This window comes from Streptomyces sp. 1-11 (assembly GCF_007176755.1).
Classification (GTDB): domain Bacteria; phylum Actinomycetota; class Actinomycetes; order Streptomycetales; family Streptomycetaceae; genus Streptomyces.
Genome location: NZ_BJTV01000001.1, coordinates 114,722 through 569,455, shown reverse-complemented (window position 1 = coordinate 569,455; position 454,734 = coordinate 114,722). Strand labels below are relative to the sequence as shown.

Below are 454,734 nucleotides of genomic sequence, written 5' to 3'. Positions count from 1 at the left end.
CGACCTTGCGGGCCTTGTCGGCGGTGCTCACCTGCCGTGGCCCCCGGTGTCGTGCGGAACGTCGATCCGGCTGAACATCGAGCGGATCAGCTGTTCGTTGTCGATGTGTCCGTCGGCCATGTCGGCCATCGCCGTGTGGATGCTGGCCAGTCCGGTGGCCAGAATCTGGGCGGACTGCTCGATCCGCTTGACCAGGGGCCCGTACGTCTCGTGGAACTTGGTGCCCTGCTCGTCGTCACGCCAGGGCGCGCCGGCCGCCGACAGCCCGGTCTTCAGCTTGGTCAGTGCGTGTGCGAGCGCAACGCTCTCGTGGCTGAAATGCGGCGCTGTCCGCTTGATGTCGGCGATCTTGATGTCGAGTATCTCGCCCTGGTCACCCATGACTTGGTGCCCTCCCCCTCCGTCGGTCGCCCGGACCGCTCGACTCTAACCCGCAGGCATCGTCCGCAAGTTCGATTACCGCAAAGGGAGAGCAAAGGGTGCCGGTGGGTTCTGGGTGGAGTCGGTGCCGCAGCTCGGAGAACCACCTCCCGACCCGGGTGAGGGTTGGGGCGCGCACTGCGGGCATAGGTTCTCGTCATGCACGGGCCGGAAGAGGGTGGCCTGGACGTGGTCGCCCTCGCATTCGCGGAGGGTGGCGAGCCGGGTGGAGAGGCCGGGGTGCTCCTGCTGGGTGTGCGGAGGCGCGTATCGCGGTGAAAGCGAGGTGGAGGCGGACGGTAGTGGTGGTACCTCGGCGAGGAGGTAGCGCAGCAGGCCGCCGGGGCGGTGGACGCGGGTGCCACCGTCGGGGAGGTTGCGCAGGATGTGGGCGCGGATCGCGGTGGCCGGGTGCCCGGTGGCCAGCCAGCGAGCGGTCAGGTCCATCAACTCGGCGTGCATCGCGTGGGGGATGGTGCGCAGAGCCGGGTCGAGGTCGCGGTAGGAGGCGGCGAGGGCGCGGGCCTCTTCGAGGTGGGGGACCGGGGGATCCGGCCGGTGGTTCTCGGGGGCTACCTGGGCTTGCGGGGCTTCCGGGGCTTGCGCGGTTTCGGGGGCATCGGGTGCGTCCTCGGGGGGCCTAGGGGGTTGGTTGTGGGTGTCCCTGTAGGTGTCGCCGTAGGGAAGACCGTCGGTGAGCCGACCCGTCCGCTCACCGGCCGCCGGATTCCGGGTACTCGGTGCGACCTGCGGCGGCGGCGCGACGGGCATCCGGGCGAGGAGCTTAGCTGCTTCGGCGGGACTCAACGGCACGTTGGAGACGAGCTGTTGGGTGACCCAGTGACCGCCGGAGCCCTGGACGCGCCTCTCGTGCACGAATCCCTCGTCCTTGAGCTGGCGCTTGGCCCGGGTGAAGGCGCAGGCGCCGATGTTGGCTCGTTCGGCGGTTCGGGAGAGGGATTCCCTTGTGCCCTGGGGGAGGGAGAGCTGCCAGGTCAGCAGGCGGACCGCGTCGGAGGACAGGCGGGGGTGCCGGATGATGTCGTGCGAGAACTGGGTGTAGGCGCGCGGGGGCGCGATACAGTGCCGGTAAATCACGGTGGAGTCTGCTTCCACTAGTGGTTCAGGCCCTCGCGAACGGTTGCCGCCGTTGCGGGGGCCGAGTTGTTTGTGTGCTGTTGGGGTGACCGTACCGCACCGAGAGTGTGCGGATGAACGCGTCGAGTGAAGAAAGCTTTCGCTGCTCAGAGTTCACTCACACGAGTCAACCTGCCCCAGTTTGCGATCAGTTGGGGGGAGGGCTGTATGGAGTCGGGGGCTGACTCGGGCGCGGGTGGGGAGACGTAGGCCGGCGGGCGGGGAGTTCCTGCGGATGGCCGCGCGCGGCTGAGGTGAGCAAGGAGGGGCGGTCGGCAGCCGACCGCCCTCTCCGCTTGCCCGCTTCTCTCCGCGGCGGGCTCAGTCTTCCTCCGCCACGGCCGGGGCCTCCCCGAAGCGTGCCAGGGCCAGCGCGCCCGTCACCGCCACCGCGAAGCCGAGGGCGGCCAGCCAGGTCAGGCCCTCCCGGGTGCGGTCGCCGAGCCAGACGACGCCCACCGCCGCCGGGCCGATCGTCTCGCCGATCACCATGCCGGCCGTCGCCGTGGTCACCGAGCCGCGCTGCAGGGCCGAGGTCAGCAGCACGAAGGCGGCGGCGCCGCCGGTCAGGAGGGCGTAGAACGCCGGGTTGGTGAACAGCGCGGCCGGCCGCAGCGAGTCGACCAGCCGGACCGCCACCTCCACCACGCCGAACCCGAAACCCGCCCCGAGACCCAGGACCAGGGCCCGCATCCGCCCCGACAGCCGCCCGCCCAGCAGAGCGAGCACCGCCATGCCGGCCGCCGTCGCCAGCATCGTCCACTTCAGGGCCTGCGAACCGCCCTCCGCGCCCTCCGGCCCGGACGCCAGGCCCAGCATCGCGAGCCCGGCGCACACCACGCCCACCGCGCCCCACTCCGTGCCGCTCAGCCGCGCCCGCAGCAGGCGTGCCGCCACCACCGCCGTCACCGCGAGGCTGGAGGCCAGCGCCGCGCTCACCGCGTAGATCGGGATCGAGCGCAGCGCCGCGATCTGGAACAGGAAACCCAGCCCGTCCAGCGCCAGCCCGGCCAGGTACCGCCACTGCCGCAGCGCCCGCAGCAGCAGGGCCACTTCGCCGCCGCCGGCACCGGCCTGCCGCGCGGCCATCGCCTGCAACACCGTCGCGGTACCGAAGCAGACCGCAGCGCCGAGGGCGCACACCATTCCGAACAGCACGGACCGACTCTAGGTCCTGTCGTCGAATTCCCGTCTGCCCTGCGACGCCATGCACGCACTCCTGACGCCGCAGGGCCCGCCCTCCGGGCGGACGACGGGAATTCGACGACAGGACCTAGGGGAGGGCGGGTTCGCATGCCCCGTTGCGGGGACCCGCGGCCGGACGCCTAGGCTGACCGCCGCACACCGCACAGCAGACGGGGGAGACACCACATGGCGAACACGCGCGCGCGACTGCGCTCCACCACGGTCGTCCTCGGCGGCATGGGCCTGCTGGCCGCCGCCCTGACGGCCTGCTCCTCCGACCCGGACAAGCGCTGCGTCGACCGGGACAGCTACCGCATGGGCAAGGGCTACAAGGTCGTCTCCGACAAGAGCTGCAAGTCCGCCAAGGTCCCGGTGAACGGCTCCTGGTACTACGGCGGCAAGAAGAAGGGCTCCTGGGCCTCCGGCGGCTCCTTCACCAAGCCGTCCAAGGGCTCGGGCGGCTCCTCGGGCGGCGGCGGGGTGCACCGCGGGGGCTTCGGCGGCGGCAAGGGCGGCTCCGGCGGCTGACCGCCGGATCACCATGGAACGCCGGACCATCACCCCCCGCCCCGGCTGGCAGCGGACCGTCGAGGAGCAGGGGCTCGTCTATCCGCTCACCCGCCACCCCGACGGCTCCCTACGCCCCTACTGGGACGAGAGCGCCTACTACGCCTTCTCCCTGGAGGAGGTCGAGGCGCTGGAGGAGACGGTCGCGGAACTGCACCGCATGTGCCTGGCCGCCGCCGGGCACATCGTGGCGCAGGACCGTTTCGCCGACCTCGGCATCACCGACCCGCGGGTCGTCGCGGCCGTCGCCGAGGCCTGGCGCCGCCGCGCCGAACTGCCGTCCGTCTACGGCCGCTTCGACCTCCGGTACGACGGCACCGGCCCGGCGAAACTGCTGGAGTACAACGCGGACACCCCCACCTCGCTGGTCGAGGCCGCCTCGCCCCAGTGGTTCTGGATGGAGGAGCGCTTCCCCCGCGCCGACCAGTGGAACTCCCTGCACGAGCGCCTGGTCGACGCCTGGCGAGAGCAGGCCGCACTGCTGCCGCCGGGCAGCCCGCTGCACTTCGCGCACTCCTCGGCCGACGAACTCGGCGAGGACCTGATGACGGTCGCCTACCTGAAGGAGACCGCCGAGCAGGCCGGACTCGCCACCGACTGGATCACCATGGAGGAGATCGGCTGGGACACCCTCTCCGGCCGGTTCGTGGACGACCGACTGCGGTTCATCCGCGCCGTCTTCAAGCTCTACCCCTGGGAGTGGCTCACCACCGACGCGTTCGCCGGGCACGTCCTCGACACCCTCGACAACGGCGGCGGCAGCGGCACCACCCTGTGGATCGAACCCGCCTGGAAGATGCTGCTCAGCAACAAGGCCCTGCTGGCCGTCCTCTGGGAGCTGTACCCCGGCCACCCGAACCTGCTCCCCGCCCACCTCGACGGCCCCCGCGAACTGGCCCGGACCACCGGTTACGTGGCCAAGCCGCTGCTGGGCCGGGAGGGCGAGGGCGTCACCGTGCACGAGTCGGGCGCCCCCGCGGCCGTGCGCGACGAACCCTGCTGCTACCAGCAGCTCGCCCCGCTGCCCGCCTTCGACGGCAACCACGTCGTCCTCGGCGCCTGGACCGTCCGCGACGAACCCGCCGGCCTCGGCATCCGCGAGTCGTCGGGTCTGGTCACCGACGGGTACGCCCGCTTCCTCCCGCACGTGATCCTCTAGTCCCGGCCGCGGAAGCGCCCTCCGCCGCGCGACGCCGCGCACCGGACGCCGCGCACCCGACGCCGCGCACCGGACGCCGCGCACCCGTCGCCGCGCGGCCGCCCTCCGGGCGGCGAGGCCGCTTCCGCGACCGGCCCTACGCGCCGTCCAGCACGGCCGCCAGCCGGTCGAGCCCCCAGTCCAGGTCCTCCTCGGTGACGACCAGCGGCGGCGAGATCCGGACCGTCGGGCCGTGGGCGTCCTTCACCAGCACCCCGCGCTCCACCAGCCGCTCCGAGACCTGGCGCGCGGTGCCGGCCCGCGGCGCGACGTCCACGCCCGCCCACAGCCCGCGCCCGCGCACCGCGGTCACCGCGCCCGTGCCGAGCAGCCCGCGCAGGCGCCGGTGCAGCCGCTCGCCCAGCTCGGCCGCGCGCGCCTGGTACTCGCCGGTGCGCAGCATCGCGATCACCTCCAGCGCCACCGCGCAGGCCAGCGGGTTGCCACCGAACGTCGACCCGTGCTCGCCCGGCCGGAACACGCCGAGCACCTCCGCGCTCGACACCACCGCCGACACCGGCAGGATGCCGCCGCCCAGCGCCTTGCCCAGCACGTACACGTCCGGCACCACGTCCTCGTGCTCGCACGCGAAGGTGCGCCCGGTCCGGCCCAGCCCCGACTGGATCTCGTCGGCGACGAAGAGCACGTTCCGCTCCCGGGTCAGCTCCCGCACCCCGGCCAGATAGCCGGCCGGCGGCACGATCACCCCCGACTCGCCCTGGATGGGCTCCAGCAGCACGGCGACGGTGTTCTCGGTGAGCGCCCGCCGCATCGCCGTCAGGTCCCCGTACGGCACGATCTCGAACCCCGGCGTGTACGGCCCGAAGTCCGCCCGGGCCTGCGGGTCGGTCGAGAAGCTGATCACCGTCGTCGTGCGCCCGTGGAAGTTGCCGCCCGCGACCACCACCTTGGCCATCTCCGCCGGCACCCCCTTCACCCGGTAGCCCCACTTGCGGGCCGTCTTCACCGCGCTCTCCACCGCCTCGGCGCCGCTGTTCACGGGCAGCACCATCTCCATGCCGCACAGCTCCGCCAGCTCGGTGCAGAAGGCCGCGAAGCGGTCGTGGTGGAAGGCGCGGGACGTCAGCGTCACCCGCGCGAGCTGCCGCTCGGCCGCCCGCACCAGACGCCGGTTGCCGTGCCCGAAGTTCAGCGCGGAGTACCCGGCGAGCAGATCCAGGTACCGGCGTCCCGCCACGTCCGTCACCCACGCCCCCTCCGCCGTGGCCACGACGACCGGCAGCGGGTGGTAGGTGTGCGCGCTGTGCGCGTCGGCGGCGGCGATGAGGTCTTCAGCAGTGGTCACGGCCTCTCCCGGATACGACGGTGACTCTCCCGGACACGACGGTGGCCCCTTCCTATCGCCGCTCGCATGGTGGACGCGGGATCTCCCGGTTCCGGCGCGCCCGGTAGGCTGATCAGCGGGTCGTGACTGGCGCGCAGGGATGGGACGGACCATCGGGGAGCGGCCCGAACGGGAAACAGTGCCGTGCGCCTGGGCCGAACGTGAACGCTGAACGCACGCCGTCCGGAGGTCCCCATGCCAGAGCAGAAGCCCCTCTCCACCGAGTCAACGGCCTTCCGCGCCGCCCTCGACGTCATCCGCACGGTCGAACCCCGGGTCGCCGACGCCATCGGCCAGGAGGTCACCGACCAGCGCGCGATGCTCAAGCTGATCGCCTCCGAGAACTACGCCTCCCCGGCCACCCTGCTGGCGATGGGCAACTGGTTCAGCGACAAGTACGCCGAGGGCACCGTCGGCCGCCGCTTCTACGCCGGCTGCCGCAACGTCGACACCGTCGAGTCCCTGGCCGCCGAGCACGCCCGCGAGCTGTTCGGCGCCCGGCACGCCTACGTCCAGCCGCACTCCGGCATCGACGCCAACCTCGTCGCCTTCTGGGCCGTGCTCGCCGACCGCGTCGAGGTGCCGTTCCTGGAGAAGACCGGCGCCCGCCAGGTCAACGACCTCACCGAGGCCGACTGGGCCCAGCTGCGCCAGGCCTTCGGCAACCAGCGCATGCTCGGCATGTCCCTGGACGCCGGCGGCCACCTCACCCACGGCTTCCGCCCGAACATCTCGGGAAAGATGTTCGACCAGCGGTCCTACGGCACCGACCCGGCCACCGGTCTCATCGACTACGACGCGCTGCGCGCCCAGGCCCGCGAGTTCAAGCCGCTGATCATCGTCGCCGGCTACTCCGCCTACCCGCGCCTGGTGAACTTCCGGATCATGCGGGAGATCGCCGACGAGGTCGGGGCGACCCTGATGGTCGACATGGCCCACTTCGCGGGCCTGGTCGCCGGCAAGGTCCTGACCGGCGACTTCGACCCGGTCCCGCACGCCCAGATCGTCACCACGACCACCCACAAGTCCCTGCGCGGCCCGCGCGGCGGCATGGTGCTGTGCGACGACTCCCTGAAGGACCAGGTCGACCGGGGCTGCCCGATGGTGCTCGGCGGCCCGCTGCCGCACGTGATGGCCGCCAAGGCCGTCGCCCTCGCCGAGGCCCGGCAGCCCGCCTTCCAGGACTACGCCCGCCGCATCGTCGACAACTCCCGCGCCCTGGCCGAGGGCCTGACGCGCCGCGGCGCCACCCTGGTCACCGGCGGCACCGACAACCACCTCAACCTGATCGACGTGGCCGGCTCCTACGGCCTCACCGGCCGCCAGGCCGAGGCCGCCCTGCTGGACTCCGGCATCGTCACCAACCGCAACGCCATCCCGGCCGACCCGAACGGCGCCTGGTACACCTCCGGCATCCGGGTCGGCACCCCCGCCCTGACCACCCGGGGCCTCGGCACCGCCGAGATGGACGAGGTGGCCGGCCTCATCGACCGGGTCCTGACCACCACCGAGCCCGGCACCACCAAGTCCGGCGCCCCCTCCAAGGCCCAGCACGTCCTCGACCCCAAGATCGCGGACGAGATCTCGCACCGGGCCACCGACCTGGTCGCGGGCTTCCCGCTCTACCCCGAGGTCGACCTCGGCTGACCCTCACAGGTCGATCAGCTCCTGACGGGGCTCCCCGCGCGGCGGCCCGGCGCGACGCCGGTCCGCCGCGCGGCGCACCAGCAGCGTGCCGGCGACCCCGGCGGCGAGCCCGCCGGCGGCCGCCCACCACAGCGGCCCGGCGGACCGGGACGCGCGCCGGTCCGCGGCGGCCGGAGCGCCGAGGAGACCCGCGCGGTCCAGCCGGTCGTAGAGGTCCCGCCGCGCCGGGTGCCACCGGATGTCGTCGTCCTGCACGTCCGGCGCGGGGTCCGAGCGCACCCAGGGCGTGCCGTCCGCGGCCAGGAAGAGCTGGTCCACCCGCTCCAGGGCCACGTCCCCGCCCGGCGCCCGGACGGTCTGCGGCCAGCCGCCCACGCCGGTCAGCCCCCACACCACGGTGACCCGCACCCGCGGGTACCGCCCGTGCGTCCAGGCCCGGGGCACCGGCCGGGTCCCGGTCCAGTCCGGCCGCAGCAGCTCCCGGAGCCGGTCGAAGGCGGGTTCGCCGGACGTCACCGCCCGGGGCGCACCACCGGCCGGGAGGATCATCACCACATCGGGTGGATCGGCGCCGGCCGCCCGCGCCGAGCCCGGCGCCACGGCCGCGGCGAGCGCCACCGCGGCCGCCGTCAACCGGGCGGCCCGCAACCGCCCCCGCCGCGGGCCCCGTGCGTCCATGATTTTCCCCCTCCGGTGTCCCACCCTTTGTTACACCCCGCGGAACGGATCGCGCCCCACCTGTTTCCCACCCGTTCCGGATCGCCGCCCGTTACCTGAGAGAATGGTGAACATGGCCACTGACCGACCCCGCGTGCTCTCCGGAATCCAGCCCACCGCCGGCTCGTTCCACCTCGGCAACTACCTCGGCGCCGTCCGCCAGTGGGTGTCCCTGCAGGAGTCCCACGACGCGTTCTACATGGTCGTCGACCTGCACGCGATCACCGTGCCGCAGGACCCGGCCGAGCTGCGGGCCAACACCCGGCTGGCCGCCGCGCAGTTGCTGGCCGCCGGTCTCGACCCGGACCGCTGCACCCTCTTCGTGCAGAGCCACGTCCCCGAGCACGCCCAGCTCGCCTGGGTCATGAACTGCCTCACCGGCTTCGGCGAGGCCTCCCGCATGACCCAGTTCAAGGACAAGTCCGCCAAGCAGGGCGCCGACAGGGCCTCCGTCGGCCTGTTCACCTACCCGGTCCTCCAGGTCGCGGACATCCTGCTGTACCAGGCCAACGAGGTGCCGGTCGGCGAGGACCAGCGCCAGCACATCGAGCTGACCCGCGACCTCGCCGAGCGTTTCAACGGGCGGTTCGGCCAGACCTTCACCGTGCCGAAGCCGTACATCCTCAAGGAGACGGCGAAGATCTACGACCTGCAGGACCCGACGGTCAAGATGAGCAAGTCGGCGTCGACGCCCAAGGGCCTGATCAACCTGCTCGACGAGCCGAAGGCGACGGCGAAGAAGGTCAAGAGCGCGGTCACCGACACCGACACGGTGATCCGCTACGACACCGCGGACAAGCCGGGCGTCTCCAACCTGCTCACCATCTACTCCACCCTCACCGGCCGCTCGATCGAGGAGTTGGAGAAGGACTACGAGGGCAAGATGTACGGCGCGCTCAAGACCGACCTCGCCGACGTCATGGTGGAGTTCGTGACGCCGTTCCGGGAGCGCACCCGGCAGTACCTGGAGGACCCCGAGACGCTCGACTCGGTCCTGGCCAAGGGCGCGGAGAAGGCACGGGCCGTCGCCGCGGAGACGCTCGCGCAGGCGTACGACCGCGTGGGGTTCCTGCCGGCGAAGCACTGAGCGGCACCCGGGCGTGCGACCGCACGCGCACCCGGGCGGGCGGAGCGCTGCACATCACTGCCGCCGCGCCTGCCCACGGGACACCCGTGGCCGTACAGTCGATAACCGACGGGTGAGAAGAAAACAGACACGACGAGGGGAGACGACGTGGGGACCGTAACGATCGGCGTTTCTGTCGCCGTCCCGGAGCCTCACGGCAGCCTGCTCCAGCAGCGGCGCGCGGGCTTCGGCGACGTCGCGGCCCACGGCATCCCCTCGCACGTCACCCTGCTGCCGCCGACCGAGGTGGACGCGGCCGACCTGCCGGCGGTGGACGCCCACCTCAGAGGGGTCGCGGCGGCCGGGCGGCCGTTCCCGATGCGGCTGTCCGGCACCGGCACCTTCCGGCCGCTGTCGCCGGTCGTCTACGTCTGCGTGGTCCAGGGCGCGGAGGACTGCGCCTGGCTGCAGCAGCGGATCCGGGACGCCTCCGGGCCCGTGCCGCGTGAGCTGCAGTTCCCGTACCACCCGCACGTCACGGTCGCGCACGGCATCGGCGAGGCGGCGATGGACCTCGCCTTCGCCGAGCTGGCCGGCTTCCGGGCCGAGTGGCCGTGCACCGGGTTCGCGCTGCACGAGCAGGGCGCCGACGGCGTGTGGCGCAAGCTGCGCGAGTACCCGTTCGGCGGCTCCGTGGTGCCGCCGCAGGCGGGCCACCTGGACCGCGGCACGATCGCCAGCCGGTAGCCGCCGCCCCGCCCGGGGCGCTCAGAGGGGCAGCCGGCGGAACACCGACCGCGGCACGTGCCGCAGGACCGCCGTCACCGGACGGAGCACGCCCGGCACCCACACCGTCTCCGAGCGGCGGCGCAGGCCCAGTTCGACGGCCGTGGCGACCGCCTCCGGGGTGGTGGCGAACGGGGCCCGGGGCAGCCCGGCCGTCCCGCGGGTGAGGACGAACCCGGGGCGTACGACCATGACGTGCACCCCGGTGCCGTACAGCGCGTCGCCGAGACCCTGGGCGAAGGTGTCGAGCCCGGCCTTGCTGGAGCCGTAGATGAAGTCCACGCGGCGGGCCCGGTCGCCGGCGACGGAGGAGAGGACCACCAGCGACCCGTGGCCCTGGGTCTGCAGCGCGCGGGCCGCCACCAGGCCCGCCGACACGGCTCCGGTGTAGTTGGTCTGCGCGACCCGCACGGCGCGCAGCGGTTCGCGCTCGTCGTGGGCCTGGTCGCCGAGGATGCCGAAGGCCAGCAGCACCAGGTCGACGCCGCCCTCGGCGAACACCTCGCCGAGGACCGGCTCGTGGGACTCGGGATCGAGGGCGTCGAAGGCCACGGTGCGCACGTCCGCGCCCAGCGCGCGCAGGCTCCGGGCCGCCTGCTCCAGAGCGGGCGAGGGCCGTCCCGCCAGCCGCACGGTCCGGGCGCCGCGGGCGATCAGGCGGCGCACCGTGGCGAGCGCGATCTCGGAGGTGCCGCCGAGGACGAGCAGGGACCGGGGGAGGGGTTCGAGGTCGGACATGCCGGTGACCGTATCGTCCACTTATGGGCGTCTGGCCAGGGAACATGGTTCGGTGCGGCGGAACGGGTGATTAGTGGGATGTCACTGAACAGTGCCGCCGTCGCCCGCACATCGGTTCCCGGTCGCGCGGGCAGATGCCGACCATGGACTGGCTGAAGAAGCTCCCCGGCATCGGGCCGATCGTCACCCGTCTGACGGCCACGCACGCCTGGCGTTCCTACGAGCGCCTGGACCGGGTGAAGTGGACGCGACTGGCCGCCGCGATGACCTTCGTCAGCTTCGTCGCGCTGTTCCCGCTGCTGACGCTGGCCGCCACCGTCGGCGCCGCCACGCTCAGCCGGTCCCAGCAGAGGAACCTGCAGAACAAGATCGCCGAGCAGATCCCGGGCATCTCCGACCAGCTCGACATCAACTCCCTGGTGGAGAACGCCGGCACCGTCGGGGTCATCGCCGGCGCCCTGCTGCTGTTCACCGGCATGGGCTGGGTCGGCCAGGTGCGCGACTGCCTGCGCGCGGTGTGGGAGCTGCCCGACAGCGAGGAGAACCCCCTCGTCGCCAAGGCCAAGGACGCGGGCATCCTGGTCGGGCTCGGCGGCGCCGTCGTCGTCACCCTCGCCATCTCCACCGTGGCCTCGGCGATGGTGGGCCGGCTCAGCGACGCGCTCGGCCTGGACCGGGCCGGCTGGGGGCACGTGCTGCTGCAGATCATCGCGTTCGCGGTGGCGGTGCTCGCCGACTTCCTGCTCCTGCTGTACGTGCTGACCCTGCTGCCCGGCGTCGAGCCCCCGCGCCACCGCCTGCTCGTGGCGGCGCTGACCGGCGCGGTCGGCTTCGAACTGCTGAAGCTGCTGCTCAGCGGCTACATCCAGGGAGTCGCGTCGAAGAGCATGTACGGCGCGTTCGGCGTGCCCGTGGCGCTGCTGCTGTGGATCAACTTCACCGCGAAACTGGTCCTGTTCTGCGCCGCCTGGACGGCGACGCGGAGCAAGGACGCCGAGCTCACGGACGCGTCCGGCGGCGCATCAGCTCCGGCAGCGGCCAACGGCGGTTGACCAGGAACACCCCGCCCCCGAGCAGCGTCAGCAGCCCGCCGGCGATGGCCAGGGCGGTCCCGGCGCCGGTGGAGCCGCTCCGGCCGCCGGCGCTCGCCACCGGCCGGGTGCCGCCTGCGTCCGACCGCCGCTCGGTCCCGGCGGTGGCGCCCGGCTGGGCGGTGGATGGCTCGGCGTTCAGCGGCGGGACCAGCTCGCCCACCGGCTGCGCCTTGCCGGCCGCCCGGAAACCCCAGTCGAGCAGCTTCGCGGTCTCCTTGTAGACCTCGTTGTGCTCGTGCTTCGCCGGGTTCATCACCGTGACCAGCAGCACCTTGCCGCCGCGTTCGGCGACGCCGGTGAAGGTGGACCCCGCGTTCGTGGTGTTGCCGTTCTTCACCCCGGCGATGCCCTGGTAGACGGGCACGTCCGTGTCACCGCTCAGCAGCCGGTTGGTGTTGCGGATCTCGCCGGACTCGAACTTCGCCGACACCGTGGAGCAGTACTCGCGGAAGTCCTTCTTCTGCAGTCCCGAACGGGCGAACAGCGTCAGGTCGTACGCCGACGACACCTGCTTCGGCGCGTCGTAGCCGTCCGGGCTGACCACGTGCGTGTCCAGGGCCTGCAGTTCCCGCGCGTGGGCCTGCATGTCCCCGACGGTGCGGTCGACACCGCCGTTCATCGCGGCCAGCACGTGCACGGCGTCGTTGCCCGAGCGCAGGAAGACACCGAGCCACAGGTCGTGCACCGAGTAGGTGTGGCTCTCCTTTATCCCCACCACGCTCGAACCGGCGCCCATGCCCGCGAGGTCGGAGGGGACCACCTTGTGCTCCATCGTCTTCGGGAACCGGGGCAGCAGGGTGTCCGCGAACAGCATCTTCAGGGTGCTCGCCGGGGGCAGCGGCCAGTGCGCGTTGTGCGCGGCGAGGATCTCGCCGGACTCGGCGTCGGAGACGATCCAGGACCGTGCGGTGAGGTCCTTGGGGAGGACGGGCACGCCGGCCGCGAGGTTCACCTGGGTCCCGGGCCGGCCGAGCCGGGCGCCGCCCACCCGCGACATGCCCACCGGGGGAGTGGCCACCGGGCCCGTGGAGGGCTTCGGAGCCGCGAGCGCCACGGGCGAGGCGACGGACAGGGACAGCAGCGTGGCGGAGGCGACCAGCAGGGGCCGCCTGAAGGTCTTCTTCGGTGCGGGCACGGCAGGAAACGTACCTGTCGTGGTCATCGAAGTCCCGCCCGGCACTCCACCCCGGCCACGGGCCGCGTGTCGCGGCGGCGATACTGGAGCCATGCCGTGCTCATCCGGGGGACAGCCCCCGGGCTCCCGGACGGTGGCCCGGGCCCGGCGCCGTGTCGAAAGGTAAGCCCCTGTGAAACTCAGCCGCCCGGTCTCCTGGTTCCTGCTCGCCTTCGGGGTGTGGAGCTGGGTCATCTGGGTCACTTTCGTCAAGAACCTGGTCAAGGACGGCAGCGGACTCGCCTTCGACGACGGCCACCCGACCGCGTACTTCTGGGTGCACCTGCTGCTGGCGATCGTCTCCTTCGTATTGGGGACGGTCATCGGGGTCATCGGGTTGCGCGGGGTGCGCGCACTGCGCCGGACGTCATAGCGGGAGACACTGCAGCGTGGTCATCGTCTTCGTCCTCGTCGCGGCGGCAGCCCTGGCCGTGCTGGTGTCCGGGCACTGGTACGTGTGGCGCCGCCTGGTCCGTGACACCACCCGCGGCCCGGGTCCCGCCCGCCGCGCCGGCACGGCGGTGTTCGTCGCCGGACCGCTGCTGATGGCCGGCGCCCTGGTCGCCGAACGCTCCGGCGCCCCCTTCTGGCTCCAGCGCGTCCTCGGCTGGCCCGGCTTCCTGTGGATGGCGCTGGCGCTGTACCTGCTGCTCGCGGTGGTGGCCGGCGAGCTCGTACGGCCGCTGCTGCGCAGGCTCCTGGAGCGGCGGGCGCAGCACACCGAGGCCCCCGTGCGGGAGCCGGAGACCGTGCCGGCGGCGCCCGGCCCGTCACCGCGGGAGCCGGAGCCCGCCGGGCAGGCGCCCCGCGCGACGAGCGCCCCCTCCCGGCGGCTGTTCGTCTCCCGGGTCGTGGGCGGCACCGCCGCGGCCGCCGCGGTCGGCACCGTCGGCCAGGGAACCTACGGCGTGCTGCGCGGGCCGCGGGTCAAGCGCGTCACCGTGCCGCTCGCCCGGCTGCCGCGCGCCGCGCACGGCTTCCGGATCGCCGTCGTCAGCGACATCCACCTCGGGCCCGTCCTCGGCCGCGGCTTCGCGCAGCGGGTCGTGGACACCGTCAACTCCACTCAGCCGGACCTGATCGCGGTCGTCGGCGACCTGGTGGACGGCAGCGTGAAGGACCTCGGTCCGGCCGCCGCGCCCCTGGCCCGGCTCAGCGCGCGGCACGGCGCGTACTTCGTCACCGGCAACCACGAGTACTTCTCCGGCGCCGAGCAGTGGGTCGCCGAGGTGCGCACCCTCGGGCTGCACCCGCTGGAGAACGCCCGCACCGAGCTGCCGTACTTCGACCTGGCCGGGGTGAACGACCTCCAGGGCGAGAGCGAAGGGCAGGGCCCGGACTTCGCCAAGGCGCTCCACGGGCGGGACCCGGGCCGCGCCTGCGTGCTCCTCGCCCACCAGCCGGTGCAGATCCACGAGGCGGTCCGGCACGGCGTCGACCTCCAGCTCTCCGGCCACACCCACGGCGGCCAGCTCTGGCCCGGCAACCTGATCGCGGCCGCCGCCAACCCCACCGTGGCCGGACTCGAACGCTACGGCGACACCCAGCTCTACGTCAGCCGGGGCGCCGGCGCCTGGGGACCGCCCACCCGGGTCGACGCGCCCTCGGACGTGACCGTGATCGAACTGGCCGCCACCCGCGCCTGATCCGGCGGCCCGCGCCCGCCGCGGAAACCGCTTGCGGCTCCCTGTGGAGAGGCTGTGGAATTCGGCGGAAACAACGCCTCGGTAAGTTCTCGCTCATTGGGGCCGATTGCTCTTCCCCCCGCCGAAACAGGTGTGATTAGGTGAGCCGCGCCACCAGGGGAGTGGCCGATTTTGTGCTGGGCCAGGGGTAGGGCCTTGGCAGGCAGGCCTGGGGAGGGCACCACCATGCGATCTGTTCGCATGCGCATTCTCGTGACGCTGCTCGTACTGGTCGTCGTGGGGATCGGCGGCTGGCAGCTGCTGCCGTCGCAGGACGACAAGAACCGGACGATCACCGTCGGCACGACCGACGCCGTCACCTCACTGGACCCGGCCGGCGCCTACGACGCCGGTTCCTGGGCGCTGTTCAGCAATGTCTTCCAGACCCTGCTGACCTTCGAGCCGGGCGGGGTCCAGCCCGTCCCCGACGCGGCGAAGAGCTGCGGCTTCGAGGGCGGCGGACTGAAGACGTACCGGTGCACCCTGCGCGACGACATCACCTTCCCGAGCGGGCGCAAGCTCACCGCCGAGGACGTGAAGTACTCCTTCGAGCGGGTCAAGAGGATCAACTCGGACGTCGGCCCGGCGTCCCTGTTCTCCACCCTCGGCTCGGTGACCGCCGACAGCGCGACGACCGTCACCTTCCACCTGTCGTCCCCGGACGCCACCTTCCCGCTGAAGGTCGCCACCGGCGCCGGCTCGATCGTGGACAAGGACGCCTATCCGGCCAGGGCGCTGCGCACCGGCGACGGCGTCGACGGCACCGGCCCGTACACGCTGACCTCGTACACCAAGGACCGCAAGGCCGTCCTCGCGCCCTACGCCAAGTACGCGGGCTACCTCGGCGAGACCGGCCGCCCCATCGAGCTGCGCTACTACGCCGACTCCGGGCAGCTGCAGAACGCCTGGCGGCACAAGCAGGTCGACGTCGCCACCCGCACGCTGCCGCCGCAGGTCCTGTCCGAGCTGAACCCGAGCGACCCCACCCAGCGCGTCACCGAGTCCGACAGCTCCGAGACCCGCAACCTGTACCTCAACACCCGCTCCGCCTCCCCGCTGCACGACGCGCGGGTGCGCCGGGCCATGGCCTGGCTGGTCAACCGCGAGGAGCTCGCCGCCAAGGTGTACGACGGCACGGTCGACCCGCTGTACTCGCTGATCCCGACCGGCATCATCGGCCACACCACGTCCTTCTTCGACACCTACCCGACGCAGAACGCCAAGAAGGCGCGGGAGCTGCTCACCGAGGCCGGGGTGAGCCTGCCGGTGCGCTTCACCCTCGGCTACGGCAAGGGCCGGGGCGCCGGCGCGGAGGAGTCCGCCGAGCTGAAGCAGCAGCTCGAGAAGGGCGGCCTGTTCAAGGTGGACGTCCAGGGCTACGAGTGGACCGACTTCCAGAAGCGCTGGGCCGCGGGCAAGATGGACGCCTGGGCGGTCGGCTGGGTGGCCGACTACCCCGACCCGGACACCTTCGGCTCCCCGCTGGTCGGCACCGGCTCCACCATGAGCACCGGCTACAGCAACAAGGCCGTCGACGCCCTCATCACCGACAGCCAGCAGTACGCCGACCGCTCGCGGGCCTCGAACGACTTCCGCGCCATCCAGGGCGACGTGGCGGCCGACGTGCCGCTGATCCCGCTGTGGCAGCGCAAGGAGTACGTGGTCAGCACCGAGGACGTCGGCGGCGGCCAGTACCTCTCGGACGGCACGGGCGTGTTCCGGCTGTGGCGCCTGCAGTGGATCTGACGGACCGGGGGTGAGGGGTCAGTCCCCTTCCCCGCACTCGCCCGGGCCCGTGCGGGAGTCCTCGCGCCCGGCCCTGGCCGCCGGGTCCGGCAGCGCCCGCGTCATCCCGGGCAGGAAGTCCGTGAACAGCTCGTGGACCTCCAGCACCAGGGGGCGCAGCACCCGGAACCGGGCCAGGGCCACCCCGCGGGCGGTCAGCCGCGCCCCCCGCCGCGCCAGCCGGTAGCTGCGCTCGCGGCCCTCGGTCCGGTCGAAGATCCAGTACAGGACGAGGCCCATCTGGGACAGCCACATCAGCTCCGGCAGCACGTCCCTGAGTTCGGGCGCCACCTTCGACTTCGAGCCGGCCAGCACCTGCCGGTGGACGCTGATGGCCTGCTCCCGCGCGTGCTCGCTCTCCGGGGAGAACGGGCTGAGCGGGCTGTCGGGGTCGGCGGCGTTCTTGAAGAACTGGACCGCGAACTCGTGGTACGGGCGGGCGATGTCCAGCCACGCGGTCAGCACGCCCGCGAGCCGGGCCTCCAGATCCGTCTCCCGGTCCAGGACCCCCCGCACCGCCACCTGGTGCTCGGCGGCGATGCGGTCGTAGAAGCCCTGGATCAGGTGCTCCTTGCCCTCGAAGTAGTAGTACGCGTTGCCGACGGAGACGCCGGCCTCCGTGGCGATGGCCCGCATGGTCGTCTTGTCGTAGCCGCGCTCCTGGAAGAGCCGCATCGCGGTCTCCAGGATCAGCGCGCGGGTCTGCTCGGACTTGCTCTGGGGGCCGGCCGCTTCGGGGCCGTCGTTCTTCGCGGGCACGACAGGAGCCTAACCAGTCGCGCAGGCTCCGCCGGAACAGGACGGCGGGTTGTGGGTCCAGCCCGTGTACGGGTCGTACCTCCACCCGTCGGTCCGCCGGTACGGCTGCCCGCCCCATTGCGCGCCCCGCCACTTGGCGGCCGCCAGCACCGCGGCCCGGGCCAGCTTCGCCCCGGCCGGGGTGCTCAGCCGGTGGGCGAGCGGGCGGTGTTCGCGCAGCGCCCACAGGACGACGATCCAGGCGCGGGAGGCCTGGTAGACCTGCCCGGAGTCACCGATCACGGTGACCTCGTCGAGGGTGGCGGCGTGGTCGAGGCCCGGGAAGCGGCGGCGGGCCTGGTCCGAGCCGGCCGGGACCAGCTCGAGCGGCACCAGCTTCGGCTGCCGCACGAGCCAGTCGCGCAGGTGGGCGCAGAGGGCGCACTCGGCGTCGTACAGGACGGTGAGCCCGCGGACCGGGACGGATCCGGCGTCCCGGTCCGGCGCGGAGGTCACCGCGCTCACGCGCCGGCCGTGGGCGGGACCCAGGCCTGCGGGGGCACCGGGGGCTGCTGCTCGCGCTCCATCAGCCCGCGCCGCCGGATCCTGTTGAGCACGTACACGTTGCCCAGGTGCATCACGCCGAGCACCAGCAGCACCACCCCGAGCTTGGCCGACAGGGCCTCGAAGATGCCGCGGGTGTCGTCTATCTCGCCGTCGTCGTTGAGGTACAGCGCCACGAAGCCGAGGTTGACCAGGTAGAAGCCGACCACCAGGAGGTGGTTGACGGCGTCGGCGAGCTTCTCGTTGCCGTGCAGCACGTCGGCCAGGAAGACCCTGCCGTTGCGGCTGAGCGTGCGGGCCACCCAGACGGTCAGCGCGACGCTGACCACCAGGTAGATGACGTAGGCGATGACGGTGCGGTCCATGCCCCACCCCTTCTTGAACGCGTTCAAAACGCTGACAGGGATGACTGTAGACCTGCTTTTGAACATGTTCAACTCAAGGGGGCGATGGATCGCGTCAGTTCAGGCGGCCCAGCTCCGGGCGCTTGCTGTAGTCCGTGAACCCGAGCACGTTCCCCCAGGGGTCGGCGATCTCGACGGTCCAGCCGGTGGCGCCCGGGAACACCTCGTCCAGCGGCACGATCCCGGCGCCGGCCAGCGCCCGGGCCGCCGCCCGCGCGTCCGGCACCTCGAGCCACAGCCGCGGCGACGGCCACGGCGGCGGCCGGTGCCCCAGCGCCTCCTCGGTGCGCAGCAGGATGCCGGGTGTCTCGCCGCCGACCTTCAGCAGGGCGATCCCGGCCTCGTCGAGCCGGAACCCGACGGTGAACCCGGCGCGTTCGTAGAAGGCGACGGCCTCGCCGAGGTCGCCGACGGGGAACAGCGCGTTGTCGAACCCGAGCAGCTCGTACGACCCTTTGTCTGACATGTCGTCACATTAAGGCCGGAAACGCGCCATACGCGAGAAGCCCCACCGGAACACGTCCGGCGGGGCTTCTCGCGTATGGCGCGAGGGGCGCCTACATACCGCTCAGCGACCGGGCGTAGTTGATCTGCCCCATGATCGCGGGGAAGGTGGCCGGATCCCGCGCCGGGACCATCGTGGAGTGGTGCCGGCCCGCGCTGGTCACGGTGACCTGGACGTAGCCCGTGGTCCGCTTCTCCTTCATCAGCAGGAAGAGCAGGCCGAGCAGGTAGAACAGGAAGAAGACCACGGCGAGCACGATGGCGTGCGGCGGGATCCGCTCCTCGGTGTGCGACATGTCGGTGGCGTTCCAGACCGCGCCGCGCAGCGGCAGCTGTCCGGCCGGGGTGACGATCTGATCGCCCGTCACCATGATGTCGCCGATCGACAGCAGCACGGCGCCGCCCATGGGCGCGGGAGCGGCAGGCCCGCCCGGAGCCTTCGGCTGCTGCGGGAACCCGTACCCGGGCTGCGGCGCGGGCGCCGGGTAGCCGTAGCCGGGCGCGGTCGGGGGCTGGGCCGGGTAGCCGTAGCCGGGCGCGCCCGGGGGCTGCGCCGGGTAGCCGTAGCCGGGCCCGGCCGGGGGGTGCGCGGGGGCGCCCGGGGGCGGCGCGGACGCCGCCGGAGGGTGCCCCGGGCCCCACGGGTGGTTCGCGCCGGTCTGCGGATTCGGCTCGGTCATGCTGGCGTCCCCCTGATGGCCGCTTCGTCGGATCGAGTGATCATCCTGCCATCCGTCGCCCCTGCCGCCGGCCGCCCCGGGAACGGCGAAGGGCCCCGTCTCCGGCGGATGACCGGATACGGGGCCCGACTCGCTGGACGCGGAAGGGAATCAGTAGCGACGCGTGATCAGCGCGCGCTTCACTTCCTGGATCGCCTTGGTGACCTCGATACCGCGCGGGCATGCGTCCGTGCAGTTGAAGGTCGTGCGGCAGCGCCACACGCCGTCGCGGTCGTTGAGGATCTCCAGGCGCTGCTCGCCCGCCTCGTCACGGCTGTCGAAGATGAAGCGGTGGGCGTTCACGATCGCGGCCGGGCCGAAGTACTGGCCGTCGTTCCAGAACACCGGGCAGGACGACGTGCACGCGGCGCAGAGGATGCACTTGGTGGTGTCGTCGAAGCGCGCGCGGTCCTCGGCGGACTGCAGACGCTCGCGCGTCGGCTCGTTCGTCTCCTTGGTGACCAGGAACGGCATGACGTCCCGGTACGCCTGGAAGAACGGCTCCATGTCCACGACCAGGTCCTTCAGGACCGTGAGGCCCTTTATGGGCTCGACCGTGATCGGCTTCTCGGGGTTGATGTCCTTGATCAGCGTCTTGCACGCCAGGCGGTTCTTGCCGTTGATCCGCATGGCGTCGGAGCCGCAGATGCCGTGGGCGCAGGAACGGCGGAAGGTCAGGGTGCCGTCGACGTCCCACTTGATCTTGTGCAGACCGTCGAGGACGCGCTCCTTGGGGTCGATCTCCAGCTGGAAGTCTTCCCAGGTCGCCTCGGCCGAGACCTCCGGGTTGAACCGGCGGATCCGGAAGGTGACGGTGATGTAGGGGGAGTCGGCGAAGCCGGGCTCGGGCTGGCCGGCCGCGTCCGCCTTGTCCAGAACAGGGGTAGCCATCAGTACTTACGCTCCATCGGCTGGTAGCGGGTCTGGACGACCGGCTTGTAGTCGAGACGGACGGTTTCCGAGCCGTCTGCGCCGACCTCGCGGTACGCCATCGTGTGCCGCATGAAGTTGACGTCGTCGCGGCTCGGGTAGTCCTCGCGGTAGTGACCGCCGCGGGACTCCTTGCGGGCGAGGGCCGAGACCGCCATGACCTCGGCCAGTTCGAGCAGGTTGCCCAGCTCGATCGCCTCGAGGAGGTCGGTGTTGAACCGCTTGCCCTTGTCCTGGATCGCCACGTTCTTGTAGCGCTCGCGCAGCTCGGCGATCTTCTCGACGGCCGTCTTGATCGTCTGCTCGGTGCGGAACACCATGACGTTGGCGTCCATGGTCTCCTGCAGCTCACGGCGGATGGTGGCCACCCGCTCGCTGCCGGTGGAGTTGCGCAGCCGCTCGATCTGCTCGACGACGAACGCCTCCGGGGCCTCCGGCAGCTCGACGAAGTCGGACCTGTGGGAGTACTCGGCGGCGGCGATGCCCGCGCGGCGGCCGAACACGTTGATGTCCAGCAGCGAGTTGGTGCCCAGGCGGTTGGCGCCGTGCACGGAGACACAGGCGACCTCGCCGGCCGCGTAGAGACCCGGGACGACGGTGGTGTTGTCCGCCAGGACCTCGCCCTCGACGTTGGTCGGGATGCCGCCCATGGCGTAGTGCGCGGTCGGCTGGATCGGGATCGGGTCCGTGTAGGGCTCGATGCCGAGGTAGGTCCGCGCGAACTCGGTGATGTCCGGGAGCTTGGCGTCGAGCTGCTCCGGCGGGAGGTGCGTGAGGTCCAGGTAGACGTGGTCGCCCTCGGGACCGCAGCCGCGGCCCTCACGGATCTCCGTGTAGATGGAGCGGGAGACGACGTCACGGGACGCGAGGTCCTTCATGACCGGCGCGTACTTCTCCATGAAGCGCTCGCCGTCCTTGTTGCGGAGGATGCCGCCCTCACCGCGGGCGCCCTCCGTCAGCAGGATGCCCATGCGCCAGATGCCGGTCGGGTGGAACTGGAAGAACTCCATGTCCTCCAGCGGCAGGCCCCGGCGGTAGACGGCGGCCTGGCCGTCACCGGTGAGGGTGTGCGCGTTGGAGGTCACCCGGAAGAACTTGCCGGTGCCGCCGGAGGCGTAGATCACGGCCTTCGCCTGGAAGATGTGGATCTCGCCGGTCGCCAGCTCGTACGCCACCACGCCGGCCGACTTCCTGACGCCGTCGACCTCGGTGATGAGCTGGTCCAGGACGTAGAACTCGTTGAAGAACTCCACGCCCTCCTTGACGCAGTTCTGGTACAGCGTCTGGAGGATCATGTGGCCGGTGCGGTCCGCGGCGTAGCAGGACCGGCGGACCGGGGCCTCGCCGTGGTTGCGGGAGTGACCGCCGAAGCGGCGCTGGTCGATCGTCCCGTCGGGCGTCCGGTTGAACGGCAGGCCCATCTTCTCCAGGTCGAGGACGGCGTCGATGGCCTCCTTCGCCAGGATCTCGGCGGCGTCCTGGTCGACCAGGTAGTCACCGCCCTTGACCGTGTCGAAGGTGTGCCACTCCCAGTTGTCCTCCTCCACGTTGGCCAGCGCGGCGGCCATGCCGCCCTGCGCGGCGCCCGTGTGGGAGCGGGTGGGGTAGAGCTTGGTCAGCACGGCGGTGCGGCTGCGCTTCGTCGACTCGATGGCCGCGCGCATGCCGGCGCCGCCGGCGCCGACGATGACTGTGTCGTACTTGTGGATCTTCATGATTCTCGCAGCCCCGTGCCTAGCGGATGTTCGGGTCGAAGGTGAAGATCACCAGCGTGCCCAGCAGGATGGTCCACACCGTCGCGGTGTACAGCAGGGCCTTCAGCCACATGCGGGAGGCAGGCCGCTCGGCGTAGTCGTTGATGACCGTGCGCAGGCCGTTGGCGCCGTGCAGCATCGCCAGCCACAGCATCAGCAGGTCCCAGACCTGCCACCAGGGGGAGGCCCAGCGGCCGGCCACGAAGGCGAAGCCGATCTTGGAGACGCCGCCGTCCAGCACGAGCTGGATCAGCAGGTGGCCGATCACGAGGACGACGAGCACGACGCCGGACAGGCGCATGAACAGCCAGGCGGCCAGTTCGAAGTTGCCCCGGGTGGACTTGGGGGACTTCTTGGTGCGCTTGCGCGGCGCCTCGATCAGGGGGGCCGGGTTGTCGACGGAGTACACCGGGGTGCTCTCGACGGGGCCGACTCCGGACGCGGGGGTTTCAGTCGTGGACATGAGTGTCAGCTCCCGAACAGGGCACGAGCGGCGTGGCCGAGGACCGGGTAGATCGCGCCGACCATCAGGACGATCCAGACGCCCATCACGGTCCAGAACATCTGCTTCTGGTAGCGCGGGCCCTTCGACCAGAAGTCGACGGCGATGACGCGCAGGCCGTTGAGCGCGTGGAACAGGATGGCGGCGACGAGGCCGTACTCCAGCAGCGCGACGATCGGCGTCTTGTACGTCGCCACGACCTTGTCGTAGGCCTCGGGGGAGACACGGACGAGTGCGGTGTCCAGCACATGGACGAACAGGAAGAAGAAGATGAGGACGCCGGTGACTCGGTGAGCCACCCAGGACCACATTCCTTCCCGTCCGCGGTACAGCGTTCCAGCCGGCACGGAAGAACCCTCCGGGAGCGGGGACTAGGGCCGCGCCGGCTTCACGGTCGGTCGGGCCCGGCCGGGTACGGTCCACCGGCCCTCAGCATCGTATCCATGCGGCGCGGCGTGGCTTACGGGGGGCCTACTTGTGTGATCAAAGTGGCACCGGACGGGCTAGGGGTGCGGCATTCGGGTGGAAGGTGCGTTCATATCCCGGAAGCGGGCGTGTTGTGGCTGGTCGCGCCGGTCGGCGGACCCGCGGACGAGCCCGGCGCCGGGCGCGCCAGGTACGTCGCCAGCCGGTGCTTCGCCAGGCGCCGCAGCTCCTCCGCCGCGATGACCCGCTCCTCCTCCGGATCGTTCGCCAATCGTGACCGGATGCCCTCGAGGATGCGGTCGATGACCTCGTGCGCCGGGGTGTCGCCGAGATAGATGACGAACGTGTGTCCGAATCTCGCCTCGTAGGCCGCGTGGGCCGCGCTCAGCGCCATGTGCGCCGCCGAGTAGGTGTCCGCCGGCAGCTCGGGCAGCGGCTCGCCCGCGAGCGCCCCGGCGAGCTCGGCCGCGGACAGGTCGTAGACCGCCTCGTCCGACGCGGCCAGCAGGGCGTCCAGGTCGGGGTAGGGGCGGTGCTCGGCGATCCGCCCTGACCAGCGCGGATCGCGCAGGCAGCGCAGCAGCATCGCGCCCGCCTCGTCGGCGGGGGCGGCGTTGAAGGCGTCCAGCGGCGTGGGGAGGTACGGGAGACGATGCGCAGGCAGCGTGGGTCCTCGCGTCACATGTGGTGTGGCAGGGGATCTTGTGAAGGCTGTGTCGCTACGTTATCGAGAGTGGTCACAGTGTGTCCGACGGGTATCTGAATTTCACCCGTACGGAAGAGTTTCGGAACCCCTCGATGACGGGTCGCGGGCCGATCGGTCGTACGTTGGCTGAGTGAGCCAGCACAGGCGCCGGGCGTCGGCGCAGCAGGTGAGGCGGAAGCGGGCGGCGGTGGCCGCGGCTTTCGCGGGGACCGTCGCGCTCGGTGTGGGCGTCGGCGTCTGGGCCTCGGCGGACAGCGGCGGTAGACCGGCGCAGGACGTGGCGCAGGCCCCGGCGGGCCGGGCGCCGAGCAGTCCGTCGCCCAGCCGCTCCTATCCGCTCTCCCGGGCGCCGCAGACCATACCCGCGGTCAGATCGCACACCGCGGCGCACGGCCCCGGCTGGCGCCCGCAGAAGGGCGACCGGCTGGTGATCGGCGACCCGTCGCTGGCCGACGAGGGCCGGCTGACCGCCGGTGAGCTGGGCCTGGCGTACGCGGGGCAGAAGAACGACAAGCGGGCCGGGGACGTCCGGCTCACGCTGGGCAGCGGCGGCGGCAACCCTGAGTCGTACACCATGACCGTGCGCGACGGCCGGGTCGACATCAGCGGGCCGGCCCAGGCCGGTGTCTTCTACGGCACCCGCACCCTCAAGCAGGAGGTGCACGGCGGCGGCACGGCGCCGGAGGGCGTCGTGCGCGACCAGCCCGCCAAGCCGGTGCGCGGCTTCAACCTGGACATCGCCCGCAAGCCGTACAGCGCGTCCTGGATCGAGGACCGGATACGCGAGCTGGGCGACCTGAAGTTCAACGAGCTGGGGCTGCACTTCTCCGACGACCAGGCCTTCCGGATCGAGTCCAGCAGCCACCCCGAGATCGTCTCCACGGACCATCTGACCAAGGCGCAGGTCAAGCGGATCGTGGACCTGGCGAACAGCCGGCACATCACCGTGGTGCCCGAGATCGACTCGCCCGGACACCTCGGCGCGGTCATAGCCGCCCACCCCGACCTGCAGCTGCGCAACGCGAACGGGGTCGCCACCCGGGGCGCGATCGACATCTCCAAGCCCGGCTCCGCGAAGATCGTCGACGATCTGCTCAACGAGTACGCCGGGGTCTTCCCGGGCGGCCAGTGGCATCTGGGCGGCGACGAGTACCAGGCGCTGACGGTCTCCGACCCGCAGGCCTCCTACCCGCAGCTCGCGGCCGCGGCCCGGCAGCGGTACGGCTCCGGCGCGACCGTCGCCGACCTCGCCACCGGCTGGCTCAACGACCGCGCGGCCACCGTGCGCGCCCACCACCGCACCATGCGGGCCTGGAACGACGGCTTCTTCCGCAACACCTCCGTGCAGCCCGCCAAGGACCTCCAGGTCGCCTACTGGACCGGCAAGGAGATCGGCGCCCGGCAGCCGGTGGAGTACCTGCGCGCCGGCCGCAAGGTCCTCAACTACAACGACGAGTTCATGTACTACGTCCTCGGCCAGCCGCAGACCTTCGTCTACCCGACCGGGCAGCGGATCTACGAGCAGTGGAACCCGCTCGTGCTGCGCGGCACCACCGCCGTCCCGTCCAGCTACGACGGGCAGATCCCCGGCGGCTCGTTCGCCGTGTGGAGCGACATCCCGGGCGCCCAGACCGAGGCGCAGGTCGCCGCCGGGATCCGGATGCCGCTCAGGGCCACCGTGCAGAAGCTGTGGGACCCGGGGAAGCCGGCGCTGTCCTGGGCCGAGTTCAGGGCCCTGGCGAACCGGCTGGGCTGAGCGGCCGCCGGGCACGGTATCTTCCGCGTGCCGTGCGTACGGCACGCGGAGGACACCTCGGGGGGAAATGTCATGTCCGTTGCACGCTTGCGCCCGCCGCGCACGCTCGGGCGGCTCGCCTGCGCGCTGCTGGTGCTGGTCGCCGTCACCGACCTGCTCGCCGTCGGCGCCGGCTACCACGTCTACCGCGAGGCCGGCGTTCTGGCGGCGGGCACCGGCATCGGCGCCACGCCCTCCCCCCGCGCGGCGCGCGCGGACCACCTGTACGCGGCGGCCGGAGCGCTCCAGACGGTGACCTGGCTGGTCTGCGCGCTGGTGTTCCTGGTCTGGCTGTACCGGGTGCGGGTCAACGCCGAGGTGTTCCGCCCGGACGGGCACAGCAAGGCGCGGGCGTGGGTGATCGCCGGCTGGGTGGTGCCGCTGGCGAACTTCTGGTTCCCCCGGCGCGTGGTCCTGGACGTCTGGGACTCCAGCGGCCCCCTCGGCACGCCCCCGCGCCACGCGTTGGTCAACCTCTGGTGGGCGCTGTGGCTCGTCTCCACGGGCGTGGGCCCGCTCATGGCGGGCCTCTACGACTCGGCGGTCACGGCCCCCGAGTTCCGCAACGCCGCGCTGCAGGGGATGGCAGCGGACGCGGTGGACATCGTGGCCGCCGTCCTCGCGGCCCGGCTCGTCCTGCGGCTGACCCGGATGCAGCAGGAGAGGATCCTCGCCGGACCTGTCTTCGTCCCGGCTCTTGGCTGAAAACCTTCGGCTGTGACACCCTCGGCCCGTTGCACGCAGTAAGGGGAAGTGTGGGCTCCGTATAAGCGGCGCCTTGGCGAGGGAGGCTTCCATGAGCCTGGTGGAACTGATCGCGCGGGCCGGCGAGCGGGGGCTGGCCGTGAGCGGTCTGGCTTGTTTGGATCGGTGCGTGCCCCTGCTGGGCGGCGACGACGAGGTGCTGCGCCCGCTGTGGGCCAGCGTCGCCGAGGGCTCGGACTGGGGCGTGGGCCTGGAGAAGGCGCGCGGCGCGCTGGGCCCGGAGGACTCCGACGAGGACGAGGCCGCCCGGCTCGCCCACCGCATGCTGGACGAGGCCCCGGCGGAGCGCACCACCGAGGCGCTACGGGCCTGGGCGGACGCCTGCTCCGTCGCCTCCCTGCGCGTCCACCGGCTCCTGGACCCCGCGGCCGACGGCGCGGACGGCGCCGGCGACGTCGAGGCCGGCCGCACCGGCGACGTGGAGGACCTGCCCCCGCTCGTCGCCGCGGAACTGCGCCGCCAGACCGTTGTCCTGGAACTCGTCGCCGAACACGGTGCGAACGGCCTGCGCCGGGCCCTGGACGTCTCCGTCGAGGGCCGCCGGGTGCTGAGCGCGGTGGTCTCCCGCCGGGCCCGCAGCCGCGGCTGACGCTCCCGCCCCGGACCGCCCGGCCCCGTCCCGGGCCGCCCCGTCCCGGGCCGCACCGGTCCCGGCTTCCGTTCCGCCCGGACCGGACGCCCGGGGCCGGCCGCACGATCCCGGCCGGCGCCCGGTGGGCCGGCCGTTTCAGGCCTGGGGGGCGTAAACCTCGGGTCTGGGGGAGTGCTGTGTCCGTCCTGGGGCGGTGGTGGGGTGGTCCTGCGCCGGTTGCGGGGACCCGCCGGATCGCTGTGACGGATGCCGTGGGCGGCCCGCTCTTCCCTATGTGACAGCGCACTACGTGACAGCACAGCAGGAGACCCGGCCGCACGCCGCGGCCAAGCCCGCACGCTGGGCCGCGGACGCGGTGGCCGCCATGCGCGAGGGCGCGCGGCTCAGGCTCGACTACTCGGTGCAGAGCCTGTGGCGGCTGGACCGGATGATCGACGGCATCCGCCGCGAGGGGCCGCCGTACGCGGCGGTCGAGCACGCGTTGCGCGGCTTCGGCGCCTACGCCGGCGAGGTCGTCGTCCGCCGGACCGGCGCCGAGTGGTGGTCGTCCGGCGGCGAGTACTGGGTCCGCACGCCCGACGGCCGGCTGTGGGACCCCATCGACGAGGCCCGCCGCGCCTACGCCGGCCACGGCTCGCTGCGGCTGCTGTGCCGGGACGCCACGAGCGCACCACCCGGCTGACACCGGCGCCCGGCGCCCGGCACCGGGCGCCCCGGCGGCACATACCGGCCTCGGACGCGTACCGGCCTCGGACGCGCACCGGCCGGGACCCGCCGCGTGGCGGAGTCCCGGCCGGTGTCGCGCGCGGGTGTCAGGGGGTGAGCGTCACGCCCAGCCCGGCGCCCGCCGGGGTGCCCAGCGCCGTCCTGCCGAGGACGACCGTCTGGCTGTAGCCGAGACCGGAGCTGTTGCTCGGCAGGTACATCAGGATGCCGTTGCCGCTGTCCTCGCCCGCCACACCGAGCGTCAGGTCGGCGCGGCCGTACCCGGTCAGGTCGGTCAGGGACACCGACGAGCCGGCCTTGTCGCCGCTCTCGGTGCTGCCGGGAACACCGGAGGTGTCCTGCGAGACCGCGACCGCGCCGGAGCCGGTCAGGCCGGCGGCGCCGCCCTTGATGAGCAGGGCCGAGCCCGCGTCGGCCCGGTTGACGCCGCCGCGCGTGATGTCCTCACCGGGCAGGCCGGTCAGCACGTCCGGGTAGCCGTCCGCGTTGTAGTCGCCGACCGAGACGGAGGCGCCCATCGCGTCGCCGGACTCGTTGGCGCCGGGGACGCCCGCGGTGTCCTGGTGGACCGTGACCATGCCGGTGGTGGTGAACCCGGTCGAGGAGCCCGGCACCAGGGTGACCTGGCCGCCCGACTTGCCCCCGGACTCGCTCGCGTACGGCTGGCCGATGACGATGTCGTCGTAGCCGTTGCCGTTCACGTCACCGGCGGCGATCGACCGGCCGCCCTTGACCGAGATGACGCCCGCCTTGGTCAGGCCGGTCGCCGAGCCCGCGAACCGCACGACACGGCCGATGCCGCCCGCGTCACGGTAGTTGAGGGCGACGTCGGCGTAGCCGTCCCGGTTGAAGTCGCCGGTCGCCGCGTCCAGGTAGGCGACGGAGCCGGTGGCGGTGGTCAGCGTGCCGGAGCTGGTGGCGCCGCCGGTCAGCCGCACGTTCCAGTTGCCGCCCTTGCCTGCGCCGGCCGAGAACACGTCGGCCTTGCCGTCGGCGTTGAAGTCGCCGACCGCGACGGCGGAGCCGAGCTTGGCGCCGGTCGCCGTGACGCTGCCCGACGTGGTGTAGGAGAAGCCGGAGTTCAGGCCGGGTCCGTACATGACGGTGACCGCGCCACGGTCGGCGTGGCCGCTGGTGTCGTCCTCGCCGGGCACGCCGATCGCGAGGTCGGCGTAGCCGTCGCCGTTGACGTCGCCCCAGGCGGTGGAGGCGCCGAAACTGTCACCGGACTCCGAACTGCCGGGGACGCCCGGGCTGTTCTGGGTGAGGGTGAGCTTCCGCGCGGAGACCGGCCCGTCCACCCCGCCCGGCACGACCGTCACCGAGTTCGCCTTCGGGGTGCCCGCGGCCAGGTCGGGCAGACCGTCCCGGTCCCGGTCGGAGGTGGGCAGCGCGTGCGAGATGCCCGGGGTCTTGGCCAGCGTGGCGATCAGGGACAGCTTCTTGTACAGGTTGTCGCCGGGGCAGGCGGTGGCGTTGGTGTCCCGGTGCCCGAAGACCCGGGGCAGGGTGACGGCCTGGCCCTTGTCGACCAGGTTGCCGTCCTGGCCCTTGGGGCTGCCGGAGGTCAGCGTGACCTTGCCGGTCGGGTCGACGCCGTACATGCCGAACTTCCACGCCACGATCCGCGCGATCGAGTCCAGCGCGGCCCGGGACGGCTTCGCGGTCATGTAGTTGCCGATGTAGGAGATGCCGACCGTGTTCGTGTTGAACCCGATGTCGTGCGCGCCCACCACCGGCAGGTCCATGCCGCCGCTGCGGCCCTCGAAGATCTGGCCGCAGCGGTCGACGACGAAGTTGTAGCCGATGTCGAAGTAGCCGCGGGAGAAGTGCTCCTGCTGGATCGTGCGCATCCGGGCCCGCGAGTCGGCGCAGGACACGGTGTTGTCGCTGTCGACGCCGGTGTGGTGGATGACGGCGGCCTTGATCTCCGTGCCGTAGCTCGGGGTGCCGTCGTAGTCGGTGGACGCGCCCCACTCGGCCTGGGTGATGACCGGCGGCTTGACCACCGTGGAGGGGCGCGGCGCCGGGATCGTGCTCGACGGGGACGGCGAGACGGAGTCGGAGACCGACGGGCCGCTCGGGTCGGACACCGAGGGCGAGGGCGAGGCCGTCTCCGGGGCGGTGACCGAGTCGCTGGGGGCGGGGGACTGCGCCGGTGACGCCGGGTCGGACGACGCCGGGTCGGACGGCTCCGGTGACGTGGTGGGGTCCGCGGCGAACGCGGCCGGCTGCGGGCTGCCCGCCGGGTCCGTACCCGGGTCGAGCAGCTTGACGTCCATCCCGGCCGGGAGCCCGGGCGTCGTGGTGCCGTCGGCGTTCACCACCCGGACCGCGACGCCGTCCGCGTCGCCCGTCCACATGGACCCGGTGCCGCCGCGCGCCTCGGCCCGGGCGCCCTCGGCTCCGTCGGCGGAGAACGGGTCGTCGGGCAGCTTCGCCCAGTCCGACCACTGGCCGGTCTCCCGTGAGCGGTAGCGCAGCTCCGGGGTGCCCTTCAGCTCGGCCCGTTCGTTGTCCCAGGTGAGCAGTGCGGCGCTGAACCGCGCGGTGTCCTGCTTGCCGAGCCCTCGGCGGCCCCTGCCCTGGTCCGCCAGCTTCACTGTGTGCACGGACGGCCCGCGGCCCGCACCCTTGCCGTCGTTGTGCGCACCCGGGTCCGCGACCGCGTAGGTGACGGCCCCGGCACCGCCCAGCACCACGGCGCCGAGCGTCAGCCACGCCCGGCGCTTGAGACTGAGCGGTCTGTACGCATGGGTCCTGCGAGGACTCAACTGTCCCACCCCTAGAAAAAGAACACGGTGACCTCACCTGTCACACAGGTGACACCCTCCCAGCGCACGGACACCGCGGAACGTCACTCGCCCCGGCGCCCAACTGCCCGCCGTGGAAGGGCCGGTCGCGCCACGCTCCCCGCGGTACCGTCGGCACTGACGGGCGCTCGGCCACCCGGTGGCACGCCGGGCCGGGCATCGACGAGGGGACCGGGCGGTCGGCAGTGGGACACACACGCGTACTCGCCGCGGGACTGGCGGCGTTCGTCTCGCTCGCCCCGCTCACCTCGTGCGCCTCGCCGGACGACGGCGCGAACGCCTCCGGCCGGTGCTCGGTGCGTACCGACCGCGCGCCGCTGGAGAAGCGCTTCCCGCTCTTCGGGAAGCCGGAGCGGGCGCACTGGTGCGGTGTGGTCCTCGGCGCCGGCGACGCGCGCGTGCCCGGACCGACGGACGTACGGCTCGCCGGCGTCGTCGTGCTCGCGCCCGGGGCCTTCGCCCGGGTCGTGCGGGACCTGGGGGCGCACCCGGTCGCGGCGGCCCCGGAGAGACTGCCCGAGGAGATCGTGGAGTTCCTTCCCCGCGGGGCCGGATGGCGACGGAGCGACCGGCTCGACCGGTCCGTGTCCCAGGGGCGCTACAGCGGTTCGTTCCTCGTCGACACCGCCCACCGCGCGGTGCTCGTGGACTGCGTCGACCCGGTCCCGCCGGCGCACTGAGGTCCGTCGTCCCGCGCCGGCGGACGCGGCGCTGTGACAAAACTGTGAGCCGCGGCGCTGATCACCTGGGGGCGCGGGAACGGACCGGGCCCGGTACGGACGAGGACGGACGGTTCTTGGGCCAGGGAGGCGAACCCCGCCGCGTACAGGCGTACGACGGAGAACTGGGCGCTGCCGTCGCGCGGGCCCAGGACGGGGACGAGACCGCGTTCGCGGTGGCGTACCGGATCGTGCAGCCGGGCCTGCTCGGCTATCTGCGCGGCCTGGTCGGCGAGGACGCCGAGGACGTGGCCTCCGACGCCTGGCTGGAGATAGCCCGCGACCTCGGACGGTTCAAGGGTGACGGCGCCGGGTTCCGCGGCTGGACCGCCACCATCGCCCGCCACCGGGCACTGGACCACCTGCGCAGACAGCGGGTACGGCCCCGGACGGCCGCGGTGCTCGAACAGGACGTGCTGGACCTGCCCGGACCGCACAGCACGCACGACCAGGCGCTGGAGTCCATCTCCACCCAGCGGGCCCTGGAACTGGTCCGCGCCCTGCCCCGCGACCAGGCCGAGGCCGTACTGCTCCGGGTCGTCGTCGGCCTCGACGGCCCCTCCGTGGCACGGGTGCTCGGCAAGCGCCCCGGCGCGGTCCGCACCGCCGCGTACCGCGGGCTCAAGCGGCTCGCCCGTCAACTGGGCGGCCCGGGCGCCGGGGACGAGGGTGTGACGGATGACGGCCCCCGGACGCTGGGGGAGTCGAAATGAACGGTGGCGTCCCACGTCCGTATGGATCAGGCGGAAGCGGCACCATCGGCACAAGCAGTGGCACGAGGCTCCCCGGGCGGTCCGGCGGGCCGGGCGGGCCGCACCAGGGACGGGAACAGGCATGGGTGAACGGCTGAGCGGCGAGGGGCTGCCCGCCCGCCGGCGCGGGCACCCGGGCGGCACCGTCCTCGGCTCCGCGACGGCCGGTCCGGACACCGGGTTCGAGGCCCGCATCGCCGACGCCCTCCGCGGGGACGGCGCGGACGGCGTCGACCCCGAGGCGGAGCGGCGCGCCGTCGCCGCCTTCCGCACCGCCCGGGACTCCGGGCGGCGGGCGCGGACCAGGCGCCGGGACGACTGGCGGCCCGGCCGTCCGCACCGCGCGAGGCTTTCGCTGCGCACCACGCTCTCCGTTCTCCTCGCGAGTCTCACGCTGGGCGGCGTCGCCTTCGCGGCGATGGGCTCTCCCGGGTTCGCCGGGCACGACGACGGCGGCACCGGCCCGCGCCGTACGCGGCCGCCGGTGAGCGCGCAGAACACGGCGGGCACGACGGACCGGCACCGGACCGCCGAGCCGGGCGGCACCGTGTCCGCGGCGCCCTCGGCCCGCCCGGACCACCCCGCGAACGCCCAGGACACGCGCGCCCACTGCCGCGCCTACGAGCAGGTCCGGGGCCGGGGCAAGGCGCTGGACTCCACGGCCTGGCAGCGGCTCGTGCTCGCCGCGGGCGGTGAGGACGACGTCGCCGACTACTGCGCGGCGCGGCTCGCGAGCCCGGCACGGACGCCCTCGCCCGCGCGGACGAGCACTCCGGGCAACGGCACGGGCAACGGCACGGGCAACGGCGCGGGCAACGTCAACAACAGCGCGACGAACGGCGCGACGAACGGCGCGACGAACGGCACGGGCAACGGCTCGACCAACGGCGCGGACAACAGCGCGCGCAACGGCGGCGGTACGGGCAAGAAGGCGGCCGGACCCAAGTAGGCAGGCGAGGAGAAGCGGCCTCACCCGGGCGGTGGTCCGGGGGCCAGGGCAACGGCCGGGGCCGCCACCCCCCACAGGAGAGGCCCCGGCCGTCGCGCTTCACGGACCGCGCCGCGGCCCGTACTTCCTTCAGCGCCAAGGGTGCGTTTTCTGTCACACCCCGTCGCTCCCCGACGTGTCACGAGTTAGTTGCATCTTCTACAGACATGGACGAGCAGAGGTTTCACGTCGTAACGTGCCATTCGCGCCGGACCGAAGACATGGCGTAAAGGGAGTGCGGTGCTGGGGGACGACGCGGAGCTGACCGCCGCGGTGCGTGCGGCACAGGGCGGGGACGAGACCGCGTTCCGGACGGTGTACCGCGCGGTGCAGCCGAGACTGCTGGGCTACGTACGCACGCTGGTCGGCGACCCGGACGCGGAGGACGTCGCGTCCGAGGCGTGGCTGCAGATATCCCGGGACCTGGACCGGTTCAGCGGCGACGCCGACCGCTTCCGCGGCTGGGCCGCCCGGATCGCCCGCAACCGGGCGCTGGACCACATCCGGATGCGCGGCCGCCGCCCCGCCATCGGCGGCGACGAGACGGAACTGACCGGCCGGCCCGCCGACTCCGACACGGCCGGCGAGGCACTGGAGGCCCTGGCCACCGACAGCACCCTCTCGCTCATCGCGCGCCTCCCGCAGGACCAGGCCGAAGCGGTCGTCCTGCGCGTGGTGATGGGCCTCGACGCCAAGTCCGCCGCCGAGACGCTCGGCAAGCGCGCGGGCGCCGTACGAACCGCCGCGCACCGGGGTCTGAAACGGCTCGCGGAACTGCTCGGCGCCGATCCGGAATCGGCGGGTGCGCTCGGCGCGCTGCCGCCCCAGCGAGAACCGCGTGGCAGCGCGGTGACGTCCGCCACTGTGACGCATACGCGTCCGCGGACGCAGAAGGACATGTGATGGCCGACGAGCGCTGTGATTCCCCGGGGGAGGACCACCGGGCCCCGGGCGACTGGCTCACCGGGGAAACGGCGGAACGTCTGCTGCGCGGCGAGTCGCTCGAGTTCCTCGAACCCGCGGCCCGTGACCAGGCCGAACGGCTCGCCGAAGCGCTGAGCGCACTCTCCGTCCCGGCCCCCGACGCGAGCGGCGAACTGCGCGGCGAGGAAGCCGCGCTGGCCGCGTTCCGCAAGGCCCGCGAGGCCGCCGAGGCCGAGCGAACGGCCGCGGCCTTCGCCGACGGCGGTGCCGGCGGGGGCGCCGCGCCGCTCGCCGGCGGCGCCCGCGAAGGCCTGGTGCGCATCGCCGCCCCGGCCCGTTCCGGAAGCCGCTCCCGGCGCCCGCGCTGGGCCCGGCCGGTCCGGCTGACGCTCGCCGCGGCGGTGGCCGCCGGCACCCTCGGCGGGGTCGCCGTGGCCGCCGGCAGCGGAGTGCTGCCCATCCCGTTCCAGCAGGACCGTCCGGCTCCCGCCGCCTCCGTCTCCGCGGACGAGACGCACGGACGGCCGCGCGTCTCGCCCTCCACGCGGGCGCCGCTGGGCCCCGGCGACGGCACGGGCACCCCCGGCGGCGGCCCCGGCGCGTCCGCCGGCGGCGCGCCCTCGGCCGGCGTGACCGCCGGCCCCGGCCAGGGCGGCAGCCCCGGCCCCGGCGTGCCCGGCGGCCCCGGCGGCAGCTCGTGGCGGGAGGCCGGTGCGGCCTGCCGTGACATCCGCGACGGCAAGGAGCTGGGCAACAGCCGCAGGCGGGCCCTGGAGGGTCTGGCGGGCGGCGCCGCACGGGTCGCCAAGTACTGCGAGTCCGTCCTGGCGGGCCGCACCTCCTCCGCCGGGGGCGACGACGCCGGCAACGGTTCGGGTGACGGCTCGGGCGACGGGGAGAACGGCGGCCAGGGGAACGGCAACGGCAAGGGGAACGGCAAGGGCAAGGGCGGCACCGGCAACGGTGACGAGAACGGCCAGGGCGGCGACGAGGACGGCCGAGGGCACGGTCATGCCGGCGGCCACCGCGGCGTGGTGATGTCCCCCTCCGCGTCCACCGGCACGCCCCTGGCTCCCGGCCGGCACGGCTCTGGTCCGGCCGCCTCGCCGAGCCCCACGTACTCAGCCCTCTGACCTGCGGTTTTGTCATCCGCGAAAATTTTTTCGCGAGACGTGTGACGTTTCTGGCGCCCGTGACGCAGTACTGAGTGAGCCGACTGGTCATCGGCCGTCGCACTGAGCCGGGGTTCCCCCCGTACCTACGGCTCGTGCATATGGCGCGGGCGGGACACGTTCCCCCGGTCCCGCCCGCGCCCCGAATCGCTCACCAGTGGACGACGACCTTGTCGCCCACCCTCGCCTGGGCGAAGAGCGCGGCGATCGCCGCCTCGTCCCGCACGTTGACGCATCCGTGCGAGCCGCCGGCGTAGCCCCGGGCCGCGAAGTCGTAGGAGTAGTGCACCGCCTGGCCGCCGCTGAAGAACAGCGCGTACGGCATGGGGGAGTCGTAGAGCGTCGACACATGGTGCCGTGACTTCCAGTAGACGTGGAACACACCCTCGCGGGTCGGGGTGTACTGGCTGCCGAAGCGGACGGACATCGTCTGGAGCGTGCGCCCGTCGACCATCCAGCGCAGGGTCCGGCTGGTCTTGCTGATGCACAGCACCCGCCCGGTCAGGCAGCGCGGGTCGGGCGCGTCGGCCGGCTGACCGCCCATCAGGTACAGCTCCCACTTGCCCGGCCGGTGGGTCATGGCCAGCAGCCGCTGCCAGGTGACGGTGTCCAGCTCGCCGGTCCGCGGCAGCCCGCGCTTGCCCTGGAAGCCGCTGACGGCCCGCTCGGTGAGGTCGTCGTACGTCCCGGTCGGCCCGTCGAACAGCCAGTCGGCCTGGCGCAGCCGTGCCTGCAGTTCGCGCACCCCGCTGCCGCTGTCGCCGCGCGACCACAGCACCCGGGGCGCGGGCCCGGCCGGCCTGGTGGCGGGAGCCGGGGAGGCCGGTGAGGCCGGTCCGCCGGACGCGGTCCGCCCGCCGGACGCGGACTGCCCGCCGGACGCGGCCGACCGGGTGACGGCGGGAGCGTTGCCGGACGGAAGCTGGATGCGCACCGGCAGGTGGTGCTTGCCGTCGGCGTCCCCGGGCTGCACGGTGCAGCCGCTGAGCGCGGCGAGGGCGGCGGTCGAGACGAGTGCGGCGAGTACGGCGGCAGATCTCCCCGGGATCCTCATGCCGGAGATGCTTCCCCGCGTGACCGCCGCCGAACTACGGGGCATGGTGAGGTGGTGTCGGAAACGTACTGCGGAGGCATCCATGGCACGTGAGTCGGAGTCGGGACTGCCGATCGAGCCGGTCTACGGGCCCGGCGACCTGGCCGGCTGGGACCCGGCCGGGAAGCTCGGCGAACCGGGCGGATACCCCTACACGCGCGGGGTGTACCCGACGATGTACACCGGCCGCCCCTGGACCATGCGCCAGTACGCCGGGTTCGGCACGGCGGCGGAGTCCAACGCCCGCTACCGGCAGCTCATCGCCCACGGCACCACCGGCCTCTCCGTCGCCTTCGACCTGCCCACCCAGATGGGCCACGACTCCGACGCGCCCCTCGCGCACGGCGAGGTCGGCAAGGTCGGCGTGGCCATCGACTCGATCGAGGACATGCGGGTGCTGTTCGACGGCATCCCGCTGGACCAGGTCTCCACGTCGATGACGATCAACGCCCCGGCGGCCCTCCTGCTGCTCCTGTACCAACTGGTGGCGGAGGAGCAGGGCGTACCGGCCGACCGGCTGACCGGCACCATCCAGAACGACGTCCTGAAGGAGTACATCGCGCGCGGGACGTACATCTTCCCGCCCAAGCCCTCGCTGCGCCTGACGGCGGACATCTTCAAGTACTGCGGCGCCGAGATCCCCCGGTGGAACACCATCTCCATCTCCGGCTACCACATGGCCGAGGCGGGCGCCTCACCCGCGCAGGAGATCGCCTTCACCCTCGCGGACGGCATCGAGTACGTCCGCACGGCCGTGGCGGCGGGCATGGACGTGGACGACTTCGCGCCCCGCCTGTCCTTCTTCTTCGTGGCCCGCACGACGCTGCTGGAGGAGGTCGCCAAGTTCCGCGCGGCACGCCGGATCTGGGCACGGGTCATGAGGGAGGACTTCGGCGCGCGCGACCCGAAGTCCCTGATGCTGCGCTTCCACACCCAGACGGCGGGCGTCCAGCTCACGGCCCAGCAGCCGGAGGTGAACCTGGTCCGGGTCGCGGTGCAGGCCCTCGGCGCCGTCCTCGGCGGCACCCAGTCCCTGCACACCAACTCCTTCGACGAGGCGATCGCGCTGCCGACGGACAAGAGCGCGCGCCTTGCCCTGCGCACCCAGCAGGTGCTGGCCCACGAGACGGACGTGACGGCGACGGTCGACCCCTTCGCCGGTTCCTACGCGGTGGAGCGGCTGACCGACGACGTGGAGGCGGCGGCGCTGGACCTGATGCGCCGGGTGGAGGACCTGGGCGGCGCCGAGGCGGCCATCGAACGGGGCTTCCAGAAGGCCGAGATCGAGCGGAACGCGTACCGCATCGCCCAGGAGACCGACTCCGGCGAGCGTGTGGTGGTCGGCCTGAACCGCTTCCGGCTCGACGAGGAGGAGCCGTACGAGCCGCTGCGCGTGGACCCGGCCATCGAGGCCCGGCAGGCCGAGCGGCTGGCCCGGCTGCGGGCCGAGCGGGACGGCGGCGCGGTGGACGCGGCGCTGACCGCGCTGAAGAAGACCGCGGCGGGCGAGGACAACGTCCTGTACCCGATGAAGGAGGCGCTGCGGGCGCGGGCGACGGTGGGCGAGGTGTGCGACGCCCTCCGGTCGGTCTGGGGGAGCCACGTGCCCTCGGACGCGTTCTGATCCCGGCCCGTCTCGGCCCCCGGAATCCCCGGCCGCACTGTCGTACCCGCGTGCGACACTCCTTGCCATGTTCGGCGTCATCGATCTCCCCACCTACCTGGCAGGGCTCGTCCTCATCGTCCTGCTGCCCGGTCCCAACTCGCTCTACGTCCTCTCCGTCGCCGCCCGGCGCGGCGTGAGGTCCGGTTACACCGCGGCCGCCGGCGTGTGGTGCGGGGACACCGTGCTGATGACGCTGTCCGCCGCCGGCGTGGCCTCGCTGCTGCAGGCCAACGCCGTGCTGTTCGACATCGTGAAGTACGCCGGCGCCGGCTATCTGACCTGGCTGGCGATCGGGATGATGCGGTCCGCGTGGCAGATGTGGCGGACCCGGCGGGAGCAGGCCGCCGAGGACGCCGCCCCCGCCGTCGCGGCCGAGGAGCGGCCCTTCCGACGCGCCCTGGTGGTCAGCCTCTTCAACCCCAAGGCGATCCTGTTCTTCGTCGCCTTCTTCGTGCAGTTCGTGGACCCGGGCTACGCCTACCCGGCCCTCTCCTTCGTCGTCCTCGGCGCGTTCGCGCAGGCGGCCAGCTTCCTGTACCTGAGCGCGCTGATATTCGGCGGCACCCGTCTCGCCGCCGCCTTCCGCCGCCGCAAGCGGCTGTCGGCCACGGCCACTTCGGCGGCCGGCGCGCTGTTCCTCGGCTTCGCCGTCAAGCTGTCACTGGCCGGCGCCTGACCAGCGGGCCGCCCGCATTCCTGGTGGCCCGTCAGGGCACCGGGCCGGGCGGCCGGTCACCTTCCGCCGGGGCGGCCTCCAGGCCGCGCCGGGAGAGGGAGAACTACGGCCCGGGAGAACGCCGGCCCCGAGGTGCGGTGCGGAAGCCAAGGAAAGGTGAACGGATTACCAACGTCCGGATCTCCCGCCGGACCGGCCTTTTCCCTTTTACCGTTTCGGCAAGGTGAACGAGGCCGGAACAGCCGGTGTACGGGATTTCTTCAGAGCCTTTTTCAGCCGGGGACCGAACGGCTTTTCCACGAACCGGTGCATCAGCCACGCCAGCCCCAGCATGCCCAGCACCGCCGCCGCGAGCGTCGGATACGCGGGCAGCCCGAGCCCCCGGTGCAGCACCCGGATGACGAACCAGCCCAGGTGCTCGTGGACCAGGTAGAACGGGTAGGTCAGCGCGCCGGCCGTGGCCAGCCAGGGCCAGTTCGCCCGGCCGGTCCAGCCCAGCGCCACGGCCGCCACGGCGGCGAAGGCGAGGGTGACGACCAGCAGGATCACCAGCGGGCTGCGGACGAAGTCGCCGTGCGCGCCCGGGTGCCACAGCGCCTGCGTGGCCGTCTCCTGGCCGAGCAGCCACGAGACGGCCACGATGCCCCACAACAGCAGGTCGCCGCCGAAGCGGTGGATCAGGTAGAGGGCGAGACCGCCGACGAAGAAGGGCGCGTACTCCGGCATGACCAGCTGGTCCGTCAGCTCGTTGCCGCTGGTGCGGCACACCACCGCCGTCAGCGTCCATACACCGGCGAACAGCACCACCCGCCGGTAGGTGACCCCGGGCAGGACCACGAACAGGGCGAACAGCGCGTAGAAGCGCACCTCGACCCAGAGCGTCCAGCACACGCCCAGCACCCGCGGCGCGCCCATCGGCTGCTGCAGCATCGTCAGGTTGACGAGGAACTCGTCGGGCCGGACCGCGTGCACCACGGCCGGCAGCACCAGCGCGGCACCGGTGACCAGCACCAGGGCGACCCAGTAGGCGGGGTAGAGACGGGCGACCCGGGACCGGAAGAAGTCGCCGAGGCTGCGGCCCCAGCTGCTCATGCAGATGACGAAGCCGCTGATGACGAAGAAGAACTGGACGCCGAGACAGCCGTACGTCGCCACCTGGGACAGGGTCGGGAAGACACGCGACGGGCTCTGGTGCCAGGACGCCGAGACCGTCCCGCCGCGTCCGGCGTAGTGGTAGAGGCAGACCATCAGCGCGGCCACGAGCCGCAGACCGTCGAGGGCGTGCAGCCGGCCCCGCCGGGCGGTGCGGGTGGAGGGGGCGGAGCCCGCCTCGGGCACCGCGGGAGCGGGAACGGCGGCAAGGGAGGACGAAGAAGCAGGCATGGTGCCCCCGAACCTAATCGATAAACCGTCGATAATCGCTATCCCTTTTGTGAAAGTGCCCATTGCCGTGTCATGGGATCGCCGCTCCCTGGCCGAATCACGGGAAATGCTTGGTTGACAGCCCAACCATTCGCCTTGCCGTCCCGGCTTGTTCACCCCGGCGTCGTTTTGGCTTCCTAGTTTCTCCATCAACCCCCACGATTCGGCAAACGCAAGGCATGCCGCCGTATACACAGTCTTTGCTTGGCACACATCAGGAGAGCTATGACGAGGGTCCAGAACCGGCGGACGCCTGCTCGTGGAGGGGGGCTGGAGGACTGCCTGCGCGTCTGTGCCGTACACAGCGGCAAACTCGTGGGCAGCCTCGACCGCCGGCGCACGGAACTGGCCGAGCAGCTTCGCAGGCTGCTCGTGGTGGTCGGCACCAACGGCGCCACCGCCCCCGCGCCCGCCCCGGCCGGCGGCGCGACCGCACTGCTCAAGCGGGCCGTCAAGGGCCCCGCCGCACCCGCCGGCGGCCTCACCAACGAACTGCTGGACGCCCTGCTGGCCGTCGCGGGCAAGGCCCTGGAGTGCGGCTACGACGACGAACTGCACCTCGCCCTGCGGATCAGCGACACCGTCCTGGAGCAGCGCCGCAACTCCCGGGCCGGCTGGCGGCTGCGCGCCCGCGTCCTGGAGGCGCTCGGCGAGGAGCAGGAGGCCGTCGAGGCGTACGAGCGGTACCTGGAGCTGACCCAGGAGGACGGGTTCGGCGTCGCCGCCCGGATCGCCGGACTGCGCCGGGGCGCCGAGCGCGAGCGCGAGCTGCTCGCCCTGCTGGAGCGCCAGTGCCCGGGCGCCGCCGGCTTCGCCGAGGGGCCCGCCACCGACGTGTGGGCCGAGGGCCTCGCCCTGCACGCCCGCGGTGACCGGGAGGCGGCCGAACCCCGTCTGGTCGGCGCCCTGCTGGCGCTCGCCGCCGAGCAGGCCCCGGTCGCCGACCGGCAGGAACTGCTCGGCCAGTACCTCGAACTGCGCACCGGCGTCCCCGGCGACGACCTCACCGAAGCCGTCGCCCTCTACGCCGAACAGCGCCGCGTCCGCATGCGCGGCCCGGTCGCCGACCCCACCGTCGGCGGAGTGCACTGGATCGGGCTCGGCGAGTTCCGCAACCTGATCACCGGCAAGTCCGTGTGCCTGATCGCCAACTCCGGCCGTGTGGGCGAGAGCGGCCTGGGCGGCCGGATCGACGACTACGACCTCGTCGTGCGCTTCAACTCCTACCGGATCGACCCGAAGCACACCGGCAGCCGCACCGACATCCACGCCACCATCCACAAGCACGGCTTCAACTGGGACAAGCCGGTGACCACCCGGCTCGTCTTCGGCGGGATCTCCGGCGACTGGAAGCACTCGCTGCGCAACCGCCTGGTGCCCGGCGCCCAGCGCCACCTCGGCGACGAGTCGCTGCGCTGGCCCGTGCGCAACATCGGCCGGCTCGGCAACGACGTCTGGTCCGGCATCCCCACCACCGGCTTCAACATGCTGTGGCTGCTGGACTTCCTGGACGTCAGCCCCACCCTCGACCTGATCGGCTTCGACTTCTACGAGAGCGGCGCCTACCGCGTGCCCGAGGCCATGAAGCTCGCGATCACGTCCGTGCACGAATACACCAGCGAGAAGGCATGGGTCATGGAGCGGGCCCAGAGCGTGACCGACATGAGGATATCCCTGCGATGACCACCGCCACCCCGGTAACACCGGAGACCTCCGCGCACGCCCTGACCAAGAAGCGGCGCATCGCCTTCGCGAGCTTCGTCGACGAGAACTACCTGCCGGGGTTCCTCGTCCTGCTGCGCAGCCTGGCGCTGTCCAACCCGGGCGTCTGCGAGGACTTCGTCGTCCTGCACGACGACCTGAAGCCCTCCTCCGTCGCCCGCATCCGCGCGCTGCACCCGAGGATCGTGCTGCACCGCGTCGACGCCGGCCACTACGACTCCTACGTCAAGGGCGACCAGGACAACTACCTCGTCCGCAAGGCGTACTTCATCCTCGACGTCTTCCGGCTGCGCGACTACGACACGGTCATCACCCTGGACACCGACATGGTCGTCCTGGGCGACCTGGGCGAACTGCTCGCGCTGCGCGAGGGACTCGCGGCCGTCCCGCAGTTCTTCTACGGCCAGCACAAGCTCAACTCGGGACTGCTGGTCATCCAGCGCGAGTACCTCTCCGACGCGTTCTGCGCGCGGCTCGACGAGGTCGGGCGCAGCGGCGGCTACGAGCTGGACAAGCACGACCAGGGCATCCTCAACGCCGTGCTCGACGGCGACTTCGTCCGCCTGGACACCCGCTACAACTTCGTCAAGCGGCGCCTCTCCGGCGACCTGCCGGTCCCGGACGGCACCGCGATCCTGCACTTCACCGGCCGGCACAAGCCCTGGCAGGGCGGCGAGGCCGGATACCAGCAGGCCGAGGAGCGCTGGCGGGAGTTCGAGCTGAGCGACGCCGAGTTCCACGCTGCCTACCTGGCCCGCGGCGGCACCCTCCACCACGACCTGCTGGTGCACTACGGCACCCCGCACGTGCGGCGCACCGGCGACGTGGAGGCCGCCCGCAAGGTCGCCGCCGCGCACATCGCGGCCGGCGAGTACCAGGACGCCGTCGACCTCCTGGCCGGCGTGCGCATCCCGCTGGACGAGGCCTGGCCGCACGAGGTCTTCGGGCACGCCCTGATGAGCGTCTCGCGCTACCCGGAGGCGAAGACCCGGCTCCTGCTGGCCACCGCCGCCCCCAACCGGGCCGCCACCGCCTACGCCCGCCTGGCCCAGATGGCCTGGGTGCAGGGCGACAACGCCGAGGCGCTCAGGTACGCCACCGCCGGCCTCACCGTCGACCCCACGCACCGCTCCAGCCGGCTCTGGGCGCAGCGCGCCGCGGCCGTCCCGGCCCAGGAGCAGGGCGCCGCCGAGGACCAGCTCGCGCACGTCGCCTTCTACATGGACCGGCAGGGCAACGCGGGCGACAAGCTGCTGCCCGAGACCGTCCGGCTCGCCTTCGGCCCCGACACCACCTCCCGCCGCTGGCATTCCGTGCACGCCCACCGGCTGTTCGACAGGGCCGCACTGGAACGGGTCAACGCCCGGCGCGGACTGGTCATCGGCGGCGGCGGACTGTTCATCCCCGACACCATGCCCAACGGCAACAGCGCCTGGCAGTGGAACGTCCCGGACGAGCACCTGCGCGGCATCGACGTGCCGGTCATGGTCTTCGCGGTCGGATTCAACGCCTTCGACGGGCAGTCGTACCGCGCCCGGCGGTTCAACGAGAGCCTGCGGCTGCTGGTGGAGAAGTCCGCCTTCTTCGGGCTGCGCAACCACGGCTCCATCGACCGGGTCCGCTCCCTGCTCCCGTCCGAGCTGCACGACCGGGTCGTCTTCCAGCCCTGCCCGACCACGGTCATGCGCCGGCTGGTGGCCGGCTGGAGCGACCCGGCGTACCGCGAGGACACCGTCCTGCTGAACGCCGCCTACGACCGCGCGGGTCTGCGCTTCGGGCACGACTACGGGCACTTCCTCGCGGAGATGGCCAAGGCCGTGCGCGCGATCGGCGCCCACACCGAGGTCCGCTGCGTCGCCCACTCCCTGGACGACGAGCGCATCGCCTTCGACCTGCGCCGCGAGCACGGGATCTCGCTGCCGGTGATCCCGATGTACGACTTCGACAACGACGCCATCCGCGAGACGTACGCCAAGACGAAACTGGTCATCGGCATGCGCGGGCATGCCGGGATGATCCCCTTCGGGGTCGGCACGCCCATCGTCAGCCTGATCTCGCACCCGAAGATGGCGTACTTCCTCAAGGACGTCGAGCGCCCCGAATGGGGGGTCTCGGTGCACGAGCGGAACCTGAGCGAGGTGCTCACCGAGCGGGCCCTGGACATCCTCGACCACCACGACCGGACCGTCGCCGACGTGCACGACCGGCAGGAACTGCTGTGGAAGGCCACCCAGGAGAACGCGGCCCGGATCCGGACGATCCTGGGACGCTGAGAAGTCCGGAACGCTGAGAAGTCCGGAACGCAGCGAGGGCGGCCCGGCAAGGGGCCCGCCCTCGCGAGAGGAGTCCAGGTCAGCGCCGTATGGCCCGGCGAAGGCCGCGCGCCTTGCGGGCCATCCGGCGGACCGTGGCGTTGCGCGGCAGGAACGCGAGCTGGGCCGGCACCCCGCCGGGCAGCGCCAGCGAGGTCAGCCGCTTGCGCTTGAAGTAGCGCAGGGTCGAGGCGTTCAGGTTGCCCGCGAGGTACCGCTCGGTCTCGCCGCGCAGCCCCGGCAGGATCTTCGGCTGCATGGCGAAGCCCACCGCGCGGACCAGCGCGCCCAGCGCCGCCACGTCCATGCCGGGCCGCCGCTCGCCCACCGCGGCGCCGTCACCCAGCTCCGGCAGCAGCGCGTCGACCACGGTGACCGGGATCCGGTTGCTGTTCTCGAACGGCGTCAGCCGCTCCAGCAGCGTCTCCGTGCCGATCCGGGCCACCGGCAGGCCGTACAGCGCGGACGCGGTGAGCAGGGCGGTGGAGAAGCAGCCCACGACCAGCGCGGGCCGCATCCGCTGGTACAGCACCTCGGCGAGGACCGGCGCGTCCAGCACGGTGAGGTCCACCCCGAGCCGCTCCGCCTCCTCCTCCAGGGTGCGCGTGAAGCGCGCGGGGGCGGTGGGATGCGGCTTGAACACCACCTTCGTGTGTCCGAGCCGGTGCACCCCCTTCAGCATCCGCACGTGCAGGTCCTCCTCCTGCGCGGCGGTGAGGATGCCCAGCGCCGACAGGTACTGGCCGAGCAGCAGCGCGGGCTCCTCCACCTCAGGCAGCTCCTCGGCCGGCGGCGCGAGTTCGGCCAGCACCTTGGTGAAGGCGGGCGTCGGCACGATCTCCGCCGGCACGCCGAACTCGGTGAGCAGCAGCGGTTCGAGGCCCGGCACGAGGTCGAGGTGGAGCACCCGGTCCACCCGGGTGCCGACCAGCGGGTCGATCTTGTTCCGGGTGGGGCCGTAGCTCATCAGGCCGTCGGCGTAGACGGTGACCGGGCAGCCGGTGAAGATCTGGGCGAGCGACAGCGACGGGTTGACCTGGATGGACTCCACGGCCAGCTCGACGTCCTCGTCGCCCAGCCGCCACTCGTGGCGCAGATACCGCTCCCACAGCGGCAGGTCCTCCGCCCGGGGCGCCCAGCCGCCCGGGTGGAAGGGGAAGATCGCCTCGTTGTACGACAGCACGTCGTCGAAGCGCTCGCGCAGCCGTTCGAAGCCGGGCATCCGGTCCGGTCCCGGCGTGGTCTCCGGCGTGGCCGCGTTGTTGCAGACCAGCAGGATCCGCCGGCCGGCCGGGCGGAAGCAGCCGGAGTCCAGGGCGGCGGCCAGCGTCGCCGTGCCGTACAGCGTCGACACCTGGAAGATCTGGGTGGTCACGCGGCGGCTCCCGCGGGGGTGGGGCGGCGGCGCAGCCGGCGCAGCCTGGTGGCGCGCTGGAGGTCCATGGAGTCCAGCGCGTCGTCCAGGACGTCCTGCGGCATCCGCCGCAACGCCGCGGAACTCAGGGATTTCAGTTTCCTCGCCACCGACGGCTCGAACCTTTCGATGGATCCCAGGTGATGGGAAATGATGGCGCAATACGTACGGACGGCCTTCGGCAGCAGCGCGGCCGCTTCCGGGTCCTCGGCGGTTTCCGCGACGACCTGATCGAAAGCGCGAATGAAATCGAGCTGACGGACGTCGCCGATCTGGGTGAGCGAGGAGGCGACCCCGCGCCGGTAGAACACCCCGAGCAGGCCGACCGCGGCGAAGGACTCCGCCTCCCGGTGCAGCTTCCAGATCCACGGCCGGTCCTCGGCCGTGCGCAGCCCGTCGGTGAAGTGCAGCAGTCCCTTGTCCGCCAGCCGGCGGTGGTAGACGCCCGCCCAGGCGTAGGCGTAGTCCACGGAGGTCGACCGGTCGGCGGGCAGGATCGCCGCGCGCGGGTCCAGCACCACGTCGCGCCGCCCGACCGGGACCCGGTGCACGGTGCGGGCCCGTGCCGTGCACTGCACGTGGTCGGTCCGCAGGAAGTCGCAGCCCAGTTCCTCGATGGCGGCGACCAGCTTCGGGTAGTAGCCCGGCGCGAGCCAGTCGTCCCCGTCCAGGAAGGTCAGGTACTCGCCGCGCGCCCGGTCGATGCCGGTGTTGCGGGCGGTCGCGAGCCCTCCGTTCCGCTCGTGCCGGACGAGGACCGCGCCCGGCAGCTCGCGCTCCGCACGCGCGAGGATGTCTGGTGTCCCGTCGCGGGAACAGTCGTCGACGAGAATGAATTCGAAGTCCTCACGCGCGTTCGCACCAAGGCTCCTCAGAGTGTCTGGCGCGTATTGCTGCACGTTGTAGAACGGGACGATGACGGAGAGCTTGACCACGTCACGGACGTTAGGGCGAGGCCCGTCATTCGTCTTGACCGGCGGCTTGATGCCGGGTGAACGACGCGTGGCGAAGCTGTGAACCAGGTCTTTTCCCGTGCCGATCACGGCCCGATTCGCCATTCGGCGATGTGCTGTTAACCGTTTGTTGCATTCGGGTTGGGCGGAACCTCGGAATGCCTTCCTAGCGTCTTCGGCGTGCCAGCAAGTGCAACGAAGTCCCTGCGGGTCGCCGTCCTGGCCGACTCCGACACCCGGTGGAAGTGGGGCGCGCTCACCGCGCAGCGCCTGACCCCCGCCGGTGCCGGCGTCCGGCTCGACGGCTACCTCCTGCGTGGACGAGCCACCCCCACCGCCCGCCAGCTCCAGGAGGTCGGCGTCCGCGCCGACTCCCTCAGCGAGGTCACCGGCGTCCAGTTCCTGCGCGCGATGAGCGACAGCACGCGGGAACCGTACGACGTCCTCGTCCTCGCCCTGGTCGGCGGCGGTGTCCAGGCCATGCTGCACGGGCTGCGCAACGCCTGGGGCTCCGGCAGCCGCCCCGTCGTCGTCACCGGCTACGTCGGCGTCGTCTACGAGAAGCTCGCCGACGGCCTGCTGCTGCGCCACGGAGCCGACCTCGTCCTCGCCAACTCGGCCGACGACGCGGACCGGTTCCGGGCCGTCTACGAAGGGGTCGGCGCCGACGCCTCCGCGGTCACCGAGGTCGCGCTGCCGTTCCTCGGCGGGGAGCCCTACGCCGGCGAGCACGACCCGTACACCGTGGTGTTCGCGGCCCAGCCCTCCGTCCCGGACAACCGCAGGGACCGCGCCTACCTGCTGAACCGGCTCATCGAGCACGCCCGCCTGCACCCCGGGCGCGAGGTGCTGCTGAAGCTGCGCTCGAAGCCCGGCGAACACACCACCCACATCGAGGAACTGCCCTACCAGAAGCTGGTCCAGGGCATGACCCCGCCCGCCAACTTCCGTCTGGTGTACGGGCACATGGGCGAGGTGCTGGACCGCACCGACCTGCTCGTCACGGTCAGCTCCACGGCCGCCCTCGAAGCCCTGCACCGGCGCATCCCCACGGTCGTCCTGACCGACCTCGGCGTGCGCGAGGTGCTCGGCAACCACCACTTCACCGGCTCCGGCTGCCTCGCCTCCTGGGACCAGCTCGACGCCGGCCACCGCCCGGCCGCCGACCCGCGGTGGCTGGCCCGGCAGGGCGTGTGCGCCGGGGAAGCCTCCTACGGGACCGCCTTCGACGCCGCCCGCGCGCGCATCGCCAGGCTGCTGGACCGGCCCGGCCACCTGCCGCCGCTCAACCCCTACTACACACCCGAGACCGCGCCCGGCTACCTGCCCGGCATCCTCGCCCGCCACCACCTCGGCCCCGACGGCGCCCCGCTGCCCGGCGCGCCCGCCGCCGACCGGGAGCCCGGCCCCGTCCGCCAGATCGTGCGGCGCGCCGCGCGCGGCGCCTACCGGCACGGCGTGCAGCGGGTGGCCCCCGTGATCCGGCGGATGGGCGAGCTGTGAGCGGCCGGATCCCACGTCAAGGAGAGAACCCCATGCCCCACTCGGAAGCGGACCAGGGCGCCCCGGTGACCCGGGTGCTCGCGGTGATCCCCGCCCGCGGCGGCTCCAAGGGCGTGCCCGCGAAGAACCTCGCCCCGGTCGGCGGCATCCCGCTGGTCACCCGCGCGGTGCGCGAGTGCCGGGCGGCCCGGCTGGTCACCGACGTGGTGGTCTCCACCGACGACCAGGCCATCGCCGCCGCGGCCCGCCAGGCCGGCGCCGAGGTCGTGCTCCGCCCCGCCGCCATCGCCGGGGACACGGCGACCTCCGAGGCCGCGGTCCTGCACGCCATGGACGCGCACGAGGCCCTGCACGGCGCCCCCGTCGACGTGGTCCTGCTCGTGCAGTGCACCAGCCCGTTCCTGGTCCGCGAGGACGTGGACTCGGTCGCCGCCGCCGTCGTCGAGAACGGCGCCGACACCGCCGTGACCGTCGCCGCGTTCCACGGCTTCGTCTGGCGGGACGCGGCCGACGACCCGGTGACGGCCGGCACGGACCCCGCCGCCGTCGGCGCCCTGACGGCCGCCGACACCACGACGGTCCCCGGCACCAGGACCGCGACCGGCGGCTACGGCGTCAACCACGACAAGTCCTTCCGCCCCCGCCGCCAGGACCGCCCCCAGGACCTGCTGGAGACCGGCGCCGCCTACGCGATGGCCGCGGCCGGCTTCCGCGAGCACCGGCACCGCTTCTTCGGCCACACCGAGCTGGTCCGCACCGACCCGGCCCGGGTGCTGGAGATCGACGACCCGCACGACCTGGCCCGCGCCCGCGCCCTCGCCCCGCTCTTCGACGCGGACCGGCCCGGCGCCCTCCCCGCCTACGACGACATCGACGCCGTAGTCCTCGACTTCGACGGCACCCAGACCGACGACCGGGTGCTGATCGACTCCGACGGACGGGAGTTCGTCTCCGTGCACCGCGGCGACGGACTCGGCATCGCGGCCCTCCGCCGGAGCGGCCTGAAGATGCTGATCCTGTCCACGGAACAGAACCCGGTGGTCGCCGCCCGCGCCCGGAAGCTCAAGCTCCCGGTGCTGCACGGCATCGACCGCAAGGACCTCGCCCTCAAGCAGTGGTGCGAGGAGCAGGGCATCGCGCCGGAGCGCGTGCTCTACGTCGGCAACGACGTCAACGACCTCCCGTGCTTCGCCCTCGTGGGCTGGCCCGTGGCGGTCGCGAGCGCCCACGACGTCGTACGCGGCGCCGCACGCGCGGTCACCACCGTCCCCGGCGGCGACGGCGCGATCCGAGAGATCGCCAGCTGGATCCTCGGCCCCTCTCTCGATTCCCTCCCCAAGTAAGGACACCTCCCGCCATGAGCACCAACTCCCGCATCCGCACCTTCGGTACGCGCGAGGCCGGCCCGGGCCGCCCCGTCTACATCTGCGGTGAGATCGGCATCAACCACAACGGTGAGCTGGAGAACGCCTTCAAGCTCATCGACGTGGCCGCCGAGGCCGGCTGCGACGCCGTGAAGTTCCAGAAGCGCACCCCCGAGATCTGCACCCCGCGCGACCAGTGGGACATCGAGCGCGACACCCCGTGGGGCCGGATGACCTACATCGACTACCGCCACCGGGTCGAGTTCGGCGAGGACGAGTACCGCCAGATCGACGAGTACTGCAAGGAGAAGGGGATCGACTGGTTCGCCTCCCCGTGGGACACCGAGGCCGTCGCCTTCCTGGAGAAGTTCGACGTCCCCGCCCACAAGGTGGCCTCCGCCTCCCTCACCGACGACGAGCTGCTGCGCGCCCTGCGCGCCACCGGCCGCACGGTCATCCTCTCCTCCGGCATGTCGACCCCGAAGCAGATCCGCCACGCGGTCGAGGTCCTGGGCAGCGAGAACATCCTGCTCTGCCACGCCACCTCGACGTACCCGGCGAAGGCCGAGGAGCTCAACCTCCGCGTGATCAACACCCTGCAGGACGAGTACCCGAACGTCCCGATCGGCTACTCCGGCCACGAGACCGGCCTGCAGACCACGCTGGCCGCCGTCGCCCTCGGCGCCACCTTCGTCGAGCGCCACATCACCCTCGACCGCGCCATGTGGGGCTCCGACCAGGCCGCCTCCGTCGAGCCGCAGGGCCTGACCCGTCTCGTCCGCGACATCCGCACCATCGAGGCCTCCCTCGGCGACGGCGTCAAGAAGGTCTACGACTCCGAGCTCGGCCCGATGAAGAAGCTGCGCCGCGTCACCGGCGTCGTCGCCGAGGCGGAGATCGCCGCGGCCGCGGGCGAGCCGGTCGCGGTCTGAGCACCCCGGTCGCCCAACGGACGCCCTGAGACGGGACGGTCGCACGCCGATGAGCCCCCGCGCCGGTCACCCCGGCCACCCTGCCCGCACGCTCGCCTTCGTGGAGAGCCCGGTACAGCTGCTGAACGTACTGGAGTGGGCGCACCTGCACGGCCTGCAGGGCGCGCAGCCGGACGCCCTGCCGTCCGTGCCCGCCCAGAAACGGCGGACGCCGGCCGGAGCCACGCCACCGGCCGGCGCGGAGCTCACCCTCGTCGTGCTGTCCCCGACCGACCCCATGACCCGGGGCCAGCTCCGCCGCATGGCCGACCTGGCCCGGGACGAGGGGTACCGGGTGCGCTGGGAGGAGGCGCGGGGCGGCACGACCGCGCCCTTCCACACCATCGGCGGCCTGGCCGGCCCGCTGCGCCGGGCCGACCGCATCGTCATGGGGGACCCGTTCTCCCGCTACGTGCAACTGCTGCTGACCATCACCCGCGCCCGCGACCTGGTGGTCGTGGACGACGGCACGGCGACGATGGAGTTCGTCGCCCAGCTCGCGCGCGGCGAACGCCTGGTCCGCTGGCACCGCAAGGGCGGCCGGCCCGGCCCCCGCGACCTGCTCTTCGCCCCCGTCTCCTCCTCGGCGCGCCGGCGCCTCACCCCGAGCGAGGGCCGCCGCGTCGAGGTCTTCTCCTCGATGCCGGTGACCGAGACCCCGGACGGCGTCACGGTCACCGCCAACGACTTCGCGTGGACCCGCGCTCGCTTCGGCCCCCCGCGGATCACCACGAGCGCCGACATGGTCGGCACCTCCCTGGTGGAGACCGGCGTGGTCGACGGCGACCGCTACCTGGCCGCCGTCCAGTCCCTGGCCAAGGCCCACGGAGCCACCCGCTACTTCGCGCACCGCCGCGAGAGCACCGACAAGCTCCACCGCCTGGCCACGGAGACGGGCCTGGAGATCGTCCGCCCCGACCTCCCCCTGGAACTCATCGCCCGCCGTGGTCCCATCGGCCGCACCGTCCTCAGCTTCCCCTCCACCGTCGTCCACACCCTCCCGCTGGCCCTGGCCGGCACCGGCGTCCGCGTGGCGGTCTGCGACATCGACCCGACCTGGCTCACCGCATCGGCCTCCCCCCGGGCCCAGGGCTTCCTGTCGGGCGTCACGGGCACGGCGCGGGACGTCCACCGGCTGGCCGCGGTGCAGCCGGCCTGACTACGGGGCGGGCCTCCTCCCGGTGCCGTCCCCGTCACCGACCGATCACGGCGGGGTGAACGCTGCCTGATGCGGCACTAAAGTCTTCTCGTCACAACTGGTTGCGGGGACAGCCAGAGCGCCTTTCGGCTGCCGACGTCCTGGGGAGGGTTTGCAGCGCATGAGTCGTCGCTCCACTGGTTTCGCCGGCGCCTGGGCCGAGATGCAACGGCAGCAGCAGCGCCAACTGCAGGCCGAGGCCCGACGGCGCAGACAGCAGGAACAGCAGGCCCGGGCCTACCAGCGGCGAGCCGCCCAGAGCCACCGTGAGTACCGGCAGGCGGAGGCTCTGCGGCGGACGGAGGAACTGGACGCGCAGGTCGCGTCGCTGCGAGGTCTTCTCGCCGAGGGCTGCCGGGCCCCGGCGTTCCGGGCCGCCTCCCTCATGCGGCGCGAGGAGGTGCAGCCCTTCTCCCCGGGTCCGTTGGCGCAGCCGGTGCCGATGCCCGACTACAGCCGCTACGAGACGCAGAGCGGCTGGACGGCGGGCCGCCGGGCCCAGGCGCAGGCCGAAGCCCGGGCACGCTTCGAACGCGACTGGCATGCCGCCCAGGCCGCTGAGGCGCAGCGGCAGCAGCAGCTCGCTTCGTACCAGCGCGAGTACCAGCAGTGGGCGGACGCCCAGCTCGCCGGCGTACGCGGGCACAACGCCGGAGTCGTCGCGCTGACCGAAGGGGTGCGACGCCACGACCCCGACTCCGTGGTCGAGTACTTCTCCGCCGCCCTCTACGCCTCGACGGCATGGCCGGAGGACCTGCCGCGCCAGGTCGTGGCGGCCTACGACCCGGCGGCGCGGCAACTGGTGCTGGACTGGGAGCTGCCCGCCTACGGCATCGTGCCGGAGGTCAAGGCGGTCCGGTACCTGTCCGGGACCGACCAGGACAAGGAGACGCCCCGTCCGGTGAGCCAGCGCCGTGCCCTGTACCGGGAGGTGCTCGCCCAGTGCATGCTGCTCGTACTGCACGAGCTGTTCGCCGCCGACGAGCCGGGGGCGCTCGAGTCGGTGGCCCTGAACGGCTTCGTCGACGGGCACGACCCCACGACAGGCAGGCCGGGCCAGATCTTCCTCGCCACGGTCATGGCGTCCCGCTCCTCGTTCCTCGGTCTGCACCTGGCCCAGGTGGACGCGTGCAGCTGCCTGGCCGACGCACTGCACGGGCAGCTCTCCGCCCGGCCGGACCAGCTCACGGCGGTACGGCCGGGCCGGCGGCCGCAGGACGTCGGGAACCGGGTGGTCGCCCACGGCGGCGAGGAGGAGCCCGACCTGTTCACGATGGACCCCATCGCCTTCGAGGATCTCGTGGCTGACCTCTTCCGCGCCATGGGGATGCAGGCGGTCACCACCCAGCGCTCCAACGACGGCGGCGTCGACGTCGACGCGCTGGACCCGGCCCCGATCCGCGGCGGCAAGATCGTCGTGCAGGTGAAGCGCTACCGGAACACGGTGCCGCCCACCGCCGTGCGGGATCTGTACGGAACCGTGCAGGACACCGGCGCCAACAAGGGCGTCCTGGTGACGACGTCCAGGTTCGGCCCGGGCTCGCACACCTTCGCCAACGGCAAGCCGCTGGAGCTCGTCTCGGGCCCCGAACTCGTCGACCTGCTGCACCGCCACGGCCTGGGCGGGCGGCTGGGCGACGGCGGCCGGCGGACCGCGGGACAGCCGGCGCCCGGGGGACCGGACACCCGGCTGCCCGACGACTACAACGTCCTCGGCATGTCGTGGACCGGGAACGTCGCGCTGGACGTGTGCGCTCTCGTCTGCCGCGGCAACAGCGTCCTCAGCGACGATCACTTCGTCTTCTACAACAACCCGCGGACCCCGGACGGCACGGTGCGCACCCTTCCCGCCACCGCACCCGACAAGGCCGCGATCTGCGTCTCCTTCGACGCACTGCCGCCCGGGGCCGACCGGTTCGTACTCGTGGCCGCCGTCGATCCGGAGGTGGACCCGGCCGCCGACCTCACCGGCTTCACCGAGGCCCGCATCAGGCTCCTCGACCCGGGGATGGCCGAGCTCGGACGCCTGGAGGTCTCGGACGGCCGGCCGCACGAGACCGCCCTGGTCCTCGGCTCGTTCCGCCGCAGGTCCACCGGTGACTGGGACTTCGTCCTGGGCGGCAAGGGCTACACCGGCGGCCTGGAGGAACTCGTGCGGGACTTCGGCATCGACGTGGAGTAGCCCGATGCCGGTCCCGGCTCCCGGCTCCCGGCGCCCGTCAGCCCCGGGTCACCGGTGCCTGGAGCTCCGTCACCCAGTCGTCGCGGTTCTCCGGGCACTCCAGGTTGACCTCGCGGGGGTACCCGGCCGACCGGTAGCCGCCCGCGTCGATCCAGCGGGCCAGGGTCTGGGCCGTGGGCAGGACGGTGTCCATGGAGCCGCGGTGGACGATGGTCGCCGCCAGATCGACGGAGGGCAGGTCGACGATCCGCAGGGCGCCCTCCTGGAGCGGGGCTGACACCTGCACGGCGGCGTGCACGGTGATCCTGCCCTCGCCCTCCGGCGCGTCCTCGTAGTACGCGACACCGGGTCCGGCCGGCCTGACGCCCGCCGCGTCCAGGCGGCGGAACAGCTCCTCGTACAGCGGCGCGATGACGGGACCGATGTCCTCGGGCTGGAAACTCGCCGCGACCGCGGTCAACTCCGCGACCCGCACGGCCGGGAGGCTCTTGAGGACGACGTCGTTCTCGGGCATGTGCCCCTCGCTCTCGATGGCCCGGAGCCTCGCCTCGACCTGGACCAGCCGGGCCGCCGCGGCGGTCATGGCGGCCTCCAGCTCCGCCCGCCGCAGCCGCAGCATCGCGCGCAGTCCCTCGGTGCCGACCTTCTCGTCGAGGATCTCCCCGACCTGCTGAAGGGTGAGCCCGAGTTCCTTGAGCGCGATGACGCGGTTCAGACGGGCCAACTGGCCCGCGGTGTAGTAGCGGTAACCGGTGGCGGGGTCGACATGGGCCGGGCGCAGCAGTCCGGTCGCGTCGTAGTGACGCAGCATCCGGACCGAGACGCGGCCGTGCCGGGCGAAGTCTCCGATGGTGAACATGATGTCTCCGAGTCGACCGCCTGACACGGGGTGAGGGTCAAGAGGCGGCCTGGCGCGGCCCCTTCAGACCCTCGACGAAGGCGACGAAGGCAGCGGGCGGGAAGACGAGGGTGCCGGCCGCGGGGTCCTTGGAGTCGCGGACGGCTATGCGGGTGGGGGAGTCCGCTATCTCGACGCAGGAGTCCCCGTCGCCGGGCCCTGAGTACGACGACTTCCGCCAGTTGCCCGGGGTCTGCATGGGGTGCCTCACAGCTCTTTCGCCAGCCGGTGGATCAGGTCGCGCGAGCGCTCGGGGTCGAGCGACGCGTCCTCCACCTTATGGAAGAGCGTCCGGAACGCGTTCAGTTGCGCCTCGGAGTCGATGAACGCCGCTCCGTGCGGGCCGTCACGTACGACGGTGTCCAGCTTGGGCACGGCGCCACCCGCGTACGTCATGGCGCTCGCGGCGCCGGCGAAGCCCTCCAGATGCATCGGGATGACGCGTACGGTGACACGCTTGTCCGCCGAGAACTCCAGCAGATGGGCGAGTTGGGCCCGCGCGGAGGTGCGGTCACCGACCATGATGCGCAGTGCCGCCTCGTGCACGACCGCTTCGTAGGGCGTTTCCGCGACGGTGGCCGCACGCTGCATCCGGTGCCGGACGCGTAGCTCGACGTCCTCGGCCGGCAGTTCGGGAACCCGGTAGGAGAAGACCGCGCGAGCGTAGTCCGCCGTCTGGAGAAGGCCGGGAACGAAGAGGCACTGCACCTCGCGGAGTGAGGTGGCATGGTGTTCCAGCTCCGCGAGGTCGAGGAACGGGGTGGGCAGCCGCTCCCGGTACTCCTCCCACCAGCCCCGCGTGCGATCGGTCGCCATGCTCGCCAGCGCGTCGATCAGCTCGTCGTCGGTACATGAGTAGTTCGCGACGAGGCGGCGCAGGCGTTTCTCGCTCACGCCCGCGAGGCCCGACTCGATCTGGCTGATCTGCGGAGCGCTCACGCCGAGCAGCGTGGCAGCTTCCCTGGCCGTCAGGCCCGCCGCATCGCGCAGCCTGCGCAACTCGGTCGCCAGCCGCAACTGACGTGCCGTCGGCTCGGCCCTCAGTGCCATCGACTGGTCCTCCCAACGCGGCGGCGGACGTGACTCGTTCGGGTGTCAGGTTACGCGACCCGCTTGCGAACCTTAAACGTTAATCCCTACCTTCGGTGGCGCGACGAACGCTCAGCGGAAGCGCACCGCATCGCCCTGCCATGGCGTCTGCGGCAATGCCACCGCACATCCTCGGACCGAACCCCTCACCTCACCGGAGTGGATGAGTCATGCCCGAAACCTGGGACTACACGCTCTACATCCCCAACGACGTCAGAGCGGTGACGATCTCCCGCCGCACGCTGCGTCTGATCCTGACGATGCACGGTCTGATCGGCCTGGTCGACACGGCCGAACTCCTCGCCACGGAGCTGGTGTCGAACGCGGTACGCCACACGAAGGGGCCGGCCGCGCTCAGGGTGCGCCGCTCGGTGGAGGGCGTGGTGTGGATCGGGGCGTGGGACACGGACCCCGGGCCGCCAGAGCCGTTCCGCCCGTTGGAGGAGGTGCCCGGGCTGGGGGAGGAGGGCCGGGGTCTGGCCCTGGTCAGGGCGTGCGCGGACCTCTGGGGCTGGCAGCCGTCGGCCAGGTTCGGCAACCGGGGCAAGTACGTGTGGTGCGAACTCGCGGCGGCCTAGCTCGTTGATCACGTCGACAGACAGAAGGGAGAGCCGATGGTCGGCTCGTCGCACGAGGCGCTGCACCGGATTTTCCAGAAGGACCCGACACTGCTGACCCGTGCCTTACAGCGGGTGCTGCACGTGCCGTTCCCGGAGCCGAGACAGATCGCGGCGCTGAACGTGGATCTCACCGAGATCGAACCGGTGGAGCGGCGTGTGGACACGCTGCTGCGGGCGGAGACGGACGAGGGCACGTACCTCTTCGTGATCGAGTCGCAGGGGAAGGTGGACGACCGCAAGAGGGGGAGCTGGCCCTATTACCTCTCCTACCTCTACGAGAAGTACCGCTGCGAGCCGGTGCTCATCGTCGTCACGCAGAACAGCGCCACCGCCAAGTGGGCCTCGCGCCCGATCCGGCTGGGGTTCCGGGACTGGCACTCGCTGACGGTACGGCCCCTCGTGCTGGGCCCGGACAACGTGCCGGTGATCGCGGACGAGCAGTCGGCCGTGAGAGACGTACCCATTGCGGTGCTTTCGGCGATGACACACGGGCGTGGCCGGCAGGCCCCCGCCATACTGGAGTCCCTGGCCACCGCCCTACAGACCATCGATGACGAAACCGCCGCGGTCTTCGTGCAGTTCGTGGACTCCTGCCTGGCCGATCCCCAGGCGAAGCAGATGTGGAGGGACCTGATGACAGCGACTCAGTACTTCTGGCGACACCCGCTGGCGGAGCAGGTGCGCGAAGAAGGCAGGGTGGAAGCCAAGGCCGAGATGGTCCTGCACATCTTGGAATGGCGCGGCATCGAGGTGCCGGACGCAGTCCGTGACCGGGTGAACGCCTGCACCGACCTGAACCGGCTCGAAGTCTGGGCCCAGCGGGCGATGCATGCCGAGGACGCGGCGGAGCTGTTCGCCGGGGAGTGAGCGGGCGGCGCGGGCACGGGGCAGGATGGGGGCATGAGCGTAGTGAAGATCAACGTGCTGTCCGTGCCCGCCGAACAGCGTGAGGTGCTGGAGAAGCGGTTCGCGTCGAGGGCGCACGCCGTGGAGAACTCCGACGGATTCGAGTGGTTCGAGCTGCTGCGGCCGGTCGAGGGCACCGACCAGTACCTCGTCTACACCCGCTGGCGGGACGAGGCGTCCTTCCAGGCCTGGATGGAAGGGCCGATGAAGTCCGCCCACCAGGGCGGCGGCGAGGGCGGCGAGAAGCCGAAGCCTGCCGCCTCCGGGTCCACCCTGTGGTCCTTCGACGTGGTGCAGCAGGCCGCGCCGAAGAACGCCTAGCGGTCCGCGATCACCCCGGCCGGCGGGCCAGCAGGAATGCCCGCGGCCGGGTCTCCTCCTCCTGTGGCTCCCGGACCACCGTGGCCACCGTCTCCAGGCCCGCCCCCGTGAGCAGGGACTTCATCTGGTCCGGCGTGCGCCAGTAGTAACGCAGGTCGATCTCGTGGCCGAAGCGCTCGGTCAGGTGGAGCCCGCCGGGCTCGTCGCCGGTCTGGAAGGCCAGCAGGACGTGGCCGCCGGGAACCAGGGCGCGGTGGAAGCCGGCGAACGCGGCCGGGAGGTGGACGTCCGGGACGTGGATGGTGGAGTAGAGCGCCAGGATGCCGCCCAGCGTCGCGTCCGGGAGGTCAAGGGACGTCATGGAGCCGACGTGGAAGCGCAGCTCCGGGTGGGCCTCGCGAGCCAGCGACACCATCGCGGGGGAGACGTCCACGCCGAAGACCGGCACGCCCATGCCGTGCAGGAGGGCGGCGACACCGCCGGGCCCGCTGCCGAGGTCGGCGACGGGGGCGGGGCCGTTCGCGGTGACCAGCTCGGCGAAGGTGCCGATCAGCGCGCGTTCGAGGGGGTGGGACAGGCCGTGCGGATAGCGCGACGCGTAGTCCTTGGCGATCGCGTCGTAGGAGGAGCCGGTGGTCTGCAGGAAGTCCGCGTTCGAGTCGCTCACGGCGCCGCACCCTATCGGCCGACCCGCACCCTGTCGGCCGACCCGCTGTTGGTCGGCCCGTGTCCTGCGCCGGTCCGCGCTAAGCCCGTCCCCTCCGGCCCTTGCTGGGCCCGTCTTCTACGGCCCCCGCTGGGTTCGCCCCGCCGGTCCCCGCGAGCCGCTCCGCGGACGGCCCCGTACCCGCCGAGGACCGCCCGTCCCCGCCCGCCCGTCCGGGCGCGGAGTGCGTCCGCTCAGCGGACTGGGGGAGCGTGAGGCCGGTGAGGCGTGGTATGCGTGGAGGAAGGAAACAGAGGTTTTACCCACCGAAGTCCGCCGCCATGCGTCCGCCGGTCGATTTTTCTTCCCCTAACGGACTGAACTTTTGTTGATCCGGGGTCAGTTGACCGGTCGGGCGTCCTACCCTTCAGAGGGTGAAGCAATTGATGTCCCGAGAGTCCGAGGCCGAACTGCCCGGGGACGTGCTCCCCGGCGTGCTCAGCGAGTCCCTGCACGCCGAACTGGTCGCCTTCCGCCGTGACCTGCACATGCACCCCGAGCTGGGCAACCAGGAGTTCCGCACCACCGCGGCGATCAAGGAGCGGCTGGAGCAGGCCGGGCTGCGCCCCCGCGTCCTCGCCACCGGCACCGGACTCATCTGTGACATCGGTCTGCCCGAGGGGCAGCGGCCCACCGTGCCGATGCTCGCCCTGCGCGCCGACATCGACGCGCTGCCCATCCCGGACACCAAGGCCGACTGCGCGTACCGGTCCACCGTGCCGGACCGGGCCCACGCCTGCGGCCACGACATGCACACCGCCGTGGTGCTCGGCGCCGGGCTCGTCCTGGCCGACCTGGCGGCCAAGAAGCTGCTGTCCCGTCCGGTGCGGCTGGTCTTCCAGCCCGCCGAGGAGGTGCTGCCCGGCGGCGCGCTCGGCGCGATCGGGGACGGTGCGCTCGACGACGTCGGCCGGATCCTCGCCGTGCACTGCGACCCCAAGGTGGAGGCCGGCCGGATCGGACTGCGGCACGGGCCCATCACCAGCGCCTGCGACCGGCTGGAAGTCGCCCTCGACGGGCCCGGCGGGCACACCGCCCGCCCGCACCTGACCACCGACCTGGTCACGGCGGCCGCCCGCGTCGCCATCGACGTGCCCGCGCTGGTCGCCCGCCGCGTCGACACCCGCGCCGGTCTCGCCGTGACCTGGGGCCGGATCGAGTCGGGCCATGCCCCGAACGTCGTACCGCAGCACGCCGAGCTGTCCGGCACCGTGCGCTGCCTCGACCTGGACGCCTGGCGGGACGCCCCGGACATCGTGCACGCGGCCATCGACGAGATCGCCACGCTGCACCGCGCCAAGTCGGAGATCAACTACGTGCGGGGCGTGCCGCCGGTGGTCAACGACCGGGAGTCCGCCGAACTGCTGCGCCGTTCGATGGTGGCCCGGCGCGGTATGAAGTCCGTGGAGAGCACGGAGCAGAGCCTCGGCGGCGAGGACTTCTCCTGGTACCTGGAGAACGTGCCCGGCGCGATGGCCCGCCTCGGCGTCCGCGCCCCCGGCGACCGCACCGTCCGGGACCTGCACCAGGGCGACTTCGACGCCGACGAGTACGCGATCAAGGTCGGCGTGGAGATGTTCACCGCCGCCGCGCTGCTCGACGACATGTAGGCGGCCCCGGGCCGGCGGGGGAAGGCCCGGGCTCAGGGCCGGCGGGGCCCGGGGCGGCCGGGCCGCCGCGGCGCAACACACTCGTGAGCCAACCGTGCGCTGTGCGCAACAAGGGTGTGAGAGGTCCGGTACGCCGAGTTCAGGCGGTGTTTGCCTCGAATAGATAACGGCTTCGTGAGGGGGTTTTTTGCGACATCTACGCGCGTTACGATGCCGCGAAGCCGACGCCGTCGGGGCGTCTCGGCTGGAGCACCGATCCGGTGCTCACATCAAGCGCCGACAGGCGCTCAGGTCAGGTGAAGGAGCCTTCCCGTGCGCCGGGTAGCCAAGCTTTCCGCTGCGTGTGCCGCCACCGCAGCTCTCGCCCTCACTGCCACCGCGTGTGGCAGCACCTCCTCCGACAACGACAAGTCGTCGTCCTCCTCCGGCGACGGCAAGGGCGTCAAGATCGGTCTCGCCTTCGACGTCGGCGGCCGTGGTGACCGCTCCTTCAACGACTCCGCCGCGCGCGGTGCCGACAAGGCGAAGAAGGAGTTCGGCGGCGAGATCAAGGAGCTGACCGCGAAGACCTCGGACACCGAGGCCGACCGCGAGCAGCGCCTGTCCGACATGGCCGAGGCCGGGTACAGCCCGATCATCGGTGTCGGCTACGCGTACGCCGCCTCGATGTCCAAGGTCGCGGCGAAGTACCCCAAGACCAGCTTCGGCATCGTCGACTCGGTGGTGGACGCCAAGAACGTCGACAGCATCACCTTCACCGAGGAGCAGGGCTCCTACCTGGCCGGTGTCGCCGCCGCGCTGAAGACCAAGAAGGACCACGTCGGCTTCATCGGTGGTGTCGACGTCCCGCTGATCAAGAAGTTCGAGGCGGGTTACGTCCAGGGCGTCAAGGACACCAACTCGAAGATCAAGGTCGACACCCAGTACCTGAGCCACGGCTCGGACACCTCCGGCTTCGCCAGCCCCGACAAGGGCAAGGAAGCCGCGCAGGGCATGCTGGACAACGGCGCCGACGTGATCTACTCGGCGGCCGGCTCCTCCGGCAACGGCGCGATCGAGGCCGTCAACGGCGTCAAGGGCGCCTGGGCGATCGGCGTGGACTCCGACCAGTACAGCATCCCGGGTCTGGCCAAGTACAAGAACTCCATCCTGACCTCGATGGTCAAGAACGTGGACCTCGGCGTGTACGACTTCGTCAAGTCCGTGCACGACGGCAAGCCACTGACCGGCACCAACACCTACTCGCTGAGCAAGGACGGCGTCTCGCTGTCCACCAGCGGCGGCTTCATCGACGACATCCAGGCCAAGCTGGACGCGGCGAAGAAGAAGATCGTCGACGGCTCCGTCAAGGTCAAGACCACCCCGTGACCTGACGGGTCCCGTGGGACCCGGGCTCGGCGCGGGGGCGGCTTCCGCAGCCCCCCGCCGAGCCATAACAATGTGTCAACTCTACGCGTGTAGCATCGAGTTGCCGCGCTAGCGTCGCCGACGCCTGCCCTCCCCCCGCAGCCCCTTTCCCCGAGGAGAGTGCGCCATCAACGCGTCCAGCCCTCCCGCTGCCGTCGAACTGCGCGGCATCACCAAGCGTTTCCCCGGCGTCGTCGCCAACCGCGACATCGACATCACGGTCCGCACGGGCACCGTACACGCCCTCTGCGGCGAGAACGGCGCCGGCAAGTCCACCCTGATGAAGATCCTCTACGGCATGCAGCAGCCGGACGAGGGCACCATCAAGATCAACGGCGAACAGGTCACCTTCGGCAACCCCGGTGACGCCATCGCCCGCGGCATCGGCATGGTCCACCAGCACTTCATGCTCGCCGACAACCTCACCGTCCTCGAGAACGTCGTCCTCGGCGCGGAGAAGCTGTACGGCATCGGCGGCAAGGCGCGCACGAAGATCAGGGAGATCTCCGACGCGTACGGCCTCGGCGTGCGGCCCGACGTCCTGGTGGAGGAGCTCGGCGTCGCCGACCGCCAGCGCGTGGAGATCCTCAAGGTCCTCTACCGCGGCGCCCGGACCCTCATCCTGGACGAGCCGACCGCCGTGCTCGTGCCGCAGGAGGTCGACGCGCTCTTCGACAACCTCCGCGAGCTGAAGGCCGAGGGCCTCACCGTCATCTTCATCTCCCACAAGCTGGGCGAGGTGCTCTCCGTCGCCGACGAGATCACCGTCATCCGGCGCGGTACCACGGTCGGCACGGCCGAGCCGCGCAGCACCACCTCCAAGCAGCTCGCCGAGATGATGGTCGGCAGCGAACTGCCGACCCCGGAGACGGAGGAGTCCACCGTCACGGACGCCCCCATGCTCACGGTGGACAAGCTGCACCTGTCCCAGACCGACCTGGACGGCGTCGAGCGCGTCATCCTCGACGAGATCTCCTTCACCATCCACAAGGGCGAGGTCCTCGGCATAGCCGGTGTGGAGGGCAACGGCCAGTCCGAGCTGGTCGAGGCGATCATGGGCATGCGGGACCCGGACGCCGGCGTCGTCACGCTGGACGGCGAGGACATCTCCCACACCCCCACCCGCCGCCGCCGTGAGGCCGGCGTCGGCTACATCCCCGAGGACCGCCACCGCCACGGCCTGCTCCTCGAGGCGCCGCTGTGGGAGAACCGCATCCTCGGCCACGTCACCGAGCGCCCCAACTCGCGCGGCGGACTGCTCGACATCAAGGCCGCCCGGACCGACACCGAGCGCATCGTCCGCGACTACGACGTCCGCACCCCCGGCATCGAGGTGACCGCCGCCTCGCTGTCCGGCGGCAACCAGCAGAAGCTGATCGTCGGCCGCGAGATGAGCCACGACCCCAAGCTGCTCATCGCCGCCCACCCCACCCGCGGTGTGGACGTCGGCGCGCAGGCGGCGATCTGGGACCACATCCGGCAGGCCCGCCGCGCGGGTCTGGCCGTGCTGCTGATCTCCGCCGACCTGGACGAGCTCATCGGGCTCTCCGACACCCTGCGGGTGATGTACCGGGGCCGTCTGGTCGCCGACGCCGACCCCGCCACCATCACCCCCGAGGAGCTGGGCTCCGCCATGACGGGTGCGGCCTCCGGCCACCTGGAGCACACAGAGGACGACGAGCGATGAAGAAGCTGACCTCACGGATCGACAAGGAGCGGCTGCTCCTCGGGATCGCGGCGCCGCTGCTGGCGATCGTCGCCGCGCTCGTCGTCACCACCCTGGTGATCCTCGCCACCGGCAAGAACCCGGGCGACGCCTTCAGCGACATGGTGACCTACGGCTTCGCCAGCGACAGCCAGGTCTACATCCTGAACAAGGCGACGACCTACTACCTCGCGGGCGTCGCGGTGGCCATCGGCTTCCGCATGAACCTGTTCAACATCGGTGTCGACGGCCAGTACCGGCTCGCCGCGTTCATCGCCGCCGTCCTCGGCGGCGCGCTGACTGTCCCCGGCTGGATCGCCATCCCCCTGATCGTCATCTGCGCGATGGCGACCGGCGCCCTGTGGGCGGCCATCGCCGGCGTGCTCAAGGTGACCCGCGGCGTCAGCGAGGTCATCTCGACGATCATGCTGAACTCGATCGCCACCGCGATCATCGCCTACCTGCTGCAGCCCGGGAAGCTGGGCCAGCTCGACCAGGCGGGCACCCTCGTCTCCACCAAGCCGCTGCCGTCGTCCTCGTACTTCTTCAGCATCGACACCGGCCCGGCCGGCGTCCTGTGGGGCTTCATCGTCATCGCCGTGGTCGTCGGCATCGGCTACTGGTTCGTGCTCGGCCGCACCCGGTTCGGCTTCGACCTGCGCACCGTCGGCCAGTCCGACACCGCCGCCGCCGCGAGCGGTGTCGGGGTGAAGAAGATGGTCGCCACCAGCATGATCATCTCGGGTGCGGTGGCCGGTCTCATCGGCATGCCGACCCTGCTCAACGACAGCCACCAGTTCAGCAACGACTTCCCGGCGGGCATCGGCTTCACCGGCATCGCCATCGCGCTGCTCGGCCGCAACAGCCCGATCGGCATCGCGCTCGGCGCCCTCCTGTGGGGCTTCCTGGAGCGCACCACCAACCACCTGGAGTTCCAGGGCTACGACAAGGAGATCCTCGGCGTGATCCAGGGCGTCATCGTCCTGTGCGTCGTGATCGCCTACGAGGTCGTCCGCCGCTACGGCCTCAAGCGCCAGCAGCAGCGGGTCGGCGCCGAACTCGCCGCCCAGGCCGCCGCCCCGACGATGAAGCAGGAGGTGGCGTGATGACTGCCACGATGACCGACGCGCCGCCGCCCGCGGCGCCCAAGGCGAGGGGCGAGGCCGGCAAGCGCTCGGGCCGGTCGCTCGGCCAGATCCTCATGATCGTCGCGGGTGCGCTGCTGCTGGTGGCCGCGGTCCGCGTCATCACCGGCGCCGACCAGCTCACCTCCGAAGGACAGGTCGGCGCGGCCCTCGGCCTCGCCGTGCCCATCGGTCTCGCCGGTCTCGCCGGTCTGTGGTCCGAGCGGGCCGGTGTGGTCAACATCGGCCTCGAGGGCATGATGATCCTCGGCACCTTCGGCGCCGGCTGGGTCGGCTGGCAGACCAACCCCTGGCTGGGCCTGCTGTGCGGCATCGGCTTCGGTGTCCTCGGCGGCCTGGTGCACGCCGTCGCCACCATCACCTTCGGCGTCGACCACATCGTCTCCGGCGTCGCGGTCAACCTGCTCGCGCTCGGCGCCACCCAGTACCTCGCCAAGCTCTTCTTCGCCGAGGGCAAGCCGGCGGAGGCGGGCGGCAACCCCAAGCAGTCCCCGCCGGTGGACTCGCTGCCGCACGTCACCGTGCCTGGCCTGTCCGACGGCCTGCAGACGGTGCAGAACCACCACTGGTTCCTGGTCTCCGACCTCGCGGGCATCATCGGCGGTCTGATCACCGACCTGTCGGTGGTGACGATCCTGGCCGTGCTGCTGTTCGCCGGCAGCTGGTGGCTGCTGTGGCGCACCTCGTTCGGCCTGCGGCTGCGCTCCTGCGGCGAGAACCCGGTCGCCGCGGAGTCGCTCGGCGTCAACGTCTACCAGTACAAGTACATGGCCGTGGCCGTCTCCGGCGGCCTCGCCGGGCTCGGCGGCGCGTTCCTCGCCCTGGTCACCTCCCACACCTACCTGGAGGGCCAGACCGGCGGACGCGGCTACATCGGCCTCGCGGCGATGATCTTCGGCAACTGGCGGCCGGGCGGTCTGGCCATGGGCGCCGGCCTGTTCGGCTACTCCGACGCGCTGCAGCTGCGCAACGGCGGCACCACCGTGCACGCGCTGCTGCTCCTGCTGGTCGTCCTGCTCGTGGTCCTGGCCGGCTGGAAGCTGTACCGCTCGGCCGTCTGGCAGGGCGCCGTCAGCCTCCTCGTGGGCGGCCTGGTCCTGGCCTGGTATCTGCTCACCGACGAGGTCCCGAGCGACTTCGTGGGCGCCACGCCGTACGTCGTGACGCTGCTGGTGCTCTCGCTCTCCGCCCAGCGGCTGCGCATGCCCAAGGCGGACGGCATGCGGTACCGGAAGGGGCAGGGCAAGTGACGGCGCCGGACGCCGGCTTCGACTGGGAGCCGCTGCGCGCCGAGGCGCGGGAGGCCATGACCCACGCCTACGTCCCCTACTCGGGCTACCCGGTCGGCGTGGCCGCGCTGGTCGACGACGGGCGCACGGTCACCGGCTGCAACGTGGAGAACGCCTCCTACGGGCTCGGCCTGTGCGCCGAGTGCGGGCTCGTCTCGCAGCTCCAGCGCACGGGCGGCGGCCGCCTCACGCACTTCACCTGCGTGGACGGCGAGGGCGCCCTGCTGGTGCCGTGCGGCCGCTGCCGCCAGCTGCTGTACGAGTTCGGCGGTCCCGGCCTGCTGCTGGACACCCCCGAGGGCGTCCTGGCGCTCTCCGAGATGCTGCCCCAGGCTTTCGGCCCGGGCCATCTCACCAAGTAACTCCCCGTACGGCCCCCCTGACCCGCTCAGGGGGGCCGTGCACTTCGCACCTCCCGGAAGGAAGCCATAGCCATGGCCATGGACGCCATCTCCGTCATCCGCACCAAGCGGGACCGCGGTGAGCTGACCGACGAGCAGATCGACTGGGTCATCGACGCGTACACCCGCGGCGAGGTCGCCGACGAGCAGATGTCGTCGCTCGCCATGGCGATCCTGCTGAACGGGATGAACCGCCGGGAGATCGCCCGCTGGACCGCGGCCATGATCGCCTCCGGCGAGCGCATGGACTTCTCCTCGCTGTCCCGCCCGACGGCCGACAAGCACTCCACCGGCGGCGTCGGCGACAAGATCACGCTCCCGCTGGCCCCGCTGGTCGCGGCCTGCGGCGCGGCCGTGCCGCAGCTCTCCGGCCGGGGCCTCGGCCACACCGGCGGCACCCTGGACAAGCTGGAGTCCGTCCCCGGCTGGCGCGCGCTGCTGTCCAACGAGGAGATGCTGCACGTCCTCGACACCACCGGCGCGGTGATCTGCGCGGCCGGCGACGGCCTGGCCCCGGCCGACAAGAAGCTCTACGCCCTGCGCGACGTGACCGGCACGGTCGAGGCGATCCCGCTGATCGCGTCCTCGATCATGTCGAAGAAGATCGCCGAGGGCACCGGCTCCCTGGTGCTCGACGTGAAGGTGGGCTCCGGCGCCTTCATGAAGACCATCGAGGACGCCCGTGAGCTGGCCTCCACGATGGTCGGCCTGGGCACCGACCACGGGGTGCGGACGGTCGCGCTGCTGACCGACATGTCCACCCCGCTCGGCCTCACGGCCGGCAACGCGCTCGAGGTCCGCGAGTCGGTCGAGGTCCTCGCGGGCGGCGGCCCGGCGGACGTGGTCGAACTGACCGTCGCCCTGGCCCGCGAGATGCTCGACGCGGCCGGCATCAAGGACGCCGACCCGGCGAAGGCGCTGGCCGACGGCTCGGCGATGGACGTGTGGCGCCGGATGATCGCGGCCCAGGGCGGCGACCCGGACGCCGCGCTGCCCACGTCGAAGGAGCAGCACGTCATCAAGGCGTCCGCGTCCGGCGTCCTGACCCGGCTGGACGCCTACGGCATCGGCGTCGCCGCCTGGCGTCTCGGCGCGGGCCGCGCCCGCAAGGAGGACCCGGTGCAGGCGGCGGCGGGCGTGGAGATGCACGCCAAGCCGGGCGACACGGTGACCGAGGGCCAGCCGCTGCTGACCCTGCACACCGACACCCCCGAGCGCTTCGAGTACGCGCTCCAGGCGGTCGAGGGCACCTACGACATCGCGGCCCCGGGCACGGCCTTCACGCCGTCGCCGGTGGTGCTGGAGCGCATCGCCTGACCGGGGCCCGTGGCCGGAGGCCGCGGAGGCCGTAGCCCTTTCGGGCGAACGGGACCGGTGGACCGCCGCCGGTCCCGTTCGGCATGCTGGGATCGGCGACGCACCGATAGGAGACCGCCGTGAGCGCACTCACCGTCAGCCAGGACCCCGACCAGAACTGGGACGACCTCGTCCGGTACTGGGAGGAGATGGAATGGCCCGAGGGCAGCAAGGTGGAGATCATCGAGGGGATCATCACCGTGTCACCTGCTCCCGCGTTCCGCCACAATGTGATCGCGGCTCGCATCCAGCGTCGCCTCTATACCGTGATCTCCGAAGACTGGGAGATCTTCCAGACCCTGGCAATCGCCGTGCCGTCGAGGATGGGCATGCTCATCCCTGACCTGGTGGTCGCTCCGGTGCCGGAACGTCCGGAGGCGGACTCACACATCCCGGCATCCCTGGCCGAACTCGTCGTCGAAGTGACCTCCAAGTCCAATGCCCGGCACGATCGCGTCAGCAAGCCCGCTGCTTACGCCACGGCCGACATTCCGCTCTATCTCCTCGTCGACCGCTGGGCCCCCGGAGGTCCCACCGTCACGCTCTACGGAGAGCCGAAGGGCGAGGTCTACCGAGTCCTCCAAGCCGTGAAGTTCGGCGATCCCATCAAGTTGCCGGAACCGTTCGGCATCACCATCGACACGGGCGAGTTCCCCGTCGACTGACGCGCCCTCACCCCAGTACCGTCGCCACCCCCACCAGCACTGGCACCGAGACCACCGTCGACAGCAGGACCGACTCGCGGGCCAGGGATTCGGCGACCTGGTAGCGGCTGGCGTAGGTGAACAGGTTCTGGGCGGCCGGCAGGGCGGAGGTGACGACCACGTCCAGCAGGGGCGCGCCGTGCAGGCCGAAGAGGCCGCGGGCCAGCACCCAGGCCACCAGCGGCTGGCCCAGGGACTTCAGCGCCACCGACAGCAGGACCGGGTGCCGGTCGAGCCCCCGGCCGGGAGCCGCGCTGCCGCGCAGGGACATGCCGAAGACCAGCAGCGCCGCCGGGACCGACATGTTGCCGATCATGGTGACCGGCTCCATGACGGGGCCCGGGATCCGCCAGCCCGACGCCGAGACCACCACCCCCGTCAGCGAGCCCACCGCGATCGGATTGCGCAGCGGCGTCAGCAGCCGCCGCCACACCGTGCCCTTCTCGCCGGCGCCCGTCAGGTCCAGGACGGTCAGGGCGACGGGCGTGACGAGGACGACCTGGAACAGCAGGACCGGGGCCACCAGGGACGCGTCGCCCAGGACGTAGGCGGCGATCGGGATGCCGAGGTTGCCGGAGTTGACGTACCCCGCGCACAGGGCGCCGATCGTGGTGCGGCCCACGCCCCAGTGCCGCAGCGCGCCCACCGCCACGAAGGCCGCCGAGACCGCGGCCGTGCTCAGCGCCGTCACCAGCAGGCGGCTGGAGAACAGCACGGAGAGGTCGGCCCCCGCCAGCGTCCGGAACAGCAGGGCCGGTCCCGCCACCGAGAACGCCAGCCGGGTCAGCACCTCGCGGCCCGGATCACCGAGGGTGCCGCGCCACCCGAGCACGTGGCCCGCCCCGATGACGACCGCGATCACCGCGAACCCGCTCAGCACCCCCGTCACGGCCCCAACCCTGCGCCGGGGCACGACCGCCGGTCAATGTGATCTCCGTCCGGGCGTGCCCGCCGAAGGCCCGGCGATGAGTTGCGCGCGTGCCACCGGTCTACCGCACGTGGACGCCAAGACACCCGCAGTGCTCGTACTGCCCGGACCCGTCACCCCTGCCGAGGTGCCGGGCCTGTGCGCCGACGTGCGGACGCTGCTGGAGGCCGGTGGCGCCGCGGTCGTCGTGTGCGACGTGGCCGGGCTCGGCCCGCCGGGGCTGCGGACCGTGGATCTGCTGGCCCGGCTGGAGCTCGCCGCACGCCGGGCCGGCGGGCGGATACGGCTGCGCGGGCCCGACCCCGCGCTACGCGCCCTTCTCGACCTGGTCGGACTCCGCTTCCAGGTGGAGGGGGAGGCCGAAGAGCGGGAACCAGCGCGCGGTGTCCAGGAAGCAGTGGAAGCCGGTGATCCGGCCGTCTGACACCTCCAGCACCTGCACCGCCCAGGGGGTGAAGCCGCCCTTCTCCTCGTCCGGCTTGTAGTGCGCGAACCCCGGCAGGCCGTTCGCCCGCACCGGCAGCAGCCTGGAACCGGCGCAGGAGGCGCCCAGGGTGGTCATGAAGCCGGTGATGTCCTGCGGGCCGCGCAGCCACAGGTCGAACGGCGGCATCGTCATGACGGCGTCCTCGTGCAGCAGCGCCGTGAGCGCCGTCATGTCGTAGCCCTCGAACGCCTTCACGTAGCGCTCGAGGAGTCTTCGCTGCTCCTCGTCCAGCGGGTCGGACACCGCCCCGGCCGCGGTCTCGGAGTCCCGCTCGGCGAGCGTGGCCCGGGCCCGCTGCAGGGCGCTGTTGACGGAGGCGACCGTGGTGCCCAGCAGCTCGGCGACCTCACTCGCCCGCCAGGCCAGCACCTCGCGCAGGATCAGCACCGCCCGCTGCTTCGGCGGCAGTTGCTGCAGGGCCGCCATGAACGCCAGCCGGACCGACTCCTTGGCGACCGCCGCCTCCGCCGGGTCCTCCACCGTCGGCAGTACGCGCGCGTCCGGCATCGGCTCCAGCCAGGTGTTGTCGGGGCGGGGGGAGAGCGCCGCCCGGGCGAGCGGCGTCGAGTCGGTCAGGTCCATCGGCCGGGCCCGCTTGTTGCCCGCCGTCAGCATGTCCAGGCACACGTTCGTCGCGATCCGGTACAGCCACGAGCGCAGGGAGGAACGGCCCTCGAACTTGTCGTAGCTCCGCCAGGCCCGCACCAGCGTGTCCTGCACCGCGTCCTCGGCCTCGAAGGAGGAGCCGAGCATCCGGTAGCAGTACCCGGTCAGCTCGGTCCGGTGCTTCTCCAGTGCGGTGTCGAGTTCCGTCGCCGCCGTTCCGCTGCCCATCACGCACCCACCCCTGTGGCCGTCCCCGTGGCGCGCCTTCGCGCCCCAGTACTTCGGAAGCTACCGCAGCCCACTGACAATGGCGCCCGGAGCAGGAAAATGCCCGGCCGGGACCGGTTCCCGCACCCGAACGGGCGGGCACCGACTCCGGTGCCCGCCCGTTCGGCCGCGCGTCGTCTCAGTGCGCCGGCACCGGCTCCCGACGGGCCGACACCCGGGCCGCCCGGGACCCCAGGAGCGTGATGGTCACGACGCCGAGGACCGCCAGGACGCCCACGCCGACCGTTCCCGCCCAGCCGCCGGCGTGGAAGGCCGTCGCGCCCAGCGTGCTGCCCGCGCTGGAGCCGATGTAGTACGCGGACTGGTACAGGGCTGAGGCCTGGGCGCGGCCGTGCTCGGCCGTCCTGCCCACCGCCGAGGAGGCGACCGCGTGGCCGGCGAAGAAGCCCGCCGTGATCAGCACCAGGCCCAGCAGGACCAGCGGCAGCGAGGGCGCCAGGGACAGCAGCAGGCCCGCCGCCGTCGTACCGCCCGCCAGGTAGAGCGCGCCGCGGCGGCCCAGCCGGCCCACCAGCCGGCCGGCCGTCGACGCCGACACCGTGCCGACCAGGTACACCAGGAAGATCGAGCCGACGATGCCCTGCGGCAGGGAGAACGGCGCCTGCGTCAGCCGGTAGCCGATCACCGTGTACACACCGCCGAACACCGTCATGAACAGCGCGCCGATCGCGTACAGCCGGCGCAGCAGCGGGTCGCCGAGGTGAGCGCGCACCGTGCCCAGCAGCACCCGGGGCCGCAGCGAGCCGGCGCGGAAGTGCCTCGGGGCGGGCAGCAGCAGCCGGAACGCCGCCGCGCAGGCCACCGCGACCACGCCGATCACACCGACGGCGACCCGCCAGCCCCACTCCTGCGCCACCCAGCCGGTGATCACCCGGCCGCTCATCCCGCCCACGCTGTTGCCCGCCACGAACAGCCCGATGGCCGTGACCAGGGCCTTCGGCCGGACCTCCTCGGCCAGGTACGCCGTCGCCGAGGCGGGCAGACCCGCCAGCGCCGCGCCCTGCACCGCCCGCAGCACGACCAGCGCGCCGATCGACGGCGCGAAGGGCACCAGCAGACCCACGCCCACCGCGACCGCCAGCGAGGCCGTCATCACCGTCCGGCGGCCGAAGCGCTCGGACAGGGCGCTCATCGGCAGCACGAACAGCGCCAGACCGCCGGTGGCGGCCGCCACCGTCCAGCTCGCCTCGCTCGCCGCCACCCCGAACTCGCCGGAGATCAGCGGCAGCAGGGCCTGGGTGGAGTAGAGCAGGGCGAAGGTCGCGACCCCGGCGAGGAACAGGGCGAAGCTCATCCGGCGGTAGCCGGGGCCGCCCGGAGTCATCCGGGAGTCGGTCGCGGAGTCGGGGGAGGGGACGGACGGGACGGCGTCCACGGTGGCGGACGCCCCGGTACTGGCGGGAGACATGCCTCGACGCTATGCACGGCCCACTGATCCGTCCAATGCACGGAATCGTCATAATCGTTCCCGTGGAGCATGAGCAGAGGTCACGGGGTCGGCTGTCACCGTTCAGTGACACGGAAGACATGGCGACGTCGCTCGCGCCGCGCCTGGCGTACTTCGCCGGCGTCGCCCGCACCGAGCACGTCACCCGGGCCGCGCACGAGATGAACGTCCCCCAGTCCACGCTCTCGCGGGCCATGGTCCGGCTGGAACAGGACCTCGGCGTCACCCTGTTCGCCCGGCACGGCCGCACGGTCTCCCTCACCACCGCCGGGCGCACCTTCCTCGCCTCCGTCGAACGCGCCCTCGCCGAGATCGAGCGCGCCGCCGAGGAGGTGCGCGCCGACGCCGACCCGGCCACCGGCAAGGTCGCCTTCGGCTTCCTGCACACCATGGGCGCCGAGACCGTACCCGGCCTGCTGCACGCCTTCCGCGCCGACCACCCGCGCATCCGCTTCAGCCTGGTCCAGAACTACGGCGAGGCGATGCTGGAGCGGCTGCGCGCCGGTGAGCTGGACCTCTGCCTGACCTCCCCGGTTCCGGACGCCCCCGACCTCGTCGCCCGCCGCCTGGACGAGCAGAAGCTGCGCCTGGTCGTCCCGGCCGACCACCGCATGGCCGCCCGCCGCCGCATCCGGCTGGCCGAGGCGTCCGAGGAGACGTTCGTCACCCTGGAGCCGGGCTACGGCCTGCGCCGCATCACCGACGACCTCTGCCGCGAGGCCGGGTTCAAGCCCCGCATCGCCTTCGAGGGCGAGGAGGCGGAGACCCTGCGGGGCCTGGTGGCGGCCGGCCTCGGGGTGGCCCTGCTGCCGCCGCCCACGGTGCCGCGCCCGGGTGTGGTGGAACTGTCGGTCACGGCGCCGAGGGCGGCCCGGGAGATCGGCGTCGCCTGGCTGGCCGACCGCCCGGACACGCCACCGGTGGCGGCCTTCAAGAAGTTCCTGCTCTCCAGGAGGGGGAGCCTGCTGCCCTGAGGGCGTCCGGGAGGCCGGGCCGGGCCCCGGGTCTCACCGCCGCAGCGACTTGCCGAACCCCGCGGCCAGCGGCATCCGCAGCCCGATCGGCGGCGGAGCGGCCAGCGCGTCCTCCACCGGCCGCGACACCGGGTGCCCGAACAGCGCGCCCATGACGAAGTCCACCGTCAGCGAGCGCACTTCGTCGCGGTACTGGTGCAGCGTGTGGCCGTCGGAGTGCACCTCGAAGCGGCACACGTTCCGGTTCGCCTTCTTCGCCCGCTCCGCCAGCCGGAACGACAGCTCCGGGTCGGTGCGTTCGTCGTTCGTGCCGTGCACGATCAGCACCCGCCGCCCCACGAGCTGCTTCACCGGTTCGGCGGGCGCGGCCACGTCGTCCTCGGGCAGCCAGGGAGCGAGCGCGACGACGGAGGTCACCGCCTCGTGGCCGCCCGCCCGCAGCGCCGCCCGTCCGCCCATGTCCAGGCCCACCAGGCACACCGGTACGTCCCCGTAGCGGCGTACGACCTCGTCGGCGGCCCACTCGGCGTCCGCCGCCAGATGCGCCTCGCCGCCGTTCCAGCCGCGGTAGCGGTAGTGCACGGCGTGCACGGCCAGCCCCTCCTGCCGGCCCGCGCGGGCGAGCCGGCGGCCCAGGGACGGCACGAAGGCCGTCGCCCAGACGGGGGACGGCCTGCGGGCGGAGGTCTCCTCCCCGCCGGGGAGCAGCAGCACCGCTCCGCTCACCGCCGTCGGCTCAGGCCCGACCGCCTTTCCCAGCCCGGCCGTTCGGGCCGGCGTCGCTTGCTGTCCCATGACAGAACAGTGTCAGAAGGCGTGGTGTACGAAACCCGTCCGGGCGGTCACCGTTGCGTATCGGCGAAAACCCGTTGTGTCTTCTCGCGCGACAGGAGCGCTCTACGCGCGTAGGAGTTAGAGTGCGGAAATGACGAGCCAGACCGCACCGACTGGGACCGTCCCGGCCCACGTTCCGACGCCGGACCAGATCCGACGGGCACCCAAGGTTCTGCTGCACGACCACCTCGACGGCGGGCTGCGCCCCGGCACCGTCGTCGAACTCGCCCGGGAGAGCGGGTACTCCGCGCTTCCCGAGACCGATCCCGACAAGCTGGGCCTGTGGTTCCGCGAGGCCGCCGACTCCGGCTCGCTGGAACGGTACCTGGAGACCTTCTCGCACACCGTCGGCGTCATGCAGACCAGGCAGGCCCTGGTCCGGGTCGCCCGGGAGTGCGCCGAGGACCTCGCCGAGGACGGGGTCGTCTACGCCGAGGTGCGCTACGCGCCCGAGCAGCACCTCGCGGCCGGGCTGAGCCTCGAAGAGGTCGTCGAGGCGGTGAACGAGGGCTTCCGGGAGGGCGAGCGGCTGGCCCGGGAGAGCGGCCGGCGCATCCGGATCGGCGCCCTGCTGACCGCGATGCGGCACGCGGCCCGCGCCCTGGAGATCGCCGAACTCGCCAACCGCTACCGGGACCTGGGCGTCGTCGGCTTCGACATCGCCGGCGCCGAGGCCGGCTACCCGCCCACCCGGCACCTGGACGCCTTCGAGTACCTGAAGCGAGAAAACAACCACTTCACCATCCACGCCGGCGAGGCGTTCGGGCTGCCCTCCATCTGGCAGGCGCTGCAGTGGTGCGGCGCGGACCGGCTCGGGCACGGGGTGCGGATCATCGACGACATCGAGGTGCGGGCGGACGGCTCGGTGCGGCTCGGACGGCTGGCCTCCTACGTCCGCGACAAGCGCATCCCGCTGGAGCTGTGCCCCAGCTCCAACCTGCAGACCGGGGCCGCGTCCTCCTACGCCGACCATCCGATCGGGCTGCTGCGGCGGCTGCACTTCAGGGCCACGGTGAACACGGACAACAGGCTGATGTCGCACACCAGCATGAGCCGGGAATTCGAGCACCTCGTCGAGGCGTTCGGGTACACACTCGACGACCTCCAATGGTTCTCCGTCAATTCGATGAAGTCGGCGTTCATTCCTTTCGATGAACGACTCGCGATGATCAACGACGTGATCAAGCCCGGATATGCAGAGCTGAAATCCGAATGGCTGTTCCAGCAGACCGCATCCACCAGTGGTTCTTCCGGATCGGAGGACTGAGCACGGGTAAAGGGTTCGTCGAAATGCGAACGCCCCTTCACAAGTCGTACGCATTTCGGTGTTTGCGGGGCGCGGTGAAGGCTGTCTACGGTCGTGGAACCGCTCAGCGCATTGCGATTCCCCGTCTCCGTATTCAAGGACGCATTTAACATGAAGCAGTCTGCAGCCAAGACCCTCGGTGTGGCCGCCCTCGGCGCCGCCTTCGCGGCGGTCGGCGCGGGCGCCGCCGAGGCGGCCCCGGCCGCTCCGGTCGCCCCGCAGGCCCTGGACACCGTCACCGCCGCGCTGCCCGCCCAGAACGTCGGCCAGGCGCTGCCGAGCGCCGGCCAGGCACTCGCCGAGGGGCAGAGCGCCCTCGGCACCGGGGGCACCGTCGCGCAGCCGATGGTCGGGAACGTCGTCGCCGGGGGACCGGCCACGCCGCTCGCCGGGCTGCTCGGCGGGCTGCCGGTCCAGGGCATGCCCACCCAGGGCGTCATGGTGAACGGCCTGCCGCTCGGCTGACCCCTCCGTCCGACGCGCACGGCCCGCCCCGGGACTCTCCCGGGGCGGGCCGTGCGCGTGCGCGTGGGCGGAGGTCCCGCCGGCGGGTCACCAGGTCGCGGCGCGCGCCTTGTCCTCCGCCGGGAGCAGGATCCACAGCGCTATGTAGAGCAGGAACTGCGGGCCGGGCAGCAGGCAGGACACCAGGAAGACGACCCGCATCGTCGTCGCCGAGGTACCGAAGCGCCGGGCCAGCGCGGCGCACACGCCGCCGATCACGCGGCCGTGGGTGGGGCGGGCGAGGGTGGACATCTGCGGCTCCTTGGTCGGCTTCGGGCGAGGCGGTCCGGTCGGCTGCCTCAACGATGTCCACGGTACGGAGACGAACGGGTCGAAGCGTCGCTCTACGGTGCGATCCCGACCCTGGGAATCGTCGGGGTACGCCCCTGAGGCACATCCTCCTGGACGGTGACCCGCCCGGTCGCGCCGGGCACGCGTGCCGCCCTTCGGCGCAGCCAGGCCCGGCCCGCCGGGACGAAGGCCAGGTGGGCCAGGGCCACGCCCACGGTGTTCAGCAGCAGCGAGTCGACGTCCACGACCCGGCCGGGCACACCGGTCTGCAGCAGGGCGATGCCGGTGGAGACCAGGACGCCCGCGGCGGCCGTGCGGACCAGGGAGGCGAGCGGGGACACGGCGAGCCTGCCGTGCGCCGCCGGCAGCAGCACACCCAGCGGCGCGAGCAGCGCCAGCCCCTCGGCGACGCGTCGGGCCGCCCGCGCCCCGCCCAGCGCCAGATCGGCGCGGATGCCGGACAGCGGACGCAGATTGGCGGGCATCACCCAGGGCACGTCCAGGGGCCGCAGCATCAGCCAGGCGACGAGCCCGAGATGGGCGACGAGGAGGACACCCCCCGCCACACGGATACGGATCGCGGCGCTGCCGCCGATGGAGCCTTGACGCTGCACGCCCCCCTAGACGCGCCCCCGTGCACGAACGGTTCCGCACCCCGCACGCCGCCGCGTGTGAGGCGTCCGCCACCCCCGTGCGCCGGCGGCCTTCAGCCCGCGGTGACGTCGGTCGACGGCGGGTCCGTGCTGCCCGGCCGGTTGCGGACGGCGTCGGTGCACTCGTAGCGGTGCAGCGGGGCGGGAGCGGGACCGCCCAGGATCACCGAGCCGTCGCCCTCGGTCGCCGCCGAGTCGGACAGGGTGCACACGATCTGGGCGAGGGCGTAGGAGGTGAGCCGGGCCGGGGTCGTGCTCAGCCGCAGCGTGTCCTCCGGGTCCTTGTGGCCGGGGCCCGCCACGCCCAGGCCGCCCGGCACGTTGGTGGTGTAGCGCGCCGCCTTCTCCGCGGCCGTGGGGGACGCGGCGAGCTGGTCCAGCAGGCCCTGGGCCACGATGACCCGGCGCCGCGCGTCCGGCGTGCCCTCCGGGACGCGCACGGTCCGGTCGACGGCCACCAGGGAGGACCCGCACAGCAGGAACACCTGCACCGGCACCCCGTGCGCGGACTGTGCCGTGACATCGGGCGCGGACAGCGAGCACGGCACCCGGGAGGGGGCCGCGCCGAAGTCCGTCGGCACCTCGGTGGGCCGGATCCCGCACCCGGCGAGCACCGCGGTCAGGAGGGAGGCCGCGAGCAGCCGTCGTACGATCCGGGCCGCCGGCGCGGTCCGCGTGATCCGGGCCGCCGGCGCGGTCCGCGTGATCCAGGCCGCCGGCGCGGTCCGTTCAGTCCGTTCAGTCCGTGCGGTCCTTGCGGTCATGATCCCCCCTTCCCGGTGTCGCCTGCCTTGTCGCTGCGTGTGTTCTCCTCGTCCTGCTCCGTCAGCCCGGAGGCGTCCCGTGGCAGCCGCAGTGTGAACACCGCGCCGCCCTCGGGCGAGTTGGCGGCGGTGATGCCGCCGCCGTGGATGTGGGCGTTCTCCATGGCGATGGACAGACCCAGGCCGCTGCCCTCGGAGCGCGGCCGGGAGGCGCTGGCCTTGTAGAAGCGGTCGAAGACGTGCGGCAGCACGTCCTCGGGGATGCCCGGGCCGTGGTCGCGCACGGCGATGACCAGGTCGTCGCCGTCGATCCGCACCGACACCCGGACCGGGGACCCGCCGTGCTTGAGGGCGTTGCCGATCAGGTTGGCCAGTATGACGTCCAGGCGGCGCGGGTCGAGCTGCGCGTGGATGCCGCGCTCGGCGTCCAGGTCGACGGCGTCCAGCCAGGCACGGGCGTCGATGCAGGCGGTGATCTGGTCGGCGATGTCCACGTCGTCCAGCACCAGCCGGGCGGTGCCCGCGTCGAAGCGGGTCACCTCCATCAGGTTCTCGACCAGGTCGTTCAGCCGCCTGGTCTCGCTGACCACCAGCCGTACCGCGGGCTCGACCATCGGGTCGATGCCCCCGGCCTCGGACCCCAGCTCCTCCTCCAGCACCTCCGTCACGGCGGTGATGGCGGTCAGCGGGGTCCGCAGCTCATGGCTCATGTCCGCCACGAAGCGGCGCGAGGCCTCGTCCCGGGCGGCCATGTCGGCGACCCGTTTCTCCAGCGCCTCGGCCGCGTTGTTGAACGTCCGCGACAGATCGGCCAGTTCGTCGGTGCCGGACACGCTGAGCCGGGTGTCGAGCCGCCCCTCGCCGAGCCGGCGGGCGGCCACCCCGAGCCGGTGCACCGGCTTCAGCACGGTCGTGGCGGCGGCCTGCGCGAGCAGCGCCGAGCCGATCAGGGCCAGGGCCGTCGCGATCCCCAGCGACCAGGCCAGCGAGTTCAGGTCCTTGGCCTCGGGCTCCAGCGACTTGGCCAGGTAGCCCGTCGGCCCGCCGCCGGCCAGCCGCGCGCCGGCCACCAGGTACGGCGTGCCGTGGTCGTCGACCCGCTGCCAGTACAGGTGGTACGGCGCCTTGTTGCCGTCGGTCACCTTCTGCCGCTTGTTCACCGCGGCGCGCAGCGACGCCGGCACGTCCTCCAGCGAGAAGCCGTTGATCCCGCCCGAGGTGCCGTACACCGTCTTGCCGCGGGCGTCCTCGGCGACCAGCAGCACGCTGAAGCGCTGGCTGCTCGCCGCCATCTGGCCCGCCGCGCGCTGCAGTTCGTCCTGGGTGGGCCGGGCGGGCAGCGCGCCCGCCCGGTTCTGCATCTCCTGCTGGAAGTCGCGCAGCACGGCGTCCTGGGCGCGCGTCAGCACGGCCTCCCGGTTCAGCCAGTACGCGATGCCCGACGCCGACACCGCGGCGGTGAGCGCGACCAGCGCGAAGACGAGCACCAGCCGCAGCCTGAGGCTGGTGAACCGCAGCCGCGACAGACTTCCCCCGCGCCCCGCGGCCCAGCCGCGCGGCCCCCCTCGCGTATCGGTCACTGAGGGGCGTCCAGGCGGTAGCCGACACCACGGACGGTACGGATCAGGGTCGGTGAGGAGGGCACGTCCTCCACCTTGGCGCGCAGCCGCTGCACACACGCGTCCACCAGCCGGGAGTCGCCCAGGTAGTCGTGCTCCCAGACCAGTCGCAGCAGCTGCTGCCGGGACAGCGCCTGACCGGGCCGCCGGCTCAGCTCCAGCAGCAGCCGCAGCTCGGTCGGCGTGAGCTGCAGGTCCTCGCCGTTCTTGGTCACGGTCATCGCGGAGCGGTCGATGACGAGGCTGCCGAAGGTCGCCGAGTCGCTGGACTCGCGTTCCCCGCGCCGCAGCACGGCCCGGATCCGGGCGTCCAGCACCCGGCCCTGGACCGGCTTCACGACGTAGTCGTCGGCGCCGGACTCCAGGCCGACCACCACGTCGATGTCGTCGCTGCGGGCGGTCAGCAGGATGATCGGCAGCTGGTCGGTGCGCCGGATGCGCCGGCACACCTCGAACCCGTCGATGCCGGGCAGCATCACGTCCAGCACGATCAGATCCGGCCGCTGCTCGCGCAGCAGCTTCAGACCGTCCTCACCACTGGCAGCGGTCGACACCCGGTGGCCCTGGCGCGTCAGGGAGAGCTCCAGGGCCGTGCGGATGGCGTCGTCGTCCTCGATCAGCAACAGGGAAGGCACGGGCTCATTCTGGCCCATGGACGGGGTGTGGATCGACCGGTGGGACGCAGAACGCGGCGCGCGGGGCCCGCGGGTGGCCGGGCGCGCCCCCGGCGGGGCCGTCGCGCCGGCGTCCGGCGAACCGGGTCGCCCCCTCCCCCCGACCCTTCCTGACACGCCTGGATCCGGACCCCTGTGACAGGTCTGTGACAGTCGGCGGACACGGCCATGAAGGTCACTCGGCAAGCTTTTCGGCACAGGCAAGGAAGCACGACCGAGCAGGCCGGGCCGGAAGTCCACCACGGGGAGCGCGAGATGAACACGCTGCACAGCATCAGCACCAGCGCAGTGGTCACGCGTCTGCACGACGTGCACCGGGGCCCGGAGAAGTCCGGTGCTGTGGGAGGGCGGGGGTGCTCCCGCGGTACCGGGCGTCAGTACACCGGTCACATGACGGTGGTTGACGCGCACACGGGGGAGACACACGGGGGATCCGCGTACGGGGAGGAACCGGGGGAGCGTCGCTCGCTGACCGAGGCGGAGTTCACCGCCTACGTCCAGGAGCGCCGCGCCTCCCTGTACGCCACCGCCTACCACCTGACCGGCGACCGCTTCGAGGCCGAGGACCTGCTGCAGAGCGCGCTGTTCTCGACGTACCGGGCGTGGGAGCGGATCAGCGACAAGGCGGCGGTCGGCGGCTACCTGCGCCGCACCATGACCAACCTGCACATCAGCGCCTGGCGGCGCCGCAAGCTCAACGAGTACCCGACCGAGGAACTGCCCGAGACGCCCGGCGACACGGACGCGATGCGCGGCACCGAGCTGCGCGCGGTCCTGTGGCAGGCGCTGGCCCGGCTGCCCGAACCGCAGCGCACCATGCTGGTCCTGCGCTACTACGAGGGCCGCACGGACCCGGAGATCGCGGAGATCCTCGGCATCAGCGTCGGCACGGTGAAGTCCAGCATCTGGCGGTCCCTGCGCCGGCTGCGCGAGGACGAGGTCCTCAGCTTCGGCCGGGACGAGGAGAGCGCCTTCGGCGAACTGGTCGCCTGAGGTCAGGGGGGACACGGGGGAACGGGGACCACTGGGGGGTGGGACCCACGGGGGAACACGGGGGAACCACGGGGGAGTGAAAGGGAGCGGGACTGGCGGGCCTCGGGTCCGGCCAGTCCCGTCTCGCTTTCCCGCGTGACGGGCTCCCTCAGGCCACCGTCCGCTCCGGCGTCCGCACTCCCGCAGCGGCCAGCCGGCCCAGTGCCTCGTCCCGGTCGCAGGGATGGGCGCCGAGGGCCACCTGACGGGCCACGATCGACCGCTCGGTGCGCATCAGCCGCCAGCCCCGCCGCAGCAGGAACGGCACCGACTTGCGGCCCTCCCTGAGGTCCCGCAGGAAGCGCCGGCGGAAGGTGGTGACCGAGCCCCGGCTCAGGCACAGCGCGTCGGCCAGCACGCCCTGTTCCCGGCAGCGCTTCACGATCTCGGCGGCGAAGATGCCCTCCGCGATGAACAGCGGCGCGGACCCGATGCTCAGCGTCTCCTCGCCGGTGCGGGCGCTCAGCGAGATGTCGTACACCGGTACGGGCGTCGCCCCCGTCGTGCACAGCCGGACGATGGCGTCGACCGCGACGTCCGCGTCCCACGAACGAGGGTGGTCCCAGTCGACGTCCGAACTCCCGTCGACCAGCGGCAGGGTCGGATCGCCGGCCTCCTTGTAGAAGTCGTCGAGGCGCAGCACGGGAAGCCCGGAACGGGCGGCGACGAGGGACTTGCCCGAACCCGAGGGGCCGCACAGCAGCACGACGCGGGCGGGAGGCGGGAGATGAAGGCTCACGGAACACCAGTTTGACGCATGGTGGCGCTCCTGCCGACCCCGCGGGTCGGCTTTGGAGCGTGCGTCACATCTCAACTACCCTACGTGCCTGTTCGTTCACCCAGCGCACCAGAAGGCGGCACCGGCGATGGCCCGACACTCTTCCTCCCCGCACCCCACCGTGCAGCGCGCCCTGATCGCCCTCGCGGCCGCCGGAGCGGCGCTGGGAGCGGGCGCGGCGTCCGCGCAGGCCGACGGCGCCCGGCTCGCCGACACGCCCGCCTCGCTCGGCGGCGTCGACCCGGCGGCGGGGCTGACGAGTGTCGCCGGCGCGGTCGGCCACGCCACCGGTCCGGTCGCGGGACTCAAGCCCAACCCGCTCGCCGGCACCGGAGTCGACCCGCTGGACAACGGCGTCGGCACCCAGATCGCCGACTTCAGGCCGGTCGACTCCCGCGACCTGACCCGGCCGGTCGCCGAAGCCGACTCGTTCGGCAGTCTGCCCCTGGTGGGGCAGGTCATGGATCCGGGTGCCTCGCACGGCGCGCCGCGGGACTGACGCGCCCCCTGACCGGCGCCCCGGTACGGCGAAGAGCCGCGCCACCCCCGGACGGAGGGGTGACGCGGCTCGCTCGTGCGGGCGTCGGCCGTCAGTACGCCGAGCCGGACGCGCCCAGGGAGCCCGTCGGGTGCCAGACCGTCTTGGTCTCCAGGAACGCCGTCAAGCGGTCGGTGCCCGGCGTCTCGAAGTAATCCACAGGCTGTGGACGCAGGACGCGCTTGAGGTTGTCGGCGGCCGCGATCTCCAGCTCCTTGGCCAGCGCCTCGTCGGCGCCCGCGAGGTCGATCGCGTTGACGTCCTGGTGCGCGGCCAGCGGCGCGGCGATCTCCGCCGTACGGCCCGACAGGACGTTGACGACACCGCCGGGGACGTCGGAGGTGGCCAGCACCTCGCCCAGGGACAGGGCGGGCAGCGGGGCCTTCTCGGAGGCGATCACGACCGCCGTGTTGCCGGTGGCGATCACCGGGGCGACGACCGAGACCAGCCCGAGGAACGACGACTCCTGCGGGGCCAGGACGGCGACCACGCCGGTCGGCTCCGGGGAGGAGAGGTTGAAGAACGGGCCCGCGACCGGGTTGGCGCCGCCCACCACCTGGGCGATCTTGTCCGTCCAGCCCGCGTACCAGACCCAGCGGTCGATCGTGGCGTCCACGACCGCGGCCGCCTTGGACTTCGACAGGCCCTCGGCGTCCGCGACCTCCCGGGTGAACTGCTCCCGGCGGCCCTCCAGCATCTCCGCGACGCGGTAGAGGACCTGGCCGCGGTTGTAGGCGGTCGCGCCGGCCCAGCCGCCGAACGCCTTGCGGGCGGCGACCACCGCGTCACGGGCGTCCTTGCGTGAGGACTGCGGAGCGTTGGCCGACCAGTTGCCCTTCGAGTCCGTCACCTCGTACACCCGGCCGCTCTCGGAACGCGGGAACTTCCCGCCGACGTACAGCTTGTAGGTCTTGAAGACGCTCAGACGGTTCTGCTCAGACATCGAGGTACGCCTCCAGGCCGTGGCGGCCGCCCTCGCGGCCGAAGCCCGACTCCTTGTAACCGCCGAACGGCGAGGTCGGGTCGAACTTGTTGAACGTGTTGGACCAGACGACACCGGCGCGCAGCTTGTTCGCGACGGCCAGGATCCGGGAGCCCTTCTCGGTCCAGATGCCCGCGGACAGGCCGTACGCGGTGTTGTTGGCCTTGGCGACCGCCTCGTCGGGCGTGCGGAAGGTGAGGACCGACAGCACCGGGCCGAAGATCTCGTCGCGGGCGATGGTGTGCGCCTGGGTGACGTTCGTGAAGAGCGTCGGGGCGAACCAGTAGCCGGAGGAGGGCAGTTCGCAGGCGGGGGCCCAGCGCTCGGCGCCCTCCGCCTCGCCCTGCTCGGCCAGCGCGGTGATCCGGGCGAGCTGCTCGGCGGAGTTGATCGCGCCGATGTCGGTGTTCTTGTCGAGCGGGTCGCCGAGCCGCAGGGTGGACAGCCGGCGCTTGAGGGAGTCGAGCAGCTCGTCGTGGACCGACTCCTGGACCAGCAGCCGGGAGCCCGCGCAGCAGACCTGGCCCTGGTTGAAGAAGATGCCGTTCACGATGCCCTCGACGGCCTGGTCGATCGGCGCGTCGTCGAAGACGATGTTGGCGCCCTTGCCGCCCAGTTCCAGGGTGAGCTTCTTGCGGGTGCCGGCGACGGTCCGCGCGATCTCCTTGCCGACGCCCGTCGACCCGGTGAACGCGACCTTGTTCACGTCCGGGTGCGCGACCAGCGCGGCGCCGGTGTCGCCGTAGCCCGGGAGGATGTTGACGACGCCCCTGGGCAGGCCGGCCTGACGGCAGATGTCCGCGAAGAACAGGGCCGACAGGGGGGTGGTCTCGGCCGGCTTCAGCACCACCGTGTTGCCGGTGGCCAGCGCCGGGGCGATCTTCCACGCCAGCATCAGCAGCGGGAAGTTCCAGGGGATCACCTGGCCGGCGACGCCGAGCGGCCTCGGGTCCGCGCCGAACCCGGCGTGGCCGAGCTTGTCGGCCCAGCCGGCGTAGTAGAAGAAGTGCGCGGCGACCAGCGGGAGGTCCGCGTCCCGGGTCTCCCTGATCGGCTTGCCGTTGTCCAGCGTCTCCAGGACCGCCAGCTCGCGGCTGCGCTCCTGGATGATGCGGGCGATGCGGAACAGGTACTTGGCGCGCTCGGAGCCGGGCAGCGCCGACCACTTCTCGAAGGCCTTGCGGGCGGCCCTCACGGCGCGGTCGACGTCCTCGGCGCCGGCCTGCGCGACCTCGGAGAGCACCTCCTCCGTGGACGGCGAGACCGTCTTGAAGACCCTGCCGTCGGCGGCGTCGGTGAACTCGCCGTCGATGAACAGGCCGTAGGAGGGGGCGATGTCGACGACCGCGCGGGACTCGGGCGCCGGTGCGTACTCGAATGCGGATGCCATGGTGATCAGTCCACCGTCACGTAGTCGGGGCCGGAGTAGCGGCCGGTGGCCAGCTTCTGACGCTGCATGAGCAGGTCGTTCAGCAGCGAGGAGGCGCCGAAGCGGAACCAGTGGTTGTTCAGCCAGTCCTCGCCCGCGGTCTCGTTGACCAGGACCAGGAACTTGATCGCGTCCTTGCTGGTGCGGATGCCGCCGGCCGGCTTCACGCCGACCTGCACGCCGGTCTGGGCGCGGAAGTCGCGGACGGCCTCCAGCATGAGCAGGGTGTTGGCGGGCGTGGCGTTCACCGCCACCTTGCCGGTCGACGTCTTGATGAAGTCGGCGCCCGCCATCATGCCCAGCCAGCTCGCCCGGCGGATGTTGTCGTACGTCGACAGCTCGCCGGTCTCGAAGATGACCTTCAGCCGGGCGCTCGCGCCGCAGGCCTCCTTCACGGCGACGATCTCGTCGTACACCTTGAGGTACTTGCCCGCGAGGAACGCGCCACGGTCGATGACCATGTCGATCTCGTCGGCGCCCGCGGCCACGGCGTCCCGGACGTCGGCCAGCTTCACCCCGAGGGCGGCCCGGCCGGCCGGGAAGGCGGTGGCGACCGAGGCGACCTTCACGCCGGAACCGGCGACGGCCTCCTTGGCGGTGGCCACCATGTCGGGATAGACGCAGACGGCCGCGGTCGCCGGGGCGGTGCGGTCCGTCGGGTCCGGACGGACCGCCTTGGCGCCGAGCGCCCGGACCTTGCCCGGGGTGTCCGCGCCTTCCAGCGTCGTCAGGTCGACCATCGAGATGGCGAGGTCGATGGCGTACGCCTTCGCGGTGGTCTTGATGGAACGGGTGCCGAGAGACGCGGCGCGCGCCTCCAGGCCGACCGCGTCGACGCCGGGCAGCCCGTGGAGGAAGCGGCGCAGCGTGCTGTCGGACGCGGTGACGTCAGCGAAAGGCTGTGCGGGGGATGCAGTGGTGGGCATGGTCACCAGACGAGCATATCTACGCGCGTAGCGGATGTATACCCCCGAGACGCTCGTCACCTGCCCGGCGGCCGCGGACGAGCGCCGGGCCCCGGGGCGCGCGGGACCGCCCCGCCGGCGTCGTGCACAATCGGCACCATGACGACCCCGGACCACCAGTCACCCGAGCCCCGGCCCACCGCCAAGGACGTGATCTACCGCTCGCCCCTGGCGCTCGTGGCCGGTGTGCTGCTGCTGGTGCTCGCCTGCTGGCTGGGCTTCGACGCGCTGGTCCGCGGGCACGGGCGCACCCCCTGGCTGGCGCTCGCCGCCCTGATCCTCGCCGTTCCGCTGGTGATCGCGTTCACGCTGCGCCCGGCGGTGTTCTCGGGCGAGGACCGGCTGCGGGTGCGCAACCCCTTCCGGTCGGTCACCCTGCCCTGGGGCGAGGTCGCCTCCCTGCGCTCCGGCTACACCAACGAGGTCGTCGCCAACTCCGGCGACAAGTACCAGCTCTGGGCCGTCCCGGTCTCGCTGCGCGCCCGCAAGAAGGCCGCGCGCCGGCAGGCCCGCGCGGAGGCGGCGGCCCGGGGCGGCCGCTCGGGCGGGCCCGGGTTCGGCGGGCTCGGCCTCGGCGGTGTGCTCGGCGGCACGGGCGACCAAGACGGCCCGACCCGCGCGGAGTCCGACCAGATCATCGCCGACCTGCGGGCCACCGCGGAGAGCCGGGGCCCGGCCAGGACGGCCCAGGGCGAGGTGACGGTCCGCTGGGCGTACGAGGTCATCGCCCCCGCCGTCGCCGGGGCGGTGCTGCTGGCGGTGCTGCTGGCCGTGGGCTGAGGCCGGGCGGGACGCGGACCGGCGGGGCCGACGGCGCGGAGCGGGGCTCCGGAGCGTCAGACGGCGACCACGTGCACGTCCGTCGGCGCGAGGACCGTCAGGCAGGCGTGGATGTCGCCGGGGTCGGTGGTGAAGATCACCGCGCTGCCGTGCCGGGCGGCCGCCAGGGCCACCCGGGCGTCCACCGCGTCCGGTCGCTTCTTCGCCGGCGGGGCCGCCCCGCCCAGGGCGGTGCCGATGCGCCGCCAGTCCGTGAGATCAGGGCCCGTCGTGCAGGCCAGGCACTCCGGCCGGCCTGCCTTCGTCTCGCGCATCGGCGCTGCGGACGTGCGGGCCTGAGGGACCGTGCAGTCCCTCAGGGCGCCGGACAGGGCGTGCACCAGCGCCGGCCGGGGGCGCCACACCTGGGCGAGGACCGGGCCGAGCACCAGCGCCCGGTGAGGGGCCGCGCGCAATCCCTATGGGTCCGCCGCCGGCCCCGGACGTCGGACCCGCGGCGCGCCCCTCAGAGACCCGCCGCCGCCGACAGGTCCCGCTTCAGGGCCGCCAGGAGTTCGCCGGCCCGGGTGCGGGCCGCCGGGAGGGCGGTGTGGTCCGGGGCCGGGACGACGACCTCCAGGTAGCACTTGAGCTTGGGCTCGGTGCCGCTGGGGCGGACGATGACCCGGGCGCCGTCGAGCGTGTAGCGCAGGCCGTCGGTGGGCGGCAGCCGGTCCGTGCCCAGGGTGAGGTCCTCGGCGCGGGTGATGGCCAGGCCCGCCAGCTCCGTCGGGGGCCGCTCGCGCAGCCGGCGCATCGCGTCCGAGATGACCGACAGGTCCTCGACGCGGACCGACAGCTGGTCCGTCGCGTGCAGCCCGTGCTCCACGGCCAGGTCGTCGAGCAGGTCGAGCAGGGTGCGGCCCTGCTCCTTCAGCACCGAGGCCAGCTCGGTGATCAGCAGCGCGGCGGTGATGCCGTCCTTGTCTCGCACGCCCTCCGGGTCCACGCAGTAGCCGAGCGCCTCCTCGTAGCCGTAGCGCAGGCCGTCCACGCGGGCGATCCACTTGAAGCCGGTCAGGGTCTCCTCGTACGGCAGCTTCGCGCTCTCGGCGATGCGGCCGAGGAGGGAGGAGGAGACGATCGACTCCGCGAAGGTGCCGGCCGCCCCGCGCGCGACCAGGTGGGCGGCGAGCAGCGAGCCCACCTCGTCGCCGCGCAGCATCCGCCAGTCGGCGCCGTCCCGGACGGCCACGGCGCAGCGGTCGGCGTCCGGGTCGTTGGCGATGACCAGGTCCGGGTCCGTGGCGCGGGCCCGCGCGAACGCCAGGTCCATGGCGCCCGGCTCCTCCGGGTTGGGGAAGGCCACCGTCGGGAAGTCCGGGTCCGGGTCGGCCTGCTCGGCCACCAGCACCGGCTCCGGGAAGCCGGCGCGCGCGAAGGCGGCCAGCAGGACGTCCCGGCCGACGCCGTGCATCGCCGTGTAGACCGTGCGGGCGGTGCGCGGGGAGCCGGCGGCGAGGACGGCGTCCGTGCGGGCCAGGTAGGCGTCCAGGACCGCGTCGTCCAGGGTCTGCCAGCCGGACTCCGGACGCGGGACGTCGTGCAGCGCGGCGATCGCGTCGATCTCGGCGGCGATCTCCGCGTCGGCGGGCGGGACGATCTGGGAGCCGTCGCCCAGGTAGACCTTGTAGCCGTTGTCCCGGGGCGGGTTGTGGCTGGCGGTGACCTCCACGCCCGCGACCGCGCCCAGGTGCCTGATGGCGAACGCCAGCACCGGGGTGGGCAGGGGACGCGGGAGCACGGCGGCGCGCAGGCCGGCGCCGGTCATCACGGCGGCGGTGTCCCGGGCGAAGTCGGCGGACTTGTGGCGGGCGTCGTAGCCGATGACGACCAGCCCGGCGGCGTCGCCCCCGTGGGGGGTCCCGCTCTTCTTCAGGTACGCGGCGAGGCCGGCCGCGGCACGGATGACGACCGCGCGGTTCATGCGCATCGGGCCGGCGCCCAGCTCGCCGCGCAGGCCCGCGGTGCCGAACTGGAGGGTGCCGGAGAACCGGTCCGTGAGCGCCGGCACGTCACCGGCGTCGATCAGCCCGGCGAGCTCCTCGCGGGTCTGCGGGTCGGGGTCCTCGGCGAGCCATGCCTTGGCCTTGGCGATGAGTTCGTCGTGCACCTTGGGATCAACCTCTCCTCAGTTCCTGCCGGAGGCTTCGCCCCCGGACCCCCGTTCCGCGCCGTCCCGCCGGCCGGTCCGGCGGGCGCGCGGTCTCTCAGATCCTGCCCAGCACCCGCGTCAGCAGCTGGCCCATGCGCGCCGCCGAGTCGCGGCCCGCCTGCAGGACCTCCTCGTGGTTCAGCGGCTCGCCGGTCATGCCCGCCGCGAGGTTGGTGACCAGGGAGATGCCCAGCACCTCGGCGCCGGCCTCGCGGGCGGCGATCGCCTCGAGCACCGTGGACATGCCGACCAGGTCCGCGCCGATGACGCGGGCCATGCGGATCTCCGCCGGGGTCTCGTAGTGCGGGCCGGGGAACTGGGCGTAGACGCCCTCCTCCAGGCTGGCGTCGATCTCCTTGCACAGGGCGCGCAGCCGCGGCGAGTAGAGGTCGGTGAGGTCGACGAAGTTGGCGCCGACGATCGGCGAGGTCGCCGTCAGGTTGATGTGATCGCTGATCAGCACCGGCTGGCCGGGGCGCATGCCCTCGCGCAGGCCGCCGCAGCCGTTGGTGAGGACCACGGTCTTGCAGCCGGCGGCGACGGCCGTCCGGACGCCGTGCGCGACGGCGGCCACCCCGCGGCCCTCGTAGTAGTGGGTGCGGCCCAGGAAGACCAGGGCGCGCTTGTCACCGAAGGAGTACGAGCGGACCTTGCCGCCGTGGCCCTCGACCGCCGGCGGCGGGAAGCCGGGCAGCTCGGTGACCTGGAACTCGGCGTCGGGGGCGCCCAGGGCGTCGACGGCCGGAGCCCAGCCGGAGCCCATCACGAGGGCGACGTCGTGGGTCTCGGCGCCGGTCAGTTCGCGCAGGCGCGCTGCGGCGGCGTCGGCGGCGGCGTAGGGATCGCCCTGGAGGTCGTCCGGAAGAAGAGATGCGTTCACGCCGACGAGGGTAGCCGGTTCTCGCCTACGCGCGTAGATGACGGACCCCACGGGATGGCGATCGTTGTCTTGTCGTTTCCAACGAGACCCGGCCCCGCACGGGGCGCCGCCGCGCGGCGGCCGCTAACACGGCCGCTTGCGCAGTTCCATGACGTAGTCGTGGGGCGCGCCGGCGGACTCGGCAGCGTCCGCGACCTCGCCCAGGTAGCGGGCCGAGGGCAGTCCGCCCTCGTAGCCGTTGAGCACGTACACCCAGGCCGGCTCCTCGCCGTCCAGGGTGTGCACGCGCACCCGGACGCGGCGGTAGATCCCCAGGCCCACGCCCTCCCACCGGTCGAGGGACTCCTCGTCCATCGGCGCGACGTCGTACAGCCCGACGAAGACCTGGGCCCCCGGCTGCTCGACGATCGTCGCCAGCGCGCCCTCCCAGCCGAGCTGCTCGCCGCCGAAGGTGAGCCGCCAGCCGTTCAGCCAGCCCACGGCGCGCTGCGGGGAGTGCGGGGCGCGGCGGGACATCAGCCGGGCGTCGAGGTTGCCGGCGTACGCGGCATAGAGCGACATGGACGAAGGGTACGGCAGGCGGAACTCCCGTCCCGCGCGTCCCGGTGGCACCGGCCGCGGCCCCGGGGCAGTAGCACCTTGAAGCGTGCGGGACAATGGAGTACGTGACTCGGATCGTGATCATCGGTGGCGGACCCGGCGGATACGAGGCGGCCCTGGTGGCCGCCCAGCTCGGCGCGGAGGTGACCGTCGTCGACTGCGACGGTCTGGGCGGAGCGTCGGTGCTGACCGACTGCGTGCCGTCGAAGACACTCATCGCCACGGCGGAGGTGATGACCACCTTCGACTCCTCGTACGAGGAGCTCGGCATCATCGTCGCCGACGACACCCCGCCGCTGGAGCAGGCGGCCCGGGTGGTCGGCGTGGACCTGGGCAAGGTCAACCGCCGGGTGAAGCGGCTCGCGCTCGCCCAGTCCCACGACATCACCGCCTCCGTCACCCGGGCCGGCGCCCGCGTGATGCGCGGCCGCGGCCGGCTCGACGGCATGCAGGCCCTGGACGGTTCCCGCAAGGTCGTCGTCACCGCCGCCGACGGCACCGAGGAGACCCTCACCGCCGACGCCGTCCTCATCGCCACCGGCGGTCACCCGCGCGAGCTGCCCGACGCCCGGCCGGACGGCGAGCGCATCCTCAACTGGACGCAGGTCTACGACCTCGACGAGCTGCCGGAAGAACTGATCGTGGTGGGCTCCGGCGTCACCGGCGCCGAGTTCGCCGGCGCCTACCAGGCGCTGGGTTCCAAGGTCACCCTGGTCTCCTCCCGGGACCGGGTGCTGCCGGGCGAGGACCCGGACGCCGCCGCGGTCCTGGAGGACGTCTTCCGCCGCCGCGGCATGAACGTCATGGCCCGCTCCCGGGCGCAGTCCGCCAAGCGCGTCGGCGACCGGGTCGAGGTGACGCTGGCCGACGGCCGGGTCATCACCGGCTCGCACTGCCTGATGGCCGTCGGCGCGATCCCCAACAGCGCCGGCCTCGGCCTGGAGGACGCGGGCGTCAAGCTGCGCGACTCCGGGCACATCTGGACCGACAAGGTCTCGCGCACCACGGCTCCGGGCGTGTACGCGGCCGGTGACGTCACGGGCGTCTTCGCGCTCGCGTCGGTCGCGGCGATGCAGGGACGCATCGCCATGTACCACTTCCTCGGCGACGCGGTGGCCCCGCTGAACCTGAAGACGGTCTCCTCCAACGTCTTCACGGACCCCGAGATCGCCACCGTCGGCTACAGCCAGGCGGACGTGGACGCGGGCAAGATCGACGCCCGGGTGGTGAAGCTGCCGCTGCTGCGCAACCCGCGCGCCAAGATGCAGGGCATCCGGGACGGCTTCGTCAAGATCTTCTGCCGGCCGGGCACCGGGATCGTCGTCGGCGGCGTCGTCGTGGCGCCGCGCGCCTCGGAACTGATCCACCCCATCTCGATCGCCGTCGACAACAATCTGACGGTCGAGCAGATCGCGAACGCCTTCACGGTGTACCCCTCGCTTTCGGGGTCGATCGCCGAGGTGGCGCGGCAGCTGCACACGCGCAAGGCGGGCGTCGAGGCCTGAGCGGAACGGGCCGACTTCCCGCTGGTCACGGGGAGTTGCCGCGCATGCGTGCGGCATAGGCGGGAGGACTAAGGTCTTATACCACCTCCCGTCATGCCGTGCGAACAACTTCTGTTATTCGGCGCAAACTGCTGAAACCAGACGGTCGTTGGGGTTACTGTCAGTTTCGTGTTCGCTGCAGAACGTCGCCAATTGATCCTCGAAATGGTGCGAGCGAACGGGGCCGTGTCGCTCCGTGAACTCGCCCGCGTCGTCCAGACCTCCGAAGTGACCGTACGGCGGGACGTGCGCGCACTGGAGGCAGAAGGACTCCTCGACCGCCGGCACGGCGGTGCGGTACTGCCGGGCGGGTTCACGCGCGAGTCCGGCTTCCCGCAGAAGTCGCACCTCGCGACCGCCGAGAAGACGGCCATCGCCGACCTCGCCGCGGGCCTCGTCGAAGAGGGCGAGGCCATCGTCGTCGGGGCGGGCACCACCACGCAGGAGCTGGCCCGCCGGCTCGCGCGGGTGCCCGGGCTGACCGTCGTCACCAACTCGCTGCTGGTCGCCCAGGCGCTGGCCCACGCCAACCGGGTGGAGGTCGTGATGACCGGCGGCACCCTGCGCGGCTCCAACTACGCCCTCGTCGGCTCCGGAGCCGAGCAGTCCCTTCAGGGGCTCAGGGTCTCCAAGGCCTTCCTGTCCGGGAGCGGGCTCACCGCGGAGCGCGGGCTGTCCACGTCCAACATGCTGTCGGCCTCCGTCGACCGGGCCCTGGTGCAGGCCGCCGCCGAGGTCGTGGTCCTCGCCGACCACACCAAGCTGGGCACCGACACGATGTTCCAGACGGTGCCGACCGACCTCATCACCCGCCTGGTCACCGACGAGCCGCCCGCGCACGACGACCGGGCCGGCACGGAACTGCAGGCCCTCGCCGACCAGGGCGTGCAGATCGCCGTGGCGGGGGCGGGGGGAAACCCGGTGGGTGAACCCGTGCCCGCGGCGCGCCAGCAGCGCTCCTCCTCGCTGCCCGGGCCCCGGCGGGGACAGGTCGCCGGGGCCGCGCTGCGGGGGATGCTCGGTGACCAGCCGACCGGGGCCGAACGGGGACGCGTCGCCGACCTGCGCAGGCGCTGAGGGCCCGCCCGGGCTCGGGCCCCGCGGGGCGTGGCCGGAGGCCGGCACCGCGCCCTGCGCCGTGCCGGAGGCCGGCGCCGCCTCCCCCGGGCCGGCCCGCGCGAGGGCCCCGGGGTACGCGCCCGGGCGCCCGTGGAACGCGGACGCCCGGTGGGCCCTGACGGGCGCCACCGGGCGGCGTTGTGCGGGACGGCCTGGCGTCAGTCCTTGATCTCGCAGATCGCGGCGCCGGAGGTGACCGAGGCGCCCACCTCGAAGTTCAGGCCCTTGACAGTGCCGGACCGGTGGGCGTTGAGCGGCTGCTCCATCTTCATGGCCTCCAGGACGACGACCAGGTCGCCCTCCTTGACCTCCTGGCCCTCCTCCACGGCGACCTTGACGATCGTGCCCTGCATCGGGGAGGCGAGGGTGTCGCCGGAGGCCACCGGGCCGGACTTCTTGGCCGCGCGGCGCTTCGGCTTGGCGCCGGCGGCGAGGCCGGTGCGGGCCAGCGACATGCCCAGGGAGGACGGCAGGGAGACCTCGAGGCGCTTGCCGCCGACCTCGACGACGACCGTCTCGCGGCCCGTCTCCTCCTCCGCCTCGGCGTCGGCCGGAGCGGCGAAGGGCTTGATCTCGTTGACGAACTCGGTCTCGATCCAGCGGGTGTGGACCGCGAACGGCTCCTCGGAACCGGTCAGCTCGGGGGCGAACGCCGGGTCCCTGACGACCACGCGGTGGAACGGGATGGCCGTCGCCATGCCCTCGACCTGGAACTCGTCCAGCGCCCGGGCGGCCCGCTCCAGGGCCTCCTTGCGGGTGCGGCCGGTGACGATCAGCTTGGCGAGCAGCGAGTCCCACGCCGGGCCGATCACGCTGCCGGCCTCCACGCCCGCGTCCAGCCGGACGCCCGGACCGGCCGGCGCGTCGAAGCGGGTGACCGAACCGGGGGCGGGCAGGAAGTTGCGGCCCGGGTCCTCGCCGTTGATCCGGAACTCGAACGAGTGTCCGCGCAGGGCGGGGTCGTCGTAGCCCAGTTCCTCGCCGTCGGCGATGCGGAACATCTCGCGGACCAGGTCGATGCCGGCGACCTCCTCGGTCACCGGGTGCTCCACCTGGAGGCGGGTGTTGACCTCGAGGAAGGAGATCGTGCCGTCCTGGCCGACCAGGAACTCACAGGTGCCGGCGCCCTCGTAGCCGGCCTCCTTCAGGATGGCCTTCGAGGCGCGGTACAGCTCGGCGACCTGCTCCTCGGAGAGGAACGGCGCCGGGGCCTCCTCGACCAGCTTCTGGTGGCGGCGCTGCAGCGAGCAGTCACGGGTGGAGACGACCACCACGTTGCCGTGCTTGTCGGCCAGGCACTGGGTCTCGACGTGCCGCGGACGGTCGAGGTAACGCTCGACGAAGCACTCGCCGCGGCCGAAGGCGGCGACCGCCTCGCGCACCGCGGAGTCGTACAGCTCCGGAACCTCCTCGAGGGTCCGGGCGACCTTCAGGCCGCGGCCACCGCCGCCGAAGGCGGCCTTGATGGCGATCGGCAGGCCGTGCTCCTCGGCGAACGCGACGACCTCGTCCGCGCCGGAGACGGGGTCGGACGTACCGGCGACCAGCGGGGCGCCGGCGCGCTGGGCGATGTGCCGGGCGGCCACCTTGTCGCCCAGGTCGCGGATGGCCTGCGGCGGCGGGCCGATCCAGTTCAGGCCCGCGTCCAGCACGGCCTGCGCGAACTCCGCGTTCTCCGAGAGGAAGCCGTAGCCCGGATGGATGGCGTCGGCCCCCGACTCGCGGGCGGCGTTGAGCACCTTCTCGATGTCCAGATAGCTGGTGGCCGGTGTGTCACCGCCCAGGGCGAACGCCTCATCCGCGGCGCGGACATGCAGAGCGTCCCGGTCCGGGTCGGCGTAGACGGCCACGCTCGCGATCCCGGCGTCCCGGCAGGCCCGGGCCACGCGGACAGCGATTTCGCCACGGTTGGCGATGAGCACCTTGCGCACGATTGAGGCTCCCTCCTTGAAACAAGCCGAGTTTAGGGACTGCCGACACGGCTCATCGACCCGTTCCCAATGGTGAGCTTGCCCACACGGAGCGTGATCCGAGGCCCGCTCGACCCGCGAAAGTCCTTGTCGCACCTGGGGTGCGGCAGGACTCCTCCGGGCAACCCTAGCCCCGACGTGTGGTCAAGGTCTCTGTGAGAGGGTGCCGCGCCCCACTCCGAATCTTTGTCGAGTCCCTACGAATGGCCCAATGATTCTTTGCCGGTGGCCGAACCCTTGTCCCAGGGTTTACCCGTTAGTAGCGTTCACGATGACTCGAACGTACCCGGGGTAACGGGTTCTGGCTGGAGAGTGGGTGGGGACCGGTGCTGCGCAGACCGGTGGCAGGGATCGTGGCGGTCGTCCTCCTGGCCGAGGCGTTCGTCATCGGGGCGCTCAACTGGTTCCTCGGGACGATCGTGGAGCGCCAGCGGATGTCGCTGGCCGGGCTGGACCCGGACGTCATGTCGACGTCCTCGAAGGTCGGCGGCCTCGTCTTCGGCCTCTACTTCGCCCTGTGCGCCCTGGTGGCCCTCCTGGTGGCGGTACGCGACCGCGCGCCCGCCGGGTTCGGCCGGGTGCTGCTGATCAGCGTCGCGGTCGTGCACGGCCTGCTGGGGGCGTTCACGCTGAGCCTGGTGGGCTGGCAGGCCTTCGTGTTCATGGTGGTGATGCTCGGCCTGCTCGTCCTGCTGCTGGTGACGTACGACCGGGACGGCGGCCCGGCGCGGGACGCCTCCGGCGGCGCGCCCGGGGCGGGCGGCGACCCGAGGGCCGCGGACGAGCCGGCGGCCGGGCCCCCGCGGGAGGCGGCCGCTTCGCACGGCGCCGGCGAGCCGCAGGACGGGGACGAGGAGCCGCAGGACTCCGTCCCCGCCCAGGTCACTCGGCCGGTTCCCACAACTCCGTGATGCCGACGCCGAGTTCCGCCAGCAGCCGGCGCACGAGGGGCAGGCTGATGCCGATCACGTTGCCGTGGTCGCCGTCGATGCCCTCGATGAACGGCGCCGAACGGCCGTCCAGGGTGAACGCCCCGGCGACGTAGAGGGGTTCGCCGGAGGCGACGTAGGCGGCGATCTCCTCGTCGCTCGGCTCGCCGAAGCGGACGACGGTGGACGCGGTCGCGGAGACGTAGCGCTTCGCCGTCGTGTCCCAGATGCAGTGCCCCGTCTGCAGGGTCCCGGCCCGTCCGCGCATGGCCTTCCAGCGGGCGGTGGCCTCCCCGGAGTCGGCGGGCTTGCCGAGCGCCTGCCCGTCCAGCTCCAGCACCGAGTCGCAGCCGATGACCAGAGCGCCCAGCACCTCCGGCTTCGCCGCCACCACTGAGGCCTTGGCCTCGGCCAGGGCGAGCGCCAGCTCCGCCGGGGTGGGCGCGGTCACGGCGTCCTCGTCGACCCCGCTCACGATCACCTCGGGGGCGAAGCCCGCCTGGCGCAGCAGGCCGAGCCGGGCGGGGGACTGGGAGGCGAGTACGAGTCGCCTGCGTGGCTTGGCAGTCATGCGGCCAGGTTAGGCCCTCGCCCGCGGATCACGCGCCGCGCTACCGAAGGCCGATCACGATCATCCCCAGCACCATCGCCAGGGCCAGGACGAGGCCGAGCCGCCGCAGCATCTCCTGCGTGTCGCGCAGTTCTTCGGGCGGCTCGTTCTCGGGGTCTGACCACAGCATCCCTCCAGCGTGCGGGTGGCTTCCGGCCGGGCGCCTGAGTACCCGTACTCAAGTAGCCGCCCGGCGCCGTGCTCAGGCCGGCCAGTAGGTGCGGGTCCAGGACGCGGGGCCCGGCTGGGGCAGGCGCGCGGACGCGATGCGGGCGGGGTCCGACCACGAGTCCCTCGTCCCGGCCGCGCCGGGCGGCGCCGCGGCGGCCGCCACGGCGCGGGCCCGGACCACCGCCAGTGCGGCGGCCAGCTCCTCGGGTGTCGGGTTGCCTCGTACGACCTTGATGTTCATGACCGCTCCAGGGGGTCGGCGGGACCGGGGCCGGCCCGGCGGGGTGCGCCGGGTCGGCCCCGCAGGTCCTACAGGGGGATGTTGCCGTGCTTCTTCGGAGGGAGGGATTCCCGCTTCGTGCGGAGCTGACGCAGGCCCCGGACGATGTGTGACCGGGTGTCCGACGGCATGATCACCGCGTCGACGTAGCCGCGCTCGGCCGCGACGTAGGGGTTGAGGAGGGTGTCCTCGTACTCCTGGATGAGCTGGGCCCTGGCGGCCTCGCCCTCTCCACGGCCCTCCGCCTCGGCGATGGTGCGGCGGTGCAGGATGTTGACGGCGCCCTGGGCGCCCATCACGGCGATCTGGGCGGTCGGCCACGCGAGGTTCAGGTCGGCGCCCAGGTGCTTGGAGCCCATGACGTCGTAGGCGCCGCCGAACGCCTTGCGGGTGATGACGGTGATCAGCGGGACCGTCGCCTCGGCGTAGGCGAAGATCAGCTTGGCGCCGCGCCGGATGATGCCGGTGTGCTCCTGGTCGACGCCCGGCAGGAAGCCCGGCACGTCGACGAAGGTGAGCACGGGGACGTTGAAGGCGTCGCAGGTCCGCACGAAGCGGGCGGCCTTCTCCGAGGCGTCGATGTCCAGGCAGCCGGCGAACTGCATCGGCTGGTTGGCGACGATGCCCACCGGGTGGCCCTCGACCCGCCCGAAGCCGGTGACGATGTTCGGCGCGAACAGCGCCTGCGTCTCGAAGAACTCGGCGTCGTCCAGCACGTGTTCGACGACCGTGCGGATGTCGTACGGCTGGTTCGCGCTGTCCGGGACCAGGGTGTCCAGCTCCAGGTCCTCGGCGCTGACGGCGAGGTCCGCCTCCTCCGGGAAGACCGGGGCCTCGCTGAGGTTGTTGGACGGCAGGTACGACAGGAGCTGCTTGACGTACTCGATGGCGTCCTTCTCGTCCCCGGCCATGTGGTGGGCCACGCCGGAGGCGGAGTTGTGGGTGCGGGCGCCGCCCAGCTCCTCGAAGCCGACGTCCTCACCGGTGACGGTCTTGATGACGTCCGGACCGGTGATGAACATGTGCGACGTCTGGTCGACCATGACCGTGAAGTCGGTGATCGCCGGGGAGTACACCGCGCCGCCCGCGCACGGGCCGACGACCAGGCTGATCTGCGGGATCACCCCGGAGGCGTGGGTGTTGCGGCGAAAGATCTCGCCGTAGGCGCCCAGCGAGGCCACGCCTTCCTGGATGCGCGCGCCGCCTGAGTCGTTGATGCCGATGACCGGGCAGCCGGTCTTCAGCGCGAAGTCCATCACCTTGACGATCTTCTGACCGTAGACCTCGCCGAGGGCGCCACCGAAGACGGTGAAGTCCTGGGAGAACACCGCGACCGGGCGGCCGTCGACCGTGCCGTAGCCGGTCACGACGCCGTCGCCGTACGGGCGGTTCTTCTCCAGGCCGAAGTTGGTGGAGCGGTGCCGGGCGAACTCGTCCAGCTCGACGAAGGAACCCTCGTCGAGGAGGAGTTCGACGCGCTCACGCGCCGTCAGCTTGCCCTTGGCGTGCTGCTTCTCGACGGCGCGCTCCGAGCCGGCGTGCGTCGCCTCATGGATACGGCGCTGCAGATCCGCGAGCTTGCCCGCGGTCGTGTGGATGTCGATCTCGTGGCGCTCTTCCGGCTCGGACATCGGGATCGCGGCTCCCTGCCTGCTCAAAAGGGGGGACGGTTACTCATCCGTAGCGTAGTGGTGCCGCTGCGCGTCGGCAGTGCGGCGTTTCCCACACCTAGGGTGACTTGCATGACGCCGCACAATGCATCAGACGACAACCGCTGGTCCGATCTGGACCGTCCGCCCCTGAACGCCGCGGCCCTGCGGCGCGGGCTGGTCCGGGAGGGCGGGCTGTGGTCGGCGGTGGACGTGGTCCAGCGCACCGGATCCACCAACTCCGACCTGGTTGCCAGGGCCGCCGCCGGCCGGGCCGGCGAGGGCGCGGTGCTCGTCGCCGAGGAGCAGACGGCCGGGCGGGGCCGGCTGGACCGGCAGTGGACCGCGCCGCCGCGCTCCGGCCTGTTCTTCTCCGTGCTGCTGAATCCGGCCGAGGTGCCGGTCGCCCGCTGGGGCTGGCTGCCGCTGCTCACCGGTGTCGCGGTGGCGACCGGGCTGTCCCGGGCGGCCGGCGTGGACACGGCGCTGAAGTGGCCCAACGACCTGCTGGTGACCGTCGGCGGCGAGGAGCGCAAGACCGGCGGCATCCTCGCGGAGCGGGCCGGGGACGACGGGGTCGTCATCGGCGTGGGCGTCAACGTCAGCCTGCGCGCGCCGGAGCTGCCGGTGCCGCAGGCCGGGTCACTTGCGCTGGCCGGGGCGGTGAACACGGACCGGGACCCGCTGCTGCGGGGCGTGCTGCGGTCGCTGGAGGACTGGTACGGGCGGTGGCGCTCGGCTGGGGGCGACCCGGACGCCAGCGGACTGCAGGAGACCTACGCGGCGGGGTGCGCGACGCTGGGCCGCACGGTCCGGGCGGAACTGCCCGGGGACCGCTCCGTGGTCGGCGAGGCGGTGGCGGTCGACGGCGACGGACGCCTGGTCATCGCCACGCAGGACGGGGTGCGGGAGCCGGTGGGCGCGGGCGACATCGTCCACCTGCGCCCCGCGTAGCGCCCTGGGGTGTCTGGGGCGGCAGGCGTCCCAGGGCGCCTTTGAGGGGCGCGGAGAACCGCCCGACCCGCCCCTGCGGGCCCGCCGGCCGGGGACGAGGTACGGCGCCGGGTGCCGTCGCCCGCGCGGAAGCCCGGTGCCGGTCGGCCGGTGCCGGAGGGGGACCCCCCGGCTCGGCCCGCCGGAGTGAGCTGGCGCACACCTGCCGTAGAGTTGAGGCCGGTCGTACCTGACCGCGGCAGATCGGAAGGGCAGCAGGCGTGACCGTCGACGACACGGGTTCCGGCGCGGACGCGCAGGTGGATCCCCACGCCGCCGACCCCGGCGACGATCCGCTCGCCCTGCGTCTGGAGCAGCTCATCCTCGGCGCCGAGCGGCGCTACACGCCGTTCCAGGCGGCCCGCAGCGCCGGTGTCTCCATGGAGCTGGCGTCCCGCTTCTGGCGGGCCATGGGTTTCGCCGACATCGGGCAGGCCAAGGCGCTCACCGAGGCCGACGTGCTCGCCCTGCGGCGGCTCGCCGGTCTGGTCGAGGCCGGGCTGCTGAGCGAGGCCATGGCGGTGCAGGTGGCCCGGTCCACCGGGCAGACCACCGCCCGGTTGGCCGAATGGCAGATCGATTCCTTCCTCGAGGGCCTGACCGAGCCGCCCGAGCCCGGCATGACCCGCACCGAGGTCACCTATCCGATCGTCGAGCTGCTGCTGCCCGAGCTCGAGGAGTTCCTGGTCTACGTGTGGCGGCGGCAGCTCGCCGCCTCGGCCGGCCGGGTCGTGCAGACCGCCGACGACGAGGAGATGGTCGACCGGCGGCTCGCGGTCGGCTTCGCCGACCTGGTCGGCTTCACCCGGCTGACCCGGCGGATGGAGGAGGAGGAGCTCGGCGAGCTGGTCGAGGCCTTCGAGACCACGGCCGCCGACCTGGTCGCCGCCCGCGGCGGGCGGCTCATCAAGACCCTCGGCGACGAGGTGCTCTACGTCGCCGACGACGCGGGCACGGCCGCGGACATCGCGCTGCGGCTGGTGGAGACGATGGCCAACGACGAGACGATGCCGGAGCTGCGTGTCGGCATGGCGTTCGGCACGGTCACCACACGCATGGGCGACGTCTTCGGCACGACCGTCAACCTGGCCTCCCGGCTGACCTCGATAGCCCCGCGCGACGCCGTGCTGGTGGACAGCGCCTTCGCCGAGGAACTGGTGCGCACCAAGGAGGCGCCCGCCTCGGAGGCGGAGGCCGCCGAGGCGGCGGCCGCCGCGGAGAAGGAGGGCGAGGAGCCGCCGGTGTACCGCTTCGCGCTCCAGCCGATGTGGCAGCGCCCGGTGCGCGGGCTCGGAGTGGTCGAGCCGTGGCTGCTCGCCCGCCGCGACGGTCAGCCCTGACCCTCGCCCAGCACGTCCACGCAGAGGCCGATCACCGGCAGGCACAGGCCGCCGCCGCCCCGGGTGGGCGGGTCCGTCGGGCCGTGGCTCGGGGCAGGCGCGGTCGTGGTCCTGGTCGGCGCGGGCGCCGGCTGCGAGGTGTGCGGCGCGGTGGTGGCCGGTTCGGTGGCCCGTGGCCCGGTGGTCGGCGCGGTGCTGCCGCTCGGCGGCGCGAGGCGGCTCGCCGGGGCGCCGGGGGCGACCGGGCGCGGATCCGCCGGCGCTTCCGTGTCCGTCGGCGCCGCGCTCACCCCGCCCATGGCCGTGGTGGCCGAGGGACGGGTCGCGCGGGCCGTGGCCGGGGCGGCGGCCGGGGCCGAGGAGCGGGCGGTGGCGGCGCCGCTCGGGTCGAGCCGGGGCTCGGCCTGCGCGGTGCCCGGGGCGCCGACACCGGACTCCGGTGCGACGCGCACGAGGCTGAGCACCCCGGCGGCCAGCGCCAGGCCCCCCGCGGCGAGCAGCACCTTGCGGGGGCGGGGCCTGCGGTGCCGGCCGCGCAGGCCGGGAAGCGTGGCGGTCCTGGCCGCGGCGCTGCGCTGATTCGTTTCCCCGGCACCGGACTCGGCGCGTATCGGTCTCATGAGGTCCCCTCCCCACCGTGGCGCGGAGCGCACGCTATGCGCGCTCGTGGTCGGTGTGGACCGAAACAGCCGGGATGTCACTCGAACGGGTGTAGGGGAGTGGAGGGGACGGCTCTTTCCCGCGGCGGGGTGCGGCTGCGATGATCGGGACGGCAGTGAGTTAACCCGCGTTAACCGGAGGGTGTCATGAGCGAGGAGCGGTACGGGGAGTTCGTGCTGGTGCGGCGGCACGGGCACGTGGCGGAGCTGGTGCTGGACCGGCCGAAGGCCATGAACGCCGTCTCGACGGAGATGGCCCGCTCCCTCGCGGGCGCGTGCGCGGCGCTCGCCGCCGACCGGGAGGCGAGGGTGGTCGTGCTGACCTCCTCGCACGAGCGCGCGTTCTGCGTCGGGGCCGACCTGAAGGAGCGGAACTCCTTCAGCGACGCCGACCTGGTGCGGCAGCGGCCGGTGGCGCGCGGGGCGTACACCGGGGTGCTGGAGCTGCCGATGCCGACCGTCGCGGCGGTGCACGGCTTCGCGCTGGGCGGCGGGTTCGAGCTGGCGCTGTCCTGCGACCTGATCGTGGCCGACCCGACGGCGGTCGTGGGGCTGCCGGAGGTGTCGGTGGGCGTGATCCCGGGCGGCGGCGGCACACAGCTCCTGCCGCGGCGGGTCGGGGCGGCCCGGGCGGCCGAGCTGATCTTCACCGCCCGGCGGCTGGACGCGGCGGAGGCGGCGGGCCTCGGGCTGGTGGACGAACTGGTCGAGGAGGGCCGGGACCGCGAGGAGGCGCTGGCGCTGGCGGCGCGCATCGCCCGGAACTCGCCGGTGGGGCTGCGTGCGGCCAAGCGGGCGCTGCGCCTGGGCCACGGCCTGGACCTGAGGGCCGGTCTCGAGGTCGAGGACGCGGCATGGCGGTCGGTGGCGTTCTCCGGGGACCGGGCGGAGGGCGTGGCGGCCTTCAACGAGAAGCGCGAGCCGCGGTGGCCGGGCGAGTGACGGTGCGGGACGCCGCCTGACGGCGGTCCGCCCGGGACCGGCCGGGACCGGCTGGGCACCGTCACGTCGAGTGGGCATCGCTGCCTTGATGTTCCTGTTCACCCCAAATCCTCCCTAATCTGGAGCAATGGGTGAGGACAAGCGGCTGGCAGCCGTGGTGGCGCTGGCTCAGGGGATGGCCGCGGCGCGTGCGCCGATGGAGTCGTGGCGCGCCGCCGCGCTCGGCGCGTGCTGGGCGCTGGACGGCAGCTTCGCCGCGCTGTCGGTGTGGGAGCGGGACCTGGGCCGGCTGCGCGTGCTGGTCAACGTGGGGGAGCGCCGCCCGGACGAGGAGGAGTTCCCGGAGGCCGAGACCTACCCGGTGCACCAGTTCCCGGAGATCACCGAGTTCCTGCACGAGCGGTGGGTCGGCGGGGGCGGCCCGAACGCCTGGGTGGAGACCGCCGAGGGCACGGCCGCCGGCGACCCCGGCTACTTCCACCAGCGGGTGGCCGCGCTGCGCCGCCGCGGCCGGGGCTGCTGCGTGGTCGCCCCCGTCGTGCTGCACGGCCGGGCGTGGGGCGAGCTGTACGTGGCCCGGGCGGTCAGCGCCCCCCTCTTCGGGCCCCCCGACGCCGACTTCGCCACCGTGCTGGCCGCGGTCGTCGCCGCGGGGCTGGCCCAGACCGAGCGGCTGGAGGAGGCCCGCCGGCTGGCGTTCACCGACTCCCTCACCGGCCTGGCCAACCGCCGTGCCGTGGACGTCCACCTGGAGGAGGCCGTCGAGCGGCACCGCACCGGGGGTGTGGTCGTCAGCCTCGTCGTCTGCGATCTCAACGGGCTGAAGCGGGTCAACGACACCCTCGGGCACGCCGTCGGCGACCGGCTGCTGGAACGGTTCGGCTCGGTGCTGTCGCTGTGCGGGGCGATGCTGCCGGGCGCGCTCGCCGCACGGCTCGGCGGCGACGAGTTCTGCCTGCTGGTGGCCGGCCCGCCCGCGGACGACGTGGTCAAGGCGGCGGACGAGCTGTGCCGGCGGGCCGGGGAGCTGGAGCTGGGTGAGGGGGTGGCCTGCGGCGTCGCCTCGACCGAGGACCCGATCGGGCCGGTGCACGACGCCCGGCGGCTGTTCCGGCTGGCCGACGCCGCGCAGTACCGGGCCAAGGCCCTGGGGACCGACCGGCCGGTGGTGGCGGGCCGGGAGGGGCCGGACGACCCCGTCGTACGCCTCGCCGACGAGCCCCCGCCGGAGCGGGCCGAGCGGCGCCGCTTCAGGGGCCGGCTGCCCTGAGGGCGCCCTGGGCCGACCTCATCCGACCTCGTCCGACCTCGTCCGGCCTCCTCCGGCCTCCTCCGGCCTCACGGAACGGTAAGGGGTGCTCCCGCACCCCACTAGTGACACCAACGCATTCAATGCGTACGCTCCTGAATATGGATATGCACACTGTGGTGGTGGGGACGTCCGGTGTCACGGCGTCCGACGTTCTCGCCGTGGCGCGCGGCGGTGCCCGCATCGAGCTGTCGGCCGAGGCCGTGTCCGCCCTCGCGGCGGCCCGGGAGATCGTGGACGCCCTCGCGGCCAAGCCCGAACCGGTCTACGGCGTCTCCACCGGTTTCGGAGCCCTGGCGACCCGGCACATCAGCCAGGAACTGCGCGCCCAGCTGCAGCGCAACATCGTCCGCTCGCACGCCGCCGGCATGGGCCCGCGGGTCGAGCGGGAGGTCGTACGCGCCCTGATGTTCCTGCGGCTGAAGACCGTCTGCTCCGGGCACACCGGGGTCCGGCCCGAGGTCGCGCAGACCATGGCCGACGTGCTCAACGCCGGGATCACCCCGGTCGTGCACGAGTACGGCTCCCTGGGCTGCTCGGGGGACCTCGCCCCGCTCTCCCACTGTGCCCTGGCCCTCATGGGCGAGGGCGACGCTGAGGGCCCCGACGGCGAGGTCCGGCCGGCCGGCGAGCTGCTCGCCGAGCACGGGATCGCCCCCGTCGAGCTGCGCGAGAAGGAGGGGCTCGCCCTCCTCAACGGCACCGACGGCATGCTCGGCATGCTGGTCATGGCCCTCGCCGACCTCGACACCCTGTACAAGTCCGCCGACGTCACCGCCGCCCTCAGCCTGGAGGCGCTGCTCGGCACGGACAAGGTGCTCGCCCCCGAGCTGCACGCCATCCGCCCGCACCCGGGCCAGGGCGCCTCCGCCGCCAACATGCTGGCCGTGCTCAAGGGCTCCCAGCTCACCGGCCACCACCAGGACGACGCCCCGCGCGTCCAGGACGCCTACTCGGTGCGCTGCGCCCCGCAGGTCGCCGGCGCCGGCCGGGACACCCTCGCGCACGCCCGCCTGGTCGCCGAGCGCGAGCTGGCCTCCGCCGTGGACAACCCCGTCGTGCTGCCCGACGGGCGGGTGGAGTCCAACGGCAACTTCCACGGGGCGCCGGTCGCCTACGTCCTGGACTTCCTCGCCATCGCGGCCGCCGACCTGGCCTCCATCGCCGAGCGCCGCACCGACCGGCTGCTCGACAAGAACCGCAGCCACGGGCTGCCGCCGTTCCTCGCCGACGACGCCGGCGTCGACTCCGGCCTGATGATCGCCCAGTACACCCAGGCCGCCCTGGTCAGCGAGCTGAAGCGGCTGGCCGTCCCGGCCTCGGCCGACTCCATCCCGTCCTCCGCCATGCAGGAGGACCACGTGTCCATGGGCTGGTCGGCCGCGCGCAAGCTGCGCACCGCCGTCGGGAACCTCACCCGGGTCATCGCCATCGAGCTGTACGCGGCCACCCGCGCCATCGAACTGCGCGAGGGGCTGGACCCGGCGCCCGCCTCCCGGGCGGTGATCGACGCCGTGCGCGCCGCCGGCGTACGGGGCCCGGGCCCGGACCGCTTCCTGGCCCCCGACCTGGCCGCGGCCGACGCCTTCGTCCGCGGGGGACGCCTCGTCACCGCCGCGGAGTCCGTGACGGGGCCGCTGGCCTGACATACGTCCGGCGGGGGCGCCGTCGCACGGCGCCCCCGCCGCGAGCCCGGCCCCGTCCGCGGACGGGCCGTCACTTCAGCTTGGCCGCCTGTGCCTTGACGACCGGCGCGGAGACCGCGTACGGCTTCTTGCCCATCATCGCGCCGATGTTGACCGTGGAGTACGTCGCCAGCGTGCTGCCGTGCCGCACGACCTCGGCGTGCAGCGGCATGTCTCCCTCGTCGGAACTGTCGTTGGTCGCGGTGAAGGCCACCGACTCGTCACCCGTGCCCGAGGACTTCTCCTCGGCCACCTTGGTGAACTTGCCCTTCTCGCCGTCCTGCTCGCCGGCGAAGCCGCCCGAGCACGCCTTCACCGCGTCCGAGACCGACTTCAGGGCCTTCTCGGCGCCGTCGCCGTCGTACGAGGCCAGGGTGACCACGGTGACGTCCAGGTCCATGGACTTGTTGAGCGCGTCCTCGAACTTGCCGTCGGCCAGATCGTCCAGGGACGTCGCGTCGTCCGTGGGGTCCTTCTTGTCCTCCGTCGCCATGCGGCTGGCCTGAGCCGCCGGCTCGCCGGGGGCGATGGCGGTGAGGGCGCGCAGCAGCGGGTCGCACTGCGCGTCGCCCGCCTTGACCTTGCTCTTATCGGGGATCCCGCCCTTGACGGCCCCGACCTTGAACCCCGGCACCTCGCCCTTGGCGATGAGCCGGTCCTTCAGCTCGGCGGCGCTCAGCGCCTTGGCGGAGCCGTCCCCGGAGCCGCCGTCGGAACAGCCCGTCACGAGGGCGAGCGAGAGGGCGCCGACGACCGCGGTGGCGCACAGCCGCACGCCCGATGATCTCTTCATGAGCGGACTATGCGTGTACTGTCAAAGAATCGTCAAGCGATATTAAAGGCCCAGGCGTTCCCGGCGCACCGAATACACCACGAACCCGGCGCCCACGGCGAGGAACAGGCTGCCGCCGGCCACGTACGGCGTGGTGTCGAAGCTGCCGGTGTCGGCCAGTTCTGCGGTGTCCGCGGTGTCCGCGGCGTCGGCCGCGGTGCCCTCGGACACGGCCTTCGCCTGCTGGGTGACGGGTGTCGTCGAGGCCGCCCCGGTCGCCGCTCTCGCCGGGTCGTCCTGCGAGGCGTTGGCGGACGGGACGAACCACAGGGCGCACAGCAGCGTTCCCGCGGCGGTGGCGGTCAGCAGCGGACGGCGAGCGGATGACACGGAATATCGATCCCCTTGTGACGCTGGCGAATTGGCCGTGTGGGGCGATGTTAGTGAAAGTCGCGGGTCACAGGAAAGTCACAAGGGGTTTCAGTCGTACGCTCCCGGCATGAGCACGGAAGAGACATCCAGATTTGTACGCCTTCGGGTGGACTTGGTCCTCGAGGTGGAGGACGGCGACGGGCTGACCAAGGCCGCGCTGCGCCGGCTCGCCGCCGATCCGGAGCTGCCGCAGGAGGAGCGGGCGCACGCCGAGGGCGCTGTGACGGAAGACACCGCGGAGGCCCTCGCGTACCTCGTGGACCCGTTCGACCTGGTCAGCGAGGTGCCCGGGGTGGAACTCCAGCAGGCCTCCTGGTCCAGCGAGCGCATCGACTACGACCCCGACTCCCCGGACTGGGAGGCGGACGGGGATGATGTAGAGGACGACGAGGAAGACGGCGGCATCGGCTGAGCGTCCAGGGGCACTTGTGCACCCCGGACGGCAACCGCCGTCCGGGGTTTTCTCGTCTCAGGGGGCGCGCGGACGACTTCGGCACCACCCGTCACGGGCGGACGTGGGGAGACCCACACCCGCGGCCGGCGTGGAGCGGGGCGAATCGCCCGTAGCGTTGGTGGTTCCCATGGGGACCCGGGGTTCGCGATGACGGCAACGATGGAGAAGCGTGTGATGACGGACAGCAAGCGGCGCAGGGGCCTGACGGTCGCGTCCGCACTGCTCGGTGGCGTGCTGGCACTCACCGGATGTTCCGGCGGCGGCGACGACGCCAAGGCGTCCGGCAGCGGTGACACCTCGCAGGCCAAGGCCGACGAGGCGGCGGCCGAGAAGTCCTCCGAGGCCCAGATCACCATCACGCCGAAGGACGGCTCGAACAACGCCTCCATCAACAACTCGGCCGCCGTCAAGGTCGCCAAGGGCACCCTCACCAACGTGTCCATGACCACCGAGGACGGCAAGACCGTGGCCGGCGCCCTGTCCGCCGACAAGAAGAGCTGGCAGCCCGACGCCCAGCTGGAGCGGTCGACCACCTACCGGCTCGCCGCAGAGGCCAAGGACTCCGCCGGCCGCGTGGCCCACGAGAACGCCTCCTTCACCACGGTCTCGCCGGCCAACAGCTTCATAGGCAACTTCACGCCGGAGAACGGTTCGACCGTCGGCGTGGGCATGCCGGTGTCGATCAACTTCGACAAGGCGATCACCAACAAGGCCGCCGTGCAGAAGGGGATCACGGTCACCTCCAGCAGCGGTCAGGAGGTCGTGGGCCACTGGTTCAACGCCAACCGCATCGACTTCCGTCCCCAGGCGTACTGGAAGGAGAACTCCACCGTCACGCTGAAGCTCGCGCTCGACGGTGTCGAGGGCGCTTCCGGCGTCTACGGCGTGCAGCAGAAGACGGTCACCTTCCACATCGGCCGCAACCAGGTCTCCTACGTCGACGCGCAGACCAAGCAGATGAAGGTCACGCAGGACGGCAGGACGATAAAGACCATACCGATCTCCGCCGGTTCCCCGGAGAACAAGACGTACGAGGGCATCATGGTGATGTCCGAGAAGTTCAAGCAGACGCGCATGAACGGCGCGACCGTGGGCTTCACCGACGACGACGGCAAGGGCGAGTACGACATCAAGGACGTGCCCCACGCCATCCGGCTGACCAGTTCCGGCACCTTCCTGCACGGCAACTACTGGGGCGCGAAGTCCATCTTCGGCAGCGTCAACACCAGCCACGGCTGCGTGGGCCTGTCCGACACCAAGGGCGCCAACGACTCCAGCACACCGGCCGCGTGGGTCTACAACCACTCCCTTGTCGGTGACGTCGTGGTGATCCGGCACACCGGTGACAAGACGGTCTCCCCGGACAACGGCCTCAACGGCTGGAACATGGACTGGGCGCAGTGGAAGGCCGGTTCGGCCGTCTGATCCCGCGCTTGCCGCACACCCGCTTTCGTGCCGCCCCTGCCGACAGGGGCGGCACCGGCGTTTTCCGGGCTCCTCCCGGGGCGGGACGGCGCCTTCTCATGGTTCTCTTATTCCGGCCTTATCGAGTCGTCACGGTCCGTCCCTAGCTTGCGGGCATGTTCTTCACCTACCTGAGGCGCGAACTGCGCCGCCGTAGAAAGGCGGCTCTCGTCGTCGCCTCCGGTCTCGCGCTCGGCATCGCGCTCGTCATCGTGGTCGACTCGGTGTCCAGCGGCATGGGCAAGGCCCAGGACAAGGTCCTGCAGTCGCTGTACGGGCTGGGCACGGACATGACCGTCACCAAGGCCGCCTCGGCGTCGACCGGCGACGCGCAGCGGCCGCGCTTCCGCTTCGACGCGCAGAACGACGGCGACTCGAAGTCCCAGAGCAGCGACCGGGTCATGGTGCAGGGGTTCACCACCCTCGCCTCCTCGACCGTCACCGAGGTCGCGGGCCAGCGGGGGGTCTCCTCGGCCGTCGGCGGGCTCAGCCTCAATGTGGTGAAGGTCGACGGCCGGTTCACCCGCGGCCGGTTCCAGCAGAACGGCGACGCCGGCGGGCAGCCGGGCCGTTCCGGCGGCGCCGAGGGCGGCGGGCCGCAGGGCGAGGTCCGCGGCGGCGGCGCCGACTTCGACATCAACCAGTACACCGTCTTCGGCACCGACGTCACCCGGACCGGGATCGGGCCGCTGACCTCCTCGAAGATCACCAGCGGCCGCGCCTTCCGCACCACCGAGACGGACGCCAGGGTGGCCGTGGCCGACTCGGCCTACGCCAGGACGAAGAAGTACAAGGTCGGTTCGACGGTCACGGTCAAGGGCACCGAGTTCAAGGTGATCGGCATCGCCACCGCCGACAGCGGTGACGCCGCGGCCGACCTGTACGTCCCGCTGAAGCAGGCGCAGACCCTCGCCGGCGAGAAGGACAAGATCACCACGATCTACGTCAAGGCGACCGACTCCCAGCGGATCGACACGGTGAAGAGCGCCATCCAGAAGAACGTCGCCGGCACCACGGTCACCACCTCCGCCGACCTGGCCAAGACCGTCTCGGGTTCGCTGTCCACCGCCTCCTCGCTGGCCACCAAGGTCGGCAGGTGGCTGTCGATCGCGGTGCTCGTGGCCGCGTTCCTGGTGGCCGGACTGCTCACCTCCTCCGCGGTCTCCCGCCGGGTGCGCGAGTTCGGCACGCTGAAGGCCCTGGGCTGGAAGTCCGGCCGGGTGACCCGGCAGGTGGTCGGCGAGGCGGTAGTCAACGGCCTGGTCGGCGGCGTCCTCGGTATCGCGCTCGGTCTGGCGGGCGCCTACGCCGTGACGGCGGTCAGCCCCGGCCTGCAGGCGCAGCTCGGCGGCGGCACGGGCGGCGGCTTCGGCGGCGGACCCGGGGGCGGCACGGGCGGTGCCTTGGGCGGCCCCGGGCGCCAGGCGGCCAGGACCCTGGAGGTGGCCCTCACCGCCCCGGTCAGCGTCACCACGATCGTCCTCGCGGTGGGCCTCGCGGTGGCCGGCGGCCTGATCGCGGGCGCGTTCGGCGGCTGGCGGGCCTCGCGGCTGCGTCCGGCCGACGCGCTGCGGCGCGTGGAGTAGCGGCCGGCCCGCACCGAACGCGCGGCGCACGGCGGCGCGCACCATCCGAACGCCCCTCGAGGAGTCCCCATGTACGAACTCAGGAACGTCACCAAGCGCTACACGAGGGGCAAGGAGACCGTCCACGCCCTTGAAGGCGTCGACCTGACCATCCCCGACGGCGACCGTCTGGTCATCCAGGGCCCCACCGGCGGGGGCAAGTCCACCCTGCTGCAGATGCTCGGCGCGCTGGACCGGCCCACCTCCGGAGAGGTGGTCCTGGACGGCACCGACCTGGCCGGCCTCTCCGAGGGCCGGCTGACCCGGGTCCGCAGCGAGAACATCGGCTTCGTCTTCCAGTCGTTCAACCTCATCCCCACCCTCACCGCGCAGGAGAACGTCGAGACCGCCCTGGTCCCGCTCGGGGTGAAGGTAAGGGAGCGGCGCGAGCGGGCGGCCGAGGCGCTGGGCTCCGTCGGCCTCGGCGAGCGTCTGGCCCACCTGCCCTCGGAGATGTCCGGCGGGCAGCAGCAGCGTGTCGCCATCGCCCGGGCCCTCGTCAAGCGGCCCAAGGTGCTGCTCGCCGACGAACCGACCGGCAACCTCGACGAGGGGACGCGCGACGAGATCATGGAGGTGCTCGAACGCCTGTGGAAGGAGCACGGGCTGACCTTCGTCATGGTCACCCACGACTCCTCGATCGCGCGGAAGGCCCCGCGGCTGGCGACCCTGCGCAAGGGCCGGATCACCGTCAAGGAGAACGCCGGCGCCTGACCGCCCATAACACCGCACGCCCCGAAGGGACTTCGCGGTTGTGTAACGGTGTCCCGCCCGGGGCGTAACAGTTCCCGGCGGGGCCTGCCGTCCCGTCTCCCGCTCTTGAGGCCTCTGATCACCCCCCGCCATACTGCGTGATCCGGGGGGATTGACGTGCAGGTGTACGAATCTTCCCCCGGCCGGGTGAACGGGGAATTCGCCCGGTACCTCATCTCCAGGGGGAGATCTTGCGCAGACAAGTGAAGAGAGCCGCCGCGGCCACCGTGGCCACCGCCGCGGCCGTCGCCCTCGCAGCGGGTATGACCAGCCCGGCGTCGGCGAACCAGGGCCGGCGGATTCCGGCCGCCGCCGCCGCCCCGTCCACCGCCCGGCACCACGTCACCCTGATCACCGGTGACCGCGTGAGCCTCGACGGCAAGGGCCGGATCGTCGGCCTGCGACGGGCCGAGGGGCGCGAGCACATACCGTTCCAGGTCCGCAAGGCCCACGGACACACCCTGGTCGTCCCCGCCGACGCGGCCCGCCTGGTCGCCTCCGGCACGCTGGACCAGCGGCTGTTCGACATCACCGAGCTGAACCGCGCGGCCAACCGCAAGGCCCAGAAGAACGGCCTGAAGGTCATCGTCGGCTACCGCGGCACCGCCACCGCCGCCAGGACCGACGTCCGCGACGCGGGCCACCTGCGCCGCACTCTCAAGGCGCTGAACGCGGACGCCGTGCAGACCCCGGCCCGGGACACCAGGGGGCTGTGGGCCGCGGTCACCGACGGGGACCGGGCCGCCTCCGGCATCGCGCACGTCTGGCTCGACGGCGTCCGCAAGGCGTCCCTGGACAAGTCCGTGCCGCAGATCGGCGCCCCGACCGCGTGGGCCGCCGGCTACACCGGCAAGGGCGTGAAGGTCGCCGTCCTGGACACCGGTGTGGACACCACCCACCCGGACCTCAAGGACCAGGTGAAGGAGTCCAGGAACTTCACGCAGGCCGCCGACGCCACCGACCACTTCGGGCACGGCACGCACGTCGCGTCCATCGTGGCGGGCACCGGAGCCAAGTCGGGCGGCAAGTACAAGGGCGTCGCACCGGACGCCGAGATCCTCAACGGCAAGGTGCTGGACGACTCCGGCTACGGTGACGACTCCGGCATCATCGCCGGCATGGAGTGGGCGGCCGCGCAGGGCGCCTCCGTCGTCAACCTCAGCCTGGGCGGCTTCGACACCCCCGAGGTGGACCCGCTCGAGGCCGAGGTCGACAAGCTCTCCGCCGAGAAGGGCATCCTGTTCGCGATCGCCGCGGGCAACGAGGGCCCCCAGTCGATCGGTTCGCCGGGCAGCGCGGACGCCGCGCTCACCGTCGGCGCCGTCGACGACAAGGACAAGCTGGCGGACTTCTCCTCCACCGGCCCGCGGATCGGCGACGGCGCCATCAAGCCGGACGTCACCGCGCCCGGCGTCGACATCACCGCGGCGGCGGCCAAGGGCAGCGTCATCGACCGGGAGGTCGGCGAGAAGCCCGAGGGCTACCTGACCATCTCCGGCACCTCGATGGCCACCCCGCACGTCGCCGGCGCCGCCGCCATCCTGAAGCAGGAGCACCCCGACTGGGGTTACGCCGAGCTGAAGGCCGCGCTCACCGGCTCCGCAAAGGGCGGCAATTACACCCCCTTCGAGCAGGGTTCGGGCCGGATCGCGGTCGACCGCGTGATCAAGCAGTCCGTCGTCGCCGAGCCCGTCTCGGTCGGCTTCGGCACCCAGGCCTGGCCGCACACCGACGACAAGCCGGTCACCAAGCGGCTGACGTACCGCAACCTCGGGGACGAGGCCGTCACCCTCGACCTGACCAGCACCGCCACCGACCCCAAGGGCCACGCCGCCCCGGCCGGCTTCTTCAAGCTGGACGCGACCCGGGTGACCGTCCCGGCGCACGGCACGGCCTCGGTCGGCCTCACCGCCGACACCAGGCTGGGCGGCACCGTCGACGGCTCCTACTCCGCCTACGTGACCGCGACCGGCGGCGGGCAGAGCGTCCGCACGGCCGCCGCGGTGCAGCGCGAGACGGAGTCGTACGACGTGACGCTGAAGTTCATCGGCCGCGACGGCAAGCCGGCCCCGTACTACAGCGCCGACCTGACCGGCGTGTCGGGCCTGGCCCGCGGCCAGTTCCTGAACCCGTACGACAAGTCCGGCACCGTGAAGGTGCGCGCGCCCAAGGGCACGTACGTCCTCAACAGCGGTGTCGTCGCCGACCCCGCGAACGCCGCCAAGGGCATCGACTGGATCGCCCAGCCGAAGCTGACCGTCACCAAGAAGCAGACGGTCACCGTCGACGCGCGCAAGACCAAGCCGGTGGACATCACCGTGCCTGCGTCCGGCGCCCGGTCCGAGTTCGCCGCCACGGAGTTCGACGTCACCGTCGGCGACGGCCAGTACGGCTACGGCTGGCTGCTCGGCTCGTACAAGAACTTCCGCACCGCGGCCCTCGGCCCGCGGCCCGCCTCCGGCACCCTGTTCCAGCAGTGGGACGGCCACTGGTCGAAGGGCCAGACGCAGGAGTACGCCACCGTCTCCGGCGGCCCGGTCAGGCAGTTCGCCACCGGTTACACCAAGCACTACAAGGCGGCCGACCTGGCCACGGTCAAGGCCCGGCTCGGCGCCGCCGCGAGCGGCAAGACGGGCTCCGTGGGCGCGCTCGGCTCGCTGCCCGGCAGCAGCAGCGGCTCCTCCATCAGCCTCCAGCGCAAGCTGCCCGCCACGCACACCCTGCACCTGTCCGCCAGGGGCGGCGTGCGGTGGCAGCTGGAGTTCGAGCAGGACGGCGGGGTCGACCAGGACGGCTTCCCGGTCTCCGACGTCGCCTACTCGTCGCGCCCGTGGTCGTTCAAGGCGGGCAAGACGTACACCAGAACCATGAACACGGCCGTCTTCGCCCCGCGCGTCGGCGGTGACCTCGGTGTCTTCCGGGAGGGCAACGAGATCTACGGCTCGCTGCCGCTGTTCGCCGACGGCTCAGGGAACACCGGCTACTCGGTGCTCTCCTCGGCGCGCACGACCCTGTACCGCGACGGCGTCAAGATCGGCTCCAACCACGACCCGCTGTACGGCGACGAGACCTTCCAGGTCCCGGCCGGTGACGCCGCCTACCGGCTGACCACCTCGGTCAGGCGTCCGGCCACGGTCGCGAAGGCCTCCTCGCGGATCGACGCGAGCTGGACCTTCCGCTCGAAGAAGCCGGCCGACGGCTTCGCCCGGCTCCCCGTGTCGGCGCTGCACTTCGGCGCGAAGACCGGCCTGGACAGCCGCGTCGAGGCCGGGCGGAAGGCCACCTTCCCGGTGACCGTCGAGGGCTCGGCCGCGGGCCGCAACCTGAAGTCCCTGAAGGTGTACGTCTCCTACGACGGCAAGACCTTCAAGGCCACCCAGGTCCGCGGAGGCAAGATCACCGTGAAGAACCCGGCGAAGAACAAGTCCGTCTCCTTCCGCGCCAAGATCACCGACAAGAGGGGCAACACCTCGCTGATCACCGTCTACGACGCCTACTACGGCAAGTGAGCGGCGGGCAGCGGTTCTGAGGTCCAGCGAGCGGGGGCGTGCCGGGAACACCTTCCGGCACGCCCCCGCGCCGTGTCGCCGGCGCCTGTCCGGCCCGGTCCGGACGGCAGACCCGTGACCGGTCCGGCCGGTCAGGCCGACGGCACCGCGCGGGCCGCGTCCGTGCCCCAGCTCGCCAGCAGCCGCAGCGACTGCGCGGACGGGGAGTCCGGCTCGGCGTGGTAGGTGATGAGCGCCTGGTCGCCGTCGTCCGCCAGCCGGAACGTCTCGAAACTCAGGGCCAGCTCACCCACCAGCGGATGCAGCAGGCGCTTGACGCCGTAGCCCTTCTCCTTGACGTCGTGCGTGGCCCACAGCCTGCGGAACTCCGCGCTCTTCACCGACAGTTCGCCGACCAGGGCGGACAGCCGCGGGTCGTCCGGATAGCAGCCCGCGTCCATGCGCAGGGCGCAGACGATGTCGATCGCCTTCTGCTCCCAGTCGATGAACAGGTCCCGGTAGTCGGGGCGCAGGAACACCATCCGGGCCCAGTTGCGCTCGGCGGGCGCGAGTTCGGCCCAGTCGCCGAAGACCGCGGCCGCCATCCGGTTCCAGGCGAGGATCTCCGAGCGCCGCCCGACCACGTACGCGGGGACGCCCTCCATCGAGTCCAGCAACTGGCGCAGCGCCGCCCGCACCTGCTGCTGCCGGGCCGCCGGCTTCTTCTTGTGCGCGGTCGGCTTGGCCAGGTGGGTGAGGTGGGCATGCTCGGCGTCCGTAAGGCGCAGGGCCCGGGCGATGGAGTCAAGCACCTCCGCCGAGACGTTCCGCCCGTTGCCCTGCTCCAGCCGGGTGTAGTACGCCACCGACACACCGGCGAGCTGGGCGAGCTCCTCGCGGCGCAGCCCCGGCACCCTGCGGCGCCGGCCGAAGTCGGGCAGTCCCACGTCCTCCGGCTGCAGCCGGGCCCGCCGGCTGCGCAGGAACTCGCTCAGCTCGGCCCACCGGTCCAGGGGCGGTCCGGCGGCGGCTTCCGGCTGTACGTCCATACGGCCAAGTATCCGTGGTGCCGCCCGGTCGTACGCCGGTCAGCCTGTCCCCGCCAGTGGTAGGCACGGTGGTCGTACGAAAAAGCGTGACCTGGGTGATTCGCTGGACATGGGGCACGCTGGAAGACGTACCTGGCCGGAAGGCGACCGGGCACCCAGAGTCTGCTAGGAGATCCCCCCATGACCACTGTTGCCGCCTATGCCGCGCCCGCCGCGAAGGCTCCACTGGAGCGCACCACCATCGAGCGGCGTCCGGTCGGCGAGTCCGATGTCCTGATCGACATCAAGTTCGCCGGCATCTGCCACTCCGACATCCACCAGGCCCGTGAGGGCTGGGGCGAGGCGATCTTCCCGATGGTCCCCGGGCACGAGATCGCGGGAGTGGTGTCCGAGGTCGGCCCGGGCGTGACGAAGTTCGCCGTGGGCGACCGGGTGGGCGTCGGCTGCATGGTCGACTCCTGCCGCGAGTGCGACAACTGCAAGGCCGGCCTGCAGCAGTACTGCGACCGCGGCCCGACCTGGACCTACAATTCCGTCGGCAGGGACGGCGAGCCGACCTACGGCGGCTACTCGGAGAAGATCGTGGTCGACGAGAACTACGTCGTCCGCATCCCCGAGGGGCTGTCCCTGGACGTGGCCGCCCCGCTGCTGTGCGCCGGCATCACCACGTACTCCCCGCTCAAGCGCTGGAACGCGGGCCCCGGCAAGCGGGTCGCCGTCGTCGGCCTCGGCGGCCTCGGCCACATGGGCGTCAAGATCGCGCACGCGATGGGCGCCGAGGTCACCGTGCTGTCCCAGTCCCTGCGCAAGAAGGACGACGGCCTGAAGCTGGGCGCCGACCACTACTACGCGACCAGCGACCCGGCGACCTTCGAGAACCTGAAGGGCACCTTCGACGTCATCCTCAACACCGTCTCCGCCCCGCTCGACTTCGGCGCCTACCTGTCGCTGCTGCGCACCGGCGGCGCGATGGTCAACGTCGGCCTGCCCGAGGAGCCGGTCCACGTGGCCCTGTCCTCGCTCTTCGGCAACCTGCGCAACCTGACCACCTCCAACATCGGCGGCATCCCCGAGACCCAGGAGATGCTGGACTTCTGCGCCGAGCACAGCCTGGGCGCGGAGATCGAGCTGATCGGCGCGGCCGAGATCAACGACGCCTACGAGCGGGTGGTGGCCAGCGACGTGCGCTACCGCTTCGTGATCGACACGGCCACCATCTGACCGTCGCGTCCGTCGCGTCCGTCGCGTCCGTCGCGTCCGTCGCGTCCGGCGGGTCCGGCGGGTCCGGCGGGTCCGGCGTGTTCGACGGGTCCGGGGCCCCGACGGCCCCGGACCCGTCGGTCTGCCGGTCTGCGGTCCGTCGGTTCGTCGGTTCGCAGGTCCGCTGGTCCGTCGGTTCCCTGGTCTGCCGGTTCGTCGGTCGGCCGTCGTCGGTCCGTCGGTTCGCCGGTCTGCCGGTCCGTCCGTCTGCCGGTCCGTCGGCCGGCTCAGGTGAGGTCGAAGCTCTCCCCGTCGGCGTACGAGCGCACGCTCACGCCGTCTGCGCCGGGCCGTACGACGTGCGCCCGCCCGAGCCCTTCGACCCGGGCAGCCGGCCCGGCCACCTCCACCAGGGTGTTCTCGTCGACGGCGACGCCGTAGGGCACGTCCCCGTGCGCCACCGACGTCACCAGCCGCGCCAGCGTCCCCCACTGGGCGGCGTGCACGTCCACCGCGAACGGCACCAACCCAAGCCCCGGCCGCACCGCGACCTCCGCCAGGTCCTCCGCCGTGTCCTCGGGGCACACGGGAACCCCGTCCACCAGCCAGCCGCCGACCACCGCCCGCCGGGCGGCGACGGCGGCACCCGCGGAGAACCCCGCGTAGGGCACCCGGCGCTCGGCGAGCAGCCGCGCCAGCCGGCCCGCGCAGCCGGCGAACGCCTCCTGGTAGGCGGGCGTCAGCCCACCGCACACCAGCAGTCCGTCGGCGCCCTCCAAGGCGCTCTCCGGATCCAGACGCCCGCCGAGCGGGACCAGCACAGGCACGGGCGCGCACGCGGCCCCGCTCTTGCCCAGAGCCTGCGCGAACCGGTCGAACTGTGCCGGTCCGTCGCCCTCGTCCAGCACCACACAGGAAATCCGGGGCACGCCGCCGGCGCGTTCCGCGGCCGCCCGCACGAACGGCGCGTACACCTCCGCCCGGTCCCAGCCGCCACCGATGAGAAACGTACGACCGTCCATCCGGCCCCCCTTCGTTCACGCGCCCTCACACGACTCGCCGTCCTGGGACCGCTCGTCTGCTCGGCTGCTCGTCTTCGTCTCGTTCTCGTGCGAGGGGCGAATGTACGGGGTCGGGGCCGATGCCGTCGCCCGAAAAAGCGGGCGGGATCAGTCCGCGGCCGCCACCGTGTGGGCCACCGTGTCGCGCACCTGGCAGAAGTGGCGTGCCATGCTGTCGCCCCGGTAGCGCCAGGGCAGCGCGTTGACGTGGCCGTCGACCCGTCCGGGCCGGTCAGCTGTGCCGGTCAGCCGGGCAGGCCCGCCGGGCTGCCGCCGGCCGCCTCGTACCCGGCCACTGCCAGCGCCCGGTGGGCGGCGAAGGCGGCGGCCGGGTCGGCGGACAGGATCCAGGGCAGCGCGCCGACATGGCCGTCGACGTGCGCGAGCTGGTCCATTGCCTCCGGCCAGCGCTCGGCCCGGACCAGGAAGAACAGCAGCAGATGGCGGACGTGCGCGAGCACCGGGTCGTCGGGGCGGGCGGTGTGCGCCGCGTGCAGCGCGCCCTGCATCGCCCGGGTGACCACCTCGCTCTGGTAGAAGCTGCGGACCAGGTTCACCTCGGGAAGGTGCTCGAAGACCGCGAACAGCGGCAGCGCGGCCAGCAGCGAACCCTCGGGCGCGCGGGCCGCGGCGCTCTCGGCGAACGCGTAGGCCTCCTCGCGGGAGCCGTGCCACTTCTCGCACCAGTAGTGCAGCGCGGCCAGGTGCGCGCCCATGTGGTGCGGGGCGCGGTCCAGGACGTCCAGCCAGAGCTTCTCGAACTCCGGCCGCGGACAGCTGAGGCCCCGTGCCGCGGACAGCTCGACGATGTAGGGGACCGGGTCGCCGGGGGCGAGCAGCGCCGCCTCGCCGCAGGCCTGCCGGGCCTCCTCCATGATGATCCGGAAGTCGTCCGTGCCCGGCGTCGACGTCCGCCACGCCTGCTGCGCCAGGAACTCGGCGTGCACCGCCGCGCCGCCGGCGTCCTTGGGGCGCTCCGCCCGCCACACCCGCAGCCACTGCCCGCCCGGCGTCTCGTGCACCCCGCCCGGGCGCTGCCCCAGCTCCAGCGCCGCCGCGCCGGCGAAGGCCTGCACCCGCTGCCAGCGCGCCTCGTCCTGCGCCGGGGTGCCGGCCAGGAGCTGGGCGGCGGGGCGGTAGTCCTGGGTGCGCTGCACCAGGTCGAGCACGTCCAGCAGGTCCTTGTCCGGGCCGGGCATCCGCACGTCCAGCTCCTGCTCCGGCACGAAGCCGTAGGCCGCCACGCGCGCGCCGTCCGGCAGGGCCGCCGGACCCCGCCCGGCCGCGCCGCGCCTGCGCCGCAGGGCCGGGAGCAGCACGAAGGACAGCAGGACCAGCGCCACGAGCAGCCAGAGAATCGCCATGCCTCAAGCGAACCAGACGCCGCCGCCGATTGGCCAACCCCGACCGCCGGACCTGTGGAAAACCCGCGCCCCGCAGGGGTGGCGCCCCGGGGCCGCCAGGCTCCCGGGCCGGTAGGACGTCACCATCCGGCCGAGCGCACTACGCTCGGTGCACATGAGCGACAGGCACATCAGTCAGCACTTCGAGACCCTCGCGATCCACGCGGGCAACACCGCGGATCCCCTCACCGGCGCGGTCGTCCCGCCGATCTACCAGGTCTCGACCTACAAGCAGGACGGCGTCGGCGGTCTGCGCGGCGGCTACGAGTACAGCCGCAGCGCCAACCCGACCAGGACGGCCCTCGAGGAGAACCTCGCCGCGCTGGAGGGCGGCCGGCGCGGTCTCGCGTTCGCGTCCGGCCTGGCGGCCGAGGACACCCTGCTGCGCACGCTGCTCAGCCCGGGCGACCACGTGGTGATCCCCAACGACGCCTACGGCGGCACCTTCCGCCTCTTCGCCAAGGTCGTCACCCGCTGGGGCGTGGAGTGGTCCATCGCCGACACCAGCGACCCGGCCGCCGTGCGCGCCGCGATGACGCCGAAGACCAAGGTGGTCTGGGTGGAGACCCCCTCCAACCCGCTGCTCGGCATCACCGACATCGCCGCCGTCGCCCAGGTCGCGCACGACGCGGGCGCGCGGCTCGTCGTCGACAACACCTTCGCCACGCCCTACCTCCAGCAGCCGCTGTCGCTCGGGGCCGACGTCGTGGTGCACTCGCTGACCAAGTACATGGGCGGCCACTCGGACGTCGTCGGCGGCGCGCTGATCGTCTCCGACCAGGCGCTGGGCGAGGAGCTGACCTACCACCAGAACGCGATGGGCGCCGTCGCCGGCCCCTTCGACTCCTGGCTGGTGCTGCGCGGCACCAAGACCCTCGCGGTGCGCATGGACCGGCACAGCGAGAACGCCACGCGGATCGCCGACATGCTGACCCGGCACGCGCGCGTGAGCAGCGTGCTCTACCCGGGCCTGCCCGAGCACCCCGGGCACGAGGTGGCCGCCAAGCAGATGAAGGCGTTCGGCGGCATGGTGTCCTTCCGGGTCGAGGGCGGCGAGGAGGCGGCCGTCGAGGTGTGCAACCGCGCCAAGGTCTTCACCCTCGGCGAGTCTCTCGGCGGCGTCGAGTCGCTGATCGAGCACCCCGGCCGGATGACCCATGCCTCCGCGGCCGGCTCCGCCCTCGAGGTGCCGGCCGACCTGGTGCGCCTGTCCGTCGGCATCGAGAACGTCGACGACCTGCTCGAGGACCTGCAGCAGGCCCTCGGCTGACAGCGGGCCCCTGGCCGGCAGCGGGTCCTCGGCCGGCAGCGGGCCCTCAGCCGCGGGCGGGTCGGCCGCCGCCGCGGCCCGCCCGTCCGGCTCACCAGCCGGTGAGCGGTGGAGTCGTCTGCGAGGGCGGCTCCACCCACGGCTGGGTGCGCACCGCCCACACGGTGAACGCCACCACGGCAGCGCACAGCAGCAGCCACAGCAGGCGGTGCGCGAGAAGCCTGCGCCGCAGCAGGCGGCTGCCGCGGCGGACGGCCTCGGCGTGCAGGTCGGGCGGCACCGGCACCGGGACCTGCTCCAGGATCCGGCGCACCGCCGCCTCCCGCTGGGCCCGGTTCACCGGTGCCTCCCGCCCGGCCGCCGCCTCACGAGGACGCCGCCTTCGCGCCCGCCACGCGCGGTGCCGGCCTGCGCGCCGGATGCAGCACGGTGGCCGTCGCGCGGTCGCAGATGGCGTGCACCCGTTCCACGGGCAGGCCCAGCAGGGCCGCCGTCTGCTCCTCCGCCACCCCCTCGAACATCCGCAGCACCAGGATCAGCCGTTCCTGCGGCGCCAGTTCGGCCAGCGGGCTGCGCGGATGCGGACGGCCCCGGCCCACGGCGCCGTAGTGCCGCCAGGCCTCGTGCGCGAACCGGGTGGCCAGGTACTGCCGGGCGCATTCGTAGGGGTCCTCGCCGCGCAGCCGGTGCCAGCGGGCGTAGGTGTGGGCCAGCGCCGGGGCCAGCAGCCTCCGCGCGCGCGGAGCGTCGTTCGGGGCCTCGCCGGTGAGGAGAGTGGCGGCATGCAGCAGCCGTCCCGCCGCGCCCGCGACGAACGCCTCGAATTCCCGGGCCCGGCGGGCATCGCGGGACGCCTGCCGATCACGCACCGCGCCTCCCCCCTGAGGGGGTCCTGTCCGGTACGGGACGGGCGGACCGCGTACCACGCAGGCCCCGGTCTCATATGAGGCCAGCGGCGGCCCGGGGTCAAGACTCGGGACCGCAACCGTGCCGGGCGAGGTCCGTCAGGAAGCGGGCGTCCGCTCGGCCGCCGGCACCGGCTGGACCGTCGTCCGGGCGGAGAGAGCGGTGTTGAAGCGCGTGAGGAGCGCGCAGAACTGCTCGCGCTCCTCCGGCGCCCAGTCGTGTGTCAGCTCGGCCATCAACTGACGTCTCGACGAACGTACTTCCTCCAGCCGGGCGGCCCCGCGCGGGGAGAGCTGGAGCACCACGGCCCGCCCGTCCTCCGGGTGCGAGGTGCGCTTGACGAGGCCCGTGTCGACCAGCGGGGCCACCTGCCGGGTGACCGTGGAGGAGTCGATCCCCATGCTCCCGGCGAGTGCCTTGACACCCATCGGACCCTCGCTGTCGAGACGGTTGAGCAGCAGGTAGGCGGCGCGGTCCATGGTGTTGCGCACCTGCCCGACGCCGCCGAGCCGGGTCTGTTCGGCACGCCGGGCGAACACCGCCACCTCGTGCTGGAGGGTTTCGAGGAGACCGGTGTCACCGACGGTCGTCATGTCCATCGACATTTCAGGTGTTGTGGGCATGGCCGGAGGCTCGCTTCATGAGGGCTGCTGGGTTGGGGGACAGGGTACGCGGCCCGGGCGTGAGCCGTACCGGCGCTGTGCAAACCCGGTCTCGGAGGTTGGTCACACCCGTCACACGCGACCGTTGACTGCGAGACTTGAGACATGAGCTACCGCACGGCCGGTTCCTTGCGCTCCGTCACCCTCGACGACGTGCGCGGGGCCCAGAAGATGCTCTCGGGCGTGGCGCGGGTGACCGCGATGGAGGGCAGCCGGCACCTGTCCCGGCTGGTCGGTGCGCCGGTGCACCTCAAGTGCGAGAACCTGCAGCGCACGGGCTCGTTCAAGCTGCGCGGCGCCTACGTCCGGATCGCCGGGCTGCTGCCGGAGGAACGGGCCGCCGGGGTGGTGGCGGCGAGCGCCGGCAACCACGCGCAGGGCGTCGCCCTGGCCTCCGCGCTGCTGGGGGTGCACGCGACCGTCTTCATGCCGAAGGGCGCCCCGCTGCCCAAGATCAGCGCGACCCGCGAGTACGGCGCCGAGGTGAGGCTGCATGGTCAGGTGGTCGACGAGACCCTGGCCGCCGCACAGGAGTACGCGGCCGCCACCGGCGCGGTGTTCATCCACCCCTTCGACCATCCCGACGTCATCGCCGGGCAGGGCACGGTCGGCCTGGAGATCCTGGAGCAGTGCCCGGAGGTGCGCACGATCATCGTCGGCATCGGCGGCGGCGGGCTCGCGGCCGGCATCGCGGTGGCGGTGAAGGCGCTGCGGCCGGAGGTCCGGATCGTCGGTGTGCAGGCGGCGGGCGCCGCGGCCTACCCGCCCTCGCTCGCCGCCGGCCGTCCGGTGTCGGTGCTGAACCCCACCACGATGGCCGACGGCATCAAGGTGGGCCGCCCCGGCGTGGTGCCGTTCGGGATCATCGAGGAACTGGTGGACGAGGTCCGCACGGTCGGCGAGGACCAGTTGTCGGCGGCGCTGCTGCTGTGCCTGGAGCGGGCCAAGCTGGTCGTCGAGCCGGCCGGGGCCAGCCCGGTCGCGGCCCTGCTGGCCGACCCCGGCGCCTTCGCCGGACCGGTCGTCGCCGTGCTGTCCGGCGGCAACGTCGACCCGGTGCTGATGCAGCGCGTGCTGCGGCACGGCATGGCCGCGCAGGGCCGCTACCTGGCGGTCCGGCTGCGGCTGACGGACCGCCCGGGCGCGCTCGCCACGCTCCTCGGCGTGCTGTCCGCGGTCGACGCCAACGTCCTCGACGTGAGTCACGTGCGGACCGATCCCCGGCTCGGTCTCACGGAGGCCGAGGTGGAGCTGCACCTGGAGACGATGGGCCCGGTGCACTGCGTCGAGGTCGGCCAGGCGCTGCGCGAGGCGGGCTACACGGTCATCGACTGAGGCGCGCGGCCCGGACGGGCGGCGCGCGAGGCCGGCGGGACATCCCGGTGCCACTCGTCCGGGTGAATCCATTGGCGGACACGATACATCGCGTTATGGTGTGTCGTGCCGCTCGCGATGTCCGTACCGACGCGGACGCCCCGGGACGAGACCGCCGGCGGAAAACCGAAGGCGGCGGCGAGCACGCGAACCTAGCCTTTCCGAAGCATCCCCGACGACGTGGAGACCACATGCCAGGCGCCATCTATGCCGAAGGTCTGGTGAAGACCTTCGGCGACGTAAGGGCACTGGACGGCGTAGACCTCGATGTCCCCGAGGGCACCGTCCTCGGCCTGCTCGGGCCGAACGGCGCCGGCAAGACGACGGCGGTCCGCTGCCTGACGACCCTGCTGCGACCCGACAGCGGCCGGGCCGTCGTGGCGGGCGTCGACGTCCTCAGACACCCCGACGCCGTGCGCCGCTCCATCGGCCTGTCCGGCCAGTTCGCCGCGGTCGACGAGTACCTGACCGGCCGGGAGAACCTGCAGATGGTCGGTCAGCTCTACCAGATGAGGGCCAGAGCGGCCCGGCAGCGCGCGGTCGAGCTGCTGGAGCAGTTCCATCTCACGGACGCCGCCGACCGCCCCGCCAAGACCTACTCCGGAGGCATGCGCCGCCGGCTCGACCTCGCCGCCGCCCTGGTGGTCTCCCCGCCCGTGATGTTCATGGACGAGCCGACCACCGGACTCGACCCGCGCAACCGGCAGCAGCTCTGGGAGGTCATCAAGCAGCTCGTCTCCGGCGGCACCACCCTGCTGCTGACCACGCAGTACCTGGAGGAGGCCGACCACCTCGCCCACGACATAGCGGTCGTCGACCACGGCCGGGTCATCGCCAAGGGCACCTCCGACCAGCTCAAGGCCCGCACCGGCGGCGAGCGGGTCGAGGTCGTGGTGCACGAACGGGAGCACATCGGCACCGCCGCCGAGGTGCTGCGCGGCTTCGGCAAGGGCGAGACCACGGTCGAGGAGCACACCCGCAAGCTCACGGTCCCGGTCACCGGCGGCGCCAAGCTGCTCGCCGAGGTCATCCGGGAGCTGGACTCCCGCGGGATCGAGATGGACGACATCGGACTGCGCCGCCCCACCCTCGACGACGTCTTCCTCTCCCTGACCGGACACGTGGCCGAGGCCGAGGAGTCCGCGGGCAGCGGTGTCGGCGAGGGCGGCAAGGCGAGCAAGGTCAGCAAGGGCGCCAAGGGCGAGGAGAGTGTGAAATGAGTGCCGTGACCGAAGCCGCGCCCCTCGCGGCCCCCGGCAACCCCGTCGGCCGGTCCGTCCGCGACTCGCTGATCGTCGCCAAACGCAACCTGATCCGCATGTGCCGGATCCCCGAGATGGTCATCTTCGGGCTGATCCAGCCGATCATGTTCGTGGTGCTGTTCACCTACGTGTTCGGCGGTTCGATCCAGGTCGGCGGTTCCAGCTCCACGCAGGCCTACCGCGAGTTCCTGATGGCGGGCATCTTCGCCCAGACCGTCACGTTCGCCACGGCGGGCGCGGGCGCGGGCATCGCCGACGACATGCACAAAGGCCTCATCGACCGTTTCCGCTCGCTGCCCATGGCGCGCGGCGCGGTGCTGACCGGGCGGACCCTCGCGGACCTGGTCCAGACAGCGCTCACGCTGCTCGTCCTCGCCCTGGTGGCGCTGCTGGTCGGCTGGCGCACGCACGAGAACATCGGCAAGGTGCTCGCCGGGTTCGGGCTGCTCCTGCTGCTCGGGTACGCGTTCTCCTGGATCGGCGCGCTCATCGGCCTCTCCGTGCGCACCCCCGAGGCGGCGACCTCGGGCGGCCTCATCTGGCTCTTCCCGCTGACGTTCATCTCGAACGCCTTCGTGGACGCGAACCAGATGCCCGCCTTCCTGCGGCACATCGCGGAGTGGAACCCCTTCAGCGCCACCGTGCAGGCGTGCCGCGAGCTGTTCGGCAACCTGCCGCCGGGGTTCCAGACCCCGGACGCCTGGCCCATGCAGCACCCTGTGTGGGCCTCGCTGATCTGGTCGGTGCTGATCACCGTGGCATTCCGCACCCTCGCGGTCCGCAAGTACCGCTCGGCCACCGCGTGAGACCGGCCGGCCGGTGAGGGCGTGAAGACGCCCCCGGTGTCCTGGGACGCCGGGGGCGCGGCTCGAACCTGGTCCGGCGAGCGGGTCAGCCCGAGTACGGCTCGGCCTTCAGGATGCGCACCGAGGCCTTCTTGCCGTTCGGCAGCTCGTACTCCGCGTCCTCGCCGACCTTGTGGCCCATGACGCCGGCGCCGAGCGGCGACTGCGGGGAGTACGTCTCGACGTCGGCGCTCGCGTACTCGCGGGAGGCGAGCAGGAACGTCATGGTGTCGTCCTCGTCGCCGTCGAAGGCGATCGTGACGACCATGCCCGGCGCGACGGCACCGTCCGCGGAAGCCGGAGCCTCGCCGACCTGGGCGTTCTCCAGGAGCTGGGTCAGCTGGCGCACACGGAGCTCCTGCTTGCCCTGCTCCTCCTTGGCCGCGTGGTACCCGCCGTTCTCGCGCAGGTCTCCCTCCTCGCGCGCGGCGGCGATCTTGGCGGCGATCTCCGTGCGCGCAGGACCAGTAAGGTACTCAAGCTCGTCCTTGAGCTTGTTGTACGCCTCCTGGGTCAGCCAGGTGACGTTCTCGCTGGTCTGGGTCACAGGGTGCTCCTCGTCGGTACTGGGGAAATACAAAGCATCGCCCTACCCAGAAGAATGTTCCCTCTTGGATGGGCGAAACCACGAGCCTAACAATTCAACGGCGGAAGGGGGAGGACATAAGCCATCAGAATCGCGTCGGAGCAGGTCACGGCCTGCGCCCGGTCAGTCGGCGTGGCAGCCGAGCAGCTCGGCCGTCGTCCCCCTGGCCGTCGTACGGAGCGTGACGACCTTGTCGATGCGCGTGTCCCGGCCGCTGAAGCGGAAGTCGGCCCGGCCGACCTCGGCGCCCTCGGCCGACTGGGAGCGCAGGGTGCAGTAGCCCGAGGCGCCGGAGTCCTTGTGCACCTCGAGATGGACCCGGACCGCGTCGTCGGAGGCGTCGAAGGCGATCACCTGGGCGCTGATCTCGCTCTGCACGATGTAGTGGTAGGCGAAGTAGCCGATCAGGGCGAGAAGGAGCACACCCAGCACGGAGCCGGCGACCTTGAGCTTGCGGTCGGCGCGCTCGTCCGAGGAGCGGCCGTAGCGGCCCTCGGGCAGCCGCGTGCTCGCCGTGCTCATGATCGTCCTCTCCGCGGAATTAAACGCCCCCCGATTCCGTCACTATAGAAGCCTGCGATTGCGCCGAAGACACGGGGCGCCGACTTACCGAGGATTGAGTCTTGACTGACCAGCTACGACTGATGGCCGTTCACGCGCACCCCGACGACGAGTCGAGCAAGGGCGCGGCCACCATGGCGAAGTACGTGGCCGAGGGGGTGGACGTGCTGGTGGTGACCTGCACCGGCGGCGAGCGCGGGTCCATCCTCAACCCCAAGCTGCAGGGTGACGCCTACATCGAGGAACACATCCACGAGGTGCGCAGGAAGGAGATGGACGAGGCCCGGGAGATCCTCGGCGTCCGGCAGGAGTGGCTCGGCTTCGTCGACTCCGGCCTGCCCGAGGGCGACCCGCTGCCGCCGCTGCCCGAGGGCTGCTTCGCCCTGGAGGACGTCGACAAGGCGGCCGGCGAGCTGGTGAAGCAGATCCGCTCCTTCCGCCCGCAGGTGATCACCACCTACGACGAGAACGGCGGCTACCCGCACCCCGACCACATCATGACCCACAAGATCTCGATGGTGGCGTTCGAGGGCGCGGCGGACGCCGAGAAGTACCCGGAGGCCGAGTACGGCCCCGTCCACCAGCCGCAGAAGCTCTACTACAACCAGGGCTTCAACCGCCCCCGCACCGAGGCGCTGCACCACGCGATGCTCGACCGCGGCCTCGAGTCGCCCTACGGGGACTGGCTCAAGCGCTGGAAGGAGTTCGAGCGGGTCGAGCGCACGCTGACCACGCACGTCCCGTGCGCGGACTTCTTCGAGGTCCGCGACAAGGCGCTGATCGCCCACGCCACGCAGATCGACCCCGACGGCGGCTGGTTCCGGGTGCCGATGGACCTGCAGAAGGAGGTCTGGCCGACGGAGGAGTACGAACTGGCGAAGTCTCTCGTCGACACCTCCCTCCCCGAGGACGACCTCTTCGCGGGCATCCGCGACAATGCCTGACATGAGCGCAAGCCTGGCACTGACGCATCTCGTCCCCCTCGCCAAGGAGGTCGACGAGAACAAGGTCACCCCCGGCGTCCTCGGCTTCATCGTCTTCGCGGTGATGGCCGTGGCCGTGTGGGGCCTGATGAAGTCGATGAACAAGCAGATGCAGAAGGTCGACTTCAAGGAGGCCCCCGACGCCGGGGCCGAGAAGAAGGCCGAATCCAAGGCGCCGCAGGGCTGACCTGGGGAACCCGGCCCCCGCCGGGGGCTCAGTTCCGCGCCGGAACCGCCACTCCCATCACCTCCCGGGCGTGGCGGTCCGGGGTCATGCGCAGACGCCACGCCTGCCAGCCCGCCTCCAGCGTCACGCCCCGCTCCAGCAGCAGGGCGTAGGCCGGCACCCACTCGTCCAGCTTCTCGTCCCGCGCCGGGTGCGAGGCGCGGGCGAGCTGGGCCAGCTCCTCCTGCGCGACCGCCGTGCCCACCTCCACACCGCCCGGCGACGCGTACGGCAGCAGGGTGCAGCGCAGGAACCGCGCCCAGTCCTCGCCCCGGCGGTCGCCGTAGGACGTGAACAGGGTCAGCGCCTCGTCGCACAGGTCGAGCGCCTGCTGGATCCGGGCGTTGCCCGCGTCCACCACCGCCAGCTCCAGACAGGTCCACGCCTCGCCGTGCGCCACGCCGATGCGCTGGAAGTCGGCGCGGGCGTCGACGAGGAGCTGCCGGGCGAAGCCCGAGTTGCGCAGCGAGCCGGTCTGCGCGGCCCGCTGGTCCCGGGTGACCCGCGCCGAGTGGTGCCGGGCGCAGGCCAGGCCGTAGACGTCCCGCATCCGGGAGAACATCTGCCGGGACCGCTCCAGCTCCCGGACCGACCGGTCCAGGTCACCGGCCTCCTCCAGCGCCTGCCCCAGGTGGAACAGCGTCCAGGCCTCGCCGCGCGCGTCCTCGTTCTCCCGGTGCCGCGCCGCCGCCCGGCGCAGGTCCTCCACCGCGGGGCCGGCGTCCCCGTCCACCAGCCGCGCCCGGGCGAGCTGGGTCAGCGCCCAGGCCTCGCCGCGCGCGTCGTGCGTCTGGCCGTAGCGCTCCAGGGCGGCCCGCAGCTCCGTCTCCGCCCTCGGCACGTCGCCCATGCGCAGCGCGAGCTGGCCGAGCTGGAAGTGCGCCCAGGCCTCGCCGTGCAGGGAGCCGCCCTGCCGGTGCAGGACCAGGGAGCGGGTGAGCAGGTCCAGGGCCTCCGGCAGCAGCGCCCGGTCCCGCTGCACCGCGGCCAGCGCGTGCATCGTCCAGGCCCGGTCGGTCGCCAGCTCCTCGGCCGCCTGGAGGTCCAGGGCCTCCTGCAGCCGGGCCGCGGCCTCGGTGAGGTTGCCCTGGTGGTGCAGGGTGATCCCGAGGGAGCACAGCGCGCGGGCCGCGCCCGCGTCGTGGTGGGCCTCGCGGTAGAGGTCGACCACGGAGGCCAGCGTGGTGCGCGCCTTGTCCAGCTCGCCGAGCTGCCGGGCCGCGATACCGGTGCGCCACTGCACCGAGCGCAGCAGCAGCCCCTGGTCCACGGCCTGCGCCAGCTCGCTGATCTCTCCGAGGCGGTAGAGGTCGCCGCGCAGCAGGCAGTAGTCGCACAGGGCGCCGAGCAGGTTCTGCACGGCGGCCTGGTCCACGCCCTCGGCGTGGCGCAGTGCGGCCGTGATGAAGCTGGACTCGTCGTCCAGCCAGCGCAGCGCCTCGTCCAGCGAGGTGAAGCCGTGCCCGCCGAACTGGTTCGAGCGCGTCGACATGTTGCCGTCGACCAGGCGCAGCACCGAGTCGGCCAGCTCCGCGTAGTTGACGATCAGCCGCTCCTGCGCGGCCGTCCGCTCCGCCGGGTCCTCCTCGTCCAGCAGCCGGGCCCGGGCGAAGGCCCGCACCAGGTCGTGCAGCCGGTAGCGGCTGCCGCGCACGTGGTCGAGCAGACCGGCGTCCGCGAGGGCCGCCAGATGCCGGGTGGCCTCCGCCTCGTCGGTGGCCAGCAGGGCGGCGGCCGCCGCCGCGCCGAGCGAGGACCGGCCGGCCAGCGCCAGCCTGCGCAGCAGCCGGCGCGCGGCGTCCGGCTGGTCGGTGTAGCGCAGCCACAGCGCCCGCTCCACCGGCTCCACCGGACCGTACGCGCCGAGGTCGGAGGCGAGCTGCCGGGGCGAACGCGGGCCCAGCGAGGAGCCGGCGACGCGCAGCGCGAGCGGCAGCCCGCCGCACAGCAGGCGGACCCGGTCGGCGGACTCGGCGTCGTACGGCCCCGAGGCGTCCCGCGCCGTCGCCGCCAGCAGTTCCTCGGCGCCCGCCGCGTCCAGCTCCCGCACCGGCAGGTGGTGCACCCAGGCGCCGAGCTCGGCGGGCAGCTCGAGCGGACCGCGGGCGGTGACCAGCACCAGGCTGTCGGAGTGCTCGGGCACCAGGGCGCGCACCTGCTCCGGGTCGGAGGCGTCGTCCAGCACGATCGTCACCGGCAGACCGGTCAGGTGCCGGTGGTAGAGCTCGGACAGCCGCTTGACCTGCTGGTCCGGGGAGGAGCGCTCGCGGAACAGCAACTGCTCGCGGGGCGCGCCGAGCCGGTTCAGCAGGTGCAGCAGCGCGTCCCGGACGGGCAGCGGCGGCTCGTCCCGGCTGCCGCCGCGCAGGTCCACGACGACCGCGCCGCGGAAGTGGTCCTTGAGGTCGTGCGCCGCGCGGACCGCGAGCGTCGTGCGGCCCACGCCGGGCTCGCCGTGCAGCACGACCACGGTCGGCCGGGTCTCGGTGGCCGCGCGGGCGGCCTGCGCCCACTGCCTGATCCGCGCCAGCTCCGTCCGGCGGCCCGCGAACGGCCCGTCCGGCTCGGGCAGTTGCCCGAAGGACTGCTCCAGCACCGTGCGCCTGCGGGCCGCCGCGCTCTTGTCGGCGCCGCGCAGCGCCGGCCCGGTCTTCTTCTTCGGCCCGGTGGAGGCGGTGATCACCCGCTGCTGGTCGAGGAACGGGCGGATGCCGCGTACCTCCAGCGCGGTGAGCCACTGCAGCCTGAGCTGTTCCGGGCCGCCGGGCTGACCGGCCGCGCCCGCCCGGTGGTGGGCGGCCGGCAGATGGGAGCCGGCCACCTTCGCCACCGTCGCGGCGGCGCCCACCACGCCCACCGTGACGCCCGCGCCGAGGGCCGTGCCGGCGCCGGTGCCCAGGGACAGGTCGGCGACGGCGGCCGTCACTGCGGCAACGGCGGCCACCAGCAACGCCGTTCCGGCGCCCTCACGGGCGTAGCGCTGGCCGAAGGTGAGCCGGCCGGCCTCGGCCTCGTCGAGCGCGCGGACGTAGGTCTCGTACTCCTCGGCGGCCTTGAGCGCCATTGTGTCCAGCGCGCCGCGCGCCCGCGACAGCAGCAACTGCCCGTCGGTCCGGCCGCCGGAGCGCCGCACCTCCTCGTCCACGGCCCGCGCCAGCAGCCGCTCGGCCTCCGCCCGATGGCCGTCCCGCATGTCCCGTCCCCCTGTCGGCGACAACTCGTCCACCCAAGAGTGTCCTTCGGGGACGACGGCTTGGCGAGGGGGCGACGATCAGCGAGTGAGCGCGGATCTTTCCGCAACTCCCCGGTGAGCGGGCGGTTTCCGGGGGCCGGCACGGCGCGCTTTTCTCACCCGTGTGGGGTTGCGTGCCGCCGGGTGCGACCCCGCCCGCCCGGGCGGCGTGCGGACACCCCCGCGCGGGCCCCGCCGGCGGGGCGGGGCGCTGTGAGAGGGTGGGGGGTATGAACCGGTTGGCTGGTGTGACCTCGCCTTACCTGCTTCAGCACGCCGACAATCCGGTCGACTGGTGGACCTGGTCGCCGGAGGCCTTCGACGAGGCGCGGCGGCGTGACGTCCCCGTCCTGCTGTCGGTCGGGTACTCGTCGTGCCACTGGTGCCACGTCATGGCCGGTGAATCGTTCGAGGACCAGGCCACGGCCGACTACCTGAACGAGCACTTCGTCAGCGTCAAGGTCGACCGCGAGGAACGCCCCGACGTCGACGCCGTCTACATGGAGGCCGTACAGGCCGCCACCGGCCAGGGCGGCTGGCCCATGACCGTGTTCCTGACCCCGGACGCCGAGCCCTTCTACTTCGGCACCTACTTCCCGCCCGAGCCCCGGCACGGCATGCCTTCCTTCCGGCAGGTGCTGGAGGGCGTCCAGCGGGCCTGGGCCGACCGGCGCGGCGAGGTGGCCGAGGTCGCGGGCAAGATCGTGCGGGACCTCTCCCAGCGGGAGCTGGCCCCACAGGGCGCCCGGCCGCCCGGCGAGCAGGAACTCGCCCAGGCGCTGCTCGCGCTCACCCGGGAGTACGACCCGCAGCGCGGCGGATTCGGCGGCGCGCCGAAGTTCCCGCCGTCGATGGTGCTGGAGTTCCTGCTGCGCCACCACGCGCGCACCGGCGCCGAGGGCGCCCTGCAGATGGCGTCCGACACCTGCGAGCGGATGGCGCGCGGAGGGATCTACGACCAGCTCGGCGGCGGCTTCGCCCGCTACTCCGTGGACCGTGACTGGGTCGTGCCGCACTTCGAGAAGATGCTGTACGACAACGCCCTGCTGTGCCGGGTGTACGCGCACCTGTGGCGGGCGACGGGCTCCGCTCTCGCCCGGCGGGTCGCGCTGGAGACCGCCGACTTCATGGTCCGCGAACTGCGCACCGGTGAGGGCGGGTTCGCCTCGGCCCTTGACGCGGACAGCGACGACGGGACCGGGCGTCATGTCGAGGGCGCCTACTACGTCTGGACGCCGCAGGAGCTGCGCGAGGTGCTCGGCGAGGACGCCGGCCCCGCCGCCCGGTACTTCGGCGTGACCGAGGAGGGCACCTTCGAGCACGGCCGGTCGGTGCTGCAACTGCCGCAGACCGAGGGTGTGTTCGACGCCGAGCAGGTGGCGTCGGTCAAGGAGCGCCTGCTGGCCCGGCGGGAGCGGCGGCCCGCCCCCGGCCGGGACGACAAGGTCGTCGCCGCCTGGAACGGGCTGGCGATCGCCGCGCTCGCCGAGACCGGCGCCTACTTCGACCGGCCCGACCTGGTCCAGGCCGCCGTCGCGGCCGCCGACCTGCTGGTCCGGGTGCACCTGGACGAGCACGCCCACCTCGCCCGCACCAGCCGGGACGGCCGGGTGGGGCCCAACGCCGGGGTGCTGGAGGACTACGCCGACGTCGCCGAGGGTTTCCTCGCGCTGGCCTCCGTGACCGGGGAGGGGGTGTGGCTCGACTTCGCCGGGCTGCTCCTCGACCAGGTGCCGGCCCGCTTCGGCGACTCCGAAGGCGGCGCCCTGTACGACACCGCCGCCGACGCCGAGCAGCTCATCCGCCGGCCGCAGGACCCCACCGACAACGCCACCCCGTCCGGCTGGAGCGCCGCGGCGGGCGCCCTGCTGGGTTACGCCGCGCACACCGGCTCCGAGGCCCACCGCACCGCCGCCGAGCGGGCGCTGGGCGTCGTCGGGGCGCTGGGCCCGCGGGTGCCCCGGTTCATCGGCTGGGGGCTGGCCGTCGCCGAGGCGCTGCTCGACGGGCCCCGGGAGGTGGCGGTGGTCGGCCCGTCCCTCACCGACGAGGCGACGGCGGCCCTGCACCGCACCGCGCTCCTCGGCACCGCGCCGGGCGCGGTGGTCGCGGCCGGGACCCCCGGCGGCGAGGAGTTCCCGCTGCTCGCCGACCGCCCGCTGGTGGACGGCCGGCCGGCCGCCTACGTCTGCCGGAACTTCACCTGCGACGCCCCGACGACGGACCCCGGGCGGCTGGGCCGGGCGCTGAACGCCGGCTGAGCGCCGGGCGGCGTCAGGCCTGGCCGCTGAACTGGGCGAGGGCGCGCTCCACGATGGCCTCGAGCTGGTCGTGGTGCGCGCCCTTCCAGTAGGCGCGGCCGCAGTCGCCGCACCGGGCGAAGACGTCGTAGGTGCGCCGGGTGCCGTGCTGGAGCTGGTCGGCGACCTCCTCCTTGGTGGCCTCGGTCAGCAGGCCGTTGCAGGCGGTGCAGCGGCTCCAGGGGCGCAGGCCGGGCGCGAAGCGCTCGAGGACGTCGCGGAGCTGCTCCTCGGGGCGGGTGCTGTACACGTACGCTCCGGCCCACAGCTCGCGGCGGCGCAGCAGGCCCCGGTCGCGGCTGAGCATGACCCGCTTCTCGGCGGCCGAACGCGCGGCCAGCGCCGGGTCGCCGATGTCGGTCGACTCGTACGCCGCGTCCACGCCCAGCAGGCGCAGCCGGCGGGCGAGGGTGCCGAGGTGGACGTCGAGGAGGAAGCGCAGGGGCGCGCCGGGCACCCGCTGGGGGCGTACGACGGGGCGGACCTCCACCGAGTCGCCGGCGACGGGGACGTACCCGGCCGGCACCTCGCGGCCGCCGACCCACAGGGACCCGACCTCGGTCAGCGGGACGCCCGCCGACTCGACGGCGTGTCCGAGGGACGAGACGCCGTCGGTGGCGAGTGCGACAGGCCTCCCGCGCCGTCCGCTCGGGAGGAACGGGGCCAGGGCCGGGGCGAACTCGACGTGGATCTCGGGACCGTTCACCCGGCCAGGATGTCACGCCGCCAGGCGCCAGGGCTCAGGGATTTCCGGTGGGCAGACCGTGCTCCAGGACGTCCAGCGCCCGCCGCGCGAGGTCGCGCAGATCACCCTCGAAGTCGTTCTCCGCCCAGGCCAGGTAGACCTCCATCATGCCGCCGGCCAGGGACATCGCGTAGACGCGCACCTCCAGGCCGTCCGGGTCGAGACCTGTGCGCTCGGCGAGGACGCCGCGCAGCAGGCGGCCGGTGCGCGACATGCTCTCCACCATCCGGGCGCGGACGGCGGGGACCCGGACGCCGAGGTGCGCCCGCGTCCGCAGCACCTCGGGGTCCTCCCGCGTCATCGCGTCGATGACCCGGTCCATCGCGTACCGCAGCGAGTCCGTCCACGGCTCGCCGGCCGGCCGGGACCGCAACTCCCGCACCAGCAGCGGGTCGTACTCGTCCGTGAGGACGATGTCCTCCTTGCTCGGGAAGTAGCGCAGGACGGTCGACGGCGACACCTCGGCCCGCCCGGCTATCTGCTCGATCGTGGTGGCCTCGTACCCCTGCTCCCCGACCAGCGCGTACGTCGCGGCGCGGATCGCCTCGCGCGTCTTGATCTTCTTGCGTTCGCGCAGGCCCGGCCGGGGACGGCCGGCGGGGGAGTGGGGGGAGGGTGCCGCGGTCATGCGGGTCATTGTCCGGCATCCGGCCCGGGGGTGACCATCCGTGCGGCGGCCCGCCAGAGGACTCACCCGTGCTGGTACGCCACCAGGGAGATGCCGACGTAGTGGACGACGAACGCGGCCAGGGTGAGGGAGTGGAAGACCTCGTGGAAGCCGAACCAGCGCGGTGAGGGGTTCGGCCGCTTGATGCCGTAGACCACGCCGCCGGCGCTGTACAGCAGGCCGCCGACGACGACCAGGACCAGGACGGCGATGCCGCCGGTGCGCATGAAGTCGGGCAGGAAGAAGACGGCCGCCCAGCCCATCGCGATGTAGCAGGGCGTGTACAGCCAGCGCGGGGCGCCGACCCAGAAGACGCGGAAGACGATGCCGGCGGCGGCCGCCGCCCAGATGCCCCACAGCAGCCACTGACCCTTGGCGCCGGGCAGGAGCAGCATGGTCAGCGGTGTGTAGGTGCCCGCGATGATCAGGAAGATGTTGGCGTGGTCCAGGCGGCGCAGGACGCCGTCCATCCGCGGGCTCCAGTCGCCCCGGTGGTAGAGCGCGCTGACGCCGAAGAGCAGGCAGGCCGTCAGGGCGTAGATGCCGCAGGCGATCCGGCCTCTGCTGGAGTCGGCGAGCGCGGTGAGCACGAGGCCCGCGACGAGTACGGCGGGGAACATGCCGAGGTGCAGCCAGCCGCGCAGCCTCGGCTTGACCGGGTGCGGCAGGGAGAGCGCCACGGGACCGTGGCCGGCGGCCGGCGTGTCGGTGGTCGCGTCGGGGACGGGCGCAGTCATGCCCGGCATGGTACCTACCGCCCCGTAAGTCCCGTGTCAGCGAGCCCCCGTGAACGCCCCAACGCAAAAAGTCCTTCTGCTGAACTTCATGTGTACGCAAAGAAGCGCGGTGACCGTGGCGTTCCTCACGTCGCTCACCTGTGATGCCCTCTGGACAGATGGGCACTAGAATCGGATGATCAAATGAGTGCGGTCGGCACCGGATGAGCGCCAGACAGTCGAGACTGTGAAGCATCCGGGTCGCGGCCCCCACGGGGCGACAAGACAAAAAATCCCTCATCTAGGAGCAATCGTGGCGCGCGACATCGCGGCTCCCACCGGCATCCCCACCAACCACCAGGAACTGGTCTCGTGGGTCAACGAGATCGCTGAACTGACGCAGCCGGACAGCGTGGTCTGGTGTGACGGATCCGAGGCCGAGTACGAGCGGCTGTGCGAGGAGCTCGTCCAGAAGGGCACCTTCCGCAAGCTCGACCCGATCAAGCGCCCCAACTCCTACTACGCGGCCTCCGACCCCACCGACGTCGCCCGCGTCGAGGACCGGACCTTCATCTGCTCCGCCGAGGAGAAGGACGCCGGCCCGACCAACCACTGGAAGGCCCCGGCCGAGATGCGGGAGATCTTCCAGGGCTCCGGCGGCGAGGGCGGCATCTTCCGCGGCTCGATGAAGGGCCGGACGATGTACGTCGTCCCGTTCTGCATGGGCCCGCTGGGCTCCCCGCTCTCCGCGATAGGCGTCGAGATCACCGACTCCGCCTACGTCGCGGTCTCCATGCGCACCATGACCCGCATGGGCCAGCCGGTCCTCGACGAGCTCGGCGACAGCGGCTTCTTCGTCAAGGCCGTGCACACCGTCGGCGCCCCGCTGGAGCCGGGCCAGGAGGACGTGCCCTGGCCGTGCAACTCCACCAAGTACATCTCCCACTTCCCCGAGGACCGCGAGATCTGGTCCTACGGCTCCGGCTACGGCGGCAACGCCCTGCTCGGCAAGAAGTGCTACGCGCTGCGCATCGCCTCCGTCATGGCCCGTGACGAGGGCTGGCTGGCCGAGCACATGCTGATCCTCAAGCTCACCCCGCCGCAGGGCGAGTCCAAGTACGTCGCCGCCGCCTTCCCGAGCGCGTGCGGCAAGACCAACCTCGCCATGCTCGAGCCGACGATCTCCGGCTGGACCGTGGAGACCATCGGCGACGACATCGCCTGGATGCGCTTCGGCGAGGACGGCCGCCTGTACGCGATCAACCCGGAGGCCGGCTTCTTCGGCGTCGCCCCCGGCACCGGCGAGCACACCAACGCCAACGCCATGAAGACGCTGTGGGGCAACTCGGTCTTCACCAACGTGGCGCTCACCGACGACAACGACGTGTGGTGGGAGGGCATGACGGAGGAGACCCCGGCCCACCTCACCGACTGGAAGGGCAACTCCTGGACGCCCGGGTCCGGGACGCCCGCCGCGCACCCCAACGCGCGCTTCACCACCCCGGCCGCGCAGTGCCCGATCATCGCGCCGGAGTGGGAGGACCCCAAGGGCGTGCCGATCTCGGCGATCCTCTTCGGTGGCCGCCGGGCCAGCGCGGTGCCGCTGGTGACGGAGTCCTTCGACTGGAACCACGGTGTCTTCCTGGGCGCCAACGTGGCCTCCGAGAAGACCGCCGCCGCCGAGGGCAAGGTCGGCGAGCTGCGCCGCGACCCGTTCGCCATGCTGCCGTTCTGCGGCTACAACATGGGCGACTACATGGGTCACTGGGTCGACGTGGCCAAGGACAAGGACCAGTCCAAGCTGCCGAAGATCTACTACGTCAACTGGTTCCGCAAGAACGACGAGGGCAAGTTCGTCTGGCCCGGCTTCGGCGAGAACAGCCGCGTGCTGAAGTGGATCGTGGACCGGCTGGACGGCCGGGCCGAGGGCGTCGAGACCCCGATCGGCATCCTGCCGACCAAGGAGGCGCTGGACACCAAGGGCCTCGACCTGTCCGACGCCGACCTGGACTTCCTCCTCACGGTCGACAAGGAGGTCTGGCGCGAGGAGGCCTCCCTGGTCCCCGGGCACCTGGAGACCTTCGGCGACCACACCCCGAAGGAACTGTGGGACCAGTACCGCGCGCTGGTGCAGCGCCTGGGCTGAGACCCCACCCCATGACTCCACGGCCGGTCCGGATGCCCTGACCAGCGATCGTCACGGCCGGCCGTGGTGACAACCCCGACGGGGCCCCGCACAAAGGCGTGCGGGGCCCCGTCGCGCTGTGTGGCGCCCGGTCCGCGCGTCGCTGCAGGGTGCGCGCGGACCGGGGCCGTCCGGAGGACCCCGGGCGGGGTCAGCGGGCCTGGCTGAGCGCCCTCGGCCCGGCCAGGGCGGCGGCGTGCGCGTCCATCCGCTCGGCCGACAGGATCGCCGCCGCCGTGTCGGCGCGGGAGGCGGCGACCACCAGCGCGCGGCCCGCGAGGGCGTGAGCCCGCCGGTGCAGTCCCGTGGCCTCGCCGGCGGCGGACGGCTGGGCACGCAGCGGCGCCCGTCCGCCGCGCAGCCGGGACACCTGGCCGGCGAGCCGCTCGGCGGCCGCCTCGAGGTCGGCGGAGGGGGTCAGGGCGCGCAGGTCGTCGGTGACGGCGAGCAGGGCGGCGAGATGACCGGCGAGCTGGATGTCCAGCTCCTCCTCGCGCGAGCGGTGGGGGAAGTCGGAAGGTTCGCCGGCCATCGTGCTGTGGACCGACTTGGTGCGGATCGGCTCGTACATGGGGATGGCCTCCTGTGCTCTGACAGGAAGCCATCCTAGCTTGGATTTCGTCTAAAGTTGAGTCGGGTCACGAACCGTGGTCCCCCGGCCGCCGCCGGCTGGGCTCAGAGGCCCCGGTGAGCGGCCTCAGGTCTGCCCGTAGCCGTCCAGGAAGGTCCCGATCCGGGTCACCGCGTCCCGCAGGTCGCCGGCGCTCGGCAGGGTCACCACCCGGAAGTGGTCCGGCTCGGGCCAGTTGAACCCGGTGCCCTGGACGACCATGATCTTCTCCTGGCGCAGCAGGTCCAGCACCATCTGCCGGTCGTCCTTGATCTTGAAGACCTGGGGGTCGAGGCGCGGGAAGAGGTACAGCGCCCCCTTGGGCCGGACGCAGCTCACGCCGGGGATCTGGGTCAGCAGCTCGTAGGCGACGTCCATCTGCTCCTTCAGGCGGCCGCCCGGCAGCACCAGCTCGTTGATCGTCTGCCGGCCGCTGAGCGCGGCCACGACCCCGTGCTGTCCCGGCATGTTGGCGCACAGGCGCATGTTCGCCAGGATCGTCAGGCCCTCGATGTAGGAGTCGGCGTGGGCGCGCGGGCCGGAGATCGACATCCAGCCGACGCGGTAGCCGGCCACCCGGTAGGCCTTGGACATGCCGTTGAAGGTCAGGGTCAGCAGGTCGGGGGCGACCTTCGCGGTCGGGGTGTGGGTGGCGCCGTCGTAGAGGATCTTGTCGTAGATCTCGTCCGAGCAGACCAGCAGGTTGTGCCGGCGGGCGATGTCGGTCAGGCCCTTGAGCACCGCCTCGTCGTACACCGCGCCCGTGGGGTTGTTCGGGTTGATGATGACGATCGCCTTGGTGCGGTCGGTGACCTTGCGCTCGACGTCGGCGAGGTCGGGCATCCAGTCGGACTGCTCGTCGCAGCGGTAGTGCACGGCCGTGCCGCCGGACAGCGAGACCGCCGCCGTCCACAGCGGGTAGTCCGGCGCCGGCACGAGCACCTCGTCGCCGTCGTCCAGCAGGCCCTGCATCGCCATCACGATCAGCTCGGAGACGCCGTTGCCGATGTAGACGTGCTCGACGTCCGTCTCGATGCCGATGGTCTGGTTGTGCATGACGACCGCGCGCCGGGCGGCCAGCAGGCCCTTGGCGTCGCCGTAGCCGTGGGCGCCGGAGACGTTGCGCAGGATGTCCTCGAGGATCTCCGGCGGGCACTCGAAGCCGAACGCGGCCGGGTTGCCGGTGTTGAGCTTCAGGATGCGGTGCCCGGCCGCCTCCAGGCGCATCGCCTCCTCGAGAACCGGGCCCCGGATCTCGTAACAGACGTTGGCGAGCTTGGTCGACTGGATCACCTGCATGCCCGTGAGCTTACGACCCGGTAACGGTTCATGGGTGGTGTCTTCCGCCACTTGAGACGGTCCGGTTTGCCGGGTTATCGGCCTCGGCTGTCCCAGAAGTCACCCGCGTCCATAGAATGCGCCGCGATGCCGGTGCGCCGGGGCCGCTGATGTGCCTGGTGCGACAGGGGGCGGCGCGGGAACGGCAGGGCAAGGGGAGGGCTGGGGTTGTACGAGGCGCACGGTGGCGACGGCGGACCGGAGGTTCAGCCGAACGTGTACCACCCAGGGACGGCCCCGGCCCCGTCGTACGACGAGTACGCGGACCCCGCCGCCGCGCACGGCTGGCAGAACACCTACGACGAGACCCGTGAGCTGCCCGCGCTGTCCCCGCCGTCCTCCCCGCCCGGGCCGGGCGGGCCGGACGGCGGCCGCCGGGACCGGCGGCGCAGGCGCCGCCCGCCGGCCCGCCGGGCGGCGGTCCTCGCCGGCGGTCTCGGCGCGGCCGGCGCGGTGGCGCTGATCGCGGTGCTCGCCTGGCCGGACGGCGCCCCGTCCGGGACGCGCCCCGCGAGCGACGGGCCCGCCCGCGTCCCCGGCGCCGCGACCACCCCCGCCGACTCCCCGGGCCCCGCGTCGAGCGCGCCCGGCGCCGGGTCCGGACTCCCCGTGACGCCGTCGTCCACCGCGCCCGGCACGGACGGCCGGATCGCCACCGCCACCGCCACCGGCCGCCCCACGGCGTCCGCCACGTCCGCCGCGCCCGGCTCCCCGGCCGCCACGGCCTCCGCCGTCACCACCGGCCCCGCGCCCGCATCCTCGTCCGCCGCGCCGACGGAGTCCGGCTGGGGCACCCCGGGCGGCGGCCGGGGGCACGGGCACGGCGCGACGAAGCGCCCCCGGTAGTGGCGGGCGGTCGTAGGCCGCCGCCAAGTGGGTAGGGATGGGCGGTGAGTTGCGGCTCGCCGTCCGGCAGACGTGCGCGTATGCCCCACGCAAACGTGCGCGTATGCCCCACGCGGACACGTCGTCGCACCCAACTGCTTGCCCCCGCACGCCCCTCTCATGAGAATGCTCATGACAAAGACGCGAGGCGACCGGAAGATCTCCGGTCGCCCAAGTCGTAAGAGGGGACCCCCACATGAACAAGCCTCTCCTGGCCGCGCTCTCCTCCCTGGCCATCGCCGGGCTGGGCGCGACCCCGGCGGTCGCCGCGCCGAAGACCGAAGCGGCCGCCGCGGTGACCGTCAACTTCGCCGGCACCGTCTCGCTCAGCAACTGCTCCGGCTCCGTCATCCGCTTCCCCAACTCCGCGGACACCGACCCGGCGCTCGTGCTGACCAACGGCCACTGCCTGGAGACCGGCTTCCCGTCGCCCGGCCAGGTCATCACCGGCCAGTCCTCCAGCCGCAGCTTCGGCCTGCTGAACTCCTCCGGCACCAAGGTGGCGACGCTCCGCGCCAACCAGGTCGTCTACTCGACCATGACGGACACCGACGTCACGATCTACCGCACCACCACCACCTACGCGGCGATCAAGAGCTCGTACGGCATCAGCCCGCTCACCATGCAGGACACCCACCCGGTCGCCGGCACCGCCATCAAGGTCGTCTCCGGCTACTGGAAGCGGATCTACAGCTGCAACATCGACGGGTTCGTGTACCGCCTGAAGGAGGGCGACTGGACCTGGAAGGACTCGGTCCGCTACACCTCCGCCTGCGACACCATCGGCGGCACCTCGGGCTCGCCGGTCATCGACACCGCCACCGGCAAGGTCGTCGCCGTCAACAACACCGGCAACGAGGACGGCCAGCGCTGCACCGAGAACAACCCCTGCGAGGTCGACCAGAGCGGCAACGTCACCGTCCGCCAGGGCATCAACTACGCCGAGGAGACCTACAACATCCCGGCCTGCTTCACCACCGGCAACAAGCTGAACCTCAGCGCGTCCGGCTGCACCCTGCCCAAGCCGTAGCCCGGACCAGGGCCGTGTCCCGCCCGGGCCGGAACCCGGCCCGGGCGGTCACACCGGCGTCCGGCGCACCGACCGGCCCGCCAGCACGTCGGTGCGGCGGCCGTCCTCCATCGCGAAACGGCCGTCGACCAGCACGTAAGGGATTCCCTCCGGGAGCACCCGGGGCTCGGCGAAGGTGGCGCCCGCGGCGACGGTGTCCGGGTCGAACAGCACCAGGTCGGCGCGGTACCCCTCGCGCACGAGACCCCGGTCCGGCAGCCGCAGCCGGGCCGCGGGCCGCCCGGTGAGGTGGGCCACGCACTCCTCCAGCGTCAGCACCCCCGACTCCCGCACGTAGTGCCCGAGATAGCGGGGGAAGGTGCCGTAGGCGCGCGGATGGGGCTTGGCGCCCCGCAGGATGCCGTCGGAGCCGCCGGTGTGGGCGCGGTGCCGCATGATCGCCCGGACGTTGTCCTCGTGGCCGACGTGCTGCAGGATCGTCGTGCCGAGCCGGTCCTCGACGAGCAGCCGGCGGGCGGTGGTCCAGGGGTCCTCGCCGCGCGCGTCCGCCGACTCCCGCACGGTACGGCCGACATGGTCCGACAGGGCCGGGACGGTCACCCCGGAGATCTCGATCGTGTCCCACTCCACCGGCACGCCGTGGCAGCCGTCCGAGCCGGCGACCTCCAGGTCGTGCCGGATCCGTCCGGCCGTCGCCGGGTCGCCGAGCCGGGCCAGGATCCGCTCCGGCCCGCCCGCGCCCGCCCAGCTCGGCAGCAGCGCGGCCAGGGTGGTGCAGCCGGGGGTGTAGGGGTAGCTGTCCAGGGTGATGTCGGCGCCGGCGTCCAGCGCCCGGTCGAGCAGGGCGAGCAGCTCGGGCGCGCGGCCCCGGTTCACGCCGAAGTTCATCGTCGCGTGGGCCAGGTGCAGCGCACAGCCGGCCTGCCGGGTCAGCTCCACCATCTCGGCGTACGCCTCCAGGGCGCCGGCGCCGTAGGAGCGGTGGTGCGGGCAGTAGTAGCCGCCGTAGGCCGCCACCACCCGGCACAGCTCGGTCAGTTCGGCGTCGCCGGCGTACATGCCGGGCGTGTAGGTGAGCCCGGAGGACAGGCCGACGGCGCCCTGTTCCAGGCCCTCCGCGACCAACTGCCGCATGCGCTCCAGCTCCCGGCCGGTCGCCGGGCGGTCCTCCCAGCCGACGGCCAGCGCGCGGACCGTGCCCTGCGGGACCAGGTAGGCCGCGTTCACGGCGATCCCCCGGTCGAGGCGGTCCAGGTACTCGCCGACCGTGCGCCAGTCGAGGTCGACGTCGTCCCCGTACCCGTTCCAGCCGGTGATCGCCCGGCGGACCTCCTCCAGCGTGCGGTCGTCCACCGGCGCGTACGACAGCCCGTCCTGTCCGAGGACCTCGAGCGTGACGCCCTGGGCGAGCTTCGCGCTGTGGTCCGGGTCGCGCAGCAGGGCCAGGTCGGAGTGGGCGTGCATGTCGATGAAGCCGGGGGCCAGGACCAGGCCCTCCGCGTCCAGCTCCCGGCGGGCCCGCGGCCGCTGGCAGCCGGCCGCCGCGGCCTCCTTGACGACGGCGACGATCCGGCCGCCGTCGACCACCACGTCGGCGCGGTAGGAGTCCGCGCCGCTGCCGTCGACGACGTCCGCGTCCCGGATGACCAGCTCCTCCACGATGCCCCCTAGAAGAAGGTGCGGATGTAGTCGACGACCGTCCCGTCCGCCTCGGCCAGCGGGATGAGCTGCCACTTGTCGAACGACGTGCAGGGGTGGGACAGGCCGAAGCCGACCCAGTCGCCGACCTCCAGGTCCGCCTCCCCGGTGGTGCGCAGCCAGGCGTGCTGGTCGGACAGGCCGGTCACGGTGACCCCGTCGGCCGGGCGCTCGGCGCCGTCCCGGCGCACCACCTGGGCCTCGGGCAGGTCCAGGTCGTGGGCCGCGTCCCGCTTGCCCGCGTTGGCGAAGGCCTGTTCGGGGGAGGGCCGGGAGACGACCTGCGCCCAGAGCCGGAACGCGGGCTCCAGCGCGCCCTCCTGGGGGACGCGGGCGAAGGGGGTGAGCCTGCGGTAGTGCCCGTCGTCGTGCGAGACGTAGGCGCCCGACCGCAGCAGCTTGAGCACGGGTGCGGACAGTTCGGGGATCTCCGCGAACACGTCGGCCACCGCGTCGAACCACGCGCTGCCGCCGGCGCTCACCACGATCTCGTCCACCCCGGCGAACCGGCCGCTCTTGTCGAAGTCGGCGGCCAGCGCCGTCAGCCGCCGCAGATAGGCCGTCACCCGCGCGGTGTCGGCCCGCGGCACCTCGCCCTCGTACCCCGCGACCCCGACCAGCCGGAGCGTCGGTACGGCGGCCACGGCGTCGGCGACTGCCGCGCACTCCGCCTCCGTGCGCACCCCGGTACGGGCCCCCTCGCCCGCGGCCAGCTCCACCACGACGTCCACCGGGCGGGCGGCCCCGCGCAGGGCCGCGTCCATCAGCCCGACCCCGCGCACGGAGTCGACGTAGCAGACGAAACGGAAGTCCGGGTCGGCCGCCAGCTCGTCGGCGACCCGGCGCAGCGCGGCCGGGTCCACCAGCTCGTTGGCCAGGAAGATCCGCTCGACGCCGAACGCCCGGGCCACCCACACCTGGTGCGGCACCGCGAGCGTGATGCCCCAGGCGCCGTGCTCGATCTGCCGCTGGAAGAGCCGCGGGGCCATCGAGGTCTTCCCGTGCGGCGCGAAGGCGAGGCCGTGCCGCTCGGCGTACGTCTCCATGAGCGCCAGGTTGTGCTCCAGCCGCTCGGCGGAGAGCGCGAGGACGGGCGTGGTGAACCCGCCGGTGAAGAGGTTGCGGCGCTGGGCGGCCAGCTCGGCGACGGTCAGGCCCTCGGCGTCCGGCGGGAGGCCCTTGAAGCGGTGGTCCACCCGTTCCTCGGCGAGGCGGGCGAGCGCTTCGGTGCCGGTTGCGCGGGGCATGTGACCCTCCTGATCCGGTGCGTTGCACTATATGCAACGCCCATTGCGTATGTCGCTCAGTGCTGTCTAGCATCTCGGCCGACACAGGGTCAACGAAAGCCGCCGGCCCCAGGATGACGAGGAGCCCCACCATCGTGAACGTCGTGGATGTCGTCACGCTCGGGGAGTCCATGGTCACCTTCCTGCCCACCCGGCCGGGCCGCCTCGCCGACGTCCCCTCCTTCGAACGGGCCATCGGCGGCGCGGAGTCCAACGTGGCCTGCGTACTGGCCGCCCTCGGCCACTCCACGCGCTGGGTGAGCCGGGTGGGCGCGGACGGCTTCGGGGACCACCTGGTGGCGCGGATCGCCGGGTACGGCGTCGACACCGGTTCCGTCCGCACCGACCCGGCCCGCCCCACCGGCGTCTACTTCCGCACGGCGGCCGACCGTGCCACCGACGCGCACGAGGTGGCGTACTACCGGGCCGGCTCGGCCGCCTCCGCGATGTCCGTGACCGGCACGGACCTCACCGCGGCCCGCGCGGGCCGCGTACTGCACCTGTCCGGCATCACCGCGGCGCTGTCCCCGCAGTGCCTGGAACTGATGCGCGAACTGACGGCGCCCCGCCCCGGCCGCCCGCTGATCTCCTTCGACGTCAACCACCGGCCGGGCCTGTGGGCCGCCGCCGACGGGGCCGGAGTGCTGCTGGAGCTGGCCAGGGCCGCCGACCTCGTGTTCGTGGGGGAGGACGAGGCGGAGCACGCCTGGGGCGTCACGGGCGGCCCGGCCGCCATCCGCGCCCTGCTCCCCGAACCGGCGCTGCTGGTCGTCAAACAGGCGGCACAGGGCGCGACGGCGTTCGCGCGCGACGACGCAGGGGAACTCCTCCGCCCGGCCGCGGGCGGCCCGGCCGCCGGGGCGGCGGACGCCACCCGGCCCGAGCGGAGCGGGGAACGGGGCGGCGCGGGCCGCGACCGCGCCGCCCCGGCGCCGAGCCCCGCCAGCGGCCCCCGGCCCGCCACGGCCCCGCACATCTTCGAACCGGCCCCGCCCGCCCTCGAACCGGCCCCGCACACCTTCGAACCGGCCCCGCACGTGGACGTCGTCGCCCCCGTCGGCGCCGGCGACGCCTTCGCGGCCGGCTTCCTCTCCGCCACCCTGCGCGGCCTGCCGGTGAGGCACCGCCTGCGGTACGGCCACCTCATGGCGGCGGCCGCCCTCACCACCCCCGCCGACCTCGCCACCCCGCCCGGCCGCGGCCACGCCGACCGCCTGGCCGCCCTGGACGACGAGGCATGGGGGAGACTTCGACTCGGCCCCGGCTGGACACAGGCCGAGCGGGCCCCGGAGGAGGCGAACACCCCATGAGTCAGACCGTCGACCGCGCCCTGAGCATCCTGCCGCTGCTCGCCGAGGGCCCCGCCGACCTCGGCCAGGTCGCCGACCGTCTCGGCGTCCACAAGTCGACGGCCCTGCGGCTCCTGCGCACCCTGCACGAACACGGCCTGGTCTACCGCCAGTCCGACCAGCGCTACCGCCTCGGCGCACGCCTCTTCGCCCTCGCCCAGGAGGCGATGGAGAACCTCGACATCCGCGAGATCGCCCATCCCCACCTCGTCCGGCTCAACGAGGCCTGCGGCCACACCGTGCACCTCGCCGTCCACGAGGAGAACGAGGTGCTCTACATCGACAAGGTGGAGAGCCGCTACCCCGTCCGGATGTACTCGCGGATCGGCAAGCCGGTGGCCATCACCGTGGCGGCCGTGGCGAAACTCCTCCTCGCCGACCTGCCCGAGCCTGAGCGCCGCGCCCTCGCGGACCAGCTCGACTACCCCCTCTACACGCCCCGCTCCACCCCCAACGCCGCAGCGTTTCTGCGCGAGTTGGAGCAGGTGCGCGAACAGGGCTGGGCCACCGACCTCGGTGGCCACGAGGAGTCCATCAACTGCGTCGCGGCCCCCGTCCGCGGCGCCGACGGCCGGGTCGTCGCCGCCATGTCGGTGTCCGCGCCGAACGTCGTCGTCACCGCCGAGGAACTCCTCACCCTGCTCCCGCAGGTGCGCCGTACCGCGGACGCGATCAGCGGCGAGTACTCCGGAAGAACGCCAGTGAAGGGCACCCCCGTATGACCGAGAAGACCGCGCTCACCCCGAAGACCCACACCACCCCGCCCGCGAGGTTCTCCCACGGGGTGAGGAAGGGCAACATCCTCCAGGTCGCCGGCCAGGTCGGCTTCCTGCCCGCCGAGGAGGGCAAGCCCCCCACGCCCGCCGGTCCCACCCTGCGCGAGCAGACCCTGCAGACCCTCGCCAACGTCAAGGCCATCCTCGAGGAGGGCGGCGCGAGCTGGGACGACGTGATGATGATCCGCGTCTACCTCACCGACGTGGACCACTTCGCGGAGATGAACGACATCTACAACACCTACTTCGGCGAGCAGGGCCTCACCCAGCCGCCCGCCGCCCGCACCACGGTCTACGTGGGACTGCCGCCCGGCCTCCTCATCGAGATCGACGCCCTCGCCGTCCTCGGCTGACGAAGGCCCGGACTCCTCTCTCCGCGGCGCCGCCCCTCCAGCAGGCGCCCGTTCACGCCACCCCCTTCGCACCACCAGCACGCGCACGGCACACGGCACGGCACCGCACTCGCGGTGCCGTGCCGCGATCCCCCCTGCCCGAAAGCAGTATGCATTTACGAAGAGGACCCCCTGATGTCCCATTCGCTCACCGCAGCCGCTCCAGCGCCCGCCGCCCCACCCCACACCGGAGGCCTGCTCCTCCTCGTCGACGGCACCGCCGGACTCCTCACCGTCGCCGCCATCGGCATAGCCCTGCTGCTCTTCCTGATCATCAAGATCCGGCTGCAGCCGTTCGTCGCCCTCCTGGCGGTCTCCATAACCGTCGGCCTGCTCGCCGGCCTGTCGGTCACCGAGCTCTTCGGCACCGTCCAGCGCTCCGACGCCGTCTCCACCATCGAGTCCGGCATGGGCGGCATCCTCGGCCACGTCGCGATCATCATCGGACTCGGCACCATGCTCGGCGCGATCCTGGAGGTCAGCGGCGGCGCCGAGGTACTGGCCTCCCGCCTGCTCGGCCTGTTCGGCGAGCGCCGCGCCCCCCTCGCGATGGGCCTGACCGGCCTGATCTTCGGCATCCCGGTCTTCTTCGACGTCGGCATCTTCGTGCTCGCCCCGATCGTCTACGCCGCCGCCAAGCGCAGCGGCAGGTCGATCCTGCTGTACTGCCTGCCGCTGCTCGCCGGCCTGTCCATGACCCACGCGTTCCTGCCGCCGCACCCCGGCCCGGTCGCCGCCGCCGGACTGCTGCACGTCCAGCTCGGCTGGGTCGTCCTCATGGGCATCGTCTGCGGCGTCCCCGCCGTCCTGGCCGCCTGGGCGTACTCCGCCTGGATCGGCAGGCGGATCTTCGTCGCCGTACCGCAGGACATGGTCGAGGCCTCCGAGGAGGCACGGCGGGCCGTCCTCGCCGAGCAGCGCGCGCAGGGCGTACGGCCGCAGGAGCAGCCGGTGCCGCTCGGCACGGTCCTCGCCATCATCGGCACGCCGCTGGTGCTGATCCTCGCCGCCACCTTCTCCTCCATCGCCCTCGACCCCTCCGCGGGCCGCTCGGTGCTGGAGTTCGCTGGCAGCCCCTTCGTCGCCCTCACCCTCGCCCTGCTGCTCGCCTACTACCTGCTCGGCATCCGGCGCGGCTGGTCCCGCAAGTCCCTGGAGGCGGTGTCCACCTCGTCGCTCAAGCCGGTCGGGAACATCCTGCTGGTGGTCGGCGCGGGCGGTGTCTTCGGCGCGGTCCTCAAGGCGAGCGGGGTGGCCCAGGCGCTGTCGGACACCTTCGACGGTGTGGGTCTGCCGGTGATCGTGCTGTCGTACCTGATCTCGGTGGTACTGCGGGTGGCCCAGGGCTCGGCCACGGTCGCCATCGTCACCACGGCCGGCATCGTGGCCCCGCTGCTGACCGAGGGCCACCACTCCCAGGCCTTCGTCGCCCTCGTCATCATGGCCGTGTCGGCCGGCTCCATCTTCGCCTCGCACGTCAACGACGGCGGCTTCTGGATGGTCGCCAAGTACTTCGGCATCACCGAGAGGGACACGCTGCGCACCTGGACGGTCCTCGAATCGGTGCTGTCCGTCGCCGGGTTCGCGGTGGCCGGGGTGGTGAGCCTGTTCGTGTAAGTGTGACCTGCGGGAACCGATGTGAAGAGCGAGCTGACTGGTTCCGGCACAGGAATGTCGTCCATACTGCCGCCGTGGACCAGCGCATAGGATCGAGCAGCCAGCCCCTGAAGGGCGAGCCCGTCAAGGGCGCCGGTTTCGACCCGGCCTTCATCCCGGGGATCACCGCACCGGCGGAACCGGAACCGGCGGACGTCAGTCCGGCGGCCGGTACCGGCACCGCGACCGGCCCCGAGGACGCGAAGCCGGCGGCCGGGACCCAGTCCGGCATCGAGGACGCGAAGCCGGCGTCCCCCGAGCCCGTGGCGGCGTCCGCCGAACCGGCGTCCGCGGGGCCGGGGAAGGAACCGGCCGAGGAGAGCGAACCCGAGGACGGCGCGCCCGTCTTCGAGGCCGCCGACCGCCGGGCCCGGTTCGAGGCCGACCGCCGCGGCGTCCGCCTCCGCCTGGACGAGGAGGCCTGCGAGTTCCACTGGGACGAGATCGCCGCGGTCGAGACGGAGTCCGCCCGCTTCGGCAAGCGGTTCACCATCACGGTGCACACGCCGGACCGCCGCTGGTACCCGATCGAGATCGAGGCGACGTCCAGGTCCCGCTTCGCGGAGTGGGAGTCCCAGTTGGACGCGGTACTCGACGCGTACTTCGAAGAGGCCTAGGACCGCGTGACGGCGGGGGTGCCGGAAGGAACCGGCGCCCCCGTCCCACGCGATCTCCCTAACCGCAGTACTGGGCGGCCTTGCCGATGGACCGGTACATGCAGTCCGCGTTCTCCAGCAGCTGCAGCACCGCGTCCCTGTTGCGGGAGGTCTCCCGCTCGATCACCTCGTCGGGCGGGTAGAACCCGCCGTCCCGGCTGGACGTCGGATACATCTCGAAGGTGTAGTCGAAGATCTTCTGTGTGCCCCACAGGTAGTCGTCGATCGACCCGTCGGTGATGTACAGATCGCTCGACTGCTCGGGGGTGTACCCGTTGCTGGCCGCCATCTTCTGCCCCACGGCCTTGAACGCGGCGGCGTCGTCGGCGGTCATCCCCGTCGCCGTGTCCGAGTAGGTGTACCCGAACGGCCAGAGGACCAGCTCGCTGTAGGTGTGGAAGTCGATGCCGGCCCGGATCTGCTGTCTGCCCCCGACGACCCGGCTGCGCACGAAGTCGGACACGACCTTCACCTCGGGCGCGGACTCGGCGGCCGAACCGCGGTAGGTCTCCGACGACTTCGTCCCCGAAGAGCCGCCGCAGCAGCCCCACTTGTAGTCCCAGTTCCGGTTGAGGTCGGTCCCGACGTACGAGGAACCGGAGTTGGGCTGCCGATTCTTCCGCCACGACCGGTAGGAGCCGGTGGCGATGTCGTACTCGCCGCCGTCCGGGTTGAGGTCGGGGACCAGCCAGATCTCCCGGCTGTTGACGAGATTCGTGATCCGCGAGTCGCTTCCGTACCCGGCGGCGAACTCGCGCAGCAGGTACAGGGCCATCTCCACGGTCAGGTGCTCGCGGGCGTGCTGGTGGAAGGTGAACAGCACCTCCGGCTCATCCTCGTCGGTGCCCACGTTGTCGCTGACCTTGACGGCGACGATGTCCCGGCCCTGGTACGACTTCCCGATCACCCGCTTGCTCATGATGTCCGGGCGGGCGGCGATCCGCTGGTCGATCTCGGCGTTGGCCTCGGCGTAGTTGTGGTACTTCGAGTCGGCGCTCGGGAAGTCGTACAGCCGCTGCTCGCCGCGGGCGCCGGCCCGGTCGGGCGCGGAGCCCAGAGGGGTGACGTCGTAACCGAGCCGGCGCAGCCGCCGGATCTGGCCGGCCCGCCCGGAGACGACCACGGTCTCCCCGTCGGCCTCGTCGACGGTGACACCGGTGGCCTGGATGGCCGTGCGCGTCACGGGGTTCGTACTCCGATGGATCTCGTACTGCCGGACGTCCTCACCGGACGCCGGGGCAGCCTTGCGGGCGCTCTCGGCGGTGGCGTGCGGGGCGGTGGCCGAGACGGGGGCGGCGAGAGCGAGGGCCAGCAGCGCGCCGAGCGCGGCGGTACGCCTGCCGCCGCGCGCGCCGGAGCCGCGGATGCGAAGTCGCATGAACTCTCCTTGGGTCTCCAGGGATTCCGGGGACGCCGGAAGTGGGGGAGTGGAGCTCGGAGCTGGTGTGCCTCAGTGCGACGTGCGGGTGCGGACGCGGGGAGCCGGTAGCTGTGGGTCCGCTGTGCGGGGCTGGCGCTCATGGTCCGACGTTGGCATGATCAGGTCAAGGCGGAGTCGAGGGTGACCCGGTCTCCGTCCGAAACTCGCGCTACTCGACCGGGCCGGCGTCGGCGGCCGGAGCCTTCAGGGCGTCGATGAAGGGTGTGAACGCCTGGGCGGCGAAGCTGAGGGTGGCTCGGGCGGGGGCTTTGGAATCGCGGACGCGTATGTGGGTGGGGCCTTCGGCGATCTCGACGCAGGCGTTTCCCTCGCCACCGCCGGAGAACGACGACTTCCGCCAGATGCGGGGGGTGGTCATGACCTCACAGCTCCTTCGCCAGCCTGCGGATGAAGTCACGCGAACGCTCAGGTTCGAGTGAAGAGGCCTCAAGCCTACGGAAGAGTGTTCGGAAGCGGTCGAGTTGGGCTTCGGCGTCCACGAATGCGGTGCCATGAGGTCCGTCGCGAACCACGGTGTCCAGTCTGGGCAGCGGTCCGCCCGCGTAGACCATGGCACTTCCGGCACCCGCGAATCCGTCCAGGTCGAACGGGATGACCCGGACCGTGACGTGGTCGGCTTCGGAGAGGTCCAATACGCGAGCAAGCTGGGCTCGCGCTGCCGGTCGGTCGCCCACCCGGATGCGCAGAGCAGCCTCATGGATCACGGCGACGTACGGGGTGGGATCCGGACGCTCGATGATGACCCTCCGCCTCATTCGGTGTTCTACTCGAAGCGCCACCTCGCTCGCCGGGATTTCCGGATTGACGTAGGAAAAGAGCGCACGCGCGTAGTCCTCCGTCTGAAGCAGGCCGGGGACATGCAGGAAGTCGGCGTCCCAGCGGTATGAGGCGTGGTGCTCCAGTTCGGACAGATCCAGGTACGGAGTCGGCAGGCGGTGCCGGTACTCCTCCCACCAGCCCCGCGCTCGGTCTGTCGCCATGTCCGCTAGCGCTTGGATCAGACTCTCGTCGCAGCAGGCGTAATTGGCCGCGAGGCGCCGCAGCCGCTCCTCGCTCACGCCTGTGAGCCCGGACTCGATGTGACTGATCTGGACGTGACTCACCCCGAGTAGCGCTGCGGCTTCGCGTGCCGCAAGGCCTGCGGCGTTGCGGAGCCGGCGCAACTCGACTGCCAAGCGCATCTGCCGCGCCGTTGGCTCGCGTCTCAGGACCATGGTTGCTGCCTCGCCTCAACGCACCTGTGGGTTGGCCTCGTTCGGGGTCAGATTACGCGACCGGCTTGCTCGGGATGACATGTTAGCCCTACCGTCGGTGACGTAACGAACGCTCAGCGGAAGCGCACCGCATCGCCCTGCCACGGCGTCTGCGGCAATGCCACCGCGCGCTCTCGGACCGAACCCCTCACCTCACCGGAGTGGATGAGTCATGCCCGAAACCTGGGACTACACGCTCTACATCCCCAACGACGTCAGAGCGGTGACGATCTCCCGCCGCACGCTGCGTCTGATCCTGACGATGCACGGTCTGATCGGTCTGGTCGACACGGCCGAACTCCTCGCCGCGGAGCTGGTGTCGAACGCGGTGCGGCACACGAAGGGGCCGGCCGCGCTGAGGGTGCGCCGCTCGGTGGAGGGGGTGGTGTGGATCGGGGCGTGGGACACGGATCCCGGCCCGCCGGAGCCGCTCCGCGCGCTGGAGGAGGTGGCCGAGCTGGGGGAGGAGGGCCGGGGTCTGGCCCTGGTCAGGGCGTGCGCGGACCTCTGGGGCTGGCAGCCGTCGGCCAGGTTCGGGAACCGGGGCAAGTACGTGTGGTGCGAACTCGCGGCGGCCTAGCTCGTTGATCACGTCGACAGACAGAAGGGAGAGCCGATGGTCGGCTCGTCGCACGAGGCGCTGCACCGGATTTTCCAGAAGGACCCGGCACTGCTGACCCGTGCCTTACAGCGGGTGCTGCACGTGCCGTTCCCGGAGCCGAGGCAGATCGCGGCGCTGAACGTGGATCTCACCGAGATCGAACCGGTCGAGCGGCGTGTGGACACGCTGCTGCGGGCGGAGACGGACGAGGGCACGTACCTCTTCGTGATCGAGTCGCAGGGGAAGGTGGACGACCGCAAGAGGGGGAGCTGGCCCTATTACCTCTCCTACCTCTACGAGAAGTACCGCTGCGAGCCGGTGCTCATCGTCGTCACGCAGAACAGCGCCACCGCCAAGTGGGCCTCGCGCCCGATCCGGCTGGGGTTCCGGGACTGGCACTCGCTGACGGTACGGCCCCTCGTGCTGGGCCCGGACAACGTGCCGGTGGTCGCGGACGAGCAGGCGGCCGTGAGAGACGTACCCGTTGCGGTGCTTTCGGCGATGACACACGGGCGTGGCCGGCAGGCCCCCGCCATACTGGAGTCCCTGGCCACCGCCCTACAGACCATCGATGACGAAACCGCCGCGGTCTTCGCGCAGTTCGTCGACTCCTGCCTGGCCGATCCCCAGGCGAAGCAGATGTGGAGGGACCTGATGACAGCGACTCAGTACTTCTGGCGACACCCGCTGGCGGAGCAGGTGCGCGAAGAAGGCCGCGAAGAGGGGCGAGCCGAGGCCAAGGCCGAGATGATCCTCCACATGCTGCAGTGGCGCGGCATCGAGGTGCCCGACACCGTCCGCGACCGGGTGAACGCCTGCACCGACCTGAACCAGCTCGAGGTGTGGGCCCAGTGCGCGATGCACGCCAAGGACGCGACGGAATTGTTCGCCGCGGACTGAGGCAAAGCACGCCTGGCTGTGGCGAGGCGGCCACAGCGACAAAAGGCCTACCATTCATCGGGCTCCGGCTCCCGCGTTAACCAAGATACGCTCCGCCAGGCCGTCTCGAAACGCTGCACGAGTAATCAAGGTGGCGCGGAAGTCGGATTGAGTGGCCAAATCCTCGATGGCGCCTGCCTCAATCTCTGAGTCAGATTAAATGGCCACGGCCGCGCCTGCTGTAGGCGCACCCGTATGTAACCCCCGTTGGCGCCTATCCCTCACGGTCGAAATGTTGTGGGAGTTCACCGGAATCCCAAAGTTCATCCAGATGCCTGAATAGGGTCTCTGGATCTCTTTTCAGGGAGAGGCGCTCCTCTGGCGGAAGCCCTTCGAGGGGGTCGTTGAATCGCAGCCCGTCACTATCCGGACCCGTCCATCCTTTGTACCGGCGGCAGTTGGCGCACCATGCATAGGTGATGCGCGATGCTCTATTTGATGTAGAGTAGCGTGAAATGTACACGCGAATAGCTCTGGTTTGACAGGCAGGGCAAATCCGTTCTTCGGGTTGCTCGGTGAACCTCGGGCCGGACGTCAATTTCGCTTCCTGTTCCCGCGTAAATCCGTGCACAACCTAGCCCTTCTGTCGCGAAGCCCGATGTCGGATATTTCGATCAAGGGGAGTCCGCGAGGGCCTTTCATTGGCGATCCATCTATGATGCGGGGGCTGTTTCCGAATGCGACGCCGTCCGGTGTTCTGATCTCCGGGACGTGTACTATGTCGTAATCCGATATGGATATTCCCGCACGGCCAAGTTCCTGCTTTACGTGCTCGATGCTCGGCGGCTTCCGGGGCAGGTGCGGAACGTTCTTCGTGCAGGACCGCACCGGGCGTCTCCGCACCCGTCATCTCCGCGTACTCCGTAAGCGACGACCTGCGTATGTCCTCCGCCCGGCCGCCGTCACCCCCGTGATCAGCCATGCCCGGGATCATCACACCGGCCCGTTGCCGAAAGCAACGCGGTGCCCGTCACGATGAAAGGGCTATGGCCGAATCCGTCCCGCGGTGGACACGGGTCGATGCGGACACACGACCGCCCGGAGCCCTGGATGCAGGTGCCCGTTCGGCCGGAGCCCTGCCCAACGGCGTTGCGTGCGCATGCCTCGCCCCGCGCCGATCAGGAATCGCCGGACGATGCGTACCAGTGGTCCCGGGCCTGACCGAGCGCTACTGGTCCTTCGCCTCCCAGACGATCACCTCGGCCGTGCCGGCGGTGAACACGTCGCCCATCGAGGTGATCGTCAGGGCGGCCACGCGGCCGGTGCGCGTCCTGACGCACAGGACGCTCTCGGTCGCCGCCTGGGCCATGAACCCGCCGTGAGTGGCGAGTTGGTCGGCGCACTGCTTCCTGCCGGGCGTCCCGGTGCCGGTCCACGCCGCCACGTTCTTGCCCATCAGCGCGTCGCTGCTGCTGTACAGCACGGCGTCATAGGAGTCGTCGGTGCTCTGCGACGGCGGGACGGAGTCGAGGTCCACCCCCGTCATCCCGATGCTGATCTCCCCCTGCCACCGGACCGGGCTCGCGGCAGCCACCGCTGTCGTCGGTGAGGAGACGGCAGCCGGGTCGGACGGGGAGTCCTGTGCCGGGGCGGCGGCGTCGGGGCCGCTGCTCGCGACCGGCTCCGCCGGCGATGCGGAGTTTTGTGGACGCCCTTCCCAGGGCGCGAGCGACCAGGCCACGACGGCCGCCCCGCCGATCAGCGCGGCGGCGAGGACGGTCGACAGGAAGAGCCCCGTCCCGGTGCGGATGTTGATGCTGGGGCTGGCGTTGATCTGCTGGCCGTTGGGGCCCATCTGCACCCCGGAGGGGCCGTGGAAGTTGTTGTGCTCGAAACCGCCGGCGCCTTGCCGGCCTCGCTCCGGGTCGCTCATTCCTTCGATCCGAAGTTGTTGACCTGGTGGCCGTAGGGCCCGACCTGGACCGACGTCCTGTCGTGGAAGACATTGCCCTGCATGGAGTACCCGCCCGGGGCGCCCTGTCCGGGCGCGGGCGGTAGCCGGTCCAGCGCGTCCCGCAGCGCCTGGGCGAAGGTCTCGTCGCGCTCGACCGCGTCCTTCAGGACGATCTGGAGCCACTGGCGGGTCTCGGGCGTAGGTTCACCGTTACCGGCCGCGGCCTCCTCGTGCAGACGGGCGAGGGCGGTCTCCTGCCCGAGCTTCGCGCTGACCACCGCGTGCACCCGGTCCATCGCCGCGTCCAGGGCGCGGTCCGTCTCCTGGTCGGCCCGGGCCCCCACCCGACGCGCCTTGCGGGCCGCCCATGCGAACAGGCAGCCAACCGCGATCTCCACCCCTGTCATCCCACTCCCCCCGAGTAACTGCTGACGACCAATCAGACCGTACTACCGGCGGCGGCACAGACACAGGCATACGACAGAAATCGCCCGCCCTGGCGGACCGTCCCGCCGGCGGTGGACCAACGGAGCCGGGGACCCACGAGCGCCCGGTCCTCTGCTTCGCACACGGCGGACGCCCGGATCCCCCCGGATCCGGGCGTCCGCGGCCGGCGGTCTTCAGCCGGAGCTCACCTCACGGCATCGCGTGCACGTGCGCTCCCACCGCGTTGGACCACGCGTTGCCGGACGAGGCGTCCCAGTTGGTGGACCAGGTCATCGCGCCGCGCAGGTCGGGGTAGGTCTTGGAGGGCTTGAAGGTGCCGCAGCCGGTGCCCTTGGAGAGGCAGTCCAGGGCGTTGTTGACCACCGTGGGGGACACGTAGCCGCTGCCCGCGCCGCTCGTCGAGGCCGGCAGGCCGAGGCCGACCTGGGACGGGGCGAGGCCGCCCTCGAGCTGGATGCAGGCGAGGGCCGTCAGGAAGTCCACCGTGCCCTGGCTGTAGACCTTGCCGTCGCAGCCCAGCATGGAACCGCTGTTGTAGTACTGCATGTTGACGACCGTGAGGATGTCCTTGATGTTCAGGGCCGTCTGGAAGTAGGAGTTCGACGTCGACTGCATGTCGATCGTCTGCGGCGCCATCGTGATGATCAGGGAAGAGCCCGCCTTCGAGGCGAGGGAGCGCAGCGCCTGCGTCATGTAGGTCGCGTTGAGGCCGTTCTCCAGGTCGATGTCGACGCCGTCGAAGCCGTACGTCTGCATCAGGGAGTAGACGGAGTTCGCGAAGTTCGCCGCCGAGGCCGAGTCGCTCACCGACACCGTGCCGTTCTGGCCGCCGATGGAGATGACGACCTTCTTGCCCGCCGCCTGCTTGGCCTTGATGTCGGCCTTGAACTGGTCGGCCGTGTAACCGCCGAGTCCCGCCGAGTCCAGGCTGAAGGAGACCGCGCCCGGCGTGGTGGTGGCGTCGGCGAAGGCGACCGCGATGATGTCGTAGGCCGCCGGGACGTCGGAAATCTTCTGGACCTTCGCCCCGTTGTTGAAGTTCTGCCAGTAGCCGGTCACGGCGTGCTTGGGCAGCGAGCCGCCGCCACCCCCGCCGCCGCCGGTGGCCGCCGTCGTCGCCGTCACCGTGCCGGACTTCGCGGACTCGCCCGCCGAGTTGGCCGCCGTGACCTGGAAGGAGTACGAGGTCGACGCGGCGAGTCCGGTGACCGTCGCCGAGGTGCCCGTCACCGCCGTCACCTTGGTGCCGTTGCGGTAGACGTTGTAGCCGGTGGCGCCGGACACGGCCGACCAGGACAGCGAGACGGAGGAGGACGTCGTGCCGGCGACCGTGAGGCCCGCGGGAGCGGCGGGCACGGTGGGAGCCGGGTCGCCACCGCCGCCGCCGTCGGGGCCGTAGACGGAGATGTCGTCGGCGTAGTAGGCGGCCTGGCCGTACCAGCCGTGCGTGTACACCGTGACGGACGTCGTCGACGCGCCGGTGGTGAAGGTCGTCGAGAGCTGTTTCCAGGACGCGGTGTCGGGGGTCCAGGTGGAGACGTCCGTGGTGCCCGTGCCGGTGACGCCCAGGTAGGTGTAGCCGCCCTGGAACCATCCGCTCAGCGTGTACGTCGAGTTGGGCTTGACCGCCACCGACTGGGTGCACTGGGCGTTGTCCTGGCCCGCCGGCGTGGCCTTCAGGGCCGAGGAGCCGGAGTGGACGGGGGAGGAGACCGTCGTGCCGCTGGCGGCCGTACAGGTCCAGTTCGCCAGGCCCGACTCGAAGCCGGCGTTGCGGGCGTTGTTGACGTCCGCGGCCGAGGCGGGGGTCGTGGCCAGGCCCGCGACCGCGAGGGCGAGGGCGGTGACGGCGGACCAGGTGCCGGCGCGTGCGCGCCGTCTGCGTCCGGTCCGGTCCGATGGCATGGCTGATGCGCGGTCCACAGGGGCCTCCGGTGGGGGAGTCGGTGGGGAGGTGGAGCGGGGGACGGTGGCCACCGTTGGCGTACAAGTTGGTCTAGGCCAATCGGGCTGTCAAGAGGTCCAGACCAAAACCGTCTCCGCTCCCGCGCTCAACCTGTCCGTATTTGCAGGTACTTGTGACCGATGAGTTGCACACGAGCTACACAAACGCTGTTCTCCGGTCATTGGGGCGTGGTTACAGTGCTCAGGTAGTCACGCAATGAAGTCGTCCCGGCGTGCTGGAGTAACAGCGCCGAGCCGCGGGGGCGTGAAGGAGCGGGGAGCTGCGCGTGCCAACTGCCATTGCCGTGACCAGTGCCGACATGGCACTGCCGGCGCAGGACGAACGGACCATGCCGGCCGTCGTGCTGCGCGACCTCGACCGGCGCCCGCTGGAGCAGACCCTCACCGAACTGCACACGCTGACGGAGCAGCACGGGTACCTGGTCGTCGTGTGCTCGCGGGCCACCCCGGAACCCGTCGTACGACGCCTGCACACCCTCCGCTCGCTGCTGGAGAGCGACCGCATCGCCGTCTTCCGGCCCGAACTCCCGCCGCTCGGCATCGCCGTCCTGGCCCGGCAGCTCAGGCAGCTCGCCTCCTGCGACCTCAGCCCGGGCGTGCTCGCCTCGGCGGGCCGGCTGCTCACGCACTACATCCACGCCGGCGCCGTCCTCGGCTCGGTCGCCCGGCTGGACCGGGTGCCGGTCGGGCTCAAGGCGCACGCCAAGTCCTGGGTGCCGGGCAGCCAGTTCGCCGTCGTCGCCCATCCCGAACCGCAGCTCGTCAAGGTCGCCCCCGGCGCCACCCTCAAGGGCCCCGAGTTCGCCACCTGGATGCTGGTCGCCAAGGGGCAGCTGCAGAGCGACTGGCTCACCGGCCTCGCCAAGGAGTGGACCGCGCACGCGCTGCGCGAGACCCCGCTGCCCGCCGAGTCCGCGCGCTGGTGGGGCACGGGCCGGCTGATCGAGTTCTGCAGCTACCTCGCCGACCTGTCCGTCCTCTACCAGCTGGTCACCTCGGTACGGCAGTCCGGCTGCCACTGGTGCGGCCTCGACGTCCTCGGCGACCGCTGCGTGTTCTGCTCCGCCACCCCGCCCGCCCACGAGCCGCCGGCGCCGCGCGCCCTGGAGCAGCGAACGCCCGCCTGACCGGCACGAACACCGGCTCACATCCCGCTCGACCGATTCCCCCAATGAGGTTGCACGGTTCATGAACTCCCGTCAGCGCCGCGGCGTGATACTCCTGATCCTGTCGGTCCTGTGCGCTCTCGGCGCGTTCGCCGGCGTGCTCTCCGTCGTCCACGACGTGAACTCCAAGGTCGGCCCCGAGGTCACCGCCTACCGGGTCAGGTCCGACGTGAAGCCGTACACCGCGCTGAACACGGGCCAGTTCGAGAAGACCGAGATGCCCAAGCGCTGGCTGTCCGGCAACGCCGTCACCGACCTGCGGCAGATCCGGGGCAAGATCGCCGTGACCACCCTGCGGGCCGGCTCCCTGCTGCAGACCGACATGATCGTCGACCGGCCCGACCTCCAGCCGGGCCAGCAGGAGGTCGCCATCATGATCGACGCGGCGACCGGCGTCGCGGGCAAGATCACCCCCGGGTCGCGCGTCAACGTCTATGCCACCTTCGAGGGAAAGAAGGAGGGCGACCCCGACCAGTCGAAGATCATCGTCACCAACGCCCGGGTCCTCGACGTCGGCCGGATCACCGCGCTCGAACCCGACACCGGCAAGGACCGGCAGCAGCCCACCGAGGCCGTCCCGATCACCTTCGCGCTGTCCACCCTCGACGCCCAGCGGATCACCTACGCCGAGTCCTTCGCCCAGCGGGTCCGGCTCGCCCTGGTGGCGCCCGGCGGCCAGACCGGCGTCCCGGACAAGGACCGCACCTACGAACTCGCGACGGACAAGTGAGAGGCGGTCCGCATGCCCACCAGGATCCTCCCGGCCGGCGCCGACCCTGACGCCGTCCGCTCCCTCGTCACCCTGCTCAGCCAGCTCCCCGACGCCGAACCGCAGCCGCCCGTCACCGACTCCACCCAACTGGTCGACGCCCTCGCCCGGCTCGCCGCCGAGTCGGTCGACGAACTGCCCGAGGTCGTCGTCGTCCACGAACGCATCGGCCCGGTACCCGCACTGGAGCTGATCCGCGAGGTCGCCCTGCGCTTCCCGGCGGTCGGCGTCATCCTCGTCACCACCGACGCGAGCCCCGGCCTGTTCGCCGCCGCCATGGACTCTGGCGCCCGCGGACTGGTCCCGCTCCCGCTGTCGTACGAGGAACTCGCCAACCGGGTGCAGGCCGTCGCCCAGTGGTCGACCGGCGTACGCCGCCACCTCGGCCACGGCGCCGACACGTTCGGCGGGGCCGGCGGCACGGTCGTCACGGTCAGCGGCGCCAAGGGAGGCGTCGGCGCGACCCTGACCGCCGTCCAGCTCGCGCTCGCCGCCCAGGCCTCCGGCCGGCCCACCGCCCTGGTCGACCTCGACCTGCAGACCGGCGACATCGCCTCCTACCTGGACGTCCAGTTCCGCCGCTCGGTGGTGGACCTGGCCGCCATCAACGACATCTCCCCGCGGGTCCTGGCCGACGCCGTCTTCCGCCACGACTCGGGGCTGGCCCTGCTCCTCGCACCGGCCGAGGGCGAACGCGGCGAGGAGGTCACCGACCGGGCCGCCCGGCAGATCATCGGCGCCCTGCGCGTCCGCTACGAGGTCGTGGTCGTGGACTGCGGCGCCCAGCTCGGCGCGGCCGGCGCGGCGGCGGTGGAGACGGCCGACACCGCGCTGCTGGTGGTCACGCCCGACGTGGTCGCCGTACGCGCGGCCAAGCGGACCGTCCGCATGTGGGACCGGCTGCAGATCCGCAAGGCGGAGGAGACGACGGCCGTCGTCAACCGGCACACCCGCGGCACCGAGATCCAGCCGCCGCTGGTGCAGCGGATCACCGGCACGGCGGTGGCGCGCACGGCCGTGCCCGCCAACTTCAAGGAACTGCAGGCCGTCGTGGACGCGGGCCGGGTCCACGAACTCGACGCCAGGAGCAGCGTCAAGCAGGCCCTGTGGGCGCTCGCCGGGGAACTGGGCCTGGCGAAGGCGCCCGAGGGCGCCTCCCACCGGGGCGGCGGCCGGTCGCGCGGCGACCGGGGACCGGTGAGCTTCCGGCGGCGGAAGGAGTGAGGGGCCGATGAGACGCCTGCGCGGGGACGACCGGGGCCAGGTCGCCGTCGAGTTCCTGGGGATGACCCCGCTGATCGTGCTGACGCTGGTGCTGATGTGGCAGTGCGTGCTCGTGGGGTACGCCTACACGCTCGCGGGGAATGCTGCCGACGAAGGTGTGCGGGCGGGGACAGCGGCGCACCGGGGGGAGCGCTTCGGCGCGTGCGAACAGGCGGCGCTGAAGCACCTCTCCGGGGCATGGCGGGAGGGTGCCGAGGTGACGCGGTGCGACGGGGAGGGCTTCGTGACCGCGGACGTGTCGCTGAAGGTCCCCGTCCTCTTCCCCGGCTCCGTCGACTTCCCCGTCACGGTGCACGGCCACGCCGGCGCCGTCGAGGAGGTGAAGGACTGACATGCCACGCACCGGACGCGACCGCGGCCAGGTGGCCGTCGAGTACCTCGGGTTCATCCCGGTCCTGCTGATCGTCGGGATGGCCGGCTTCCAGATCGGGGCCGTCGCCTACGCCGCCGAACAGGCCGGCACGGCCGCGCGGGCGGGGGCGCGGGCCGAGTCGCTGGGGCAGTCCGCCCAGGCGGCGTGCGCTCAGGCCGTCAGCGGCGGGCTGACCGTCAGATGCGGCACGAGCGGGGGCGGGGCCGGCTCGGTCACCGTCACCGCCTCCGTCACCATCCCCTCGATCGTCCCCGGCTGGCACTTCGACCCCGCCGAGAAGTCCGCCACCATGCCCCTCGACCACTGACGAGGAGAAGCGAACCCATGAGCCTGCGGGCACGCATCAACTCCCCCGAGGAGCACGGCACCCGGGGCGAGGACGGGCATCTGGTCGCCTCCTACCGGGCCAAGCTGCTGGAGGAGATCGACCTCGCCGAGATGAGTTCGCTGGCCGCCGCCGAGCGCAGGGCACGGCTGGAGCGGGTGCTCGGGCACATCATCAGCCGCGAGGGCCCGGTGCTCTCCACGGCGGAACGCGCCCAGCTCATCCGGCGGGTGGTGGACGAGGCGCTGGGCCTCGGCATCCTGGAACCCCTCCTCGAGGACGCCTCCGTCACCGAGATCATGGTGAACGGGCCCGACGCGATCTTCGTCGAACGCGGCGGGCGCGTCGAGCAGCTGCCGCTGCGCTTCGCCTCCGCCGACCAGCTCATGCAGACCATCGAGCGGATCGTCTCGACGGTCAACCGCCGGGTGGACGAGTCCAACCCGATGGTGGACGCCCGGCTGCCCTCCGGCGAGCGGGTCAACGTCATCATCCCGCCGCTGTCCCTGACCGGCCCCATCCTCACCATCCGCCGCTTCCCGCGTTCCTTCACCCTGCGGGAGCTGACCGGCTTCGGCTCGCTCGACGAGCCCATGGTGCTCCTGCTGGCCGGGCTGGTGCAGGCGAAGTTCAACATCATCGTCTCCGGGGCCACCGGCACCGGCAAGACGACCCTGCTCAACGCCCTGTCCGGGCTCATCCCGGCGCACGAGCGCATCATCACCATCGAGGACTCCGCCGAACTCCAGCTCCAGCAGACCCACGTCGTCCGGCTCGAGTCACGCCCGCCGAACGTCGAGGGCAAGGGCCAGGTCACCATCCGGGACCTGGTGCGCAACTCCCTGCGCATGCGGCCCGACCGCATCGTGGTCGGCGAGGTCCGCGGCGGCGAGTCGCTCGACATGCTCCAGGCGATGTCCACCGGCCACGACGGCTCGCTGGCCACCGTGCACGCCAACAGCGCGGAGGACGCCCTCACCCGGCTGCAGACCCTCGCCTCCATGTCCGACGTCGAGGTGCCCTTCGTGGCGCTGCACGACCAGATCAACAGCGCCGTCGACGTCATCGTCCAGCTCACCCGGTTCGCCGACGGCGCCCGCCGGATCACCGAGATCGCCCTGCTCGACAGCCACGGCGGCGACCCGTACCGGCTCGCCACCGCGGCCCGGTTCCACGCCCGGCCCATGACCGCCGACGGCCAGGTGCACGGCGCCTTCGAGTACCACCCGCTGCCACGGCGCACCGCCGACCGCCTCCACATGGCGGGCCAGCCGATTCCGCAGGCCTTCGGCGTCGCCCACTTCGCGGAACAGCTCGCCACCCGAGAAGCCAGGTAGGACCCCCATGGAACTCCACACGCTCGTACAGCTCACCACCGGTGTCGCCCTGCTGACCTGCGTCCTGGCCGTCGTCGGCATCCACACCTACGCCTCCGGCCGGGCCCAGCGCGCCGCCCTCATCGACCGGCTCGCGCACACCGGAGCCGACTTCGGCCCCGGCCGCCGGCGCCGCTTCCGCACCCTGGACCGCCGGCTGCGCCGCACGGCACTCGGCCGGAAACTGGAGCTGCGGCTCGCGGCGACCGGCCTGGACGTCACCCCGGGCGAGTTCTTCGCCTACATGCTCGCCGCGGTCGCCGCGCTGTGGCTCATCGGACAGGCCACCCTGGCCCCCTTCTTCGGCCCGCTCGCCGGGCTGCTCGGCATCTGGGCGGCCGTCCAGTTCCTCAACTGGCAGCGGCAGAAACGCATCGAGCGCTTCATCAACCAGCTCCCCGAACTGGCCCGCATCCTGGCCAACGCCACCCAGGCCGGCCTCGCGCTGCGCACCGCGCTCGGCATGGCGGCGGAGGAACTGGAGGCGCCCGCGGGCGAGGAACTGGCCAAGGTCGCCGACCAGCTCGCCGTCGGACACTCCCTCGACGACGCGCTCGGCGAACTGGCGGACCGGCTGCCCTCGCGCGAACTGGTCGTGCTCGTCACGACGCTGGTGCTGTCCAACCGCGCGGGCGGCCAGGTCGTGTCGGCCCTGCGCAACCTCACCGAGACCCTCGAGGAACGCAAGGAGACCCGGCGCGAGATCCGCACCCAGCTCTCCCAGGTGACGATGACGTCGTACGCCGTCCCAGTCCTCGGCATCGGCGCGCTGTTCCTGATGAACGGGGTCAAGGACGGCGCACTCGACCGCATGACCGGCTCACCGGTCGGCCAGGCCTGCGTGATCATCGCGTTCGCCATGTACGCCGTCGGGTTCGTCCTCATCCGCCGCATGAGCCGCATCGACGTGTGAGGGGGCTGACCTGATGGCATACCTGCTGGCCCTGCTGACGGGCCTCGGCGTCTGGGGCGCCTTCGCCGGCATCCGGATGTATCGCGCGGACGCGAAACTCCCCGGCGACCTGGCGCTCGCCCTGGAGGTCGGCGCCACCCGCACCGGCGCGGTGGACTCCGTGATCGACCGCATGGGCATGCGCTACGCCCCCTTCGTGCTCCGCGTGATGGGCCCCCGCCTGGTGGCCCGGTACCGCCGCCGGATCGACCTCGCCGGCAACCCCGGCGGCCTCACCATCGACCGCTACGCCGCCCGCCGCGCGGTGTACGGCGCGCTCGGCGGCGCCGGCTTCCTGGTCTTCCTGCTGCGCGGCCAGTGGTTCGTGGCCCTGCTCCTGCTGCTGTTCGGGGCGTTCTGGACGGAGGTCGGCATCTGGTCGGCGATCCGCGTGCGCAAGGACGTCATCGAGCGGACCCTGCCGGACTTCCTCGACGTGCTCGCGGTCGTGGTCAGCGCGGGGCTCGGCTTCCGCCAGGCACTGGACCGGGTGGCCACCCGCTACGAGGGCCCCTGGGCGGACGAACTGCGCATCACCCTGCGTCAGATGGACCTCGGCGTCAGCCGCCGCCAGGCCTTCGCGGAACTGCGGCGCCGCAACGACTCCGAGCAGGTGGCGATGTTCGTGACGGCCCTGCAGCAGGGCGAGGAACTGGGCGCCCCGATCGTCGACACCCTCGTCGCCCTCGCCAAGGACATGCGCCGCACGGACGCCCAGAACGCCCGCCGCAAGGCCGCCCGCGCGGTCCCCAAGGCCACGTTGATGATCACCACGTTCATGGTCCCGGCGACGATGCTGCTGCTGGGCGCGGGCCTGCTGCTGGGCTCCGGCGTCGACTTCGGCTCCCTGACGGGCGAGTAGGCGGGGACGGGGTGACGACCACGACGCCGGCGAGGGGCACCACGGGCCGCCGGCACTGGCGCGGGCCCACGGGCCGCCGGCACTGGCGCGGGCCGGCGGGCGGCCATGCGGATGCCGGCGTGGGCCCCAGGGGTGCCTCCTCCGCGCCCGACCCGGAGAAGCTGCAGATACGCGCCCTGCAGGCGATGTGCCGGCAGGTCTTCGGGTTCCGCCTCGCCATGATCGTGCTGGCGGCCCCGGCCGCCCTGCTCAACGCCTCGCCCGGCCTGGGCGTACGCCTGGTCGGCGCGGCCGTCGTCGTCACCTTCATGGTGTCCTACGTCCTGTTCCGCGACTGGGAGCGCTTCGGCCCCCTGCTGCTGCGCCACCCCAGCCTGCTGGCCGCCGACACCCTCTTCGGCTCCCTGCCGCTGATCTCCGCCGGCCCGGACACCACCCTCGCCTACGTCAGCGTCTGCACCCCGCTGCTCGCCGGACTGGTCTACGGCTGGCGGGGCGCGGCCTGCTTCGCCTCGCTGCAGTCCCTGATCCTGCTGCTGGTCCACGCCACCCTGAAGGCCGACCAGCGGGCGGGAGTCGCCGAGTCCCTGCTGCTGCCCGGCCTGTGCGTCGTCACCGGCGCGATGGGCTCGACCCTGCGCAACCTGATGCTGCGCTATGGAGCCGCGACGCAGGCGCTCACGGCGGTACAGGCCCGGCTGGCGGCGACGGAGGCGGTGCACGCGGAACGGGCCCGGCTGGCCCGCGAGATGCACGACTCGGTGGCCAAGACCCTGTACGGCGTGGCCCTCGCGGCCGACGGCCTGGCGGCGACCGCGTCGGCCGAGGCCCCGGACCCGGCCCGCGTCCGCCGCCAGGCCGACCTGGTGTCCCGCTCGGCCCGCCGGGCGGCGGCGGAGTCCCGGGAACTCCTGGAGGACCTGCGCCGCGAGGACACCCCGGCGGCGCCGGCCCCCACGGACCTCTGGGCGGAGGCGACGGCCCGCGCCGCCGACTTCACGGCCCGCACCGGACTGCCCGTCGCGTGCCGCCGTTCGGACGACGGCGAGGCTCCCCTGCCCGCCCTCCCGCCGCCCCTCGCCCGCCACCTCCTCGCCATCGTCACGGAGGCGCTGGAGAACGCCCACCGGCACGCGTCGGCGACCCGCGTGGAGCTGGCCGCGGGGGTCGAGGGCGGTCTGCTCCGGCTGTCGGTGCACGACGACGGCACCGGTCTGCCACCCGGCACGACCCTCGACGACCTGCGCCGCTCCGGCCACTTCGGCCTGCTCGGCATGGTCGAACGGGCCGCCGCGGCAGGCGCCCGCATCCGCGTCGGGCGCGGCGGCCACGCACGAGGCACCGAGGTCCGGGTGGAACTGCCCCTGCGGCCCGAGGGACACCCCGCCGTCCCCGCCGCACCCGAAAGGGCCCGGCACCCCTGAACCCCCGGACTCCCTGACCCCCGCACTCCCGGGCATTTGGCTCTCGAAGCCCCGAACTCCCGAACTCCCGAACTCCCGAACCACTGAACCCGAGAAGGAGGCACCCCGATGCAGCGGCTGAACCCAGGCCCCGGCTTCCCGCCGGCCACCGTCACGGCCCCCCTGCGCCTGGTGGTGGCCGACGACAACCCGGTCATCCGCGCGGGCCTCACCGCCCTCCTCTCCGACCGCGAGGACACCACCGTGGTGGCGGAGGCGGCGGACGGCCGCGAGGCGTACGAGGCGGCGCTGCTCCACCGCCCCGACGTCGTCCTCCTCGACGTGCGCATGCCCGGCGTCGACGGAATCTCGGCATTGCCCCACCTGGTCCGCCTGGCCCCGGTCATGATGCTGACGTACAGCCACGAGACGGAGACCGTGCGGGAGGCGCTGCGGCTGGGGGCGGGGGGTTACCTGGTGCACGGTGAGTTCACCGCGGAGCAGCTGGTGAGGGCGGTGCGCGATGTGCGGGAGGGACGGCCGCACGTGACGCCGGGAGCGGCGCGGGCGTTGGTGGCCGGGTTGCGGGCGAGTGCAGCTGCACATGTGGAGTACGAACTACCGCCTACTGCTGGCGTAATTCCAACCCAAAACCTTTCGCAACTGCAACCAGGTGTGGGACAGTCGTACCGGTCGCGATTCCAACTGAGCGGCAGGGAGGCGGAGATCATGGACCTCATCGCGTCCGGCATGACCAACCAGCAGATCGCCGCGGCCTGCTTCATCAGCGAGAAGACCGTCAAGAACCACATCAACCGCATCTTCGCCAAGCTCCACAGCACGACCAGGTCCCAGGCGACGGCCAAGTGGCTGGGGGTGGCCTGAAATGACCGACCGGGAGCGGGGCTGGGCCCGGGAATGGGTCCTGGGGCCCTTAGAGGGGCATGTTGCGGGGGCTTACGTTTCCGGCATCGGAAGTGAATGCGGAGGGAAGCACCGTGAGCGATCTGTTGCTGAAGACGGCTGTGGCGACGAAAGTGCGCGTGAACGGCTGGAAAAACACGACGGTCGCGGCAGTTCAGCGACGGGCCGGGGACAAGGGGCAGACGGCAGTCGAGTACCTGGGCATCATCGCGGTCGTGGTCGCGATCGTCTTGGCCATCACCGGCACGGACATCGGCAAGACGATTCTCGACAAGATCAAGACCAAGATCACGGAGATCACCTGATCCACCGGCGAGTCCACGGCGACTCAGGGCAGGCCTTCCCCATCTACATCACGGTGGTGGCAGGCCTGCTCTTTCTTGCGTTCGCCTACCTCGCGGTCGGCCAGGCCGCGGTGAACCGGAGCGGCGCCCAGACCGCGGCGGACGCCGCGGCGCTCGCAGCCGCCCAGGAAGCGCGCAAGCAGCTCGTCGGGCTGTGGGTGCACGACTTGACCGACCCCACCGAATGGGGAGACATCTTCGCGGGCAAGGGTGTCGTCGATCCATGCTGGCGAGCGGAACAGCTGGCAGTGGAGAACGACGCCCACCTGAACTCCTGCAACCCCGACTTGCTCAGGTACACGGTCGAAGTCCAGACCGACAAGCCGGTCGGCGACTCCGTCGTACCCGGGACCGAGGACATCAAGTCGACCGAGACCGCGACGGCCGTGATCGACGCCCTCTGCACGTTCGATCCCCCCGCCGAGGGCGCCACCCTCAAGGCACTGCCACACCTCTCGTGCAAGGACGGAAAAGAGTGGGATCCGGATCCGGATGACCGCGCTGACCTGCCCAAGCCGGCAGATCTCTTCGATGTCCACCTGGCCGACTGACAAGCGTATGACGAATCAAGAAGGAAGCAGAGGCATGAGCATTCGGTTCACTGCGCAGGCCCGCAGAGGACTGGTCGCGCTCACAGTGTCGACCGGTCTGGCTCTCGGAGCCGCCGCTTGCGGTGGCAGTGGCGGCGATGACGCCAAGAAGCCGGAGACTTCGGCGTCCGCTTCGAGAAGTGACGGTTCCAAGCCGAGCGCTCAGGAGGGGCAGTCCGCCGAGCCGTTGGCTGAGCTGCGCGGTCCGGACGGCCTGACGTTGGCGATCACGTCTGCGCAGCGAGACGCCGGAGGCTTCGTCACCATCAATGCGCAGCTCAAGAACGACGGGAGCAAGGACGCGGTTCTGTCGTCACAACTCAGCGGCAATGAGACCGAGATCATGAAGAACGGGCAGTCCTTCGGCGGTGCCACCCTTGTGGATTCGAAGGGCAGGAAGCGCTACTACGTGCTCCGTGACACGGAAGGCCGCCCGCTGACCACTACGGGCGTGCAGACCGTCAGGACGGGTGACACCGTCCCCATATTCATGCAGTTCCCGGCACCGCCCGCGGGTACAGCCGAGGTCAGTTTCCAGTTGCCGACCTTCGCCAGCGCCACCATCCAGATCTCCGGGTGAGGCCAAAGTGACCACCACACCCCGCCTCACCCTCACCCTCACCACAGCCGTCCTCCTCGCGGCCGCCAACCTCTCCCTGGCCCGCGCCGACGACACCTCCCCCAGCGAACCCCCCGGCACGGAACCCTCCGCCACCGCCCCCGTGAAGGTCGACCCCACCGACCCGGACCTCAAGCTGCCCGAGGGGGCCACCCTCGCAGAGCCCAAGGTGCTGGACATCAAGTCGGTCGTCGAGGACCAGAGCGGGGACGAGCGGCGGGAGGACACCAACGCCGATGTCACCTTCGCCCTGCAGGCCGAGGTCCTCTTCGGCAAGGACAGCCCCAAGCTGGGCGGCGAGGCGAAGGCCCGTATCGCGACGATCGCCGACGAGATCAAGAAGCAGCACGCGACCCGGGTCCGCGTCTTCGGCTTCACCGACGACCTCGGCTCCTCCGCCCACGGCGACGTCCTGTCCCGGCAGCGCGCCAACGCCGTGCAGGCCGTCCTCGACCAGGACCTGAACGACCCGAACGTCACCTTCGAAGTACGCGGCTACGGCGAGCAGTACCCCATCGCGGACAACTCGACGGAGGCGGGCAGGAAGAAGAACCGCCGCGTGGAGGTGTCCTTCCCCCGCACCGACGGCTGACAGACCCCGTCCGGGACCCGGGACCCCGTCCGGGACCCGGGACCCCGCCCGGGACCCGGGACCCCGCCCGGGACCCGGGACCCCGTCCGGGACCCCGCACCTACGCCGGCTCCACCTCGATCTCGACCCGCGCCCCCGCCACCAGCCCCCACCCCGCCATGGCCCCCGCCTCCGCCTCCAGGACATGGCGGGAGCGGAGGCGGGGGAGGCCCAGGCGGCCCGGCGGCATGGTGCGCACGGCCAGGACGGTGAGCCGGCGGTCGAGGTAGGCGACGTCGATGGGGAAGCGCATGCGGAAGGTGTGCACACTGCTCGCCGGGGACAGCAGCATCGCCCCGGCGAGCGAGTCACGGCCCAGCAGGCCCCGGGTACGCGCCCGGTAGGACGTCGCCAGCTCCAGCGGGACCGTGACCGCCACCCCGTCTCCGCTCGGCCGGACCACCAGCCTGCCCCGCCCGTCCCGCCAACGCGCCATCCCGAGCCCACCTCCGCGGTGACCGTACCCGCCGGAGGGCGGGCGAAGCGCTGACGGTCCCGCGCGTGAAGGAGCCGTCCCGGCGGGGCCGCGGGAGGCGGACGGCGTTGTCAGTGGCGGCTGCCACACTGCACCGCATGACCGACGAACACAGCGATGTGAGGCACGGCGATGTGCGTCTGCGCGAGGTCGTGGACGACGACCTCCTCGTCCTGCACGCCTACGAGAACGACCCGGAGGCCGTCCGGCGGTCGAAGTTCACCCCCCGGCCGCTGGACGCCTTCCTGAAGCACTGGCGGGAGCGGATCCTGCGCGACCCCGACAGCCTGGTGCGCGCGGTCACCGTCGACGGCGAGGTGGCGGGCAGCGTCGTCTCCTGGACCGCGAAGGACGGGCGCAGATTCGTCGGCTACTGGCTCGGCCGCCCCTACTGGGCGCGCGGCGTGGGAACCCGTGCCCTCGGCCTCTTCCTGGAGCTGGAGCGGGTCCGGCCGCTGTACGCCGACCCCTTCTCGGGGAACACCGCCTCCGTCCGCCTGCTGGAGAAGCACGGCTTCGAACACGTGGGCACGGACCGGGACGGCGAGGACGTGTTCGCCGTGCTCGCCCTCGGACGCCCTCCCGCGTGAGGCCGGGGGCCGGTGCCGCACCGGCCCCCGCCGATCAGCCGGCCGCCGGGCGGTGGTCGCCCGTGGCGCCGTCGATCAGCTCCCGCAGGATGTCCATGTGGCCGGCGTGCCGGGCCGTCTCCGTGGTCATGTGGACGAGGGTCCAGCGCAGGGAGACGGGCCGGTCGCGCCAGGCGGGGCGGCCCAGGGTGTCCAGGGGCAGCTCGGAGATCACCCGGTCCGCGGCGGCGCGGGCGCGGCCGTGGAAGGCGACGATGCGGTCCGTCGTCTCGTCGGGGGCGATCCGCAGGTCCTCCTCCGTGTACGGGTCGAACCACAGGGGCTCCACCTCGCCGCCGAACGTCCCCACGAACCAGCCGTACTCCACCGAGGCCAGATGCTTGACCAGGCCCAGCAGGGTGGTCCCGGTCGGCGTCATGGGGCGGCGCAGCTGTTCGTCGTCCAGGCCGTCGAGCTTCCAGAGCACGGCGTCCCGGTGGCGGTCCAGGCTCGCGCGCAGGATGTCCTTCTCGTCGGCGGCGCCGGCGGGTGAGTTCGTCATGGACGCGGAAATTAGCAGGAGCCGATGACACCGGGGCTGCGACGATGAGGTCCATGACGGACAACCGCTCCTTCGAGGACCTCGTGGCCGAGGGCGCCGCCGTGCCCACCGAGGGATGGGACTTCTCCTGGTTCGAGGGCCGGGCCGACGAGGCACGGCCCTCCTGGGGGTACGCCCGGTCGGCGGGGGAGCGGCTGGCGCGGGCCGGGGCCGCGCTGGACGTCCAGACCGGGGGCGGCGAGGTGCTCGACTTCGCGCTGGGCCGGGCGGAACCGGACCGGCCGCGCCTCGTCGCCGCCACGGAAGGGTGGCCGCCGAACGTCGCGAAGGCCACCGCCCTGCTGCGGCCGCGGGGCGTGGTGGTCGTGGCCGCGGCGGACGACGCGCCGCTGCCGTTCGCCGACGGGGCCTTCGACCTGGTGCTCAGCCGGCACCCGGTGACCCCGCACTGGGCGGAGATCGCGCGGGTGCTGCGGCCCGGCGGCACCTACTTCGCCCAGCACGTCGGGCCCGCCAGCGTGTTCGAGCTGGTCGAGTACTTCCTCGGGCCCCAGCCGGAGTCCGTGCGCCGGGGGCGCGACCCCGAGGGCGAGCGCAGGGACGCCGAGGCGGCCGGGCTGGAGGTCGTGGAGCTGCGGGCGGAGCGGCTGCGGATGGAGTTCCACGACATCGCCGCCGTCGTGCACTTCCTGCGCAAGGTGGTCTGGATGGTCCCGGGCTTCACGGTGGAGGAGTACCTGCCCCGGCTCCGCGCCCTGCACGAGCGGATCGAGCAGGACGGGCCGTTCGTGGCGCACAGCGCGCGGCACCTCTTCGACGCCCGCAGACCGGCCTCCCGGTAAGGAGGCGGAGCCGGGCGTTCCGGCGCCCGGGTTCACCCGCGCTTTCCCCGGGGTTTCCACATCGTTATCGGGAGCGGTTCACATCCGCCCCATGCGTCACGTAGGTTCAGACCAAGGTTATTCGCGCCAGCAAAGCAGCGCGGGCGGCACCGCGCGGTGGAGGGGGCCGCGCGGTGCCGCGACGCACCGCGTGAGCCCCGGCCGGGCCGTCAAGCCGCCGTTCGCTCCCGGGGTAGTCCGTCGGAGGGACCCCGGGGCAACTCGCCGAGCTTTCACCAAGACGGCCCAAACCCCCTCGATCCCGCCGATCGTGCCGCGTTTTCCCTGGGAATCCGCTGTGGATCGGCCATGGAACGGCCCTGAATCCAGTATTCCGCGCACACCTGGACGTCGCCGGGTGATTCCGGAGAGTAGTTGTGCGCCGCCGATGCACGCGCCGGCCCTTACGAAGGGTTATGGTGGAAACCCCCCCTCGGGCCGGTCCGTCTCCCCCCCCACGGACCGGCCCGTTTTTTCTTCGGGAACCACCTGGCAGGGGGCCGGCGTCCCCACCTCGGGGGGGCGAGCCGCCGGCAGGGGTACTCTCGAAACCCGCCCGAACCCGAAGGGTCTTTCCCGTGAACCTGCGCGACAAGCTGCGCGGCCTGCTCGTCAGGCTGTACGCACGCCGGGTGGAAGGCCACCTGGACCACGCTCAGGTGCCCAAGCACATCGGCGTCATCATGGACGGCAACCGCCGCTGGGCGAAGGCAGCCGGTTCCACCACGGTCCACGGCCACCGGGCCGGTGCCGAGAAGATCGGGGAGTTCCTCGGCTGGTGCGCCGAGACGGACGTCGAGGTCGTCACCCTGTGGCTGCTGTCCACCGACAACTTCGACCGCCCGCAGGAGGAGCTGGTCCCGCTCCTCGGCATCATCGAGGACGTCGTCCGCGCCCTCGCCGCCGACGGCCGCTGGCGCGTCCACCACGTCGGCACCCGCGACCTGCTGCCGGCCGGGATGCAGCAGGTCCTCAAGGACGCCGAGGAGAGCACCGCCGACGTCGGCGGGATAGTGGTCAACGTGGCCATCGGCTACGGCGGCCGCCAGGAGATCGCCGACGCCGTGCGCTCCATGCTCCTCGACGCCCAGGACAAGGGCGTGTCGCTGGAGGGCCTCGCCGAGTCCGTCGACGTCGACATGATCGGCCGTCACCTCTACACCGGCGACCAGCCCGACCCCGACCTCGTCATCCGCACCAGCGGTGAGCAGCGGCTGTCCGGATTCATGCTCTGGCAGACCGCCCACTCCGAGTACTACTTCTGCGAAGTCTTCTGGCCGGCCTTCCGCAAGGTGGACTTCCTGCGCGCGCTGCGCGACTACGCCGCACGTCACCGCCGTTACGGCGGCTGACGCCGCACCCGCCCGCACCGCACGCCCCGCCGGCCACCGCACCGGCGGGGCGTCCCGTATACCCCGGTTGGGCCGGAAGTAACAAGCAGTTCACCGGCTCGCTGTCGGCCACTTCGGCATGGCGGCGCTTTTTAGAGGGCATAAGGCAAGCAGGTCGACACCCGAACCACGGGTGTCGGATCTCAGCGGGCGGCACGGGGCCGTCCGCCCGGGAGGCCCTTTGCACCAGCCCGACCGTGCGGTCACCGCTCGGAAGCAGCCGCGGAGGTCCGGTGTCCGGCCCGTCCTGCGCGGGAGCCGGGGACCGGTCGCAATGCTCCCGCCCTCCCGGCCCGGCTTCCGCTTCGTCGCTCCCCGACCTCATCCGAGGGGGTACGTCCTTCCGTGGTGACCAGCACAAAGCGCCACAAGCCCGACCGGCGCACGTATGTTCTCGACACCAGCGTCCTGCTGGCCGACCCCAACGCCCTGACCCGCTTCGAGGAGCACGAGGTCGTGCTCCCCGTCGTCGTGGTCACGGAACTGGAGGCCAAGCGGCACCATCCCGAACTCGGCTACTTCGCCCGCCAGGCGCTGCGCCTGCTGGACGACTACCGGGTGAAGCACGGTCGCCTCGACGCCCCCATCCCGATCGGCGAACTGGGCGGAACCGTCCGTGTCGAGCTCAACCACTCGGACCCCAGCGTGCTGCCCACCGGCTACCGCCTGGGGGACAACGACTCACGCATCCTCGCGGTGGCCCGCAACCTGCAGGCCGAGGGATACGACGTCACGGTCGTCTCGAAGGACCTGCCGCTCAGGATCAAGGCGTCCTCGGTCGGCCTGCTGGCCGAGGAGTACCGGGCCGAACTCGCCATCACGGAGAACTCCGGATGGACCGGGATGTCCGAACTGACGCTTCCGGGCGAACAGGTGGACACCCTGTTCGAGGAGGGCCACGTGTACGTGCCGGAGGCCTCCGGCCTCCCCGTGCACACCGGCCTGACCATCCAGTCCGAGCGCGGCAAGGCGCTCGGCCGGGTCACGGCCGAGGGGAACGTCCGGCTGGTGCGCGGCGACCGGGAGGCGTTCGGCATCAAGGGCCGCAGCGCCGAGCAGCGCATCGCGCTCGACCTGCTGCTCGACCCGGACGTCGGCATCGTCTCGATGGGCGGCCGGGCCGGCACCGGCAAGTCGGCGCTCGCGCTGTGCGCGGGCCTGGAGGCGGTCCTGGAGCGCCGTCAGCACCAGAAGGTGATGGTCTTCCGGCCGCTGTACGCGGTCGGCGGGCAGGAGCTGGGCTATCTGCCGGGTTCCGAGGCCGAGAAGATGAGCCCGTGGGCCCAGGCCGTCTTCGACACGCTCTCCGCCGTCACCAGCCGTGAGGTCATCGAGGAGGTCACCGCCCGGGGCATGCTGGAGGTCCTGCCCCTGACCCACATCCGGGGCCGCTCCCTGCACGACGCCTTCGTGATCGTCGACGAGGCGCAGTCCCTGGAACGGAACGTGCTGCTGACCGTCCTGTCCCGGATCGGCGCCAACTCGCGGGTCGTCCTGACCCATGACGTGGCGCAGCGGGACAACCTGAGGGTCGGCCGCTACGACGGTGTCGTGGCCGTGGTCGAGAAGCTGAAGGGGCATCCGCTCTTCGCCCACGTCACCCTGACCCGGTCCGAGAGATCCCAGATCGCGGCCCTTGTCACGGAAATGCTCGAAGAGGGCCATATCTGACGGGAGTGAGCCCGACGGGCGCCGCCCGGCAAAGCCGAAGAGCTTAGCCGGGCGGCGCCTTCGCGTGGGGGGATTTCCTGAAAACCGCTGGGGCAAACGAGGTGTGAGCTTTCACACGCAACTCGGAATTGCCACCCGGTGTCTGGTTACGGCAGAGTCTCACTCCTGTCAGGCCCCGCATACGACACACCTGTACCCCCAGCGGTACGGCACCACAGCAGCACCACCCCAACTCCACAGCGTCGTCGTATGCCGCCCGCGCACCACGCGGCGCTCCTCGCAAGGGAGTTGCCCACCGGGCCCGCGCCTCCCGTGACCCCGCAGTTGGGAGGCCAGTGCCAAGGGGCACGATTGCGTCCGCCAGGGTCACCGAAGCGGGCGATGCTGGAAGGAAACCGTGTGAGCCGGATTTCGGTCCGGGGATTCGCAGTGGCCTCGGCCACCGCGGTCACCGCCGTCGGAAGCGTCGTGGGTGTGGCCTCGGGCAGCACCGCGCAGAACAACGACGCCGAGGCGACGGCAGTAGCCGACACCACGCTTCTCGCGGACATACCCGCGGGTCAGCAGGCCCAGGTGCAGACCGCGTCCCTGACGCAGCAGGCGGACGCGCAGGCCATCGCCGCTGACGCGAGCGCCAAGAAGGACGCCGAGGAAGCAGCCCGCAAGGCCGCCGCCGAGACCGCGGTCGCCAAGAAGGCCGCCGCCGAGAAGGCGGCCGAGGCCGCCGCCAAGGCGCGTGCCGAGGCCAAGGCCGCGGCCACCCGCTCCACCCGGGACTCCTCCAGCTTCCCGGTGCAGGGCAGCTACACCGTGGCGCAGATCCAGGCGATGGCGCGTCAGATGGTGGCGGCCGACCAGTTCCAGTGCTTCAGCAACATCGTGAACCACGAGTCGAGCTGGAACTACCAGGCGGTCAACGCCTCCTCCGGTGCCTACGGTCTCTTCCAGGCTCTCCCCGCCGGCAAGTACGCCTCCGCCGGCGCCGACTGGCGGACCAACCCGGCTACCCAGATCAAGTGGGGCCTCAACTACATGAACGAGCGGTACCACAGCCCCTGTGGCGCCTGGTCGTTCTGGCAGGCCAACAGCTGGTACTAGACCGGCCGCCGGCCCCGGCCGGCCCCCGCTCGACCTCGCGCAGCCCCTCCCCGTCCTAGGGGGAGGGGCTTTCGCACTGTACGGTCGTACGCGAACGGCTCCCCGGTGAGCGGTGGCGTACACCCGGGAGGCGGGGGAAGAGGACGGATCATGTCGCGAGTGCCAGGGTGGCTGGGCCGGCTGGGTGCCGGACTGACCGAGATGAGTGAGCGGTTGGACGAGCGCCGCGCCGAAGTGGAGAAGGACACCGGGTCCGACCGCGTGGCCGAGCGGGTCGCCGACCCCGTGCCGCACGTCCCCCGGCCCGCCGCACCGGCCGGACCACGGCCCGACCCGGCCCAGGCCGTGCCCTGGGGTGTGCGGGTCGCCGCCGAGGCGGGCTGGCGCCTGCTGGTCCTGGCCGGCACCGTGTGGGTCCTGATGCGGGTCATCAGCGCCGTCCAGCTCGTCGTCTTCACGTTCGTCATCGCCCTGCTGGTCACCGCGCTGCTCCAGCCGACGGTCGCCCGGCTGACCCGGCACGGCGTGCCGCGCGGTCCGGCGACCGCGCTGACCGCGATCCTCGGGTTCGTCGTCATCGGCCTGATGGGCTGGTTCGTGACCTGGCAGGTCATGGAGAACATCGACACGCTCTCCAACCAGATCCAGAGCGGCATCGACGACCTGCGCAACTGGCTGCTGAAGAGCCCCTTCCACGTCACCGACAAACAGATCAACCAGATCGCCAAGAACCTCCGCGAGGCCATCGGCGCGAACACCGACCAGATAACGTCCGCGGGCCTGGAAGGCGTTCAGGTCGTCGTCGAGGCGCTGACCGGCATCCTGCTGGTGTTCTTCTCGACGCTGTTCCTGCTCTACGACGGCAAGCGCATCTGGCAGTGGTTCCTGAAGCTGGTGCCCTCCGCGGCCCGCCCGGGCGTGGCCGGCGCCGGCCCGCGCGCCTGGAGCACCCTGACGGCCTACGTTCGGGGCACGGTGCTGGTGGCGCTCATCGACGCCATATTCATCGGTATCGGCATCTACTTCCTCAACGTGCCGATGGCCGTCCCGCTGGCCGTCTTCATCTTCCTGTTCTCGTTCATCCCTCTGGTCGGCGCCGTCGCCTCCGGCGCCCTCGCGGTGATCGTGGCCCTGGTGACGCAGGGCGTCTTCACCGCGCTGATGACCCTCGTGGTCGTCCTCGCCGTCCAGCAGATCGAGGGCCACGTCCTGCAGCCCTTCATCCTGGGCCGCGCGGTCCGGGTCCACCCGCTCGCCGTCGTCCTGACGGTGGCGGCCGGCGGCATGGTGGCCGGCATCGGCGGCGCGGTGGTGGCCGTACCGCTGGTGGCGGTGACGAACACGGTGGTGGGGTACCTGCGCGCCTACTCGGCGGAGGTGGCCGCCGCCCCGGACGAGCCGTCAGCCGTAGAGGACGACCAGGGCGGCGAGGAGGAGCCCGCCGCAGGCCGCGACGGCCGGGAGGCGGTACCGGCTCCAGGCGGCGAGCGCGACGCGGTATGACCAGGCACGTCCGGGCTCTCCTTGTCCGCCTTCTCCCGCCCGTTCTCCACCAGGGCGTTGACGGTCTCCGGGCTGCCGCAGGCGGGCTTGCCGTCGGAGTCTGCCCGCGGGTCGGCGAAGACCGCCCACGTGCCGTCGTCCTGCTCGGCGGCTCCCTTCATCTCGGTGGCCAGGCTGTCGGCGACGCCCCGGATCCAGTCGTTCTCCACGGTCTCGCAGGCGCCGGGTAAGCAGCTGTGGTCCTTCCCCACCAGGCGCGGGTAGCCCATGAGGACGACCTTCGCGTTCGGGGCCTGGGCGTGCGCAGCTTCTTCGTGTCACGGGAGGAAGCGGACATCGCCCGGCGGCTTGTTCACTCATGGTTCCGGACCCGGAGCGGAACGAGTAGTTCTTGTCACATCACGGAACGCGCAGCGGCCCCCGCCCATCGGATGGGCGGGGGCCGCTGTGTGCTGGAGCGGGTTACTCGGCCGCCTGGGCCAGCACCGCCTCCGCGTCGAGGGTCACGCCGACGGCCTGGACCACGGACGCGATCTTGAACGCCTCCTGGACCACGTCGCGCTCGACGCCGGCCTTGCGCAGCACCTGCTCGTGCGAGTCGAGGCACATGCCGCAGCCGTTGATCGCCGAGACCGCGAAGGACCACAGCTCGAAGTCGACCTTCTCCACGCCCGGGTTGCCGATGACGTTCATCCGCAGACCGGCGCGCAGGGTGCCGTACTCGTGGTCGGACAGCAGGTGCCGGGTGCGGTAGAAGACGTTGTTCATCGCCATCACCGCGGCGGCGGCCTTGGCCGCCGTGTACGCATCCGGCGACAGGTTCGCCTTCGCCTCCGGCTCCAGCTCACGCAGCACGATCGGGGAGCGGGAGGCGATGGCGGTCGCCAGCACCGTGCCCCACAGCTGCTGCGCCGGCAGGTCGGAGTTGCCGATGACCGAGCCCAGGTTGAGCTTCAGGTCCTTGGCGTAGTCCGGGACGAGGGACTTCAGCGAGTCGAGCGACATGGGTCACTCACCGGCCAGCAGCGCGACCGGGTCGAGCGTCTCGTCGCCCTTGCTCCAGTTGCAGGGGCACAGCTCGTCCGTCTGGAGCGCGTCGAGGACCCGCAGGACCTCCTTGGGGTTACGGCCGACGGAACCGGCGGTCACCATGGAGAACTGGATCTCGTTGTTCTGGTCGACGATGAAGACGGCGCGCTTGGCGAAGCCGTCCTCGCCCTCGATGCCCAGCTCGCGCATCAGCTCGTGCTTGGAGTCGGCCATCATCGGGAAGGGCAGGTCACGCAGGTCGTCGTGGTCCTTGCGCCAGGCGTGGTGGACGAACTCGGAGTCACCGGAGAAGCCGAGGATCTGGGCGTCGCGGTCGGCGAACTCGTCGTTCAGCTTGCCGAACGCGGCGATCTCGGTCGGGCACACGAAGGTGAAGTCCTTGGGCCAGGCAAAGACGATCTTCCACTTGCCCTCGTAGGTCTTGTGGTTGATCGTCTCGAACTCCTTGCCCTTCTCCAGCGAGACGCAGGCGGTCAGTTCGAACTCGGGGAACTTGTCACCGACAGTGAGCACACGCTCTCCTTGCAGCGAGGCGGTGTCCGGATCGCGGACGCCGCCCATGGGTTGGACTTCGCCGATGGTGGCACAGGGTGCATTGATACGGGAAATAGCTACACTCGGTCGTGTTGATCGGAGGTGTCTATCAGTGACCGTCGGTAGCGTCAGCGGGAAGCGGCGCCAGCCCAGCCTGTCCCAGCTCCGGGCCTTCGCGGCCGTGGCCGAGCATCTGCACTTCCGGGACGCGGCCGCCGCCATCGGGATGAGCCAGCCCGCCCTGTCCGGCGCGGTCTCGGCGCTGGAGGAGATCCTGGGGGTGACCCTCCTCGAGCGTACGACGCGCAAGGTGCTGCTCTCGCCCGCCGGTGAGCGTCTCGCGGTGCGGGCGAAGGCGGTGCTGGACGAGGTCGGGGCGCTGCTGGAGGAGGCGGAGGCGGTCCGGGCGCCGTTCACCGGGGTGCTGCGGCTCGGGGTGATCCCGACCGTCGCGCCGTACCTGCTGCCCACCGTGCTGGCCCTGGTCCACGAGCGGTACCCGCACCTCGACCTGCAGGTGCACGAGGAGCAGACCGCGAGCCTCGTCGAGGGCCTGCAGTCCGGGCGCCTGGACCTGCTGCTGCTGGCCGTCCCGCTCGGCGTCCCCGGCGTGAGCGAACTCCCCCTCTTCGACGAGGACTTCGCGCTCGTCACCCCGCCCGACCACCGGCTCGGCGGCCGCGAGGGCATCCCGCGCGAGGCGCTGCGGGAACTGAACCTGCTGCTGCTGGACGAGGGCCACTGCCTGCGTGACCAGGCCCTGGACATCTGCCGGGAGGCCGGGCGAAAGGACGCCCCGGTGACCACCACGGCCGCCGGCCTGTCCACGCTGGTCCAGCTCGTCGCGGGCGGCCTCGGCTGCACCCTGCTCCCGCGCACCGCCCTCAGGGTCGAGACGACCCGCGGCAGCCGGCTGCGCACCGGCTACTTCGCCGACCCCGCCCCCAGCCGGCGCATCGCCTTCGCCATGCGCGCGGGCGCCGCCAGGGGAGCGGAGTACGAGGAACTGGCGGCCGCCCTGCGCGAGGCCCTGCGCCCGCTGCCCGTACGGGTGCTGGACGCCTGACCGGCCAGGCGTGACGCCCGGCCGGTCAGGGGTGATGCTCAGCCGGTCAGGCGTGGCGCCCGGCCGGTCCCGGGCCCCGGGGGCGTACCGCGCGGTCCCCGGGCCCCGGGGGCGTACCGCGCGGACGCCGGGCGGCTATTCGGTGCGCAGTCCGTCCGGGCGCATCAGCCTCAGCAGCGGGGGCAGGCTCAGCAGGGTCACCGTGAGCACCACCGCCGCGCCGGCGCCGGTCATGGACAGCACGCTCGCCCAGTCGACCGTCACCGGTGTCGCCGTCATCTTCAGCAGCACCGCGCCGAGGGTCAGGCCGACCACCGAGGACAGCAGCAGGCCCAGGGCGATGGGCACCGCCGTCTGCCACAGCACCGACAGGCCCAGCGTGCGGCGCCGGGTGCCGAAGGCGACCAGCGAGGACAGCAGCTTGCGCCGCTCGCGCAGTTGCTCGAGCTGCGAGACCAGCAGGCTCGCGCCGATCAGGGCCAGCACGCAGACCGCGCCGACGAAGAGACCGGTGCGCAGCGAGGCGTACTTGGTGGACTGCCTGGTCTCCGTCCAGGTGATCACGTCCGCGGTCTGCTCCACCCGGGCCGCCGTGTTGCGCACGTGCTCCGGCGCGTCGGGCACCGCCTCGTCGGTGCGCACGAAGACATGGCCGCGCAAGCCGGGCCTCGCCTTCGCGGGCAGCGCGGACGGCGTGACCAGCAGCCCGTTGGCGGCGTTCTGCAGCGCGTCCTCGCGGTAGGGCGCCTGCTCGAGACGGGCCGGCAGCTTCCAGGGCACCTGGAGGCCGGGGGAGTCCGAGTAGGCCGGGTCGAGGTAGAGCTGCCGGCCGGGCCGTACCACGGCCGCCAGGGAGGCGTTGTAATCGGCGTCGTAGTGCGGGTTGCGCAGCCGGAACACGTCGCCGTCCCGGCAGGAGGGCAGCCGTGCCACCTCGCGCAGCGCCGCGCAGTCACCGACCGTGAGATCGATCAGGGTGTCCGGGTCCACGCGCTTGTCCGCGGCGGACGCGGTCGACAGCACCACCGACGTCCGCACCCCCTCGGTCCGCCGGAACGCCTCGCCCACGGCGGTGACGTCGCTGTGGTCGGGCAGCGTGACCTCCATCGACGCCCGGCCGGGGTCCTGGCCGGTGTCCTTGGTGTACTGGCTCTCCACGCCCGCGAACAGCATCTGCAGCGCGATCGCGCCGGCCACCGCCACCGCGATGCCGTTGACCATGCGGGCCGCCGTACCGCTGCTCAACTGGAGTCTGCGTACCGCCAGTTGCCAGGAGACCGGGCCGGAGCCGAGCCGGGCGACGAACCGTTCCACGACCCACGGCAGCAGCGCGGTCACCCCGACCAGCAGCAGCAGTACACCGCCGGTCACCAGGTACTGGTTGAAGCCGCCGCCGTCCCGGCCCTTGCCGAGCATCGGGTACAGCAGTCCGAGGCCGGCCAGCGGCAGCAGCAGCCGCCACCACAGCCGGCGCCTGGCCGGCCTGGCCGTGCGCACCACGCCGAGCGGCTCCACGACCACCCCGCGCATCGCGAGCAGCGTCACCAGCACCGCGGACGCCGGCACCGCCACCGCCACCAGCGCGACGAGCGCGGGGGAGGGGTCGAGGTAGGCGGGGAACACGCTCTCGCCCAGCACCTCGACCGAGGCCGCGGCCTGACGCCCGATCAGGAAGAGGACCGTGCCGACGACCAGGCCGAGCAGGGCCCCGGCGAGGGCCTCGCCGGCCGCGATCCGCCGGGTCATCCGGCTGTCGGAGCCGACGAGGCGCAGCGCGGCCAGCCGGCGGTCGCGCCGTTCACCGCCGAAGCGCACGGCCGCGGCGATGAACACGGCCACCGGCATCAGCAGCACCACGAACACGACCAGCACCATCATCAGCAGCACCGGGTCGGCCTTCTCGCCGGTCGGGTGCGGATCGCCGAAGCGGGTCAGCCGTTCCACTCTTACGCCACCGTTCGCGTCGGGGTCCAGGCCCTCGGCGCCCGCGTAGTACGCCAGCTCGTGCGAGCCGATCAGGCCGCTCTCGCCGATGGTCCCGGTGATCCGGTAGGGCAGCCGCTCGCGCAGCAGCCGGGCGCCGTCGGAGGCGAGCAGGTCCCGCAGCGCGGGGGAGACCGCCATCTCGCCCTTGCCGGGGAAGCTCCCCAGCCCGGGCGGCAGCGGCGCGCGCGGGCCCTCGGCTTCGAGGAGCCGGCCCCGCACGTCCTTGGAGCGCCACCGGCTGTCGGTCACGGCGACCAGCACCGTGTCGTCGGCCCTGGGGCGGGTGGTGCCGGAGAACGTGTAGTCGGAGCGCGCCTCCTCGACCCGGTGGCGGGCGGTGAACACGTTCGGCAGCGCGGTGGTCAGCAGCAGCAGGGCCACGCCCAGCCCGACGCCGACCGCCGTCAGCGTCATCCGGATCCAGCCCTCGCGCCCGCCGGTGACGGCGAACCGGGCGCCCAGGGCGAGATCCCTCCGCCACTGCCACGGCTTCATATGGCCCGCTCCATGTCCCGGGACCTGCCGTCGCGCACGACGATCTCGCGGTCCGAGTAGGCGGCCACCCGGGCCTCGTGGGTGACGAGCACGACGGCCGCGTTGGTCGACCGGGCCGCGTCGGTGAGCAGTTCCATCACGCGCTCTCCGTTGAGCGAGTCAAGCGCGCCCGTCGGCTCGTCGGCGAACAGCACCCGGGGCCCGGTGACCAGCGCCCGCGCCACCGCCACCCGCTGCCCCTGGCCGCCGGAGACCTCACCGGGCCGCTTGCCGCGCAGCCCGTCCACCTCCAGCCGCTCCATCCAGCCCAGCGCGGCCCGCTCGGCCTCCTTGCGGGAGGTGCCGTTCAGCCGCAGCGGGAGCGCCACGTTCTCCACGCAGGTCAGCTCCGGCACCAGCTGCCCGAACTGGAAGACGAAGCCGAACTCGCTGCGGCGCAGCGCGCTGCGCTCGACGTCGTTCATGGTGGCTAGTTCCCGCCCGTCGTACGTGATCGAGCCCGAGTCGGGCGGCACGATGCCGGCGAGGCAGTGCAGCAGCGTCGACTTGCCGGAGCCGGAGGGCCCCATCACCGCGACGACCTCGCCGGGGTGGATGGAGAACGCGGCGCCGTCCAGGGCGAGCGTCGGGCCGTAGGCCTTGCGCAGGTCCTCGGCGGCGAGCAGGGAGCCGGGGGGAGGGGTCACCGGGCCACCTCCGCGCGGAGCCGGTCCAGCCGGGCGGCGGTCAGTTCCAGCCAGCGCAGGTCGGCCTCCAGGTGGAACAAAGCGTGGTCGCAGATGAGCTGGTCCGCGAGGTCGCCCTTGCGCTTGCGGTCGGTCAGGACGCGCATGCTGCGCAGGTGCTCGGCGCGCTGGGTGTCCAGGATGTCGGCGGCGTCCCGGTGGGTGAGCAGCGCGAGGACGACCTTGGTGTAGAGGGTCGACTGGAGGTACTCCGCCGGCTTCTCCGGGGTCGCGAGCCACTGCTCGACGTCGGTGACGCCGGCGTCGGTGATGGCGTACCGCTTGCGCTCGGGGCCGCCGCCCGACTCGATCCCGTCGACTTCCACGAGCCCGTTCTTCAGCAGCCGGGACATCGTCGAGTAGACCTGGCCGTAGTGCAGCGGCCGGTCGTGACCGAACTTCTCGTCGAAGGCCCGCTTCAGGTCGTAGCCGTGTCGGGGGCCGGACTCCAGGAGCCCTAGGAGGGTGTGACCGATGGACATGCGAGCACTCTACACACCGTGTATACGCCGTGTGTATACACGGAGTGTCCAGGGCCTGGCATGCGGTGGCGCGGCGCAGGTGGGAGCCGATTGTCCGGGTTCGGTAACGACCGCGGGCCCGTCCCCGCGCACACGGGAACGGGCCTTGCCGCCAGGGCCTGTTCAGCCCGGCGGCGGTCCGGCGGCCGGGCCCCGGGGCGGCCGTCCGCGGCGGGGTAGCGGACCGGTGTCCCGCGGCAGGCGCCCCGCCTCCGACAGTGCCTTGCGCAGCAGGAACTCGATCTGCGCGTTGGCCGACCGCAGTTCGTCGCCGGCCCAGCGCGCGAGGGCGTCGTAGACCGACGGATCCAGCCTCAGCAGCACCTGCTTGCGCTGCTGAGGCCGTCGCCGCGGTGTCTCCTCCGGCCGATCCGTCACTGGTAGAGGGTCCCGGTGTTGAGCACCGGCTGCGGGGCGCGGTCGCCGCACAGCACCACCATCAGGTTGGACACCATCGCCGCCTTCCGCTCCTCGTCCAGCTCCACGATGTCCTGCTCCGCGATCCGGGCGAGCGCCGCCTCCACCATGCCGACCGCGCCGTCCACGATCTGCCGCCGGGCCGCGACGACCGCGCCGGCCTGCTGGCGCTGGAGCATCGCCGAGGCGATCTCCGGAGCGTACGCGAGATGCGTGAAGCGCGACTCGACGACCCGCACCCCGGCCGCCTCCACCCGCGCCTGCAGTTCGACGGCCAGCTTCTCGGTGATCTCCTCGGCGTTGCCGCGCAGCGAGAGGCCGTCCTCGTCGTGGGCGTCGTAGGGGTACTCGATGGCGATGTGCCGCACCGCCGTCTCGGTCTGGGTGGCGACGAACTCGGCGTAGTCGTCCACCTCGAAGGTGGCCTGCGCGGTGTCCTGGACCTTCCAGACCACGACCGCGGCCAGTTCGATCGGGTTGCCGTAGGCGTCGTTGACCTTCAGGACGGCGGTCTCGTGGTTGCGCACACGGGTGGAGATGCGGGTGCGCGAGGTGAAGGGGTTCACCCAGCGCAGGCCGTCCTGCCGGATCGTGCCCCGGTAGCGGCCGAAGAGCTGGACCACACGCGCCTCGCCGGGCGCGACCGTGTTCAGGCCGCGCATGGCGATCACCGAGGCGAGGAGGACCAGCACGCCGCCCACGACGAGCGCCGCCCTGGACCCGTCCGCGGTCACCGCCGAGCCGGCGGCGAACAGGGCCGCGGCGGCGGCGAGCCCGAGCAGGCCGAGGAGCAGGGCGAGACCGCCGCCGATGCTGTGGGCCTGGAACTCGCGCACGCGCGGCGCGGGCATCTCGGGTATGTCGGCGGTGGTGGCCGTGTCGTGTGCGGACATGGGGGTCCCCCCGTTCTCGGTGGCGCCCGACTCCCTCGGGCGCCCGGCTTCGTACTAGCTAAGTGATATCACTTTAAGCCGCCGGGCAACCCCACGCCAGAGATATCCGTCGGTTCCCTTGAGGCGGGTGCTGATTGTCACGTCCGTAAAAGGGCGGATCGGACGCCCTTTGTCATATAGGCGGGTGTTAGCTTTCGGAGCTGACCACTGAGACGGAAGCGGGAGCGTAGGACTCATGGGACGAGCGGAAGAGAGACGAGCGCGACAGCGCGGTGGCCGCCGCGCGGCGCCCCGGAGCCGCCGCTCGCAGCCCACGGCCGCGTCCGCGGCGGCCGGCGGCAGGCCCGCCAAGGGCCGAATACGCCGGCTGTTCACCTGGAAGAAGATCCTCGGCACGTTCTTCGGACTGTGCCTGCTCTCCATCGGCGCCTTCGTCGCGCTGTACATGGCGGTCGACATCCCCGCCGGCAACGTCGCCGCCCAGCGGCAGAGCAACGTCTACAAGTACAGCGACGGCACCATCCTGGCCCGCGACGGCAAGGTCAACCGCGAGATAGTCGACCTGGACAAGGTGCCCAAGAAGGTCCAGCTCACCTTCGTGGCGGCCGAGAACAAGTCCTTCTACACCGACCCCGGAGTGGACCTCAAGGGCACCGCCCGTGGCCTGGTCAACACCCTGTCCGGGCGGGGCAAGCAGGGCGGCTCCACGATCACCCAGCAGTACGTCAAGAACTACTACCTGAACCAGGACCAGACCGTCTCGCGCAAGCTGAAGGAACTGGTCATCTCGCTCAAGGTGGAGCGCGAGAAGTCCAAGGACGACATCCTCGCCGGCTACATCAACACCTCGTACTACGGCCGCAACGCCTACGGCATCCAGGCCGCCGCCCAGGCCTACTACCGCGTCGACGCCCAGGACCTCACCGTCCAGCAGGGCGCCTACCTGGCCGCCCTGCTGCAGGCGCCCAGCCAGTACGACTGGGCGGCCGCCACCCCCACCGGCAAGCGGCTGGTCAAGGCGCGCTGGAACTACGTCCTGGACAACATGGTCGAGGAGCACTGGCTGCCCAAGGCCAAGCGCGACGCCATGACCTTCCCGGTGCCCAAGGAGCCCAAGGGCGCCCCCGGCATGGAGGGCCAGAAGGGCTACCTGGTCACGCTCGCCAACGCCCAGCTCGCGCAGAAGCTGATGCAGGACGAGGGCCTGTCCAGGTCCGACGCGGCGGCCAAGGTCGCCGGCCAGGGCTGGACCATCACCCTGAACGTCGACCGCAAGAAGCAGGCCGCGCTGGAGAAGGCCGTCAAGGAGCGGCTCACCAGCAGACTGGAGCCGAAGAAGCGCAAGGTCGACGCCGACGTCCAGGCCGGCGCCGTGTCGGTGGACCCCAAGACCGGCCGGATCGTCGCCATGTACGGCGGCGAGGACTACTTCACCCACTGGACCAGCAACGCCACCCGCCGGGACTACCAGCCCGCGTCCACGTTCAAGCCGGTCATCCTCGCCGCCGCGCTGGCGCACAACGCCACCACGCAGGAGGGCAAGCCGATCACCGCCGGCACGGTCTACGACGGCACCAGCCGCCGCCAGGCCGTCGACCACGGCGCCAAGGTCGGCTTCGCGCCGCCGAACGAGGACAACCGGAACTACGGCCCCATCACCGTCCAGCAGGCGATGAACCAGTCCGTCAACTCCGTCTTCGCGCAGATGGGCGTCGACGTCGGCATGGACAAGGTGATGAGCACCGCCAAGCAGCTCGGCATGGACACCGAGGGCATGCAGGCGGTGCCCGCCCAGACGCTGGGCTCCATGGGAGCCAGCCCCCTGGAGATGGCCGGCATCTACGCCACCTTCGACAACCACGGCCGCCAGGTGACGCCCAGCATCGTCAAGTCGGCCGAGCAGAAGGGCCACGCGGTCCGGATGCCCGACCCCGTCGGCGGCCAGGTGATCAGCCGCACGGTCGCCGACAGCGTCACCTCGGTGCTCACCGGCGTGGTCGACGACGGCACCGCCCGCACGTCCGTGGCGGGCAACCCGCTGCGCGACGGCCAGCAGGTGGCGGGCAAGACCGGTACCTCCGACTGCAACCGCTCGGCCTGGTTCACCGGTTACACCCCCGGCCTCGTCACCTCCGTCGGCCTGTTCGGCGAGGCGGCGAAGAACGGCGGCACCGGCTGCGACGGCAGTCCGGTCAAGAAGAACGACCATGTCTCCCTCAGCGGGGCGATGGGCGGCGGCCGGGTCAACGGCGGCGGCCCGCCCGCGGAGATCTGGGCGGCCTACACCTTCGGGGTCACCGACAGGTCCCGCTTCGACCTGGACACCACCCAGGGCGCGGCCGTCGAGCCGTCGGACACCCCGACGGTCAGCCAGTCCCCGTCCGACACCCCGTCGAGCTCGCCGAGCAGCGAACCGCCGGTGTCCCAGTCGCCGTCCCAGTCGCCGTCCCAGAGCCCGTCGCGGACGCCGAGCCAGTCGCCCTCCCAGTCGCCGTCCCAGAGCCCGTCCAGCGAGCCGCCGACGGCCCCCACGAGCGACGACCCGCTCAACCCCGCCGACAACCTCGGCCAGCCGCACCCACGGAACCAGTAGGCACACAGGAGGAGGGGCGCCCGGAGTGATCCGGGCGCCCCTCCTCCTGCGCGCTCACCCCCGGTTCAGCTCGAACCAGACCACCTTGCCGGTGCTCAGCCGGGTCGCGCCCCAGCGCCGGGCCAGCTTGTTGACCAGGTACAGCCCACGGCCGCCCTCGTCCGTCGCCCGCGCCTGGCACAGCCGCGGCAACTGGGGCACGTCGTCGCCGACCTCGCAGCGCAGCACGTCCGTGCGCAGCAGCCGCAGGGTCACCGGACGGGTGGCGTAGCGCACGGCGTTCGTGACCACCTCGCTGACCAGCAGCTCCACCGAGTCGGTCAGCTCCTCCATGCCCCACCGGGCCAGCGCGCGCCGGGCCAGCCGGCGGGCCTGCCCGGGCGTCGCGGTCTCCGGCTCCAGCGTCCAGTACGCCACATCGCTCGGCGCGATCCCGTCGAAACGGGCCGCGAGCAGCGCGATGTCGTCGTCCCGGTCGCCCGGGCCGAGCATGTCCAGCACCTCGTCGCACAACGCCTCGAGCGGCGGCGGATGGTCCGGGCCGGTCAGCCGCGCGGTCGCCGCGAGCTTCTCGCGCAACTGCTCTATGCCGGTCCACACGTCCCGCAGCCGGGACTCCACCAGCCCGTCGGTGTACAGCAGCAGCGTGGCCCCGGCCGGCGCGTCCAGCTCCACCGCCTCGAAGTCCACCCCGCCCACGCCGATCGGCGCGCCCGGCGGCACCCGCAGCACCTCCGCCCGGCCGCCCAGGTGCAGCAGCACGGGCGGCGGATGACCCGCGTTGGCGATCGTGATGCGGTGCGTCACCGGGTCGTACACGGCGTACAGACAGGTCGCCATGCGGTCGGTGCCCAGCCGCTGCGCCTGCTCGTCCAGGTGGTGCAGCACCTCCTGCGGAGGCAGGTCGAGACCGGCCAGCGTCTGCGCCGTCGTGCGCAGCTGGCCCATGATCGCCGCCGACGTCATGGAGTGCCCCATCACGTCGCCGACCACCAGCGCCACCCGGCTGCCCGGCAGCGGGATCGCGTCGTACCAGTCGCCGCCCACCCGCGCGGTCTCCGCCGCCGGCAGATAGCGGGACGCCAGCCGCACCCCGGTCGGCCGGGGCAGCGTCTCCGGCAGCATGGTGCGCTGCAGCTCGTCGGCGATGTACGCCTCCCGGCCGTACAGCACCGCCTTGTCGATGCCGAGCGCGCTGTGCGTGGCGAGCTGCGCCGCCACCAGCAGGTCGTCCGCCTCGAACGCGAGCCGCTCCGGGCGGCGCAGGAACAGCGCGGCGCCGATCACCCGGCGCCGGCCGCGCAGCGGCGCGAGGATCGCATGCCGGCCGCCCGGCACGGCCGCCTCGCCGCTCTCGCCGAGCAGCTCGGGCAGCGCCGCCCGGGCGGCGGGCGCGTCCGCGAACACCGGGCGCACCCCGCGCAGCACCTCGTTCAGGGCGCCGCCGGGCCGCACCTCGCACAGCTCGGTGGTCAGCGAGGACAGCTCGGTGAGGGCGGACGCCTCCGGCTCGGGCTCCGGGAACGGCGGCAGCGGGAGCCCCTCGGTGTCCCGCTCGTCCGGGATCCGGTCGGTGCGGCGCAGCCGCAGCACCACCGGCCCGGTCGGACGCTCGTCGCCCACCGGCAGCGGGTCGCGCAGATAGACCAGGATCGCGTCGGAGAACGTCGGCACGGTGGCCCGGCACAGCCCCATCACGATCTCGTCCAGATCGAGGCCGCGCGCGATCCGCCGGGTCGCCGCGCCCACAAACCTCAGGCGGTCCCCGTCGCGCCGCATGGGCATCGGCCGCCCCGGCGGCAGTCCCCGCCCGGTACGGCGGTCCTGGCCGCCCGGCGCTCGTTCCTGCTGGGCGCCCGGCTGCGGCGGAATGGCCTCCGCCGCCGGACGCGGACGATGGTCCCCCACGCTCGCTTCCCCTCGCGCGGCAGGCGCCCCCATGGCCGGCGCGGCGGCGGGCTGGGAGTGCTCGGGGCCGTTGACCGGGGGCTCCTTTCCCTTGTTCCCCTTGCCGCGGGGCGTCGCCGTCCCCGGTGCGGCGGGTGGCCCGTCGGCCCGGGCCTGCGCCGGTAAGGCGGGGCCGCCGGGCGGCCCCTGGGTACGCAGCAGCGCCCCGCGGGACTCCGCGGGGTCGGCGCCCGACTGCGGGCGGTCGTAGGACGTGGGGTGCTCCGTCACGCGCGTCGAATCCATCCGTCCGGGGCTGCGCGCCGGGCGCGCACATGGTCCCGCCGAGAGTCCGATACCCGGAATACATGCCCCAGGAACGGAATTCCGGCGTGGTCAGAGGTCGTGCCTGTGCCGCCGAGGGACCCTGCCGGGTCCGCCGGGGTGTTGCCCTCGTACCCCTCGCTCACTCCTGCCGCCCCTCGGTGACGTCTGGTCAGACCCGGTTCGCACCCCGGGAGTTGCCTTGCGGATTCTTGCGGAGGACGATCCTACGGTTGTGGGCCGGGGGCGCATCAAGGGTCTCATGAGGACACGTGCGCGGGCGTACGGTCCCAGTCCTCGGGGAGTGACGGTACCCCCCAGGACGGATCCGGGCGCCAGTGCTGCCAGCCCTCGGAGAACGGCGGGCCCCAGGCGTCGATCACCTCCACCGCGGCCCGCCCGGCCGCCCGCACCCGCGCGGCGGTCCCCTCGTCCATCAGCCCGTCCCGCTGGGCCTGCGCGAACTCGTCCTCGTCCCGCCAGTGCCAACTGCGGTCCGGGTGGACGGAGATGTCCAGGAAGTGGTCCTCGGAGTCGACCCCGCCCGCCCAGCGGGCCAGCGGCTGTTCGAGGTTGACGTACCAGTTCTTGAACCGCCACCCCGGCTCCCAGAACAGCCACACCGACCAGGGCTCGCCGGGCCGGGCCAGCTTCAACACACCCGTGCCGAACCACCGGTCCCGCTGCACGGCGCGCGGCCTGGTGTAGCGGGTCTCCAGCGGCTCCACGTGCACCGGCGTGCCGTCGGCGAGCACCGGCTTCACGCACTCGGTACCGGGCGCCATCCACACCGCGAGCAGCTCCGCGTCGTCCCGGACGACGGTGACGGGCCGCGCGATGTGAAAGCGTGCGCCGGCGTTCTCCCGGTACCGCCACAGGATCTGGCTCCCGGGGGTCCAGTAGGGCGCAGGCCCCGCCGCCGCTCGTCTCACCGCTCCGTCGTCCGCCATGAACAGATATTAGGTGCCGTACACATGTGAACGCCTGCGGTTCGCGTCACGGACCGACGCGGCGGGGCCAGTTGTCACGGGTGTGTCATCCGCAGGACATCCAGCGCCTCGTCGAGCTGCTCCAGGGTGAGGTCGCCGCGCTCCACGTAGCCGCCCTCCAGCACGACCTCGCGGATGGTCCTGCGCTCGGCCAGCGACTTCTTGGCGACCTTCGCGGCCTCCTCGTAGCCGATGTACTTGTTCAGCGGCGTCACCACCGAGGGCGAGGACTCGGCGTACTCGCGGGCGCGTTCCCGGTCGGCGGTGATGCCGTCCACGGTCCGGTCGGCCAGCAGCCGGGAGACGTTGGCGAGCAGCCGGACCGACTCCAGCACGTTCTTGGCGATGACGGGCAGCATCACGTTCAGCTCGAAGTTGCCGGAGGCGCCGGCCGTGGCGATGGTCGCGTCGTTGCCGATCACCTGGGCGGCGACCATGACCACGGCCTCGGGGATGACCGGGTTGACCTTGCCCGGCATGATCGAGGACCCCGGCTGCAGATCGGGCAGCCGGATCTCGGCGAGACCGGTGCGCGGCCCGGACGCCATCCAGCGCAGGTCGTTGGCGATCTTCGTCAGCCCCACCGCGATGGTCCTGAGCTGCCCGCTGGTCTCCACCACCCCGTCCCGGGCGCCCTGCGCCTCGAAGTGGTCGCGGGCCTCGGTGAGCGGCAGCCCGGTGGCCCGCGCGACCTCCGCGATGACCGCGGCGGAGAACCCGGGCGGGGTGTTGATCCCGGTGCCGACCGCGGTCCCGCCCAGCGGCAGTTCCGCCAGCCGGGGCAGCGAGGCCCGCAGCCGCTCCACGCCGTACCGGACCTGGGCCGCGTACCCCCCGAACTCCTGACCCAGGGTCACCGGCGTCGCGTCCATCAGATGCGTCCGCCCGGCCTTGACCACGTCCGCGAACTCCTCGGACTTGCGCGTGAGAGCGGCGGCGAGGTGCTCCAGCGCCGGGATCAGGTCGTGGGTGACGGCGGCGGTGGCGGCGATGTGCAGGGAGGACGGGAAGACGTCGTTGGAGGACTGCGAGGCGTTGACGTGGTCGTTGGGATGCACGTCCGTGCCGAGCCGCTCGCCGGCCAGGGTGGCGATGACCTCGTTGGTGTTCATGTTGGACGAGGTCCCGGACCCGGTCTGGAACACGTCCACCGGGAAGTGCTCGTCCCACTTCCCCGCGGCGACCTCGGCGGCCGCGTCCTGGATCGCCCGCGCGACGTCCTCGTCCAGCACGCCCAGTTCGGCGTTCACCTTCGCCGCGGCGCCCTTGATCCGCGCCAGCGCCTCGATGTGCGCCCGCTCGATCCGCTGCCCGGAGACGGGGAAGTTCTCGACGGCGCGCTGCGTCTGCGCCCGCCACTTGGCGTGGGCCGGCACCCGGACCTCGCCCATGGAGTCGTGTTCGATGCGGTAGTCGCTCATGCCCTTGTCAGCGATCGGGGCGCGGCGGTTGTTCCGGGCCATGGGCCCATTGGCACCACCGTGGTCACCGGGTCGGGGGATCGGACCCCCGGCCGCCGGGCGGGACATCACGGATAAATGTGACTATCAGTCCGAGGTGGTGGGCGATTCCCGCCGCCACCACGGCCGGCAGGAGGACCGATCGATGCGTCTCACTCCCAAACGTCTGCTCGGCGGCTTCGCGGCGGTGTCCATAGGTGCGGCGACCCTGCTGGGCGCGGGAGCCGGCACCGCCGGCGCCGCGGGCGGAGTCCACTGCGACCGCGCCGAACGGCCCGTCTGGAGCGGCGATCCCAGCCGCGAGCTGACGGCCCGCGGATGCGACCTGCCGTCCGGTGACGGCCGCTGGTACCGCGTCGCGGTCGACGACCTGGTGGAGGCCCACCACACGACGGCCTACCTGGACGGCCCGGTCGACCGGACCGAGAGGCTGCACGACAGGACCATCACGTGCATGGGCTTCATCGCCGACGGCGCCACGGTCAACTGGTTCGGCTGTCTTCCGCGCTGACCCGCGTCCCCGTCACGGCCCGGGAGCGGCGCCGCCGCACGGCGAGTGCGGTCCACCGCCCTTCCCGGCGCGGTCGTCCGGCGCCGGGAGAACGGCAGAGCCCCCGGCGACGCGCCAGGGGCTCTTCACGGGTACCGCCGCCGGATCAGCCCAGGCCCGGGCCCCGCACCGGGATGCTGGTGAACGTCGGCTGCGGCGCCGGGTCCTGGAAGAAGTCGTTGCCCTTGTCGTCGACGACGACGAACGCCGGGAAGTCCTCGACCTCGATCTTCCAGACGGCCTCCATCCCCAGCTCCTCGTACTCCAGGACCTCGACCTTCTTGATGCAGTCCTGGGCGAGGCGGGCGGCCGGGCCGCCGATGGAGCCGAGGTAGAAGCCGCCGTGCGCGGCACACGCCTCGGTGACCTGCTTGCTGCGGTTGCCCTTGGCGAGCATCACCTTGGAGCCGCCCGCCGCCTGGAACTGCGCCACGTACGAGTCCATGCGGCCGGCCGTCGTCGGGCCGAAGGAGCCGGACGCGTAGCCCTCGGGCGTCTTGGCCGGGCCCGCGTAGTAGACCGGGTGGTCCTTCAGGTACTGCGGCATCTCCTCGCCGGCGTCCAGCCGCTCCTTGATCTTGGCGTGCGCGATGTCGCGGGCCACGACCAGCGGGCCGGTGAGGGAGAGCCGCGTCTTGACCGGGTACTTGGCCAGCTCGGCGAGGATCTCGTCCATCGGCTGGTTCAGGTCGATCCGGACGACGTCCCCGTCCTGCTCCAGGTGCTCGTCCGTGGTCTCCGGCAGGAACCGCGCCGGGTCTGTCTCGAGCTGCTCGAGGAAGACGCCCTCGGCGGTGATCTTGGCGACCGCCTGGCGGTCGGCGGAGCAGGAGACGGCGATCGCGACCGGGCAGGACGCGCCGTGCCGCGGCAGCCGCACCACGCGCACGTCGTGGCAGAAGTACTTGCCGCCGAACTGCGCGCCGATGCCGATCTTCTGGGTCAGCTCGAAGACCTTCTCCTCCAGGTCCTCGTCCCGGAAGCCGTGGCCGAGCGGCGAGCCCTCGGAAGGCAGGTTGTCCAGGTAGTGCGCGGAGGCGTACTTCGCGGTCTTCAGCGCGTACTCGGCGCTGGTGCCGCCGACGACGATCGCCAGGTGGTACGGCGGGCAGGCGGCCGTGCCGAGCGAGCGGATCTTCTCCTCCAGGAACTTCATCATGGAGGCCTCGTTCAGGACGGCCTTCGTCTCCTGGTACAGGAAGGACTTGTTGGCGGAGCCGCCGCCCTTGGCCATGAACAGGAACTTGTAGGCGCCGCCGTCCGTCGCGTACAGCTCGATCTGGGCCGGGAGGTTGGAGCCGGTGTTCTTCTCCTCCCACATGGTGAGCGGAGCCATCTGCGAGTAGCGCAGGTTCAGCTTGGTGTAGGCGTCGTAGATGCCGTGCGAGAGGGCCTTCTCGTCCTCGCCCGCGGTGAGGACGTTCTGGCCGCGCTTGCCCATCACGATCGCGGTGCCGGTGTCCTGGCACATCGGGAGCACGCCGGCCGCCGCGATGTTCGCGTTCTTCAGCAGGTCCAGGGCGACGAACTTGTCGTTGCCCGAGGCCTCCGGGTCGTCGACGATGCGGCGGAGCTGGGCGAGGTGGGCCGGGCGCAGGTAGTGCTGGATGTCGTGGATGGCCTCCTCGGCGAGCTTGCGCAGCGCCTCCGGCTCCACCTTGAGGAACGTCCGCCCGTCCGGCCCCTCGACGGTGGACACGCCTTCCGAGGTCACCAGCCGGTACGGGGTGGTGTCCTCGCCCTGGGGAAGCAGATCGGTGTACGCGAACTTAGGCATCTCAGCCCATTCCTCACTCTGACGGACGGCTGCCCGCCGACGTTGGCGGGCCCCACCAGCGTAGAACCTGCCGTCGGCGCGGAAGCTGTGAGGTGAGGCTCAGTTCGACACGCCCGCGGTCGTCCACACCCCTAGTCGCGATCTATCGCGTTTCGGTACGCTGCTGCCGTGGACCTTCAGAAGCACGCCCCAGCCCAGGACGGGCCGCCGGCCCCCGCCGCCCTGCGCGCCTCGGACGCCGACCGCGACCGCGTCGCCGACATCCTCCGCGAGGCCCTGGCCGAGGGCAGGCTGACCGCGGACGAGCACGCCGAGCGCGTCGAGGGGGTGCTGCACGCCAAGACGGTCGGCGAGCTGGAGGTCTTCATACGCGACCTGCCCGCCGCCCACCACGGGCCCGCGGCGTCCTCCTACACGGCCGTGCCGCCCCGCCCGGCCCCCGGCGCGGTGCCCGCCGAGGCGGACGCCAACGTGGTGGCCGTCTTCAGCAGCGCCATGCGGCGCGGCCGCTGGCGGGCCGGGCGCCGGCTGCACGCGTACGCGGTCTTCGGCAGCGTCGAGATCGACCTGAGCGAGGCGATCTTCGAGTACCAGCAGGTGGTCGTCAAGGCCGTCTCGGTCTTCGGCGACGTGCAGATCCGGGTGCCGGAGAACGTCTCGCTGCGCGGCACGGGCGGCGGCGTGCTGGGCAACTTCGAGGTGGCCCCGCTCGACTCGGCCGACTCGGAGGCGCCCGTGGTCTACGTCGACGGCTGGGCGGTGCTCGGCAACGTGGAGGCGCGGGCCAAGCGCGGCAGGCGCGTGGCGGACATCCTCGACCGGGTCCACGACAAGGTCGACCGGGTCCAGGACAAGGTCGACAGGAAGCTGCGCAAACACCTGGACCGTTGACGGCCGCGAATCCGGCGGTGCCCGGAAGGGTGCCGTCCGGTCGTCCGCGGGCGGGCGGGGGCGTGAACCGGCCGCCGTGCGCCCGCGGTCGCGAACGCTGTGCATAGGCGCGCGCACAGCGGGTAGGCCTTGCTGCATCGTCGCTCACTCGCGAAGCCGTCGTCAGGAGTAGACCGTGCTGCAACCGCCGCATTCGTCCCTGCAGGTAGCTGCCGTTCCGGCCCAGCGGGTGCCAGCGCGCGACCGGGACCAAGACGCCCCCTGGCACACCGAGGCGGTGTGCCGGCGCGACGAGGCGGGCCTGTTCTTCGCCCCGTCCAAGGAGCCGACGGCCGCCCGGCTGTCCCGCGAGGAGGCGGCCAAGCGCGTCTGCGCGCGCTGCCCCGTCATGGTCGAGTGCCGCGAGCACGCCCTGCTCCAGCCCGAGCCGTACGGAGTCTGGGGCGGTCTGACGGCGGCCGAGCGCCGTGTGGTGCTGGCGCGCCGCCGCCGGCGGGAGCTCGAGCTCAAGAAGGCGGCGCGGGCGACGGCGGAGCGCATAGCCGGCTGAGACGGGAAATGGGCGCCCCCTCCGCACAGGGGGCGCCCATCGGTCTGCGGGGGAGCGGTGCTCGCCCCGGCGGGTCACTTCGCCCGGTCGAAGTCGATCGCGCTGTAGGCCCGCAGCTTGCTCAGCCGGTGCTCGGAGTCGATCCGCCGCACGGTGCCGGACTTCGACCGCATCACGATCGAGTCGGTGGTGGCGGTCTCCGACCGGTAGCGCACCCCGCGCATCAGCTCGCCGTCGGTGATGCCGGTGGCGACGAAGAAGACGTTCTCGCCGGTGACCAGGTCCTCCGTGGTCAGCACCCGGTCCAGGTCGTGCCCGGCGTCGACGGCCCGCGCGCGCTCCTCGTCGTCCTTGGGCCACAGCTTGCCCTGGATGGTCCCGCCCAGGCACTTCACGGCGCAGGCCGAGATGATGCCCTCCGGGGTGCCGCCGATGCCGAGCAGCAGGTCGATGCCGGTGCCCTCGCGCAGGGCGAGGATGGAGCCGGCCACGTCACCGTCGGAGATGAGCTTGATGCGGGCGCCGGTGTCGCGGATCTCCTTGATGATGCCTTCGTGCCGGGGGCGGTCGAGGATGACGACCGTGACGTCCTCGGGCGTGCGGCGCTTGGCCTTGGCGACCCGGCGGATGTTCACCGACACGGGGGCGTTGATGTCGACGAAGTCGGCGGCCTCGGGGCCCGTGACCAGCTTGTCCATGTAGAACACGGCGGACGGGTCGAACATGGCGCCGCGCTCGGCGGCGGCGAGGACCGCGATCGCGTTGGGCATGCCCTTGGCGGTCAGGGTGGTGCCGTCGATCGGGTCGACGGCGATGTCGACCTCGGGCCCGGTGCCGTCGCCCACGTGCTCCCCGTTGAAGAGCATGGGGGCTTCGTCCTTCTCGCCCTCGCCGATGACGACGACGCCGTTCATCGAGACGGTCGAGACGAGGGTCCGCATGGCGCGCACCGCGGCGCCGTCGGCGCCGTTCTTGTCACCGCGCCCGACCCAGCGGCCGGCGGCCATGGCGGCGGCTTCGGTCACCCGGACGAGTTCCAGGGCGAGGTTGCGGTCGGGCGCCTCTGAGGGCACATCGAGCTCGGACGGCAGATGATGATTCTCGGTCATCGGAGCGCACCTTTCTGATACGACGACGGCCGGATGAGGGTCTTGGTCCCGACTCTATCGTTGAGCAGACAAAATGAGCAGGGGACCCCACGGATGAGCGCTCCGGGCACCTGCGACGATAGAGGGCGTGGCAGGTTCCAACGGCAAGCAGAAGACGGTCCGGGACATGATCCTCTCCCTGGGCCTCATCGGGATCGCGGCGGCGGTCATCTACGTCTTCGTCCCGCACGACGATCACGCTCCCGACATCAAGCGGGTCGACTACCAGGTCGAGCTGGTCACGGCGCGTCGTGCCGCGAGCTACCCGGTGGCCGCTCCGGAAGGCCTGCCCGGCACCTGGAAGGCGACCTCGGTGCGCTTCCAGGGTGAGGACTCCGACCGCTGGCACCTCGGCTTCCAGGATCCCGAGGGCCAGTACGTGCAGGTCGAGCAGTCGACTCAGAAACGGTCCGACTTCATCCAGGAAGCCAGCCAGGGCTCGAAGGCGACGAAGCGGACCGAGCGGATCGGCGAGCGCACCTGGACCCGCTACACCGGCGGCCGATACCACGCCCTGGTCCTGGAGGACACCCCCGGCTCCACCACGGTGGTGGCCGGCACGGCCCCCTTCGACCGGCTGACGAAGATGGCGGCGGCCCTGAGAATGTCCTGAGCGCGGCGCCCGCGCCCACGCGAAGAGGCCCCCGGCGGATGCCGGGGGCCTCTTCGCGTGCGTGCAGGTCAGACGGTCGTGACGACGTCCTCGTACGCCAGGCGCGGCGAGCGCGGGTACCAGGCGTCCGGGCCCGGGCGGCCGATGTTGACGACCATCAGCGGGGTGTGGTCGTCGTCCAGGAACTCCTTGCGGACGCCCTCGAAGTCGAGGCCGGTCATCGGGCCGGCGGCGAGCCCGGCGGCGCGGACGCCGACGATGAAGTAGCCGGCCTGGAGGGCGGCGTTCATCGCGGCGGAGCCCTCGCGGACCGGGCGCTCGGCGAAGAAGGCGTCCTTGGCCTGCGGGAAGGCCGGGAACAGGGCCGGCAGCTCCTCGTGGAACTCGTTGTCCGCGGAGAGGATCGCGACGAGCGGGGCGGTGGCGGTCTTCGCCCGGTTGCCCTCGGCCATGTGCTTCACCAGGCGCTCGCGGGCCTCGGGGGAGCGGACCAGGGTGATGCGCAGCGGGGACTGGTTGAAGGCGGTGGGACCGTACTTGACCAGGTCGTAGATCGCCTGGACCTGCTCCTCGGTCACCGGCTCGTCGGTGAAGGTGTTCGCGGTGCGGGCCTCGCGGAACAGCAGGTCCTGGGCGGCGGGGTCAAGAACGAGAGACATGCGTGCCTTCCTCGGGTGCGCGTCCGGCCCGGGCGCCGGACCGGCTGACGCACCAGACCCTACGGCAAAGTTCAACCTTCAACCAAGTTGGGGGTGCGGTGAGAACCGGCACACTGCCGCGTGCCGTCCCGTCTCCCTACTCGGCGTCCTCCCCGGCCTCCTCAGCCAGCGCCGCGTCGAGTCTGGCCCGCGCCCCTTCCAGCCAGCGCCGGCACACCTTGGCCAGCTCCTCGCCCCGCTCCCACAGCGCCAGGGACTCCTCGAGCGTCGTACCGCCCGCCTCCAGCCGCCGTACGACCTCGATCAACTCGTCCCGGGCCTGCTCGTAGGAGAGCGCCTCGTCCACCTTGCTGGTCATCCACCCACCCTAGGTCGTCTCGTTTCGATCATGCCGGTCTCACGGGCCGGGCCGGTCGAGGCGGGAGACCCCCAGGGCCTCCCGTGCGGATCATGCCGGGGCGTCGACCCGGACGCCGAACTCGCCCTCGGCCACCCGCGCCCGCAGCGGCTCGCCCCCGGACACCTCCTCCGGGTCGCGCACCACGTGCCCGTCCGCCCGCTGCAGCACCGCGTAGCCGCGCTTGAGCGTGGCCGCCGGGGAGAGGGCCACCACGCGCGCGTGCGTGTGCGTCAGCTCGGAGTCGGCGCGGTCCAGGAGGTGGCCGAGGGTGCGCCGGCCACGGTCCAGCAGCGACGCCACGTGGTCGGCGCGTTCGTCGACCATCCGGTGCGGGTCCTCCATCGAGGGACGCGCCAGCGCGTGCGCCAGCCCCCGCTCCTCCCGCTCCACGGCCGCCGACGCGCAACGCCTGGCCCGGTCCCGCAGCATCCGCACCCGCTCGAACTCCTCGCCCACGTCCGGCACGACCTTCTTGGCCGCGTCGGTCGGGGTGGAGGCGCGCAGGTCGGCCACATGGTCGAGCAGCGGGCTGTCGGGCTCGTGCCCGATGGCGGACACCACCGGCGTACGGCACTGGGCCACCGCGCGCACGAGCTGCTCGTCGGAGAACGGCAGCAGGTCCTCCACGCTGCCGCCGCCGCGCGCGACGACGATGACGTCCACCTCGTCGAGCGCGTCCAGCTCCTTCACCGCCTGCACGACCTGCGGCACGGCGTGCACACCCTGCACGGCCACGTTGCGCACCTCGAACCGGACGGCGGGCCAGCGGTGGCGGGCGTTCTCCAGCACGTCCCGCTCCGCCGCTGAGGCCCGGCCGCAGACCAGCCCGATGAGCTGCGGCAGGAACGGCAGCGGCTTCTTGCGCTCCGGCGCGAACAGCCCCTCGGCCGCGAGCGCCTTCTTGAGCTGCTCGAGACGGGCCAGCAACTCACCGACGCCGACAGGCCGTATCTCGGCGGCCCGCAGGGACAGCTGGCCACGCGGCGCGTACCACTCCGGCTTCGCCAGGACGACGACCCGGGCGCCCTCGCCGACCACGTCGGCCACGGCGTCGAACACCTGCCGGTAGCACGTCACGCTGACCGAGATGTCGTGCGAGGGGTCCCGCAGGGTCAGGAACACCACCCCGGCGCCCGGCCGCCGCGAGAGCTGGGTGATCTGCCCCTCGACCCACACCGCGCCCAGCCGGTCGATCCACCTGCCGATGAGCCGCGAGACCTCACCGACGGGCAGGGGCGTCTCGGGCGACGTGTTCACAGCCATGCCGCGAGCGTAACGGCGGGCACCGACAAAAGGCCCCGCCCGCACGCGCGCCCGCGGCGTGCCCGGGTGACGGCCCGGGCGGGCACGAGATCCCGTAGCCCGTGAACACACCCTTACGATGGGTCCCATGACCGCTTCGTCTGGCCGCCGTGTCCTGCTCGCCGCCCCCCGGGGCTACTGCGCCGGTGTGGACCGCGCCGTGATCGCCGTCGAGAAGGCCCTCGAGCAGTACGGGGCCCCGATCTACGTCCGGCACGAGATCGTCCACAACAAGTACGTCGTGCAGACCCTGGAGAAGAAGGGCGCCGTCTTCGTCGAGCGGACGGAGGAGGTGCCGCCGGGCAACATCGTGATGTTCTCCGCGCACGGCGTCGCCCCGGTCGTGCACGAGGAGGCAGAGCGCGGCCGGCTGGCCACGATCGACGCCACCTGCCCGCTGGTCACCAAGGTCCACAAGGAGGCCGTGCGGTACGCCAAGGACGACTACGACATCCTCCTGATCGGGCACGAGGGCCACGAGGAGGTCATCGGCACCTCCGGCGAGGCCCCCGAGCACATCCAGCTCGTCGACGGCCCCGAGGACGTCGCCAAGGTCGAGGTCCGCGACCCCTCGAAGGTCGTGTGGCTGTCCCAGACCACCCTCTCCGTGGACGAGACCATGGAGACCGTCGACGCCCTGAAGACGAAGTTCCCCGGCCTCGTCTCCCCGCCGAGCGACGACATCTGCTACGCCACCCAGAACCGCCAGCTCGCCGTGAAGCAGATGGGCGCCGAGGCCGACCTGGTCATCGTCGTCGGCTCGCGCAACTCCTCCAACTCCAAGCGGCTGGTCGAGGTCGCCAAGCTGGCCGGCGCCCGCGCCGCCCACCTGGTGGACTTCGCCGACGAGATCGACGAGGCCTGGCTGGAGGGCGTCACGACGGTCGGCGTCACCTCCGGCGCCTCCGTCCCCGAGGTGCTGGTCGAGCAGGTCCTGGAGTGGCTCGCCGAGCGCGGCTACGGGGACGTGGAGATCGTCAAGGCCGCCGAGGAGTCCATCACCTTCTCGCTGCCCAAGGAGCTGCGCCGCGACCTGCGCGACGAGGCGGCGGCCCTGGTCGCCGAGCGCGGCGGAAGCGGCGCCTCCGACGTGTGACGGGCATCTGCGTGACATGACCGTCAGTGGCACGTCGTAACGTGGGGCCATGCAGATCTTCGGCGTGGACATCGGTGGATCCGGGATCAAGGGCGCCCCTGTGGACCTGGACAAGGGCGACCTGGCCCAGGAGCGCTGCAAGGTGCTCACCCCGCACCCGGCGACGCCCGACGGCGTCGCCGACGGGGTGAAGCAGGTCGTCGACCACTTCGGCTGGACGGGCCCGGTGGGCCTGACCTTCCCCGGAGTGGTCACGGACGGCGCCACGGTCCGCACGGCGGCCAATGTCGACAAGAGCTGGGTGGACACGGACGCGCGCGCGTTGTTCGGCGGCCGGCTGGGCGGCCTGCCGGTGACCGTGGTCAACGACGCGGACGCGGCGGGCGTCGCCGAGATGCAGTTCGGCGCCGGCCGGGACCGGCGTGGCACGGTCGTCCTGCTCACCTTCGGCACCGGCATCGGCAGCGCTGTGTTCGTGGACGGCGTCCTCGTCCCCAACACCGAGCTGGGCCACCTGGAGCTGAACGGCCACGAGGCCGAGAAGCGGGCCTCCAGCAAGGCCAAGGAGGACCACGACCTGAGCTGGGAGCAGTGGGCGCGCCGGGTCGGGAAGTACCTGGCCCACGTCGAGATGCTCTTCTCGCCCGGGCTGTTCATCGTCGGCGGCGGGGTCAGCCGCAAGGCGGACAAGTTCCTGCACCTCATCGAGGGCGTCAAGGCCGAGATCGTGCCGGCCCAGCTACAGAACAACGCGGGCATCGTCGGAGCCGCGATGCACGCGGCCCAGGCACAGGCACGCCTGCGGGATTAGGGCCTGTCCGACAGCTCGCGGGCCCGGCGGGACATGCCAGGCAGGCCCTGGGGCCTCCCGCGCGGATCGGGGCGAGCCCGGCGTGATCCTGACGTGAGGCCCCGGGGGCGGGCCCGCCGGTCAGCCGCGGCTCCGGCGGGCCCGCACCCACAGCACCCGGCGTACGAGCACGATCAGCCCCGCGAGCAGCGTCCCCCCGTACAGCCAGCCCGCCTGCGTGGCGAGCCCGGTGACCAGCCCCATCAGCCGCCCGAGCAGCCCCCCGCCGCCGTCAGCGACGGGGAACAGGCCCGCCGCGAAGGAGATCGGCACGACGACCGGCGCGGTGAGCACGTCACCGCCGCGGACCCACAGCGCGGTCAGCACGCACACCGGCAGGAACAGCACGCCGTACAGCGTCAGGGACGCACCGAACACGAGCTGGTCCAGCAGACCGAGCACGAACATCGCCGCCGCGCAGAACAGCCCCCCGCCGAGTCCGGTGAGCCGCAGTCCCGCCGGCTGCCCGTCCGACGGCCCGGCGCCCTGCGGCCGTCCGGCCGCGGGCCGCGCCGTGCGCGGCACCGGCCGACGTACCTGCGGCGGCAGCGACGCGGGCGGTGTGACCCGTCGCCGTCCGTTGTTCGTGGGTCGGCTTCTGCGCTGCTCCATTGGACCAACTTAGGTCTGCTTATGTGTTCAATCAGCCCTCAGACACGCCGGTGGCAGCGGCTCGGCCGGACCTCCCTCGCTCCCGCGAGCCCGTCGCCGGGGACGCCGTAGACTGGTGGATCGGCCAGTGTCTCTGGCCCCTGGCAGCCCCTGGCCCCTCTCATCTACGGGAAGTCGCAACGTGTCGCTCACGATCGGAATCGTCGGCCTGCCCAATGTCGGCAAGTCGACCCTGTTCAACGCCCTGACCAAGAACGACGTGCTGGCGGCCAACTACCCGTTCGCCACGATCGAGCCGAACGTCGGCGTGGTCGGCGTCCCCGACGGACGGCTCGCCAGGCTCGCGTCGATCTTCAAGTCGGAGCGCATCCTCCCGGCCACGGTCGACTTCGTCGACATCGCCGGCATCGTGCGCGGCGCCTCCGAGGGCGAGGGCCTGGGCAACAAGTTCCTCGCCAACATCCGCGAGTCCGACGCGATCTGCCAGGTCATCCGTGCCTTCAAGGACGAGAACGTCGTGCACGTCGACGGCAAGGTCTCGCCGAAGGACGACATCGAGACGATCAACACCGAGCTGATCCTCGCCGACCTCCAGACCATCGAGAAGGTCCTGCCCCGGCTCCAGAAGGAGTCGCGGATCAAGAAGGACGTGGCCCCGAAGGTCAAGGCCGTCGAGGAGGCCAAGGAGATCCTGGAGAAGGGCGACACGCTCTTCGCGCACGGCATCGTCCAGGGCACCGAGCGCAACGAGCTCCTGCACGACCTGCACCTGCTCACCACCAAGCCGTTCCTCTACGTCTTCAACGTCGACGAGGACGAACTGGTCGACGAGGACTTCAAGAACGAGCAGCGCGCCCTGGTCGCCCCCGCCGAGGCGATCTTCCTCAACGCCAAGCTGGAGGCCGACCTCGCCGAGCTGGACGAGGAGGAGGCCCTGGAGCTGCTGCAGTCCGTCGGCCAGGAGGAGCCCGGCCTCGCCACGCTCGCCCGCGTCGGCTTCAACACCCTCGGCCTGCAGACGTACCTCACGGCCGGCCCCAAGGAGTCCCGCGCCTGGACGATCAAGAAGGGCGCCACGGCCCCCGAGGCGGCCGGTGTGATCCACACCGACTTCCAGAAGGGCTTCATCAAGGCCGAGGTCATCTCCTTCGGCGACCTGGTCGAGGCGGGCTCCGTCGCCGAGGCCCGCGCCAAGGGCAAGGCCCGTATGGAGGGCAAGGAGTACGTGATGCAGGACGGCGACGTGGTGGAGTTCCGCTTCAACGTCTGACCGCGCGCACGGAGGGGCCGGGTCCGGCGGAGCCCGGCCCTTCCGCGTCGTCCGCCGCGATCACGGTCCCCGGAAGCGCTGACCTGGCTTAACATGCGCGCAGTCGCATCAGCCCAACAGCCAGGAGCACGGTACCGGTGTCCATACCCCCGCCCGCCGGCCCGCAGCAGCCGCACGGGCCGCACCAGCCGCCCCAGCAGCCGTACCCGCAGGGGCCGTACGGGCCGCCGGGGTCTCCGCAGGGGCCGGCGTACCAGCCGTGGGCGCAGGGCTACAGCCCCTACAACCGGCCCGCCCCCGTCAACGGCCTCGCCATCACCTCGATGGTGTTCGGCGTGCTGTGCTGCCTGCCCGGCGTGGGCCTGGTGTTCGGGCTGATCGCGCTGCGGCAGATCCGGCGGCGGGGCGAGCGCGGGACGGGACTGGCGGTCGGCGGCTCGGTGCTGTCCGGCATCGGGCTCGCGCTGTGGGCGCTGATGCTGGCCACGGGCGGAGCGTCCAGCTTCTGGGAGGAAGTGAAGCAAGGGGCGCGCGACGGCGCGGACGCCTCGCTGGTGAAGGGGGACTGCTTCGACTCGCCCAGCGGCGCCCTGAGCGGCGGTACCGAGGTCGTGACCGGGGTGCCCTGCTCCGGGGAGCACGACGGCGAGGTGTTCGCCACGTTCCGGCTGCGGGACGGCGGTTACCCCGGTGACGCCTCCGTGAGCGGCACCGCCGACGAGCGCTGCCACGGGCTCCGGGACAGCTACGCGATGGACGCCTGGGCCGTACCCGACGACGTCGACGTCTACTACCTCATGCCCACCGAAGGCAGTTGGGCGGCCGGGGACCGCGAGGTCACCTGCGTCTTCGGCAACGCGGCCGAGGGCGGGAACCTGACCGGGTCGCTGCGCAACGACGCGACCGTCCTGGACGCCGACCAGGTCGCGTACCTGAAAGCCGCTCACATCCTGAACGCGGCGGTCGAGTCGGCCCCGGACGAGGAGTACGTCGAGGACGACCTGCCGGGCCACCGGGCGTGGGCCGGGCGGGTCGCCGCGGCACTGGACGGACAGGCCCGGACACTGCGCGGCCACGACTGGCCCGCCGGCGCCCGGACGCCGGTCACCGCCCTGGCCGCGGGCCTCGACAGGGCCCGTGCCGAATGGGCGAAGGCCGCGCGGGCGAAGGACGCCGACGCCTTCCACCAGCACTACGACACCGGCCTGCGCCTGCTCGACCCGAAGCAGGCGGTGCCCGCCCGGAAGGCCCTGGGGCTGGAGACCACCCCGCCGGCCGGCGACGGTGAGGACGGCGGCGGCCCGGGGGGCGGCGGCTCGAACAGGGGCGGCTCGAACGGCGGCGGCTCGGACGGCGGCAGCGGCATGGCGGTGTGAGCGGCACCCCGGCCCCGGCGTCCGGCCGGGCGAGGAGCGCGCAGGTGTGGTTGCGGCCGCAGGGGGGAGAAAGTGCCTGGGAGGAGCCCTCCCCGGCCCGATGTCATCACATCGAGTGATTCTCTGGCCTTCGCTTGCATGGGCCAACCCACGGTTGCCAGGCTGTTGCTGTCTGTACAACCTGATGGGAGCGGCCAGTGACTTTCGGTGAACAGCCGGCGTACCTGCGTGTCGCGGGTGATCTCCGCAAGAAGATCGTCGACGGTTCACTGCCTCCCCATACCCGGCTCCCCTCCCAGGCCCGCATCCGCGAGGAGTACGGCGTCTCGGACACCGTCGCGCTGGAGGCCCGCAAGGTCCTCATGGCCGAGGGGCTGGTCGAGGGGCGTTCCGGTTCGGGGACGTACGTGCGCGAGCGGCCGGTGCCCAGGAGCGTGGCCCGCTCGGGCTTCCGTCCCTCCTCGGGCGCCACGCCCTTCCGGCAGGAGCAGGCGGACGCCTCCGTGCGCGGCACCTGGGAGTCGAGCAGCGAGCAGGTCATCGCGGGGGCCGCCATCGCCGAGCGGCTGGGGGTCGACCCCGGTGCGCGCGTGATGCGTACGAAGTACCTGTTCCGGGAGGTGGGCGAGGCGATGATGCTCTCCACCTCCTGGGAACCGCTCGCCGTCACCGGCCGCACCCCGGTGATGCTGCCCGAGGAGGGGCCGCTCGGCGGCATGGGGGTGGTCGAGCGGATGCGGGCCATCGACGTCATCGTGGACAACGTCACCGAGGAGGTCGGCGCCCGTCCCGGTCTCGCCGAGGAACTCAACCTCCTGGGCGGCGTACCCGGCCATGTGGTCCTCGTCATCCAGCGCACCTACTTCGCCTCCGGCCGCCCCGTGGAGACAGCCGACGTCGTGATCCCGGCCGACCGGTACCGTGCCGCTTACCACCTGCCCGTGAAGTAGCGCACACTCCGGCACGCGCCGCGGGGCCGCGCACCACCGCCCGCGCCGTTACCCGGTGCGGTGAGCGCCGTTGCTATCCGGCCGTTCTCCCAGGTGATCGCAGGTGTGGGTGAAACGGCCCCGGCCCACGACACCGGCGGAGGGGGCGGCGCGTTCGCTGCCGCACGCCCCCTGCGTTCTGGCTGGTTGCGTACCTCTTTGTGAAAAGACGTATTCGCTCCGTGAAGGTTGGGCGTACGCTCGGGCATATGCGGACTGCGGTTTCCTCGGGCGGGGCTCGGCGGGCGCCCGGGTGCGAGGGAGGGCGGGGCGGTGCGAGAAGGAGCGGTGGGGGCCATGAGTGAGGGCACGGGGGTGTCCCTGCCCTGGATCGTGATACGGCAGGACGACAACGGCAACCGCTACCGCGTGGGACGGTACGCGACCCGGGCCGAGGCCCAGAAGATCGCGGACAGCCTCGACGACCACGGGCACAAGCAGCTCTACTGGGTCGAGCGCATCGGCAACGGCGCCCACAACTGACCTTCTCCGGCGTCCCGTAGGCTCCAGCCCATGACGGATCGGACCGTGGTGGTGGGCGCCGCCCTGCTCGACGCCGGCCGGCTGCTCGCCGCGCGCCGCAGCGCACCCCCCGAGCTGGCCGGGCGCTGGGAGCTTCCCGGCGGCAAGGTGGAGCCGGGGGAACGCCCCGAGGACGCCCTGACGCGTGAACTGGCCGAGGAGCTCGGCATCGACGCCGAGCCCGTCGAGCGGGTGCCGGGGGAGTGGCCGCTGAAGTCGCCGTACGTGCTGCGGGTGTGGACCGCCCGGCTGCGCCCCGGTTCCGCCGCGCCCCGGCCCCTCCAGGACCACGACGAACTGCGCTGGCTCACCCCGGAGCGGCTCTGGGAGGTGCCCTGGCTCGAACAGGACGTCCCCGCGGTCCGCGAGGTCGCCGCCCGCCTGGGTACGGGAGCGCGCTGAGCGGCGGAGCGCCGCCGGGCGGCGGGGCTCCTAGGCCGTTCGCACCACGGTGCGACGTCCCGCGCGGTAAGCCCTCATGGATACCGGGTATGTGCCCATTAACCCCATGAAAACGGACATGGGTGGGCTCGCTGGCCTGGGAAGTGATCGGCGTGATCGACACCGATGGCGACTGCGCCGAGTGGATCTTCCCGGCGGAGCCGGGCGTCGTGCGCAGCGCCCGCAGCGCGGTCCGCGGCCAGTTGCGGGGGTGGGATCTCGACTGCGTCGCCGACCTCGCCGCGCTGCTGGTGAGCGAGCTGGTGACCAACTCCCTGCGGCACGCCACCGGCCCCATCGGGGTGCGGCTGGTGCGCCCGGCGCGGACCGGCGACGCGCTGCTGGTCGAGGTGTCCGACCCGCTGCCCGATCCGCCCCGCGAGCGCGTCGCCCGGCCCGAGGACGAGAGCGGCCGCGGCCTGCAACTGGTGGCCGGCGCCGCCCGCCGCTGGGGAACGCGGCCCGGCGGCGGCGGGAAGACCGTCTGGTTCGAGCTGGCGGTGCCCGGCTGAACCCGGTGTACATCCCGGCCCGCGCCGTCCATCGCGGCAGACCGTCCGGCGACCGGGGCGGGACTACGTGATTCGAGGCCGTGTTCCCTGGTTAGAAGACTGGAAGTGTTGTCACGGCCCGGTCCGAAAAGCACCTCGACCGAGCTGTGATCGTGAACACCGTGTTGTGCGGCGCCGTAGTGCTGGATACTGCGGGCAGCCGCCCCCGGTGACCGGTGCCGGGTGCGGTGAGCTGGAGGGGACGGTTCGCGTGAGCGAGATACCAGCGAAGGCCACGGAGTCCGAGGACCCGTCGGACGGCGCTAGTGACCGGGCCGCGCGCCACGCGGGCGGCCCGGGCGACGCCATGTGGCAGAGCAGTCCGCCCGGCTCCATCTACGACTACATCCGGGTCGCGTCCTTCTCCATCGGTCCCGGCGGACTGGTCGACCAGTGGAGCCTGCGCGCCGAACAGCTCTTCGGCATCACCGCCGAACGCGCCGTCGGGATGGACCCGATCGAGGCCTTCGTCGACTCCGACCTGCGCGAGCGCAGCCAGCGGAAGATGGCCGAGATCCTCGACGGGCGGGAGTGGACCGGTGTGGTGCCCTTCCGGATGCCGGACGGGCCGGACGGGGACCGGGGCGAGGAAGGGCTCGCCGAGGTCTACGTCATGCCCACCCGGACCGCCGAGGGCGAACGGGCCGCCGTCTGCATCGTGGTGGACGTCCGGACCCTGCGCAGCATCGAGACGGACCTCGCCGCCTCGCAGGCGATTTTCGGCCAATCCCCGTTCGGGTTCCTGCTGATCGACCCCGACCTGAGGGTCCGCCGGGCCAACATGCGTTTCGCCTCCGTCTTCGGCGGAACCCCGGACGACCACCGGGGCAAGGGAGTTCACGACTACCTGCCGCGCGCCGAGGCCGATCGGGTTTCGGCCACCCTGCGCAGGGTGCTGGAGACCGGCGACTCCATCACCGACATGCATGTCACCGGATTCGTCCCGGGCTCCGAGGAACGCCGGCACTGGTCGGTCAACCTCTACCGGGTGCACAGCGGCAGCGGCCGCCCCATCGGCATCGCCTGGCTCGGCACCGACATCACCGCCCGCCGCGCCGCCGCCCGCGAGGCCGCCGCGGCCCGGCGCAACCTCGCCCTGCTCAACGAGGCGGGCGCCCGCATAGGCAACTCCCTGGACCTGGAGACCACGGCCCGCGAACTCCTCGACGTCGTCGTCCCCGGCTTCTGCGACCTCGCCACCGTCGACCTCTACCAGGGCCTGCTCACCGGCGACGAAGCCCCGCCCGGCCTCACCGACGGCAGCGCCGAACTGCGCCGCGTCGCCTTCGCCAGCGCCGTCTCCGACGCGCCCCTCAGCGGCTCGGGCGACGCCGTCGCGGTCGGCGCGGTCCATCACTTCCCCTTCAACTCGCCCTGCGCGGACGCCCTGCGCACCGCCCGGCCGCAGCACGTACCGCCGGAGGACGGCGGCCTGGTGCAGTCCACGCTGGCCGTGCCGATGGTCGCGCACGACACCGTCGTCGGGCTCGCGCGGTTCGCCCGTACGAAGGGCAGCGAGCCGTTCGGCGACCGGGACCGGGACCTCGCGGTCGAACTGGCCGCGCGCGCCGCCGTCTGCATCGACAACGCCCGTCTGTACCGCCGTGAGCACGAGCGGGCGCTGATACTCCAGCGTTCCCTGCTCCCGCCCGGCGACCCCGAGGCCTCCGGCCTCGACATCGCCTGCCGCTACCTGCCCGGGAACGCGGCCACCGAGGTCGGCGGCGACTGGTTCGACGTCATCGAACTCCCCGGTCACCGCACCGCGCTGGTCGTCGGCGACGTCATGGGACGCGGGCTGCGCGCGGCGGTCGCGATGGGCGAACTGCGCACCGCCGTACGCACGCTGGCGCTGCTGGACCTCGAACCGGCCGAGGTGCTCTCCGCACTGGACGAGATCGCCCGCGGCCTCGGCACCCCCGGGGGCGTCCAGCAGGCCACCCGCGCGGCGCGCCAGCCCCGGGACGCCGACCTCTCCGAGGTGTACCTCGCGACCTGTGTCTACGCCGTCTACGACTCCGTCACCAGGCGCTGCACGTTCGCCAACGCCGGGCACCTGCCGCCGGTGCTGGTGGAACCCGGCGAGGCGGCCCTGATGCTCGACGTGCCGCCCGGGATGCCGCTCGGCGTGGGCGGCGAGCCGTTCGAGGAGGTGGAGGTCGAACTGCCGGAGGGCGCGCTGCTCGCCCTCTACACCGACGGCCTGGTCGAGTCCCGCGACCATCCCCTCGACGAGGGGCTCCAGGCCTTCGTGGGCGCGCTGACCGACCCCTCCCGCCCCCTGGAGGACGTCTGCGACCACGTCCTGAACACCCTCGACACCCATCACGGCGAGGACGACATCGCGCTGCTGATGGCCCGGGTCCAGGGGCTGCCCGCCGAGTCCGTCGGGGACTGGACGCTGCCGCGCGAGCCGCGCAGCGTGGGGCGGGCCCGTGAGTACGCCCGGCAGCAGCTCGTCGCGTGGGACCTGGAGCCGCTGGTGGACACGACGGAACTGCTGGTCAGCGAGCTGGTGACGAACGCCCTGCGGTACGGGGAGGGTGAGATCCGGCTGCGGTTGCTGCTGGACCGCACCCTAGTGTGCGAGGTGTGGGACTCCGGTCTCGTGCAGCCGCGGCGGCGCCGGGCCCGGGACACCGACGAGGGCGGCCGCGGCCTGCAGCTCGTCGGGCTGCTCAGCGCGGCGTGGGGCTCGCGGCGCACGCCGCGCGGCAAGACGGTGTGGTTCGAACTGCCCCTGCCCGGCGGCGAGACCGGTCTGACCGACCCGGCGGAGGCCCTGCTCAGCCTCTTCTGAGCCCCGGTGCGCCCGGGCCCCCGGTGAGGGGCCCGGACAGCCGGGTCACGGCAGGTGGCGGCGGGAGCGGGTCCGGGGGCCGCCGAAGCTCGCCGGGGGGCCGCCGTCCGGTTCCTCGGCCAGCAGGACGCCGCCGAGCACGGCGCCGGTGAGACCGCTGGTGTGGCCGTCGGCGAACGGGTTCCCGTGGGCCCGGACGTCCTGCTCGGCCAGCTCGCGGGCCTGCCCGGCGAGCACGTCGGCCTCGGTGCCCGAGCCAAGGGCCCGTACCGCCTGCGCCAGCCGGGCCCGCGCCGGTGCGCCCACCGCACCGCGGTGCACGGCGACGAAGTCCTCCGCGGCGTCGACCGTGCCGCCCGACACGAGCAGCGCGGCGGCCGCCAGCACCCCGGACCGCCCCGCCCCGAGGCGCTCGACGGCCCGGGTGATCCGCCGCAGCGCGTCCAGCGGGTCGTACGGACCGCCGGTCAGCTCGGCGCGCACACCGGCCAGCGCGGCATCGGCGTGCGCGAGCCTGGCCCGCAGCTCACCGCCGGCCAGCAAGGCGGGTCCGCCCTCCTTGCGCACCGTGGCGATCTCCGCCTCCGCGCCGGTCAGCGCGGCCGGCACCAGCCCGGCCGCCTCCCGCAGCCGGGCCGCGAGCCGCTCCACCGCGGCGACCAGGGCGCCGGCCTGGCTGACGCCGCCCTCGGCGGCGCGCAACTGCCGGGCCGCCCGCGCCGGTTCGCCCGCATCGGCGGCCCGCCGCGCCTCGTTGAGCCGCTCCGTGGCGAACACCAGCCGGTCCTTGGCCTGTTCGACATACCCGGTGACGGGTGCGCCCGCCGAGGGCGCGTACCGCTCCCGCAGTCCGGCCGCCGTCACGTCGGCCGCGGCGGTCCGCGCGGCCAGCTCACGGAACCGTGCCTCCGCGAGCTCCAGGGCCGGCGTCACCTCAAGCTCCAGACCGCGCAGCCGGTCCAGCTCCGCCGCCGCGGCGTCCAGTCGCCGTCCCGCCTCCGCGCACCGCCCGACCACCCCCACCAGGGCCTGCCGGCGGGCCGCCGCCTCCGCCGGGACCCCCTCCTCGTACCGCCGCCACATCGCGAACGCGGCCGACAGCTCGGTCTCCGCGGCCCGCAGGGCGTGCGTGAACGGCTCGACCGCCGCCGCCCCCGACAGCTCCTCGACGTAGGACAGTTCCTCCCGGCTGCCGCGCACGCAGTCGTCGGCGAGCACCAGCGCGGCGCGGGCCTGCCGCTCGCTCTCGGCCGTCGTGGGCACGGGCGGCGCCGCCGGCACCACGCCCGGCGTGGTACGGGTCCGGGCCCGCCGGGTGCGCCGCAGATACCCGTAACCGGCCAGCACCCCGGCCGCGCCGAGGACGGCCACCGGCAGCACGAAGTCGGTCGCGGAGGTCTCGTCCTGCCGCGGCTCGGCGCGCCCGGCGACCGGTCCGGCCGGTGCGGCGGGAACCGGATCACCGCCGCCCGCCGTCATCACCGGCAACGCCAGCCACCCGGCACCCACGAGCGCACCGGCCGCGGCGAGCGCCAGGCGCACCCGTACGGGCGCGCGGGGGCGACCGGGCCGGCCGCGGAGCGGAGAGGACGTCACATTCCGGAGCGTATGGGCAGGTAGGCGCCTGCGCGAGTGGGGCGGACGCGGCCGGGGGAACACGAGGAACAGGGGTCGGGATGGAAGCGGAACGGCACGACCGGAACACGGAACCGAACCGAGCCACACCACCCGACAGGGCCCCCGAGACCCCACCCACACCCACCGCCACCCCGCCGGCCCGTGGCGACGCCCGGCCCACACCCGACGCCACCCCGCCGGCCCCCGGTGACGTCGCGCCCGTGCCGGGTGACGTGCCCTCCGGGCGTGGCGACGGGCCGCCCGCATCCGACGCCGGCCCGCCCGCGTCCGACGCCGGCCCGCCCGCGGCCGGCGTCGGCGACGCGTCCCCACCGCCCCCGGCCTTCGGCGCCCCCCGGCCCCCCGGGCCCAGGCGCCGTCGGCTGCGGCGGGTGCTGGGCGCGGTTCTGCTCGTGCTGGTGCTGCCGCTGCTCACCGCCGAGACGGCTCTGCGCGTCAACTACACCGGCAGCCCGGCCCCGGGCACCCTCACCCGTGACAAGGACGCCCTCTGGCTGGGCCACGCCTGGGTGGACGGGCGCAAGAGCGACGAGGACGCCAGGGCCCTCGCCGAACGCCTGCGGGGCACCGGCATCCGCGACCTGTACGTCCACGCCGGACCCCTGGAGCACGACGGCACCCTCCCGGAGGCGGCGTACCGGAAGGCGGGCCGGCTGGTCGCGGCCGTGCACCGGGAGCTGCCCGGCGTCCGGGTCCAGGCCTGGCTCGGCGACGTGCTGGCCACCGAGGGCCCCGACGGGCTGCGTCTGGAGCGCGCCGCCACCCGCGCGGCGATCGTCGCTTCGGCCCGCGACGTCCTCGCCGCCGGCTTCGAGGGCACGCACTTCGATCTGGAGCCCCTCCACTCCGGCGACCGCGACTACCTCTCGCTCCTCGACGACCTGCGCGCCCTCACCCGCGCCCAGCACGCCGTGCTCTCCGTCGCCGCGCACCAGATCGACCCGCTGCCCGGGTTCCACTCCTTCTGGGGCACGACCACCGGCCACCCCAAGTGGTGGTCGCAGGCCTACTTCGGGCAGGTGGCCCGCCGCGTCGACCAGATCGCCGTGATGTCGTACGACACCATGCAGCCGCTGCAGAGCCTGTACGGCGGTTATGTGGCCCAGCAGACCAGCCTGGCCCTGGAGGTCACCCCCGAGACCACCGACCTGCTCATGGGCCTGCCCTTCTACCACGAGAACCGCTTCGGCCACTGGGCCCACGCGGAGACCGTCCCGGCCGCCGTCCGCGGCGTCCGCCTCGGGCTGTCCCGCACGGACGCCGACCGCGCCCGCTTCGGCGTCGCGCTGTACGTCGACTTCGCGGCCACCGAGGCCGACTGGGCCGCTTACCGCGAGGGCTGGGCGCGGCGGTAGCGCCCGCGTGCCGCCCGCTACGGAGTCCGCCTCCTGATCCTGGACCCCAGCCACACCAGCGGGTCGTACTTGCGGTCGACGGCGCGCTCCTTCAGGGGGATCAGGGCGTTGTCGGTGATCCGGATGCCCTCCGGGCAGACCTCCGTGCAGCACTTGGTGATGTTGCAGTAGCCGAGACCGTGCTCGTCCTGGGCCGCGCGGCCGCGGTCCAGGCCCTTCTCGGCGGCCGCGTCCAGCGGGTGCATGTCCAGCTCCGCGACGCGCATCAGGAACCGCGGGCCGGCGTACGCCCGCTTGTTCTCCTCGTGGTCGCGCACCACGTGGCAGACGTCCTGGCACAGGAAGCACTCGATGCACTTGCGGAATTCCTGCGAGCGCTCCACGTCCTCCTGCGCCATGCGGTACTCGCCGGGCCCCAGACCGGCGGGCGGCACGAACGCCGGGATCTCCCGGGCCTTGCGGTAGTTGTAGCCGACGTCCGTCACCAGGTCCCGGATCACGGGGAACGCCCGCAGCGGGGTGATGGTGACCGTCTCGTCCCGGTCGAACACCGACATGCGGGTCATGCACAACAGCCGGGGCCGACCGTTGATCTCCGCCGAGCAGGAACCGCACTTGCCCGCCTTGCAGTTCCAGCGCACCGCGAGATCGGGCGCCTGGGTGGCCTGGAGGCGGTGCACGATGTCGAGCACCACCTCGCCGTCGTTGACCTCGACCGTGAAGTCGGCCAGGCCGCCACCGCTCACATCGCCCCGCCACACCTTGAAGCGGGCCTCGTAGCTGCTCACTCGTACAGCTCCTCTTCGGCGAGGTACTTGACCAGCTCCTCCTTCTCGAAGAGGGCGAGCAGGTCCGGGCGGACGGGTTCGGTGGTCTCCCGGGTGAGCCGGATCTGGGCCCGGGCGGGATCGGCGCCGGCGAGGGTTCCGCCGGGGTCGGCGAGCGCGCACAGCAGGTTCACGTTGCGCCAGGCGCGGTCCATCGCCGGATGGTCCTCGCGGGTGTGCCCGCCGCGCGACTCGGTGCGCTCCAGCGCGGCCCGCGCCACGCACTCGCTGACCAGCAGCATGTTCCTGAGGTCGAGGGCCAGGTGCCAGCCCGGGTTGAACTGGCGGTGCCCCTCGACACCGGCCCGCCGGGCCCGCACTCGCAGCTCGGCCAGCTTGTGCAGGGCCTGCTCCATCTCGCCCTCGCGGCGGATGATGCCGACCAGGTCGTTCATCGTCTGCTGCAGCTCCTGGTGCAGGGTGTACGGGTTCTCCGGCGGCCCCGCCTCGCCCTCCGCCCGCGCGGAGAACGGGCGCAGGGCCTCCGCGGACGCCGTGTTGACCTGGGCCTCGTCGACCCGCGGGCGCCGGTCCGCCGACGCCTGCGCGTACTCCGCCGCGTGCCAGCCCGCCCGGCGCCCGAACACCAGCAGGTCGGACAGCGAGTTGCCGCCGAGCCGGTTGGAGCCGTGCATGCCGCCCGCGACCTCACCGGCCGCGAACAGCCCCGGCACCCCGCGCGCCGCCGCCGTGTCGGAGTCCACGGCGATGCCGCCCATCACGTAGTGGCAGGTCGGCCCGACCTCCATCGCCTCGGCGGTGATGTCGACGTCCGCGAGCTCCTTGAACTGGTGGTACATCGACGGCAGCCGGCGCCGCACGACCTCCGCGGGCATCCGGGTGGACACGTCGAGGAAGACCCCGCCGTGCGGCGAGCCGCGGCCCTCCTTCACCTCGGAGTTGATCGCCCGGGCCACCTCGTCGCGCGGCAGCAGCTCGGGCGGCCGGCGGTTGTGGTCGGGGTCGTCGTACCACCGGTCGGCCTCCTCCTCCGACTCGGCGTACTTCTCCTTGAAGACGTCCGGGACGTAGTCGAACATGAACCGCCTGCCGTCGGAGTCGCGCAGCACTCCGCCGTCCCCGCGCACCGACTCGGTGACGAGGATGCCCTTGACCGACGGCGGCCAGACCATGCCGGTCGGGTGGAACTGCACGAACTCCATGTTCAGCAGCGGCGCCCCGGCCAGCAGCGCGAGGGCGTGCCCGTCACCGGTGTACTCCCACGAGTTGGACGTCACCTTGAACGACTTGCCGATCCCGCCGGTCGCGACGACCACGGCGGGCGCCTCCAGGACGAAGAACCGCCCGCTCTCGCGCTCGTAGCCGAAGACGCCGCCGACCCGGTCGGCGTCCTTCAGGATCCGGGTGACCGTGCACTCCTGGAAGACCTTCAGCCGTGACTCGTGGTCCCCGGTCTCCCGGGCGTCCTCCTGCTGGAGCGAGACGATCTTCTGCTGGAGGGTGCGGATCAGCTCGAGGCCGGTGCGGTCGCCGACGTGCGCGAGCCGCGGGTACTCGTGGCCGCCGAAGTTGCGCTGCGAGATCCGGCCGTCCTTCGTACGGTCGAACAGCGCGCCCCAGGTCTCCAGCTCCCACACCCGGTCCGGGGCCTCCCGGGCGTGCAGTTCGGCCATCCGCCACTGGTTGAGGAACTTCCCGCCGCGCATGGTGTCGCGGAAGTGGACCTGCCAGGTGTCGTGCTCGTTGGCGTTGGCCATCGCCGCGGCGATGCCGCCCTCAGCCATCACCGTGTGGGCCTTGCCGAACAGCGACTTGCAGATCACCGCCGTACGGGCGCCCCGCTCGCGCGCCTCGATGGCGGCCCGCAGCCCGGCGCCCCCGGCACCGACCACGACGACGTCCCACTCCTGCCGGTCGACCACGGACATCAATCAGTCCCTCACTGGAGTCTCTAGAAGAAGCGCGGATCGTCGAAGACGCCGGAAGCGACGAGGTAGACGTAGAAGTCGGCGAGCGCCACGCTCACCAGGGACGACCAGGCGAGCAGCATGTGACGGGCGTTCAGTCGTCCGACGAACTGCCACGCCCGGTAGCGCACGGGGTGCCGGGAGAAGTGCTTGAGCTTGCCGCCGACGATGTGCCGGCAGGAGTGGCAGGAGATCGTGTACGCCCAGATCAGCACGATGTTCGCCAGGAACACCAGGGTGCCCAGGCCCATGTGCCCCCAGCGGTAGTGCGTGTCCCGGAACGACAGCACCGTGTCGTAGGTCAGCACCCCGGCGACCAGCAGGGCGGCGTAGAAGAAGTAGCGGTGGACGTTCTGCAGGATCAGCGGGAAGCGGGTCTCGCCGGTGTACCCGCGGTGCGGCTCGGCCACCGCGCAGGCGGGCGGCGACGCCCAGAAGCTGCGGTAGTACGCCTTGCGGTAGTAGTAGCAGGTCAGCCGGAAGCCCAGCGGGAAGATCAGGATGATGATCGCCGGGGAGACGCCCCACCAGCTCCCGAAGATCTCCGCGTTCGGCCCGGCGCGCATGGTGCGGCAGTTCTCCGCCAGGCATGGCGAGTAGAACGGGGAGACGTACGGCGCCGCGTAGTAGTGCGCGTTCGAGAACGCCCGCCAGGTCGAGTAGACGACGAAGGCGAGCAGACCGGCCGCGGTGACGGCGGGCGCCAGCCACCAGCGGTCGGTCCGCAGGTGCGGGGCGGCGATGGCGGCGCGCTCGGCGCCGCGCACGCCGCCGCTGTCGGGTTGGGTTTCCGTACCAGTGGCCAAGGCAGGACTCCGGTCGGTTCGGGGGTCAGGGAGCGTGCCGGTCGCGGGCGCCCAGACCCTCGTCGTCCGAGTCCGTCCACAGGCTGATGTCGTACGGCGTGTCGGAGATGGTGACGAGGTCGGGGCGGCTCTGGGCGGCTGGCTGGCTCGCCGCCTCGCGCAGCAGCCGCAGGCTGTCGCGCAGATGGTCGGCGTCCGTCCGGACCCGGCGCATCTCCAGGCCGCCGCTGCCGATCTGCTGCTCCAGGCGTCCGATCGACCGGTGCAGGTCGTCGAGGCAGCGCTGGACGGATGTCAGTTCGTCGTGCACGGACATGATCTGCCCTCACTTCCGCGGGTCTGCGGTCCTTGGGCGGCGACGTTCATGCGCCTTGGAGTGTTGCGCGTCACACCTGGGGCTGTGAAGAGATGTGCACCGATTGGCCGAGGCGTACGGATGCACATGCGGTGTGTTGCGCCGCACGGGTGGGGTTCATGTCCGTTGCCGCCGTGTCGCCCGCTGTTGCCGGATCCTTTCCTCTTCAGTGGGCGCATAGATCTGATCAGCTCCATATACCGCCAAAAGTGATCATAACGCCCGCGGCTTCCCGGAGGTAGCAGAGATGTCCCAGCACGGCGTCGGCCTGCGCGCGGTCCTGCGCCCGGCTGTCTTCCTCACCGCGGGCGCCCTGGCGGTGCCGTTCCTGGCGGGCTGCGGCTCCGACGAGGAGGTGAGCCGTCCCCTGGCGGGACCGGACATCGGCCTGGTCGCCCGCGACAAGGTCGCCGACGGCGGCACGCTGAAGTGGGCCGTGGACGCGGTGCCGGAGACCCTGAACGCCTACCAGGCCGACGCCGACGCGGGCACCACCCGCGTGGCGCAGGCCGTGCTGCCGTCGATGTTCCGGTCCGACGCGAACGGCCGTCCGGTGGCGAACCCCGCCTACCTGGAGTCGGCCAAGGTCATCGAGACCGAACCGCGCCAGGTGGTGCTCTACAAGCTGAACCAGCAGGCGGTGTGGAGCGACGGCCGGGAGATCGGCGCCGCCGACTTCGCCGCCCAGTGGCGCGCCCTGTCCGGCAAGGACAGCGCCTACTGGACCGCCCGCAACGCCGGCTACGACCGCATCGAGAAGATCGAGCGCGGCTCCGGCGACCTCCAGGTCCGGGTCACCTTCTCCCGCCCCTACGCCGACTGGAAGTCGCTGTTCTCCCCGCTGTACCCGAAGGACGTCATGGGCACCCCCGACGCCTTCAACGACGGCGCCCGCCGCAAGCTGAACGTCACCGCCGGACCCTTCAAGGTGGACAAGGTCGACACCGCCAAGAAGGACGTCGTCCTGACCCGCAACCCGCGCTGGTGGGGCAGCCCCGCCAAGCTCAACGAGCTGGTGCTGCACGCGGTGGACCGCGACAAGCGGGTGGCCGCGCTCGCCGACGGGACCGTGCAGCTGGCCGACATCGACGCGGCCGACGCCGAGCGCATCAAGGCGGCCGGCGGCTCGGCCGGCTCCCCGCTGCGGGGCGGCGGCAAGACCTCGGTGAGCAGGCTGCGGTCCTGGGCGCTGGCGCACGGCTTCGACGCCGAGCAGGTGAAGGCGGGCCGGAAGAAGCTGCGCCAGGCGATCACCCGCTACCTGGAGCAGCAGCAGGAGCTGCGCGCCTTCGCCGTCCGCAAGTCGCTGGAGCCCGCCTACACCCAGCTCGCCCTCAACGGCGCCGGCGGCATGCTCGCCGACGAGCGGGTCCGCCGGGGCGTCGCCCGCGCCCTGGACCGGCAGGAACTGGCCAAGGTCGTGCTGACCCCGCTGGGCCTTCCCGCCGTACCGGTCGGCAGCCACCTCGCCCTGTCCGGGCAGGACGCCTACGCCGACGGCAGCGGCGCCCTGGGCGGCCCGGACGTCAAGGAGGCGCAGGCGCTGCTCACGGACGCCGGCTGGGTGGCCGGCGGACCGGTGAAGGAGCGGAAGCAGTCCGAGAAGGCGGCCGGCGCCGAGCACGACAAGGGTGAGAAGGGCGAGAAAGGCGAGAAGGGGGAGAAGGGCGAGAAAGGGGAGAAGAGCGAGAAGGAGGAGAAGTCCGACGGCGACGACGGCGAGTACATCGTCGGCGAGGACGACAAGGGCAAGCTGCACGAGTCGGCCGAGGAGCGGCACGAGAAGGGCGACGAGGGCGGCAAGCACCTCGCCCAGGACGGCCGGCAGTACCCCGGCACGGAGCTGAAGCACGGCAGCGCGCCGGGCGCCTACGCCCCCCGGGGCACCGCCGCCCCGGCCGGCGCCGTGGCCGCGCCGCTGGCCAAGGACGGCAAGGCGCTCGACCTGCGCTTCGTGCTGCCCTCGGGCCCCGGCTCCGAGACGCTGGACACCGTCGCCGCCCGGATCTCGGCGATGCTGGCGAAGGTCGGCATCCGCACGACGGTCACCAAGGTCTCGGACGAGAGCTACTTCAAGGACCACATCGCCTCCGGCGACTACGACCTGGCGCTGTACTCGTGGCCGTCGTCCGCCTTCCCCGCCACCGACGCCCGGCCGATCTACGGCAAGCCGATCCCGGCCGCCGACGGCTCGGTCAACATCGAGCAGAACTACACCCGGGTCGGCACCGACCAGGTCGACCAGCTCTTCGACCAGGCCGCGGCGACGCTGGACGAGGGTGAGGCCCGCGACCTGATCCGCAAGGCCGACTCCCGCATCTGGGCGGCCGCCGCGTCCATCCCGCTCTACCAGCGGCCCGAGCTGGTCGGAGCGCGCAAGGACGTGGTCAACGCCGGGGCGTTCGGCTTCAAGGCGCCGGTCTACGAGGACATGGGCTTCCTGAAGAAGGGCGCGAAGATCGCGCCCGGCCCGACCGCGACGAAGTGACGACCGGCCGGTCCGGCGAATGAACCGGAGCCTGTCCGGCGGATGAACCGGAGCCCGTCCGGAGCGTGAACCGGAACCGTCCGGCTCCCGTCCCCGTGGCCCTGCGGAGGCCTCAGCCCGCAGGGCCACGTACCATGGGGTGAGGCCGTGGCGTGTCCAGCCCGGCAGGGCCCGCGCAGCAACACCGACGTCCGCGCAGGGCAATCCTCAATTCCGGGAGTACGCCGCAATATGGCCACGCGCCACGACATCCGTAACGTCGCCATCGTCGCCCACGTCGACCATGGCAAGACCACCATCGTCGACGGCATGCTGAAGCAGGCCGGCGCGTTCGCCGCCCACCAGCTCGACTCGGTGGACGACCGGGTCATGGACTCGAACGACCTGGAGCGTGAGAAGGGCATCACGATCCTCGCCAAGAACACGGCGGTGAAGTACCACCCCAAGGACGGGGGGGACGTCATCACCATCAACATCATCGACACCCCCGGTCACGCCGATTTCGGCGGCGAGGTCGAGCGCGGTCTGTCGATGGTCGACGGCGTGGTGCTCCTCGTCGACGCCTCCGAGGGCCCGCTGCCGCAGACCCGCTTCGTGCTGCGCAAGGCGCTCCAGCAGCGCCTGCCCGTCATCCTGTGCATCAACAAGACGGACCGCCCGGACTCCCGGATCGACGAGGTCGTCAACGAGACCTACGACCTGTTCCTGGACCTGGACGCGGACGAGGAGCAGATCGAGTTCCCGATCGTCTACGCCTGCGGCCGTGACGGCATCGCCTCGCTGACCAAGCCGGACAACGGCACCGTGCCGGCCGACTCCAACAGCCTGGAGCCGTTCTTCTCCACGATCCTGGAGCACATCCCGGCCCCCACCTACGACGAGGACGCCCCGCTCCAGGCCCACGTCACCAACCTGGACGCCGACAACTTCCTCGGCCGCATCGCGCTGCTGCGCGTCGAGCAGGGCGAGCTGCGCAAGGGCCAGACCGTCGCCTGGATCAAGCGCGACGGCTCCATCAGCAACGTGCGCATCTCCGAGCTGATGATGACCGAGGCGCTCACCCGCAAGCCCGCCGAGGTGGCCGGCCCCGGTGACATCTGCGCCGTCGCCGGTATCCCGGACATCATGATCGGCGAGACGCTGGCCGACCCGGAGAACCCGGTCCCGCTGCCGCTCATCACGGTCGACGAGCCCGCGATCTCGATGACGATCGGCACCAACACCTCGCCGCTGGTCGGCCGGGGCGGCACGGGCAAGGGCGCCGACGCGAAGGCGGCCGTGAAGGACCGCAAGGTCACCGCCCGCCAGGTGAAGGACCGCTTGGACCGCGAGCTGATCGGCAACGTCTCGCTGCGCGTGCTGGACACCGAGCGTCCGGACGCCTGGGAGGTCCAGGGCCGCGGTGAGCTGGCGCTCGCCATCCTGGTCGAGCAGATGCGCCGCGAGGGCTACGAGCTGACCGTCGGCAAGCCGCAGGTCGTCACCAAGGACGTCGACGGCAAGACCTACGAGCCGGTCGAGCGCATGACGATCGACGTGCCCGAGGAGCACATGGGCGCCGTCACGCAGCTCATGGGCGTGCGCAAGGGCCGGATGGACAACATGTCCAACCACGGCTCGGGCTGGGTCCGCATGGAGTTCGTCGTGCCGTCCCGCGGTCTCATCGGCTTCCGTACCGAGTTCCTCACCCAGACCCGCGGCACGGGCATCGGCCACTCCATCCACGAGGGCTTCGAGCCCTGGTTCGGCACCCTGACGACCCGCAACAACGGCTCCCTGGTCGCCGACCGCTCCGGCGCCGTCACCGCCTTCGCGATGACGAACCTCCAGGAGCGCGGCGTGCTCTTCGTGGAGCCGGGCACCGAGGTGTACGAGGGCATGATCGTCGGTGAGAACTCGCGCTCCGACGACATGGACGTGAACATCACCAAGGAGAAGAAGCTCACGAACATGCGGTCCTCGTCGGCCGACTCGTTCGAGGCGATCGTGCCGCCGCGCAAGCTGTCGCTGGAGCAGTCCCTGGAGTTCTGCCGCGACGACGAGTGCGTCGAGGTGACCCCGGAGGCGGTTCGCATCCGCAAGGTGAACCTGGACGCCCGCGAGCGCGCCCGCGCCGCGAGCCGCGCCAAGCACGGCTGACGCCCGCGCCCGAAAACCTATGGAACCCGGCCCTCCGCCATCTGGAGGGCCGGGCTTTCGGTCTGTATGTCCGTACCCGGCACGGGTAGCGGCGCGGTGACCGGTTCGCCCGGCAAGCCGCCGGTACCGAGTGTTCGGATAGCGGGGACGCGCGCGTCAAGTTTCGGACATGTAACGAAAAAAAAGTAACGAGCTGTCCGATTTGCCGAGAACCCTGCGGTCGTGTCAAGCGCGCACAGGTGTCGATCTCTGCAATTTTTGCTCAAAATATTGACGGTAGGGAGATCCCTATGTCTTCCGCCCTTGACGCGCGTTGAACGCATTGGCGAAAGTTCCCCCAAACCGCAGAACTCTCCGGTATCTGCGCTGCGCTCAGCTCTCCAACCCCCCGGGGGAAGAACTCACATGTCCAGTCCTGCCAAGGCTGAAGGCTCCGGGCCGTCGGTTGCCCTGGAGCCCGAACTCGAGCCGGCTCCTGCGCCCGCCAAGGGCGAGACCAAGCTCGAGGGTCGCTCTCCCGGCCAGTTGATGTGGCAGCGCTTCAAGCGTGACCGTACCGGTGTCATCTGTGCGGCGATAGTGATTTTGTACTTCGTCATCGGTCTGGCCGCGCCGCTGCTGACCAAGATCAGCGGGACGGACCCGTACACCCTGTACGGCCAGGACCCGACGTACCAGAACTCGCCGGTCCTCGACGACTTCGGTCTGCCGCTCGGCTACTTCGGCGGTCTGTCCGGGTCGCACTGGTTCGGCGTGGAGCCGCAGTACGGCCGTGACGTGTTCGCCATGCTGGTCTACGGCATGCGGACCTCGCTGTTCATGGCGCTGGGCATCACGGTCCTGATGATGGTGACGGGTGTCATCCTCGGTCTGATCGGCGGTTACTTCGGCGGTAGGACCGACTACTGGATCGGCCGCGTCACCGACTTCTTCCTCGCCTTCCCGCAGCAGCTGTTCTTCATCGCCTTCATGCCCGTGGTGACCGCGTTCTTCGTGGACCCGCGCGAGGAGACGCCCACGTACCTGCGTGCCGTCGCGATGCTCATCGTGCTCTGGCTCCTCGGCTGGATGGGCATGGCCCGTCTGGTGCGCTCGACCGTGCTGTCGCTGCGCGAGCGTGAGTTCGTTGAGGCCGCCAAGGTCTCCGGCGCATCGCCCTGGCGGATCGTCCGCAAGGAGATCCTGCCGAACGTGGTGACGCCGATCCTGGTGCAGTTCACGTACACGCTGCCCAGCACCATCCTCACCATCGCGTTCCTGTCCTTCGCGGGCGTCGGCTTCGTCGAGCCGACCCCGGACTGGGGGAAGCTGTTCGCCAACGGTGCCAAGTACACCGAGCAGGACCCGGCGTTCCTCTTCTTCCCCGGTCTCGCCTTGGTGATCTTCGTCCTTGCCTTCAACCTCCTCGGAGACTCGGTACGGGACGCGTTCGACCCCAAGTCCGGGCGGTAGATCGTCCGCTTGTGGGGGGATGACTGCCACCCCCGGAGTCGGCCTACCAGCCGCGTCAGGCAGTACTCAGGAATAACAACCGACAGGTAGGTGCATTCGCCTCATGAAGTCGTTCAGCTCGCGCAGAGCGCAGGCCATCGTCGTCGCTTTCGCGGCCGGCTCCCTCGTGCTCACCGGATGCTCCGAGAACAAGGGCTCCAACACCGGCGCGGACTCCAAGAAGGACCAGAAGGAAGCCTCGGTCCAGTCGAAGGCGGTCACCTACGCCGACGCCGCCGGCTCCACCGGTCCGGCCGAGGACATAGCCGGAGCCCAGAGCGGCGGCACCATCACGGTCTACCAGGAGGCGGGCCTCTCGCACCTGGACCCGGGCCAGATCTACGTCTCGGACGCCGGCCAGGTCGCCAACCTGCTCTTCCGTCGCCTGACCCAGTTCAAGGAGGACGACAAGGGCAACGTCTCGGTCGTGGGTGACCTCGCGACCGACTCGGGCAAGTCGTCGGACGGCGGCAAGACCTGGACGTTCACCCTGAAGGACGGCGTCAAGGACGCCAAGGGCAACGTCATCACGTCCGCCGACGTGCGCCACTCCGTCGAGCGCCTGTACGCGAAGTTCATCTTCGACGGCCCGACCTACCTGCAGAACTGGCTGAGCGGCGCCAAGTACCGCGACGCGCTGCCCAAGGGCGGCTTCGACGGCAAGCACCTGCCGAAGTCCGTCCTGGACACCCCGGACGACAAGACCGTCATCTTCCACTTCGACACCCCGCGCCAGGACCTGCCGCAGACGCTGGCCATGGCCGGCTACGCGATCGTCCCGGCGAAGGACGACACGAAGGAGAAGTACGACTCGGCCCCGGTCGCCACCGGCCCGTACAAGGTCCAGTCGTACAAGAACGGCAAGTCCCTGGTGCTCGTCAAGAACACCAACTGGGACCCGAAGACCGACTCCGTGCGCCACCAGTACGTGGACGGCTTCAACTTCCAGTTCGGCGTCACCGAGTCGACCCAGACCAAGCGTCTGATCGCCGACCAGGGCAACGACAAGAACGCCATCCAGTTCACCGGCGGCGTCGAGGCCACGCAGATCCAGGACGTCATCAAGAACCCGGCGGTCAACAAGCGCACGGTCAAGGGCTACCAGCCCTACGTGATGCAGCTGACCTTCAACCTGGACCGCGTGAAGAACCTGAAGGTCCGCCAGGCCGTCACCTACGCGCTGAACTCCAAGTCGCTCATCGCCGGTGAGGGCGGTGTCTACGGCGGCGACGTGGCCCCGAACTACTTCGCCCCGACCCTGCCGGGCTACGAGGCCGGCTACGACCCGTACGGCCGTCTGAAGACGCCGCAGGGCAACATCGCCAAGGCCAAGGAGCTCCTCAAGGGCGTCCCGGCGGCCGAGAAGAAGGTCGTCTTCGCCTACGGCAACAGCGAGAACGGCCAGAAGCGCAAGGTCGCCATCGAGGACGCCCTCTCCAAGGTCGGCTTCAACGTCGTCTCCAAGGAGGTCGACGCGGCGAGCTACTACGAGCAGATCGGCAAGCTCAAGAACCCGTACGACATGTACGTCACGGGCTGGGGCCAGGACTGGCCGTCGCCGTCCACGGTCGTCACCCCGATCTACGACGGTGAGCAGGTCGCCGACGGTTCGTCGAACTACTCGCACGTCAACGACCCCAAGGTCCAGGCGCTGATCAAGAAGGCGCTGAACGAGAAGCCCGAGCAGGCCGCGGCCACCTGGAAGGAGGCGCAGCACTACCTGCTGGAGAAGATCGTGCCGGCGGCTCCGCTGTGGTACACCAAGCAGTTCCAGCTCTCGGGCTCGAACGTGGGCGGCGCCCGCTACAGCTCGGTGTCGAGCCTCCTCGACATCAACCACCTGTTCCTGAAGAAGTCGTAACTCTCTACGGCTGAACGCGGGGACGCGCACCAGGCGGAGCGCGTCCCCGCACCTCCGTGAAACCTTCCACTCGTCTCCGCAGAGAGCAGCCCTCCCGCCATGCTTCAGTTCATCATCCGGCGCACGGTCGGTGCCCTGGTCACCCTGTTCCTCATCGGCGCCGTCACGTTCTTCCTGTTCGTCGCCGCGCCATCCGATTACGCCTCTCTGGCCTGTGGCAAGGACTGCTCTCCTCAGCGGCTGGAGGACATCCGCCAGGCCCTCGGCCTCAACCTCCCGATCACCCAGCAGTTCTGGGACTTCATGTCGGGCATCTTCGTCGGCCGTGACTTCCCGACCGGTCACTGCAGCGCGCCGTGCCTCGGCCAGTCGTTCTACTCGGGCGACATGGTCTGGTCGACGATCACGGACCGCTTCCCGACTACGCTGACGCTCACCGCCGGCGGTGCGGTCGTCTTCCTCGTGGTGGGTGTGGGAGCCGGCATGATCGCCGCGTACAAGCGCGGCTCCGTGGTCGACAAGGTCGCCACCGGCGCCTCGATGGTGCTCAGCTCGTTCCAGATCTACCTGCTCGGCCCGATCGTCCTGTGGATCTTCGTCTACAGCACGGGCTGGATGGAGAACCCCGCGTACGTCCCCATCACCGAGGACCCCGTGGGCTGGTTCACCGGCATGCTGCTGCCCACCCTGGTGATGGCCACCATCTTCACCGCGCAGTACACCCGTATGGCGCGCTCCTCCATGATCGAGCAGCTCGCCGAGGAGCACGTGCGCACCGCCCGCGCCAAGGGCATGTCGCGCAAGTACGTCTTCTTCCGCTACGCCTGGCGTGGCGCGCTCATCCCGATCGTCACCGTCCTCGGCATCGACCTCAGCAGCATGCTGGGCGGCGCCGTCGTCACCGAGCTGACCTTCTCGCTGCAGGGCATCGGCCGCCTGGCCGTGGACGGCGCGATCCACAAGGACCTCCCCATGACGATGGGCGTCATGCTGTTCGGTGCCTTCTTCATCCTGATCTTCAACATCCTCACCGACATCGCGTACGCCTGGATCGACCCGCGCGTCCGGCTCTCCTAGGAAGAACGAACCACCGTGACCACACTGACCAAGACCGAGGACGCGTCGGCCCCGACCGGTCCGGAGAGCTTCCTCTCGGTGCGCGATCTGAAGGTGCAGTTCTCCACCGAGGACGGCATCGTCAAGGCGGTCGACGGCCTCTCCTTCGACGTCGAGCGCGGCAAGACCCTGGGCATCGTCGGCGAGTCCGGCTCCGGCAAGTCCGTCACCAACCTGACGATCCTGGGCCTGCACAACCCGCGGACCTCCAAGATCGACGGGGAGATCGTCCTCGACGGCAAGGAACTCGTCACCGCGAGCGAGCGCGAGCTGGAGCGGCTCCGCGGCAACAAGATGGCGATGATCTTCCAGGACCCGCTGACCGCCCTGTCGCCGTTCTACACGGTGGGCCGCCAGCTCTCCGAGCCGTTCATGAAGCACCGCGGCGCCTCCAAGAAGGAGGCCAAGGACCGGGCCATCCAGATGCTGGAGAAGGTCGGCATCCCGCAGCCCAAGGTGCGCTTCGACGACTACCCGCACCAGTTCTCCGGCGGTATGCGCCAGCGCGCGATGATCGCCATGGCGCTGATGTGCGACCCCGAGCTGCTGATCGCCGACGAGCCGACCACCGCGCTCGACGTGACCGTGCAGGCGCAGATCCTCGACCTGCTGAAGGACCTCCAGCAGGAGTTCGGCTCCGCGATCATCTTCATCACCCACGACCTGGGCGTCATCTCGCACATGGCCGACGACCTGCTGGTGATGTACGCCGGCCGGGCCGTGGAGCGCGGCAGCGTCCGCGAGGTGCTGCACGAGCCGAAGCACCCCTACACCTGGGGCCTGCTCAGCTCGATGCCGCGCCTGGACAGCGACCTGGACCAGCACCTGACGCCGATCCCCGGCACCCCGCCCTCGCTGCTCAACCCGCCCGCCGGGTGCCGCTTCCACCCGCGCTGCGTGTTCCGCGAAGAGGTGCCGGGCAACCTCTGCTCGGAGGTGCGGCCGCCGCTGGGCGAGGGCCGCGCCGCCGCGTGCCACCTGACGGACGAGCAGAAGCAGACCATCTTCATCGACAAGATCCAGCCCCGGCTGCGCTAGGGAGAACCGAGACATGAGCGACAACCTCACCCTCCCGGCACAGCAGGGCACCTCCGGCACCCCGGCGGAGGCGCTTCTGGAGGTCAAGGGCCTCACGAAGCACTTCCCGATCTACGGCGGCTTCCCGATCAAGCGGAAGGTCGGCGCGGTGCAGGCCGTCGACGGCATCGACCTCACGGTCGGCGTCGGCGAGAGCGTCGGCCTGGTCGGCGAGTCCGGCTGCGGCAAGTCGACCACGGGCCGGCTCATCACCCGGCTGCTGGAGCCGACCGCCGGCTCGATCACCTACGCCGGGCGCGACATCACGCACGCCTCGCGCCGGGAGATCGCGCCCGTGCGGTCCGAGATCCAGATGATCTTCCAGGACCCGTACTCCTCGCTGAACCCGCGGCAGACCGTCGGCTCGATCATCAAGTCGCCGATGGAGGTCAACGGGATCGATCCGGAGGGCGGCCGGGAGAAGAAGGTCCGCGAGCTGCTCGAGCTCGTCGGCCTGAACCCGGAGCACTACAACCGCTTCCCGCACGAGTTCTCCGGCGGTCAGCGCCAGCGCATCGGCGTCGCCCGCGCGCTGGCCCTGAACCCGAAGCTGATCGTGGCGGACGAGCCGGTCTCCGCGCTGGACGTGTCCATCCAGGCGCAGGTGGTCAACCTGCTCCAGGAGGTCCAGAAGGAACTCGGCATCGCCTTCCTGTTCATCGCCCACGACCTCGCCGTGGTCCGGCACTTCTCGCAGCGCGTCGCGGTGATGTACCTCGGCAAGATCGTCGAGGTCGGTGACCGTGAGTCGATCTACAACCGGCCGCGCCACCCCTACACCCACGCCCTGCTGTCGGCCGTGCCGGAGGTCGGCGTCGACGAGGAGACGGCGGACCGGGAGCGCATCCGGCTCTCCGGTGATGTCCCCTCGCCGATCCACCCGCCGTCCGGCTGCCGCTTCCGCACCCGGTGCTGGAAGGCGCAGGACAAGTGCGCGACCGAGGAGCCGCCGCTGGTGCAGCTCTCCGGCAACCGCGCCGGGCACCTGACGGCCTGCCACTTCCCGGAGGACCCGACGACCGAGGCCCGTGACGAGGACATCGTCATGGACCCGGCGCTGGTGGCGCTGGAGGAGGGCGAGGCCCCGCAGGCCTAGGGTGCGGCCCGGGCCACGGTGATGATCTCGGGAGCGGCGGGGGCCAGCGGCCCCCGCCGCCAGTCCCCGTAGCGCTCGGCGGCGGCCAGCCCGGCCTCGCCGAGGAAGCCGTCCAGGGCGTCGGCGTCCAGGAACCGCAGGGTGCTGCGGCACACCAGCGGCCGGTCCCACCGCGCGCCCGCATAGGTCTCCGTGAATCCGAGCCGGTCCCCGACGGGGGCCGGCTCGGCGTCGTGCCACACCCGTACGGTTCCGCCGTCCCCGTCGGGGATCTCGTACACCTTCTCCGGCGTCCAGCGCTCCCAGGCGCGGGCCGCCGGATTCCGCGTCTCGAAGACGAACCGGCCGCCCTCGGCGAGCGCCCGCCGGGCCCCGCGCAGACAGTCCCGCACCTCCTCGTCGCCGAGCAGTTCCTGGAAGGCGTGACCGGTCATCACGACCAGGTCGAACGCACCTTCCCAGTGGTGCGTCGTGAAGTCCCCGAGCACCCATTCGGCCTCCGGTTCGGCCCGCCGCGCCTGTACGAGCATGGCGGCGGCCGGATCCAGGCCGGTCAGCCGGCCCCGGTGGCCCGCGGCCCGGGCGGCGCGCAGCAGCCGGCCGGTCCCGCAGCCCACGTCGAGCACTCTCTCCGCCTCCATGACGAACCCCAGATAGAAGTCGTCGGAGGGACCCCAGGCGTTCAACTTGTCGTACAGAGAAGCGAGTTCCACGTCGGCGAATACGCGATCGACCATGCGGTGAGTCTGCCTGCTGATCCGCCGATCAGTAAGTGGATCCGGGAATCCGCCACGAGCCGTGCGTTTTGTATGCCTTTTCGTGTGATATGTCTGATCCTGTATCAGGAGGAGGTGCCGATGCGCGGAGCCGGGCACGCCCGATGGGTCGCGGGCGCGGTGGTACTGGCCCTCGCCGCGACGGCGTGCGGGAGCGGCGCGGGCGCCGGCGGCGCCGGGGTGCTGACCTCCTCCTGGGGCGACCCGCAGAACCCGCTGGAGCCGGCCAACACCAACGAGGTGCAGGGCGGCAAGGTGCTCGACATGATCTTCCGGGGCCTGAAGCGGTACGACCCGAGGACCGGCCGGGCCAAGGACATGCTCGCCCAGAGCATCGAGACGGCCGACTCGAAGAACTTCACGGTCAGGGTCAGGGACGGCTGGACCTTCTCCAACGGCGAGAAGGTGACCGCGAAGTCCTTCGTGGACGCCTGGAACTACGGGGCGAGCCTGCGCAACAACCAGAAGAACGCGTACTTCTTCGGGTACATCGAGGGCTACGACAAGGTCCACCCCGACACCGGGAAGCAGACCGCGGACACCCTGTCGGGGCTCCGGGTCACCGGCCCCCTGACCTTCACCGTCCGGCTGGGCCAGAAGTTCTCCAGCTTCCCCGACACCCTCGGCTACGTCGCCTTCGCCCCGCTCCCCAGGGCGTTCTTCACCGACCACGCGGCCTGGGTGAGCAAGCCGGTCGGCAACGGGCCGTACCGGATCCGCTCGTACACCAAGGGCTCCGCCATGGCCCTGGAGAAGTGGGCCGCCTACCCGGGCCGGGACCGGGCCCGCAACGAGGGCGTGAGCCTGCTGGTCTACACGGACAACAACACCGCCTACACCGACGTGCTGGCCGGCAACCTCGACCTGGTCGACGACGTGCCCGCCACGCAGCTCAAGAACGTGCGGACCGACCTCGACGGCCGCTACATCAACACCCCGGCCGGCATCCTGCAGACCCTCGCCTTCCCCTTCTACGACCCCAGGTGGAACACCGACGGGGCCCGGAAGGTGCGCACGGGCCTGTCCATGGCGATCAACCGCGCGCAGATCACCAGGACCCTCTTCCGCGGCACCCGCACCCCCGCCACCGACTGGACCTCCCCGGTCCTCGGCCCGAAGGGCGGCTACCAGTCCGGGCTGTGCGGCCACGCCTGCGACTACGACCCCGCGGGCGCCAGGAAGCTGATCCAGGAGGGCGGCGGCGTCCCCGGCGGGCAGCTCAAGATCACCTACAACGCCGACTCGGGCTCGCACAAGCAGTGGGTGGACGCCGTGTGCAACTCCATCAACAACGCCCTCGGCAACGACCGGGCCTGCGTCGGCAACCCGATCGGCACCTTCGCCGACTTCCGCAACCAGATCGCCCGGCACAAGATGCCCGGTCCCTTCCGGGCCGGCTGGCAGATGGACTACCCGTTGATCCAGAACTTCCTGCAGCCGCTGTACTACACGGGTGCCTCCTCCAACGACGGCACCTGGTCGAACAGGCAGTTCGACCGGCTCGTCGACCGGGCCAACGCCGAGACCGACACCGCCCGCTCGGTCGCGCTCTTCCAGCAGGCCGAGGGCGTGGTGCGGGACAACATGGCCGCCATTCCGCTGTGGTACCAGAACGGCAGCGCCGGCTACTCGGCGCGCCTGTCCCACGTGGCGCTCAACCCCTTCAGCGTCCCGGTCTACAACGAGATCAAGGTCGGCTGAGCACGTCATGGGGCGCTACGTCGCGCGGCGGCTGCTGCAGATGGTCCCGGTGTTCGTCGGGGCCACGCTGCTGATCTTCCTGATGGTGAACGTCATGGGCGACCCCGTCGCCGGCCTGTGCGGCGAGCGGAGCTGCGACCCGGCGACGGCGGCCCAGCTCAGACAGGAGTTCGGCCTCGACAAGCCGCTCTGGCAGCAGTACCTGACCTACATGGGGAACGTCTTCACCGGTGACTTCGGGACGGCGTTCAACGGCCAGCCGGTCACCGAGCTGATGGCGACGGCGTTCCCGGTCACCATCCGGCTGACGATCGTCGCGATCCTCTTCGAGATCGTCGTCGGCATCGTCCTGGGCGTGGTGACCGGGCTGCGGCGCGGCCGGCCCGTGGACACCTCGGTGCTCGTCCTGACCCTCGTGGTCATCGCCGTCCCCACCTTCGTCACCGGTCTGCTGCTCCAGCTCCTGCTGGGTGTCGAGTGGGGCTGGATCAAGCCCTCCGTCTCCCCGGCCGCGGCCTTCGACGAGCTGATCGTGCCCGGCCTGGTCCTCGCCTCCGTCTCCCTCGCCTACGTCACCCGGCTGACCCGCTCCTCCATCGCCGAGAACAGGCGGGCCGACTACGTGCGCACGGCCGTCGCCAAGGGCCTGCCCCGGCACCGGGTGATCACCCGGCACCTGCTGCGCAACTCGCTCATCCCCGTCGTCACCTTCATCGGCACCGACATCGGCGCGCTGATGGGCGGCGCCATCGTCACCGAGCGGATCTTCAACATCCACGGCGTCGGCTACCAGCTCTACCAGGGCATCCTGCGGCAGAACACCCAGACGGTCGTCGGCTTCGTGACCGTGCTCGTGCTGGTCTTCCTGGTCGCCAACCTGCTGGTGGACCTCCTGTACGCCGTGCTCGACCCGAGGATCCGCTATGCCTGAACGGCGACGGGAGCAGGACGGTGCGATCGCCGGAACCGGCATGGGCGGCGCCATGGACCTGGCGGCGAGCGAGGCGACGACACTGGAGGGGACCCCGGGCGGCCCCGGGGGCGCGAAGGACACCGGCAGGCCGCGCTCGCTGTGGTCCGACGCCTGGCGGGACCTGCGCCGCAACCCCGTCTTCCTGGTCTCCGCCCTGGTCATCCTCTTCCTGGTCCTCATCTCCCTGTGGCCCTCGGCGATCGCGCCCGGCAGCCCCCTGAGCTGCGACCTGGCCAAGGCCCAGGACGGACCCGGGCCGGGCGCCCCCTTCGGGTACGACGGCCAGGGCTGCAACGTCTACACCCGGACCGTGTACGGCGCCCGCACGTCCGTGACGGTCGGCGTCTGCGCCACGCTCGGGGTCGCGCTGCTCGGATCGGTGCTGGGCGCCCTGGCCGGGTTCTTCGGGGGAGCGTGGGACTCGGTGCTCTCCCGGGGCACCGACATCTTCTTCGCCATCCCGGTCGTCCTCGGCGGGCTCGTCCTGCTCTCCGTGGTCACCAGCAACACGGTCTGGCCGGTCATCGGGTTCATGGTGCTGCTCGGCTGGCCGCAGGTCTGCCGTATCGCGCGCGGCTCGGTCATCACCGTCCAGCAGAACGACTACGTGCAGGCCGCCCGCGCCCTGGGCGCCTCCCCCTCCCGGATCCTGCTGCGGCACATCGCCCCGAACGCCGTGGCCCCGGTCATCGTCGTCTCCACCATCGCGCTCGGCACGTACATCGCGCTCGAGGCGACCCTGTCCTACCTCGGCGTCGGGCTGAAACCGCCCAGCGTCTCCTGGGGCATCGACATCTCCGCCGCCTCCCCCTACGTCCGCAACGCCCCGCACGCGCTGCTGTGGCCCGCGGGAGCCCTCGCCGTCACGGTCCTGGCCTTCATCATGCTCGGCGACGCGGTGCGCGACGCCCTCGACCCGAAGCTGAGGTGACGCACCGCATGCTGCTCGAAGTGCGCGACCTGCACGTGGAGTTCCGCACCCGGGACGGGGTCGCCAAGGCCGTCAACGGGGTGTCGTACGCCGTCGACGCGGGCGAGACCCTGGCGGTGCTCGGCGAGTCGGGCTCGGGGAAGTCGGTGACCGCGCAGGCCGTGATGGGCATCCTCGACACGCCCCCGGGCCGGATCACCGGCGGGGAGGTCGTCTTCCAGGGCCGCGACCTGCTGCGGCTGAAGGAGGAGGAGCGGCGCGGCGTCCGCGGCGCCGGGATGGCGATGATCTTCCAGGACGCCCTGTCCGCCCTCAACCCCGTGCTCTGCGTGGGCGACCAGCTCGGCGAGATGTTCGTGGTGCACCGGGGCATGTCGAAGAGGGACGCCCGGGCCAGGGCGGTCGAGCTGATGGACCGGGTGCGCATCCCGGCCGCGGCCCAGCGGCTGCGCGACTACCCGCACCAGTTCTCCGGCGGCATGCGCCAGCGCATCATGATCGCCATGGCGCTGGCCCTGGAGCCCGCGCTCATCATCGCCGACGAGCCCACCACGGCCCTGGACGTCACCGTGCAGGCCCAGGTCATGGAGCTGCTGGCCGAGCTGCGGCGCGAGTACCGCATGGGCCTGATCCTGATCACCCACGACCTCGGGGTGGTCGCGGACGTGGCCGACCGCATCGCGGTGATGTACGTGGGCCGGATCGTGGAGTCGGCCCCCGTGCACGACATCTACAAGGCGCCCGCCCACCCCTACACCCGCGGCCTGCTGGACTCCATCCCGCGCCTGGACCTCAAGGGCCGTGAGCTGTACGCCATCAGGGGCCTGCCGCCGAGCCTGACGCACATCCCGCCCGGCTGCGCCTTCCACCCCCGCTGCCCGATGGCCCGGGACGTCTGCCGCACCGACGAGCCCCCGCTGTACCCCGTCCCCGGGGAGCGCGGAAGCGCCTGCCACTTCTGGAGGGAGTGCCTGGATGACCGCGAGCGCTGAGCCCGTCCTGGAGGTCGGCGGACTCGTCAAGCACTACCCGCTGACGCGGGGCGTCGTCTTCCGCAAGCAGATCGGCTCGGTCAAGGCGGTGGACGGCGTCGACTTCCACCTGGGCCGGGGCGAGACCCTGGGCATCGTGGGCGAGTCGGGCTGCGGCAAGTCGACGGTCGCGAAGATGCTGTGCAACCTGGAGAAGCCCACGGCGGGCTCGATCCGCTTCAAGGGCGAGGACATCACCCGGCTGTCCGGCCGGGCCCTGAAGGCCGTCCGCCGCAACATCCAGATGGTCTTCCAGGACCCGTACACCTCGCTCAACCCCCGGATGACGGTGGGGGACATCATCGGCGAGCCGTACGAGATCCACCCGGAGGCGGCCCCCAGGGGCGACCGCCGGCGCAGGGTCCGTGAGCTGCTGGACGTGGTCGGGCTCAACCCGGAGCACATCAACCGCTACCCGCACCAGTTCTCCGGCGGGCAGCGCCAGCGCATCGGCATCGCGCGGGGCCTGGCGCTGCGCCCGGAGGTGATCGTCGCCGACGAGCCGGTCTCCGCCCTGGACGTCTCCGTGCAGGCGCAGGTGGTCAACCTCCTGGACCGGCTCCAGTCGGAGTTCGACCTGTCATACGTCTTCATCGCGCACGACCTGTCGATCGTGCGGCACATCTCGGACCGGGTCGGGGTGATGTACCTGGGCCGCATCGTGGAGACCGGCACCGACACCGAGATCTACGACCACCCCACCCACCCGTACACCCAGGCGCTGCTGTCCGCGGTCCCGGTGCCCGACCCGGAGGGCCGCGAACGGCGCGAGCGGATCATCCTCTCCGGTGACGTGCCGTCCCCCGCCGACATCCCCTCCGGCTGCCGCTTCCGCACCCGCTGCTGGAAGGCCCGGGAGCGGTGCGCCCGGGAGGTGCCGGCCCTGGCGGTGCCGGAGGCGTTCCGCGGCGAGTCCGGCCCGGCGGCCCACGACTCGGCGTGCCACTTCGCCGAGACGCTGCCCGTGGGGCGGCCGGGGTCCGGCCGGCCCACGCCGCCCCAGGGGGCGGGGGAGCCCGCCGGCAACGGCAGCGGGCCGGGATGACATGGCGCATCCCGGCCCGCCCACGGCACCCGCACGGCCGTACGCTGTTCAGCCTCGCGCGCCGGCATATCGGCGCCGCTTCCGTGAAGTTGCCTGTGCGTTAACGCGTTTCACGCGGATCCGCCGGGCTCGGGCAGCGAGCGCCGGAGGAAGTCGAGCTGGAGGCGGAGCAGGTTCTCCGCGACGTTCTCCTGCGGGGTCATGTGGGTCACCCCGGACAGCGGCAGGACCTCGTGCGGGCGGCCCGCGGCCAGCAGGGCGGAGGACAGGCGCAGGGAGTGGGCGACGACCACGTTGTCGTCCGCGAGGCCGTGGACGACCATCATCGGGCGGTGCGGCTCGGCCGCGTCGACCAGGCCCGCGTCGTCGATCAGCGAGTTGCGGCGGTAGACCTCCGGCTGCTCGTCCGGCAGGCCCAGGTAGCGCTCCTGGTAGTGGGTGTCGTAGAGCCGCAGATCGGTGACGGGCGCGCCGACCACCGCGGCGTGGAAGACGTCCGGGCGGCGCAGTACCGCCAGCGCGGCCAGGTAGCCGCCGAAGGACCAGCCCCGCACGGCCACCCGGCCGAGGTCGAGCGGGAAGTCCCGGGCGAGGGCGTGCAGGGCGTCGACCTGGTCCTGGAGCACGACGGCCGCGATGTCGTCCCGGATCTCCTTCTCCCACGCCGGCGAGCGCCCCGGCGTGCCCCGCCCGTCGGCCACGATCACCGCGAACCCCTGATCGGCGAACCACTGCGAGGTCAGGTGCGCGTTGTGCGCGGCGACCACCCGCTGGCCGTGCGGACCGCCGTAGGGGTCCATCAGAACGGGGAGGGGAGTGTCACCGGGGTAGTCCGTAGGCATAAGCACGGCGCATGGAATTCGGCGTGCGCCCCCCTGGGTGAGCGTCACGCGGGGGGACAGACCGGGATCTTCCGCGTAAGAGGTGACAGTCGCCGTTCGTTTTCCGTCACGCAGCACCTGGACACGGGTGCCGGGACTGTCCAGCGTCGCGGACATCAGCACCGTCACGCCCCCGGCCCGCACCGCCGAGTGCACACCGGGTTCCCGCGACACGCGCTCCCAGCCCAGCTCGTTCACCCGGTAGACGTGGATCTCGCCGGTCTCCGGCGACTCCGCCTCCTCGCCCGCCGAGGCAGTGACCAGCACGTCGTCGGCCGTCACGTCGAGCACCGCACGGATGTGCAACTGCGGCCCGGTCAGCGGGCGATCGCCCACGGTCAGCACCCGCGCGCCGCCCTCGTCCGCGATCCGGACGAGCTGTCCGGACGGGCTCCAGCAGGGCACTCCGGCGAAAAGTTCCAGCCATGTTGGATCTTCGTCGGCGTGCACCATCCGGGTCGCCCCGGTGTCCGGGTCCACCGCCAGGAAGAGCTGGCTGCGCTGGTCCCTTGCCTGCACCAGGATGAGCGGCGCACCCGCCTCTGACCAGTGCACTCGCGCCAGATACGGATAGCGCGCCCGGTCCCAGGCGACCTCCGTGCGCCCCCCGTCGAGGCCGAGGACGAACAGGCGCACGTCCGCGTTAGGCGTCCCCGCGGCCGGGTACGCGACCGAGTTGGGCTCACGCTCCGGGCGGGCCGGGTCGGCGATCCACCACCGCCGCACCGGCCTGTCGTCCACCCGCGCCACCAGCAGCCGGTCCGACCCCGGAGCCCACCAGAAACCCCTGCTCCGCGACATCTCCTCGGCCGCGATGAACTCCGCGAGCCCGTAGGTCACCTGCCCGGCCTCCGGCTCCGCCAGCGCCCTGTCGTCCTCGCCCTCGGCGCCCGTCACCCGCAGCGCGCCCCGCGCCACGTACGCGATGTGCCGCCCGTCGGGCGACGGACGCGGGTCGATCACCGGTCCCGGGACCCGGAGTTCACGTGCCGTGCCGGCCCGCAGCTCGGCCGTGAAAAGCCGCCCTGACAAGGCGAAAGCCGCCAACTCCACGGCGGCGTCGGTGGCGTGGCCGACGATGCCGGCCCCGCCCTCCCGGCTGCGCTCCCGGCGCGCCCGCTCCTCGGGCGGGAGCTCCTCCGAGGCGCCCCGCAGCAGGGCGTGCGGATCGGCCGCCAGGCGCTCGGAGCCGTCCGCGGGGTCCAGGACCCAGAGCGAGTTGGCCCGGTCGGTACCGGAGCCGGAACGCAGGAAAGCGACACGCGAACCGTCGGGCGCCACGGCGAACGCGCGCGGCGCGCCGAGCGTGAACCGCTGCGTGCGTGCGTGCCGACGGGGGAAGGAGTGAGCCTCGGTCGTCATACCCCGACCATATTGGCCATGCGCCCCCTTGTGCGGCCGTGCGCCGAGCGATGCGCGAGTACGGATAGTTATGATCACTACCGCTGAGTGGGTATGAACCCGCTGGCGTCCGCATGGACTTGCCGTCTGGATCGACGCCCGGCATACGCCCGGGTCACAACCCCCATAGTCCGAACCCCCCGTGTCCCTGGGATTTTTGGAGGTGAGCCGCCGTGGCACTCTCGATTTCGGCGGTGGTGCTGCTGGCGATCATCGTCTTCTTGCTGATCAAGAAGTCGGGACTGAAGGGCGGCCATGCGGTCATCTGCATGCTGCTCGGGTTCTACCTCGCCTCGTCGACCGTGGCCCCCACGATCAGTGAGCTGACGACCAACGTCGCCAGCATGATCGGCAGCATCAAGTTCTGAGGGCGCCCGGGGCCGGGCGGCGGCAGCGGCCGGTTCAGCCCTCGACCGCGTACGGCACGAAGCGGGACCACGCGGCGGGGGCGAAGGCCAGGCGCGGTCCCTGCGCGTCCTTCGAGTCACGGACGTGCACGGTGCGGGGCGCCATGGCGACCTCCACGCACGAGTCGCCGTCGGGGCCATCGCTGTAGCTGCTCTTGAACCACGCCGGTTCCTGGGCGTCGCCGGTAGTGGACTTGCGGGTCATGTCGCTCCCAGCAGTTGCTCGATGAGGGCCAGTGACTCTTCGGGTGGAAGAGCCTGGGCTCGGACGGTGCCGTACCGCAGTTCGAGGATGCGCAGTTCCCTCAGGCTCGAGACCGGCCGTCCGCTGAACATGCCGTCGGCGCGTCCTACCGCCGTGCCGTCCTCGAACTTCAGCAACTCGATCCTGCCGCTCATGCCGGGGTGCGGTGTGCTCTCCAACGGCATCACCTGAAGGGTGACGTTGTTCAGCCGCCCCACCTCCAGCAGCCGCTCGAACTGCTGTCGCCGCACCATTGTGCAACCAACCCTGCGGCGCAGTGTCGCCTCCTCCAGGACGAACCCCAGGGCCGGCGCGGGCAAACGATCGAAAACGGACCGCCGCGCCATGCGGGCGGCCACTCGCCGTTCCAGGTCCTCCGGAGAGTAGGCGGGCTGCCAGCATTCCAGCAACGCCCGTGCGTGTTCCGGTGTCTGGAGCAGGCCGGGGATGCTGCTGCACACGTACACCCCGATCTCGACGGCCTTGCCCTCCAGCTCCGCCAGATCCCGCACCTTCTTCGGGTACCGGACCTTCCTTACGTCCTCCTTCATCGCCGCGACGAGCCCCCCGGCGCGCAGTACCTCGTCCGCCGTGTCCAGGAACTCGGGGCGGGGGATCCGCTTGCCGGCCTCGATCTTGTAGACGAGGTCCTCGCCGTAGCCGACCGCCGCCGCGAACTCGCCGGCCCGCAGACCCGCGGCCTCCCGCCGCAGCCTCAACTGCCGCCCCACGGTCGCCACCACGGCCAGCGCCCAGTCGTCGTCCGGGTCCACCTCCCACCCCGGCTCGTCGGCCTGTGCCGCCCCGGTCCGCACCCGCACCGCCTCGCCGTCCACCGACATCCGCGCCCCTCCTTGATCCCGGTCACCCTGCGCGACGCTGTGATCACCCCTCACGGTAGGGCGGACGGGGCGCCCCGAGCCGGGTGAATCGGGAAAATCGGCAGATGGCCGGTGACGGAGCCCGGTTCCGGACGCCGCCCGGCGGCGCTGCGTAGGGTGGTCCCATGACGGATCTGCCCGACCGGCGTCTGCTGCTGGTGCACGCGCACCCGGACGACGAGTCGATCAACAACGGCGCGACCATGGCCCGGTACGCGGCCGAGGGCGCCCATGTGACCCTGGTCACCTGCACCCTCGGTGAGCGCGGCGAGGTCATCCCGCCCGGGCTGCGGCACCTGACCGGCCCCGCGCTGGGCGCGCACCGCCGCGGCGAGCTGGCCGCGGCCCTCGGCGAGCTGGGCGTGACGGACTTCCGGCTGCTCGGCGGCGCGGGCCGCTACGGCGACTCCGGAATGATGGACACCGCGGACAACGAGGACCCCGGCTGCTTCTGGCAGGCCGACCTGGACACCGCCGCCGGGTCGCTCGCCGAGGTGATCCTGGAGGTCCGCCCGCAGGTCCTCGTCACCTACGACGACAACGGCGGTTACGGCCACCCGGACCACATCCAGGCCCACCGTGTCGCCATGCGCGCCGTCGAACTGGCGGCCGGGCGCGGGCACCGGGTGGCGAAGGTCTACTGGAACCGCGTGCCGCGCTCCGTCGCCGAGGCGGCCTTCGCCCGTCTCCAGGAGGAACTGCCCGCGCTGCCGTTCGCCAAGGCGGCCACCCTGGCCGACGTACCCGGAGTGGTCGGCGACGAGCGGATCACCACCGCCGTCGACGGCTCCGCCCACGCCGCGGCCAAGGCCGCCGCCATGCGCGCCCACGCCACCCAGATCGAGGTGGCCGAACCCTACTTCGCGCTCTCCAACGAGCTGGCGCAGCCGCTGTTCACCACCGAGTACTACGAATTGGTGCACGGTACCGCCGAGCCCGGGGAGACCGACCTGTTCGCCGGTGTGGCCGGCGGCGCCGAGGAGACGTCATGAGCACCGCGGGACGCGGGTCCGCGCTGGCCCAGCCGTTGCAGCGCCCCTCGGCCGGGCGGATGGCCGCCTACGCCGGGCTGTTCGTCCTCGGCGCGGTCGTCGGCCTCGCCGGGGCCCTGGTCCAGGGCGCGTGGTTCCCCGGCGGCCTGCTGCTCGCCCTCGCGGGCGCGGCCGGGCTGTTCCTCGGCGGCGCGTACGCGCTGCGCGGCCGGGGCGGGGCGGTGGCGCCGGTGGCCGGCTGGATCGTCGCCGTCATCCTGCTGACCGCGAGCCGCCCCGAGGGCGACTTCCTGTTCAGCGCGGGACTCGGCTCCTACCTCTTCCTGTTCGGCGGCATGGCGGTGGCTGTGATCTGCGCCACGCTCGGTCCCGGGCGGCAACCCGGCGGCGGCGCTGCCCGACTTGGCAAGTGACGTACCACTTCGCCGTACGGCGCACGTGCGAGTCCGGTGTGCATTTCCTCAGCGGTCATGGGATACGCGCCAGAAGTGGCCAGTATGGTGGTGCGCGCCGCCGAACTGCCCGCTGAGGTCGTAACGGGCGGTGGAGCCAACCGGGAGAACCTGCCTTGAGTCGTGAAACTGACACTCCGTCCTCCGGGCCCAACGGGCGCGGCGGAGCCGCATACCCCTCCGGGACGCCTCCGTACGGGACCCCCGTCGCCTCCGAGACCGGCGCGGACGCGGGCCGTTCGGCCGCGCAGCCGGAGGAACGCAAGACCGAGACCACGCTGACGACTCGGATCCGTATCAACATCCCCGGATCGCGGCCCATCCCGCCGGTCGTGGTGCGCAAGCCCGTCGGCGACGCCGAGGGCGCGAAGGACGACGCGGGACCGGACCCGCGGCCGGCTCAGGCCGCCGCGGCGCCCGCCGCCGAGACGCCGGCCGAGCCCGCGCCGCAGGCCGGGGAGAAGACCAGCGACTGGTTCGCGCCGCGCAAGTCGTCCGCGCCCAAGGGCGGTCCGGGCGGCGGCGGCACGAACGGCGCCGGGCTGCCCGGCGGTTCGGCGGCCGCCCCGGCCGCGCCCGCCGCACCGTCCGTCCCGGGCCCGCGGTCGGGCGCCGCCGGCCCTCGCCCGGGCGGCGGCCGCCCCGGTGGCGTGGTCGGCGCCATGGGCGCGACGGGCGCACCCCGCCCCGGCGGCACCAACGGCGCCGGCCTGCCCGGCGCGACCGGCGGCCCGGTGGCCCCCGGCCACGGCGGCGGCACCGGATCCTTCGACGTGACCGAGGCGCTGGCCGCGGGCCCGCGCGGCGGCGCCCGGTCCGGCGGGACCGGCGGCGAGGAACCGAGCCGCGACGACCTGCCGTTCTTCTCGGAGGGCGGACCGAACGGGCCCGCCGGCGGCGCCGCCGGCGGCACCGGCGGCCTCGGCGGTCCGGGCGGCCCCAACGGCCCGAACGGCCAGGGCGGTCGCGGTCCCAAGGGACCCGCGGGCCCGACGAGCGGACCGGTCACCGGCGACGGGCCGATGATCCCGCCGACCCCCAGGAGCGCGCTGAGCGACCTGGACGGATTCCCGGGCGAGTCCTTCGACGGCTACGGCGACACGGGCAGTCACGCGCTGCCCGGCGACACCGGCAGCCACCAGCTTCCCGGCGACACGGGCAGCCACCAGCTTCCCGGCGACACGGGCAGCCACCAGCTTCCCGGGGACACGGGCAGCCACTCGCTGCCCGGCGGCGCGAACGGCCCGGGCCGCCAGGGCGGCCCGCAGGCCCCCGGCGCCTTCGCCGGCCCCGGCGGCGGCCTCAGCGACGACACCGCGATCCTCACCCCGCAGAAGCCGGCCCCCGAGCCGGGCACGCCCGGCTACCGCGGTCCCGGCAACGTCTCCGGGCAGACCGTCACCAGCGGCATCCCGCCCGTCCCGGGCGCCGGGAAGTCCCCGTTCGGCCCGGGCGGCCCCACCGACGGCCCGGTGCCGCACCAGGTGCCCAAGCTGCCCGACCCGGCCCCGCAGGCCAAGGCGGCGGCCCGGCCGAAGAAGAAGGGCCGCAGCAAGCTGGTCCTGCTCGGCGTCGGCGTGGTCCTCGTCGCGGCCGGCGTCTACGGCGCCGGACTGCTGATGAACCACTCCGACGTGCCCAAGGGCACCACCGTGCTCGGCGTCGACATCGGCGGCGGCACCCGCGACGAGGCCGTCAAGAAGCTCGACGACGCCTTCGGCGCCCAGGTGAACAAGCCGCTCAAGCTGGCCGTGGGCGGCAAGACCGTGTCCATCGCGCCGGACAACGCGGGCCTGCAGTTCGACTTCGCGGCCACCGTGAGCGAGGCCGCGCGGAGCGACTACAACCCGGTCTCCGTGATCGGCTCGGTCTTCGGGCAGAAGCGGGTGGTCGAGCCGGTCATGCCGGTGGACGAGGAGAAGCTGCAGGCGGCCCTGCAGCAGGCCGGCGGCGGCTCCGGCTCCGTGGTCGAGGGCGGGGTCGAGTTCCGCGCCGGCAAGGCCGTCGCCGTCTACGGCAAGGCCGGCAAGGCCATCGACGCGGCCGGGTCGAGCCGGGCGGTCGAACAGGCCTACCGCACGCTGGTGGAGACCGGCACCGCCACCCCCGTCTCCGTGCCGACCGCCACCAGGCAGCCGACGGTCTCCAAGGCCGAGGTCGACCGGGAGATGAAGGAGTTCGCGGAGCCGGCCATGTCGGCCAACGTGACGGTGCAGACCGACGCCGCGCACTCGATCCCGATGAGCCCGCAGAAGTCGCTGTGGAAGTTCCTCCGGGTCGCGGCCACGCCCGACGGCAAGCTCACCGACAAGCCGGACCTGGACGCCCTGAAGCAGCTCTACGGTCAGACCTTCGACGGCGTGCTCATCACCCGGGGCAACGGCAAGAAGACGGCGGTCACGCCGCAGGACGTGTACGTCGCCCTGCGCCAGGCGCTGACGAGCCGGACGAACCGGGTCGCGGTCATCGACACGAACCCGAGCTAGCAGGCGGGGAAGGGGGGCGTCCGCGGGCCGGACACCCCCCTTCGCCGTGTCACCGGAACGGCATGACATCTGTCATCCGGCACCGAGGACCGCCGACACTGCCGGACCCCCGCCCCGCGCGGCCAGGATGGGGGGCATGACAACGACAGCGGCACCGGCCACCACCACTCCGGTGGTCGGGTTCGACCAGGTGACCAAGACGTACGGGAACGTGCGGGCCGTCGACGGCCTCTCGCTCCGGCTGTACCCGGGGGAGACCGTCGCCCTGCTCGGTCCGAACGGCGCCGGCAAGTCCACCACCCTCGACCTCCTGCTCGGGCTCAAGCACCCCGACAGCGGCACGGTCGGCCTGTTCGGCACGAGCCCGCGCGAGGCCATCGTCGCCGGGCGGGTCGGGGCCATGCTGCAGACCGGCGGGCTGATGGACGAGGTCACCGTCGCCGAGCTGGTGAAGCTGGCCTGCTCCCTGCACCCGAAGCCGTACCCGGCCGCGGACGTGCTCGCCCGGGCGGGCGTCACGCAGATCGCCGACCGCAAGGTCAACAAGCTCTCCGGCGGCCAGGCCCAGCGCGTCCGGTTCGCCCTCGCCACCGCCGGCGACAGCGACCTGATCGTCCTGGACGAGCCGACCACCGGCATGGACGTCTCCGCCCGCCAGGCCTTCTGGGCCACCATGCGCGAGCAGGCCGACCAGGGCCGCACGGTCCTGTTCGCCACCCACTACCTCGAAGAGGCCGACGCCATCGCCGACCGGGTCCTGGTGCTGCACCGCGGCCGGCTCCTCGCGGACGGCACCGCTGCCGAGATCAAGGCCCGCGCGGGAGCCCGGCGGATCTCCTTCGACCTGGAGGGAAGCATCGACGCGGCGGCCCTGCGCGGCCTTCCGTCCCTCACCTCGTTCGACGTCTCCGGGCAGACCGTCCGCATCCAGTCCGCCGACGCCGACGCCACCGTCCACGCCCTGTACGGACTCGGTGTCTACCCCCGCAACCTCGAAGTCGCCGGCCTCGGCCTGGAGCAGGCCTTCGTCGCCATCACCGAGGCCGAGGAGGCCAAGCAGTCATGAACTCCCTGATCAGGCTGGAGCTGACCCGCTCGCTCCGGAACAAGAAGTTCCTGTTCTTCTCGGTGCTCTACCCCTCGTTCATCTACCTGATCTTCTCCAGCAGCGCCGGCTCCGGCGAGAAGGTCGACGAGACCGGCCTGACCGTCGCCACCTACCTGATGGTCTCCATGGCCTCCTTCGGCGCCCTGACCGCCGTCCTGATGGGCAACAGCGAGCGCATCGCCAAGGAGCGCGAGAGCGGCTGGGTGCGGCAGCTCCGGTTGACCCCGCTGCCCGGGCGCGGCTACGTCCTCGCCAAGACCGCGAGCGCGGCCGTGGTGAGCCTGCCGTCCATCATCGTGGTGTTCCTCGTCGCCGCCGCCTTCAAGGACGTACGCCTGGACGCCTGGCAGTGGCTCGCCCTCACCGGGGTCATCTGGGCGGGCAGCCTGGTCTTCGCGGCGCTCGGCGTGGCCATCGGCTACATCGCCTCCGGGGACGCGGTCCGCCCGATCACGATGATCGTGTACTTCGGCCTGTCGATCCTCGGCGGCCTGTGGATGCCCTCCACCTCCTTCCCGCGGATCCTCCAGGACATCGCCGAGTGGCTGCCGACGCACGCGTACGCTGCACTGGGGCGGGCGATCGAGCAGAGCCAGGCCCCCCGCACCACGGACATCGCCGTCCTCGCCGTCTACTTCGTCCTCTTCGCGGGCGGCGCGGCCTGGCTGTACCGGAAGGACACGCTGAAGGCGTGAGCGCCATGACGACCGAGGACCGAACACCCGGCCCCGAGCCGCGGACGAGCCTGGGGCAGCCGCCCCGCAACCGCCGGGAGCTGCTGCGCAAGCTCGTCTGGGTCGGCGTCTGGCTGGTCTTCATGAGCTCCCCGGTCCACGACCTGGCCGCCGGCCGCCACACGCCCTCCGGGACGGCGGCCGGCTGGCTGGGCCTCGCCGTGTTCGCCGGGGTCTACCTGCTGCTGGTCTTCCGGAACATGGGCCGGCCGATGCGCCGGTCCCTGGTCGTCGGCCTCATCGTCGTCCTGTGCGTCCTGGCCGTCGTCCTGTGCCTCACGCTCGGCGCCGCCTGGCTCGGCCTGTTCTGCTACGTCTCCGTCGCCTGCGGGGCGGCCCTGCCGCTGCGGGCGGCGTACTGGGCCGTACCGGCGACCGGCGCGGTGATGCTGCTGGTCGGCCTGCCCACGGACGAGGCCGAGGCCAGGAACCTGGTGCTGGTGGTGGTGCTCATCGGCTTCGCGATGACGGGCGTCGTCCAGCTCGTCCGCACCACGGTCGAACTGCGCGAGGCCCGGGCCACCGTCGCCCATCTCGCCGCCAACGAGGAGCGGTTGCGGCTCGCCCGGGACCTGCACGACCTGCTCGGCCACTCGCTCTCCCTGATCACGCTGAAGAGCGAGCTGGCCGGACGGATGCTGCCCGGGCACCCCGACAAGGCGGCCCAGCAGGTCGCCGACATCGAACAGGTCAGCCGCCAGGCCCTGGTGGACGTCCGCGAGGCCGTCACCGGCTACCGGCGCCCCCGGCTCTCCGCCGAGCTCGCGGGCGCCCAGGTCGCGCTGACCGCGGCCGGGGTGAGCGCCGAACTGCCCGCCGAGCCGGACCTCGCCGGAGCCGGGGAGGACGGCGAGGCCGTGCTCGCCTGGGCGCTGCGCGAGGCGGTCACCAACGTGGTCCGGCACAGCGGCGCCCGCCGGTGCGTCGTCCAGCTCCTGCACCGCCAGACCCTGGACGGCCCGATGCTCGAACTGTCCGTGGAGGACGACGGTTCCGGCGGCTCCGGCACGATTGCCGGCAACGGTCTGACCGGCCTGACCGAGCGGCTGGAGAAGGCCGGCGGCATGCTGGAGGCCGGGCGCGCCGGGCGGGGCTTCCGGCTGGTCGCCCGCGTGCCGCTGACGCCCTGAGGGGACGTAGGATCCCGGGCATGAGCAGCCCGATCAAGGTCCTCCTCGCCGAGGACCAGTCGATGGTCCGTGAGGCGCTGGCCGCCCTGCTCGGCCTCGAGGACGACATCGAGGTCGTCGCCCAGGTGGCGCGCGGCGACGAGGTGCAGGCGGCCGTCGGCGCGCACGACGTGGACGTGGCCCTGCTCGACATCGAGATGCCCGGCTGCACCGGCATCGAGGCGGCGGCCCGGGTGCGCCGGGAGTTCCCCGCGGTGAAACTCGTCGTCCTCACCACCTTCGGCCGCCCCGGCTACCTGCGCAGCGCGATGGAGGCGGGCGCCGACGCCTTCCTGGTCAAGGACGCACCGGCCGCCCAGCTCGCCGCCGCGGTGCGCCGGGTGCTCGCCGGGGAGCGGGTCATCGACCCCACCCTGGCCGCGGCGGCCCTCGCCGAGGGCGCCAACCCGCTCACCGACCGCGAACGCGAGATCCTGCGCGCGGCGGCCGACGGCTCCACCAACGCCGAACTGGCGGCCGCCCTGCACCTGTCACAGGGCACGGTACGCAACTACCTCTCCACGGCCATCCAGAAGCTGGCGGCCCGCAACCGGGCCGAGGCGGTGCGCATAGCCCGCGAGAAGGGCTGGCTCTGAGGGACCGGCCGCCCGCACTCCGGCTTCCCGGCCGGACCCGGGGCGCCCAGGGACTCCCGTCCGCACCACGCCGGGCTCGCGGGCCCGGGCACCGCTTGCCGGTCCGGACCGCTGTGGACGGAAGTCCCTAGTTGAGCATCGCCCGGGCCGTCCGGGCCTGCCGGCGCACCCGGTCGGCGGCCGGTTCGTCGACCACCTCGATCAGATGCGCGTACGCGTCCAGCTCCAGGGCGCCGGCCTCGAACTCACCGCGTTGCACCAGCAGTTGGCCGCGCTCGTAGCGCAGCCGGGCCGGATGCGCGGGCAGCAGCAGGCTCAGCTCCACGGCCCACAGCGCCACGTCCGAGCGCTCGGGGCGGGCGGAGGCCCACGCCCGGACGTTGTTGAGGATGCGCTGCACCACCTCCAGCGGGGTCGCCGGCTCCAGCATCGACGGCTGCAACGGCGCCCCGGTGGCCCCGGCGACCAGCAGCTCGGCATCCGTACCGGTCAGCACCCGGCCGCCGTCGAACGGATCGGCCAGCACCTGTTCCCGTGCCGCCCCGAACCCGACGACGAAGTGCCCCGGCAGGGCGACGCCGTACACCGGCGCACCGGCCCGCCGGGCGACCTCCAGCCACACCACCGACAGCAGGATGGGCAGCCCGCGCCGCCGCCGCAGCACCTCGTGCAGCAGCGAGGACTCCAGCCGCTGGTAGTCGGCGGGAGCCCCGTGGAACGCCTCGGTCCCGCCGAGGAGCCGGCACACCGCCTCGGCCCACGCCCGCGGCCCGCCCGGCCGGTACGGCAGCCGCCCGGCGAGCCGGTCCAGTTCGAGCTGGGCCGCGTCGATGCCGGCCTCGTCCAGCGAGCCGTCCGCCTCGGCGCCGATCAGCAGGCACAGCGCCGACAGGTCCGGCCGCCCGGACCGGGCCTCGGCGCCGAACCGCCGCCGCAGCTCGGCGGAGCGCTCCGGCGGTGGCGGGTACGGGGGCGGGAGACGAGGGTGCCGCATGTCTGGGTCATGCCCTCCCACGGCGATCGCTACGACCCTCCGGCGCCACCGGCGTCCGGCCGGCGGTAGTGGTGGTAGGCGTGGTGCGGCGCCAGGCCCAGCCGGGCGTACAGCCCCCGGGCCCCCTCGTTGCCGCTCTCCACCTGCAGCCAGGCCGCCGAGGCGCCCTCGTCCAGGGCCCGCCGGGCCAGCGCGGCCATCACCTCGGTGGCCAGCCCCTGCCGGCGGCGCGCGGGATCGACCTCCACGGCGGCGAACCCGGCCCAGCGCCCGTCCACCACGCACCGCCCGATCGCCGCCGGAGCCGCGCCGGGCGCACCGGGCACGGTCGCGAACCACACCGAGGGGCCACTGCCCAGCACCCGCAGGGCCACCTCGCTCACGCCCTTGCGCTGATACCGGGAGAGCCAGGCCTCGTCCGCCTCCCGGGACAGCTCCACCCCGGCGCCCCCGGCCGCGTCCGCGACCGGCGCCAGCGCCCCGGTCCACAGTTCCGCGGTGACCTCGCGCACCCAGCCGCGCCGCTCCAGCTCCGCGCACAGCAGCTCCTGCGTGCCCTCGGCGCCGGTGGCGGTCTGCACGTAGGCGGGCAGACCGCGCTCGCCGTACCAGCGGCACACGGCCTCCAGAGCGGCGTCGAGGCCGGTCCCCGGATCACCGGACGGCAGCACGCTGTTGGCCCGCCGGGTGAACCCTCCGGCCGCGCGCAGCTCCCACTCGCCGAGCCGCTCGCTCTCCACCGGCCGCCACGCCCGGGAGGCGACCCGGGCCAGCTCGGGGTAGCCGGCGGCGGGCCCGCGGCGGCGGGCCGGTGCGGCCGGGATCACCTTCCCCGCGACCAGCGCGGACTCCGCGATCCGGACACTTCGCCCGTCCCGCGATGTGATCATGAGCACGCCGTCGTTCCATGATGTGAGAACACCGACCGTGTCGGTGAACTTCTCCGGCCCTGCCCCGGGCTCGCTCAAGCGCCGCACCGAGACGCGTTTTCCCACGTCATCGGCGGTGATGCGGACCTCGAGGCGTCCGTGCGCCGAGATTTCCACTGGTCAGTTCACCCCTCCTGTTCGGATCTTGCCCAAGAACGGAGATACTAGGGGCGGGCATCGACGACGCCGCGCTCCCGCGCGCCAGGCGGCGGAGCCTACGGAGGCCCGCCAGCGCCCTATCGAGGAGGAACGACAGCGTGACCTACGTCATCGCGCAGCCTTGTGTCGACGTGAAGGACAAGGCGTGCATCGAGGAGTGCCCGGTCGACTGCATCTACGAGGGCCAGCGGTCCTTGTACATCCACCCGGACGAATGCGTCGACTGTGGTGCCTGTGAGCCGGTCTGCCCGGTCGAGGCGATCTTCTACGAGGACGACACTCCGGAGGAGTGGAAGGACTACTACAAGGCGAACGTCGAGTTCTTCGACGAGCTCGGTTCCCCCGGCGGCGCCAGCAAGCTGGGCCTGATCGAGCGGGACCACCCCTTCATCGCCGCGCTGCCGCCGCAGGCCCAGTGACCTGACCCGCCGGGCGGCTGCCCGGCGGCCCGCAGCGCGCCGCCCCGGTCCCGTACGGCCCGATCACCCGATCAGCGCCGTACGGGACCGTGGCGTTCGCCGAAGCAGAAAGTGAGCCAGCACCCGTGTCCGCAGTCTCCGACCGGCTTCCGGCCTTCCCCTGGGACAAGCTGGAGCCGTACAAGAAGACGGCCGCGGCCCACCCCGGCGGCATCGTCGACCTGTCCGTCGGCACCCCGGTCGACCCGGTCCCCGAACTGATCCAGAAGGCGCTGGTCGACGCGGCCGACTCGCCGGGCTATCCGACGGTCTGGGGCACCCCGGCGCTGCGCGACGCGATCACCGGCTGGCTGGAGCGCCGCCTCGGCGCCCGGGACGTCACCCACCGCCACGTCCTGCCGGTGGTCGGCTCCAAGGAACTGGTGGCCTGGCTCCCCACCCAGCTCGGCCTCGGCCCCGGCGACAAGGTCGCCTACCCGCGCCTGGCCTACCCGACGTACGAGGTCGGCGCCCGGCTGGCCCGCGCCGGGTACGAGGCCTACGACGACCCGCGCGAGCTGGACCCGGCGAACCTCAGGCTCCTGTGGCTCAACTCCCCGTCCAACCCGACCGGCGAGGTCCTGTCCAAGGACGAGCTGACGGAGATCGTCGCCTGGGCCCGCGCCCACGGCGTGCTCCTCGTCTCCGACGAGTGCTACCTCGAACTGGGCTGGGAGGCCGACCCGGTCTCGGTCCTGCACCCGGACGTCAACGGCGGCTCCTACGACGGCATCGTGGCCGTCCACTCGCTCTCCAAGCGGTCCAACCTGGCCGGCTACCGCGCCGCGTTCATCGCGGGCGACCCGGCCGTCCTCGGCCCGCTGCTGGAGATCCGCAAGCACGGCGGCATGATGACGTCGGCGCCGACGCAGGCCGCGGTGGTGGCGGCCCTGGGCGACGACGAGCACGTCCGCGTCCAGCGCGAGCGCTACGCCGCCCGCCGCGAGTCGCTGCGCCGGGCCCTGCTCGGCCACGGCTTCCGCATCGAGCACAGCGAGGCCAGCCTCTACCTGTGGGCCACCCGCGGCGAGTCCTGCTGGGACACCGTCGCCCACCTGGCCGGCCTGGGCATCCTGGTCGCGCCGGGCGACTTCTACGGCGAGGCGGGCGACAGGTTCGTGCGCGTGGCCCTGACCGCGACGGACGAGCGGGTGCGCGCCGCGGTGGAGCGCCTGGCCGCGTAGCGGCCCCGGACACGCCGGCGGGGTCCGGGGATCGCTCCCCGGACCCCGCCGGCCGTCGGCCGTGGCGGCGCTGCTCAGCCGCCGAGCGGGAGCTGGGCGGCCGGCAGGGACGAGGTGGGCAGTCCGCCCTGGGTGAGCGAGCCCGCGGACAGCCCGCTCTGGGCCGCGGTGCTCGCGGCGCGCCCGAGGGCACCGCCCGCCGTCCCGGCGACCCTGTTCGCCGCGGGCACCGCCTTCGTCACGCCGCCGGTGCCGCCGGGCACCGCCTTCTTGGCCGCCTTGCCGTTCGTGCTGCCGGCGATGCCGGTGACGTGCTGCGCCGCGCCGTCGACGGTGCTGCCGACGCCGGCCGCGCTGTCCAGCGCGGTCAGGCCGCCGAGCGCCGGAGTGACCGTCGGCTGGTTCGTGGCCGCGCCGGCAGAGCCGGCCGCACCGACCCCGGCGGCCGCTCCCGCTGCGACGAGCAGCGCGGCACGGGCGATCCGGCGGGTCAGGGGGAGGGACATGGTGCTCCATTCGACGGGAGGAACGGTGGTGTGTCCGGGCCACCCGGACGCCGTGCTTACCGCTCGAGACCGACGAAGGTTGCGGACGCCGAAGGCAAAGAATGGGCAACGCATCGCATTATCGTTTGTGGATAAAAACGGGCAAAGGTGGCCCGCTGGGGGTGCTGCAGAATCCTTACGTCCCTTGATTCCCAAGGGCTGTCGGAACATCGCGCGCCCCCGGCGGAGAACGCGCCCGCCGCGCAGCCGCACAACCCGGCCGGGGGAGTCCCCGTACTACTGTCCGGTCACGATCCGGACCGACCCGGCGGACTTCTCCGCACCGCCGGCGCCGTCCGTGCCGATCCGGTGCCAGGTGCCGCCGCCGTCCCTCGCGGTCCACTCGCGGTCCGCGTAGGACACCCGCTCGATGTGCAGCGCCGAGGAGTTGGCCACCGCCCACTGCGCGAGCTGCCAGCCCCGCTCGCGCTCCCGCTCGGCCGCCGCGGCCCTGCCCCCGTGCGCGCCGCCCCCGGACACCGGCACCGTCACCGTCCGCCCGTGCGCGGAAGCGGTGACGGACGGCGACGGCGACGGCGAGGGCACCGGCGTACCGCCCACCACGGCGCCGGTCTCCTGCAGCGCGTCCCGCCCGAAGTCCCGTACCAGCGCCGCCCGCACGGCGTCCGGGCCGGTCGCCGCGGCGGTGCGCTCAGGGCGCCCGGCACACGTCAGCGTGGCCGCCGCGCGGCCGGTCAGCGCGGCCGCCAGCAGCTCGGCGTCCCGCTCGTGCTTGGCGTAGGCCTCCGGGTAGCCGCTGCGCTGCACCCGCTGCGCGGCCACCGTCAGCGGCAGGCCGGCGTAGTCCGGCACCTTGGCCAGGTGCGCGTAGAAGATGCCCGCCGAGTAGGCCGGGTCCATGATCTGCCTCTCCGTGCCCCAGCCCTGCGAGGGCCGCTGCTGGAACAGGCCGAGGGAATCCCGGTCGCCGTGCTCGAGGTTGCGCAGCCCCGACTCCTGCAGGGCGGTGGCCAGCGCGATCGTCGTGGCCCGCGCGGGCATGTTCCGCCCGGTGCCGACGGCCGCGATCGTCGCCGCGTTCACCGCCTGCTCGGGCGTGAACTCGTAGGACTCCCCGTCGCCGTCGGCGGAGACCACCTTGCAGCCGCGCATGCCGCCGCCCCCGGTGACGTACTGCACCACGAGGTAGGCGGCGACACCGCACAGGACCAACAGCGCCGCCCCGAAACGCAGGAGGCGGCCGCGACGCTTGGGACGGCTGGGGGACGGCTCTGGCACGCGTACAAGGTACTGGAGGGCCTTCCCGGCCCGGCGGCGGGTCCGGGCAGCGCGGCGCGGACCCGTCAGGACGTCATGGCCTAGGGTCGAGGCCATGGCCGACACCTCGCTTGACCTCACGCTGGACGCCGCCGAGCTCACCGCGCGGCTCGTGGACCTCCCCTCCGAGAGCGGCACCGAGAAGCCCCTCGCGGACGCGATCGAGACCGCCCTGCGCGCCCTGCCGCACCTGAGGGTCGACCGCCACGGCAACAACGTGATCGCCCGTACCGACCTGGGCCGCGCCGAGCGGGTCGTGCTGGCCGGCCACATCGACACCGTCCCGATCGCCGGCAACGTGCCGTCCCGGCTGGACGAGGACGGCGTGCTGTGGGGCTGCGGCACCTGCGACATGAAGGCGGGCGTGGCGGTGCAGCTGCGCATCGCGGCGACGGTGCCGGCCCCCAACCGCGACCTGACCTTCGTCTTCTACGACAACGAGGAGGTCGCGGCCGAGCTCAACGGCCTCCGGCACGTCGCCGAGGCCCACCCGGACTGGCTGCGCGGCGACTTCGCGGTGCTGCTGGAGCCCTCCGACGGCCAGGTCGAGGGCGGCTGCCAGGGCACGCTGCGGGTGCTGCTGAAGACCCGGGGCGAGCGGGCGCACTCGGCGCGCGGCTGGATGGGCTCCAACGCCATCCACACGGCCGCCCCGATCCTGGCCCGGCTCGCCTCCTACGAGCCGCGCCGGCCGGTCATCGACGGCCTGGAGTACCGCGAGGGCCTCAACGCCGTCGCGATCTCCGGTGGAGTGGCGGGCAACGTCATCCCCGACGAGTGCGTGGTGACGGTCAACTTCCGCTACGCCCCCGACCGCACCGAGGAGGAGGCGGTCGCCCACGTCCGTGAGGTGTTCGCGGACTGCGGGGTGGAGGAGTTCGTGATCGACGACCACAGCCCCGGCGCGCTGCCCGGCCTCTCCCACCCGGCCGCCGCGGCCTTCATCGAGGCGGTGGGCGGCACCCCGCAGCCCAAGTACGGCTGGACGGACGTCTCGCGCTTCTCCGCGCTCGGCGTGCCCGCCGTCAACTACGGTCCGGGCAACCCGCACCTGGCGCACAAGCGGGACGAGCGGGTAGAAGTGGCCAAGATCCTGGCGGGCGAGGACCGGCTGCGGGCCTGGCTCACCGCGTAGCGGGGACCAGCGCGCGCCGCACGCCGGACACGCCCACGTCCCCCCTCCGAAACCCGCGTGGATCTAGGCTGGGAGGCCGTACTACCCGCAAGCGGAGGGAGCGCACATGGCGACCGGCAACCCCCTGGGGAAGAAGCAGCCGCCGGACGAGCAGCGACTCGGACCGGTCCTCCGGCGGCGGGACAAGGTGACGTCCAGTACGACCGACCAGCGGCTGCTGGACGAGCGTGCCCCCGCGGACTGGGTCCACACCGACCCCTGGCGGGTCCTGCGGATCCAGTCGGAGTTCGTCGAGGGCTTCGGCACGCTGGCCGAACTCCCGCCCGCGATCAGCGTGTTCGGCTCCGCGCGGACGCCCTCGGACTCCCCGGAGTACGACGCGGGCGTGAAGCTCGGGCGAGGGCTGGTCGAGGCCGGCTGGGCCGTGATCACCGGCGGCGGCCCGGGAGCCATGGAGGCGGCCAACAAGGGCGCGTGCGAGGCCGGCGGCACCTCCGTCGGGCTCGGCATCGAGCTGCCCTTCGAGCAGGGGCTGAACCCCTACGTCGACATCGGTCTGAACTTCCGCTACTTCTTCGTCCGCAAGATGATGTTCGTCAAGTACGCGCAGGGGTTCGTGGTGCTGCCCGGCGGCCTCGGCACCCTGGACGAGTTCTTCGAAGCACTCACCCTGGTCCAGACCCAGAAGGTGACCCGCTTCCCGATCGTGCTGTTCGGCACCGAGTACTGGGGCGGCCTCGTGGACTGGCTGAAGAACACGCTGGTGGCCCAGGGCAAGGCGACGGAGAAGGACCTGCTGCTGTTCCACGTGACCGACGAGGTCGAGGAGGCGGTGGCCCTGGTGTCCAAGGAGGCCGGGCGCTAGGTCGCGCCCGGCGGCAGGGGGGCCGGGGAACCGCCCCGGCCCCGTTCCCTCTCCCGGTCTACGCCAGGCCTCTGCGGGCCACCGCCGGGGGCCGGTGGCCGGCGATGGACGCGACCATGTCCAGGACCTGGCGGGTCTCGGCGACCTCGTGCACGCGGTACACCTGGGCCCCCAGCCACGCCGACACCGCGGTCGTCGCCAGCGTGCCGATCAGCCGCTCCTTCACCGGCCGGTCCAGCGTCTCGCCCACGAAGTCCTTGTTGGACAGCGACACCAGCACCGGCCAGCCGGTGGCGACCATCTCGTCCAGCCGCCGCGTCGCCTCCAGGCTGTGCCGCGTGTTCTTGCCGAAGTCGTGACCGGGGTCGATCAGCACCGACTCCCGGGGCACCCCGAGGGCCACGGCACGCTCCGCCAGTCCCAGGGTGACCCCCAGGATGTCGGCGACGACGTCGTCGTAGGCCACCCGGTGCGGGCGGGTGCGGGGCTCGGCCCCTCCCGCGTGCGTGCACACCAGTCCCACGCCGTGCCGCGCGGCGACCTCCGCGAGCGCGGGATCGACGCCGCCCCACGCGTCGTTCAGCAGATCCGCGCCCGCCTCGCAGACCGCCTCGCCGACCTCGGCCCGCCAGGTGTCCACGCTGATGACCACGTCGGGGAAGCGGCGGCGCACCTCGGCGACGAAACCCACCGTCCGCCGTGCCTCCTCCTCGGCCGTGACCTCCTCGCCGGGGCCCGCCTTCACCCCGCCGATGTCGACGATCGCGGCGCCCTCGGCCACCGCCCGCTCCACGCGCGCGAGGGCCGCCTCGTCGTGGAAGGTGGCTCCCTGGTCGTAGAAGGAGTCCGGGGTCCGGTTCACGATCGCCATGATCACGGGCTCGTGCGGCCCGAATTCCCGCTTGCCCAGCCTGAGCATCCGCTGTGACCTCTCCTAGTACGTGCCTCGGTACAGCCGCCTGCGACCCTAACCGCCGGATCCGCATGGCACGATCGGAGCCTGACAGTTTCGTCTTCCGGCACAGCGTCCGGTATCGAGCGTGGGGACCTTCGGCGATGGTGATGTTCTTGTTCCTGGTCGTCGCCCTGGCCGTCGTGGTGGCCGCGGTGACACTCGCCGTGGTCAGCGGCGGTGAGCGCGGCCCGTTGCCGGAGGCCGCCCCGGAGCGGCTGCGGGACCCCCTGCCCCCGGACCGTCCGGTCGCCGGCCAGGACGTGGAGAACCTGCGCTTCCCGCTCGCGCCGCGCGGCTACCGCATGTCCGACGTGGACGACGCCCTCGGCCGGCTCGCCGCCGAACTCGCCGAGCGGGACGCCCGGATCGCCGACCTGGAGTCCGCGCTGGCCGGCGCCCGCGCCGCCGCGCACGCCCGGCTGGACAAGCCGGGCCAGGAGGAGCAGCGATGAGCACCGGAGCCGCCGTCGCCGGGTCCGACGGCAGGGCACGCTGCCCGTGGGCCCTGTCCGCCGAGGACTACGTGGCGTACCACGACGAGGAGTGGGGCCGCCCGGTCCACGGCGACGACGCCCTCTTCGAGCGGATCAGCCTGGAGGCCTTCCAGTCGGGCCTGTCCTGGATCACGATCCTGCGCCGCCGCCCGGGCTTCCGCGCCGCGTTCGCCGGCTTCCGCATCGAGAAGGTCGCCGCGTTCACCGAGGAGGACCGCGAGCGGCTACTGGCCGACCCCGGCATCATCCGCAACCGCGCCAAGGTCGACGCCACCCTCGCCAACGCGCGCGTGCTCGCCGGCTGGGCCGAGGGCGAGCTGGACGAGCTGATCTGGTCGCACGCCCCCGAGCCCGCGGGCCGCCCGGTGCCGCGGACCCTGGCCGACGTCGCCGCCGTCACGCCGGAGTCCACGGCCCTGTCCAAGGCGCTGAAGAAGCGGGGCCTGCGGTTCGTCGGCCCCACGACGGCGTACGCGCTGATGCAGGCCTGCGGACTGGTCGACGACCACCTGGAGGGGTGCGTCAGCCGCACCGCCCCCGGGGTACGGGGCGTGTCCGGCGGAGCGGGCCGGCTCCCGGCTCCGTAGCCCCGTCGGCGCGGTGGGCGGGGCGTGCCGCGGCCCGGGAGCGCGGCGGGGTCCGCCGGACCGCCCCTGCGGTCAGCGGCCCAGGTACTTGGGCTTCTCCTTGTCCACGAAGGCCCGCACCGCGATCGCGTGGTCCTCGGAGCCGCCCGCGCGGGTCTGCAGCTCGTCCTCCTTCTCCAGGGTCTCGGCGAGGGAGTGGGTCAGGCCGTAGGCCACCGCCTCCTTGATCGCCGAGTAGGCCACCGTCGGGCCCTCGGCCAGGGCCCGGGCCACCTTCTCCGCCTCGGCCCGCAGCTCGGCGGCGGCCACGACCCGGTTGGCGATGCCCAGCTCCAGGGCGTCCTGGGCGCTGATGTTGCGCGGGAAGAGCAGCAGGTCGGCGGCACGGGACGGGCCGACCACCCGGGGCAGCGTCCAGGAGATGCCGGAGTCGGCGGTGAGCGCGACGCCCGCGAACGAGGTGTTGAAGGCCGCCGTGTCGGCGACCACCCGGTAGTCGGCGGCCAGCGCGAAGCCGAATCCGGCGCCGGCGGCGACGCCGTTCACCGCGGCCACCACCGGCTTCGCCGCTCCGGCCAGCGCCCGCACGATCGGGTTGTAGTGCTCCCGGACCGTGGTCATCGTCTGCCCCGCCCCGGTCTCGCGGTCCGACGCCAGCAGCCCGATGTGCTCCTTGAGGTCCTGGCCCACGCAGAACGCCCGGTCCCCGGCCGCCGTCAGCAGGATCGCCCGCACGGCGCCGTCCCCGGCCGCGGACTCCGCCGCCTCCCGGAGGGCGACCTTGGCCGCGATGTTCAGCGCGTTCATCGCCTCGGGGCGGTTCAGCGTGATCGTCGCGAGTCCCTCGGTCACCTCGTAGAGAACGGTGTCGGCCATGGGGCATCCCCTCCGGTGAGAAGTGGTGACGTACCGCTCGGTACGCCACGGTCCGAAGGACAGCATGGCGGAGATCGCCGCCCGGGGACCGGAGCGCAGGTGTGACCTGCGTCAAACAAAAACGGAGCGGAGCCGCACGCGATGTGTCCGTGCGGTGGCGAAGTATCGCAGCCACATCGCCGAATTGGGTGGTTTTGCTCGCGCGCGTTGCTCAAGCGATGCCTACTGATGTTGGTCATCGGGTCCTGAGATGCGGGATAATGGCTTGGAAGCAATGTGTTCGATGCCGGTGTCGCGTGTCCCGTACCAGGACCGCGGGGTGCCCTTCGTGGGGCTTCGGCAGACGATGAGCCTGGTTTCAGGAAGGGGAACGAGCATGGCGGCCATGAAGCCGCGGACGGGTGATGGCCCGCTCGAGGTGACCAAGGAGGGGCGGGGCATCGTCATGCGCGTTCCGCTCGAAGGCGGCGGTCGGCTCGTCGTCGAGCTGACCCCTGACGAGGCCGAGGCCCTCGGCGACGCCCTCAAGAAGGTCGTCGTCTGACGAGCCGGCGATCCAGTCCTTCCGTCCGCCCCGGCATCGTATGCGGTGCCGGGGCGGACGTGTGTCCCGGCCCCCGGCGCACCGGGCTCACCGCTTGACGGCGCACAGCAGCCCGTCGCCCACCGGCAGCAGCGACGTCACCAGCTCCTGGCTCTCCCGCACCGTGCGCAGCAGCTCGCGCAGCCGCAGCACCTCCGAGGGCTGCGGCCCGGAGTCGACGGTGCGGCCGTTGGCGAAGACGCCCTCGAAGACCACCAGCCCGCCCGGCCGCAGCAGACGCAACGATTCAGCTAGGTAGTCGGAGTACTCCTGCCGGTCCCCGTCGCAGAAGACGAGGTCGTAGCCGGCGTCCGCGAGGCGGGGCAGCACGTCGAGCGCGCGGCCCGGGATGAAGCGGGCCCGGTTGCTGGCGAAGCCGCAGCCGCGGAAGGCCTGCCGGGCGAACTGCTGGTGCTCCGGCTCCGGATCGACGGTGGTGAGCACCCCGTCGGGGCGCATGCCGTGCAGCAGGTGGATCCCCGACACCCCGCAGCCGGTGCCGATCTCCGCGACCGCCTTCGCGTCCACGGAGGCGGCGAGCAGGCGGAGCGCGGCGCCCGTGCCGGGCGACACCGAGCGCAGCCCCGCCTCGCGGGCCCGGTCGCGGGCCCACAGCAGCGCTTCGTCCTCGGCGACAAAGGCGTCGGCGAACGCCCAGCTCGTCTGCCGGTTGCCGGTAATGACCCTCTCCTGTCCCCGTGGGTGCCTGGGCGTGACTGTATCCGTTGGCGCCGGGAACCCGCAGATGGGACCGCGCGTTTACAGGGTTGAGACGAAGGGCCTGGACGCGACGGGGGGCGAGGGGTGGACCGGGACACCGAGCACATGCTGACGCAGGCGTATGAGCCGTATCAGCCCAGATCAATTTCTCGTAAAACCGCTTATCCGGTCCTAACGGGCGAGGTGGCTATGGTAGGGGCTCCACTGGACACCACCAGAGCTGACAGGGGAGGTGCGGCTGCGCCTGTTGACCGACGAGGGATGCTGAAGCGTCTTCTCGGGTCGGCGGGGAAGCCGAAATCCGTGACCGACACTGCCGCTGACCACAGCCGGACCGCCGGCTTCGCCGCCGGCGACGCCCAGACCGCGACCTTCACCACCGACGCGGACGGGCAGGCGTGGACTCCGCCCACCTGGGAGGAGATCGTCAGCACGCACAGCGGCCGCGTCTACCGCCTGGCCTACCGCCTCACGGGCAACCAGCACGACGCCGAGGACCTCACCCAGGAGGTGTTCGTCCGCGTCTTCCGTTCCCTCTCGACGTACTCGCCGGGCACCTTCGAGGGCTGGCTGCACCGCATCACCACCAACCTGTTCCTGGACATGGTCCGGCGCAAGCAGCGCATCCGCTTCGACGCCCTCGGCGAGGACGCGGCCGAGCGCCTGCCCAGCAAGGAGCCGACCCCCCAGCAGGTCTTCAACGACGCCCACTTCGACGCCGACGTGCAGCAGGCGCTGGACACCCTCGCGCCCGAGTTCCGCGCCGCCGTCGTGCTGTGCGACATCGAGGGACTGTCGTACGAGGAGATCGCCGCGACCCTCGGCGTGAAGCTCGGCACGGTCCGCTCCCGCATCCACCGCGGCCGCTCCCAGCTCCGCAAGGCCCTCGCCCACCGGTCGCCCGAGGCCCGCAAGGCCGGACGGCGCTCCTTCGTGGCCCGTGTCCCCGCTCTGGGGGGAGGGGGCGCGACCGCGTGAACGGATCCCGTCCGAAACCCGCTCGGCCGCACCTCGCCGAGCAGCACCTGGGAGACCGGCTCTCCGCCCTGGTGGACGGGGAGCTCGGTCATGAGTCGCGCGAGCGCGTCCTCGCCCACCTGGCCACCTGCGCCCGGTGCAAGGCGGAGGCGGACGCCCAGCGCCGGCTGAAGAACGTGTTCGCCGAGGCGGCCCCGCCGCCCCCCTCCGAGAGCTTCCTGGCCCGTCTCCAGGGCCTTCCCGGGGGAGGTGACCTGGACGGCGGCGGCACGCCGGCGCCCGGGGGAGGCTTCCTCGGGCGAGGCGCCGAGTCCGGCGTCTTCGGGGTGAGCCGCGAGGAGCGCTTCGAGTTCGGCTACGTACCCGCCGCTCCCGTCCACGCCATGGCCCCCGCACCCGGGGAGCGCGGCTTCCGCATACACCCCGTCGGCCGCCCGGACGCCGACCGCCCCGCCTCGCGCGGACTGCGGTTCGCGGCCGCCGCCGCCGGGGCGGTGTCGCTGGCCGCGGTCGCCCTCGGCGGCGTCACCACCGCCATCCCCGGCGGCCTCGCCGCGGACGCCCGCGGCGGCGCCGGCACGGGCAACGTGGTCCCGGCCCGCTCGGCGGGCGCCGGCGCGGGCACGGCCCCGGGCGCGGTGACGCCGGACGCGCAGCGCCGCCGTCCGGTGGGCCCGCTGCTCGCCCAGGGCGGCACCCTGCCCGGCCCGGACCCGGCGGCGCCGACGTCCCTGTCGGCCCCCCTGCTGCCCGGAGCCCAGCCGCCCCCGCCCGGGCAGGTCCAGGACGTCATGCGCGACCTGACCGCGCCGGTGATGGCCGGCGCGGCCGCGGTCTCGCCGCTGATACGCCCGCTGGGCGACATCACCCCCCTGCCCCTGACCACCTGGCCGGCCGCGCCCGGCCTGGAGGTCACGCCCGGGCCGAACGGCCCGGACGCGCTGTCGGCTCCGGTCACCGACACGCCCTCGGCCGCTCCTTCCACCCCGTCCGGGCGCAACTGACGGAACTCTCACCACCGGGCGGTACCCGCCCGACAGGTGGGCCGGGTACCGTTGAGCGACCGAGGATCGCAAGGAGCGTCAGGTGTTCAATGACATAGGACCACTCGAGCTGGTGACCATCATTGTTCTCGCCGTGCTCGTGTTCGGTCCGGACAAGCTCCCCAAGGTCATCCAGGACGTGACGCGGACGATCCGGAAGATCCGCGAGTTCTCGGAGAGCGCCAAGCAGGACATCCGCAGCGAGCTGGGCCCGGAGTTCAAGGACTTCGAGTTCGAGGACCTCAACCCCAAGACGTTCATCCGCAAGCAGATGAACAACGAGGACCTGGGGCTGAAGGAGATCCGCAACGGGTTCGACCTGAAGAAGGAGATGGCCGAGGTCACGGACGCGGTCAACAGCCGCGACGGCCAGGCGTCGTCCTCGTCTGCCTCGTCGTCCTCCTCGTCCGGCGGTCGCATCGACATGACCAAGAAGCCCGAGGACCCCGCCAGGGACGCCCGTCCGTCCTTCGACGCCGACGCCACCTGAGCCCGAACGGGCGTCAGTGACGCACCTCACAACCCGCTCACGTCGTACAAGTCCCCGCTCGGCCGCACGCGCGACCCACGCGCCGGGCGGTTTCCGTGCCGCCCTCACCGGTGTGGATATGCTGCCGAGTTGTTGTGCGGTCCGGACGAGTACGCCCGAAGGGGGGCGGGCCACCCCGGTCCGACGAGAGCAAGGAGGCGTCCGGGCAGATGGAGACGACGAGTCGGGTGGGCGCGCAGCCGCCGGCCGCGGAGGGCGGAAGACAGCTCCCCTCCGCCCCGCGCATCATCGACGGGTACCTGCGGGCGCCCTTCCCCTGGTACGGCCTCGACGAGGCCTTCACGGGGCCGCGCTGGCTGATGCAGGTCGGCGCGGCGGCCGACGGCGCCGTCGAGCACGGTTCCATCGGGCACGGTGACGAGCCCTCCGTGCGCAACGAGCACGTGGCCGCGGCCACGGACGAGCCGAGGGAGAAGTTCGCGGTGGTCGTCACCGTCGCCGCCAACCCCTCCCGGCGGAGCGCCGACGGCACGGGTCTGCTGGAGGCGACGTCGGTCTCCTCGGCGGCCTGGCTGGCGGGCGTGGGACTGCTGTCCTTCACCTGGCCCGGGCAGATGGACCACACCCTGCGCGACGACTGGCTGGACCAGCAGACCGAGACCGCCTGGGCCCTGGCCGACGACCTGGAGGGACCGGAGTGGTCCAGCCTCTCCCTGCCGGTGGACGGGGCGCCCATGCCCTTCTACTACCGGGAGTCCGAGTTCGGCTGGGTGCTGGCCGGCACCACCGGCTCCGGCGTGCACGTCGGCGCCTACGGGCGGGGGATGAGTGCGTACGGACTGGGCTTCTCGGTCGTCAAGGACGTCGCCGCGTACGCCTGACGGACCCGCGGGCACACGAAAGGGGCGCCGGTACCGCTCGGCGCCCCTTCGTCCCGGGCCGGACGGCCGCGAGCGGGCTCAGAACTTGTTCTTCGGGGTCAGCCCCAGCGACAGGCCCGACAGGCCGCGCTGACGGCCGCCCAGCTTCCCCGCGATGGCCCGCAGGGCCGAACCCGCCGGGGAGTCCGGGTCGCTCAGGACCACCGGCTTGCCCTCGTCGCCGCCCTCGCGCAGCCGGACGTCGATCGGGATGCTGCCGAGCACCGGGACCGACGCGCCCGTGGTGCGGGTGAGGCCGTCCGCGACCGCCTGGCCGCCGCCGGTGCCGAAGACGTCGACCATCTCGCCGCAGTGCGGGCAGGGCAGGCCGGACATGTTCTCGACCACGCCGACGATCTTCTGGTGGGTCTGCACGGCGATGGAGCCGGCCCGCTCGGCGACCTCGGCCGCCGCCTGCTGAGGCGTCGTCACGACCAGGATCTCGGCGTTCGGGACGAGCTGCGCGACCGAGATCGCGATGTCACCGGTGCCGGGCGGCAGGTCGAGCAGCAGGACGTCGAGGTCGCCCCAGTACACGTCCGCGAGGAACTGCTGGAGCGCGCGGTGCAGCATCGGGCCGCGCCAGACGACCGGCGCGTTGCCCGGGGTGAACATGCCGATGGAGATGACCTTCACACCGTTCGCGGACGGCGGCATGATCATGTTCTCGACCTGGGTCGGACGGCCGTCCGCGCCCAGCATGCGCGGCACGCTGTGGCCGTAGATGTCGGCGTCCACGACACCGACCTTCAGGCCGTCGGCCGCCATCGCCGCGGCCAGGTTGACCGTCACGGAGGACTTGCCGACGCCGCCCTTGCCGGAGGCGACCGCGTAGACCCGGGTGAGGCTGCCCGGCTTGGCGAAGGGGACCTCGCGCTCGGCCTGGCCGCCGCGCAGCGCGTTCGCCAGCTCCTTGCGCTGCTCGTCGCTCATCACGTCCAGCGAGACGGTGACGCCGGTGACGCCCTCGACCCGGGAGACCGCCTCGGTCACCCGCTGGGTGATCGTCTCGCGCATCGGGCAGCCGGAGACCGTCAGGTACACGGTGACCGCGACCGCGCCGTCCTCCCCGATCTCCACCGACTTGACCATCCCCAGCTCGGTGATGGGCCGGTTGATCTCAGGGTCGTTCACCGTCGCCAGTGCCTCGCGCACCGCGTCTTCCGTAGCCATAGAGACGATGGTACGGCGCTTCGAGGGGCCCGCGGGTAGCCCCTCAGCGGTCGTCTGCGTCACGTCCGGGCGACCGTTCCGCCCGCTCTGCCGGGAATACGACGTGCCCGTCGTGGCGCCGCCGCTCCTCCAGCTCCTTCACCAGGTCCTGCAGCTCCGAGCGGATCCAGTCGCGGGTGGCCACCTCGCCGAGGCCGGTGCGCAGCGCGGCGACCTCCCTGGTCAGGTACTCGGTGTCGGCGATGGACCGCTCGTTCTGCTTGCGGTCCTGCTCCAGGTTGACCCGGTCGCGGTCGTCCTGCCTGTTCTGCGCCAGCAGGATCAGCGGGGCCGCGTAGGAGGCCTGCAGGGACAGCATCAGGGTCAGGAAGATGAACGGGTACTGGTCGAAGCGCAGCCCCGCCGGCGCGGCCACGTTCCACAGCACCCACAGGATGATGACGACCGTCATCCAGACGATGAACCGGCCCGTGCCGAGGAACCGGGCGATCCGCTCCGACAGCCGGCCGAACGCCTCCGGGTCCCACTCGGGCAGGATCCGGCGCCTCGGCGGGCGCGGCTGGTCCAGCCGGGGGGTGCGGGGCCGGGGGGCGGCCGTGGCGCCCGCCGGGTTGCGCTCGCGGGTCGCGGTGTCGCGCTCAGGAACCATGAGTGGCCGCCTCCTCTCCCTCGTCCAGGTGGAACTCCGTCTCCCGCCAGTCGTCGGGCAGCATGTGGTCCAGGACGTCGTCCACGGTCACCGCGCCGAGCAGCGCGCCGGACTCGTCCACCACGGGGGCGGCCACCATGTCGTACGTCGCGAAGAAGCCGGCGACGACCGGCAGTGCGGCGTCCGGCTCCAGGGGCTGCAGGTCGTCGTCGAGCAGCGAGCTGACCAGGCTGTACGGGGGGTCGCGCAGCAGCCGCTGGAAGTGGACCGTGCCCAGGTACTTGCCGGTCGGGGTCTCGTCGGGCGGGCGGCAGACGTAGACCTGGGCGGCGAGCGCGGGGGAGAGGTCCTGGTTGCGGACCCGGGCGAGCGCGTCGGCGACGGTGGCGTCCGGGCGCAGCACGATCGGCTCGGTGGTCATCAGACCGCCCGCGGTGTGCTCCTCGTAGGACATCAGGCGCCGCATGTCGGCCGCGTCGGCGGGCTTCATCAGGCTCAGCAGCCGCTCCTTGTCCGCCTCCGGCAGTTCGGCCAGCAGGTCGGCCGCGTCGTCCGGGTCCATGGCCTCCAGGACGTCGGCCGCGCGCTCCTCGGCCAGCTTGCCGAGGATCTCGATCTGGTCGTCCTCCGGCAGCTCCTCCAGGACGTCGGCCAGCCGGTCGTCGTCCAGGGCCGCGGCGACCTCGGCGCGGCGCTTGGCGGACAGGTGGTGCAGCACGTTGGCGAGGTCGGCCGGGCGGAGCTGCTCGAACGTGGCGAGCAGGTTCTCGGCGCCCTGTCCGTGCTCCTCGAGCGAGAAGCCGGTGACGGACGACCACTCGACGGTCAGCGTCTCGCCCTTGGCCCGGCGGAAGGCGCCGCCCCTGCGCCCCCTGCGCACGAAGACGCGGTCGATCTCCCAGTCCCGGCGGGCGGGGAGCTGCTGCACGGACAGGTCGAGGACGGTGACCTCCTCGTCGCTCTCCACCAGCTTCACCCGCCGGTCCAGCAGTTCGCCGAAGACCAGCCGCTCGGTGGGCCGCTGCTCGAAACGGCGCACGTTGAGCACGCCGGTGGTGATGACCTGTCCGGACTCGATGCCGGTCACCCGGGTCATGGGCAGGAAGATGCGGCGCCGGGTGGACAGCTCGACGACCAGCCCGAGGACGCGCGGGGGCCGTCGCCCGACGCGCAGCATGACCACCAGGTCGCGTACGCGCCCCACCTGGTCGCCGTTCGGATCGAAGACGGGGACCCCGGCGAGGTGCGAGACGAAGATCCGGGGGGCGCCGGCTGCCATGACTGTGCTTCCTTTGCTCGCCTTGCGTGGGATTGCTGTTCTCTGCCCGCTCGCGTGCGCTTCAGGCTAGCCCGTACCGATCGCAGACGCCCTGGTGGGCGGTCCGGACGGTCCGGCTCCGCCGGGCGGGCGGGCCCCCGGTACGCTGCCGTACGCCGCTCAGCACCCGTCAGAAAGGCAGCCCTTCCTGTGACTGCGATGCCCCTGGGCCGTGTTCGCCGGGCCGCGCTGGTGACCGCGACATGCGCGCTGGCCGTGACGGCGGCGACGGTGCTGACGGGGTGCAGCGACGATCCGGACGCCGGGACCAACGGGGTCGGCAAGCTGCCCGCCGGCGAGATCCAGGCGAAGACCCGGGCCGCCGCGGAGGCGGCCCACGCCGTGCGGCTGTCCGGGACCGTGGTCACCAGCGGCCGGACGTACCGGCTGGACATGCGGCTGAAGGACGACGGCGGCACCGGCTCGGTCACCTCCCGAGGCGCCACCTTCGGGTTGCTGCGGATCGGCACCCAGCTGTACCTGAAGGCCGACGCGCGGTTCTGGAACGGCGGCGACGAGTCCGCGGCGGGCAAGCTCGACGGCAAGTACGTGAAGGTGCCCCAAGGAGACCCCGCGTACAAGAAGTTCAGCGGTTTCACGGACAAGGACGTCCTCCTCGACGGTCTGCTGACCCTGCACGGCTCGCTGGCGACCGACGGCCACCACGAGACAGCGGGTACCCCCACCATCCGCGTCACCGGCGACGGCGGCGACGGCGGCACCCTGGACGTCTCCCTGGACGGCAAGCCGTACCCGCTGCGCCTGGTGCGCGCCGGTTCCGCGGGCACGCTGGCCTTCTCCGACTGGGGCAAGGACTTCACCGTGACCCGGCCCGCCAAGGGCGAGACGGTCGACTACGGCAGGCAGCTGCCGACGTCGTAGCCCCGCACGCCCCGGCGCTAGCGTTTCTTCCGGCGCCCGGCCAGCAGGCGGTGCAGGCCCGCCGGGGCCGGCCGGCGGGTCGTCGCCGGGGACGGCACCGGACGCTCCGCCAGGCTCCCGGAGGGCAACGGAAGCGGGGACCCGTCCGGCACCAGGCGCAGCACCCTGCACTCCCGGGCCCAGCGCGCGGGCATCTCCTCGCCGTCGGGGGCGTTCAGCCGCTTGCCCTTCAGCTCGGCCACCGCGGCCTCCCACTCCGGCGAGCCGGCGCCCAGCTCCGACACGGTGGCCCGCCAGGTCACCAGCCGGCCCCCCTTGTCCTTGCTGCGCACGCTCACCTCGGCCGAGCCGCCGTCGGCGAGGCCGGTCAGCGGCTGCTCCCCGGGTCCGTCGCCCACCAGGCACACCGCGCCCTCGTGCCACACGTGCCACAGCGCGCGCGCCGCCGGGGCCCCGGCGCCCTTGACCCAGATGAGGCCGGACTTCTTGGTGGCCTCCTCGACGAGGGCCTGGTCGAGCAGCTCGCTTGTCATGCGCCCAGCCTAACCAGGGCCGGTCACAGCCAGCCGTTGCGCTTCAGGGTGCGGTGGATGCCCAGGCACAGGGCGACCGTGACGCCCATGATCACCGGGTAGCCGTACCGCCAGTGCAGCTCCGGCATGTACTTGAAGTTCATCCCGTACACCCCGCACACCATCGTCGGCACGGCGATGATCGCGGCCCAGGCGGTGATCTTGCGCATGTCCTCGTTCTGCGCGACGGACGCCTGCGCCAGGTTGGCCTGGAGGATGGAGTTGAGCAGTTCGTCGAAGCCCAGCACCTGCTCCTGGACCCGGGCGAGGTGGTCGGCGACGTCCCGGAAGTACTTCTGGATGTCGGGGTCGACCAGCCGCATCGGCCGCTCGCTCAGCAGCTGCATGGGCCGCAGCAGCGGGGCCACCGCCCGCTTGAACTCCAGCACCTCACGCTTGAGCTGGTAGATCCGCGCCGAGTCCACACCGCGCGAGACCCCGCCCCGGCGGCCCGGCGAGAAGACCTCGGTCTCCACCTCGTCGATGTCGACCTGCACCGCGTCGGCCACCGCGATGTAGCCGTCCACCACGTGGTCCGCGATCGCGTGCAGCACGGCCGAGGGGCCCTTGGCGAGCAGCTCGGGGTCGTCCTGCAGCCGGTGCCGCAGCGCCCGCAGCGAGCCCTGGCCGCCGTGCCGGACGGTGATGAAGAAGTCCCGGCCGGTGAAGCACATGACCTCGCCGGTCTCCACCACCTCGCTGGTCGCGGTGAGCCGGTCGTGCTCGACGTAGTGGATGGTCTTGAAGACGGTGAACAGCGAGTCGTCGTACCGCTCCAGCTTGGGCCGCTGGTGGGCCTGCACCGCGTCCTCCACGGCCAGCGGGTGCAGCCCGAACTCCCGTGCGATACCGGCGAATTCCGGCTCCGTCGGCTCGTGCAGCCCGATCCACACGAACCCGCCGTCGCGGCGCACCAGCCGCATCGCCTCCTGCGGGCTCAGCGGCTCCGCGCTGCGCACCCGGGCGCCGTCGCGGTAGACGGCGCAGTCGACGACGGCCGAGGGCGTCGCGGGGTCACGCGTGGTGTCGTACGGGGCGCTCTGCTCCTTGCGCGGCGAGACGCGGGACGACGGGCGGACCACGGCGCGCAGGTCGCGGATCATCGACATGGGCAGGCTCCTTCGCGGGCGGGCAGCGAAAGCGCGCTTCGACGGGTGGAACTACCCGGAATGGGGACGTCCTGCGGAGTCTTCCCGGCGTTCGGGCGGGGAAGGATGTTTGGCACGTCCACAAAGCGGGGAGCACCGCACCGTCGCGGTGGCGTCTTCGCTGCTGACGCAGAACTGATTCAGGTCAGGTCAGACAGATCAGGCAAGGCGAGACGAAGTGCTCTTCCGAACGACGACGCGAAAGGGAAGGCGGCGGCCAGCCGGGAATTGATCAGCAGCCGGAAGAGCGAGTGGTACTGCACGGTCGACTTCGATCCATGACAGCCCCACCTCCTCCGGCCGGTCCCTCGTAAGGGAGTCTCAGCGTCGGGACTCGATAGCGACGCTTCTGCGTGCTGCCCCGAACCACCGGCTCAGCGTAGCAGCAGCCCGTGGTGTCAAGGTGCAGCTTTGCCCGGTGCTGACGAGTTCTATGCTCACCGCATGGTTGATGTTCTTCCTCTGGTCGAGGCACGGTTGAACACCGCGCTGGGCGAACCGGACGCGCGCGCCGCGGTCACCTTCCTCGGTACGGACCGCATCGAGGTGCTCCGGTTCCACGAGGGGGATGTGGTCCGCTACGCCACGCTCGGCATGTCCGCCCACCCCATGACCGACCCCACGGCGATGCTCGCCGACCCCGTCAAGGGTCCGCGCGCCGAGCTGGTGCTGTCGGTGCGCGCAGCCCTCGCCGACACCGACAAGGTGCTCCGCCCGCTCGCCGTGCTCGCCGCGTCCCCGCAGGTGGAGGGTGTGGTGGTGGCTCCGGGCGCGTCCCTGGACGTCGGCGGACCGCTCTGGCCCGGCGCCCCGTTCAGCTCCGTCCTGGTGGGCGAGCCGGGCGGACTCGTCGAGGACCTGGCGCTGGACGACCCGATGGAGCCGGTGCGGTTCCTGCCGCTGCTGCCGATGACCCCCAACGAGGCCGCCTGGAAACGGGTCCACGGCGCGCAGGCCCTCCAGGAGCGCTGGCTGGCGAGCGGGACGGACCTGCGGGATCCCGCCCGCAGGTCCGTCCCGCTGGATGCCGCACCCGAGTGAGCAAGCTCACCAAGGCCCTTTGACAAACGGTCAGTTGGCGAAGACGCCGACGCCGTCCTCGGAGGCGTGCCGGGGCTCCAGCTCCTCCGCCTCGTGGGTGAGGGCCCGGCGCCGTACCAGGACCACGGCCGCGCCGAGCACGGCGGTGACCGCCGCGACCACGAACGGGATGTGGATGTCGGTCCACTCCTCGATCTTCGGCGCGAAGTAGGGCGCGGCGGCGGCCGCGAACCAGCGGACGAAGTTGTAGCCCGCGCTCGCCACCGGGCGCGGCGCGTCCGACACGCCGAGGGCCAGTTCGGTGTAGACGGTGTTGTTCACGCCGATGAAGGCGCCGGACAGGATCGTGCAGACGACGGCCGTGGTGTGGTCGCCGTAGCCGAGCACCAGCACGTCCGCCGCGAGCAGCAGCAGCGAGCCGCCGAGCACCTTCAGCGAACCGAACCGCGCCTGCATGCGCGGGGCCACGATCACCGAGAAGACCGCGAGCAGCAGGCCCCAGGCGAAGAACACCGCGCCGGAGCGGTACGGGGTCATGTCCAGCACGAACGGCGTGAAGGCCAGCACCGTGAAGAACGTGTAGTTGTAGAAGAACGCCGAGACCGCCGCCGAGGCCAGGCCGCCGTGACCGAGCGCCTTGATCGGGTCCAGTATCGAGGTCTTCCGGGCGGGCTTCGGCTGCTCCTTCAGGAACGCCGTGATGCACAGGAAGCCGATCGCCATCAGCGTGGCCGTGCCGAAGAAGGGGTAGCGCCAGCTGATGTTGCCGAGCAGCGCGCCGAGCAGCGGGCCGCACGCCATGCCGAGGCCGAGGGCGGACTCGTAGAGCAAAATCGCCGCCGCGCTGCCCCCGGCCGCCGCGCCGACGATCACCGCGAGGGCGGTGGAGACGAACAGCGCGTTGCCGAGGCCCCAGCCCGCCCGGAAGCCGACGAGCTGGCCGACCGAGCCGGAGGTGCCGGCCAGGGCCGCGAAGACGATCACGAACGCGAGGCCGAGCAGCAGGGTCTTGCGGCCGCCGATGCGGCTGGAGACGAAACCGGTCAGCAGCATCGCCACCGCGGTGATCAGGAAGTAGGAGGTGAAGAGCAGGGACACCTGGCTGGGTGTGGCGTGCAGGCCCTGCGCGATGGACGGCAGGATCGGGTCGACCAGGCCGATGCCCATGAAGGCGACGACGGAGGCGCCGGCCGTGGCCCACACCGCCTTGGGCTGTCGCAGGATGCCGCCGGCACCCGCGTCGAAGGAGTCCATGTGCTTCTCCCGTCCCGGTCGGAGATAGTTGGCTTATGCACATAGTAAGTTAGCTCGGCTAATTAATGCAAGATGCATCTAGTTTTGCCTGGTGGGACGGGCCGTGCGGCTTCCGCCCGGACGGGTGATCGTCCTTGACGCGGGCCGGTCGGGGTAGGACCGTGGAGCCCTATGAGGGGCGAACCCAGTTGCCCGAAGTGTGGTGGCCGGGTCAGGGCTCCCGGCCTCTTCGCCGATTCCTGGCAGTGCGAAGCACACGGGACGGTGTATCCGCTGCAGCCCGTGATCCCGCCCAGCGTCGAGGCGCTCAACGTCGTCGTGCACCGCACGCAGGTCCCGGTGTGGATGCCGTGGCCGCTGCCGGTCGGATGGCTCTTCACGGGCGTGGCCTACGCCGGGGACGACCGCAGCGGCGGCCGTGCCACCGCCGTGGCGTGCACCGGTCCAGGCCCGCTGGGCGGCGTGGGCGAGCTGATCCTCGTCGCCGAGGAGCTCGGCGTCGGTCTCGGCGCGCGGTACGCCGGCCTCGCGGGCCCGGACCCGGGCCCTTACATGGACGTCGAGAAGCCGCCCCAGGCCAAGGTGCTGGCCGCCGGCCGTCCCACCCCGCTCTGGCATGTCTCCGGCGGTCCCGACGACCGCGCGGTCTTCGCCGGCGAGGCGCTCGGGCTGTGGCTGTGGGCGGTGGTGTGGCCCGAGCAGTCCGGCCTGCTGATGTACGACGAGCTGGTGCTGGCGGACCTGCGGGACGCGGGCGCCGAGATAGACCTGGTGCCGTGCGGCGCGCTGTCGCCGAGGCTGCTGAAACCCTGAGTGCCCGGCCTGTAGGGGGCGCCCTCGGGGTGCGGGTGTGACAGGGCACCCTGTCCCGGCCGCTATCCTTGGGTGTCCCCTTCCGTCCCGTCACCGCCTGGAGCAGCCGTGCGCATCGACCTGCACTGTCACTCCACGGCCTCCGACGGCACGGACACCCCGGCCGAACTGGTGCTGGGCGCCGCCGCGGCCGGTCTGGACGTCGTCGCGCTGACCGACCACGACACCACCCGCGGGTACGCCGAGGCGATCGCCGCACTGCCCGAGGGCCTGACGCTGGTCACCGGCGCCGAGCTGTCCTGCCGGGTCGACGGCGTCTCCATGCACATGCTGGCCTACCTCTTCGACCCCGAGGAGCCCGCTCTGCTCGCCGAGCGCGAGCTGGTCCGGGACGACCGGGTGCCGCGCGCCCGGGCCATGGTCGCCAAGCTCGCCGAGCTGGGCGTGCCGGTCACGTGGGAGCAGGTGGAGCGGATCGCCGCCGGCGGTTCCGTGGGGCGGCCGCACGTCGCCACCGCGCTGGTCGAGCTGGGCGTCGTGCCCACCGTCGATGACGCGTTCACCGAGGAGTGGCTCGCCGACGGCGGCCGCGCCTTCGTGGAGAAGCACGAGACCGACCCCTTCGAGGCGATCCGGCTGGTCAAGGGTGCGGGCGGGGTGACCGTGTTCGCGCACCCGGCCGCCGTCAAGCGCGGCCGTACGGTGCCCGAGCCGGTGATCGCCGAGATGGCGGCGGCGGGACTGGACGGCATCGAGGTCGACCACATGGACCACGACGCCGACGCGCGGGCCCGGCTGCGCGGCCTCGCCGGTGAGCTGGGGCTGCTGGTCACGGGGTCCTCGGACTACCACGGCAGCCGCAAGACCGTCTCGCTGGGCGCGTACACGACGGACCCCGAGGTCTACGGCGAGATCACCCGGCGGGCCACCGGCGCGTTCCCGGTGCCGGGGACCGGCGGAGCCTGAGGCGGCCTGCCCGCCTGGCCCGATCCCCCCATACTCCTCACTTCAGCAAGGCCTGTAGCACCACCATGTTCGACCTCGCCGTCTTCGGCTCCCTGTTCCTGACCCTTTTCGTCATCATGGATCCCCCGGGGATCACCCCGATCTTCCTCGCCCTGACCGCCGGCCGTCCGGCCAAGGTGCAGAAGCGCATGGCCTTCCAGGCCGTGTGCGTGGCCGGCGGGGTCATCGCCACCTTCGGCGTCCTGGGCCACCAGATCCTCGACTACCTGCACGTCTCCGTCCCCGCGCTGATGATCGCGGGCGGTCTGCTGCTCCTGCTGATCGCGCTGGACCTGCTCACCGGCAAGACCGACGAGCCGAAGCAGACCAAGGACGTGAACGTCGCCCTGGTGCCGCTGGGCATGCCGCTGCTGGCGGGGCCCGGCGCCATCGTGTCCGTCATCCTCGCCGTGCAGAAGGCCGGTAGCGTGGCCACGCAGGTGTCGGTGTGGGCCGCGATCCTCGCGATACACGTCGTGCTGTGGCTGGTGATGCGTTACTCGCTGCTGATCATCCGGGTCATCAAGGACGGCGGTGTGGTCCTGGTGACGCGGCTCGCGGGCATGATGCTCTCCGCGATCGCGGTGCAGCAGATCATCAACGGGGTCACTCAGGTGATCCGGGGGAGCTGAGAAGCGGGCCTCGGCTCCCCCGGAAAGCTTGAGTGAGCGCCGGGTGTTACGAGGCCGGGCTCTCGGCCGGGCGGATCCACAGGCGCTGTCCTACGGCGGCGGCCTGCTGAACGATCCGGTTGACGGAGGCGGCGTCCACGACGGTGCTGTCCACGGTGGTGCCGTCGACCTCGTCGAGTCGCATGATTTCGAAGCGCATGGGCTTCTCCCTTCGTCTGGTCATCCTCCTGCGGAGAACTACTGGTGTGACGTGCTGTCGTAGGTATCCAACGAGCTGCGTGTTACAAACATTCCCTACGCTAAATAAATTTTTCGAACGTCTAATTACTGACCGGTAAGCAGCGTCCGTGGGACTGACCGAGAGCGGTTGTGTTCGCAGCGTGATCGCCGGGACAATGGACGTGATGAACGACGACCTGGCGGCCCTCGCCGCCCGCATCGACCACACCAACGAGCTGCTGCAGCGCATGCTCGCCGAGGTGGCGAAGACGCCCTCGACCCACGCGATCTTCGTCGACGCGGGATACCTCTACGCGGCCGCGGGCCGGCTCGTCGCCGGGACGGAGGACCGGCGTGCCTTCGACCTGGACGCCGAGGGCCTGATCGACGCCCTCATCGACCGGGCCCGCACGATCTTCGCCGACAGCCGGCTGCTGCGCGTCTACTGGTACGACGGCGCCCGCCGCCGCATCCACACCGCCGAGCAGCAGACCATCGCCGAACTGCCCGACGTCAAGGTCCGCCTCGGCAACCTCAACGCCAACAACCAGCAGAAGGGCGTCGACTCACTCATCCGCAGCGACCTGGAGTCACTGGCCCGGCACCGCGCCATCAGCGACGCGGCCCTGCTCGGCGGCGACGAGGACCTGGTGTCGGCGGTGGAGGCGGCCCAGGGCTACGGCGCCCGGGTCCACCTGTGGGGCATCGAGGCACCCGAGGGCCGCAACCAGGCCGAGCCGCTGCTCTGGGAGGTCGACAGCCAGCGCACCCTCGACCTGGAGTTCTTCAAGCCCTACGTCTCCCGCCGCACGGCCGCCGCCTTCGAGCCCACCGCCGGGACCCGGCCCGCCCGTGAGGACGTCCGCTTCGTCGGCGCCCAGATCGCGGCCAAGTGGCTCTCCGCCCGCGGCCGCGAGGCGCTGGTCGAGCTGCTCCCCGGACACCCCTACCTGCCCGGCTCCGTCGACCAGGACCTGCTGGTCGAGGCCGAGGGCATGCTCCAGTACTCCCTGCGCGGCCAGGCCGACCTGCGCCGCGCCCTGCGGGACGGCTTCTGGGAGCACCTGCGGACGCAGTACTGAGGAGGCCTGGCGGGCGTGGGGCGGGTGCTCAGCCGGCGGGCGCGGGGTGGGCGTCCCAGAAGTCGGCGAGCGCCCGGGCCGTGGCGAGCGGCTGGTCGGTGTTGGGGGAGTGCTCGGCATCCGCCACGACCGTCCGCCGGGCTCCCAGCCGTCGCGCCATGCCGTCGAGCAGCGGCAGCGGCCAGGTGTCGTCCAGTTCCCCGGACAGCACGTGGAACGGCAGCCCCACGGCGGCGAGTTCGGCGACCCGGTCCGGCTCGGTGCACAACTGCCGCCCGGTGGCGATGAGTTGGGCGGGCTTGTTGCCCAGCCAGCGGCGCCGCAGGTCGGCCCGGTTGCCGAGGCCGTCGGCCGGCCCGCCGGTGGCGGTCTCCTCGGGCGCCTCCATGGCCTGCATCGCGTCCCACACCTCGGCCATCGTCATCACCGCGAGCGCGTCCCGCAGCAGCTTCACGCGCTCCTGCTGGGAAGCCGAGATCTGCGCCGGCCCCGAGGCCATCAGGGTGAGCGAGGCGAAGGGGGAGGGGTCCAGCAGCACGGCCGCGCGCGAGACCTGACCGCCCAGCGAGTGCCCCAGCAGATGCACCGGCGCCGTGCCGAGCGCCGCCGCCTGTGCGAGCACGTCCCGGGCCAACTCCTGCTGCGCGTAGGCGTCCTCGTCGTGCTCGGGCCCGTCCGACTCGAACTGCCCGCGCCCGTCCACGGCCACGGTCCGGTACCCGCGCCGGGCCAGCGGCACGTGAAGCGGGTTGAAGTCCTCCTTGCTGCCGGTGAACCCCGGCAGCAGCAGCGCGACGCCCCTGGGCTCGACCCCGTCGGCGACGGGCGCGTCCACCACGGCGAACTCCCCGCGCGTGGTGCGCAGGCGGTACGTACGGGCACCGGCGGGCGGGACGAAGGTGGCAGGCCTGCTCATGGGGAGAGGTTATCCGGCGTGGCGGTGCGGCGGGTGACGGACCGTGCACGGGACGCGGGCGGGGCGGGAACGCCGACGGCCCGGCCCACGGAAGGTGGGCCGGGCCGTCGGGTTGGTGCCGTGCCGTCGTCCGGCTGGTGTGCCGGCGTACGGATCAGGCTTCGGTCGTCTCCACGGACGCCGCCGCCTTACGGGTACGGCGGGCCTTCGGAGCCGCCTCGGCGGCGGGCGCCGTCGCCTTGCGGGTGGTCCGGCGGCGCGGCTTGGCCTCCGGGTCCTCGGTGGCCTGCGCCGGGATCTCCGGGACCGCCGCCTCGGCGACGGCCTTACGGGTCCGGCGTGCCTTGGGCGCGGCCACCTCGGCCCCGTCCGCGGCGGCCTCGGCGGCAGCGGCGGTCTTGCGGGTGCGACGCGGCTTGGCCTCGGCCTCGGCCTCGGGGGCCTCGACGGTCTCCGGGGCGGCGGCTGCCTTCTTGCGGGTCCGGCGCGGCTTCACCTCGGCGGCTTCCGCGGTGTCCACGGCGGCCTCGGCGGCAGCGGCGGTCTTGCGGGTGCGACGCGGCTTGGCCTCGGCCTCGGCCTCGGGGGCCTCGACGGTCTCCGGGGCGGCGGCTGCCTTCTTGCGGGTCCGGCGCGGCTTCACCTCGGCGGCTTCCGCGGTGTCCACGGCGGCCTCGGCGGCCGGTTCGGCCGTCTTGCGGGTCCGGCGGCGCGGCTTCGGCTCGGCGGCCTCGACCACGGCCTCGGACGCTGCCGTCACGGGCGCCGGCTCGGCCACGGCCACGGGCGCCTCGGCCACGGGGGCCTCGGCCACGGGGGCCTCGGCGGCCTGGGCAGGCTTGCGCGTACGGCGGCGGCGCGGCTTCTCCTGGACGTCCAGGACGGCCGGGCCCTCCGCCGTGTCCACCGAACGCACGGCGGCCGTCTCGGCGGCGGCCGTCTCGACGGTCGCCTGCGCTGCGGTCGTCACCGGCTCGGCCGCGGCTCCGCCGCGGGTGCGGCGACGGCGGCGCGGGGTGCGGGTCGCCGAGGGCTCCTCGGCGGCGCTGTCGGACCCGGTCGCCGGCGCGGGAGCGGCGGTGCCGTCCAGCGGGGATCCGCCGCGGGTACGGCGACGGCGGCGCGGGGTGCGGGCCGGGCGCTCACGCTCGGCAGCCGGGGCGGCGCCGGACTCGGGCCGGCCACCACGGCCGCCCCGGGCACGGCCGCGCGCTCCGCGGCCGCCGGTCTCGCCCAGGTCCTCCAGCTCCTCCGCGTCCAGCCCGGCGCGGGTCCGCTCCGAACGCGGCAGTATGCCCTTGGTGCCCTCGGGGATGCCGAGGTCGGAGAACAGGTGCGGGGAGCTGGAGTACGTCTCCGCCGGGTCGTTGAAGCCCAGCTCCAGCGCCTTGTTGATGAGCTGCCAGCGCGGGATGTCGTCCCAGTCGACGAACGTGATCGCCGTGCCCTTGGCGCCCGCGCGGCCGGTGCGGCCCACGCGGTGCAGGTACGTCTTCTCGTCCTCGGGGGACTGGTAGTTGATGACGTGGGTCACGCCCTCGACGTCGATGCCGCGCGCGGCGACGTCGGTGCAGACGAGGACGTCGACCTTGCCGTTGCGGAAGGCGCGCAGGGCCTGCTCGCGCGCGCCCTGGCCGAGGTCGCCGTGGACCGCGCCGGAGGCGAAGCCGCGCCGTTCGAGCTGCTCGGCGATGTCGGCGGCGGTGCGCTTGGTGCGGCAGAAGATCATCGCGAGTCCGCGGCCCTCGGCCTGCAGGATGCGGGCGACCATCTCCGGCTTGTCCATCGAGTGCGCGCGGTAGACGAACTGCTTGATGTTCGCGACCGTGGCGCCCTCGTCGTCCGGCGCGGTGGCGCGGATGTGCGTGGGCCGCGACATGTAGCGGCGCGCGAGGCCGATGACCGCGCCCGGCATGGTCGCCGAGAACAGCATCGTCTGGCGCTTCACCGGGAGCATGTCGATGATCCGCTCGACGTCGGGCAGGAAGCCCAGGTCGAGCATCTCGTCGGCCTCGTCGAGGACCAGGCACTTGACGTGCTTCAGGTCCAGCTTCTTCTGGCCCGCGAGGTCGAGCAGCCGGCCCGGGGTGCCGACGACCACGTCGACGCCCTTCTTCAGGGCCTCGACCTGGGGCTCGTACGCCCGGCCGCCGTAGATCGCGGTGACGCGCACGTTGCGCACCTTGCCCGCGGTCAGGAGGTCGTTGGTGACCTGCTGGCACAGCTCGCGCGTCGGGACGACGACCAGTGCCTGCGGGGCCTCGGTCAGGGCCTCGGGGGCGGCGCGGCCGGCCTCCACGTCGGCGGGGACCGTCACGCGCTCGAGGAGCGGCAGGCCGAAGCCCAGCGTCTTGCCGGTGCCGGTCTTGGCCTGGCCGATGACGTCCGTGCCGGAGAGGGCGACGGGAAGCGTCATCTCCTGGATGGGGAAGGGGGTGACGATGCCGACGGCCTCCAGGGCCTCGGCCGTCTCGGGAAGGATTCCGAGGTCTCGAAACGTCGTAGTCAGGGTGCTGCCTCTTCTGTGTGGCGCGGCGCGAGGCGAGCGCGGGGGTCTTGACGGACCGTGCCGGGGACGTCGGCTGCCATACGGGCGAACCACTCGGGGCCAGCCGTAAAGCACGGGACCTCTGCCGACGCTCTAGCGCTCGTACCGCTGAGGGTGTCCCTCCGGTCGTCGTACGTATGTGCCGTACGGCCGGGGAGGGCTGTCGGGTCGGAGCCGATCGGGCCACCGACCGGGCATCCTCATGCGTGCGGCCTGTCGGGACACGTCGAACACCGTCGACGCACTCAGCCAGGCGCATTACCACCATACCCCGGATTCGCGCACATGCGATGGCCGCTTTGCTCACGTAGTCGTGGTCACACTGCTCGGCCGGGGACTTCCGGGGCGGGTCGAGCGGACTATTGTGCGCCTCATGACTAGCTCTGACAAGCCTGAGAACGCGCCCGCCGCCGATGCCGGACGCACCGGCGTCGCCGCCCAGGACTGGGCCCGGGCCGCAGCCGACCCGCAGTACCGCGCCGCGGTCGTGGACCTGCTCGGAGCGCTCGCGTACGGCGAGCTCGCGGCGTTCGAGCGGCTCGCGGAGGACGCCAAGCTGGCGCCGACGCTCTCGGACAAGGCGGAGCTGGCGAAGATGGCCTCGGCCGAGTTCCTTCACTTCGAGCGGCTGCGCGACCGGCTGACCGAGATCGGCCAGGAGCCGACCGCCGCGATGGAGCCGTTCGTCGCCGCCCTGGACGGCTTCCACCGGCAGACCGCGCCCTCCGACTGGCTGGAGGGCCTGGTCAAGGCGTACGTCGGCGACTCGATCGCCAGTGACTTCTACCGGGAGGTCGCGGCCCGTCTGGACTCCGACACGCGCGAGCTGGTCCTGGCCGTCCTCGACGACACCGGGCACGCGGGTTTCGCGGTGGAGAAGGTGCGCGCGGCGATCGACGCCGATCCGCGCGTGGGCGGCCGGCTGGCGCTGTGGGCCCGGCGGCTGATGGGTGAGGCGCTGTCGCAGTCGCAGCGGGTGGTCGCCGACCGGGACGCGCTGTCCACGATGCTCGTGGGCGGCGTGGCCGACGGCTTCGACCTCGCCGAGGTGGGCCGGATGTTCTCCCGCATCACCGAGGCGCACACCAAGCGGATGGCCGCACTGGGCCTCGCGGCCTGATCCCCGGCGTCCGGGGGCGCGGCGCGCGCCCCCGGACGGCGTCGTCCGTTACGCCGGGATCGATCGTCGGCGCAGCCGGCGGCCGGCCGGGCGGAGCAGCAGCGACAGGGAGGCCGCCGAGACCACCGCGGCGCCCAGCAGGCTCAGCAGGGCCGTGCCGGGACCGAGCGCGCTGTGGGTGACGAAGTCACCGAACAGGGCGCCGGCGACGCCCGTCGCGAAGACCAGGGGCGGGGCGGGCAGACGGTGCGCCAGGCGCTGTGTCGCCGCCCAGGCGAGGAGCAGGCCGACCATCGCGGATCCGAGTGCTTCCAGGATCATGTCTTGGGTCCCTCCCACGGCCGGCCGGTGCTTCACGGTCGTAGCCCGTCCTACCCGTGACCTGCGGAGTACAACCCTCCCCCGTGAACGACTTGTGCTCCAACTGTGTGCGGGTGCCACGCACCCGGAGACGGCGCGGACACCGGAGGCTCGGGCGCCGAAAGACGGTGCGGACACCGGAGGCTCGGGCGCCGAAAGACGGAAGGGGCCCGGCGGCGCGATGCCGCCGGGCCCCTTCCGTCGAACGGGACCTACAGCGTGCCGAAACCGACCTTGCGGACGGTCGGCTCGCCGATCTCCACGTACGCCAGGCGGTCCGCCGGCACCAGGACCTTGCGGCCCTTCTCATCCTCGAGGCTGAGCAGCGGCGTCTTGCCGGCCAGGGCCTCGGACACCAGGCGCTCGACCTCGGCGACGCTCTGACCGCTCTCCAGAACGATCTCGCGGGGCGCGTGCTGCACGCCGATCTTGACCTCCACGGCTATGTCCCTCCGACGGTCAGTGCTGTGCGCGATCTTCCGCGCCGTACCAGCACACATTAGCCCGGTGAGGGGACGTACACGCTGCCGGCCGGAACGCCATCAGCGAACACCGCGGGGGAACGTATGAGCGTCAGTGGTGGTCGATGCCGTGCAGCGGGAAGCCGGCGATGCCCCGCCACGCAAGCGAGGTCAGCAGTTGCACCGCCTGGTCGCGCGGCACGGTGCGGTCGCTGTGCAGCCAGGAACGCGCCACCACCTGGGCCAGCCCGCCCAGGCCGGAGGCGAGCAGCATCGACTCCGCGCGCGAGAGGCCGGTGTCCTCGGCGATGACGTCGCAGATGGCCTCGGCGCATTCGTTGGTGACCTTGTCGACGCGCTCGCGCACCGCGGGCTCGTTCGTCAGGTCGGACTCGAAGACCAGGCGGAAGGCGCCGCCGTCGTCCTCGACGTAGGCGAAGTAGGCGTCCATGGTGGCGCGGACGCGCTGCTTGTTGTCCGTCGTCGAGGCCAGCGCGCTGCGCACCGACTGGATCAGCGCCTCGCAGTGCTGGTCCAGCAGCGCGAGGTAGAGGTCCAGCTTGCCGGGGAAGTGCTGGTAGAGCACCGGCTTGCTGACGCCGGCCCGCTCGGCGATGTCGTCCATCGCCGCGGCGTGGTATCCCTGCGCGACGAAGACCTCCTGGGCGGCGCCCAGCAGCTGGTTCCGTCGGGCTCGGCGTGGCAGACGCGTGCCACGCGGGCGTGCTGCCTCAGTTTGCTCGATGGCTGTCACGCCGCCTCCCAAAGTCGTCCACGTGCGGTGTAGGCCGCGCGGCCATCGTACTTTTCGGTAACCGTGCTGTGCGCGGTGCGAGCGCAGAATTTCACGTACCGGACGGCGATGAAAGCGGTCGGCGCCCCCCTGGCGCGGCCGGACGGACCCCGTGGGACGGCGGCGGGGTCAGCGATAGTCGTCCTCGTCGAGCGAGACGACGCGCCTCTGCTCGACGAGATCGGCCTCGTTGCCGCGGGCCGGGTCCACGTCCGTGAGCGGTTCGTCGCGCTCCGGGGCGACGTCCGCGTGCTGCTCGGCGGCGTCCCCCTCGGGGGCCTCCACGTCGATCTCGGGGGCGCTGTCGTCCTCCCGGTCCTCGATCGTGTCGGGCTCGATGGGGTCCTCGATGGAGTCGTGGGTCATGGTGGGCTCCCTTCCTACGAACGTCCCTGGATCCAGCAGGGGCCACTTTCGGGTGCCCTGTGACAGAGCCTAGGAGACACCTCATCGCGGTGCCATGCCATGGACGCCCGTCGCCCCCCTGGTCGTGCGGCTTACGGACGGGGCGTCGTCCCGTCCGGTCCGCGCCGGGTGCCCGGTCCTGTCTCCGTCATGGCAGGCCCTCGCCTGTGACGGCGAACACATGAGCCGCGATGTGATCGTCTCGTAACATTGGCGCATGTCTTCGACCGAGTCGCCGTCCGTTCCGGCCGCAAGTGTCCTGCCCAGGGTCGCGCCCGTCCGGGTCGGCGAGGGCGAGCGGCTGAGGTCGGTGGGGCTCCCGGGGGTCACCCTTTCGGTGCGTTCGCGGCCGCCCGCGCGTGCGGGGCTGCCGCCCGCGTTCTTCGTTCACGGGCTCGGCGGTTCCTCGCAGAACTGGTCGGCGCTGATGGCCGAGCTGGACGGCGACGTGGACGGCGAGGCGGTCGACCTGCCCGGCTTCGGCGACTCCCCGCCCCCGGACGACGGCGACTACTCCATCACCGGGCACGCGCGCGCGGTCATCCGCTGTCTCGACGCCGCAGGCCGCGGCCCGGTGCACCTCTTCGGCAACTCACTCGGCGGCGCGGTCGCCACGCGCGTGGCCGCCGTACGGCCGGATCTCGTCCGGACGCTCACCCTGGTGTCGCCCGCCCTGCCCGAGCTGCGGATCCAGCGGACCGCGGTGCCGACGGGGCTGCTGGGCGTCCCCGGCATCGCCGCGCTGTTCACCCGGCTCACCCGGGAGTGGACGCCCGAGCAGCGGGTGCGCGGGGTCATGGCGCTCTGCTACGGCGACCCGGGGCGCGTGTCCGGCGAGGCGTTCGGGCACGCCGTCGAGGAACTGGAGCGGCGGCTGCAACTGCCCTATTTCTGGGACGCGATGGCACGCTCCGCGCGCGGTATCGTCAACGCCTACACCCTGGGCGGTCAGCACGGGCTGTGGCGCCAGGCCGAGCGCGTCCTCGCCCCGACCCTGCTGATCTACGGCGGCCGCGACCAGCTCGTCGGCTTCCGCATGGCCCGCAAGGCGGCCCGCTCCTTCCGCGACTCGCGTCTGCTGTCGCTGCCGGAGGCAGGGCACGTGGCGATGATGGAGTACCCGGAAGTGGTCGCGGGGGCGTTCCGGGAACTCCTCGCGCAGGCCGCGACACCGGACGGCGATTCCGCCGAGGACACGGAGAGCTGAGGGCTGGTGGGACGCCACAGTCGCCGAGGACCGGCCGCCAAGGCCGGCTCCACGGACATAAACGAACAGGGAGATCCGCGGGGCGCGGCCCCAGGGGCCGGACGCGAGGTCCGGCTGCCCGGGCAGCGCCAGTTCCCGGGCGGCCCGGCCGCCCAGGGGGCGGGACAGCGCCCAGCACAGGGGACACCCGGCTTCCCGGCCGGCACGCCTGGCCGCGGGGCGCCGCGGTTGCCTGACGGCACGCCTGCTCAAGGGGTCCCGCGTCTCACGGACGGCACTCCGGCGCATGGGGTGCCGCGACTGCCTGACGGCACGCCCGTTCGAGGGGTGCCGCGTCTCGGGGAGGGCACTCCGGCGCATGGGGTGCCGCGACTGCCTGACGGCACGCCTGCGCATGGGATGCCGCGGTTGCCTGACGGCACTCCGGCTCGTGGGGTGCCCCGGCTGCCCGAAGGCACCCCCGCGCAGGGGGTGCCGCGGTTCGGTGGTGGTGCCTCCCGGGCCCGTGGCGGGCATCCCGAGCAGCGTGAGGCCGGGGGCGGCTGGGGTGAGGTCAGGGGTGCGGCCGACGGCGGCGCCGGGGCCGGCTCCGGGTCACCGACGGGGTCGGCGGCGGCCTCCGGCACCCGGAAGGGTGCGGGCGGCGGGCCCGGTACGGCCCTGCCGAGGCAGCGCCGGCGGCAGGGCGGCCCCCGGCAGGAGTACCTCGACGCCTTCGCCGAGGACCTCGACGTCTTCGAGTCCGGCTCCGGCCGCCGCGCCGCACCCGGCGGCGGCGAGGACGGCCCCGGCCGGGAACCGGCGGCCAGGGGCGCCGGGTCCGGGGCGGGCGGCGACGGGCCCGAGGCCACCGTGCCCGCTCAGCGCCCCGGCGGAAGAGGCCGGGCCTTCACCGGCATTGCGGCCGCGGCCGTGACCACCGCCCTGGCGATCGTCGTCGCCGGGCAGGTCACCGACGGCCCCGACGGCAGCGGCGTGCAGGCGCGGACCGCCACCGGCCGGGCGGACGGCGCCCAGGCCCACGGCGTCGCCCCGTCCGCCGCGCCGGGCGTGGCGGCGCTCAGCTACGACCAGAAGATGGCCCGGACGTACCCCCTCAGCGCCGATCTGCGGGGGTCCGGGAAGTTCGACGCGGTTCCGGGCCTCGACAAGGCGCCCGGCAGGGGCCAGAAGTACACCTACCGGGTGGACGTCGAGCAGGGACTCGGCCTGGACGGCGCGCTGTTCGCCGAGGCGGTGCAGAAGACGCTGAACAACGACCGCAGTTGGGCCCATGACGGCGCCCGTACCTTCGAGCGGGTCTCCTCCGGCAAGCCGGACTTCGTGATCACGCTCGCCAGTCCGGGCACCACCGCAAAGTGGTGTGCCAAGTCGGGCCTGGACACCACCGAGGACAACGTCTCCTGCGACTCGGCGTCCACCGAACGCGTGATGATCAACGCCTACCGGTGGGCCCAGGGCAGTGTGACCTACGGGGACAAAATCCACGCATACCGGCAAATGCTGATCAATCACGAAGTCGGCCACCGGCTCGGCCACGGCCATGTGACCTGCGACAAGGACGGCGAACTCGCTCCGGTCATGCAGCAGCAGACCAAGTTCCTCGACCACGACGGAATCCACTGCCGGCCCAACCCCTGGCCGTATCCGAAGAGTTGACGGGCGGCGCTTATGTCAGATTGACATGAGTCGCATGTTCGTTCATATTTCTCGGCATGTCGTCCCGTCACACCGCCTCACACAGCGCAGCCATCGAGCTGGCGCTGTTCGGTGTGACCGCGCTATGCGTGGCCGACATCCACTGTCGCTGACGCCGCCTCCCTGGCGTTCGCGTCGCGACTCATCTCCCTCATTCCGTCCGTGACCGTGTCACGGGTGTTTTCGACGACCCGACGCCGGGGCCGACGTCTGCCCGCAGCCGTCTCACTCCTCGTCCATCTGTCTCACTTGTCGAGAAATCCTCGATGCAGCCCCGAGAGGTCGTCATTCCGATGCGTCAACCGTCCGTCATAGCGCGCCGCGTGGCAGCGGCATCCGTCAGCCTGGTCGTGGCAGCGGGCGCCGCCGCCTGCGGTCCGGAGGACAACGATGCCAAGGGCCCGGCCGGCGACTCCGCGCCGCACAAGGGCGGCACGCTCACGGTGCTGAACTCCAACCCGCAGCAGGACTTCGACCCCGCCCGCCTGTACACCTCCGGCGGCGGCAACGTCCCCTCGCTCGTCTTCCGCACCCTCACCACCCGCAACCGCGAGAACGGCGCGGCCGGCGCCGAGGTCGTCCCGGACCTCGCCACCGACACCGGACGCCCCAGCAAGAACGCGACCGTGTGGACGTACACCCTGCGCAAGGGCCTGAAGTACGAGGACGGCACCCCGATCACGTCCGCCGACGTCAAGTACGGCATCGAGCGCTCCTTCGCGCCCGAGCTGTCGGGCGGCGCGCCCTACCTGCGGGACTGGCTGGCCGGCGCCGCGGACTACCAGGGTCCGTACAAGGACAAGAAGGGCCTGTCCGCGATCGAGACGCCGGACGAGCGGACCATCGTCTTCCACCTGAACAAGCCCGAGGGCGAGTTCCCCTACCTGGCCACCCAGACCCAGTTCACGCCCGTGCCCAAGGCCAAGGACACGGGCACGAAGTACGAGCAGCACCCGGTCTCGTCCGGCCCCTACAAGGTCGTCAGCAACGAGAACGACGGCGAGCACCTCGTCCTGAAGCGCAACCCGTACTGGTCCACGGCCGTCGACGCCGAGCGCAAGGCCTACCCGGACACCGTCGACGTCCGCTCCGGGCTGGACTCCTCCGTGATCAACCAGCGGCTGTCCGCGTCCCAGGGAACGGACGCCGCCGCGGTCACCACGGACACCAACCTCGGCCCGGCCGAGCTCGCCAAGGTCACCGGCGACAAGGCGCTGGCCGCGCGGGTCGGCACCGGCCACTTCGGCTACACGAACTACATCGCCTTCAACCCGAAGGTGAAGCCGTTCGACGACCCGAAGGTCCGGCAGGCGATCGCCTACGCCATCGACCGCTCGTCCGTGGTCAACGCGGCCGGCGGCAGCGCGCTCGCCGAACCCGCCACCACCTTCCTGCCCGACCAGAAGTCCTTCGGCCACACGCCCTACGACCCGTTCCCGGCGGGCAGGTCCGGCAACGCGGCCAAGGCCAGGGAACTGCTGGCGCAGGCCGGCCACACGAACGGTCTCACCGTCACGCTGACCCACTCCAACAGCAAGGACTTCGAGACCAGCCCCGAGATCGCGACCGCGATCCAGGACGCGCTGAAGAAGGCCGGCATCACGGTCAGGCTGCAGGGCCTGGAGGAGAACGACTACGCGGACAAGATCCACAACGTGAGGACCGAGCCGGGCTTCTTCCTCGCCCACTGGGGTGCCGACTGGCCCTCCGGCGGTCCTTTCCTCGCCCCGATCTTCGACGGCCGGCAGATCGTCAAGGACGGCGCGAACTTCAACACGGGCCTGCTCGACGACAAGTCGGTCAATGCCGAGATCGACGCGATCAACAAGCTGACCGACCTCGACGCGGCCGCGAAGCGGTGGGGCGCGCTGGACAAGAAGATCGGCGAGCAGGCCCTCGTGGTGCCGCTGTTCCACCCGGTCTACAAGCGCCTGTACGGCCAGGACGTCAGGAACATCGTCATCAGCGACTGGACCGGCGTGCTCGACATCTCCCAGGTCGCGGTGAAGTAAGGCCGTGAGCGAGGCACTTGTCGCCACCCAGGCCCCCGGGACGGACACCACCGTCCCGGGGGCCTCGGGGGCCCGTCAGTTCTGGCGGCGGCTGCGGGCGCAGCGCGCCGCCCTGGTCGCCGCGGCCGTCGTGGCGCTGCTCGTCCTGGTCGCGCTCGCCGCGCCGCTGCTCACCGCCCTGGAGGGCCAGGACCCCACCACCTACCACCCCTCCCTGATCGACTCCGCGCGCGGGGGCGTGCCTATCGGCTCGTTCGGCGGCGCCGGCGGCGGACACTGGCTGGGCGTCGAGCCGCAGACCGGCCGCGACCTGTTCGCCCGGCTGGTGTACGGGGCGCGGGTCTCGCTGGGCGTCGCGCTGGCCGCGACCGTGATCCAGGTGACCCTCGGCGTGCTGATCGGCGTCGCCTCGGCGCTCGGCAGCCGGTTCATTGATCAACTGTTGAGCCGGATCACCGACATCATCATCGCCCTGCCACTGATGATCATGGCGCTCGCGCTGCTCGCCATCGTCCCGACGAGCTTCCCGCGGCCCGTCCTGGTCACCTTCGTGATCGGCCTGATCGCCTGGGGCAACATCGCCAAGATCACGCGCGCGCAGACGCTCACCCTCAAGGGGCTCGACCATGTGGCCGCCGCCCGGCTCAGCGGCTGGGGCACCTGGCGGATCGCCCGCCGCGAGCTGCTGCCCGGGCTCGCCGCGCCCGTCATCACCTACGCCGCGCTGCTCGTGCCCATCAACATCTCCATCGAGGCGGCCCTGTCCTTCCTCGGCGTGGGCGTGAAGCCGCCGACGCCGTCCTGGGGACAGATGCTCACCGCCGCCGACGTCTGGTACCAGGCGGCGCCGCAGTACCTGCTGCTGCCCGCCGGGGCCCTCTTCGTCACCGTCGTCGCGCTGACCGTCCTCGGCGACGGCGTACGCACCGCCCTCGACCCGCGCGCGGCCTCCCGGCTGCGCGTCGGCACCGGCGCCAAGGGCGAGGGCCGCGCCGGGGCGGATGCGCCCGGCGCGGCCGGGACCGGAAAGGAGGACGCCGCATGAGCGGGTTCGGCGGTTTCGTACTGCGCCGCGCCGTCGGCGCCCTGATCACCCTGCTCGCCATCTCGGTGATCATCTACGTCGTCTTCTACGTCACCCCCGGCAACGTCGCCCAGATCAGCTGCGGCCCGCGCTGCTCGCCTGCCCAGGTCCACCAGGTCGCCCAGCAGCTCCACCTGGACGACCCGCTGTACCTGCGCTACTGGCACTTCCTGCAGGGCCTCGTCGCCGGCCAGGACTACTCGACCGGCACCTCGGTGGCCCACTGCCCGGCGCCCTGCCTAGGGCTCTCCTATCAGAGCGACCGGCAGGTGACGGACATCATCCTGGCCAAGCTCCCGGTCAGCCTGTCGCTGGTGTCCGGCGCGATGGTGATCTGGCTCGTCCTGGGCGTCGGCACCGGGGTGCTCTCCGCCTGGCGGCGCGGCCGGTTCACCGAGCGGGCGCTGACCGCCGTCACCCTCGCCGGCACGGCCACGCCCGTCTTCGTCATCGGCCTGGTCCTGATGATCGTGGTCTGCGGTGAGCTGCGGCTGCTGCCCTTCCCGCAGTACGTGAAGCTCGCCGACGACCCCGAGCAGTGGGCGTGGAACCTGCTGCTGCCCTGGCTCTCGCTCGCCCTCATCGAGGCCGCGGCGTTCGCGCGCCTGACCCGGGCGGCCATGCTGGAGACCCTCGCCGAGGACCACGTACGGACGTTCCGCGCCTACGGGGTCGCCGAGCGCTCGGTGGTCGGGCGGCACGCCCTGCGCGGCGCGCTCGCGCCGGTCATCGCGCTGAACGCCAACAACTTCGGCGGGGCCGTCGGCGGCGCCGTCCTCACCGAGACCCTCTTCGGGCTCCCCGGCATCGGACAGGAACTGGTCCACGCGGTCAAGGTGGTCGACCTGCCGGTCGTCGTCGGCATGGTTCTGGTCATCGGCTTCTTCGTGGTCATCGCCAACGCCGTCGCGGACGTCCTGTACGCGGTGGCCGACCGACGGGTGGTACTCGCATGAGCCTGGTCGAGGTCAAGGACCTGACCGTGGAGTTCGGGGCCCTGCGCGCCGTGGACGGACTCTCCTTCCGGCTGGCGCGGGGCGAGGCCCTCGCGCTGGTCGGCGAATCCGGTTCCGGCAAGTCCACCGTCGCCGGCGCCCTGCTCGGTCTGCACCGGGGCACCGGGGCCCGGGTCGGCGGCTCGGTCCGCGTCGCGGGCACGGACGTGCGGCAGGCCTCGGACGAGGAACTGCGCCGGCTGCGCGGCGCCAAGGCGGCCATGGTCTTCCAGGACCCGCTGTCCTCGCTCGACCCGTACTACGCGATCGGCGACCAGATCGCCGAGGTCCACCGCGTGCACACGCGCGTGTCGCGCCGCGCAGCACGCGCGCGTGCCGTCGAGGTGCTGGACCGGGTCGGCATCCCGGACGCCGCACGGCGCTCCCGCTCCCGCCCGCACGAGTTCAGCGGCGGCATGCGCCAGCGTGCCCTGATCGCCATGGCGCTCGCCTGCGAGCCGGACCTGCTGATCGCCGACGAGCCCACCACGGCCCTCGACGTCACCGTCCAGGCCCAGATCCTCGACCTGCTGCACACGCTGCGCGAGGAGACCGGCATGGGCCTGCTGCTCGTCACCCACGACGTCGGGGTCGCGGCCGAGAGCGTCGACGAGGTGCTGGTCATGCGGCACGGCAGGGCCGTCGAACACGGCCCCGTCGGCACGGTGCTGGCGGCGCCCGGGCAGGCGTACACCCGCGAGCTGCTCGACGCCGTGCCCCGCGTGGACGCGCCGCGGGCCGCCGCACCGGCGGCCGGGGAGGCGGTGCTGGAGGCCACCGGCCTGCGGCGCGAGTTCGGGCGCGGCAGACACGCTTTCCCCGCTGTGGACGACGTCTCGCTGACCGTCCGCCGGGGCGAGACCCTGGGCGTCGTGGGGGAGAGCGGCAGCGGCAAGACGACACTGGGCCGCATGCTGGTCGGGCTGCTGGAGCCGACCGCCGGCGCGATCCGTTACGCGGGACGCCCGCACACCGGCGTGGACCCGTCCGTCCAGATGGTCTTCCAGGACCCCGTCTCTTCCCTCAACCCCCGCCGCAGCGTCGGCGAGTCCATCGCGGACCCGCTCCGCGCGCGGGGAGAGCGGGACGAGCGGGGCATCCGGACGCGGGTGGGCGAGCTGCTGGAGCGCGTGGGGCTGGAGGCGGCGCACTACGACCGCTACCCGCACGAGTTCAGCGGCGGCCAGCGCCAGCGCGTGGGCATCGCCCGGGCGCTCGCCGCCGACCCGCGCGTGATCGTCCTGGACGAGCCGGTCTCCGCGCTCGACGTCACCACGCAGGCCCAGGTGGTCGCGCTCCTCGGCGAGCTGCAGCGGGAACTCGGCCTCGCGCTCGTGTTCATCGCGCACGACCTCGCCGTGGTCCGCCAGGTCAGCGACCGGGTCGCGGTGATGCGCCGCGGCCGGATCGTCGAGTACGGGCCCGTGGACGAGGTGTACGACGCCCCGCGCGAGCCGTATACGAAACAGCTCCTGGCCGCCGTGCCCGCGCTCGACCCGGGGCTGGCGGCCGAGCGGCGGGCGGCCCGGCGGGAGCTGGCCACGGCGTAACGCCTCCCGCGCGGACGATCACCTTCCGCAGTCATAGCGCGACGGAACGCGACCTGCACCGGAAAGTCACGCCCTTTCACCCCTTCTGGTGGCGCGATGGACAACCGTCCATCGCGCCACCGCCTCGTCCGCATACGTTCGTGCCGCTGCGAGCCGCCGGGACGAAGGCGGCTTCCCACTCACGGAGATCGGGGGTGCACACGTGCGCATCGGACTGCTTACAGAGAGTGGCTACCCGGATGTGGGCGGTGACACCGGGCTCTGGTGCGACCGGCTCGTGCGCGGGCTCGCCCAGCACGAGTTCGACGTCTACGCGCTCAGCCGCGGCCGGTCGCAGCGGGACGACGGGCGGGTCCCGCTCCCGCCGCAGGTCGGCCGGGTGCGCCCGGCTCCGCCGTGGACGGCCGAGGGCGACGGTGTCACCCACGGCCGCCGCGCACGCCGGCGCTTCACCGAGTGCTACGGCGAACTGGTCGAGGCCCTCGGCGGCGGGCCCGGCGCCGCCCCGGGCCAAGCCGCCGAGACCCGGCCCGCGCACCAGGCGGACCGTTTCGGCAGCGCGCTGTACGGCCTCGCCGAACTCGCCCGTGACGAAGGCGGACTGGTCGGCGCGCTCCGCTCCGACACCGCGCTGCGCACGCTGGAGCGCGCCTGCCGTGCCTCTGGTGCGCCGCGCACGGCGCGCGAGGCGCGCGTGGCCGACCTGCTCACCGTCACCGCGCACCTCGAACAGGCCCTGCGCCCCCTCTCGTTCGACTGGTACGGCGACGACGGCCTCGGCGCCTCCGACCTCTGCCACGCCACCGCCGGCGGCGCGGCCGCCCTGCCCGGGCTGCTCGCCCGGCACCTGTGTGAAGTGCCCCTGCTGGTCACCGAGTACGGCGTACAGCTCCGTTCGCACTACCTGGCCCTCGGCCCCGACGACGCCGCCCCCGCCGTGCGCGCCCTGCTCGCCGCCTTCCACGGCCTGCTGGCCGCCGAGGTCTACCGGCGCGCCGCCCTCCTCACACCCGGCAACGCGCACGCCCGCCGCTGGCAGGAGCGCTGCGGCGCCGACCGCGCCCGGATCCGCACCGTGCACCCCGGCATGGACGCCTCCTGCTTCAGCGAGGCCGGCGAGTCCCCGGACCGCGCCGAACCGCACACGCTGGGCTGGGTGGGACGCGTCGAACCCGGCAAGGACCTCGTGTCGCTGCTGCACGCCTTCGCCGAGGTCCGCAAGGAGGAACCGAGGGCCCGGCTACGGATCGTCGGCACGCCCGTGGGCGCGGAGGGCGAGGCCTACCTGGGCCACTGCCGGGTGCTCGCCGCACAGCTCTTCCCGGACGAGGCCGAGGGCGTGCACGCGGTCGGCGACAACCCGGTCTCCTTCGAGGAGATCGGCGGACCCGAGGCGCCGACCCTGCCCGACGCGTACGCGGGCAGTGCCGTGGTCGTCCTCTCCAGCGTCGTAGAGGGCTTCCCGAACACCCTGGTGGAGGCCATGTTCAGCGGCCGCGCCACGGTATCCACCGATGTCGGCGCGGTGGTGGAGGTCATCGGCGGCACCGGCCTCGTCGTACCGCCGCGCAACCCCCGGGCGCTCGCCGAGGCGTGCGTGGCGCTGCTGCGCGACCCCGAGCGCCGTGAACGCCTCGGGGCCGCCGCACGCGCCCGCGCGCTCGAACTGTTCACCGTCGAGCAGAACATCGCGGCGTTCAACGGGATCTACCTGGAGATCGTCTCGCGCCACCCGGTGCGCCGGGTCGCCCTCGGCGAGACCGGCGACCCACTGCCGTTCGCCGCGCCGGCCGAAACCCACGTCCCCGTCCACTGGACCGGCCCCACCGCCCGGGAAAGCACCCGCGAGGCACCCGGTCGGCCACCCGGCGACCCGGTCCGCGCGACCTCGGGCGCGGCGTCGGAGGGGGCCCTGTGAGGACCGGGGAAGGCGGCGCCCCGCCCGGCCCCGGCCGAGCGGAGAGCGCCCACGACGACGCGGAGGCCGAGCCCGGGCCGAAGGGTGCGGGGGCGGCGCGCGGTACGGGGGCGGGGAAGGGAACGGACGTGCGCGGCGGTACCGATGTGATCGGCGGTGCCGATTCGCGTGGCGGTGCTGGTGTTCTCGGCGGTGCCGATGAGCTCGGTGGTGACGCTCGCGGCGGTGCCTTTGCGCGCGGCGGTACGGATGCGCTCAGCGGTGCCGACGTTCGCGGCGGTACGGATGCGGTGGGCGGTGCGGCACCGAAAAGCGCGGGCGGGCTGGGCGGCGCGGAGGAGCCGTACGACGACGAGGGGCTGAGCGGTGCGCACGCGCCGTACGCCTCGGACCGGCTCGGCGGGCTCGACCGCCCCGGGATGCCGGCCGGCGGCGCGGCCTGGGACGAACGGTCGCGGGAATGGCTCACGGGCACTGTGGCGCACGCCGGGGCGGCCGCGGCGGCGCACACGGACGCCGCAATCGCCGGTTCGGGCGCCGCGGGACCGGCGCACGCGGCCCCCGCGGACGCCGGCGCCGGGTCCGGCGGAAGCCGCACCGCCCCGGTCCGGCGCGGATCCGCCGACCCCGTGAAGACCCTGCTGCACCGTCACCGGGAGCTGTGCGAACGGGCGGTGGACCCGCTGGAGATCGCCGCCGGGCTGGAGGCGCACGGCGTCACCGACCGGACGGCCGCCCGGTTCCGTCACCGCGACGTCTTCTCGCTCGCCGAGGAGCTGTACGCGCGCGTGCCCCGCGAGGGCGCGCCGCACCCCCGCCCCGTGCCCGGGCGGGGCCCCCGCGTCCGGCCCGGCTGGGTGCTGCTCACCCTCCTGCCCGGAGCGCTCGCCGCGGCCGCCCTGGCCGGACTGCGCCTCACCCACGGCCAGTTCCGCCCGCCGGCGGCCGCCGTGGGCCTCCTCGCCGTGGCCGCCGCGGCACGCGCCGCCCTGCGCCACGGCCCCCTCGCCGCCGGACCCGGCGCCGTCCCCTGGCGCACGGCGGCCGGCACCCGCGCGTGGACGCTCTGGCTGCTCGGGTACGCGCTGCTCGGCGACGGACTCCTGGCGGCCGTCGTGGCGGGCGGGCCCGACGACCTGCCCACCGGCGCCACCGACGGCCCCTGGCCGATGACCGCGGCGCCCGCCCTGGCGCTCACCCTGGCCTGCGCCCCGGCCGCCTGGTGCGCCCACCTCCTCGCCGCCGGGGCCCGCCGCAGGCTCGCCGGCAGCCGCGGCCTAGAGGACTTCACCAGTGCCGCCCGGCCGCTGCTGGCCGGTGTCCTGGTCCTGTTCCTGGGGGCCCTCACCGGCCTGCTCGCCCTGTGCGGCACGGCCCTGCGGGAGAGCGCGGCCTACCCGCAGGGGGTCGCCCTCGGCGCCCTCCTGCTGCTCGCCCGCCTCCTCGTCGTGCACCGCCGCCGGCACGCCCCCGCGCTGGTCCTCGGGGCCGCGGCGGTCGCCGAGGCGGCGGCGCTCGCCCTGCTGCTGGCCGCCAGGCTGCCCGGCTGCGCCTTCCTGGGCGTGCCCGTCCAGGCCCTGGTGGACACCTGGGGCCCGGCCGCCGTGCCGACGCTCGCCTGCGGCGCCGCCGCGCTGATCCTGCTGGTCCACGCGCTGCGCACCCTCACCCGGGCCTCCGCCCACGCCACGGCGGGGGCGCCCGAATGAACCTTCCGCCACCGGCCCCGGCCGAGTCCGCCGTCATCCGCCCCGAGGGCGTGGCGGCACCCGGCCACCGCCATGGCGTCCGGCCCCCCACCGCAGGTCACCGCATCACCCCTTCGAAGGAGAAGACCAGATGACCACCTCCCGACACGGAGCGCCCGGAGTGCCCGGAGCGCCCGGCGCGTACGGCGTGCCCGGAGCCTTGGGAGCCGGAGCGCACACCCCGGGAGCCGCCCGATGAGGGTCCTGCTGATCGGAGCCAACGGTTACATCGGCCGCTTCGTCGCCGACCGCCTGCTCGCCGACCCCGCCGTCCAGCTCACCGCGCTCGGCCGCGGGGACGACGCCGACGTCCGCTTCGACCTCGCCTCGGGCAGCCCAGGAGCGCTCACCCGCTTCCTGGACGCGGTCCATCCCGGAGTGGTCGTCAACTGCGCGGGCGCCACCCGGGGCGGCGCCCGCGACCTCGTCCGGCACAACACCGTGGCCGTCGCCACCGTCTGCGAGGCCCTGCGCCGCAGCGGCTGCGGCGCCCGCCTCGTGCAGGTCGGCTGCGGCTCGGAGTACGGCCCCAGCCAGCCCGGCTCCTCCACCGCCGAGGATGCCGTGCCCCGCCCCGGCGGCCCCTACGGCGTCAGCAAACTCGCCGCCACCGAACTGGTCCTCGGCTCCGGCCTCGACGCGGTAGTGCTCCGCGTCTTCTCACCCGCCGGACCCGGCACTCCGGCGGGCTCCCCGCTCGGCCGGCTCGCCGAGGCGATGCGCCGCGCCATGCAGTCCGGCGACGGCGAACTCAAGCTCGGCGGCCTCGGCGTCCAGCGCGACTTCGTCGACGTCCGCGACGTCGCCCGCGCCGTGCACGCCGCCTCGCTCTCCGCCGCGCAGGGCGTGATCAACATCGGCTCCGGCCGCGCCGTCCGCCTCCGCGACGCCGCGGCCGTCCTCGCCCGGGTCGCCGGATACGGCGGCGCCCTGCACGAACTCGACGCGCCGCCCGGGCCGCTGCGCAGCGCCATCGGCCACCCCCGCGCCGACTCCGAGCACGCCGCTCCGGTCGCCTACCCGTATCCGGACGGCTGCGGAAGCTGGCAGCAGGCCGATGTGCGCACCGCCCGCGACCGGCTCGGCTGGCGTCCCCGGATCAGCCTCGAGGAATCCCTCGCCGACATCTGGATGGAGGCGGCATGCCGCATCTGACCAGCACCACAGCGGGCACCACCGGCACCGGCGTCCGTACCGGGCTCGGCATCCCCGGCTTCGCGCATCCGCTGGTCGCCCCGGCCCAGTGGGCCGACCTCGCCCGCCCCGGCACGCCCCTCGACTGGGTGGTGCTCAACGTCGCCGCCGGGCCCGGCAGCCGTCCCGACCCGCACTGCCTGGAGGCCGCGGGCCGGCTGCGCAACGCGGGCGTGCGCGTCCTCGGTCACCTGGACCTCGCCCACGGCGTCCGTCCCTTCGGCGACCTGCTCTCCGACGCGCACCGCCACCTCGAGTGGTACCGCGTCGACGGCTTCCTGTTCGACCGGTGTCCCACCGGGCGCGGCGCGCTGCCCGAGGTCCGCCGGGCGATCACCACCCTGCGGGCGATCAGTGACACCGCCCACATCGTCCTGGGCCACGGCAGCCACCCGCACCCGGGTTACGCGGAGAACGCCGACCAGTTGGTGACGTTCTCGGGCGCCTGGCCCGACTACCGCTTCTCGCAGGCCGCCGAGTGGACCGCGGACTATCCGCCGGACCGCTTCTGCCACTTCGTGCACGGCGTGCCGCGCGGTCATCTGGAGGAGGCGCTGCGGATCGCCCGCTGGCAGGGCGCGGGCACGGTCTACCTCACCGACCGCACCGCCCACGGCGGCCGGGCCGACCCCTGGGAGTCGATGCCCGGCTACTGGGACGAGATCGTCTCGCGGATCGGAACAGGTGTCTCGGAATGAAGAAGCCCGTGGCAGTGTTACAGGGAGAACAACCGTAGTGATCGACCGACCAACGGAGTCCCCGTGTCGCTGCCACCCCTGGTCGAGCCAGCCTCTGAGCTCACCGTAGACGAGGTCCGCCGGTACTCCCGCCACCTGATCATCCCCGACGTGGGGATGGACGGGCAGAAGCGGCTGAAGAACGCCAAGGTGCTCTGCGTGGGCGCCGGCGGCCTGGGCTCGCCGGCGCTGATGTACATGGCCGCCGCGGGCGTGGGCACGCTCGGCATCGTGGAGTTCGACGAGGTCGACGAGTCCAACCTGCAGCGCCAGATCATCCACAGCCAGTCCGACATCGGCCGCTCCAAGGCCGAGTCCGCGCGTGACACGGTCAAGGGCATCAACCCGTACGTGAACGTGGTCCTTCACGAGGAGCGGCTCGAGGCCGACAACGTGATGGACATCTTCAGCCAGTACGACCTGATCGTCGACGGCACGGACAACTTCGCGACCCGCTACCTGGTCAACGACGCCTGCGTGCTGCTGAACAAGCCGTACGTGTGGGGTTCGATCTACCGCTTCGACGGCCAGGCGTCCGTCTTCTGGTCCGAGCACGGACCCTGCTACCGCTGCCTCTACCCGGAGCCCCCGCCCCCCGGCATGGTCCCCTCCTGCGCCGAGGGCGGCGTGCTGGGCGTGCTGTGCGCGTCCATCGGCTCCATCCAGGTCAACGAGGCCATCAAGCTCCTCGCCGGCATCGGCGAGCCGCTGGTCGGCCGTCTGATGATCTACGACGCCCTGGAGATGCAGTACCGCCAGGTCAAGGTCCGCAAGGACCCGGACTGCGCGGTCTGCGGCGAGAACCCCACCGTCACCGAGCTCATCGACTACGAGGCCTTCTGCGGCGCCGTGTCCGAGGAGGCGCAGGCGGCGGCCGCCGACTCCACGATCACTCCCAAGCAGCTCAAGGAGTGGATCGACGACGGCGAGAACATCGAGATCATCGACGTCCGCGAGCCGAACGAGTACGAGATCGTCTCCATCCCGGGCGCCCGTCTGATCCCGAAGAACGAGTTCCTCATGGGCACCGCCCTGGAGGGCCTGCCGCAGGACAAGAAGATCGTCCTGCACTGCAAGACGGGTGTCCGCAGTGCGGAAGTCCTCGCGGTCCTGAAGTCCGCGGGCTTCTCCGACGCGGTGCACGTCGGCGGCGGCGTGATCGGCTGGGTCAACCAGATCGAACCGGACAAGCCGGTCTACTGATCAAAGTTCTCGCCCAGCAGCGAGACTGACGAAGCCCACGGCTCTGACCAGCTCAGATGCCGTGGGCTTCGGGCGTTTGCAGTGGTGCGCGGTGGGCGTGGCACGCCCCCGGGCGAGTGCCACGCCCACCAGTTCAGCGGGACCGCGGGTCCGCGCTCACCGGCGTGGGCAGACCGTCACCGGCGGTTGCGGTGGTCACCGTCGCGGTGGTCGCGGTCGCCACGGTGGTCACGGTCACCGCGGTGGTCACGGTCGCTCCGGCCCCAGGAGGCGTCGTCGACGAAGCGGCCGTAGCCGTTGCGCAGGGTCGCCGTGTCGTTGCGGTCCCAGACGGACCGGTTGCGGTCCTGGAACAGGTCGGTGCGGGTGTCGTGGCCGTAACCGGTGTGGACGCGGACGGTGGCGCGGCCGGCCAGCCGGTAGTGGCGGAAGGTGTAGGTGTGGCCGTCCCTGTCGGACAGGGTCCAGCCGTTGAGGTTGACCGGGCGGCGCGAGTCGTTGGTGATGTCGACCCACTCCCTGTTGAGGGCGCGGCTGGAGCGGTCGTCGCGTCCCGGGGCGTCGTACCGCACGTTGCTGATGTAGACGCCGTCGCGGTGATGGCGGCCCGGGTGGTGGTCGGCGGCCGAGGCCGGCAGGGCCACGGCCCCGACGGTGGCGGCCGCCACGGCGGCGACGGCGGTCATGCGGCGCACGGATGCGGAAACGGTCACGAGGATCCCCCTACAGGAGTCCATGGCACCCCCGATGCGGACCGGCGGACGTGAGAACGCCGCAGGCCAGTGGTGGTGCGTTGTGCGAGTGGCGGCCGGCCGGCCGCGCACTCACACTGTGCAAGCCGTGCGCCCGGTTTGTGGGGGAGATGTGCCTGGCATTACGCGTTCAACATATTTCTGTGACTCTCTGCTGCAACGTCCATGTATGACTCAAACACCCGGAATTGAACCTTCGTCAGCAATGCGGCCGCTTCAGCACTGGCCCGTCCGGCTCGTGACGCCGTCCCGGCGTCCTGCGCACCGGGTCGGCATCACCCGAAAGTGAGTAACAGGAATCGCCCCTACCGATCGGACTAGTCCCTTCCGGCACGGCGGTGTCCCGTGCCGGAACGCCTCGTCCGCGCTCCGCCGCCGTCAGGAGCAGACCTTGCCGTCCTCCGGCACCGTGCCGTTGAGCAGGTAGGCGTCGACCGTCGAGTCGACGCAGTCGCTCCCGTTGCCGTAGGCGCCGTGTCCCTCGCCCTTCCAGGTGAGTTCCACACCGACGCCCCTGCCCAGCTCGTCCGCCATCCTGCGGGCGCCTTCGTAGGGGGTCGCCGGGTCCCCGGTGTTGCCGACGAGCAGGATCGGCGCCGCGCCCGGCGCGCTCACCCGCGGGGTGTCGTACTGCCCGGCCACCGGCCAGTCGTGGCACCAGCCGGCCGTGTCCCAGGCGAGGTAGTCACCGAAGACCGGCGATACCCGCTCGAACTCGGGCAGCGAACTCTTCGTCCGGGCGAGCGTGGGCCGCTGGGCGTCGTCCAGACACGATATGGCCCGCTGGGAGTGGCCCCTGGTGCCGTAACGCCCGGCGGAATCACGCTCGTTGTACTGGTCCGCGAGTGCCAGCAGCTTCGAGCCGTCGCCCTGCTCCGCCGACTTCAGGGCGCCGGTCAGCCGGGGCCAGCCGGCCTCGCTGTACAGCGGCAGGATGATGCCGGTGAGGGCGAGCGTCTGGGTCAGCCTCCGCCCGGACGCGGTCGGCAGGGGCCTGGCGTCGATCCTCTTCAGCAGCGCCGCGATCCTGCGCGTGCCCTCCCGCGGGTCCTGGCCGGTGGATCTCAGATAGTCCTCCAGCGCCCGCTGGAAGCCCCGCGCCTGGTTCTTCGCGTGGCCCACCGTGTCCGCGGTCGGGTCGACCACCGCGTCGAGGATCATCCTGCCGACGCGCCGCGGGAACAGGTGGGCGTAGACGCCGCCGAGTTCGGTGCCGTAGGAGATGCCGAAGTAGTGCATCGTCCTGTCACCGAGCACCTGGCGCAGCAGGTCCATGTCCCGTGCGGTGTCCGTGGTCGAGACGTGGGCCAGCAGCCGGCCCGCGGCCTTCTGGCAGCCCTTCGCGAAGTCGGCGGCGTCCTGGAAGTACGCCCGCTCCTCGGCCGGGCTGTCCGGCGTGGCGTCCACGCGCTCGGCGGCCTCGATCTCCCGGTCGCTCCGGCAGCGCACGCCCTCACTCGCGCCGACCCCGCGCGGATCGAAGCTCACCAGGTCGTAGCGCTCGCGCAGCGCGGAGACGGTGGCGCCGTAGTACGGCATCGTCTCCACCCCCGAGCCGCCGGGGCCGCCGAAGTCGAACAGCAGAGAGCCGATCCGGTCGCTCCCGGTGGCCCGCGCGCGGATCAGCGCGAGGCCGATCGTGGGACCGCCGGGCCTCGACCAGTCCAGCGGCACCCTGAGCGTGGCGCACCGCCATTCGCCGCCCGGCGCCGCCGACCCCCCGGTGGCACCGCACCGGTGCCAGCCGAGCCGCTGCGAGGTCAGCGAGGCGGGCGGATCGGCCGGGGACGCCGCCGGTGCGCCGGCCGTGCGGTCCCGTCCGGCCGGGCCCGCCGCCCTGCCCTCGTCGTCGCTTCCGCCCGGGCCGCTCCCGCCGCACCCGGCCACCAGCAGCGCCGCGGCCACTCCGGCCGTCCACCGCAGAACTCGAAGCATGCGCACCCCCCTCGCGGGCCCTCCGCGTCGTGCCGCGGCAGGCGTTCCCGTCATGGTAGGTGGCGGGGCACAAGCCCGTGACGGGCTGTGGATAAGCCTCTGACCTGCGCGTTGTTCGGGGAACGGTGCGTGCCAGGGAAGGCCGGTGCTCAGGAACAGACCGTGCCCGCCTTCGGCACCTTCCCGTCCAGCAGGTATCCGTTCACCGCGCTCTGCACACACTTGTTCTTGCTGTCGTACGCCCCGTGCCCCTGGCCCTTGTACGTCAGCTCGACGCCGACGCCCTTGCCGAGCGCCTCCACCATCTTCTTCGCGCCCTCGTAGGGGGTGGCCGGGTCGCCGGTGTTGCCGACGACGAGGACGGGCGCCGCTCCCGGCGCGCTCACGTCGGGGTGGACGGCGGCCCCCGGCACGGCCCAGTCGGTGCAGCTCAGCATGGACCAGGCCAGAAAGTCGCCGAACAGCGGGGAGACGGCCCGGAACTGCGGCAGCTTCCGCCGGATCTCGTCCGCGGTGTAGCGAGGCTTCTCGTCGGAACAGTTGATGGCGATGTTCGCCGGGGTGATGTTGCTGTACTCGCCGTTCTCGCTGCGCCCGTTCATCGAGTCGGACAGCAGCATCAGGATCCTGCCGTCGCCCTCGTACGCCTGCTGCAGCCCCTCGGTGAGGTACTCCCAGAAGTCCTTCGAGTACAGCGCCTGGGCGATGCCGTTGATCGCCGCGGTCTCGGTGAGCTGCCGCGGGAAGGAGCCGGGGATCGGCTTCCGGTCCAGGTCCCTGAGCAGTGTGGCGATGCGGTTCTTGACGTCCTGCGGGGTGTCGCCGACCGGGCACTCCTCGACCTTCGACGTGCAGTCCCGGGCGAAGTTGTCGAGCGCGAGCTGGAACCCCTGGGCCTGGCCGAGCGCGCTCTGCTCCGGGTCCTTGGTGGGGTCGACGACCGCGTCGAGGGTCATCCTGCCGACGCGCCGCGGGAACAGGTGGGCGTAGACGCCGCCGAGTTCGGTGCCGTAGGAGATGCCGAAGTAGTGCAGCTTGCGGTCGCCGAGGACCTGGCGCATCAGGTCCATGTCGCGGGCGGCGTCGGTGGTGCGCACGTGCGGCAGGATCTTCTCGGAGTGCTTCTCGCAGTCGGCGTTGAACTCCTTGGTGCGGTCGACGAGCTGGGCCTGCTCGGCGCGGTCGTCGGGTGTGGCGTCCTGCTGGAAGTACTGGTCGAGCTGGGCGTCGCTCTGGCACTCCACCGGCACGCTCCGGCCGACCCCGCGCGGGTCGAAGCTCACCAGGTCGTAGCGGGTGTTCAGGGTGGCGTAGTCCTGGCCGAACGCGGGGAGCGTGGTGACGCCGCTGCCGCCGGGGCCGCCGAAGTTGAAGATCAGCGAGCCGATCCGCGTGCCCGGGTCACCGCTCGCCCTGGCCCTGATCAGGGCGATGCCGATGGTGTCGCCCTTGGGCCTGCTCCAGTCCAGGGGCGCCCGCATGGTGGCGCACTGCCACTGGGCGCCGTCCGGAAGCGGGGACGGCGCACCGCCGCCGCCCTGTGCCGTGGACGGGGCCGGGCAGTCCTTCCAGTCCAGTCTCTGCGCCGTCAGGTCCCCGTTCCCGGCACCGTCGCCGCACCCGCCCAGCAGGGCGGCCAGCAGCGCGGCGCTCGTGGTCAGGGCGGCGGCACGCAGCCTGGAGGGGTTCGCCATGCCTCCATCGTGCGCGCGCGGCGGCCGGGGCGCGCGGGACGCGGGCCGTCCGAGCTAAGAGCCGGCCCCGGCCCGCGGGAGCGTGCCTACAGGGCGCCCTTGCGGGTGAGCTGGTTGAAGGCGAGCCAGCCGGGCAGCACCGGCAGCCACAGCGTGAGCAGCCGGTACAGCAGGACGGCCGGTGCGGCGACCTCCTTGGGGAGGCCGACGGCGATCAGGCCGAGCGTGAGGCTCGCCTCGACCGCGCCGACGCCGCCCGGGGTGGGCGCGGCGGAGCCGAGCGCGTTGCCCGCGAGGAAGACCACGGCGACGCTGGCGATGCTCAGCGAGGTCGATCCGTCGCCGAAGGCGCGGATGGAGGCGTCCAGACACATCACGAAGCAGGCGGTCAGCAGCAGCATGCCGCCGATGCCGGTGACCAGCTTCTGCGGCCGCTGGAGCACGTCGAGCATGCGCGGCACGACACCGGCGAACAGCGACCTCACGCGCGTGACGACGAACTTCCGCAGGAACGGCACCGACGTCACCACCAGCACCAGCACCGCCACCGTCAGCAGGCCGGCGATCACCGTCCGGGACGGCGACAGCGACGGCGTCTTCTCGGTGCCCGTCAGATAGCCGAAGGACAGCAGCATCAGGATGTGGCAGCCGAGCCCGAACAGCTGCGAGGCGCCGACGCTGGCGACCGCGAGCCCTGGGCGCACCCCGGCGCGCTGCAGGAAGCGCGTGTTGAGCGCCACCCCGCCGACCGCGGCCGGTGCCACGATCTTCACGAAGGACCCCGCGACCTGGGCGCCCACGGTCCTCGGCAACGGCACCCGCTCCGGTACGAAGCCCAGCAGAGCCATCGCGGCGGCCACGTAGCTGAGCGCGGAGAAGGCCACCGCCGCCAGCACCCAGCCCCACTGGGCGTTGGCGACCAGCGGACCGAACTCGATGTGGGTGAGCTGCGTCAGCAGGTAGTACGCGCCGATCGCGCCGGCGATGAAACTGATCAGCGTGCGCGGCCGCACCCGCTCAAGGCGGGCCGGTTCCACGGGCGCCTGCGGCCTGATCCGCAGCACCTCGTGCCGGATCTGGGTGAGCAGGTCCTCCTCGCGGGCCTCGTCCAGCGCCTCGTCGATGGCCCGCTTCTCGGCCCGCTGTTCGGCGCGGACCGTCTTCTTGTCGGGCTTCCCGGGCGTGGGGCCGGCCGTCGCCGAGGCCTCCTCGAGCCGGGCCTGCTTGGTCTGCCGGGAGGCCTCGAGCACCGCCTCGCGCTCGCGCTGGGCCCGCTCCCGGCCCAGGCGGCGCAGCGTCGCGCGGGTGGAGCGCGTCAGGGCGATGGGCTGCAGCATGGGCAGGCAGTCGGCGACCGCGTCCGGACCGAGCACGCCGACGGCCGAGGCCACCGCACGCTCGGCGCCCACCCGCAGTCCGAGCGTGGTGACGAGCTGGGCGACGTCCATGCGCAGCAGCAGGTCACCGGCGGCGATCTCGCCGCCGCGCAGCTCGGTGAGGATCACCCTGCCGGAACGATCCACCAGGATGGCGTCACCGGCCAGCCTGCGGTGTGCGATCCGCCGGGACTGCAGCGCCTGCACCTGGCGCCAGGTGCGGCGCAGCAGCTCGTCGGTGATCTCCTCGTCCGCCAGCGAGTCCAGCGTGCGCCCGCCGGTGTGCTCGTAGACGAGCATGACGGCGTCCGGGCCGAGCTCGGAGGTGGCGATCAGCTTGGGCGCGTTGGCGCCCGCCGCGATCGCCGCGTACGCCAGCAGCGCCTCCTGCTCCAGGGCCTGGCGCAGGGACTGCAGGCTGGAGCGGGTGGCGAAACCGCGCAGGGTCAGGTTGCGCCAGGCCCGGTAGAAGAAGCCCTGGGCCTGCTGTTCCCGGTCGACGACCGTGACGTCCAGCGGCCGGCCGTCCTCCAGGGTGACGAAGTAGCGCCGGCCGCGGTCGCCGTTCTCCGACTCCACGGTCTCTTCGCGGGCCGCGGCGACCGGGTGGAAGCCGACGTGCCGGAGGCCGGCCATCAGGGTCCGCCCGGTGGGGCGCACGTTCGGCGAGCCGACCGCGTACAGCGTGCCGTAGGCGACGGTCCAGCCGATCAGCACGGTCAGGATGATCGAGAAGGGGGTCGTGTAGCCGGTGACGAGCATCGAGAACGCGTCGAGCAGCAGCACGATCCACAGCACCGCGCGCCAGCGGGGTCTGCGGGACATGCCGACGGCCGTCATGTAGGCGATGACGGGCGCGAGGTAGCCGTGCACCGGGTCGGTCAGGGCGTGGATGTCGCCGGGCGAGGGCTGGGTGAGCGCCTCCTGGATGGAACCGGGCGCGGCCCGGGCCACCCACAGGTCGGTGGCGAGGGTCACCCCGTGCGCGAGCACGGCCGCGAGCACGCCGTCGGCGATCCGCAGCCCGTCCCGTTTGATCAGCCGCTCGATCGCGAAGGCGACCGGCACCAGCAGGATGGCGATGCTGGAGGCGAGGCCGGCGATCTTGATCAGCAGGTCGGGGGCCTGTCCGGTGCCCTTGTTGATGTCCTGTTCGAGGCCCGAGGTGGTGCCGTGCGCGAACGCGGCGACCGCGAGCAGCACGACGACGGCGAGCACGCCCACGAGCAGCCGCATGAGGTCGGAGGGACGGTGCACGCGCGCGGGGAGCAGCGGTTCGTCGCCCTCCACCTCCTCCGGGTGGGCGCCGCCGTCACCGGGGCCCCTGTCCGGCCGCGGGACGCCGGGGGCCGTCCCCTCGGCGGTCTCCGCCTCGTCGTCACGCGCGCGTGTGACGTCCTCGCGGGCGCCCTCCGCGGGCACAGCGGCGGCGCCGTCCCGGCCCGCCGCGCCGGTGTCCTCCCGGCCGGAGGGGGCGGCGTCGGGACGCGCGGACGCGTCAGGGGTGCCCGCCGCGCCTTCGGGGTGCACACCCTGCTGCTTCATCGTCTCTTCTTGGTCTCGTATCACCGGTCACCGCCCGCACGATGGTGGCATGCCCCACCGGCACTCGCGGGCATCAGGGTGCGGATGAGGGGTCGGACAGTCTGCCGGAAGCGCCGCCCGAGGGCGAGGGGCCCGCCCCCGGCCTTCCGCCCCGCGTTGTCGGTGGGGTGCGGCAGGATGGGGCGAATGAGCGAGCGGAGCCCTGCCGAGGACACCCGTGACGGGTGCGAGGACGCGCTGCCGGATTATGCCGAGCGGGTCCTCGAGGTCGCCGAGCTGATCCCGCCCGGGCGGGTCATGACGTACGGCGATGTCGCCGAGTGGCTCGAGGAGGGGGGACCGCGCCAGGTCGGCCGGGCGATGTCCCTCTACGGCAGCGCCGTCCCGTGGTGGCGCGTGGTCCGCGCCGACGGCGTGCTGCTGCCCGGTCACGAGCTCGGCGCGCTCGCCCACTACCGGGCGGAGGGCACCCCGCTCAAGGCGGCGGGCAGGAGCGCCGAGGGCCATCTGCCGCGGCTCGACATGAGACGGGCGCGATGGGACGGCGGCGCGGGCACGGACGGTCACACCTGACAGCTTCCGCCATCGTGGGCCCCCGACGGGAATCGGTGGCCCGTACGAGGGACAGGGGGGACGTCCGTGGCATGACGTACGTTCGTGTGGTGAGGGACGCGCGTGACGCCCGGGCCGCGAGGGACACGGGAGCCACGAGGGAACAACCGGAAGCCCTGCTTCCGTCCGATGCGGCGGCGTAGCGTCGGCCGCGCGTGTCCCCCTCACCCCGCGGCCACCGCCTCGCACGCGTGACCGCCCGCCCACCAGCACGACCACCAGGACCGGCGAACCACGTGAGCTCCTCCTCCACCACCAGCCGTCTGCCGCACCCACCGGTGCGGCAGGGGAACAGTGGCGCCTACCGGCTGGTCCGCACCCCGCCCGCCGCGCCCGGTCCCCCTCGACTGGACGCCGCCCAGCGCGCCGTGGTTGACCACGGCGCCGGGCCGCTGCTCGTCCTCGCCGGGCCCGGCACCGGCAAGACCACCACCCTGGTGGAGTCGGTGGCCGCGCGCATCGACCGCGGCGCCGACCCCGAACGCATCCTGGTGCTGACGTTCAGCCGCAGGGCCGCCGTCGACCTGCGCGACCGCATGGCCCTGCGCATCGGCGCGGCCCGCGCCCCCCGGGCGACCACCTTCCACTCGTACTGCTACGCCCTGCTCCGCGCCCACCAGGACAGCGGGCTGTTCGCGGAGCCGCTGCGCCTGCTCTCCGGACCCGAGCAGGACGTCACCGTCCGCGGGCTGCTCGCCGGCCAGCCGGACCTGGAGCGGCTCGGCCTGGACCACGTGCGCTGGCCGGACGAGCTGCGCGCCTGTCTGACCACCCGCGGCTTCGCCGACGAGGTCCGGGCCGTGCTCGCCCGCAGCCGTGAGCTGGGTCTCGGCCCCGGCGCCCTGGACGCCTTCGCCCGCCGCATCGGACGCCCCGACTGGCGGGCCGCCGCCGCGTTCCTCGCCGAGTACCTCGACGTCCTCGACCTCCAGGGCGTCATCGACTACGCCGAACTCGTCCACCGGGCGGTGCTGCTCGCCCAGCGCCCCGAGGTCGCGGCCCGGCTCGCCGCCCGGTACGACGCCCTGTACGTCGACGAGTACCAGGACACCGACCCGGCCCAGGTCAGGCTCCTGCACGCCCTGGCCGGCGGCGGCCGCACCCTGGTCGCGTTCGGCGACCCGGACCAGTCGATCTACACCTTCCGGGGCGCCGACGTGAACGGCATCCTGGACTTCCCGGCGGCCTTCCCGCGCGCGGACGGCCGGCCCGCGCCCGTCGAGGTGCTGCGCACCGCCCGCCGCTCCGGCGCCGCCCTGCTGGCCGCCACCCGCCTGGTCACCCGGCGCATGCCGCTGACCCGCCTGCCCGCCGAGAAGGTGCGCGCCCACCGGGAGCCCGAGGCCGTACGCGACGGCGGCCGGGTCGAGGTCCACACCTACCCGACGCCCGGCACCGAGACGGACAACATCGCCGACATCCTGCGCCGCGCCCACCTGGAGGACGGCGTCCCCTGGAGCGACATGGCCGTCCTCGTGCGCGCCGGCTCCCGGAGCATCCCGACGCTCCGCCGGGCCCTGACCGCGGCGGGCGTCCCCCTGGACATCGACGGCGACGACCTGCCGCTGCGCCACGAGCCCGCGGTGGCGCCCCTGCTCACCGCCCTCAGAGCGGTGGCCACCGCCGAGTCACGGCCCGCGGAGGAGGAGACGGCAGGCGAGGAGCGCGACGTCTCCTGGCTCGACGCCGAGACGGCGCTCACCCTGCTCGCCTCCCCGCTCGCCGGCATGGACACCGCCGACCTGCGCCGTCTCGGACGCGCCCTGCGCGAGGAGGAACGGACCGCCGGGAACCCGCTGCCGGCGCCCTCCGACGAACTGCTCGCGCGGGCGCTCGCCGAACCCGAGCGTCTCGTCGTCCACGACCCGCTCTACGCGCGCGGGGCCCAGCGCCTCGGCGCGCTGCTGCGCACCGCCCGCGAGCGCCTCGCCGCCGGCGGCACGGCCGAGGAGGCGCTGTGGGACCTGTGGCAGGGCACACCCTGGCCCGGCCGGCTGGAACGCGCCGCCCGGCGCGGCGGCGCGGCCGGCCGCAACGCAGACCGCGACCTCGACGCGATCTGCGCGCTGTTCGCCACCGCCGCGCGCGCGGAGGAGCGGGTCGGCGGCCGCGGCGCCCTGAACTTCCTGGAGGAGATCGAGGCCCAGGACATCGCCGCCGACACCCTCACCCGCCGGGCCGTGCGCCCCGACGCCGTCCGCCTGATGACCGCGCACCGCGCCAAGGGCCTGGAGTGGCGGCTCGTCGTCGTGGCGGGCGTCCAGGAGGGACTGTGGCCCGATCTGCGCCGCCGCGGCTCCCTGCTGGAGGCCGACCGCATCGGCCGTGACGGACTCGCCGAACCGCTCACCCCGGGCGCGCTCCTCGCCGAGGAACGCCGCCTGTTCTACGTGGCCGCCACGCGCGCGCGTGAACGCCTCGTCGTCACCGCCGTGAAGGCGCCGGCCGACGACGGCGACCAGCCCTCCCGCTTCCTGACCGAGCTGGGTGTCGAACCCCGGGACGTCACCGGCCGCCCGCGCCGGCCGCTGTCCGTGGCCGCGCTCGTCGCCGAGCTGCGCGCCACGACCGTCGACCCGCAGGCGTCCGAGGCGCTGCGCGAGGCGGCAGCGCGCCGCCTGGCCAGGCTCGCCGCCCTCACCGACGAGGACGGCCGGCCCCTGGCGCCGTCCGCCCACCCCGACCGCTGGTGGGGCATGTACGAGCCGACCGAGAGCAAGGTGCCGCTGCGCGACCGCGATCAGCCCGTCGTGCTCTCCGGCAGCGCTCTCGACCAGCTCGCCAACACCTGCGCCCTGCAGTGGTTCCTGGGCCGCGAGGTGAAGGCCGACGCGCCCGCCACCGCCGCCCAGGGCTTCGGCAACGTCGTCCACGTCCTCGCCGACGAGGTCGCCTCCGGCCGCAGCCCGGCCGACCTCGACGTCCTGATGGAACGCCTGGATTCGGTGTGGAACGCGCTCGCCTTCGACGCGCCCTGGAAGTCGGCCCAGGAGAAGGACAACGCGCGCGCGGCCCTCGAACGCTTCCTGAACTGGCACGTCCTGGACCGCACCGGCCGCACCCCGGTGGCCAGCGAGCAGGACTTCGACGTCACCCTCGCCGCGGGTGACTACCGAGTCCGCATCCGCGGCCAGATGGACCGGGTCGAGACGGACGGCGAGGGCCGCGCCTACGTCGTCGACTTCAAGACCGGCAAGCAGGCGCCCAGCTCCGCCGACGTGGCCCGCCACCCCCAGCTCGCCGTCTACCAGCTCGCCGTGCGCGAGGGCGCCGCCGACGCCGCCTTCGACGGCGCCCGCCCCGAGGCCGGCGGCGCCGAACTGGTCCACCTGCGGCAGGGTGCCGCCGTACGCGACGGCGGGGAGAGCCTGCCCAAGGTGCAGACCCAGGAGCCGCCCGCGGGGGAGTGGGTCGGCGAGCTGCTGGCCACCGCCGCCGGGAAGGTCCTCGACGAACGCTTCACGCCGACCGCCGGCCAGCACTGCGCCCACTGCGCCTTCCGCGCCTCGTGCAGCGCCCGGCCGGAGGGGCGGCAAGTTGTCGAATGACCTGCCCGGAGGCACGTGACGTACGGCACCATACGCGCTGAGCTGCGGTTCTTCCCGTCAGCGCGGTCCGCGTGCGCCCGGTTGTCAGTGCTCGCCGCTAGCCTCTGACGACATGCCTGCCCGTATCACCGACCCCGAGCAGCTCAAGGAGCTCCTCGGCATCCCGTTCACCCCGGAGCAGACGGCCTGCATCACCGCGCCGCCCGCCCCGCAGGTGATCGTGGCCGGAGCCGGCTCGGGCAAGACAACGGTGATGGCGGCCCGCGTGGTCTGGCTGGTGGGCACCGGCCAGGTCGCCCCGGAACAGGTGCTCGGCCTGACCTTCACCAACAAGGCCGCGGGCGAACTCGCCGAACGCGTCCGCACCGCGCTGATCAAGGCCGGCGTCACCGACCCCGACGCCCTCCCGCCGCCCGGCGGGCACCCCTCGCCGGCGCAACCGCCGGCCGGACCCGTCGGGCCGGACAACGGCAACCCGCCGGGCGAGCCGGTCATCTCGACCTACCACGCCTTCGCCGGCCGGCTGCTGACCGACCACGGCCTGCGCCTCGGGCTCGAACCCACGTCCCGGCTGCTCGCCGACGCCACCCGCTACCAGCTCGCCGCGCGCGTGCTGCGCGAGGCGCCCGGCCCCTACCCCGCGCTCACCCGCTCCTTCGCCGACCTCGTCAGCGACCTGCTCACCCTCGACTCCGAGCTCGCCGAACACCTCGTCGACCCCGAGGAGCTGCGCGCCTGGGACGCAGGCCTGCTGCAGACCCTGGCCGGCGTCAGACTCACCAACGCCGACCTGCGCAGGGTCCCCGAGACCGCGGCCGCCCGCCGCGAACTCGCCGGCCTCGTCCTGCGCTACCGGGCCGCCAAGCGCGAACGCGACCTGCTCGACTTCGGCGACCAGATCGCGCTGTCCGCCCGCCTCGCCGGCATCCCCGAGGTGGGCCGCCTGCTGCGCGAGGAGTTCCGCGTCGTGCTCCTGGACGAGTACCAGGACACCTCCGTCGCCCAGCGCGTCCTGCTGTCGGGCCTGTTCGGCGGCGGCACCGGCCACCCCGTGACCGCCGTCGGCGACCCCTGCCAGGCCATCTACGGCTGGCGCGGCGCATCCGTCGCCAACCTCGACGACTTCCCCGAGCACTTCGCCCGCGGCGACGGCCGGCCCGCCACCCGCCAGGCACTCAGCGAGAACCGCCGCAGCGGGGGCCGCCTGCTCGACCTCGCCAACGGCCTCGCCGAGCCGCTGCGCGCCATGCACGCGGGCGTGGAGGCCCTCCGCCCGGCCCCCGGCGCCGAGCACGAGGGCACGGTCCGCTGCGCCCTGCTGCGCACCCACGCCGAGGAGACCGAGTGGATCGCCGACTCCATCGCCCACCTCGTCCGCACCGGCCGGGCGCCCGGCGAGATCGCCGTGCTGTGCCGCACGGCCACCGACTTCGCCGAGATCCAGGGCGCGCTCGTCGCCCGTGACATCCCCGTCGAGGTCGTCGGCCTCTCAGGGCTGCTGCACCTGCCCGAGATCGCCGACCTGGTCGCCGTCTGCGAGGTCCTCCAGGATCCCGGGGCCAACGCCTCCCTCGTCCGCCTGCTCACCGGCCCGCGCTGGCGCATCGGCCCCCGCGACCTCGCCCTCCTGGGCCGCCGCGCCCGGCTGCTGGTCGCCCACGCGCGGGCGGACGGCGCCGACGACCCCGACCGCAGGCTCGCGCAGGCCGTCGAGGGGACCGACCCCTCGGAGGTGATATCGCTCGCGGACGCCCTGGACACGTTCCTGGAGTCACCCCTGCGCGAGGACGGGCGGGACGACGACGCACTGCCGTTCTCCCCGGACGCGCGCGTGCGCTTCGCCCACCTCGCCAGGGAGCTCCGCGATCTGCGCCGCTCCCTGGCCGACCCGCTCCTCGACGTCCTGCACCGCGTCCTCGCCGTCACCGGCCTGGAGGTGGAGCTCTCCGCGTCCCCGCACGCGCTCGCCGCGCGCCGCCGCGAGACCCTGTCCAACTTCCTCGACGTCGCCGCCTCCTTCGCGGCCGGCGACGGCGAGGCCACCCTGCTGGCCTTCCTCGGCTTCCTGCGCACCGCCGCCCAGTACGAGAAGGGCCTCGACAACGCCCTGCCCGGCGGCGAGAACACCGTCAAGGTCCTCACCGCGCACAAGTCCAAGGGCCTGGAGTGGGACGTCGTGGCCGTCCCCGGACTGGTGACCGGCACCTTCCCCAGCGCCCAGGGCCGCGAGAAGTGGACCGCGCAGGCCAAGGTGCTGCCGCACGCCCTGCGCGGCGACACCGACACCCTGCCCGACGTCGGCTCCTGGGACTCCCGGGGCATGAAGGCCTTCCACGAGGCCATGAAGGAGCACCAGCGCACCGAGGAACTGCGCCTCGGCTACGTCACCTTCACCCGCCCCCGCTCCCTGCTCCTCGGCTCCGGACACTGGTGGGGACCCAGCCAGAAGAAGCCGCGCGGGCCCTCCGACTTCCTCCAGGCCCTCCACGACCACTGCGCCGCGGGCCACGGCGAGATCGAGGCCTGGGCCGACGAACCCGCCGAGGACGAGGAGAACCCGGCCCTGCACACGGCCGGCGCCGACCAGGCGTGGCCGCTGCCGCTGGACGACACCGCCCTGGCGCGGCGCCGCGCGGCCGCCGCGACGGTCCGCGCCCACCTGGACGCCCTGGCCGTCCGGCTCCACACCGACCACGACCCCGGCGCCCCCGGCGACCCGGACTGGCCGACGCCGCCGGACGAGGACTTCCCGGCCGGCGAGGACTTCCCGCACGAGGAGGCGTTCCCGTACGGCGACGACCCGTACGGGGAGGACCCGTACGGCGAGGACCCGTACGGCGGGGACCCGTACGGCGAGGATCCCTACGGCGAAGCCCCTTACGGCGAGGGCCCCGACAACGAAAACTCCAACGACGGCGTGCCCCACGAGGCGCGATCCGCGCGCGGCGGGCACGCCCCCGCCCCGCGGGAGCCCGACGACTGGGACACCTGGACCGCCGAACGGCCGGCCGTGCCCCACCAGGCACCCGCCCCCGACGAGCGGGCCGGACACCGCGGGCACGCCCCCGCCGGACCGGCGCACCCCGCGCACTGCACCAGGCCCGCCGGACCCGCGTACCCCGCGCCCCCCGCCGGGGACGAGACCGGCGTCACCCCCGAGGAGGCCCGCGCCATCGCCTCCTGGGACCGCGACCTCGACGCGCTCACCGGAGAGCTGCTGCGCGCCCGCCGCGGCATCACCGAAGTCCCCCTGCCGGCCACCCTCACCGCGTCCCAGCTGATGCTCCTCGCCCAGGACCCCGACGGACTCGCGCAGGAACTCGCCCGCCCCATGCCACGCCCCCCGCAGCCCGCCGCACGCCGGGGCACCCGCTTCCACGCCTGGGTCGAAGCCCGCTTCGAGGAGCTCACCCTGCCCATGCTCGAGCCGGACGAGTTGCCCGGCGCCGAGGCCGAGATCGCCGACGAGCGCGACCTCGAGGCCCTCAAGGAGGCCTTCGAGAACACCGAGTACGCCCACCGCACCCCCTACCGGATCGAGGCGCCCTTCCAGCTCACCCTCGCCGGACGGGTCGTGCGCGGCCGCATCGACGCCGTCTACCGAAGCGGCGACGGCGACCGCGCGACCTACGAGATCGTCGACTGGAAGACCAACCGCGCCCACACCGCCGACCCGCTCCAGCTCGCCGTGTACCGGCTGGCCTGGGCCGAGCAGCAGGGCGTACCGCCCGAGTCGGTCACGGCCGCCTTCCTGTACGTGCGCACCGGCGAGGTCGTACGCCCCGAGGACCTGCCGGACCGTGCCGCCCTGGAACGGCTGCTCACCGACGATCACCCGGACCACCCGCGAGAGGCGGCCGGGGGCGCCCGAGTGTGACGAACAGCCCGCCGAGGATGCCCCTGCGGGCCGATAGGCTCGTGAGCATGAGCCAGACCCCGGACAGCGCCGTCCGCACGTACATCGAAGAGCACCGCGCCGCCTTCCTCGACGACCTCGCCGCATGGCTGCGCATCCCCTCCGTGTCGGCCCAGCCCGACCACGCACCCGATGTACGGCGCAGCGCCGACTGGCTCGCCGCGAAGCTGGCGGAGACCGGCTTCCCGACCGTCGAGGTCTGGCCGACCCCGGGCGCCCCGGCCGTCTTCGCCGAGTGGCCCTCCGGCGACCCCCAGGCGCCCACCGTGCTCGTCTACGGCCACCACGACGTGCAGCCCGCCGCCCTCGAGGACGGCTGGGACAGCGAGCCCTTCGAGCCGGTCGTCCGCGGCAACCGCCTCCACGCGCGCGGGGCCGCCGACGACAAGGGCCAGGTGTTCTTCCACACACTCGGGGTCCGCGCCCACCTCGCCGCCACCGGCCGCACCGCACCCGCGGTCAACCTCAAGCTCCTCATCGAGGGCGAGGAGGAGTCCGGCTCCCCGCACTTCCGTGCCCTGGTGGAAGAGCGCGTCGGCCGGCTCGCCGCGGACGCCGTCATCGTCTCCGACACCGGCATGTGGTCCGAGGACACCCCGACCGTCTGCACCGGCATGCGCGGCCTCGCCGAGTGCGAGATCCGTCTGTACGGCCCCGACCAGGACATCCACTCCGGCTCCTTCGGCGGTGCCGTGCCCAACCCGGCCACCGCCGCGGCCCGCCTGGTCGCCGGCCTGCACGACGAGCACGCGCGCGTGGCCGTCCCCGGCTTCTACGACGGCGTCGTCGAGCTGACCGACCGCGAGCGCGAACTGTTCGCCCAGCTCCCCTTCGACGAGGAGCGGTGGCTGCGCACCGCCAGGTCGCGCGCGACCCACGGCGAGGCCGGGCACACCACCCTGGAGCGCGTCTGGGCCCGCCCCACCGCCGAGGTCAACGGCATCGGCGGCGGCTACCAGGGCCCCGGCAGCAAGACGATCATCCCGTCCTCCGCCACGGTGAAGCTCTCCTTCCGCCTCGTCGCGGGCCAGGACCCCGACCACATCGAGAAGGCCGTCCGCGCCTGGGCCGCCGAGCGGATGCCCGCCGGAATCCGGCAGGAGATCGAGTTCGGCGCCGCCACCCGCCCGTGCCTGACCCCGCTCGACCACCCCGCTCTGCAGTCCGTGGTCCGCGCCATGAGCCGGGCCTTCGAGGGACCCGTCCGCTACACCCGCGAGGGCGGCTCCGGACCCGCCGCCGACCTCCAGGAGGTCCTCGGCGCACCCGTCCTCTTCCTCGGCATCTCAGTCCCCTCCGACGGCTGGCACGCCCCCAACGAGAAGGTCGAGCTGGACCTCCTCCTCAAGGGCGTCGAGACCAGCGCCTACCTGTGGGGCGACCTCGCCGAGAACTGGCGGCACGCCCCCTGACCGGCGACCGCCGTACGCGCGGGGCACACTTGAGGAACCGCCCGCACGCCCCGCCCGCCCGGTGCGCTCCCGCCCTTAGTCCGCCGAACCACCCGCCGAAACGAACCGTTGCACTTGCACTGGGGGAGTTGGAAGCACCCGTGACCACCTGGACCGACCAGACCACCGACCGCCCCATCTCACTGACCGCCCCGGGCGGCATCGACCGCGCCGCCCACCACCGGCTCGACGAAGCCTGGCTCGCGGCGGCGTGGAGCCACCCCACGACCCGCTGCTTCGTGGTCTCCGGCGGCCAGGTCCTCATCGACGAGACGCCCGACGGCCGCACCGAGCTCGTCATGACCCCGTCCTTCGAGGCGCCGCTCACCGAAGCCCACCGCTACTTCCTCGGCAACGACGAGGAGGGCGTCAGCTACTTCGCGCTCCAGAAGGACTCCCTGCCCGGCCGCATCGACCAGTCCGCGCGCCCCGCGGGCCTGCGCGAGGCCGGACTGCTGCTGTCGCCGCGGGACGCGGGCCTCATGGTGCACGCCGTCGGCCTGGAGAACTGGCAGCGCACCCACCGCTTCTGCTCCCGCTGCGGCGAGCGCACGGTCATCGCCGCCGCCGGCCACATCCGCCGCTGCCAGGCCTGCGGCGCCGAGCACTACCCGCGCACCGACCCGGCGGTGATCATGGCTGTCACCGACGAGGACGACCGGATCCTGCTCGGCCGGCAGGTCCACTGGCCCGAGGGCCGCTTCTCCACGCTCGCCGGATTCGTCGAGCCCGGTGAGTCCATCGAGCAGGCCGTGCGCCGCGAGGTCTTCGAGGAAGCGGGCGTCGTCGTCGGCCCGGTCGAGTACGTGGCCAGCCAGCCCTGGCCCTTCCCGTCCAGCCTCATGCTCGGCTTCATGGCCCGCGCCACCTCCACCGACATCACCGTCGACGGCGACGAGATCCACGAGGCCCGCTGGTTCTCCCGCGAGGACCTGTGCACGGCCTTCGAGACCGGCGAAGTGCTGCCGCCCTACGGCATCTCCATCGCCGCCCGCCTGATCGAGATGTGGTACGGCATGCCGCTGCCGACGCGCAGCGTCGTCTAGGACGCGGGACGGTCCGCCGTCCCAGACCCCGCCGGCCCGTCGGGGCGGGCGGGGTCGCGTCGCCTGTCCATGCCGCGCACGGTAGCCGCAGGGTCCGACAGTCCGGTCCGCGACGCACGCGGGCACGCAGAACCCCCGACCGGCCGTCCAGGCCGTCGGGGGTCGTGCGGCGGGGGAGGGTCAGGCGGTGAGGGCCTGCTTCACCTGGGCGAGGCTGGGGTTCGTCATCACGACCTCGTTGCCACCGGCGGTGGGGACCACCCGGACGGTCGGGACCGTCTGGTTTCCGCCGTTCGCCTTCTCCACAAAGGCCGCGGACTCCGGGTCCTGCTCGATGTTGATCTCGGTGTACGCGATGCCCTCGCGGTCCAGCTGGCTCTTCAGCCGACGGCAGTAGCCACACCAAGTCGTGCTGTACATCGTCACAGTGCCCTGCATGTCTCTCGCGCTCCTCAGGCAGCTCGGGGAAGTTCGTCCAGGGAGTGAACGCGGCGGGCGGGGCGGGCATTCCCCGCCCTTCGCGCCGGCCCGGACGGCGCGGGCCCCGCCGGGCCCGCCTCTGTCTGTGACGCCCGCCGCATAAGTACGACCGCGGGCCCCCGCCTGTGGACAACCGGCACAGCGGCCCCGGGCGACCTGGCAGCATGGCCATGTGACACCAGCAACGCTCTCCACCCTCTTCCCGCAGGTACCGGGCACGCCCGACGCGGTGCTCGAAGGGCTCGACCCCGAGCAGCGCGAGGTGGCCACCGCCCTGCACGGCCCGGTGTGCGTCCTGGCCGGAGCGGGCACCGGCAAGACCCGGGCGATCACCCACCGCATCGCCTACGGCGTCCGGGCGGGCATCCTCCAGCCGTCCAGCGTGCTCGCCGTCACCTTCACCAACCGCGCCGCCGGAGAGATGCGCGGGCGCCTGCGCCAGCTCGGGGCCCAGGGCGTCCAGGCCCGCACCTTCCACTCCGCCGCGCTGCGGCAGCTCCAGTACTTCTGGCCGAAAGCCGTCGGTGGTTCCATGCCCCGGCTGATCGACCGCAAGATCCAGCTCGTCGCCGACGCGGCCGCCGCGTGCAACCTCCGCCTCGACCGGGGCGAGCTGCGGGACGTCACCGGCGAGATCGAATGGTCCAAGGTCACCCAGACCGTCCCGGCCGACTACGCGTACGCGGCTGCGAAGGCCGGCCGGGAAGCCCCGCGCGACCCGGCGGAGATCGCCCACGTCTACGCCGCCTACGAGAACCTCAAGCGGGACCGCGCGGTCATCGACTTCGAGGACGTCCTGTTGCTGACCGTCGCCGTCCTGCAGGACCGGCACGACATCGCCGAGCAGGTCCGCGCCCAGTACCAGCACTTCGTCGTCGACGAGTACCAGGACGTCAGCCCCCTGCAGCAGCGGCTCCTGGAGCTGTGGCTGGGCGACCGCGAAAGCCTGTGCGTCGTCGGCGACGCCAGCCAGACGATCTACTCGTTCACCGGAGCAACGCCCGACCACCTCATCGACTTCCGCGCCCGCCACCCCCGCGCCACCGTCGTCAAGCTGATCCGCGACTACCGCTCCACCCCGCAGGTCGTGCACCTCGCCAACGGCCTGCTCGGCCAGGCCCGCGGCCGCGCCGCCGACCACCGGCTGGAACTCGTCTCCCAGCGCGCCCCCGGCCCCGAACCCGTCTACGCCGAGTACACCGACGAGCCCGCCGAGGCCGAGGGCGCCGCCCGCCGCATCCGCGAGCTCGTCGACGCCGGCGTCCCGGCCTCCGAGATCGCCGTCCTGTTCCGTACGAACTCCCAGTCCGAGACCTACGAGCAGGCCCTGGCCGACGCCGGCGTCCCCTACCAGCTGCGCGGCGCGGAACGCTTCTTCGACCGGCCCGAGGTGCGCAAGGCGGGCGTCGCCCTGCGCGGCGCGGCCCGCTTCGGCGGCAACGACTCCCTGCTGGACGACGTCGTCGACCTGCCCTCACAGGTGCGCGCCGTCCTCTCCGGAGAGGGCTGGACCAGCACGCCCCCGGCCGGCTCCGGCGCCGTCCGCGAACGCTGGGAGTCGCTGGCCGCCCTGATCAACCTCGCCCACGACTTCTGCGCCGCCCGCCCCGACGCCACCCTCGGCGACTTCGTCGCCGAACTCGACGAGCGGGCCGGCGCCCAGCACGCCCCCACCGTCCAGGGCGTCACCCTGGCCTCCCTGCACGCGGCCAAGGGCCTGGAGTGGGACGTGGTCTTCCTCGTCGGCGTCGCCGAGGGCATGGTGCCGATCACCTACGCCAGGACCGACGAACAGATCGAGGAGGAGCGCCGCCTCCTCTACGTCGGCGTGACCCGCGCCCGGGAGCGCCTCCACCTCTCCTGGTCCCTGTCCCGGGCACCGGGCGGCCGGCCCAACCGCAGGCCCAGCCGCTTCCTCGACGGCCTGCGCCCCGGAAGCGCCGCCACCTCCGGCCGCACCGGCGCCGGCGCCGCCGGAGGCATCGAACGCGGCACGGCCGTGCGCGCCCCGGCCGTCCCCCGGCGCACCCAGCGCACCGTGGCCCGCTGCCGGGTCTGCGGCCGCACCCTCACCGACGCCGGCGAGATGAAGCTGATGCGCTGCGAGGACTGCCCCTCCGACATGGACGAAGGCGTCTACGAGCGGCTGCGTGAATGGCGCGCCGTCCAGGCGGAGCGCAGCGGGCAGCCGGACTTCTGCGTCTTCACCGACCGCACCCTGATGGCCATCGCCGAGGCGCGGCCCGAGGACCCCGCCGAACTCTCCCGGATCCCCGGCGTCCGCGCCCGCAAGCTGCAGCGCTACGGAGCCGATGTTCTGGCCATCTGCGCAGGCCAGGAGATCGGGACGGAGGGCGGGCAGGACTGACCCCAACTCGTCGAAAAAATAGTTTGCGCATGCCCCGCGAATCCCCATAGGTTCTAGGCACGGAAGCGGCGGCCTTCTCCGAGGCCCTGACTCCGTGTTGTACTTGCATACCCGAGCGGATCGGTTCACCCCGGTCCCCCAAGACGCCGAGAGGAGGCGAGTCAAGTGATCAGCATCAAGACCATCATCAGCGCGGCCAAAATGACCGATCGCTCGGCCGTCTCCACGTGCATGCTCGGCGCCTCGAACCAGGGCACCGGTCTGTCCGGCATCCGTGCCGTCCGTCCGGCGTCCTCCCCTGCTCTCGCGGTCCTTCCCGTCCGTGAGCGCAATGAGCGACCGACGAAGGCACTGGAAGCGGTAGCGGCACAGGCGCATGCCTATGCCTTTGCGGCGGCCGGTGCCGGATTCCGGAAGCAGACGACGCAGCACCACCTGATGTGGGCCTTCCGTGGGCCAGAACCCTGGAGTGATCCAGCCTGATCGCCGATCAGGCCGGCGCCTTCAGGGCCGCGGAACCCCACCCGGGATCCGCGGCCCTTCTGTTTGCCCCGAACGGGGACGACGGAGCGAAGGGGCCTCGGGACAGGAAAAGAACCCGGTACCAAGCCGACGCCCGGTCAACCGGCCGGAACGACCAGACGAGGAAGACCTGATCGTGCAACTCGAAGCGCACGCCCCGTCCGTACCGCCTTCACAAACGCTCCCCCCGCCCGGCCTCACGGAGGACTCCACCTTGATCCCGCTCACCGCGCTCACCGCGCTCGACGACGCCATCGAGAACCTCGGCGTACCCGTCCCCTGCCGTTCCTACGACCCCGAGGTCTTCTTCGCCGAGTCGCCGGCCGACGTCGAGTACGCCAAGTCCCTCTGCCGCACCTGCCCGCTGATGGAGGCCTGCCTGGCCGGGGCGAAGGAGCGGCGTGAGCCCTGGGGCGTCTGGGGTGGCGAGCTGTTCGTCCAGGGGGTCGTCGTCGCCCGCAAGCGGCCGCGTGGCCGCCCGCGCAAGAACCCGGTCACAGCATGAACGCCGCAGGAACCATCGACCGTCCCCTCACGCACGACCCCAAGAAGCAGGCCCCGATGAAGCCGTCCACCAGCGAGCCCGCAGGCTCCGCGACCCCAGACTTCACCACCACCGGCGCGATCGACTCGCGTCAGAACAGGACCCGAGAGATGCAACTCATCCCAGAAGCCCTGGCTCGTGCGCATATGCACGACCTGCTGCAAGGCGCCGAGCAGGAGCGCCGGGCCGTGCGCCTGGCGACCGCCCGGCGGATGCAGCGCCGGGCGGAGCGCGCCTCGATGCGCGCTCGCCGTGCGCTGGCCATGGCCGTCATGCAGTGATCCGGCACACCTGAAGCGGTGGCCTCCCGGCGACGGGAGGCGAAGCCTTCGCCGCGGGGGCCGGTCCGTCCGCACGGACCGGCCCCCGCGGCGCGTTCGCGGCGCTCACGCCTCCGCGGGCTCCTCCTCGTCCAGCTCGTCCGCCGCGACGAAGCCGGGCAGCCACTCCTCCAGTTCGTCACGCAGCCGCACCGTGGCCCCGAGCTGGCAGAGCACACCGATGGTGCTCAGCGTCACCCGGTGGATCAGCAGGTAAGCCGGCGGCAGGTTGAGCCGCTTGCCGAGCTGGTAGGCGGGGGAGCGGACGTCGGCGATGCGGGCCGCCTGGCTGCGCATCCACGAACGGGTGAAGGTGAACGCCTCGACCCGGGCCGGTTCGATGATCGGCAGCAGGTAGTCGAGGACCGCCTCGGGATCCAGCTCTATCGAGTCCTTGACGAACCCCTCCGAGCACAGCAGCTCGTAGACCGTCTCGGCCTCGCCGTCCAGGGTCATCCGCAGGGAGACGCCTATCGGCTCCGGCAGACCGCCCGGGAGCCGGTCGACCGTGCCGAAGTCCAGGACGCCCAGGCGCCACTCGCCGTCGCCGTCCGGGTCGCCCGGCAGCAGGCGGAAGTTGCCCGGGTGCGGGTCGGCGTGCAGCAGTCCGGTGCGGGCCGGGCCCGAGAAGAGGAAGCGGGCCAGGAGCTGGCCGGCCCGGTCGCGCTGCTCCTCGGTGCCGTCGTTGATGACCTCCGACAGCGGGATCCCGTCGATCCACTCGGTGACCAGGATCTGGTCGCACTGGTGGACCACCGCCGGGACCACCACGTCGGGGTCGTCCGCGAACTCCGCCGCGTGCGCCTGCTGGGCCTGCGCCTCCAGCGCGTAGTCCAGTTCCTCGGAGACCCGGTCCCGCATCTCCGCGATCAGCGGCTTGATGTCCATGCCGGGGATCAGCGGCCCCAGCAGCCGGGCGAAGCGGCTGAGCTGGCTCAGGTCGGACAGCAGGGCCTCGCCCGCGCCCGGGTACTGCACCTTGACCGCCACCTCGCGGCCGTCGTGCCACAGCGCCCGGTGCACCTGCCCGATGGAGGCGGCGGCCGCCGGCTTGTCCTCGAACTCCAGGAACAGCTCACGCCACCCGGCGCCCAGCCGCTCCTCGAGCACCGCGTGCACCGTGCGGGTGGGCATCGGCGGCGCCGCGTCCTGGAGCTTGGTCAGCGCCGCGCGGTAGGGGCCCGCGATCTCCTCGGGCAGGGCGGACTCGAAGACGGACATCGCCTGCCCGAACTTCATGGCCCCGCCCTTCAGCTCGCCGAGGACCTTGAACAGCTGCTCCGCCGTGCGCTGCTGGAGTTCCCTGCCGACGATCTCCGCGGACTCGCCCACGATCCGCTTGCCCAGCCCCCAGGTCGCCCGGCCGGCGAAGCCGAGCGGGAGCGCGGCGAGCTTGGCGGTTCGGGTGACCGCCTTGCGCGGAAGATCAGACATGCGCCCTCCAAGTCCCTGTCGGCCGCAACGCGACTGCCTCGCGTCGTTGCTCCGGCGACGGCCGTGGTACAGCCATTGTCCCGCGTGGCTCCCCATTCGTGGAGGAGTGCTCCCCCTCACCCCTCTCCGCCGCCCCGCAGCCGCATGCCGGATGCGCGGCCACCGGCCGGGAATGCCAGGTCAGACCGGGCAGGGATGCCTCCCAGCGGGTGCCCGCGCTGGACGGCCACTCCCCGTCGAGGAAGGCCGTGGCGTGGGCCGCGGCCAGTCCGGCGACGGCCGTGGCGAGAGCCAGATCACAGGCTCCCACCCGGCGGGCGTCGCCGGAACGCCACTGGGCGACCAGCCGGGGCCAGGCCGGATCGTGGTCCGCGCGCTCCTGGTGCAGGCAGCCCGCGCAGCCCGTGGCGCCGGGCAGGACGAGGGGCCCGACCACGCCCGTACCCTCCACGACCCCGGCGTACAGATGGGGCGTGCCGGAGGCCATGAGCGGCTCGGCGGTGAACGGGTCCGGGGCGTGCACGGCGACGTCGTCCCGCGGGGCGAGGATCACCAGGGAGAGGCCGGGATCGCCGGCGCCCACGCCGTCGGGGGCCGTGGCGCGGCCGGAGCGGGTGCGGCGCGCCGGCCGGCCCGGGGCCGCTCTGCGGACGGCCGCCCGGGCCGCCTCCTGCCGGCGTTCGCGCAGCGAGTCGGCGGACAGCCCGCCCGGCGCCACGTCCCACGGCTCGACCCGCCCCACGTCGCGCACGTCGACCTCCCCGACCCCGGCCCCGGACAGCACCGAAGCCAGCAGGACCCCGACCCGCCCCGCGCCCCGCACCTGCACGCGCAGCGAGCCGCGGGCGGCGAGCCGGCCGAGCGCGCCGCCCGGTTCGGGCGTGGTCAGGGACAGTGAGGCGAGGTCGGGGCGCAGCCGCTCCATCACGTCCGTCCTCTCCCGCAGCGCGTCGGCGGCCGGTCCGCCGCCGCGTGTGTCGTCGAGCAGGCCCGCGCGGCCCAGCCGCGCGAGCAGCGTGTCGACGTGGCCGTCCGGCAGGTCCATGCGCCGGCCCTCGTCCCGCAGCAGGGGCAGGCCGCGGGTGCCGTTGAGCAGGTCGAGGAAGCTGCCGGTCGCCGTGTCCATCGGTCCCAGTGTCATCGCGTGCGCCGGGGTCATCCCGAACTGCACCGTGTTGAGGTCGCGCCAGCCGCGCCGCAGCGCGGGTTTCACCATCGGATGCATGACAGCCCCCGTGTCCGTCGCATTCTCCTGAATCGTCCCCTGAGCGGGCAGACATCCCGCGGCCGGTGGAGCCGGTCGTGCTCCGCCGACCTCGCCAAGCATGCCGGGCCGTGCCGGAGGCGTGCCCGAGGTTGTCCACAGGCTGGGGGTGTTCGTCGTACGAATCGACGGCATCACCCGGGCATATCGGTCGTACAAATCAGACACACGGAGGGGCGCACAAGGCCGGGCGTCCCGGCGCCGGGACTTCGGCCCGGCCCAGCGGGTAACGTCGGGGCGTGCCCGCCGACCCCCTGAACCGCGCCGGACAACCGCAGCGCGGCATGACGAACCAGCCGCCGAGCGGCTCGGGGGCGAGCCCGATCGAGGTGCGCAGGAGCACCCGGCGCCGCCGGACGGTCTCCGCCTACCGTGAGGGCGACCGCACCGTCGTGCTGATCCCCGCCAGGATGTCGGAGGCGGAGGAACGGCGCTGGGTGACCCTCATGCTCGACAAGCTCGCCGCCCAGGAGAGCAGACGGACGCTGGGCGACGCCGAGCTGACCGGGCGCGCCGAACGGCTGTCGGCCCAGTACTTCGACGGCCGGGCGCGCCCCGCGTCCGTCCGCTGGGTCACCAACCAGAACACCCGCTGGGGCTCGTGCACCCCGGCCGAGGGCAGCATCCGCCTCTCCCACCGGCTGCAGGGGATGCCGGAGTACGTCGTGGACTACGTCCTCTGCCACGAGCTGGCGCACCTGCTGGTGCCCGGTCACGGGGCCGACTTCTGGCGGCTGCTGGAGAACTACCCGCGCACCGAGCGGGCCCGCGGCTACCTCGAAGGGGTGGTGGCGGCCGGCCGGCTGCCCCACGTGCCCGGCGCGCGCGACGAGTGACCGGGGCCGTCGGCGGGGCGTGCGGCCGGTTGTGTACCGGCTCTGTACCGACTCGCACCGGCCGCGTCCTTTGCCGAAGTTTGCGGTTAGCCTGACGCGACGCACTCACATTCGGGATGGGGGACGGTCGTAACGCATGGCCAGGGAATTCCAACGCGGCCACAAGGCCAGGATCAGTGACCTCACCGCGGGCACCGATCTGTACGTAGGCGTGCAGATCGCCGGCCCCGGACTGACCTTCGACATCAGCTGCTTCGGACTGGACGCCGACGAGCGCCTCTCGGACGACCGGTACTTCGTCTTCTTCAACCAGCCGAAGTCCCCGGAGGAGTCCATCCAGCTGCTGGGCGCCCAGGCCGGCGACACGGAGTCGTTCCGCGTCACGCTGGACCGCGTCCCCGACGGCATCCGCAAGCTCTCCTTCACGGCGACCGTCGACGGCGCCGGGCAGATGTCGCAGATCGGCCCCGGATACCTGCGCATCGTGGCCGGCGGCGAGGAGGTCGCGCGGTACTCCTTCGACGGTTCGGAGTTCTCCACCGAGCGGGCCGTGATGCTCGGTGACCTCTACTTCAAGGACGTCTGGCGGTTCGCCGCGGTCGGACAGGGCTTCGACGGCGGCCTCGAGGCGCTGCTGAAGAACTTCGGCGGCGAGGTGCTGGAGGAGGAGGCCCCGGCCGCCCCGCCGCAGCCGCAGTCAACGGCCGCCCCCGGCTTCGCACCGCCCGCCCAGGCCGCCGCCCCGCCCGCGTTCTCCGCCCCCGCCGCCCCGGCTCCCGTGCCCGCTCCGGCCCCGCAGGGCTTCGCCCCGCCCGGCGGCTCCCCGCCCCCGCCCCCGGCGCCGGCCCCGAACCTGCACGGCGCGCCGACGGTCATCGCGCCCCTGGCCCCGCCCGCCGGCGGCGCCGTCCCGCCTCCGGCCCCGGCCCCCGCGCCGTACGGCCAGCCGCCGCAGCCGCCCTACGGCGGCCAGCCCGGCGCGCCATTGCCCCCGGGCTACGGCCAGCAGCCCTCCCACGGCGGCCAGCCCGGGGCGCCCATGCCTCCCGGCTACGGCCAGCAGCCGCCGTACGGTCAGGTCCCCGGCCAGCAGGCCGCCGGGTACGGCGTCCCGCAGGGCGCCCCCCAGGGCGGCGCCGGCGTGACGGCCGCCCTCCAGGCGTTCAAGGAGACCCCCACCGGGCAGCGCTGGACGCTGCAGAACTCCAAGCTCATCCGCGTCGACCTCGGCGTCGGCGGTCAGCCCGTGCTGGCCCGGCAGGGCAGCATGGTGCTCTACCAGGGCAAGGTCGACTTCAACTACAAGGGCGCCGGGTTCACCGGACGGATCGTCGGCAACGCCACCGGCCAGGAGATGCAGCTGATGCGCTGCACCGGCCAGGGCCAGGTGTTCCTCGCCGACGAGTCCACCCACCTGCACCCCGTGGAGCTCCAGGGCGACGCGATCTGCGTCTCCGCGGAGAACGTCCTCGCCTTCGACGAGAGCCTCCAGTACGAGGTCCGGCGGATCGAGGGCCACGGCATCCCCGGCGGCGCGCTGTTCACGATGCAGTTCCAGGGCACCGGCACGATCGTCGTCAAGACGCACGGCACCCCCGTCGTGCTGCCGGTGACGCCGACGACGTTCGCCGACTGCCAGGCGGTGGTCGCCTGGTCGGCGGCCGCCCAGGTGATCGTCTCCAGCCAGGTCCGGATGCGCCGCAACGCCTACCCGGGGGACACCGAGGAGAGCGTCAACCTGCAGTTCCGGGGCGCTCCCGGCAACTTCATCGTGGTCCAGCCGTACGAGGTCTGAGGGAGCCCGTCATGAACCAGCCGCTCGCGGGCTACGCCCCCGCACCCGTCACCGCCCGCATGGAGAATCACGGCAACCACATGCTGAAGGTCGCCATGCAGACCGGCAGCGACCTCCTCGCGCGCGTGGGGTCGATGGTCGCCTACGAGGGCTTCATCCAGTACGAGCCCAACCCGCCCGCCGTCCGCCAGGTCGCCCGCGACTGGATCACCGGCGAGGGCGCCCCGCTGATGAAGTGCTCCGGCGACGGACTGCTCTACCTCGCCGACTACGGCGCCGACGTCGTCGTGATCAACCTCAACGGCGACGGCATCTCGGTCAACGCCACCAACCTGCTCGCCTTCGACGCCCACCTCACCTGGGGCGTCGAGCGGGTCAAGGGGCTCGCCAAATTCGCCGGGCAGGGCCTGTGGAACACCAGGATCTCCGGTCAGGGCTGGGTGGCGCTGACCTCCCGGGGCAAGCCGATCGTCGTCGACTGCGGCGGCGGCGAGGACGAGACGTACGTCGACCCGGACGCGCTCGTCGCCTGGTCCCCGAACCTCAAGGTGAAGGGCAAGCGCAGCTTCAAGGCCCAGTCGCTGATCGGCCGGGGCAGCGGCGAGGCCTACCAGATGGCGTTCTCCGGCCAGGGCATCGTCGTCGTCCAGCCCAGCGAGGACAGCACCGACCGCCTCCGGGTCCGGGGCTGAGGGGGAGTCAGAACACCATGCAGAGCCCGCTTTTCGCCCACAACGACCAGCAGACCCAGGAGCGCTGGAGCCTGCAGAACAAGCAGATGCTCCGCGTCACCCTGGAGGGCCACGACGACCTTCTCGCCCGCAAGGGCACCATGGTCGCCTACCAGGGCCTCGTCGAGTTCGACGCCGAGTACCGCGGCAGCGGCCAGGCACGCGCGCGCAGGTACACCGGCGAGGGCCTGGACCTGATGCGCTGCCACGGGCAGGGCACGGTCTACCTCGCCAACCTCGCCCAGTACGTGCACCTCATGGACGTCGACCAGGACGGTCTGACGGTGGACAGCTCCTACGTCCTCGCCATGGACTCCACGCTGCACCACGAGGTCATCGCCGTCGACAGCCTCTACGGCATCTCCGGTTCCGGGAAGTACCAGCTGAACATCACCGGGCACGGCAAGGTCGCCCTGATGACCTCGGGCGCGCCGCTGCTGATGCGGGTCACGCCGGACAAGTACGTCAACTGCGACGCCGACGCCATCGTCGCCTGGTCCACCGGGCTGCGGGTGCAGATGCAGGCCCAGACGCACTCCTCCGGCGTCTGGCGGCGGCGCGGCAGCACCGGCGAGGGCTGGGAGCTGAGCTTCATGGGCGCCGGCTTCGCGCTGGTGCAGCCCAGCGAGCTGCTGCCGCCGCAGCACGCGCAGATCGGGCAGGGCCTCGCCGCGCAGTTCGGCATGGGGCAGCAGGGCGCGCGCGGGCAGAACCAGGGCAACGTCTGGAGCTGACCCGCGGTGAGCGAGGGTGAGGGGCGTCCGCCGCGTGCGGACGCCCCTCACCCGCGTCCGGCGTTCACAGCCGGGCGCGCGCCGCTTCCAGCAGCCTCACGACCGACTCGTCGGCCACGCCGGCCACCTCGTCGTAGCGGAACCAGCGCAGGTCCAGCGACTCGTCGCTGATCTCCTGGACCGCTCCCGGCGGAGCGAGCGCCGCGTACTGCACGTCGAAGTGGCAGTGGCAGGGCGGCGGGATCGGATGCCGGTCCAGCCGGACCGGGCCGCCGGGCACCAGGGACAGCCCCGCGATGCCCGACTCCTCCGTCGCCTCCCGCAGGGCGGCGTCCCGCAGGGTGGCGTCGCCGGGCTCGCAGTGGCCGCCCATCTGCAGCCACATCCGCAGCTTCCGGTGCAGGGTGAGCAGCACCCGGCCGCGCTCGGGGTCGACCACCAGCGCGCTCGCCGTGAGGTGACCGGCCCCGCACGCCTTCCACATGCCGTCCGGGTGCGCCGCCAGATGGTCGAGATAGGCCTGGCGCAGCCCCTCCTGGCCGTCGTACGCCTTCAGCTCCAGGACGGCCTCGTCGTGCAGGCTCACTCGGTCTCGTCGCCCTTGTCGTCCTCGTCCTTCTTGCGCAGGTCGGGCTTGCCCGCGGCGCCGCCCGCGGCCTCGCCGAGCATCTTGTCCAGCTCGGAGAAGTCGAGCTGCTCGCGGTGCACGAAGCCGTCGGGGTCGTCCAGGTCGGTGGCCGTCGGCAGCATGTCCGGGTGGGCCCACAGGGCGTCCCGGCCGTCCACCCCGCGCGCGTCCGTGAGCGAGGCCCACAGCCGGGAGGCGTCACGCAGCCGGCGCGGGCGCAGCTCGAGGCCGATCAGCGTGGCGAACGTCTGCTCCGCCGGGCCGCCGGAGGCGCGGCGGCGGCGCAGCGTCTCGCGCAGCGCGTCGGCGGAGGACAGACGCGGCTTAGCGGCCGCGTGCACCACCGCGTCCACCCAGCCCTCGACGAGCGCCAGAGCGGTCTCCAGACGGGCCAGCGCCGCCTTCTGCTCGGGCGTGTCCTCCGGCTGGAACATGCCCTGCTGGAGGGCGTCCTGCAGCTGCTCGGGGTTCTGCGGGTCGAACTGCCCGACCACGTCCTCCAGCTTGGCCGTGTCGACCTTGATGCCGCGCGCGTAGCCGTCGACGGCGCCGAACAGGTGCGAGCGCAGCCACGGCACGTGCGCGAACAGGCGCTGGTGCGCCGCCTCGCGCAGGGCCAGGTAGAGCCGGACCTCCTCCTGCGGCACGCCGAGGTCCTTGCCGAACGCCGCCATGTTGGCCGGGAGCAGCGCGGCCTTGCCGGCCGGGCTCAGCGGCAGGCCGATGTCGGTGGAACCGACCACCTCGCCCGCGAGCACGCCGACGGCCTGCCCGATCTGCGTGCCGAACATGGCGCCGCCCATCGAGCGCATCATGCCGATCAGCGGGCCCGCCATGGCCTGCATCTCCTCCGGCAGCACGTCGCCCATGGCCGCGCCGACCCGCTCGGCGACCGGGTCGACCAGCTCCTGCCACGCGGGCAGGGTGGCCTCGACCCACTCGGCGCGGGACCAGGCCACCGCCGAGGCCGCGCCCGACGGCAGGGACGTGGCGTCGTCCAGCCACAGGTCGGCCAGGCGGACGGCCTCCTGGACCGCGGAGCGCTCGGCGTCGCCGACGCTGGCGTCCTTGACGCCGTCCGACGTGCCCTGGGCGACCGTCTGGCGGGCGATCTGCTTGGCCATGTCCCAGTTAACCGGGCCGCCCTCGTAGGAGAGCATCTGGCCGAGCTGCTGGAACGCGGCGCCCAGGTCGGTGGGGTTCAGGGATCCGAACATCGCTGCGAGCGGGTTGTCGGCGCCGGGGCCGCCAAAGCCTCCGGCTCCGGGCAGCCCGAAACCGAACTGGTTGCCCGGTCCCTGCTCACCACCGCTCTGCTGGTCCTTCTTCTTGCCCTCGTCGCCGTCTTCCGGCTTCTCCGGCGGAAGGCCGAATCCGAATGGGGTGTCACTCACGGGGTTCCTCGGCTGGTAAGGCCACCGGTTCTCTCCGGCGGCGCGGCTGCCCGACGTCACCACCCAGCGTAGACACCCGGACCCGATCGGGCCTCGGTGCTTCGCCCACGGAAAGCCTGCGGCAGGATGGATGCACCTGGTACGTGCGCCTCACTCGCGCCCGTACCGAAGACAACCGCTGGAGACGCCCGGTGAGTTCCCCAGATCCGCAGGTTCGCGCAGCGCGAAACCGTTCAGACCGCCCGTCGCCCGACCGAAGCCCCTCGGCCCCGGCGCCGCGCGCCGACGGCGCGACCGCCGTGCGCGGGCCCGTCGTGGCGGTCACCGGCGCGGCCGCCGGGGTCGGCGCCATGCTCACCGAGCGGCTCGCCGCCTCCGAGGAGATCAAGCAGGTCATCGCCATCGACGAACGGCGCGGGGAGTGCGCCGCCGCCCAGTGGCACATCCTCGACGTCCGCGATCCGGCGATCGCGGACAAGCTGCGGGGCGCGGACGTGGTGGTGCACCTCGCGCTCGACCTCGACCTGGAGACCGATCCCGCGGCGCGCACGGCCTACAACGTCCGCGGCACGCAGACCGTGCTGACCGCCGCGGCGGCGGCCGGAGTGCACCGGGTGGTGCTGTGCACCTCCGCGATGGTCTACGGGGCGCTGCCGGACAACGAGCTGCCCCTGTCGGAGGACGCCGAGCTGCGCGCGACGGCCGAGGCCACCGGCGTCGGGGACCTGCTGGAGATCGAGCGGCTGGCGCGGCGCGCCCCGCGCGCGCACCCGGGTCTGAACGTCACGGTGGTGCGGCCCGCGGTGCTGGTGGGAGGCACCGACACCGCGCTGACCCGGTACTTCGAGTCGCCCCGGCTGCTGGTGGTCGCCGGGTCGCGGCCGGCCTGGCAGTTCTGCCACGTCGAGGACCTGTGCGGCGCTCTGGAGTACGCCGTCCTGGAGAAGGCCGACGGGGAGCTGGCCGTCGGCTGCGACGGGTGGCTGGAGCAGGAGGAGGTCGAGGAGCTGAGCGGCATCCGGCGGATGGAGCTGCCGTCGGCGGTCGCCCTGGGCGCGGCCGCCCGGCTGCACCGGATCGGGCTCACCCCGTCCCCGGCGGGCGACCTGGCGTACACGATGTACCCCTGGGTGGTCAGCGGGAGCCGGCTGCACGACGCCGGGTGGCGGCCCCGCTGGACCAACGAGGAGGTGCTGGCGGAGCTGCTGGGCGAGGTCTCCGGGCGGCACACGGTCGTCGGCCGCAGGCTGGGGCGCAAGGACGCCACGGCCGCCGGAGCGGCGGGCGCCACGGTGGCGCTGCTGGGCGCGGCCGCCGTGGTGCGGCGGGCCCGCAAGGCCCGCCGGCGGTGAGGCGGACGGCCCCCGCGGCGTCCTCCGCGGGAACCGCGTCCGGCGCGCCCTGTAGGAGGCTCCAAGACCCCGCGCGCGCGTGCCTGGTGAAAGTCGTATTCCGGGACGGGGGATGCGTGGGGCACGATGGAGGGCATGGCACCCACGAACGATCACCCCGGTGAGCAGGCGGCGCAGGACCCCATCAAGCTGATCGGCGTCCGGGACGCCCCGCTCTCCGTCGACGAGGTGTTCGCGGCCGTCGGGGACGACGCGGCCGGCGGCGTCGCGCTGTTCGTGGGGACGGTGCGCGACCACGACGGGGGCGCCGACGTCGACGCGCTCGGGTACTCCTGCCACCCCAGCGCCGAGGCCGAGATGCGGCGGATCGCCGAGAAGGTCGCCGCCGAGTTCCCCGTGCGGGCGCTGGCCGCCGTCCACCGGGTGGGCGACCTCCGGGTCGGGGACCTCGCCGTCGTCGTCGGCGTGTCGTGCCCCCATCGGGGTGAGGCCTTCGAGGCCTGCCGCCGGCTCATCGACGACCTGAAGCACGAGGTGCCCATCTGGAAGCACCAGCGGTTCTCCGACGGGACCGAGGCATGGGTCGGCGCCTGCTGACCGGCGTCACCGCGCGCGCAGCGGCCCGTCCGCTTGCGTAACCACCCCCCGCGCGTGAGCGTTGTCAGTGCGGATGGTTAATCTGCTGATCACTCAGTCGCGGACACTCATGGGGTTGGGAGGTCGGCATGGCGGCTCTCGCCTGGTTGCTGATTCCGCTGGTGGCCGCGGTCGCGGCCGGACTGTGGGGCAGTTGGGCCAACCGGACCCGCAGGACCCGCAGCGACGGCCCCGAGCTGGACGGGTACGCCCGGTTCCGCGAGGCCATGGAGAAGCAGTCTTCGGGCGCCCCCGGCGCCTGAGTCGAGGTGCCCTCACGGTGCGCTGACGGAGTCGTCCCGTACTGTCGTGGCATGCCACGCCGCACCGCGACGATGCTCGCCTCCACCCTGATGCTGATCGCGCTCCTGTGCGCGGGAGTGCTCATCCCCGTGCCGTACGCGGAGATGTCCCCCGGGCCCACCGTGAACACGCTCGGGGAGCACGACGGCGAGCCGGTGCTGCAGATCTCCGGCCACAGGACCTACGCGACCGACGGCCACCTGAACATGACCACCGTCCGGGTCACCAGCGCCGACTTCCGGATGAACCTGGTGGAGGCCGTCTACGGCTGGCTGGCGCACGACAGCAAGATCGTGCCGCACGACACCCTCTACCCGGACGGCAAGACCGAGGAGCAGTCCAGCCAGGAGAACGCCGAGGAGTTCAGCCAGTCCCAGGAGAGCGCCAAGGTCGCCGCCCTGAAGGAGCTGGGCGTCCCGGTGAAGTCCTGGGTCATCGTCTCCACCGTCGTCAAGGGCACCCCGGCCGAGGGGCGGCTGCACGCCGGGGACGTGATCAAGGCCGTGGACGGCACGGCCGTCAAGCAGCCGACCGACGTCGCCAAGCTCGTCACCCGGCACAAGCCCGGCGAGAAGGTCGTCTTCACCGTGGTCCCCGCCAAGGAGCAGGCCGCGGCCGAGAAGCGGCACGGCACGGCGACGCAGACCCGGGACGTCGGCATCACGACCGCGACCTCCCACGACAGCGGGGCGCGGCGCGCCGTCGTCGGGATCTCCGCCGGCACCGACCACACGTTCCCGTTCAGCATCGACATCAAGCTCGCCGACGTGGGCGGACCGAGCGCCGGGCTGATGTTCGCGCTCGGCATCTACGACAAGCTCACCCCGGGCAGCCTCACCGGCGGCAACTTCGTCGCCGGCACCGGAACCATCGACGACAACGGGACGGTCGGGCCGATCGGCGGCATCGAGATGAAGACCGTCGGCGCGCGCAGCAAGGGCGCACGGTACTTCCTCACCCCCGCCGACAACTGCGCGGCGGCCGCCAAGGACACCCCGGGCGGGCTCACGCTCGTCAAGGTCAAGACCATCGGCGACGCGCTCGACGCCCTGAAGGACATCCGCGCCGGCGACACCGCCGCCCTGCCGAAGTGCACCGCCAAGTAGCCGGCCTTCGGCACGGAAAGCCGCCGGGGGCGCTCCCGGTCACCCGGGGCGCCCCCGTCGCCGTACCGCGGGAGGTCGGTCCTTGAAGGACCGCGGGGAGGTCAGTCCTCGAAGGTCGCCGTCAGGGCCTCGGCCAGGCCCGGCACCAGCTCCGGGCCCGTCAGGACCTCCGTCGGGGAGTCCTTCTCGCGCAGGCGCAGCGCGGACTCGCGGCTGCCGTCGCGCAGTACCGCGACCGTCATGCGGACCTCCTGGCGCTCGGGGTGCTCGGCCACCCACTTCGCCAGCTTGGCCTCGCTCAGGCCCTGCGGCACCTGTGCCTCGGCGGACGGCGGCAGCATCAGGCGCTCCACGGTGAGCGCGCAGCCCACCACCGCGTCCGGCCAGGCGATGGTGCCGAGGAACTCGTCGAGGGGCTTGTCCGTCGGGACCTCTTCCTGCTCGATCGGGGTGAGGCCGGCCGATTCGGACTCGGCGTCCAGGCCGAGCTGTGCGGCGAGCGAGGGTTCCTGTACCCGCAGCCGTGCGGTGTCTACGAGGGCGAAGAGGCGGGCGGGCTGGTCCCAGCCGAGGCCGGAGGCGTACTCGTCGATCTCGAGTACGGCCCGGGTGAGCGGGCTCGCTGCCATGGGAGTGTTGGACATGGTCACAATCCTGCCTCGTTCCCGGGGGGAATCGGGAACCGAGTGAACCGTGAGTAAGTTGCATAGGTGTGGCCCGCGATCACGGGGGGCCTCGGCCGACCCGTGAACGCGGCGGCCTGACGTATCGACAGCGACTTCGAGGTGCGCACCTTGGCTTTCCAGATGCCGGACCGCGGCGGAGGCCCGACGGGGCCACGGATCAGGGCGGGACGTCCGTCCCGGCGGGCCCGGGCCCTGCTCATGACACTGGGCGTCCTCGCCGTCCTCGGCATGGTGTTCACCATGTTCGCGGGCTTCTGGACGGACTGGCTGTGGTACCGGTCGGTGCACTACTCGTCCGTGTTCACCACCACGCTGTGGACCAAGATCGGGCTGTTCTTCGTCTTCGGCCTGCTGATGGCCGTCGCCGTCGGCGTCAACATCTGGCTGGCGCACCGGCTGCGGCCACCGCTGAGCGCCATGTCCATGGAGCAGCAGAGCCTGGACCGCTACCGGATGGGCATCGCGCCGTACAAGACCTGGCTGCTGCTCGCCGTCGCCTGTCTCGTCGGCCTGATCGCCGGCGCCTCCGCGGCCGGCCAGTGGCGCACCTGGCTGATGTGGGTCAACGGCGTGCCCTTCCACCAGAAGGACCCGCAGTTCCACCTCGACGTCTCCTTCTACGCCTTCGACCTGCCCTGGTACCGGTTCCTGCTCGGCTTCGGCTTCGCCGCCGCGATCCTGTGCCTGATCGCCTCCGCGCTCACCCACTACCTGTACGGCGGGCTGCGCGTCACCAGCCCGGGCGCGCGCGCCACCGCCGCCGCGACCGGGCACCTGTCGGTGCTCCTCGGCATCTTCGTGGCGCTGAAGGCGGTCGCCTACTGGCTCGACCGGTACGGACTGGCCGTCAAGTCCAGCGACTTCAAGGCCACCGGCAACTGGACCGGCCTGCGCTACGTCGACGCCAACGCCTACCTGCCGGCCAAGACGATCCTGTTCTGCATCGCCGTCATCTGCGCGCTGCTGTTCTTCGCCACCCTGTGGCGGCGCACCTGGCAACTGCCCGTCATCGGCTTCGGCCTGATGGTCCTGTCCGCGATCCTGATCGGCGGCCTGTACCCGGCCATCGTGCAGAAGTTCCAGGTGCAGCCCAACGAGCAGGCCAAGGAAGCCCCGTACGTCCAGAAGAACCTCAAGGCGACGCGCGAGGCGTACGGCATCGACGACACGAAGGTCACCGAGTACGCCGGCAAGTCCACCACCGAGGACAAGACCAAGCTGCGCGACCAGGTGTCCGACACGGCCAGCATCCGCATCATGGACCCGAACATCGTGTCGCCGACGTTCCAGCAGCTCCAGCAGATCCGCAACTACTACGGGTTCCCGACCAACCTGGACGTCGACCGGTACGCCAAGGACGGCAAGGAGCAGGACACCGTCATCGGCCTGCGCGAGCTGAACCTGGGCGGCATCCCGAAGAACAACTGGATCAACGACCACTTCCGCTACACGCACGGCTACGGCGCGGTCGCCGCCAAGGGCACCGAGGCCGACGCCGAGGGCCGCCCGGTCTTCACCGAGAAGAACCTGCCGTCCGAGGGCTCCCTCGGCACCTACAAGCAGCAGATCTACTACGGCGAGAAGACCACCACGTACTCGATCGTCGGGGGCCCCCAGAAGGAGGTCGACTACTCCGACGACGAGGGCGAGAAGACCACCAGCTACCAGGGCAAGAGCGGCGTCAACCTCGACAACGCGGTGAACCGGGCCGCGTACGCGGTGGCGTTCAACGAGCCGCAGATCCTCTACTCCGGCGCGATCGGCAAGGGCTCGCGGATCCTGTACAACCGCACCCCCAAGGAGCGCGTCGAGGCCGTCGCCCCCTGGCTGACCATCGACGGCGACGCCTACCCGGCGGTCGTGAACCACCGCATCCAGTGGATCGTCGACGCCTACACGACCACGAACGGCTATCCGTACGCCTCCCGTACGACCCTCGGCGACACGACGGCCGACTCGCTGACCGCGACGAACAACTCCCGTGCGGTGGTGGCCCAGCAGAACCAGGTCAACTACATCCGCAACTCGGTGAAGGCGACCGTCGACGCGTACACCGGCGAGGTCAAGCTCTACCAGTGGGACACCGCGGACCCCGTGCTGAAGACCTGGATGAAGGCCTTCCCCGGCACGGTCCAGCCGCGCGCGGACATCTCCGCCGACCTGATGGAGCATCTGCGCTACCCGCAGGACCTGTTCAAGGTCCAGCGCGAGCTGCTCACCCGCTACCACGTGACCGACGCGCAGACCTTCCTCAGCGGCAGCGAGGTGTGGCAGGTCCCCGACGACCCGACCAACGACTCGCGCAGCGCCGTGCCGCCGTACTACCTGAGCATGAGGATGCCGGACCAGAGCGCGCAGGCGTTCTCGCTGACGACGACGTTCACGCCGAACGGGCGGGACAACCTCAGCGCGTTCATGGCCGTCGACTCCGACCCGCGGACCGCCGACTACGGCAAGATCAGACTGCTGAAACTGCCGACCAGCACGACCGTCGACGGACCCAAGCAGGTCCAGAGCCAGTTCAACTCCGAACAGGACATCGCCGAGACCATCAGCCTGCTGAGCAGAGGCCACTCCAAGGTCGAGTACGGCAATCTGCTGACCGTGCCGCTGGACGGGGGCCTGCTGTACGCGGAGCCCGTCTACGTGCGCGGCGGTGAGCTGAAGTACCCGCTGCTGCGCAAGGTGCTGGTCACCTACGAGGGCAGGACCGCCTTCGAGGACACGCTGGACGAGGCCCTCAACAAGGTGTTCGGGGTGGCGGGTTCCACCCCGCCGCCCAAGACCGGGAACAACCCGCCCGACACCGGCAACCCGACGGTCAGGCAGGCGCTCGACGACGCCCAGAAGGCGTTCGACGCCGGCCAGGAGGCCCTGCAGAAGCCGAAGCCGGACTGGTCCGCGTACGCCAAGGCGCAGGACGACCTCGAGGCCGCGCTGAAGCGCGCCGAGGAGGCACAGGCCAAGGCGGACAAGGCGGCGGGCGGCAGCAAGGCCGACGGCGGCGGGTCCGGCGGCGGAAAGAGCTGATCAAGGCCACCCCGCGCCGTGATACGGTTGCTGAGCAACGGCGCGGGGTGGAGCAGCTCGGTAGCTCGCTGGGCTCATAACCCAGAGGTCGCAGGTTCAAATCCTGTCCCCGCTACTGAAGTCGAAGGCCCGGATTCCTCTACAGGGATCCGGGCCTTCGTGATGTGCGAACTCATGTACAGACCGGAATGACGGCCGCGCCGCCGTGGGGAGTTGGGCCGTCTGTGTTTGACTTGTCTCTCTGTGGGCATGTCGACAAAACGCTGAAGTGACCTCACGGGCTGCGGTATACCGGGTGTACCCAGGTTGCAGGTGGTGCGACGATGGACGTTATGGGGGACAAGGCAACTCTGTTCACGACAGGGCGATTTGTGCAGTCTCCGGGTGAGGGACCGGCCCGGGACGAAATGGGTGACATGGGGGACGCCGCCGAGGAGTTGCGCCTCCGGCTCGCCGCGGGGACCGGCGACACCGAGGCGATGAGCGTCCTCGGCGCGATGCTGCTGCGCCGCGGGGACCTCGACGCGGCGGAGCCCCACCTGCGTGCCGCGACCGCGGCCGGCGACCGCGCCGCCGCCAACAACCTGGGCGTCCTGCTGCACCAGCGGGGCTACGCGGAGGAGGCCGCCGGCTGGTGGCGGATCGCGGCCGTCGCCGGTTCGGCCGCCGCCGCGCACGCGCTGGGCCGCCACCACCGCGAACGCGGGGACGAGCCCGCCGCCGAGTACTGGCTGCGCCAGTCCGCCGAGCAGGGTCACGCCCTGGGCGCCTACGCGCTCGCCGACCTGCTGGAGCACCGCGGGGACACCGAGGCCGGGGACTGGATGCGCGCGGCCGCCGAGCGCGGGCACCGCGAGGCCGCCTACCGGCTGGCGCGCGCGCTCGACCGCAGGGCCGCCGAGGAGGAGGCGGCCGGGGCCGACAACGCTGTCGAGGAGACCGAGCAGTGGTACCGCCAGGCCGCGGCGCGCGGCCACCGGCGGGCCGCGCTGCACCTCGGGGCGATCCTGGAGAAGCGCGGGGACCTCAAGGAGGCCGGGCGCTGGTACCTGACCTCCGCCAAGGACGGCGAGGCCCGGGCCGCCTGCGCGCTCGGGTTCCTCCTGCGCGACGCCGGGGACACCGAGAGCGCCGCCGTGTGGTGGCTCAGGGCCGCCCAGGACGGCGACGGGAACGCGGCCAACGCGCTGGGCGCGCTGCACGCCGAGCGCGGCGAGACGCAGACCGCCGAGCGCTGGTACCGGGCCGCGCTGGACGCCGGGGACGACAACGGGGCCTACAACCTCGGGCTGCTCTGCGCCGAGCAGGGCCGGACCGCGCAGGCCGAGCAGTGGTACCGGCGGGCGGCCTACGCCGGGCACCGGGAGGCGGCGAACGCGCTGGCCATCCTGCTGCTCCAGGGCGACGACCCGGCCGGCGCCGAGCCCTGGTTCTCCAAGGCCGCGGAGGCGGGCAGCGTGGACGCCGCGTTCAACCTCGGCATCCTGTACGCCGGACGGAGCACCGAGGAGGACGCCGGGGCCGCGCTGCGCTGGTACGAGCGCGCGGCGGCGGCCGGGCACACCGAGGCCGCCCTGCAGGTCGGCATCGCCCGGCTGCGCGAGGGCGACGAGCAGGGGGCCGAGCGTCACCTGCGCTGCGCGGCCGGCGGCGGCAACCCGGAGGCGGCGTACCGGCTGGCCACCCTGCTGGACGCGCGGCGGCCGCCGGAGCCGGCGCACGAGCTGGGCGAGATCGTGCACGAGAAGACCGAGTGCGAGGAGTGGTACGAGCGGGCGGCCTCCCAGGGGCACCGCCGGGCGCAGGTGCGGGTGGGCATGCTCGCCGCGGCCCGGGGCGACGTGGTGGAGGCTGCGCGGTGGTACCGGGCGGCGGCCGAGGCCGGATCGCGCAACGGGGCTTTCAACCTGGGCCTGCTGCTGGCCAGGGAGGGCAGCGAGCCCGAGGCCGCCGTGTGGTGGACGCGGGCCGCCGACGCCGGGCACGGTCGGGCGGCGCTCCGGCTGGCCCTGGTCTACGCGCGTCGCGGCGAGCTGGCCGAGGGGCAGAGGTGGGCCGACCGCGCGGTTGAGCTGGGGCCGGCGGAAGTGGCCCAGCGGGCGGGCCGGCTCAGGGACGCCCTGCGGGAGGAGCTCTCGGCGTGAGCCGGGCCACTGCCCGGTAATGGATTTGCCTCCGCGGGCTTCCCTCCCGTAGTGTCGTGTTCACCGACGCGGGGTGGAGCAGCTCGGTAGCTCGCTGGGCTCATAACCCAGAGGTCGCAGGTTCAAATCCTGTCCCCGCTACTGAAGGCCGAGGGCCGGAATCCAGAAATGGATTCCGGCCCTCGGTCGTTCCCGCCTCCTTGAGCGAAGACGCGGAAAAGGGGAGGGGCCGCGGCCCCTCCCCTCGTACTTCCCGTGTCACATGTCCTGGGTCACGCGCCCGAGCAGTTCGGGCACAGCCCCCGGTAGGTCACCTCGACGTCCGACACCGTGAAGCCGAAGCGCTCGGTGTCGGGGAGGTCGGCGAGCGGGTTGCCCGTGGGGTGCACGTCCCGGATCGCGCCGCACCGGGCGCACACCAGGTGGTGGTGCGGCCGGTGCGCGTTCGGGTCGTACCGCTTGGCGCGCTTGTCCGTGCTGACCTCGATCACCTCGCCCAGCGTCACCAGCTCGCCCAGCGTGTTGTAGACGGTCGCCCGGGAGATCTCCGGCAGCTTCGTGACGGCCCGCGCATGGACCTCGTCGGCCGTCATGTGGACGTGCTCGCCGTCGAGAACCTCGGCCACCACGCGCCGCTGTGCGGTCATCCGCCATCCGCGTCCGCGCAGCCGTTCCAGTAGGTCGCTCATGCAAGCAGCGTAACAGCCAGAGGACCAGATTCCGAACAGGTGTGACTTTGGATCGACATTTGACTTGGACAATGTCCAATGTAGGATCGGTGCTGGCTTTGACCAAGGGACAGGACTGGTCGGTAATGACGCAGGAGGCGTACGTGACGCAGGGACCGCTCACCACGGAGGCCGGTGCTCCGGTGGCCGACAACCAGAACAGCGAGACCGCAGGCGTCGGTGGCCCGGTGCTCGTGCAGGACCAGCTCCTCCTGGAGAAGCTGGCCCACTTCAACCGCGAGCGCATCCCGGAGCGCGTGGTGCACGCCCGGGGTGCCGGGGCGTACGGCACCTTCACGGTGACCGCCGACGTCACCCCGTACACGCGCGCCGCCTTCCTCTCCGAGGCGGGCAAGGAGACCGAGGTCTTCCTGCGCTTCTCGACCGTGGCCGGCAACCTGGGCGCGGCGGACGCGGTCCGCGACCCGCGCGGCTTCGCGCTGAAGTTCTACACCGAGGAGGGCAACTACGACCTCGTCGGCAACAACACCCCGGTGTTCTTCATCCGGGACGCGATCAAGTTCCCGGACTTCATCCACACCCAGAAGCGCGACCCGTACACCGGTTCCACGGAGGCGGACAACGTCTGGGACTTCTGGGGCCTGAGCCCGGAGAGCACCCACCAGGTCACCTGGCTGTTCGGCGACCGGGGTATCCCGGCCTCGTACCGGCACATGGACGGCTTCGGCTCGCACACCTACCAGTGGAGCAACGAGGCCGGCGAGGTCTTCTGGGTCAAGTACCACTTCAAGACCGACCAGGGGATCAAGAACCTCACCGCCGCGCAGGCCGAGGTCCTGGCGGGCAAGGACCCCGACTCCCACCAGCGCGACCTGCGCGAGGCCATCGAGCGCGGCGAGTTCCCGAGCTGGACGGTGGGCGTGCAGATCATGCCCGCGGCGGACGCGGCGACGTACCGCTTCAACCCGTTCGACCTGACCAAGGTATGGCCGCACGCGGACTACCCGGTCATGGAGATCGGCCGGCTGGAGCTGAACCGCAACCCGCGCAACGTCTTCGCCGAGGTCGAGCAGTCGATCTTCTCGCCCGCGCACTTCGTGCCCGGCATCGGGCCCTCGCCCGACAAGATGCTCCAGGGCCGCCTGTTCGCCTACGGCGACGCGCACCGCTACCGCGTCGGCATCAACGCCGACCACCTGCCGGTGAACCGGCCGCACGCCGCCGAGGCGCGCACCAACTCCCGGGACGGCCACCTCTACGACGGCCGGCACGGCGGCGCGAAGAACTACGAGCCGAACAGCTTCGGCGGTCCGCGGCAGACCGGCCGGGCGCTGTGGCAGCCGTTCGACGGCTTCACCGCCGGCACCGGCGCCCACCCGACGCCGCGGCACGCCGAGGACGACGACTTCGTGCAGGCGGGCGACCTCTACCGGCTGATGTCGGAGGAGGAGAAGGAGCGCCTCATAGCCAACCTGGCCGGGGCCATCGCCCAGGTCTCGCGCGAGGACATCGTCGAGCGCGCGATCGGCAACTTCCGCACCGCCGACGCCGACTTCGGCAAGCGGCTGGAGGCCGCGGTGCGGGCGCTGCGCGGCTGAGCGGCGCCGGAGCCGGTCCGCCGGCTCCGGCCACCGCGGGTGAGCGGGCCGGATCCCCAGGGGGTCCGGCCTGCTCCCGCGCGTTCACAGCGCCGGTGCGGGCTCCCGGGCCGGGACCCAGCAGCGGATGATGTCGCGGACCGAGACGATGCCGACCGGCTCGCCGTGCTCCAGCACCACCAGGTGCCGGAAGCCGCCGCGGGTCATGGCGCGGGCCGCCTCCTGGAGCGTCCAGGCCGGAGCGGCGAAGACGACGTCGGTGGTGGTGTGGGCGTGGGTGCGTTCGGTGTCCGGGTCCTGGCCGAGCCCGACGGAGTTGAGGATGTCGCGTTCGGTGAGGATGCCGACGCCGCCGGCGTCCGGGTCGTGGACCACGGCGGCGCCGACGCGGCGGGCGGACATCAGGGCGGCTGCCTGACGCAGGGTGTGGGCGGGGCCGACGGTGAGGATCACCGTGCTCATGGCGTCTCGGACGAGCATGGGATGAGGCCACCTCCTGGGAACCCCTGACATCGTGCAGGGGTTCACAAGTTCACAAGTGGGGGTCGACCTCAGAGTGCCCGGTAAAAGTCGGGTCAACAAGAGGGCGCGCGCGCCCGGTTGAGGGCGTGCGCGGATCCTGTCGGGTTCTCAGGGGCGCGGGCCGAGGTGGTCCAGCAGCGTGTCGTGCAGCAGGCCGTTGGAGGCGGCCGCGTTGCCGCTGTGCGGGCCCGGACGGCCGTCGAGCCCGGTGAAGGTGCCGCCGGCCTCGGTGACGATGATCGCGTTCGCCGCCATGTCCCACAGCGACAGCTCCGGTTCGGCGCACATGTCGACGGAGCCCTCCGCGACCATCATGTACGGCCAGAAGTCGCCGTACGCGCGCGTGCGCCACACGGCGCGGGTCAGGTCCAGGAAGCCGTCCAGGCGCCCCTGCTCCTCCCAGCCGGAGAGCGAGGAGTACGCGAAGGACGCGTCCGCCGGTTCGCCGACCCGGGAGACGTGGATGCGGGACGCGGAGGTCAGACTGCGGCCGGTGAAGGCGCCGTGGTCCTTGGCGGCCCACCAGCGGCGGCCCAGGGCGGGCGCGGAGACGAGGCCGACGACCGGCTGGAAGCCGCCCTCGCCCGCCTCCATCAGCGAGATGAGGGTGGCCCAGACCGGGACGCCGCGGACGTAGTTCTTGGTGCCGTCGATCGGGTCGACCACCCAGCGGCGGGGACCCGTGCCCTCGACGCCGTACTCCTCGCCGAGGACGGCGTCCCGTGGCCGGGCGCGCTTGAGGTGGCCGCGGATCAGTTCTTCCGCCGCCTTGTCCGCCTCGGACACCGGGGTCATGTCCGGCTTCGTCTCCACCTTTAGGTCGAGCGCCTTGAAACGGTCCATGGTGGCGGCGTCGGCCGCGTCCGCGAGTACGTGGGCGAGGCGGAGGTCGTCGAGGTAGTCCGGCATGTCATGAACCGTATCCGCCACGGACGCCGCGGGGCCACAAGGGGCCGGGCCCGGCGGGCCGGAACCTGGGCCGCGCACCCTTGACAGTCCATGCGGGCGCGTCAAATCTGGGCGCAGAATTGTCCGCCCCAGGGAGGCGACGATGCCTGCTGCCCGGGAATCCCTACTGGACGCCGCCGCCACCGCGCTCGCGCGCCGGCCGTGGTCAGCGGTGCGGATGGTCGACGTGGCCGCGGCGGCCGGGGTGTCCCGGCAGACGCTGTACAACGAGTTCGGGAGCAAGGACGGGCTGGCCAGGGCGCTGGTGCGGCGGGAGGCGGACGGCTACCTCGCCGGGGTGGAACGGGCCCTCGCCGCGCACACCGACGCGCGCGACCGGCTCACCGCCACCGCCGAGTGGATGGCGGCGGCGGCCCGGGACAGCGCGCTGGTCCGGGCCATGCTCACCGGATGCTGGAGCGAGCGGCTGCCGGCGCCGGCGCTCGCCGCGGTGCCGTCCTCCTCCCTCGTGCCGGCGCAGCGCCGCGCGGACGGAGCGCTGCCCTCGCCGGGCGACTTCGTGCGGCTGGTACGGGACCGGGCGGTGACCGTGCTGGCCGGGCCCGCGGCGGCCACCGCGGACACCGCCGACCTGACCCGCTCCTGCGAACTGGCCGTGCGTCTCGCCCTGTCGTGCGTCGCGGCGCCACCGGCGGATGACGGCGTGGCGGAACTGGTGCGCGGCGTCCTGGTCCGGCACCTGGTGTGAGCGGTGGACGCCGGCCGGGCGGACAGGGCCCGGCAACGGCCCGCCCCACGAAGCCACAGGCCCTTCACGAGCCGCCGGGCCACTCACGAACCGTCGGGCCCTTCGCCGGCCGTCGGCCCCTTCACGAGCCCCAGGGCTCCTGGCCGGCTAGTGCGCCGAGCCCGAGAGCTGAAGGCCGATCACTCCCATGATGACCAGCGTGATCGAGACGATCTTCAGGGTCGACACCAGATCACCGAGGAAGACCATGCCGTAGATCGCGGTGCCCGTCGCGCCGATCCCGGTCCACACGGCGTAGGCGGGGCCGACGTCGAGCTTCCGCAGCGACAGCGTCAGCAGACCGAAGCTGCCCAGGGCGAAGGACGCGAAGGCGATCGTCGGCCACAGCCGGGTGAACCCGTGCGAGAGCTTGAGGCACACGGCGAAACCGGTCTCCAGAATCCCCGCCACTATGACCAGCAGCCACGCCATGTGCGGTCCTCCCGTAGGTCCGGATCTCCGGCTCGGTGCGATTATGCACTTACCGAAGGCGGACCCCGGCAAACCCCGCGACGATCAGTCGCCCTCCTTGCGTTCCCGCGTGGCCAGCAGCCGGCGCAGCGAGTACAGCCGCGCCGGGTCGGCGTGGCCCTCCTCGACGTACGCGTCCAGGGCGCAGTCCGGCTCGTCGTGACTGCACGCGCGCGGGCAGCCCTCGGTGCCCGGCTCCAGGTCCGGGAAGGCGTGGATCACCCGGGAGGGATCGATGTGCGCCAGACCGAAGGAGCGCACCCCCGGGGTGTCGATGACCCAGTCGGCCGCCCCGGACAGCGGCAGCGCGAGCGCCGAGGTGGTGGTGTGGCGTCCGCGGCCCGTCACCGCGTTGACATGGCCGGTGGTGCGCCGCAGGTCCGCCGGGACCAGCGCGTTGACCAGGGTCGTCTTGCCCACGCCCGAGTGGCCGACGAACGCGGTGATCCGGCCGTCCAGGTACTCGCGCACCCGGCCGGCGGCGTCGCCGTCCTCCAGTTCCTCACGGCTGGTGACCACGTAGGGGATGTCCAGCGCGCCGTACAGCTCCAGCAGCTTGTCCGGCGGGGCCAGGTCGGACTTCGTCATCACCAGCAGCGGCTCCAGGCCGCCGTCGTAGGCCGCGACCAGGCAGCGGTCGATCAGGCGCGGGCGCGGCTCGGGGTCGGCGAGGGCGGTGACGATCGCCAGCTGGTCGGCGTTGGCGACGACCACCCGCTCGTAGGGGTCGTCGTCGTCCGCGGTGCGGCGCAGCACCGAGGTGCGCGGCTCGATGCGCACGATCCGCGCGAGCGTGTCCTTGCGGCCGGACAGATCGCCGACCAGGGCCACCCGGTCGCCCACCACGGCCGCCTTGCGGCCCAGCTCCCGGGCCTTCATCGCCATCACGGTGCGGTCCTCGACCAGGCAGGTCAGCCGGCCCCGGTCGACGGTGAGGACCATCCCCTCGGCCGCGTCCTCGTGCTTGGGCCGGATGTTGGTACGCGGCCGGTTGCCCTTGCGGTTGGGACGGGTGCGGATGTCGTCCTCGTCGGTGTGCTTGCCGTAGCGGCGCATGATCCCAGTCCGCCCGTCAGTTCCCCAGCATCCCGGTCCACAACTCGGGGAAGTCGGGCAGGGTCTTCGCCGTCGTCGCCACGTCCTCGATCCGCACGCCCTCGACCAGCAGGCCGATGACCGCGCCGGCGGTGGCCATGCGGTGGTCCTCGTAGGTGTGGAACACCCCGCCGCGCAGCGGGCGCGGGCGGATGTGCAGGCCGTCGGCCGTCTCGGTGACGTCGCCGCCCAGCGCGTTGATCTCCTTGGTCAGCGCGGCCAGCCGGTCCGTCTCGTGCAGCCGCAGGTGGGCCACGCCCCGCAGGGTGGACGGGGAGTCGGCGAGCGCGGCGACCGCGGCGATGCCCGGGGTCAGCTCGCCGACGTCGCTCAGGTCGACGTCGATGCCGTGCACGGCGCCCGAGCCGGTGAACACCAGCCCGAACTCGGTCAGTTCGCAGGAGCCGCCCATCTCGGTGAAGATCTCGCGCAGCCGGTCACCCGGCTGGGTGGTCCGCTCCGGCCAGTCCGGGATCAGCACCTTGCCGCCGGTGACCAGGGCCGCCGCCAGGAACGGCTGGGCGTTGGACAGGTCGGGCTCGATCGTCAGGTCGCGGCCGAGCAGGGCGCCCGGCGTCACCCGCCACACGTTCGGCTCGCCGCCCGACTCCGGGGTGTCCACCTGGGCGCCGACCGCGCGCAGCATGTCCACGGTCATCCGGATGTGCGGCAGCGACGGCAGGGAGGCGCCGGTGTGCCGGACCTCGACGCCCTGGTTGAAGCGCGGGCCGGACAGCAGCAGCGCGGAGACGAACTGGGAGGACGAGGAGGCGTCGATCGACACCGGGCCGCCGTCCAGCGCACCGGCGCCGTGCACGGTCAGCGGCAGCGCGCCCCGGCCGTCGTCGTCGATGCGCGCGCCGAGCTCCCGCAGCGCGTCGATCACGCCGTGCAGGGGACGCTCGTACGACCGCGGGTCCCCGTCGAACCGGATCGGGCCGTCGGCCAGCGCGGCCACCGGCGGCAGGAAGCGCATCACCGTGCCGGCGTTGCCCACGTCGACCGTGGCCGGGCCGTGCAGCCCGGTGGGCAGCACCCGCCAGGCCTCGCCGGAGCCGTCCGCACCGCCCGGGCCCGAGACGGAGGAGCTGGACGAGACGGTCTCCTCGATCTCCACGCCCATGGCCCGCAGGGCGCCTGCCATCAGCAGGGTGTCGCGGGAACGCAGCGGGCGGCGCAGCCAGCCGGGCTCGGAGGCGAGGGCGGCCAGCACGAGGGCTCGGTTGGTCACCGACTTGGACCCGGGCACGTGGACCGTCGCGTCGACGGCTCCGCTCGCGTGCGGGGCGGGCCAGAGGGCGGGGTGGGCGGTGTTCGGGGCCATGGGGCCACTGTATAAGGAGGGCCCGGTATCAACCCTCCAGCAGCCAGCGGCCCCCGCCGATCAGGGAGCACAGGGACACCGCGTGGAAGAGGAACAGCCACAGGCCCGCCGGGACGTGCGTCAGGCGGGAGAGCTGGTCGGCGTCGGAGTCGCCCGAACCGCCCCGCATCCGCTTGGCCTGCAGCTCGAACGGCGGCCGTACCCCGCCGAGCAGCAGGAACCACACCACCGCGTACGCGAACCCGGCCTGCACCTGCGGCTGCGCCAGCCACGACACCAGCAGGAAGGCGGCGCCGGCCAGCACCACGGTCAGTACCCCGTAAGCGTTGCGGATCATCACCAGCATGACGACCAGCAGCGCGGTCGCCGCCCACAGCAGCAGGGTGATGCGGCCGGCCGCCAGCAGCGCGGCGCCGCCCAGGCCCAGCAGCGAGGGCGCCGTGTACCCCGCCGCCGCGGTGAGGATCATGCCGAGGCCGTACGGCTTGCCCCGGCTGACGGTGAGGCCGCTGGTGTCCGAGTGCAGGCGGATACCGGTGAGCTGCCGGCCGGTGAGCAGCGCCACCAGGCCGTGGCCGCCCTCGTGCGCGATGGTGATGGCGTTGCGGGCTATGCGCCACAGCGTGTGCGGCACCACGACGGCGAGCGCGGCGACCCCGGTGGCCAGCACCACCCACAGGCCGGGGTCGGGCTGGGTGCCGGTGAGCCGGTCCCAGAGGCCGGGCAGCGCGAGGGCGGCGAGGCTGTCCATATGTCCGAGTGGCTCCCTGTCGTCTTGCGGAGTCTGGCAGTGTGGCACGTATGTGCGGACGGTTTGCATCCAGTCGTGGGCCCGAGGATCTCGCGGACATCTTCGAGATCGAGAAGTGGGAGCCGGAGGAGAGCCTGGAGCCGGACTACAACGTGGCTCCCACCAAGGAGGTCTACGCCGTACTGGACCGTCCGTTGAAAGACGCCGCTGACCCGCGTCCGGTTCGGCAGCTCCGCAGGCTGAAGTGGGGCCTGGTGCCCTCCTGGTCCAGGACGCCCGAGGGCGGCGCGCGGATGATCAACGCGCGCGCGGAGACTGTGCACGAGAAGCCCGCCTACCGCCGCGCCTTCGCCGCCCGGCGCTGCGTCCTGCCCGCCGACGGCTACTACGAGTGGGTCACCGGCGTCCAGGAGCGCGAGCTGGAGGTCGAGGGGAAGAAGAAGCGGCCGCGCAAGCAGCCCTACTTCGTGCTGCCCGCCGACGGCTCGGTGTTCGCGATGGCCGGCCTGTACGAGTTCTGGCGGGACCGCACCCTGCCCGACGACCACCCGGGCGCCTGGTGGGTCACCTGCTCGGTGATCACCACGGAGGCGGAGCGGACCCCGCTGGCCGTCGCCCCCGCCGACGGGCCGCACTCCCTGGCGGACATCCACCCCCGCATGCCGCTCATGCTCACCCCGGACCGCTGGGACGCCTGGCTCGACCCCGCCCGCACCGACCCCGAGGACCTGCGCGCGCTGCTCGCCCCGCCCCCGCCCGGCCTGATGCGCGCCTACCCGGTCTCCACCGCCGTCAGCAACGTCCGCAACGGCGGCCCGGAGCTGCTGAAGGAGCTGGCGGCCCCGGAAGTCGGCACACTCTTCTGACGTGACCACCATGACCACACAGACCGTCCCGACCGACGCCGGGGACGCCCGGATCACCTGGCACCGGGCGGGCGCGGCCCGGCTCGTCCTCGCGGTGAGCCACGGCGCGGGCGGCGGCGTCGAGGCCCGCGACCTCCAGGCGCTCGCCCGGGCGCTCCCCGGGCACGGGGTGACCGTGGCCCTCGTCGAGCAGCCCTGGCGGGTGGCCGGCAAGAAGCTCGCGCCCGCGCCGAAGACCCTGGACACCGGCTGGCGCGGCCTGTGGCCCGCGCTGGCGGCGCCGGGACTGCCCGTCGTCTCCGGCGGCCGCAGCGCGGGCGCCCGGGTCGCCTGCCGCACCGCCGCCGAACTGGGCGCGCACGCCGTGCTCGCGCTGAGCTTCCCGCTGCACCCGCCGGGCAGGCCGGAGAAGTCCCGCGCCGCCGAACTGCTCGGCGCCGGGGCGCCCACGCTCGTCGTGCAGGGCGGCAACGATCCCTTCGGCAGGCCGGCGGAGTTCCCCGAAGGACCCCACCGGATGATCGAGGTGCCCTGCGCGGACCACGGGTTCGCCGTCCCCAAGCGTGCGGAGATCACCCAGGAGCGGGCCCTGGAGATCATCACCGACGGCGTCGCGGAGTGGGTCGTGTCACTCGGGTGACCCGGGAATGCCCGGCGGCCGGGCGCTGTTGAGGCGGACAGAAGTGCTGAGGGATCAGCTCCGACGCCGAAGGAGAGGAAGTCCGCCGCATGGGTTCGACGTACTGCCCGAGCCGCAGCAGCCGCGCTGACCTGGACTGGACAGTGCTGCACGCGGCCAGGACCGCTCCTATTCGAGCGGCGGCGGGCACGGGTCGTGTTCTATCCTCCGAAACAGGTGGGACCGCTTTTGGTCCCGTCCGGGAACTTGAGGAGGTGGGTCCGGTCACCGGTACCGACGCAGGGACCGACAACGGCCAGGCGGAGCAGCCCGAGGGCCGGGGCACGAACGCGGACACGGAGACCGGCTCCGAGTCGACCGCGGAGCGCAGCGCGCGCTTCGAGCGGGACGCGCTCGAGTTCCTCGACCAGATGTACTCGGCCGCCCTGCGCATGACGCGCAACCCGGCCGACGCCGAGGACCTGGTGCAGGAGACCTACGCCAAGGCGTACGGGTCCTTCCACCAGTTCCGTGAGGGCACCAACCTCAAGGCGTGGCTGTACCGGATCCTGACCAACACCTTCATCAACTCGTACCGCAAGAAGCAGCGCGAACCCCAGCGCAGCGCGGCCGAGGAGATCGAGGACTGGCAGCTCGCCCGCGCCGAGTCGCACATGTCGACGGGTCTGCGCTCCGCCGAGTCGCAGGCGCTCGACCACCTGCCCGACTCGGACGTGAAGGAGGCGCTGCAGGCGATCCCCGAGGAGTTCCGCATCGCCGTCTACCTCGCGGACGTAGAGGGCTTTGCGTACAAGGAGATCGCGGACATCATGGGGACACCCATCGGTACGGTGATGTCCCGGCTGCACCGGGGCCGCCGTCAACTGCGCGGCATGCTGGAGGACTACGCCCGCGAGCGCGGACTGGTCCCGGCGGGCGCCGGAGAGTCGAACGAAGCGAAAGGCTCGGGCTCATGAGCTGCGGAGAGCCGCACGAGACTGACTGCAGTGAGGTCCTCGACCACCTGTACGAGTTCCTCGACAGCGAGATGCCGGACGTCGATCGCGACAAGTTCCAGCACCACTTCGAGGAATGCTCGCCGTGCCTGGAGAAGTACGGCCTCGAGCAGGCCGTGAAGAAGCTGGTCAAGCGGTGCTGCGGCCATGACGACGTGCCCGCCGACCTGCGCGCCAAGGTCATGGGGCGGATCGATCTGATCCGCTCCGGGCAGACCGTCCCCGAGCACGACGTCACCAAGGCTCAGGCCCGCCCGGTGACACCGCAGGAGTCCTGACCCGCGCCCTCCGCCCGGCAAGGCCCGTATCACCCGAACGTGCTAATCCTCGGGTCATGGGCCCCCGGACCCCCCGAAACCCACCCTAGGCTCCGAGCCTGCACCGGCACGGTCGGGGGGAGGGCGCGATGGAGGCGGCGGTTCCGGCGAGAGCGCGAGGCTATGTGGCCTGTGTCGCCCTGCTCGCCGTGCTGTGTGTGCTGCCCCTGCACACCACCCGCGCGCCCTGGTGGACGCTGATCCCGCTGGCCGCGCTGTACGCGGCCTGCGAGCACGTCGTGCGGCGCCGCTTCGGCGGAACGTTCTACCCGGTGCTGCTCGCCGGCGCCTTCCTGCTGCCGCCCGCCGCCGCCGCGCTGGTCCCGCTGCCGGCCGCCCTGCTCGTCCACGTCGAACACCGGCCGGTGCTGCCGCGGCGCGTCTGGCGGGCCGCGCAGCCGGCGCTCGCCGTGTGGGCCGCGGCCCAGGTGCACGGGGCGCTCGGCGGCCGGCACGCCGTCGCGGCCCCCGCCTTCCCGTACGCCCTGGTGCCCGCGGGGGCGGCCGTGCTCGCCTTCTGCCTGGTGCTCACCGCGCTCGACGGCGGCCTCCTCGCGACGGGAGTGGGGGCGCCGCCCACGCCCTTCCGGCTGCGGGGGAGCACACCGCTGCGCCGGGCCTGGAGCGGGCTGCTGTCCCGTTCGCCGGCGCCGGTCGCGGTGCACGGGCTCGCCGGGCTGATGATGGCCGTGCTCTGGCGCAGCCGGTACGGCCCCGGCGCCGCGCTGCTCGTACTGCTGCCGATGTGCGTCTCCTGCTGGGTCTTCGCCCAGTACCACCGGGAGCGGGCCGCCCACCAGGCCACCATCCGCGCCCTGGTGCAGGCCGTCGACATCAAGGACGGCTACACCCGCGGCCACAGCGAGCGGGTCGGCCAGGCCTCGGTGCTCATCGCCCGCGAACTCGGCCTGGACGACGAACGCGTCGAGGTGCTGCGGTTCGCCGGCATCCTGCACGACGTCGGCAAGCTCGGCGTCCCCACCCGCCTGCTGCGCAAGGACGGCCCGCTGACCCCCGAGGAGCGGCGGATCATCGAACTGCACCCGGAGTACGGGCACGAGATGGTCCGCGGGATCTCCTTCCTCGGCGAGGCCCGCGCGGCGATCCTGCACCACCACGAACGGCTCGACGGCAGCGGCTACCCGTACGGGCTGGCGGGCGCTCAGATCCCCGAGTGCGCCCGCGTGGTGGCCGTCGCCGACGCCTTCGACGCGATGACCTCCACCCGGTCCTACAGCAGGGCCCGTCCGGTGGCGGCGGCGGTCACGGAGCTGGAGCGCTGCGCGGGCACCCACTTCGACCCGCGCATGGTCACGGCGCTCGTCCGGGCGCTGCGCCGGCACGGCTGGCACCCGGCCGTCACCGCCGACGACGCCCCGCACCCGGTCCCGGCGCAGCAGCCGGCCGCCGGCCGCCGCAGCGGTGCGCACCGGTGACCGCCCTCCGGCTCATCCACGCCTGCGCCGCCCTCACCGCCGCCGTCTGTCTCGCCCGCACCCTGTGGACCGGCATCGACGAGCCGGGCGTCGCGCTCGCCTTCGGCGTGCTCATAGCCGTCGGCGAGCTGACCCGGTGGTCCGGCACCCGGTCGCGCCAGGCCGCGCCGCTGGGCACCGCCGGATCGCTGTCGTACGCCCTGCTGGGGCCCGACGCCGGCCATCCGACCGGGCACAGCGCCGCGCAGGTCGTCACCGTCGTCCTCGCCGCCTCGCTGCTCGGCGGGGTCCCGCACATCTGGTGCGGCCGCACCCCCACCCTCGACCACCTCGCCCGCCGCGTCCTCACCACCGGCTTCGCCGCCGTCTGCTTCCAACCCGTCTTCGACCGGGGCGCGTTCCGCGGCTGGGACGGGCCCGCCTACGCCCTGCTGCTGATCGCGCTGCTCCTCCTCACCGCACTCTGCGACGCCGTCCTCGCCGCAGCCCTCGCCCGCTCCCGCACCGGCTGGCGCTTCGGCCCGCTGCTCCGCGACGAACTGCGCGGGCTGCTCGGCATCGGCTCCGCCGTGTGCGCGACCGGCGTGGTCATGGCGCTCGCGGTCGCCGTCGCCGGGCTGTGGGCGCTGCCCGTGTTCTGTCTGCCGCTGCTGCTCACCCAGCTCTCGGTCCGGCGCTACGCCGCCGTGCGGGCCACCTACCGGCAGACCATCGCCTCGCTCGCCCGGGCCACCGAGGTGGCCGGCTGCACCCCCGCCGGGCACGCCCGCCGGGTCGCCGCGCTCAGCCGGGCCGTCGGCCACGACCTCGGCCTGTCCCGGCCCGAGCTGACCGTGCTCGAGTACGCGGCGCTGATGCACGACATCGGCCAGCTCAGCCTCGTCGACCCGGTACCGGCCGGAGCCACCGCCACCCTGCCCCGCGAGGAGCAGCGGCGCATCGCGCTGCTCGGCGGCGCCGTGGTGCGCCAGACCGGGGTGGACGCGGCGGTCGCCACGGTCGTGGAGCGGCAGGCCGACCCCTACGCCGAGCAGCCGCTCGCCGCGCGGATCGTCCGGACCGTGAACGCCTTCGAGGAGAAGTCCCGCGACGCCGGACCCGAGGGGCCGCTCCTGGCCCTGGAGGAGCTGCGCCTGGCCGGCGCGGGGGATTACGCTCCGGAGGTTGTCGAATCGCTTGCCCGGGTACTCTCCCAGGCACTGTCCGACCCCGCACGGCATGGGGTGACCCATGGGTAATGAGCGCCTTTGAGGCCGTACGTGGTTGGATGCGATGGAGAGGGTGTCCGGGGGCACAAGCCAGCCCACTGAGCGGAACTGGAACTGGCAGGCGGGAATCGTGAGGATCTTCGGAAAGGGACGGCACCGGCCCTCCGCCTCCTGGCGGCAGGCCACCGACCGGGCGTTCACGCTCATCGGCGACGGCCGGTACGAGGACGCGGGCGAGCTGCTGACACGCGCCGCCGACCTGGAACCCTGGCTGGCGGAGTCCTGGTTCAACCTCGCCCTGCTGCACAAGTTCCGGCACGACTGGGAGCAGGCCCGCGCGGCGGGTCTGCGGGCGGTCGCGCTGCTGGACCGGGAGACCGGCGCCCCCGACTGGTGGAACGTCGGCATCGCCGCGACCGCCCTGCAGGACTGGCCGCTGGCCCGGCGCGCCTGGCAGGCCTACGGGCTGCGGGTGCCCGGGGGCGCCACCGCCGCGGGCGAGCCGCTCGGCATGGACCTGGGCAGCGCGGCCGTGCGGCTCTCCCCGGAGGGCGAGGCCGAGGTCGTGTGGGGGCGCAGGCTGGACCCGGCGCGGATCGAGGTGCTGTCCATCCCGCTGCCCTCGTCCGGGCGGCGCTGGGGCGAGGTCGTGCTGCACGACGGCGTCCCGCACGGCGAGCGCACCACGTCCGCCGGGCACTCCTTCCCGGTGTTCGACGAGATCGAGCTGTGGGCGCCCTCGCCCGTGCCCACCTGGGTGGTGCTGCTGGAGGCGGCCACGGAGGCCGACCGGGACGCCCTGGAACAGCTGGCGGCGGACGCCGGGTTCGCCGCGGAGGACTGGTCCTCCTCGGTGCGGCTGCTGTGCCGGATGTGCTCGGAGTCGCGGATGCCGTCCGACGAGGGCGACGGCGAGCACCTGGACCCGCACGATCACAGTGAGCCCGGTCACCCGGGACCGCTCGGGCACCGTACCGACGGCCAGCTCTGGGTGCCGGAGCGCGAGTGCGGGGTGGCCGCGCCGGCGTCGCTCGTGCGGGGGCTGCTCGACGGGTGGGTGGCGGACAGCCCGGACTCCAGGGACTGGCGTGATCTCGAAGAGGTTTGCTGACCGGCGGTGACCGGCCCCGTTTAGGCTGTATCCGAGAGTTCAAGGCTTGCAGGAAGGCATACGTCGGTCATGGCGCAGCAGGACACCGATCAGCAGCACGCGGGCGTGCTCCCCGTCGACGACGAGGGCTACGTCGTCGACACGGAGGACTGCGAGGAGCGCGAGAGGACCTGGCGCGAGCGCGGCACCTCGCGGCCGATCACGGTCGTCGGCAACCCGGTGCTGCACAAGGAGTGCAAGGACGTCACCGATTTCGGCGCCGAGCTGGACCGGCTGGTCGCCGACATGTTCGCCAGCCAGCGCACCGCCGAGGGCGTGGGCCTGGCCGCCAACCAGATCGGCGTCGACCTGAAGGTCTTCGTGTACGACTGCCAGGACGACGAGGGCGTCCGGCACGTCGGCGTGGTGTGCAATCCGAAGCTGGTCGACCTGCCCGCCGACCGGCGCAGGCTGGACGACAGCAACGAGGGCTGCCTGTCCGTCCCCACGGCGTACGCCTCGCTCGCGCGTCCCGACTACGCCGAGGTGACCGGCCAGGACGAGAAGGGCAACCCGGTCAGGGTGCGCGGCACCGGCTACTTCGCACGGTGTTTGCAGCACGAGACCGACCACCTGTACGGCTACCTCTACATCGACCGCCTGTCCAAGCGCGACCGCAAGGACGCGCTGCGGCAGATGGCCGAGAACGAGCCCCGCTACCCCGTGGTGGCCAACGGCTGAGCCGCCCGGCCGGAACCCCGGCCGCCGCGCAGAGCAGCGACGACGTCCGTCACGACGCCCGTCCGGGATCCGTCCCGGCCGGGCGTCGTTCATTTGTTCGCCACGTGAATCCCGGCAATCAGGGGTGGCGATTGAAGCAAATCCGTTCCCTGGACGGTCAGTTGTAGTGCTGAATGGTAACCGGGGGGTTACGCAACGGCGCATGCCCGGCACGACATGGAGGGTGTGCGCTCCTGGCGGCTGAGAGGGGACAGTTCGTGCACGCTTTCTCACCCGGCACCACATCGACGGCCTCGTCGGCGGTGCCGCCGTCTCTCGCACTTCCGGTGATCGAGGACTCCTTTCCACGACAACTCCACCCGTATTGGCCGAAGCTCCAGGAGAAGACCCGGCAGTGGCTGCTCGAAAAGCGGCTCATGCCGGCGGACAAGGTCCGGGAACACGCCGACGGCCTGTGCTACACCGACCTCATGGCGGGGTACTACACCGACGCCTCCGACGAGGTGCTGCAGGCCATCGCCGACTACAGCGCCTGGTTCTTCGTCTGGGACGACCGCCACGACCGCGACATCGTCCACGGCCGGGCCGCCGACTGGCGGCGCCTGCGGCACCGGCTGCACGCGGCCCTCGACGCGCCCCAGCAGCACCTGGGCCATCCCGACCCGGTGGTCGCGGGGCTCGCGGACAGCGTGCTGCGGCTGTTCTCGTTCCTGCCGCACACCTGGAACCAGCGCTTCACCCGGCACTTCCACGCGGTGATCGACGCCTACGACCGCGAGTTCCACAACCGCACCCGGGGGTACGTCCCGCAGGTCGAGGAGTACCTCGCCCTGCGACGGCTCACCTTCGCCCACTGGATATGGACGGATCTCCTGGAGCCGAGCGCCGGACGCGAACTCCCGGACGCCGTGCGGAAAAACCCTGTGTACCGCCGTCCGGCGCTGCTGAGCCAGGAATTCGCCGCCTGGTACAACGACCTCTGCTCACTGCCCAAGGAAATCGCGGGCGACGAGGTGCACAATCTCGGCATCAGTCTCGTCACACATCAGGGTCTGACCCTGGAGGAAGCGGTCGAGGAAATCAGACTGCGGGTGGAGCGGTGCGTCGGCGAATTCCTGGTCGCCGAAAGCGAGGCCCTGCGGTTCGCCGACGAACTCGCCGACGACGGCACGGTGTCGGGAAAGGAACTCGGCACCGCCGTCCGCGCCTGCGTCGGAAACATGCGCAACTGGTTCAGCGCCGTCTACTGGTTCCACCACGAGTCGGGCCGGTACATGGTCGACAGCTGGGAGGACCGGTCCACACCCCCGTACGTCACCAACGAAGCGGCAGGTGAGAAATGACCGTCGAATCCGTCAAGCCCCAGCCCTCCGAAGCGCCGGAGCTGCGCGAGCCCCCGCTCGCCGGCGGCGCCGTCCCGGTCCTCGGGCACGGCCTCAAGCTGGTCCGCGACCCGCTCGCCTTCATGACCGGGCTGCGCGCGCACGGCGACGTGGTGCGCCTCAAGCTCGGCCCCAAGACGGTGTACGCGGTCACCACCCCGGCGCTCACCGGCGCGCTCGCGCTCAGCACGGACTACCGGATCGACGGGCCGCTGTGGGAGTCCCTGGAGGGCCTGCTCGGCAAGGAGGGCGTGGCCACCGCGAACGGCCCTCGGCACCGGCGCCAGCGGCGCACCATCCAGCCCGCGTTCCGGCTCGACGCCGTCCCCGCCTACGGCCCCGTCATGGAGGAGGAGGCGCACGCGCTGACCGAGCGCTGGCGGCCCGGCGCGGCCGTCGACTGCACCTCGGAGTCCTTCCGGGTCGCGGTGCGCATCGCCGCCCGCTGCCTGCTGCGCGGCGAGTACATGGACGAGCGCGCCGAGCGGCTGAGCGCCGACCTCGCCACCGTCTTCCGCGGTATGTACCGCCGGATGGTCGTCCCGCTCGGACCGCTGTACCGGCTGCCGTTCCCGGCCAACCGCGAATTCAACCGGGCACTGGCCGATCTGCATCTCCTGGTCGACGAGATCGTCGCCGAGCGGAGGGCATCCGGTCAAAAGCCGGACGATTTGCTGACGGCATTGCTGGAGGCGAAGGACGACAATGGGGAGCCCATCGGGGAGCAGGAGATTCACGACCAGGTGGTGGCGATAGTCACCCCGGGAAGCGAAACGGTCGCCTCCACGATCATGTGGCTGCTCCAGGTGCTCGCGGAACACCCGGAACACGCCGAGAAGGTGCGCGCCGAGGTCGAATCCGTGACCGGCGGCCGGCCCGTCGCATTCGAGCACGTCCGCCGGCTCACCCACACCAACAATGTCGTCGTCGAGGCCATGCGGCTGCGGCCCGCCGTATGGATTCTGACCCGGCGCGCGATCACCGACACCACGCTGGGCGGCTATCGCATTCCGGCGGGCGCGGACATCGTCTACAGCCCGTACGCCGTCCAGCGCGACCCCGGCTCCTACGGCCGCCACCTCGACTTCGACCCCGACCGCTGGCTGCCGGAGCGGGCCAAGGAGGTGCCGAAGTACGCGATGAGCCCGTTCAGCGTCGGCAACCGCAAGTGCCCCAGCGACCACTTCTCCATGGCCCAGCTCACCCTGATCACCGCGGCGGTCTCGGCGAAGTACCGCTTCGAGCAGGCCGGCGGGTCGGACGACAGCACCCGGGTGGGCATCACGCTGCGGCCGCAGAAGCTGCTGCTGAAGCCGGTGCCCTGGTAGGCCGCCGCCGGCGCGCTCAGGCGGCCTCGGGGCCGCGGAACGCGCGCCGGTAGGCGTTCGGGGTCGTGCCGAGGGCGCGGACGAACTGGTGGCGCAGCGCCGCCGCCGTACCGAAGCCGGTGCGGGAGGCGATGGCGTCCATGGTCTCGTCCGTGCCCTCCAGCAGTTCCTGTGCCAGCAGCACCCGCTGGCGCAGCAGCCAGCGGTAGGGGGTCGTGCCCGTCTCCTGCTGGAAGCGGCGGGCGAAGGTGCGCGGGGCCATGTGGGCGCGGGCGGCGAGCTGTTCCACGGTCACCTCCCGGTCCAGGTGCCCCTCCATCCACACCAGCACCTCGCCGACCGTGTCGCAGCGAGCCGCGGGCAGCGGCCGCTCGATGTACTGCGCCTGTCCGCCGTCCCGGTGCGGCGGCACCACCATCCGCCGGGCGATCTTCTTCGCGACCTCCGGGCCCTGCTCCTTGCGCACGAGGTGCAGACAGGCGTCGATGCCGGCCGCGGTGCCGGCGGAGGTGATCACCGGGTCCTCGTCGACGTACAGGACGTCCGGCTCGATGAGCGCCCGGGGATTGCGCAGCGCCAGTTCCCCCGCCTGCCGCCAGTGCACACTGCACCGCCGGCCGTCGAGCAGTCCGGCGGCGCCGAGCACGAAGACGCCCGAGCACACGCTGAGCACCCGGGTGCCCCGCTCCACGGCCCGCACCAGGGCGTCGAGCAGTGCGGGCGGATACTCCCGGGTGACGTAGTCGCTGCCGGCCGGCACCGCGATCAGGTCGGCCTCCTCCAGCCGCTCCAGACCGTACGGCGTCGACACGGTGAGCCCGCCGACATGGGTGCTCAGCGCCGGTCCCTCCGCCGAGACCACGGCGAAGTCGTACACGGGCAGGCCCTCGTCACTGCGGTCGATGCCGAAGACCTCGCACACCACCCCCAGCTCGAAGGGATGCACGCCGTCCAGCAGTACCGCCGCCACATTCCTCAGCATGCTGCCAGTGTGCCCCGAAGCTGGCAGTAAATCGAGGGTGCACGGCAGTCCTGCCACTGTCGGTAAGGAGCGTCCGGCGCGACATTGGTGTCATGACCGGAAACCAGATCGAAGGCCTGATCGGAATGCTCGCCACGCTCGGCATCCTGGTCCTGCTGATCCTCCCGTCCGTGCTCGGCATCGCCCGCGACCGGCGCGTCGACCGACAACTCAGGGAGGCTCAGGCGGACCAGGACACGACGAGCCGCAGGAAGGAGGCTCAGAAGTCCTCGTCCAGGTCGACCGTGCCCTCCACGGCCACCTGGTACGCCGACGGACGGCGCTCGAAGAAGTTCGTCAGCTCCTGAACGCCCTGCAGCTCCATGAAGGAGAACGGGTTCTCCGAGCCGTACACCGGAGCGAAGCCCAGGCGCGTCAGGCGCTGGTCGGCGACGCACTCCAGGTACTGCCGCATCGACTCGGTGTTCATCCCCGGGAGGCCGTCGCCGCACAGGTCGCGCGCGAACTGCAGCTCGGCCTCGACGGCCTCCCGCAGCATGTCCGTGACCTGCTCGCGCAGCTCGTCGTCGAAGAGGTCCGGCTCCTCCTTGCGGACGGTGTCGACCACGTCGAAGGCGAAGGACATGTGCATCGTCTCGTCGCGGAACACCCAGTTGGTGCCGGTGGCCAGGCCGTGCAGCAGGCCCCGGCTGCGGAACCAGTAGACGTAGGCGAAGGCGCCGTAGAAGAACAGACCCTCGATGCAGGCGGCGAAGCAGATGAGGTTCAGCAGGAAGCGGCGGCGGTCGGCCTTGGACTCCAGCCGGTCCAGCTTCTCCACCTCGTTGATCCACTTGAAGCAGAACCCGGCCTTCTCGCGGATGGAGGGGATGTTCTCCACCGCGGCGAACGCCGCCGCCCGGTCGTCCGGATCGGGCAGGTAGGTGTCCAGCAGCGTCAGGTAGAACTGGACGTGCACGGCCTCCTCGAAGAGCTGGCGGCTCAGGTACAGCCGGGCCTCGGGGGAGTTGATGTGCTTGTAGAGGGTCAGCACCAGGTTGTTCGCGACGATCGAGTCGCCCGTCGCGAAGAAGGCGACCAGACGGCCGATCAGGTGCTGTTCGGCCGGGGACAGCTTCGCGAGGTCGGCGACGTCCGAGTGGAGGTCGACCTCCTCGACGGTCCAGGTGTTCTTGATGGCGTCCCGGTAGCGCTCGTAGAAGTCCGGGTAGCGCATCGGGCGGAGGGTCAGCTCGAAGCCGGGGTCGAGCAGGTTCTTGGCTTCGCTGGTCATCACTGGCAGGCCTCGCAGGACTCGGGGTTCTCAAGGGAGCAGGCGACCGCGTCGGGGTCGGCGATCTGCTGCACGGGGACGGTGGCTCGGGTCTGCGCCCGTGCGGCGCGGGCGATCCTCGTCGCCGGGCGCGAGCGCAGGTAGTACGTCGTCTTCAGCCCGGACTTCCAGGCGTAGGCGTACATCGAGGAGAGCTTGCCGATGGTCGGCGTCTCCAGGAACAGGTTCAGCGACTGCGCCTGGTCGAGGAACGGGGTGCGGGCGGCCGCCATGTCGATGAGGCCGCGCTGCGGGATCTCCCACGCCGTGCGGTACAGGTCGCGGACGTCCTGCGGCACCCAGGTGAAGCCCTGCACCGAGCCGTTGGACTCGCGCAGCGCCTCACGGGTCTGGGCGTCCCACACGCCGAGCCGCTTGAGCTCGTCCACCAGGTAGGAGTTCACCTGGAGGAACTCGCCCGAGAGCGTCTCGCGCTTGAACAGGTTGGACACCTGCGGCTCGATGCACTCGTACACACCGGCGATGGACGCGATGGTCGCGGTGGGCGCGATGGCCAGGAGCAGCGAGTTGCGCATGCCGACCCGGGCGATCCGCTCCCGCAGCGCCGCCCAGCGCTCCGGCCAGGTGAACTCCACGCCGTAGTGGTCGGGGTGCAGCACGCCTTGGGCGGTGCGCGTCTTGCGCCAGGCCGGCAGCGGACCGTTGCGCTCGGCGAGGTCCGCGGAGGCCTCGTACGCGGCGAGCATGATCCGCTCGGCGATCCGGGTGGACAGGGCCTTCGCCTCGGGGGAGTCGAAGGGCAGCCGCAGCTTGAAGAAGACGTCCTGCAGGCCCATCGCGCCCAGGCCCACCGGACGCCAGTTGGCGTTCGACCGGCCCGCCTGCTCGGTGGGGTAGAAGTTGATGTCGACCACGCGGTCGAGGAAGGTCACGGCCGTGCGGACGGTGTCGTCGAGCCGCTCCCAGTCGAGGTCGCCCGTCGCGGTGTCCACGAAGGCGCCGAGGTTGACCGAGCCCAGGTTGCAGACCGCCGTCTCGCCGTCGTCGGTGACCTCCAGGATCTCCGTGCACAGGTTGGAGGAGTGCACGACGTGCCCGGCGGTCGCCGTCTGGTTGGCGGTGCGGTTGGCGGCGTCCTTGAAGGTCATCCAGCCGTTGCCGGTCTGCGCGAGGGTGCGCATCATGCGGCCGTACAGGTCCCGGGCCGGCATCGTCTTCCTCGCGAGCCCGGCGGCCTCCGCCGCGCGGTAGGCGGTGTCGAACTCCTCGCCCCACAGGTCCACCAGCTCCGGCACGTCCGCCGGGGAGAACAGCGACCACTGCCCGTCGGCGTCGACCCGGCGCATGAACTCGTCCGGGATCCAGTGCGCCAGGTTCAGGTTGTGCGTACGGCGGGCGTCCTCACCGGTGTTGTCGCGCAGTTCCAGGAACTCCTCGATGTCGGAGTGCCAGGTCTCCAGGTACACCGCGGCCGCGCCCTTGCGCCGGCCGCCCTGGTTCACCGCGGCCACCGAGGCGTCCAGCGTCTTCAGGAACGGCACGATGCCGTTGGAGTGCCCGTTGGTGCCGCGGATCAGCGAACCGCGGCTGCGGACGCGGGAGTACGACAGACCGATGCCGCCGGCGTGCTTGGAGAGGCGGGCGACCTGGTGGTAGCGGTCGTAGATGGAGTCCAGCTCGTCCAGCGGGGAGTCGAGGAGGTAGCAGGACGACATCTGCGGGTGCCGGGTGCCGGAGTTGAACAGGGTGGGGGAGGAGGGCAGGTAGTCGAGCCGGCTCATCAGGCCGTACAGCGAGGCGACCTCGTCCACGGAGCGGGCGCTGTCGTCCTCGGCCAGCCCGGCGGCGACGCGCAGCATGAAGTGCTGGGGCGTCTCGATCACCTTGCGGGTGATGGGGTGGCGGAGCAGGTAGCGGCTGTGCAGGGTGCGCAGACCGAAGTAGCCGAAGCGGTCGTCGGCCGCCGGGTCGACCAGCGCGTCGAGCCGCTCGGCGTGCAGACGCACGAACTCCGCGGTGCGGTCGGCGATCAGGCCCTCGCGGTGGCCCACGGCGACGGACCCGGTGAAGGAGGTGACGCCCTGCGAGGCGGCCTCGTCGCGGATGGAGACGGTCAGCAGCCTCGCCGCCAGCCGGGAGTAGGCGGGGTCCTCGGAGATCAGGCCGGCGGCCGACTCCGTGGCCAGCTCGCGCAACTCCGCCTCGTCGGCCCGGGCCGACCGGCCGCGCAGCGCGGCGGCGGCGACCCGGCCGGGGTCGGCGTCGGGGAGGTCGGCGGTCAGCTCGGTCAGGGTCCGCAGCAGCGCGGCACCGGGACCGTCGGTCTCCACCGGGGCTCCGCTCGCCGGGGTGGCTGAAGCCGGGTCGGCTGGCGCGATGGTCACGTGGGGCTCTCCCTCGCTCGGCACGGGGCCTTGCGGAGGGCAGGAGGCAGCGCGGGCGCGCACGGCGCCGCGTCCACCGGCCCATTCCACGAGGCCCGGACGTCGATGAGCACCCGGGCCGGACGGCCGGGCGCACGCTGCCGGCAGGTCCTCGGACTGAAACAGGCGTGCGGGGGCACACGAGTACACCGTTGCGGGACAGTTCCGGATTTGCACCGGATTCCCCTGCGGCGACAGCGAGCATGAGCATACATCTAGTGCCGGGCTGCCGTGGCACCCCCACATGTTGTGGCTGCTGCGTGTTGCGGTGGCTCCGCAGCGTCAGATCGCACGGCAGCGGGCCGCCGACGTCGGTGCTGTCGGCGGCCCGCTGCGGGGTGGTTCGTGACCGGTCGCGCTAGTGGGCGCTGCCCGCGGTGGCGGGCGGGAGTTCCACCTCGACCCCCGGGTCGCCCGCGTCGGCCGTGTAGTCCTCCGGCCGGGTCTCGTCGAGGCCCTCGGGGGCCTTCACGGCCTTCAGGACGAAGGTGAGCACCACGGTGACCACGACGTTGAGCACGAACGCGGTGAGACCGATGTAGCCGATCTCCCCGATGCCCGGGATCTCCTTCGCGGAGCCGCCGAAGTGCGCCTGGGTGGGCGAGGCCACCCCGTACGCGGCGAGCGTGCCGTACACCATGCCGACCGCCCAGCCGGCGAGCAGCGCCCAGCGGTGGAACCAGCGGGTGAACAGGCCGCCGACCAGGGCCGGGAAGGTCTGCAGGATCCAGATGCCGCCCAGGAGCTGGAAGTTGATGGCGACCGTCTTGTCCATCGTCAGCACGAAGACCAGCGCGCCCACCTTCACCAGCAGCGACACGATCTTGGAGACCCGGGTCTCCTCCTTGGGCGTCGCGTCCGGCTTGATGAAGTCCTTGTAGATGTTGCGGGTGAAGAGGTTCGCCGCCGCGATGGACATGATGGCCGCGGGCACCAGGGCGCCGATGCCGATCGCCGCGAAGGCCACGCCGGCGAACCAGTCCGGGAACATGTCCTCGAACAGCTGCGGGATCGCGAGCTGGCCGTTGGCGACCTTCACCCCGGCCGCGATCGCCATGAAGCCGAGCAGGGCCAGCAGGCCGAGCATCAGCGAGTACAGCGGCAGGATCGTGGTGTTGCGGCGGATCACCTCACGGCTCTTCGAGGACAGGGTCGCGGTGATCGAGTGCGGGTACATGAACAGGGCGAGCGCGGAGCCCAGCGCCAGCGTGGCGTACGTCCACTGGCCCGCCTCCGCCGGGGCGAGCGCGCCGCGCGGTTTGCCGGTGGCCGGGTTCACCTGGCTGAAGGCGTCGCCCGCCTTGGCGAAGATGTCGTCGAAGCCGCCCAGCTTGATCGGGATGTAGATGATCGCCACCGCGATGACGATGTAGATCAGCGCGTCCTTGACGAACGCGATGAGGGCGGGGGCGCGCAGCCCCGACGAGTAGGTGTACGCGGCCAGCACGCCGAAGGCGATGAGCAGCGGCAGGTCCTTCACGAACCAGTTGGTGTTCTCGCCGCCGCCGACGCCCATCACGTCCAGCACCGCCTGGATGCCCACGAGCTGGAGCGCGATGTACGGCATCGTCGCGAGGATGCCGGTGACCGCCACGGCCAGCGACAGGCCCTTGGAGCCGAACCTGCCGCGCACGAAGTCCGAGGTGGTGACGTAGCCGTGGCGGTGCGAGACCGACCACAGGCGGGGCAGGAAGGTGAAGATCAGCGGGTAGACCAGGATCGTGTACGGGACCGCGAAGAAACCGGCCGCGCCCGCCGCGTAGATCGCCGCCGGCACGGCGACGAAGGTGTACGCGGTGTACAGGTCGCCGCCGAGCAGGAACCAGGTGATCCAGGTGCCGAACGACCGTCCGCCGAGGCCCCATTCGTCCAGGGAGTGCTCATTGTCGGCCTTGCGCCAGCGCGCGGCCAGGAAGCCCAGGACCGTGACGGCCAGGAAGAAGAAGATGAAGACGCCGAGCGCGACGCCGTTGACGCCGTCCTTCACTTCGCCGCACCCCCGTCCTGGACCCGGCGGGCGCGCTGGTCACGCTGCCACAGCTTGTAGGCCAGCATGGTGAGCGCGGTGGAGATCAGCACCCACAGCATCTGGTACCAGTAGAAGAACGGGATCCCGATGAACGCGGGGTCCGTCTTGGCGTACGAGCCGACCCACAGCATCGCCACGAACGGCGCGACGAGACACAGGCCGATGACGACGCGGACCGGTGTCACCACCGGTGGTCTCACTTCTTGCGCTTCGGACATGCCACGGCTCCGTCCCCTCACTGATCACCTGTGTAATGCGCAGGCAATCTAGGTGACGCCGTCGTGGCAGCGGAAGACCTCGTCCGCATATCGGCATATCGATTTCGCGTGCGGAGCGTGAAGGTTTCCGCCGCCGGTCAGTCCTGGGGGCGCTTGAGACGGGCGACGAACTTGTACCGGTCACCGCGGTAGACGGATCTCACCCACTCCACCGGCTGACCGTCGCCGTCCAGGGAGTGCCGGGAGAGCATCAGCATCGGCAGCCCGACGTCGGTGCCGAGCAGGCCCGCCTCGCGCGGGGTGGCCAGGGAGGTCTCGATGGTCTCCTCGGCCTCGGCGAGGTGGACGCCGTAGACCTCGGCGAGCGCGGTGTACAGGGACGTGTACTTCACCAGCGACCGCCTGAGCGCGGGGAAGCGCTTGGCCGACAGATGGGTGGTCTCGATGGCCATGGGCTCGCCGTTGGCCATGCGCAGCCGCTCGATGCGCAGCACCCGGCCGCCCGCCGTTATGTCCAGCAGCTCGGCGAGCCGCTCGTCGGCGGTGATGTACCCGATGTCCAGCAGCTGCGAGGTGGGCTCCAGGCCCTGGGCACGCATGTCCTCGGTGTAGGAGGTCAGTTGCAGCGCCTGGGACACCTTCGGCTTGGCGACGAACGTCCCCTTGCCCTGGATGCGCTCGAGCCGGCCCTCGACGACGAGCTCCTGCAGGGCCTGCCGGACGGTGGTGCGGGAGGTGTCGAACTCGGCCGCCAGCGTGCGCTCCGGCGGGACCGGCGTGCCCGGCGCCTGCGTCTCCGTCATGTCGAGCAGGTGCTTCTTCAAGCGGTAGTACTTGGGCACACGCGCGGTACGGACGGTCGTGCCGGCCTCGTTCTCCGCACTGCTGACGTCGGTGCTCATGTTCTGCCTTCCCGGCTCCGGATGCCGAAAGCGGCCGACCGACCGTCGGCCACGGCTCACATCGTGGCACGGCTTCGTGTGTCAGGCTCCACCCGCACGCTCCGTGATCCCCTCTGTATACCGGGGTGCCCTCTGCTGGTCTAGTCCAGCGGCCCCGGCGTCCCGCCCGGCGTCCCGCCCGGCGTGCCGGGCCGGGCGGGCGGAACGTCTTCTATATGCCCTGCCAGTCGGGCTTGTTGGCGTAGGTGTGGCGGAAGTAGTCGGCCAGCTTGAGCTTGCCGGCGGCGGCCTCGTCGACGACCACCGTGGCGTGCGGGTGGAGCTGGAGCGCCGAGGCCGGGCAGACGGCCGCGACCGGGCCCTCGACGGTGGCGGCGACCGCGTCGGCCTTGCCCTCGCCGGTGGCCAGCAGCACCAGGTGGCGGGCCTCCAGGATGGTGCCGATGCCCTGGGTGATCACGTGGTGCGGGACCTGCGCGATGTCACCGTCGAAGAAGCGCGCGTTGTCGACGCGGGTCTGCTCGGTCAGCGTCTTGATGCGGGTCCGGGAGGCGAGCGAGGAGCAGGGCTCGTTGAACCCGATGTGCCCGTCCGTGCCGATCCCGAGGAGCTGCAGGTCCACCCCGCCTGCCCCGGCGAGCGCGCGGTCGTAGGCCTCGCAGGCCGCCTGGACGTCCTCGGCGGTGCCGTCCGGTCCGATGAAGGACTCCATCCCGATGCCGAGCGGCTCCAGCACCTCCCGGCGCAGCACCGAGCGGTAGGACTCGGGATGGTCGGCGGGCAGCCCCACGTACTCGTCGAGCTGGGCTATGCGCGCCCGGGTGGTGTCCACCGCGCCGGAGCGCCATTTGGAGGTCAGCGCCTGGTAGATGGGCAGCGGAGTGGAGCCGGTGGCCACACCGAGCAGCGCGTCGGGCTTGCGCCGCAGCAGCTCGGCCATGGCCTCGGCGATCAGCTCGCCGCCCGCCGCGGCGTCCGGGACGATGACAACTTCCACGCTGGGCCTGCCGTTCTCAAGAGGGCTTGATGTCTGGGAAATCCATGTGGTTTAGACCAATCTAACAGAATGCGGGGGCCGGGGCAGGGGTGCGGAGGCCCGATTCCAGAGCTTCCCTAACGAGCGCTACAAAAAGACCGTACCGTACGGCGCGGTCATTTTTCTAGGGGTCGCTATAGAATGCCCGTCATGGTGACCGGTCAGGAGACGAACGCGCAGGCCAGCCCGTCGAGATCCCGGGGGCGCCCGCGCTCCTTCGACCGTACGACCGCGCTGGAGAAGGCGCTGACGGCGTTCTGGCGGCACGGCTACGAGGCCACCTCGGTCTCCGACCTCACCCGGATCATGGGCATCGGCGCCCCGAGCCTCTACGCGGCCTTCGGGGACAAGCGGACCCTCTTCGAGGAGGTGGTCCGGGTCTACGCAGGCACCCACGGCGCCTTCGGTGACCGCGCCCTGGCCGAGGAGCCCACCGCCCGGGCCGCCGTCGAGCGCACGCTGCGCGAGGCCGCCGTCCGGTACACCGACCCGGAGCACCCCTACGGCTGCCTGGTCGCGCACGCCGCCACCAACTGCACGACTCCCGAGGTCGAGCGGCTGCTGCGGGACCGGCGCGACGCGGCCCTGGCCACTCTGGAGTCCCGGGTCCGGGCCGACGTGGCGGCCGGCCTGCTGCCCGCGGGCACCGACGCCGGGGCGCTCGCCCGGCATGTGACGGCGGTGCTCCACGGCATGTCCCAGCAGGCCCGGGACGGCGCGACCCGGGCGGAACTTCAGGCGCTGGCCGAAATTGCCATGGCCATCTGGCCCCGTGGCTGACCCCGGCGGGCTAGGCTGCGTGGCATCGAGTGCCGTCTCGACGCATCCCTCCGCGCACATGGACAGCCCCTCGTGGTCTAGTCCACAATGCACAAGGGGATCCCGTAGGGAAAAATGAACAGCTTCCGTCTTCCCCGCACAGGAAGGCGGACCGAGGACCCGGAGCTCTCTGCCCTGACTGCCCCGGCTCCTCGGCCTTCGGCCGGCCGGGACCGCACACCCCGCGGCCGATGATGCTCCGGGCTGCGGTGCCGGAAGGGTTGAGGGTCCCTTCCAGGCGCCGCGGCCCGCGGGTGTTTTTCGGTCACCCGTGCGGCCCCGGGTACGCTCGCAGGGTGCCCTCCATGAACGAACTCGTACGCCAGCACACGGCCCTCGACGACTCCGACCTCGAGTGGCTCCACCTGCTGGTCTCGGAGTGGCAGCTGCTCTCCGACCTCTCCTTCGCCGACCTGGTCCTGTGGGTCCCGACCAGCGACGGCACCCGGTACGTCTCGGTCGCCCAGATGCGCCCCAACACCGGCCCGACCTCGTACCAGGACGACATGGTCGGCCATCTAGTCCCCCGCGGCCGGCGGCCCATGCTGGACGCGGCGCTCGACGAGGGCCGGATCGTGCGCGAGGGCGACCCGGAGTGGCGCGAGGAGGTCCCCGTCCGGGTCGAGTCCATCCCCGTGCGAAGGGCCGGCCGGGTCCTCGGGGTCATCGCCCGCAATACCAACCTGCTCACCGTCCGCACCCCCAGCCGGCTCGAGCTGACCTATCTGCAGAGCGCCTCCGACCTGGCGCAGATGATCGCGGCCGGCTCCTTCCCCTTCCCCGACCAGCAGGTCGACATGGACGCCTCGCCGCGGGTCGGCGACGGACTGATCCGGCTGGACGCGGACGGCACGGTCCAGTACGCCTCGCCGAACGCCCTGTCCGCCTACCACCGGCTCGGTCTCGCCGCCGACCTGGTCGGTCACCACCTGGGGCGGACCACCGCCGAACTCGCGCCCACCCGGGGCCCGGTGGACGAGGCGCTCGCCAAGGTGGCGAGCGGCTGGGCGCCGCGGGAGTTCGAGATCGAGGCGAACGACGGGGTCATCCAGTTCAGGACCATTCCGCTCAAGCCCAAGGGCACCCGCATCGGTTCGCTGGTGCTGTGCCGGGACGTGACCGAACTGCGCCGCCGCGAGCGGGAGTTGATCACCAAGGACGCGACCATCCGGGAGATCCACCACCGGGTGAAGAACAACCTGCAGACCGTCGCCGCCCTGCTCAGGCTCCAGGCCCGGCGCATCGGTTCCGAGCGCGGCCGGGAGGCTCTGGAGGAGGCGGTCCGCCGGGTCGGCTCGATCGCCATCGTGCACGAGACGCTCTCCCAGAACCTGGACGAGCGCGTGGAGTTCGACGACATCGCCGACCGCGTGCTCGCGATGGTCGCCGAGATCTCACCGGGCAAGGTGACCGGCCGGCGCAGCGGGCGCTTCGGCATACTCGACGCCGAGGTCGCCACCCCGCTGTCGATGGTGCTCACCGAGGTGCTGCAGAACGCCCTTGAGCACGGCTTCCGCGAGGGCGACACCGGCACGGTCGAGGTCTCCGCGGTCCGCGGCGGCACCTCCAAGGAGGCCCGCCTGCTGGTCACCGTCCAGGACGACGGCGTCGGCCTGCCCGAGGGATTCGACCCGCACCGCTCGGGCAACCTCGGCCTGCAGATCGTACGGACGCTGGTGGAGGGCGAGTTGGGCGGAACCTTCGACATGGTCCCGGCGCCGGAGCGGGGGACCCGGGTGATCCTCGACCTCCCGGTGCGCGCGCAGAAGTGAGCCCGCTCGTCCCCGGACAGCATTGAGCCCCGGACCACTTGGTGATCCGGGGCTGAAGCTCGAAGCTATGCGCATCGGGGGTACTGCGCGCTGCGGCTCGGGGGCGGGAGATGCGTACGCGGTGTACGCGCCGCCAAGCTTAGGCTGTCATCGGGGTGGGGATGTCAGGCGGAGGCCTGACGAGCCCGGTTGCGGGCGGCGCGGCGCTTCATGGCGCGGCGCTCGTCCTCGCTGAGACCACCCCAGACGCCGGAGTCCTGACCGGACTCGAGCGCCCACTGCAGACACTGATCCATAACGGGGCAGCGACGGCAGACGGCCTTGGCTTCCTCGATCTGCAGCAGCGCAGGACCGGTGTTGCCGATGGGGAAGAAGAGCTCGGGGTCTTCCTCGCGGCAAACGGCGTTGTGACGCCAGTCCATGGCTGCTACCTCTCCTTGGTATTACGTGCAAGTTGCTTGTGAATGTGAACGCTTTCACGAATCCCTCAACAAGTGAAGGGCCGACCGCCGAGTCTTCCCCGGCGTGGTCCTTGGTTTGTAGAGGGGTTCCGGTGATCAGTGGAGGCCGTTCCTGCGGGCCGTCCCGATCGCCACGTAGAGACTCGCAAACCTCAGCGGCGGATACAACCCCTTCCGGAAAGTTTTTTTTGATTCCTCGGTGTCGACTGGGTCACAGCCGTACTTCCATGGGGTGGACCCTGGCCTAAACGTTCGAGTGAAAGGACTTTCGCCTCTTCCACTCACACAATCACACGCAGTGCGCGGCGTACGCCTGTGAACGTCACGCTCGTACGCAGCCCCAGGTGGTCACCGTCCATCTGAAGGGGCAGGGGCACCTTCGAATGCAAGGTGAACCGGTCCAGATCATGGAGTGAGACGGCGTGCTTCCCATGGGGTCCCCGCTCGGGGGACGAAGTGAGCAACTGGGTGCCATACCGGGCAACCGCGGCCGTGGACAGACGGCTGAGACCGAGTACGTCGAGGCCGGTGTCGAACGAGGCCTTAGGTGACGCGTACATCGGGCGATTGCCGAGATACGTCCACGGGGACGTGTTCGAGGCTATGGCGACGACGAGATCGGTGACCGGGTCCGCGCCGGCCCGCTCGAGGGTGATCGGGCCGTGCCGCCGGTGCTGCTCGCCGAGGAACTGGCGGACCACCTGGCGCACGTACAGCGCGTGCGTCGACTTCTTCCCGCGCTCGCGCTGCTGCTCCACCCGGCCGACCACGCCCGCGTCGAAGCCCAGCCCCGCGTTGAACGTGAACCAGCGCTCCGGCACCGCCTCGTCCTCGGTGCCCGGCGTGCCCGAGGCCAGGCCCAGGCCGACGACCCGCTCGGTGTTCTCGCGCAGGGCGTCCAGCAGGGCGCCGGTCGCCTCGACCGAGTCGTTGGGCAGGCCGAGCGCGCGGGCGAACACATTGGTGGACCCGCCCGGGACCACGGCGAGCCCGGGCAGCCGGTCCGGGTCGGGGCCGGCGTGCAGCAGGCCGTTGACGACCTCGTTGACGGTGCCGTCGCCGCCGAGGGCCACGACCAGGTCTATGTCCGAGCTCTGCGCGGCCTGCCGGCCCAGGTCGCGTGCGTGGCCGCGGTACTCGGTGGTGACCGCCTCGAGCTTCATCTCGCTCGCCAGCGCGTGGATCAGGACGTCACGCCTGCGTGCGCTTGTGGTGGTTGCCGCCGGATTGACCACGAGAAGTGCACGCATGGATGGCAGCGTACCTACTGGGTGGTACCCGGCCCAGACCGAGGTAGGGATCCGGTAAGAGAGGGGGACGTGAGCCTGCCCACGTGGACGCTCGTGCGGAGGGCCGCACCCCGGGCCTGCCGGGGCCGCCGCGGACGGCCGGCGGATACCCTTCAGGGGTGAGCAGTCAGCAGAACCGCACCCCGGACACCGCCGAAGCCCCCGTGGGCACCGAGCCGCGTCCGCGCCGGCTGACGTACGCGGCCGCGCTGACCGCGCTGGAGGGCGCCGCCCTGGTGATCGGGGGCGTGTGGATCCTCGTCCTCGGGCTCACCGGCGCCCCGGACGACCGCCGGCAGGCCGTTACCGGCGGGATCACCCTGCTGGTGCTGGCGCTGCTGCCGTCGCTCGCCGCCCGCGGCCTGCTGCTGCGGCGCGGCTGGAGCCGCGGGCCCGCGGTGATCACCCAACTCATGGCCCTGCCGGTGGCCTACAACCTGCTCCGGGCCGACAGCATGGCCATCCCGGGCGGTATCGCCCTGGCCGTCGTCGCGATCGCCGCGCTGGTGCTCCTGGTGAGCCCCGCGACGACCCGGGCCCTCGGGATCAAGGGTCCGGGCCGGGCCGAGTAGGCGGCCCGCTCCGCTCCGGCCGGCCGCGGCCAGCCGGATCAGGCGGCCGCGGTCACTCCTCCACCAGCAGCTTCTCCCGCAGCTGGGCCAGGGTGCGGGCCAGCAGCCGGGAGACGTGCATCTGGGAGATGCCCACCTCCTGCGCGATCTGGGACTGTGTCATGTTCCCGAAGAAGCGCAGCAGCAGGATCCGCTTCTCGCGCGGCGGCAGGTCCTCCAGCAGGGGCTTGAGGGACTCCCGGTACTCCACGCCCTCCAGCGCCTCGTCCTCGGCGCCGAGGGTGTCGGCCACCGCGGGGGACTCGTCGTCGGTGTCGGGCACGTCCAGCGAGAGAGTGGAGTACGCGTTGGCGGACTCCAGGCCCTCCAGGACCTCCTCCTCGGAGATGGCCAGCTTCTCGGCCAGCTCGTGGACGGTGGGCGAGCGGCCGTGCAGCTGGGACAGCTCGGCCGTGGCCGTCGTCAGCGCGAGGCGCAGCTCCTGCAGCCGGCGCGGCACCCGTACCGCCCAGCCCTTGTCGCGGAAGTGCCGCTTGATCTCGCCGACGACGGTCGGGGTCGCGTACGTGGAGAACTCCACGCCGCGCTCCGGATCGAAGCGGTCGACGGACTTGATCAGACCGATGGTGGCGACCTGGGTGAGGTCGTCCAGCGGCTCGCCCCGGTTGCGGAAGCGGCGCGCGAGGTGCTCGACGAGCGGCAGGTGCATACGGACGAGCTGGTTGCGCAGTTCCGCGTACTCCGCGCTGCCCGCGTTCAGCAGGCGCAGTTCGAGGAACATCGCACGCGCCCCGCTGCGGTCCTGGGGCTCGTGATGAGTGGCCGGCACGGCCTCGGCGCCCACCGCGTCGTCCTCCGCGTATCGCTCGTGCTCGCTCATCGTCCCGCCCGTAGCCCTTCCCCGAGCCCTCGCCTCCGGGTGGGCGGCGGAAGCGGACCCACCGCGTGCCTCCGGGGGCGCGCTCTGCACGGCACCGTCGCCGGCGGCCTCTGCGGAGTCGTCCTCCGGGTGCGGCCTGGCCTGCTCGGGGATGCCGTCGATGCCGTCCGCCATGCGTCGGGCGCCGTCCTCGGGGCCTCGGCCCTCCGCAGGCAGCTCCCGTGTGCCGCGCTCTTCGTCCCGCACCGGCCCGTCCCCGTTCCTCACGCCGGCCCGGGACCCGCGCCGCGCTGTTTGTAGAGGCTGATCGACACGGTCTTGTCCTCGTCGACGGCGGACGAGACCTTCCCCGCCAGTGCGGACAGCACCGTCCAGGCGAAGGTGTCCCGCGAGGGGGCGTGGCCGTCGGTGGTCGGCGCCGACACCGTGACCTCCAGCGAGTCGTCGACGAGCCGGAAGACACAGCTGAGCACGGAGCCGGGCACGGCCTGCTGCAGCAGGATCGCGCAGGCCTCGTCCACGGCGATCCGCAGGTCCTCGATCTCGTCCAGGGTGAAGTCCAAGCGGGCCGCCAGACCGGCCGTGGCCGTCCGCAGCACCGACAGGTAGGCACCCGCAGCCGGCAGCCGGACTTCCACGAAGTCCTGGGTCGCGGGCTCGCCTGCGATCTGGGACACCCTCACCTCCATGGTGGTACAAGCTTTACGGGGCCGAGGGTCGCCCCCCGGGGTAACGCATACGTGGTTCCGCGGTGACGCTATCGCGCTCCGAACGTTTCTGTCCCCGGGACCCCAACCCCCTGGCGTCACTCACAGTAAAGCTGCGAATACGCTCCGTGTCTAGAGGGTTCGCGGGCCCAAATGGGAAGTGCGCGCGTCGGGTTGACGTACCCCGGCGTCACACGCCCGAACCGTCGGCGGCAGCCGCTCCCTGAAGTGTCACACGAGCACGTGGTCGACGAAGCACCAGCGCCAGTCCTCGCCGGGTTCGAAGGTCCGCATGACCGGGTGGCCGGTCTCCGTGTGGTGCGCCGTGGCGTGCCGTCCGGGGGAGGAGTCGCAGCAGCCGACGTGGCCACAGGTCAGGCAGAGCCGCAGCTGCACCGGGTGCGTGCCCTGCGCGAGACACTCCGGGCACGTCTCGCTGAGCGGCTCGGGCTGGGGGTGCGGCAGCGCGTCGGAGTGCGTGCACTGTTTCATGATTGCCAGGTTACGACGGGCGCGCGGGTGCCCGCGCGGAAAACGAGGGTGGGCGAAGACCATGGACGTGATGCCGCTGCTTCTGCTGGTGGCGGGGAGTGCCGCGGTCGCCGGGGCGGCCCGCCGGACCCCGCTGCCGGCGCCGCTGCTGCTGGTCGCGGTCGGCCTGGCGGTCTCCTACATCCCCGGCGTGCCGGACTACCGGCTCGACCCCGAGGTGGTCCTGCCGCTCGTGCTGCCCCCGCTGCTGTACACCTCGGCGAGCGACAGCTCCTACCTCGACCTGCGGGCCCAGGTGAGGCCGGTGGCGCTGCTGTCGGTGGGGTACGTGCTGTTCGCGACCGTCCTCGTGGGCTGGGCCGCCTACCTGGTCGTCCCCGGGATGCCGCTGCCCGCCGCCCTGGTGCTCGGCGCGGTGGTGGCGCCGCCCGACGCGGTCGCCGCTACGGCGGTCGCCCGCCGGGTCGGGCTGCCGTCCCGGATCACCACGATCCTGCAGGGGGAGTCGCTGCTGAACGACGCCACCGCGATCACCGCCTACAAGGTGGCGCTGGCCGCCGCCATCGGCGAGGGCGCCACCTGGGCGGGCGGCATCGAGGAGTTCCTGATCGCGTCCGTCGGCGGGGTCGGCGTGGGCCTGCTGCTCATGGCGCCCCTGCACTGGCTGCGCACGCACCTGCGGGAACCGCTGCTGCAGAACACGCTGTCCCTGCTGATCCCGTTCGTCGCCTACAGCGTCGCCGAGCAGGTGCACGCCTCCGGTGTGCTCGCGGTCGTGGTCGTCGCCCTCTACCTCGGGCACCGCGCGTGGGAGGTCGACTTCGCCACCCGCCTCCAGGAGGAAGCGGTGTGGAAGATGGTCGCCTTCATCCTGGAGTCCGCGGTCTTCGCCCTGATCGGGCTGCAGCTGCCGGTGGTCCTGAAGGGCCTCGGCGAGTACGAGGGAATCACGGCCGCCTGGTACGCGGTCGCGGTCTTCGTGGTCGTCGTGCTGGCCCGGTTCGTCTGGGTCTACCCGGCGGCCTTCGTGCCCCGCCTGCTGTCGGAGCGGATCAGGACGCGCGAGGAGAATCCCACCTGGCGGGGTGCGATGGTCACCTCGTGGGCCGGGATGCGCGGAGTGGTCTCCCTCGCCATCGCCTTCTCCATCCCGCTGACCGTGCACGGCGGGCACCCCTTCCCGCAGCGCAACCTGATCCTCTTCCTCACCTTCACCACCGTCATCGGCACCCTGGTCCTCCAGGGCGTGACCCTGCCGCCGCTGATCCGGCTGCTGAAGTTCCCCAGCCGCGACCGGCAGGCCGAGACGCTCGCCGAGGCCAACGCGCAGGCGCAGGCCTCCCTGGCCGCGGAGAGACGCCTGGAGGAACTCCTCTCCGACGAGCGCAACGCCCTTCCGCCGCCGCTCGCCGACCGGCTGCGCTCGGTGCTGGAGCGTCGCCGCAACGCCGTCTGGGAGCGGCTCGGCCAGGTCAACCCGGTCACCGGCGAGTCCGTCGACGACACCTACAGCAGGCTGTCCCGCGAGATGATCAGCGCCGAGCGCGCCGTGTTCGTCAGGCTCCGCGACCACCGCTACATCGACGACGAGATGCTCCGCGCGCTCCTGCGCAGGCTCGACCTGGAGGAGGCGGCCGCCTACCGGGAGGCGGCGTAGGAACTCCGGCCGTGCCGTGCCGTGCCGTGTCATGCCGTGCTGGGGCGTGCCGGGTCGCGCCGGGGCGTGCCGGGCTACGGGAAGGGGCGCCCGGTGACCACCGCCGCGACCGTCGTCCCGCGCGCGAAGGCGCCCTCCCCGGCCAGGGCGACCAGTCCGTACAGCATCTTGGCGACATACAGGCGCTCCACGGGCAGGGAGTGCCGCTGCTCGAAGTCCTGTGCGAAGGCGTCGAGCTCGGGCGTGGTGCGGGCGTAGCCGCCGAAGTGGAAGCGGTCGTCAAGGAACCAGTCGCCGGTGCGGGCCCCGAAGGCGCTCTCCTGCAGGGCCTGTATGCCGGCCGCCAGGAAGCCGCCCTTGAGTACCGGGACGCCCAGCGCCCGGCTGCCCGGCGGCAGCCCGGCGGCGAGTCCGGCGAGCGTGCCGCCGGTGCCGCAGGCCACCGCGGCGACGTCGCAGTGCCCGCCCAGCTCCGCGCCCAGGGCCCGGCAGCCGCGCACGGCCGCGGCGTTGCTGCCGCCCTCGGGGACGACGTACGCATCCTCGGCGCCGGCGGCGCGCAGGACGGCGGCCCGGGTCTCCGGCTCGTGCTTGTGCCGGTATGTCGATCTGTCGATGAAGTGCAGCCGCATGCCGTCGGCGGCGCACCGGGCCAGCGACGGGTTGAGCGGCCGGCCGGCCAGTTCCTGGCCCCGGACCACGCCGGTGGTCGGCAGCCCCAGCAGCCGGCCCGCCGCCGCGGTGGCACGCAGGTGGTTGGAGTAGGCGCCGCCGAAGGTGACGAGGGCCCGGCCCCCTGCCGCCTCGATGTTGGGCGCCAGTTTGCGCCACTTGTTGCCGATCAGCTCCGGGTGGATCAGGTCGTCCCGCTTGAGGAGCAGGCGCAGGCCGTGCCGGCCGAACCGGTCGTCCCGTACCTCCTGCAGGGGTGAGGGCAGGCGCGGGGCGAGCGGGTCAGTGCTGGTCACGTCCCCATTGTCGCCCGGCGGGGGCGGCGGACGGCTACGCCTTCAGGCGCTCCTTCACCCGCTCCCGCAGCCACGCCATCGTGAAGCCGCGCGGGTCCACCTTGCCCGGCTGCCACTCCAGGTGGCCGATCACCGACCGTTCCGTCCAGCCGTGGTGGCGGCACACGGCCGCCGCGGCCCGCGCGATCGCGTCCAGTTGCGCCTCGGGCCAGGGGTCGTCGCCGTCGCCCAGGTTCTCGCACTCGAAGCCGTAGAAGTACCGGTTGCCGTCGGTGTTCGCCTCGTTGTCCGGCGGCAGCCGCTTCTCCGCGATCACGGCCCGCAGCACCTCGTCGTCGCCGAGCCCCGCGTGGTTGGCGCGGCCGTGGCCGACCAGGTGCACGGTGCCGTCCTTGGTGACGACGCCGTGGCACAACGGGCCGGGGAGCCCCGCGCGCCCGTCGCGGCAGATCTCGACGGTGTGGGCGCTGCCCCGGGTCACCGTGTGGTGGATCATCACGCCGTGGACGGGGCCCCACGGCCCCTTGTGGTTGCGGTTGTGGTGCCGCCAGTCGCCGACCTCGACGACGGTCGCGCCCTCGGCGCGCAGCGCGGCCAGGAACCCGCTCGCGGACATGGGTGGCGCCATGACCGCCTCCTTCGTGCTGTGCCCGGTCGGCCGCCGGACGCGGCCCACTCGTACCGGTGCTTCTACCGAAACCGGACGTCCCGGACTACCTCGTTCGCACGCTGTGCGAGCCGTTCCGGACACTCGGCGCATCCCGGCCGGGTGGTGGGCAAGATCCCACTTTCTGCCCAGTAGTGCGATGATCCATTCCCGCTCTTTCGGGTAATGGCACCGCTACGTTGCGTCATGGAAGCTTGCTCGTGAGACCGGTGTGCGATTCGGCGCCGGGCATACATGAGAGGGCACCCCCATATGTCGGTAGGCGAAGAGGTCCGCACGGAGCAGGGCAAGCCGCAGCAGTCTCTCGGCACGGCGGCAGCGCGGAACCTGGCCACCACCACCAAGTCCGTTCCGCAGATGCAGGAGATCAGCTCCCGCTGGCTGCTGCGCACACTGCCCTGGGTGGACGTCCAGGGCGGCACGTACCGGGTGAACCGGCGGCTGACGTACGCCGTCGGCGACGGCCGCATCACCTTCGTGAAGACCGGGGACCAGGTGGAGGTCGTCCCGGCCGAGCTCGGTGAGCTGCCGGCGCTGCGGTCGTACGAGGACGACGAGGTCCTCGCCGAGCTGGCCCGGCGCTGCCGCCAGCGCAACTTCGCGCCCGGAGAGGTCATCGCCTCCTTCGGCGCCCGGACCGAGAAGGTCTACCTGCTGGCCCACGGCAGGGTGGAGAAGATCGGCACGGGCCCGTACGGGGACGACGCCGTCCTAGGCGTCCTCGCCGACGGCGCGTACTTCGGCGAGGCGGCGCTGCTGGACCCGGACGCCATCTGGGAGTACACGGCCCGGGCGGACACAGGGTGCACGGTGCTGGTCCTCGGCCGTGAGGACTTCGAGCAGGTGGCCGAGCGCTCCGACTCGCTGCGCGAACACCTCAGGCGGCTGCGCTCCATCCCGGAGCAGCGGACCAACAAGTTCGGTGAGAAGGAGGTGGAGCTGGCGGCCGGCCACAGCGGGGAGCCGGACATCCCGCACACCTTCGTCGACTACGAGGCCCGGCCGCGCGAGTACGAACTGAGCATCGCCCAGACCGTGCTGCGCATCCACTCGCGCGTGGCCGACCTGTACAACCAGCCGATGAACCAGACCGAGCAGCAGCTGCGGCTGACGGTCGAGGCGCTGAAGGAGCGTCAGGAGCACGAGCTGGTCAACAACCGGGACTTCGGGCTGCTGCACAACTGCGAGTACGACCAGCGGATCCAGCCGCACGACGGTGTGCCCGGCCCGGACGACATGGACGAACTGCTCAGCCGCCGGCGGGGCACCAAGCTGTTCCTCGCCCACCCGCGTGCGATCGCCGCGTTCGGGCGTGAGCTGAACAAGCGCGGCCTGGTCCCGGAGACCATCGACATCGGCGGCAACCGCATTCCCACCTGGCGAGGCGTGCCGATCTACCCGTGCAGCAAGATCCCCGTCACCCCCGAGCGCACGACCTCCATCATCGCCATGCGTACCGGTGAGGCCGACCAGGGTGTCATCGGCCTCAGGCAGTCCGGCATCCCGGACGAGATCGAGCCCAGCCTGTCCGTCCGCTTCATGGGCATCAACGAGCAGGCGATCATCAAATACCTGGTGACGGCGTACTACTCGGCCGCCGTCCTGGTGCCGGACGCGCTCGGCGTGCTGGAGAACGTCGAGATCGGCCGGTGGAGGTGACGTCCGCGCACCGCGCCGCCGTGTCCCCGCCCTCCGGGGCGGGTACATCCCCGGGGTATGCGTCGCTCCGGGGCGGAACAGCCGTCGTCCGTGGGTGTCACGAGGGGGAGCCATGGCCGATTTCATGACGGAGACCAGACAGCGCGCACCCGGACCGCGTGCACCGCGCGAGTCCACCGGCGGCGCCGTGGCCGGCCCGCCCGACGGGCAGGAGGCGACGGCCCTGCTGGAGCGGACCCGGGCCGTCGTGGACCCGGAACTGCGCGCGGCCGTCGAGTCGCTGCCCGGCTCGATGCGCCGGATCGCCCGCTACCACTTCGGCTGGGAGCACGCGGACGGCACGCCGGCGGCGGGCAACGCGGGCAAGGCGATCAGGCCGGCCCTCGTCCTCGCCGCGGCCGCGGCGCTCGGCGGACCGAGAGCGGCAGCGGCGGCCGTCCGGGCGGCCGTGGCGGTCGAACTGATCCACAACTTCACGCTGTTGCACGACGACGTGATGGACCGGGACGCCACCCGGAGACACCGGCCCACGGCCTGGACGGTGTTCGGCGACGCGGACGCGATCCTCGCCGGGGACGCCCTGCAGGCGCTGGCCCTGCGGCTGCTCGCCGCGGATCCGCACCCGGTCTCCGGGCAGGCCGCCGCCCGGCTCGCCGACTGCGTCGTCGAGCTGTGCGCCGGGCAGCACACCGACACCGCCCTGGAACGGCGCGCTCCCGAGGAGGTGACCCTGGACGAGGTGCTCGTCATGGCCGAGGCGAAGACCGGGGCGCTGCTGGGCTGCGCCTGCGCGCTCGGCGCACTGTACGCGGGCGCGGGGGAGGAGGAGGTGGCGGCGCTCGACGGCTTCGGGCGCCAGGCCGGGCTCGCCTTCCAGCTGATCGACGACGTGATCGGCATATGGGGGGACCCGCTGCGCACCGGCAAGCCGGCCGGTGCGGACCTCGCCGTCCGCAAGAAGTCCCTGCCGGTGGTGGCGGCCCTGACCTCCGGCACCCCGGCGGGGGCCGAACTCGCCGCGCTGTACGGGAAGCCGTACACCGAGGGGGAGGACGGGGACGGCGGGGAGATCGCCCGTACGGCCCTGGCGGTCGAGCGGGCCGGCGGCCGGGACTGGGCGCAGGCCGAGGCGGCCGACCGGATGGCCCGGGCGGTGCAGGAACTGGCCCGTGCCGTCCCCGCGCCGGAGTCGGCGGGCGGGCTGCTGGCCCTGGCCGAGTTCGTGACCCGGCGCAGCAGCTGAGCCGTCCGTCGTCCGACGGCCGGCCGAGGACCCCGGAACCACCGGGACCGTGCGGCTCCTGACCCCGCACGGTCACCGGGGTTCCGGCCCGGGCGGGCCCCGCGCACCCCCACCGTGCGCGGGACCCGCCGCTCCACCGTGCGCGGGACCCGCCGCTTCACCGTGAGCGGCGGCCTCCCGCTTCCGCGTGAATGAGCCGCTCTCCCGGGGGGCTACACCTCCGGTACGACCGTCGCCACGATCCGCTCGACCATGCCCTCCGGCACGCTCACGCCCTCCAGGGCCCCGTCCAGGACGCCGGGGAGGGTCAGGTGCTCCAGGATCAGACCGAGCATGGCCAGGTAGAGGACGGCGACGGTCTCGTCGCCGCCGGGCAGGCCGGCCGAGCGGTGGAACTCCATGCCCTGCTCCAGGTCCCCGCGCAGCGACGCGGTGAAGGAGGTCCGCAGCTCGGGGCGCCGGGTGGCCTCCAGTCGCATCTCGAACAGGGCCAGGTAGCCGGTGCGGTCACGGAGCGCGCGGCCCATCAGGTCCCGCATCAGAGCGGTGACCAGGCCCCGGTCGCGGGGCCCGCGCAGCAACTCGGCCAGCGGCCCGGGGTCCGGCGCGAGCCGCACGTGCAGCCGGGCGTCGATCTGGCGGAGCAGGTCGTCGCGGCCGGTGAAGTAGTTCGAGGCGGTACCGGTGGGCACGCCCGCCTCGCCATCCACGGCGCGGAACGTCAGCCCGCGCGCGCCCTCCCGAGCCAGGACGGCGATGCCCGCGTCCACCAGCGCAGCGCGCCGTTCCGGATTGCCCGCCATGCGGAACCTCTTCTCCCACTTCGCCCCGGAACGGAACCCGTCCCGGAAAGACCTTGCAACCACTACAACCGGAGTACTAAAAATGAACCACGACAAGCGTAGTGGTCATCCCGCCGCCGCGCAGCCTACGAAAAGAGATCCGCTTGCGAAAGCTCACGTACTTCATCGCCTGCTCGCTCGATGGCTTCATCGGCGACGAACAGGGCGATGCCTCCGCGCTGCTCCGCTTCATGGACGAGGAATACCTCGGCTTCCTCAGGACGGAGTTCCCGGAGACCCTGCCCACCCACGCCCGGGCGCGGTTCGGCTTCGACCACCTGGAGAACCGGCGGTTCGACACGGTCGTCCAGGGGCGCGGCAGCTACGAGCTGGCACTGAAGGAGGGCATCACCAGTCCCTACGCCCATCTGCGCGAGTTCGTCGCCTCGCGCACCCTCGGCGCCTCGCCCGACCCGAACGTCGAGGTCATCGCCGACGACGTGACCGGCCGCGTCCGTGAACTGAAGGCGGAGCAAGGGGGCCTGGACATCTACCTGTGCGGAGGTTCGCGGCTCGCCGGAGCCCTGCTCGACGAGATCGACGAACTCGTGATCAAGAGCTACCCGATCGTCTACGGCACCGGCATGCCGATGTTCGGCACCGGCCTGCGGATCACTCAGTTCGCCCTCGACTCGGTGCGCACCTTCGGCAACGGGGCGGTCGTGCGGACGTACCGCAGGGAGCGCTGAGCCCCCGTCCGCCCTACCCTGAGGACATGGACAGCGAGAACCACGTCTGTCCCGTCTGCGGACAGCCCGTCGACACGGTCGTCGGCCGGTACAAGACGCTGGGCGCCTGGGTGCCGAAGTGGGGCCCGGGCCCGTGCCGCAACGCCGACTGCGCGGCCCACGTGCGCCACGCCGAGCCCGGGTCCACGGCCACGGCCACCCCGGACACCGCGAGCGCGCCCTCACCGCCCGGCGGTACCACCGGCCGGCAGCCCTGAGCCGCGGGCCCCACGGCCCGGCGGGCCGGACGGCCGCCGGGGGTGGCCGCTCGGCACCGGTGCGCGGGGCCCGGCCGGGGCCGTAGCGTGGCCGCATGCCGAAGCTTCCGCACATCGTCCACATCACCGAGCGCTCGCTGTGGGAGGAGGCCCGCGCCCGCGGCGCCTACGAGGTGTCCACCCGCGGCCGCACCCTCCAGGAGGAGGGGTTCGTCCACTTCTCCACCCGTGAGCAGCTCCCGCGCATCGCGGCCCTCCTGTACGGCGGGTACGAGGGCCCGGACGAGCTGGTCGTGCTGGTCGTGGACCCCGCGCTGCTCGGCGTGCCGGTGAGGTACGAGGCCATGCCGCCGGACGGCGAGGAGTTCCCGCACGTGTACGGGCCCGTCCCGGTCCGCGCCGTGGTGGATGTGGAGCCATGGAGCTGACCACGGCGCCCTGACAGCCGCCGACCCGGGCCGATGCCCGGGCGGGTGGCTTCAGTTCGCGTCCGGGTCCGCGGGGCGCTGGAGGAACCGCAGCATGTTCCCGGCCGGGTCGCGGAACGCGCAGTCCCGCACCCCGTAGGGCTGGTCCGTCGGCTCCTGCAGCACGTCCCCGCCGGCCTCCCGGACCCGCTCGTAGAGCGCGTCGCAGTCGGTGGTGGTGAAGATGACGCCGCGCAGCAGCCCCTTGGCGAGCAGTTCGGCGATCGCCTGCTTGTCGGCCCGGGAGATGTCCGGGCTGGCGCCCGGCGGCTCCAGCACGATCTCCACGTCCGGCTGCAGGGGTGAGCCGACGGTGACCCACCGCATCCCCTCGAAGGCCACGTCGTTGCGGACCTCCATGCCGAGCAGGTCGCAGTAGAAGTGGAGCGCCTTGTCGTGGTCGTCCACGGCGATGAAGCACTGCTTGAGTTTCAGGTCCATGACCTCACGCTAGGCGCAGCCGGACCGCCGTGCCCGGAACTCCGGTGCGGATCAGTACGGACGGCGCCGCGGCCTGGTGAACGAGCGAGCCACACAGGACGGGATCACCGCGCTCTCCTCGTGGGAGCCGGCCCGGTAGGCGCTCGGCGTCCGGCCGACCAGCTCGGTGAACCGGGAGCTGAAGGAGCCGAGGGAGGTGCAGCCCACGGCGAAGCACACCTCGGTCACCGTCAGATCGCCGCGCCGCAGCAGCGCCTTGGCCCGCTCGACCCGGCGGGTCATCAGATAGCTGTACGGCGTCTCCCCGTACGCCTTGCGGAAGCTGCGCTGGAAGTGGCCGGGTGACATGTGCGCGCCGCGGGCCAGTTCGGCCATGTCGAGCGGCTCGGCGTACTCACGGTCCATGCGGTCGCGCACCCGCCGCAGCCGTACCAGGTCCTCCAGGCTCACACCGACAGCTTGGCACGGGGCGGCTGCGATACTCCAGCCATGAACACCGGGACGACGGCGAGCGGGCGAGGGACGGGGACGGCGGACACGGCGGACGTGGTGGACGCGCAGGCGCCGGCGTGCGCCGCGGACTGGTCGCTGCGGTCCGCGACGACCGCGGACGTCGAGACGATCGCCGAGCTGCGGGCCGCGGTCATGCGCGCGGACCTCGAACGCCTCGGACGCTACGACGAGCACCGCGTCCGGCAGCGGCTGCGGGACTCCTTCTCCACCCGGTACACGTCGGTCGTCATGAGCGGCGGCGACTTCGCCGGATGCGTCACGGTCCGGCCCGCCGGGGACAGGCGGTGGCTGGAGCACTTCTACCTCGCCCCGCACCACCAGGGCCGCGGGCTGGGTTCCGCCGTACTGCGGAGCGTGCTGGAGCGCGCCGACGCGCAGGGCAGGACGGTCGCCCTGAAGGTCCTGCAGGGCAGCGCCGCCCGCCGGCTCTACGAGCGCCACGGCTTCGTCGTGGAGGCCGAGGACCTGGTCGACGTCTCCATGGTGCGCCGGCCCGGCGGAGCCGGTAGCTGAGCAGCGCCGGGGAAACCTACTGACACCTCAACGACGCACTGCCTTGGGGGAACTTGATGAGCATCGTCACCGTCATCGTGGTGTGTGCGATCGTGGGCATGATCATCGGTCCGCTGACCGTGCTGTTCGTGGTGCGGTCACGACGCGGGGACTGACCGCCGATCCCCGAGGTCGCCGCCGGGCTCACTGCCCGAGCCAGGGCGACGGGCTCGCGGCCCTCACTCCTGGCCGCCGCGTTCTCCTCCGGCCGGGGGAAGAAGACCGCACCCGGGCCGTCACGGACGCCGTGCTCGGCGGCCTGCGGACCGGGTGCGGACAGATAGACCAGGCGATCGAAGAAATCGCAGGTCAAGTGGCATGACCGAAGATCAGGCCTTCTTGGTCTCCCAGAAGATCTTGTCGATCTGCGCGATGTAGTCCAGCGCCTTCTGGCCCGTCGCCGGGTCGGTGGACGCCTTGGCGGCCGAGAGGGCCTTCAGGGTGTCGTTGACCAGCTGGTGCAGCTCCGGGTACTTCTCGAAGTGCGGGGGCTTGAAGTAGTCGCTCCACAGCACGGAGACGTGGTGCTTCGCCAGCTCGGCGCGCTGCTCCTTGATGACGGTGGCACGCGTCTGGAAGTGCGGGTCGTCGTTGCCGGCCATCTTTTCCTGGACGGCCTTCACCGACTCCGCCTCGATGCGGGCCTGGGCCGGGTCGTACACACCGCAGGGCAGGTCGCAGTGCGCGCTGACCTTGACCTTGGGGGCAAACAGGCGGGAAAGCATGGAGCATTCCTTCCTCGTGATCGTCTTCTCAGGTGCGACATTACTCCCTGAGGGACCTGTTTTCGTGAGTGCCCCCTAGGGCTTAGGACAAAAGTCCAGGGTCACACTGGGACTGGTGGAGGAACGGACCGGGGAGGTACCGGGATGCCGGAGCTGTCGCAGGAGAGCGAGCGGGGGAGAGCCGGGGCGCCCTTCGGGCTGGCCGAGGTGACGGGTCCGTCCATGGTGCCCACGCTGCGTCACGGGGACCGGCTGCTGCTGCGGTACGGGGCCGTGGTCAGGCCGGGGAACGTCGTGGTGCTGAGGCACCCCTTCCAGCAGGACCTGCTCGTCGTCAAACGTGCCGTGGAGCGGCGCGAGGGCGGCTGGTGGGTGCTCGCCGACAACCCTTACGCCGGTGGCGACAGCACCGACTACGGGGTGGTGCCCGACGAACTGGTCCTGGGCAGGGCGTTGCTGCGGTACCGGCCGCTGCGGCCGGGTCAGCGTTCGCCGCTGGCGCTCGCGCGCTGGGTGTTCTCCGCGGCGAGGCCGCTGTTCACCGACCGGTCGGCCTCCAGGCGTTTGCGGGCCCGGTAGGCGGCCACGTTCGCACGTGTCGCGCAGCGGTCGGAGCAGTAGCGCCGGGAGCGGTTGGTGGACGTGTCGAGGTAGGCGTTGCGGCACGGGGCCGCCTCGCACAGGCCCAGCCGGTCGACGCCGTACTCGGTCAGGTGGAAGGCGAGGCCCATCGCCGCGATGGCCGCGTAGCCGGCGGTCGCGTTGGAGGGGTGGTCGGCCAGATGCATGTGCCACAGCGGGCGGCCGTCCTCGTCGCGGTGGTCGTGGCCGGAGATCTGCGGGCTGACCGGGAACTCCAGCAGCAGTGAGTTCAGGAGGTCGACGGCGAGGGTCTCGTCGCCCTGGTCGGCCGCCTCGAAGACCGAGCGCAGCCGGGAGCGCACCGAGCGGAAGCGGGTGACGTCGGCGTCGGTGGCGCGGCGGGCCGCCGAGGCGTTGACGCCGAAGAGGTCGCGCACGGCCTCCACGGAGGTCAGGGAGTCCTTGCCGCGGACCGGCTCCTCGCTGTTGACGAGGCGTACGGCGTAATCCGAGTAATAGGCCAGTTCCACTTGTAGTCCTTACGGAGGCGCTCTATGGTCGGGTCTGCGGTCGGGTAACAGCCGGTCGTGCATCCAGGGTATTACGCGTGCGAGGGGAGACGGGGTTTCCATGACCACCAGCACGGGCACCGGAACCGACTGGGCCGCCTGGCAGGAGAGCTGGGACCGGCAGCAGGAGTGGTACATGCCGGACCGCGAGGAGCGGTTCCGGATCATGCTCGACATGGTCGAGGCGCTCGTGGGCCCGGCGCCGCGCGTGCTCGACCTCGCCTGCGGCACCGGCAGCATCACCGCCCGGCTGCTGGCGCGATTCCCCGGGGCCACCAGCACCGGGGTGGACCTCGACCCGGCCCTGCTCGCCATCGCCCGGGGCACCTTCGCGGGCGACGACCGCGTCCGCTTCGTCGCCGCCGACCTCAAGGACCCCGACTGGCCCGCACTGCTGCCGTACGACTCGTACGACGCGGTGCTGACCGCCACCGCCCTGCACTGGCTGCACAGCGAACCCCTCGCGGCACTCTATGGACGGCTCGCGGAACTGGTGCGCGCCGGCGGTGTGTTCATGAACGCGGACCACATGATCGACGAGAGCACCCCGCGGATCAACGCGGCCGAGCGCGCCCAGCGGCACGCCCGCATGGATCAGGCCAGGCTGGACGGCGCGCTGGACTGGGCCGAGTGGTGGCGGCTGGCCGCCGAGGACCCGGTCCTGGCCGGACCGACGGCCCGCCGCTTCGAGATCTACGGCGAGCACGCCGACGGCGACACGCCCTCCCCGGCCTGGCACGCGCGCGTGCTGCGCGAGAAGGGCTTCGGGGAGGCGCGGCCGGTGTGGTGCTCGCCCTCGGACACCCTGCTGCTCGCGCTGAAGTGAGCCGGCGCCGGACGACGCGAGAGGGGCGGTACGGAAAGTCCGTACCGCCCCTCCTCCGTGAGGTTCCGCGCGCGCTCAGAGCACCTTGGACAGGAACGACTGGGTCCGCTCGTGCTGCGGATCGGTCAGGACGTCGCGGGGATGGCCGGATTCGACCACCACGCCCCCGTCCATGAACACCAGGCTGTCGCCCACCTCGCGGGCGAAGCCCATCTCGTGGGTGACGACGACCATCGTCATGCCGGACTCGGCGAGGTCGCGCATGACGTCCAGGACGTCACCGACCAGCTCCGGGTCGAGGGCCGAGGTCGGCTCGTCGAACAGCATCAGCTTCGGGTCCATGGCCAGGGCCCGGGCGATCGCCACCCGCTGCTGCTGGCCGCCGGAGAGCTGCGAGGGGTAGTTCCCGGCCTTGTCGGCGAGCCCCACCCGCTCCAGGAGCTGCATCGCGCGCTCCTTGGCCTGGGCCTTGGCGACGCCCTTGACCTGGACCGGCGCCTCGATGACGTTCTCGGCGGCCGTCATGTGCGGGAACAGGTTGAAGCGCTGGAAGACCATGCCGATGTCCCGGCGCTTGAGCGCGACCTCGCTGTCCTTGAGCTCGTACAGCTTCCCGCCCTTCTGGCGGTAGCCGACCAGCTCGCCGTCCACGTAGAGACGGCCCGCGTTGACCTTCTCTAGGTGGTTGATGCACCTCAGGAAGGTCGACTTGCCGGAGCCGGAGGGGCCGATGAGGCAGAACACCTCACCCTGCTTGACCTCCAGGTCGATGCCCTTGAGTACCTCGACGTGGCCGAAGGACTTGTGAACGCCCTCCGCCTTGACCATCGGGGCCGTGCCCGCGGGGACGGCGTCGCTCTTGCTCAGCTTGTCGGTCATGCCATGCCTCCCTTCGGCCGGCCCAGGGAGAGCATGTTCGCCCTGACCTTCTGCCATGGTGTCGCCGGCAGCTGGCGGCTGGAACCGCGGGCGTAGTAGCGCTCGATGTAGAACTGGCCCACGCTCAGCACCGAGGTCATGATCAGGTACCAGGCCGCGGCGAGGAAGTACATCTCCACCGGGGCGCCGGAGTTCTGGCCGATGTCCTGGGCGAAGCGGAACAGCTCGGGATACTGGACGGCCGCCACGAGCGAGGTCGTCTTCAGCATGTTGATCACTTCGTTGCCCGTCGGCGGGACGATCACGCGCATCGCCTGCGGGATGACGATCCGCCGCAGGGTCTTGCTGTGGCTCATGCCGAGGGCGTGCGCCGCCTCGGTCTGGCCCTCGTCCACCGCGAGCAGGCCGGCCCGGCAGATCTCCGCCATGTACGCCGCCTCGTTCAGACCCAGGCCGAGCAGCGCCGTCAGCAGCGGCGTCATGAAGTTCGACCAGTAGTCCTTGTAGAACGGCATCAGGTTGATGTACTCGAAGACCAGCCCGAGGTTGAACCAGAGGAAGAGCTGGACCAGGACCGGGGTGCCGCGGAAGAACCAGATGTAGAACCAGGCGATCGACGAGGTCACCGGGTTCTTCGACAGCCGCATCACGGCGAGGACGATGCCGCCCACGATGCCGATCACCATCGACAGGACCGTCAGCAGGAGGGTCTTGCCGACGCCGGTCATGATCCGGTCGTCGAAGAAGTAGTCCGGTACCGCGTGCCAGTTGATCTGGCCCTGGCTGAACGCGTAGATGATCGCGACGAGGATCGCGATGGCGATGACGGCGGTCACGTACCGCCCGTAGTGCCGGACCGGGATCGCCCTGATGGCGTCCGGGCCGGCCGAGGGAGTGCGCTGCTCCCCGGCCGTCGGCTTGTCGATGTCAGTCACGGGTGTTGCCTCTCGGTGGCCGCTGCGGGTCCGCGGGTCACTTGCCGCCGTTGATCACGGACTGCTTGACGGCGCCGTCCCCCGCGCCCCACTTCTCGAGGATCTTGCCGTACTCGCCGCTCTTGATGACGGCGTCCATCGCGGCCTGGAGGGCGTCCCGGAGCTGGGTGTCCTTCTTGGCCACCGCGATGCCGTACGGCGCCGCCTCGACCTGCTCGCCGACGACCTGGAAGTCCTTGCCGCCGCCGGAGGTCTTCACCGCGTACGCGGCGACCGGGAAGTCGGCGGACACGGCGTCCGCGCCGCCGGAGCGCAGCCGGGTCTGGGCCTGCTGGTTGTCGTCGAAGGCCTCGATGGCGAGCTTCTTGCCGCTCGGACACTTCTTGGCCTGCTCCTTGGCCAGGTCCTCCGACGTGGTGCCGCGCTGGACGGCGAGCTTCTTGCCACAGAGGTCGTCCCAGGTCGTGATGCCCTTGGTGTCGCCCTTGCGGGTGTAGATGGAGACGCCGGCGGTCAGGTAGTCGACGAAGTCGACGCCCTCGCCGACCTTCTTGCCGGTGTCGGGGTCGACGCCCTCCTGGCGGTTCTTGTTGTCCGTCATCGCCGACATCGCGATGTCGTAGCGGTCCGAGCGCAGACCGGTGAGCAGGCCGTCGAAGGTGCCGTTCTCGAACTGGAACTTCACCCCGAGCTGCTTGCCCAGGGCCGCCGCCAGGTCGGGGTCGAGCCCGACGACGTTGCCGGAGTTGTCCTTGTACTCGACCGGGGCGTAGGCGATGTCCGACCCGACCCGCACGACGCCGCTGCTGCGGATGTCCTTGGGCAGCTTGGCGGCCAGCGGGGCGCTGCCGGCGGACGAGCTGCCGGAGTCGTTGCCGCTGTCCTTGGTCTGGTCACCGCAGCCGGTGAGCAGCAGGGCGCCTGCGACCGCGATCGCACCGACCGCAGCTAGCCGGGAGTGCGCGGCGGTCGTACGACGGGTGGAGCTTGCGGTCATGGTGGTTCCTCCGGCGGGTGGAGAGAGCTGCCGATGGGTCGACGGAAACACACACACTTCGGGTGTCGCGACCTCGTGGGTTTACGGCATCTTGCCATTGGGGTTCGCCCATTCAGGGGAGTCGCAATGTCAAAATCGGATAACGGGTGATCCCCCAACTGCGCCAGGACGGCCCTCCCCGGCCCCACGCCCCGGACCATCTGCGGGGATCCAGGCCGGCGGCCGTAAAAACTTCGTCGCGTCTCACCATGTGGTCGGCAAAGACCGTGGCTTTTCCCATCCCGCAGGGCCCTTGCCAGGGGTGTGGCGGTCCTGTCAGCCGCGTGTCATCACCGTGTGGCTTTCTGGTTCCCAGATGTGACCTTGCACCTAATGGACTCGTCGTCAGCGCCGTCCGTCCGGTAAGAAGGTTCTTTACACCCCTCATCCGGGGCTCAGGGCGCGTGTGCGGCGCGCCCGTCGCGCAGTCGTCCGTACGCATCAGTAACCGGGCCTGCGCGGTGCCCGCCCACCCCTCACCAGGAGTGGTCGACCCTCAAACCATGCATACCTAAGGGGTAAGACAAAGTGGCAGCGGAGATCGTCAATCCTCGCAGCGACAACACAACGGATCAGGACGGGGCCGAGCCCTTCGATTCCTTCGATCCGGCGTTCGCGCTTCATCGCGGCGGCAAGATGGCCGTGCAGGCCACCGTTCCGGTCCGCGACAAGGACGACCTTTCCCTCGCGTACACGCCCGGCGTCGCGCGCGTGTGCACCGCGATCGCGGAGCAGCCGGAACTGGTCAACGACTACACGTGGAAGTCCTCGGTGGTCGCCGTCGTGACCGACGGCACGGCCGTGCTCGGACTCGGGGACATCGGTCCCCAGGCCTCCCTCCCCGTCATGGAGGGCAAGGCGATCCTGTTCAAGCAGTTCGGCGGGGTCGACGCGGTGCCCATCGCGCTCGACTGCACGGACGTCGACGACATCGTCGAGACCGTGGTCCGGCTCGCTCCCTCCTTCGGCGGAGTGAACCTGGAGGACATCTCGGCGCCCCGGTGCTTCGAGATCGAGCGCCGGCTGCAGGAGCGCCTCGACATCCCGGTCTTCCACGACGACCAGCACGGCACCGCCGTGGTGACCCTCGCGGCGCTGCGCAACGCGGCCCGGCTGAGCGGCCGCGAGATCGGGCAGCTCCGGGCCGTCATCTCGGGCGCCGGCGCGGCCGGTGTCGCCATCGCCAAGATGCTGGTCGAGGCCGGCATCGGGGACGTGGCCGTGGCGGACCGCAAGGGCGTCGTGTCGGCCGGCCGGGAGGACCTGACGCCGGTCAAGCGCGAGCTGGCCTCCTTCACCAACAAGGCCGGCATCACCGGGTCGCTGGAGGACGCCCTGGCGGGTGCGGACGTGTTCATCGGCGTCTCCGGCGGCACGGTCGCGGAGGCGGCGGTCGCCTCCATGGCCGAGGGAGCCTTCGTGTTCGCGATGGCCAACCCGAACCCGGAGGTCCACCCGGAGGTGGCGCACAAGTACGCGGCGGTCGTCGCGACCGGGCGCTCGGACTTCCCGAACCAGATCAACAACGTGCTGGCCTTCCCCGGCATCTTCGCGGGCGCGCTGCAGGTGCGGGCCACGCGGATCACCGAGGGCATGAAGATCGCCGCCGCGGAGGCGCTGGCCGCCGTCGTGGGCGACGATCTCGCCGCCGACTACGTCATCCCGTCGCCGTTCGACGAGCGGGTCGCTCCCGCGGTGACGGCCGCGGTGGCGGCCGCCGCCCGCGCCGAGGGCGTCGCGCGCCGCTGACACGGCACGGTCATGGCCCCGCCCGTCCCGGGCGGGGCCATCGCCTTTGCCCGGCCGGCCGGTGGCGTCCTCACCCGGGGCGCCGTCCGTCCCCGCTCCTCGGTCCCCGGCCGTTCGGCAGCCCGTCCTTCTGCCCGCAGCCGCCGTCGGACGGCCGCTTCGGGAAGCGGTGCGGGGGACGGCGCCGGGGTCGGCGCGGACGGGGCTGCGCCGGTCGGGTGCCCTTGCGCAAGAGGGCATGTGTCACAGCCCCACGCGGTTCCGCGGGCCGCGCGACGCACCTATCGTCGAGCCCATGTTCGCTGCCTACGCCGCCCGAATCGACCGCGACCAGCCGCTCACCGGACTCGAGTTGGGGGAGCGTCCGGCCCCCGGGGCCCGGCCCGGCTGGAGCACCGTGAACGTCCGCGCCGCCTCCCTCAACCACCACGACCTCTGGTCCCTGCGCGGTGTGGGCCTCGCCGAGGACAAGCTGCCGATGATCCTCGGCTGCGACGCCGCCGGGATCGACGAGGACGGCAACGAGGTCGTCCTGCACTCCGTCATCGGGCAGAGCGGCCACGGGGTGGGCCCCACGGAGCCCCGCTCCATCCTGACCGAGCGCTACCAGGGCACGTTCGCCGAGCAGGTGGCGGTGCCGACCTGGAACATCCTGCCCAAGCCGAAGGAGCTGTCCTTCGCGGAGGCCGCGTGCCTGCCGACCGCCTGGCTGACGGCCTACCGGATGCTGTTCACCAACGCCGGGGTGCGGCCCGGCGACTCGGTCCTCGTGCAGGGCGCGGGCGGCGGCGTCGCGACGGCCGCGATCGTGCTGGGCAAGGCGGCCGGGCTGCGGGTCTTCGCGACCAGCCGGGACGAGGCCAAGCGCAAGCGGGCGCTGGAGCTCGGCGCGGTCGAGGCGGTGGAGTCGGGAGCCCGGCTGCCGCAGCGCGTGGACGCCGTCATCGAGACCGTGGGCGCCGCGACCTGGTCCCACTCGGTGAAGTCCCTGCGGCCCGGCGGCACGCTCGTCATCTCCGGCGCCACCAGCGGTGACCGCCCCTCGCACGCCGAACTCACCCGGATCTTCTTCCTCGAACTGAAGGTCGTCGGCTCCACCATGGGCACCAAGGACGAGCTGGAGGACCTGCTGTCCTTCTGCGCCGCCACCGGCGTACGCCCCGTCATCGACGAGGTCCTGCCGCTGGACCGGGCCCGGGAAGGCTTCGAACGGCTGGCGTCCGGCGAGCAGTTCGGGAAGATCGTCCTGACGAACGAGTGATCCCGCCCGTCGGTGGTGTGGCCCGGGGAAGCGGCCGGCCCTGGTCCGCCAGCGGGCGACGCCACCGGCGGACCGGCCCCCGGAGGGTCAGACCCTCGGGCGGCGCAGTATCGCGCCGATGTTCGCCGCCGCCGCCGACAGGTGCCGGCGGGCGTCGTGGAGCTGGTCGGCGGTGACGCCGTGGTCGCGGGCCGCGTCGCGGATGTCGTCCCGGAAGCGGTCCAGCAGGCGGTCCAGGTCGCGGGCCGGGTCGCCGCTGGGGGGCTCGTGCGACCAGGACGGCTCGTACTCGGCCGGGAAGTCCTCCGGGGTCATGGAGTACTCCGGTGCCGCCGGAGCCGACTTGCGCGGGCCGGTGCCCGCCTGCTCCGCGGGGCGGCCGAAGCCGTGGTCCCGGCCGAACTCCTTGCCGTACTCCTTCCCGAACTCACCGAACTCCTTGGCGAGTTCGGTCAGGCCGTCGCGCACGCCGGTCGGCCAGTCGCCGCGGGCGAAGTGGTCCTGCACACGGTCCTGGACCCGGCGGGCGATGCGCTGCATCTCCTCCTGCGCCTGGGCACGCGCCCGTGTCTGGGCCTCCTGGGCCTGGTGGCGGGCCCGCTGGGCCTCCTCGCGCGCCCGGCGGCTCTCGTCCTTGGCGCGGCGGGCCTGCTCCTTCCACTCCTGCTTGACCCGGCGCATCTCCTCCTTGGCGGCCCGCCAGGCCTCCTTGTCACCGAGGTCACCGCCCTCCCCGGAGGGCCCCGGCTCACCGCCGCCCTTCCCGGAGCCCCGGCGGGCCTCGGAGGCGGCGGCGCGCATCTCGCGCCGCAGGTCGCCGGCCGCACCGCGCACGTCGGCCTTTATCTCGGCGGCCAGCTCCGCCACCGACTCGCGGATCTCCAGCTCCAGATCGGCCAGCTCGCCGCTCCGGTCGGCGAGTTCGGCGCGGCCGGCGTCCGTGATGGCGTAGACCTTGCGGCCGCCCTCAGTGGTGTGCGTGACCAGGCCCTCGCCCTCCAGCTTGGCCAGCCGCGGGTAGACCGTGCCCGCCGAAGGGGCGTACAGGCCCTGGAAGCGCTCCTCCAGGAGCCGGATCACCTCGTAGCCGTGGCGCGGTGCCTCGTCGAGCAGCTTGAGCAGGTACAGGCGCAGGCGGCCGTGGGCGAAGACGGGGGGCATGTCAGAGCACCTTCTTGTCGGTCGTGCCGTCGGCGGGGGAGCCGGCGCCGGTCTCGCGGGGGGTGTGGGGCTCGTCCTCGCCCGGCGGGCGGCGCAGCAGGGCGATGGAGCCGGACACCGTCGTGGCCCTGAGCTTGCCGTTGCCCGCGCCGAGCCGGCCGGTGATCTTGTGTGCGCCCCACTGGCCGTGCACGCGCAGTCCGTCGAAGGCGTTGGAGATGGTGCCGCTCGCGGTGTTGGCCTCGACCTCGGCGTCCGCCGGGTGCGGCAGGCGGATCGCGATCTCGCCGGAGACGCTGGTCAGGCCGATGTCGGTGGGGCCGTCCGGGTCCAGGTCGATGATCATGGAGCCGCTGACCGAGTCGGCGCGCACGGAGGGGCCCGAGCCCTCGACCACGGTCAGATCGCCCGAGACGGAGTTGAACCGAAGGTCGCCCGTGACGGCCTGGGCCTCCAGGTTGCCGGACACGGTGTCGGCGCGGACCGGGCCGGAGAGGCCGACCAGAGTGGTGTCGCCGGTGACGCCCTTGATCACCGAGGGGCCGTTTATGCCGGAGACGACCGCGCCGGCGCCGACCACGCCCACCTCCACGCGGGTGTCGGCGGGGACGGCGAGGGAGACGACCGCGCTGCGGCGCCAGCCCTTGCGGTCCAGCCACTTGAGGAAACCCTTCCACGGCAGGTCGTCGTAGGCGACCGTGAGGGTGCCGCCCTGGTTGGTGACGATCAGGGGTGGGCCCTCGATGTCCGTGACTTCCAGGCGGGCGGAACCCTCGTCCGTGCCGACGACGTTCACCGTTCCGTTGACGATGCGGACGTGCAGGTCGCGTACCGGGGTGTCGAAGGTCAGCTTCTGGGGTTCGGCGATGGACCACTCGGACATGGGGCCTCCTTGGCCGGACACGGACACGCCATATCGCGTCTTCTGAGAAACACGATATATCGTGGATGGGGAAAGTCAAGGCGCCTGTTCGTGCCGACGGGGGCGCTGGGCTCGGGGCGTCCGAGGGCGGGTGGCTCGGCGTGTCCGGGGGCGGGTGGGGAGTGCTTAGGCTGTAGGAGGACCCACAGGGGCTGGGTGGAAATGCAGGAGAGGCAGTTCATGTACTTCACCGACCGCGGGATCGAGGAGCTGGAGAAGCGGCGCGGCGAGGAAGAGGTCACCTTCGAGTGGCTCGCCGAGCAGCTGCGCACGTTCGTCGATCTCAACCCGGACTTCGAGGTGCCTGTCGAGCGGCTCGCCACCTGGCTCGCCCGCCTCGACGACGAGGACGACGAGTAGGACGAGCAAGGCGAGCAGGACGGTGGCGGCGAGGGTGACGAGCGATCCGTGACGACGCGTGTCGTCCACAGCCCCTCCCCCTCTCCTGTCGCCGGAGTTAGCCTTCTTCTCCCATTCGGTGAACGGGGGCGTCATGGGTGGAGGAGTGCAACGCGTACGGCTCGACGACGGAACGGTCGTCTGGGCCAGGCTCGGTGCGGGGGACGAGGGGGCGCTCGACGAGAGCGGTTACTGGGACACGGGGCTCGGTGACCGCGTCGTCGACATGGCGGGCGGGCTGGCCGACACGGTGGGTGGCGTCGTGCGCTCCTTGCGCGCCGGTCTGGACACACCCGCGGCGGTCGAGGTCTCGGTCAGCTTCGGGATCGAACTGACGGCGCAGTCCGGCCGGATCGTGAGCGCCATCGCGCAGGGCGGTGGGAAGTCGTCCCTGACGGTGTCCCTGACCTGGACCGAACCGGCAGCGGCCGCGGACGGCACGGACCCCGCGGCGCCCGGCGGCGGCGTCGTACCGCAGCGCTCGCCGGCCCCCGGCCCCGCATGAGCGCCTTCGACGAGATGGTGCGCCCCTCCCTGGCGCGCATCGGCGCAGCGGGTGACGGGTATGCAACGGACCGTGACCCGTACTGGGGCTCGGGGTTCTTCGTGGCCCCGGGCTGGTTGTTGACCTGCGCCCATGTCGTGGGGAAGGGGGGAGCCGCGGTGTGCCGAGGGGAGAACGTCTTACGCGTGACCTGGCAGGAACGCACCGACGAGCCCGCCGCCGACGCCTGGGGGGAGCGCTCGGGCACCGGGACGGCCGTACTGCTCGCGCCGCGGCCCGAGGACCCGGACTCGCTCCGTGACCCCTGGCCGTTCCCCGACCTCGCGCTGGTCCGGGTCGAGGACGCGGAGGACGTGCGGTGCCTCTGGCTGGGCGACCGGGAGCCCGGGGCCCGCGCCCCGCTGGGGCTGTACGGCTGGTCCCTGCAGACGGGCGAGCTGGGTGTCCGGCACGGTACCGGCGAACTCGCGGGTTCCGACGCCCGCGCGCTGCTGCTCGGCGGCAGTCTGCCGATCGGCGGACTGTCCGGCGGGCCCGTGCTCGACCTGCGGCAGGGCTCGGTCGTCGGGGTCATCAAGGGCCGCCGCCGCGAGGAGGGCGTCGCCGTCCCGGTCACCGCGCTGCACGAGCTGCTCGACCGGCGCGACACCGCCGGGGTCCTGCGCGAGGTGCTGCGCGCCCATGACCGGCACCATCTGAGCCTCCTCGACGACCCGTCGCCGTACGCGAACTGGACCACGCTCCAGGCAGGCCTGTCCGCGCTCGCACCACCCGTGTCCGGCATCACCGCCGAACTCCGCGCCCGGCTCTACGCCCACCTCGCCGAGCTGCCGCCGCCCGCCGGAGCGGGAGAGATCGTCCACCTGGTGGAGGAGGTCAAGGAGCGGGTGCGCGGCGAACGGCTGCGCTCGCTGGTGCCGCGCAACGTGCGTACCTGGCGCGAGGGCGCGGCCCTGTTGTACGGACTGCGCACCCTGGACTCGGAGGGCGGCGGCACGCTCGTCGATCTCGACGCCGTCCTGCTGTACGCGGCGGTGGTGCTGCGCAAGACCGTGCGGGAGCGCCCCGGTGAGACCGACCCGGCCCGGCTCGGCGCGTTCACCGAATGGCTGGGCGCGCAGGCCGGACGGCATCGGCACTGGGCCGTGGGCGGGGCGATCCGGGGACTGCTGGAGGGGATCGACGGCCGGGGGCCGGACGGCGGACCGGCCGGGCGCCCGGCGGACGCTAGGGTCGTGGGCGCGGGGAACGGGCCGCCGGACGGAGTGAACGAAGCGCCTCACGAAGCATCCGACGAAGCGCCGGACGCCCGGCGCACCGCGGCGGCCGCACCGGCGACCTCGGCCACGCCGGAAACGGCGGCCGCACCGGGGACCTCGGCGGCACCGGGGACCTCGGCGGCACCGGGGACCTCGGCGGCATCCGGGACCACGGCCGCGTCCCCGACCGCGCTCACCGCCCCAGCAGGGTCCGCACCTCCGGTCGCGTACGGGCTCCGGGCCGCGTCCGAACCCTCCGCCCTTCCCGGTCCCCGGTTCGTCGTCCGCGAGTCACCGCCCGTGGCCGCCGGGACGGTGACCGCCGGCCGTACCGACGTCCTGGTCAGGATCGGCGCGTCCATGTACGGCGGGCTGCACCCCTGGAGCGTGGAGCTGATCCACGACGGACTGGACGTCACCCCGGTCGCCGCCGACGACCGGGGAGCGCGCGTCGAAGAGCTCGCGGCGGTGCTGCGCGCCCCGCTGGACCGCGCGCTGAACCTCGGGGACCACGGTGAGCACCTGGCGGGGATCGAGGTCTTCCTGCCCCGCAAGCTGTTCGACCTGCCGGTGGACGAGTGGCAGCTCCTGCCCGAGCAGCCAGGCGCCTTCCGGGCCGGGGACCGCGGCCACCGCGACGGCCTCGGCCGCTCGCACGGCGAGCGCGCTGCAGGCGATGACGGCGGTGATGGCAGTGATGGCGGTGACGACGATGACGACGACGACTTCGTGGACGAACGGTCGATGCCGCTCGGCATGCGCCGGACCGTCGTCATACGGGACCTGCGGCGCAACGAGCGGCCGCCCGCCCCGGAGTGGCGCAAGCGCTGGCGGGGCGTGGCCGGCGGCCCGCTCACGCACGAGCCGCTGCACGGCCGGTCCCCGGCCGACGGCCACGTGGCCGCGGCCCGCTCCGCGAGTCCGTACCTGTACTACAGCACCCTGTCGGTGCTGGACCACGCCAGTGTCCCGGTCTACTGCGGACCGGTGGCGAGCGGGGAGGGGCAGGCGGCGATGAGGGAGGCGCTGATGGCCGGCCATCCGGTGGTGCTGTGGCGCCGGGACGGGCACGACCACGACGAGTGCAAGGACTTCTACGAACAGGCCGCTCATGTGGTGGGGGCCGCCCGGCACGCCGAAGGACTGCACGAACCGGTGCGTGAACTGCGTATCCGGCTCCACGACCCGGAGTCGGCCCGGGCCCGGGGACTGCACGGAAAGCTGGCGGTGCTGTTCGACCCGCCCGACCGCCCTCCGCGCGCCGGCGGGACGATGCGGCCGCCGCCGCTCGCCGCTCCCGACGGCTGACCCGTGCTGCCATGGAGGCTGCTCCGCGGAACGACTTGCCGACTCGCCGACTCGTGGGCTCGCCGACACGCCGGCCGGCCCACGGCCGAGCGGAGTCCCGGTCCGCAGCCGACGAGGCGGCCGGTCCGGTGGCCGTCCGGCGCCGATCCGCAGCCGACGGGGCGGCCGGTCCGGCAGTCGCTCTGGCGGCCGTCCGGCGCCGATCCGCAGCCGACCTGGCAGCCGGTCCGCGGCGCCCCGGAGCCGATCAGGCCGCCGGTCGCGCGTCGATCCGCCGGCCGAACCCGCGACCGAGCCGTCCGGCTTTCCCGAACGCACTGTCAAAGTCCCTCTGGCGCACGGCTGTTCGGGGGCCGGAAGTGAACGCCGGGCCGTCCGGATCTCGGCATACACGGCCGCCTGAAGGTAGCCTCGTACGTCGAATGGCCGGGCCCGCTGCATGATCACCGGATCTGGGAGGAGCCCAAGGTGAACGACTGGCGGATCTACAGCGGAGTGGGTCAGCCGCACGACGGCATGCGGCGGTTGCCGCCCCCGCCGCCCTGGCGCGACTTCACGGCCTCCCGCGGGGATGCGGAGGCCGGCACCGAGGACCCCAGCAGCGCCCGCAGGCTCGGCGTCCGCCGCCGTCTGGTGGAGAGCTACGCGCCCCGGCCGGCCGAGGTGGACGCGGTCAACGCGGCCCTGTACCTGCGTCGGCCGCTGCTGGTCACCGGCAACCCGGGCACCGGCAAGTCGACCCTGGCGTACGCCATCGCCCATGAGCTCGGGCTCGGCAAGGTGCTGCGCTGGCCCATCGTCAGCCGCACCACCCTCCAGGACGGCCTCTACCGGTACGACGCCATAGGCCGGCTGCAGGACGTCCAGCTCGAACGGGCCCGCGGCGCCCAGGGCGAGACGGCCGCGCCCGGCATCGGTTCCTACGTCCGGCTCGGCCCGCTCGGCACCGCGCTGCTGCCCGCCGAACAGCCCCGCGTACTGCTCATCGACGAACTCGACAAGAGCGACCTCGACCTGCCCAACGACCTGCTCAACACCCTGGAGGAAGGCGAGTTCTCCATCCCCGAGCTGGAGCGGCTGGCCGACCGTGAACCCGTCGTCGAGGTGCTCACCCACGACGGCGACCGGGTGGCCGTGCACGGCGGGCGCATCGCCTGCACCGCCTTCCCGGTGATCGTCCTGACCTCCAACGGCGAACGCGACTTCCCCGCCCCGCTGCTGCGGCGCTGCGTCCAGCTCGAGCTCGACCCGCCCGGTGAGGAGCAGCTCACCGCGATGGTCGAGGCGCACCTCGGCGCGGACGGTGTCGCCGGCGGCGCGGACCTCATCCGCAGGTTCCTGGAGCGCGAACCCGGCGAGGTGCTCGCCGCCGACCAGCTCCTCAACGCCCTCTTCCTCACCCGGCACGACCCGCGTGCGCAGAGCCTCACCCGGGAGCGGATCGCCGAGATGCTCATGCAGCCGCTCGACCGTACGAGGTGAGGGACGGATGCCCGGGATGCGCCTGGACGAGCTGATCGGCAAGCTGCGCCAGGGCGGGCTCGACCTCACCGCGGAGGACGTGGCCGACGCGGTCTGGCTGGCCCGCCGGCTCGGCGCCGCCGCGCCCCGCGACGCGCCCGGACAGCGGCCGGGCACCGGCCCGGCGGACCCACCCGCCACGGGACCTGACCCCGCGCCCGCCGACGCCGACGCCGAGGCCGATGTCCGGGCGGACGCCGGTGCCAGGACGCCGGCCGCCGAAACGCCCCGGCCCCGAGCGGACGCCCCCGCCGCCCCGGTGTCGCTGCTCACCCCGGGCCTTCCGGCACGCTCGCACGGCGACTCCGGCGCCCCCGCCGCCTTCCCCGTCCGGGCGCCCGCCGCCGGCGCCCTGCCCGGACTGCTCGGCCTGGAGAAGGCGCTGCGCGCCCTCGGCCGTTACCGGGTCGCCGCCGCCCCGCCCCGGGACGAGCGGATCGACGAGGAGGCCACCGCCGAGCGGGCCGCCGCCAGCGGCATTCTGCTCCCGGTCACCCGGCCCGGCCGCCGCCGGCGCTGCGACGTCCAGTTGCTCATGGACACCGGGCCGAACATGGCCGTCTGGGGACAGCTCGTCGAGGAACTGCGGCAGGCCTGCCAGCAGTCCGGCGCGTTCGCCTCCGTCCGCGTCCACCACCTGTACGCCGACGACTCCGGCGCCCTGCTCGTCGGCACCACCGCCGGCCCGGGACGACACACCCGGCTGCGCCCGGCCGACGAACTGCACGACCCCACCGGCCGCCGGATCACCTTCGTGATCAGCGACTGCGTGGGGCCGCTGTGGCAGAACGGCGGCGCGCAGCGGCTGCTGCACCAGTGGCCGCGCACCGCCCCGCTGGCCGTCGTCCAGCCGTTGCCGCCCCGGCTCTGGGGCCGCACCGCGCTGCCCGCCGAGCCCGGCCTGCTGGTGCGCCCCGCCGAGGTGGCCGGGCGGCTGGCCTTCGTGCCCGACGACGAGCCCTGGGAGCAACCGGCGCCGGGCGCCCGGCCGGTGCCGGTGCTGCAGCCCACTCCGGAGGCGTTCGAGGCCTTCGCCCGGCTGCTCGGCGGCAGCGGTCCCGTCAGCGAGCGGGCGTGGGCGGCGCTCACCGCCCCGGCACCGCCGGCGCCCGCCGGCCCGGCCCGGCACGGCGATGGCCCGCCGCACGGCGACGTTGCGCGCGACGACGCCCTGCGGGCCGACGGCGAGATCGGCGAGGTCTACGTCCACCACGAGCCGCGCAGCGACGACGAGTTGCTGCGGGCCTTCCGCGCCGGAGCCTCGCCCGGTGCCGTGCGGCTGGCGGTCTACCTGGCCGCGGCTCCGCTCACCCTGCCCGTGATGCAACTGGTCCAGCGGGCGATGCTGCCGGACACCGGGCCCATGGAGCTGGCCGAGGTGCTGCTCGGCGGGCTGCTCAGGCAGCTCCCGGGCACCGGGGAGCAGCCCTGCTTCGCCTACTCGGGCCGGGTCCAGAACCTGCTGCTGTCCTCCCTCGACCAGGACACCGCAGGGCTGGTCCTCAAGCACTGCTCGGCCTACGTGGAGCGGCACTTCGGCCGGGGCACCCGCAACTTCGCCGCCCTCGCCGCGGCCCGGCTCGCCGACCACGACGCGTCCGCCGACGCCGGCCGGCTCCCGCCGGAAGGCGTCCCGCCGGAGGACGGCGGCAGCGTCGAGGCCGAACTGTTCGCCCGCATCCCGGCCCGCGTCCTGCGCTTCTACCTGCCGGACCTCGTCACCCCCGACCCGCTCACCGAGGCCGAGCGCCTGCTGGACCAGTGGCGCCACCTGGCCGACCCGGAGGTGCTGCGCCGCGCCCGGGAACAGGCCCTCGCCGCGACCGGCCAGGCCCCGGCGGTGCCTCCGGACACCGGTGCCGCCGTACGGCCCCACCTCGTCCTCGGCCGTATCCTGCGCGCCGAGGCGGGCACGGCGGCCGCGCGCACGACGGGACGCCGGACCGAACTGCTGCGCGAGGCAGTGGCCGAACTCGCCGCGGCCCACGCCGCGGCCGGACCCGGCGGCCGCGAGCGCGCCGAGGCCGCCCTGGAACTCGCCGCCTGCCGCCGTGAGCTGTGGCACCTGACGGCGGAGGACGGCCAGCTCACCGCCGCCCTGGACGTCCTGGACCCCGAGACCGCTCCCTGGCCGTCCCTGACCGAGCAGGCACGGCACTGGTCCCGGACCGGACACCAGGACGACCAGGACACCCCCGCGCGACCGGACGGCGCCCGGGAGGACGCCGGGTCGAGCCCGGACGCCAGCGGCGGGACGGCCGGTGAGACGGCCGACGGGACGGCTGGCGGGGCGGCCGAGGGGGCGGCCGGTGGGACGGAACCGGCCGCCGGGTCCGCCCGGTCCGCAGAGCATGCAGGGCCCGCAGTGGCCGCCGAGTCCTCCCAGTCCGCGGGCTCGCAGGAGCCCGCCGGGTCCGCAGAGCCCGTAGTGTCCGCCGAGCCCGCCGAGGTCGCCGGGTCCGCAGAACCCGCCGAGCCCGCTCGATTCGCAGAACCCGCCGGGTCCGCAGAGCCCGTAGTGCCCGCCGGGCCCACCGAGCCCACCGAGCCCGCCGGGCCAGCCGAGCCCGCCAGGTCCGCCGCCGGTGACGCGGATCGTGACGCCGGCCCGGCACCGCGCCGGGTGCCGGCGGGCGCGGGCCGGGTGCCCTGGGCCGTCACCGCCCACCGCTCCCGAGTGCTGCTGCGCGGCCGGATCCTGCTGGACCTGCGGCGCCCCGCCGCCGCCGTCGGCGAGCTCCGCGAGGCCTGCGCCACGCTGGACCTGGAGTACGCCCCCGACGCCGTGCGCGGGCTCGCCCTGCTCGACCTGGCACGGGCGCTGCGGGAGGCCGGCGCCGGGGACGCCGAGACCCGGCGGGCGCTGCTGCGGGCCAGGGGCGCCGCCGGGGACGACCCCGGTCTGCTGCTGCCCAGCCTGGCCGCGCTGGCCGCCTTCCACGACGCGGCGGGCGAGGCCCCCGAGGCCGACGAGGCCTATGAGCGGGCAGCGCTGCTCGCCCCCGCCGACGGCGCCCTGCGCGGCCGGATCCTCACCTCCTGGGGCGAGTCGCTGCTGCGGCGGGCCTCGGCGCTGGACGGCGCGCGGATCGTGGACCGGGCCGAGTACGTACTGCGCGAGGCGTTGCAGGCGCTGCCCGCCCGGTCCGCGCACCGCGGGCGGCTGCAGGGACTGGTCGGCGGCGCGCTCGCCCAGCGCTTCCGCCACCTCGGCTTCCTGCCGGACCTGTACGAGAGCCGGCATCTGCTCGGCCAGGCGGTGCGCGCGGCGGCCGACGCGGCCGTACGGGCCGAGGTCTGGCTGCAGTTGGCGCGGGTGCGGCTGGAGGGCTGGCACCGGGCCGGGGCGCCGGTGCTGGTGGACGCCCTGCAGGCGTACGAGAACGCGGAACGGGAGGCGCGGGCCGCGCACGGGGAGGACCCGGGTTCGGCGACCTCCGCCCGGGCGCGGCACGGCAGCGCGGTGGTGCTGGCCCTGATGGGCAGGCCCGGCGCGGCGCGCGAGGCCTGCCGGGCGGCCGGGGAGCAGTGGCAGCGGCTGGCCGGGGCGCTGCGCCAGGTCGACTGGGCGGACGTCGAGCTGACCCGGCGGGTCGGGGCGGAGCTGGCGGCGGGGGAGGGACTGGCGCGAGTGCCACGGGAGCTGCCGGACGAGGACTGGGAGCGGATCGCCCCGCCCTGGTGGCCGTGGACCGGAGAGTGGGCGAACTGGTCAGAACTTGACCGGAGTTGATCTGGTCAGGGTTTCCGATTCCGGGCTGTCGGGAAGAACTGGGCAGCCATGACGACGGAGCGGGCCGTTCGCGGGCAGGGAGGAGCCGAGCGTGGCGGAGCAGTGGAGCGGGGTGGCCGCCCCCGGCCGGGACGCCGGGCATGCCGCGCGCCTGCCCGACCTCATCGGCGTCGACCTGCGTACCTTGCGGTTTCTCGATGATCCGGCCCTGACCGCGGCCGTCGACCGTGTCCTGCGGGATGCCACCGAGTGCCAGCAGGTCTGGTTCAGCGACAGCGAGGGCGAGGTGCAGCCGTCCCGCGTACGTACGTTTTCAGCCGGACTCGGCGAGCCCGGCCGGCTCCCGGACGAGCGGGAATGACCTCGGCGCCGATACCCGCCGAGGTCTTCGGGGCGCTCGCCGGAACCCGCCCCACCCCCCGGGGTACGCAGACACTGCGTGCCGCGGTCCACGCGCGTCGCATGCTGCTCCTGAAGTCCCTCCTGGTGCGCACCGACCGGCAGCGCCGGCTCCTGGGGCCCGCCGCGCACGGGGAGTTCGAGCGGGCCTGGGCGCTGCTGGCGGCCGCGGAGCGGACCGGCCCGGCCGCCGTTCGCGAGGTGCTCGACTACCCGACGACCGGCGCCTGGCTGGCCGCCGCGCTCGCCGCGCCGCCGGGAGCCGCGTTCGAACGGCGGCTGGCCCATCTGGGCGGTGTCGCCGTCGCCGCGGCCGTCCGCGCGGGCCACCCGGTGACCGGAACCCTGACCGTGCCCACCGGCCTGCTGGTGCTGCCCGGCCTCGGCGTGCTGCGCTGCCCCTCGGGCCTGGCCCGGCTGGAGACGGGACCGGACGGAACGCGGGTCGCCGACGGCGACGGGCACACCGGGACGGTCCTGCCGCACCCCGCGGGGCGGCCCGGGTCCGGCGAGGTCCGGCGGGCCGGGGACGGCACCGGCTGGAGCGCGCTGCGCACGCTGCCCGGCGGCACCGTCCGCCTCGACGACCTCGATCCGTACCGGGCGCCCCCGCCCGGCGCCGTCCCGGGACAGCTGCGGGCCGCCGGCCGCACCGACTCCCCCTGGGAGGCGTGGGCCGTTCCCTGGCGCCGTGCCCGCGAACTGCTGACCGCGGTCGACGGGCCGCGCGCCGCCGAGACCGGTGCCCTGCTGCGCGCCGTGGTCCCGCTGGCCGCGGCCGGGCCGGGCGCCACCCCGATGAGCGCCACGCTCAGGTCGGCGCCCGGTGCCGCGCTGGTCCAGCTGCCGGACACGGCGCGGGAACTCGCCGAGTCCCTGGTGCACGAGACCCACCACACCAAGCTGGCGGCCCTGGACGAAGTGGTCCCGCTGTGCGCGCCGGGCGGTCGCGCGGTGCACCGGGTCGGCTGGCGCCCCGACCTCCGTCCGGCCCCGGCCGTGCTGCAGGGCGCCTACGCGCATCTGGCCCTGACCGACCTGTGGTGGAGGGTGCGCACCGGCGCCGCGGCCGCCCCGGCGTGGCGGCGCCGGGCCGGCGAGCGGTTCGAGGTGCTCCGCGCGGAGGTGGGGCAGGCCTTGTCCCTCCTCCTGGAATCCGATGAACTGACCCCAGCGGGAAGGGAGTTCGTCCAGGGCATGGAGCGCCACCACGCCGGTCTCGGCGTGACGGCCCAAAATGCGCTGTGACGCTCCGCGAGGGCGTAATTTCTGTGCGTTAGCGTGTGCCGTGAGAGTGCGGTCGCGGGAACAGGGAGCGTGCGATGGCGGATCTGCGGCGGTCGGGCGGGGACGGGGCCCTGGCACCCGAACGCATCCTGGTGGTCTTCCCCGGCTACCACCGCGCCTGGGCGGCCTGGATCGCCCAGTGCCTGGAGAGCCACGGGCATCAGGCCACACTGCAACGCTGGGACCCGCCGCGCGAGATCCCGCTGGAGGACTCCCTCTCCGACCTGCTGCTGGCCTCCGGCCCGGTGCTGCTCGTCCTCGACGACTGGTTCTTCGAACTCGGCCCGCGCCCGGCGGGGGAGTGGAACGACGCGCTGCGCGGCTTCGTCGCGGCCAACGCCGACCGGTTCGCCGCCGTCAACCTCACCAACCGGTCACTGCTGCCGGCCACCGCGGTCCTCGAACCCGCCAGCCTGTGGGGGCTGAGCGAGGAGGCCGCCGAGGAGCGGCTGCTGCGCCGGCTGGGCCTGGAGCGCCGCCGGGTCCCGCGGCCGACCGCCCACCGGGCCCGCTACCCGGAGAACCGCTGCGAGATCTGGGGCGAGGTCCCGCGCCGCAACCCGCGCTTCACCGGCCGGGACGACCTGCTCACCGGCCTCCACCAGCAACTGGCCGACGCCGGCCGGGGCGCCGCCGTCTGCACGCTGCTCGGCATGTCCGGCATCGGCAAGACCCAGCTCGCCGCCGAGTACGCGCACCGCTTCAGCACCGACTACGACGTGGTGTGGTGGGTCAACTCCGACGACCGCAACATCCAGCGCGACCGGCTCGGCGAACTCGCCGTGGAACTCGACCTGCGGGTCGGCAGCGAGCCCGGCGAGCGCATCCGCGCCGTCCGCGAGGCCCTGCGCCGCGGTGAGCCCTACGGCCGCTGGCTGCTGATCTTCGACGGCTGGGACGACACCGACGGCATCGACACCCTGCTCCCGCAGGGTGCGGGCCACGTCCTCGTCACCTCCCGCAACCGCGGCTGGAGCGAGCACACCGACATCCTCGAGATCCCGGCCTTCCTGCGCGCCGAGTCCACCGCCTACCTGCTGCGCCGCGCGCCGCACATCAGCGCCGCCGAGGCCGACGAGGTCGCCGCCGAGTTCGGCGACGTGGCGCTGCCGCTGGTGCAGGCCGCCTCCTGGCTCGGCGAGTCACGCATGGAGGTGCCCGAGTACCTGCGCATGGTGCGTGAACGCCGGCTGTCCACGGTGGACGAGCCCGCCACCGGCGAGGGCTTCCCGCGGTCGTCGATGACGTCCTGGTCGATACTGCTCAACCGGCTGCGCGGCGCCCAGCCGCAGACCATCGACATCCTGGGCCTGTGCACGTCGTTCGCCCCCGGACGCATCCCGCTCGGCCTCATCCGCGCGTACCCGCACGCCGACCTGCCCGAGCAGCTGCGCTGGATGTCCAGCGACCTGACCGCCTGGACCCGGGCCCTGGACACCCTGGTCAACTACTCGGTGCTGACCCGGGAGACCCGCGGCCCGGTCGGCGTCGAGATGGGCCCGCACCAGGAGTCGGTCCACATGCACCGGCTGGTCCACGACATCGTCACCAAGCTGACCAGCGAGGACAGCCGGATCGTGCACCGCCAGGCGGTCCGCACCCTGCTGGCCCAGGCCGACCCCGGCAACCCGCTGGACAGCCGCAACTGGCCCCGGTACGCCGAGCTGCTGCCCCACCTGGAACCCTCGGGCGCCCTCAGCAGCGCCCAGCCGCGCGTCCAGGAGACCGTGCTGAACTGTCTGCGCTACTGCTACCGCAGCGGCGAGTACAAGGGCGGCCTCGACCTGGCCCGGCGCATCCGCGACAACTGGTCGAGGATCATGGACCCGCTGGCCCAGCCGATGCTCGACCTCACCACGCAGGAGAGCAACATCCTGCGGGCCAGCGGCCGGTTCCGCGACGCCTACGAGCTCGACCGCGCCGTCCACCAGCGTCTCGGCGCCGCCGAACCGCGCTCCGAGCTGGCCGAGCTGTCCACCAAGGGCGCCATGGCCGCCAGCCTGCGCCACCTGGGCCGCTACGACGAGGCGTACGAGCTGCAGAGCGAAGTCCTCGACGGCTACGGCAGACTGCTCGGCCCGGACGAGGGCCCCGCCCTGATCGCCCGGCACAACCACGGTGTCGGACTGCGCCTGCTCGGCCGCTACCAGGAGGCGTACGAACTCGACCTGGACACCCTCGCCAGACGGGACAACGTGCTGCGCGCCCGGCACATCAGCACCCTCAACTCGGGCGGCGCCGTCGCCCACGACCTGCGGCTGCTGGGCCGGTACCGGGACGCGCTGGCCCGTCAGGAGACCGTGGTCCGGCTGAGTCTGCAGGTGCTCGGCGCGCGGCATCCGCAGACCCTCTCGGCCCGCGGCCAGCTCGTCATGTGCCGCCGCAGGGAAGGCGGGCACACCCAGGACCTCGGGCCAGAGATGGCGAACCTCCTCGAGCAGCTGGCGCAGGTGCACGGCCGTGAGCACTACCGGACCCTGGCCTTCACCACCAACTACGGCAACTACCTGCGGGAGCACGGCGACCTCGCCCAGGCCCGGGAGCTGATCGACCGGGCCGAGGTCGGCTACCGGGCGCTGCTCGGCCCGGCCCACCCGGTCGCCACCGGCATGCTGTCCAACACCGGACTCGTCATGCAGGCCGCGGGTGAACGCGCCGAGGCGCTGTCCATGTTCGAGGCGTCCTTCGCGGGCCTCACCGCCACCCTCGGCGCCGACCACCCCTGGGTCCTCGGCTGCGCCCTCAACGCGGCCAGCGCCCGCAACCTGGGCGACCGGATCACCGACGCGGTGGAGCTGAGCCGGGAGACCCTGCGCCGGGCCCGGCACACGCTGGGGCACGAGCACCCGCTCACGCTCTCCTGCCAGGTGGCGCTGGCCGCCGACCTGCGGGCCGCCCGGGAGCACGAGGAGGCCGGCAAGCTGGAGGACGACGGCCTGCTGGGCCTCACCCGCACCCTGGGCGCCCAGCACCCCCACACCATCTCCGCCCGCCAACGCACCCGCCCCTACTGGGACTTCGAGCCCTACCTGGGCTGACCGGCGTCCCCAGCCGGGAGCGCCCCCGAAGGGGCGCGGGGAACGGCGCGAACAACCCCCACCCACCCGCACCCACACACAGGCGTAACCACCCCAGGGGGCGCGGGGAACGGCGCGCTCACCCCCCCACCCACCCGCAGCCGCGCAGACCCCCCGCCACACCACCCCATAGGCGAAGGGCCCGGCCCCGAGTCCACAAGAACTCGGAGCCGGGCCCGGTCGGACGGCTGAACCGCCGGAGGCCTACGCCTCGAACACCTCTCGCACCAGCTGCTCCTGCTCGGCCTGGTGCCGCTTCGCGGAGCCCACCGCCGGGGACGAGCCGTGCGGACGCGAGATGCGCCGCAGCCGCTCGCCGGCCGGGATGTCAGCGCCGACCGCCAGGTCCAGGTGGTCGATCAGGTTGAGCGCGATGAACGGCCAGGCACCCTGGTTCGCCGGCTCCTCCTGCGCCCACAGGTACTTCTCGGCGTTCGGGTACTTGTTGACCTCCGCCTGGATCTCGGCGCCCGGCAGCGGGTACAGCCGCTCGATGCGGATGATCGCCGTGTCCGTGACGCCGCGCTTGACCCGCTCGGCCTCGAGGTCGTAGTACAGCTTGCCGGCCACGAAGACGACCTTGCGGACCGCGGACGGGTCCACACCGGCGTCGCCGATGACGGGGCGGAACTGACCCGAGGTGAACTCCTCCGTCTTCGACGCGGCGGCCTTGAGGCGCAGCATCGACTTCGGGGTGAAGACGACCAGCGGCTTGTGGTGCGGGTTGTGCACCTGCCACCGCAGGAGGTGGAAGTAGTTCGACGGGAGGGTCGGCATGGCGACCGTCATGTTGTTCTGGGCGCAGAGCTGCAGGAAGCGCTCGACACGGGCCGAGGAGTGGTCCGGGCCCTGGCCCTCGTAGCCGTGGGGCAGGAGGAGGGTGACGCCGGACGTCTGGCCCCACTTCTGCTCCGCCGCCGAGATGTACTCGTCGACCACCGTCTGCGCGCCGTTGACGAAGTCGCCGAACTGCGCCTCCCACATGACGAGCGCGTCGGGACGGGCCAGCGAGTAGCCGTACTCGAAGCCCATGACCGCGTACTCGGAGAGCAGGGAGTTGTAGACGTTGTACCGCGCCTGCTCCTCGGCGAGGTACATCAGCGGCGTGAACTCCTCGCCCGTCTCGCGGTCGATGAGGACCGCGTGACGCTGGCCGAAGGTGCCCCGCTGGGAGTCCTGGCCGGACAGGCGGACCGGGGTGCCCTCCAGCAGGAGGGAGCCGACGGCGAGGGTCTCGCCCATGCCCCAGTCGATCGTGCCGTCCTCGACCATCGTCGCCCGGCGCTGCAGCTGCGGCAGCAGACGCGGGTGGACGTGGAAGGAGTCCGGGATGTTGACCTGGGACTCGGCGATCCGCTTCACGACCTCCGTGGAGATCGCGGTGTTCACGGCGACCGGGAAGTCGGCCTGCGGGTCCGGCACCGGGCCGGAGGCCGGCTGGGACGTGGCCTCGCGGACCTCCGTGAAGACCTTCTCCAGCTGGCCCTGGTAGTCCTGCAGGGCCTGCTCGGCCTCTTCCAGCGTGATGTCGCCACGACCGATCAGGGACTCGGTGTAGAGCTTGCGCACCGAGCGCTTCTTGTCGATCAGGTCGTACATCAGCGGCTGGGTGAAGGCCGGGTTGTCCGACTCGTTGTGACCGCGGCGGCGGTAGCAGATGAGGTCGATCACCACGTCCTTGTTGAACGCCTGGCGGAACTCGAAGGCGAGCCGCGCGACGCGCACGACGGCCTCCGGGTCGTCGCCGTTCACGTGGAAGATCGGGGCCTCGATCATGCGGGCCACGTCCGTCGCGTACATGGAGGAACGCGAGGACTCGGGGGCCGCGGTGAAGCCGACCTGGTTGTTGATGACGATGTGGACCGTGCCGCCGGTGCGGTAGCCGCGCAGCTGCGACATGTTCAGGGTCTCGGCCACCACGCCCTGGCCCGCGAAGGCCGCGTCGCCGTGGATCGCCACCGGCAGGACCGTGAAGTCCGTGCCGCCCTTGTTGATGATGTCCTGCTTGGCGCGGGCGATGCCCTCGATGACCGGGTCGACGGTCTCCAGGTGGGACGGGTTGGCGGCCAGCGAGACCGTGATCTGCTCGCCGTCCAGGCCGGTGAAGGTGCCCTGGGCGCCCAGGTGGTACTTCACGTCGCCGGAGCCGTGCATCGACTTCGGGTCGAGGTTGCCCTCGAACTCGCGGAAGATCTGCGCGTACGACTTGCCGACGATGTTGGCGAGGACGTTCAGCCGGCCGCGGTGGGCCATGCCGATGACGACCTCGTCCAGGCGGGACTCGGCCGCCGAGTCGATGACCGCGTCCAGCAGCGGGATGACGGACTCGCCGCCCTCCAGCGAGAAGCGCTTCTGGCCGACGTACTTCGTCTGCAGGAAGGTCTCGAAGGCCTCCGCCGCGTTCAGGCGGCGCAGGATGCGCAGCTGCTCCTCGCGCTCCGGCTTGGAGTGCGGGCGCTCGACGCGGTCCTGGATCCACTTGCGCTGCTTGGGGTCCTGGATGTGCATGAACTCGATGCCGGTGGTGCGGCAGTACGAGTCGCGCAGCACGCCGAGGATGTCGCGCAGCTTCATCATCGACTTGCCGGCGAAGCCGCCGACGGCGAACTCGCGCTCCAGGTCCCACAGGGTGAGGCCGTGCTCGGTGATGTCCAGGTCGGGGTGCTTGCGCTGCTGGTACTCCAGCGGGTCGGTGTCGGCCATGACGTGGCCGCGGACCCGGTAGGAGTGGATCAGCTCGAAGACCCGGGCGGCCTTGGTGACGTCGTCGTCGTGCGAGGCGTCGATGTCCTTGAGCCAGCGGACCGGCTCGTAGGGGATGCGCAGCGCCTCGAAGATGTCGTCGTAGAAGCCGTTCTCGCCGAGCAGCAGGTTCGCGACCTGGCGCAGGAACTCGCCGGAGGCGGCGCCCTGGATCACCCGGTGGTCGTAGGTCGACGTGAGCGTCATGACCTTCGAGATGCCGAGCTTGTTCAGCGTGTCCTGGCTGGTGCCCTGGAACTCGGCCGGGTAGTCCATGGAGCCGACGCCCATGATCACCGACTGGCCGGGCATGAGGCGCGGCACGGAGTGGACGGTGCCGAGGCCGCCGGGGTTGGTCAGCGAGACCGTCACGCCGGTGAAGTCGTCCATCGTCAGCTTGCCGTCGCGGGCGCGGCGGACGATGTCCTCGTAGGCCTGCCAGAACTCGAAGAAGTTCAGCGTCTCGGCCTTCTTGATGGCGGCCACGACGAGCTGGCGGTCGCCGTTGGGCTTCACCAGGTCGATGGCCAGGCCCAGGTTGACGTGCGGCGGCTTGACGAGGGTCGGCTTGCCGTCCTTCTCGCCGAACGAGTGGTTCATCGACGGCATGGCCTTGATGGCCTGCACCATCGCGAAGCCGATCAGGTGCGTGAAGGAGATCTTCCCGCCCCGGGCGCGCTTCAGGTGGTTGTTGATGACGATCCGGTTGTCGAACAGCAGCTTCACCGGGACCGCGCGGACCGAGGTGGCCGTCGGCAGCTCCAGCGAGGCGTTCATGTTCTTCGCGACGGCGGCGGACGGACCGCGCAGCGTCACGTACTCCGGACCCTCGGGCGCCTCGGCGGCGGGGGCGGCCTTGGGCTTCGGCTGGGCCGGCGCCTGTGCGGGCGTCGCCGGCTTCGCCGGGGCGGGGGCCGCCGCCTTCGCCGCGGGGGCGGGAGCGGAGGGTGCCGGAGCGGCGGCCGGGGCCGCGGCGGGCTTCGGGGCGGCCGCGGGCGCCGGAGCAGCCGGAGCGGCCTGGGCCGGAGCGGCGGGAGCAGCCGGAGCGGCGGGCTGGGCCGGGGGAGCCGGGGTGGTGGTCCCTGCGGCCCCCGCGGCCGCAGTACCTGCCGGAGCCGACGCGGCGGGCGCGCCCGGCTTGTAGTCGGCGAAGAAGTCCCACCAGGCACGGTCTACCGAATTCGGGTCCTGGAGGTACTGCTGATAGATCTCGTCGACGAGCCACTCGTTGGGACCGAACGCGGCAGCGGGGTTCTTCCCGGCTTGGTCGTCGGTCGAGATGCTCGAGTTACTGGGGGACTGTGGCGACACGGCGGCAACCGCCCTCTTCCGCTTCACAAGGTTATGGACAGCGGGAATAAAGGCTACGCCTCCAAGACCGCGAAGGTCAGGTCGGGCCCGTTCATCGTCGCGTAAGTCACATCAAAAATCTTGTTTCAGGGCTTGAAATGGCGGGAAACAAGCGTGGTTCCGGGTGCGTGAGTCGATGTGCGGGATCGCCGAGCCGGACCCGGCGCCGCCGGTCGGCGTGCGTGTCCTGGGCCTGCCCCTGATCACACGTGTCCGGCTGCGCGGATGCTCGTGGATCTTGGTGTTCCGGTTCGGACCCTACGTCAACTCTGGACGGAAGTCAGTCCCGGAAGAGTGACGATGATCCGGCAGCCCCGTACGGATTCGGCCACACCGATCCGGCCGCCGTGGAGATCGACGGCCCACCGGGCGATGGCCAGCCCGAGGCCGGTGCCGCCGTCGCTGCCCGGCCCGTGCGGCCGGCTCACGGCGCCGCGGTTGAACCGCTCGAACACCCGGTGCCACTCCGAGCGCGGGATGCCCGGCCCCTCGTCCAGGACCTCCAGCTCCAGCGAGTCCGGCTGCGGCCCGCGCCGCGCCTTCACGGTCACCCGGCCGTGCGGCGGGCTGTGCTTGACCGCGTTGTCGATCAGATTGGCGACCACCTGGTGGATGCGCTCGGGGTCCGCGTGCGCGGTCAGCTCCGGCGGGGAGACGTCGAGGTGCAGGTGCACGTCCGTGCGGGTGTGGCTGCCGGACCCGGAGGCGATGCCCGCGCGCGCGGAGGCGACCATGTTGGCCTCCTTCAGCACGCCCGACAGGTACGGCCACACCTCGAAGCGCCGCAGTTTCAGCGGCACGACGCCGTTGTCGAGCCGGGACAGGTCCAGCAGGGTCTCCACCAGCCGGCCCAGCCGGTCGGTCTGCTTCAGGGCCGTCCGCATGGTCTCCGGATCGGCCTCGGTGACCCCGTCGACGATGTTCTCCAGCACCGCGCGCAGGCCCGCGATCGGGGTGCGCAGCTCGTGCGAGACGTTCGCCACCAGCTCCTTGCGCTGGCGGTCCTGGGCCTCCAGCTCGTCCGCCATGACGTTGATCGTCTCGGCGAGGTCGCCCAGCTCGTCACGGCGGCCCTCACTCACCCGGCGGGTGTAGTCGCCCTGCGCGATGGAACGGGCGACCGTGTTCATCTCGCCCAGGGGCGCGGTGAGCGAGTGGGCCACGAACTGCGTGATCAGCAGTGTGGCGATCATCGAGAAGACCGTGATGAAGCGCAGCTCCGTCTTGGTGTGCACCGCGATCATGGACAGACCGGTGGTGATCAGCACCGAGATGACGACCAGCGCGCCCAGTTTGGTCTTGATCGAGAACGGGCGTACGCCGCCCCAGGGTTCCTCCGTCGGGTTCCCGGGGCTCCTCCGTGCGGCCTCCCGCCCTGTGCTCATGGCGTCGGCGTCTCCAGGGCGTACCCGACACCGTGCACCGTGCGGATCCGCTCCGCGCCGATCTTCCGGCGCAGCGCCTTGATGTGGCTGTCCACGGTCCGGGTGCCGGAGGCGTCCGCCCAGTCCCACACCTCGGCCAGCAGCTGCTCCCGGGAGAGCACCGCGCGCGGGGTGTTCGCCAGGCACACCAGCAGGTCGAACTCGGTAGGCGTGAGGTGGACGTCCTCGGACCTGACCCGCACCCGGCGCTGCGCGTGGTCGATCTCCAGCTCGCCGAGCCGCAGGATGCCCGAGCGGGGCGTGGAGGCGGCGATGGCCGCCCGCTCCACCCGGCGCAGCAGGACGTGCACCCGCGCGGCCAGCTCCCGCATCGAGAACGGCTTGGTCATGTAGTCGTCCGCGCCGACCCCGAGCCCGACCAGCATGTCGGTCTCGTCGTCGCGCGCGGTGAGCATCAGCACCGGCACCGGGCGCTGGGCCTGCACGCGGCGGCAGACCTCGAGGCCGTCGAAGCCGGGCAGCATGATGTCGAGGATCAGCAGGTCGGGCTGCCAGGCCTCGGCCGTGTCCACCGCGGCCGGCCCGTCGGCCGCGGTCTGCACGAGGAATCCCTCCGCGCGCAGCCGGGCCGCGATGGCGTCGACGATCGTGGGATCGTCCTCGACCACCAGGACCCGGCGCTGCGCGCCGGGCGTGGTCGTGGCCGCGCCGGTCTGGGAGGTGTGTGTCTGCTCCATCGCCCGCCCCTGTTGCTTTCCGGAATCAGTGGGGTGATCCCATGACTGCGATTGACGCTTGAATGATCCGCGCCAGGGCAGCACATTACGGGGACCGGCCGCGCCGTCGCTATCCAGGGCGGACGGCGAGGTGCACGGCGTCCGGAACGCCCCGGGCAACGGGGACCTCTTCGGTACGCACCTGACGGAACCCGGCATTCCGCAAGGTTCCTTCAAATTCCGGAGAGGGCTCGGCCGACCATACTGCGAACACCCCGCCAGGCCTCAACACCCTTGCGCACGAGGCGAGTCCGGCCGGCGAGTAGAGGCCGTCGTTGCTCTCGGTGACGGTCCAGCCCGGCCCGTTGTCGATGTCGAGGCACAGCGCGTCGAACGTGTCCGACGTCTCTTCGAGATAAGCGACGAGATCCGCCTCGACGATCCGGGTGCGCGGATCGGCGAGCGCCTTCGCGGAGATCTCCGCCAGCGGCCCGGCGCGGTGCCAGTCCACGACGGCGGGCTCGCGCTCGACGACCGTGATCCCTCCCCACCGCCCGCCGGCCGCGGCGTGCGCGAGCGAGAAGCCCACGCCCAGCCCGCCGATCAGCACCTCCGGCGCCGGGCGCCCGTCCAGCGCGTCGTACGCGGCGTCCACCAGCAGCCGCTCCGAGCGGCCGTCGGAGGTGTCCATCAGGAAGCAGCCGTTGGCGATGATCTGCAGCAGCGCGCCGTGCCGGCGCAGCACCACCTCGCCGTACGGGCCTTCGCGGCGGTCCAGGACCACGGGGGAGTCGTACCGGGCAGTCATGCGGCCATCCTGCTCCGAACCGGCCGCCCGGGCACCGCGTTTTCGGTGATCGCTCACAGCGAACGGGATGCCGGGAACAACCGCGGGCCCCCGGACATTGAGTCGGCATAGCTCAAGTTGACTGCCTAAGGGGAGATCATGGCTGCTGAGTCCACGGCGTTCACGCTCGTACTGCCGGTGCTGCCGCTCGACGACGAGGTCGTGCTGCCCGGCATGGTGGTCCCACTGGACCTGAGCGACGCCGAGGTCCGGGCCGCGGTGGAGGCGGCACAGGCCGCCGCCCGCTCGGAGCCCGGCAAGCCCAGGGTCCTGCTGGTGCCGCGCGTCGACGGCACGTACGCGAAGACCGGTGTGCTGGGCACCGTCGAGCAGGTCGGCCGGCTGGCCGACGGAGACCCCGGCGCGCTGGTCCGCGGCCGCGGCCGGGTACGCATCGGCGCCGGTACGACGGGCCCGGGCGCGGCGCTGTGGGTGGAGGGCACGCGGATCGAGGAGGCCGTGCCCGACCCGCTGCCCGGCCAGGTAGCCGACCTGGTCAAGGAGTACAAGGCCCTGGCCACCGCGTGGCTGCGCAAGCGCGGCGCCTGGCAGGTCGTGGACCGGGTCCAGGCCATCGACGGCGTCTCCGCGCTCGCCGACAACTCCGGCTACTCGCCCTTCCTGACCACCGAGCAGAAGGTCGAGCTGCTGGAGACCGCGGACCCGGTGGCCCGGCTGAGGCTCGCCACCCGGCAGCTGCGCGACCACCTCGCCGAGCAGGACGTCGCCGAGACCATCGCCAAGGACGTCCAGGAGGGCGTCGACAAGCAGCAGCGCGAGTTCCTGCTCCGCCGCCAGCTGGAGGCGGTACGCAAGGAGCTGCGGGAGCTGAACGGCGAGAGCGAGGGCGAGGAGTCGGACGACTACCGCGCCCGCGTCGAGGCCGCCGACCTGCCGGAGAAGGTCCGCGAGGCCGCCCTGAAGGAGGTCGACAAGCTGGAGCGGTCCAGCGACCAGTCGCCCGAGGGCTCGTGGATCAGGACCTGGCTGGACACGGTGCTGGAGATGCCGTGGAACGTGCGCACCGAGGACGCCTACGACATCCAGGGCGCCAAGGCCGTGCTCGACGCCGAGCACGCCGGGCTCGAGGACGTCAAGGAGCGCATCACCGAGTACCTGGCCGTACGCAAGCGGCGCGGTGAGCGCGGGCTCGGCGTGATCGGCGGACGGCGCGGGGGCGCCGTGCTGGCGCTCGTGGGTCCGCCTGGCGTCGGCAAGACCAGCCTCGGCGAGTCCGTCGCGCACGCCATGGGGCGCAAGTTCGTCCGGGTCGCCCTCGGCGGCGTTCGGGACGAGGCCGAGGTCCGAGGCCACCGGCGCACGTACGTCGGCGCGCTGCCCGGCCGGATCGTGCGCGCCGTCAAGGAGGCCGGGTCCATGAACCCGGTGGTGCTGCTCGACGAGATCGACAAGGTCGGCTCCGACTTCCGGGGAGACCCGGCGGCGGCCCTGCTGGAGGTGCTCGACCCGGCGCAGAACCACACCTTCCGCGACCACTACCTGGAGGTCGAGCTCGACCTGTCCGACGTGGTCTTCCTCGCCACCGCCAACGTCCTGGAGGCCATCCCGGAGGCGCTGGCGGACCGGATGGAGATCGTCCGCCTGGACGGCTACACCGAGGACGAGAAGGTCGTCATCGCCCGTGACCACCTGCTCCCGCGCCAGCTCGAGCGGGCCGGCCTGGACCGGGACGAGGTCACGCTCGACGAGAGCGCGCTGCGCAGGCTCGCCGGCGAGTACACCCGCGAGGCGGGCGTGCGGACCCTCGAACGGTCCATCGCCCGGCTGCTGCGCAAGATCGCGGCCCAGCACGAGCTGGGACGGCGCGAGCTGCCGTTCACCGTCCGCGACGAGGACCTGCGCGGTCTGCTCGGCCGCCCGCACCACGTGCCCGAGTCCGCCCAGGACCCGGCCGAGCGCCGTACGTCCGTCCCGGGCGTGGCGACCGGCCTCGCGGTGACCGGCGCCGGCGGCGACGTGCTCTTCGTGGAGGCGTCCCTCGCCGACCCGGAGACCGGCGCGGCCGGGCTGACCCTCACCGGCCAGCTCGGCGACGTGATGAAGGAGTCGGCGCAGATCGCGCTGAGCTTCCTGCGCAGCCACGGCGCCGAACTGGAACTGCCGGTGGCCGACCTGAAGGACCGGGGCGTGCACATCCACTTCCCGGCGGGCGCGGTCCCGAAGGACGGGCCGAGCGCGGGCATCACCATGACCACCGCCCTCGCGTCCCTGCTCTCCGGCCGGCTGGTCCGCACCGACGTGGCGATGACCGGCGAGGTCTCGCTGACCGGCCGGGTGCTGCCCATCGGCGGGGTGAAGCAGAAGCTGCTCGCCGCCCACCGCGCCGGGGTGACCACCGTGATCATCCCCAAGCGCAACGAGCCCGACCTGGACGACGTCCCGGCCGAGGTGCTCGACCGGCTCGACGTCCACGCCGTGACGGACGTCCGGCAGGTCCTGGAGCTGGCACTCGCGCCCGCGGCGAAGGGCGCGGAGCCGGAGGTTCCGGTGGCGGCGTGACGGACGCCCCCGGATGAGAAAGGGCCCGGGTCCCGTGCGGGACCCGGGCCTTCACCGGTGGGTGCTCGGCCCCTGCCGCCCCACGGGCCGGCCGGCGCCGGGGAACCCGGGGAGCGGACGGGCGGGATCAGCCGTTGGCCAGTGCCTGCACCCGGTCCAGCGCGCCGTTGAACTTGTCGTGGTCGCCGACCGTCGGGCCCGAGGAGGTGTACTGCCACATCGTGTAGTACCCCCAGCCCGCCGGCAGGGTGCCGGGGTCCGTGGCGTAGCGGGCGATCCACAGCGGGTTGTTCACGGCGAAGCCGCCATAGTTGCCGGTGCACTGGGTCCACCAGCTGGTCGCCGTGTAGATGACGGCGTCCCGGCCGGTGCGCGCCTTGTAGGTGTTCAGGAAGTCGGCGATCCAGCTGACCATCCCGGACGCGGTCTTGCCGTAGCAGGCGGCTCCGTACGGGTTCCACTCGATGTCCAGCACGCCGGGCAGGGTCTTGCCGTCCCGGGACCAGCCGCCGCCGTGGTCGACGAAGTAGTTGGCCTGAGTGGCGCCGCTGGTGGTGTCCGGGGTGGCGAAGTGGTACGCGCCGCGGATCATGCCGACGTTGTACGAGCCGTTGTACTGCTGGGCGAAGTACGGGTTCGTGTAGTACGTGCCCTCCGTGGCCTTGGTGTAGGCCCAGCGGACGCCGCTGTTCCACAGCGTGGACCAGGCGACGTTGCCCTGGTAGCCGGAGACGTCGACGCCCTCGGTCTGGGTGGCGTCACCGGTGCTGGGGGTGCCGTGCTGCCCGTCGTGGGCGACCACCCCCATACCCATGGACGCCGAACCGCGGCTGGGGGTGGTCGCCGCCTGGGCGGAGGTGAGCGGAAGGGCGAGGCCGAGCACCGCGAGCAGGGCCGTGACGAGGATGGCGAGCGGGCGCGGACGGAGGGAACCGGGTCTGTGCACGGGCATGACGTGCCTCCGGGGAGTGAGGTGGGGGAACGTGGGGTGACCGCTGAACCACTGGCGTGGGCATGTCATCGTTTGCCTGTCCAAGAAGCTACGCACGTAGATGACGCCCTGGGAAGGGGATCCGGATGCTGCCGTTGGTCTAAGCCTGCGAAATACTTGAAGAGCTGCGGCTATGGCGGCGGTTGGCAAAAACTTTCAGGACGGCGAAACCGATCAGGGGTGCTGACGTGCACGAGGACGCGAACGGCGACGGACGCCGTGTCACCGGCCAGGTGACGCCCAGTGGTGCAGACCAGGAATTCCTGTCGCTGGAGCGCGAGTTGACCGTGCTGCTCAGGCGGGCCCGGGCCAACCAGGGCGAGATGGCACGCGAGGTGCACCCCGACCTGGAGTCCGCCGCCTACGGCCTGCTCATCCGCCTCGACGAGCTCGGCGGCCAGCGCGCCACCGAGCTCGCCGCCTACATCGGCGTCGGCAAGGCCACCATGTCCCGCCAGCTCCGCGCCCTGGAGGAGCTCGGCCTGGTCGCCCGCGAGCCCGACCCGGCCGACGGCCGCGCCTGGCTGGTCACCCTCACCGACGAGGGCCGCGGCCGCGTCGGCACGGTCCGCGAGGCCCGCCGCGCCCGCTACGTCAGCCAGCTCGCCCACTGGGACCGCCGCGAGGTGGCCGAACTGGCCCGGCTGCTCCACGAGCTGAACGGCGTCATGGAGCGCTGAACGGCCGCGCTCACAGCTCGGCGTACACCACCGTCGCGTCGTCGTGGGTCTTGCCGCGCCCCAGGAACGCCCGCTCCTCCCGGTCCGCCGACTCCAGCTCGCGCACCCGGTCCACCAGCGAGCGGGCGCCCTCCCCGGCGACGAGGGCGAACAGCTCCGCCCAGTCGCCCGCCCGGAACCACTCCGTCCACCGGGTCGCGCCGTCCGACAGCGCCGCCAGCGCGCGGACCCGGTCGCGCGGGAGGACGCCGGTCACCGCGCGGGCGGCGACCGAGGGATCGGCCGCGGCCGTGAAGAAACCGCCCTCCCGGTTGCGGAGGCCGGCGTCCACCAGCGCGGCGGAGGCCAGCGCCGACCGGGGCAGCCGGGCCAGCCGGTCGTCCAGCACCGGGGTGACCGTGCCGTCGGGGGCCTGCAGGAGCAGCGCCGAGTCTGACAGCACCAGGTACTCCACCAGGTCGGCCGACCAGCGGGCGAGCGCCACGGTTGCCTGCGGGGTGCGCGGGTGAGAAAGGTCACAGGCGTCCGCGTGGGCGCCGGCGGTCCGGGCGATCGCCCGCGACAGGATCTCCGGCAGTGTCAGTTCCTGGCCGGAAACGGTCAGTTCGGTCAGCGCACCGCCGAGCCGCGACGTGAACCAGGGAACGGAGTGCGTACAGCCCGTCGCGCCGCGCGGCGGCGTCACTCCGTCGAGCAAGATCACACAACCGCCCTGACCGCAGGCGGGCAGTGCGACGCCCGCGAAGTCCTCGTTGGGGCGATTCGCGTCGCCGGGTTCCGAAACGAGATCGGTTCGCATCCGGCCAGTCTGCACCAGCCCTTCACAGCCTCCGCCAAAGGCTGGCAACCATCGCCGAATTGGCACGGCCCCGCAGGTCAGGCGCCTGCTTTGGGGGTAAATGACGCACTCCGGCAACGCGTGGTGGCGAATATTGCCAAAGCCTGCCGCGCGCGTCCAACCGGCCCGCCGCGCCCGCCTGGCGCACAGGCCACCGGAACTTGCCCGCCAACTCCCCTCCGATGTTCACTCCTTCGAGTGGCGGGTCAGGTGATGCGCGACCACTGCCCACCGGCGCTGGGAGGGTCGGAAACCGTATGAACCGGGTGTACGCACCGCTTGGCCCCGAGACGACGGGGCGCCACCCGGGCCCTTGAGCAGACGAGTTCAGGAATGCGAGCACCGGTGCAGAAGAAGTGGCCTCGGCGCACAGGCAGGCGGACGGCCGGCGAAGGGGACGTCGAGCAGACCCCCGTGGGCACCGGCCGGCCCCGTCACGTGCGCACCCGGCTGATCGTCGCCGTGGCCGTGGTGGCCGCCGCCATCGCCGGAGCGGGAGCACCCTCCCTGCTCACCGCCTCCCAGGACGTCAGTGACTCCCAGGAACTGGTGACCCTGTCCGCCCGTACCCAGGACGCCCTCGCGCTGGCGCACTCGCTCGCCGACGAACGCGACGAGGTCACCGCCTACATAGCCGCGGGCCGCCCCAAGTCCAAGGCGCCCACCGAGCAGCGCAGCGCCCGCGTCGACCGCCAGGCCGAGGACCTGCGTGCCGACCCGGACACCCCGGCCGGCCTGCGCGCCGACCTCGACCGGATCGCCGCCGTCCGGCACGCCGCCCTCACCGGCAAGTCCGACGCGCTGCAGACCCACCAGGCGTACTCCGCCACCATCACCGAACTGCACCGGCTCGCCGGCGAACTGGCCGACCGGATGCCGCCGCGGGCCGGCGCCGGCGGCCACGCGCTCGCCGAACTGGACTCCGCCGTCCAGCAGTCCGCCGCCGCCCGCGGCCTGCTGCTGGCCGCACTCGGCGTCCCGTCCACCACCCGGACGGTGATCGACCCCGTCACCGGGCTGCCCGCCACGTCGAGCGAGCCCACCGAGGAGGGGCGCAAGCAGCGCGACGCCCTCACCGCCGCCGCCCAGCAGGCCCGGCTGCGCGCCGACGCGGCCCTCGCCGACTTCCGGGAGACCGCCCCCAAGCCGTCCGTCGCCGCGTACGACTCCACGGTCACCGGTCCCGAGGTCAACTCCGCCGACAAGTACCTCGCCGCCCTCACCGACCAGCCCACCCTCACCGGCAGCGAGCCCGCCACCAGCGCCAGGAAGCTGGACGCGGCCCTGTCCGCCCGGGTGGACCTGATGCGCGGCGCCGAGTCGGCCCTCTACGAGCACCGCACCAAGGACCTCGAACGGCTCCGCGACGACGACGTCACCGCGCTGGAGATCCGCGTCGCCGTCCTCGGCGCCCTCATGCTGCTCGCCGTCGGCGTGGCCACCGCCATGGCCCGCACCCTCACCCGCCCGCTGTCGGTGCTGCGCCGCGGCTCGGCCCGGCTGGCCGAGGCGGAGGACGCGGCCGGCCAGGAACCGGTCGCCTTCACCGGCCGCAACGACGAGTTCGCCCAGGTCGTCCGCTCGGTCAACGCCCTGCACGCGCGCGCCGCCACCCTGCAGGAGCGGGTGGCCACCCTGGAGACGGACCGCAAGCACCTGGTCGGACAGCGGCAGAAGATGGCCGACGCCCGCGAGGAACTGCGCGCCGAACTCGACGCCAGCGCCGCCCAGATCGAGCGGCTGCGCACCAGCATCGGCGGCACGTTCGTCAGCCTCGCCCTGCGCACCCTCGGCCTGGTCGAGCGGCAACTGGCCGTCATCGAGGGCCTGGAGGAACGCGAACAGGACCCGGAGCGGCTCTCCACCCTCTTCAAGCTGGACCACTTCGCCACCGTCATGCGCCGGCACAGCGAGAACCTCCTGGTCCTGGCCGGCACCGAACACGTCCAGCCGCACCACGGCCCGGTCCCGCTGGTCGACGTGGTCCGCGCGGCGGTCAGCGAGATCGAACGCTACGAGCGCGTCCGCATCGCCGCCCTCCCCCCGCACGCCCACGTGGTCGGCTTCGTCGCCGACGACCTCTCCCACCTGCTCGCCGAACTCATGGAGAACGCCGCCTCGTTCTCCCCGCCGGACCTGTCCGTCGAGGTGTCCGGCTGGCTGCTGGAGTCCGGCGAGGTCATGCTGTCCGTCCAGGACGAGGGCATCGGCATGGCCACCGACCGCCTGGACCGCCTCAACACCCGCCTCTCCGAGTTCGACCCCGAGTCGCCCTACGACCAGGAGGGCGAGGACGGCCTCGGTCTCGGCCTCTACGTCGTGGCCCGCCTCGCCCACCGCCACGGCATCCGCGTGCAGCTGCGCGAGCAGAAGCAGGGCGGCATCGCGGCGGTGGTCGTCCTGCCCCGGACCCTGCTCGCCGAGGCCCCCGCGGCAGCGGCCCCGCGCCCGGCCGGCCTCTCGGACACCCAGAGCTTCTCCCTCCCCGGCGCCGACGCCGAGGCCAACTCCAACGTCCTGCACGCCCGCACCAAGGACACCGACCCCCTGGTCGCCCTCGCCGAGAAGGCGGCCCGCGAGGCGGAGGCCGAGGCGGAAGCGGAGGCCGAGGCGGCGGCGAACGCCGGGGCCGAGGCGGAGGCCGGTCCGGCCGAGGACACCGAGGTGCACACGCGGGCGGAGGCGGAGGAGCGGACCGCCGAGCAGGCCGTGACCAGGCCGAAGGAGCCCGCGGAGACCTTCGCCGAGACGACGATGGAGCTGCTGCTCCCGGAGGTCGCCACCCAGCCGGCGGCCACCGACGGCGAGGACGCCCCGCTCGGGCCGCCCGCACCCGACGACGACACCACCACGCGTGGCGCGGGTGGGACCGAACCCGCCGCCACTGAGGGCGAGGCGGTCACCAGCAAGGGCCTGCCCAAGCGCACACCCAGGATCACCGCTCCCGCCGCCGACCAGCCCCGCCGGCGCGGCACGTCCGTCGACGCCGAAGCCCTCCGCCGCAGGCTCGGCGGGTTCCGCCAGGGAGCGCGGGCCGGCTACCGGGACGTCGAGGCGGAGATCGCAGAACGTACCGATGAGACCACGGGGGGCACCGTCGAGGAGGCAAGCAGTTGACCGCGCCCAGTACCTTCGGACTGAGCAGTGAGGCACGCAACCTGCACTGGCTGCTGACCAACCTGGTCGAGGAGGTCCCCGGCATCCAGTCCGTCGCCGTGGTCTCCTCGGACGGCCTGCTGCTCCTGTCGTCCGACCCCGGCCACGCCGAGCAGACCCGCCGGTCCCGCCCGGTGAAGGGGCCCAAGGGCTCCGCCGCCGACCTCGCGACCATCGTCTCGGGCATCGGCAGCCTCACCGTCGGCGCCGCCAAGCTGATGCAGTTCGGCGGGGTCAAGCACACGATGGTGGCGATGGACGAGGGCAGCCTGTTCGTGATGTCCATCAGCGACGGCTCGCTGCTCGGCGTGCACGGCTCCGCGGAGTGCGACATGAGCGTGGTGGCGTACCACATGGCGCTCTTCGTCGGCCGGGCCGGCCACGTCCTGACCCCCGAACTCCGCAGTGAGCTGCGCAAGTCGCTGGAAGCCGAGTCGACGGGGAGCGCCCGATGAGCGGCACACCGAACAAACTCCCGGTGCGCGGCGGCGGCCGCAAACCCGCCCGCGTGCGCCCCTACTCGCTCACCGGCGGCCGCACCCGCTTCGGCCACGTCCTCCTCGTCGAGACCTTCGTGGCCGCGCTGGAGGCGCCCGAGGAGCGCAAGGAACTGACGAACGGCTCCCTCACCACCCGGGTCATGCCGGAGATGCGGGCCATCGTCGAACTGTGCCGCCGTATGCGCACGGTGGCCGAGATCGCCGCGCTGCTGAAGATGCCGCTCGGTGTGGTCCGCGTGCTGCTGAGCGACCTCGCGGACCAGGGAAAGATCCGTGTGTACGGCACCGGCACCGGTCACGGCACCGGCCGCCCGGACCGCGCTCTGCTGGAAAGGGTGCTGAGTGGACTCCGCCGTCTCTGACGCCACGGGCGTCGCCCCCCTCGTCGCCGGGTTCAGCGAACCCGACGAGGACCTGAAGGCCTGGCAGCAGGACCGCACGCAGGCCCCCATAGCCACGAAGATAGTGGTGGCGGGCGGCTTCGGCGTCGGCAAGACCACGCTGGTCACGGCCGTCTCGGAGATCACGCCGCTGCAGACCGAGGCGCTGATGACCGAGGCGAGCGAGGGCACCGACGACCTCACCGCCACCCCGGGCAAGTCGACCACCACCGTGGCCATGGACTTCGGCCGCCTGACGCTCGACGACGACCTGGTGCTCTACCTGTTCGGCACACCGGGCCAGCAGCGGTTCTGGTTCATGTGGGACGACCTGGTGCGCGGCGCGATAGGCGCCGTCGTGCTGGCCGACACCCGCCGCCTGAAGGACTGCTTCCCCGCCCTGGACTACTTCGAGAGCTGCGGACTGCCGTACGTCGTCGCGGTCAACCACTTCGACGACAGTGAGCTGTTCGAACCGGAGGACGTACGCGAGGCGCTGACCATACCCGCGCACATCCCTGTCATGATCATGGACGCGCGGCGCCGGATCTCGGCCATCGAGACCCTTCTGGCCCTGGTGGGCCACGCGCTGGACGAAACCCCCGAGTAGTCCCGACCTAGGAGCACCACCCGCATGCGGAAGATACTCGTCGTCGGAGCCGGCCAGTCCGGACTCCAGCTCGCCCTCGGCCTGCAGTCGCACGGCTACGAGGTCACCCTGATGTCGAACCGGACCGCGGACGAGATCCGCTCCGGCCGGGTCATGTCGACGCAGTGCATGTTCGACACCGCCCTGGGACACGAGCGCGACCTCCAGCTGAACTTCTGGGAGACCCAGGCCCCGCGGATCGAGGGCCTCGGCGTCTCGGTCGCGGCCCCCGGCTCCTTCGACCCGGGCCCCTCCCAGCGCGCGATCGACTGGGTGGGCAAGCTGGACGGGTACGCGCAGTCCGTCGACCAGCGGGTGAAGATGGCCGGCTGGATGGAGACCTTCGCCCAGCGCGGCGGCCAGCTCGTCATCCACGGCGCGGCCGTCGGCGACCTCGACTACTTCTCCCGCGCCTACGACCTGGTCCTGGTCGCCGCGGGCAAGGGCGAGCTGGTCTCGATGTTCGCCCGCGACCCGGAGCGCTCCCCGTACAGTGAGCCGCAGCGCGCCCTCGCGGTGGCCTACGTGCACGGGCTCGGCCCGCGTCCGGAGCACCCCGACTTCGACGCCGTCCGCTGCAACCTCGTCCCCGGGGTCGGCGAGCTGTTCATCATGCCGACCTTCACCACCTCCGGCCGCGCCGACATCCTGTTCTGGGAGGGCGTCCCCGGCGGCCCGCTCGACGTCTTCAACGGCGTCAAGGACCCGGCCGAACACCTCGCCCTGACCCTGCGTCTCATGGAGAAGTTCACGCCCTGGGAGTACGCACGGGCGACGAAGGCCGAGCTGACGGACGCGGGCGGCACCCTGGCCGGCCGGTACGCCCCCACCGTGCGCAACCCCGTCGGCCGCCTGCCCTCGGGCGGCCTGGTCCTCGGCGTGGCCGACGTGGTCGTCGCCAACGACCCGATCACCGGGCAGGGGTCCAACTCCGCGTCCAAGTGCGCCGCCGCGTACCTCGCCTCGATCCTCGAACACGGTGACAAGCCGTTCGACGAGGACTGGATGCGCGCCACCTTCGACCGGTACTGGGCCACCGCCCAGCACGTCACCAAGTGGACGAACGCCATGCTGGCGCCGCCGCCGGAGCACGTCCTGAACCTCATCGGCGCGGCCGGCCAGCTCCAGCCCGTCGCCGACCGCTTCGCCAACGCCTTCAACGACCCGGCCGACTTCGAGAACTTCTTCTACGACCCCGAGAAGACGTCCGCCTACCTGGCCTCGGTCGCCGGCGCCTGACGGGCCTCTGACCTGGGCTCCGGCCGTCGTCGTCTGTCGCTGTCGGGCGACGTCGGCCGCCCTCGCACGGCCCACAGACGGCCCCGGGGATACCTCTCCGGGGCCGCTGGGGTTACTGGTGTTCAGCCCCTCGATGCGAACTACGGGCACCAAGGTCGCTGAGGCCCACGGAGCTGGTCGACCAGTCGCCCGGGATGGACAACGGTCGTCCGGGGTCGCAGCGGTCGCTGTACTGCACTGCTGTACAGCGACGTCGCTGCAGCTGGAACGGGGGCGCACCAAGGTTATGGTTCGCGATGCTCCGGATCGGTGAGTCATGGATCTGTCAGAGTTTCTCGGCAAGGCCGTGGCCGTCCTCGAAGCTCCGCTCGGACGTGCTGACCGCGAGCAGGGCTGGACTGACGAACTGCGTCGGGAGATCCAGGAAGAGATCTCGATCAGCCGCTCAATCCTGCGGCGTCATGGGCCTCGGGCCGTCAGGTACCTGCGTCCTCGCCTTGATGAGTGGATGGCGCACGAACTCGTGCAGCCGGGACGCCTCCACGATGTGGTCATGGATGTGCAGACTCGCATCACTGAGGCTCGCGATGCTGCTCGTCACCCGACTGAGCAAAGCTGAGCCAGAGGCAGATCGAGCTGCGGCTCCGGGGCCGCTGAGCTGCTAGGTGCGGTCGGACCCGCAGCAGCGCCAGTTGGGAAGATCGCGCAACCGGGTCCGGGCTGACCTGGCAAGAGGCTGACCTGCGAATGTCCGGGCGACTCGCTGACGTTCCCCGCTGTTCCCCGCCTGTGGCCGCCCGGTCGGGCACCCAGGGGGCAGGCGTGGCCTTCTCCCTGCCTCCCAGGCCGCGAGTGAGATTCTGTCCTTACTGAGCCGGCTCGGCGCTCACGCGCTCGGCGGAGTCTCACGAGCCCAGTCGAAAGGCATCGGCGCGCCCTGCGGGATCACCCAAGGGTGGGGATAGCGAGCGTGACAACCGGGGCAGCGCGCGACGAACGGACCGACCTCGGGGTTCGTGAGAACGCTGTAGTGGCTGGAGGGCTGAGCCGGGAGCATGTACCCGTTCGCCGTCGTCTCCAAGCCGGGCCACTGCGACGAGCATCGGCACGGGCGCTCTACCGCGAACGGGTCGCCGTCAGGAGTCCTGGCCGTGGTCTTGAAGAGCTTGGCGAAGTTCTCGCGTATCGACACGGCGGCCGGCCTCCCTGTCACTGCGCCCGACTCTCGGGTCCCCAGACAGTAACCGAGGTCGGCGGAGTCAAGGCACAGGCTTTCACAGCCACGCGGCAGCAGCGGGCGTCACCCCGCAGCACCAGTTCGGAAGATCGCGTACGCGGGTTGCCGCTGAGCCGGCCTTCCGCTGACCTGCCGTTAGGGCCTGCGACCCCCGCTGTTCCCCCTTGTGTCCCATCGGCTACCGCCTCCAAGGGCCCGCGGGGGACACGCCTGACGTCCCCCTGCGGCCCGCTTGAGAGAAACGCAGTGCAGTCCGCCGGATCACAAGAGACGCTGCTGCGGTGAATCAGGTGGAAAAGATCGCGAGACTGGTAGACGCCGTGCTGGGCCGCAAGGCCATCGGCGCCTACCTCCACGGCTCCGGGGTGCTCGGTGGACTCAGGCCGGCCAGCGACGTGGACGTGCTGGTCGTCTCCCGGCGGCCGATGGACGCGCAGGAACGACGGGCGCTCCTCGGCGCACTGCTGCAGATCTCCGGCTCCCGGAACAGGGCCCGCCCGGTCGAGCTAACCGTGGTCGTCCAGTCCAGGGTCCGGCCGTGGCAATACCCGCCGACCTGCGACTTCCTCTACGGCGAATGGCTGCGCGCCGAGTACGAGGCCGGCACGGTCCCTCAGCCGGAGCCGATGCCCGACCTGGCCCTGCTCATCACCATGGCGCTGTTCGGCGACCACCCCCTCACCGGCCCGCGCCCCGCCCAGGTCCTTGACCCGGTCCCGCAAGCCGACCTGATCCGGGCGAGCATGGCGGGTGTCCCGGGCCTGCTCGACGGCCTGGACAGCGACACCCGCAACGTCCTGCTGACCTTCGCCCGCATCTGGAGCACCCTCGCCACGGGCCAGATCAAATCGAAGGATGCCGCTGCCGACTGGGCCCTCGCCCGGCTCCCGCCCGAGCATCGGCCCGTCCTCGAACACGCCAGGCAGCTCTATCTCCACTGCCCCTACTCCGAGGAGAGCTGGAGCGACGCGCTGCGGGCGCGGGTGCGTCCGCATGCGGACCGCGTGCTGGCCGAGATCGACCGGCTGGCCGCCGGCGACTAGGGGCGGCCCTCGCCCGCGAACGCGGTGCGGCGAATGAGGATGACGGGTGTGCCCGCGGACACGCTCAGCTGAGGCCCTCCTCGGACACGCTGACTTGGTCCACCCCGAACGCCCGGTTCTCGATCCCGCCCGACTGCGTCGCCTCGCGCAGGGAGTCCGCGATCCGCCGGCACCTGGGCCGGCGGTCGCCGTCGGTGTTGGCCATTCCGGGGCCCTGAGAGGCCGTATCGGGCGGCCTCTCCTGAATGAGGGATGTGCTCATGCCGTCTTTCAGGACCGATCTGTCGACCGCTGTGGTGTTCGTGGCGAGCGCGCCCGCGCCGAAGCCGGCCAACGCCAGGACCGGGGAGCGCGCGATGGACCGGGACCGCAGGGCCGTGGGCTGCCTCTCCGACCCCGAGAAGACGTCCGCCTACCTGGCCTCGGTCGCCTGATCCGGCGGGGGGCCGTCCGGGCGTACGGCGCCGAGGACCGGAGCGGACGCTAGCGGGGAGACCTCGATCCGCCGGCCCGGTCTCGGCGCCTGCACGACCCGGCCGCCCCCGACGTACAACGCCACGTGCGTCGCGCCGGGGAAGTAGACGACCAGGTCACCGGGGCGCAGCCGGTTCAGCGGGACCTTCGGCAGCCGGGCCCACTGCTCCTGGCTGGTGCGCGGGATCGGGGTGCCGGCGTGGTCCCAGGCCTGCGAGGTGAGACCCGAGCAGTCGTACGACGTCGGGCCCTGCGCCCCCCACTGGTACGGCTTGCCTACCTGGGACAGGGCGTAGCGCACGGCCCGGTCGCCCTCGCCGGTCGGCGGACTGTCGTCGCCGAGGGCGCCGGAGGTGGCGAGCCGCAGCTGTGCCTGGTCGACCCCGGTGCGCTCCACCGCGGCGAGCCGCTCGGGGGTCAGTGAGGCGAGGAGCCGCTCGACCTCGCGGAGTCTGGCCGTGACGTCGGCGCGCTGCCTGCCCTGCTTCCCGGTGAGGGTGAGCTGCTCGTCCAGTGCCTTGCGGGCCGCCCTGGCCAGCGCGTCCCGCTTCCGCTCGGCGTCGGTGAGCCGGTCCACGGTCTCGGCGCGCTCGCGGGTGAGCCGGCCGATGACATGGCCCTCGTCCAGCGCGTGCTGCGGATCGCGGGCGAGCAGCAGACGGAGGTAGGGGGAGAGGTCGCTGCTGTTCTGGTACTGCTGCCGGGCCAGGCGCCCCGCGTCGCCCTGACTGCCCCGCAACGCGAGCCGGGCGCGGGCCAGTTCGCCGTCGAGGCGGGTCACCTCGGCACGCTGCCGCTTCAGCCGCTCCGCGGTCGCGTTGTAGGACTCGGTGGCCTCCTCGGTCTGCCGGTAAAGCCGCTGAAGGTCCGTCAGCAGCTGGGCCACCGACTGCTGCGGCTGCGGTACGGGGGCGGCTGCCACCGCCGGCGCGGGCGCGAGGGCGGCCTGGGCGGCCACCGCGGCCGTACAGGCCAGGCGCAGGAGCACTGCTGACACGTCATCACCTCCGGTACGGAGCGGACGGACCCTCCGTCCGCGTCCGCACGGTGATATTCAGACGTGTTCATGGGCTTGTGTGCCGATTGTGGGCCGGACGGCCCAATGTTCTCACCCGGCCGGGTCGTCCGGCTTGCGGGAGGGCGCTCCGTCCGGCTTCGACCAGGGCCACCTGAGCCGCTCCTCGGGCGCGCCCTGCGGGTCGTAGCGGTACTTCCAGCCCCGCACCAGACCGAGCCGCTTGCTGTGCCCCCTCGGCTCGCGCCGGTAGACCAGCACGGTGGGCGGGCCGCCGGCCGCGTCCGGCACCGGGACGCGGTAGGTCTTCGGGGGGTGGCCGGTCACGCCCAGCAGCACCGGCAGCACGCGCCCGTCCAGGGGTCCGCCCTCGAACGGGGTGTCCTCGCTCTTCACGGAACCGTCCTCAGCCTTCCTCGGCGAGTGCGCCGACCAGGTCCGCCGTCTGCGGGTCCCGGCCCGCGGTCACCGTGAGCACAGCCACGAACTGCTCGACCAGCCAGTCGCGCAGCTCCCCGGCCGGCGGCTGCTTGTCCTCGTCCAGCCAGATCAGCGAGGCGGCCTCCACCGCCGTGATCCACGTCCGGACCGTCATGCGCAGGCGCGGGCCCGGCGCGCTGACGCCGAGGTGGCTGTAGATGTGCTCGGCCGCGGCCCGCCGTACGCCGTCCACGATGGCCGTGGTGCGGGAGGTCTCCACCACGCTGCCGCCCTGCAGCAGCGCGCTGAAGCCGGTGCCGTGCTGGTCGACGAAGGCCAGGTAGCGGTCGAGCGCGCGGGACAGGCGGGGCAGCAGGGGGCCGTTGCGGGGCTCGTCGAAGCACTGCTGGAGCTCTTCGCCGGCCGACCTGAGCGCGGCCTCGTAGAGCTGCTGCTTGCCGCCGGGGAAGTACCGGTACACCAGGGGACGGGAGACCCCGGCCGCCTCGGCCACGTCGTCCAGCGAGACGTCCTCCGGCGCACGGTGGGCGAAGAGCGAGAGGGCGGCGTCGAGGAGCTGACTGCGCCGCTCCTCGACGCTGAGCCGGCGGTAGGCGGGGGTGGCGGCCTGCGGGGTCATGCCAAGCAGCGTAATCGGACCGTGAAGAAGTCGCGCAGGCGCGGCCACACCCGGCCGCGCCCGCCCGCCGCCCGCGCCCCGCGCGCGAGCGGGCGCGGGGCGCCCCCGCGACCGTCCCCCCTAGGCCAGCAGCCCGGAGGACTGCCACAGCCGGCGGCCCGCGCCCCGCAGCACGCCGATGTCGTCCAGGAAGTCCGTGAGCCGCTTGGCGCCGGTCTGCATGACCTCCCGCCGGTGCCCGCTGGCCTTCACCTGCGCCATCGCCTCCCGCTTGTCCAGGCCCACGTTGGTGTAGACGTCGGGGTTGACGAACGCCACCGAGAACACCCGCGCGAACTCGCCGGAGGTGACCCGGGTGAACTCCTGCGACCACTTCGGCGCCGTCAGCATCTGGCGCCGCAGTTCCTCACGCGCGTACCGCACGTGCCGGGCCTCCTCCACCACGTGGATGCGCGTGACACCGCGGATCAGCGGCTGCACCCGCTCGTCCGGGAAGGTCAGGCGCTGCATCCAGTCCAGCACCTCCTCGCCGAGCAGCGTGGCGGTGAAGGAGCCGGGCGTGGTGGAGATCGTCTTGAACAGCCGGCCCAGGTTCTGGTGGGCCCGGCTCACCGGGTACCAGGGCGTCCCGCCGTGCGAGATCAGCCGCGCGAACATCTTCGAGTGCCGGCACTCGTCCTCGATCTCGGTGAGGGCGTACCGCACGTGCGCGCTCGTCGCCGCCTTGTCGTAGATGTGCCGGACGAGGAGCTGCATGAGGATCAGCTCGAACCAGATGCCGAGCGAGGCCAGCGCGGCGGCCTCGTGCTGCGAGAGCAGGATCCGCTGCTCCTCGCCCATCCGCTTCCACAGCGGCGTGTCGTACAGCGAGACCAGCTCGGGCGGCCAGAACCACTTGCCCTCCTCGAAGGGCGCGTCCCAGTCCAGCTCCTTGTCCGGGTCGAAGGAGTGCTTGGCGGAAGAGGCGAGCAGTCGTTCGGCCACCTGTTCGCGGTCCTTGAGCAGGCCGAGCGCGTCGCGCAGTCCGTCCAGCGCGTCCGCTTCCGTCAGGGTCGTCATGGCTCCCTCACCTCGTTACCCGGGGGTACGTTCCGCTTCTTATAAGACTGCCTGTCAGCAAGCGCGTCAATCCCTCGCGCACGACTTGTTGACCCGGCCCCCGCGTGTGAGCCTGCGAAGTATGCCGACGCGCGACCTGTACACCGACGGGCCGGGAGACTCCCCCTGGCAGGTGCCCGCGAGCGGCGCGGCCAGGTTCACCTGGGAGTACGACGAGGGCCGTGACCGCCTGCTCGCCCTCTACCAGAAGGGCAAGGACAAGCAGTGGGACGGGCAGCGGCGCATCGACTGGGAGCTGGAGGTCGATCCGTACGACCCGCTCGGCACCCCCGAGGAGGCGATGTCCCTCTACGGCACCCCGCACTGGGCGAAGCTCACCGACCGGGACAAGGGCGAGCTGAGCAGGCACTACGCCTCCTGGCAGTTCAGCCAGTTCCTGCACGGGGAGCAGGGCGCGATGGTCTGCGCGGCGCGGATCGTGGAGTCGGCGCCCGACCTGGACGCCAAGTTCTACTCGGCCACCCAGACCATGGACGAGGCCCGGCACGCCGAGATCTACAGCCGCTTCCTGCACGAGAAGATCGGGATGCTCTATCCGATCGACGACAACCTCCGGTCCCTGCTCGGCGACACCCTGCGCGACAGCCGCTGGGACATGCCCTACCTCGGTATGCAGGTCCTGATCGAGGGACTGGCGCTGGCCGCCTTCGGCATGATCCGTGACACCACGGACAAGCCGCTGCCCCAGCAGATCCTCGCCTACGTCATGCAGGACGAGGCCCGGCACGTGGCCTTCGGCCGCATGGCGCTGCGCGACTACTACCGGCAGCTCACCGACGCCGAACTGCGCGAGCGCGAGGAGTTCGTCATCGAGGGCTGCTATCTGATGCGGGACCGGCTGCGCGGCGTCGAGGTGCTGGAGAACTTCGGCATCCCGCGCGCCGAGGCCGAACGGATCAGCGAGGACTGCGAGTTCCTCAGGCTCTTCCGCAAGCTGCTGTTCAGCCGCATCGTGCCCTGTGTGAAGGACATCGGCCTGTGGGGCCCGCGCCTGCGACGGGCCTATGCCGACATGGGCGTCCTGGAGATGGGCGACGCCGGCCTGGACCTGCTCATGGCGCGGGACGAGGAGATCGCCGAGCGGCTGGACGCGGAGCGCTTCGCCGCCGAGGAACGGGAGCGGGTGGCCGAGGTGGAGGAGGCGATCGAGTCGGGGGCGGCCGAGGCCTGAGCCCCACCCCCTGTGCAGTACCGTTCTGGCGTGTCCATGCCTCCGCCGCCCCAGCACCCGCAGCACCCGTACGGCCAGCAGCCTCCCGGCCCTTACGGCCAGCAGCCTCCCGGCCCTTACGGCCAGCAGCCCCCGCCGCCTCCGGGCCCGTACGGCCAGCCCCCGCAGGCCCCGCCGCCCCCCGGCCCGTACGGGCAGCCCTCACAGGTTCCGCCGCCCCCCGGCCCCTACGGCGCCCCCTACCCGCAGCAGCAGCCCTATCCAGCCTGGGGCGTGCCGCCGATGGGACCGCCTCCCAGGAAGAGCCGGGTCGGTCTGGTGCTCGGGATCGTGGGCGGAGTCGTGGCCGCCGGCATCGCGGGACTCGTGCTGCTCGGAGCGGCGCTGGAGAGCGGCTTCCCCGAGGCCGAGCACGAACTGGCCCTGCCGCAGAAGCTGCTGGACGAGAAGTACGAACTCGCCGAGGACCTCTCCGGCACCGAGGGGCAGAAGGTCGAGGACGAGGCCGACGGCGCCTGGGACGCCAAGGACATCAGCGCCGTGGTGGGCCGCTACAGCCCGGGCGGCGACGACACCAAGGGCATGCTGCTGGTCTCCGGTATGTACGGCAGGTTCAAGAACGAGGCGGACGTCCGCAGCGGCATGCTCAAGGGCGCCGGCGAGGCCGACGGCGTGACGGTCGCCGAGCCTCCGCGGGACGTCACCCCGGCTGGCGCGGACACCACCATCGCCTGCGAGGTGCTCACCCAGAAGCAGGCCCTGGTGACGATCACCTACCCGGTCTGCAGCTGGGCGGACGGCAACACCGCGGCCGTGGTGGGCGAGGTCGACCTGCGGCGCAAGGACACCGCCGGCATCGACCTCGAGACCGCCGCCCGCAACGCCCTGCGGATCCGCGCCGAGATGATCAGGCCGGCCGGCTGACCGCCGTCCCCTCCGGGGCGGAGAACGAGGCACGCAGCGTGAAGGCGTACGGCGTCGGACCGTGCGCCCTCAGGTGCAGCAGCCGCTCCTCCGCCTCGGCGACATCGGGACGGTGCCCCTCCGGCACCCACCACAGGGCCGTCACCGCGTCCCCGGGACGCTCGAACCACTCCCGGCGCCGGGCCAGCAACTCCCGGTGCAGTCCCCGGTACATGAACGCGCCGAGCGCGTCGGTGTCCCGCCACACCGACATGTTGACGATCAGCCAGGCGTCGCCCATGAAGGCGATGTCGGTCGCGTTGCCCGAGTCGCCCTGCAGCCGCCAGACGAAGCCGTCCGCGGCGTCCGCCACCGCGTTCACCGGGTCGAGACCGTCGACGAAGTCCTTCAACTGAGGCGAGCCCAGAGGGTACTTGAGCCGGGCGATGTTCACCTGGGCGAGCTGGTGCACGGGCCCCGAATCCGTCATGACCGGACGTTATGCCGACCGTCGCCGCGGCCGGTACCCCCGTCTCACAGGCCGAGAACCGCCCGCATCACAGGCCCAGAACCGCCCGCATCACGTCCTTCGCGATCGGCGCCGCGTCCCCGCCGCCGCTGATCTCGCCGCGGTCCGCCGAGGCGTTCTCGACCACCACCGCCACCGCGACCTTCGGCTCCAGGTCGCCGTCCGCCTGCGCCCACGAGATGAACCAGGCGTACGGCACACCGGCGTTGCCGAGGCCGTGCTGCGCGGTGCCGGTCTTGCCGCCGACCACGGCGCCGGGAATGGCCGCGTTGGTGCCGGTGCCGTCCCGCACCACGTCGGTCATCAGCTCCCTCATCAGGGCGGCCGTCGACGGGCGCATCACCTGCCGGTCCGGCCGCATCCCGCCGCCGGAGAGCGCCTCACCGTCCCGGCGGGCCGTCCCCTCCACCAGGTACGGCGTCCGCAGCCGGCCGCCGTTGGCGACGGCCGCCGCCACCATCGCCATCTGCAGCGGAGTCGCCCGGGTGTTGTACTGCCCGATCGAGGACAGCGCGAGCTGCGCCTTGTCCACATGGGTGTCGAAAGTGCTGGGGGACACGGCGAAGGGGACCCGCAACCGCCTGTCGTTGAAGCCGAACGCCCCTGCCGTGCCCGACATGCCCGTCACCCCGACGTCCACGCCCAGCTTGGCGAACACCGTGTTGCAGGACCACTTGAACGCCTCCCGCAGTGAGGCGTCCCTGCAGCCGTCGGCCTCGTTGGTCAGCCGGGTCCTGGTGCCGGGCAGCCGGTAGGGGTCGGGGGAGCGGGTGAGCGCGTCCAGGTCCCGCACCACGCCCGCGTCCAGCGCCGCCGCCGCGGTGACCACCTTGAACGTCGACCCCGGCGGATACGTCTGCCGCACCGCCCGGTTGAGCATCGGCTTCTCCGGGTCGTGGTTGAGCCGGGCCCACGCCGACACCGCCGCCTCGCTGTTCCCGGACAGCTCCGCGGGGTCGTACGACGGCGTCGACACCAGCGCCAGGATCCGCCCCGTCGCCGGCTCGATCGCGGCCACCGCGCCCTTGCGGCCGTGCAGCCCGTCGAACGCCGCCCGCTGCGCCTTCGGGTCCAGGGTGGTGAGGACGTCGCCGCCCGAGGTGGCGCCCCGCGTCACGTCGGTCCACAGCGGCAGCGGCGCCAGATCGACGCCGGAGAGGACCCCGTCCTCGGCGTCCTCCAGGAACGTGGTGCCGTAGAGCTGGGAGGCGTGCCCGGTGATCGGGGCGTACAACGGGCCGTCCCGGTAGGTGCGTTCGTAGCGGAGCTGCTCCCCGGTGTCCGTGGAACCGGTGACCGGCTCACCGCCGACCAGGATGTCGCCGCGCGGCTGTTGATAACGGGCGATCGTGGCACGGCGGTTGGCCGGGTTGCCCTCGTAGACGCCGGCCTGGAACACCTGCACCCGGGCGGCGTTGGCCAGCAGCGCCGTCAGCAGCAGGGCGCAGAACGCGGAGGAGTGCCGGATGTACCTGGTCATGGGCCGCCCGCCGCCGTACCCGGTCACCCCGCAGCCCGCCCCTCGCGGTCGGCAAGGGGGCGCCGACCGGCGCGTCCGGCCGTGGCTTCACGCCTGCCGTGCTCGGTTGTGGCTCCGCGCCTGCCGTGCCCGGCCGTGGCGCCACACCCTCCGCGTCCGGCTGCGGCTTCACGCCCGCCCTGCCCGGCCGGACGGCTCTCCGCCCGGCCCTCGTTCATGCCGCAGCTCATGCCGCCTCCCGCCCGTCGTACTGGCTGCGGGCCGAGTCGCTGACCCGGATCAGCAGCGCCACGATCGCCCAGTTGGTCACGACCGAGGAGCCGCCCTGGGCGAGGAACGGCATCGCCATGCCGGTCAGCGGGATCAGCCCGGTGACCCCGCCCGCGATCACGAACACCTGCAGTGCCAGGAGCGAGGCCAGTCCGACCGCGAGGAGCCGCCCGAACGGCTCGCGCAGGGCGAGACCGGCCCGGTAGCCGCGCTCCACGAGCAGGGCGTACAGCAGGAAGATCGCCGCGAGACCCGCGAGGCCCAGCTCCTCCCCGGCCGTCGCCAGGATGAAGTCCGACTTGACGGCGAAGCCGATGAGCACCGAGTGCCCGAGCCCGAGACCGGTGCCGAGCACCCCGCCCGCCGCGAAGGCGAACAGGGACTGCGAGAGCTGGTTGGGGCCCTGCCCGGCCTCGATGGTGGCGAACGGGTGCAGCCAGTCCTCGATCCGGCCGCCCACGTGCGGTTCGAGCCGGCCGACGGCGACCGCGCCGAGCACGGCGAGCAGCAGCCCCACCGCGATCCAGCCGGTGCGGCCGGTGGCGACGTACAGCAGCACGACGAACAGGCCGAAGAAGAGCAGCGAGGTGCCGAGGTCCCGCTCAAGGATCAGCACGCCGACGCTGAGCAGCCAGATCGCCACGATCGGGCCGAGCACCCGCCCGGTCGGGAACTGCATCCGCCACAGCCGCCGGCCCGTGTAGGCGAGCGCGTTGCGGTTGGCGGCCAGATAGGCGGCGAAGAACACGGCGAGCAGCACCTTCGCGAACTCGCCCGGCTGGATGGAGAATCCGCCGATCCTGATCCAGATGCGCGCGCCGTTCACCGCGGGGAACAGGATCGGCAGCAGCAGCGCGACGAGCGCGGCGACCACACACACGTAGGAGTAGCGCTGCAGCACCCGGTGGTCGCGCAGCATCAGCACGACCAGGATGAACAGCCCCACCCCGAGCGTCGACCACACCAGTTGGGCCGGCGCCGCCCGGTCGTGCGGTGTCTCCAGGTCCAGCCGGTAGATCAGCACCAGGCCGAGCCCGTTGAGCAGCACGCCGATGGGCAGCGGGAGGGGATCGGCGTACGGCGCCCGCTTGCGGACCACGAAGTGCGCGAACAGCGCGAGCACCCCAAGACCGGCACCGTAGCCGGCGGCCCCCGGTGGCACCCTGCCGCTCCTGGCCAGGCCGACCGCGCAGTAGCCGTACACGGACAGCAGGACGGCCAGCACGATCAGCGCGAGCTCGACGCCACGGCGCCGGGGCAGCCGCACCCCGTGCGCGGGCGCCCGGGGCTCGGCCACTGCGGTTCCGGCCTTGGTCATGTGCGGAACTTACCCAAACAGGACACTCCGACCGGGCAGGCTCCCCGAGCGGCGGAACGCCCGGGTGGGTGGGGGACGTGGCAGCGGCGGCTGCGCCGCGCGGGCACGGCGAGCGTCCTGGGCTCGGTGACGGTTCCGGCCTCGGTGACCGGCCCGGTCCCGGCGAGCGCATCAGCCCTGGCGACCGCGGCCGGCAGCGAACCCCAGCATGGGGCCCGCGGCTCGCGTCTCGCGGGGGGCCCCGAGTTCTCGCCGGCCTCACGCCTCCGACACGGGCCCGCAGTTCCGTAGCGCGCGCAGAACCCTTGGCCCCGAGCCCTCCCCGGCCTCACGCCTCCGGCAGTGTCAGTGTCGCCACCGCGCCGCCGTCCACGGCGTTGGAGAACGTCAGCCGGGCGCCCAGCACCTCCGCCTGCCCGGCCGCGATGGTCAGGCCCAGCCCGTGGCCCTTGGCGCCGCCCTCGGTGCGGAAGCGCTGCGGGCCGTGCGCCACCAGGTACCGCGGATAGCCGTCCCCGTGGTCCCGCACCGTCACCACCGGACCGTCCACCGTCAGCACCACCGGCGCCCGCCCGTGCTTGTGGGCGTTCGCCACCAGGTTGCCCAGCACCCGCTCCAGCCGCCGCCGGTCCGTCTCCACCCGCGCGTCCCGCACGACCCGCACCTCGGTGTCCGTCCCCGACGCCCGGACCACCCGCCCGGCCAGCGCGCCCAGTTCCTCGAAGTCCAGCTCAAGGCGCTCGCGCCGGCTGTCGAGGCGGGAGATCTCCAGCAGGTCCTCGGTGAGCGTGCGCAGCGCCGCCACCCGGTCCCGGACCAGCTCGGTCGGCCGGCCCGGCGGCAACAGCTCGGCGGCCGCGTGCAGCCCGGTCAGCGGGGTGCGCAACTCGTGCGCCACGTCCGCGGTGAACCGTTGCTCGCTCAGCAGCTTGCCCTGCAGCGAGGACGCCATAGAGTCCAGCGCGGCGGCCACCGCGGCCACCTCGTCCTGCGGCCGCGTCGGATCCTGGGCCCGCGGGTCGTTCACCCGGGCGTCCAGGTCGCCCGCGGTGATCCGCCGGGCCACCCGCGCGGTGCCGTGCAGCCGCCGCGTCACCCGGGTCACCGCGAACGCGCCGACCAGCACCGTCGCCCCGATCGCCAGCGCGGACGACCACAGGATGGACTGGTCGAGACCCGCGATCGTGCGGGCCTGCTGCGAGTAGTCGACCTCCACCGCGAGCGCCCGGTGGCCGTCGGCCGGACCCGCCGCCCACATCGTGGGCCGCCCCTGGTGCGAGGAGACCATCGTGCCGCGCTTCCCGGCCACCGCCAGCGTCCGCAGCCGCCCGGGCAGCCCCTCCGGATCCAGCCCGGCGCCCGGCAGCAGCGCGTCCCCGGCCTCGTACGCCGCCGTGGCGTCGTCCAGCCGGGACAGCGCCAGGTCACGGGCCCGGCCGACGGTCTGGTTGGTGACCGACACATGCACCAGCACCCCGAGCAGCGCCGCCAGCGCACAGCTCATCACCGTGATGAACGCCGCCGCCTTCACCGCCAGCGCCCCGGCCCACCGGGGCAGCGCGAGCCTCATCAGCCACCGCTCGCGGAGGGGCCGGCGGACGCCGGCGCTGACGGGGCGGGCGACCGGGACGGCTTGCGTCCGTGCGGAACCCTGCCGGTGCGCAGGAACTCGTCCCTGGAGAACACCATGGCCCGCCGGTCCGGATCCCAGACCCAGGTGGTCCGGTACTCGTACCCGGCGGTCCCGGCCGGAGAGCGCTCGATCAGGGCCCGGCCGGCCAGCTCCACCCCGATGATCGCGTCGTTGTCGCTCAGCACCTGCACCAGCCGGTGCTTCTCCACCGTGTAGACCCGCACCGCGGTCTGGTTGGTCGGGTAGAGACGGAAACCGAGCGTCATCTCGTCCCGGCCGTCCCCGGTCAGATCCCGGTAGTACGCCTTGAGCAGCGGACACCGCGCCGGCACCCCGCCCGGCTCGCACTCCCGCACCCGGTCCACCGTCGCGTGGTAGGCCCCCTTGGACCCGTAGTCGTCCGGGTGCGCGGCGATCTCCGCCCGGACGACGTCCACCGGATCGACCTTGCGGATGTCGTCACCGGGCACCGGGACGCCCTTGACGATCTCCCGGGTCGCCACCGAGTACGGGTAAGCGGGGCTGGACGCCGGACGCAGATCCGGCCAGAGCCGTGCCGGGCTCACCGCGGTCGGCGTCGCCCCGGCGGCCTCCAGCCCGCCCCGGTCCCCGCAGCCGGCCGCGGCCACCGACAGCAGGGCGGCGACGGCAGCGGCACGTGCGGTGTGACGGGCTGGCCTACGGACTGACACGGGGCTCCTGCTCCTCGGGCTTCTGAAGTCTCTGGCGGTTCGGCGGACGGCGAGGGCGAGGGGGACGCCCGGGGCCGGTACACCCTAATGCGTAACTCGTAGGAAAGTCCTTTTTGCGCCTTCCCGCCCCCTCGGACCGGGACCCGTCCGCCGAGTCCGACCGTCTTCTTGCCGTGGCCGCGCCCGCCTGTTCCCATGGTCAGGGGGTGATGCGCGCATGGGCGGCACGAGCGGCATGGGCGGCGAAGGCGGCATGAACGGACTGCGGGTGGTGCCGGCCCGGCAACAGGGCCACGAGCGCCTCTACGTCTGCGGCCCCGACGGAATGAACGTCGCCTGGTACGACCGTGACACCGGCCGGGTGAACCTGATCGCCACCGACCGCGAGGCGGACGTGCTCGACGCCCTCAAGCCGTTCCTGACCGCCCCGGTGGCCGTGGGCCCGCCCCCGGTGCCCACCCCGGCCGAACTGGCCCGGCTCGCCCTCCACCCCGACGACGACCTCGCCCCCAACCGCCCCGGCGAGGCCCTGCTGGTCGCCCTCGACCGTGACCCCGGCCCCGCCCACCGCCTCCGCCCCGACCCACGCCGCCGCGCCCTGGCCGCCGAACAGGCCACCGGCGAGGCCCTCGACCGCCTGGAGGGGGCCGGCTGGCACGTCCTGCACTCCCTCCCGCTCCCCGGCGGCGACCGCATCCACCACCTGCTCATCGGCCCCGGCGGGCTCTACGCCGTACACGCCCTGTACGCCCGCAGGCAGCGGGTCCTGGTCGCCGACCCGATGGTCACCCTGGGCCGCCACGACCCCGAGCCCGTCCTCCGCCGCCTCCGCGCCGACGCCGACCGCGCCTCCTACGCCCTGACCGCCGAGGTCCACCCCCTCCTAGCCCTCCTGGACCCCACCGACATACGCACCCCCACCCCGCCCCGCGGCATCCGCATCCTCCCCACCACGGACCTCCCCACCCTGGCCCACCTGGGCGCCGTACTGAAGCCGACAGACGCCGAGGCCCTCCACGCGATGGCCCGCGACAGGGGGACGTGGGCGCGGTTGTAGAGGGGGGCTCCGGAACTGCCACTGCCAGCCCGGCACCTTGAAAGCGGGGTCCGCACTACCAGCCCGTCCGGCGCCATGAGGGCGGGGCCGGCACTGTCAGCCCGTCTCCGGTGCTACGGAGGCGGGGTCCGGCTGTCAGCCCGTCCGGTGCCCTGAAGGCGGGGTCCGGCACTATCAGCCCGTCCGGCGTTTGAGGACGAGGCCCGTCCAGGGCCGAAGCGGGGGCCTGGGGGCGGCAGCCCCCAGCAGGGGTCACAGGGGACGGAGTCCCCTCCCAGGGACGGGAAGGGGCGGAGGGGGCGAACCAAACCCCGAGCCACCCACACCCCCGCACACCAGCCCCTACACCACCCCCACGGCAACCACCCGCCCCCCAGCCCAGGCACCACCCCTACGGCACCCCTGCCCCGGCACCACCCCTACGGGCGCCACCCCTACGGCAACCGCCCGACCCCCCGCCCCTCCACCAGCCCCCGCATCAGATCCCCCACCTCCCGCACCCGCCCCAGAACATCCCCCGCCGAAAACTCCAACTCCTCCACCCCCCGACACCCCTCCACCTCCCCCCACGTCACCGGCGCGGAAACCAGCGGAGCAACCCGCGCCCGCACCGTATAAGGCGCCGCCGTCGTCTTCCGCCCAGCGTTCTGGCTCCAGTCCACGAACACCTTCCCCGGCCGCAGACTCTTCGTCATGCGGTGCACGACCAGCCGCGGCATGGCCTTCTCCGCCTCCACCGCCAGCGCCTTCGCGTACTCGCTCGTCCGCTCCGGCGAACTGCCCCGCACCGCCGCCAGCAGATGCAGCCCCTTCGACCCGGCCGTCTTCGCGTACGCCTCGATCCCGTCCGCCGCCAGCCGCTCCCGCAGCCACAGCGCGACCTCGCAGCACTGGACGATGGTCGCCGGCGCCCCGGGGTCGAGGTCGAAGACCAGCCGGTCGGCCTCGTCGGGCGACTGCACCAGCCACTGGTGCGTATGGAACTCGGCCACCAGGTTCGCCGCCCACACCAGACTCGGCAGGTCCCGCACCACCACCATCCGGGCCGGCCCCTCCGACCGGGGCACCTCGGCGGTCATGACCCAGTCGGGCGTACCCGGCGGGACGTTCTTGGTGAAGAAGACCTGCCCGTCCGGCCCGTCCGGATAGCGCAGCAGCGACACCGCCCGGTCCCGCAGGTGCGGCAGCATCACGTCGGCGACGGTCGCGTAGTAGTGCAGCAGCTCCCCCTTGGTGAAGCCGGTCTCCGGATACAGCACCTTGTCCAGGTTGCTGAGCGCGACCCTCCGGCCCTCCACCTCTGTGATTGGAGTCATAAGATGACAATCCCAGAGAATCAGTCAAACACCCGCATATCGCCATGCGGTGCATGTGACACCGATCGGAACGGAGGCCCCGGCACGTGCGATCCATCTGGAACGGCGCCATCTCCTTCGGACTCGTCAGCATCCCCGTCAAACTGGTGAACGCCACCGAGAGCCACTCGATCTCCTTCCGCCAGATCCACACCGAGGACAGCGGCCGCATCCGCTACCGCAAGGTGTGCGAGCTGGACGACCACGAGGTCAGCCAGGCGGAGATCGGCAAGGCCTACGAGGACGCCGACGGGACGATCATCCCGATCTCCGACGAGGACCTGTCCCACCTCCCGATCCCGACCGCCCGGACGATCGAGATCGTCGCCTTCGTGCCCGCCGACCGGATCGACCCGCTCCAGATGAGCTCGGCCTACTACCTCGCCGCCGGCGGGGCCCCCGCCGCCAAGCCGTACACCCTGCTGCGCGAGGCCCTCAAGCGCAGCGACAAGGTCGCCGTCGCCAAGTACGCCCTGCGCGGCCGGGAGCGCCTGGGGATGCTGCGGGTGGTGGGCGACGCCATCGCCATGCACGGACTGCTCTGGCCGGACGAGGTCCGCGCCCCGGAAGGCGTCGCCCCGGACGGCGACGTCACCGTCCGGGACAAGGAACTCGACCTCGCCGACGCCCTGATGGACACCCTCGGCGAGGTCGACCTGGAGGACCTGCACGACGAGTACCGCGAGGCGCTGGAGGAGGTCATCGCGGCGAAGGCGGCCGGCGAGACCCTGCCCGAGGCCCCGGAGCCCGCCGAGGGCGGCAAGGTGCTCGACCTGATGGCGGCCCTGGAGAACAGCGTCCGCGCCGCCCGCGAGTCGCGCGGCGAGCGACCGGCGCCGGAGGAGACCGGGGACGCCGAGGTCAGACCGCTCACCCGGCGCCGCTCCGCCCCGAAGGAGACCGGCGGCAAGAAGTCGACGGCCACGACGTCGAAGAAGGCACCCGCCAAGAAGACCGCCGACTCCAGGAAGTCCACGGCCAAGACCACGCGCAGCGCGAAGAAGGCCACGCAGTCCCGGACGACCTCCAGGTCCACCGCGAAGTCGACCGCCGGCTCCACTGCCGGATCCGCGGCCAAGTCGGCGAAGTCGCCCCCTTCGTCCAAGGCGGCGACTTCGGCGACTTCGGCCAAGCAGACGGCGAAGAAGACCCCGGCGAAGAAGACGGCGTCGCGCAAGCGCTCGGCATGAGCGCTCGGCCCGAGGACGGGACGGGCGGAAGGCGGGAGCAGACCGAGGCCGTGGCCCGCCTCAGGGGATGGACCGGTATTCCCTCCCCTGAGGTGGGACGACTCGGGCACGATGTGGGCGTGACTTACGTGGTGACCGTGACCATGGCCCCTGCCAAGGGCGCTCCGGAACTCGACCCCCTGCAGCGGGAGGGCGTCATCTTCCTGCTGCGGAAGGGCTTCGACTCGCTCGAAGCGGTCGAGGGACCGGACGGCATGGAGATCGAGCTGATGGACGACGTGATAGCCGCCCATCCCGGAGGTGCCCTGCTCAAACTCTTCGTGGACGCACCGGCGCTGGAGTTCGCGGAGGACGCCGCGCGCGAGGTCGTGGCCGAACTGCTCGAACGCACCGAACCGCTCGCCGACTGGCAGATCACCCGCTGCGCCGTGGAACTGAACTCCGCGCTCCTGCAGGAGAGCCTCGACGCGGCCGACGGCCCCGACGCCCCGCCCGCCGACCCGGCGGAACGCGCCCGCCGCCACGCGGCCGCCGAACCCGCGCCGGCGCACGGCCGCCTCGACCGGGCCGAGGTCGAGGCCATGCGCACCAGACTCCGCACCCTGGCCCCGGCCCTGAGGGCCTTCCCGCTCGACACCTTCGGCTACCGCGAGGACGAGGACGAGGCCGAGGCCGAGCCCACCGTGCCCCGCGAGGCCGCCGAGATCGCCGCGGGCGCGCTCGTCTTCGCGATCGACCTCCTGGTGGACGAACTCTTCACGGACCTGGCCGGTCTGGAGGAGGACGGGCCCACGGTGGCCGAGAGCGACGCCACCTTCATGCTCCTGGACGACCTGCCCCAGCAGTACGCCGACGAGTACACCGTCCTCTTCGCCCGCCGCCTCACCGTCACGGCGGTCACCCTGACCGCCCGCCTCACCCAGCCCCGCTTCACCGGCCCCCACTGCGTGGCCGAGGAGCTGCTGCTGCGGGTCCTGCTCACCCAGGCCGAGGTCACGGCCGACCTCTACGACCTCCTCACCGACGAGGTCACCACAGCCTTCGAGACGTTCACCGAGACCCTCGAAGAGGACCCGGCCCGCGATCCCCTGGACGACGCCCCGCCCGGAGTGGAGAACTGGTTCACCCCCTACGACGCCGAGAGCCCCGTCCACCCGTACGCCACCAACGACGACGAGGACTCCCTCCAGGGCCGGTGACGGGTGCTGGTGACCGGGCCGGTGACGCGCGCTGGTGACCCGTGCCGGTGACCGTGCCCTCGACCCGGGCCGGTGACCGTGCCCGTGACCGGACCCGGGCCGGTGTCCGTGACCGGACACGGGCCGGCGACCGCGCCCGTGACCGGATCGGTGACCGGCTCTGGGTAACCGGTCCGGTCACCGGAGCCCAAAGGGTCCCGCCCCCCCCCCGGATGGCTTCCCCGATGAGCGCCGCGCGAGAAGTCGATCTAGCTTCGAGATGAGCGCCGAGTGGATCTTCCGACGGTGCGCTCTTGTGATTTCGAAGGAGGAGGACGCATGCGCAAGCTCCGCACGGCCGTCGCCGTGGCCGCGATCATCGGCGGCGTCGGATTCATGGGCACCGTACCGGCGACCGCCCAGCCCATGGGAGGAGGCCACGGCGGCGGCTGCAAGTCCCACGACATGAACATCGACATCCTCGGCAACGTGGGCGTCGGCAACGGCGTGCTCGGCAACCTGGTCAACGGCGAGGGCAGCCCCGGCGGCCAGTGGACCGACGTCGGCTCCGACTGCGGCGGTTGGTGAGCCCGCCTCCCGGCACACCCGAATAGACCCGGGCACCGGCCCACCGAGGCCCACGCCCGCTCCACCGATCTGTGGCAGAGAGTTTCATCTCAAGGTGGAGACCAAAGGCCCCGCACTCTTACCGGTGCGGGGCCTTTGCACCGCTCTGCGGAGTGCGGACGTCCGAGATGAGGAACATGCCCGATCGCTGACTCCGTGGGGACTACAGTTACATGTGTGCGACGCGTCACGTTGCGTCGCGCGTCGGGCGGTTGGGCCCAGCCACCTCCGCGCCCGACTCGCGCCGGTTGGGGGGCAGCATGCATGAAATGACCAAGGGCTCGAACGTGGCCCTGGCATCCCTGAGTGAGGACGCCGGATCCGTGCTCGTCAGTCTGGGCTGGGGGAGCCCGACCGGCGAGGGCGACGCGGATGTCTCCGTCCTGTTGCTGGACGTGAACGGCAAGGTCCGCAGTGACACCGACTTCTACTTCTACAACAACCCGGTCGCCGCGGACGGGAGCGTGCAACTCCTCGGCAAGACACCGACGGCGGACGGGAACGAGGACCGGATCAGCTTCGACCTGACGGCGGTTCCGGGCGAAGTGGACCGCCTGGTCGTGGCCGCGAGCCGGTACAACGGAGCGCGCTTCGGCGAACTCGAGGACGTACGACTGTCCTTGGCCGACGGAGCCGGTGACGAGCTCCTCCGCTTTCCCATAGACGACGTCGACTCGATGAGCGCGATCATCTTCGGAGAGCTGTACCGGCGCGGAGAGGAATGGAAGTTCCGCGCTGTCGGACAGGGCTACGACACCGGTCTCGCCGGTCTGGCGGCGGACTTCGGCGTCGACGTCGAGGACGACGCCGCAGCCGTGGAAGCACAGGAAGACGCGGCGACCGACGACCAGGAGGACACGACAGCGCCCGGTCCGGTCCCGGCCGCCGACCCTAGTGCCCAACGCATGGCGGAGGCCGTCCCCGCTCCTCGCCGGTCCGAGGACGCCGACCAGCCACGGAAGCCGGCCGCTCGGCCGCGTACCGCCAAGAAGAAGGTCACCCTGCCCAAGGTGGCCAGGAAGAGCCTGGCGGAGAACGAGTCGTGGCGGGAGGCCCGGCTCTTCCCGGTGTCGGCGCTGAAGAGCGACCGGGAACGTGAGATGCGGGCCACCTCGGTACTGCTGTCGGTGATGGCCCAGGTGCCGGAGTTCGGCAGGAGGCTGACGGCGGCGTTCGGGGCCCCGGCCGGCCGCATGGAGACCTTCACCGAGGTCACCCTGCCGCACGGCGACTCACCGCGGCGTCCCGACGGGGTGATCCGCGTCGAACGGGCCGGCAAGCTGTGGACGGCCCTGGTCGAGACGAAGACCAACGGCAACGCCCTGAGGGCCGAGCAGGTGCAGGCGTACATGGACATCGCCGCCCGGCGCGGGTACGAAGCCGTGATCACGCTGTCGAACGACGTCGCGCTTGAGGGCAGCCCGCTGGTCGACGTCAAGATCGACCGGCGCCGCAAGCACAAGGTGGCGCTCTGGCACCTGTCCTGGGCCGAAGTGACCCACCAGGCCCAGATGCTGATCCGTCATGAGGGCGTCGGCAACGCGGCGCATGCCTGGCTCCTCCAGGAACTGCTGCACTACCTGCAGCACGACAACTCCGGCTGCCACGGCTTCCAGAACATGGGCCCGGCGTGGGTCCCGGTGCGCAACGGAGTGGACGACGAGACCCTGTGCCAGGGAGACGCGCGCGCCCTGGAGGTCGTCGAGAGCTGGGAGCGCCTGATCCGCCAGGTGTGTCTCGGCCTGGGAGGCGAACTGGGCCAGAAAGTGCTGCCCGTCCAGCGCGCCAAGCGGGGAGCGGACCCGGGAGAACGCCGCAGCCGACTCGCCGATCAACTCTGCCAGAACGGCACCCTCCACGCCGAACTGCGCATCGAGGGAACGCCCGGCGTCCTGGCGGTCAGCGCGGACCTGCGCACAGGCAAGCTGCGCACGTCCGTCGAGGTGCCGGCGCCCGACCAGGGCTACCCCCTGTCCTGGGCCAAGCGGCTCATGCGCCGCCTGGCGGACGCACCGGCGGACCTCCACATCGAAACACTGGTCGAGGGCGACACCGGCGGCCCCCGCGGCACCCTGGAACGCCTTCGCCCCGAACCCGCCGACCTCCTCCCCAAGGACAGCGGCACCCGCATCACGGGCTTCCGCCTGACCTTGCTCAAGAGCATGGGAAGCGGCCGCGGCAACGCGGAGACCGGCTTCATCCGCAGCGTCGACGACGCCGTACACCGTTTCCACGACTCAGTACTGGTCCATCTGGACCGAACGACACCCCGCCGAGCCCCGTCCCCCAGGGAACCGATCCTGACAGGCTGAGCGAAGAGCGCCGCCGAACCAGCCAACAACGCCCTGCACCAGCGGACTCCACGAGGCCCCGGCCACGGCCCGGGGCCTCGCGGTGCGCATCGCCTGGGTCCTGAGGCCGTGTTCGCGGAGATTTCCCAAACACCCGGTACTCGCGACCGGATTCCCAACCCATGGCTCCGGCCACGGCGGTGAACGCCAGGAAATCCACTGCGGCCAACCGGACTTTCGCGCAGGGGGAGCCACGGGCCAGGATTCCGGTACGAGCGGCAGCAGCCCAGCCACGAGCTGGCCCGGCGAGCCCCGGCACCGTACCAACCGGAAGGACGGAAAAGCCGCGCGCATCCCGACCACCACCCGGCGCAGACCCGCACACCCATCCGTGCCTCCATACTCGAGAAAGAAACGGGACTCCCCGGCCGCCGCACTGGTTGTAGGCTCCCGGGGCTTCCCCCACGCCGCGCTCCGAACCTGATCTGTGAGGAGACGCGGCACAGCAATAGGCCGGCTTCGATCGGCACACGCCTGCACATACGCGAAGACCCCGGCCTCAGCGGTTCCGCTGGTGACAGGGTCTTTGGGCACCTCATGGTGGGTGCCCCCGGCAGGATTCGAACCTGCGCACACGGCTCCGTAGGCCCTTGGTGTGCCAGGCATTTCTCCTGGTCAGAGGCTCGTTACATGACGAGCGATAAGACCCAGTCCACGAATGGTCCGCGCGGTGCCTCGACCGACCGGTGCGGTCGTCCTGATCGAGCTCCAGGTAGGGCCAGTGATCGAAGGAGCCGAAGTTGGCACCCAGCGGCTGGATCGCGCCACCTCGACCGTCCCGCGTACGTACCATGCACCTGAGGTCGAGGTCCGCCTTGGCTGCGGCCGACCAGTTGGAGTTGACCTGCAGCTGTCCGTCCCCCGCGATCCGGGCCTGCGGCGACCAATCGCTCAGCTCGACCGGACTCCCGTTCACCCTCGATGTCTGCTGCGGCTCCCCGCCGCGATTCCGGCACCGGCTCCGGCTCTGGTTCGATGATCCCCCCGGGGGGGACGCCCCTTCGTCGACTTCAGTTGGACGACCCCTCGCTTACGTCCGTCCCCGCTCATCCGCCTCACGCCCCCTCAACTGCGTGTCGCACCAGATGCGACCGGATTCACAGATCATCACGCTTTCACTACAACCCTGCGCTGCTCTCGACCGTCTCTTGTGGAGGATGTGAAGATCCATCCGATCGACGCCCATGCGGCTTGGGGGCCATGCGCGCTCCGATCAAACTCGCCGGTGCCGCCAGTGCATCGATCCGTCACACGACCTGGCGACAGCCATGGGCAGGATAGGGGAGCCCTGTGGGGGTTTTGCACGACAGATCGGTGACCGCCCGTCACCTTGAGGACCAGGCCCAGGATCCTGCGCTTGCCCCACGAGCTGAGGAACTACGCGCGCTCGCCCGTGCGATGGACTCTCGCGAACTCGACGCGCTGGACGCCTGGGCCGACCTCGACCTGATGGCCAACTTCGCCCGCCCCGAGAGCATGGTCTGCGACGTGACGCCGGCGACTAGCCGTCGGGCCGCTCTGGTATCGAAGACCGTCGACGTGCTGGACTGGGTCCTCGGCGCACTCGTCTTCATGCCGCTCATCTTTACCTGGTCCGGTCTCGCGATGGCGACCAGCGCCTATGGCGATCTCACGACCGCGGACCCAAAGGCGGCCAGGCGCCCCTTCCTCCAGCTGTGGCAGACCGGCTTCGAGGGGCACCTCAGCGGTTGGTTCGAGTTCGGCCACGTCGCCGAGGTCGGCAGCGTCGCTCTCCTTGCCCTACTCGCGCTAACGCTGCTCCACGGCAATCGTCGTGCCGCCGTGGACCGGGCAGAGCAGAGGGCGGAGCAGGAGACCCGTGCCGCGATGGCCCGCCTGGTGCCCGTACTGACCGAAGCCCAGCTGATCCTCAACGCGCACCGCTTTGCTTCGCCGGGAAGGTTCGCGGAGGAACTCAACAAGGCCGGCGGGAAGATCCAGCGCATGCACTCCAAGGCGCTCGCCGCACAGAAGCATCTCGTCACTGCCGCCGAGGTGGTCCGTGAGGCGTTGGAAAAGGCGGAAGAACGCCTCGCGGAAGCCGACGATTCGGTTCGCCCCCTCGAGACGGCGGTGGCGCGGATGGCTGACACCGTCCGGGACAGCGGCACCGCGATCCGTTCGGCCGTACGCGACTTGGACCAGCCGCTCACGCAGGTCGGCGACGAGCTCCGGCATGCCGTCAACGGCCACCGCGAGGCCCTCGATCGTAGCCGCGACAGCCTGATCACCGCCACAAACGATCTTCGGAACCTCCTCTCCCGCACCACAGACAGGCTGGAGGCCACTGTCTCCGGCAACGGTGACGAAGTCCGTACCGCGCTCACGGACGCGGCTCAGCGCGTCGAGGACTCCATTACGCTGCTGGCCGCCACGCAGCGCTCTTTCACCACCAGCGTCGAAGTAGTCGGAGACCTGCACAGCCAGCTCATCGACGGCCTCAAGGCCATGGCCGAACACACCGAGCAGGCGGCTGGGGACTCCCGGCACGCCGTCTCCGGCATCGCCGACCGCACGAAGGCGCTCGACGAGGCCGCGAAGCGGTTCACTGCCCTGATCGACGTCGTGGAGCGTGCCGCCAAGGACGGCGACGCGGCGCGTGCGGCCGCCGAAATCGAGCGCCGCATGGCGGAGGACGCCAGGAAACAGGCGCAGGAAGCGCTCGCGAGGGCCGAGGAGATCTTGCGTCAGGCCTCAGCGTCGACACCGCCGGTGCCTCCTGCGTCGTCCATGTCGCCGAGTAACCCGTTCCCCGCGCAGCCGCAGCAACGTGAGCGCTCGGATGCCAGGCCGCATTCCTCCTCCGACGCCGCCTACCCCCAGCGGCCGCCGGTAAGCCTGGACAAGGCCTCATGAACGCCTCGTCCGGGTCCGCGAGCAAGAGGCGCCGGTTGAGCCGATTCAACCCGTTGCACCTCGCCGGCTGGCTCTTCGCCGACATGCTCCTGGTCCTGGCCCTGGTCTCTCTGGGGGACCGGGCTGACCCGCTCGCAGCCCAGTCGGCGGTGAAGCCGAAGCCGTCGCCGTCCACCTCGGCGTCTGCGTCCCCTTCGCCGTCACCGACGCCCACCGGGCCCCGGTCGCTTGAGCTGAAGCCGGTAAAGATCCGGGTGCAGGCGGCCGCAGGCGACCGGTCTGCCATGGTCGCGCAGGTGCGCGCGGCCACTGAGCGGTACGGGGACCGCCAGGCCGCTCTGGTCCTCACCTTCGGCGAGTCTCCGGAGACCAGTCAGGGTCAGGCGTACGCCGATGAGATCAACAAGGCGCTGAAGAAGGCCCGTCCGGACATGTTCGGCGAGTCCGTGGAGCGTCCGTTCTGGCAGGGCAGCACGACCTCCGGCAGCGCCGCGCTCGAAATTTACTTCTACACCCGCTGACGGCCAGGCCGTCGTCCCCCACGTTCCATCGATTCAGGAGCAAGCAATGCAGCTTCTTCCCTTCTACCTGGTCTGCGACGAGTCCAGCTCCATGGCCGCCGACGGCGTGGGCGCCATCAACGAGGCCCTGCCGGACCTGCACGACGAGATCAGCTCCAACCCGGCCGTCGCCGACAAGGCCCGCTTCGCGATGATCGGCTTCTCCACCAGCGCCACCCTGCTCCAGCCGCTGGTCGACCTCAGCGAGATCGACTCTCTGCCGTCGCTGTCGGCGGGTGGCGTGACGTCGTTTGCCTCGGCGTTTCAGCTGCTCAAGGACACCATTCAGAAGGATGTCGACCGGCTGAAGGGCGAGGGCCACTCCGTTTTCCGCCCGGTCGTCTTCTTCCTGTCCGACGGTGCTCCGACTGACATGCCGGACACCCTCTGGCGCGATGCGCTCAAGGAACTCAAGGAGTTCTCCTACGCCCCGAAAATCATCGCCTTCGGCATTGGCACGGCCGATCGGATGACGATCGCTGAGGTCGCCAACTTCAAGGCGTTCATCCAGGAGAGCGACAATGTTAATCCCGCTGTCGCCCTTCGCGAGTTCGCGTCGAGCTTGACAAACTCGATCGTCAACTCGACCACCAGCATCTCGTCTAAGGGGGGCGAAGGCTTCGACCTTAAGGTCGACGACCACGTGGACGGCTACACCAGCCTCTCCCTGGACAAGATGTGAGCGCGCCCATGAACCATGACGACCCGCGCGTGCCAATCAGCGCGGACGAGCAGATGGACCAGGCCGTGGCGCTGGTCAGTACGGTGCTGCCTCCGCCCTTTTCCGCTCCTCTTCCGGCCGAGGCGGTCGCGGCCTCGGCGTCCCCGCTGCCCCAGGCGCTGCCGACGCCCCACGTTCCTCAGAAACCGCAGGTCGAGCCGGATGCTTCAGGTCCCCACGAGACCTCGCAGACGCAGGTCCGGCCGCAGCCGCAACTGACCCCGGATCCCGCCCCGGTACCGGCCCCGCAACCGACCCCCGATCCGTCGGCGGTGAACCCCGGCTGCGCGTGCGGCGGCAGTGCGCGCACGTTTCCCGAGCACATTGGCAGGCGTCCCCCCGCCTATCCGCCGTTCCCGAAGAACAAGCCGGCCGTCGGTGAGGACGATTTCGCTGCCTTCACCCCGGATACCGTCGTCGATGGTCTTACCCTGCCCGGACTGGCCGTGCTGGGCGCGTCCATGCGGGGCGACTCCCATCGGTGGGAGGGGGCCTGCCGCCAGGACGCGATGGTGTTGGCTCGGATTGGCGAGGGCAACGAACAGTTGCTGGTGCTCGCGGTGGCGGATGGTGTTGGTTCGTCGAAACGGTCCCACGTCGCTTCGCAGGAATTGGCTCACGCCGTGATCAAGGCTTTGGAGACGAAGGCCCGGGACCTCCACAGCCTGCTGGTGGGCCAGGACCATCAGATGCTCATCGCTGCCGTCAACAGCGCCATCGGCGAGGCCGTGCCCGACTGCCTTAAGAAGTGGGCGGCGAAGACCGCGGGATTCGACGAGCGGGACTACGCCACTACTCTGCATCTCGTGCTGGTGCCCACGGACACCAAGATCCGGGAGAGGGTGTGGGTCAGCATTGGCGACGGCGGTTTGCTACGTCTCGTCGATGGCGAGTGGCGCGGGTTGGAAGGCCAGGACGGTGGAATCGCCAGCACGAGGACGACCGCCCTGCCTTCGACCCGTTATGCCGCGGTCGCCCTGCTTCGATCCGAACCGGGCGAACTGCTGCTCCTCGGAACCGACGGAATCACCAATCCGATCAACCAGGAACCCGAGTTCCGTGCGCGTCTGGCCGCCTACTGGGGTACCGGCGAGGTCCCGACCATGTCTGAATTCCTCAGGCAGGCGCAGCTCCGCGCCAAGACGTACGACGACGACCGCACGGTCATCTGTGTGTGGGAGGGGGTGGCGGGCCGATGACGGCCGAGGACGGTCAGGATGTTGCGAAGTCATCGCTCACTCTCGGCGCCAAGATGGGCAGCGGCGGTCAGGGCGTCGTGTACCTAGCCGGCAATGGCCTGCTCTTCAAGGAATACAAGAACCCCGCCACCGTGAACGAGAGCGCCCTGGCGACTCTCCCCGCGCTCCGCCAGGCACTGTCTGACCCGGAGCGCGCCCATCTGGATCGGATCGCTGCTTGGCCACTGTGCCGTGTGTCGGACGGAGGCCGTTCGGTCGGCTTCCTCATGCGCAATGCACCGGACGCGTACAGATGGCAGACGCCGAACGGCAAGACCAAGCTCCTACAGCTGCAGCACGTGCTCTACCCGGAGAGGCCCGCGACGAAGAACGTTCGCCGCCCGTCTCCGGAGCAGCGGCGCGCACTGGCCATGGCCTGTGCAAAGGCCGTCGACTGGTTCCACAGCATCAGCATGGTCATCGGGGACATCTCCCACGCCAACATCCTGTGGTCTCTGCAGCCGGAGCCGATGGTTCACTTCATCGATTGCGACGGCTTCCGTCGTGTTGGAGGAGTGTCGGTGCAGATCCAGGCTGACACCCCGGAGTGGGGCGACCCGCACACCCCGTCGGCGCGGGCGAGCGTCGACAGTGACGCTTTCAAGACCGCCCTGGCTGTCGTACGGATCCTCGCCGAGGACCCGTACGTCGTCCCGGGTGACCCGCTCAGATTCGTCGCCGGCTGCCTCAACGACCGCCAAGAGTCGGCCGTCCGCAGCCTTTTCGAGCAGGCGGGCGGCCCGGCCGGCACTAGGCCAAAGCCGAGCGAGTGGTGTAACGCCATGAGCGACCGCGGCACCATCCAGCTCCGCGCGGCGCAGCCCAGACAGCGGCCCGTCGTCGATACATCCGTCCTGGACGGCGTCCGCGATCGCAGGCCGATTCAGTTGCGCCGTGGGTAGTGGCCGGGGGCTCAGGCGGGACCTCGACGGGCTGTTCCACGAGTATGGGTCCACGCATAGTCGACAGCTCGTAGCATGAGCATTGCTCTGATGAGAGCGGCGGCGCTGCCATGCGCACCGTCGAGGCTGCGGGGGGCTACGTGAGAACCATTGGAGCACTGCATGGTTGTGCGGAGAAGCACCTGCAGACCTACACAGACCCCCGGGGGCCCAGAGCCTTCCGCACGTATGACTGGCAGGGCGATCCGGACCGATTGAGCCCGTTGGACTGTCTGGCCCCGGCCCTGCTGAGCGTTCGCATGGGCTACAAGCAGGTAGTGCCGTTGTTCCACCCTGATGGCCCGGGAGCTGAAGTCCTGCAAGCCATGGAAGCGGTGCTTGCGAACAAGGGGTGTGCGACAGCCGACTTCTTGGACGTGACGCTGGATCCGTTGACGGGACCCTGGTCTCTGGTTGATCGAGCACTAGTGGCTACAGGTGAAGCCGGCGGTACGGGGCTGCCCGACTTCAAGGCCGTTGCCGTCACCAAGATCCTCCACCGCAAGCGGCCTAACCTCGTGCCGATCTTCGACAGCAGCATCTACCAGTTCTACCTCGGCCAAAAGCCAGTTCCCGGAGCCTATAAGGACACCCCCCGGCGCTTGTGGCCGCTCTTGCAAGCAGACCTAAGCTGTCACCGGGGTTGGATCCAAGACCTCATTGTCCCCATCCATACGCCTGACGAGAGGCCTCTCAGCCTTCTTCGAGCGGCAGACATCATAATTTGGGAACACACGGCCAGCGGATGCGCCGCGTGACGGTGCCTTGCTGACACTTGAGGGGCATGTTCGCCGTTGCGAGAGCACGCCGGACGCCTGTCTTCTACCCTGCTGATCGTGTCGTTACCTGGATGCAGATGCCTGTGATGCAGCAGATGTGGGGTAGTGAGCGTCGCCGAACGGCGATTGGGCGGATGGCGTTGTCGGTGCCCGCGCGTCAGGCGCTGGCGGACCGCCAGTTGCTACCTGAGCGGACGATCCTTGACTACGGCTGTGGCCGTGGTGACGATGTCAGGGCCTTGGAGCAATTGGACTGCCAGGTGGCTGGGTGGGATCCGTATTACCGCTCCGACACCCGGCTGGTCGCCAGCGACGTCGTGTTGCTGACCTACGTGTTGAACGTGATCGAGGATCCGGTAGAGCGTCGGCAGACCTTGGAGCAGGCGTGGGAACTGACCTCGACGCTGCTGGTTGTCTCAGCCCGGCTGACCTGGGAGAAGTCAAAGGTCCACGGTCAGCGATTCGGTGACGGTCTACTGACGAGTCGGCAGACGTTCCAGCATCTCTACGCCGCGAGTGAGCTTCGGGAATACGTGGAGCAGGTGACCGGCGCGCGGGTGGTTGCCGCCGCGCCCGGAGTCGTCTACGCGTTCCGGGACGAGGGCGCCCGTCTGAGCTATCTGGCGCAGCGTGTGATCCCGGATGCCGAGTGGCTTGCTTCCGAGGACACTGCCTCAGCGGTGAGTGCGGTGGTGGACTTTTTCGAGCGCAGGGGACGTTCGCCGCGGATTGAGGAGATGCCACGGACCGTTGCGGAGCTCCTGGCTCACCTGCGACCCGGCGACGTCAAACGCCTGATGCGGGATGGTGCTGATCCTGAGCGGGCCACCGCGGGGGCTAAGCGATCGACGTTGAACACGTTGCTCTACCTGGCGGTGGAGCTGTTCAACGGTCGTGGACCGTTCGGGAGTCTGCCAGTGGGCTTGCAACAGGACGTGCGCACGTTCTTCAGTTCCTACAAGGAGGCGTGTCAGCGGGCTGACCGACTGTTGTTGAAGCTCCGCGACGACGGCTATGTGCGGAGTGCCATGAACGCCTCCGTTGCCGGCAAGGTGACACCGACGGCGCTGTACGTGCATCGACGCGTGCTGGAGCGGATCCCGACGGTATTGCGCTTGTACGAGCACTGTGCGTCGATCGCTGCCGGCCGCCCGGAGCAGTGGACCGTGGCCAAGCTCAAGCACCAAGGGCGAGCGGTGTCGTGGCTGGACTACCCGGACTTTGACAAAGACCCGCATCCGCGGATCCGATCTTCCTACATGGTGGACCTGCAGACGCTTGAAGCTTCCCATCTCTCATACGAGAGCTCGGCCAACCGGCCGCTGCTGCACCGCAAGCACGAGTTCCTGGCACCGGATGATCCGGACGTGCCGCGATACCGCCGGTTGACCGAGTCTGAGATGCGGGCGGGGTTGTATGAACGGCCGCACCTGATCGGGACCGAGGACGGCTGGGAGGCCGAGCTCGTCAGGTGCGGCCGGCAGCTGCGTGGGCACCGGCTGGTGCGTCGCTCGGAGGCGTAGGGCTGGTCAACCTTCCTGGGGCTGCATGCTGGCGATGGTCTCGGCGAGCGGGAGGGGATCGAAATCGGCTGCCTGGGAAGGGAACCAGGAAAGACGGAGCCCGTTGGCAGCCACCGCGTCGTCCAGGCCCATCGCCTGAAGGACATGGCTGGGGGTGTAAGAGGCGCTGGTGCAGGCCGAGCCGGTGGCGATGGCGACCTGGTCTTTGAGGCGGACGATGAGTGCTTCGGCATTCAGCTCATCGAAGCTGACGTTGAGGATGTGGGGGACGCTGTGCTCCGGGTCTCCGTTGAGGCGGAAGCGCGTCGCGCTGAGCGCAGCAAGGATCCGCTCGCGCATCGCCTTCGCCTCCCGCTCCCATGTTGCCCGGCTCTCGGTGAAGATCTTCGCGGCCTCGCACAGGCCCATGATCAATGGAACAGCGAGGGTGCCGGGGCGTAGTTTGCGCTCCTGTCCACCGCCGAACATGATCGGTTCCAGCGGTACCTTGTCCCATCCCCGCCGGCGGGTGATCAGAGCGCCGACGCCCTTCGGGGCGCCGATCTTGTGGCCGGAGATGCTGATCAGGTCGATGGGCGCCATCAGGTCGGCGGGGACCTTGCCGTAGCCCTGAGCGGCGTCGACGTGCAGATAGGTGGGCGTGACGCGCAGCTTCTCGGCGAGTTCGGCTACCGGCTGGATGACGCCGGTTTCGTTGTTGACGTGCATCAGCGACACCGCCAGGGTGTCCGGGCGTAGCCGCTCCAGCACGGCGTCGGCGGTGATGCGGCCGCTGGGGCCGGGGGAGAGGAAGTCGACCTCGAAGCCGCGGGTGTCGCGTAGGTGTGTCAGTGGCTCCAGTACCGCCTTGTGCTCGATGGCGGAGGTGATGATGTGCTTGCGCCCCGTGAGCTCGCCGTGCGGCGCCAGTCCGAGCAGAGCGATGTTGTTGGACTCCGTCGCCCCGCTGGTGAAGATTACTTCTTCCGTTTTGGCGCCGACGGTGCCGGCGATGAAGGAACGCGCCTGTTGCACAGCCTTCTTGGCGCGTGCACCGTACTCGTGGGTGCGGCTGCCGGCGTTGCCGAAGTCTTCGGTCATCCAGTGCAGGACGACCTCGGCGACTCTGGGATCCACCCGCGTCGTCGCCGCCACATCCAGATACGCCACCACGGCGCTCACCCGCCTCTTTGCACGCTTCTACAACAGGTCGTACGTCAAGTGATTAACGTACACGCTGGGACCGCAGTGCATGAAGCCGCCACCTTGGCATGTGGACACCGTACTTGCGATGTCTGTCCCTGCCGCTCTGTGAGCTCCAGACGCACCGCCGGGGAGTGGGACGTCATTTTCCGCACCTGGGTACGTCGAGACGAAGGTGACGTACGTTTCTCAGGAGACGTACGGACACGCTAGAGTGCACGGGTGCAGACTGAAGCGGCGAGTAAGGCTGCGGGGCGGGTCGTCTCGCGAGTGTCGAATGGTTTTGAGTACACCTTCCCTGCGATCCGCGGGGTGCAGGCGGGGCGGGAGTTCTATGCGTCGATGTGCCCGCTGCGGCTCATCCCGAAGATCTTCCTCTTTGACGAAGATGATCTTTCCGCTGACCTGAGAGCCCAGCGCGTCCTGAACAAAGGACGTCTGCCGGCGCTCGCCCGCTATATCCTGGACAACCCCGAGGACTACGTGTTCAGTGCCCTGACCGCTTCCGTGGACGGGGACATGGTGTTCGAAAGTCAGGGCGCAGAGGGCGCCGCGCACCGTACGGGGCAACTGCGCATCCCGATGGATGCACGCTTCCTCATCAATGACGGGCAGCACCGCCGCGCCGCCATCGAGCTTGCGTTGAAGGAGAACCCCGATCTGGGGGATGAGACCATCGCCGTGGTCTTCTTCCACGACACTGGGCTCGCCCGCTCTCAGCAGATGTTTGCCGACCTCAATCGGCACGCCGTCCGTCCGGCGCGCTCCATCGGTGTCCTCTACGACCACCGGGACGTCAACGCGCAGATCACCCGGACCCTCACCGAGCGCTCGGTCATCTTCAAGGGTTTTGTGGAGATGGAAAAGAGCACCTTGTCCGCCCGGTCCCGCAAGCTGTTCACCCTGAGCGCCTTGTACTTCGGCAACCAGTCCCTGCTCCAGGGCCTCGAGTTGAAGCAGGAGGAGGCCAGCCGGCTGGCGCAGTCGTTCTGGGAGGCCGTGGATGCGGCGCTGCCCGAGTGGACGATGGTGCGTGACAAGCAGCTGTCCGCTCAGGAGATGCGCCGGGACTTCATCCACAGCCACGGAATCGCCCTGCATGCGCTGGGTCGTGTCGGCAACTCCCTCCTGCGGGAGTCCACCAAGGCAGCTGCGTGGAAGAAGCGTTTGGCTCCGCTGAAGCACGTGGATTGGAGCCGAACCAACGCAGACTGGGAGGGGCGCGCCATCGTCGGTGGTCGCGTCTCCAAAAGTCACCAAAACGTGACACTTACCGTTAATTACCTGCGCAAGCATCTGGGTCTGGAGCTGAGCCCAGAAGAACAGCGCGTGGAAGACGCATACCTGCGAGGCGAGGCATGACCACCATCCCCCTCAACCTCGGGCTCACCCCCGTACGCCGCAAGCCCTTCAACGGCCGTTCGCTGGACGAGGTCGTAAACGAGCTCACCGAGGAGATCCGCGAGCTCTACACCGCCGACCAGGTGCCTTGGGTCATCGGCTACAGCGGAGGTAAGGACTCCACCGCCGTCCTGCAGCTGGTGTGGATGGCCCTCGCAGACCTGCCCGCCGAGCAGCGCACCAAGGCCGTGCACGTCATCTCCACTGACACCCTCGTGGAGAATCCCGTCGTCGCCGCCTGGGTCTCTGCTTCTCTAGGCACCATGCAGGACGCGGCGCAGGCACAGAGCCTGCCGATCGAGCCGCACCGTCTTACGCCAGAGATAAAGGACACCTTCTGGGTGAACCTGATCGGCCGCGGCTATCCGGCCCCGCGCCCGAAGTTCCGCTGGTGCACCGAGCGACTGAAGATCAAGCCGTCGAACAGCTTCATCCGCAGCGTGGTCGCTGCCCACGGCGAAGCGATCATGGTGTTGGGCATTCGCAAGGCAGAGAGCCAAGCCCGCGCCCGCGCCATGGAGAAGCACGAGAAGCGACGCGTGCGCGACCGCCTCTCCCCCAACGCCAACCTGCCCAACTCCCTCGTCTACAGCCCCGTTGAGGACTGGACCAACGACGATGTCTGGGAGTTCCTGATGCAAAAGCCCAACCCCTGGGGCTACA

422 protein-coding genes, 2 tRNA genes and 2 riboswitches (2 of these 426 only partly in view) are annotated in these 454,734 nt (G+C 72.2%); of the genes, 244 read left to right on the top strand and 180 right to left on the bottom strand.

Features of this window, described 5'->3' with window-relative positions; all coding sequences use genetic code 11:
* The 4 genes from TNCT1_RS02615 to TNCT1_RS02600 form a co-directional block, all read right to left on the bottom strand.
* Positions 1-31, bottom strand: partial view of an RNase A-like domain-containing protein gene (locus TNCT1_RS02615; RefSeq protein ID WP_143627702.1) — the 5' end (the start) only. 1,250 nt of this gene lie to the left of the window's left edge; 31 of the gene's 1,281 nt are visible here — the first part of the coding sequence; it begins with the start codon at positions 29-31; the stop codon falls past the left edge of the window.
* Entirely contained in the window at positions 28-381 is a 354-nt protein-coding gene (locus TNCT1_RS02610) for a hypothetical protein (RefSeq protein WP_143627700.1), read from the bottom strand. Before TNCT1_RS02610 ends, TNCT1_RS02615 begins: the two co-directional genes overlap by 4 nt.
* A gap of 75 nt (positions 382-456) precedes the next feature.
* Positions 457-1,518 carry a hypothetical protein gene (locus tag TNCT1_RS02605; RefSeq protein WP_216856571.1) on the bottom strand — a complete coding sequence of 354 codons (1,062 nt, stop codon included), beginning with the start codon at positions 1,516-1,518 and terminating at the stop codon, positions 457-459.
* 360 nt (positions 1,519-1,878) lie between these two features.
* Positions 1,879-2,703 carry a DMT family transporter gene (locus tag TNCT1_RS02600; protein WP_143628318.1) on the bottom strand — a complete coding sequence of 275 codons (825 nt, stop codon included), beginning with the start codon at positions 2,701-2,703 and terminating at the stop codon, positions 1,879-1,881.
* Positions 2,704-2,928: 225 nt separating this feature from the next.
* Between TNCT1_RS02600 and TNCT1_RS02595 the strand changes: the two genes are divergently transcribed.
* Positions 2,929-3,270, top strand: coding sequence for a hypothetical protein (locus TNCT1_RS02595; protein WP_143627698.1), 342 nt, complete (start codon positions 2,929-2,931; stop codon positions 3,268-3,270).
* A gap of 13 nt (positions 3,271-3,283) precedes the next feature.
* Positions 3,284-4,468 carry a glutathionylspermidine synthase family protein gene (locus TNCT1_RS02590; protein ID WP_143627696.1) on the top strand — a complete coding sequence of 395 codons (1,185 nt, stop codon included), beginning with the start codon at positions 3,284-3,286 and terminating at the stop codon, positions 4,466-4,468.
* 136 nt (positions 4,469-4,604) lie between these two features.
* Here TNCT1_RS02590 and rocD read toward each other — a convergent pair whose 3' ends face one another.
* Positions 4,605-5,813, bottom strand: coding sequence for an ornithine--oxo-acid transaminase (gene rocD, locus TNCT1_RS02585; RefSeq protein ID WP_143627694.1), 1,209 nt, complete (start codon positions 5,811-5,813; stop codon positions 4,605-4,607).
* Positions 5,814-5,925: 112 nt separating this feature from the next.
* Positions 5,926-6,015: riboswitch (ZMP/ZTP riboswitch) on the top strand.
* A gap of 32 nt (positions 6,016-6,047) precedes the next feature.
* Here rocD and TNCT1_RS02580 point away from each other — a divergent pair.
* A complete protein-coding gene (locus TNCT1_RS02580) occupies positions 6,048-7,499 on the top strand; it encodes a glycine hydroxymethyltransferase (RefSeq protein WP_143627692.1) in 1,452 nt (483 codons plus the stop codon).
* Positions 7,500-7,502: 3 nt separating this feature from the next.
* Here the strand turns inward: TNCT1_RS02580 and TNCT1_RS02575 are convergent, their stop codons facing one another.
* A complete protein-coding gene (locus TNCT1_RS02575; protein ID WP_235902275.1) occupies positions 7,503-8,177 on the bottom strand; it encodes a hypothetical protein in 675 nt (224 codons plus the stop codon).
* A 112-nt stretch (positions 8,178-8,289) separates the two neighbouring features.
* Here TNCT1_RS02575 and trpS point away from each other — a divergent pair, with 112 nt between their 5' ends.
* Positions 8,290-9,303, top strand: coding sequence for a tryptophan--tRNA ligase (trpS, locus tag TNCT1_RS02570; protein WP_143627690.1), 1,014 nt, complete (start codon positions 8,290-8,292; stop codon positions 9,301-9,303).
* Between the two features lie 147 nt (positions 9,304-9,450).
* Positions 9,451-10,029 carry a 2'-5' RNA ligase family protein gene (locus tag TNCT1_RS02565; RefSeq protein WP_143627688.1) on the top strand — a complete coding sequence of 193 codons (579 nt, stop codon included), beginning with the start codon at positions 9,451-9,453 and terminating at the stop codon, positions 10,027-10,029.
* Between the two features lie 21 nt (positions 10,030-10,050).
* Here the strand turns inward: TNCT1_RS02565 and TNCT1_RS02560 are convergent, their stop codons facing one another.
* Entirely contained in the window at positions 10,051-10,806 is a 756-nt protein-coding gene (locus TNCT1_RS02560) for a decaprenylphospho-beta-D-erythro-pentofuranosid-2-ulose 2-reductase (RefSeq protein ID WP_143627685.1), read from the bottom strand.
* A 143-nt stretch (positions 10,807-10,949) separates the two neighbouring features.
* Between TNCT1_RS02560 and TNCT1_RS02555 the strand changes: the two genes are divergently transcribed.
* The gene (locus TNCT1_RS02555; protein ID WP_143627683.1) at positions 10,950-11,858 is read left to right on the top strand and encodes a YihY/virulence factor BrkB family protein; all 909 of its coding nucleotides are present in this window, start codon (positions 10,950-10,952) and stop codon (positions 11,856-11,858) included.
* Here TNCT1_RS02555 and TNCT1_RS02550 read toward each other — a convergent pair.
* Entirely contained in the window at positions 11,806-13,035 is a 1,230-nt protein-coding gene (locus TNCT1_RS02550; RefSeq protein WP_308789263.1) for a D-alanyl-D-alanine carboxypeptidase family protein, read from the bottom strand. The two genes, TNCT1_RS02555 and TNCT1_RS02550, sit on opposite strands and share 53 nt — an antisense overlap.
* Positions 13,036-13,207: 172 nt before the next feature.
* Here TNCT1_RS02550 and TNCT1_RS36085 point away from each other — a divergent pair, with 172 nt between their 5' ends.
* The 3 genes from TNCT1_RS36085 to TNCT1_RS02540 all read left to right on the top strand — a co-directional run bounded on the left by TNCT1_RS36085 (position 13,208) and on the right by TNCT1_RS02540 (position 16,505).
* Positions 13,208-13,447, top strand: a complete 240-nt coding sequence (locus tag TNCT1_RS36085) for an SCO4848 family membrane protein (protein ID WP_235902271.1) — start codon at positions 13,208-13,210, stop codon at positions 13,445-13,447.
* A gap of 16 nt (positions 13,448-13,463) precedes the next feature.
* A complete protein-coding gene (locus TNCT1_RS02545) occupies positions 13,464-14,720 on the top strand; it encodes a metallophosphoesterase (RefSeq protein WP_143627679.1) in 1,257 nt (418 codons plus the stop codon).
* 240 nt (positions 14,721-14,960) lie between these two features.
* Complete coding sequence (locus TNCT1_RS02540) at positions 14,961-16,505, top strand: ABC transporter substrate-binding protein (RefSeq protein WP_143627677.1); 1,545 nt, start codon at positions 14,961-14,963, stop codon at positions 16,503-16,505.
* A gap of 18 nt (positions 16,506-16,523) precedes the next feature.
* On the opposite strand, the gene TNCT1_RS02535 is transcribed toward TNCT1_RS02540, so the two are convergent.
* The 10 genes from TNCT1_RS02535 to TNCT1_RS02490 form a co-directional block, all read right to left on the bottom strand.
* Positions 16,524-17,303, bottom strand: a complete 780-nt coding sequence (locus TNCT1_RS02535) for a TetR/AcrR family transcriptional regulator (protein ID WP_143627675.1) — start codon at positions 17,301-17,303, stop codon at positions 16,524-16,526.
* A gap of 9 nt (positions 17,304-17,312) precedes the next feature.
* Positions 17,313-17,807: a thiol-disulfide oxidoreductase DCC family protein gene (locus TNCT1_RS02530; RefSeq protein WP_143627673.1), complete on the bottom strand. Its 495-nt coding sequence runs from the start codon at positions 17,805-17,807 to the stop codon at positions 17,313-17,315.
* Positions 17,804-18,211 carry a hypothetical protein gene (locus TNCT1_RS02525; protein WP_143627671.1) on the bottom strand — a complete coding sequence of 136 codons (408 nt, stop codon included), beginning with the start codon at positions 18,209-18,211 and terminating at the stop codon, positions 17,804-17,806. The genes TNCT1_RS02530 and TNCT1_RS02525 overlap by 4 nt, the downstream gene beginning before the upstream one ends.
* Positions 18,212-18,305: 94 nt before the next feature.
* Positions 18,306-18,716 (bottom strand): VOC family protein, encoded by a 411-nt coding sequence (locus TNCT1_RS02520; RefSeq protein WP_143627669.1) that lies wholly within the window; start codon positions 18,714-18,716, stop codon positions 18,306-18,308.
* Positions 18,717-18,807: 91 nt separating this feature from the next.
* Positions 18,808-19,434 carry a hypothetical protein gene (locus TNCT1_RS02515; protein ID WP_143627667.1) on the bottom strand — a complete coding sequence of 209 codons (627 nt, stop codon included), beginning with the start codon at positions 19,432-19,434 and terminating at the stop codon, positions 18,808-18,810.
* Between the two features lie 150 nt (positions 19,435-19,584).
* Positions 19,585-20,364, bottom strand: a complete 780-nt coding sequence (locus TNCT1_RS02510; RefSeq protein ID WP_143627664.1) for a succinate dehydrogenase iron-sulfur subunit — start codon at positions 20,362-20,364, stop codon at positions 19,585-19,587.
* On the bottom strand, positions 20,364-22,118 hold the full coding sequence (gene sdhA, locus TNCT1_RS02505) for a succinate dehydrogenase flavoprotein subunit (RefSeq protein ID WP_143627662.1): 1,755 nt from the start codon (positions 22,116-22,118) through the stop codon (positions 20,364-20,366). Before sdhA ends, TNCT1_RS02510 begins: the two co-directional genes overlap by 1 nt.
* Before the next feature lie 19 nt (positions 22,119-22,137).
* On the bottom strand, positions 22,138-22,620 hold the full coding sequence (locus tag TNCT1_RS02500) for a succinate dehydrogenase hydrophobic membrane anchor subunit (protein ID WP_143627659.1): 483 nt from the start codon (positions 22,618-22,620) through the stop codon (positions 22,138-22,140).
* A gap of 5 nt (positions 22,621-22,625) precedes the next feature.
* The gene (sdhC, locus tag TNCT1_RS02495) at positions 22,626-23,006 is read right to left on the bottom strand and encodes a succinate dehydrogenase, cytochrome b556 subunit (protein ID WP_143627657.1); all 381 of its coding nucleotides are present in this window, start codon (positions 23,004-23,006) and stop codon (positions 22,626-22,628) included.
* A 188-nt stretch (positions 23,007-23,194) separates the two neighbouring features.
* Positions 23,195-23,767 carry a 2-oxo-4-hydroxy-4-carboxy-5-ureidoimidazoline decarboxylase gene (locus TNCT1_RS02490; protein ID WP_143627655.1) on the bottom strand — a complete coding sequence of 191 codons (573 nt, stop codon included), beginning with the start codon at positions 23,765-23,767 and terminating at the stop codon, positions 23,195-23,197.
* 154 nt (positions 23,768-23,921) lie between these two features.
* Between TNCT1_RS02490 and TNCT1_RS02485 the strand changes: the two genes are divergently transcribed.
* The 4 genes from TNCT1_RS02485 to TNCT1_RS02470 all read left to right on the top strand — a co-directional run bounded on the left by TNCT1_RS02485 (position 23,922) and on the right by TNCT1_RS02470 (position 27,625).
* The gene (locus TNCT1_RS02485) at positions 23,922-25,547 is read left to right on the top strand and encodes a glycoside hydrolase family 20 protein (RefSeq protein WP_373920452.1); all 1,626 of its coding nucleotides are present in this window, start codon (positions 23,922-23,924) and stop codon (positions 25,545-25,547) included.
* Between the two features lie 72 nt (positions 25,548-25,619).
* The gene (locus TNCT1_RS02480; protein WP_143627653.1) at positions 25,620-26,291 is read left to right on the top strand and encodes a DUF4328 domain-containing protein; all 672 of its coding nucleotides are present in this window, start codon (positions 25,620-25,622) and stop codon (positions 26,289-26,291) included.
* Between the two features lie 91 nt (positions 26,292-26,382).
* Entirely contained in the window at positions 26,383-26,940 is a 558-nt protein-coding gene (locus TNCT1_RS02475; protein WP_143627650.1) for a hypothetical protein, read from the top strand.
* A gap of 292 nt (positions 26,941-27,232) precedes the next feature.
* Positions 27,233-27,625 carry a hypothetical protein gene (locus tag TNCT1_RS02470; RefSeq protein ID WP_174266114.1) on the top strand — a complete coding sequence of 131 codons (393 nt, stop codon included), beginning with the start codon at positions 27,233-27,235 and terminating at the stop codon, positions 27,623-27,625.
* Positions 27,626-27,755: 130 nt separating this feature from the next.
* On the opposite strand, the gene TNCT1_RS02465 is transcribed toward TNCT1_RS02470, so the two are convergent.
* Positions 27,756-30,443 (bottom strand): FG-GAP-like repeat-containing protein, encoded by a 2,688-nt coding sequence (locus TNCT1_RS02465; RefSeq protein ID WP_143627646.1) that lies wholly within the window; start codon positions 30,441-30,443, stop codon positions 27,756-27,758.
* A gap of 224 nt (positions 30,444-30,667) precedes the next feature.
* On the opposite strand from TNCT1_RS02465, the gene TNCT1_RS02460 reads away from it, so the two are divergent.
* The 5 genes from TNCT1_RS02460 (at position 30,668) to TNCT1_RS02440 (ending at position 34,998) form a co-directional block, all read left to right on the top strand.
* Positions 30,668-31,162 (top strand): hypothetical protein, encoded by a 495-nt coding sequence (locus TNCT1_RS02460; protein WP_143627644.1) that lies wholly within the window; start codon positions 30,668-30,670, stop codon positions 31,160-31,162.
* A 116-nt stretch (positions 31,163-31,278) separates the two neighbouring features.
* Positions 31,279-31,914 (top strand): RNA polymerase sigma factor, encoded by a 636-nt coding sequence (locus TNCT1_RS02455; RefSeq protein WP_143627642.1) that lies wholly within the window; start codon positions 31,279-31,281, stop codon positions 31,912-31,914.
* Between the two features lie 121 nt (positions 31,915-32,035).
* On the top strand, positions 32,036-32,902 hold the full coding sequence (locus TNCT1_RS02450) for a hypothetical protein (protein WP_143627640.1): 867 nt from the start codon (positions 32,036-32,038) through the stop codon (positions 32,900-32,902).
* A gap of 279 nt (positions 32,903-33,181) precedes the next feature.
* Complete coding sequence (locus TNCT1_RS02445) at positions 33,182-33,844, top strand: RNA polymerase sigma factor (protein ID WP_143627638.1); 663 nt, start codon at positions 33,182-33,184, stop codon at positions 33,842-33,844.
* On the top strand, positions 33,844-34,998 hold the full coding sequence (locus tag TNCT1_RS02440) for a hypothetical protein (protein WP_143627636.1): 1,155 nt from the start codon (positions 33,844-33,846) through the stop codon (positions 34,996-34,998). Before TNCT1_RS02445 ends, TNCT1_RS02440 begins: the two co-directional genes overlap by 1 nt.
* Before the next feature lie 190 nt (positions 34,999-35,188).
* Here TNCT1_RS02440 and TNCT1_RS02435 read toward each other — a convergent pair whose 3' ends face one another.
* Positions 35,189-36,091, bottom strand: a complete 903-nt coding sequence (locus TNCT1_RS02435) for a L,D-transpeptidase family protein (protein WP_143627634.1) — start codon at positions 36,089-36,091, stop codon at positions 35,189-35,191.
* A gap of 82 nt (positions 36,092-36,173) precedes the next feature.
* Here TNCT1_RS02435 and TNCT1_RS02430 point away from each other — a divergent pair, with 82 nt between their 5' ends.
* Together TNCT1_RS02430 and leuE are read left to right on the top strand one after the other, a co-directional pair.
* Entirely contained in the window at positions 36,174-37,754 is a 1,581-nt protein-coding gene (locus TNCT1_RS02430; protein ID WP_143627632.1) for a methylmalonyl-CoA mutase, read from the top strand.
* A gap of 67 nt (positions 37,755-37,821) precedes the next feature.
* A complete protein-coding gene (gene leuE / locus TNCT1_RS02425) occupies positions 37,822-38,472 on the top strand; it encodes a leucine efflux protein LeuE (protein ID WP_143627630.1) in 651 nt (216 codons plus the stop codon).
* 207 nt (positions 38,473-38,679) lie between these two features.
* Here the strand turns inward: leuE and TNCT1_RS02420 are convergent, their stop codons facing one another.
* Positions 38,680-39,855: an acyltransferase gene (locus tag TNCT1_RS02420; RefSeq protein ID WP_143627628.1), complete on the bottom strand. Its 1,176-nt coding sequence runs from the start codon at positions 39,853-39,855 to the stop codon at positions 38,680-38,682.
* A 264-nt stretch (positions 39,856-40,119) separates the two neighbouring features.
* On the opposite strand from TNCT1_RS02420, the gene TNCT1_RS02415 reads away from it, so the two are divergent.
* Together TNCT1_RS02415 and TNCT1_RS02410 are read left to right on the top strand one after the other, a co-directional pair.
* Positions 40,120-41,577 (top strand): glycosyltransferase family 29 protein, encoded by a 1,458-nt coding sequence (locus TNCT1_RS02415; RefSeq protein WP_143627626.1) that lies wholly within the window; start codon positions 40,120-40,122, stop codon positions 41,575-41,577.
* Positions 41,574-43,889 carry a glycosyltransferase gene (locus TNCT1_RS02410; protein WP_143627624.1) on the top strand — a complete coding sequence of 772 codons (2,316 nt, stop codon included), beginning with the start codon at positions 41,574-41,576 and terminating at the stop codon, positions 43,887-43,889. Before TNCT1_RS02415 ends, TNCT1_RS02410 begins: the two co-directional genes overlap by 4 nt.
* Positions 43,890-43,968: 79 nt before the next feature.
* Here TNCT1_RS02410 and TNCT1_RS02405 read toward each other — a convergent pair whose 3' ends face one another.
* Together TNCT1_RS02405 and TNCT1_RS02400 are read right to left on the bottom strand one after the other, a co-directional pair.
* Positions 43,969-45,303 carry a polysialyltransferase family glycosyltransferase gene (locus TNCT1_RS02405; RefSeq protein WP_143627622.1) on the bottom strand — a complete coding sequence of 445 codons (1,335 nt, stop codon included), beginning with the start codon at positions 45,301-45,303 and terminating at the stop codon, positions 43,969-43,971.
* On the bottom strand, positions 45,300-46,277 hold the full coding sequence (locus TNCT1_RS02400) for a glycosyltransferase family 2 protein (protein ID WP_143627620.1): 978 nt from the start codon (positions 46,275-46,277) through the stop codon (positions 45,300-45,302). Before TNCT1_RS02400 ends, TNCT1_RS02405 begins: the two co-directional genes overlap by 4 nt.
* A gap of 198 nt (positions 46,278-46,475) precedes the next feature.
* Here TNCT1_RS02400 and TNCT1_RS02395 point away from each other — a divergent pair, with 198 nt between their 5' ends.
* From TNCT1_RS02395 to TNCT1_RS02375, 5 genes are all read left to right on the top strand, one after another.
* Positions 46,476-47,798, top strand: a complete 1,323-nt coding sequence (locus TNCT1_RS02395) for a DUF6716 putative glycosyltransferase (protein WP_143627618.1) — start codon at positions 46,476-46,478, stop codon at positions 47,796-47,798.
* 32 nt (positions 47,799-47,830) lie between these two features.
* On the top strand, positions 47,831-49,141 hold the full coding sequence (locus TNCT1_RS02390; protein ID WP_143627616.1) for an N-acylneuraminate cytidylyltransferase: 1,311 nt from the start codon (positions 47,831-47,833) through the stop codon (positions 49,139-49,141).
* Between the two features lie 14 nt (positions 49,142-49,155).
* Positions 49,156-50,094: an N-acetylneuraminate synthase family protein gene (locus TNCT1_RS02385; protein WP_143627613.1), complete on the top strand. Its 939-nt coding sequence runs from the start codon at positions 49,156-49,158 to the stop codon at positions 50,092-50,094.
* A gap of 49 nt (positions 50,095-50,143) precedes the next feature.
* On the top strand, positions 50,144-51,292 hold the full coding sequence (locus TNCT1_RS02380; RefSeq protein WP_143627611.1) for a hypothetical protein: 1,149 nt from the start codon (positions 50,144-50,146) through the stop codon (positions 51,290-51,292).
* A gap of 160 nt (positions 51,293-51,452) precedes the next feature.
* A complete protein-coding gene (locus TNCT1_RS02375) occupies positions 51,453-53,513 on the top strand; it encodes a restriction endonuclease (protein WP_174266113.1) in 2,061 nt (686 codons plus the stop codon).
* A 37-nt stretch (positions 53,514-53,550) separates the two neighbouring features.
* Here the strand turns inward: TNCT1_RS02375 and TNCT1_RS02370 are convergent, their stop codons facing one another.
* From TNCT1_RS02370 to TNCT1_RS02360, 3 genes are read right to left on the bottom strand one after another with little or no spacing between them, the layout of a single operon-like run.
* On the bottom strand, positions 53,551-54,372 hold the full coding sequence (locus TNCT1_RS02370; RefSeq protein WP_143627608.1) for a MerR family transcriptional regulator: 822 nt from the start codon (positions 54,370-54,372) through the stop codon (positions 53,551-53,553).
* Between the two features lie 37 nt (positions 54,373-54,409).
* A complete protein-coding gene (locus tag TNCT1_RS02365; RefSeq protein WP_143627606.1) occupies positions 54,410-54,610 on the bottom strand; it encodes a DUF397 domain-containing protein in 201 nt (66 codons plus the stop codon).
* A gap of 8 nt (positions 54,611-54,618) precedes the next feature.
* The gene (locus TNCT1_RS02360) at positions 54,619-55,461 is read right to left on the bottom strand and encodes a helix-turn-helix transcriptional regulator (RefSeq protein WP_143627604.1); all 843 of its coding nucleotides are present in this window, start codon (positions 55,459-55,461) and stop codon (positions 54,619-54,621) included.
* 209 nt (positions 55,462-55,670) lie between these two features.
* Here TNCT1_RS02360 and TNCT1_RS02355 point away from each other — a divergent pair, with 209 nt between their 5' ends.
* The 3 genes from TNCT1_RS02355 to TNCT1_RS02345 are packed head-to-tail and all read left to right on the top strand — an operon-like array spanning position 55,671 to position 57,347.
* Positions 55,671-56,078 carry an ATP-binding protein gene (locus tag TNCT1_RS02355; protein WP_143627602.1) on the top strand — a complete coding sequence of 136 codons (408 nt, stop codon included), beginning with the start codon at positions 55,671-55,673 and terminating at the stop codon, positions 56,076-56,078.
* Between the two features lie 36 nt (positions 56,079-56,114).
* Positions 56,115-56,987, top strand: a complete 873-nt coding sequence (locus tag TNCT1_RS02350; protein ID WP_143627600.1) for a hypothetical protein — start codon at positions 56,115-56,117, stop codon at positions 56,985-56,987.
* Positions 56,988-57,020: 33 nt separating this feature from the next.
* Positions 57,021-57,347, top strand: coding sequence for an antibiotic biosynthesis monooxygenase (locus TNCT1_RS02345; protein ID WP_143627598.1), 327 nt, complete (start codon positions 57,021-57,023; stop codon positions 57,345-57,347).
* A 10-nt stretch (positions 57,348-57,357) separates the two neighbouring features.
* Here TNCT1_RS02345 and TNCT1_RS02340 read toward each other — a convergent pair whose 3' ends face one another.
* A complete protein-coding gene (locus TNCT1_RS02340; RefSeq protein ID WP_143627596.1) occupies positions 57,358-58,014 on the bottom strand; it encodes a class I SAM-dependent methyltransferase in 657 nt (218 codons plus the stop codon).
* Between the two features lie 425 nt (positions 58,015-58,439).
* On the opposite strand from TNCT1_RS02340, the gene TNCT1_RS02335 reads away from it, so the two are divergent.
* The 8 genes from TNCT1_RS02335 (at position 58,440) to TNCT1_RS02300 (ending at position 67,631) form a co-directional block, all read left to right on the top strand.
* Complete coding sequence (locus TNCT1_RS02335; protein WP_174266112.1) at positions 58,440-59,663, top strand: amidohydrolase; 1,224 nt, start codon at positions 58,440-58,442, stop codon at positions 59,661-59,663.
* 312 nt (positions 59,664-59,975) lie between these two features.
* Positions 59,976-61,031 carry a BMP family protein gene (locus tag TNCT1_RS02330; protein ID WP_143627594.1) on the top strand — a complete coding sequence of 352 codons (1,056 nt, stop codon included), beginning with the start codon at positions 59,976-59,978 and terminating at the stop codon, positions 61,029-61,031.
* A gap of 199 nt (positions 61,032-61,230) precedes the next feature.
* On the top strand, positions 61,231-62,757 hold the full coding sequence (locus TNCT1_RS02325) for an ABC transporter ATP-binding protein (protein WP_174266141.1): 1,527 nt from the start codon (positions 61,231-61,233) through the stop codon (positions 62,755-62,757).
* Positions 62,754-63,881 carry an ABC transporter permease gene (locus TNCT1_RS02320; RefSeq protein ID WP_143627590.1) on the top strand — a complete coding sequence of 376 codons (1,128 nt, stop codon included), beginning with the start codon at positions 62,754-62,756 and terminating at the stop codon, positions 63,879-63,881. The genes TNCT1_RS02325 and TNCT1_RS02320 overlap by 4 nt, the downstream gene beginning before the upstream one ends.
* Positions 63,881-65,170 (top strand): ABC transporter permease, encoded by a 1,290-nt coding sequence (locus TNCT1_RS02315; RefSeq protein WP_143627588.1) that lies wholly within the window; start codon positions 63,881-63,883, stop codon positions 65,168-65,170. The genes TNCT1_RS02320 and TNCT1_RS02315 overlap by 1 nt, the downstream gene beginning before the upstream one ends.
* Positions 65,167-65,571 carry a cytidine deaminase gene (locus tag TNCT1_RS02310; RefSeq protein WP_143627586.1) on the top strand — a complete coding sequence of 135 codons (405 nt, stop codon included), beginning with the start codon at positions 65,167-65,169 and terminating at the stop codon, positions 65,569-65,571. Before TNCT1_RS02315 ends, TNCT1_RS02310 begins: the two co-directional genes overlap by 4 nt.
* A gap of 72 nt (positions 65,572-65,643) precedes the next feature.
* Complete coding sequence (locus TNCT1_RS02305; protein ID WP_143627584.1) at positions 65,644-66,927, top strand: thymidine phosphorylase; 1,284 nt, start codon at positions 65,644-65,646, stop codon at positions 66,925-66,927.
* A 119-nt stretch (positions 66,928-67,046) separates the two neighbouring features.
* A complete protein-coding gene (locus tag TNCT1_RS02300) occupies positions 67,047-67,631 on the top strand; it encodes a Uma2 family endonuclease (RefSeq protein WP_143627582.1) in 585 nt (194 codons plus the stop codon).
* A gap of 7 nt (positions 67,632-67,638) precedes the next feature.
* On the opposite strand, the gene TNCT1_RS02295 is transcribed toward TNCT1_RS02300, so the two are convergent.
* Positions 67,639-68,559 (bottom strand): AEC family transporter, encoded by a 921-nt coding sequence (locus TNCT1_RS02295; RefSeq protein ID WP_143627580.1) that lies wholly within the window; start codon positions 68,557-68,559, stop codon positions 67,639-67,641.
* Between the two features lie 76 nt (positions 68,560-68,635).
* Between TNCT1_RS02295 and TNCT1_RS02290 the strand changes: the two genes are divergently transcribed.
* Positions 68,636-69,022, top strand: a complete 387-nt coding sequence (locus TNCT1_RS02290; protein ID WP_143627578.1) for an STAS domain-containing protein — start codon at positions 68,636-68,638, stop codon at positions 69,020-69,022.
* Here TNCT1_RS02290 and TNCT1_RS02285 read toward each other — a convergent pair.
* Positions 68,906-69,919, bottom strand: a complete 1,014-nt coding sequence (locus TNCT1_RS02285) for a sigma-70 family RNA polymerase sigma factor (RefSeq protein WP_143627576.1) — start codon at positions 69,917-69,919, stop codon at positions 68,906-68,908. The genes TNCT1_RS02290 and TNCT1_RS02285 overlap by 117 nt on opposite strands.
* A 178-nt stretch (positions 69,920-70,097) precedes the next feature.
* On the bottom strand, positions 70,098-71,387 hold the full coding sequence (locus TNCT1_RS02280) for an MFS transporter (RefSeq protein ID WP_143627574.1): 1,290 nt from the start codon (positions 71,385-71,387) through the stop codon (positions 70,098-70,100).
* A 119-nt stretch (positions 71,388-71,506) separates the two neighbouring features.
* Here TNCT1_RS02280 and TNCT1_RS02275 point away from each other — a divergent pair, with 119 nt between their 5' ends.
* A complete protein-coding gene (locus tag TNCT1_RS02275; protein WP_373920451.1) occupies positions 71,507-72,400 on the top strand; it encodes a LysR substrate-binding domain-containing protein in 894 nt (297 codons plus the stop codon).
* Between the two features lie 33 nt (positions 72,401-72,433).
* Here the strand turns inward: TNCT1_RS02275 and TNCT1_RS02270 are convergent, their stop codons facing one another.
* Positions 72,434-73,195 carry an alpha/beta hydrolase gene (locus tag TNCT1_RS02270; protein WP_143627570.1) on the bottom strand — a complete coding sequence of 254 codons (762 nt, stop codon included), beginning with the start codon at positions 73,193-73,195 and terminating at the stop codon, positions 72,434-72,436.
* Between the two features lie 130 nt (positions 73,196-73,325).
* Between TNCT1_RS02270 and TNCT1_RS02265 the strand changes: the two genes are divergently transcribed.
* Both TNCT1_RS02265 and TNCT1_RS02260 read left to right on the top strand, forming a co-directional pair.
* Entirely contained in the window at positions 73,326-74,501 is a 1,176-nt protein-coding gene (locus tag TNCT1_RS02265) for an adenosine deaminase (protein WP_143627568.1), read from the top strand.
* Between the two features lie 150 nt (positions 74,502-74,651).
* On the top strand, positions 74,652-75,005 hold the full coding sequence (locus TNCT1_RS02260; RefSeq protein ID WP_143627566.1) for an ATP-binding protein: 354 nt from the start codon (positions 74,652-74,654) through the stop codon (positions 75,003-75,005).
* 87 nt (positions 75,006-75,092) lie between these two features.
* On the opposite strand, the gene TNCT1_RS02255 is transcribed toward TNCT1_RS02260, so the two are convergent.
* The 5 genes from TNCT1_RS02255 to afsQ1 all read right to left on the bottom strand — a co-directional run bounded on the left by TNCT1_RS02255 (position 75,093) and on the right by afsQ1 (position 79,006).
* Entirely contained in the window at positions 75,093-75,296 is a 204-nt protein-coding gene (locus TNCT1_RS02255) for a PspC domain-containing protein (RefSeq protein WP_143627564.1), read from the bottom strand.
* Between the two features lie 92 nt (positions 75,297-75,388).
* Positions 75,389-75,949, bottom strand: coding sequence for a VanZ family protein (locus TNCT1_RS02250; RefSeq protein WP_143627562.1), 561 nt, complete (start codon positions 75,947-75,949; stop codon positions 75,389-75,391).
* Positions 75,950-76,041: 92 nt separating this feature from the next.
* Positions 76,042-76,752, bottom strand: coding sequence for a hypothetical protein (locus TNCT1_RS02245; RefSeq protein WP_235902267.1), 711 nt, complete (start codon positions 76,750-76,752; stop codon positions 76,042-76,044).
* Positions 76,749-78,332: a HAMP domain-containing sensor histidine kinase gene (locus tag TNCT1_RS02240; RefSeq protein WP_143627560.1), complete on the bottom strand. Its 1,584-nt coding sequence runs from the start codon at positions 78,330-78,332 to the stop codon at positions 76,749-76,751. The genes TNCT1_RS02245 and TNCT1_RS02240 overlap by 4 nt, the downstream gene beginning before the upstream one ends.
* Entirely contained in the window at positions 78,329-79,006 is a 678-nt protein-coding gene (afsQ1, locus tag TNCT1_RS02235) for a two-component system response regulator AfsQ1 (protein ID WP_143627558.1), read from the bottom strand. The genes TNCT1_RS02240 and afsQ1 overlap by 4 nt, the downstream gene beginning before the upstream one ends.
* A 294-nt stretch (positions 79,007-79,300) precedes the next feature.
* Between afsQ1 and TNCT1_RS02230 the strand changes: the two genes are divergently transcribed.
* Entirely contained in the window at positions 79,301-80,038 is a 738-nt protein-coding gene (locus TNCT1_RS02230) for a SigE family RNA polymerase sigma factor (RefSeq protein ID WP_143627556.1), read from the top strand.
* Between the two features lie 148 nt (positions 80,039-80,186).
* Here TNCT1_RS02230 and TNCT1_RS02225 read toward each other — a convergent pair whose 3' ends face one another.
* Complete coding sequence (locus TNCT1_RS02225; RefSeq protein ID WP_143628306.1) at positions 80,187-80,783, bottom strand: uridine kinase; 597 nt, start codon at positions 80,781-80,783, stop codon at positions 80,187-80,189.
* A gap of 160 nt (positions 80,784-80,943) precedes the next feature.
* Between TNCT1_RS02225 and TNCT1_RS02220 the strand changes: the two genes are divergently transcribed.
* Complete coding sequence (locus TNCT1_RS02220; RefSeq protein ID WP_143627553.1) at positions 80,944-81,354, top strand: hypothetical protein; 411 nt, start codon at positions 80,944-80,946, stop codon at positions 81,352-81,354.
* Between the two features lie 91 nt (positions 81,355-81,445).
* Here the strand turns inward: TNCT1_RS02220 and TNCT1_RS02215 are convergent, their stop codons facing one another.
* Genes TNCT1_RS02215 through deoC form a run of 3 tightly spaced genes read right to left on the bottom strand, consistent with a single transcriptional unit; the run spans position 81,446 to position 84,730 of the window.
* A complete protein-coding gene (locus TNCT1_RS02215; protein ID WP_143627551.1) occupies positions 81,446-82,336 on the bottom strand; it encodes an aldehyde dehydrogenase family protein in 891 nt (296 codons plus the stop codon).
* Positions 82,329-83,765 carry an aldehyde dehydrogenase family protein gene (locus TNCT1_RS02210; protein WP_143627549.1) on the bottom strand — a complete coding sequence of 479 codons (1,437 nt, stop codon included), beginning with the start codon at positions 83,763-83,765 and terminating at the stop codon, positions 82,329-82,331. Before TNCT1_RS02210 ends, TNCT1_RS02215 begins: the two co-directional genes overlap by 8 nt.
* Positions 83,766-83,770: 5 nt before the next feature.
* Positions 83,771-84,730: a deoxyribose-phosphate aldolase gene (deoC, locus tag TNCT1_RS02205; protein ID WP_143627547.1), complete on the bottom strand. Its 960-nt coding sequence runs from the start codon at positions 84,728-84,730 to the stop codon at positions 83,771-83,773.
* Positions 84,731-84,868: 138 nt separating this feature from the next.
* Here deoC and TNCT1_RS02200 point away from each other — a divergent pair, with 138 nt between their 5' ends.
* Positions 84,869-85,549 (top strand): PH domain-containing protein, encoded by a 681-nt coding sequence (locus tag TNCT1_RS02200; protein ID WP_143627544.1) that lies wholly within the window; start codon positions 84,869-84,871, stop codon positions 85,547-85,549.
* Between the two features lie 56 nt (positions 85,550-85,605).
* Here the strand turns inward: TNCT1_RS02200 and TNCT1_RS02195 are convergent, their stop codons facing one another.
* The 4 genes from TNCT1_RS02195 to TNCT1_RS02180 all read right to left on the bottom strand — a co-directional run bounded on the left by TNCT1_RS02195 (position 85,606) and on the right by TNCT1_RS02180 (position 89,184).
* Positions 85,606-86,004: a hypothetical protein gene (locus TNCT1_RS02195; protein WP_143627542.1), complete on the bottom strand. Its 399-nt coding sequence runs from the start codon at positions 86,002-86,004 to the stop codon at positions 85,606-85,608.
* Positions 86,005-86,054: 50 nt separating this feature from the next.
* Positions 86,055-87,701 (bottom strand): phospho-sugar mutase, encoded by a 1,647-nt coding sequence (locus TNCT1_RS02190; protein WP_143627540.1) that lies wholly within the window; start codon positions 87,699-87,701, stop codon positions 86,055-86,057.
* Positions 87,702-87,798: 97 nt separating this feature from the next.
* Positions 87,799-88,623 (bottom strand): purine-nucleoside phosphorylase, encoded by an 825-nt coding sequence (locus TNCT1_RS02185; RefSeq protein ID WP_143627538.1) that lies wholly within the window; start codon positions 88,621-88,623, stop codon positions 87,799-87,801.
* A gap of 123 nt (positions 88,624-88,746) precedes the next feature.
* Positions 88,747-89,184 (bottom strand): gamma-glutamylcyclotransferase, encoded by a 438-nt coding sequence (locus TNCT1_RS02180; protein WP_143627536.1) that lies wholly within the window; start codon positions 89,182-89,184, stop codon positions 88,747-88,749.
* Positions 89,185-89,279: 95 nt separating this feature from the next.
* Between TNCT1_RS02180 and TNCT1_RS02175 the strand changes: the two genes are divergently transcribed.
* Positions 89,280-90,728, top strand: coding sequence for an NAD(P)H-quinone dehydrogenase (locus TNCT1_RS02175; RefSeq protein ID WP_143627534.1), 1,449 nt, complete (start codon positions 89,280-89,282; stop codon positions 90,726-90,728).
* Positions 90,729-90,896: 168 nt separating this feature from the next.
* Positions 90,897-91,844, top strand: coding sequence for a DeoR/GlpR family DNA-binding transcription regulator (locus TNCT1_RS02170; protein ID WP_143627531.1), 948 nt, complete (start codon positions 90,897-90,899; stop codon positions 91,842-91,844).
* 200 nt (positions 91,845-92,044) lie between these two features.
* Here TNCT1_RS02170 and TNCT1_RS02165 read toward each other — a convergent pair whose 3' ends face one another.
* Positions 92,045-93,817, bottom strand: a complete 1,773-nt coding sequence (locus TNCT1_RS02165) for a biotin carboxylase N-terminal domain-containing protein (protein ID WP_143627529.1) — start codon at positions 93,815-93,817, stop codon at positions 92,045-92,047.
* A 365-nt stretch (positions 93,818-94,182) separates the two neighbouring features.
* Between TNCT1_RS02165 and TNCT1_RS02160 the strand changes: the two genes are divergently transcribed.
* Positions 94,183-94,767, top strand: coding sequence for a hypothetical protein (locus tag TNCT1_RS02160; protein WP_235902262.1), 585 nt, complete (start codon positions 94,183-94,185; stop codon positions 94,765-94,767).
* Here the strand turns inward: TNCT1_RS02160 and TNCT1_RS02155 are convergent.
* From TNCT1_RS02155 to TNCT1_RS02145, 4 genes are all read right to left on the bottom strand, one after another.
* Positions 94,739-95,356 carry a nucleoside triphosphate pyrophosphatase gene (locus tag TNCT1_RS02155; RefSeq protein ID WP_143627527.1) on the bottom strand — a complete coding sequence of 206 codons (618 nt, stop codon included), beginning with the start codon at positions 95,354-95,356 and terminating at the stop codon, positions 94,739-94,741. The two genes, TNCT1_RS02160 and TNCT1_RS02155, sit on opposite strands and share 29 nt — an antisense overlap.
* Positions 95,357-95,396: 40 nt before the next feature.
* Positions 95,397-95,525, bottom strand: a complete 129-nt coding sequence (gene mmpB, locus TNCT1_RS36610) for a morphogenic membrane protein MmpB (protein ID WP_268894155.1) — start codon at positions 95,523-95,525, stop codon at positions 95,397-95,399.
* A 72-nt stretch (positions 95,526-95,597) separates the two neighbouring features.
* The gene (locus TNCT1_RS02150; protein ID WP_143627525.1) at positions 95,598-95,807 is read right to left on the bottom strand and encodes an acyl-CoA carboxylase epsilon subunit; all 210 of its coding nucleotides are present in this window, start codon (positions 95,805-95,807) and stop codon (positions 95,598-95,600) included.
* A 68-nt stretch (positions 95,808-95,875) separates the two neighbouring features.
* Positions 95,876-97,477: an acyl-CoA carboxylase subunit beta gene (locus tag TNCT1_RS02145; RefSeq protein WP_143627523.1), complete on the bottom strand. Its 1,602-nt coding sequence runs from the start codon at positions 97,475-97,477 to the stop codon at positions 95,876-95,878.
* A 111-nt stretch (positions 97,478-97,588) separates the two neighbouring features.
* On the opposite strand from TNCT1_RS02145, the gene TNCT1_RS02140 reads away from it, so the two are divergent.
* Both TNCT1_RS02140 and TNCT1_RS02135 read left to right on the top strand, forming a co-directional pair.
* Positions 97,589-98,449, top strand: a complete 861-nt coding sequence (locus TNCT1_RS02140) for a biotin--[acetyl-CoA-carboxylase] ligase (protein WP_143627521.1) — start codon at positions 97,589-97,591, stop codon at positions 98,447-98,449.
* A 260-nt stretch (positions 98,450-98,709) separates the two neighbouring features.
* The gene (locus TNCT1_RS02135) at positions 98,710-99,828 is read left to right on the top strand and encodes an adenylate/guanylate cyclase domain-containing protein (RefSeq protein WP_143627519.1); all 1,119 of its coding nucleotides are present in this window, start codon (positions 98,710-98,712) and stop codon (positions 99,826-99,828) included.
* On the opposite strand, the gene TNCT1_RS02130 is transcribed toward TNCT1_RS02135, so the two are convergent.
* Complete coding sequence (locus tag TNCT1_RS02130; protein ID WP_235902260.1) at positions 99,819-100,448, bottom strand: hypothetical protein; 630 nt, start codon at positions 100,446-100,448, stop codon at positions 99,819-99,821. The genes TNCT1_RS02135 and TNCT1_RS02130 overlap by 10 nt on opposite strands.
* 186 nt (positions 100,449-100,634) lie before the next feature.
* On the opposite strand from TNCT1_RS02130, the gene TNCT1_RS02125 reads away from it, so the two are divergent.
* The 3 genes from TNCT1_RS02125 to hutH all read left to right on the top strand — a co-directional run bounded on the left by TNCT1_RS02125 (position 100,635) and on the right by hutH (position 104,384).
* Positions 100,635-101,429, top strand: coding sequence for an enoyl-CoA hydratase/isomerase family protein (locus TNCT1_RS02125; RefSeq protein WP_143627517.1), 795 nt, complete (start codon positions 100,635-100,637; stop codon positions 101,427-101,429).
* A 127-nt stretch (positions 101,430-101,556) separates the two neighbouring features.
* Complete coding sequence (locus tag TNCT1_RS02120; protein WP_143627515.1) at positions 101,557-102,699, top strand: GGDEF domain-containing protein; 1,143 nt, start codon at positions 101,557-101,559, stop codon at positions 102,697-102,699.
* A gap of 146 nt (positions 102,700-102,845) precedes the next feature.
* Entirely contained in the window at positions 102,846-104,384 is a 1,539-nt protein-coding gene (gene hutH / locus TNCT1_RS02115) for a histidine ammonia-lyase (protein ID WP_143628299.1), read from the top strand.
* Positions 104,385-104,454: 70 nt separating this feature from the next.
* On the opposite strand, the gene TNCT1_RS02110 is transcribed toward hutH, so the two are convergent.
* Both TNCT1_RS02110 and TNCT1_RS02105 read right to left on the bottom strand, forming a co-directional pair.
* The gene (locus TNCT1_RS02110) at positions 104,455-105,216 is read right to left on the bottom strand and encodes a hypothetical protein (protein WP_235902258.1); all 762 of its coding nucleotides are present in this window, start codon (positions 105,214-105,216) and stop codon (positions 104,455-104,457) included.
* A gap of 42 nt (positions 105,217-105,258) precedes the next feature.
* Positions 105,259-105,585 carry an LAETG motif-containing sortase-dependent surface protein gene (locus TNCT1_RS02105; protein WP_143627513.1) on the bottom strand — a complete coding sequence of 109 codons (327 nt, stop codon included), beginning with the start codon at positions 105,583-105,585 and terminating at the stop codon, positions 105,259-105,261.
* A 109-nt stretch (positions 105,586-105,694) separates the two neighbouring features.
* Here TNCT1_RS02105 and TNCT1_RS02100 point away from each other — a divergent pair, with 109 nt between their 5' ends.
* The 5 genes from TNCT1_RS02100 to TNCT1_RS02075 all read left to right on the top strand — a co-directional run bounded on the left by TNCT1_RS02100 (position 105,695) and on the right by TNCT1_RS02075 (position 113,432).
* A complete protein-coding gene (locus TNCT1_RS02100; RefSeq protein WP_143627511.1) occupies positions 105,695-106,039 on the top strand; it encodes a hypothetical protein in 345 nt (114 codons plus the stop codon).
* A gap of 201 nt (positions 106,040-106,240) precedes the next feature.
* Positions 106,241-107,506, top strand: a complete 1,266-nt coding sequence (locus TNCT1_RS02095) for an Ig-like domain-containing protein (RefSeq protein ID WP_174266111.1) — start codon at positions 106,241-106,243, stop codon at positions 107,504-107,506.
* A gap of 155 nt (positions 107,507-107,661) precedes the next feature.
* Positions 107,662-109,131 (top strand): ABC transporter permease, encoded by a 1,470-nt coding sequence (locus TNCT1_RS02090; RefSeq protein ID WP_143627509.1) that lies wholly within the window; start codon positions 107,662-107,664, stop codon positions 109,129-109,131.
* A 69-nt stretch (positions 109,132-109,200) separates the two neighbouring features.
* Entirely contained in the window at positions 109,201-109,884 is a 684-nt protein-coding gene (locus TNCT1_RS02085; protein ID WP_143627507.1) for an ABC transporter ATP-binding protein, read from the top strand.
* Positions 109,885-110,126: 242 nt separating this feature from the next.
* Positions 110,127-113,432 (top strand): S8 family serine peptidase, encoded by a 3,306-nt coding sequence (locus TNCT1_RS02075; RefSeq protein WP_174266110.1) that lies wholly within the window; start codon positions 110,127-110,129, stop codon positions 113,430-113,432.
* 131 nt (positions 113,433-113,563) lie between these two features.
* On the opposite strand, the gene TNCT1_RS02070 is transcribed toward TNCT1_RS02075, so the two are convergent.
* Positions 113,564-114,460, bottom strand: a complete 897-nt coding sequence (locus TNCT1_RS02070; protein WP_143627505.1) for a helix-turn-helix domain-containing protein — start codon at positions 114,458-114,460, stop codon at positions 113,564-113,566.
* A 180-nt stretch (positions 114,461-114,640) separates the two neighbouring features.
* Here TNCT1_RS02070 and TNCT1_RS02065 point away from each other — a divergent pair, with 180 nt between their 5' ends.
* A complete protein-coding gene (locus tag TNCT1_RS02065) occupies positions 114,641-115,681 on the top strand; it encodes an NAD(P)-dependent alcohol dehydrogenase (protein WP_143627503.1) in 1,041 nt (346 codons plus the stop codon).
* Positions 115,682-115,947: 266 nt separating this feature from the next.
* Here the strand turns inward: TNCT1_RS02065 and TNCT1_RS02060 are convergent, their stop codons facing one another.
* Together TNCT1_RS02060 and TNCT1_RS02055 are read right to left on the bottom strand one after the other, a co-directional pair.
* Positions 115,948-116,682, bottom strand: coding sequence for a hypothetical protein (locus TNCT1_RS02060; protein WP_143627501.1), 735 nt, complete (start codon positions 116,680-116,682; stop codon positions 115,948-115,950).
* A gap of 284 nt (positions 116,683-116,966) precedes the next feature.
* Positions 116,967-118,085, bottom strand: coding sequence for a hypothetical protein (locus tag TNCT1_RS02055; RefSeq protein WP_143627499.1), 1,119 nt, complete (start codon positions 118,083-118,085; stop codon positions 116,967-116,969).
* Positions 118,086-118,239: 154 nt separating this feature from the next.
* Between TNCT1_RS02055 and TNCT1_RS02050 the strand changes: the two genes are divergently transcribed.
* Positions 118,240-119,394, top strand: coding sequence for a cystathionine gamma-synthase (locus tag TNCT1_RS02050; protein ID WP_143627497.1), 1,155 nt, complete (start codon positions 118,240-118,242; stop codon positions 119,392-119,394).
* Positions 119,395-119,485: 91 nt separating this feature from the next.
* Here TNCT1_RS02050 and TNCT1_RS02045 read toward each other — a convergent pair whose 3' ends face one another.
* From TNCT1_RS02045 to TNCT1_RS02035, 3 genes are all read right to left on the bottom strand, one after another.
* On the bottom strand, positions 119,486-119,734 hold the full coding sequence (locus tag TNCT1_RS02045; RefSeq protein ID WP_143627496.1) for a hypothetical protein: 249 nt from the start codon (positions 119,732-119,734) through the stop codon (positions 119,486-119,488).
* Between the two features lie 25 nt (positions 119,735-119,759).
* On the bottom strand, positions 119,760-120,263 hold the full coding sequence (locus tag TNCT1_RS02040; protein WP_174266109.1) for a sigma factor-like helix-turn-helix DNA-binding protein: 504 nt from the start codon (positions 120,261-120,263) through the stop codon (positions 119,760-119,762).
* 135 nt (positions 120,264-120,398) lie between these two features.
* Positions 120,399-120,905: a MarR family winged helix-turn-helix transcriptional regulator gene (locus tag TNCT1_RS02035; protein ID WP_174266139.1), complete on the bottom strand. Its 507-nt coding sequence runs from the start codon at positions 120,903-120,905 to the stop codon at positions 120,399-120,401.
* A 162-nt stretch (positions 120,906-121,067) separates the two neighbouring features.
* Between TNCT1_RS02035 and ilvA the strand changes: the two genes are divergently transcribed.
* The 3 genes from ilvA to TNCT1_RS02020 all read left to right on the top strand — a co-directional run bounded on the left by ilvA (position 121,068) and on the right by TNCT1_RS02020 (position 124,404).
* Positions 121,068-122,297, top strand: coding sequence for a threonine ammonia-lyase (gene ilvA / locus TNCT1_RS02030; RefSeq protein WP_143627494.1), 1,230 nt, complete (start codon positions 121,068-121,070; stop codon positions 122,295-122,297).
* 230 nt (positions 122,298-122,527) lie between these two features.
* Positions 122,528-123,556: an ATP-binding cassette domain-containing protein gene (locus TNCT1_RS02025; RefSeq protein WP_143627492.1), complete on the top strand. Its 1,029-nt coding sequence runs from the start codon at positions 122,528-122,530 to the stop codon at positions 123,554-123,556.
* On the top strand, positions 123,553-124,404 hold the full coding sequence (locus tag TNCT1_RS02020) for an ABC transporter permease (RefSeq protein WP_143627489.1): 852 nt from the start codon (positions 123,553-123,555) through the stop codon (positions 124,402-124,404). Before TNCT1_RS02025 ends, TNCT1_RS02020 begins: the two co-directional genes overlap by 4 nt.
* 85 nt (positions 124,405-124,489) lie before the next feature.
* Here TNCT1_RS02020 and greA read toward each other — a convergent pair whose 3' ends face one another.
* Both greA and TNCT1_RS02010 read right to left on the bottom strand, forming a co-directional pair.
* On the bottom strand, positions 124,490-124,990 hold the full coding sequence (gene greA / locus TNCT1_RS02015; RefSeq protein ID WP_143627487.1) for a transcription elongation factor GreA: 501 nt from the start codon (positions 124,988-124,990) through the stop codon (positions 124,490-124,492).
* Between the two features lie 162 nt (positions 124,991-125,152).
* Positions 125,153-125,551, bottom strand: a complete 399-nt coding sequence (locus TNCT1_RS02010; RefSeq protein WP_143627485.1) for a DUF4307 domain-containing protein — start codon at positions 125,549-125,551, stop codon at positions 125,153-125,155.
* 101 nt (positions 125,552-125,652) lie between these two features.
* Here TNCT1_RS02010 and mca point away from each other — a divergent pair, with 101 nt between their 5' ends.
* Both mca and TNCT1_RS02000 read left to right on the top strand, forming a co-directional pair.
* On the top strand, positions 125,653-126,534 hold the full coding sequence (gene mca, locus TNCT1_RS02005; protein ID WP_143627483.1) for a mycothiol conjugate amidase Mca: 882 nt from the start codon (positions 125,653-125,655) through the stop codon (positions 126,532-126,534).
* A gap of 1 nt (position 126,535) precedes the next feature.
* Positions 126,536-126,760 carry a hypothetical protein gene (locus TNCT1_RS02000; protein WP_174266108.1) on the top strand — a complete coding sequence of 75 codons (225 nt, stop codon included), beginning with the start codon at positions 126,536-126,538 and terminating at the stop codon, positions 126,758-126,760.
* A 28-nt stretch (positions 126,761-126,788) separates the two neighbouring features.
* Here the strand turns inward: TNCT1_RS02000 and TNCT1_RS01995 are convergent, their stop codons facing one another.
* Positions 126,789-129,992 (bottom strand): tetratricopeptide repeat protein, encoded by a 3,204-nt coding sequence (locus tag TNCT1_RS01995; RefSeq protein WP_143627481.1) that lies wholly within the window; start codon positions 129,990-129,992, stop codon positions 126,789-126,791.
* A 269-nt stretch (positions 129,993-130,261) separates the two neighbouring features.
* Between TNCT1_RS01995 and TNCT1_RS01990 the strand changes: the two genes are divergently transcribed.
* A complete protein-coding gene (locus TNCT1_RS01990) occupies positions 130,262-132,292 on the top strand; it encodes a thioredoxin domain-containing protein (protein WP_143627479.1) in 2,031 nt (676 codons plus the stop codon).
* Positions 132,293-132,305: 13 nt separating this feature from the next.
* On the opposite strand, the gene TNCT1_RS01985 is transcribed toward TNCT1_RS01990, so the two are convergent.
* Genes TNCT1_RS01985 through TNCT1_RS01975 form a run of 3 tightly spaced genes read right to left on the bottom strand, consistent with a single transcriptional unit; the run spans position 132,306 to position 134,480 of the window.
* On the bottom strand, positions 132,306-133,037 hold the full coding sequence (locus tag TNCT1_RS01985; RefSeq protein WP_143627477.1) for a Mut7-C RNAse domain-containing protein: 732 nt from the start codon (positions 133,035-133,037) through the stop codon (positions 132,306-132,308).
* Positions 133,038-133,071: 34 nt separating this feature from the next.
* Positions 133,072-133,713: a TetR/AcrR family transcriptional regulator gene (locus tag TNCT1_RS01980; protein ID WP_174266107.1), complete on the bottom strand. Its 642-nt coding sequence runs from the start codon at positions 133,711-133,713 to the stop codon at positions 133,072-133,074.
* A 53-nt stretch (positions 133,714-133,766) separates the two neighbouring features.
* The gene (locus TNCT1_RS01975) at positions 133,767-134,480 is read right to left on the bottom strand and encodes a hemolysin III family protein (RefSeq protein WP_143627472.1); all 714 of its coding nucleotides are present in this window, start codon (positions 134,478-134,480) and stop codon (positions 133,767-133,769) included.
* Positions 134,481-134,772: 292 nt separating this feature from the next.
* On the opposite strand from TNCT1_RS01975, the gene TNCT1_RS01970 reads away from it, so the two are divergent.
* A complete protein-coding gene (locus TNCT1_RS01970; protein WP_143627470.1) occupies positions 134,773-136,605 on the top strand; it encodes a phosphoenolpyruvate carboxykinase (GTP) in 1,833 nt (610 codons plus the stop codon).
* A gap of 190 nt (positions 136,606-136,795) precedes the next feature.
* Here TNCT1_RS01970 and TNCT1_RS01965 read toward each other — a convergent pair whose 3' ends face one another.
* Together TNCT1_RS01965 and TNCT1_RS01960 are read right to left on the bottom strand one after the other, a co-directional pair.
* Positions 136,796-137,215: a hypothetical protein gene (locus tag TNCT1_RS01965; protein WP_143627468.1), complete on the bottom strand. Its 420-nt coding sequence runs from the start codon at positions 137,213-137,215 to the stop codon at positions 136,796-136,798.
* Between the two features lie 126 nt (positions 137,216-137,341).
* Complete coding sequence (locus tag TNCT1_RS01960; protein ID WP_143627466.1) at positions 137,342-138,553, bottom strand: pyridoxal phosphate-dependent aminotransferase; 1,212 nt, start codon at positions 138,551-138,553, stop codon at positions 137,342-137,344.
* 255 nt (positions 138,554-138,808) lie between these two features.
* Between TNCT1_RS01960 and TNCT1_RS01955 the strand changes: the two genes are divergently transcribed.
* On the top strand, positions 138,809-139,438 hold the full coding sequence (locus tag TNCT1_RS01955) for a hypothetical protein (RefSeq protein ID WP_143627464.1): 630 nt from the start codon (positions 138,809-138,811) through the stop codon (positions 139,436-139,438).
* A gap of 235 nt (positions 139,439-139,673) precedes the next feature.
* Positions 139,674-140,507: a serine protease gene (locus TNCT1_RS01950; protein WP_143627462.1), complete on the top strand. Its 834-nt coding sequence runs from the start codon at positions 139,674-139,676 to the stop codon at positions 140,505-140,507.
* A 48-nt stretch (positions 140,508-140,555) separates the two neighbouring features.
* On the opposite strand, the gene TNCT1_RS01945 is transcribed toward TNCT1_RS01950, so the two are convergent.
* Together TNCT1_RS01945 and TNCT1_RS01940 are read right to left on the bottom strand one after the other, a co-directional pair.
* Positions 140,556-142,166, bottom strand: a complete 1,611-nt coding sequence (locus TNCT1_RS01945; RefSeq protein ID WP_143627460.1) for an amidohydrolase family protein — start codon at positions 142,164-142,166, stop codon at positions 140,556-140,558.
* 8 nt (positions 142,167-142,174) lie between these two features.
* Positions 142,175-143,452: an amino acid deaminase gene (locus TNCT1_RS01940; protein ID WP_143627458.1), complete on the bottom strand. Its 1,278-nt coding sequence runs from the start codon at positions 143,450-143,452 to the stop codon at positions 142,175-142,177.
* A 113-nt stretch (positions 143,453-143,565) separates the two neighbouring features.
* Here TNCT1_RS01940 and TNCT1_RS01935 point away from each other — a divergent pair, with 113 nt between their 5' ends.
* The 5 genes from TNCT1_RS01935 (at position 143,566) to TNCT1_RS01915 (ending at position 148,281) form a co-directional block, all read left to right on the top strand.
* Positions 143,566-144,801, top strand: coding sequence for a sugar kinase (locus TNCT1_RS01935; protein ID WP_143627456.1), 1,236 nt, complete (start codon positions 143,566-143,568; stop codon positions 144,799-144,801).
* On the top strand, positions 144,798-145,562 hold the full coding sequence (locus TNCT1_RS01930; RefSeq protein ID WP_143627454.1) for an IclR family transcriptional regulator: 765 nt from the start codon (positions 144,798-144,800) through the stop codon (positions 145,560-145,562). The genes TNCT1_RS01935 and TNCT1_RS01930 overlap by 4 nt, the downstream gene beginning before the upstream one ends.
* Complete coding sequence (locus TNCT1_RS01925) at positions 145,559-145,969, top strand: RidA family protein (RefSeq protein WP_143627452.1); 411 nt, start codon at positions 145,559-145,561, stop codon at positions 145,967-145,969. The genes TNCT1_RS01930 and TNCT1_RS01925 overlap by 4 nt, the downstream gene beginning before the upstream one ends.
* 174 nt (positions 145,970-146,143) lie before the next feature.
* Positions 146,144-147,625, top strand: coding sequence for a GntP family permease (locus TNCT1_RS01920; RefSeq protein WP_143627450.1), 1,482 nt, complete (start codon positions 146,144-146,146; stop codon positions 147,623-147,625).
* Positions 147,626-147,699: 74 nt separating this feature from the next.
* Positions 147,700-148,281: a hypothetical protein gene (locus TNCT1_RS01915; RefSeq protein WP_143627448.1), complete on the top strand. Its 582-nt coding sequence runs from the start codon at positions 147,700-147,702 to the stop codon at positions 148,279-148,281.
* Between the two features lie 58 nt (positions 148,282-148,339).
* Here the strand turns inward: TNCT1_RS01915 and TNCT1_RS01910 are convergent, their stop codons facing one another.
* The 3 genes from TNCT1_RS01910 to TNCT1_RS01900 all read right to left on the bottom strand — a co-directional run bounded on the left by TNCT1_RS01910 (position 148,340) and on the right by TNCT1_RS01900 (position 150,975).
* Positions 148,340-149,698, bottom strand: a complete 1,359-nt coding sequence (locus TNCT1_RS01910; RefSeq protein ID WP_143627446.1) for a M14 family metallopeptidase — start codon at positions 149,696-149,698, stop codon at positions 148,340-148,342.
* A gap of 211 nt (positions 149,699-149,909) precedes the next feature.
* Positions 149,910-150,119: a DUF397 domain-containing protein gene (locus tag TNCT1_RS01905; protein WP_143627444.1), complete on the bottom strand. Its 210-nt coding sequence runs from the start codon at positions 150,117-150,119 to the stop codon at positions 149,910-149,912.
* Positions 150,120-150,123: 4 nt separating this feature from the next.
* On the bottom strand, positions 150,124-150,975 hold the full coding sequence (locus TNCT1_RS01900) for a DUF5753 domain-containing protein (RefSeq protein ID WP_143627442.1): 852 nt from the start codon (positions 150,973-150,975) through the stop codon (positions 150,124-150,126).
* A gap of 211 nt (positions 150,976-151,186) precedes the next feature.
* On the opposite strand from TNCT1_RS01900, the gene TNCT1_RS01895 reads away from it, so the two are divergent.
* Positions 151,187-151,594 (top strand): ATP-binding protein, encoded by a 408-nt coding sequence (locus tag TNCT1_RS01895; protein WP_143627440.1) that lies wholly within the window; start codon positions 151,187-151,189, stop codon positions 151,592-151,594.
* A 36-nt stretch (positions 151,595-151,630) separates the two neighbouring features.
* A complete protein-coding gene (locus TNCT1_RS01890) occupies positions 151,631-152,515 on the top strand; it encodes a hypothetical protein (RefSeq protein WP_143627438.1) in 885 nt (294 codons plus the stop codon).
* A gap of 1,207 nt (positions 152,516-153,722) precedes the next feature.
* Here TNCT1_RS01890 and TNCT1_RS01885 read toward each other — a convergent pair.
* The 3 genes from TNCT1_RS01885 to TNCT1_RS01875 all read right to left on the bottom strand — a co-directional run bounded on the left by TNCT1_RS01885 (position 153,723) and on the right by TNCT1_RS01875 (position 156,800).
* Positions 153,723-154,427, bottom strand: a complete 705-nt coding sequence (locus TNCT1_RS01885; protein ID WP_143627436.1) for a hypothetical protein — start codon at positions 154,425-154,427, stop codon at positions 153,723-153,725.
* Positions 154,424-154,855, bottom strand: a complete 432-nt coding sequence (locus tag TNCT1_RS01880; RefSeq protein ID WP_143627434.1) for a chromosome partitioning protein — start codon at positions 154,853-154,855, stop codon at positions 154,424-154,426. Before TNCT1_RS01880 ends, TNCT1_RS01885 begins: the two co-directional genes overlap by 4 nt.
* 229 nt (positions 154,856-155,084) lie before the next feature.
* Positions 155,085-156,800 (bottom strand): chitinase, encoded by a 1,716-nt coding sequence (locus TNCT1_RS01875; RefSeq protein ID WP_143627432.1) that lies wholly within the window; start codon positions 156,798-156,800, stop codon positions 155,085-155,087.
* A 359-nt stretch (positions 156,801-157,159) separates the two neighbouring features.
* On the opposite strand from TNCT1_RS01875, the gene TNCT1_RS01865 reads away from it, so the two are divergent.
* The 14 genes from TNCT1_RS01865 (at position 157,160) to TNCT1_RS01800 (ending at position 168,439) form a co-directional block, all read left to right on the top strand.
* Positions 157,160-157,987 carry a hypothetical protein gene (locus TNCT1_RS01865; RefSeq protein WP_235902314.1) on the top strand — a complete coding sequence of 276 codons (828 nt, stop codon included), beginning with the start codon at positions 157,160-157,162 and terminating at the stop codon, positions 157,985-157,987.
* A gap of 61 nt (positions 157,988-158,048) precedes the next feature.
* A complete protein-coding gene (cpaB, locus tag TNCT1_RS01860) occupies positions 158,049-158,756 on the top strand; it encodes a Flp pilus assembly protein CpaB (RefSeq protein ID WP_143627428.1) in 708 nt (235 codons plus the stop codon).
* Positions 158,757-158,768: 12 nt separating this feature from the next.
* A complete protein-coding gene (locus TNCT1_RS01855; protein WP_143627426.1) occupies positions 158,769-160,019 on the top strand; it encodes an AAA family ATPase in 1,251 nt (416 codons plus the stop codon).
* A 7-nt stretch (positions 160,020-160,026) separates the two neighbouring features.
* On the top strand, positions 160,027-160,410 hold the full coding sequence (locus TNCT1_RS01850; RefSeq protein WP_143627425.1) for a TadE/TadG family type IV pilus assembly protein: 384 nt from the start codon (positions 160,027-160,029) through the stop codon (positions 160,408-160,410).
* Between the two features lies 1 nt (position 160,411).
* Positions 160,412-160,759, top strand: a complete 348-nt coding sequence (locus TNCT1_RS01845; protein ID WP_143627423.1) for a TadE/TadG family type IV pilus assembly protein — start codon at positions 160,412-160,414, stop codon at positions 160,757-160,759.
* A gap of 17 nt (positions 160,760-160,776) precedes the next feature.
* Positions 160,777-162,114 (top strand): CpaF family protein, encoded by a 1,338-nt coding sequence (locus TNCT1_RS01840; protein WP_143627421.1) that lies wholly within the window; start codon positions 160,777-160,779, stop codon positions 162,112-162,114.
* Positions 162,115-162,121: 7 nt separating this feature from the next.
* The gene (locus tag TNCT1_RS01835; RefSeq protein WP_143627419.1) at positions 162,122-163,066 is read left to right on the top strand and encodes a type II secretion system F family protein; all 945 of its coding nucleotides are present in this window, start codon (positions 162,122-162,124) and stop codon (positions 163,064-163,066) included.
* A 13-nt stretch (positions 163,067-163,079) separates the two neighbouring features.
* Positions 163,080-163,967, top strand: a complete 888-nt coding sequence (locus TNCT1_RS01830) for a DUF5936 domain-containing protein (RefSeq protein ID WP_143627417.1) — start codon at positions 163,080-163,082, stop codon at positions 163,965-163,967.
* A gap of 185 nt (positions 163,968-164,152) precedes the next feature.
* Complete coding sequence (locus TNCT1_RS01825) at positions 164,153-165,391, top strand: sensor histidine kinase (protein ID WP_143628286.1); 1,239 nt, start codon at positions 164,153-164,155, stop codon at positions 165,389-165,391.
* Between the two features lie 108 nt (positions 165,392-165,499).
* Positions 165,500-166,255 (top strand): response regulator transcription factor, encoded by a 756-nt coding sequence (locus tag TNCT1_RS01820; RefSeq protein WP_143627415.1) that lies wholly within the window; start codon positions 165,500-165,502, stop codon positions 166,253-166,255.
* 113 nt (positions 166,256-166,368) lie between these two features.
* Positions 166,369-166,599: a hypothetical protein gene (locus TNCT1_RS01815; RefSeq protein WP_143627413.1), complete on the top strand. Its 231-nt coding sequence runs from the start codon at positions 166,369-166,371 to the stop codon at positions 166,597-166,599.
* Entirely contained in the window at positions 166,596-167,189 is a 594-nt protein-coding gene (locus TNCT1_RS01810) for a pilus assembly protein TadG-related protein (protein ID WP_143628284.1), read from the top strand. Before TNCT1_RS01815 ends, TNCT1_RS01810 begins: the two co-directional genes overlap by 4 nt.
* 34 nt (positions 167,190-167,223) lie before the next feature.
* Positions 167,224-167,808: a hypothetical protein gene (locus TNCT1_RS01805; protein WP_143627411.1), complete on the top strand. Its 585-nt coding sequence runs from the start codon at positions 167,224-167,226 to the stop codon at positions 167,806-167,808.
* 7 nt (positions 167,809-167,815) lie between these two features.
* Entirely contained in the window at positions 167,816-168,439 is a 624-nt protein-coding gene (locus tag TNCT1_RS01800) for an OmpA family protein (protein WP_143627409.1), read from the top strand.
* Between the two features lie 100 nt (positions 168,440-168,539).
* On the opposite strand, the gene TNCT1_RS01795 is transcribed toward TNCT1_RS01800, so the two are convergent.
* Positions 168,540-168,914, bottom strand: a complete 375-nt coding sequence (locus tag TNCT1_RS01795) for a DUF192 domain-containing protein (RefSeq protein WP_143627407.1) — start codon at positions 168,912-168,914, stop codon at positions 168,540-168,542.
* A gap of 137 nt (positions 168,915-169,051) precedes the next feature.
* Between TNCT1_RS01795 and TNCT1_RS01790 the strand changes: the two genes are divergently transcribed.
* Positions 169,052-169,543 carry a GNAT family N-acetyltransferase gene (locus TNCT1_RS01790; protein ID WP_143627405.1) on the top strand — a complete coding sequence of 164 codons (492 nt, stop codon included), beginning with the start codon at positions 169,052-169,054 and terminating at the stop codon, positions 169,541-169,543.
* Between the two features lie 34 nt (positions 169,544-169,577).
* Here the strand turns inward: TNCT1_RS01790 and TNCT1_RS01785 are convergent, their stop codons facing one another.
* Positions 169,578-170,084: a DinB family protein gene (locus TNCT1_RS01785; protein WP_143627402.1), complete on the bottom strand. Its 507-nt coding sequence runs from the start codon at positions 170,082-170,084 to the stop codon at positions 169,578-169,580.
* 53 nt (positions 170,085-170,137) lie between these two features.
* Between TNCT1_RS01785 and TNCT1_RS01780 the strand changes: the two genes are divergently transcribed.
* The 5 genes from TNCT1_RS01780 to TNCT1_RS01760 all read left to right on the top strand — a co-directional run bounded on the left by TNCT1_RS01780 (position 170,138) and on the right by TNCT1_RS01760 (position 176,628).
* A complete protein-coding gene (locus TNCT1_RS01780) occupies positions 170,138-170,926 on the top strand; it encodes a methyltransferase domain-containing protein (protein WP_174266106.1) in 789 nt (262 codons plus the stop codon).
* 617 nt (positions 170,927-171,543) lie between these two features.
* Positions 171,544-172,317, top strand: a complete 774-nt coding sequence (locus TNCT1_RS01775; protein ID WP_143627398.1) for an isoprenyl transferase — start codon at positions 171,544-171,546, stop codon at positions 172,315-172,317.
* 384 nt (positions 172,318-172,701) lie between these two features.
* Positions 172,702-174,027, top strand: a complete 1,326-nt coding sequence (locus tag TNCT1_RS01770) for a PhoH family protein (RefSeq protein WP_143627396.1) — start codon at positions 172,702-172,704, stop codon at positions 174,025-174,027.
* 399 nt (positions 174,028-174,426) lie between these two features.
* Complete coding sequence (locus TNCT1_RS01765) at positions 174,427-175,125, top strand: transglycosylase SLT domain-containing protein (RefSeq protein WP_235902256.1); 699 nt, start codon at positions 174,427-174,429, stop codon at positions 175,123-175,125.
* Between the two features lie 150 nt (positions 175,126-175,275).
* Positions 175,276-176,628, top strand: coding sequence for an AI-2E family transporter (locus TNCT1_RS01760; protein WP_174266105.1), 1,353 nt, complete (start codon positions 175,276-175,278; stop codon positions 176,626-176,628).
* A gap of 462 nt (positions 176,629-177,090) precedes the next feature.
* Here TNCT1_RS01760 and TNCT1_RS01755 read toward each other — a convergent pair whose 3' ends face one another.
* Together TNCT1_RS01755 and TNCT1_RS01750 are read right to left on the bottom strand one after the other, a co-directional pair.
* Positions 177,091-177,633 (bottom strand): alkyl hydroperoxide reductase, encoded by a 543-nt coding sequence (locus TNCT1_RS01755; RefSeq protein WP_143627391.1) that lies wholly within the window; start codon positions 177,631-177,633, stop codon positions 177,091-177,093.
* A gap of 3 nt (positions 177,634-177,636) precedes the next feature.
* The gene (locus TNCT1_RS01750) at positions 177,637-178,191 is read right to left on the bottom strand and encodes a peroxiredoxin (RefSeq protein WP_143627389.1); all 555 of its coding nucleotides are present in this window, start codon (positions 178,189-178,191) and stop codon (positions 177,637-177,639) included.
* A gap of 133 nt (positions 178,192-178,324) precedes the next feature.
* On the opposite strand from TNCT1_RS01750, the gene TNCT1_RS01745 reads away from it, so the two are divergent.
* Entirely contained in the window at positions 178,325-179,278 is a 954-nt protein-coding gene (locus TNCT1_RS01745; RefSeq protein ID WP_143627387.1) for a LysR substrate-binding domain-containing protein, read from the top strand.
* A 135-nt stretch (positions 179,279-179,413) separates the two neighbouring features.
* On the opposite strand, the gene TNCT1_RS01740 is transcribed toward TNCT1_RS01745, so the two are convergent.
* From TNCT1_RS01740 to TNCT1_RS01720, 5 genes are all read right to left on the bottom strand, one after another.
* Complete coding sequence (locus TNCT1_RS01740; protein WP_143627385.1) at positions 179,414-181,759, bottom strand: ABC transporter permease; 2,346 nt, start codon at positions 181,757-181,759, stop codon at positions 179,414-179,416.
* Positions 181,756-182,445: an ABC transporter ATP-binding protein gene (locus TNCT1_RS01735; RefSeq protein WP_143627382.1), complete on the bottom strand. Its 690-nt coding sequence runs from the start codon at positions 182,443-182,445 to the stop codon at positions 181,756-181,758. Before TNCT1_RS01735 ends, TNCT1_RS01740 begins: the two co-directional genes overlap by 4 nt.
* The gene (locus TNCT1_RS01730; protein ID WP_143627380.1) at positions 182,442-182,966 is read right to left on the bottom strand and encodes a PadR family transcriptional regulator; all 525 of its coding nucleotides are present in this window, start codon (positions 182,964-182,966) and stop codon (positions 182,442-182,444) included. The genes TNCT1_RS01735 and TNCT1_RS01730 overlap by 4 nt, the downstream gene beginning before the upstream one ends.
* Before the next feature lie 162 nt (positions 182,967-183,128).
* Entirely contained in the window at positions 183,129-183,383 is a 255-nt protein-coding gene (locus tag TNCT1_RS01725; RefSeq protein WP_143627378.1) for a hypothetical protein, read from the bottom strand.
* The gene (locus tag TNCT1_RS01720) at positions 183,380-184,315 is read right to left on the bottom strand and encodes an SPFH domain-containing protein (protein ID WP_143627376.1); all 936 of its coding nucleotides are present in this window, start codon (positions 184,313-184,315) and stop codon (positions 183,380-183,382) included. Before TNCT1_RS01720 ends, TNCT1_RS01725 begins: the two co-directional genes overlap by 4 nt.
* 235 nt (positions 184,316-184,550) lie before the next feature.
* Here TNCT1_RS01720 and TNCT1_RS01715 point away from each other — a divergent pair, with 235 nt between their 5' ends.
* The gene (locus TNCT1_RS01715; RefSeq protein ID WP_143627374.1) at positions 184,551-186,908 is read left to right on the top strand and encodes a transglycosylase domain-containing protein; all 2,358 of its coding nucleotides are present in this window, start codon (positions 184,551-184,553) and stop codon (positions 186,906-186,908) included.
* 54 nt (positions 186,909-186,962) lie between these two features.
* Here the strand turns inward: TNCT1_RS01715 and TNCT1_RS01710 are convergent, their stop codons facing one another.
* The 3 genes from TNCT1_RS01710 to TNCT1_RS01700 all read right to left on the bottom strand — a co-directional run bounded on the left by TNCT1_RS01710 (position 186,963) and on the right by TNCT1_RS01700 (position 191,529).
* On the bottom strand, positions 186,963-189,101 hold the full coding sequence (locus TNCT1_RS01710) for a SpoIIE family protein phosphatase (protein ID WP_174266104.1): 2,139 nt from the start codon (positions 189,099-189,101) through the stop codon (positions 186,963-186,965).
* A 278-nt stretch (positions 189,102-189,379) separates the two neighbouring features.
* Positions 189,380-190,069: a DUF402 domain-containing protein gene (locus TNCT1_RS01705; protein ID WP_143627370.1), complete on the bottom strand. Its 690-nt coding sequence runs from the start codon at positions 190,067-190,069 to the stop codon at positions 189,380-189,382.
* A gap of 74 nt (positions 190,070-190,143) precedes the next feature.
* Positions 190,144-191,529, bottom strand: coding sequence for an aspartate ammonia-lyase (locus TNCT1_RS01700; RefSeq protein ID WP_143628282.1), 1,386 nt, complete (start codon positions 191,527-191,529; stop codon positions 190,144-190,146).
* A 184-nt stretch (positions 191,530-191,713) separates the two neighbouring features.
* Here TNCT1_RS01700 and TNCT1_RS01695 point away from each other — a divergent pair, with 184 nt between their 5' ends.
* The gene (locus TNCT1_RS01695; protein WP_143627368.1) at positions 191,714-192,079 is read left to right on the top strand and encodes a hypothetical protein; all 366 of its coding nucleotides are present in this window, start codon (positions 191,714-191,716) and stop codon (positions 192,077-192,079) included.
* A 145-nt stretch (positions 192,080-192,224) separates the two neighbouring features.
* Here the strand turns inward: TNCT1_RS01695 and TNCT1_RS01690 are convergent, their stop codons facing one another.
* Entirely contained in the window at positions 192,225-193,895 is a 1,671-nt protein-coding gene (locus TNCT1_RS01690) for a fumarate hydratase (RefSeq protein WP_143627366.1), read from the bottom strand.
* A 168-nt stretch (positions 193,896-194,063) separates the two neighbouring features.
* On the opposite strand from TNCT1_RS01690, the gene TNCT1_RS01685 reads away from it, so the two are divergent.
* Positions 194,064-194,786: a DUF1707 domain-containing protein gene (locus TNCT1_RS01685; protein WP_143627364.1), complete on the top strand. Its 723-nt coding sequence runs from the start codon at positions 194,064-194,066 to the stop codon at positions 194,784-194,786.
* A gap of 175 nt (positions 194,787-194,961) precedes the next feature.
* Positions 194,962-195,336 (top strand): WhiB family transcriptional regulator, encoded by a 375-nt coding sequence (locus TNCT1_RS01680; protein WP_143627362.1) that lies wholly within the window; start codon positions 194,962-194,964, stop codon positions 195,334-195,336.
* 74 nt (positions 195,337-195,410) lie between these two features.
* Here TNCT1_RS01680 and glpX read toward each other — a convergent pair whose 3' ends face one another.
* Positions 195,411-196,445 (bottom strand): class II fructose-bisphosphatase, encoded by a 1,035-nt coding sequence (gene glpX / locus TNCT1_RS01675; RefSeq protein ID WP_143627361.1) that lies wholly within the window; start codon positions 196,443-196,445, stop codon positions 195,411-195,413.
* A 127-nt stretch (positions 196,446-196,572) separates the two neighbouring features.
* Here glpX and TNCT1_RS01670 point away from each other — a divergent pair, with 127 nt between their 5' ends.
* Positions 196,573-197,097 carry a DUF4245 domain-containing protein gene (locus TNCT1_RS01670; RefSeq protein WP_143627359.1) on the top strand — a complete coding sequence of 175 codons (525 nt, stop codon included), beginning with the start codon at positions 196,573-196,575 and terminating at the stop codon, positions 197,095-197,097.
* A 68-nt stretch (positions 197,098-197,165) separates the two neighbouring features.
* On the opposite strand, the gene TNCT1_RS01665 is transcribed toward TNCT1_RS01670, so the two are convergent.
* The 3 genes from TNCT1_RS01665 to xseA form a co-directional block, all read right to left on the bottom strand.
* The gene (locus TNCT1_RS01665; RefSeq protein WP_143627356.1) at positions 197,166-197,756 is read right to left on the bottom strand and encodes a malonic semialdehyde reductase; all 591 of its coding nucleotides are present in this window, start codon (positions 197,754-197,756) and stop codon (positions 197,166-197,168) included.
* Positions 197,757-197,892: 136 nt separating this feature from the next.
* Entirely contained in the window at positions 197,893-198,114 is a 222-nt protein-coding gene (locus tag TNCT1_RS01660) for an exodeoxyribonuclease VII small subunit (protein WP_143627355.1), read from the bottom strand.
* Between the two features lie 90 nt (positions 198,115-198,204).
* Positions 198,205-199,419, bottom strand: coding sequence for an exodeoxyribonuclease VII large subunit (xseA, locus tag TNCT1_RS01655; RefSeq protein WP_143627353.1), 1,215 nt, complete (start codon positions 199,417-199,419; stop codon positions 198,205-198,207).
* A gap of 118 nt (positions 199,420-199,537) precedes the next feature.
* Between xseA and TNCT1_RS01650 the strand changes: the two genes are divergently transcribed.
* Both TNCT1_RS01650 and ppgK read left to right on the top strand, forming a co-directional pair.
* Entirely contained in the window at positions 199,538-200,554 is a 1,017-nt protein-coding gene (locus TNCT1_RS01650) for a 4-hydroxy-3-methylbut-2-enyl diphosphate reductase (RefSeq protein WP_143627351.1), read from the top strand.
* A gap of 49 nt (positions 200,555-200,603) precedes the next feature.
* Positions 200,604-201,365: a polyphosphate--glucose phosphotransferase gene (gene ppgK / locus TNCT1_RS01645; protein ID WP_143627349.1), complete on the top strand. Its 762-nt coding sequence runs from the start codon at positions 200,604-200,606 to the stop codon at positions 201,363-201,365.
* A 120-nt stretch (positions 201,366-201,485) separates the two neighbouring features.
* Here the strand turns inward: ppgK and TNCT1_RS01640 are convergent, their stop codons facing one another.
* Positions 201,486-202,016, bottom strand: coding sequence for a DUF6542 domain-containing protein (locus TNCT1_RS01640; protein ID WP_143627347.1), 531 nt, complete (start codon positions 202,014-202,016; stop codon positions 201,486-201,488).
* Between the two features lie 181 nt (positions 202,017-202,197).
* Here TNCT1_RS01640 and ychF point away from each other — a divergent pair, with 181 nt between their 5' ends.
* From ychF to TNCT1_RS01605, 7 genes are all read left to right on the top strand, one after another.
* Positions 202,198-203,286, top strand: a complete 1,089-nt coding sequence (gene ychF, locus TNCT1_RS01635; protein ID WP_143627345.1) for a redox-regulated ATPase YchF — start codon at positions 202,198-202,200, stop codon at positions 203,284-203,286.
* 137 nt (positions 203,287-203,423) lie between these two features.
* On the top strand, positions 203,424-204,662 hold the full coding sequence (locus TNCT1_RS01630) for a DUF4190 domain-containing protein (RefSeq protein WP_174266103.1): 1,239 nt from the start codon (positions 203,424-203,426) through the stop codon (positions 204,660-204,662).
* A 197-nt stretch (positions 204,663-204,859) separates the two neighbouring features.
* Positions 204,860-205,612, top strand: coding sequence for a GntR family transcriptional regulator (locus TNCT1_RS01625; protein ID WP_143627343.1), 753 nt, complete (start codon positions 204,860-204,862; stop codon positions 205,610-205,612).
* Between the two features lie 336 nt (positions 205,613-205,948).
* Positions 205,949-206,134 carry an SPOR domain-containing protein gene (locus TNCT1_RS01620; protein WP_143627340.1) on the top strand — a complete coding sequence of 62 codons (186 nt, stop codon included), beginning with the start codon at positions 205,949-205,951 and terminating at the stop codon, positions 206,132-206,134.
* A 30-nt stretch (positions 206,135-206,164) separates the two neighbouring features.
* Complete coding sequence (locus tag TNCT1_RS01615; protein ID WP_143627337.1) at positions 206,165-206,575, top strand: (deoxy)nucleoside triphosphate pyrophosphohydrolase; 411 nt, start codon at positions 206,165-206,167, stop codon at positions 206,573-206,575.
* Positions 206,576-206,697: 122 nt separating this feature from the next.
* Positions 206,698-207,126, top strand: a complete 429-nt coding sequence (locus tag TNCT1_RS01610; RefSeq protein ID WP_143627335.1) for an ATP-binding protein — start codon at positions 206,698-206,700, stop codon at positions 207,124-207,126.
* A gap of 250 nt (positions 207,127-207,376) precedes the next feature.
* Positions 207,377-209,965, top strand: coding sequence for a SpoIIE family protein phosphatase (locus tag TNCT1_RS01605; protein ID WP_143627334.1), 2,589 nt, complete (start codon positions 207,377-207,379; stop codon positions 209,963-209,965).
* A gap of 45 nt (positions 209,966-210,010) precedes the next feature.
* On the opposite strand, the gene TNCT1_RS01600 is transcribed toward TNCT1_RS01605, so the two are convergent.
* Positions 210,011-211,561 (bottom strand): hypothetical protein, encoded by a 1,551-nt coding sequence (locus tag TNCT1_RS01600; protein ID WP_143627331.1) that lies wholly within the window; start codon positions 211,559-211,561, stop codon positions 210,011-210,013.
* Between the two features lie 80 nt (positions 211,562-211,641).
* On the opposite strand from TNCT1_RS01600, the gene TNCT1_RS01595 reads away from it, so the two are divergent.
* A complete protein-coding gene (locus TNCT1_RS01595; protein WP_373920450.1) occupies positions 211,642-212,958 on the top strand; it encodes a hypothetical protein in 1,317 nt (438 codons plus the stop codon).
* Positions 212,959-212,975: 17 nt separating this feature from the next.
* On the opposite strand, the gene TNCT1_RS01590 is transcribed toward TNCT1_RS01595, so the two are convergent.
* Genes TNCT1_RS01590 through TNCT1_RS01575 form a run of 4 tightly spaced genes read right to left on the bottom strand, consistent with a single transcriptional unit; the run spans position 212,976 to position 216,835 of the window.
* The gene (locus TNCT1_RS01590) at positions 212,976-213,746 is read right to left on the bottom strand and encodes a succinate dehydrogenase/fumarate reductase iron-sulfur subunit (RefSeq protein ID WP_143627329.1); all 771 of its coding nucleotides are present in this window, start codon (positions 213,744-213,746) and stop codon (positions 212,976-212,978) included.
* Positions 213,743-215,674: a fumarate reductase/succinate dehydrogenase flavoprotein subunit gene (locus tag TNCT1_RS01585; protein ID WP_143627327.1), complete on the bottom strand. Its 1,932-nt coding sequence runs from the start codon at positions 215,672-215,674 to the stop codon at positions 213,743-213,745. Before TNCT1_RS01585 ends, TNCT1_RS01590 begins: the two co-directional genes overlap by 4 nt.
* A 23-nt stretch (positions 215,675-215,697) precedes the next feature.
* Entirely contained in the window at positions 215,698-216,519 is an 822-nt protein-coding gene (locus TNCT1_RS01580; protein ID WP_143627325.1) for a hypothetical protein, read from the bottom strand.
* A 25-nt stretch (positions 216,520-216,544) separates the two neighbouring features.
* The gene (locus TNCT1_RS01575) at positions 216,545-216,835 is read right to left on the bottom strand and encodes a hypothetical protein (protein WP_143627323.1); all 291 of its coding nucleotides are present in this window, start codon (positions 216,833-216,835) and stop codon (positions 216,545-216,547) included.
* 286 nt (positions 216,836-217,121) lie between these two features.
* On the opposite strand from TNCT1_RS01575, the gene TNCT1_RS01570 reads away from it, so the two are divergent.
* The 7 genes from TNCT1_RS01570 to TNCT1_RS01540 all read left to right on the top strand — a co-directional run bounded on the left by TNCT1_RS01570 (position 217,122) and on the right by TNCT1_RS01540 (position 228,142).
* Positions 217,122-219,362, top strand: a complete 2,241-nt coding sequence (locus TNCT1_RS01570) for an ABC transporter family substrate-binding protein (protein ID WP_143627322.1) — start codon at positions 217,122-217,124, stop codon at positions 219,360-219,362.
* A 231-nt stretch (positions 219,363-219,593) separates the two neighbouring features.
* Positions 219,594-221,501 (top strand): translational GTPase TypA, encoded by a 1,908-nt coding sequence (gene typA, locus TNCT1_RS01565; protein WP_143627319.1) that lies wholly within the window; start codon positions 219,594-219,596, stop codon positions 221,499-221,501.
* Positions 221,502-221,906: 405 nt separating this feature from the next.
* The gene (locus TNCT1_RS01560; protein ID WP_174266102.1) at positions 221,907-222,953 is read left to right on the top strand and encodes an ABC transporter permease; all 1,047 of its coding nucleotides are present in this window, start codon (positions 221,907-221,909) and stop codon (positions 222,951-222,953) included.
* A 103-nt stretch (positions 222,954-223,056) separates the two neighbouring features.
* Positions 223,057-224,853: an ABC transporter substrate-binding protein gene (locus TNCT1_RS01555; protein ID WP_143627317.1), complete on the top strand. Its 1,797-nt coding sequence runs from the start codon at positions 223,057-223,059 to the stop codon at positions 224,851-224,853.
* Positions 224,854-224,952: 99 nt separating this feature from the next.
* A complete protein-coding gene (locus TNCT1_RS01550) occupies positions 224,953-225,930 on the top strand; it encodes an ABC transporter permease (protein ID WP_143627315.1) in 978 nt (325 codons plus the stop codon).
* 15 nt (positions 225,931-225,945) lie between these two features.
* Entirely contained in the window at positions 225,946-227,007 is a 1,062-nt protein-coding gene (locus TNCT1_RS01545) for an ABC transporter ATP-binding protein (RefSeq protein WP_143627313.1), read from the top strand.
* Between the two features lie 13 nt (positions 227,008-227,020).
* Positions 227,021-228,142, top strand: a complete 1,122-nt coding sequence (locus TNCT1_RS01540) for an ABC transporter ATP-binding protein (RefSeq protein ID WP_143627311.1) — start codon at positions 227,021-227,023, stop codon at positions 228,140-228,142.
* On the opposite strand, the gene TNCT1_RS01535 is transcribed toward TNCT1_RS01540, so the two are convergent.
* The gene (locus tag TNCT1_RS01535; protein ID WP_143627309.1) at positions 228,139-228,879 is read right to left on the bottom strand and encodes a class I SAM-dependent methyltransferase; all 741 of its coding nucleotides are present in this window, start codon (positions 228,877-228,879) and stop codon (positions 228,139-228,141) included. The two genes, TNCT1_RS01540 and TNCT1_RS01535, sit on opposite strands and share 4 nt — an antisense overlap.
* Before the next feature lie 120 nt (positions 228,880-228,999).
* Here TNCT1_RS01535 and TNCT1_RS01530 point away from each other — a divergent pair, with 120 nt between their 5' ends.
* Genes TNCT1_RS01530 through TNCT1_RS01510 form a run of 5 tightly spaced genes read left to right on the top strand, consistent with a single transcriptional unit; the run spans position 229,000 to position 234,599 of the window.
* Positions 229,000-230,619, top strand: coding sequence for an ABC transporter substrate-binding protein (locus TNCT1_RS01530; RefSeq protein WP_143627307.1), 1,620 nt, complete (start codon positions 229,000-229,002; stop codon positions 230,617-230,619).
* 7 nt (positions 230,620-230,626) lie between these two features.
* Entirely contained in the window at positions 230,627-231,550 is a 924-nt protein-coding gene (locus TNCT1_RS01525; protein WP_143627305.1) for an ABC transporter permease, read from the top strand.
* Positions 231,543-232,523: an ABC transporter permease gene (locus TNCT1_RS01520; RefSeq protein WP_143627303.1), complete on the top strand. Its 981-nt coding sequence runs from the start codon at positions 231,543-231,545 to the stop codon at positions 232,521-232,523. Before TNCT1_RS01525 ends, TNCT1_RS01520 begins: the two co-directional genes overlap by 8 nt.
* An 8-nt stretch (positions 232,524-232,531) precedes the next feature.
* Positions 232,532-233,515, top strand: a complete 984-nt coding sequence (locus tag TNCT1_RS01515) for an ABC transporter ATP-binding protein (RefSeq protein ID WP_143627301.1) — start codon at positions 232,532-232,534, stop codon at positions 233,513-233,515.
* Positions 233,499-234,599 (top strand): ABC transporter ATP-binding protein, encoded by a 1,101-nt coding sequence (locus TNCT1_RS01510; RefSeq protein ID WP_143627299.1) that lies wholly within the window; start codon positions 233,499-233,501, stop codon positions 234,597-234,599. Before TNCT1_RS01515 ends, TNCT1_RS01510 begins: the two co-directional genes overlap by 17 nt.
* 110 nt (positions 234,600-234,709) lie before the next feature.
* Here TNCT1_RS01510 and TNCT1_RS01505 read toward each other — a convergent pair whose 3' ends face one another.
* Entirely contained in the window at positions 234,710-236,842 is a 2,133-nt protein-coding gene (locus TNCT1_RS01505) for a prolyl oligopeptidase family serine peptidase (RefSeq protein ID WP_143627297.1), read from the bottom strand.
* 212 nt (positions 236,843-237,054) lie between these two features.
* Between TNCT1_RS01505 and TNCT1_RS01500 the strand changes: the two genes are divergently transcribed.
* Positions 237,055-237,249 (top strand): hypothetical protein, encoded by a 195-nt coding sequence (locus TNCT1_RS01500; protein WP_020942059.1) that lies wholly within the window; start codon positions 237,055-237,057, stop codon positions 237,247-237,249.
* Between the two features lie 34 nt (positions 237,250-237,283).
* Here TNCT1_RS01500 and TNCT1_RS01495 read toward each other — a convergent pair whose 3' ends face one another.
* Positions 237,284-237,493, bottom strand: coding sequence for a DUF397 domain-containing protein (locus TNCT1_RS01495; protein ID WP_143627295.1), 210 nt, complete (start codon positions 237,491-237,493; stop codon positions 237,284-237,286).
* Positions 237,490-238,374: a helix-turn-helix transcriptional regulator gene (locus TNCT1_RS01490; RefSeq protein ID WP_143627293.1), complete on the bottom strand. Its 885-nt coding sequence runs from the start codon at positions 238,372-238,374 to the stop codon at positions 237,490-237,492. The genes TNCT1_RS01495 and TNCT1_RS01490 overlap by 4 nt, the downstream gene beginning before the upstream one ends.
* A 164-nt stretch (positions 238,375-238,538) precedes the next feature.
* Between TNCT1_RS01490 and mshB the strand changes: the two genes are divergently transcribed.
* The 7 genes from mshB (at position 238,539) to TNCT1_RS01450 (ending at position 245,950) form a co-directional block, all read left to right on the top strand.
* Positions 238,539-239,405: an N-acetyl-1-D-myo-inositol-2-amino-2-deoxy-alpha-D-glucopyranoside deacetylase gene (gene mshB / locus TNCT1_RS01485; RefSeq protein WP_143627291.1), complete on the top strand. Its 867-nt coding sequence runs from the start codon at positions 238,539-238,541 to the stop codon at positions 239,403-239,405.
* A complete protein-coding gene (locus TNCT1_RS01480; protein WP_143627289.1) occupies positions 239,402-239,818 on the top strand; it encodes a DUF6113 family protein in 417 nt (138 codons plus the stop codon). The genes mshB and TNCT1_RS01480 overlap by 4 nt, the downstream gene beginning before the upstream one ends.
* Positions 239,819-239,973: 155 nt before the next feature.
* On the top strand, positions 239,974-242,343 hold the full coding sequence (locus TNCT1_RS01470) for a hypothetical protein (protein WP_174266101.1): 2,370 nt from the start codon (positions 239,974-239,976) through the stop codon (positions 242,341-242,343).
* Positions 242,344-242,479: 136 nt separating this feature from the next.
* A complete protein-coding gene (locus TNCT1_RS01465; protein WP_174266100.1) occupies positions 242,480-243,409 on the top strand; it encodes an ABC transporter ATP-binding protein in 930 nt (309 codons plus the stop codon).
* Complete coding sequence (locus TNCT1_RS01460) at positions 243,406-244,146, top strand: ABC transporter permease (protein WP_143627283.1); 741 nt, start codon at positions 243,406-243,408, stop codon at positions 244,144-244,146. The genes TNCT1_RS01465 and TNCT1_RS01460 overlap by 4 nt, the downstream gene beginning before the upstream one ends.
* 5 nt (positions 244,147-244,151) lie before the next feature.
* Complete coding sequence (locus TNCT1_RS01455; protein WP_143628274.1) at positions 244,152-245,315, top strand: sensor histidine kinase; 1,164 nt, start codon at positions 244,152-244,154, stop codon at positions 245,313-245,315.
* 20 nt (positions 245,316-245,335) lie between these two features.
* A complete protein-coding gene (locus tag TNCT1_RS01450; RefSeq protein WP_143627281.1) occupies positions 245,336-245,950 on the top strand; it encodes a DNA-binding response regulator in 615 nt (204 codons plus the stop codon).
* A gap of 127 nt (positions 245,951-246,077) precedes the next feature.
* On the opposite strand, the gene TNCT1_RS01445 is transcribed toward TNCT1_RS01450, so the two are convergent.
* Together TNCT1_RS01445 and TNCT1_RS01440 are read right to left on the bottom strand one after the other, a co-directional pair.
* Complete coding sequence (locus TNCT1_RS01445; RefSeq protein WP_143627279.1) at positions 246,078-246,944, bottom strand: transglutaminase-like domain-containing protein; 867 nt, start codon at positions 246,942-246,944, stop codon at positions 246,078-246,080.
* A 29-nt stretch (positions 246,945-246,973) separates the two neighbouring features.
* On the bottom strand, positions 246,974-247,990 hold the full coding sequence (locus TNCT1_RS01440; protein WP_143627277.1) for a GNAT family N-acetyltransferase: 1,017 nt from the start codon (positions 247,988-247,990) through the stop codon (positions 246,974-246,976).
* Positions 247,991-248,130: 140 nt separating this feature from the next.
* Between TNCT1_RS01440 and fdxA the strand changes: the two genes are divergently transcribed.
* Both fdxA and TNCT1_RS01430 read left to right on the top strand, forming a co-directional pair.
* Positions 248,131-248,451: a ferredoxin gene (fdxA, locus tag TNCT1_RS01435; RefSeq protein WP_143627275.1), complete on the top strand. Its 321-nt coding sequence runs from the start codon at positions 248,131-248,133 to the stop codon at positions 248,449-248,451.
* 125 nt (positions 248,452-248,576) lie between these two features.
* Complete coding sequence (locus TNCT1_RS01430; RefSeq protein ID WP_143627273.1) at positions 248,577-249,674, top strand: bifunctional succinyldiaminopimelate transaminase/glutamate-prephenate aminotransferase; 1,098 nt, start codon at positions 248,577-248,579, stop codon at positions 249,672-249,674.
* Positions 249,675-249,748: 74 nt separating this feature from the next.
* Here the strand turns inward: TNCT1_RS01430 and TNCT1_RS01425 are convergent, their stop codons facing one another.
* Positions 249,749-250,180, bottom strand: coding sequence for an ATP-binding protein (locus tag TNCT1_RS01425; protein ID WP_143627271.1), 432 nt, complete (start codon positions 250,178-250,180; stop codon positions 249,749-249,751).
* A 276-nt stretch (positions 250,181-250,456) separates the two neighbouring features.
* Positions 250,457-251,458 (bottom strand): heavy metal transporter, encoded by a 1,002-nt coding sequence (locus TNCT1_RS01420; protein WP_174266099.1) that lies wholly within the window; start codon positions 251,456-251,458, stop codon positions 250,457-250,459.
* A 94-nt stretch (positions 251,459-251,552) separates the two neighbouring features.
* Between TNCT1_RS01420 and dapE the strand changes: the two genes are divergently transcribed.
* On the top strand, positions 251,553-252,632 hold the full coding sequence (gene dapE / locus TNCT1_RS01415) for a succinyl-diaminopimelate desuccinylase (RefSeq protein WP_143627269.1): 1,080 nt from the start codon (positions 251,553-251,555) through the stop codon (positions 252,630-252,632).
* Between the two features lie 106 nt (positions 252,633-252,738).
* Positions 252,739-253,497 (top strand): TIGR00730 family Rossman fold protein, encoded by a 759-nt coding sequence (locus TNCT1_RS01410; RefSeq protein WP_143627268.1) that lies wholly within the window; start codon positions 252,739-252,741, stop codon positions 253,495-253,497.
* 58 nt (positions 253,498-253,555) lie between these two features.
* Here TNCT1_RS01410 and folP read toward each other — a convergent pair whose 3' ends face one another.
* Positions 253,556-254,416: a dihydropteroate synthase gene (gene folP / locus TNCT1_RS01405; RefSeq protein WP_143627266.1), complete on the bottom strand. Its 861-nt coding sequence runs from the start codon at positions 254,414-254,416 to the stop codon at positions 253,556-253,558.
* Positions 254,417-254,553: 137 nt separating this feature from the next.
* Between folP and TNCT1_RS01400 the strand changes: the two genes are divergently transcribed.
* Positions 254,554-254,904 (top strand): DivIVA domain-containing protein, encoded by a 351-nt coding sequence (locus tag TNCT1_RS01400; protein ID WP_143627264.1) that lies wholly within the window; start codon positions 254,554-254,556, stop codon positions 254,902-254,904.
* Positions 254,901-255,533, top strand: coding sequence for a DNA-3-methyladenine glycosylase I (locus TNCT1_RS01395; RefSeq protein WP_143627262.1), 633 nt, complete (start codon positions 254,901-254,903; stop codon positions 255,531-255,533). Before TNCT1_RS01400 ends, TNCT1_RS01395 begins: the two co-directional genes overlap by 4 nt.
* A 72-nt stretch (positions 255,534-255,605) precedes the next feature.
* On the opposite strand, the gene TNCT1_RS01390 is transcribed toward TNCT1_RS01395, so the two are convergent.
* A complete protein-coding gene (locus TNCT1_RS01390; protein ID WP_143627260.1) occupies positions 255,606-256,409 on the bottom strand; it encodes an enoyl-CoA hydratase/isomerase family protein in 804 nt (267 codons plus the stop codon).
* A 376-nt stretch (positions 256,410-256,785) separates the two neighbouring features.
* On the opposite strand from TNCT1_RS01390, the gene TNCT1_RS01385 reads away from it, so the two are divergent.
* Positions 256,786-256,953, top strand: coding sequence for a DUF3117 domain-containing protein (locus TNCT1_RS01385; RefSeq protein WP_018544333.1), 168 nt, complete (start codon positions 256,786-256,788; stop codon positions 256,951-256,953).
* A gap of 87 nt (positions 256,954-257,040) precedes the next feature.
* Here TNCT1_RS01385 and TNCT1_RS01380 read toward each other — a convergent pair whose 3' ends face one another.
* Complete coding sequence (locus TNCT1_RS01380; protein WP_143627258.1) at positions 257,041-257,739, bottom strand: O-methyltransferase; 699 nt, start codon at positions 257,737-257,739, stop codon at positions 257,041-257,043.
* A gap of 234 nt (positions 257,740-257,973) precedes the next feature.
* Here TNCT1_RS01380 and sigE point away from each other — a divergent pair, with 234 nt between their 5' ends.
* From sigE to TNCT1_RS01360, 4 genes are all read left to right on the top strand, one after another.
* On the top strand, positions 257,974-258,690 hold the full coding sequence (sigE, locus tag TNCT1_RS01375; protein ID WP_143627256.1) for an RNA polymerase sigma factor SigE: 717 nt from the start codon (positions 257,974-257,976) through the stop codon (positions 258,688-258,690).
* On the top strand, positions 258,687-259,694 hold the full coding sequence (locus tag TNCT1_RS01370) for an anti-sigma factor (protein WP_143627254.1): 1,008 nt from the start codon (positions 258,687-258,689) through the stop codon (positions 259,692-259,694). Before sigE ends, TNCT1_RS01370 begins: the two co-directional genes overlap by 4 nt.
* An 82-nt stretch (positions 259,695-259,776) precedes the next feature.
* Positions 259,777-260,223, top strand: coding sequence for a sec-independent translocase (locus TNCT1_RS01365; RefSeq protein WP_143627252.1), 447 nt, complete (start codon positions 259,777-259,779; stop codon positions 260,221-260,223).
* A 209-nt stretch (positions 260,224-260,432) separates the two neighbouring features.
* The gene (locus TNCT1_RS01360; protein ID WP_174266097.1) at positions 260,433-261,104 is read left to right on the top strand and encodes a hypothetical protein; all 672 of its coding nucleotides are present in this window, start codon (positions 260,433-260,435) and stop codon (positions 261,102-261,104) included.
* Between the two features lie 78 nt (positions 261,105-261,182).
* Here TNCT1_RS01360 and TNCT1_RS01355 read toward each other — a convergent pair whose 3' ends face one another.
* The 3 genes from TNCT1_RS01355 to TNCT1_RS01345 are packed head-to-tail and all read right to left on the bottom strand — an operon-like array spanning position 261,183 to position 264,244.
* Positions 261,183-262,316 (bottom strand): Mrp/NBP35 family ATP-binding protein, encoded by a 1,134-nt coding sequence (locus tag TNCT1_RS01355; protein WP_143627248.1) that lies wholly within the window; start codon positions 262,314-262,316, stop codon positions 261,183-261,185.
* A gap of 43 nt (positions 262,317-262,359) precedes the next feature.
* The gene (locus tag TNCT1_RS01350; RefSeq protein WP_143627246.1) at positions 262,360-262,965 is read right to left on the bottom strand and encodes a DUF1003 domain-containing protein; all 606 of its coding nucleotides are present in this window, start codon (positions 262,963-262,965) and stop codon (positions 262,360-262,362) included.
* Positions 262,955-264,244: a magnesium transporter MgtE N-terminal domain-containing protein gene (locus TNCT1_RS01345; RefSeq protein WP_143627244.1), complete on the bottom strand. Its 1,290-nt coding sequence runs from the start codon at positions 264,242-264,244 to the stop codon at positions 262,955-262,957. The genes TNCT1_RS01350 and TNCT1_RS01345 overlap by 11 nt, the downstream gene beginning before the upstream one ends.
* A gap of 189 nt (positions 264,245-264,433) precedes the next feature.
* On the opposite strand from TNCT1_RS01345, the gene TNCT1_RS01340 reads away from it, so the two are divergent.
* Positions 264,434-265,165: a hypothetical protein gene (locus tag TNCT1_RS01340; RefSeq protein ID WP_174266096.1), complete on the top strand. Its 732-nt coding sequence runs from the start codon at positions 264,434-264,436 to the stop codon at positions 265,163-265,165.
* 17 nt (positions 265,166-265,182) lie between these two features.
* Here the strand turns inward: TNCT1_RS01340 and TNCT1_RS01335 are convergent, their stop codons facing one another.
* Together TNCT1_RS01335 and TNCT1_RS01330 are read right to left on the bottom strand one after the other, a co-directional pair.
* Positions 265,183-265,698 carry a hypothetical protein gene (locus TNCT1_RS01335; RefSeq protein ID WP_143627242.1) on the bottom strand — a complete coding sequence of 172 codons (516 nt, stop codon included), beginning with the start codon at positions 265,696-265,698 and terminating at the stop codon, positions 265,183-265,185.
* A gap of 23 nt (positions 265,699-265,721) precedes the next feature.
* Complete coding sequence (locus tag TNCT1_RS01330; RefSeq protein WP_143627240.1) at positions 265,722-266,846, bottom strand: magnesium and cobalt transport protein CorA; 1,125 nt, start codon at positions 266,844-266,846, stop codon at positions 265,722-265,724.
* A gap of 483 nt (positions 266,847-267,329) precedes the next feature.
* Between TNCT1_RS01330 and TNCT1_RS01325 the strand changes: the two genes are divergently transcribed.
* The gene (locus tag TNCT1_RS01325; RefSeq protein ID WP_143627238.1) at positions 267,330-267,926 is read left to right on the top strand and encodes a suppressor of fused domain protein; all 597 of its coding nucleotides are present in this window, start codon (positions 267,330-267,332) and stop codon (positions 267,924-267,926) included.
* A 30-nt stretch (positions 267,927-267,956) separates the two neighbouring features.
* On the opposite strand, the gene TNCT1_RS01320 is transcribed toward TNCT1_RS01325, so the two are convergent.
* Positions 267,957-269,180 (bottom strand): MFS transporter, encoded by a 1,224-nt coding sequence (locus TNCT1_RS01320; RefSeq protein WP_143627236.1) that lies wholly within the window; start codon positions 269,178-269,180, stop codon positions 267,957-267,959.
* 171 nt (positions 269,181-269,351) lie between these two features.
* On the opposite strand from TNCT1_RS01320, the gene TNCT1_RS01315 reads away from it, so the two are divergent.
* The 3 genes from TNCT1_RS01315 to TNCT1_RS01305 all read left to right on the top strand — a co-directional run bounded on the left by TNCT1_RS01315 (position 269,352) and on the right by TNCT1_RS01305 (position 271,630).
* A complete protein-coding gene (locus TNCT1_RS01315) occupies positions 269,352-269,993 on the top strand; it encodes a DUF6758 family protein (protein ID WP_143627234.1) in 642 nt (213 codons plus the stop codon).
* Positions 269,994-270,101: 108 nt separating this feature from the next.
* Positions 270,102-270,959: a PHP domain-containing protein gene (locus TNCT1_RS01310; protein WP_143627232.1), complete on the top strand. Its 858-nt coding sequence runs from the start codon at positions 270,102-270,104 to the stop codon at positions 270,957-270,959.
* 65 nt (positions 270,960-271,024) lie between these two features.
* Entirely contained in the window at positions 271,025-271,630 is a 606-nt protein-coding gene (locus TNCT1_RS01305; protein ID WP_143627230.1) for a MarC family protein, read from the top strand.
* Positions 271,631-271,676: 46 nt separating this feature from the next.
* On the opposite strand, the gene TNCT1_RS35745 is transcribed toward TNCT1_RS01305, so the two are convergent.
* A complete protein-coding gene (locus tag TNCT1_RS35745) occupies positions 271,677-271,829 on the bottom strand; it encodes a hypothetical protein (RefSeq protein WP_174266095.1) in 153 nt (50 codons plus the stop codon).
* 196 nt (positions 271,830-272,025) lie between these two features.
* Between TNCT1_RS35745 and TNCT1_RS01300 the strand changes: the two genes are divergently transcribed.
* Entirely contained in the window at positions 272,026-272,931 is a 906-nt protein-coding gene (locus TNCT1_RS01300) for an NYN domain-containing protein (RefSeq protein ID WP_143628267.1), read from the top strand.
* A gap of 28 nt (positions 272,932-272,959) precedes the next feature.
* Here TNCT1_RS01300 and TNCT1_RS01295 read toward each other — a convergent pair whose 3' ends face one another.
* Together TNCT1_RS01295 and TNCT1_RS01290 are read right to left on the bottom strand one after the other, a co-directional pair.
* The gene (locus tag TNCT1_RS01295) at positions 272,960-273,847 is read right to left on the bottom strand and encodes an alpha/beta fold hydrolase (RefSeq protein WP_143627228.1); all 888 of its coding nucleotides are present in this window, start codon (positions 273,845-273,847) and stop codon (positions 272,960-272,962) included.
* A 154-nt stretch (positions 273,848-274,001) separates the two neighbouring features.
* Entirely contained in the window at positions 274,002-276,263 is a 2,262-nt protein-coding gene (locus TNCT1_RS01290) for a DEAD/DEAH box helicase (protein WP_235902251.1), read from the bottom strand.
* 505 nt (positions 276,264-276,768) lie between these two features.
* Between TNCT1_RS01290 and TNCT1_RS01285 the strand changes: the two genes are divergently transcribed.
* On the top strand, positions 276,769-277,515 hold the full coding sequence (locus TNCT1_RS01285; RefSeq protein WP_373920449.1) for a ferritin-like fold-containing protein: 747 nt from the start codon (positions 276,769-276,771) through the stop codon (positions 277,513-277,515).
* A 48-nt stretch (positions 277,516-277,563) separates the two neighbouring features.
* Here the strand turns inward: TNCT1_RS01285 and TNCT1_RS01280 are convergent, their stop codons facing one another.
* The 4 genes from TNCT1_RS01280 to TNCT1_RS01260 form a co-directional block, all read right to left on the bottom strand.
* Positions 277,564-277,836 carry a hypothetical protein gene (locus TNCT1_RS01280; RefSeq protein ID WP_143627222.1) on the bottom strand — a complete coding sequence of 91 codons (273 nt, stop codon included), beginning with the start codon at positions 277,834-277,836 and terminating at the stop codon, positions 277,564-277,566.
* Between the two features lie 251 nt (positions 277,837-278,087).
* Complete coding sequence (locus tag TNCT1_RS01275) at positions 278,088-278,315, bottom strand: DUF3107 domain-containing protein (RefSeq protein ID WP_143627220.1); 228 nt, start codon at positions 278,313-278,315, stop codon at positions 278,088-278,090.
* Between the two features lie 133 nt (positions 278,316-278,448).
* Entirely contained in the window at positions 278,449-279,090 is a 642-nt protein-coding gene (locus TNCT1_RS01270; protein ID WP_143627218.1) for a TetR/AcrR family transcriptional regulator, read from the bottom strand.
* 168 nt (positions 279,091-279,258) lie between these two features.
* A complete protein-coding gene (locus TNCT1_RS01260) occupies positions 279,259-279,495 on the bottom strand; it encodes a hypothetical protein (RefSeq protein WP_143627216.1) in 237 nt (78 codons plus the stop codon).
* 256 nt (positions 279,496-279,751) lie between these two features.
* On the opposite strand from TNCT1_RS01260, the gene TNCT1_RS01255 reads away from it, so the two are divergent.
* The 12 genes from TNCT1_RS01255 to moeZ all read left to right on the top strand — a co-directional run bounded on the left by TNCT1_RS01255 (position 279,752) and on the right by moeZ (position 294,880).
* Positions 279,752-280,741: an alpha/beta fold hydrolase gene (locus TNCT1_RS01255; RefSeq protein ID WP_143627214.1), complete on the top strand. Its 990-nt coding sequence runs from the start codon at positions 279,752-279,754 to the stop codon at positions 280,739-280,741.
* A 6-nt stretch (positions 280,742-280,747) separates the two neighbouring features.
* On the top strand, positions 280,748-282,400 hold the full coding sequence (locus tag TNCT1_RS01250; RefSeq protein ID WP_143627212.1) for a DUF3152 domain-containing protein: 1,653 nt from the start codon (positions 280,748-280,750) through the stop codon (positions 282,398-282,400).
* Positions 282,401-282,456: 56 nt separating this feature from the next.
* Positions 282,457-282,552: an Ms4533A family Cys-rich leader peptide gene (locus TNCT1_RS36875; protein WP_348652406.1), complete on the top strand. Its 96-nt coding sequence runs from the start codon at positions 282,457-282,459 to the stop codon at positions 282,550-282,552.
* 180 nt (positions 282,553-282,732) lie between these two features.
* Complete coding sequence (locus TNCT1_RS01245) at positions 282,733-284,451, top strand: ABC transporter substrate-binding protein (protein ID WP_143627210.1); 1,719 nt, start codon at positions 282,733-282,735, stop codon at positions 284,449-284,451.
* 4 nt (positions 284,452-284,455) lie between these two features.
* On the top strand, positions 284,456-285,496 hold the full coding sequence (locus tag TNCT1_RS01240) for an ABC transporter permease (protein WP_143627207.1): 1,041 nt from the start codon (positions 284,456-284,458) through the stop codon (positions 285,494-285,496).
* Positions 285,493-286,491: an ABC transporter permease gene (locus tag TNCT1_RS01235; protein WP_143627205.1), complete on the top strand. Its 999-nt coding sequence runs from the start codon at positions 285,493-285,495 to the stop codon at positions 286,489-286,491. The genes TNCT1_RS01240 and TNCT1_RS01235 overlap by 4 nt, the downstream gene beginning before the upstream one ends.
* A complete protein-coding gene (locus tag TNCT1_RS01230; protein ID WP_143627203.1) occupies positions 286,488-288,080 on the top strand; it encodes an ABC transporter ATP-binding protein in 1,593 nt (530 codons plus the stop codon). Before TNCT1_RS01235 ends, TNCT1_RS01230 begins: the two co-directional genes overlap by 4 nt.
* Positions 288,081-288,282: 202 nt before the next feature.
* A complete protein-coding gene (locus TNCT1_RS01225; RefSeq protein ID WP_143627201.1) occupies positions 288,283-289,998 on the top strand; it encodes a DUF3492 domain-containing protein in 1,716 nt (571 codons plus the stop codon).
* Between the two features lie 419 nt (positions 289,999-290,417).
* On the top strand, positions 290,418-291,707 hold the full coding sequence (locus TNCT1_RS01220) for a hypothetical protein (protein WP_281294707.1): 1,290 nt from the start codon (positions 290,418-290,420) through the stop codon (positions 291,705-291,707).
* Between the two features lie 234 nt (positions 291,708-291,941).
* The gene (locus tag TNCT1_RS01215) at positions 291,942-292,901 is read left to right on the top strand and encodes an NAD(P)-dependent oxidoreductase (protein ID WP_143627199.1); all 960 of its coding nucleotides are present in this window, start codon (positions 291,942-291,944) and stop codon (positions 292,899-292,901) included.
* Complete coding sequence (locus TNCT1_RS01210) at positions 292,889-293,638, top strand: spherulation-specific family 4 protein (RefSeq protein ID WP_143627196.1); 750 nt, start codon at positions 292,889-292,891, stop codon at positions 293,636-293,638. The genes TNCT1_RS01215 and TNCT1_RS01210 overlap by 13 nt, the downstream gene beginning before the upstream one ends.
* A 63-nt stretch (positions 293,639-293,701) precedes the next feature.
* Complete coding sequence (gene moeZ, locus TNCT1_RS01205) at positions 293,702-294,880, top strand: adenylyltransferase/sulfurtransferase MoeZ (RefSeq protein WP_143627194.1); 1,179 nt, start codon at positions 293,702-293,704, stop codon at positions 294,878-294,880.
* A 176-nt stretch (positions 294,881-295,056) separates the two neighbouring features.
* Here moeZ and TNCT1_RS01200 read toward each other — a convergent pair whose 3' ends face one another.
* From TNCT1_RS01200 to TNCT1_RS01185, 4 genes are all read right to left on the bottom strand, one after another.
* Positions 295,057-295,566 carry a lamin tail domain-containing protein gene (locus TNCT1_RS01200; protein WP_143628261.1) on the bottom strand — a complete coding sequence of 170 codons (510 nt, stop codon included), beginning with the start codon at positions 295,564-295,566 and terminating at the stop codon, positions 295,057-295,059.
* A gap of 444 nt (positions 295,567-296,010) precedes the next feature.
* Entirely contained in the window at positions 296,011-297,567 is a 1,557-nt protein-coding gene (locus TNCT1_RS01195; RefSeq protein WP_143627192.1) for an alpha/beta hydrolase, read from the bottom strand.
* Between the two features lie 149 nt (positions 297,568-297,716).
* Entirely contained in the window at positions 297,717-299,261 is a 1,545-nt protein-coding gene (locus TNCT1_RS01190) for an alpha/beta hydrolase (protein WP_143627190.1), read from the bottom strand.
* Between the two features lie 86 nt (positions 299,262-299,347).
* Positions 299,348-302,182 carry a lysylphosphatidylglycerol synthase transmembrane domain-containing protein gene (locus TNCT1_RS01185; RefSeq protein ID WP_143627188.1) on the bottom strand — a complete coding sequence of 945 codons (2,835 nt, stop codon included), beginning with the start codon at positions 302,180-302,182 and terminating at the stop codon, positions 299,348-299,350.
* A 186-nt stretch (positions 302,183-302,368) separates the two neighbouring features.
* On the opposite strand from TNCT1_RS01185, the gene TNCT1_RS01180 reads away from it, so the two are divergent.
* The 5 genes from TNCT1_RS01180 to nudC all read left to right on the top strand — a co-directional run bounded on the left by TNCT1_RS01180 (position 302,369) and on the right by nudC (position 312,755).
* The gene (locus tag TNCT1_RS01180) at positions 302,369-302,755 is read left to right on the top strand and encodes an MGMT family protein (RefSeq protein ID WP_235902247.1); all 387 of its coding nucleotides are present in this window, start codon (positions 302,369-302,371) and stop codon (positions 302,753-302,755) included.
* A 275-nt stretch (positions 302,756-303,030) separates the two neighbouring features.
* Entirely contained in the window at positions 303,031-306,342 is a 3,312-nt protein-coding gene (locus TNCT1_RS01175; protein WP_143627183.1) for an ATP-dependent DNA helicase, read from the top strand.
* A 112-nt stretch (positions 306,343-306,454) separates the two neighbouring features.
* Positions 306,455-310,219 (top strand): ATP-dependent DNA helicase, encoded by a 3,765-nt coding sequence (locus tag TNCT1_RS01170; RefSeq protein ID WP_143627181.1) that lies wholly within the window; start codon positions 306,455-306,457, stop codon positions 310,217-310,219.
* A 47-nt stretch (positions 310,220-310,266) separates the two neighbouring features.
* Positions 310,267-311,670, top strand: coding sequence for a dipeptidase (locus TNCT1_RS01165; protein ID WP_143627178.1), 1,404 nt, complete (start codon positions 310,267-310,269; stop codon positions 311,668-311,670).
* A gap of 140 nt (positions 311,671-311,810) precedes the next feature.
* A complete protein-coding gene (nudC, locus tag TNCT1_RS01160; RefSeq protein ID WP_143627176.1) occupies positions 311,811-312,755 on the top strand; it encodes an NAD(+) diphosphatase in 945 nt (314 codons plus the stop codon).
* 180 nt (positions 312,756-312,935) lie between these two features.
* Here nudC and TNCT1_RS01155 read toward each other — a convergent pair whose 3' ends face one another.
* Positions 312,936-313,193, bottom strand: coding sequence for a mycoredoxin (locus TNCT1_RS01155; protein WP_143627174.1), 258 nt, complete (start codon positions 313,191-313,193; stop codon positions 312,936-312,938).
* Positions 313,194-313,407: 214 nt separating this feature from the next.
* On the opposite strand from TNCT1_RS01155, the gene TNCT1_RS01150 reads away from it, so the two are divergent.
* From TNCT1_RS01150 to TNCT1_RS01135, 4 genes are all read left to right on the top strand, one after another.
* Positions 313,408-315,603, top strand: a complete 2,196-nt coding sequence (locus TNCT1_RS01150) for an ATP-dependent DNA helicase UvrD2 (RefSeq protein WP_143627171.1) — start codon at positions 313,408-313,410, stop codon at positions 315,601-315,603.
* 201 nt (positions 315,604-315,804) lie between these two features.
* A complete protein-coding gene (locus TNCT1_RS01145; RefSeq protein ID WP_373920455.1) occupies positions 315,805-316,086 on the top strand; it encodes a hypothetical protein in 282 nt (93 codons plus the stop codon).
* 175 nt (positions 316,087-316,261) lie between these two features.
* On the top strand, positions 316,262-316,630 hold the full coding sequence (locus TNCT1_RS01140; protein ID WP_143627167.1) for a WhiB family transcriptional regulator: 369 nt from the start codon (positions 316,262-316,264) through the stop codon (positions 316,628-316,630).
* Positions 316,627-316,950, top strand: a complete 324-nt coding sequence (locus TNCT1_RS01135; RefSeq protein WP_143627165.1) for a hypothetical protein — start codon at positions 316,627-316,629, stop codon at positions 316,948-316,950. Before TNCT1_RS01140 ends, TNCT1_RS01135 begins: the two co-directional genes overlap by 4 nt.
* Before the next feature lie 105 nt (positions 316,951-317,055).
* On the opposite strand, the gene TNCT1_RS01130 is transcribed toward TNCT1_RS01135, so the two are convergent.
* Entirely contained in the window at positions 317,056-318,423 is a 1,368-nt protein-coding gene (locus tag TNCT1_RS01130) for an AarF/ABC1/UbiB kinase family protein (protein WP_143627163.1), read from the bottom strand.
* The gene (locus TNCT1_RS01125; protein WP_143627161.1) at positions 318,416-319,648 is read right to left on the bottom strand and encodes a TOMM precursor leader peptide-binding protein; all 1,233 of its coding nucleotides are present in this window, start codon (positions 319,646-319,648) and stop codon (positions 318,416-318,418) included. Before TNCT1_RS01125 ends, TNCT1_RS01130 begins: the two co-directional genes overlap by 8 nt.
* Before the next feature lie 278 nt (positions 319,649-319,926).
* Between TNCT1_RS01125 and TNCT1_RS01120 the strand changes: the two genes are divergently transcribed.
* From TNCT1_RS01120 to TNCT1_RS01105, 4 genes are all read left to right on the top strand, one after another.
* Positions 319,927-320,523 (top strand): M48 family metallopeptidase, encoded by a 597-nt coding sequence (locus TNCT1_RS01120; RefSeq protein ID WP_143627159.1) that lies wholly within the window; start codon positions 319,927-319,929, stop codon positions 320,521-320,523.
* Positions 320,524-320,659: 136 nt separating this feature from the next.
* Complete coding sequence (locus TNCT1_RS01115) at positions 320,660-322,318, top strand: TerD family protein (RefSeq protein ID WP_143627156.1); 1,659 nt, start codon at positions 320,660-320,662, stop codon at positions 322,316-322,318.
* Between the two features lie 11 nt (positions 322,319-322,329).
* Positions 322,330-323,010 (top strand): AIM24 family protein, encoded by a 681-nt coding sequence (locus TNCT1_RS01110; protein WP_143627154.1) that lies wholly within the window; start codon positions 322,330-322,332, stop codon positions 323,008-323,010.
* Positions 323,011-323,027: 17 nt separating this feature from the next.
* Positions 323,028-323,783, top strand: coding sequence for an AIM24 family protein (locus TNCT1_RS01105; protein ID WP_143627152.1), 756 nt, complete (start codon positions 323,028-323,030; stop codon positions 323,781-323,783).
* A 64-nt stretch (positions 323,784-323,847) separates the two neighbouring features.
* Here TNCT1_RS01105 and TNCT1_RS01100 read toward each other — a convergent pair whose 3' ends face one another.
* Both TNCT1_RS01100 and TNCT1_RS01095 read right to left on the bottom strand, forming a co-directional pair.
* The gene (locus TNCT1_RS01100; protein ID WP_143627150.1) at positions 323,848-324,369 is read right to left on the bottom strand and encodes an NUDIX hydrolase; all 522 of its coding nucleotides are present in this window, start codon (positions 324,367-324,369) and stop codon (positions 323,848-323,850) included.
* Positions 324,366-325,805 carry a zinc-dependent metalloprotease gene (locus TNCT1_RS01095; RefSeq protein ID WP_143627148.1) on the bottom strand — a complete coding sequence of 480 codons (1,440 nt, stop codon included), beginning with the start codon at positions 325,803-325,805 and terminating at the stop codon, positions 324,366-324,368. Before TNCT1_RS01095 ends, TNCT1_RS01100 begins: the two co-directional genes overlap by 4 nt.
* 191 nt (positions 325,806-325,996) lie before the next feature.
* Between TNCT1_RS01095 and TNCT1_RS01090 the strand changes: the two genes are divergently transcribed.
* The 4 genes from TNCT1_RS01090 to TNCT1_RS01080 all read left to right on the top strand — a co-directional run bounded on the left by TNCT1_RS01090 (position 325,997) and on the right by TNCT1_RS01080 (position 329,202).
* Positions 325,997-327,157, top strand: coding sequence for an SDR family oxidoreductase (locus TNCT1_RS01090; RefSeq protein ID WP_143627146.1), 1,161 nt, complete (start codon positions 325,997-325,999; stop codon positions 327,155-327,157).
* A gap of 135 nt (positions 327,158-327,292) precedes the next feature.
* A complete protein-coding gene (locus TNCT1_RS01085; RefSeq protein ID WP_143627144.1) occupies positions 327,293-327,754 on the top strand; it encodes a molybdenum cofactor biosynthesis protein MoaE in 462 nt (153 codons plus the stop codon).
* 128 nt (positions 327,755-327,882) lie between these two features.
* Entirely contained in the window at positions 327,883-328,056 is a 174-nt protein-coding gene (locus TNCT1_RS35740) for a hypothetical protein (protein WP_174266091.1), read from the top strand.
* A 51-nt stretch (positions 328,057-328,107) separates the two neighbouring features.
* Positions 328,108-329,202, top strand: coding sequence for a PDZ domain-containing protein (locus TNCT1_RS01080; protein ID WP_143627142.1), 1,095 nt, complete (start codon positions 328,108-328,110; stop codon positions 329,200-329,202).
* Positions 329,203-329,303: 101 nt separating this feature from the next.
* Here TNCT1_RS01080 and TNCT1_RS01075 read toward each other — a convergent pair whose 3' ends face one another.
* Complete coding sequence (locus tag TNCT1_RS01075) at positions 329,304-329,846, bottom strand: PPA1309 family protein (protein ID WP_143627140.1); 543 nt, start codon at positions 329,844-329,846, stop codon at positions 329,304-329,306.
* Between the two features lie 162 nt (positions 329,847-330,008).
* Here TNCT1_RS01075 and TNCT1_RS01070 point away from each other — a divergent pair, with 162 nt between their 5' ends.
* The 4 genes from TNCT1_RS01070 (at position 330,009) to TNCT1_RS01055 (ending at position 335,203) form a co-directional block, all read left to right on the top strand.
* On the top strand, positions 330,009-332,918 hold the full coding sequence (locus TNCT1_RS01070; protein ID WP_235902312.1) for a UPF0182 family protein: 2,910 nt from the start codon (positions 330,009-330,011) through the stop codon (positions 332,916-332,918).
* A gap of 41 nt (positions 332,919-332,959) precedes the next feature.
* Positions 332,960-333,033: transfer RNA gene (locus TNCT1_RS01065), tRNA-Met, on the top strand.
* A gap of 208 nt (positions 333,034-333,241) precedes the next feature.
* Positions 333,242-335,062: a tetratricopeptide repeat protein gene (locus TNCT1_RS01060; protein WP_174266088.1), complete on the top strand. Its 1,821-nt coding sequence runs from the start codon at positions 333,242-333,244 to the stop codon at positions 335,060-335,062.
* Positions 335,063-335,129: 67 nt separating this feature from the next.
* Positions 335,130-335,203 (top strand) — tRNA-Met (locus tag TNCT1_RS01055).
* 131 nt (positions 335,204-335,334) lie between these two features.
* Here TNCT1_RS01055 and TNCT1_RS01050 read toward each other — a convergent pair.
* The gene (locus tag TNCT1_RS01050) at positions 335,335-335,751 is read right to left on the bottom strand and encodes a Fur family transcriptional regulator (RefSeq protein WP_143627134.1); all 417 of its coding nucleotides are present in this window, start codon (positions 335,749-335,751) and stop codon (positions 335,335-335,337) included.
* 143 nt (positions 335,752-335,894) lie between these two features.
* Here TNCT1_RS01050 and TNCT1_RS01045 point away from each other — a divergent pair, with 143 nt between their 5' ends.
* Positions 335,895-337,349 (top strand): catalase, encoded by a 1,455-nt coding sequence (locus tag TNCT1_RS01045; RefSeq protein WP_143627132.1) that lies wholly within the window; start codon positions 335,895-335,897, stop codon positions 337,347-337,349.
* 84 nt (positions 337,350-337,433) lie between these two features.
* Here TNCT1_RS01045 and TNCT1_RS01040 read toward each other — a convergent pair whose 3' ends face one another.
* The gene (locus TNCT1_RS01040; RefSeq protein WP_143627129.1) at positions 337,434-337,829 is read right to left on the bottom strand and encodes a cyclic nucleotide-binding/CBS domain-containing protein; all 396 of its coding nucleotides are present in this window, start codon (positions 337,827-337,829) and stop codon (positions 337,434-337,436) included.
* A 150-nt stretch (positions 337,830-337,979) separates the two neighbouring features.
* The gene (gene hisN / locus TNCT1_RS01035) at positions 337,980-338,780 is read right to left on the bottom strand and encodes a histidinol-phosphatase (protein WP_143627127.1); all 801 of its coding nucleotides are present in this window, start codon (positions 338,778-338,780) and stop codon (positions 337,980-337,982) included.
* A 142-nt stretch (positions 338,781-338,922) separates the two neighbouring features.
* Here hisN and TNCT1_RS01030 point away from each other — a divergent pair, with 142 nt between their 5' ends.
* Positions 338,923-339,528, top strand: a complete 606-nt coding sequence (locus TNCT1_RS01030) for a TetR/AcrR family transcriptional regulator (RefSeq protein ID WP_143627125.1) — start codon at positions 338,923-338,925, stop codon at positions 339,526-339,528.
* 147 nt (positions 339,529-339,675) lie between these two features.
* On the opposite strand, the gene TNCT1_RS01025 is transcribed toward TNCT1_RS01030, so the two are convergent.
* The 4 genes from TNCT1_RS01025 to TNCT1_RS01010 all read right to left on the bottom strand — a co-directional run bounded on the left by TNCT1_RS01025 (position 339,676) and on the right by TNCT1_RS01010 (position 343,208).
* Positions 339,676-339,999, bottom strand: coding sequence for a multidrug efflux SMR transporter (locus TNCT1_RS01025; protein WP_143627123.1), 324 nt, complete (start codon positions 339,997-339,999; stop codon positions 339,676-339,678).
* Between the two features lie 84 nt (positions 340,000-340,083).
* On the bottom strand, positions 340,084-341,094 hold the full coding sequence (gene rsgA, locus TNCT1_RS01020; protein ID WP_143627121.1) for a ribosome small subunit-dependent GTPase A: 1,011 nt from the start codon (positions 341,092-341,094) through the stop codon (positions 340,084-340,086).
* A gap of 16 nt (positions 341,095-341,110) precedes the next feature.
* Positions 341,111-342,457: a 3-phosphoshikimate 1-carboxyvinyltransferase gene (gene aroA / locus TNCT1_RS01015; protein WP_143627119.1), complete on the bottom strand. Its 1,347-nt coding sequence runs from the start codon at positions 342,455-342,457 to the stop codon at positions 341,111-341,113.
* A gap of 28 nt (positions 342,458-342,485) precedes the next feature.
* Positions 342,486-343,208 carry a M50 family metallopeptidase gene (locus TNCT1_RS01010; protein WP_143627117.1) on the bottom strand — a complete coding sequence of 241 codons (723 nt, stop codon included), beginning with the start codon at positions 343,206-343,208 and terminating at the stop codon, positions 342,486-342,488.
* 50 nt (positions 343,209-343,258) lie between these two features.
* Between TNCT1_RS01010 and TNCT1_RS01005 the strand changes: the two genes are divergently transcribed.
* The 10 genes from TNCT1_RS01005 to TNCT1_RS00960 all read left to right on the top strand — a co-directional run bounded on the left by TNCT1_RS01005 (position 343,259) and on the right by TNCT1_RS00960 (position 353,211).
* Entirely contained in the window at positions 343,259-344,074 is an 816-nt protein-coding gene (locus TNCT1_RS01005) for an SOS response-associated peptidase (RefSeq protein WP_143627114.1), read from the top strand.
* A gap of 10 nt (positions 344,075-344,084) precedes the next feature.
* Complete coding sequence (locus tag TNCT1_RS01000) at positions 344,085-344,714, top strand: alpha/beta family hydrolase (RefSeq protein ID WP_143627112.1); 630 nt, start codon at positions 344,085-344,087, stop codon at positions 344,712-344,714.
* Positions 344,715-344,968: 254 nt separating this feature from the next.
* On the top strand, positions 344,969-345,670 hold the full coding sequence (gene sigR, locus TNCT1_RS00995; RefSeq protein WP_216856569.1) for an RNA polymerase sigma factor SigR: 702 nt from the start codon (positions 344,969-344,971) through the stop codon (positions 345,668-345,670).
* Entirely contained in the window at positions 345,667-345,987 is a 321-nt protein-coding gene (gene rsrA, locus TNCT1_RS00990) for a mycothiol system anti-sigma-R factor (protein WP_143627108.1), read from the top strand. Before sigR ends, rsrA begins: the two co-directional genes overlap by 4 nt.
* 128 nt (positions 345,988-346,115) lie before the next feature.
* On the top strand, positions 346,116-347,462 hold the full coding sequence (locus TNCT1_RS00985) for an HD-GYP domain-containing protein (protein ID WP_143627106.1): 1,347 nt from the start codon (positions 346,116-346,118) through the stop codon (positions 347,460-347,462).
* Positions 347,459-348,700, top strand: coding sequence for an HD-GYP domain-containing protein (locus TNCT1_RS00980; protein ID WP_143627104.1), 1,242 nt, complete (start codon positions 347,459-347,461; stop codon positions 348,698-348,700). Before TNCT1_RS00985 ends, TNCT1_RS00980 begins: the two co-directional genes overlap by 4 nt.
* 100 nt (positions 348,701-348,800) lie before the next feature.
* Positions 348,801-349,781: a hypothetical protein gene (locus TNCT1_RS00975; RefSeq protein ID WP_143627102.1), complete on the top strand. Its 981-nt coding sequence runs from the start codon at positions 348,801-348,803 to the stop codon at positions 349,779-349,781.
* A 69-nt stretch (positions 349,782-349,850) separates the two neighbouring features.
* Complete coding sequence (gene def / locus TNCT1_RS00970; RefSeq protein ID WP_143627100.1) at positions 349,851-350,501, top strand: peptide deformylase; 651 nt, start codon at positions 349,851-349,853, stop codon at positions 350,499-350,501.
* A gap of 257 nt (positions 350,502-350,758) precedes the next feature.
* On the top strand, positions 350,759-351,844 hold the full coding sequence (cyc1, locus tag TNCT1_RS00965) for an epi-isozizaene synthase (protein WP_143627098.1): 1,086 nt from the start codon (positions 350,759-350,761) through the stop codon (positions 351,842-351,844).
* Positions 351,841-353,211 carry a cytochrome P450 gene (locus tag TNCT1_RS00960; RefSeq protein ID WP_143627096.1) on the top strand — a complete coding sequence of 457 codons (1,371 nt, stop codon included), beginning with the start codon at positions 351,841-351,843 and terminating at the stop codon, positions 353,209-353,211. Before cyc1 ends, TNCT1_RS00960 begins: the two co-directional genes overlap by 4 nt.
* 16 nt (positions 353,212-353,227) lie before the next feature.
* Here the strand turns inward: TNCT1_RS00960 and TNCT1_RS00955 are convergent, their stop codons facing one another.
* A complete protein-coding gene (locus tag TNCT1_RS00955; protein WP_143627094.1) occupies positions 353,228-354,193 on the bottom strand; it encodes a helix-turn-helix domain-containing protein in 966 nt (321 codons plus the stop codon).
* A 92-nt stretch (positions 354,194-354,285) separates the two neighbouring features.
* Between TNCT1_RS00955 and TNCT1_RS00950 the strand changes: the two genes are divergently transcribed.
* Positions 354,286-354,540 (top strand): hypothetical protein, encoded by a 255-nt coding sequence (locus TNCT1_RS00950; RefSeq protein ID WP_143627092.1) that lies wholly within the window; start codon positions 354,286-354,288, stop codon positions 354,538-354,540.
* Here the strand turns inward: TNCT1_RS00950 and TNCT1_RS00945 are convergent.
* From TNCT1_RS00945 to nagB, 6 genes are all read right to left on the bottom strand, one after another.
* A complete protein-coding gene (locus tag TNCT1_RS00945) occupies positions 354,453-355,466 on the bottom strand; it encodes a ribonucleotide-diphosphate reductase subunit beta (RefSeq protein ID WP_143627090.1) in 1,014 nt (337 codons plus the stop codon). The genes TNCT1_RS00950 and TNCT1_RS00945 overlap by 88 nt on opposite strands.
* Positions 355,466-357,850 carry a ribonucleoside-diphosphate reductase subunit alpha gene (locus TNCT1_RS00940; RefSeq protein WP_143627088.1) on the bottom strand — a complete coding sequence of 795 codons (2,385 nt, stop codon included), beginning with the start codon at positions 357,848-357,850 and terminating at the stop codon, positions 355,466-355,468. The genes TNCT1_RS00945 and TNCT1_RS00940 overlap by 1 nt, the downstream gene beginning before the upstream one ends.
* 124 nt (positions 357,851-357,974) lie before the next feature.
* A riboswitch (cobalamin riboswitch) is annotated at positions 357,975-358,107 on the bottom strand.
* Positions 358,108-358,247: 140 nt separating this feature from the next.
* Positions 358,248-359,876: a monocarboxylate uptake permease MctP gene (mctP, locus tag TNCT1_RS00935; RefSeq protein WP_143627086.1), complete on the bottom strand. Its 1,629-nt coding sequence runs from the start codon at positions 359,874-359,876 to the stop codon at positions 358,248-358,250.
* Entirely contained in the window at positions 359,873-360,136 is a 264-nt protein-coding gene (locus TNCT1_RS00930; RefSeq protein WP_174266087.1) for a DUF3311 domain-containing protein, read from the bottom strand. Before TNCT1_RS00930 ends, mctP begins: the two co-directional genes overlap by 4 nt.
* 137 nt (positions 360,137-360,273) lie before the next feature.
* On the bottom strand, positions 360,274-361,038 hold the full coding sequence (locus TNCT1_RS00925) for a GntR family transcriptional regulator (RefSeq protein WP_143627084.1): 765 nt from the start codon (positions 361,036-361,038) through the stop codon (positions 360,274-360,276).
* A 211-nt stretch (positions 361,039-361,249) separates the two neighbouring features.
* Positions 361,250-362,035, bottom strand: a complete 786-nt coding sequence (gene nagB, locus TNCT1_RS00920; protein WP_143627082.1) for a glucosamine-6-phosphate deaminase — start codon at positions 362,033-362,035, stop codon at positions 361,250-361,252.
* 189 nt (positions 362,036-362,224) lie between these two features.
* On the opposite strand from nagB, the gene TNCT1_RS00915 reads away from it, so the two are divergent.
* Both TNCT1_RS00915 and TNCT1_RS00910 read left to right on the top strand, forming a co-directional pair.
* Positions 362,225-362,854, top strand: a complete 630-nt coding sequence (locus TNCT1_RS00915) for a TetR/AcrR family transcriptional regulator (protein ID WP_143627080.1) — start codon at positions 362,225-362,227, stop codon at positions 362,852-362,854.
* 344 nt (positions 362,855-363,198) lie between these two features.
* Positions 363,199-364,665 carry a sensor histidine kinase gene (locus TNCT1_RS00910; protein WP_143627078.1) on the top strand — a complete coding sequence of 489 codons (1,467 nt, stop codon included), beginning with the start codon at positions 363,199-363,201 and terminating at the stop codon, positions 364,663-364,665.
* A gap of 164 nt (positions 364,666-364,829) precedes the next feature.
* On the opposite strand, the gene TNCT1_RS00905 is transcribed toward TNCT1_RS00910, so the two are convergent.
* A complete protein-coding gene (locus TNCT1_RS00905) occupies positions 364,830-365,087 on the bottom strand; it encodes a WhiB family transcriptional regulator (protein WP_006142322.1) in 258 nt (85 codons plus the stop codon).
* 320 nt (positions 365,088-365,407) lie between these two features.
* Positions 365,408-366,376: a diacylglycerol kinase family protein gene (locus tag TNCT1_RS00900; protein ID WP_143627076.1), complete on the bottom strand. Its 969-nt coding sequence runs from the start codon at positions 366,374-366,376 to the stop codon at positions 365,408-365,410.
* A gap of 158 nt (positions 366,377-366,534) precedes the next feature.
* On the opposite strand from TNCT1_RS00900, the gene TNCT1_RS00895 reads away from it, so the two are divergent.
* Positions 366,535-366,987, top strand: coding sequence for a hypothetical protein (locus tag TNCT1_RS00895; protein ID WP_143627074.1), 453 nt, complete (start codon positions 366,535-366,537; stop codon positions 366,985-366,987).
* A gap of 52 nt (positions 366,988-367,039) precedes the next feature.
* On the opposite strand, the gene TNCT1_RS00890 is transcribed toward TNCT1_RS00895, so the two are convergent.
* From TNCT1_RS00890 to TNCT1_RS00880, 3 genes are all read right to left on the bottom strand, one after another.
* Positions 367,040-368,134, bottom strand: coding sequence for an RNA polymerase sigma factor SigF (locus tag TNCT1_RS00890; protein WP_143627072.1), 1,095 nt, complete (start codon positions 368,132-368,134; stop codon positions 367,040-367,042).
* A complete protein-coding gene (locus TNCT1_RS00885; protein WP_004925829.1) occupies positions 368,131-368,544 on the bottom strand; it encodes an anti-sigma regulatory factor in 414 nt (137 codons plus the stop codon). The genes TNCT1_RS00890 and TNCT1_RS00885 overlap by 4 nt, the downstream gene beginning before the upstream one ends.
* 261 nt (positions 368,545-368,805) lie before the next feature.
* Positions 368,806-369,066: a UBP-type zinc finger domain-containing protein gene (locus tag TNCT1_RS00880; protein ID WP_143627070.1), complete on the bottom strand. Its 261-nt coding sequence runs from the start codon at positions 369,064-369,066 to the stop codon at positions 368,806-368,808.
* A gap of 61 nt (positions 369,067-369,127) precedes the next feature.
* Here TNCT1_RS00880 and TNCT1_RS00875 point away from each other — a divergent pair, with 61 nt between their 5' ends.
* On the top strand, positions 369,128-370,723 hold the full coding sequence (locus TNCT1_RS00875) for a Na+/H+ antiporter (RefSeq protein WP_143627068.1): 1,596 nt from the start codon (positions 369,128-369,130) through the stop codon (positions 370,721-370,723).
* Positions 370,724-370,797: 74 nt separating this feature from the next.
* Here TNCT1_RS00875 and TNCT1_RS00870 read toward each other — a convergent pair whose 3' ends face one another.
* Positions 370,798-371,691: a 1-aminocyclopropane-1-carboxylate deaminase/D-cysteine desulfhydrase gene (locus TNCT1_RS00870; protein WP_143627066.1), complete on the bottom strand. Its 894-nt coding sequence runs from the start codon at positions 371,689-371,691 to the stop codon at positions 370,798-370,800.
* 34 nt (positions 371,692-371,725) lie between these two features.
* Positions 371,726-372,319, bottom strand: a complete 594-nt coding sequence (locus TNCT1_RS00865; RefSeq protein ID WP_143627064.1) for an N-acetylmuramoyl-L-alanine amidase — start codon at positions 372,317-372,319, stop codon at positions 371,726-371,728.
* Positions 372,320-372,610: 291 nt separating this feature from the next.
* On the opposite strand from TNCT1_RS00865, the gene TNCT1_RS00855 reads away from it, so the two are divergent.
* Positions 372,611-374,017 carry a family 2B encapsulin nanocompartment shell protein gene (locus TNCT1_RS00855; protein WP_143627062.1) on the top strand — a complete coding sequence of 469 codons (1,407 nt, stop codon included), beginning with the start codon at positions 372,611-372,613 and terminating at the stop codon, positions 374,015-374,017.
* A 112-nt stretch (positions 374,018-374,129) separates the two neighbouring features.
* Positions 374,130-375,260, top strand: coding sequence for a family 2 encapsulin nanocompartment cargo protein polyprenyl transferase (locus tag TNCT1_RS00850; RefSeq protein WP_143627060.1), 1,131 nt, complete (start codon positions 374,130-374,132; stop codon positions 375,258-375,260).
* Positions 375,261-375,472: 212 nt separating this feature from the next.
* On the opposite strand, the gene TNCT1_RS00845 is transcribed toward TNCT1_RS00850, so the two are convergent.
* Positions 375,473-376,063 carry a TetR/AcrR family transcriptional regulator gene (locus TNCT1_RS00845; protein WP_143627058.1) on the bottom strand — a complete coding sequence of 197 codons (591 nt, stop codon included), beginning with the start codon at positions 376,061-376,063 and terminating at the stop codon, positions 375,473-375,475.
* A gap of 143 nt (positions 376,064-376,206) precedes the next feature.
* Between TNCT1_RS00845 and TNCT1_RS00840 the strand changes: the two genes are divergently transcribed.
* The 3 genes from TNCT1_RS00840 to TNCT1_RS00830 all read left to right on the top strand — a co-directional run bounded on the left by TNCT1_RS00840 (position 376,207) and on the right by TNCT1_RS00830 (position 377,476).
* Positions 376,207-376,791, top strand: coding sequence for a dihydrofolate reductase family protein (locus TNCT1_RS00840; RefSeq protein WP_143627056.1), 585 nt, complete (start codon positions 376,207-376,209; stop codon positions 376,789-376,791).
* A gap of 26 nt (positions 376,792-376,817) precedes the next feature.
* Positions 376,818-377,048: a hypothetical protein gene (locus tag TNCT1_RS00835; RefSeq protein ID WP_143627054.1), complete on the top strand. Its 231-nt coding sequence runs from the start codon at positions 376,818-376,820 to the stop codon at positions 377,046-377,048.
* Positions 377,049-377,143: 95 nt separating this feature from the next.
* Positions 377,144-377,476 (top strand): DUF952 domain-containing protein, encoded by a 333-nt coding sequence (locus TNCT1_RS00830; RefSeq protein WP_143627052.1) that lies wholly within the window; start codon positions 377,144-377,146, stop codon positions 377,474-377,476.
* 51 nt (positions 377,477-377,527) lie between these two features.
* Here TNCT1_RS00830 and TNCT1_RS00825 read toward each other — a convergent pair whose 3' ends face one another.
* Together TNCT1_RS00825 and TNCT1_RS00820 are read right to left on the bottom strand one after the other, a co-directional pair.
* On the bottom strand, positions 377,528-377,956 hold the full coding sequence (locus tag TNCT1_RS00825) for a VOC family protein (protein WP_143627050.1): 429 nt from the start codon (positions 377,954-377,956) through the stop codon (positions 377,528-377,530).
* A 51-nt stretch (positions 377,957-378,007) separates the two neighbouring features.
* Positions 378,008-378,406: a helix-turn-helix transcriptional regulator gene (locus TNCT1_RS00820; protein WP_143627048.1), complete on the bottom strand. Its 399-nt coding sequence runs from the start codon at positions 378,404-378,406 to the stop codon at positions 378,008-378,010.
* A 39-nt stretch (positions 378,407-378,445) separates the two neighbouring features.
* On the opposite strand from TNCT1_RS00820, the gene TNCT1_RS00815 reads away from it, so the two are divergent.
* Complete coding sequence (locus tag TNCT1_RS00815; protein WP_143627046.1) at positions 378,446-378,982, top strand: GNAT family N-acetyltransferase; 537 nt, start codon at positions 378,446-378,448, stop codon at positions 378,980-378,982.
* Between the two features lie 368 nt (positions 378,983-379,350).
* On the opposite strand, the gene sodN is transcribed toward TNCT1_RS00815, so the two are convergent.
* Positions 379,351-379,746, bottom strand: a complete 396-nt coding sequence (gene sodN, locus TNCT1_RS00805; protein WP_143627044.1) for a superoxide dismutase, Ni — start codon at positions 379,744-379,746, stop codon at positions 379,351-379,353.
* A 144-nt stretch (positions 379,747-379,890) separates the two neighbouring features.
* Between sodN and sodX the strand changes: the two genes are divergently transcribed.
* A complete protein-coding gene (gene sodX, locus TNCT1_RS00800; RefSeq protein WP_143627042.1) occupies positions 379,891-380,325 on the top strand; it encodes a nickel-type superoxide dismutase maturation protease in 435 nt (144 codons plus the stop codon).
* Here the strand turns inward: sodX and TNCT1_RS00795 are convergent.
* Entirely contained in the window at positions 380,229-380,858 is a 630-nt protein-coding gene (locus TNCT1_RS00795; protein ID WP_143627040.1) for an ABATE domain-containing protein, read from the bottom strand. The genes sodX and TNCT1_RS00795 overlap by 97 nt on opposite strands.
* 100 nt (positions 380,859-380,958) lie before the next feature.
* Here TNCT1_RS00795 and TNCT1_RS00790 point away from each other — a divergent pair, with 100 nt between their 5' ends.
* Entirely contained in the window at positions 380,959-381,723 is a 765-nt protein-coding gene (locus TNCT1_RS00790; RefSeq protein ID WP_143627038.1) for a trans-aconitate 2-methyltransferase, read from the top strand.
* 75 nt (positions 381,724-381,798) lie between these two features.
* On the opposite strand, the gene TNCT1_RS00785 is transcribed toward TNCT1_RS00790, so the two are convergent.
* From TNCT1_RS00785 to TNCT1_RS00775, 3 genes are read right to left on the bottom strand one after another with little or no spacing between them, the layout of a single operon-like run.
* A complete protein-coding gene (locus TNCT1_RS00785; protein ID WP_281294062.1) occupies positions 381,799-382,602 on the bottom strand; it encodes an amino acid ABC transporter ATP-binding protein in 804 nt (267 codons plus the stop codon).
* Positions 382,599-383,537 carry an amino acid ABC transporter permease gene (locus TNCT1_RS00780; protein ID WP_143627036.1) on the bottom strand — a complete coding sequence of 313 codons (939 nt, stop codon included), beginning with the start codon at positions 383,535-383,537 and terminating at the stop codon, positions 382,599-382,601. Before TNCT1_RS00780 ends, TNCT1_RS00785 begins: the two co-directional genes overlap by 4 nt.
* Positions 383,538-383,574: 37 nt before the next feature.
* On the bottom strand, positions 383,575-384,534 hold the full coding sequence (locus TNCT1_RS00775) for an ABC transporter substrate-binding protein (RefSeq protein ID WP_143627034.1): 960 nt from the start codon (positions 384,532-384,534) through the stop codon (positions 383,575-383,577).
* Between the two features lie 567 nt (positions 384,535-385,101).
* Here TNCT1_RS00775 and TNCT1_RS00765 point away from each other — a divergent pair.
* Entirely contained in the window at positions 385,102-386,322 is a 1,221-nt protein-coding gene (locus TNCT1_RS00765; RefSeq protein ID WP_143627032.1) for an NADP-dependent malic enzyme, read from the top strand.
* A 295-nt stretch (positions 386,323-386,617) separates the two neighbouring features.
* Positions 386,618-387,583: a zinc-binding dehydrogenase gene (locus tag TNCT1_RS00760; RefSeq protein WP_143627030.1), complete on the top strand. Its 966-nt coding sequence runs from the start codon at positions 386,618-386,620 to the stop codon at positions 387,581-387,583.
* Positions 387,584-387,670: 87 nt separating this feature from the next.
* Here the strand turns inward: TNCT1_RS00760 and TNCT1_RS00755 are convergent, their stop codons facing one another.
* Entirely contained in the window at positions 387,671-388,744 is a 1,074-nt protein-coding gene (locus TNCT1_RS00755) for a PadR family transcriptional regulator (RefSeq protein WP_143627028.1), read from the bottom strand.
* Position 388,745: 1 nt separating this feature from the next.
* Complete coding sequence (locus TNCT1_RS00750) at positions 388,746-389,627, bottom strand: DUF4097 family beta strand repeat-containing protein (protein WP_143627026.1); 882 nt, start codon at positions 389,625-389,627, stop codon at positions 388,746-388,748.
* 219 nt (positions 389,628-389,846) lie between these two features.
* Between TNCT1_RS00750 and TNCT1_RS00745 the strand changes: the two genes are divergently transcribed.
* The 8 genes from TNCT1_RS00745 to fxsT all read left to right on the top strand — a co-directional run bounded on the left by TNCT1_RS00745 (position 389,847) and on the right by fxsT (position 403,115).
* A complete protein-coding gene (locus TNCT1_RS00745) occupies positions 389,847-390,026 on the top strand; it encodes a DUF6104 family protein (RefSeq protein ID WP_003992906.1) in 180 nt (59 codons plus the stop codon).
* 133 nt (positions 390,027-390,159) lie between these two features.
* Positions 390,160-390,570: a CU044_2847 family protein gene (locus TNCT1_RS00740; RefSeq protein WP_143627024.1), complete on the top strand. Its 411-nt coding sequence runs from the start codon at positions 390,160-390,162 to the stop codon at positions 390,568-390,570.
* On the top strand, positions 390,567-393,137 hold the full coding sequence (locus TNCT1_RS00735; RefSeq protein WP_308789262.1) for a trypsin-like peptidase domain-containing protein: 2,571 nt from the start codon (positions 390,567-390,569) through the stop codon (positions 393,135-393,137). The genes TNCT1_RS00740 and TNCT1_RS00735 overlap by 4 nt, the downstream gene beginning before the upstream one ends.
* 468 nt (positions 393,138-393,605) lie before the next feature.
* Positions 393,606-394,619 (top strand): MoxR family ATPase, encoded by a 1,014-nt coding sequence (locus tag TNCT1_RS00730; RefSeq protein WP_143627022.1) that lies wholly within the window; start codon positions 393,606-393,608, stop codon positions 394,617-394,619.
* Between the two features lie 7 nt (positions 394,620-394,626).
* Positions 394,627-398,391, top strand: a complete 3,765-nt coding sequence (locus TNCT1_RS00725; RefSeq protein ID WP_235902245.1) for an SAV_2336 N-terminal domain-related protein — start codon at positions 394,627-394,629, stop codon at positions 398,389-398,391.
* A gap of 91 nt (positions 398,392-398,482) precedes the next feature.
* Positions 398,483-398,752, top strand: a complete 270-nt coding sequence (locus tag TNCT1_RS00720; RefSeq protein WP_235902243.1) for a hypothetical protein — start codon at positions 398,483-398,485, stop codon at positions 398,750-398,752.
* Positions 398,753-398,853: 101 nt separating this feature from the next.
* Positions 398,854-400,038, top strand: coding sequence for an HEXXH motif-containing putative peptide modification protein (locus TNCT1_RS00715; RefSeq protein WP_235902241.1), 1,185 nt, complete (start codon positions 398,854-398,856; stop codon positions 400,036-400,038).
* 74 nt (positions 400,039-400,112) lie between these two features.
* The gene (gene fxsT, locus TNCT1_RS00710; RefSeq protein ID WP_143627018.1) at positions 400,113-403,115 is read left to right on the top strand and encodes an FxSxx-COOH system tetratricopeptide repeat protein; all 3,003 of its coding nucleotides are present in this window, start codon (positions 400,113-400,115) and stop codon (positions 403,113-403,115) included.
* A 243-nt stretch (positions 403,116-403,358) separates the two neighbouring features.
* Here the strand turns inward: fxsT and TNCT1_RS00705 are convergent, their stop codons facing one another.
* The 4 genes from TNCT1_RS00705 to TNCT1_RS00690 all read right to left on the bottom strand — a co-directional run bounded on the left by TNCT1_RS00705 (position 403,359) and on the right by TNCT1_RS00690 (position 410,155).
* On the bottom strand, positions 403,359-407,207 hold the full coding sequence (locus TNCT1_RS00705; protein WP_143627016.1) for a multifunctional oxoglutarate decarboxylase/oxoglutarate dehydrogenase thiamine pyrophosphate-binding subunit/dihydrolipoyllysine-residue succinyltransferase subunit: 3,849 nt from the start codon (positions 407,205-407,207) through the stop codon (positions 403,359-403,361).
* A 302-nt stretch (positions 407,208-407,509) separates the two neighbouring features.
* Positions 407,510-408,631, bottom strand: coding sequence for a cell wall metabolism sensor histidine kinase WalK (locus TNCT1_RS00700; protein WP_143627014.1), 1,122 nt, complete (start codon positions 408,629-408,631; stop codon positions 407,510-407,512).
* Positions 408,628-409,368 (bottom strand): response regulator transcription factor, encoded by a 741-nt coding sequence (locus TNCT1_RS00695; protein ID WP_143627012.1) that lies wholly within the window; start codon positions 409,366-409,368, stop codon positions 408,628-408,630. Before TNCT1_RS00695 ends, TNCT1_RS00700 begins: the two co-directional genes overlap by 4 nt.
* Positions 409,369-409,477: 109 nt before the next feature.
* Entirely contained in the window at positions 409,478-410,155 is a 678-nt protein-coding gene (locus tag TNCT1_RS00690; RefSeq protein WP_143627010.1) for a spermidine synthase, read from the bottom strand.
* A 138-nt stretch (positions 410,156-410,293) separates the two neighbouring features.
* Between TNCT1_RS00690 and lon the strand changes: the two genes are divergently transcribed.
* A complete protein-coding gene (lon, locus tag TNCT1_RS00685) occupies positions 410,294-412,714 on the top strand; it encodes an endopeptidase La (protein WP_143627008.1) in 2,421 nt (806 codons plus the stop codon).
* Between the two features lie 127 nt (positions 412,715-412,841).
* Here lon and TNCT1_RS00680 read toward each other — a convergent pair whose 3' ends face one another.
* Positions 412,842-413,666 (bottom strand): lysozyme, encoded by an 825-nt coding sequence (locus TNCT1_RS00680; RefSeq protein WP_143627006.1) that lies wholly within the window; start codon positions 413,664-413,666, stop codon positions 412,842-412,844.
* 227 nt (positions 413,667-413,893) lie between these two features.
* Between TNCT1_RS00680 and TNCT1_RS00675 the strand changes: the two genes are divergently transcribed.
* Positions 413,894-414,385, top strand: coding sequence for a MarR family winged helix-turn-helix transcriptional regulator (locus TNCT1_RS00675; protein ID WP_143627004.1), 492 nt, complete (start codon positions 413,894-413,896; stop codon positions 414,383-414,385).
* Between the two features lie 10 nt (positions 414,386-414,395).
* Here TNCT1_RS00675 and TNCT1_RS00670 read toward each other — a convergent pair whose 3' ends face one another.
* Positions 414,396-415,184, bottom strand: a complete 789-nt coding sequence (locus TNCT1_RS00670) for a protein phosphatase 2C domain-containing protein (RefSeq protein WP_143627002.1) — start codon at positions 415,182-415,184, stop codon at positions 414,396-414,398.
* Between the two features lie 384 nt (positions 415,185-415,568).
* On the opposite strand from TNCT1_RS00670, the gene TNCT1_RS00665 reads away from it, so the two are divergent.
* The 7 genes from TNCT1_RS00665 (at position 415,569) to TNCT1_RS00635 (ending at position 423,427) form a co-directional block, all read left to right on the top strand.
* Positions 415,569-418,340 carry a nitrate- and nitrite sensing domain-containing protein gene (locus tag TNCT1_RS00665; RefSeq protein ID WP_235902239.1) on the top strand — a complete coding sequence of 924 codons (2,772 nt, stop codon included), beginning with the start codon at positions 415,569-415,571 and terminating at the stop codon, positions 418,338-418,340.
* Positions 418,337-418,834, top strand: coding sequence for a roadblock/LC7 domain-containing protein (locus TNCT1_RS00660; protein ID WP_143626999.1), 498 nt, complete (start codon positions 418,337-418,339; stop codon positions 418,832-418,834). Before TNCT1_RS00665 ends, TNCT1_RS00660 begins: the two co-directional genes overlap by 4 nt.
* Positions 418,831-419,241, top strand: a complete 411-nt coding sequence (locus tag TNCT1_RS00655) for a DUF742 domain-containing protein (RefSeq protein ID WP_143626997.1) — start codon at positions 418,831-418,833, stop codon at positions 419,239-419,241. The genes TNCT1_RS00660 and TNCT1_RS00655 overlap by 4 nt, the downstream gene beginning before the upstream one ends.
* A complete protein-coding gene (locus TNCT1_RS00650; protein WP_143626995.1) occupies positions 419,222-419,869 on the top strand; it encodes an ATP/GTP-binding protein in 648 nt (215 codons plus the stop codon). Before TNCT1_RS00655 ends, TNCT1_RS00650 begins: the two co-directional genes overlap by 20 nt.
* A 24-nt stretch (positions 419,870-419,893) precedes the next feature.
* Entirely contained in the window at positions 419,894-421,147 is a 1,254-nt protein-coding gene (locus TNCT1_RS00645; RefSeq protein ID WP_143626993.1) for a styrene monooxygenase/indole monooxygenase family protein, read from the top strand.
* Between the two features lie 316 nt (positions 421,148-421,463).
* Positions 421,464-421,766, top strand: a complete 303-nt coding sequence (locus TNCT1_RS00640; RefSeq protein ID WP_143626991.1) for a hypothetical protein — start codon at positions 421,464-421,466, stop codon at positions 421,764-421,766.
* A gap of 899 nt (positions 421,767-422,665) precedes the next feature.
* Positions 422,666-423,427, top strand: a complete 762-nt coding sequence (locus TNCT1_RS00635; protein WP_143626989.1) for an aminoglycoside adenylyltransferase family protein — start codon at positions 422,666-422,668, stop codon at positions 423,425-423,427.
* A gap of 64 nt (positions 423,428-423,491) precedes the next feature.
* On the opposite strand, the gene TNCT1_RS35450 is transcribed toward TNCT1_RS00635, so the two are convergent.
* Positions 423,492-423,632, bottom strand: a complete 141-nt coding sequence (locus tag TNCT1_RS35450) for a hypothetical protein (RefSeq protein WP_160160369.1) — start codon at positions 423,630-423,632, stop codon at positions 423,492-423,494.
* Between the two features lie 55 nt (positions 423,633-423,687).
* Here TNCT1_RS35450 and TNCT1_RS35445 point away from each other — a divergent pair, with 55 nt between their 5' ends.
* Entirely contained in the window at positions 423,688-423,861 is a 174-nt protein-coding gene (locus tag TNCT1_RS35445; RefSeq protein WP_160160368.1) for a hypothetical protein, read from the top strand.
* On the opposite strand, the gene TNCT1_RS00625 is transcribed toward TNCT1_RS35445, so the two are convergent.
* From TNCT1_RS00625 to TNCT1_RS00610, 4 genes are all read right to left on the bottom strand, one after another.
* A complete protein-coding gene (locus TNCT1_RS00625; protein ID WP_143626987.1) occupies positions 423,840-424,898 on the bottom strand; it encodes a C40 family peptidase in 1,059 nt (352 codons plus the stop codon). The two genes, TNCT1_RS35445 and TNCT1_RS00625, sit on opposite strands and share 22 nt — an antisense overlap.
* Before the next feature lie 111 nt (positions 424,899-425,009).
* The gene (locus TNCT1_RS00620) at positions 425,010-425,312 is read right to left on the bottom strand and encodes a hypothetical protein (RefSeq protein ID WP_143626985.1); all 303 of its coding nucleotides are present in this window, start codon (positions 425,310-425,312) and stop codon (positions 425,010-425,012) included.
* A 10-nt stretch (positions 425,313-425,322) separates the two neighbouring features.
* On the bottom strand, positions 425,323-425,976 hold the full coding sequence (locus TNCT1_RS00615; protein ID WP_143626982.1) for a TetR/AcrR family transcriptional regulator: 654 nt from the start codon (positions 425,974-425,976) through the stop codon (positions 425,323-425,325).
* A 120-nt stretch (positions 425,977-426,096) separates the two neighbouring features.
* Complete coding sequence (locus TNCT1_RS00610; RefSeq protein WP_143626980.1) at positions 426,097-427,035, bottom strand: diiron oxygenase; 939 nt, start codon at positions 427,033-427,035, stop codon at positions 426,097-426,099.
* A 121-nt stretch (positions 427,036-427,156) separates the two neighbouring features.
* Between TNCT1_RS00610 and TNCT1_RS00605 the strand changes: the two genes are divergently transcribed.
* Positions 427,157-428,266 carry a ferritin-like domain-containing protein gene (locus TNCT1_RS00605; RefSeq protein WP_143626977.1) on the top strand — a complete coding sequence of 370 codons (1,110 nt, stop codon included), beginning with the start codon at positions 427,157-427,159 and terminating at the stop codon, positions 428,264-428,266.
* A 36-nt stretch (positions 428,267-428,302) separates the two neighbouring features.
* Positions 428,303-429,190 carry a hypothetical protein gene (locus TNCT1_RS00600; RefSeq protein WP_308789268.1) on the top strand — a complete coding sequence of 296 codons (888 nt, stop codon included), beginning with the start codon at positions 428,303-428,305 and terminating at the stop codon, positions 429,188-429,190.
* On the opposite strand, the gene TNCT1_RS00595 is transcribed toward TNCT1_RS00600, so the two are convergent.
* The 5 genes from TNCT1_RS00595 to TNCT1_RS00575 form a co-directional block, all read right to left on the bottom strand.
* Positions 429,174-429,659, bottom strand: coding sequence for a DUF3291 domain-containing protein (locus tag TNCT1_RS00595; RefSeq protein WP_143626973.1), 486 nt, complete (start codon positions 429,657-429,659; stop codon positions 429,174-429,176). The genes TNCT1_RS00600 and TNCT1_RS00595 overlap by 17 nt on opposite strands.
* Positions 429,660-429,726: 67 nt before the next feature.
* Positions 429,727-431,178 (bottom strand): penicillin-binding transpeptidase domain-containing protein, encoded by a 1,452-nt coding sequence (locus tag TNCT1_RS00590; protein ID WP_143626971.1) that lies wholly within the window; start codon positions 431,176-431,178, stop codon positions 429,727-429,729.
* A 226-nt stretch (positions 431,179-431,404) separates the two neighbouring features.
* A complete protein-coding gene (locus tag TNCT1_RS00585; protein WP_143626969.1) occupies positions 431,405-432,766 on the bottom strand; it encodes an FtsW/RodA/SpoVE family cell cycle protein in 1,362 nt (453 codons plus the stop codon).
* Between the two features lie 328 nt (positions 432,767-433,094).
* The gene (locus tag TNCT1_RS00580) at positions 433,095-434,336 is read right to left on the bottom strand and encodes an ATP-binding protein (protein ID WP_143626967.1); all 1,242 of its coding nucleotides are present in this window, start codon (positions 434,334-434,336) and stop codon (positions 433,095-433,097) included.
* Positions 434,336-435,091, bottom strand: coding sequence for a hypothetical protein (locus tag TNCT1_RS00575; protein WP_143626965.1), 756 nt, complete (start codon positions 435,089-435,091; stop codon positions 434,336-434,338). The genes TNCT1_RS00580 and TNCT1_RS00575 overlap by 1 nt, the downstream gene beginning before the upstream one ends.
* 253 nt (positions 435,092-435,344) lie before the next feature.
* Here TNCT1_RS00575 and TNCT1_RS00570 point away from each other — a divergent pair, with 253 nt between their 5' ends.
* Positions 435,345-436,148, top strand: a complete 804-nt coding sequence (locus TNCT1_RS00570; RefSeq protein WP_143628248.1) for a nuclease-related domain-containing protein — start codon at positions 435,345-435,347, stop codon at positions 436,146-436,148.
* A 434-nt stretch (positions 436,149-436,582) separates the two neighbouring features.
* Here the strand turns inward: TNCT1_RS00570 and ligD are convergent, their stop codons facing one another.
* Entirely contained in the window at positions 436,583-437,464 is an 882-nt protein-coding gene (ligD, locus tag TNCT1_RS00565; protein WP_143626963.1) for a non-homologous end-joining DNA ligase, read from the bottom strand.
* An 86-nt stretch (positions 437,465-437,550) separates the two neighbouring features.
* On the opposite strand from ligD, the gene TNCT1_RS00560 reads away from it, so the two are divergent.
* The 11 genes from TNCT1_RS00560 (at position 437,551) to TNCT1_RS00510 (ending at position 451,488) form a co-directional block, all read left to right on the top strand.
* Complete coding sequence (locus TNCT1_RS00560; RefSeq protein WP_143626961.1) at positions 437,551-438,693, top strand: Ku protein; 1,143 nt, start codon at positions 437,551-437,553, stop codon at positions 438,691-438,693.
* Positions 438,694-438,812: 119 nt separating this feature from the next.
* On the top strand, positions 438,813-439,892 hold the full coding sequence (locus TNCT1_RS00555; RefSeq protein ID WP_143626959.1) for a hypothetical protein: 1,080 nt from the start codon (positions 438,813-438,815) through the stop codon (positions 439,890-439,892).
* Between the two features lie 318 nt (positions 439,893-440,210).
* Positions 440,211-440,459: a hypothetical protein gene (locus tag TNCT1_RS00550; protein WP_143626957.1), complete on the top strand. Its 249-nt coding sequence runs from the start codon at positions 440,211-440,213 to the stop codon at positions 440,457-440,459.
* A gap of 299 nt (positions 440,460-440,758) precedes the next feature.
* Entirely contained in the window at positions 440,759-442,810 is a 2,052-nt protein-coding gene (locus TNCT1_RS00545) for a TerD family protein (RefSeq protein WP_143626955.1), read from the top strand.
* A gap of 1,353 nt (positions 442,811-444,163) precedes the next feature.
* Positions 444,164-445,726: a hypothetical protein gene (locus TNCT1_RS00540; protein ID WP_216856567.1), complete on the top strand. Its 1,563-nt coding sequence runs from the start codon at positions 444,164-444,166 to the stop codon at positions 445,724-445,726.
* Complete coding sequence (locus tag TNCT1_RS00535) at positions 445,723-446,247, top strand: hypothetical protein (protein ID WP_143626953.1); 525 nt, start codon at positions 445,723-445,725, stop codon at positions 446,245-446,247. Before TNCT1_RS00540 ends, TNCT1_RS00535 begins: the two co-directional genes overlap by 4 nt.
* 46 nt (positions 446,248-446,293) lie before the next feature.
* Entirely contained in the window at positions 446,294-446,968 is a 675-nt protein-coding gene (locus TNCT1_RS00530) for a VWA domain-containing protein (protein WP_143626952.1), read from the top strand.
* Between the two features lie 8 nt (positions 446,969-446,976).
* A complete protein-coding gene (locus tag TNCT1_RS00525) occupies positions 446,977-448,206 on the top strand; it encodes a protein phosphatase 2C domain-containing protein (protein WP_143626950.1) in 1,230 nt (409 codons plus the stop codon).
* A complete protein-coding gene (locus tag TNCT1_RS00520; RefSeq protein WP_143626948.1) occupies positions 448,203-449,147 on the top strand; it encodes a hypothetical protein in 945 nt (314 codons plus the stop codon). The genes TNCT1_RS00525 and TNCT1_RS00520 overlap by 4 nt, the downstream gene beginning before the upstream one ends.
* Positions 449,148-449,257: 110 nt before the next feature.
* Positions 449,258-449,944, top strand: coding sequence for a DUF6308 family protein (locus TNCT1_RS00515; protein ID WP_235902237.1), 687 nt, complete (start codon positions 449,258-449,260; stop codon positions 449,942-449,944).
* Positions 449,945-450,051: 107 nt separating this feature from the next.
* Entirely contained in the window at positions 450,052-451,488 is a 1,437-nt protein-coding gene (locus TNCT1_RS00510) for a DNA phosphorothioation-associated putative methyltransferase (RefSeq protein WP_143628246.1), read from the top strand.
* Between the two features lie 6 nt (positions 451,489-451,494).
* On the opposite strand, the gene dndA is transcribed toward TNCT1_RS00510, so the two are convergent.
* Complete coding sequence (gene dndA / locus TNCT1_RS00505; RefSeq protein WP_143626943.1) at positions 451,495-452,649, bottom strand: cysteine desulfurase DndA; 1,155 nt, start codon at positions 452,647-452,649, stop codon at positions 451,495-451,497.
* Between the two features lie 243 nt (positions 452,650-452,892).
* On the opposite strand from dndA, the gene dndB reads away from it, so the two are divergent.
* Both dndB and dndC read left to right on the top strand, forming a co-directional pair.
* Complete coding sequence (dndB, locus tag TNCT1_RS00500; protein ID WP_216856565.1) at positions 452,893-454,032, top strand: DNA sulfur modification protein DndB; 1,140 nt, start codon at positions 452,893-452,895, stop codon at positions 454,030-454,032.
* Positions 454,029-454,734 carry the 5' end (the start) of a DNA phosphorothioation system sulfurtransferase DndC gene (gene dndC, locus TNCT1_RS00495; protein ID WP_174266085.1) on the top strand. Its footprint extends 875 nt past the window's final position, so the window shows 706 of its 1,581 coding nt (coding positions 1-706); the start codon lies at positions 454,029-454,031; its stop codon lies beyond the right edge, outside the window. Before dndB ends, dndC begins: the two co-directional genes overlap by 4 nt.

Coding starts and splice junctions, on each gene's coding strand:
- TNCT1_RS02610 (WP_143627700.1), bottom strand. CDS start 381: ATGGGTGACCAGGGCGAGATACTCGACATCAAGATCGCCGACATCAAG.
- TNCT1_RS02600 (WP_143628318.1), bottom strand. CDS start 2,703: ATGGTGTGCGCCCTCGGCGCTGCGGTCTGCTTCGGTACCGCGACGGTG.
- TNCT1_RS02595 (WP_143627698.1), top strand. CDS start 2,929: ATGGCGAACACGCGCGCGCGACTGCGCTCCACCACGGTCGTCCTCGGC.
- TNCT1_RS02590 (WP_143627696.1), top strand. CDS start 3,284: ATGGAACGCCGGACCATCACCCCCCGCCCCGGCTGGCAGCGGACCGTC.
- TNCT1_RS02580 (WP_143627692.1), top strand. CDS start 6,048: ATGCCAGAGCAGAAGCCCCTCTCCACCGAGTCAACGGCCTTCCGCGCC.
- TNCT1_RS02575 (WP_235902275.1), bottom strand. CDS start 8,177: ATGGACGCACGGGGCCCGCGGCGGGGGCGGTTGCGGGCCGCCCGGTTG.
- trpS (WP_143627690.1), top strand. CDS start 8,290: ATGGCCACTGACCGACCCCGCGTGCTCTCCGGAATCCAGCCCACCGCC.
- TNCT1_RS02560 (WP_143627685.1), bottom strand. CDS start 10,806: ATGTCCGACCTCGAACCCCTCCCCCGGTCCCTGCTCGTCCTCGGCGGC.
- TNCT1_RS02555 (WP_143627683.1), top strand. CDS start 10,950: ATGGACTGGCTGAAGAAGCTCCCCGGCATCGGGCCGATCGTCACCCGT.
- TNCT1_RS02540 (WP_143627677.1), top strand. CDS start 14,961: ATGCGCATTCTCGTGACGCTGCTCGTACTGGTCGTCGTGGGGATCGGC.
- TNCT1_RS02525 (WP_143627671.1), bottom strand. CDS start 18,211: ATGGACCGCACCGTCATCGCCTACGTCATCTACCTGGTGGTCAGCGTC.
- TNCT1_RS02520 (WP_143627669.1), bottom strand. CDS start 18,716: ATGTCAGACAAAGGGTCGTACGAGCTGCTCGGGTTCGACAACGCGCTG.
- TNCT1_RS02515 (WP_143627667.1), bottom strand. CDS start 19,434: ATGACCGAGCCGAATCCGCAGACCGGCGCGAACCACCCGTGGGGCCCG.
- TNCT1_RS02510 (WP_143627664.1), bottom strand. CDS start 20,364: ATGGCTACCCCTGTTCTGGACAAGGCGGACGCGGCCGGCCAGCCCGAG.
- sdhA (WP_143627662.1), bottom strand. CDS start 22,118: ATGAAGATCCACAAGTACGACACAGTCATCGTCGGCGCCGGCGGCGCC.
- TNCT1_RS02500 (WP_143627659.1), bottom strand. CDS start 22,620: ATGTCCACGACTGAAACCCCCGCGTCCGGAGTCGGCCCCGTCGAGAGC.
- TNCT1_RS02480 (WP_143627653.1), top strand. CDS start 25,620: ATGTCCGTTGCACGCTTGCGCCCGCCGCGCACGCTCGGGCGGCTCGCC.
- TNCT1_RS02475 (WP_143627650.1), top strand. CDS start 26,383: ATGAGCCTGGTGGAACTGATCGCGCGGGCCGGCGAGCGGGGGCTGGCC.
- TNCT1_RS02450 (WP_143627640.1), top strand. CDS start 32,036: ATGGGTGAACGGCTGAGCGGCGAGGGGCTGCCCGCCCGCCGGCGCGGG.
- TNCT1_RS02440 (WP_143627636.1), top strand. CDS start 33,844: ATGGCCGACGAGCGCTGTGATTCCCCGGGGGAGGACCACCGGGCCCCG.
- TNCT1_RS02435 (WP_143627634.1), bottom strand. CDS start 36,091: ATGAGGATCCCGGGGAGATCTGCCGCCGTACTCGCCGCACTCGTCTCG.
- TNCT1_RS02430 (WP_143627632.1), top strand. CDS start 36,174: ATGGCACGTGAGTCGGAGTCGGGACTGCCGATCGAGCCGGTCTACGGG.
- leuE (WP_143627630.1), top strand. CDS start 37,822: ATGTTCGGCGTCATCGATCTCCCCACCTACCTGGCAGGGCTCGTCCTC.
- TNCT1_RS02420 (WP_143627628.1), bottom strand. CDS start 39,855: ATGCCTGCTTCTTCGTCCTCCCTTGCCGCCGTTCCCGCTCCCGCGGTG.
- TNCT1_RS02415 (WP_143627626.1), top strand. CDS start 40,120: ATGACGAGGGTCCAGAACCGGCGGACGCCTGCTCGTGGAGGGGGGCTG.
- TNCT1_RS02410 (WP_143627624.1), top strand. CDS start 41,574: ATGACCACCGCCACCCCGGTAACACCGGAGACCTCCGCGCACGCCCTG.
- TNCT1_RS02390 (WP_143627616.1), top strand. CDS start 47,831: ATGCCCCACTCGGAAGCGGACCAGGGCGCCCCGGTGACCCGGGTGCTC.
- TNCT1_RS02385 (WP_143627613.1), top strand. CDS start 49,156: ATGAGCACCAACTCCCGCATCCGCACCTTCGGTACGCGCGAGGCCGGC.
- TNCT1_RS02380 (WP_143627611.1), top strand. CDS start 50,144: ATGAGCCCCCGCGCCGGTCACCCCGGCCACCCTGCCCGCACGCTCGCC.
- TNCT1_RS02375 (WP_174266113.1), top strand. CDS start 51,453: ATGAGTCGTCGCTCCACTGGTTTCGCCGGCGCCTGGGCCGAGATGCAA.
- TNCT1_RS02370 (WP_143627608.1), bottom strand. CDS start 54,372: ATGTTCACCATCGGAGACTTCGCCCGGCACGGCCGCGTCTCGGTCCGG.
- TNCT1_RS02365 (WP_143627606.1), bottom strand. CDS start 54,610: ATGCAGACCCCGGGCAACTGGCGGAAGTCGTCGTACTCAGGGCCCGGC.
- TNCT1_RS02360 (WP_143627604.1), bottom strand. CDS start 55,461: ATGGCACTGAGGGCCGAGCCGACGGCACGTCAGTTGCGGCTGGCGACC.
- TNCT1_RS02355 (WP_143627602.1), top strand. CDS start 55,671: ATGCCCGAAACCTGGGACTACACGCTCTACATCCCCAACGACGTCAGA.
- TNCT1_RS02350 (WP_143627600.1), top strand. CDS start 56,115: ATGGTCGGCTCGTCGCACGAGGCGCTGCACCGGATTTTCCAGAAGGAC.
- TNCT1_RS02345 (WP_143627598.1), top strand. CDS start 57,021: ATGAGCGTAGTGAAGATCAACGTGCTGTCCGTGCCCGCCGAACAGCGT.
- TNCT1_RS02335 (WP_174266112.1), top strand. CDS start 58,440: ATGTCCCGAGAGTCCGAGGCCGAACTGCCCGGGGACGTGCTCCCCGGC.
- TNCT1_RS02320 (WP_143627590.1), top strand. CDS start 62,754: ATGAAGAAGCTGACCTCACGGATCGACAAGGAGCGGCTGCTCCTCGGG.
- TNCT1_RS02315 (WP_143627588.1), top strand. CDS start 63,881: ATGACTGCCACGATGACCGACGCGCCGCCGCCCGCGGCGCCCAAGGCG.
- TNCT1_RS02305 (WP_143627584.1), top strand. CDS start 65,644: ATGGCCATGGACGCCATCTCCGTCATCCGCACCAAGCGGGACCGCGGT.
- TNCT1_RS02290 (WP_143627578.1), top strand. CDS start 68,636: ATGAGTTGCGCGCGTGCCACCGGTCTACCGCACGTGGACGCCAAGACA.
- TNCT1_RS02285 (WP_143627576.1), bottom strand. CDS start 69,919: ATGGGCAGCGGAACGGCGGCGACGGAACTCGACACCGCACTGGAGAAG.
- TNCT1_RS02280 (WP_143627574.1), bottom strand. CDS start 71,387: ATGTCTCCCGCCAGTACCGGGGCGTCCGCCACCGTGGACGCCGTCCCG.
- TNCT1_RS02275 (WP_373920451.1), top strand. CDS start 71,507: ATGGCGACGTCGCTCGCGCCGCGCCTGGCGTACTTCGCCGGCGTCGCC.
- TNCT1_RS02270 (WP_143627570.1), bottom strand. CDS start 73,195: ATGGGACAGCAAGCGACGCCGGCCCGAACGGCCGGGCTGGGAAAGGCG.
- TNCT1_RS02265 (WP_143627568.1), top strand. CDS start 73,326: ATGACGAGCCAGACCGCACCGACTGGGACCGTCCCGGCCCACGTTCCG.
- TNCT1_RS02260 (WP_143627566.1), top strand. CDS start 74,652: ATGAAGCAGTCTGCAGCCAAGACCCTCGGTGTGGCCGCCCTCGGCGCC.
- TNCT1_RS02255 (WP_143627564.1), bottom strand. CDS start 75,296: ATGTCCACCCTCGCCCGCCCCACCCACGGCCGCGTGATCGGCGGCGTG.
- TNCT1_RS02245 (WP_235902267.1), bottom strand. CDS start 76,752: ATGACCGCAAGGACCGCACGGACTGAACGGACTGAACGGACCGCGCCG.
- TNCT1_RS02230 (WP_143627556.1), top strand. CDS start 79,301: ATGAACACGCTGCACAGCATCAGCACCAGCGCAGTGGTCACGCGTCTG.
- TNCT1_RS02220 (WP_143627553.1), top strand. CDS start 80,944: ATGGCCCGACACTCTTCCTCCCCGCACCCCACCGTGCAGCGCGCCCTG.
- TNCT1_RS02215 (WP_143627551.1), bottom strand. CDS start 82,336: ATGTCTGAGCAGAACCGTCTGAGCGTCTTCAAGACCTACAAGCTGTAC.
- TNCT1_RS02210 (WP_143627549.1), bottom strand. CDS start 83,765: ATGGCATCCGCATTCGAGTACGCACCGGCGCCCGAGTCCCGCGCGGTC.
- deoC (WP_143627547.1), bottom strand. CDS start 84,730: ATGCCCACCACTGCATCCCCCGCACAGCCTTTCGCTGACGTCACCGCG.
- TNCT1_RS02200 (WP_143627544.1), top strand. CDS start 84,869: ATGACGACCCCGGACCACCAGTCACCCGAGCCCCGGCCCACCGCCAAG.
- TNCT1_RS02180 (WP_143627536.1), bottom strand. CDS start 89,184: ATGTCGCTCTATGCCGCGTACGCCGGCAACCTCGACGCCCGGCTGATG.
- TNCT1_RS02175 (WP_143627534.1), top strand. CDS start 89,280: ATGGAGTACGTGACTCGGATCGTGATCATCGGTGGCGGACCCGGCGGA.
- TNCT1_RS02155 (WP_143627527.1), bottom strand. CDS start 95,356: ATGACTGCCAAGCCACGCAGGCGACTCGTACTCGCCTCCCAGTCCCCC.
- mmpB (WP_268894155.1), bottom strand. CDS start 95,525: ATGCTGTGGTCAGACCCCGAGAACGAGCCGCCCGAAGAACTGCGCGAC.
- TNCT1_RS02150 (WP_143627525.1), bottom strand. CDS start 95,807: ATGAACATCAAGGTCGTACGAGGCAACCCGACACCCGAGGAGCTGGCC.
- TNCT1_RS02145 (WP_143627523.1), bottom strand. CDS start 97,477: ATGTCCGAGCCGGAAGAGCGCCACGAGATCGACATCCACACGACCGCG.
- TNCT1_RS02140 (WP_143627521.1), top strand. CDS start 97,589: ATGACGCCGCACAATGCATCAGACGACAACCGCTGGTCCGATCTGGAC.
- TNCT1_RS02130 (WP_235902260.1), bottom strand. CDS start 100,448: ATGAGACCGATACGCGCCGAGTCCGGTGCCGGGGAAACGAATCAGCGC.
- TNCT1_RS02125 (WP_143627517.1), top strand. CDS start 100,635: ATGAGCGAGGAGCGGTACGGGGAGTTCGTGCTGGTGCGGCGGCACGGG.
- TNCT1_RS02120 (WP_143627515.1), top strand. CDS start 101,557: ATGGGTGAGGACAAGCGGCTGGCAGCCGTGGTGGCGCTGGCTCAGGGG.
- hutH (WP_143628299.1), top strand. CDS start 102,846: ATGCACACTGTGGTGGTGGGGACGTCCGGTGTCACGGCGTCCGACGTT.
- TNCT1_RS02110 (WP_235902258.1), bottom strand. CDS start 105,216: ATGAAGAGATCATCGGGCGTGCGGCTGTGCGCCACCGCGGTCGTCGGC.
- TNCT1_RS02100 (WP_143627511.1), top strand. CDS start 105,695: ATGAGCACGGAAGAGACATCCAGATTTGTACGCCTTCGGGTGGACTTG.
- TNCT1_RS02095 (WP_174266111.1), top strand. CDS start 106,241: ATGGAGAAGCGTGTGATGACGGACAGCAAGCGGCGCAGGGGCCTGACG.
- TNCT1_RS02090 (WP_143627509.1), top strand. CDS start 107,662: ATGTTCTTCACCTACCTGAGGCGCGAACTGCGCCGCCGTAGAAAGGCG.
- TNCT1_RS02085 (WP_143627507.1), top strand. CDS start 109,201: ATGTACGAACTCAGGAACGTCACCAAGCGCTACACGAGGGGCAAGGAG.
- TNCT1_RS02070 (WP_143627505.1), bottom strand. CDS start 114,460: ATGGACGTACAGCCGGAAGCCGCCGCCGGACCGCCCCTGGACCGGTGG.
- TNCT1_RS02065 (WP_143627503.1), top strand. CDS start 114,641: ATGACCACTGTTGCCGCCTATGCCGCGCCCGCCGCGAAGGCTCCACTG.
- TNCT1_RS02060 (WP_143627501.1), bottom strand. CDS start 116,682: ATGGACGGTCGTACGTTTCTCATCGGTGGCGGCTGGGACCGGGCGGAG.
- TNCT1_RS02055 (WP_143627499.1), bottom strand. CDS start 118,085: ATGGCGATTCTCTGGCTGCTCGTGGCGCTGGTCCTGCTGTCCTTCGTG.
- TNCT1_RS02050 (WP_143627497.1), top strand. CDS start 118,240: ATGAGCGACAGGCACATCAGTCAGCACTTCGAGACCCTCGCGATCCAC.
- TNCT1_RS02035 (WP_174266139.1), bottom strand. CDS start 120,905: ATGTCGATGGACATGACGACCGTCGGTGACACCGGTCTCCTCGAAACC.
- ilvA (WP_143627494.1), top strand. CDS start 121,068: ATGAGCTACCGCACGGCCGGTTCCTTGCGCTCCGTCACCCTCGACGAC.
- TNCT1_RS02025 (WP_143627492.1), top strand. CDS start 122,528: ATGCCAGGCGCCATCTATGCCGAAGGTCTGGTGAAGACCTTCGGCGAC.
- TNCT1_RS02020 (WP_143627489.1), top strand. CDS start 123,553: ATGAGTGCCGTGACCGAAGCCGCGCCCCTCGCGGCCCCCGGCAACCCC.
- TNCT1_RS02010 (WP_143627485.1), bottom strand. CDS start 125,551: ATGAGCACGGCGAGCACGCGGCTGCCCGAGGGCCGCTACGGCCGCTCC.
- TNCT1_RS02000 (WP_174266108.1), top strand. CDS start 126,536: ATGAGCGCAAGCCTGGCACTGACGCATCTCGTCCCCCTCGCCAAGGAG.
- TNCT1_RS01995 (WP_143627481.1), bottom strand. CDS start 129,992: ATGCGGGACGGCCATCGGGCGGAGGCCGAGCGGCTGCTGGCGCGGGCC.
- TNCT1_RS01990 (WP_143627479.1), top strand. CDS start 130,262: ATGAACCGGTTGGCTGGTGTGACCTCGCCTTACCTGCTTCAGCACGCC.
- TNCT1_RS01980 (WP_174266107.1), bottom strand. CDS start 133,713: ATGACCCGCATGACCGCGGCACCCTCCCCCCACTCCCCCGCCGGCCGT.
- TNCT1_RS01975 (WP_143627472.1), bottom strand. CDS start 134,480: ATGACTGCGCCCGTCCCCGACGCGACCACCGACACGCCGGCCGCCGGC.
- TNCT1_RS01965 (WP_143627468.1), bottom strand. CDS start 137,215: ATGTACGAGCCGATCCGCACCAAGTCGGTCCACAGCACGATGGCCGGC.
- TNCT1_RS01960 (WP_143627466.1), bottom strand. CDS start 138,553: ATGCAGGTGATCCAGTCGACCAAGCTCGCCAACGTCTGTTACGAGATC.
- TNCT1_RS01950 (WP_143627462.1), top strand. CDS start 139,674: ATGAACAAGCCTCTCCTGGCCGCGCTCTCCTCCCTGGCCATCGCCGGG.
- TNCT1_RS01940 (WP_143627458.1), bottom strand. CDS start 143,452: ATGCCCCGCGCAACCGGCACCGAAGCGCTCGCCCGCCTCGCCGAGGAA.
- TNCT1_RS01935 (WP_143627456.1), top strand. CDS start 143,566: ATGACGAGGAGCCCCACCATCGTGAACGTCGTGGATGTCGTCACGCTC.
- TNCT1_RS01930 (WP_143627454.1), top strand. CDS start 144,798: ATGAGTCAGACCGTCGACCGCGCCCTGAGCATCCTGCCGCTGCTCGCC.
- TNCT1_RS01925 (WP_143627452.1), top strand. CDS start 145,559: ATGACCGAGAAGACCGCGCTCACCCCGAAGACCCACACCACCCCGCCC.
- TNCT1_RS01920 (WP_143627450.1), top strand. CDS start 146,144: ATGTCCCATTCGCTCACCGCAGCCGCTCCAGCGCCCGCCGCCCCACCC.
- TNCT1_RS01910 (WP_143627446.1), bottom strand. CDS start 149,698: ATGCGACTTCGCATCCGCGGCTCCGGCGCGCGCGGCGGCAGGCGTACC.
- TNCT1_RS01905 (WP_143627444.1), bottom strand. CDS start 150,119: ATGACCACCCCCCGCATCTGGCGGAAGTCGTCGTTCTCCGGCGGTGGC.
- TNCT1_RS01900 (WP_143627442.1), bottom strand. CDS start 150,975: ATGGTCCTGAGACGCGAGCCAACGGCGCGGCAGATGCGCTTGGCAGTC.
- TNCT1_RS01895 (WP_143627440.1), top strand. CDS start 151,187: ATGCCCGAAACCTGGGACTACACGCTCTACATCCCCAACGACGTCAGA.
- TNCT1_RS01890 (WP_143627438.1), top strand. CDS start 151,631: ATGGTCGGCTCGTCGCACGAGGCGCTGCACCGGATTTTCCAGAAGGAC.
- TNCT1_RS01885 (WP_143627436.1), bottom strand. CDS start 154,427: ATGAGCGACCCGGAGCGAGGCCGGCAAGGCGCCGGCGGTTTCGAGCAC.
- TNCT1_RS01880 (WP_143627434.1), bottom strand. CDS start 154,855: ATGACAGGGGTGGAGATCGCGGTTGGCTGCCTGTTCGCATGGGCGGCC.
- TNCT1_RS01875 (WP_143627432.1), bottom strand. CDS start 156,800: ATGCCATCGGACCGGACCGGACGCAGACGGCGCGCACGCGCCGGCACC.
- TNCT1_RS01865 (WP_235902314.1), top strand. CDS start 157,160: ATGGCACTGCCGGCGCAGGACGAACGGACCATGCCGGCCGTCGTGCTG.
- cpaB (WP_143627428.1), top strand. CDS start 158,049: ATGAACTCCCGTCAGCGCCGCGGCGTGATACTCCTGATCCTGTCGGTC.
- TNCT1_RS01855 (WP_143627426.1), top strand. CDS start 158,769: ATGCCCACCAGGATCCTCCCGGCCGGCGCCGACCCTGACGCCGTCCGC.
- TNCT1_RS01850 (WP_143627425.1), top strand. CDS start 160,027: ATGAGACGCCTGCGCGGGGACGACCGGGGCCAGGTCGCCGTCGAGTTC.
- TNCT1_RS01845 (WP_143627423.1), top strand. CDS start 160,412: ATGCCACGCACCGGACGCGACCGCGGCCAGGTGGCCGTCGAGTACCTC.
- TNCT1_RS01840 (WP_143627421.1), top strand. CDS start 160,777: ATGAGCCTGCGGGCACGCATCAACTCCCCCGAGGAGCACGGCACCCGG.
- TNCT1_RS01835 (WP_143627419.1), top strand. CDS start 162,122: ATGGAACTCCACACGCTCGTACAGCTCACCACCGGTGTCGCCCTGCTG.
- TNCT1_RS01830 (WP_143627417.1), top strand. CDS start 163,080: ATGGCATACCTGCTGGCCCTGCTGACGGGCCTCGGCGTCTGGGGCGCC.
- TNCT1_RS01825 (WP_143628286.1), top strand. CDS start 164,153: ATGTGCCGGCAGGTCTTCGGGTTCCGCCTCGCCATGATCGTGCTGGCG.
- TNCT1_RS01820 (WP_143627415.1), top strand. CDS start 165,500: ATGCAGCGGCTGAACCCAGGCCCCGGCTTCCCGCCGGCCACCGTCACG.
- TNCT1_RS01805 (WP_143627411.1), top strand. CDS start 167,224: ATGAGCATTCGGTTCACTGCGCAGGCCCGCAGAGGACTGGTCGCGCTC.
- TNCT1_RS01795 (WP_143627407.1), bottom strand. CDS start 168,914: ATGGCGCGTTGGCGGGACGGGCGGGGCAGGCTGGTGGTCCGGCCGAGC.
- TNCT1_RS01790 (WP_143627405.1), top strand. CDS start 169,052: ATGACCGACGAACACAGCGATGTGAGGCACGGCGATGTGCGTCTGCGC.
- TNCT1_RS01785 (WP_143627402.1), bottom strand. CDS start 170,084: ATGACGAACTCACCCGCCGGCGCCGCCGACGAGAAGGACATCCTGCGC.
- TNCT1_RS01780 (WP_174266106.1), top strand. CDS start 170,138: ATGACGGACAACCGCTCCTTCGAGGACCTCGTGGCCGAGGGCGCCGCC.
- TNCT1_RS01760 (WP_174266105.1), top strand. CDS start 175,276: ATGTCGCGAGTGCCAGGGTGGCTGGGCCGGCTGGGTGCCGGACTGACC.
- TNCT1_RS01755 (WP_143627391.1), bottom strand. CDS start 177,633: ATGTCGCTCGACTCGCTGAAGTCCCTCGTCCCGGACTACGCCAAGGAC.
- TNCT1_RS01740 (WP_143627385.1), bottom strand. CDS start 181,759: ATGAAGCCGTGGCAGTGGCGGAGGGATCTCGCCCTGGGCGCCCGGTTC.
- TNCT1_RS01730 (WP_143627380.1), bottom strand. CDS start 182,966: ATGTCCATCGGTCACACCCTCCTAGGGCTCCTGGAGTCCGGCCCCCGA.
- TNCT1_RS01720 (WP_143627376.1), bottom strand. CDS start 184,315: ATGTCCGCACACGACACGGCCACCACCGCCGACATACCCGAGATGCCC.
- TNCT1_RS01715 (WP_143627374.1), top strand. CDS start 184,551: ATGGGACGAGCGGAAGAGAGACGAGCGCGACAGCGCGGTGGCCGCCGC.
- TNCT1_RS01710 (WP_174266104.1), bottom strand. CDS start 189,101: ATGGATTCGACGCGCGTGACGGAGCACCCCACGTCCTACGACCGCCCG.
- TNCT1_RS01705 (WP_143627370.1), bottom strand. CDS start 190,069: ATGGCGGACGACGGAGCGGTGAGACGAGCGGCGGCGGGGCCTGCGCCC.
- TNCT1_RS01700 (WP_143628282.1), bottom strand. CDS start 191,529: ATGAGCGACTACCGCATCGAACACGACTCCATGGGCGAGGTCCGGGTG.
- TNCT1_RS01695 (WP_143627368.1), top strand. CDS start 191,714: ATGCGTCTCACTCCCAAACGTCTGCTCGGCGGCTTCGCGGCGGTGTCC.
- TNCT1_RS01690 (WP_143627366.1), bottom strand. CDS start 193,895: ATGCCTAAGTTCGCGTACACCGATCTGCTTCCCCAGGGCGAGGACACC.
- glpX (WP_143627361.1), bottom strand. CDS start 196,445: ATGACCGAGAATCATCATCTGCCGTCCGAGCTCGATGTGCCCTCAGAG.
- TNCT1_RS01665 (WP_143627356.1), bottom strand. CDS start 197,756: ATGTCTCTCGTTCTTGACCCCGCCGCCCAGGACCTGCTGTTCCGCGAG.
- TNCT1_RS01660 (WP_143627355.1), bottom strand. CDS start 198,114: ATGACCAGCAAGGTGGACGAGGCGCTCTCCTACGAGCAGGCCCGGGAC.
- xseA (WP_143627353.1), bottom strand. CDS start 199,419: ATGGCTGTGAACACGTCGCCCGAGACGCCCCTGCCCGTCGGTGAGGTC.
- TNCT1_RS01650 (WP_143627351.1), top strand. CDS start 199,538: ATGGGTCCCATGACCGCTTCGTCTGGCCGCCGTGTCCTGCTCGCCGCC.
- ppgK (WP_143627349.1), top strand. CDS start 200,604: ATGCAGATCTTCGGCGTGGACATCGGTGGATCCGGGATCAAGGGCGCC.
- TNCT1_RS01640 (WP_143627347.1), bottom strand. CDS start 202,016: ATGGAGCAGCGCAGAAGCCGACCCACGAACAACGGACGGCGACGGGTC.
- TNCT1_RS01620 (WP_143627340.1), top strand. CDS start 205,949: ATGAGTGAGGGCACGGGGGTGTCCCTGCCCTGGATCGTGATACGGCAG.
- TNCT1_RS01615 (WP_143627337.1), top strand. CDS start 206,165: ATGACGGATCGGACCGTGGTGGTGGGCGCCGCCCTGCTCGACGCCGGC.
- TNCT1_RS01595 (WP_373920450.1), top strand. CDS start 211,642: ATGGAAGCGGAACGGCACGACCGGAACACGGAACCGAACCGAGCCACA.
- TNCT1_RS01585 (WP_143627327.1), bottom strand. CDS start 215,674: ATGTCCGTGGTCGACCGGCAGGAGTGGGACGTCGTCGTGGTCGGTGCC.
- TNCT1_RS01575 (WP_143627323.1), bottom strand. CDS start 216,835: ATGTCCGTGCACGACGAACTGACATCCGTCCAGCGCTGCCTCGACGAC.
- TNCT1_RS01570 (WP_143627322.1), top strand. CDS start 217,122: ATGTCCCAGCACGGCGTCGGCCTGCGCGCGGTCCTGCGCCCGGCTGTC.
- typA (WP_143627319.1), top strand. CDS start 219,594: ATGGCCACGCGCCACGACATCCGTAACGTCGCCATCGTCGCCCACGTC.
- TNCT1_RS01560 (WP_174266102.1), top strand. CDS start 221,907: ATGTCCAGTCCTGCCAAGGCTGAAGGCTCCGGGCCGTCGGTTGCCCTG.
- TNCT1_RS01555 (WP_143627317.1), top strand. CDS start 223,057: ATGAAGTCGTTCAGCTCGCGCAGAGCGCAGGCCATCGTCGTCGCTTTC.
- TNCT1_RS01550 (WP_143627315.1), top strand. CDS start 224,953: ATGCTTCAGTTCATCATCCGGCGCACGGTCGGTGCCCTGGTCACCCTG.
- TNCT1_RS01540 (WP_143627311.1), top strand. CDS start 227,021: ATGAGCGACAACCTCACCCTCCCGGCACAGCAGGGCACCTCCGGCACC.
- TNCT1_RS01535 (WP_143627309.1), bottom strand. CDS start 228,879: ATGGTCGATCGCGTATTCGCCGACGTGGAACTCGCTTCTCTGTACGAC.
- TNCT1_RS01530 (WP_143627307.1), top strand. CDS start 229,000: ATGCGCGGAGCCGGGCACGCCCGATGGGTCGCGGGCGCGGTGGTACTG.
- TNCT1_RS01525 (WP_143627305.1), top strand. CDS start 230,627: ATGGGGCGCTACGTCGCGCGGCGGCTGCTGCAGATGGTCCCGGTGTTC.
- TNCT1_RS01520 (WP_143627303.1), top strand. CDS start 231,543: ATGCCTGAACGGCGACGGGAGCAGGACGGTGCGATCGCCGGAACCGGC.
- TNCT1_RS01515 (WP_143627301.1), top strand. CDS start 232,532: ATGCTGCTCGAAGTGCGCGACCTGCACGTGGAGTTCCGCACCCGGGAC.
- TNCT1_RS01510 (WP_143627299.1), top strand. CDS start 233,499: ATGACCGCGAGCGCTGAGCCCGTCCTGGAGGTCGGCGGACTCGTCAAG.
- TNCT1_RS01505 (WP_143627297.1), bottom strand. CDS start 236,842: ATGACGACCGAGGCTCACTCCTTCCCCCGTCGGCACGCACGCACGCAG.
- TNCT1_RS01495 (WP_143627295.1), bottom strand. CDS start 237,493: ATGACCCGCAAGTCCACTACCGGCGACGCCCAGGAACCGGCGTGGTTC.
- TNCT1_RS01490 (WP_143627293.1), bottom strand. CDS start 238,374: ATGTCGGTGGACGGCGAGGCGGTGCGGGTGCGGACCGGGGCGGCACAG.
- mshB (WP_143627291.1), top strand. CDS start 238,539: ATGACGGATCTGCCCGACCGGCGTCTGCTGCTGGTGCACGCGCACCCG.
- TNCT1_RS01480 (WP_143627289.1), top strand. CDS start 239,402: ATGAGCACCGCGGGACGCGGGTCCGCGCTGGCCCAGCCGTTGCAGCGC.
- TNCT1_RS01465 (WP_174266100.1), top strand. CDS start 242,480: ATGACAACGACAGCGGCACCGGCCACCACCACTCCGGTGGTCGGGTTC.
- TNCT1_RS01460 (WP_143627283.1), top strand. CDS start 243,406: ATGAACTCCCTGATCAGGCTGGAGCTGACCCGCTCGCTCCGGAACAAG.
- TNCT1_RS01455 (WP_143628274.1), top strand. CDS start 244,152: ATGACGACCGAGGACCGAACACCCGGCCCCGAGCCGCGGACGAGCCTG.
- TNCT1_RS01450 (WP_143627281.1), top strand. CDS start 245,336: ATGAGCAGCCCGATCAAGGTCCTCCTCGCCGAGGACCAGTCGATGGTC.
- TNCT1_RS01445 (WP_143627279.1), bottom strand. CDS start 246,944: ATGCGGCACCCTCGTCTCCCGCCCCCGTACCCGCCACCGCCGGAGCGC.
- TNCT1_RS01425 (WP_143627271.1), bottom strand. CDS start 250,180: ATGTCCCTCCCCCTGACCCGCCGGATCGCCCGTGCCGCGCTGCTCGTC.
- dapE (WP_143627269.1), top strand. CDS start 251,553: ATGGCCGACACCTCGCTTGACCTCACGCTGGACGCCGCCGAGCTCACC.
- TNCT1_RS01410 (WP_143627268.1), top strand. CDS start 252,739: ATGGCGACCGGCAACCCCCTGGGGAAGAAGCAGCCGCCGGACGAGCAG.
- folP (WP_143627266.1), bottom strand. CDS start 254,416: ATGCTCAGGCTGGGCAAGCGGGAATTCGGGCCGCACGAGCCCGTGATC.
- TNCT1_RS01400 (WP_143627264.1), top strand. CDS start 254,554: ATGGTGATGTTCTTGTTCCTGGTCGTCGCCCTGGCCGTCGTGGTGGCC.
- TNCT1_RS01395 (WP_143627262.1), top strand. CDS start 254,901: ATGAGCACCGGAGCCGCCGTCGCCGGGTCCGACGGCAGGGCACGCTGC.
- TNCT1_RS01390 (WP_143627260.1), bottom strand. CDS start 256,409: ATGGCCGACACCGTTCTCTACGAGGTGACCGAGGGACTCGCGACGATC.
- TNCT1_RS01385 (WP_018544333.1), top strand. CDS start 256,786: ATGGCGGCCATGAAGCCGCGGACGGGTGATGGCCCGCTCGAGGTGACC.
- sigE (WP_143627256.1), top strand. CDS start 257,974: ATGCTGAAGCGTCTTCTCGGGTCGGCGGGGAAGCCGAAATCCGTGACC.
- TNCT1_RS01360 (WP_174266097.1), top strand. CDS start 260,433: ATGGAGACGACGAGTCGGGTGGGCGCGCAGCCGCCGGCCGCGGAGGGC.
- TNCT1_RS01355 (WP_143627248.1), bottom strand. CDS start 262,316: ATGGCTACGGAAGACGCGGTGCGCGAGGCACTGGCGACGGTGAACGAC.
- TNCT1_RS01350 (WP_143627246.1), bottom strand. CDS start 262,965: ATGGTTCCTGAGCGCGACACCGCGACCCGCGAGCGCAACCCGGCGGGC.
- TNCT1_RS01345 (WP_143627244.1), bottom strand. CDS start 264,244: ATGGCAGCCGGCGCCCCCCGGATCTTCGTCTCGCACCTCGCCGGGGTC.
- TNCT1_RS01335 (WP_143627242.1), bottom strand. CDS start 265,698: ATGACAAGCGAGCTGCTCGACCAGGCCCTCGTCGAGGAGGCCACCAAG.
- TNCT1_RS01330 (WP_143627240.1), bottom strand. CDS start 266,846: ATGTCGATGATCCGCGACCTGCGCGCCGTGGTCCGCCCGTCGTCCCGC.
- TNCT1_RS01325 (WP_143627238.1), top strand. CDS start 267,330: ATGGTTGATGTTCTTCCTCTGGTCGAGGCACGGTTGAACACCGCGCTG.
- TNCT1_RS01320 (WP_143627236.1), bottom strand. CDS start 269,180: ATGGACTCCTTCGACGCGGGTGCCGGCGGCATCCTGCGACAGCCCAAG.
- TNCT1_RS01315 (WP_143627234.1), top strand. CDS start 269,352: ATGAGGGGCGAACCCAGTTGCCCGAAGTGTGGTGGCCGGGTCAGGGCT.
- TNCT1_RS01305 (WP_143627230.1), top strand. CDS start 271,025: ATGTTCGACCTCGCCGTCTTCGGCTCCCTGTTCCTGACCCTTTTCGTC.
- TNCT1_RS35745 (WP_174266095.1), bottom strand. CDS start 271,829: ATGCGCTTCGAAATCATGCGACTCGACGAGGTCGACGGCACCACCGTG.
- TNCT1_RS01300 (WP_143628267.1), top strand. CDS start 272,026: ATGGACGTGATGAACGACGACCTGGCGGCCCTCGCCGCCCGCATCGAC.
- TNCT1_RS01295 (WP_143627228.1), bottom strand. CDS start 273,847: ATGAGCAGGCCTGCCACCTTCGTCCCGCCCGCCGGTGCCCGTACGTAC.
- TNCT1_RS01290 (WP_235902251.1), bottom strand. CDS start 276,263: ATGACGCTTCCCGTCGCCCTCTCCGGCACGGACGTCATCGGCCAGGCC.
- TNCT1_RS01285 (WP_373920449.1), top strand. CDS start 276,769: ATGACTAGCTCTGACAAGCCTGAGAACGCGCCCGCCGCCGATGCCGGA.
- TNCT1_RS01280 (WP_143627222.1), bottom strand. CDS start 277,836: ATGATCCTGGAAGCACTCGGATCCGCGATGGTCGGCCTGCTCCTCGCC.
- TNCT1_RS01260 (WP_143627216.1), bottom strand. CDS start 279,495: ATGACCCACGACTCCATCGAGGACCCCATCGAGCCCGACACGATCGAG.
- TNCT1_RS01255 (WP_143627214.1), top strand. CDS start 279,752: ATGTCTTCGACCGAGTCGCCGTCCGTTCCGGCCGCAAGTGTCCTGCCC.
- TNCT1_RS36875 (WP_348652406.1), top strand. CDS start 282,457: ATGTCGTCCCGTCACACCGCCTCACACAGCGCAGCCATCGAGCTGGCG.
- TNCT1_RS01245 (WP_143627210.1), top strand. CDS start 282,733: ATGCGTCAACCGTCCGTCATAGCGCGCCGCGTGGCAGCGGCATCCGTC.
- TNCT1_RS01235 (WP_143627205.1), top strand. CDS start 285,493: ATGAGCGGGTTCGGCGGTTTCGTACTGCGCCGCGCCGTCGGCGCCCTG.
- TNCT1_RS01230 (WP_143627203.1), top strand. CDS start 286,488: ATGAGCCTGGTCGAGGTCAAGGACCTGACCGTGGAGTTCGGGGCCCTG.
- TNCT1_RS01220 (WP_281294707.1), top strand. CDS start 290,418: ATGCCGGCCGGCGGCGCGGCCTGGGACGAACGGTCGCGGGAATGGCTC.
- TNCT1_RS01215 (WP_143627199.1), top strand. CDS start 291,942: ATGAGGGTCCTGCTGATCGGAGCCAACGGTTACATCGGCCGCTTCGTC.
- TNCT1_RS01210 (WP_143627196.1), top strand. CDS start 292,889: ATGCCGCATCTGACCAGCACCACAGCGGGCACCACCGGCACCGGCGTC.
- TNCT1_RS01200 (WP_143628261.1), bottom strand. CDS start 295,566: ATGACCGCCGTCGCCGCCGTGGCGGCCGCCACCGTCGGGGCCGTGGCC.
- TNCT1_RS01195 (WP_143627192.1), bottom strand. CDS start 297,567: ATGCTTCGAGTTCTGCGGTGGACGGCCGGAGTGGCCGCGGCGCTGCTG.
- TNCT1_RS01190 (WP_143627190.1), bottom strand. CDS start 299,261: ATGGCGAACCCCTCCAGGCTGCGTGCCGCCGCCCTGACCACGAGCGCC.
- TNCT1_RS01185 (WP_143627188.1), bottom strand. CDS start 302,182: ATGAAGCAGCAGGGTGTGCACCCCGAAGGCGCGGCGGGCACCCCTGAC.
- TNCT1_RS01180 (WP_235902247.1), top strand. CDS start 302,369: ATGAGCGAGCGGAGCCCTGCCGAGGACACCCGTGACGGGTGCGAGGAC.
- TNCT1_RS01170 (WP_143627181.1), top strand. CDS start 306,455: ATGCCTGCCCGTATCACCGACCCCGAGCAGCTCAAGGAGCTCCTCGGC.
- TNCT1_RS01165 (WP_143627178.1), top strand. CDS start 310,267: ATGAGCCAGACCCCGGACAGCGCCGTCCGCACGTACATCGAAGAGCAC.
- TNCT1_RS01155 (WP_143627174.1), bottom strand. CDS start 313,193: ATGCAGGGCACTGTGACGATGTACAGCACGACTTGGTGTGGCTACTGC.
- TNCT1_RS01145 (WP_373920455.1), top strand. CDS start 315,805: ATGACCGATCGCTCGGCCGTCTCCACGTGCATGCTCGGCGCCTCGAAC.
- TNCT1_RS01135 (WP_143627165.1), top strand. CDS start 316,627: ATGAACGCCGCAGGAACCATCGACCGTCCCCTCACGCACGACCCCAAG.
- TNCT1_RS01130 (WP_143627163.1), bottom strand. CDS start 318,423: ATGTCTGATCTTCCGCGCAAGGCGGTCACCCGAACCGCCAAGCTCGCC.
- TNCT1_RS01125 (WP_143627161.1), bottom strand. CDS start 319,648: ATGCATCCGATGGTGAAACCCGCGCTGCGGCGCGGCTGGCGCGACCTC.
- TNCT1_RS01115 (WP_143627156.1), top strand. CDS start 320,660: ATGGCCAGGGAATTCCAACGCGGCCACAAGGCCAGGATCAGTGACCTC.
- TNCT1_RS01110 (WP_143627154.1), top strand. CDS start 322,330: ATGAACCAGCCGCTCGCGGGCTACGCCCCCGCACCCGTCACCGCCCGC.
- TNCT1_RS01105 (WP_143627152.1), top strand. CDS start 323,028: ATGCAGAGCCCGCTTTTCGCCCACAACGACCAGCAGACCCAGGAGCGC.
- TNCT1_RS01085 (WP_143627144.1), top strand. CDS start 327,293: ATGGCACCCACGAACGATCACCCCGGTGAGCAGGCGGCGCAGGACCCC.
- TNCT1_RS35740 (WP_174266091.1), top strand. CDS start 327,883: ATGGCGGCTCTCGCCTGGTTGCTGATTCCGCTGGTGGCCGCGGTCGCG.
- TNCT1_RS01080 (WP_143627142.1), top strand. CDS start 328,108: ATGCCACGCCGCACCGCGACGATGCTCGCCTCCACCCTGATGCTGATC.
- TNCT1_RS01075 (WP_143627140.1), bottom strand. CDS start 329,846: ATGTCCAACACTCCCATGGCAGCGAGCCCGCTCACCCGGGCCGTACTC.
- TNCT1_RS01070 (WP_235902312.1), top strand. CDS start 330,009: ATGCCGGACCGCGGCGGAGGCCCGACGGGGCCACGGATCAGGGCGGGA.
- TNCT1_RS01060 (WP_174266088.1), top strand. CDS start 333,242: ATGGACGTTATGGGGGACAAGGCAACTCTGTTCACGACAGGGCGATTT.
- TNCT1_RS01050 (WP_143627134.1), bottom strand. CDS start 335,751: ATGAGCGACCTACTGGAACGGCTGCGCGGACGCGGATGGCGGATGACC.
- TNCT1_RS01040 (WP_143627129.1), bottom strand. CDS start 337,829: ATGCTCGTCCGAGACGCCATGAGCACGGTGATCCTCACCGTCGGCCCC.
- hisN (WP_143627127.1), bottom strand. CDS start 338,780: ATGCCGGACTACCTCGACGACCTCCGCCTCGCCCACGTACTCGCGGAC.
- TNCT1_RS01030 (WP_143627125.1), top strand. CDS start 338,923: ATGCCTGCTGCCCGGGAATCCCTACTGGACGCCGCCGCCACCGCGCTC.
- TNCT1_RS01025 (WP_143627123.1), bottom strand. CDS start 339,999: ATGGCGTGGCTGCTGGTCATAGTGGCGGGGATTCTGGAGACCGGTTTC.
- rsgA (WP_143627121.1), bottom strand. CDS start 341,094: ATGCGCCGCTACGGCAAGCACACCGACGAGGACGACATCCGCACCCGT.
- aroA (WP_143627119.1), bottom strand. CDS start 342,457: ATGGCCCCGAACACCGCCCACCCCGCCCTCTGGCCCGCCCCGCACGCG.
- TNCT1_RS01010 (WP_143627117.1), bottom strand. CDS start 343,208: ATGGACAGCCTCGCCGCCCTCGCGCTGCCCGGCCTCTGGGACCGGCTC.
- TNCT1_RS01005 (WP_143627114.1), top strand. CDS start 343,259: ATGTGCGGACGGTTTGCATCCAGTCGTGGGCCCGAGGATCTCGCGGAC.
- TNCT1_RS01000 (WP_143627112.1), top strand. CDS start 344,085: ATGACCACACAGACCGTCCCGACCGACGCCGGGGACGCCCGGATCACC.
- rsrA (WP_143627108.1), top strand. CDS start 345,667: ATGAGCTGCGGAGAGCCGCACGAGACTGACTGCAGTGAGGTCCTCGAC.
- TNCT1_RS00985 (WP_143627106.1), top strand. CDS start 346,116: ATGGAGGCGGCGGTTCCGGCGAGAGCGCGAGGCTATGTGGCCTGTGTC.
- def (WP_143627100.1), top strand. CDS start 349,851: ATGGCGCAGCAGGACACCGATCAGCAGCACGCGGGCGTGCTCCCCGTC.
- TNCT1_RS00960 (WP_143627096.1), top strand. CDS start 351,841: ATGACCGTCGAATCCGTCAAGCCCCAGCCCTCCGAAGCGCCGGAGCTG.
- TNCT1_RS00955 (WP_143627094.1), bottom strand. CDS start 354,193: ATGCTGAGGAATGTGGCGGCGGTACTGCTGGACGGCGTGCATCCCTTC.
- TNCT1_RS00950 (WP_143627092.1), top strand. CDS start 354,286: ATGACCGGAAACCAGATCGAAGGCCTGATCGGAATGCTCGCCACGCTC.
- TNCT1_RS00945 (WP_143627090.1), bottom strand. CDS start 355,466: ATGACCAGCGAAGCCAAGAACCTGCTCGACCCCGGCTTCGAGCTGACC.
- TNCT1_RS00930 (WP_174266087.1), bottom strand. CDS start 360,136: ATGTCCGAAGCGCAAGAAGTGAGACCACCGGTGGTGACACCGGTCCGC.
- TNCT1_RS00925 (WP_143627084.1), bottom strand. CDS start 361,038: ATGAGCACCGACGTCAGCAGTGCGGAGAACGAGGCCGGCACGACCGTC.
- TNCT1_RS00915 (WP_143627080.1), top strand. CDS start 362,225: ATGGTGACCGGTCAGGAGACGAACGCGCAGGCCAGCCCGTCGAGATCC.
- TNCT1_RS00910 (WP_143627078.1), top strand. CDS start 363,199: ATGAACGAACTCGTACGCCAGCACACGGCCCTCGACGACTCCGACCTC.
- TNCT1_RS00905 (WP_006142322.1), bottom strand. CDS start 365,087: ATGGACTGGCGTCACAACGCCGTTTGCCGCGAGGAAGACCCCGAGCTC.
- TNCT1_RS00900 (WP_143627076.1), bottom strand. CDS start 366,376: ATGCGTGCACTTCTCGTGGTCAATCCGGCGGCAACCACCACAAGCGCA.
- TNCT1_RS00880 (WP_143627070.1), bottom strand. CDS start 369,066: ATGAAACAGTGCACGCACTCCGACGCGCTGCCGCACCCCCAGCCCGAG.
- TNCT1_RS00875 (WP_143627068.1), top strand. CDS start 369,128: ATGGACGTGATGCCGCTGCTTCTGCTGGTGGCGGGGAGTGCCGCGGTC.
- TNCT1_RS00865 (WP_143627064.1), bottom strand. CDS start 372,319: ATGGCGCCACCCATGTCCGCGAGCGGGTTCCTGGCCGCGCTGCGCGCC.
- TNCT1_RS00855 (WP_143627062.1), top strand. CDS start 372,611: ATGTCGGTAGGCGAAGAGGTCCGCACGGAGCAGGGCAAGCCGCAGCAG.
- TNCT1_RS00850 (WP_143627060.1), top strand. CDS start 374,130: ATGGCCGATTTCATGACGGAGACCAGACAGCGCGCACCCGGACCGCGT.
- TNCT1_RS00845 (WP_143627058.1), bottom strand. CDS start 376,063: ATGGCGGGCAATCCGGAACGGCGCGCTGCGCTGGTGGACGCGGGCATC.
- TNCT1_RS00835 (WP_143627054.1), top strand. CDS start 376,818: ATGGACAGCGAGAACCACGTCTGTCCCGTCTGCGGACAGCCCGTCGAC.
- TNCT1_RS00830 (WP_143627052.1), top strand. CDS start 377,144: ATGCCGAAGCTTCCGCACATCGTCCACATCACCGAGCGCTCGCTGTGG.
- TNCT1_RS00825 (WP_143627050.1), bottom strand. CDS start 377,956: ATGGACCTGAAACTCAAGCAGTGCTTCATCGCCGTGGACGACCACGAC.
- TNCT1_RS00815 (WP_143627046.1), top strand. CDS start 378,446: ATGAACACCGGGACGACGGCGAGCGGGCGAGGGACGGGGACGGCGGAC.
- sodN (WP_143627044.1), bottom strand. CDS start 379,746: ATGCTTTCCCGCCTGTTTGCCCCCAAGGTCAAGGTCAGCGCGCACTGC.
- sodX (WP_143627042.1), top strand. CDS start 379,891: ATGCCGGAGCTGTCGCAGGAGAGCGAGCGGGGGAGAGCCGGGGCGCCC.
- TNCT1_RS00790 (WP_143627038.1), top strand. CDS start 380,959: ATGACCACCAGCACGGGCACCGGAACCGACTGGGCCGCCTGGCAGGAG.
- TNCT1_RS00785 (WP_281294062.1), bottom strand. CDS start 382,602: ATGACCGACAAGCTGAGCAAGAGCGACGCCGTCCCCGCGGGCACGGCC.
- TNCT1_RS00775 (WP_143627034.1), bottom strand. CDS start 384,534: ATGACCGCAAGCTCCACCCGTCGTACGACCGCCGCGCACTCCCGGCTA.
- TNCT1_RS00760 (WP_143627030.1), top strand. CDS start 386,618: ATGTTCGCTGCCTACGCCGCCCGAATCGACCGCGACCAGCCGCTCACC.
- TNCT1_RS00755 (WP_143627028.1), bottom strand. CDS start 388,744: ATGCCCCCCGTCTTCGCCCACGGCCGCCTGCGCCTGTACCTGCTCAAG.
- TNCT1_RS00750 (WP_143627026.1), bottom strand. CDS start 389,627: ATGTCCGAGTGGTCCATCGCCGAACCCCAGAAGCTGACCTTCGACACC.
- TNCT1_RS00745 (WP_003992906.1), top strand. CDS start 389,847: ATGTACTTCACCGACCGCGGGATCGAGGAGCTGGAGAAGCGGCGCGGC.
- TNCT1_RS00740 (WP_143627024.1), top strand. CDS start 390,160: ATGGGTGGAGGAGTGCAACGCGTACGGCTCGACGACGGAACGGTCGTC.
- TNCT1_RS00735 (WP_308789262.1), top strand. CDS start 390,567: ATGAGCGCCTTCGACGAGATGGTGCGCCCCTCCCTGGCGCGCATCGGC.
- TNCT1_RS00725 (WP_235902245.1), top strand. CDS start 394,627: ATGCCCGGGATGCGCCTGGACGAGCTGATCGGCAAGCTGCGCCAGGGC.
- TNCT1_RS00715 (WP_235902241.1), top strand. CDS start 398,854: ATGCTGCTCCTGAAGTCCCTCCTGGTGCGCACCGACCGGCAGCGCCGG.
- fxsT (WP_143627018.1), top strand. CDS start 400,113: ATGGCGGATCTGCGGCGGTCGGGCGGGGACGGGGCCCTGGCACCCGAA.
- TNCT1_RS00700 (WP_143627014.1), bottom strand. CDS start 408,631: ATGAGCACAGGGCGGGAGGCCGCACGGAGGAGCCCCGGGAACCCGACG.
- TNCT1_RS00695 (WP_143627012.1), bottom strand. CDS start 409,368: ATGGAGCAGACACACACCTCCCAGACCGGCGCGGCCACGACCACGCCC.
- TNCT1_RS00690 (WP_143627010.1), bottom strand. CDS start 410,155: ATGACTGCCCGGTACGACTCCCCCGTGGTCCTGGACCGCCGCGAAGGC.
- lon (WP_143627008.1), top strand. CDS start 410,294: ATGGCTGCTGAGTCCACGGCGTTCACGCTCGTACTGCCGGTGCTGCCG.
- TNCT1_RS00680 (WP_143627006.1), bottom strand. CDS start 413,666: ATGCCCGTGCACAGACCCGGTTCCCTCCGTCCGCGCCCGCTCGCCATC.
- TNCT1_RS00670 (WP_143627002.1), bottom strand. CDS start 415,184: ATGCGAACCGATCTCGTTTCGGAACCCGGCGACGCGAATCGCCCCAAC.
- TNCT1_RS00655 (WP_143626997.1), top strand. CDS start 418,831: ATGAGCGGCACACCGAACAAACTCCCGGTGCGCGGCGGCGGCCGCAAA.
- TNCT1_RS00645 (WP_143626993.1), top strand. CDS start 419,894: ATGCGGAAGATACTCGTCGTCGGAGCCGGCCAGTCCGGACTCCAGCTC.
- TNCT1_RS00640 (WP_143626991.1), top strand. CDS start 421,464: ATGGATCTGTCAGAGTTTCTCGGCAAGGCCGTGGCCGTCCTCGAAGCT.
- TNCT1_RS35450 (WP_160160369.1), bottom strand. CDS start 423,632: ATGGCCAACACCGACGGCGACCGCCGGCCCAGGTGCCGGCGGATCGCG.
- TNCT1_RS35445 (WP_160160368.1), top strand. CDS start 423,688: ATGCCGTCTTTCAGGACCGATCTGTCGACCGCTGTGGTGTTCGTGGCG.
- TNCT1_RS00615 (WP_143626982.1), bottom strand. CDS start 425,976: ATGACCCCGCAGGCCGCCACCCCCGCCTACCGCCGGCTCAGCGTCGAG.
- TNCT1_RS00610 (WP_143626980.1), bottom strand. CDS start 427,035: ATGACGACCCTGACGGAAGCGGACGCGCTGGACGGACTGCGCGACGCG.
- TNCT1_RS00605 (WP_143626977.1), top strand. CDS start 427,157: ATGCCGACGCGCGACCTGTACACCGACGGGCCGGGAGACTCCCCCTGG.
- TNCT1_RS00600 (WP_308789268.1), top strand. CDS start 428,303: ATGCCTCCGCCGCCCCAGCACCCGCAGCACCCGTACGGCCAGCAGCCT.
- TNCT1_RS00595 (WP_143626973.1), bottom strand. CDS start 429,659: ATGACGGATTCGGGGCCCGTGCACCAGCTCGCCCAGGTGAACATCGCC.
- TNCT1_RS00590 (WP_143626971.1), bottom strand. CDS start 431,178: ATGACCAGGTACATCCGGCACTCCTCCGCGTTCTGCGCCCTGCTGCTG.
- TNCT1_RS00585 (WP_143626969.1), bottom strand. CDS start 432,766: ATGACCAAGGCCGGAACCGCAGTGGCCGAGCCCCGGGCGCCCGCGCAC.
- TNCT1_RS00580 (WP_143626967.1), bottom strand. CDS start 434,336: ATGAGGCTCGCGCTGCCCCGGTGGGCCGGGGCGCTGGCGGTGAAGGCG.
- TNCT1_RS00570 (WP_143628248.1), top strand. CDS start 435,345: ATGAACGGACTGCGGGTGGTGCCGGCCCGGCAACAGGGCCACGAGCGC.
- ligD (WP_143626963.1), bottom strand. CDS start 437,464: ATGACTCCAATCACAGAGGTGGAGGGCCGGAGGGTCGCGCTCAGCAAC.
- TNCT1_RS00550 (WP_143626957.1), top strand. CDS start 440,211: ATGCGCAAGCTCCGCACGGCCGTCGCCGTGGCCGCGATCATCGGCGGC.
- TNCT1_RS00545 (WP_143626955.1), top strand. CDS start 440,759: ATGCATGAAATGACCAAGGGCTCGAACGTGGCCCTGGCATCCCTGAGT.
- TNCT1_RS00535 (WP_143626953.1), top strand. CDS start 445,723: ATGAACGCCTCGTCCGGGTCCGCGAGCAAGAGGCGCCGGTTGAGCCGA.
- TNCT1_RS00530 (WP_143626952.1), top strand. CDS start 446,294: ATGCAGCTTCTTCCCTTCTACCTGGTCTGCGACGAGTCCAGCTCCATG.
- TNCT1_RS00525 (WP_143626950.1), top strand. CDS start 446,977: ATGAACCATGACGACCCGCGCGTGCCAATCAGCGCGGACGAGCAGATG.
- TNCT1_RS00520 (WP_143626948.1), top strand. CDS start 448,203: ATGACGGCCGAGGACGGTCAGGATGTTGCGAAGTCATCGCTCACTCTC.
- TNCT1_RS00515 (WP_235902237.1), top strand. CDS start 449,258: ATGCGCACCGTCGAGGCTGCGGGGGGCTACGTGAGAACCATTGGAGCA.
- TNCT1_RS00510 (WP_143628246.1), top strand. CDS start 450,052: ATGCAGCAGATGTGGGGTAGTGAGCGTCGCCGAACGGCGATTGGGCGG.